The sequence below is a fragment of the Aeromicrobium sp. CF3.5 genome, from assembly GCF_051262695.1.
In the GTDB taxonomy this organism is placed as follows: domain Bacteria; phylum Actinomycetota; class Actinomycetes; order Propionibacteriales; family Nocardioidaceae; genus Aeromicrobium.
The window spans coordinates 227,421-664,260 of record NZ_JBIMEZ010000002.1 but is presented as its reverse complement, the minus strand read 5'-3'; the positions used below and the strand labels follow the sequence as shown (position 1 = coordinate 664,260).

Annotated in this window: 432 protein-coding genes, 4 tRNA genes, 1 other RNA gene and 4 riboswitches (1 of these 441 running past the window's edge); of the genes, 294 read left to right on the top strand and 143 right to left on the bottom strand. The window is 68.6% G+C overall.

The genetic code is table 11. The features are described from left to right. On the bottom strand, positions 1 to 461 hold a 461-nt coding region (locus tag ACHAA3_RS06870; protein ID WP_435708207.1), incomplete at its 3' end, for a MarR family winged helix-turn-helix transcriptional regulator. Between the two features lie 86 nt (positions 462 to 547). On the opposite strand from ACHAA3_RS06870, the gene ACHAA3_RS06865 reads away from it, so the two are divergent. The 6 genes from ACHAA3_RS06865 to ACHAA3_RS06840 all read left to right on the top strand — a co-directional run bounded on the left by ACHAA3_RS06865 (position 548) and on the right by ACHAA3_RS06840 (position 7,736). After that, positions 548 to 2,104 (top strand): acyl-CoA synthetase, encoded by a 1,557-nt coding sequence (locus tag ACHAA3_RS06865; protein WP_435708206.1) that lies wholly within the window; start codon positions 548 to 550, stop codon positions 2,102 to 2,104. Next, complete coding sequence (locus ACHAA3_RS06860) at positions 2,101 to 2,910, top strand: crotonase/enoyl-CoA hydratase family protein (protein ID WP_435708205.1); 810 nt, start codon at positions 2,101 to 2,103, stop codon at positions 2,908 to 2,910. The genes ACHAA3_RS06865 and ACHAA3_RS06860 overlap by 4 nt, the downstream gene beginning before the upstream one ends. Further along, a complete protein-coding gene (locus tag ACHAA3_RS06855; protein ID WP_435708204.1) occupies positions 2,907 to 4,865 on the top strand; it encodes an acetoacetate--CoA ligase in 1,959 nt (652 codons plus the stop codon). Before ACHAA3_RS06860 ends, ACHAA3_RS06855 begins: the two co-directional genes overlap by 4 nt. Beyond that, on the top strand, positions 4,862 to 5,794 hold the full coding sequence (locus ACHAA3_RS06850) for a 3-hydroxyacyl-CoA dehydrogenase NAD-binding domain-containing protein (RefSeq protein ID WP_435708203.1): 933 nt from the start codon (positions 4,862 to 4,864) through the stop codon (positions 5,792 to 5,794). The genes ACHAA3_RS06855 and ACHAA3_RS06850 overlap by 4 nt, the downstream gene beginning before the upstream one ends. A 17-nt stretch (positions 5,795 to 5,811) precedes the next feature. Further along, complete coding sequence (locus tag ACHAA3_RS06845; RefSeq protein WP_435708201.1) at positions 5,812 to 6,699, top strand: amidohydrolase family protein; 888 nt, start codon at positions 5,812 to 5,814, stop codon at positions 6,697 to 6,699. An 80-nt stretch (positions 6,700 to 6,779) separates the two neighbouring features. Further along, the gene (locus ACHAA3_RS06840) at positions 6,780 to 7,736 is read left to right on the top strand and encodes an ABC transporter substrate-binding protein (RefSeq protein ID WP_435708200.1); all 957 of its coding nucleotides are present in this window, start codon (positions 6,780 to 6,782) and stop codon (positions 7,734 to 7,736) included. Positions 7,737 to 7,792: 56 nt separating this feature from the next. Here ACHAA3_RS06840 and ACHAA3_RS06835 read toward each other — a convergent pair whose 3' ends face one another. The 9 genes from ACHAA3_RS06835 to ACHAA3_RS06795 form a co-directional block, all read right to left on the bottom strand. Then, on the bottom strand, positions 7,793 to 8,215 hold the full coding sequence (locus tag ACHAA3_RS06835) for an aconitase X swivel domain-containing protein (RefSeq protein ID WP_435708199.1): 423 nt from the start codon (positions 8,213 to 8,215) through the stop codon (positions 7,793 to 7,795). Continuing rightward, positions 8,212 to 9,492 carry an aconitase X gene (locus ACHAA3_RS06830; RefSeq protein ID WP_435708198.1) on the bottom strand — a complete coding sequence of 427 codons (1,281 nt, stop codon included), beginning with the start codon at positions 9,490 to 9,492 and terminating at the stop codon, positions 8,212 to 8,214. The genes ACHAA3_RS06835 and ACHAA3_RS06830 overlap by 4 nt, the downstream gene beginning before the upstream one ends. Before the next feature lie 9 nt (positions 9,493 to 9,501). After that, the gene (locus ACHAA3_RS06825; RefSeq protein ID WP_435708197.1) at positions 9,502 to 10,791 is read right to left on the bottom strand and encodes an FAD-dependent oxidoreductase; all 1,290 of its coding nucleotides are present in this window, start codon (positions 10,789 to 10,791) and stop codon (positions 9,502 to 9,504) included. Next, a complete protein-coding gene (locus ACHAA3_RS06820) occupies positions 10,772 to 12,481 on the bottom strand; it encodes a dihydroxy-acid dehydratase domain-containing protein (RefSeq protein WP_435708196.1) in 1,710 nt (569 codons plus the stop codon). The genes ACHAA3_RS06825 and ACHAA3_RS06820 overlap by 20 nt, the downstream gene beginning before the upstream one ends. Continuing rightward, positions 12,478 to 13,272, bottom strand: a complete 795-nt coding sequence (locus ACHAA3_RS06815; protein ID WP_435708195.1) for an ABC transporter permease — start codon at positions 13,270 to 13,272, stop codon at positions 12,478 to 12,480. Before ACHAA3_RS06815 ends, ACHAA3_RS06820 begins: the two co-directional genes overlap by 4 nt. Next, a complete protein-coding gene (locus tag ACHAA3_RS06810; protein ID WP_435708194.1) occupies positions 13,269 to 14,111 on the bottom strand; it encodes an ABC transporter ATP-binding protein in 843 nt (280 codons plus the stop codon). Before ACHAA3_RS06810 ends, ACHAA3_RS06815 begins: the two co-directional genes overlap by 4 nt. Before the next feature lie 38 nt (positions 14,112 to 14,149). Continuing rightward, entirely contained in the window at positions 14,150 to 15,199 is a 1,050-nt protein-coding gene (locus ACHAA3_RS06805; RefSeq protein WP_435708193.1) for an ABC transporter substrate-binding protein, read from the bottom strand. 92 nt (positions 15,200 to 15,291) lie between these two features. Beyond that, positions 15,292 to 16,026: an IclR family transcriptional regulator gene (locus ACHAA3_RS06800; protein WP_435708192.1), complete on the bottom strand. Its 735-nt coding sequence runs from the start codon at positions 16,024 to 16,026 to the stop codon at positions 15,292 to 15,294. Between the two features lie 8 nt (positions 16,027 to 16,034). Continuing rightward, a complete protein-coding gene (locus ACHAA3_RS06795; RefSeq protein ID WP_435708191.1) occupies positions 16,035 to 17,591 on the bottom strand; it encodes an AMP-binding protein in 1,557 nt (518 codons plus the stop codon). Positions 17,592 to 17,673: 82 nt separating this feature from the next. Between ACHAA3_RS06795 and ACHAA3_RS06790 the strand changes: the two genes are divergently transcribed. Further along, the gene (locus tag ACHAA3_RS06790) at positions 17,674 to 18,078 is read left to right on the top strand and encodes an SRPBCC family protein (RefSeq protein WP_435708190.1); all 405 of its coding nucleotides are present in this window, start codon (positions 17,674 to 17,676) and stop codon (positions 18,076 to 18,078) included. Here the strand turns inward: ACHAA3_RS06790 and ACHAA3_RS06785 are convergent. Further along, a complete protein-coding gene (locus ACHAA3_RS06785) occupies positions 18,075 to 18,650 on the bottom strand; it encodes a sugar O-acetyltransferase (RefSeq protein ID WP_435708189.1) in 576 nt (191 codons plus the stop codon). The two genes, ACHAA3_RS06790 and ACHAA3_RS06785, sit on opposite strands and share 4 nt — an antisense overlap. Positions 18,651 to 18,778: 128 nt before the next feature. Between ACHAA3_RS06785 and ACHAA3_RS06780 the strand changes: the two genes are divergently transcribed. Then, positions 18,779 to 19,990: a DUF222 domain-containing protein gene (locus tag ACHAA3_RS06780; RefSeq protein ID WP_435708188.1), complete on the top strand. Its 1,212-nt coding sequence runs from the start codon at positions 18,779 to 18,781 to the stop codon at positions 19,988 to 19,990. A gap of 24 nt (positions 19,991 to 20,014) precedes the next feature. Here ACHAA3_RS06780 and ACHAA3_RS06775 read toward each other — a convergent pair whose 3' ends face one another. Both ACHAA3_RS06775 and ACHAA3_RS06770 read right to left on the bottom strand, forming a co-directional pair. Beyond that, on the bottom strand, positions 20,015 to 20,491 hold the full coding sequence (locus ACHAA3_RS06775; protein ID WP_435708187.1) for a PGPGW domain-containing protein: 477 nt from the start codon (positions 20,489 to 20,491) through the stop codon (positions 20,015 to 20,017). A gap of 120 nt (positions 20,492 to 20,611) precedes the next feature. Then, the gene (locus ACHAA3_RS06770) at positions 20,612 to 21,106 is read right to left on the bottom strand and encodes a hypothetical protein (protein ID WP_435708186.1); all 495 of its coding nucleotides are present in this window, start codon (positions 21,104 to 21,106) and stop codon (positions 20,612 to 20,614) included. A gap of 130 nt (positions 21,107 to 21,236) precedes the next feature. Here ACHAA3_RS06770 and ACHAA3_RS06765 point away from each other — a divergent pair, with 130 nt between their 5' ends. Genes ACHAA3_RS06765 through ACHAA3_RS06755 form a run of 3 tightly spaced genes read left to right on the top strand, consistent with a single transcriptional unit; the run spans position 21,237 to position 22,687 of the window. Beyond that, positions 21,237 to 21,722, top strand: coding sequence for an SRPBCC family protein (locus ACHAA3_RS06765; protein ID WP_435708185.1), 486 nt, complete (start codon positions 21,237 to 21,239; stop codon positions 21,720 to 21,722). Then, entirely contained in the window at positions 21,719 to 22,015 is a 297-nt protein-coding gene (locus ACHAA3_RS06760; protein WP_435708184.1) for a putative quinol monooxygenase, read from the top strand. The genes ACHAA3_RS06765 and ACHAA3_RS06760 overlap by 4 nt, the downstream gene beginning before the upstream one ends. Positions 22,016 to 22,069: 54 nt before the next feature. After that, entirely contained in the window at positions 22,070 to 22,687 is a 618-nt protein-coding gene (locus ACHAA3_RS06755) for a PaaI family thioesterase (protein WP_435708183.1), read from the top strand. A gap of 68 nt (positions 22,688 to 22,755) precedes the next feature. On the opposite strand, the gene ACHAA3_RS06750 is transcribed toward ACHAA3_RS06755, so the two are convergent. Beyond that, a complete protein-coding gene (locus tag ACHAA3_RS06750) occupies positions 22,756 to 22,917 on the bottom strand; it encodes a GPGG-motif small membrane protein (RefSeq protein WP_435708182.1) in 162 nt (53 codons plus the stop codon). A 351-nt stretch (positions 22,918 to 23,268) separates the two neighbouring features. Between ACHAA3_RS06750 and ACHAA3_RS06745 the strand changes: the two genes are divergently transcribed. Genes ACHAA3_RS06745 through ACHAA3_RS06725 form a run of 5 tightly spaced genes read left to right on the top strand, consistent with a single transcriptional unit; the run spans position 23,269 to position 26,897 of the window. Next, entirely contained in the window at positions 23,269 to 24,231 is a 963-nt protein-coding gene (locus tag ACHAA3_RS06745; RefSeq protein ID WP_435708181.1) for an acyl-CoA dehydrogenase family protein, read from the top strand. An 8-nt stretch (positions 24,232 to 24,239) separates the two neighbouring features. Further along, entirely contained in the window at positions 24,240 to 24,926 is a 687-nt protein-coding gene (locus ACHAA3_RS06740; protein ID WP_435708180.1) for a PIG-L deacetylase family protein, read from the top strand. Continuing rightward, positions 24,923 to 25,489 carry a class I SAM-dependent methyltransferase gene (locus tag ACHAA3_RS06735; RefSeq protein WP_435708179.1) on the top strand — a complete coding sequence of 189 codons (567 nt, stop codon included), beginning with the start codon at positions 24,923 to 24,925 and terminating at the stop codon, positions 25,487 to 25,489. The genes ACHAA3_RS06740 and ACHAA3_RS06735 overlap by 4 nt, the downstream gene beginning before the upstream one ends. Next, positions 25,476 to 26,186: a glycosyltransferase gene (locus tag ACHAA3_RS06730; RefSeq protein ID WP_435708178.1), complete on the top strand. Its 711-nt coding sequence runs from the start codon at positions 25,476 to 25,478 to the stop codon at positions 26,184 to 26,186. Before ACHAA3_RS06735 ends, ACHAA3_RS06730 begins: the two co-directional genes overlap by 14 nt. Before the next feature lie 24 nt (positions 26,187 to 26,210). Beyond that, on the top strand, positions 26,211 to 26,897 hold the full coding sequence (locus ACHAA3_RS06725) for a GAF and ANTAR domain-containing protein (RefSeq protein WP_435708177.1): 687 nt from the start codon (positions 26,211 to 26,213) through the stop codon (positions 26,895 to 26,897). Between the two features lie 4 nt (positions 26,898 to 26,901). Here ACHAA3_RS06725 and ACHAA3_RS06720 read toward each other — a convergent pair whose 3' ends face one another. From ACHAA3_RS06720 to ACHAA3_RS06710, 3 genes are read right to left on the bottom strand one after another with little or no spacing between them, the layout of a single operon-like run. Then, complete coding sequence (locus ACHAA3_RS06720; RefSeq protein WP_435708176.1) at positions 26,902 to 27,381, bottom strand: hypothetical protein; 480 nt, start codon at positions 27,379 to 27,381, stop codon at positions 26,902 to 26,904. A gap of 17 nt (positions 27,382 to 27,398) precedes the next feature. After that, complete coding sequence (locus ACHAA3_RS06715) at positions 27,399 to 28,577, bottom strand: acyl-CoA dehydrogenase family protein (protein WP_435708175.1); 1,179 nt, start codon at positions 28,575 to 28,577, stop codon at positions 27,399 to 27,401. 2 nt (positions 28,578 to 28,579) lie between these two features. Then, a complete protein-coding gene (locus tag ACHAA3_RS06710; protein ID WP_435708229.1) occupies positions 28,580 to 29,437 on the bottom strand; it encodes a 3-hydroxybutyryl-CoA dehydrogenase in 858 nt (285 codons plus the stop codon). Between the two features lie 100 nt (positions 29,438 to 29,537). Here ACHAA3_RS06710 and ACHAA3_RS06705 point away from each other — a divergent pair, with 100 nt between their 5' ends. Together ACHAA3_RS06705 and ACHAA3_RS06700 are read left to right on the top strand one after the other, a co-directional pair. Next, positions 29,538 to 30,203, top strand: coding sequence for a TetR family transcriptional regulator (locus tag ACHAA3_RS06705; RefSeq protein ID WP_435708174.1), 666 nt, complete (start codon positions 29,538 to 29,540; stop codon positions 30,201 to 30,203). Positions 30,204 to 30,271: 68 nt separating this feature from the next. Further along, complete coding sequence (locus tag ACHAA3_RS06700) at positions 30,272 to 30,688, top strand: hypothetical protein (RefSeq protein WP_435708173.1); 417 nt, start codon at positions 30,272 to 30,274, stop codon at positions 30,686 to 30,688. 2 nt (positions 30,689 to 30,690) lie between these two features. Here the strand turns inward: ACHAA3_RS06700 and ACHAA3_RS06695 are convergent, their stop codons facing one another. Continuing rightward, positions 30,691 to 32,067 (bottom strand): FAD-dependent oxidoreductase, encoded by a 1,377-nt coding sequence (locus ACHAA3_RS06695; RefSeq protein ID WP_435708172.1) that lies wholly within the window; start codon positions 32,065 to 32,067, stop codon positions 30,691 to 30,693. A 171-nt stretch (positions 32,068 to 32,238) separates the two neighbouring features. On the opposite strand from ACHAA3_RS06695, the gene ACHAA3_RS06690 reads away from it, so the two are divergent. The 21 genes from ACHAA3_RS06690 to ACHAA3_RS06590 all read left to right on the top strand — a co-directional run bounded on the left by ACHAA3_RS06690 (position 32,239) and on the right by ACHAA3_RS06590 (position 57,234). Next, the gene (locus tag ACHAA3_RS06690; RefSeq protein ID WP_435708171.1) at positions 32,239 to 33,963 is read left to right on the top strand and encodes a DUF3556 domain-containing protein; all 1,725 of its coding nucleotides are present in this window, start codon (positions 32,239 to 32,241) and stop codon (positions 33,961 to 33,963) included. 165 nt (positions 33,964 to 34,128) lie between these two features. Further along, on the top strand, positions 34,129 to 35,118 hold the full coding sequence (locus ACHAA3_RS06685; protein ID WP_435708170.1) for a substrate-binding domain-containing protein: 990 nt from the start codon (positions 34,129 to 34,131) through the stop codon (positions 35,116 to 35,118). Positions 35,119 to 35,160: 42 nt separating this feature from the next. Next, positions 35,161 to 36,660, top strand: a complete 1,500-nt coding sequence (locus ACHAA3_RS06680) for a sugar ABC transporter ATP-binding protein (protein ID WP_435708169.1) — start codon at positions 35,161 to 35,163, stop codon at positions 36,658 to 36,660. An 18-nt stretch (positions 36,661 to 36,678) separates the two neighbouring features. Further along, entirely contained in the window at positions 36,679 to 37,677 is a 999-nt protein-coding gene (locus ACHAA3_RS06675) for an ABC transporter permease (RefSeq protein WP_435708168.1), read from the top strand. Between the two features lie 36 nt (positions 37,678 to 37,713). Continuing rightward, positions 37,714 to 38,784, top strand: coding sequence for a zinc-dependent alcohol dehydrogenase family protein (locus tag ACHAA3_RS06670; RefSeq protein ID WP_435708167.1), 1,071 nt, complete (start codon positions 37,714 to 37,716; stop codon positions 38,782 to 38,784). Between the two features lie 2 nt (positions 38,785 to 38,786). After that, positions 38,787 to 39,728: a DUF4380 domain-containing protein gene (locus ACHAA3_RS06665; protein WP_435708166.1), complete on the top strand. Its 942-nt coding sequence runs from the start codon at positions 38,787 to 38,789 to the stop codon at positions 39,726 to 39,728. Continuing rightward, positions 39,725 to 40,471: an SDR family NAD(P)-dependent oxidoreductase gene (locus tag ACHAA3_RS06660; protein ID WP_435708165.1), complete on the top strand. Its 747-nt coding sequence runs from the start codon at positions 39,725 to 39,727 to the stop codon at positions 40,469 to 40,471. Before ACHAA3_RS06665 ends, ACHAA3_RS06660 begins: the two co-directional genes overlap by 4 nt. Before the next feature lie 78 nt (positions 40,472 to 40,549). Then, positions 40,550 to 41,227, top strand: a complete 678-nt coding sequence (locus ACHAA3_RS06655) for a FadR/GntR family transcriptional regulator (RefSeq protein ID WP_435708164.1) — start codon at positions 40,550 to 40,552, stop codon at positions 41,225 to 41,227. Beyond that, positions 41,224 to 42,369, top strand: coding sequence for a galactonate dehydratase (gene dgoD, locus ACHAA3_RS06650; protein ID WP_435708163.1), 1,146 nt, complete (start codon positions 41,224 to 41,226; stop codon positions 42,367 to 42,369). Before ACHAA3_RS06655 ends, dgoD begins: the two co-directional genes overlap by 4 nt. 38 nt (positions 42,370 to 42,407) lie before the next feature. Further along, a complete protein-coding gene (locus tag ACHAA3_RS06645; protein ID WP_435708162.1) occupies positions 42,408 to 43,058 on the top strand; it encodes a bifunctional 4-hydroxy-2-oxoglutarate aldolase/2-dehydro-3-deoxy-phosphogluconate aldolase in 651 nt (216 codons plus the stop codon). Next, positions 43,055 to 43,990, top strand: a complete 936-nt coding sequence (locus ACHAA3_RS06640; protein WP_435708161.1) for a sugar kinase — start codon at positions 43,055 to 43,057, stop codon at positions 43,988 to 43,990. Before ACHAA3_RS06645 ends, ACHAA3_RS06640 begins: the two co-directional genes overlap by 4 nt. After that, positions 43,987 to 44,853: an SMP-30/gluconolactonase/LRE family protein gene (locus tag ACHAA3_RS06635; protein ID WP_435708160.1), complete on the top strand. Its 867-nt coding sequence runs from the start codon at positions 43,987 to 43,989 to the stop codon at positions 44,851 to 44,853. The genes ACHAA3_RS06640 and ACHAA3_RS06635 overlap by 4 nt, the downstream gene beginning before the upstream one ends. Before the next feature lie 10 nt (positions 44,854 to 44,863). After that, on the top strand, positions 44,864 to 46,261 hold the full coding sequence (locus ACHAA3_RS06630; protein ID WP_435708159.1) for a phytoene desaturase family protein: 1,398 nt from the start codon (positions 44,864 to 44,866) through the stop codon (positions 46,259 to 46,261). Positions 46,262 to 46,355: 94 nt separating this feature from the next. Continuing rightward, positions 46,356 to 46,808, top strand: coding sequence for an FMN-binding protein (locus tag ACHAA3_RS06625; protein ID WP_435708158.1), 453 nt, complete (start codon positions 46,356 to 46,358; stop codon positions 46,806 to 46,808). A gap of 5 nt (positions 46,809 to 46,813) precedes the next feature. Next, entirely contained in the window at positions 46,814 to 47,671 is an 858-nt protein-coding gene (locus tag ACHAA3_RS06620) for an FAD:protein FMN transferase (RefSeq protein ID WP_435708157.1), read from the top strand. Continuing rightward, a complete protein-coding gene (locus ACHAA3_RS06615; protein WP_435708156.1) occupies positions 47,668 to 49,245 on the top strand; it encodes an FAD-dependent oxidoreductase in 1,578 nt (525 codons plus the stop codon). Before ACHAA3_RS06620 ends, ACHAA3_RS06615 begins: the two co-directional genes overlap by 4 nt. A 95-nt stretch (positions 49,246 to 49,340) precedes the next feature. Beyond that, positions 49,341 to 50,216: a hypothetical protein gene (locus ACHAA3_RS06610; RefSeq protein ID WP_435708155.1), complete on the top strand. Its 876-nt coding sequence runs from the start codon at positions 49,341 to 49,343 to the stop codon at positions 50,214 to 50,216. A gap of 88 nt (positions 50,217 to 50,304) precedes the next feature. Beyond that, complete coding sequence (gene clpB, locus ACHAA3_RS06605) at positions 50,305 to 52,866, top strand: ATP-dependent chaperone ClpB (protein WP_435708153.1); 2,562 nt, start codon at positions 50,305 to 50,307, stop codon at positions 52,864 to 52,866. Positions 52,867 to 52,901: 35 nt separating this feature from the next. Further along, on the top strand, positions 52,902 to 53,918 hold the full coding sequence (locus ACHAA3_RS06600; RefSeq protein ID WP_435708152.1) for a hypothetical protein: 1,017 nt from the start codon (positions 52,902 to 52,904) through the stop codon (positions 53,916 to 53,918). Between the two features lie 35 nt (positions 53,919 to 53,953). After that, positions 53,954 to 55,306, top strand: a complete 1,353-nt coding sequence (locus ACHAA3_RS06595; protein ID WP_435708151.1) for an NAD(P)/FAD-dependent oxidoreductase — start codon at positions 53,954 to 53,956, stop codon at positions 55,304 to 55,306. 158 nt (positions 55,307 to 55,464) lie between these two features. After that, positions 55,465 to 57,234, top strand: coding sequence for a gamma-glutamyltransferase family protein (locus tag ACHAA3_RS06590; protein ID WP_435708150.1), 1,770 nt, complete (start codon positions 55,465 to 55,467; stop codon positions 57,232 to 57,234). Positions 57,235 to 57,312: 78 nt separating this feature from the next. On the opposite strand, the gene ACHAA3_RS06585 is transcribed toward ACHAA3_RS06590, so the two are convergent. Further along, positions 57,313 to 57,813 carry a thioesterase family protein gene (locus ACHAA3_RS06585; RefSeq protein ID WP_435708149.1) on the bottom strand — a complete coding sequence of 167 codons (501 nt, stop codon included), beginning with the start codon at positions 57,811 to 57,813 and terminating at the stop codon, positions 57,313 to 57,315. A 10-nt stretch (positions 57,814 to 57,823) separates the two neighbouring features. Beyond that, positions 57,824 to 59,734: an acyl-CoA dehydrogenase family protein gene (locus ACHAA3_RS06580; protein ID WP_435708148.1), complete on the bottom strand. Its 1,911-nt coding sequence runs from the start codon at positions 59,732 to 59,734 to the stop codon at positions 57,824 to 57,826. Positions 59,735 to 59,793: 59 nt separating this feature from the next. On the opposite strand from ACHAA3_RS06580, the gene ACHAA3_RS06575 reads away from it, so the two are divergent. Both ACHAA3_RS06575 and ACHAA3_RS06570 read left to right on the top strand, forming a co-directional pair. After that, positions 59,794 to 61,287, top strand: coding sequence for a cobyric acid synthase (locus tag ACHAA3_RS06575; protein ID WP_435708147.1), 1,494 nt, complete (start codon positions 59,794 to 59,796; stop codon positions 61,285 to 61,287). Then, positions 61,284 to 62,030, top strand: a complete 747-nt coding sequence (locus ACHAA3_RS06570) for a cobalt-precorrin-6A reductase (RefSeq protein ID WP_435708146.1) — start codon at positions 61,284 to 61,286, stop codon at positions 62,028 to 62,030. The genes ACHAA3_RS06575 and ACHAA3_RS06570 overlap by 4 nt, the downstream gene beginning before the upstream one ends. Here the strand turns inward: ACHAA3_RS06570 and ACHAA3_RS06565 are convergent. Beyond that, entirely contained in the window at positions 61,978 to 62,922 is a 945-nt protein-coding gene (locus tag ACHAA3_RS06565; RefSeq protein ID WP_435708145.1) for a cobalamin biosynthesis protein, read from the bottom strand. The genes ACHAA3_RS06570 and ACHAA3_RS06565 overlap by 53 nt on opposite strands. Before the next feature lie 97 nt (positions 62,923 to 63,019). Between ACHAA3_RS06565 and ACHAA3_RS06560 the strand changes: the two genes are divergently transcribed. Together ACHAA3_RS06560 and ACHAA3_RS06555 are read left to right on the top strand one after the other, a co-directional pair. Then, the gene (locus ACHAA3_RS06560; RefSeq protein WP_435708144.1) at positions 63,020 to 63,550 is read left to right on the top strand and encodes a bifunctional adenosylcobinamide kinase/adenosylcobinamide-phosphate guanylyltransferase; all 531 of its coding nucleotides are present in this window, start codon (positions 63,020 to 63,022) and stop codon (positions 63,548 to 63,550) included. A gap of 111 nt (positions 63,551 to 63,661) precedes the next feature. Continuing rightward, the gene (locus ACHAA3_RS06555) at positions 63,662 to 64,561 is read left to right on the top strand and encodes a hypothetical protein (RefSeq protein WP_435708143.1); all 900 of its coding nucleotides are present in this window, start codon (positions 63,662 to 63,664) and stop codon (positions 64,559 to 64,561) included. A 2-nt stretch (positions 64,562 to 64,563) separates the two neighbouring features. Here ACHAA3_RS06555 and ACHAA3_RS06550 read toward each other — a convergent pair whose 3' ends face one another. From ACHAA3_RS06550 to ACHAA3_RS06495, 12 genes are all read right to left on the bottom strand, one after another. Beyond that, a complete protein-coding gene (locus ACHAA3_RS06550) occupies positions 64,564 to 65,358 on the bottom strand; it encodes an adenosylcobinamide-GDP ribazoletransferase (protein WP_435708142.1) in 795 nt (264 codons plus the stop codon). Next, positions 65,351 to 66,391 carry a nicotinate-nucleotide--dimethylbenzimidazole phosphoribosyltransferase gene (gene cobT, locus ACHAA3_RS06545; protein ID WP_435708141.1) on the bottom strand — a complete coding sequence of 347 codons (1,041 nt, stop codon included), beginning with the start codon at positions 66,389 to 66,391 and terminating at the stop codon, positions 65,351 to 65,353. The genes ACHAA3_RS06550 and cobT overlap by 8 nt, the downstream gene beginning before the upstream one ends. Next, a complete protein-coding gene (locus ACHAA3_RS06540; RefSeq protein WP_435708140.1) occupies positions 66,388 to 67,257 on the bottom strand; it encodes an energy-coupling factor ABC transporter ATP-binding protein in 870 nt (289 codons plus the stop codon). Before ACHAA3_RS06540 ends, cobT begins: the two co-directional genes overlap by 4 nt. Next, on the bottom strand, positions 67,254 to 68,027 hold the full coding sequence (gene cbiQ / locus ACHAA3_RS06535; RefSeq protein WP_435708139.1) for a cobalt ECF transporter T component CbiQ: 774 nt from the start codon (positions 68,025 to 68,027) through the stop codon (positions 67,254 to 67,256). Before cbiQ ends, ACHAA3_RS06540 begins: the two co-directional genes overlap by 4 nt. Next, positions 68,024 to 68,356 (bottom strand): energy-coupling factor ABC transporter substrate-binding protein, encoded by a 333-nt coding sequence (locus ACHAA3_RS06530; RefSeq protein ID WP_435708138.1) that lies wholly within the window; start codon positions 68,354 to 68,356, stop codon positions 68,024 to 68,026. Before ACHAA3_RS06530 ends, cbiQ begins: the two co-directional genes overlap by 4 nt. A 1-nt stretch (position 68,357) precedes the next feature. Continuing rightward, positions 68,358 to 69,062, bottom strand: a complete 705-nt coding sequence (locus tag ACHAA3_RS06525) for an energy-coupling factor ABC transporter permease (RefSeq protein WP_435708137.1) — start codon at positions 69,060 to 69,062, stop codon at positions 68,358 to 68,360. A gap of 23 nt (positions 69,063 to 69,085) precedes the next feature. Continuing rightward, a riboswitch (cobalamin riboswitch) is annotated at positions 69,086 to 69,204 on the bottom strand. Positions 69,205 to 69,219: 15 nt separating this feature from the next. After that, positions 69,220 to 69,666, bottom strand: a complete 447-nt coding sequence (locus ACHAA3_RS06520) for a histidine phosphatase family protein (RefSeq protein ID WP_435708228.1) — start codon at positions 69,664 to 69,666, stop codon at positions 69,220 to 69,222. A gap of 8 nt (positions 69,667 to 69,674) precedes the next feature. Then, on the bottom strand, positions 69,675 to 70,670 hold the full coding sequence (cobA, locus tag ACHAA3_RS06515; protein WP_435708136.1) for a uroporphyrinogen-III C-methyltransferase: 996 nt from the start codon (positions 70,668 to 70,670) through the stop codon (positions 69,675 to 69,677). Beyond that, positions 70,667 to 73,120 (bottom strand): cobyrinate a,c-diamide synthase, encoded by a 2,454-nt coding sequence (locus tag ACHAA3_RS06510; RefSeq protein ID WP_435708135.1) that lies wholly within the window; start codon positions 73,118 to 73,120, stop codon positions 70,667 to 70,669. The genes cobA and ACHAA3_RS06510 overlap by 4 nt, the downstream gene beginning before the upstream one ends. Before the next feature lie 38 nt (positions 73,121 to 73,158). Beyond that, entirely contained in the window at positions 73,159 to 73,773 is a 615-nt protein-coding gene (cobO, locus tag ACHAA3_RS06505; RefSeq protein ID WP_435708134.1) for a cob(I)yrinic acid a,c-diamide adenosyltransferase, read from the bottom strand. Next, on the bottom strand, positions 73,773 to 75,878 hold the full coding sequence (locus tag ACHAA3_RS06500) for a magnesium chelatase subunit D family protein (protein ID WP_435708133.1): 2,106 nt from the start codon (positions 75,876 to 75,878) through the stop codon (positions 73,773 to 73,775). The genes cobO and ACHAA3_RS06500 overlap by 1 nt, the downstream gene beginning before the upstream one ends. 47 nt (positions 75,879 to 75,925) lie before the next feature. Then, positions 75,926 to 76,056, bottom strand: a riboswitch (cobalamin riboswitch). Between the two features lie 12 nt (positions 76,057 to 76,068). Next, positions 76,069 to 76,614, bottom strand: coding sequence for an AAA family ATPase (locus tag ACHAA3_RS06495; RefSeq protein ID WP_435708132.1), 546 nt, complete (start codon positions 76,612 to 76,614; stop codon positions 76,069 to 76,071). Between the two features lie 55 nt (positions 76,615 to 76,669). On the opposite strand from ACHAA3_RS06495, the gene cbiE reads away from it, so the two are divergent. Beyond that, complete coding sequence (cbiE, locus tag ACHAA3_RS06490) at positions 76,670 to 77,881, top strand: precorrin-6y C5,15-methyltransferase (decarboxylating) subunit CbiE (RefSeq protein WP_435708131.1); 1,212 nt, start codon at positions 76,670 to 76,672, stop codon at positions 77,879 to 77,881. Further along, positions 77,878 to 78,684, top strand: coding sequence for a precorrin-4 C(11)-methyltransferase (gene cobM / locus ACHAA3_RS06485; RefSeq protein WP_435708130.1), 807 nt, complete (start codon positions 77,878 to 77,880; stop codon positions 78,682 to 78,684). Before cbiE ends, cobM begins: the two co-directional genes overlap by 4 nt. A 241-nt stretch (positions 78,685 to 78,925) precedes the next feature. Here the strand turns inward: cobM and ACHAA3_RS06480 are convergent, their stop codons facing one another. From ACHAA3_RS06480 to ACHAA3_RS06465, 4 genes are all read right to left on the bottom strand, one after another. Then, a complete protein-coding gene (locus ACHAA3_RS06480; RefSeq protein WP_435708129.1) occupies positions 78,926 to 80,416 on the bottom strand; it encodes a precorrin-2 C(20)-methyltransferase in 1,491 nt (496 codons plus the stop codon). Continuing rightward, positions 80,413 to 81,063 (bottom strand): precorrin-8X methylmutase, encoded by a 651-nt coding sequence (locus ACHAA3_RS06475; protein WP_435708128.1) that lies wholly within the window; start codon positions 81,061 to 81,063, stop codon positions 80,413 to 80,415. The genes ACHAA3_RS06480 and ACHAA3_RS06475 overlap by 4 nt, the downstream gene beginning before the upstream one ends. Beyond that, a complete protein-coding gene (locus ACHAA3_RS06470; protein ID WP_435708127.1) occupies positions 81,060 to 81,947 on the bottom strand; it encodes a nitrite reductase in 888 nt (295 codons plus the stop codon). The genes ACHAA3_RS06475 and ACHAA3_RS06470 overlap by 4 nt, the downstream gene beginning before the upstream one ends. A gap of 69 nt (positions 81,948 to 82,016) precedes the next feature. After that, positions 82,017 to 82,208 carry a hypothetical protein gene (locus ACHAA3_RS06465; protein ID WP_435708126.1) on the bottom strand — a complete coding sequence of 64 codons (192 nt, stop codon included), beginning with the start codon at positions 82,206 to 82,208 and terminating at the stop codon, positions 82,017 to 82,019. 238 nt (positions 82,209 to 82,446) lie between these two features. Then, positions 82,447 to 82,627, top strand: a riboswitch (cobalamin riboswitch). Positions 82,628 to 82,693: 66 nt separating this feature from the next. Between ACHAA3_RS06465 and ACHAA3_RS06460 the strand changes: the two genes are divergently transcribed. From ACHAA3_RS06460 to ACHAA3_RS06435, 6 genes are all read left to right on the top strand, one after another. Then, entirely contained in the window at positions 82,694 to 83,680 is a 987-nt protein-coding gene (locus ACHAA3_RS06460; RefSeq protein ID WP_435708125.1) for an ABC transporter substrate-binding protein, read from the top strand. A 91-nt stretch (positions 83,681 to 83,771) separates the two neighbouring features. Then, positions 83,772 to 84,743, top strand: a complete 972-nt coding sequence (locus tag ACHAA3_RS06455) for a FecCD family ABC transporter permease (RefSeq protein WP_435708227.1) — start codon at positions 83,772 to 83,774, stop codon at positions 84,741 to 84,743. Further along, complete coding sequence (locus tag ACHAA3_RS06450; protein ID WP_435708124.1) at positions 84,740 to 85,501, top strand: ABC transporter ATP-binding protein; 762 nt, start codon at positions 84,740 to 84,742, stop codon at positions 85,499 to 85,501. Before ACHAA3_RS06455 ends, ACHAA3_RS06450 begins: the two co-directional genes overlap by 4 nt. Continuing rightward, a riboswitch (cobalamin riboswitch) is annotated at positions 85,497 to 85,632 on the top strand. (Overlaps the previous gene by 5 nt.) A gap of 33 nt (positions 85,633 to 85,665) precedes the next feature. Then, positions 85,666 to 89,349, top strand: a complete 3,684-nt coding sequence (gene cobN, locus ACHAA3_RS06445; protein ID WP_435708123.1) for a cobaltochelatase subunit CobN — start codon at positions 85,666 to 85,668, stop codon at positions 89,347 to 89,349. After that, positions 89,346 to 90,116 carry a precorrin-6A synthase (deacetylating) gene (gene cobF, locus ACHAA3_RS06440; RefSeq protein ID WP_435708122.1) on the top strand — a complete coding sequence of 257 codons (771 nt, stop codon included), beginning with the start codon at positions 89,346 to 89,348 and terminating at the stop codon, positions 90,114 to 90,116. The genes cobN and cobF overlap by 4 nt, the downstream gene beginning before the upstream one ends. Before the next feature lie 9 nt (positions 90,117 to 90,125). After that, on the top strand, positions 90,126 to 90,641 hold the full coding sequence (locus ACHAA3_RS06435; RefSeq protein ID WP_435708121.1) for a MarR family winged helix-turn-helix transcriptional regulator: 516 nt from the start codon (positions 90,126 to 90,128) through the stop codon (positions 90,639 to 90,641). A 94-nt stretch (positions 90,642 to 90,735) separates the two neighbouring features. On the opposite strand, the gene mmsB is transcribed toward ACHAA3_RS06435, so the two are convergent. From mmsB to ACHAA3_RS06415, 4 genes are read right to left on the bottom strand one after another with little or no spacing between them, the layout of a single operon-like run. Then, on the bottom strand, positions 90,736 to 91,611 hold the full coding sequence (gene mmsB, locus ACHAA3_RS06430; protein ID WP_435708120.1) for a 3-hydroxyisobutyrate dehydrogenase: 876 nt from the start codon (positions 91,609 to 91,611) through the stop codon (positions 90,736 to 90,738). Further along, entirely contained in the window at positions 91,608 to 92,681 is a 1,074-nt protein-coding gene (locus tag ACHAA3_RS06425; RefSeq protein ID WP_435708119.1) for an enoyl-CoA hydratase/isomerase family protein, read from the bottom strand. The genes mmsB and ACHAA3_RS06425 overlap by 4 nt, the downstream gene beginning before the upstream one ends. Continuing rightward, a complete protein-coding gene (locus ACHAA3_RS06420) occupies positions 92,678 to 93,826 on the bottom strand; it encodes an acyl-CoA dehydrogenase family protein (protein WP_435708118.1) in 1,149 nt (382 codons plus the stop codon). The genes ACHAA3_RS06425 and ACHAA3_RS06420 overlap by 4 nt, the downstream gene beginning before the upstream one ends. A gap of 3 nt (positions 93,827 to 93,829) precedes the next feature. Next, entirely contained in the window at positions 93,830 to 95,329 is a 1,500-nt protein-coding gene (locus ACHAA3_RS06415; RefSeq protein ID WP_435708117.1) for a CoA-acylating methylmalonate-semialdehyde dehydrogenase, read from the bottom strand. Between the two features lie 120 nt (positions 95,330 to 95,449). Between ACHAA3_RS06415 and ACHAA3_RS06410 the strand changes: the two genes are divergently transcribed. After that, positions 95,450 to 96,232: a formate/nitrite transporter family protein gene (locus ACHAA3_RS06410; RefSeq protein ID WP_435708116.1), complete on the top strand. Its 783-nt coding sequence runs from the start codon at positions 95,450 to 95,452 to the stop codon at positions 96,230 to 96,232. Positions 96,233 to 96,301: 69 nt separating this feature from the next. Here the strand turns inward: ACHAA3_RS06410 and ligD are convergent, their stop codons facing one another. The 6 genes from ligD to ACHAA3_RS06380 form a co-directional block, all read right to left on the bottom strand. After that, entirely contained in the window at positions 96,302 to 97,234 is a 933-nt protein-coding gene (ligD, locus tag ACHAA3_RS06405; protein ID WP_435708115.1) for a non-homologous end-joining DNA ligase, read from the bottom strand. Positions 97,235 to 97,329: 95 nt separating this feature from the next. Continuing rightward, positions 97,330 to 98,154, bottom strand: coding sequence for an SCO6745 family protein (locus tag ACHAA3_RS06400; RefSeq protein ID WP_435708114.1), 825 nt, complete (start codon positions 98,152 to 98,154; stop codon positions 97,330 to 97,332). A 41-nt stretch (positions 98,155 to 98,195) separates the two neighbouring features. After that, entirely contained in the window at positions 98,196 to 99,032 is an 837-nt protein-coding gene (locus ACHAA3_RS06395; RefSeq protein WP_435708113.1) for an SCO6745 family protein, read from the bottom strand. A 180-nt stretch (positions 99,033 to 99,212) separates the two neighbouring features. Further along, on the bottom strand, positions 99,213 to 99,848 hold the full coding sequence (locus ACHAA3_RS06390; RefSeq protein WP_435708112.1) for a DUF2461 domain-containing protein: 636 nt from the start codon (positions 99,846 to 99,848) through the stop codon (positions 99,213 to 99,215). 91 nt (positions 99,849 to 99,939) lie between these two features. Beyond that, positions 99,940 to 100,206 carry a hypothetical protein gene (locus tag ACHAA3_RS06385; protein WP_435708111.1) on the bottom strand — a complete coding sequence of 89 codons (267 nt, stop codon included), beginning with the start codon at positions 100,204 to 100,206 and terminating at the stop codon, positions 99,940 to 99,942. Positions 100,207 to 100,273: 67 nt separating this feature from the next. Next, complete coding sequence (locus ACHAA3_RS06380) at positions 100,274 to 101,233, bottom strand: NADPH:quinone oxidoreductase family protein (protein ID WP_435708110.1); 960 nt, start codon at positions 101,231 to 101,233, stop codon at positions 100,274 to 100,276. Between the two features lie 126 nt (positions 101,234 to 101,359). On the opposite strand from ACHAA3_RS06380, the gene ACHAA3_RS06375 reads away from it, so the two are divergent. The 6 genes from ACHAA3_RS06375 (at position 101,360) to ACHAA3_RS06350 (ending at position 110,725) form a co-directional block, all read left to right on the top strand. Continuing rightward, complete coding sequence (locus tag ACHAA3_RS06375) at positions 101,360 to 102,826, top strand: pyridoxal phosphate-dependent decarboxylase family protein (protein ID WP_435708109.1); 1,467 nt, start codon at positions 101,360 to 101,362, stop codon at positions 102,824 to 102,826. After that, complete coding sequence (locus ACHAA3_RS06370) at positions 102,826 to 104,139, top strand: lysine N(6)-hydroxylase/L-ornithine N(5)-oxygenase family protein (RefSeq protein WP_435708108.1); 1,314 nt, start codon at positions 102,826 to 102,828, stop codon at positions 104,137 to 104,139. The genes ACHAA3_RS06375 and ACHAA3_RS06370 overlap by 1 nt, the downstream gene beginning before the upstream one ends. Continuing rightward, positions 104,136 to 106,478: a GNAT family N-acetyltransferase gene (locus tag ACHAA3_RS06365; RefSeq protein WP_435708107.1), complete on the top strand. Its 2,343-nt coding sequence runs from the start codon at positions 104,136 to 104,138 to the stop codon at positions 106,476 to 106,478. Before ACHAA3_RS06370 ends, ACHAA3_RS06365 begins: the two co-directional genes overlap by 4 nt. A gap of 113 nt (positions 106,479 to 106,591) precedes the next feature. Then, complete coding sequence (locus ACHAA3_RS06360; protein WP_435708226.1) at positions 106,592 to 107,557, top strand: alpha/beta hydrolase; 966 nt, start codon at positions 106,592 to 106,594, stop codon at positions 107,555 to 107,557. A 31-nt stretch (positions 107,558 to 107,588) separates the two neighbouring features. Beyond that, positions 107,589 to 110,126, top strand: a complete 2,538-nt coding sequence (locus tag ACHAA3_RS06355; RefSeq protein WP_435708106.1) for a DEAD/DEAH box helicase — start codon at positions 107,589 to 107,591, stop codon at positions 110,124 to 110,126. Between the two features lie 17 nt (positions 110,127 to 110,143). Further along, complete coding sequence (locus tag ACHAA3_RS06350; RefSeq protein ID WP_435708105.1) at positions 110,144 to 110,725, top strand: antibiotic biosynthesis monooxygenase; 582 nt, start codon at positions 110,144 to 110,146, stop codon at positions 110,723 to 110,725. A 12-nt stretch (positions 110,726 to 110,737) separates the two neighbouring features. Here the strand turns inward: ACHAA3_RS06350 and ACHAA3_RS06345 are convergent, their stop codons facing one another. Further along, on the bottom strand, positions 110,738 to 112,219 hold the full coding sequence (locus ACHAA3_RS06345) for a flavin-containing monooxygenase (RefSeq protein ID WP_435708104.1): 1,482 nt from the start codon (positions 112,217 to 112,219) through the stop codon (positions 110,738 to 110,740). Positions 112,220 to 112,259: 40 nt separating this feature from the next. Here ACHAA3_RS06345 and ACHAA3_RS06340 point away from each other — a divergent pair, with 40 nt between their 5' ends. After that, positions 112,260 to 112,880 carry a TetR/AcrR family transcriptional regulator gene (locus ACHAA3_RS06340; RefSeq protein WP_435708103.1) on the top strand — a complete coding sequence of 207 codons (621 nt, stop codon included), beginning with the start codon at positions 112,260 to 112,262 and terminating at the stop codon, positions 112,878 to 112,880. Positions 112,881 to 112,950: 70 nt separating this feature from the next. On the opposite strand, the gene ACHAA3_RS06335 is transcribed toward ACHAA3_RS06340, so the two are convergent. After that, a complete protein-coding gene (locus ACHAA3_RS06335) occupies positions 112,951 to 113,487 on the bottom strand; it encodes an inorganic diphosphatase (protein WP_435708102.1) in 537 nt (178 codons plus the stop codon). 34 nt (positions 113,488 to 113,521) lie between these two features. Here ACHAA3_RS06335 and dacB point away from each other — a divergent pair, with 34 nt between their 5' ends. The 14 genes from dacB (at position 113,522) to ACHAA3_RS06265 (ending at position 125,465) form a co-directional block, all read left to right on the top strand. Continuing rightward, positions 113,522 to 114,937: a D-alanyl-D-alanine carboxypeptidase/D-alanyl-D-alanine endopeptidase gene (gene dacB / locus ACHAA3_RS06330; protein WP_435708101.1), complete on the top strand. Its 1,416-nt coding sequence runs from the start codon at positions 113,522 to 113,524 to the stop codon at positions 114,935 to 114,937. A 43-nt stretch (positions 114,938 to 114,980) separates the two neighbouring features. Continuing rightward, the gene (locus ACHAA3_RS06325; RefSeq protein ID WP_435708100.1) at positions 114,981 to 116,036 is read left to right on the top strand and encodes a zinc-dependent metalloprotease; all 1,056 of its coding nucleotides are present in this window, start codon (positions 114,981 to 114,983) and stop codon (positions 116,034 to 116,036) included. A 16-nt stretch (positions 116,037 to 116,052) separates the two neighbouring features. Next, positions 116,053 to 117,003 carry a tRNA lysidine(34) synthetase TilS gene (gene tilS / locus ACHAA3_RS06320; RefSeq protein WP_435708099.1) on the top strand — a complete coding sequence of 317 codons (951 nt, stop codon included), beginning with the start codon at positions 116,053 to 116,055 and terminating at the stop codon, positions 117,001 to 117,003. Positions 117,004 to 117,087: 84 nt separating this feature from the next. After that, positions 117,088 to 117,645 (top strand): hypoxanthine phosphoribosyltransferase, encoded by a 558-nt coding sequence (gene hpt, locus ACHAA3_RS06315; protein WP_435708098.1) that lies wholly within the window; start codon positions 117,088 to 117,090, stop codon positions 117,643 to 117,645. Between the two features lie 87 nt (positions 117,646 to 117,732). Next, positions 117,733 to 119,757, top strand: coding sequence for an ATP-dependent zinc metalloprotease FtsH (gene ftsH / locus ACHAA3_RS06310; protein ID WP_435708096.1), 2,025 nt, complete (start codon positions 117,733 to 117,735; stop codon positions 119,755 to 119,757). After that, positions 119,754 to 120,320, top strand: coding sequence for a GTP cyclohydrolase I FolE (folE, locus tag ACHAA3_RS06305; RefSeq protein WP_435708095.1), 567 nt, complete (start codon positions 119,754 to 119,756; stop codon positions 120,318 to 120,320). The genes ftsH and folE overlap by 4 nt, the downstream gene beginning before the upstream one ends. Before the next feature lie 69 nt (positions 120,321 to 120,389). After that, a complete protein-coding gene (gene folP / locus ACHAA3_RS06300) occupies positions 120,390 to 121,199 on the top strand; it encodes a dihydropteroate synthase (RefSeq protein WP_435708225.1) in 810 nt (269 codons plus the stop codon). Then, positions 121,192 to 121,692, top strand: a complete 501-nt coding sequence (locus ACHAA3_RS06295) for a nuclear transport factor 2 family protein (protein ID WP_435708094.1) — start codon at positions 121,192 to 121,194, stop codon at positions 121,690 to 121,692. Before folP ends, ACHAA3_RS06295 begins: the two co-directional genes overlap by 8 nt. 1 nt (position 121,693) lies before the next feature. Further along, complete coding sequence (gene folB, locus ACHAA3_RS06290; RefSeq protein WP_435708093.1) at positions 121,694 to 122,071, top strand: dihydroneopterin aldolase; 378 nt, start codon at positions 121,694 to 121,696, stop codon at positions 122,069 to 122,071. Further along, entirely contained in the window at positions 122,068 to 122,631 is a 564-nt protein-coding gene (gene folK / locus ACHAA3_RS06285) for a 2-amino-4-hydroxy-6-hydroxymethyldihydropteridine diphosphokinase (protein ID WP_435708092.1), read from the top strand. Before folB ends, folK begins: the two co-directional genes overlap by 4 nt. A 27-nt stretch (positions 122,632 to 122,658) precedes the next feature. Further along, positions 122,659 to 123,135: a DUF3180 domain-containing protein gene (locus tag ACHAA3_RS06280; RefSeq protein ID WP_435708091.1), complete on the top strand. Its 477-nt coding sequence runs from the start codon at positions 122,659 to 122,661 to the stop codon at positions 123,133 to 123,135. Positions 123,136 to 123,387: 252 nt separating this feature from the next. After that, positions 123,388 to 124,011 carry a hypothetical protein gene (locus ACHAA3_RS06275; protein WP_435708090.1) on the top strand — a complete coding sequence of 208 codons (624 nt, stop codon included), beginning with the start codon at positions 123,388 to 123,390 and terminating at the stop codon, positions 124,009 to 124,011. 165 nt (positions 124,012 to 124,176) lie between these two features. Next, positions 124,177 to 124,851: a DUF2470 domain-containing protein gene (locus ACHAA3_RS06270; RefSeq protein WP_435708089.1), complete on the top strand. Its 675-nt coding sequence runs from the start codon at positions 124,177 to 124,179 to the stop codon at positions 124,849 to 124,851. A gap of 92 nt (positions 124,852 to 124,943) precedes the next feature. Next, entirely contained in the window at positions 124,944 to 125,465 is a 522-nt protein-coding gene (locus tag ACHAA3_RS06265) for a Dps family protein (RefSeq protein ID WP_435708088.1), read from the top strand. 116 nt (positions 125,466 to 125,581) lie between these two features. On the opposite strand, the gene ACHAA3_RS06260 is transcribed toward ACHAA3_RS06265, so the two are convergent. Continuing rightward, on the bottom strand, positions 125,582 to 127,276 hold the full coding sequence (locus tag ACHAA3_RS06260; RefSeq protein ID WP_435708087.1) for a DUF885 domain-containing protein: 1,695 nt from the start codon (positions 127,274 to 127,276) through the stop codon (positions 125,582 to 125,584). A 134-nt stretch (positions 127,277 to 127,410) separates the two neighbouring features. Here ACHAA3_RS06260 and ACHAA3_RS06255 point away from each other — a divergent pair, with 134 nt between their 5' ends. The 7 genes from ACHAA3_RS06255 (at position 127,411) to ACHAA3_RS06225 (ending at position 135,204) form a co-directional block, all read left to right on the top strand. Beyond that, positions 127,411 to 128,325, top strand: a complete 915-nt coding sequence (locus tag ACHAA3_RS06255) for a Rossmann-like and DUF2520 domain-containing protein (RefSeq protein ID WP_435708086.1) — start codon at positions 127,411 to 127,413, stop codon at positions 128,323 to 128,325. A gap of 1 nt (position 128,326) precedes the next feature. Next, on the top strand, positions 128,327 to 129,181 hold the full coding sequence (gene panC / locus ACHAA3_RS06250) for a pantoate--beta-alanine ligase (RefSeq protein ID WP_435708085.1): 855 nt from the start codon (positions 128,327 to 128,329) through the stop codon (positions 129,179 to 129,181). A gap of 2 nt (positions 129,182 to 129,183) precedes the next feature. After that, positions 129,184 to 129,618 (top strand): aspartate 1-decarboxylase, encoded by a 435-nt coding sequence (panD, locus tag ACHAA3_RS06245; RefSeq protein ID WP_435708084.1) that lies wholly within the window; start codon positions 129,184 to 129,186, stop codon positions 129,616 to 129,618. Then, complete coding sequence (locus ACHAA3_RS06240) at positions 129,615 to 130,403, top strand: type III pantothenate kinase (protein ID WP_435708083.1); 789 nt, start codon at positions 129,615 to 129,617, stop codon at positions 130,401 to 130,403. Before panD ends, ACHAA3_RS06240 begins: the two co-directional genes overlap by 4 nt. A 33-nt stretch (positions 130,404 to 130,436) precedes the next feature. After that, entirely contained in the window at positions 130,437 to 131,960 is a 1,524-nt protein-coding gene (lysS, locus tag ACHAA3_RS06235) for a lysine--tRNA ligase (RefSeq protein WP_435708082.1), read from the top strand. A gap of 154 nt (positions 131,961 to 132,114) precedes the next feature. Beyond that, positions 132,115 to 134,637, top strand: coding sequence for an ATP-dependent Clp protease ATP-binding subunit (locus tag ACHAA3_RS06230; protein WP_435708081.1), 2,523 nt, complete (start codon positions 132,115 to 132,117; stop codon positions 134,635 to 134,637). A gap of 96 nt (positions 134,638 to 134,733) precedes the next feature. Continuing rightward, entirely contained in the window at positions 134,734 to 135,204 is a 471-nt protein-coding gene (locus tag ACHAA3_RS06225) for a GyrI-like domain-containing protein (protein ID WP_435708080.1), read from the top strand. Positions 135,205 to 135,226: 22 nt separating this feature from the next. Here ACHAA3_RS06225 and ACHAA3_RS06220 read toward each other — a convergent pair whose 3' ends face one another. Further along, the gene (locus ACHAA3_RS06220; protein ID WP_435708079.1) at positions 135,227 to 136,108 is read right to left on the bottom strand and encodes an A/G-specific adenine glycosylase; all 882 of its coding nucleotides are present in this window, start codon (positions 136,106 to 136,108) and stop codon (positions 135,227 to 135,229) included. A 46-nt stretch (positions 136,109 to 136,154) separates the two neighbouring features. Between ACHAA3_RS06220 and ACHAA3_RS06215 the strand changes: the two genes are divergently transcribed. Further along, entirely contained in the window at positions 136,155 to 136,817 is a 663-nt protein-coding gene (locus ACHAA3_RS06215; protein ID WP_435708078.1) for a hypothetical protein, read from the top strand. A gap of 18 nt (positions 136,818 to 136,835) precedes the next feature. On the opposite strand, the gene disA is transcribed toward ACHAA3_RS06215, so the two are convergent. The 4 genes from disA to ACHAA3_RS06195 are packed head-to-tail and all read right to left on the bottom strand — an operon-like array spanning position 136,836 to position 140,822. Beyond that, positions 136,836 to 137,924, bottom strand: a complete 1,089-nt coding sequence (gene disA / locus ACHAA3_RS06210; protein WP_435708077.1) for a DNA integrity scanning diadenylate cyclase DisA — start codon at positions 137,922 to 137,924, stop codon at positions 136,836 to 136,838. Between the two features lie 41 nt (positions 137,925 to 137,965). Continuing rightward, positions 137,966 to 139,354: a DNA repair protein RadA gene (gene radA / locus ACHAA3_RS06205; protein ID WP_435708076.1), complete on the bottom strand. Its 1,389-nt coding sequence runs from the start codon at positions 139,352 to 139,354 to the stop codon at positions 137,966 to 137,968. Between the two features lie 44 nt (positions 139,355 to 139,398). Further along, positions 139,399 to 140,037, bottom strand: coding sequence for a VOC family protein (locus ACHAA3_RS06200; protein WP_435708075.1), 639 nt, complete (start codon positions 140,035 to 140,037; stop codon positions 139,399 to 139,401). Positions 140,038 to 140,078: 41 nt separating this feature from the next. Continuing rightward, entirely contained in the window at positions 140,079 to 140,822 is a 744-nt protein-coding gene (locus ACHAA3_RS06195; RefSeq protein WP_435708074.1) for a hypothetical protein, read from the bottom strand. Positions 140,823 to 140,892: 70 nt separating this feature from the next. Between ACHAA3_RS06195 and ACHAA3_RS06190 the strand changes: the two genes are divergently transcribed. Both ACHAA3_RS06190 and ACHAA3_RS06185 read left to right on the top strand, forming a co-directional pair. Further along, positions 140,893 to 141,804: a Ppx/GppA phosphatase family protein gene (locus ACHAA3_RS06190; RefSeq protein WP_435708073.1), complete on the top strand. Its 912-nt coding sequence runs from the start codon at positions 140,893 to 140,895 to the stop codon at positions 141,802 to 141,804. A gap of 57 nt (positions 141,805 to 141,861) precedes the next feature. Then, positions 141,862 to 142,644, top strand: coding sequence for a sugar phosphate isomerase/epimerase family protein (locus tag ACHAA3_RS06185; protein WP_435708072.1), 783 nt, complete (start codon positions 141,862 to 141,864; stop codon positions 142,642 to 142,644). Between the two features lie 133 nt (positions 142,645 to 142,777). On the opposite strand, the gene ACHAA3_RS06180 is transcribed toward ACHAA3_RS06185, so the two are convergent. Beyond that, positions 142,778 to 143,719 carry a bile acid:sodium symporter family protein gene (locus ACHAA3_RS06180; RefSeq protein ID WP_435708071.1) on the bottom strand — a complete coding sequence of 314 codons (942 nt, stop codon included), beginning with the start codon at positions 143,717 to 143,719 and terminating at the stop codon, positions 142,778 to 142,780. 23 nt (positions 143,720 to 143,742) lie between these two features. Here ACHAA3_RS06180 and proC point away from each other — a divergent pair, with 23 nt between their 5' ends. From proC to ACHAA3_RS06150, 6 genes are all read left to right on the top strand, one after another. Beyond that, positions 143,743 to 144,549 (top strand): pyrroline-5-carboxylate reductase, encoded by an 807-nt coding sequence (gene proC / locus ACHAA3_RS06175; RefSeq protein WP_435708070.1) that lies wholly within the window; start codon positions 143,743 to 143,745, stop codon positions 144,547 to 144,549. A 9-nt stretch (positions 144,550 to 144,558) separates the two neighbouring features. After that, positions 144,559 to 145,764, top strand: coding sequence for an acetoin utilization protein AcuC (locus ACHAA3_RS06170; protein ID WP_435708069.1), 1,206 nt, complete (start codon positions 144,559 to 144,561; stop codon positions 145,762 to 145,764). A gap of 138 nt (positions 145,765 to 145,902) precedes the next feature. After that, a complete protein-coding gene (locus ACHAA3_RS06165) occupies positions 145,903 to 146,088 on the top strand; it encodes a helix-turn-helix domain-containing protein (RefSeq protein WP_435708068.1) in 186 nt (61 codons plus the stop codon). 126 nt (positions 146,089 to 146,214) lie between these two features. Next, complete coding sequence (locus ACHAA3_RS06160; RefSeq protein ID WP_019143756.1) at positions 146,215 to 146,316, top strand: 30S ribosomal protein bS22; 102 nt, start codon at positions 146,215 to 146,217, stop codon at positions 146,314 to 146,316. Between the two features lie 4 nt (positions 146,317 to 146,320). Continuing rightward, positions 146,321 to 147,307: an NAD-dependent epimerase/dehydratase family protein gene (locus ACHAA3_RS06155; protein WP_435708067.1), complete on the top strand. Its 987-nt coding sequence runs from the start codon at positions 146,321 to 146,323 to the stop codon at positions 147,305 to 147,307. Beyond that, positions 147,304 to 148,620, top strand: a complete 1,317-nt coding sequence (locus ACHAA3_RS06150) for a 1-acyl-sn-glycerol-3-phosphate acyltransferase (protein ID WP_435708066.1) — start codon at positions 147,304 to 147,306, stop codon at positions 148,618 to 148,620. Before ACHAA3_RS06155 ends, ACHAA3_RS06150 begins: the two co-directional genes overlap by 4 nt. Before the next feature lie 145 nt (positions 148,621 to 148,765). Here ACHAA3_RS06150 and ACHAA3_RS06145 read toward each other — a convergent pair whose 3' ends face one another. The 3 genes from ACHAA3_RS06145 to ACHAA3_RS06135 form a co-directional block, all read right to left on the bottom strand. Continuing rightward, positions 148,766 to 149,878 carry a DUF5667 domain-containing protein gene (locus ACHAA3_RS06145; RefSeq protein WP_435708065.1) on the bottom strand — a complete coding sequence of 371 codons (1,113 nt, stop codon included), beginning with the start codon at positions 149,876 to 149,878 and terminating at the stop codon, positions 148,766 to 148,768. 103 nt (positions 149,879 to 149,981) lie between these two features. Then, positions 149,982 to 150,698 (bottom strand): sigma-70 family RNA polymerase sigma factor, encoded by a 717-nt coding sequence (locus ACHAA3_RS06140; RefSeq protein WP_435708064.1) that lies wholly within the window; start codon positions 150,696 to 150,698, stop codon positions 149,982 to 149,984. A gap of 93 nt (positions 150,699 to 150,791) precedes the next feature. Continuing rightward, positions 150,792 to 151,691 carry an HAD family hydrolase gene (locus ACHAA3_RS06135; RefSeq protein WP_435708063.1) on the bottom strand — a complete coding sequence of 300 codons (900 nt, stop codon included), beginning with the start codon at positions 151,689 to 151,691 and terminating at the stop codon, positions 150,792 to 150,794. Positions 151,692 to 151,734: 43 nt separating this feature from the next. On the opposite strand from ACHAA3_RS06135, the gene ACHAA3_RS06130 reads away from it, so the two are divergent. From ACHAA3_RS06130 to hemB, 7 genes are all read left to right on the top strand, one after another. Next, the gene (locus tag ACHAA3_RS06130; RefSeq protein WP_435708062.1) at positions 151,735 to 153,363 is read left to right on the top strand and encodes a class I adenylate-forming enzyme family protein; all 1,629 of its coding nucleotides are present in this window, start codon (positions 151,735 to 151,737) and stop codon (positions 153,361 to 153,363) included. Then, positions 153,360 to 153,638, top strand: coding sequence for a glutaredoxin family protein (locus ACHAA3_RS06125; RefSeq protein ID WP_435708061.1), 279 nt, complete (start codon positions 153,360 to 153,362; stop codon positions 153,636 to 153,638). Before ACHAA3_RS06130 ends, ACHAA3_RS06125 begins: the two co-directional genes overlap by 4 nt. A 137-nt stretch (positions 153,639 to 153,775) precedes the next feature. Next, positions 153,776 to 154,492, top strand: coding sequence for a redox-sensing transcriptional repressor Rex (locus ACHAA3_RS06120; protein ID WP_435708060.1), 717 nt, complete (start codon positions 153,776 to 153,778; stop codon positions 154,490 to 154,492). After that, the gene (locus ACHAA3_RS06115) at positions 154,489 to 155,778 is read left to right on the top strand and encodes a glutamyl-tRNA reductase (RefSeq protein ID WP_435708059.1); all 1,290 of its coding nucleotides are present in this window, start codon (positions 154,489 to 154,491) and stop codon (positions 155,776 to 155,778) included. Before ACHAA3_RS06120 ends, ACHAA3_RS06115 begins: the two co-directional genes overlap by 4 nt. Further along, the gene (hemC, locus tag ACHAA3_RS06110) at positions 155,775 to 156,737 is read left to right on the top strand and encodes a hydroxymethylbilane synthase (RefSeq protein WP_435708058.1); all 963 of its coding nucleotides are present in this window, start codon (positions 155,775 to 155,777) and stop codon (positions 156,735 to 156,737) included. The genes ACHAA3_RS06115 and hemC overlap by 4 nt, the downstream gene beginning before the upstream one ends. A gap of 136 nt (positions 156,738 to 156,873) precedes the next feature. After that, entirely contained in the window at positions 156,874 to 158,460 is a 1,587-nt protein-coding gene (locus ACHAA3_RS06105; RefSeq protein WP_435708224.1) for a uroporphyrinogen-III synthase, read from the top strand. Positions 158,461 to 158,468: 8 nt separating this feature from the next. Then, a complete protein-coding gene (gene hemB / locus ACHAA3_RS06100; RefSeq protein ID WP_435708057.1) occupies positions 158,469 to 159,443 on the top strand; it encodes a porphobilinogen synthase in 975 nt (324 codons plus the stop codon). Between the two features lie 57 nt (positions 159,444 to 159,500). Here the strand turns inward: hemB and ACHAA3_RS06095 are convergent, their stop codons facing one another. Beyond that, positions 159,501 to 160,763 (bottom strand): lytic transglycosylase domain-containing protein, encoded by a 1,263-nt coding sequence (locus ACHAA3_RS06095; RefSeq protein ID WP_435708056.1) that lies wholly within the window; start codon positions 160,761 to 160,763, stop codon positions 159,501 to 159,503. A 130-nt stretch (positions 160,764 to 160,893) separates the two neighbouring features. Here ACHAA3_RS06095 and hemL point away from each other — a divergent pair, with 130 nt between their 5' ends. Genes hemL through ccsB form a run of 6 tightly spaced genes read left to right on the top strand, consistent with a single transcriptional unit; the run spans position 160,894 to position 166,787 of the window. Next, a complete protein-coding gene (gene hemL / locus ACHAA3_RS06090) occupies positions 160,894 to 162,216 on the top strand; it encodes a glutamate-1-semialdehyde 2,1-aminomutase (protein WP_435708223.1) in 1,323 nt (440 codons plus the stop codon). Then, a complete protein-coding gene (locus ACHAA3_RS06085; protein WP_435708055.1) occupies positions 162,213 to 162,866 on the top strand; it encodes a histidine phosphatase family protein in 654 nt (217 codons plus the stop codon). Before hemL ends, ACHAA3_RS06085 begins: the two co-directional genes overlap by 4 nt. Next, positions 162,866 to 163,447 carry a redoxin domain-containing protein gene (locus ACHAA3_RS06080; RefSeq protein WP_435708054.1) on the top strand — a complete coding sequence of 194 codons (582 nt, stop codon included), beginning with the start codon at positions 162,866 to 162,868 and terminating at the stop codon, positions 163,445 to 163,447. The genes ACHAA3_RS06085 and ACHAA3_RS06080 overlap by 1 nt, the downstream gene beginning before the upstream one ends. 7 nt (positions 163,448 to 163,454) lie before the next feature. Next, positions 163,455 to 164,207 (top strand): cytochrome c biogenesis CcdA family protein, encoded by a 753-nt coding sequence (locus ACHAA3_RS06075; protein WP_435708053.1) that lies wholly within the window; start codon positions 163,455 to 163,457, stop codon positions 164,205 to 164,207. A 28-nt stretch (positions 164,208 to 164,235) separates the two neighbouring features. After that, the gene (gene resB / locus ACHAA3_RS06070; protein ID WP_435708052.1) at positions 164,236 to 165,831 is read left to right on the top strand and encodes a cytochrome c biogenesis protein ResB; all 1,596 of its coding nucleotides are present in this window, start codon (positions 164,236 to 164,238) and stop codon (positions 165,829 to 165,831) included. Further along, complete coding sequence (gene ccsB / locus ACHAA3_RS06065) at positions 165,828 to 166,787, top strand: c-type cytochrome biogenesis protein CcsB (protein WP_435708051.1); 960 nt, start codon at positions 165,828 to 165,830, stop codon at positions 166,785 to 166,787. Before resB ends, ccsB begins: the two co-directional genes overlap by 4 nt. Positions 166,788 to 166,914: 127 nt before the next feature. On the opposite strand, the gene ACHAA3_RS06060 is transcribed toward ccsB, so the two are convergent. Beyond that, positions 166,915 to 167,856: a hypothetical protein gene (locus tag ACHAA3_RS06060; protein ID WP_435708050.1), complete on the bottom strand. Its 942-nt coding sequence runs from the start codon at positions 167,854 to 167,856 to the stop codon at positions 166,915 to 166,917. 184 nt (positions 167,857 to 168,040) lie between these two features. Continuing rightward, positions 168,041 to 168,316, bottom strand: coding sequence for a PLD nuclease N-terminal domain-containing protein (locus ACHAA3_RS06055; RefSeq protein ID WP_435708049.1), 276 nt, complete (start codon positions 168,314 to 168,316; stop codon positions 168,041 to 168,043). Positions 168,317 to 168,354: 38 nt separating this feature from the next. Here ACHAA3_RS06055 and ACHAA3_RS06050 point away from each other — a divergent pair, with 38 nt between their 5' ends. The 3 genes from ACHAA3_RS06050 to ACHAA3_RS06040 are packed head-to-tail and all read left to right on the top strand — an operon-like array spanning position 168,355 to position 170,082. Further along, the gene (locus ACHAA3_RS06050; RefSeq protein ID WP_435708048.1) at positions 168,355 to 168,621 is read left to right on the top strand and encodes a DUF4229 domain-containing protein; all 267 of its coding nucleotides are present in this window, start codon (positions 168,355 to 168,357) and stop codon (positions 168,619 to 168,621) included. Continuing rightward, positions 168,602 to 169,690, top strand: coding sequence for a PLP-dependent cysteine synthase family protein (locus tag ACHAA3_RS06045; RefSeq protein WP_435708047.1), 1,089 nt, complete (start codon positions 168,602 to 168,604; stop codon positions 169,688 to 169,690). The genes ACHAA3_RS06050 and ACHAA3_RS06045 overlap by 20 nt, the downstream gene beginning before the upstream one ends. Then, entirely contained in the window at positions 169,687 to 170,082 is a 396-nt protein-coding gene (locus ACHAA3_RS06040) for a VOC family protein (RefSeq protein WP_435708046.1), read from the top strand. The genes ACHAA3_RS06045 and ACHAA3_RS06040 overlap by 4 nt, the downstream gene beginning before the upstream one ends. On the opposite strand, the gene ACHAA3_RS06035 is transcribed toward ACHAA3_RS06040, so the two are convergent. Together ACHAA3_RS06035 and ACHAA3_RS06030 are read right to left on the bottom strand one after the other, a co-directional pair. Beyond that, positions 170,079 to 170,573 (bottom strand): metallophosphoesterase family protein, encoded by a 495-nt coding sequence (locus ACHAA3_RS06035; RefSeq protein ID WP_435708045.1) that lies wholly within the window; start codon positions 170,571 to 170,573, stop codon positions 170,079 to 170,081. The genes ACHAA3_RS06040 and ACHAA3_RS06035 overlap by 4 nt on opposite strands. Before the next feature lies 1 nt (position 170,574). Beyond that, positions 170,575 to 171,465: a 1,4-dihydroxy-2-naphthoate polyprenyltransferase gene (locus ACHAA3_RS06030; protein WP_435708044.1), complete on the bottom strand. Its 891-nt coding sequence runs from the start codon at positions 171,463 to 171,465 to the stop codon at positions 170,575 to 170,577. A gap of 56 nt (positions 171,466 to 171,521) precedes the next feature. On the opposite strand from ACHAA3_RS06030, the gene ACHAA3_RS06025 reads away from it, so the two are divergent. Both ACHAA3_RS06025 and ACHAA3_RS06020 read left to right on the top strand, forming a co-directional pair. Next, a complete protein-coding gene (locus tag ACHAA3_RS06025) occupies positions 171,522 to 172,091 on the top strand; it encodes a hypothetical protein (protein WP_435708043.1) in 570 nt (189 codons plus the stop codon). Beyond that, positions 172,088 to 173,122: an AMP-binding protein gene (locus tag ACHAA3_RS06020; RefSeq protein ID WP_435708042.1), complete on the top strand. Its 1,035-nt coding sequence runs from the start codon at positions 172,088 to 172,090 to the stop codon at positions 173,120 to 173,122. Before ACHAA3_RS06025 ends, ACHAA3_RS06020 begins: the two co-directional genes overlap by 4 nt. A 61-nt stretch (positions 173,123 to 173,183) precedes the next feature. Here the strand turns inward: ACHAA3_RS06020 and ACHAA3_RS06015 are convergent, their stop codons facing one another. The 4 genes from ACHAA3_RS06015 to ACHAA3_RS06000 form a co-directional block, all read right to left on the bottom strand. Further along, the gene (locus ACHAA3_RS06015; RefSeq protein ID WP_435708041.1) at positions 173,184 to 173,855 is read right to left on the bottom strand and encodes an SDR family oxidoreductase; all 672 of its coding nucleotides are present in this window, start codon (positions 173,853 to 173,855) and stop codon (positions 173,184 to 173,186) included. A 22-nt stretch (positions 173,856 to 173,877) separates the two neighbouring features. Further along, positions 173,878 to 176,136 carry an MMPL family transporter gene (locus ACHAA3_RS06010; protein ID WP_435708040.1) on the bottom strand — a complete coding sequence of 753 codons (2,259 nt, stop codon included), beginning with the start codon at positions 176,134 to 176,136 and terminating at the stop codon, positions 173,878 to 173,880. A 20-nt stretch (positions 176,137 to 176,156) separates the two neighbouring features. Then, the gene (locus tag ACHAA3_RS06005) at positions 176,157 to 176,726 is read right to left on the bottom strand and encodes a TetR/AcrR family transcriptional regulator (protein ID WP_435708039.1); all 570 of its coding nucleotides are present in this window, start codon (positions 176,724 to 176,726) and stop codon (positions 176,157 to 176,159) included. A 99-nt stretch (positions 176,727 to 176,825) separates the two neighbouring features. Further along, on the bottom strand, positions 176,826 to 177,143 hold the full coding sequence (locus ACHAA3_RS06000) for a YrhK family protein (protein WP_435708038.1): 318 nt from the start codon (positions 177,141 to 177,143) through the stop codon (positions 176,826 to 176,828). A gap of 47 nt (positions 177,144 to 177,190) precedes the next feature. On the opposite strand from ACHAA3_RS06000, the gene ACHAA3_RS05995 reads away from it, so the two are divergent. From ACHAA3_RS05995 to ACHAA3_RS05970, 6 genes are all read left to right on the top strand, one after another. Beyond that, positions 177,191 to 178,135, top strand: coding sequence for an o-succinylbenzoate synthase (locus ACHAA3_RS05995; RefSeq protein WP_435708037.1), 945 nt, complete (start codon positions 177,191 to 177,193; stop codon positions 178,133 to 178,135). Then, the gene (gene menD, locus ACHAA3_RS05990) at positions 178,132 to 179,697 is read left to right on the top strand and encodes a 2-succinyl-5-enolpyruvyl-6-hydroxy-3-cyclohexene-1-carboxylate synthase (RefSeq protein ID WP_435708036.1); all 1,566 of its coding nucleotides are present in this window, start codon (positions 178,132 to 178,134) and stop codon (positions 179,695 to 179,697) included. Before ACHAA3_RS05995 ends, menD begins: the two co-directional genes overlap by 4 nt. A gap of 74 nt (positions 179,698 to 179,771) precedes the next feature. Next, positions 179,772 to 181,355 carry a GMC family oxidoreductase gene (locus ACHAA3_RS05985; protein WP_435708035.1) on the top strand — a complete coding sequence of 528 codons (1,584 nt, stop codon included), beginning with the start codon at positions 179,772 to 179,774 and terminating at the stop codon, positions 181,353 to 181,355. After that, the gene (locus ACHAA3_RS05980; RefSeq protein WP_435708034.1) at positions 181,352 to 182,869 is read left to right on the top strand and encodes an aldehyde dehydrogenase family protein; all 1,518 of its coding nucleotides are present in this window, start codon (positions 181,352 to 181,354) and stop codon (positions 182,867 to 182,869) included. The genes ACHAA3_RS05985 and ACHAA3_RS05980 overlap by 4 nt, the downstream gene beginning before the upstream one ends. A 297-nt stretch (positions 182,870 to 183,166) precedes the next feature. After that, a complete protein-coding gene (locus ACHAA3_RS05975) occupies positions 183,167 to 184,066 on the top strand; it encodes an NAD-dependent epimerase/dehydratase family protein (RefSeq protein ID WP_435708033.1) in 900 nt (299 codons plus the stop codon). A gap of 16 nt (positions 184,067 to 184,082) precedes the next feature. Beyond that, on the top strand, positions 184,083 to 184,847 hold the full coding sequence (locus ACHAA3_RS05970; RefSeq protein ID WP_435708032.1) for an SGNH/GDSL hydrolase family protein: 765 nt from the start codon (positions 184,083 to 184,085) through the stop codon (positions 184,845 to 184,847). Positions 184,848 to 184,895: 48 nt separating this feature from the next. Here ACHAA3_RS05970 and ACHAA3_RS05965 read toward each other — a convergent pair whose 3' ends face one another. After that, positions 184,896 to 186,155 carry an isochorismate synthase gene (locus ACHAA3_RS05965; RefSeq protein ID WP_435708031.1) on the bottom strand — a complete coding sequence of 420 codons (1,260 nt, stop codon included), beginning with the start codon at positions 186,153 to 186,155 and terminating at the stop codon, positions 184,896 to 184,898. 62 nt (positions 186,156 to 186,217) lie between these two features. Between ACHAA3_RS05965 and ACHAA3_RS05960 the strand changes: the two genes are divergently transcribed. The 16 genes from ACHAA3_RS05960 (at position 186,218) to ACHAA3_RS05885 (ending at position 203,705) form a co-directional block, all read left to right on the top strand. Further along, entirely contained in the window at positions 186,218 to 186,910 is a 693-nt protein-coding gene (locus ACHAA3_RS05960) for a demethylmenaquinone methyltransferase (protein ID WP_435708030.1), read from the top strand. A gap of 145 nt (positions 186,911 to 187,055) precedes the next feature. Beyond that, on the top strand, positions 187,056 to 187,415 hold the full coding sequence (locus ACHAA3_RS05955) for an NADH-quinone oxidoreductase subunit A (protein ID WP_435708029.1): 360 nt from the start codon (positions 187,056 to 187,058) through the stop codon (positions 187,413 to 187,415). Next, complete coding sequence (locus tag ACHAA3_RS05950; RefSeq protein ID WP_435708028.1) at positions 187,415 to 187,969, top strand: NuoB/complex I 20 kDa subunit family protein; 555 nt, start codon at positions 187,415 to 187,417, stop codon at positions 187,967 to 187,969. Before ACHAA3_RS05955 ends, ACHAA3_RS05950 begins: the two co-directional genes overlap by 1 nt. Then, positions 187,966 to 188,685, top strand: a complete 720-nt coding sequence (locus ACHAA3_RS05945) for an NADH-quinone oxidoreductase subunit C (protein ID WP_435708027.1) — start codon at positions 187,966 to 187,968, stop codon at positions 188,683 to 188,685. Before ACHAA3_RS05950 ends, ACHAA3_RS05945 begins: the two co-directional genes overlap by 4 nt. Further along, positions 188,682 to 190,025, top strand: a complete 1,344-nt coding sequence (locus ACHAA3_RS05940; RefSeq protein ID WP_435708026.1) for an NADH-quinone oxidoreductase subunit D — start codon at positions 188,682 to 188,684, stop codon at positions 190,023 to 190,025. The genes ACHAA3_RS05945 and ACHAA3_RS05940 overlap by 4 nt, the downstream gene beginning before the upstream one ends. A gap of 126 nt (positions 190,026 to 190,151) precedes the next feature. Beyond that, on the top strand, positions 190,152 to 190,943 hold the full coding sequence (gene nuoE / locus ACHAA3_RS05935) for an NADH-quinone oxidoreductase subunit NuoE (RefSeq protein ID WP_435708025.1): 792 nt from the start codon (positions 190,152 to 190,154) through the stop codon (positions 190,941 to 190,943). Next, positions 190,936 to 192,246, top strand: a complete 1,311-nt coding sequence (gene nuoF, locus ACHAA3_RS05930) for an NADH-quinone oxidoreductase subunit NuoF (protein ID WP_435708024.1) — start codon at positions 190,936 to 190,938, stop codon at positions 192,244 to 192,246. Before nuoE ends, nuoF begins: the two co-directional genes overlap by 8 nt. Before the next feature lie 76 nt (positions 192,247 to 192,322). Further along, a complete protein-coding gene (locus tag ACHAA3_RS05925) occupies positions 192,323 to 194,740 on the top strand; it encodes an NADH-quinone oxidoreductase subunit G (protein ID WP_435708023.1) in 2,418 nt (805 codons plus the stop codon). Continuing rightward, entirely contained in the window at positions 194,737 to 195,996 is a 1,260-nt protein-coding gene (gene nuoH / locus ACHAA3_RS05920; protein WP_435708022.1) for an NADH-quinone oxidoreductase subunit NuoH, read from the top strand. The genes ACHAA3_RS05925 and nuoH overlap by 4 nt, the downstream gene beginning before the upstream one ends. A gap of 10 nt (positions 195,997 to 196,006) precedes the next feature. Further along, the gene (gene nuoI, locus ACHAA3_RS05915) at positions 196,007 to 196,573 is read left to right on the top strand and encodes an NADH-quinone oxidoreductase subunit NuoI (protein ID WP_435708021.1); all 567 of its coding nucleotides are present in this window, start codon (positions 196,007 to 196,009) and stop codon (positions 196,571 to 196,573) included. Continuing rightward, complete coding sequence (locus ACHAA3_RS05910) at positions 196,570 to 197,352, top strand: NADH-quinone oxidoreductase subunit J (RefSeq protein WP_435708020.1); 783 nt, start codon at positions 196,570 to 196,572, stop codon at positions 197,350 to 197,352. Before nuoI ends, ACHAA3_RS05910 begins: the two co-directional genes overlap by 4 nt. After that, positions 197,349 to 197,642, top strand: coding sequence for an NADH-quinone oxidoreductase subunit NuoK (gene nuoK / locus ACHAA3_RS05905; RefSeq protein WP_435708019.1), 294 nt, complete (start codon positions 197,349 to 197,351; stop codon positions 197,640 to 197,642). Before ACHAA3_RS05910 ends, nuoK begins: the two co-directional genes overlap by 4 nt. A 10-nt stretch (positions 197,643 to 197,652) precedes the next feature. Continuing rightward, positions 197,653 to 199,530, top strand: coding sequence for an NADH-quinone oxidoreductase subunit L (gene nuoL / locus ACHAA3_RS05900; protein WP_435708018.1), 1,878 nt, complete (start codon positions 197,653 to 197,655; stop codon positions 199,528 to 199,530). Beyond that, the gene (locus ACHAA3_RS05895) at positions 199,527 to 201,071 is read left to right on the top strand and encodes an NADH-quinone oxidoreductase subunit M (RefSeq protein ID WP_435708016.1); all 1,545 of its coding nucleotides are present in this window, start codon (positions 199,527 to 199,529) and stop codon (positions 201,069 to 201,071) included. The genes nuoL and ACHAA3_RS05895 overlap by 4 nt, the downstream gene beginning before the upstream one ends. Then, a complete protein-coding gene (nuoN, locus tag ACHAA3_RS05890; RefSeq protein ID WP_435708015.1) occupies positions 201,068 to 202,696 on the top strand; it encodes an NADH-quinone oxidoreductase subunit NuoN in 1,629 nt (542 codons plus the stop codon). Before ACHAA3_RS05895 ends, nuoN begins: the two co-directional genes overlap by 4 nt. A gap of 19 nt (positions 202,697 to 202,715) precedes the next feature. Beyond that, on the top strand, positions 202,716 to 203,705 hold the full coding sequence (locus ACHAA3_RS05885) for a polyprenyl synthetase family protein (protein ID WP_435708014.1): 990 nt from the start codon (positions 202,716 to 202,718) through the stop codon (positions 203,703 to 203,705). A 53-nt stretch (positions 203,706 to 203,758) separates the two neighbouring features. Here the strand turns inward: ACHAA3_RS05885 and rarD are convergent, their stop codons facing one another. Next, the gene (gene rarD, locus ACHAA3_RS05880) at positions 203,759 to 204,661 is read right to left on the bottom strand and encodes an EamA family transporter RarD (RefSeq protein WP_435708013.1); all 903 of its coding nucleotides are present in this window, start codon (positions 204,659 to 204,661) and stop codon (positions 203,759 to 203,761) included. A 64-nt stretch (positions 204,662 to 204,725) separates the two neighbouring features. On the opposite strand from rarD, the gene ACHAA3_RS05875 reads away from it, so the two are divergent. Continuing rightward, positions 204,726 to 205,313 (top strand): class I SAM-dependent methyltransferase, encoded by a 588-nt coding sequence (locus ACHAA3_RS05875; RefSeq protein ID WP_435708012.1) that lies wholly within the window; start codon positions 204,726 to 204,728, stop codon positions 205,311 to 205,313. A gap of 81 nt (positions 205,314 to 205,394) precedes the next feature. On the opposite strand, the gene ACHAA3_RS05870 is transcribed toward ACHAA3_RS05875, so the two are convergent. Next, positions 205,395 to 205,886, bottom strand: a complete 492-nt coding sequence (locus tag ACHAA3_RS05870; protein WP_435708011.1) for a YajQ family cyclic di-GMP-binding protein — start codon at positions 205,884 to 205,886, stop codon at positions 205,395 to 205,397. A gap of 154 nt (positions 205,887 to 206,040) precedes the next feature. Between ACHAA3_RS05870 and ACHAA3_RS05865 the strand changes: the two genes are divergently transcribed. Next, positions 206,041 to 206,122: transfer RNA gene (locus ACHAA3_RS05865), tRNA-Tyr, on the top strand. A 51-nt stretch (positions 206,123 to 206,173) separates the two neighbouring features. Here ACHAA3_RS05865 and egtD read toward each other — a convergent pair. Both egtD and egtB read right to left on the bottom strand, forming a co-directional pair. Further along, a complete protein-coding gene (gene egtD, locus ACHAA3_RS05860; RefSeq protein WP_435708010.1) occupies positions 206,174 to 207,166 on the bottom strand; it encodes an L-histidine N(alpha)-methyltransferase in 993 nt (330 codons plus the stop codon). Continuing rightward, positions 207,163 to 208,494: an ergothioneine biosynthesis protein EgtB gene (gene egtB / locus ACHAA3_RS05855; protein ID WP_435708009.1), complete on the bottom strand. Its 1,332-nt coding sequence runs from the start codon at positions 208,492 to 208,494 to the stop codon at positions 207,163 to 207,165. The genes egtD and egtB overlap by 4 nt, the downstream gene beginning before the upstream one ends. A 200-nt stretch (positions 208,495 to 208,694) precedes the next feature. On the opposite strand from egtB, the gene ACHAA3_RS05850 reads away from it, so the two are divergent. Beyond that, entirely contained in the window at positions 208,695 to 210,227 is a 1,533-nt protein-coding gene (locus tag ACHAA3_RS05850; RefSeq protein ID WP_435708008.1) for an APC family permease, read from the top strand. A gap of 45 nt (positions 210,228 to 210,272) precedes the next feature. Here ACHAA3_RS05850 and ACHAA3_RS05845 read toward each other — a convergent pair whose 3' ends face one another. The 3 genes from ACHAA3_RS05845 to ACHAA3_RS05835 form a co-directional block, all read right to left on the bottom strand. Next, positions 210,273 to 210,971, bottom strand: coding sequence for a type 1 glutamine amidotransferase (locus ACHAA3_RS05845; RefSeq protein ID WP_435708007.1), 699 nt, complete (start codon positions 210,969 to 210,971; stop codon positions 210,273 to 210,275). 10 nt (positions 210,972 to 210,981) lie between these two features. Next, the gene (locus ACHAA3_RS05840; protein WP_435708006.1) at positions 210,982 to 212,250 is read right to left on the bottom strand and encodes a cytochrome P450; all 1,269 of its coding nucleotides are present in this window, start codon (positions 212,248 to 212,250) and stop codon (positions 210,982 to 210,984) included. 66 nt (positions 212,251 to 212,316) lie between these two features. Next, complete coding sequence (locus tag ACHAA3_RS05835) at positions 212,317 to 213,669, bottom strand: glutamine synthetase family protein (protein ID WP_435708005.1); 1,353 nt, start codon at positions 213,667 to 213,669, stop codon at positions 212,317 to 212,319. 138 nt (positions 213,670 to 213,807) lie between these two features. On the opposite strand from ACHAA3_RS05835, the gene ACHAA3_RS05830 reads away from it, so the two are divergent. After that, positions 213,808 to 215,211: a pyridoxal phosphate-dependent decarboxylase family protein gene (locus ACHAA3_RS05830; protein WP_435708004.1), complete on the top strand. Its 1,404-nt coding sequence runs from the start codon at positions 213,808 to 213,810 to the stop codon at positions 215,209 to 215,211. A 19-nt stretch (positions 215,212 to 215,230) separates the two neighbouring features. Here ACHAA3_RS05830 and ACHAA3_RS05825 read toward each other — a convergent pair whose 3' ends face one another. Beyond that, positions 215,231 to 216,154 (bottom strand): response regulator transcription factor, encoded by a 924-nt coding sequence (locus ACHAA3_RS05825; protein ID WP_435708003.1) that lies wholly within the window; start codon positions 216,152 to 216,154, stop codon positions 215,231 to 215,233. A gap of 156 nt (positions 216,155 to 216,310) precedes the next feature. Here ACHAA3_RS05825 and ACHAA3_RS05820 point away from each other — a divergent pair, with 156 nt between their 5' ends. The 8 genes from ACHAA3_RS05820 (at position 216,311) to ACHAA3_RS05785 (ending at position 223,720) form a co-directional block, all read left to right on the top strand. After that, complete coding sequence (locus tag ACHAA3_RS05820; RefSeq protein WP_435708002.1) at positions 216,311 to 217,432, top strand: class II histone deacetylase; 1,122 nt, start codon at positions 216,311 to 216,313, stop codon at positions 217,430 to 217,432. 80 nt (positions 217,433 to 217,512) lie between these two features. After that, entirely contained in the window at positions 217,513 to 218,322 is an 810-nt protein-coding gene (locus ACHAA3_RS05815; RefSeq protein WP_435708001.1) for an acetoacetate decarboxylase family protein, read from the top strand. A gap of 75 nt (positions 218,323 to 218,397) precedes the next feature. Beyond that, positions 218,398 to 219,897, top strand: a complete 1,500-nt coding sequence (locus ACHAA3_RS05810) for an aldehyde dehydrogenase (RefSeq protein ID WP_435708000.1) — start codon at positions 218,398 to 218,400, stop codon at positions 219,895 to 219,897. Further along, entirely contained in the window at positions 219,890 to 220,849 is a 960-nt protein-coding gene (locus ACHAA3_RS05805; RefSeq protein ID WP_435707999.1) for a catechol 1,2-dioxygenase, read from the top strand. The genes ACHAA3_RS05810 and ACHAA3_RS05805 overlap by 8 nt, the downstream gene beginning before the upstream one ends. Then, positions 220,846 to 221,700 (top strand): fumarylacetoacetate hydrolase family protein, encoded by an 855-nt coding sequence (locus ACHAA3_RS05800; RefSeq protein WP_435707998.1) that lies wholly within the window; start codon positions 220,846 to 220,848, stop codon positions 221,698 to 221,700. The genes ACHAA3_RS05805 and ACHAA3_RS05800 overlap by 4 nt, the downstream gene beginning before the upstream one ends. Then, entirely contained in the window at positions 221,697 to 221,915 is a 219-nt protein-coding gene (locus ACHAA3_RS05795; protein ID WP_435707997.1) for a ferredoxin, read from the top strand. The genes ACHAA3_RS05800 and ACHAA3_RS05795 overlap by 4 nt, the downstream gene beginning before the upstream one ends. Positions 221,916 to 221,918: 3 nt before the next feature. Next, the gene (locus tag ACHAA3_RS05790) at positions 221,919 to 223,154 is read left to right on the top strand and encodes an NAD(P)/FAD-dependent oxidoreductase (RefSeq protein ID WP_435707996.1); all 1,236 of its coding nucleotides are present in this window, start codon (positions 221,919 to 221,921) and stop codon (positions 223,152 to 223,154) included. A 26-nt stretch (positions 223,155 to 223,180) separates the two neighbouring features. After that, positions 223,181 to 223,720 (top strand): MarR family winged helix-turn-helix transcriptional regulator, encoded by a 540-nt coding sequence (locus ACHAA3_RS05785; RefSeq protein WP_435707995.1) that lies wholly within the window; start codon positions 223,181 to 223,183, stop codon positions 223,718 to 223,720. Between the two features lie 5 nt (positions 223,721 to 223,725). Here ACHAA3_RS05785 and ACHAA3_RS05780 read toward each other — a convergent pair whose 3' ends face one another. Next, on the bottom strand, positions 223,726 to 224,460 hold the full coding sequence (locus ACHAA3_RS05780) for a gamma-glutamyl-gamma-aminobutyrate hydrolase family protein (protein ID WP_435707994.1): 735 nt from the start codon (positions 224,458 to 224,460) through the stop codon (positions 223,726 to 223,728). Positions 224,461 to 224,597: 137 nt separating this feature from the next. Here ACHAA3_RS05780 and ACHAA3_RS05775 point away from each other — a divergent pair, with 137 nt between their 5' ends. From ACHAA3_RS05775 to ACHAA3_RS05745, 7 genes are all read left to right on the top strand, one after another. After that, positions 224,598 to 225,620, top strand: a complete 1,023-nt coding sequence (locus ACHAA3_RS05775; protein ID WP_435707993.1) for a quinone-dependent dihydroorotate dehydrogenase — start codon at positions 224,598 to 224,600, stop codon at positions 225,618 to 225,620. A gap of 32 nt (positions 225,621 to 225,652) precedes the next feature. After that, positions 225,653 to 225,901 carry a type II toxin-antitoxin system Phd/YefM family antitoxin gene (locus tag ACHAA3_RS05770; RefSeq protein WP_435707992.1) on the top strand — a complete coding sequence of 83 codons (249 nt, stop codon included), beginning with the start codon at positions 225,653 to 225,655 and terminating at the stop codon, positions 225,899 to 225,901. After that, a complete protein-coding gene (locus ACHAA3_RS05765; RefSeq protein WP_435707991.1) occupies positions 225,888 to 226,271 on the top strand; it encodes a type II toxin-antitoxin system VapC family toxin in 384 nt (127 codons plus the stop codon). The genes ACHAA3_RS05770 and ACHAA3_RS05765 overlap by 14 nt, the downstream gene beginning before the upstream one ends. 62 nt (positions 226,272 to 226,333) lie before the next feature. Beyond that, positions 226,334 to 226,406 (top strand) — tRNA-Thr (locus ACHAA3_RS05760). A 30-nt stretch (positions 226,407 to 226,436) separates the two neighbouring features. Continuing rightward, positions 226,437 to 226,510: transfer RNA gene (locus ACHAA3_RS05755), tRNA-Met, on the top strand. Positions 226,511 to 226,540: 30 nt separating this feature from the next. Beyond that, positions 226,541 to 226,711, top strand: a complete 171-nt coding sequence (rpmG, locus tag ACHAA3_RS05750; RefSeq protein WP_435707990.1) for a 50S ribosomal protein L33 — start codon at positions 226,541 to 226,543, stop codon at positions 226,709 to 226,711. A gap of 94 nt (positions 226,712 to 226,805) precedes the next feature. Then, complete coding sequence (locus ACHAA3_RS05745) at positions 226,806 to 227,825, top strand: UDP-N-acetylmuramate dehydrogenase (protein ID WP_435707989.1); 1,020 nt, start codon at positions 226,806 to 226,808, stop codon at positions 227,823 to 227,825. A 25-nt stretch (positions 227,826 to 227,850) separates the two neighbouring features. Here the strand turns inward: ACHAA3_RS05745 and ACHAA3_RS05740 are convergent, their stop codons facing one another. Continuing rightward, on the bottom strand, positions 227,851 to 228,225 hold the full coding sequence (locus ACHAA3_RS05740) for a DUF4190 domain-containing protein (RefSeq protein ID WP_435707988.1): 375 nt from the start codon (positions 228,223 to 228,225) through the stop codon (positions 227,851 to 227,853). Beyond that, positions 228,222 to 229,292 (bottom strand): adenosine deaminase, encoded by a 1,071-nt coding sequence (locus ACHAA3_RS05735; protein WP_435707987.1) that lies wholly within the window; start codon positions 229,290 to 229,292, stop codon positions 228,222 to 228,224. Before ACHAA3_RS05735 ends, ACHAA3_RS05740 begins: the two co-directional genes overlap by 4 nt. Before the next feature lie 147 nt (positions 229,293 to 229,439). Between ACHAA3_RS05735 and ACHAA3_RS05730 the strand changes: the two genes are divergently transcribed. The 21 genes from ACHAA3_RS05730 to ACHAA3_RS05630 all read left to right on the top strand — a co-directional run bounded on the left by ACHAA3_RS05730 (position 229,440) and on the right by ACHAA3_RS05630 (position 253,976). Beyond that, a tRNA-Trp gene (locus ACHAA3_RS05730) sits at positions 229,440 to 229,512 on the top strand. A 102-nt stretch (positions 229,513 to 229,614) separates the two neighbouring features. After that, complete coding sequence (secE, locus tag ACHAA3_RS05725) at positions 229,615 to 229,833, top strand: preprotein translocase subunit SecE (protein WP_435707986.1); 219 nt, start codon at positions 229,615 to 229,617, stop codon at positions 229,831 to 229,833. A gap of 65 nt (positions 229,834 to 229,898) precedes the next feature. Then, positions 229,899 to 230,756 (top strand): transcription termination/antitermination protein NusG, encoded by an 858-nt coding sequence (gene nusG / locus ACHAA3_RS05720; protein ID WP_435707985.1) that lies wholly within the window; start codon positions 229,899 to 229,901, stop codon positions 230,754 to 230,756. A 52-nt stretch (positions 230,757 to 230,808) separates the two neighbouring features. Beyond that, positions 230,809 to 231,237, top strand: coding sequence for a 50S ribosomal protein L11 (rplK, locus tag ACHAA3_RS05715; RefSeq protein ID WP_435707984.1), 429 nt, complete (start codon positions 230,809 to 230,811; stop codon positions 231,235 to 231,237). A gap of 106 nt (positions 231,238 to 231,343) precedes the next feature. Next, positions 231,344 to 232,060, top strand: a complete 717-nt coding sequence (rplA, locus tag ACHAA3_RS05710) for a 50S ribosomal protein L1 (RefSeq protein WP_435707983.1) — start codon at positions 231,344 to 231,346, stop codon at positions 232,058 to 232,060. 71 nt (positions 232,061 to 232,131) lie between these two features. Next, entirely contained in the window at positions 232,132 to 232,902 is a 771-nt protein-coding gene (locus tag ACHAA3_RS05705; protein WP_435707982.1) for a hypothetical protein, read from the top strand. 240 nt (positions 232,903 to 233,142) lie between these two features. Continuing rightward, positions 233,143 to 233,805, top strand: coding sequence for a 50S ribosomal protein L10 (rplJ, locus tag ACHAA3_RS05700; RefSeq protein WP_435707981.1), 663 nt, complete (start codon positions 233,143 to 233,145; stop codon positions 233,803 to 233,805). Positions 233,806 to 233,858: 53 nt separating this feature from the next. After that, positions 233,859 to 234,248, top strand: coding sequence for a 50S ribosomal protein L7/L12 (rplL, locus tag ACHAA3_RS05695; protein WP_435707980.1), 390 nt, complete (start codon positions 233,859 to 233,861; stop codon positions 234,246 to 234,248). Between the two features lie 281 nt (positions 234,249 to 234,529). Beyond that, on the top strand, positions 234,530 to 235,483 hold the full coding sequence (locus ACHAA3_RS05690; protein ID WP_435708222.1) for an ABC transporter ATP-binding protein: 954 nt from the start codon (positions 234,530 to 234,532) through the stop codon (positions 235,481 to 235,483). Positions 235,484 to 235,568: 85 nt separating this feature from the next. Next, positions 235,569 to 236,288, top strand: a complete 720-nt coding sequence (locus ACHAA3_RS05685; protein WP_435708221.1) for an MlaE family ABC transporter permease — start codon at positions 235,569 to 235,571, stop codon at positions 236,286 to 236,288. Positions 236,289 to 236,291: 3 nt separating this feature from the next. Beyond that, positions 236,292 to 237,137 carry an MlaE family ABC transporter permease gene (locus ACHAA3_RS05680; RefSeq protein ID WP_435707979.1) on the top strand — a complete coding sequence of 282 codons (846 nt, stop codon included), beginning with the start codon at positions 236,292 to 236,294 and terminating at the stop codon, positions 237,135 to 237,137. A 3-nt stretch (positions 237,138 to 237,140) separates the two neighbouring features. Beyond that, complete coding sequence (locus ACHAA3_RS05675) at positions 237,141 to 238,586, top strand: MCE family protein (RefSeq protein WP_435707978.1); 1,446 nt, start codon at positions 237,141 to 237,143, stop codon at positions 238,584 to 238,586. Next, on the top strand, positions 238,583 to 239,656 hold the full coding sequence (locus tag ACHAA3_RS05670; protein WP_435707977.1) for an MCE family protein: 1,074 nt from the start codon (positions 238,583 to 238,585) through the stop codon (positions 239,654 to 239,656). Before ACHAA3_RS05675 ends, ACHAA3_RS05670 begins: the two co-directional genes overlap by 4 nt. Further along, entirely contained in the window at positions 239,653 to 240,654 is a 1,002-nt protein-coding gene (locus ACHAA3_RS05665; protein WP_435707976.1) for an MCE family protein, read from the top strand. Before ACHAA3_RS05670 ends, ACHAA3_RS05665 begins: the two co-directional genes overlap by 4 nt. Next, entirely contained in the window at positions 240,651 to 241,910 is a 1,260-nt protein-coding gene (locus ACHAA3_RS05660) for an MCE family protein (RefSeq protein ID WP_435707975.1), read from the top strand. Before ACHAA3_RS05665 ends, ACHAA3_RS05660 begins: the two co-directional genes overlap by 4 nt. After that, positions 241,910 to 243,391 (top strand): MCE family protein, encoded by a 1,482-nt coding sequence (locus tag ACHAA3_RS05655; protein ID WP_435707974.1) that lies wholly within the window; start codon positions 241,910 to 241,912, stop codon positions 243,389 to 243,391. The genes ACHAA3_RS05660 and ACHAA3_RS05655 overlap by 1 nt, the downstream gene beginning before the upstream one ends. Further along, positions 243,388 to 244,644 carry an MCE family protein gene (locus tag ACHAA3_RS05650; RefSeq protein WP_435707973.1) on the top strand — a complete coding sequence of 419 codons (1,257 nt, stop codon included), beginning with the start codon at positions 243,388 to 243,390 and terminating at the stop codon, positions 244,642 to 244,644. Before ACHAA3_RS05655 ends, ACHAA3_RS05650 begins: the two co-directional genes overlap by 4 nt. Beyond that, positions 244,614 to 245,282: a hypothetical protein gene (locus ACHAA3_RS05645; RefSeq protein ID WP_435707972.1), complete on the top strand. Its 669-nt coding sequence runs from the start codon at positions 244,614 to 244,616 to the stop codon at positions 245,280 to 245,282. Before ACHAA3_RS05650 ends, ACHAA3_RS05645 begins: the two co-directional genes overlap by 31 nt. After that, positions 245,279 to 246,313 (top strand): hypothetical protein, encoded by a 1,035-nt coding sequence (locus ACHAA3_RS05640; protein ID WP_435707971.1) that lies wholly within the window; start codon positions 245,279 to 245,281, stop codon positions 246,311 to 246,313. Before ACHAA3_RS05645 ends, ACHAA3_RS05640 begins: the two co-directional genes overlap by 4 nt. Positions 246,314 to 246,625: 312 nt before the next feature. Continuing rightward, positions 246,626 to 250,087, top strand: coding sequence for a DNA-directed RNA polymerase subunit beta (rpoB, locus tag ACHAA3_RS05635; RefSeq protein ID WP_435707970.1), 3,462 nt, complete (start codon positions 246,626 to 246,628; stop codon positions 250,085 to 250,087). A gap of 73 nt (positions 250,088 to 250,160) precedes the next feature. After that, a complete protein-coding gene (locus ACHAA3_RS05630) occupies positions 250,161 to 253,976 on the top strand; it encodes a DNA-directed RNA polymerase subunit beta' (RefSeq protein WP_435707969.1) in 3,816 nt (1,271 codons plus the stop codon). A gap of 76 nt (positions 253,977 to 254,052) precedes the next feature. Here the strand turns inward: ACHAA3_RS05630 and ACHAA3_RS05625 are convergent, their stop codons facing one another. Then, complete coding sequence (locus ACHAA3_RS05625; RefSeq protein ID WP_435707968.1) at positions 254,053 to 255,135, bottom strand: acyltransferase family protein; 1,083 nt, start codon at positions 255,133 to 255,135, stop codon at positions 254,053 to 254,055. 20 nt (positions 255,136 to 255,155) lie between these two features. On the opposite strand from ACHAA3_RS05625, the gene ACHAA3_RS05620 reads away from it, so the two are divergent. Then, positions 255,156 to 255,704: an NUDIX hydrolase gene (locus tag ACHAA3_RS05620; RefSeq protein ID WP_435707967.1), complete on the top strand. Its 549-nt coding sequence runs from the start codon at positions 255,156 to 255,158 to the stop codon at positions 255,702 to 255,704. Here ACHAA3_RS05620 and ACHAA3_RS05615 read toward each other — a convergent pair. Beyond that, complete coding sequence (locus ACHAA3_RS05615; RefSeq protein WP_435707966.1) at positions 255,680 to 256,831, bottom strand: hypothetical protein; 1,152 nt, start codon at positions 256,829 to 256,831, stop codon at positions 255,680 to 255,682. The two genes, ACHAA3_RS05620 and ACHAA3_RS05615, sit on opposite strands and share 25 nt — an antisense overlap. A 105-nt stretch (positions 256,832 to 256,936) precedes the next feature. On the opposite strand from ACHAA3_RS05615, the gene ACHAA3_RS05610 reads away from it, so the two are divergent. The 34 genes from ACHAA3_RS05610 (at position 256,937) to map (ending at position 281,818) form a co-directional block, all read left to right on the top strand. After that, a complete protein-coding gene (locus ACHAA3_RS05610) occupies positions 256,937 to 258,241 on the top strand; it encodes a hydroxyacid-oxoacid transhydrogenase (protein ID WP_435707965.1) in 1,305 nt (434 codons plus the stop codon). Further along, on the top strand, positions 258,238 to 258,942 hold the full coding sequence (locus ACHAA3_RS05605) for a GntR family transcriptional regulator (RefSeq protein WP_435707964.1): 705 nt from the start codon (positions 258,238 to 258,240) through the stop codon (positions 258,940 to 258,942). The genes ACHAA3_RS05610 and ACHAA3_RS05605 overlap by 4 nt, the downstream gene beginning before the upstream one ends. A 10-nt stretch (positions 258,943 to 258,952) precedes the next feature. Further along, a complete protein-coding gene (locus ACHAA3_RS05600; RefSeq protein ID WP_435707963.1) occupies positions 258,953 to 261,817 on the top strand; it encodes an FAD-binding and (Fe-S)-binding domain-containing protein in 2,865 nt (954 codons plus the stop codon). Positions 261,818 to 261,897: 80 nt separating this feature from the next. Then, on the top strand, positions 261,898 to 262,641 hold the full coding sequence (locus ACHAA3_RS05595; RefSeq protein ID WP_435707962.1) for a maleylpyruvate isomerase family mycothiol-dependent enzyme: 744 nt from the start codon (positions 261,898 to 261,900) through the stop codon (positions 262,639 to 262,641). 214 nt (positions 262,642 to 262,855) lie between these two features. Next, a complete protein-coding gene (gene rpsL, locus ACHAA3_RS05590) occupies positions 262,856 to 263,227 on the top strand; it encodes a 30S ribosomal protein S12 (protein WP_435707961.1) in 372 nt (123 codons plus the stop codon). Further along, positions 263,228 to 263,698 (top strand): 30S ribosomal protein S7, encoded by a 471-nt coding sequence (gene rpsG, locus ACHAA3_RS05585; RefSeq protein ID WP_435707960.1) that lies wholly within the window; start codon positions 263,228 to 263,230, stop codon positions 263,696 to 263,698. 84 nt (positions 263,699 to 263,782) lie between these two features. Further along, positions 263,783 to 265,894, top strand: a complete 2,112-nt coding sequence (gene fusA, locus ACHAA3_RS05580; RefSeq protein WP_435707959.1) for an elongation factor G — start codon at positions 263,783 to 263,785, stop codon at positions 265,892 to 265,894. A 69-nt stretch (positions 265,895 to 265,963) separates the two neighbouring features. Beyond that, entirely contained in the window at positions 265,964 to 267,157 is a 1,194-nt protein-coding gene (gene tuf, locus ACHAA3_RS05575) for an elongation factor Tu (protein ID WP_435707958.1), read from the top strand. A gap of 136 nt (positions 267,158 to 267,293) precedes the next feature. Continuing rightward, complete coding sequence (locus tag ACHAA3_RS05570) at positions 267,294 to 268,208, top strand: cation diffusion facilitator family transporter (RefSeq protein WP_435707957.1); 915 nt, start codon at positions 267,294 to 267,296, stop codon at positions 268,206 to 268,208. Positions 268,209 to 268,230: 22 nt separating this feature from the next. Then, entirely contained in the window at positions 268,231 to 268,542 is a 312-nt protein-coding gene (locus ACHAA3_RS05565) for a 4a-hydroxytetrahydrobiopterin dehydratase (RefSeq protein ID WP_435707956.1), read from the top strand. Positions 268,543 to 268,882: 340 nt separating this feature from the next. Next, entirely contained in the window at positions 268,883 to 269,191 is a 309-nt protein-coding gene (gene rpsJ / locus ACHAA3_RS05560) for a 30S ribosomal protein S10 (RefSeq protein ID WP_038273034.1), read from the top strand. A gap of 62 nt (positions 269,192 to 269,253) precedes the next feature. Continuing rightward, complete coding sequence (gene rplC, locus ACHAA3_RS05555) at positions 269,254 to 269,916, top strand: 50S ribosomal protein L3 (RefSeq protein ID WP_435708220.1); 663 nt, start codon at positions 269,254 to 269,256, stop codon at positions 269,914 to 269,916. Further along, positions 269,913 to 270,923, top strand: a complete 1,011-nt coding sequence (rplD, locus tag ACHAA3_RS05550) for a 50S ribosomal protein L4 sunset domain variant (RefSeq protein WP_435708219.1) — start codon at positions 269,913 to 269,915, stop codon at positions 270,921 to 270,923. The genes rplC and rplD overlap by 4 nt, the downstream gene beginning before the upstream one ends. Next, complete coding sequence (gene rplW / locus ACHAA3_RS05545) at positions 270,920 to 271,222, top strand: 50S ribosomal protein L23 (RefSeq protein ID WP_435707954.1); 303 nt, start codon at positions 270,920 to 270,922, stop codon at positions 271,220 to 271,222. The genes rplD and rplW overlap by 4 nt, the downstream gene beginning before the upstream one ends. Before the next feature lie 14 nt (positions 271,223 to 271,236). Then, positions 271,237 to 272,064, top strand: a complete 828-nt coding sequence (rplB, locus tag ACHAA3_RS05540) for a 50S ribosomal protein L2 (RefSeq protein WP_435707953.1) — start codon at positions 271,237 to 271,239, stop codon at positions 272,062 to 272,064. 18 nt (positions 272,065 to 272,082) lie between these two features. Beyond that, positions 272,083 to 272,364: a 30S ribosomal protein S19 gene (gene rpsS, locus ACHAA3_RS05535; RefSeq protein WP_435707952.1), complete on the top strand. Its 282-nt coding sequence runs from the start codon at positions 272,083 to 272,085 to the stop codon at positions 272,362 to 272,364. A gap of 79 nt (positions 272,365 to 272,443) precedes the next feature. Then, a complete protein-coding gene (gene rplV, locus ACHAA3_RS05530; protein ID WP_435707951.1) occupies positions 272,444 to 272,887 on the top strand; it encodes a 50S ribosomal protein L22 in 444 nt (147 codons plus the stop codon). After that, positions 272,887 to 273,759, top strand: coding sequence for a 30S ribosomal protein S3 (rpsC, locus tag ACHAA3_RS05525; protein WP_435707950.1), 873 nt, complete (start codon positions 272,887 to 272,889; stop codon positions 273,757 to 273,759). Before rplV ends, rpsC begins: the two co-directional genes overlap by 1 nt. Next, positions 273,759 to 274,181 (top strand): 50S ribosomal protein L16, encoded by a 423-nt coding sequence (rplP, locus tag ACHAA3_RS05520; RefSeq protein WP_435707948.1) that lies wholly within the window; start codon positions 273,759 to 273,761, stop codon positions 274,179 to 274,181. The genes rpsC and rplP overlap by 1 nt, the downstream gene beginning before the upstream one ends. Further along, positions 274,181 to 274,414 (top strand): 50S ribosomal protein L29, encoded by a 234-nt coding sequence (gene rpmC, locus ACHAA3_RS05515; protein WP_435707947.1) that lies wholly within the window; start codon positions 274,181 to 274,183, stop codon positions 274,412 to 274,414. The genes rplP and rpmC overlap by 1 nt, the downstream gene beginning before the upstream one ends. Next, positions 274,411 to 274,698, top strand: coding sequence for a 30S ribosomal protein S17 (gene rpsQ, locus ACHAA3_RS05510; RefSeq protein ID WP_435707946.1), 288 nt, complete (start codon positions 274,411 to 274,413; stop codon positions 274,696 to 274,698). The genes rpmC and rpsQ overlap by 4 nt, the downstream gene beginning before the upstream one ends. A gap of 7 nt (positions 274,699 to 274,705) precedes the next feature. Then, positions 274,706 to 275,074, top strand: a complete 369-nt coding sequence (gene rplN / locus ACHAA3_RS05505) for a 50S ribosomal protein L14 (RefSeq protein WP_435707945.1) — start codon at positions 274,706 to 274,708, stop codon at positions 275,072 to 275,074. A gap of 1 nt (position 275,075) precedes the next feature. Further along, positions 275,076 to 275,453, top strand: a complete 378-nt coding sequence (gene rplX / locus ACHAA3_RS05500; protein WP_435707944.1) for a 50S ribosomal protein L24 — start codon at positions 275,076 to 275,078, stop codon at positions 275,451 to 275,453. 2 nt (positions 275,454 to 275,455) lie between these two features. After that, positions 275,456 to 276,049, top strand: coding sequence for a 50S ribosomal protein L5 (rplE, locus tag ACHAA3_RS05495; protein ID WP_435707942.1), 594 nt, complete (start codon positions 275,456 to 275,458; stop codon positions 276,047 to 276,049). Positions 276,050 to 276,061: 12 nt separating this feature from the next. Then, a complete protein-coding gene (locus tag ACHAA3_RS05490; protein ID WP_435707941.1) occupies positions 276,062 to 276,247 on the top strand; it encodes a type Z 30S ribosomal protein S14 in 186 nt (61 codons plus the stop codon). Positions 276,248 to 276,329: 82 nt separating this feature from the next. Beyond that, complete coding sequence (rpsH, locus tag ACHAA3_RS05485; protein ID WP_435707940.1) at positions 276,330 to 276,737, top strand: 30S ribosomal protein S8; 408 nt, start codon at positions 276,330 to 276,332, stop codon at positions 276,735 to 276,737. 12 nt (positions 276,738 to 276,749) lie between these two features. Further along, positions 276,750 to 277,292, top strand: coding sequence for a 50S ribosomal protein L6 (rplF, locus tag ACHAA3_RS05480; protein ID WP_435707938.1), 543 nt, complete (start codon positions 276,750 to 276,752; stop codon positions 277,290 to 277,292). A 3-nt stretch (positions 277,293 to 277,295) separates the two neighbouring features. Next, positions 277,296 to 277,679: a 50S ribosomal protein L18 gene (gene rplR, locus ACHAA3_RS05475; protein ID WP_435707937.1), complete on the top strand. Its 384-nt coding sequence runs from the start codon at positions 277,296 to 277,298 to the stop codon at positions 277,677 to 277,679. A 34-nt stretch (positions 277,680 to 277,713) separates the two neighbouring features. Beyond that, a complete protein-coding gene (gene rpsE, locus ACHAA3_RS05470; RefSeq protein ID WP_435707936.1) occupies positions 277,714 to 278,343 on the top strand; it encodes a 30S ribosomal protein S5 in 630 nt (209 codons plus the stop codon). Beyond that, positions 278,340 to 278,522, top strand: coding sequence for a 50S ribosomal protein L30 (gene rpmD / locus ACHAA3_RS05465; RefSeq protein ID WP_435707935.1), 183 nt, complete (start codon positions 278,340 to 278,342; stop codon positions 278,520 to 278,522). Before rpsE ends, rpmD begins: the two co-directional genes overlap by 4 nt. A gap of 1 nt (position 278,523) precedes the next feature. Further along, positions 278,524 to 278,964: a 50S ribosomal protein L15 gene (gene rplO / locus ACHAA3_RS05460; RefSeq protein WP_435707934.1), complete on the top strand. Its 441-nt coding sequence runs from the start codon at positions 278,524 to 278,526 to the stop codon at positions 278,962 to 278,964. A gap of 137 nt (positions 278,965 to 279,101) precedes the next feature. Further along, positions 279,102 to 280,406 (top strand): preprotein translocase subunit SecY, encoded by a 1,305-nt coding sequence (gene secY / locus ACHAA3_RS05455; protein WP_435708218.1) that lies wholly within the window; start codon positions 279,102 to 279,104, stop codon positions 280,404 to 280,406. Then, the gene (locus ACHAA3_RS05450) at positions 280,406 to 280,969 is read left to right on the top strand and encodes an adenylate kinase (RefSeq protein ID WP_435707933.1); all 564 of its coding nucleotides are present in this window, start codon (positions 280,406 to 280,408) and stop codon (positions 280,967 to 280,969) included. Before secY ends, ACHAA3_RS05450 begins: the two co-directional genes overlap by 1 nt. 12 nt (positions 280,970 to 280,981) lie before the next feature. Next, entirely contained in the window at positions 280,982 to 281,818 is an 837-nt protein-coding gene (map, locus tag ACHAA3_RS05445; protein ID WP_435707932.1) for a type I methionyl aminopeptidase, read from the top strand. A gap of 38 nt (positions 281,819 to 281,856) precedes the next feature. On the opposite strand, the gene ACHAA3_RS05440 is transcribed toward map, so the two are convergent. Both ACHAA3_RS05440 and ddaH read right to left on the bottom strand, forming a co-directional pair. After that, a complete protein-coding gene (locus ACHAA3_RS05440; protein WP_435707931.1) occupies positions 281,857 to 282,918 on the bottom strand; it encodes a CHAP domain-containing protein in 1,062 nt (353 codons plus the stop codon). A gap of 82 nt (positions 282,919 to 283,000) precedes the next feature. Next, the gene (gene ddaH / locus ACHAA3_RS05435; RefSeq protein ID WP_435707930.1) at positions 283,001 to 283,858 is read right to left on the bottom strand and encodes a dimethylargininase; all 858 of its coding nucleotides are present in this window, start codon (positions 283,856 to 283,858) and stop codon (positions 283,001 to 283,003) included. A 154-nt stretch (positions 283,859 to 284,012) separates the two neighbouring features. Between ddaH and ACHAA3_RS05430 the strand changes: the two genes are divergently transcribed. The 8 genes from ACHAA3_RS05430 to rplQ all read left to right on the top strand — a co-directional run bounded on the left by ACHAA3_RS05430 (position 284,013) and on the right by rplQ (position 288,246). Continuing rightward, entirely contained in the window at positions 284,013 to 284,474 is a 462-nt protein-coding gene (locus ACHAA3_RS05430) for an Lrp/AsnC family transcriptional regulator (RefSeq protein ID WP_435707929.1), read from the top strand. A 111-nt stretch (positions 284,475 to 284,585) separates the two neighbouring features. Further along, positions 284,586 to 284,807 (top strand): translation initiation factor IF-1, encoded by a 222-nt coding sequence (gene infA, locus ACHAA3_RS05425; RefSeq protein WP_435707928.1) that lies wholly within the window; start codon positions 284,586 to 284,588, stop codon positions 284,805 to 284,807. Between the two features lie 34 nt (positions 284,808 to 284,841). Beyond that, the gene (gene rpmJ, locus ACHAA3_RS05420; protein ID WP_435707927.1) at positions 284,842 to 284,958 is read left to right on the top strand and encodes a 50S ribosomal protein L36; all 117 of its coding nucleotides are present in this window, start codon (positions 284,842 to 284,844) and stop codon (positions 284,956 to 284,958) included. Between the two features lie 193 nt (positions 284,959 to 285,151). Then, positions 285,152 to 285,520, top strand: a complete 369-nt coding sequence (rpsM, locus tag ACHAA3_RS05415; protein WP_435707926.1) for a 30S ribosomal protein S13 — start codon at positions 285,152 to 285,154, stop codon at positions 285,518 to 285,520. 5 nt (positions 285,521 to 285,525) lie between these two features. Next, on the top strand, positions 285,526 to 285,924 hold the full coding sequence (rpsK, locus tag ACHAA3_RS05410) for a 30S ribosomal protein S11 (RefSeq protein ID WP_435707925.1): 399 nt from the start codon (positions 285,526 to 285,528) through the stop codon (positions 285,922 to 285,924). Between the two features lie 3 nt (positions 285,925 to 285,927). Then, on the top strand, positions 285,928 to 286,536 hold the full coding sequence (gene rpsD / locus ACHAA3_RS05405; protein WP_435707924.1) for a 30S ribosomal protein S4: 609 nt from the start codon (positions 285,928 to 285,930) through the stop codon (positions 286,534 to 286,536). Between the two features lie 64 nt (positions 286,537 to 286,600). Continuing rightward, the gene (locus ACHAA3_RS05400) at positions 286,601 to 287,611 is read left to right on the top strand and encodes a DNA-directed RNA polymerase subunit alpha (protein ID WP_435707923.1); all 1,011 of its coding nucleotides are present in this window, start codon (positions 286,601 to 286,603) and stop codon (positions 287,609 to 287,611) included. Positions 287,612 to 287,682: 71 nt separating this feature from the next. Next, a complete protein-coding gene (gene rplQ / locus ACHAA3_RS05395; RefSeq protein ID WP_435707922.1) occupies positions 287,683 to 288,246 on the top strand; it encodes a 50S ribosomal protein L17 in 564 nt (187 codons plus the stop codon). Positions 288,247 to 288,337: 91 nt separating this feature from the next. Here the strand turns inward: rplQ and ACHAA3_RS05390 are convergent, their stop codons facing one another. The 7 genes from ACHAA3_RS05390 to ACHAA3_RS05360 form a co-directional block, all read right to left on the bottom strand. Further along, on the bottom strand, positions 288,338 to 288,928 hold the full coding sequence (locus ACHAA3_RS05390; protein WP_435707921.1) for a class I SAM-dependent methyltransferase: 591 nt from the start codon (positions 288,926 to 288,928) through the stop codon (positions 288,338 to 288,340). Positions 288,929 to 288,948: 20 nt separating this feature from the next. After that, positions 288,949 to 289,710, bottom strand: coding sequence for an endo alpha-1,4 polygalactosaminidase (locus ACHAA3_RS05385; protein ID WP_435708217.1), 762 nt, complete (start codon positions 289,708 to 289,710; stop codon positions 288,949 to 288,951). Between the two features lie 2 nt (positions 289,711 to 289,712). Beyond that, entirely contained in the window at positions 289,713 to 290,060 is a 348-nt protein-coding gene (locus tag ACHAA3_RS05380) for an MmcQ/YjbR family DNA-binding protein (protein WP_435707920.1), read from the bottom strand. A 7-nt stretch (positions 290,061 to 290,067) separates the two neighbouring features. After that, positions 290,068 to 290,559 (bottom strand): NUDIX domain-containing protein, encoded by a 492-nt coding sequence (locus tag ACHAA3_RS05375; RefSeq protein ID WP_435707919.1) that lies wholly within the window; start codon positions 290,557 to 290,559, stop codon positions 290,068 to 290,070. Beyond that, on the bottom strand, positions 290,556 to 291,065 hold the full coding sequence (locus ACHAA3_RS05370) for a GNAT family N-acetyltransferase (protein ID WP_435707918.1): 510 nt from the start codon (positions 291,063 to 291,065) through the stop codon (positions 290,556 to 290,558). The genes ACHAA3_RS05375 and ACHAA3_RS05370 overlap by 4 nt, the downstream gene beginning before the upstream one ends. Continuing rightward, positions 291,062 to 291,850 (bottom strand): tRNA pseudouridine(38-40) synthase TruA, encoded by a 789-nt coding sequence (gene truA, locus ACHAA3_RS05365; RefSeq protein ID WP_435707917.1) that lies wholly within the window; start codon positions 291,848 to 291,850, stop codon positions 291,062 to 291,064. The genes ACHAA3_RS05370 and truA overlap by 4 nt, the downstream gene beginning before the upstream one ends. 102 nt (positions 291,851 to 291,952) lie before the next feature. After that, the gene (locus ACHAA3_RS05360) at positions 291,953 to 293,251 is read right to left on the bottom strand and encodes a citrate synthase (RefSeq protein ID WP_435707916.1); all 1,299 of its coding nucleotides are present in this window, start codon (positions 293,249 to 293,251) and stop codon (positions 291,953 to 291,955) included. 238 nt (positions 293,252 to 293,489) lie between these two features. On the opposite strand from ACHAA3_RS05360, the gene rplM reads away from it, so the two are divergent. From rplM to glmM, 3 genes are all read left to right on the top strand, one after another. Beyond that, positions 293,490 to 293,933, top strand: a complete 444-nt coding sequence (gene rplM, locus ACHAA3_RS05355) for a 50S ribosomal protein L13 (RefSeq protein WP_435707915.1) — start codon at positions 293,490 to 293,492, stop codon at positions 293,931 to 293,933. Between the two features lie 62 nt (positions 293,934 to 293,995). Further along, complete coding sequence (gene rpsI / locus ACHAA3_RS05350) at positions 293,996 to 294,442, top strand: 30S ribosomal protein S9 (protein ID WP_435708216.1); 447 nt, start codon at positions 293,996 to 293,998, stop codon at positions 294,440 to 294,442. 7 nt (positions 294,443 to 294,449) lie between these two features. Then, positions 294,450 to 295,799: a phosphoglucosamine mutase gene (glmM, locus tag ACHAA3_RS05345; protein WP_435707914.1), complete on the top strand. Its 1,350-nt coding sequence runs from the start codon at positions 294,450 to 294,452 to the stop codon at positions 295,797 to 295,799. A gap of 76 nt (positions 295,800 to 295,875) precedes the next feature. Here glmM and coaA read toward each other — a convergent pair whose 3' ends face one another. Further along, entirely contained in the window at positions 295,876 to 296,826 is a 951-nt protein-coding gene (coaA, locus tag ACHAA3_RS05340) for a type I pantothenate kinase (protein WP_435707913.1), read from the bottom strand. A 46-nt stretch (positions 296,827 to 296,872) separates the two neighbouring features. Between coaA and glmS the strand changes: the two genes are divergently transcribed. From glmS to ACHAA3_RS05255, 17 genes are all read left to right on the top strand, one after another. Then, positions 296,873 to 298,729, top strand: coding sequence for a glutamine--fructose-6-phosphate transaminase (isomerizing) (gene glmS / locus ACHAA3_RS05335; protein WP_435707912.1), 1,857 nt, complete (start codon positions 296,873 to 296,875; stop codon positions 298,727 to 298,729). After that, positions 298,729 to 299,082, top strand: coding sequence for a holo-ACP synthase (locus ACHAA3_RS05330; RefSeq protein WP_435707911.1), 354 nt, complete (start codon positions 298,729 to 298,731; stop codon positions 299,080 to 299,082). The genes glmS and ACHAA3_RS05330 overlap by 1 nt, the downstream gene beginning before the upstream one ends. Beyond that, a complete protein-coding gene (locus tag ACHAA3_RS05325) occupies positions 299,076 to 300,515 on the top strand; it encodes a bifunctional ADP-dependent NAD(P)H-hydrate dehydratase/NAD(P)H-hydrate epimerase (protein WP_435707910.1) in 1,440 nt (479 codons plus the stop codon). The genes ACHAA3_RS05330 and ACHAA3_RS05325 overlap by 7 nt, the downstream gene beginning before the upstream one ends. Then, the gene (gene alr, locus ACHAA3_RS05320; protein WP_435707909.1) at positions 300,512 to 301,639 is read left to right on the top strand and encodes an alanine racemase; all 1,128 of its coding nucleotides are present in this window, start codon (positions 300,512 to 300,514) and stop codon (positions 301,637 to 301,639) included. The genes ACHAA3_RS05325 and alr overlap by 4 nt, the downstream gene beginning before the upstream one ends. Continuing rightward, entirely contained in the window at positions 301,636 to 302,625 is a 990-nt protein-coding gene (locus ACHAA3_RS05315) for an alpha/beta fold hydrolase (protein WP_435707908.1), read from the top strand. The genes alr and ACHAA3_RS05315 overlap by 4 nt, the downstream gene beginning before the upstream one ends. Further along, on the top strand, positions 302,622 to 303,617 hold the full coding sequence (gene tsaE, locus ACHAA3_RS05310; RefSeq protein ID WP_435707907.1) for a tRNA (adenosine(37)-N6)-threonylcarbamoyltransferase complex ATPase subunit type 1 TsaE: 996 nt from the start codon (positions 302,622 to 302,624) through the stop codon (positions 303,615 to 303,617). Before ACHAA3_RS05315 ends, tsaE begins: the two co-directional genes overlap by 4 nt. 114 nt (positions 303,618 to 303,731) lie before the next feature. Next, the gene (gene tsaB / locus ACHAA3_RS05305; protein WP_435707906.1) at positions 303,732 to 304,358 is read left to right on the top strand and encodes a tRNA (adenosine(37)-N6)-threonylcarbamoyltransferase complex dimerization subunit type 1 TsaB; all 627 of its coding nucleotides are present in this window, start codon (positions 303,732 to 303,734) and stop codon (positions 304,356 to 304,358) included. Next, entirely contained in the window at positions 304,355 to 304,813 is a 459-nt protein-coding gene (locus ACHAA3_RS05300; RefSeq protein WP_435707905.1) for a GNAT family N-acetyltransferase, read from the top strand. The genes tsaB and ACHAA3_RS05300 overlap by 4 nt, the downstream gene beginning before the upstream one ends. A gap of 4 nt (positions 304,814 to 304,817) precedes the next feature. Continuing rightward, entirely contained in the window at positions 304,818 to 305,216 is a 399-nt protein-coding gene (locus ACHAA3_RS05295; protein WP_435707904.1) for a DUF5709 domain-containing protein, read from the top strand. 48 nt (positions 305,217 to 305,264) lie between these two features. Then, the gene (locus ACHAA3_RS05290; RefSeq protein ID WP_435707903.1) at positions 305,265 to 306,026 is read left to right on the top strand and encodes a lysophospholipid acyltransferase family protein; all 762 of its coding nucleotides are present in this window, start codon (positions 305,265 to 305,267) and stop codon (positions 306,024 to 306,026) included. A gap of 124 nt (positions 306,027 to 306,150) precedes the next feature. Further along, positions 306,151 to 306,597: a GNAT family N-acetyltransferase gene (locus ACHAA3_RS05285; RefSeq protein ID WP_435707902.1), complete on the top strand. Its 447-nt coding sequence runs from the start codon at positions 306,151 to 306,153 to the stop codon at positions 306,595 to 306,597. A 74-nt stretch (positions 306,598 to 306,671) separates the two neighbouring features. Further along, positions 306,672 to 307,277 (top strand): helix-turn-helix domain-containing protein, encoded by a 606-nt coding sequence (locus ACHAA3_RS05280; RefSeq protein WP_435707901.1) that lies wholly within the window; start codon positions 306,672 to 306,674, stop codon positions 307,275 to 307,277. A gap of 52 nt (positions 307,278 to 307,329) precedes the next feature. Further along, entirely contained in the window at positions 307,330 to 307,674 is a 345-nt protein-coding gene (locus ACHAA3_RS05275; RefSeq protein ID WP_435707900.1) for a hypothetical protein, read from the top strand. Next, the gene (locus ACHAA3_RS05270) at positions 307,671 to 308,906 is read left to right on the top strand and encodes a trans-sulfuration enzyme family protein (RefSeq protein WP_435707899.1); all 1,236 of its coding nucleotides are present in this window, start codon (positions 307,671 to 307,673) and stop codon (positions 308,904 to 308,906) included. The genes ACHAA3_RS05275 and ACHAA3_RS05270 overlap by 4 nt, the downstream gene beginning before the upstream one ends. Positions 308,907 to 308,997: 91 nt before the next feature. Next, positions 308,998 to 310,059 (top strand): tRNA (adenosine(37)-N6)-threonylcarbamoyltransferase complex transferase subunit TsaD, encoded by a 1,062-nt coding sequence (gene tsaD / locus ACHAA3_RS05265; protein ID WP_435707898.1) that lies wholly within the window; start codon positions 308,998 to 309,000, stop codon positions 310,057 to 310,059. A 1-nt stretch (position 310,060) separates the two neighbouring features. After that, entirely contained in the window at positions 310,061 to 311,728 is a 1,668-nt protein-coding gene (locus tag ACHAA3_RS05260; protein ID WP_435707897.1) for a glycoside hydrolase family 3 protein, read from the top strand. A gap of 452 nt (positions 311,729 to 312,180) precedes the next feature. Next, a complete protein-coding gene (locus ACHAA3_RS05255; RefSeq protein WP_435707896.1) occupies positions 312,181 to 312,345 on the top strand; it encodes a hypothetical protein in 165 nt (54 codons plus the stop codon). 63 nt (positions 312,346 to 312,408) lie between these two features. On the opposite strand, the gene ACHAA3_RS05250 is transcribed toward ACHAA3_RS05255, so the two are convergent. The 3 genes from ACHAA3_RS05250 to ACHAA3_RS05240 all read right to left on the bottom strand — a co-directional run bounded on the left by ACHAA3_RS05250 (position 312,409) and on the right by ACHAA3_RS05240 (position 314,899). Beyond that, a complete protein-coding gene (locus tag ACHAA3_RS05250) occupies positions 312,409 to 312,957 on the bottom strand; it encodes a DJ-1/PfpI family protein (RefSeq protein WP_435707895.1) in 549 nt (182 codons plus the stop codon). A 69-nt stretch (positions 312,958 to 313,026) separates the two neighbouring features. After that, positions 313,027 to 313,728, bottom strand: a complete 702-nt coding sequence (locus ACHAA3_RS05245) for a 5-oxoprolinase subunit PxpA (RefSeq protein ID WP_435707893.1) — start codon at positions 313,726 to 313,728, stop codon at positions 313,027 to 313,029. 16 nt (positions 313,729 to 313,744) lie between these two features. Continuing rightward, the gene (locus ACHAA3_RS05240; RefSeq protein WP_435707892.1) at positions 313,745 to 314,899 is read right to left on the bottom strand and encodes a THUMP-like domain-containing protein; all 1,155 of its coding nucleotides are present in this window, start codon (positions 314,897 to 314,899) and stop codon (positions 313,745 to 313,747) included. Between the two features lie 221 nt (positions 314,900 to 315,120). On the opposite strand from ACHAA3_RS05240, the gene groES reads away from it, so the two are divergent. From groES to ACHAA3_RS05225, 3 genes are all read left to right on the top strand, one after another. Further along, positions 315,121 to 315,414, top strand: coding sequence for a co-chaperone GroES (gene groES / locus ACHAA3_RS05235; RefSeq protein WP_435707891.1), 294 nt, complete (start codon positions 315,121 to 315,123; stop codon positions 315,412 to 315,414). 94 nt (positions 315,415 to 315,508) lie between these two features. Then, positions 315,509 to 317,110: a chaperonin GroEL gene (gene groL, locus ACHAA3_RS05230; RefSeq protein WP_435707890.1), complete on the top strand. Its 1,602-nt coding sequence runs from the start codon at positions 315,509 to 315,511 to the stop codon at positions 317,108 to 317,110. A 67-nt stretch (positions 317,111 to 317,177) separates the two neighbouring features. After that, the gene (locus ACHAA3_RS05225; protein ID WP_435707889.1) at positions 317,178 to 318,587 is read left to right on the top strand and encodes an RNB domain-containing ribonuclease; all 1,410 of its coding nucleotides are present in this window, start codon (positions 317,178 to 317,180) and stop codon (positions 318,585 to 318,587) included. A 21-nt stretch (positions 318,588 to 318,608) separates the two neighbouring features. Here the strand turns inward: ACHAA3_RS05225 and ACHAA3_RS05220 are convergent, their stop codons facing one another. Next, entirely contained in the window at positions 318,609 to 319,211 is a 603-nt protein-coding gene (locus ACHAA3_RS05220; RefSeq protein WP_435707888.1) for a TetR/AcrR family transcriptional regulator, read from the bottom strand. Positions 319,212 to 319,296: 85 nt separating this feature from the next. Between ACHAA3_RS05220 and guaB the strand changes: the two genes are divergently transcribed. The 18 genes from guaB to ACHAA3_RS05130 all read left to right on the top strand — a co-directional run bounded on the left by guaB (position 319,297) and on the right by ACHAA3_RS05130 (position 339,358). After that, positions 319,297 to 320,808 carry an IMP dehydrogenase gene (guaB, locus tag ACHAA3_RS05215; RefSeq protein WP_435707887.1) on the top strand — a complete coding sequence of 504 codons (1,512 nt, stop codon included), beginning with the start codon at positions 319,297 to 319,299 and terminating at the stop codon, positions 320,806 to 320,808. Between the two features lie 118 nt (positions 320,809 to 320,926). Beyond that, a complete protein-coding gene (locus tag ACHAA3_RS05210; RefSeq protein WP_435707886.1) occupies positions 320,927 to 322,000 on the top strand; it encodes an NYN domain-containing protein in 1,074 nt (357 codons plus the stop codon). 72 nt (positions 322,001 to 322,072) lie between these two features. Beyond that, positions 322,073 to 323,179, top strand: coding sequence for a GuaB3 family IMP dehydrogenase-related protein (locus ACHAA3_RS05205; protein WP_435707885.1), 1,107 nt, complete (start codon positions 322,073 to 322,075; stop codon positions 323,177 to 323,179). Positions 323,180 to 323,189: 10 nt separating this feature from the next. Further along, the gene (locus ACHAA3_RS05200; protein ID WP_435707884.1) at positions 323,190 to 323,669 is read left to right on the top strand and encodes a GNAT family N-acetyltransferase; all 480 of its coding nucleotides are present in this window, start codon (positions 323,190 to 323,192) and stop codon (positions 323,667 to 323,669) included. Beyond that, entirely contained in the window at positions 323,666 to 324,472 is an 807-nt protein-coding gene (locus tag ACHAA3_RS05195) for an MOSC domain-containing protein (RefSeq protein ID WP_435707883.1), read from the top strand. Before ACHAA3_RS05200 ends, ACHAA3_RS05195 begins: the two co-directional genes overlap by 4 nt. Positions 324,473 to 324,572: 100 nt before the next feature. Next, a complete protein-coding gene (efeO, locus tag ACHAA3_RS05190) occupies positions 324,573 to 325,724 on the top strand; it encodes an iron uptake system protein EfeO (RefSeq protein ID WP_435707882.1) in 1,152 nt (383 codons plus the stop codon). Next, positions 325,721 to 327,004 carry an iron uptake transporter deferrochelatase/peroxidase subunit gene (gene efeB, locus ACHAA3_RS05185; protein WP_435707881.1) on the top strand — a complete coding sequence of 428 codons (1,284 nt, stop codon included), beginning with the start codon at positions 325,721 to 325,723 and terminating at the stop codon, positions 327,002 to 327,004. The genes efeO and efeB overlap by 4 nt, the downstream gene beginning before the upstream one ends. A 77-nt stretch (positions 327,005 to 327,081) precedes the next feature. Further along, complete coding sequence (locus ACHAA3_RS05180) at positions 327,082 to 328,821, top strand: FAD-dependent oxidoreductase (protein WP_435707880.1); 1,740 nt, start codon at positions 327,082 to 327,084, stop codon at positions 328,819 to 328,821. 186 nt (positions 328,822 to 329,007) lie between these two features. Beyond that, positions 329,008 to 329,709 (top strand): hypothetical protein, encoded by a 702-nt coding sequence (locus tag ACHAA3_RS05175; protein ID WP_435707879.1) that lies wholly within the window; start codon positions 329,008 to 329,010, stop codon positions 329,707 to 329,709. A gap of 287 nt (positions 329,710 to 329,996) precedes the next feature. Continuing rightward, complete coding sequence (locus ACHAA3_RS05170; protein ID WP_435707878.1) at positions 329,997 to 330,533, top strand: hypothetical protein; 537 nt, start codon at positions 329,997 to 329,999, stop codon at positions 330,531 to 330,533. Positions 330,534 to 330,866: 333 nt separating this feature from the next. Beyond that, positions 330,867 to 332,426, top strand: coding sequence for a glutamine-hydrolyzing GMP synthase (gene guaA, locus ACHAA3_RS05165; protein WP_435707877.1), 1,560 nt, complete (start codon positions 330,867 to 330,869; stop codon positions 332,424 to 332,426). 287 nt (positions 332,427 to 332,713) lie between these two features. Further along, complete coding sequence (locus tag ACHAA3_RS05160) at positions 332,714 to 335,473, top strand: DUF4040 family protein (protein WP_435707876.1); 2,760 nt, start codon at positions 332,714 to 332,716, stop codon at positions 335,471 to 335,473. Further along, on the top strand, positions 335,470 to 335,793 hold the full coding sequence (locus ACHAA3_RS05155; RefSeq protein WP_435707875.1) for a sodium:proton antiporter: 324 nt from the start codon (positions 335,470 to 335,472) through the stop codon (positions 335,791 to 335,793). The genes ACHAA3_RS05160 and ACHAA3_RS05155 overlap by 4 nt, the downstream gene beginning before the upstream one ends. Beyond that, positions 335,790 to 337,301, top strand: a complete 1,512-nt coding sequence (locus tag ACHAA3_RS05150) for a monovalent cation/H+ antiporter subunit D family protein (RefSeq protein WP_435707874.1) — start codon at positions 335,790 to 335,792, stop codon at positions 337,299 to 337,301. The genes ACHAA3_RS05155 and ACHAA3_RS05150 overlap by 4 nt, the downstream gene beginning before the upstream one ends. Further along, positions 337,298 to 337,657 carry a Na+/H+ antiporter subunit E gene (locus tag ACHAA3_RS05145; protein ID WP_435707873.1) on the top strand — a complete coding sequence of 120 codons (360 nt, stop codon included), beginning with the start codon at positions 337,298 to 337,300 and terminating at the stop codon, positions 337,655 to 337,657. The genes ACHAA3_RS05150 and ACHAA3_RS05145 overlap by 4 nt, the downstream gene beginning before the upstream one ends. Next, positions 337,654 to 337,911, top strand: coding sequence for a monovalent cation/H+ antiporter complex subunit F (locus ACHAA3_RS05140; protein WP_435707872.1), 258 nt, complete (start codon positions 337,654 to 337,656; stop codon positions 337,909 to 337,911). Before ACHAA3_RS05145 ends, ACHAA3_RS05140 begins: the two co-directional genes overlap by 4 nt. A gap of 22 nt (positions 337,912 to 337,933) precedes the next feature. Next, positions 337,934 to 338,293, top strand: a complete 360-nt coding sequence (locus ACHAA3_RS05135) for a cation:proton antiporter (protein WP_435707871.1) — start codon at positions 337,934 to 337,936, stop codon at positions 338,291 to 338,293. 60 nt (positions 338,294 to 338,353) lie between these two features. Continuing rightward, a complete protein-coding gene (locus tag ACHAA3_RS05130) occupies positions 338,354 to 339,358 on the top strand; it encodes a glycerophosphodiester phosphodiesterase family protein (RefSeq protein ID WP_435707870.1) in 1,005 nt (334 codons plus the stop codon). Here ACHAA3_RS05130 and ACHAA3_RS05125 read toward each other — a convergent pair. The 3 genes from ACHAA3_RS05125 to ACHAA3_RS05115 are packed head-to-tail and all read right to left on the bottom strand — an operon-like array spanning position 339,309 to position 341,012. Further along, positions 339,309 to 339,545 (bottom strand): PspC domain-containing protein, encoded by a 237-nt coding sequence (locus ACHAA3_RS05125; protein WP_435707869.1) that lies wholly within the window; start codon positions 339,543 to 339,545, stop codon positions 339,309 to 339,311. The genes ACHAA3_RS05130 and ACHAA3_RS05125 overlap by 50 nt on opposite strands. After that, on the bottom strand, positions 339,517 to 339,792 hold the full coding sequence (locus ACHAA3_RS05120; RefSeq protein WP_435707868.1) for a hypothetical protein: 276 nt from the start codon (positions 339,790 to 339,792) through the stop codon (positions 339,517 to 339,519). The genes ACHAA3_RS05125 and ACHAA3_RS05120 overlap by 29 nt, the downstream gene beginning before the upstream one ends. Then, the gene (locus tag ACHAA3_RS05115; RefSeq protein ID WP_435707867.1) at positions 339,789 to 341,012 is read right to left on the bottom strand and encodes a PspC domain-containing protein; all 1,224 of its coding nucleotides are present in this window, start codon (positions 341,010 to 341,012) and stop codon (positions 339,789 to 339,791) included. Before ACHAA3_RS05115 ends, ACHAA3_RS05120 begins: the two co-directional genes overlap by 4 nt. A gap of 130 nt (positions 341,013 to 341,142) precedes the next feature. On the opposite strand from ACHAA3_RS05115, the gene ACHAA3_RS05110 reads away from it, so the two are divergent. From ACHAA3_RS05110 to ACHAA3_RS05090, 5 genes are all read left to right on the top strand, one after another. Continuing rightward, positions 341,143 to 342,408 carry an ATP-binding protein gene (locus tag ACHAA3_RS05110; RefSeq protein WP_435707866.1) on the top strand — a complete coding sequence of 422 codons (1,266 nt, stop codon included), beginning with the start codon at positions 341,143 to 341,145 and terminating at the stop codon, positions 342,406 to 342,408. After that, a complete protein-coding gene (locus tag ACHAA3_RS05105; protein WP_435707865.1) occupies positions 342,405 to 343,046 on the top strand; it encodes a response regulator in 642 nt (213 codons plus the stop codon). Before ACHAA3_RS05110 ends, ACHAA3_RS05105 begins: the two co-directional genes overlap by 4 nt. Positions 343,047 to 343,131: 85 nt before the next feature. Beyond that, complete coding sequence (locus tag ACHAA3_RS05100) at positions 343,132 to 343,359, top strand: FitA-like ribbon-helix-helix domain-containing protein (RefSeq protein WP_435707864.1); 228 nt, start codon at positions 343,132 to 343,134, stop codon at positions 343,357 to 343,359. Then, entirely contained in the window at positions 343,356 to 343,787 is a 432-nt protein-coding gene (locus ACHAA3_RS05095; RefSeq protein ID WP_435707863.1) for a type II toxin-antitoxin system VapC family toxin, read from the top strand. The genes ACHAA3_RS05100 and ACHAA3_RS05095 overlap by 4 nt, the downstream gene beginning before the upstream one ends. Before the next feature lie 88 nt (positions 343,788 to 343,875). Further along, positions 343,876 to 344,397 (top strand): MOSC domain-containing protein, encoded by a 522-nt coding sequence (locus ACHAA3_RS05090; RefSeq protein ID WP_435707862.1) that lies wholly within the window; start codon positions 343,876 to 343,878, stop codon positions 344,395 to 344,397. Positions 344,398 to 344,459: 62 nt separating this feature from the next. On the opposite strand, the gene ACHAA3_RS05085 is transcribed toward ACHAA3_RS05090, so the two are convergent. Then, positions 344,460 to 345,284 (bottom strand): amino acid ABC transporter ATP-binding protein, encoded by an 825-nt coding sequence (locus ACHAA3_RS05085; RefSeq protein ID WP_435707861.1) that lies wholly within the window; start codon positions 345,282 to 345,284, stop codon positions 344,460 to 344,462. Next, on the bottom strand, positions 345,281 to 346,753 hold the full coding sequence (locus ACHAA3_RS05080; protein ID WP_435707860.1) for an ABC transporter substrate-binding protein/permease: 1,473 nt from the start codon (positions 346,751 to 346,753) through the stop codon (positions 345,281 to 345,283). Before ACHAA3_RS05080 ends, ACHAA3_RS05085 begins: the two co-directional genes overlap by 4 nt. A 161-nt stretch (positions 346,754 to 346,914) precedes the next feature. On the opposite strand from ACHAA3_RS05080, the gene ACHAA3_RS05075 reads away from it, so the two are divergent. Genes ACHAA3_RS05075 through ACHAA3_RS05060 form a run of 4 tightly spaced genes read left to right on the top strand, consistent with a single transcriptional unit; the run spans position 346,915 to position 350,860 of the window. Further along, positions 346,915 to 347,970, top strand: a complete 1,056-nt coding sequence (locus ACHAA3_RS05075; RefSeq protein WP_435707859.1) for an ABC transporter substrate-binding protein — start codon at positions 346,915 to 346,917, stop codon at positions 347,968 to 347,970. Between the two features lie 27 nt (positions 347,971 to 347,997). Beyond that, entirely contained in the window at positions 347,998 to 349,008 is a 1,011-nt protein-coding gene (locus ACHAA3_RS05070; RefSeq protein WP_435707858.1) for a FecCD family ABC transporter permease, read from the top strand. Continuing rightward, positions 349,005 to 350,060: a FecCD family ABC transporter permease gene (locus ACHAA3_RS05065; protein WP_435707857.1), complete on the top strand. Its 1,056-nt coding sequence runs from the start codon at positions 349,005 to 349,007 to the stop codon at positions 350,058 to 350,060. Before ACHAA3_RS05070 ends, ACHAA3_RS05065 begins: the two co-directional genes overlap by 4 nt. Next, the gene (locus ACHAA3_RS05060; protein WP_435707856.1) at positions 350,057 to 350,860 is read left to right on the top strand and encodes an ABC transporter ATP-binding protein; all 804 of its coding nucleotides are present in this window, start codon (positions 350,057 to 350,059) and stop codon (positions 350,858 to 350,860) included. Before ACHAA3_RS05065 ends, ACHAA3_RS05060 begins: the two co-directional genes overlap by 4 nt. 16 nt (positions 350,861 to 350,876) lie before the next feature. On the opposite strand, the gene ACHAA3_RS05055 is transcribed toward ACHAA3_RS05060, so the two are convergent. Further along, positions 350,877 to 351,302, bottom strand: coding sequence for a DUF2000 family protein (locus tag ACHAA3_RS05055; RefSeq protein WP_435707855.1), 426 nt, complete (start codon positions 351,300 to 351,302; stop codon positions 350,877 to 350,879). A gap of 49 nt (positions 351,303 to 351,351) precedes the next feature. Here ACHAA3_RS05055 and ACHAA3_RS05050 point away from each other — a divergent pair, with 49 nt between their 5' ends. Continuing rightward, positions 351,352 to 352,149, top strand: coding sequence for an AraC family transcriptional regulator (locus ACHAA3_RS05050; RefSeq protein ID WP_435707854.1), 798 nt, complete (start codon positions 351,352 to 351,354; stop codon positions 352,147 to 352,149). 52 nt (positions 352,150 to 352,201) lie between these two features. After that, complete coding sequence (gene zwf / locus ACHAA3_RS05045) at positions 352,202 to 353,638, top strand: glucose-6-phosphate dehydrogenase (protein ID WP_435707853.1); 1,437 nt, start codon at positions 352,202 to 352,204, stop codon at positions 353,636 to 353,638. A 132-nt stretch (positions 353,639 to 353,770) separates the two neighbouring features. Here zwf and ACHAA3_RS05040 read toward each other — a convergent pair whose 3' ends face one another. Next, positions 353,771 to 354,670 carry a bestrophin family protein gene (locus ACHAA3_RS05040; protein ID WP_435707852.1) on the bottom strand — a complete coding sequence of 300 codons (900 nt, stop codon included), beginning with the start codon at positions 354,668 to 354,670 and terminating at the stop codon, positions 353,771 to 353,773. 178 nt (positions 354,671 to 354,848) lie between these two features. Here ACHAA3_RS05040 and pcrA point away from each other — a divergent pair, with 178 nt between their 5' ends. Then, the gene (gene pcrA / locus ACHAA3_RS05035) at positions 354,849 to 357,176 is read left to right on the top strand and encodes a DNA helicase PcrA (RefSeq protein ID WP_435707851.1); all 2,328 of its coding nucleotides are present in this window, start codon (positions 354,849 to 354,851) and stop codon (positions 357,174 to 357,176) included. Positions 357,177 to 357,230: 54 nt separating this feature from the next. On the opposite strand, the gene ACHAA3_RS05030 is transcribed toward pcrA, so the two are convergent. Next, the gene (locus ACHAA3_RS05030; RefSeq protein ID WP_435707850.1) at positions 357,231 to 358,160 is read right to left on the bottom strand and encodes a DUF559 domain-containing protein; all 930 of its coding nucleotides are present in this window, start codon (positions 358,158 to 358,160) and stop codon (positions 357,231 to 357,233) included. Positions 358,161 to 358,318: 158 nt separating this feature from the next. Continuing rightward, positions 358,319 to 359,008: a M23 family metallopeptidase gene (locus tag ACHAA3_RS05025; RefSeq protein ID WP_435707849.1), complete on the bottom strand. Its 690-nt coding sequence runs from the start codon at positions 359,006 to 359,008 to the stop codon at positions 358,319 to 358,321. A 353-nt stretch (positions 359,009 to 359,361) separates the two neighbouring features. On the opposite strand from ACHAA3_RS05025, the gene ACHAA3_RS05020 reads away from it, so the two are divergent. From ACHAA3_RS05020 to sucD, 3 genes are all read left to right on the top strand, one after another. Then, positions 359,362 to 359,703, top strand: coding sequence for a hypothetical protein (locus ACHAA3_RS05020; RefSeq protein WP_435707847.1), 342 nt, complete (start codon positions 359,362 to 359,364; stop codon positions 359,701 to 359,703). A 143-nt stretch (positions 359,704 to 359,846) separates the two neighbouring features. After that, positions 359,847 to 361,007: an ADP-forming succinate--CoA ligase subunit beta gene (sucC, locus tag ACHAA3_RS05015; protein ID WP_435707846.1), complete on the top strand. Its 1,161-nt coding sequence runs from the start codon at positions 359,847 to 359,849 to the stop codon at positions 361,005 to 361,007. Between the two features lie 10 nt (positions 361,008 to 361,017). Further along, positions 361,018 to 361,914: a succinate--CoA ligase subunit alpha gene (gene sucD, locus ACHAA3_RS05010; protein WP_435707845.1), complete on the top strand. Its 897-nt coding sequence runs from the start codon at positions 361,018 to 361,020 to the stop codon at positions 361,912 to 361,914. A gap of 88 nt (positions 361,915 to 362,002) precedes the next feature. Here the strand turns inward: sucD and ACHAA3_RS05005 are convergent, their stop codons facing one another. After that, entirely contained in the window at positions 362,003 to 363,838 is a 1,836-nt protein-coding gene (locus ACHAA3_RS05005; RefSeq protein ID WP_435707844.1) for a hypothetical protein, read from the bottom strand. Between the two features lie 68 nt (positions 363,839 to 363,906). Here ACHAA3_RS05005 and ACHAA3_RS05000 point away from each other — a divergent pair, with 68 nt between their 5' ends. The 4 genes from ACHAA3_RS05000 to ACHAA3_RS04985 are packed head-to-tail and all read left to right on the top strand — an operon-like array spanning position 363,907 to position 368,153. Beyond that, positions 363,907 to 365,127: a cell division protein PerM gene (locus tag ACHAA3_RS05000; protein ID WP_435707843.1), complete on the top strand. Its 1,221-nt coding sequence runs from the start codon at positions 363,907 to 363,909 to the stop codon at positions 365,125 to 365,127. Then, positions 365,072 to 365,659, top strand: a complete 588-nt coding sequence (gene purN, locus ACHAA3_RS04995; RefSeq protein ID WP_435707842.1) for a phosphoribosylglycinamide formyltransferase — start codon at positions 365,072 to 365,074, stop codon at positions 365,657 to 365,659. The genes ACHAA3_RS05000 and purN overlap by 56 nt, the downstream gene beginning before the upstream one ends. Continuing rightward, the gene (gene purH, locus ACHAA3_RS04990; protein ID WP_435707841.1) at positions 365,656 to 367,230 is read left to right on the top strand and encodes a bifunctional phosphoribosylaminoimidazolecarboxamide formyltransferase/IMP cyclohydrolase; all 1,575 of its coding nucleotides are present in this window, start codon (positions 365,656 to 365,658) and stop codon (positions 367,228 to 367,230) included. Before purN ends, purH begins: the two co-directional genes overlap by 4 nt. Before the next feature lie 20 nt (positions 367,231 to 367,250). Beyond that, positions 367,251 to 368,153 (top strand): DMT family transporter, encoded by a 903-nt coding sequence (locus tag ACHAA3_RS04985; protein WP_435707840.1) that lies wholly within the window; start codon positions 367,251 to 367,253, stop codon positions 368,151 to 368,153. Positions 368,154 to 368,177: 24 nt separating this feature from the next. Here ACHAA3_RS04985 and ACHAA3_RS04980 read toward each other — a convergent pair whose 3' ends face one another. After that, positions 368,178 to 369,359: an NAD(P)/FAD-dependent oxidoreductase gene (locus ACHAA3_RS04980; RefSeq protein WP_435707839.1), complete on the bottom strand. Its 1,182-nt coding sequence runs from the start codon at positions 369,357 to 369,359 to the stop codon at positions 368,178 to 368,180. A 160-nt stretch (positions 369,360 to 369,519) separates the two neighbouring features. Between ACHAA3_RS04980 and ACHAA3_RS04975 the strand changes: the two genes are divergently transcribed. Both ACHAA3_RS04975 and ACHAA3_RS04970 read left to right on the top strand, forming a co-directional pair. Next, positions 369,520 to 370,368: a bifunctional methylenetetrahydrofolate dehydrogenase/methenyltetrahydrofolate cyclohydrolase gene (locus ACHAA3_RS04975; protein ID WP_435707838.1), complete on the top strand. Its 849-nt coding sequence runs from the start codon at positions 369,520 to 369,522 to the stop codon at positions 370,366 to 370,368. Continuing rightward, positions 370,365 to 370,643 carry a DUF3017 domain-containing protein gene (locus ACHAA3_RS04970; protein ID WP_435707837.1) on the top strand — a complete coding sequence of 93 codons (279 nt, stop codon included), beginning with the start codon at positions 370,365 to 370,367 and terminating at the stop codon, positions 370,641 to 370,643. The genes ACHAA3_RS04975 and ACHAA3_RS04970 overlap by 4 nt, the downstream gene beginning before the upstream one ends. 15 nt (positions 370,644 to 370,658) lie before the next feature. Here ACHAA3_RS04970 and gdhA read toward each other — a convergent pair whose 3' ends face one another. The 10 genes from gdhA to ACHAA3_RS04920 form a co-directional block, all read right to left on the bottom strand. Continuing rightward, a complete protein-coding gene (gene gdhA / locus ACHAA3_RS04965) occupies positions 370,659 to 371,999 on the bottom strand; it encodes an NADP-specific glutamate dehydrogenase (RefSeq protein WP_435708215.1) in 1,341 nt (446 codons plus the stop codon). A gap of 153 nt (positions 372,000 to 372,152) precedes the next feature. Further along, the gene (locus ACHAA3_RS04960; protein ID WP_435708214.1) at positions 372,153 to 373,166 is read right to left on the bottom strand and encodes a malate dehydrogenase; all 1,014 of its coding nucleotides are present in this window, start codon (positions 373,164 to 373,166) and stop codon (positions 372,153 to 372,155) included. Positions 373,167 to 373,242: 76 nt separating this feature from the next. Beyond that, positions 373,243 to 373,746, bottom strand: coding sequence for a hypothetical protein (locus ACHAA3_RS04955; RefSeq protein ID WP_435707836.1), 504 nt, complete (start codon positions 373,744 to 373,746; stop codon positions 373,243 to 373,245). Beyond that, the gene (locus ACHAA3_RS04950) at positions 373,743 to 374,105 is read right to left on the bottom strand and encodes a hypothetical protein (RefSeq protein WP_435707835.1); all 363 of its coding nucleotides are present in this window, start codon (positions 374,103 to 374,105) and stop codon (positions 373,743 to 373,745) included. The genes ACHAA3_RS04955 and ACHAA3_RS04950 overlap by 4 nt, the downstream gene beginning before the upstream one ends. 163 nt (positions 374,106 to 374,268) lie before the next feature. Beyond that, a complete protein-coding gene (locus tag ACHAA3_RS04945; RefSeq protein WP_435707834.1) occupies positions 374,269 to 374,631 on the bottom strand; it encodes a hypothetical protein in 363 nt (120 codons plus the stop codon). 128 nt (positions 374,632 to 374,759) lie between these two features. After that, a complete protein-coding gene (locus ACHAA3_RS04940) occupies positions 374,760 to 375,233 on the bottom strand; it encodes a hypothetical protein (RefSeq protein ID WP_435707833.1) in 474 nt (157 codons plus the stop codon). 14 nt (positions 375,234 to 375,247) lie between these two features. Continuing rightward, entirely contained in the window at positions 375,248 to 376,942 is a 1,695-nt protein-coding gene (locus ACHAA3_RS04935; protein ID WP_435707832.1) for a hypothetical protein, read from the bottom strand. Then, on the bottom strand, positions 376,939 to 377,154 hold the full coding sequence (locus ACHAA3_RS04930) for a hypothetical protein (RefSeq protein WP_435707831.1): 216 nt from the start codon (positions 377,152 to 377,154) through the stop codon (positions 376,939 to 376,941). Before ACHAA3_RS04930 ends, ACHAA3_RS04935 begins: the two co-directional genes overlap by 4 nt. Positions 377,155 to 377,334: 180 nt before the next feature. After that, positions 377,335 to 378,933, bottom strand: coding sequence for a catalase (locus ACHAA3_RS04925; protein WP_435707830.1), 1,599 nt, complete (start codon positions 378,931 to 378,933; stop codon positions 377,335 to 377,337). A 75-nt stretch (positions 378,934 to 379,008) separates the two neighbouring features. Further along, a complete protein-coding gene (locus ACHAA3_RS04920) occupies positions 379,009 to 379,569 on the bottom strand; it encodes a dihydrofolate reductase family protein (RefSeq protein WP_435707829.1) in 561 nt (186 codons plus the stop codon). A gap of 146 nt (positions 379,570 to 379,715) precedes the next feature. Between ACHAA3_RS04920 and recC the strand changes: the two genes are divergently transcribed. Genes recC through recD form a run of 3 tightly spaced genes read left to right on the top strand, consistent with a single transcriptional unit; the run spans position 379,716 to position 388,107 of the window. After that, positions 379,716 to 383,000 carry an exodeoxyribonuclease V subunit gamma gene (recC, locus tag ACHAA3_RS04915; protein ID WP_435707828.1) on the top strand — a complete coding sequence of 1,095 codons (3,285 nt, stop codon included), beginning with the start codon at positions 379,716 to 379,718 and terminating at the stop codon, positions 382,998 to 383,000. Next, positions 383,000 to 386,332, top strand: coding sequence for a UvrD-helicase domain-containing protein (locus ACHAA3_RS04910; protein WP_435707827.1), 3,333 nt, complete (start codon positions 383,000 to 383,002; stop codon positions 386,330 to 386,332). Before recC ends, ACHAA3_RS04910 begins: the two co-directional genes overlap by 1 nt. Next, positions 386,329 to 388,107, top strand: a complete 1,779-nt coding sequence (gene recD, locus ACHAA3_RS04905; RefSeq protein WP_435707826.1) for an exodeoxyribonuclease V subunit alpha — start codon at positions 386,329 to 386,331, stop codon at positions 388,105 to 388,107. Before ACHAA3_RS04910 ends, recD begins: the two co-directional genes overlap by 4 nt. Before the next feature lie 40 nt (positions 388,108 to 388,147). Here recD and ACHAA3_RS04900 read toward each other — a convergent pair whose 3' ends face one another. Both ACHAA3_RS04900 and ACHAA3_RS04895 read right to left on the bottom strand, forming a co-directional pair. Next, positions 388,148 to 388,891, bottom strand: a complete 744-nt coding sequence (locus tag ACHAA3_RS04900) for a dienelactone hydrolase family protein (protein WP_435707825.1) — start codon at positions 388,889 to 388,891, stop codon at positions 388,148 to 388,150. Positions 388,892 to 388,914: 23 nt separating this feature from the next. Next, positions 388,915 to 390,063: a winged helix DNA-binding domain-containing protein gene (locus tag ACHAA3_RS04895; protein ID WP_435707824.1), complete on the bottom strand. Its 1,149-nt coding sequence runs from the start codon at positions 390,061 to 390,063 to the stop codon at positions 388,915 to 388,917. A gap of 58 nt (positions 390,064 to 390,121) precedes the next feature. Between ACHAA3_RS04895 and ACHAA3_RS04890 the strand changes: the two genes are divergently transcribed. Continuing rightward, positions 390,122 to 391,348: an MFS transporter gene (locus tag ACHAA3_RS04890; RefSeq protein WP_435707823.1), complete on the top strand. Its 1,227-nt coding sequence runs from the start codon at positions 390,122 to 390,124 to the stop codon at positions 391,346 to 391,348. Here the strand turns inward: ACHAA3_RS04890 and ACHAA3_RS04885 are convergent. The 3 genes from ACHAA3_RS04885 to ACHAA3_RS04875 all read right to left on the bottom strand — a co-directional run bounded on the left by ACHAA3_RS04885 (position 391,335) and on the right by ACHAA3_RS04875 (position 394,989). Further along, a complete protein-coding gene (locus tag ACHAA3_RS04885) occupies positions 391,335 to 393,377 on the bottom strand; it encodes a PhoX family protein (protein ID WP_435707822.1) in 2,043 nt (680 codons plus the stop codon). The genes ACHAA3_RS04890 and ACHAA3_RS04885 overlap by 14 nt on opposite strands. Continuing rightward, entirely contained in the window at positions 393,374 to 394,240 is an 867-nt protein-coding gene (locus tag ACHAA3_RS04880) for a glycerophosphodiester phosphodiesterase family protein (protein ID WP_435707820.1), read from the bottom strand. Before ACHAA3_RS04880 ends, ACHAA3_RS04885 begins: the two co-directional genes overlap by 4 nt. Before the next feature lie 113 nt (positions 394,241 to 394,353). Next, positions 394,354 to 394,989, bottom strand: coding sequence for a DedA family protein (locus ACHAA3_RS04875; RefSeq protein ID WP_435707818.1), 636 nt, complete (start codon positions 394,987 to 394,989; stop codon positions 394,354 to 394,356). Positions 394,990 to 395,169: 180 nt separating this feature from the next. Here ACHAA3_RS04875 and ACHAA3_RS04870 point away from each other — a divergent pair, with 180 nt between their 5' ends. Next, entirely contained in the window at positions 395,170 to 395,628 is a 459-nt protein-coding gene (locus ACHAA3_RS04870) for a hypothetical protein (RefSeq protein ID WP_435707817.1), read from the top strand. Positions 395,629 to 395,630: 2 nt separating this feature from the next. On the opposite strand, the gene purU is transcribed toward ACHAA3_RS04870, so the two are convergent. Then, entirely contained in the window at positions 395,631 to 396,458 is an 828-nt protein-coding gene (purU, locus tag ACHAA3_RS04865) for a formyltetrahydrofolate deformylase (protein WP_435707816.1), read from the bottom strand. Between the two features lie 61 nt (positions 396,459 to 396,519). Here purU and ACHAA3_RS04860 point away from each other — a divergent pair, with 61 nt between their 5' ends. Next, entirely contained in the window at positions 396,520 to 397,128 is a 609-nt protein-coding gene (locus ACHAA3_RS04860) for an ABC transporter ATP-binding protein (protein WP_435707815.1), read from the top strand. Next, the gene (locus ACHAA3_RS04855; protein WP_435707814.1) at positions 397,125 to 398,360 is read left to right on the top strand and encodes a hypothetical protein; all 1,236 of its coding nucleotides are present in this window, start codon (positions 397,125 to 397,127) and stop codon (positions 398,358 to 398,360) included. The genes ACHAA3_RS04860 and ACHAA3_RS04855 overlap by 4 nt, the downstream gene beginning before the upstream one ends. Positions 398,361 to 398,382: 22 nt before the next feature. Here ACHAA3_RS04855 and ACHAA3_RS04850 read toward each other — a convergent pair whose 3' ends face one another. From ACHAA3_RS04850 to galK, 4 genes are all read right to left on the bottom strand, one after another. Then, the gene (locus tag ACHAA3_RS04850) at positions 398,383 to 399,489 is read right to left on the bottom strand and encodes a GNAT family N-acetyltransferase (RefSeq protein WP_435707813.1); all 1,107 of its coding nucleotides are present in this window, start codon (positions 399,487 to 399,489) and stop codon (positions 398,383 to 398,385) included. Continuing rightward, positions 399,486 to 400,319, bottom strand: a complete 834-nt coding sequence (locus ACHAA3_RS04845; protein WP_435707812.1) for a prephenate dehydratase — start codon at positions 400,317 to 400,319, stop codon at positions 399,486 to 399,488. The genes ACHAA3_RS04850 and ACHAA3_RS04845 overlap by 4 nt, the downstream gene beginning before the upstream one ends. A 194-nt stretch (positions 400,320 to 400,513) precedes the next feature. Continuing rightward, entirely contained in the window at positions 400,514 to 400,990 is a 477-nt protein-coding gene (locus ACHAA3_RS04840) for a flavin reductase family protein (RefSeq protein WP_435707811.1), read from the bottom strand. 77 nt (positions 400,991 to 401,067) lie between these two features. Next, positions 401,068 to 402,153 (bottom strand): galactokinase, encoded by a 1,086-nt coding sequence (gene galK / locus ACHAA3_RS04835; protein ID WP_435707810.1) that lies wholly within the window; start codon positions 402,151 to 402,153, stop codon positions 401,068 to 401,070. Between the two features lie 51 nt (positions 402,154 to 402,204). Here galK and trpS point away from each other — a divergent pair, with 51 nt between their 5' ends. The 7 genes from trpS to ACHAA3_RS04800 all read left to right on the top strand — a co-directional run bounded on the left by trpS (position 402,205) and on the right by ACHAA3_RS04800 (position 414,755). Beyond that, positions 402,205 to 403,209, top strand: coding sequence for a tryptophan--tRNA ligase (trpS, locus tag ACHAA3_RS04830; protein ID WP_435707809.1), 1,005 nt, complete (start codon positions 402,205 to 402,207; stop codon positions 403,207 to 403,209). After that, the gene (locus ACHAA3_RS04825) at positions 403,206 to 403,724 is read left to right on the top strand and encodes a 2'-5' RNA ligase family protein (RefSeq protein WP_435707808.1); all 519 of its coding nucleotides are present in this window, start codon (positions 403,206 to 403,208) and stop codon (positions 403,722 to 403,724) included. The genes trpS and ACHAA3_RS04825 overlap by 4 nt, the downstream gene beginning before the upstream one ends. A gap of 82 nt (positions 403,725 to 403,806) precedes the next feature. Further along, positions 403,807 to 404,176, top strand: a transfer-messenger RNA (tmRNA) gene (ssrA, locus tag ACHAA3_RS04820). A 151-nt stretch (positions 404,177 to 404,327) separates the two neighbouring features. Then, entirely contained in the window at positions 404,328 to 407,090 is a 2,763-nt protein-coding gene (locus tag ACHAA3_RS04815) for a hypothetical protein (protein WP_435707807.1), read from the top strand. A gap of 6 nt (positions 407,091 to 407,096) precedes the next feature. Further along, entirely contained in the window at positions 407,097 to 408,377 is a 1,281-nt protein-coding gene (locus tag ACHAA3_RS04810) for an ABC transporter substrate-binding protein (protein ID WP_435707806.1), read from the top strand. Between the two features lie 10 nt (positions 408,378 to 408,387). After that, complete coding sequence (locus ACHAA3_RS04805; RefSeq protein WP_435707805.1) at positions 408,388 to 410,427, top strand: serine/threonine-protein kinase; 2,040 nt, start codon at positions 408,388 to 408,390, stop codon at positions 410,425 to 410,427. An 11-nt stretch (positions 410,428 to 410,438) separates the two neighbouring features. Further along, positions 410,439 to 414,755 (top strand): FtsK/SpoIIIE domain-containing protein, encoded by a 4,317-nt coding sequence (locus ACHAA3_RS04800; protein ID WP_435707804.1) that lies wholly within the window; start codon positions 410,439 to 410,441, stop codon positions 414,753 to 414,755. Here ACHAA3_RS04800 and ACHAA3_RS04795 read toward each other — a convergent pair. From ACHAA3_RS04795 to ACHAA3_RS04730, 14 genes are all read right to left on the bottom strand, one after another. Next, positions 414,671 to 415,054: a hypothetical protein gene (locus ACHAA3_RS04795; RefSeq protein WP_435707803.1), complete on the bottom strand. Its 384-nt coding sequence runs from the start codon at positions 415,052 to 415,054 to the stop codon at positions 414,671 to 414,673. The two genes, ACHAA3_RS04800 and ACHAA3_RS04795, sit on opposite strands and share 85 nt — an antisense overlap. Before the next feature lie 582 nt (positions 415,055 to 415,636). Beyond that, positions 415,637 to 416,326 carry a hypothetical protein gene (locus tag ACHAA3_RS04790; protein ID WP_435707802.1) on the bottom strand — a complete coding sequence of 230 codons (690 nt, stop codon included), beginning with the start codon at positions 416,324 to 416,326 and terminating at the stop codon, positions 415,637 to 415,639. Further along, positions 416,323 to 417,606: a hypothetical protein gene (locus ACHAA3_RS04785; protein ID WP_435707801.1), complete on the bottom strand. Its 1,284-nt coding sequence runs from the start codon at positions 417,604 to 417,606 to the stop codon at positions 416,323 to 416,325. Before ACHAA3_RS04785 ends, ACHAA3_RS04790 begins: the two co-directional genes overlap by 4 nt. A 40-nt stretch (positions 417,607 to 417,646) precedes the next feature. After that, entirely contained in the window at positions 417,647 to 418,237 is a 591-nt protein-coding gene (locus tag ACHAA3_RS04780; protein ID WP_435707800.1) for a hypothetical protein, read from the bottom strand. Between the two features lie 36 nt (positions 418,238 to 418,273). Further along, positions 418,274 to 419,671: a hypothetical protein gene (locus ACHAA3_RS04775; protein WP_435707799.1), complete on the bottom strand. Its 1,398-nt coding sequence runs from the start codon at positions 419,669 to 419,671 to the stop codon at positions 418,274 to 418,276. Further along, positions 419,668 to 419,964: a hypothetical protein gene (locus ACHAA3_RS04770; RefSeq protein WP_435707798.1), complete on the bottom strand. Its 297-nt coding sequence runs from the start codon at positions 419,962 to 419,964 to the stop codon at positions 419,668 to 419,670. Before ACHAA3_RS04770 ends, ACHAA3_RS04775 begins: the two co-directional genes overlap by 4 nt. Positions 419,965 to 420,036: 72 nt before the next feature. Continuing rightward, positions 420,037 to 420,330 carry a WXG100 family type VII secretion target gene (locus ACHAA3_RS04765; protein WP_435707797.1) on the bottom strand — a complete coding sequence of 98 codons (294 nt, stop codon included), beginning with the start codon at positions 420,328 to 420,330 and terminating at the stop codon, positions 420,037 to 420,039. 169 nt (positions 420,331 to 420,499) lie between these two features. Further along, complete coding sequence (locus ACHAA3_RS04760; protein WP_435707796.1) at positions 420,500 to 421,456, bottom strand: esterase/lipase family protein; 957 nt, start codon at positions 421,454 to 421,456, stop codon at positions 420,500 to 420,502. Between the two features lie 71 nt (positions 421,457 to 421,527). Then, positions 421,528 to 421,941 carry a hypothetical protein gene (locus ACHAA3_RS04755; RefSeq protein WP_435707795.1) on the bottom strand — a complete coding sequence of 138 codons (414 nt, stop codon included), beginning with the start codon at positions 421,939 to 421,941 and terminating at the stop codon, positions 421,528 to 421,530. After that, a complete protein-coding gene (locus ACHAA3_RS04750) occupies positions 421,920 to 423,104 on the bottom strand; it encodes a fatty acid desaturase family protein (protein WP_435707794.1) in 1,185 nt (394 codons plus the stop codon). Before ACHAA3_RS04750 ends, ACHAA3_RS04755 begins: the two co-directional genes overlap by 22 nt. 23 nt (positions 423,105 to 423,127) lie before the next feature. Further along, positions 423,128 to 424,216: a ferredoxin reductase gene (locus ACHAA3_RS04745; RefSeq protein WP_435707793.1), complete on the bottom strand. Its 1,089-nt coding sequence runs from the start codon at positions 424,214 to 424,216 to the stop codon at positions 423,128 to 423,130. Between the two features lie 93 nt (positions 424,217 to 424,309). Continuing rightward, positions 424,310 to 424,954 (bottom strand): vitamin K epoxide reductase family protein, encoded by a 645-nt coding sequence (locus tag ACHAA3_RS04740; RefSeq protein WP_435707792.1) that lies wholly within the window; start codon positions 424,952 to 424,954, stop codon positions 424,310 to 424,312. A 24-nt stretch (positions 424,955 to 424,978) separates the two neighbouring features. After that, positions 424,979 to 425,779: a DNA-formamidopyrimidine glycosylase family protein gene (locus ACHAA3_RS04735; protein WP_435707791.1), complete on the bottom strand. Its 801-nt coding sequence runs from the start codon at positions 425,777 to 425,779 to the stop codon at positions 424,979 to 424,981. Beyond that, entirely contained in the window at positions 425,772 to 430,511 is a 4,740-nt protein-coding gene (locus tag ACHAA3_RS04730; RefSeq protein WP_435708213.1) for an ATP-dependent helicase, read from the bottom strand. Before ACHAA3_RS04730 ends, ACHAA3_RS04735 begins: the two co-directional genes overlap by 8 nt. Before the next feature lie 10 nt (positions 430,512 to 430,521). Between ACHAA3_RS04730 and ACHAA3_RS04725 the strand changes: the two genes are divergently transcribed. After that, positions 430,522 to 431,535 (top strand): DUF3048 domain-containing protein, encoded by a 1,014-nt coding sequence (locus ACHAA3_RS04725; protein WP_435707790.1) that lies wholly within the window; start codon positions 430,522 to 430,524, stop codon positions 431,533 to 431,535. Positions 431,536 to 431,568: 33 nt separating this feature from the next. Here the strand turns inward: ACHAA3_RS04725 and ACHAA3_RS04720 are convergent, their stop codons facing one another. Continuing rightward, entirely contained in the window at positions 431,569 to 432,222 is a 654-nt protein-coding gene (locus ACHAA3_RS04720) for a TetR/AcrR family transcriptional regulator (RefSeq protein WP_435707789.1), read from the bottom strand. Positions 432,223 to 432,366: 144 nt separating this feature from the next. Here ACHAA3_RS04720 and ACHAA3_RS04715 point away from each other — a divergent pair, with 144 nt between their 5' ends. Further along, positions 432,367 to 432,900 (top strand): hypothetical protein, encoded by a 534-nt coding sequence (locus ACHAA3_RS04715; protein ID WP_435707788.1) that lies wholly within the window; start codon positions 432,367 to 432,369, stop codon positions 432,898 to 432,900. 122 nt (positions 432,901 to 433,022) lie between these two features. Here the strand turns inward: ACHAA3_RS04715 and ACHAA3_RS04710 are convergent, their stop codons facing one another. After that, positions 433,023 to 433,805: a MerR family transcriptional regulator gene (locus tag ACHAA3_RS04710; RefSeq protein WP_435707787.1), complete on the bottom strand. Its 783-nt coding sequence runs from the start codon at positions 433,803 to 433,805 to the stop codon at positions 433,023 to 433,025. 82 nt (positions 433,806 to 433,887) lie between these two features. On the opposite strand from ACHAA3_RS04710, the gene ACHAA3_RS04705 reads away from it, so the two are divergent. The 4 genes from ACHAA3_RS04705 to ACHAA3_RS04690 all read left to right on the top strand — a co-directional run. Next, a complete protein-coding gene (locus tag ACHAA3_RS04705) occupies positions 433,888 to 434,445 on the top strand; it encodes a YqgE/AlgH family protein (RefSeq protein ID WP_435707786.1) in 558 nt (185 codons plus the stop codon). 76 nt (positions 434,446 to 434,521) lie between these two features. After that, a complete protein-coding gene (locus tag ACHAA3_RS04700) occupies positions 434,522 to 434,794 on the top strand; it encodes a DUF3039 domain-containing protein (RefSeq protein ID WP_435707785.1) in 273 nt (90 codons plus the stop codon). After that, on the top strand, positions 434,784 to 436,514 hold the full coding sequence (locus ACHAA3_RS04695) for a DEAD/DEAH box helicase (RefSeq protein ID WP_435707784.1): 1,731 nt from the start codon (positions 434,784 to 434,786) through the stop codon (positions 436,512 to 436,514). The genes ACHAA3_RS04700 and ACHAA3_RS04695 overlap by 11 nt, the downstream gene beginning before the upstream one ends. Positions 436,515 to 436,549: 35 nt before the next feature. Further along, on the top strand, positions 436,550 to 436,840 hold the 5' end (the start) of the coding sequence (locus ACHAA3_RS04690; RefSeq protein ID WP_435707783.1) for an alpha/beta hydrolase. It continues 642 nt past the right edge of the window; the window shows 291 of its 933 coding nt (coding positions 1-291); the start codon lies at positions 436,550 to 436,552; the stop codon falls past the right edge of the window.

Below are 436,840 nucleotides of genomic sequence, written 5' to 3'. Positions count from 1 at the left end.
CTGGTGCTCGACGCCTCCGCGAGTGCAGCGCGGCAGGAGTTGAGAGCAGTACCGAGGTCGCTCGCCTGCGCGGGGGTCAGGTGAGCGACCATCGTCGCTTCCAGTGCTGCCACCGGTGTGGCGTGTTCGTCCAGCAGGCGCTGCCCCTGCGGGGTCAGGGACAAGGTCACTCGGCGGCGGTCCGCGCTGTCGCGCTCGCGAGAGATCAGTCCCTGTCGCTCCAGCGCACCGACCAGGTCGGCCATCGACTGCGTGGTCACGAACGAGTTGCGGGCAAGCTGCGCAGCCGTGACGTCGTGTCCGCGCTGCAGGACCGTCAACGCGGTGTACTGGGCCGTCGTGATGCCGGCGGGCCGCAGGACGGCGTCGAGGTGGGACCGGACCGCGAGCTCGACCTGTTTGACCGCATAGAGCAGTGAAGGTGCCGCGAGGGGGCCGGAGTCGTCGTCGCGGTGGGGCATGGGCAGGATCCTAGCCTCTTGCGATTAAACAGGAAACCTGTCAATCTGTTGGCCACGGAGGCGATGGGCCGACGAGAGGACTGGGCATGGCGCTGTTCGCGCGGCAGGGGAACTTCGGAGTCGGTACGTGGCCGGCACGTCGGGCTCGCATCAGCCCGGACGCCACGGCACTGTTGCAGGCTGATCGCAGCCTGACCTATGCCGACCTCGCCGATCGTTCGGCCCGCCTGGCCGCCGCTCTCCGTGAGCGCGGCGTCGGCCCGGGTGACTGCGTCGCCTACCTCGGCGTCAACGACCTGAGGACCTTCGAGACGTTCTTCGCCACCGGGCTGCTGGGTGCGGTGTTCGCGCCCCTGAACTTTCGGCTGTCACCCAGCGAGGTCGCCTACATGCTCGAGGACAGCGGCAGCCGGGTGCTCGTGGTCGGCCGCGGTGTCGACGACCTCGTGACGAAGACCCTCGCCAAGAACACGCCGGTCGACCACGTCCTGTCGTTCGGGACGGCTCGCGACGACGCCGAGGACTACGAGCTCCTGACGACACGAACCACGCCGCTCGCCGACGTCGCCGACGTCACGCTGGAGGATCCGGCGCTGCTGCTGTTCACGTCCGGCACCACCGGTCGCCCCAAGGCGGCCGTGCTCACCCACGGCAGTCTCACCTGGAACACCTTCAACCAGCTCGGGCACATCGACTTCGTCAGCACCGATCACATCTTGTGCTTCGCGCCCTTGTTCCACGCGGTGGGATTCGGGCAGTCCACGCTGGCGACCCTGTTCAAGGGTGGGACGGTCGAGATGCTCGACGGCTTCGACCCCGGCATCGTGCTGCGGACCATCGCCGAGCACCGCGTCACGGGAATGGCCGTGGTGCCCACCATGCTGCAGATGATGGTCGAGCATCCCGACTGGGACACGGCCGACCTCTCGTCCTTGCGCTACGTCAACTACGGCGGCTCCCCGGCGACCGAGCACATCAGCCGTGCCTGGCAGCAGCGCGGGGTGACCCTGCAGCAGGGCTACGGCATGACCGAGGCCGCGCCGGGTGTCTACATGGCGCCGGTGCAGGGCAGTGAGCAGCGCCCGGTCTCGATCGGTGTGCCGCACTTCTTCACCGACGTGGCGATGCTCGGCGATGACGGCACGGTCCTGCCGGTCGGACCCGAGCCGCGCGAGCTGCTGGTGCGCGGACCTCACCTGTACGACGGCTACTGGGGGAGGCCCGAGGCCAGCGAGGAGACCGTCGTCGACGGCAGCTGGTTCCGATCCGGCGACATCGTGCAGGTCGAGGACGATGGCTGGGCCCACGTCGTCGACCGCCTCAAGGACGTCATCATCTCCGGTGGCGAGAACATCTACCCCGCCGAGGTCGAGGCCGCGATGCACTCGCTGCCGGGTGTGCGGTCGGTCGCTGTCGTGGCGCGGGCCGACGACCGTTGGGGAGAGGTCGGAGTCGCCTTCGTCGAGCGCCTGCCCGATGCGTCCCTCACCGAGGCCGACATCCGGGCGCACCTCGACGGCCGCCTGGCCCGTTACAAGACCCCCGCCCAGTTCATCTTCGTCGACGAGCTGCCCCGCAATGCCTCCGGCAAGGTGCTCCGCACCGACCTGCGTGGACGCGTCACCCCTGGAGGAACCGCATGACCCAGCTCGACCTGTCCGCGCTCGCCCTGCCGGAGTCGATCACGACCGAGCGGCACGGCGACGTGCTGATCGTGCGGCTGTCCCGCGCGCACAAGCGCAACGCCCTGGACGACGCCACCGTGCTCGGCTTCGAGCGGTTGTTCGCCGATCCGCCGGAGTGGGCGCGCGCCGCGGTCCTCGACGCCGACGGCGACCACTTCTGCGCCGGGCTCGACCTGGCTGAGCTGTCCGAGCGCAGCACCGTGGGCGGCCTGCACCACTCACGCATGTGGCACCGCGCGTTCGAGCGCATCGAACGCGGCCGCATCCCAGTCGTCGCAGTGCTGCGGGGAGCCGTGATCGGCGGAGGACTCGAGCTGGCCAGCGCATGTCACGTGCGGGTGGCCGAGCCGTCGGCCTACTTCGCCCTGCCGGAGGGGCAGCGCGGCCTGTTCGTCGGCGGCGGCGCCTCGGTGCGTGTGCCGCGACTCGTCGGCGTCCACCGGATGGCGGACATGATGCTGACCGGCCGCGTCTACGGCGCGGAGGAGGGGCACCGGGTGGGCTTCAGCCAGTACCTCGTCGAGGACGGCGCCGGCCATGACACGGCGCTCGAGCTGGCTCACAAGATGGCCGGGGTCTCGCCCGTCACCACCTATGCGGTCATCCAGGCGCTGCCGCGCATCGGCGAGGCCGATCCGGACCAGGGCTACTTCATCGAGTCGCTGATGGCGGCCGTGGCCGGCGGCAGCGACGAGGCGAAGTCTCTGATGCGTGAGTTCCTCGACGGGCGGGGCGCGCGGATCAACGGCGAAGGTCCGCGATGACCGACCAGCACGTCGTCTGGCGCCCCGCCTCCGACTGGCGCACCACGACCCGCATCGGTGCCTTCGTGCAGTGGGTCGGTGAGCACCGCGGCGTGACCGTCGACGACTACGACGACCTCTGGCGTTGGTCGGTCGAGGACCTCGACGGGTTCTGGTCGGCGATCTGGCAGTTCTTCGGCGTCGAGTCCGACACCGAGGTCGGCCCGGCGCTGGCCGACGACTCGATGCCAGGTGCCGTGTGGTTTCCCGGCGCCAGCATCAACTTCGCGCGGCACGCCCTGGCCGCGCGCGACGTGGATCCGCAGGCGATCGCGATCGTGGGCCACTCGCAGACGCGGGAGACGGTCGAGCTCACCTGGGCCGACCTGCGCGACCAGGTCGCGCGGGCGCGCGCCGGCCTGCAGCGCCTCGGAGTGGGGCGCGGCGACCGCGTGGCCGCCTACCTGCCCAACATCCCTGAGACCGTGGTGGCCTATCTGGCCACGGCAAGCCTGGGAGCGATCTGGGCCTCGTGCGCTCCCGAGCTGGGGCCGCGCAGCGTCGTGGACCGTCTTGGCCAGATCGAACCGGTGGTGCTGCTGGCCGTCGACGGTTATCGGTACGGCGACAAGGCGGTCGACCGCGTGGCCGAGGTCGCCGAGGTGCGCGCAGCCATGCCGTCGCTGCGCGATGTCGTCCACGTCCCGTACGGCGGGCAAGGCCTCGAGGACACGGTCAGCTGGGACGAGCTGCTGGCTGAACCGGCCGAGCCTGCATACGACTCGGTGCCCTTCGACCACCCGTTGTGCGTGTTGTTCTCCTCGGGCACCACGGGCAAGCCCAAGGCGATCGTGCACAGTCACGGCGGGCTGCTCATAGAGCATCTGAAGAATCACGCACTGAGCTGGGACCTGGGTCCCGGCGATCGCCTGATGTGGTTCTCCACGACCACCTGGATGGTGTGGAACTCGCTCGTCTCGGCCCTGCTGGTCGAGTCGTCGATCGTGCTGATCGACGGCAACCCGATGTACCCGGACGCTGATCTGCAGTGGCGTCTTGCTGCGCAGACGCGAGCGACGATGGTGGGGCTGAGCCCGGCATTCATCATGGCGGCGCGACGCTCCGGCGCCGAACCGGCTCAGGTGCACGACCTGTCGGCGCTGCGTCAGGTGGGAGCTGCGGGCAGCCCCCTGCCGGCCGAGGGATACGCGTGGATTCGAGAGCAGCTCGGCGAGGAGATCCTGCTGAACGTCGGCAGTGGTGGAACCGACGTGTGCGGCGGCATCGTGCAGGGCAGTCCGTTGCAGCCGGTGATCGCCGGCGAGATCTCCGGGGCCTGCCTCGGGGTCGCTGCCTACGCCTTCGACGAAGCCGGCGAACGCGTGGTCGGTGAGCTCGGCGAGCTCGTCATCACCCGGCCGATGCCCTCGATGCCGGTGGGTCTGTGGGGCGATGAGGACGGCTCGCGCTACCGCGAGACCTACTTCGAGACGTATCCCGGTGTGTGGCGCCACGGTGACTGGGTGCGATTCGCCGAGTCCGGCAGCTGCGTGATCGCCGGCCGGTCCGATGCCACCCTCAATCGCGGAGGGGTGCGACTGGGCACGTCGGAGTTCTACGACGTGCTCGGATCGATGGCGCAGATCGACGACTCCCTCGTGGTCCATCTCGAGGACACCGACGGCGGCAACGGTGAGCTGATCGTGTTCGTCGTGACCGCAGGCGGCTCGCGCCTGGATGACGAGCTCATCGGCACCATCGGGCGGACCCTGCGTAGTTCGCTGTCGCCCAGGCACGTGCCCGACCGTGTCATCGAGGTGCCGGCCGTTCCGACGAACCGGACCGGCAAGAAGCTGGAGGTTCCGGTCAAACGGCTGCTCCAGGGTGCCCCGATCGAGCGTGTCGTGGCGCAGGACACCGTGGTGGATCCGGCCGTGTGGGACCCGTTCCTCGAGCTGGCCGGAGCCCGCGCATGAGCCATGTCGCCATCGTCGGTGCGGGTGTGATCGGACGCGCCTGGGTCTGCCAGCTCGTCTCGCGCGGGGTGACAGTTCGCATCAGCGACCCGTCTCCGGCCGCTCCCGACCTGCTGGCGCACGACATCGAGCTGGCTGGCCCTGCCCTGGCGACTCTCGGTCACGACGTCGGAGGCTGGCGGGATCTGGTGACGTGGGCCGATTCGCCGTCCGAGGCGGTCGACGGTGCCCGGTTCGTGCAGGAGAACGGACCCGAGGACGAGGCCGTCCGCGGTGCGCTCTACCGCGAGATCGATGCGGTCGCCGATCCGGACGTGCCGGTGGCGAGCAGCACCTCGACCATGATGCCCAGCACTCTGGCCGCGCTGGCGCCCCTGCATCCTGAGCGTTTTGTCGTGGGTCACCCGTTCAACCCGGTGCACCTGATCCCGCTCGTGGAGGTGGTGGGCGCCGAGGTGACCTCGCCACAGATCGTGCAGAGGGCGCTGGAGTTCTACCGCGACATCGGCAAGCGGCCGATCCACGTGCGGCGTGAGGTGCCAGGTCACCTGGCCAACCGGCTGCAGGCGGCGTTGTGGCGCGAGGCGTACTCACTGGTGCAGCGCGGTGTCGCCACGGTCGCCGACGTGGATGCCGCCATCGCGCACGGCCCCGGTCTGCGATGGGCCCTGCTCGGACCGGTCGTCAACCAGCACCTGTCTGGTGGAGAAGGCGGCCTGGGCCACGTGCTGGCGCACCTGGGCCCGCCGACCGAACGACTCATGGACGATCTCGGCGAGGCGCCGCTGACGCCCGAGCTCGTCGCGGCACTGGTCGCCGGAGTCGATGACGAGCTCGACGGCATCGATCAACACGCCATGAGTGCGGACCGCGACGCACTGCTGCTGATGTTGCTCGCTGCCAAGACCAACGCCCAGAACCTGCCCTGATCCCCTTCGGAGGTCCCATGTACGAATCGGCCATCGACGTCGAGGCCCTCGTGGCCATCGACGTCCACACCCACGTCGAGGCGGACGGCCACGGCCACTACTCGCTCGATGACGAGCTGATGGATGCGTCGGCGAAGTACTTCAAGGCCGACGCGATCCGGACGCCGACGATCGACCAGATCGCCGAGCACTACCGCGAGCGCCAGATGGCGGCGGTCGTGTTCACCGTCGACGCCGAGCGCGAGATGGGGCACCCGCCACTGTCCAGTGAGGAGATCGCCGAGGGCGCCGCGCGCAACAATGACGTCCTGATCCCGTTCGGTTCGGTCGACCCGAGGCGCGGCGACGAGGCCGTCGAGCGAGCGCGCCGTCTGATCGGCGATCACGGGGTGCGCGGGTTCAAGTTCCACCCCAGCCTGCAGGGCTTCCGGCCCGACGACGAACGCTGGTACCCGCTCTACGAGGTGCTGCAGGACGCCGGCGTGGTGGCACTGTTCCACACCGGTCAGACGGGCATCGGGGCCGGACTGCCCGGCGGCCGGGGCATCAAGCTGCGCTACTCCGACCCCATGCTCGTCGACGACGTCGCGGCCGACTTCCCGCAGCTGGACATCATCCTCGCCCATCCGTCGGTGCCCTGGGTCGACAGCAGCATCTCGATCGCGACCCACAAGGCCAACGTCTTCGTGGACCTGTCGGGATGGCGGCCCAAGTACTTCCCGCCGCAACTGGTGCGCCAGGTCAACACGTTGCTGCGGCACAAGGCGCTTTTCGGCTCGGACTTCCCAGTCATCACGCCCGACCGCTGGATGGCCGACTTCGACGAGCTCGACCTCAAGCCCGAGGTCCGGCCGCTGATCGTGAAGGACAACGCAGCCCGTCTTCTGGGCCTCGTCGCAAAATAATCAGGAAACCTGTCTAAATCGCTTGACGCGCGACGTGATCGACAGGATTCTTGAGTATCAGCAATGTGAGAGAGGTCACCATGAAGAAGTCAGCACTCATCGCCGTCGCGGCCGCCGCCGCGCTCGGGCTCGCCGCGTGCGGTTCGGGCGGAGGAGCCAGTGAGAACGAGCAGGGGCTGCGGGAGGTCTCCTTCTCCGCGCTGCCGATCCTGCCGACCGGGGCGATCGTCGTGGGCCAGGAGCAGGGGTTCTTCGAGGACGAGGGGATCGACCTGACCGTCGAGATGGCCCAGGGTGGCGCTGCGATCATCCCCGGCGTGGTATCGGGCAAGCCGCAGTTCGGCACGAGCAACCCGGTCTCATTGTTGACAGCGCGTGACAAGGGATTGCCGCTGAAGGTGCTGACGCACTGGTCGTCGGATCTGATGCCCCCGGAGGACGGCATCAACGGGATCATCTCGTTGAAGGACTCCGGGATCGATGAGCCTGCCGATCTCGAGGGCAAGTCCATCGCGATCAACACCCTGAAGTCGATCGGCGACCTGACGATCCGCGAGACGCTGCGCGAGGCGGGCGGCGACCCCGACTCCATCGACTTCGTCGAGCTCGGGTTTCCCGACATGCCTGCGGCACTGGAAGCGGGCAACGTCGACGCGGTGTGGGTGCCCGAGCCCTTCCTGACCAGCCTGCAGGAGGGACCCGGCCAGCTGGTCGGCTACACCAGCCAGCTGTCGGTGCCCGGAATGGCGATGCAGTACACCTTCACCAGCGAGGAGCTGATCGCCTCTGATCCAGAGCTCGTCGCGTCGATGACCGCTGCGCTGGAGCAGACGCTGACCTACGCCGAGGAGAACCCCGACGAGGTGCGTGCCGCGGCCCAGGAGCTCACCGGGATCCCGCCGGAGCTGGTCGAGATGGCTGGCCTCGAGGCGTTCGGCACGGACCTCCGGGAGCCGCAGCTGAAGCGTCTGGGCGAGCTGATGACCGACGAGGGTTGGATCGACGGCCCCGCAGACATCGACGGTCTGCTGCCGTAGGACCGTTCACGCCACGCGCCCACCCGACGATCGGGTGGGCGCGTCGTCGTGTCCGGTTAGGCGCGTTCGAGGATGCGCACGATGCCGTGATCCGCATCGACCTCGACGAGGTCACCGGTGCGGATCACGGCGACAGGATCGTGGTCCAGCTCGCTGATGGTCGGGACCCGGGTGACCACCGCACCGAGGACGGCCTTGGTTGTGACGGTGGTGAAGAGCATCGCCGCGGGCGCGGTCCCGAGCAGCCGAGTGCTCTGGAAGAAGCCGGACCACCCCGACGATCCCTTGGCTCCTGGGAACACGAGCACCTGGTCGGTGAAGCAGACGCCGCTCAGTGCGTGTCGTCGCTCGATGATGGTGCCCAGCGTCGGGTCGATGCCGCCCCAGCCCGAGATGGTCTCGGGAGACACCAGCGCTCGAGCGGTCACCGTGCCGGGAACGATGGATCGTCCGCGGAGCTCGCGCACGTCGGCGCTCATCGCAGCTCTCCCTTCCAGCGGCCGGTCAGGGCTGCCTCGATGCAGTCGCGAGTCGTGCCGAACCACGCTTCGATGTCGAGGATCGCCGGCAGGTAGTGCGCCTGCTTGGCGCTGTCGGTCGCAAACACTCGAGTTCCCTCCGGAGCGGTGCGCGACATGGCCGGACACGAGTCGGTGAGCACCTGTCCACCCGCGGCGCGGATCGCGGCCGTGACCCCGTTGCGGTCCGCGACATCGCGGAGGGCGCGTGGAGCCATCACCCACAACCGTGTGTCTGGGTGCAGCTTCCGGCCGTCGAGCAGGCGTGCGATCTCGGCCATCTGCTCGACCGAGGCGTGCGGGCAGCCGAGCAGCACGAAGTCCACGTCGGTGCTGCTGCCCTGGTCGTTGAGCGTCTCGTAGACGTGTGCACGGTCCGCCGCGGTGTAGTGAACCGTGGTGGCGGGAACGGTGTCGCCGAAGGCCTCCTCGATCGTTCGGGCCTCCGGCGTCACGCCGGGCAGGTGGAACATCTCCACACCGCCGCTGGTGGCCATGGCCGCTCCCAGGTGCTTCAGGTCAGTGAGCGTGGGCCTGGCGAGCTGCCCGCTCAGGACAGGGCGCTGCTCGCCGACCACGTCACCGGCGAAGTAGCCGAGCATCCCCCAGTCGAGGAAGGACTCGACCCTCACGTCGGACTCGATGAGGTGCGTGCCGCGTCTGGTCTCTTCGCGGTGATTGCCCCAGCAGGGTATCCGCCCGGTCAGGCCAGCCGATCCCGTTGACGCCGTGCCCTCGCAGTTGGTGCGGGCGCCCAGCACCGAGTTTGCATAGATCACGGCCGAGGACTCCATCCACGCCACGTGCTCGCCACGGGTGGGCAGGTTGCCCACCTGGTAGGGCGTGCACGTGGCGAGGATGTTGATGCCCTTCTCGGAGGCGAAGGACTCGGCGCCGTCCTGCAGCTCCACGAGCTCGGATCGATACGGTGAGATCGACAGCACCTCATCGTTGAAGCCCTGTTGGAGCTGACAGGTCGGGACCCGCATCGGCGGGATCGCGATGTCTGCATCGCTGTCGAGGTTGATGACCGAGAACGCCTTGTCCCAGCCGTGCTCCTTGGCGATGATGGTCTTCGCAGGGGTGGGTTGGGTCGACGTCCCGGCGACGTTGCGGACGTCGCACAGCACCTCTGCCCCGAGTCCCTCGCCGTAGCGAATCAGAAGGTCCATGGCCGCCGCGATCGCGTCGCCCTCGGCCCCGTCGCGCATCGCTCGATCGTGATCTGTCAGATGCATCTGTCCTCCTCAGGACGTCACGTTGTGAGCGACTCGAGTCCGCAGGTCGGACCAGGAGATGTCGGCGACCCCTCCGCCGTCCGCAAGATCCAGGGCGTGCGCAGCCGCCTCGCCCATCGCCGCGCACGGCCCCATGACACGGACGCTGGACAAGGCGGCGGCGTCACCGTCGACGCACCGTCCGGCCGCAAGCAGGTTGACGGCGCCCTTCGGGGTGATGCTGCGCAAGGGGACCTCGTGCACGTGATCGGGCTCGAAGACTTCCCACACGTATCCGTCGGGACGGTCGTGCAGCTCGATGGGCCATGCCGTTCGCGCCACCGTGTCTTCGAACCTCGTGCCGTTCACGACGTCGTCGACGCTCAGCTGGTACTCGCCGGCGATCCACCGCGTCTGGCGTCGCCCCGGAAAGCCGTAGAGCCGCACCGTGGCGCGGCCGAATGCCTCGGGGAACTCAGCCTTGAGGAAATCGACGACGAGATCGGCCTGTGCTCGGCCCTCGAGCTGCGCGCGGGAGGCGGCCACTGGCTCGAGCGGAGCCTCGACGTGCGTCATGTTCATGACAGCGGTGTTGCGTCCGGGGAAGAAGAAGGCCAGGCCGTCCTTGCGCACCAGGCCGTAGTTCTCGGCCTTGTCGCGGACGCGCTGGGCGAGCTCTTCGGGGGACGGCGCGTGCTCGGGATCGAGATTCTCCAGTCGGACCTGCTGCGAGCCCCAGATGGTGCGCTCGGGCACGCGACAGTCCAAGCCAGCCTCCCAGGTGAGTGCTGCATCGCCCGTGGCATCGACGAAGGCGTCAGCGACCACGCGCAGCAGGCCGTACCGGGTGGCGAAGTTGACGGCTCCGATATGTCCTCCGTCGTTCTCCACCGACAGGACCGATGCGCTCGTGATGGCGTGGATGCGATGGTCCACGACCTGTTCCTCCATCCAGCGGCCCACTGCCACCTCGTCATAGTTGACGGTCATGGTGTGACGGCGGTTGTAGGAGATGTCGCCGCTGGACTCCAGATCGGAGAACATGTCGGTGAAGATCCCGTGGGTGAGCTGCTGGTAGTCCGGCCCGTTGCCGTAGACGCCGCAGAACAGGCCGATGAGCGAATTTGCGCACTGGCCGCCGAGGACGGGTAGCGCGTCCACCAGCGCGACGCTGCGTCCAAGGCGCGCCGACGCCAACGCTGCGGACATGCCGGCGATGCCGGCCCCCACGACGCAGACGTCGGTCCGGAGCTCCTCGACGGGTGGCTCGGTGGAGCGACGTACGGTGTTGACGGTCAGATCACTGAGTGCGTGTGGCATGCGAGGACTTCCTCTCGTCGGTGGTGGAGTCCGAACGCCCCAGGACAGCGCCGTGGGACAAGGAGCTGACGGTCGCGGCGTAGGCGCCGAGCCAGGGAGTGGCGGCGGCGCGGCCGATCGGCCCTCCCGTGGCCGTGTCGTCCTGAAGGTCCACGTCGACCCGGTTCGAGACGAGGTCGACCGTGATGGTGTCGCCGTTGCGGACCTGTGCCAGTGGCCCACCTTCGGCGGCCTCCGGCTTGACCTCGCCGACCACGATGCCGGCGTTCACGAGCCCGGAGAGCTGGCCGTCGGTGATGACCGCGACCTTGCCGGTGAGTCCGGCCCCGTCGAGTGCGAACACCACGTTGGAGGCCATGCCCATGCCGGGAGTTCCGACCGGACCGACACCGCGCACGACCAGCATCGACCCGGCCGGCACTTCACCGGCGTTGATCGCGGCGATCGCGGCGATGGGATCGTCGTGGACCACGGCCGGGCCCTCGGCGCGGTCGCCGCGGGGGTCGGTGACGGAGAGCTTGACGATGGCCCCGTCGGGTGCGAGCGACCCCCGCAGGATGCGGATGGTGGCCTGGGGGCCCCGAGGATCGGAGAGGGGGCGGATCACCGCGTCGTCGAGATGCTCCAGACGGTCCACGATCGAGCCCACCGACTCTCCGGTCACGGTCGTGACGGTGCGGTCGACGGCGGCTCCGAGCTGGTGCAGCACGCCCCACGCCCCGCCGGCGGCCTCGAACGCCTCGATCGAGTCAGGGCCGTTGGGTCGGACGGCCGAGAGCGGGCGCACCGTCTCGCCGGCCTCCTCGAACATCGTGCCGACGTCGAGCCCGAGCCCGAGCTCGGCGACGACTGCCTGCAGGTGCTTGACTGCATTGATCGATCCGCTCACGGCCAGGACCGCGGCGACCGCGTTCCGCACGGCGCCCTCGGTCATGATCCGGCGCGGTGTGCGGTCAGCCTCGAGGGCGTCGAGCACGGCTGAGGCCGATTCGCGGACGGTCTGCCACATGCGGGGACTGTTTGCTGCCACCGGCGCGGCACCCGGCACGGTCATGCCCAGGGCTTCGGCCACGACGTGCATGGTGTTGGCCGTTCCCATGCCTGTGCAGACCCCGGGCCCGGTGATCGCTCGGTCAGTCATCGAGCAGAGGTCCTCCACGGAGATCCTCCCCGATGCCACGTGGCCGGCCTTCAGGAACACTTCTTCGATGTCGACCGGTGAGCCGTCGGCCATGCGTCCGCACGACTGATATCCGCACGGAACGATCACGGTGGGTACGTCCAGCCGTGCGGCTGCCATCAGCTGTCCCGGTGCGGTCTTGTCACACGAGGCGAGGCAGATCATGGCGTCGAGCTGACCGCCTTCGACGGCGGCCTCGATGTCGGCCGTGACGAGGTCACGGCTCGACAGGACGTAGCCTCCGCCTGCTCCGGCCGCCATGATGAAGTCGGTCGGCGCGACGGTCCTGATCTCGAAACCGACGGCGCCGAGCTCAGCGAGTCGCTCGCAGGTCGCCGTGGCTATCTCGTCCAGGTGGCTGAAGCATGGCGCGAGCTTGGACGAGGAGTTCACGACGGCGATCTTGGGGCCGCTGATCTGCTCGTCGGTCAGGCCGAGTGCCTTCCACTGGGTCCGTCTCGTCGCCCAGCGAGGGCTGCCGACAGGAAAATTGCTTCGGTACTCCCTCACGCTGCTTCCTTTCGTGCGTAGACCGATTCGTGCCACGGGATCACGAGCCGCTTGCACGAGCTGACGATGAAGAACAACGTCAGTCCGATGGCTGCGAGAAGCATGATGACGGCGAAGAGGGCCGGCGCGTCCAGCTCGTTCAGACTGCGAACGATCATGTAGCCGAGTCCCTCGTTGCCGCCGAGATACTCGCCCACGATGGTGCCGATGATGGCGAGCACGATGGCCGTCTCCATGCCGGCGAACACGAACGGCATCATGGACTTGCCCTCGAGGTGGGTGAACGTCTGCCACTTGCTCGCGCTGATGCTCTGCATGACGTCGCGGTGCCCTCGATCGACGGATCTGACTCCCAGCTGGACGTTGAGCATGACCGGGAAGAACGCCAGCAGCGCGGCGATGAGGACCTTGGTACTCATCCCGAATCCGAACCAGATGACGAACAGGGGGATGAGGGCGACCTTGGGCACGACCTCCATCGCGATGATGAGAGGACGCAGGCTGATCTCCAGCAGCGGAATCTTGCCCAGCAGGACACCCACGACGATCCCCACGAAGACGCCGATGGAGAAGCCCAGCAGGATCTCGGTGAGCGTGATCCGAACGTTGACCCAGGTGCTGGCGTCCAGGACGACCTCGCGCAGGCTTCCGGCGATCGTGGTCGGTGGCGGGAGCAGCAAGGGTGAGATGTCGCGGATCCGCACCACGGCTTCCCAGATGGCGAAGAACACGAGCAGGACCGTGGGGGTGCTGACCCACGGCAGGATCTTGATCAGGCGTTGACGGGTCATGACTGCTCCTCCTCTTCCTTCATCAGCGCGGAACGCAGCCCGGCGACGATGTTCGTGAACGTGGGTGTGGTCTGCACCTCGTAGGTGCGCGGTCGCGCAGCCCCCACCGGGACGATCTGCTCGATGCGGCCGGGGCGCGGCGTCAGGTGGACCACGCGGTCGCCCAGGAATGCCGCTTCCTCGATGTCGTGGGTGACGAACACGACAGTGGCTCGGGTGGCCAGGGCGATGCGCTGGATCTCCAGGTTCATCTTGTCCCGCGTCATCGCGTCCAGGGCCCCGAAGGGCTCGTCCATCAGCAGGAGATCGGGGCCGTCGCTCAGCGCTCGAGCGATCGCGGCGCGCTGGCGCATGCCCCCAGAGAGCTCGCGAGGATAGTTCTCGAGAAAGGATCCGAGCCCGACGAGGTCAGCGAGCTCTCGGGCGCGCTTGCGTCGCTCGCGCTTGCCCATGCCTCGGAGCTTGAGCGGGAGGGCGATGTTGTCCGCGATGTTGTACCAAGGGAACAGATTGGCTTCTTGGAAGACGACGCCCAGGTTCCGGATGACGCTGTTGTCAGCCGTGGAGCCTTTCCACAAGGAGCGACCGGCGATCTGCACCTCGCCCGAGCTGGGCGGAACCAGGCCAGCCATGATGCGAAGCAAGGTCGTCTTGCCGCAACCGGAACGACCGATCAGCGAGACGAACTCCTCCTTCGCGATCTCCAGGTTGATCCCCGACAGGGCGTGGGTGACTCCGTGATCGGTCTTGTACTGCTTGTCCAGTCCGGTGATCGAGATCTCCGCGGCAGCGTGGCTCGAGGCGGCGGACGAAGTGGGTTCCTGCACGTCGAGGGTCATGGTGTGGTCTCCTGCGTCTGGTTTCGGGGGGTGGGCCATCAGGTGAGGAGCTCGTTGGTCATCCAGGACGACGGGTCGCTGCCGCCCGCCAGCATGTCGGCCCCGACGAGCTGGTCGTAGGCCTCGGCCCAGTAGGCCGAGTCGGTGGTCATCAGCTCGGACTCGCCACCGCGTGTCCACAGCGTGCGGGCCTGCTCGAGTGCCTCGGTCGCGATCGTGTCGTCGTCGAGGGCGGCGAAGGAGTACTTCTTGCGCATGGTCGAGATCGAAGCCTGCAGGTCGGTGTCGTCCACGATGCTCTGACAGGCGTTGTCGATGGCCGACAGATATTGCGTGATCATGTCGCCGTTCTCGTCCATGGCCTTCGGCGTCGTGGCGTACACCTGGGAGTCGGCGACGATGCTGAAGCCGGGATCGAACACCCCGGCCTCGCCGGGATACTGCTGCATCGCCGTCAGGGACTGATCGATGCTGACCATGTAGCCGGCGATGTCTCCGCGTTTGACCAGCTCGAAGGTTCCCGGCCCGAGCCCGACGACCTGACGCTCGACGTCGGTCGGGGCGAGTCCGGCCGTGTCCATCATCAACGAGAGGGTCTTGTCGCTGGTGCCGCCCTCGGAGGGAATGCCCATCTTGACCCCGCGGAAGTCGGCCGGTGAGGTCAGGGGCTGGTCCTGGGAGTAGAGGATGCGGATGGAGGATCCCCGCACCAGGGTGGCCACGTTGAGGAGAGGCTGGCCATCGGAGGCCGCGGACATGACGTCGATGCCCCCGATTCGCGTCAGCGGCGCTCTGCCGGCCACCAGCAGCTGGATGGCCTGGGGGGATCCCTTGGTGGTCTGGATCTTGACGTCCAAGCCCTGGTCGGCGAAGAATCCGCCAGCATCGGCCATGAGCTCGGGCGACATCGACAACGACTCGATCGGGAGGTAGCTCAGGAAGGTGAAGCCAGAACCCGAGCCGCTGCTGCCACTGGCGCAGGCGCCGACGCTGCCCAGCGCGGAGACGGTCACGGCGAGGCCGAACGCTCCTTTCATCAGACTGCGGCGAGAGACATCGGGGCCGAGGGGGCCGGAGATGGCGGTCATGGTTCCTCCTGTGTGGTGGGTCACACCGGACTCTCCACGGAGGCGACCGAGAAGCCAACAGAATTTCCACTGAATGAGAGGAATTCTGCAATTCACCGAACTCGGGAGATGCTCCAAGCGGCAGTCTGGACGGCTTGGGCGAGGCTTCGCTCACGGAGCATTGCGCCCGGAACGTTGACCGAGAGTGCTGCCACCACAGTGCCCTCACGGTCGGTGATGGGAGCGGCAACCGATGCGGCGTCAGGGTTCACCTGGCGGTCAGCGACCGCAAAGCGTTGATTTCGAATCTTCGCGAGGGTACGCCGCAGGGAGTGCGGGTCGATCTCGGTGTGGGGAGTGAACCGGTGCAACGGCTGCGCCAGATACTCCTCCTGGATGGCTGGGCTGGAGTCGGCAAGCAGAACGAGGCCGACCGCAGTGACGTGCAAGGGGTAGCGACTTCCGACGGCGGGCCGGAGCTGTTGGTCGTCCGAGGGTGTGAGGCGCTCGATGAAGAGCGCCTCGAGCTCGTCGCGCACTGCGAGGTGGACGGGGTACTGAGTGATCTCGAGGAGGTCGTGCATGAAGGGGAGCGCCAAGCGCTGGATACCGACGGAGCGGGGCGCGTGAGAGGCGATCTCCCACAGGCGGAGGCCCACGCGGTACTCCGGACCGTGGCGCTCGAGCATTCCGCACGCCGTGAGCGACTGCAGGATGCGGTGACAGGTCGACAGTGGAATACCGCTGAGTCGAGCGATGCGGCTCGCCGTCAGGTGGTCGTTGTGGTTGAACGTCTCGAGGATCTCGACGACGCGGGTGATGACCGCCTTGCCGTCGTCAGTGCGCACCTCGGCTCTCAGTTCACCTGGCGGTCGTGGCCAGCCCAGAACTCCTCGCGCAGCTTGAACTTCTGCAGCTTGCCGGTGGCGGTGCGGGTCAGCTCGTTGCGGAACTCGATGCGCTTGGGGCACTTGTAACCGGCGAGATATTCGCGGCAGTGCGCGATGAGATCCTCGGCCGAGGCCTTCTGACCCTCGTCGAGCACGATGAGAGCAGTGATCAGCTCGCCCCACTTCTCGTCGGGGATGCCGATGACGGCGACCTCGCGAACGGCCGGGTGCGAGGACAGTGCGTCCTCGACCTCGATCGACGAGACGTTCTCCCCGCCGGTGATGATGACGTCCTTCTTGCGGTCGGCGATCGTGAGATAGCCGTCCTCGAGGGTGCCGCCGTCGCCGGTGTGGAACCAGTTGCCGGCCTGCGCGGTCTCGGTCGCCTCGGGATTCTCCCAGTACGACTCGAGATTGTGATTGCTCTGGGCCAGCACCTCGCCCCCGTTCTCTCCGGCACCGTCCTCGATGCGCAGCCGCACACCCACCACAGGCGCTCCGGCGCGGCCGAGGTTACGGGCCTGCGTGGTGGCGTCGAGGTCGTCCCACTCCGAGCGCATGCGGCTCATGGTCAGCAGGGGAGCGGTCTCGGTGAGGCCGTAGATCTGGATGAACTCCCAGCCGAGCTCTTCACGCACCCGCTCGATGGTTCGGGTGGGCGGCGGAGCGCCGGCCACGATGATGCGTACCTGGTCGCGACCCGGGATCTCGCCACTCCAGTCCTTGGCGGCGTCGAGGACCGAGCTCACGACCGCAGGTGCCGCACACAGGTAGGTGACGCCGTGCTGCTCGATGCGGCGCAGGATCTCGGCCCCGTCGATCTGCCGGATCACCACCTGCTTGACGCCCATGCCGGTGGTGGTGAACGGGTGCCCCCAGCCGTTGACGTGGAACATCGGCAGTGTGTGGAGGTAGACGTCGCGGTCGTTGACGCCGACGTGCCAGCCGAACATCGACGCGTTGATCCACATGTTGCGGTGCGTCATCTGCACACCTTTGGGCCGCGCGGTGGTGCCGGACGTGTAGTTGATGGTGGCGGTGGCACTCTCCTTCTCGACCGGCTCGCCCTCCCACGGTGCGGGCTCGGTCGACTCTCCCCAGATCAGGTGGTCGTCGCGGCCCAGCACGAACGCGTGCTTGCAGTCGACCTCGTCGATGAGGTGCGCGAGGTCGGGATCGACCATCAGGACCTCGGCTCCCGAGTGCCCGATGATGTAACGGATCTCGGCGACGCTGAGGCGAAAGTTGACCGGCACTAACACCCGACCCCACCCGGAGACGCCGAAGAACGAGCAGAGCATGCGGGCCGAGTTGTGCGACACGATCGCGACGCGACCGCCCACCGGCACGCCGAGGTCGTCGAGGGTCGCCGCCTGGCGGCGGGCGCGGCGCTGCAGCTCGGCATACGTGATCTCGTCCCAGGAGTCGGCGGGCTGGTTCGGCTCATCGACGACAGCGACACGATCCGGGTACACGGTGACCGCGCGGTCGAGGAAGTCGTTGACGGTCAGCGGGTAGAACACAGCTTCCTCCGATGGTGGTGTGAGTCACGTCCGCCACCATCTTGCACCGGCGGCGGGGCCTGAGCATAGGTAGATTCGTTCTGTGCCCTCCATCTCGTGCCGAATTGCCGTTGCCCCCGAGGTGGCGTGGCGGCTGCTGACCGATCTGGATGCCTGGCCCGCCTGGGGCCCCAGCATCGTCGGCGCCAGCATCGATCAGGGGACCAGCTCGTCTGGCGATCTGTGTCTCGGCGCCCGCGGAACAGTGAGGACGGTGGTGGGGGTGTCCTTGCCGTTTGAGGTCACTGAGTTCGTCGACGGTCAGCGCTGGGCTTGGGCGGTGGCTGGCGTGCCGGCCACAGGGCACCGCGTCGAGGCGACCGCTGACGGCTGCGCGGTCACCTTCACGGTGCCGTGGTGGGCCCCGGGCTATCTGGTGGTGTGTGCGCTGGCACTGGGTCGCATCGACCGGTTGGCGACCTCGCCGGCGACGGGAGGACAGCCCTAGGCAGGTCCGTCCTCGATCATCGTGGTGCGCCTGATCGTCGCGGGCGAGCCCGCGGCTACTACGTGATCGGGGACGTCGTCGAGGACGACGCTGCCTGCACCGATCACGCTGTTGCGGCCGATGGAGACTCCCGGGCCCACCGTGACGGAAGCGCCGACCCACACGTTCTCGCCGATCGTGATGGGCGCGCACCGTTCCCAGCCCTCGCGTCGGCGCTGATGATCCTCGACGGGGTGCAGGGCGGTCATCAGGTGGGCACCGGGGCCGATGCGTGCGTAGGCGCCGATCGTGATGGGCGCGTCGTCCATGAAGAAGGCGTTGGAGTTCACGAAGACGTCCCGCCCCAGCGAGATGTTGGACCCGTAGCTGCACTGGAACCGCGGCATTACCGAGGTGCCGTCGCCGACGGACCCCAGGAGCGCGCCGATCACCCGGGCCCGGGTGGCGTCGTCGTCAGCACGAGCGGTGTTGAAGTCGTCGAGTTGGAGCCAGCACGCTCGGCGGCGCTGCTGGAGCTCCTCGTCGTCCAGATACCACTCGCCTCGTGCCATGCGGCCGGCGTTCTCATCCATGCTCGGATCCTTGCAGGCGCTGCGGATCGCAGCCTCCAGACTCTCGGATCGCGGCCTGGGTTAGTTCTTGTCCACACTGTGCTTCCAGTCTGAAACGGACTGTCGGAGGGTCCGTCTAGGTTGGATGTATGAGCAACCACGAGAGCATCAACGAGGAGCTGAAGACCGGTCGGTTGACCGAGCTCGCTCGGGTGCAGGCTCGCGCGGAGGCTCGGGCGATAGAGGCGATGATCGGCTACCGCGATGCTGAGTATCAGCGGATTGCTGGGTTGGATCGGCCGTTGATGCGTCAGGTCGAACGGGCTGTGGTGGTGCTGGAGATCGGCCAGGCCATGGGGCTTTCCGAGACCCAGGTGCACGGCCGGCTCGCCTCGGCTGACCGGGTCCGCGAGCACACCCCACGGGTGTGGCTCGCCTTCCGTGACGGCATGATCAACGAGGCGCGGATGCGGGAGATCTCCTCCACGGTCGATGTGTTGCAGCGCAACGACTCCTACATTCGTCTGGATCAGAGCGCCGTTGCCTACGCCGAGTCCCACACCGTTTCTGAACTTCGTCGGTGGTTGCGGCGGTTCGTTGACCGGGTCGAGACCGACCTCGCCCTCGAACGTGCCGAACAAGCCCGGGAGCGTCGTCGGGTCGATGTGCGTCATGGCGATGACGGGATGGCGACCCTGCTGGCCGGACTGACTTCCCCGCAGGCCGCGGCCGCGATGAAGCGACTGACCGTCGAGGCCAAGGCCCTGGGCGCCGACGACCCCCGCACCTTGGCGCAGCGTCAGGCCGATCTCCTCGCCTCCTGGCTGACCAACAACGAGGACGGCGAGACCTCGATCCACGCCCACATCGCGGTCAAGCTGTCAGCCGAGACGTTCACCGGAGCCAAGGACGGGTTCGCCGAATCCGCCGACGGCTCCTGGTCCTGTCCCGCCTCCTGGATCTTGAACCCCGACCTGGTCGCGAACCCCGTGTGGCACCGGTTGATCGTCGATCCAGTCACCGACGACGTCCTCGCCCACCAGTACCTCGGCCGACTGGCCCCAGAAACACTCAAGCTCGCGTTGCTTTTCCGCGACGGCGTGTGCCAGGCACCGGGGTGTCTGGTTCCGGCCGATCGGTGCGATGGCGACCATCGACAACCCTGGCCCGACGGACCAACCTCGGGCGAGAACATGTGGCCCCTCTGTCGACGCCACCACATCCTCAAAGGACACCGCATCATCCAGTGGATCCTGCCCTCCGGCCAGACCGTCGACGCCGAACCCACACACCGACAACCACCCGCACCACCACCATCAGCGATGGAACACCGACTCGCCCACCTGCTCGCCAACCACTGAGCGGCCGTGCGTGCGTGCGGCTGTTCAGTCGTGGTCGATCGAAGCGGCCGTGGCAGCGGCCTCAGGATTCGCGAGGCCGCGGAACGTGCGAAAGCTGTAGACGATGATGGCCACCGCGATCAGGCTCGAGACGATCAGGGTGATGCCGGTGCCGAGACCGCCGATGAGCCACCACGAGTCGCGAACCGGCCACCAGCCGGGGGCGGCAGGGCTGACGATCCACAGCACGCCGAAGGCCGCGATCATCGCGGCTCCCGTCACGCTGGCCAGGATGCGCGGCCAGGTCTGCACGCTGTCGGCGGCGGACTTGTAGGCAGCCGTCTTGACCGGCTGGAGTCGACGTTCTGCCCACTCGTACTGCTGTGACAGCACCAGAAGTCCGGCGAACAGGCCCAGCAGGCCCGGGCCGGGGAGGATGAGCGCGGCGATGCCAGCCACGACGAGGGTCCACCCGACGACCTCGATCGCGACGCGGCGGGCGACGGCTCGCGATGCTCCCATGCGTAGAAACTACCGGGTCGTCACTACCGATCAGCGCAGGCCGGTGACGCGCGACCGGATCTCATCGACGCGCAGCGGACGTCGACGTCGCACCAGAACCAGGAGGTCGCGGCTGGGCGGTCAGCACGGAGTGTCCGCTGCGCTGGGCTGTGAGACGAGCCAGGTGTCGTCGGTTCGGGTGAGCTGATAGGTGATCACGGTGGACTCGCCGACCGGCCGCGAACCGACGCCCGGGCTGTCACGGTCCTCCTCCGGAACGAGGAGCAGCCGACTGTTGTCGAGGCAGCCGGAGTACTCGGCAGTGCCGCCGGAGACCGTGACGGAGTCCGGGGTGAGCGTGTAGTCGCCGAGCATCACGAGTCCCTCATCGTCCAGGGCCTGCTTGACCCCGCCGACGATGCCGTCGGCGACCTCGTCCGTGGCGACCTCGGTGAGGTCGATCTCGCGATCGCCCTTCTGGTAGTCGATGAGGGCGGCCTGGTACGCATCGACGGCGTCGACGACCTCGCGCTCCTCGGCGGTGAAACCGTCGGGGTCGACGCTTGCGGTCGACTCGGCCGGCGGCTGGGGTTCGGACGAGCCCGAGCATGCACCCAGCGCCACGAAGGTGGTCACTGCAAGAGTCGTGGCGAGCTGTCGACTTCGCGAAGTCATCAGGGTCCTCGGGGCGGGAGCACGTGGTCGAGGTGCACGATAGTCGACATCGTGGCCCCCCTGTCATCTCTGGGGCGATAGCGTCGAGGCCATGACTGATCTGCCGCTCGCGCATTCCGACTCCATCCACGTCGACCGCACGCCGGAGGAGGTCTACGCCCTCGTCAGCGACGTCACTCGCACGGCCGAGTGGAGCCAGCAGTGCGTGGAGTGCTCGTGGGACGACGACGGCGGTCCTGCCGTGGGGGCGACCTTCACCGGCACCAACGAGGTGCCCGGTCGCACCTGGACGACCCGGTCGACCGTGGTCGCCGCGGATCCCGGGGTCGAGTTCGCCTGGGAGGTCGGAGCCGGGTTCGTGTTCTGGGGCTACCGCATGGCGCCCGACGGCGACGGCACGACCTTGACCGAGTCGTGGAAGTTCCTCGATGCAGGGCTCGCGTTCTTCGCTGAGACGTATGGAGACGAGGCCGACGCCCAGATCGCCGATCGCGCCCGTGCCGCACACACCGGCATCCCGCCGACGCTCGCCGCGATCAAACAGGTGGCTGAGCGCGGAGTAGGGTCCACGGCATGACGGTGATAGCAACGCTCGAGATGCGCTTCACTCCGGAGTCCGTGGCCACGGCCCGGGATCTCTTCGCGGCCGAGCTGGTGAAGACACGCGAGTTCGACGGCTGCCTGGGCGTGGACGTCCTCATCGACATCAACGACGAGTGCCACTGGGTGGCGCACGAGACCTGGGAGTCGATGGAGCACGATGCGGCCTATCGCGAGTTCCGCGCCGGCCCGGGCAAGATCGCTGGCCTTCCTGCGCTGCTGGCCTCCGCGCCGGTGCTCACCTGGTACGAGGTCGACCCGGGGATCTGAGGCGGAGCCGAGACCGTCGACCCACCCGTGGTCGCGGCGTCGTACGGTGCAGCGATGAGCTGGGAGTCGTACTTCAGTGCTGGTCTGGACCGTGACGATGCCGACGCATGGGGCCAGATGGTCTCGGACCTGCGCGGTCTCCACGACGCGATCGCGGCCCTGCCGTTTGATCGCGCGGTGGTCGACGAGCTGGCCGCGGATCTACGTGGATGGCGCGAGAAGCTGGAGCCGAAGGCGGGCGAGGAGCTGGAGCAGGCCAATGGCCGGGTCCAGCAGCTGCCGATGCGCGGCCACGCGATGCTGCCGGAGTTCGTGGTCAGATCGACTGGCGGCGGGCGGGTCGACGGCACGGTCACGTTCGGCCGGTACTTCATGGGCGGCGGCATGGCCGTGCACGGAGGCGCGGTGACACTGATCTTCGATGAGGTCCTCGGCATCCTTGCGTCGGCGGAAGCCCGGACCATCACGCGCACCGCCTACCTGCATACCGACTACCGGGCGCTGACACCGATCGACGTGGAGCTGACCGTGTCGGCCTGGATCGACCGTGTCGAGGGCCGCAAGATCTTCGTCAAGGGCGAGATCCGACGCGGCGACGTCAGGTGCGCCGAGGCAGAGGCCCTATTTCTCCAGCTGACCCCCGAGCAGGGGCTGGGCAAGCGCGCCGAGTGAGGACAGCAGCAGGCCCCGATCACCTCGAGCACGAAGGCAGGAGACGACCGGGGCCGGGTGGTGCTGGGTCAGGCCTTGGTGCGCCCTCGGTTGAAGATGCTCCAGCCACCGGGGCCGACGGCCAGGCCGACGACAATGAGCACAACTCCCCACAGGATCTGGCCCGAGATGAGGCTGACGATTCCGGAAATCACGAGGATCACGGCTGCGATCCACAGAAGTAGTGCCATGCGAATTCTCCCATTCGGTTGTCTGTGGCGTTCGCGCCCGCTGCGTGAGCGGGCGACGAACACCACAGATGTACCCACCTGAGAATCGCCTAAACGCCGGCGAAGGTGGCACGGGTGGGCCACTGCGCGCTAGCAGCGCCGGCCCACCCGCTTCGTGCCGCGGCCATCGCTGTGTGCTCAACGGTGTCGCGCTGCATGCGTACCCGTTTGGGCACTTCTGACACCACGGGTGGACAACAGCTCAGGTGAGAAGGCGATCGAGCCCCTCGCGGAGGGGCGACCTCACGTTCGATGTTTCGTGGGCGACCCGATGGGGTATCTCCACGACAACCCCTGAAGGAGACTGGCTCCATGAACCCGATCCTGTCCGACGCGTCGCCCGAGCCGCTGAGCGGAGGGCTGGTGCGCGCCCGCCTGGCCGACGCGGGGGCCATCGTGAGCGGTGGCCGCACCGCCGATCGATGGGCTCGGCTCGCCGCGTGGGGACGCGAGGACCTGGCCCTGGCCAAGGTGCTCGAGCCGCACCTGGACGCAGCCGCCATCCTGGGCGACCTGACGCAGCCGGCGCCGGAAGCCGGTTCGGTGTGGGCCGTCTGGGCGGCAGAGCCCCCGTTCGCCGTGCTGACCGCTGATCGGGAGGCGGAGACGTGGCGGTTGTCGGGGCGCAAGGCGTTCTGCTCGGGAGCACATCTGGTCAGCCATGCCCTGGTGACCGCGCGTGTCGAGGGCGGTTCGCGCCTGTTCTCGGTCGACTTGGCGGACCCGGGGCTTCGCGTCGACGACGAAGCTCCCACCTGGGTGGGGTCTGGGATGCGTCGTGCGGCCACCGAGGCGCTGAGCTTCGACGGGGTCGAGGCCAGTGCCGTGGGCGGGGTCGGCGACTACACGGCGCGTGCCGGCTTCTGGCACGGCGCGATCGGGGTCGCCGCCTGCTGGTTCGGGGGCGCGCTGGGCGTTGCCGACACGCTCGAGCGCTCAGCCGACCGTCTGGACGCCCATGCCGCGGCGCACCTGGGTGCCGTGCGAGCTTCGCTGCTGGCCAGTCGCGCTTCTCTGCACCTGGCGGCAGAGATGGTCGACGAAGGTCAGGTCGAGGACCCTGAGTCGGCCGAGCACCTCGCGCAGGCAGTCCGGTCCGTGGTCGCCGACACGGTTGAGGACGTCATCGCCCGAGTCGGGCGGGCTCTGGGCCCCGGGCCGCTGGCATTCGACGCCGCCCACGCGGCACGGGTCCACGATCTGCAGGTGTTCGTCCGTCAGCACCACGGCGAGCGGGATCTCGAGCGACTGGGACGGCTGGCCCGACATGTGTGATGGCCGACGTGAGTGAGGCATGGAGCGACGTGCTCGCGGCTCTGGATGACCGACCACCGCTGGATCCGGGTGGCACGGCCCTGATCGTGTCCGCCCACCCCGATGACGAGGTGGTCGCGCTGGGCAGCTGGTTGTCGCAGCAGTCCGGGCGAGACCTGCTGTTCGTGACGGCCACCGACGGCGAGGCGTCCCATCCGGGCGATCCGCACCTGACGCCGGACGTCCTGGTCGGACGACGTCCCCTCGAGCTGGTCGAGGCGTTGCGGCGACTGGGGATCGAGAATCCAGCGGTCGAGCGTCTGCGGCTGCGCGACGGCGGTCTGGCCACGAGCACGTCGGCGCTGCTGTCGTTGCTCGAGCCCTGGGTCGAACGGGCCGATCTGGTCGTGGCGCCCTTCGAGATCGATGGTCATCCGGACCACGACGCGGTGGGTCAGGCGTGCCGTGCACTGTGCACGACCCAGGTGCTGTGGCGCTATCCGATCTGGACGTGGGAGTGGGACGTCCCGCAGGCCCAGGAGTGGTTGTCGGACCTGCGTCGACTCGACACCACCGTCGAGGCGCGTCGTCTCAAGGTGCACGCTCTCGAGGCGTTCGTGACGCAGGTCGAGCCGGCCGCCCCCGGCGCCGAGCCAGTGGTGACGTCCTCCCTGCTCGCGCACGCGAAGACGGCCCCGGAGGTGGTCGTCGCATGACCGGACTGTCGTACTTCGAGAATGCCTACTCCGAATCGGCGGACCCGTGGAACCTCGTGTCGGAGTACGAGCAGCGCAAGTACACCCTCACGCTCGCCAGCCTTCCGCGGCAGTCGTACGCCTCCGCGTTCGAGCCCGGATGCTCGATCGGTGTGCTCACCGGGCTCCTCGCGCAACGGTGCGAGCGGATCATCGCGACCGACGGCGTCGCGGCACCGCTGCAGGAGGTGGCAGGCAGGGCTCCGTCCGCGGAGGTCGGTGTGGGCACGATCCCGGCGGACTGGCCGGCCGGCTCGTTCGACCTCATCGTGCTGTCGGAGGTCATGTACTACCTGACCGCCGCCGACCGGCGGCACGTTCTCGAACGGGCGCGTGACTCCCTGCTCAGGAGCGGGCACCTGCTCGTCGTGCACTGGCGACACTCGTTCGAGGAGGCGGAGTGCGATGGCGACGTCGTGCACGCAGAGGTCACCGAGTTTGCGACCGAGGTCGGTTGGTCCCGGCTCGTCCACCACGTGGAGACCGACTTCCGGCTGGAGGTGTTCGGCTGTGACGCGACCTGAGGTCCGCGTGATCTGCGTCGTGGTTCCGGCTCACGACGAGCAGCGGCTCCTGCCCGAGGCCCTGCGGGCCCTCGACGTGGCGTGCGCGGTGGCGGGGACCGTCGTCGAGCTCACCGTCGTGGCGAACGGGTGCCACGACCTGACGGCCGAGGTGGCTCGCGATCTCGGCGTGCACGTGATCGAGGTGGACGTGGCGAACGTGGGGGCGGCGCGCGCAGCCGGCTTCGACCACGCGCTTGCTCGGCACAGCGGGCACCTGAGTGAGGTCTGGTTCGCGACCACCGATGCCGACAGCCGCGTCCCCGCGGGGTGGTTCGGTGCCCACCGGGCGGCAGCGGCCTCCGGCGCGGACGCCCACCTCGGCACGATCGCCCTGACCGAGTGCGATCGCCGTGACGCGTCCGTGTGGGCCGATGCCTATGACCTGCGAGCTCGTCAGGACGCCGTGCACGGGCACGTGCACGGCGCGAACCTGGGCATCAGCGCGCTGGCCTATCACCTCGTCGGCGGATTCCGGCCGCTGGCCGTGGGTGAGGACGCCGACCTGGTCGGCCGGTTGGCCGCGTGCGGCGCGGTCGTGTCCTGGTCTGCTGACCTGCCGGTCACGACATCGGCCCGTCGAACCGGCCGAGCTCCGGACGGAGTCGCGGCCGACATCGCCCGGTCAGCGGGTCTGGCCACCTCGCCAGTGAGATGATGGCGGGGAAAGAGGAGGCGATGGATGGATCTGCAGCGCACGCTCGCCGCCATGGCGGTCGAGCTCGACGGACTGAGGGCGTTCGACGAGACGGCAGAGGCCGTGTCCCGATATGCGCGAACCCTGCTCGACGCTGACGACGCCGGTGTCCTGCTGGTCGAGTCGCGGCGCGAGCTCACCACCCAGTGCGGGACGAGCCCGGTGGTCCATCAGGCGCACCAGCTGCAGGTCGACTTCGACGAAGGACCCTGCCTCGATGCCATCAAGGGTCGCGCCACCTACGTCACCGACGACACCGCGCACGACCTGCGGTGGCCGTCGTGGGGTCCGGCGGCCGCCGAGATCGGCATTCGCAGCGCCGTCGGCGTGCGCCTCGCGACCGGGGCCCAGGGCTTCGGATCCCTGAACGTGTACGCCAACCGACCCAGTGCCTTCACCGCTGAGCACGTCCACCTGGCAGAGCTGCTCGCGGCTCACATCACGGTGGCGCTGGCCGTGGCGAAGCGCGAGGAGGGTCTGACCACGGCGTTGGAGACCCGATCGGTGATCGGGCAGGCCCAGGGCATCGTGATGCAGACCTTCGGCGTGGACGCCGACACGGCGTTCGACTTCCTCAAGCGAATCTCCCAGCACGAGAACGTGCGTATCAACGCACTCGCCGAGGCGATCACGGTGCAGCGCAACACCAATGCGAGGCCCGAGAAGAGCTGATCGCTCAGCGCGCGGAGGACAGCGCCCGCGTGGCGGCCTCGGCGTGCAGCTCGCGCACCTGCTCGAGCTGCCGCTCGCCCTGTCGAGCGAGTGCAGCGAGCTCGTCGGAGTCGAGTCCCTCGTGCTGGTCGGCGACGCACAGGAGTGCGTCCCAACCCGCCACCTTGCCGGCGAGCGCCGTGCGCATCGCCTCCAGGTCGACCAGATCGGACAGGGCGGTGCGACGCACCGGGTCGCCGTTCGGCTTCAGCCGACTCACCCGCTCCCCGACCTTGGCGGCCAGCGCGAACAGCGGTGCGGGCCGTATGCCGACCCGGCGGGCCATCTGCAGCTGCTGCCGGCGTTCGACGACCAGCTCACTGCAGATGTCGTGCAGGATCGTTCGCGCGTGCGCGTTGCTCATGCGCTCGCCGCGGCCGAACAGCTCGATGCCGCCGGCCGAACCGGTCAGGTGAATGCGGAGGTAGTGTCCGAGTGCGTCCATGGCACAGGTGTACCCGATCAGAGCGTGCTTTGAACCCCGGCGAGCAACTGCTTGGACATCACGACCCGCTGCACCTGGTTGGTGCCCTCGTAGATCTGGGTGATCTTGGCGTCGCGCATCATGCGCTCGAGCGGGTAGTCCGACGTGAAGCCGTAGCCGCCGAGCAGCTGGACGGCGTCGGTGGTCACCTGCATCGCGGTGTCCGAGGCGAAGGCCTTGGCGGCTGCGCCGAAGAACGTGAGACCGGAGTCGCCGCGCTCGGAGCGTCCGGCGGCGGCGTAGGTGAGCTGGCGGGCGGCCTCGACCTTCATGCCCATGTCGGCCACCATGAACTGCAGGCCCTGGAAGTCGCTGACGGGATGCCCGAACTGCTGACGCTCCTGGATGTAGCCGAGCGCGTAGTCCAGGGCGCCCTGCGCGACGCCCACGGCCTGCGCCGCGATCGTCACACGGGTGTGGTCGAGGGTCTTCATCGCGATCGAGAAGCCCTCCCCGACCTCGCCGATGATGCGGTCGCCGGGGATGCGCACGTCGTCGAGGTAGACCTCGCGGGTGGGCGAGCCCTTGATGCCCAGCTTCTTCTCGGGGGCGCCGAAGCTCACGCCCTCGTCGTCCTTCTCCACCACGAACGCCGTGATGCCCTTGGTGCGCTTGGACGGATCGGTCTGTGCGAGCACGGTGTAGTACTCCGAGACGCCGGCGTTGCTGATCCACCGCTTGACGCCGTTCAGCACCCAGTCGTCACCGTCGCGCACGGCCCTGGTCTTCTGGTTGGCCGCGTCGCTGCCGGCATCGGGCTCGGACAGGCAGTACGAGAAGCCGCCCTCGCCGCTGGCGAGCTTGCTCAGGTAGTTCTTCTTGAGCTGCTCCCCGCCGCCGATCATGATCGGCAGCGATCCCAGCTTGTTGACCGCCGGGATCAGCGAAGACGAGACGCACACGCGCGCGATCTCCTCGATGACCAGCACGGTGGCGAGCGCGTCGGCGCCGGCTCCGCCGTACTCCTCGGGCACGTGCGGGGCGTGGAAGTCTGAGGCGAGCAGAGCGGCGGCGGCCTCGGTCGGGAAGCGGGCCTCCGCATCGACCGCTGCGGCATGGGGCGCCACCTTGTCCTCGGCGACGGCGCGGGCCGCCTCGCGGATGGCCTGGTGCTCCTCGGACAGGACGAACATGTCGGTACCGGAAAGAGTGCTCATGTCTACCTTCCTTCGTAGGGGTAGAAACCGTGGCCGCTCTTCTTGCCCATCAGACCGGCGTCGACCATGCGGCCGAGCAACGGCGGCGGGGAGTACAGCGGCTCCTTGAACTCGGCGTACATCGACTCACCGATGGCCTTGATGGTGTCGAGCCCGATCAGATCGCTCAACGCGAGTGGGCCCATGGGGTGGCCGCAACCGAGCACCATGCCCTGGTCGATGTCGGTCGCCGAGGCGTAGCCCGCCTCGTACATGCGGATCGCGCTCAGCAGGTACGGCACGAGCAGGGAGTTGACGACGAACCCAGCCCGGTCGGTGGCGTCAATGGGCTGCTTGCCCAGCGAATCGCCGACCCAGCCGCGCATGCGGTCGAGGGTCTCTGGCGAGGTGGTCAGTGACGGGATGAGCTCGACCAGCGCCATCACGGGCGCGGGGTTGAAGAAGTGCACGCCCATCACCCGGTCGGCGCGACCGCTGACGGCGCCGAGCTTCACGATCGGGATCGACGAGGTGTTGGAGGCGAGGATCGCCTCGTCGGAGGTCAGGATCTCGCCGACTCGGCGGAACAGGTCGAGCTTGATCGTCTCGTCCTCGCTGGCGGCCTCGATCACCAGGTCGCGGTCGGCGAGCGCTTCCAGATCGCTCTCGAAGCGGATGCGCTCGAGCACGGCCTCGACCTCGGTGGTCTCGATCTTGCCGCGCGACTCGGCCCGGCGCAGCGATCCTTCGACGCGCTGGGAGGCGGCCTGAGCGGCCTCATCGCTGATCTCGATGCCGATGACGTCGAGGCCGGCACGCGCCGAGACCTCGATGATGCCCGAGCCCATCAGCCCTCCGCCGATGACGCCGACGCGTTCGATGCCGCTCATGTCTGAACCTCGTTCGTAGACTGGTCTTACTGAAAACTGGTACTCAGTACCGTACTTGCGGTACACGGTACGCCCAAGTAACTTCGATCGCATGGCAGCCATCGAACGACCCTCCGAGCGCCCGGCCGAGCGTCTCGTCGAGGCCGCGTTCGAGCTGTTCGACGAGCAGGGATTCGACGCCACGACGGTCGACGACATCGCGGCCCGCGCCGGAGTGGGCCGCACCACCTTCTTTCGCCACTACCGGTCCAAGGAGGCGGTGATCTTTCCCGCCCACGACGACCTGCTGGCCCGCATCGGCGACCGGCTCGCGGCATCGGACCCGTCGAGTCGCGATCGCGCGGTCATCGAGGCTGCTCGGATCGTGCTGCGTCACTACGTAGCCGAGGGTGATCGGGCGGTCCGTCGCTACCGCCTCATCACGGCCGTCGCGACGCTACGGGACCGCGAGATGGCCGGACTGCGGCAGTACCAGCGACTGTTCGCCCAGGCGCTCGCCGGCCGCTGGCCCGACCAGCCCGATGGCGATCTGCGGGCCGAGCTGATGGCCTCGGCGGTGGTCAGTGCGCACAACTACGTGCTGCGGGCGTGGTTGCGTGGAGAGTCCTCCGACCCCGAGGCCGAATTGGATCGAGCGTTGTCCCTCGTGATCGACCAGGCGAGCCGGGGCGTTGAGGAGACCACGTCCGTCGTGGTCGTGCAGACCTCGCGGAGCCCGGAGGTCGTGGTTGATCGGATCCGCGACGCCCTGCGCTGAACCATCGATGAGGGCGGGGTCCAGCGTGTTGGGTGGGACCGACCGACCGGCCGTGGTGTCATGGCCGCATGCGATGGATCCTGTCGGCGGTGGCGCTGTTCGCGCTCGTCGGATGCGGGTCCAGCGAGTCTGCTGAACCCGAGGCCCCGGCCAGCCCTTCGGCCAGTGCCTCGCCCACCCCTGCGGTGACTCCGGAGGCGGCGTCCCCGACGGGCGCGCCCGAGCCGCAGGCCCTGTCGGAGTTCCGTTGCTCGGCGGGCGAGGACGGCAGCCCCTGGACGGCCTCAGGTCTGTTGTCCAACAGCGGCAAGGACGCGGCGACCTATCAGGTGTCGGTCTACGTGGGGCCGCTCGACGGCGACACCCGCGAGGTCCGCACCCTGCGCATCGACCCGATCAATCCGGGCGAGTCAGACCGGTTCGACCTCGACGACGTCCCCGCGGGCGGCGACACCTGCCACGTCCAGGTCCTCCGCACCCCCTAGTCTCAGCGAGAACGGGAGATGGAGACCATGTCTTCGCGGGCGACGACCTTGACGCGCTCCCGCTCAAGATCGTGGGCCTCGCCGAGCGACCGTTCGTGCTCGTTGAGCTGTTCCCAGCCGGCCCAGGTCGTGTACTCGACGCCCAGGCTGTCCAGATGGTCGAGGAACGCCTGGTGCGTGGGCTCGGATGGAGCGACCAGCTGGTCGACGTCCTCCATCAGCAGGCGGATCGTCTCGGCCGCGTCGGACTTGGTGTGTCCGATCAGGCCGACGGGGCCGCGCTTGATCCAGCCGGTGACGTAGGCCCCGGGCAGTGGTGAGCCGTCGACCTCGAGGACGCGCCCGCCGTCATTGGGCACGACGCCGTGCACCTGGTCGAACGGCAGACCCGAGAGCGTGTCGGAGTAGTAGCCGATCGCCCGGTAGACCGCCTGCACCGGCCAGTCGATGTGCTCGCCGGTGCCGCGCGCGTTGCCCGTGCCGTCGAGCTCGGTCACCTCGGTGCGCAGGCCCACGACCTTGCCGTCCTCGCCGAGCACCTCGACGGGGTTCTGGCAGAAGTGGATGTGGATGCGGTGCGGCGCCCCCGTGGGCTCCTTCGCGAGGTAGTTCTGCAGCACGTCGACCACGAGCTTTTGGCTCTTGGAGGCGCGGATGGCGTCCATCGAGCCCTCGTCGAGCTCGAAGCCCTCGGGATGGACGATGACGTCGATGGTGGGCGAGTGGCTGAGCTCGCGCAGCTCCATGGGGGTGAACTTGACCTGGGCGGGCCCGCGACGGGCGAACACGTGCACGTCCTTCGTGACGTTGCGCGAGAGGCCGGCGTGGACGTTGTCAGGGATCTCGGTGACCAGGAGCTCGTCGGCGGTCTTGGCCAGGACGCGGGCCACGTCGAGGCCGACGTTGCCGACACCGAGCACGGCGACGCTCTCGGCGTGCGGGGCGAAGTCCCACTCGCGCGAGACGTCCGGGTGGCCGTCGTACCACGCGACGAAGTCGGCGCCGCCGAACGACCCCTCGAGGTCGATGCCGGGAATCGTGAGCGCACGGTCGCGGCGGGCGCCGGTCGCGAAGACGACCGCATCGTAGAACTGCTGGAGATCCTCGAGCTTGAGATCAGCCCCGTACTCGATGTTGCCCAGGAAGTTGATGTCCTCGTGACCCATCACGCGGTGCAGCGCCTTGATGATCTCCTTGATGCGCGGATGATCGGGGGCGACGCCGTAGCGAATCAGGCCGAAGGGGGTGGGGTCGCGGTCGATGATGTCGATCGAGACCGAGTCGAAGGGCTCCGGCAGCTCCGCCTTGGTGAGGATGTCGGACGCGTAGATGCCGGCGGGGCCTGCGCCCACGACGGCGACTCGCAACTGCCTGGTCATGAAATCTCCTCGAACGTCGACTGGTGCAGACAAGGATAGTGCGCTCGGCGAGCGCTGCGAACCGCGTCTCACGGGAAAGTGGCAGGGATCACTGTCAGAATTTTGGTGTGGTGTGAGTCACACCGGGACGCTACTGTCAGCCTGCAGCCCAGCCCGCGCCGAAGGAGCACCATGGGACTGATCTCCCCGACCCTGCCTCATCTCGACGTCGATGAGTGGCGCGCCAAGCCGCGCGTCGATCGCACCCGAGATCTCGCCCACCACTGGACCATCTTCGGATTCGGCACTCCGCAGGGCATCTACCTGCTCTACGCGGTCAAGATGGTGCTGTTCGTGCTCGGCGCGATGCTGTTCATCGTCGCGACACCCGGCATCGGGGGCCTGGGCGACTGGCGCGAGTGGTGGACCGAGCCGGTGGTGTTCCAGAAGCTGGTCATCTGGACCCTGCTGTTCGAGGTGCTGGGCTTCGGGTGCGGATTCGGCCCGCTGACCTTCCGCTTCCTGCCGCCGATCGGCTCGTTCCTGTACTGGCTGCGTCCGGGCACCATCCGGCTCCCGCCCTGGCCCGACCGCGTGCCGGGCACCCGCGGCCACACGCGCACCCTGCTCGACGTGCTGCTCTACGTCGCGGTGCTGGCCGCCGCGGTGTGGGTGCTGACCTCGCCGACCGACCGGATCAGCGGCGGCATGGCCATGATCGAACCGAGCCGGTTCATCCCGATCCTGGCGATCCTGCCGACCCTCGGCCTGCGCGACAAGACGATCTTCCTGGCGGCCCGAGCCGAGCACTACTGGGTGACCGGATTCGTGCTGCTGTTCCCGTTCGTGGACATGATCTTCGCCGCGAAGCTGATCATGATCGCCCTGTGGTGGGGCGCGGCCACCTCCAAGCTCAATCAGCACTTTCCCTACGTCGTCGCCACGATGCTCAGCAACGCCCCGCTGTACCCGAAGGCGTTCAAGCAGCACCTGTGGCGCAACCTGGACGACGACCTGAGGCCCTCGCGGCTGGCCACGACGATGGCGCACGGCGGCACCGTCGTGGAGTACTCGGTACCGCTGGTCCTGCTGCTGTCCAGCGGCGGGCTCCTGACCCAGGTGCTCGTGGTCTTCATGGTGCTGTTCCACCTGCACATCCTCAGCGCCATCCCGCTGGGTGTTCCGCTGGAGTGGAACATCGTGATGATGTTCGCCACGGTCTATCTGTTCGGGGAGTACGCCGCCGTGGGACTGGGCGACACGCAGTACCCGTGGCTGGTCGCGCTGGTGTTCGTCGCCGTCGCGGCGGTGGTCGTCTACGGCAACCTGCGTCCCAAGCACGTCTCGTTCCTGCCGGCCATGCGCTACTACGCCGGCAACTGGCCGACGTCGGTCTGGCTGTTCGAGGAGGGCGCCGAGCAGCGGTACGCCGACCTGGTGCCGAAGGCCGCACAGCTGCCGCACCGTCAGCTCGCGAAGCTCTACGACGCCGATGCCGTCGACCTGATGTTCGGCAAGATGTTCGCCTGGCGCAGCCTGCATCCTCATGGACGGGCGATGGCCGGGCTCTATCCGCGGGCCGCCGCTGACCACGAGGACCGCTTCGTCATCGACGGCGAGCTGCTCTGCGGCTCGGCGATCGGCTGGAACTTCGCCGACGGCCACCTCCACGACGAGCGACTGCTGGCCGCGATCCAGGCGCACTGCGCGTTCGAACCAGGCCAGCTGCGCGTCATCATGATGGAGTCCCAGCCGCTGATGATCCCCGTGCAGCAGTACCGCATCGTCGATGCAGCCACGGGCCTGGTCGAGCGTGGCGAGGTCGACGTCGAGGAGATGACCAGTCGGCAACCGTGGGAGCTGGACCTGCCGTTCCGGGTGCACGAACGCGCCGCCGGCGCAGGCTCGCCCGCGTAGTCAGCCCCGATCCCCCGAAGCCGACGGTCGGGGCGGGTGAATCACGCTTGGACACCTGCTGGACATTAATTAGTAATTAATGTTGACATGCGATGTGACCTCGCTTACCTTCGATGCAGTGCCGCATTCGATCGACGCGGCGACGACCGCGAAAGAGGTGGACTCGTGAAAGCGAATCCGAAACGGAGCCTGCGTGGCCTGACGGCTGTCATGGTGGCCTTGCTGATGCTCGCCGGATGTGGCCAACGTGTCGGCGAGGAAGGCCGCATCGGCGTCGTGTACCTGAACGCAGAAGGCTTCTACGCCGGGGTCAAGCAAGGGATCGAGGTCGCCTTCGACGAGTCCGGTCCGGCTCCCCAGCTGCTTCAGACCAACGTGCGTTCCGACCCGTCGCAGGAGAGCAGCTTCATCGACACGGTGAGCTCGGCCAAGGTCGATGCGCTGATCGTTGCCCCGACCTCTGCCGAAGCCTCGATCCCGGCGTTGCGACTCGCGCACGAGAGCGGGATCCCGATCGTCTGCTACAACACCTGTCTGACTGACCGGGCCACCGAAGAGTATGTCGACGCCTGGGTACTCGGATCGCCTGCGGAGTTCGGCCGCATCAGTGGCGAGCAAATGGGCGAGTACTTCGTCTCCGAGGGCATCGATCAGCCTCAGGTGGGAGTCTTGAACTGCGAGCAGTTCGAGGTCTGCATCGAACGTCGTGAGGGCTTCGAAGCCGCGCTGCTGGAGGCCGTTCCCGACGCGGAGATCGTGGCGAACCAGCAGGGCCTGACGGTCGATGAGTCGGTCAGGAAGGCCGATCGCATCCTCACCTCCCAACCGGACCTGGACGCGTTCTATGCCGAGGCCGGGTCTGCAACGGTCGGTGCAGTCCGGGCGGTCCAGTCTCGAGGGCAAGCAGGCGAGGTCGTCGTCTTCGGGGGCGACATGTCGACCCAGGTGGCCCGGATGCTCGAGGACGGAAGCATCTTGAAGGGTGTCGCCGACATCTCAGGTATTGCCGTCGGCGAGATGGCCGCCCGCACCGCCCAGCAGCTACTGGCCGGGGACGGACCATCTGAACTGATCGTGCCCGCCCCGGTCGACGCCTACCTCGGTCCCGACGACGGGTCCCGCTGGCTCGCTGAACATCCGGACGGCGTCCCGTGATCCACCTCCACCCCGCTCAGTTCCTCCTGTGAAAGGCGCGTCATGACCACCAGTCAGTCTCTGCTGCACGTCGACGGTGTCACTAAGCACTACACCGGCGTGAAGGCGCTCACCGACGCCACCCTGCGCATCGATGCTGGCGAGATCCGCGCCCTGCTCGGTCGCAACGGAGCCGGCAAGTCGACGCTGATCCGCATCCTGTCCGGCGTCGAGACCGCTGATGCGGGCACCGTGCTGATCGACGGCCGCGAGCTCGGCGATGGTGGGGTGCGCGTCTCGACGGCCATGGGCATCGAGACGGTGCATCAAGAGCTCAGCCTCGTCCCACAGATGACAGTGGCCGAGAATCTGTTCGTCGGTTCGTGGCCGACCTCTGGCGGTCGGATCGACCACGCCCGCATGCGTGCTGAGGCAGCTGCGGTCATGGATCGGCTCGGTCTGGACATCTCGCCGGACGAGACGGTCGAACGTCTCTCCCTGGCCTCCCAGCAGCTGGTGGAGATCTGCCGCGCCGTGCGCCGCAACCCCCGACTACTCATCCTCGACGAGCCGACCAGCGCCCTGGCCGCAGCCGAGGTCGCGATCGTCCTGGACGCCGTGCGCCGGATCAGCCAGAGCGGAGTCGCGGTGGTCTACGTGAGCCACCGCCTCGACGAGATCCGCCAGGTCGCATCCTCCGCGACCGTGCTGCGTGACGGCGTGGTGGTCGACACCGTCGATGTTGCAGAGACCGGTACGGACGCCTTGGTCTCGATGATGCTCGGATCGGTCTACAGCGCGCAGGAACGACCGGCCGAACGAGCCGTCGATCGCACAGGCCAGCCGGTCCTCAGCGTGCGGCAACTCGCCGTGCATCCCAAGATCGAGGACGTCTCGTTCGACCTGCATCCCGGCGAGGTGCTCGGCATTGCAGGCCTCATGGGCTCGGGGCGCACCGAGATCCTGCGAGCCATCGCAGGTTTCATGCCCGCCACTGGCGGTAGCGTCGTCGTCGACGGCCGCGATCTGGGCCGACCAACTCCAGCAGCGATGAAGCGTCTCGGTGTGGGCCTGACCCCCGAGGACCGCAAGCACGACGCGATCGTGCCGCTGCTCGGGGTCGACGAGAACCTCGTGCTGGCCGACTACGATCGCGTCCGCTCCGGTCGGATCCTGTCCCGCCAACGCATGACCGACGTCGCGTCCGTGCTGATCGACCGGCTGGGCATCTCGACCGCGTCGCCGTCCACCCCGATCGTCAACCTGAGCGGCGGCAACCAGCAGAAGGCCGTGATCGGCCGATGGCTGCACGCCGATGCGCGCATCCTGCTGCTCGACGAGCCCACCCGCGGCGTCGATGTCGAGGCCAAGGCCAGCATCTACGCCCTTGCGCGCGAGCTGGCCGACGCCGGTCGCTCCATCATCTTCGTCTCCGGCGAGCTCGAAGAGCTGCCGCTGGTGTGCGATCGCGTCATCTGCATCCAGGGTGGCCGCGTGGCCGCCGAGCTCACTGGGGCCGACGTCACCGTCGATGCGGTCCTGTCGTCGGCCATGGCGGCCTGACCCGAGGAAGAGGAACACATGTCCAGCATCACCAGCACCAAGACGCCCCGGCGGAGCTTCATCTCCCACCGGGTGCATCAGCTCAACGAGATCGGGCTGATCGTCGCCATCATCGTCCTCTACGTCGCGCTCACGAGCTCGGCTGCGGGATTCCTGACCGTCGACAACCAGCTCGGCATCCTGCGCGATGCCGCCACGATCGGCATCGCCGCCTGGGGCGTGACGCTGGTGATCATCGCCGGAGAGATCGACATCAGCATCGGCCCAGCGGTCGCCTTCGCCTCGGTGCTGGTTGCCAAGGGAAGTGCTGAATGGGGCCTGGGCATCGTGGGAGCCATCGTCATGACGATGGTGATGGGCGCCCTGTGGGGTGCGCTTGCCGGCTACCTGCGGGCGCGGTTCGACGTGCCGTCCTTCATCGCCACGCTCGGAGTGTGGAGCATCCTCGGCGGTCTGGCGCTCTACATGACCGATGCGTTGCCTGTGGTTCTGCCCGACAGCAGCCTGATGGACGTGCTCGGTGGCTCGATCCTCGGCATCCCGACCTCGGCGATCGTCATGCTCGTCCTGTTCGCCGTGTTCTTGTTCATCTCGAAGTACACCGCCTACGGGCGCAGTGTCTTCGCCATCGGCGGCAACGCCGGGGCGGCCATGCTCTCCGGCATCAACCTGACCCGCACCCGGGTCATTTTGTTCGCCACGACCGGCCTGCTGTCGGCCATCACCGGAGTCCTGGTGGCAGCACGTCTGGGATCTGGCAACGGTGGCGCGGCATCCGGCCTGGAGTTCGATGTCATCGCGGCCGTCGTCATCGGTGGCACCTTGCTGTCCGGCGGCCGTGGTTCGATGGTGGGCACGCTGCTCGGCGTCGTGTTCATCACCGTGATCGCCAATGGACTCGTGCTGCTGGGTGTCGACTCGTTCCTGCAGAACGTCGTGCGCGGCGTGATCATCGTGGGCGCCGTGCTCGTGAACGTGGCCATCAGTCGCCGCGGCAACGCCACGCGAACCACCTGAACCAACCAGCTCGATCACCAGAAGAGGATCACCGGTATGTCCACCATCCCCGCCACGATGTCCGGCGTCTACCTGCCCGGCAACTCCAGCACGGAGCTGCGCACGCTCGACGTCCCCACGCCCGGCCCCGGCCAGGTCCTGGTGCAGGTCGGAGCCTCCGGCATCTGCGGCAGCGACATCGGTTTCATCTATCACGGGTACAAGGGCTACCGGGGCGTCGACGGACCGGCCTACCGCGGTGTCGTTGCGGGGCACGAGCCCTCGGGCCGAATCGTCGCGGTGGGCTCGGACGTACACCGCTTCGGCGTGGGAGACCGCGTGATTCTCTATCACATCGTGGGGTGTGGCCTGTGCGACAACTGTCGGCGCGGCTACTACATCAGCTGCACGGGTGACCGCGCGTCCTACGGCTGGCAACGCGACGGAGGACACGCGCCCTATGTGCTGGCCGAGGAGCGCACGTGCGTCCCGCTGCCCGACGAGCTGTCGTTCGTCGACGGTGCCCTGATCGCCTGCGGATTCGGTACTGCCTACGAAGGCTTGCGTCGTGCTCGTCTCAGTGGCGACCAGGACCTGCTGGTGGTCGGCCTCGGACCGGTCGGACTGGCTGCAGGGATGATCGGCCGTGGCATGGGCGCAGGCCGCATCATCGGCGTCGAGCGTTCTGAGGACCGTCGAGCCTGGGCTGCGCAGACCGGGGTCTTCGACCACGTCGTGGCTGCGGACTCTGCCCTCGCCGAAGTGCTGGAGCTGACCTCCGGCGCTGGGGCGGGCGTCACGATCGACTGTTCGGGCAGTCAGCCAGGTCGTCTTCTGGCTCTGGAAGGGGCCGCAGAGTGGGGCAACGTCTCGCTCGTCGGTGAGGGCGGAGATCTGCACACGGAGGTCTCCGACACCTTGCTGCACAAGCAGCTGACGATTCACACCTCGTGGGTCACGTCGCTGCCGGCCATGTCCGAGCTCGCGCAGAACTTGGTGCGATGGGGCCTGCGCCCCGAGAAGGTCGTGAGTGACGTCTTCGGTCTCGACCAGGCCGATGAGGCTTATGCCCTGGCGGCCGGTGCAAGCCAGGGCAAGGTCTGCCTGGTGCCTGAGGGGGCGGTGTGAGCGTGGCTGCCACGGTCGACGTCGACGAGAGCTGCGTCGATCATCCGGTCGTCTGGGTCGAGGCTGGTCCGCTGCGTCTTGGCATCACTCCTGCGCTCGGCGGACGACTGCTGAGCCTGACCCACGATGGTCGCCAGATCCTGTGGCGCAACCCGGCCTTGCTCGACGAGACCCTGCAACCGGTCGACGGCCACCTCATCGGCCCGGTCGACGGGCCGATGTCGGTCTGGAACAACTACGGCGGGTCCAAGACCTGGCCGGCGCCGCAAGGCTGGTCATCTGATCGTGAGTGGGCCGGCCCGCCCGACCCGGTGCTCGACTCAGGCAGCTACCGTCACACGATCTGTACCAGTGGTGACGGGGTCACGGTGACGCTGGCCAGCGACCCCGAGCCGCGCACCGGTCTGCGCTTGACCCGGGTGATCCACGTGCCGGCTGCCGGGGATCGAGTCGAGGTCAGTCTGCAGGGACAGAACACTGCGGATCGCGCCACCCAGTGGGCGCTGTGGGACGTGGTCCAGCTCCCCGGCGGAGGCGTGCTCGACGTCACGACGACTCCGGGTACCGCCCCGGTCGCCCTCGTCTCCGGCACCGGGGTCCCGGCCTGGGAATCGGTTGTGGACGGTATTCGTGTCCCGGCCCAGGAGGTCGTGGGCAAGCTGGGCTTCCCGACTGCGACGGGTGTCATGCGCTACGACCACGGTGGCCTCGTTGTCGAGTGGACATTCGCCGTCGAGGAGGACGCCACCTACCCCGACCAGGGATCGCGTGCCGAGGTCTGGATGGAACACCCCCTCGACGCGCCACTGGACCACCTGGGCGGTCTACGTCCGCCGGCTCGGATCGTGGAGTGCGAGGTGCTGGGGCCGCTGCGTGAGCTCGCGCCGGGTGCATCGATGTCGCTCGAGCTGACGCTGCGCGTACGAGACGGAGAGGCCTCGTGAGCCCCGGGCGACCCGTGGCGGTCGTGACCGGCGGTGCGCAGGGGATTGGCCTCGCCACCGGAGCCCGGCTGCACCAGGACGGCTACGCCGTGGCGCTGTTCGACGTCAACCCGGACGTCGAGCGCGCCGCCGCCGGCCTGGCAGGACCCGAGGACGCTGTCGGGCTGTGGTGCGACGTCACCGACAGCCAGAGCTGGCAGTACGCCGTCGAGACGGTGCGCGAGCGATTCGGACCGGTCGACGTGCTCGTCGCCAACGCCGTGACCTTCACTGCGGCGCCAGCAGACGAACTGGCCGAGGTCGACTGGCACCGCCAGCTCGACGTCGCGCTCACGGGCGCCTTCCTCGGGGTGCGTGCACTGCTTCCCGACCTGGTCGCGAGCGCGAATGGCTCCGTGGTTCTGGTGTCCTCGGTGCACGCCTGGTTCGGGCTGCCCGGCCGGCCCGCGTACGCAGCAGCGAAGGCCGGTCTGACCGGCCTCGGGCGCCAGCTTGCCGTCGAGTATGGATCTGACCTGCGCGTCAACACCGTTCTCCCTGGGCCCGTGCTCACCGCGGCGTGGGACGACATCGACGAGGAAGGGCGCCGCGCCAGCGCGGCCGAGACAGCCATTGGCCGTCTCGGTCACCCGAGCGAGGTCGCGGAGGTCATCGCGTTCCTGGCATCTCCACGGGCATCATTTGTCACTGGCGCGACGGTGCCGGTCGACGGCGGCTGGACCGTGTCGAAGAACTCCTCCTGATCCGAGCACTTCCCACAGCATCACTCACGAGAGGCGACGATGGCCGGCTACGTAGGACGAGGTGTCCACGGTGCGACCGTGGAGACGCTAGGTGCGCGCATCGTGTCTGGGGGCGTGCCCCAGGGCGAGGTGCTCGACCTGCCCGCTCTGGGTGAGGAGCTCGATGTCAGCAAGACGGCGTTGCGTGAGGCTCTGCGGGTCCTCACCTCCAAGGGACTTGTCGACGCTCGGCAGCGCAAGGGCACCTTCGTGCGGCAGCGGGACAGCTGGGACATGCTCGACAGCGACGTCATCCGGTGGCACACGCCGGGGCATGGGGCCGCGCAGATCCTTGCTGACCTTGCCGAGGTGCGAGCGATCATCGAGCCCGCGGCGGCGGCGCTCGCCGCTGCGCGCAGGGATGATGTCGAGATCGAGCAGCTTCGGGAGGCTCAAGAAGCGATGCGTGCTGCGCACGGTGGCCGCCCAGAGGAGGCGACTGCCGCGGATCTGCGCTGGCATCGGACCTTGCTGCGAGCCACCCACAACGATCTGCTGGCACGCATGGATGTCTTCATCGAGCCGGGTCTGCTGCTGCGGGACTCCCTCGTGCACGATCACGGCGCCGACGACCCCGTCCCCGCGCACGATGCGGTGACGATGGCGATCGCTGCGCAGGATCCCGAGGGTGCGGCGCGCGCGGCTTCGGCCCTGCTGGAGAAGGCCGCCGACGACCTGTCTGCGGTGCTTGGCCTGACGACAGGGGAGACCTCGTGAAGATCACACGCGTCGAGACATTCGCCATCGCTCCTCGGTGGGTGTTCTGCCGGGTCGAGACCGACGACGGCCTCGTGGGCTGGGGTGAGCCGGTCGTCGAGGGACGCGCTGCCACGGTGCAGGCTGCCGTCGAGGAGCTCACAGACCTGCTGATCGGTCAGGACCCACGTCGGATCGAAGACCTGTGGCAGATCATGACGAAGGCGACCTTCTACCGGGGTGGACCGGTGCTGTCCAGTGCCGTGGCCGGAATCGATCAAGCCCTGTGGGACATCCTCGGACGGTCGCTCGGGGTTCCGGTGCACCAGCTGCTCGGCGGCGCAGTCCGGGACCGGGTGCGGGTGTACGGATGGATCGGTGGCGATGACCCGCAGGCGGTGGCCGACGCGGCGCGCGAACAGATCGAGAACGGTCTGACGGCCCTGAAGATGAACGCCTCGGGGCGGATGTCGCCCATGCCGACCGTCCGGGAGATGGACGAGGTGGTGCACCGGGTCGCGTCGGTGCGCGAGGCCGTCGGCGACGACAACGACATCGCGATCGACTTCCACGGCCGGGTGGGTGTGGCCACCGCACGTCAGCTCGTGCAACAGGTCGCCCCGTTGCGCCCCTTCTTCGTGGAGGAAGCGGTGTTGCCCGAGCACACCCACCGCCTCGGGGAGGTCGTCGCCGCGAGCACCGTGCCGCTGGCGTGCGGTGAGCGGCTCTACTCGCGCGCAGAGTTCCTGCCGGTGCTCCAGGCCGGGGTCGCTGTCGTCCAGCCCGACCTCTCCCACGCCGGCGGGATCTCCGAGGTGCGCCGCATCGCCAGCCTGGCCGAGACCTTCGGCGCCAGCCTCGCACCTCACTGTCCCCTCGGCCCGCTGTCGCTGGCCGCGAGCCTCCAGGTGGCCTTCGCCACGCCGAACTTCCTCATCCAGGAGCAGAGCATCGGCATCCACTACAACGTCGGCGCCGACATGTTCGACTACCTGCTCGACACGGCCCCCTTGCAGTTCACGAACGGATTGATCGAACGGTGGGACACCCCTGGCCTCGGGGTCAGCATCGACGAGACCGCCGTGCGTGCGGCCGCCGAACAGGGTCATCGCTGGCGATCTCCGGTGTGGCGACACGACGACGGCAGCTTCGCCGAATGGTGACCACGAACGTTTCCCCGTCCTGAACGAAAGGTGATTGCATGACCTCCGACGTCAATTGTGAGCTTCGTGAGCGGCTGACCGAACATCGTTTGGTGGCCATCATCCGTGGCGACGTACCCGACGCGTGCGTCCGCACTGCGGTGGCCCTGGCAGAGGAGGGCGTGCGGCTGCTCGAGGTCTCACTGACCACCGCCGGCGCGATCGGCGTGCTGTCGCGCCTGTCCGCCGAGCTCGGCGATGAGGTTCGACTCGGGGCCGGGACGGTGCTGACTGCGCAGGACGCTCAGAGCGCTGCTGATGCCGGTGCCCAGTTCATCCTCACCCCGGCCCTGTCCGAGGGCCTCGCTGAAGCGCGGCGGATCGGACTGCCGGTGATTCCGGGCGCACTGACACCAAGCGAGGTGCTGGCCGCTCACGAGGGCGGGGCCGCGGCCGTCAAGGTCTTTCCGGCGAACCTGTTCGGACCGGCCTACCTCGACGCCCTGGAAGGGCCGTTCCCTGACATCTCCTTGCTGCCGGTGGGTGGGGTGAGACTGGATGACGTCGCCCCCTATCTGGAGCGCGGTGCGATCGCGGTGGGAGTCGGCTCGCCCTTGTGCGGCGACGCACCGTCCGGCGGTGATCTGCGATCGCTGCGGGAGCGCGCCCGCACCTACGTCTCGGCTGTGCATCAAAGGGCGCAGCGATGAGGGACGTGGTGACGATCGGGGAGACCATGATGGCGCTGCGCGCTCAGGGACCGGTACAGCTGGCAGCGCCGATGTTGACCAGCATCGCGGGTGCTGAGTCCAACGTCGCCATCGCGCTGAGCCGACTGGGACACGTCAGCGCCTGGGTGGGCCGCGTCGGTGAAGACTCGCCCGGCGACCTCATCGTGCGGACCCTTCGTGGCGAGGCCGTCGACGTCTCTGGTGTCGTTCGCGACCCCCATCACACGGGGATCATCATCTTCGAGCGTCGCATGCCCGGTGTGCAGAAGGTCGCCTACGCGCGGGCGGGGTCGGCCGGCTCACGCCTCGTCGCGGACGACCTGCCGCCGCTGCTCGACACTCGAGTCCTGCACGTCACCGGGATAACTCCGGCGCTGTCCAGCGGTGCGGCGGACGCTGTCGTTGCCGCCTGCTCCCGCGCGCGGGAGCAAGGCGTGCTGGTGTGTCTGGACGTCAACCACCGCCCGCGGTTGTGGCCGCGAGAGCGGGCCAGCGAGTTCTTCGCGAGGCTGCGGTCCCTGGTCGATGTCGTCGTCGCCTCGCCCGATGAGCTCTCGCTCCTGATCCCTGACGCCGAGTCCACGCGAGACGGCGCCCACCAGCTCGTCGCAGACGGGGTGCGCGAGGTGGTGGTCAAGGACGGGTCGGGCGAGGCGTACGTCGTCACAGCCGAGGAGACGATCAGCGCGCCAGCGTTTCGGGTCGAGTCCGTCGACGCGATCGGCGCCGGGGACGCCTTCGTCGCCGGCTATCTCTCGGGGCTGCTGGACGGTATCGGCATCGCCGACCGGCTGGTCCGGGCCCACACGTTGGGTGCGTTCGCGGTGGGCGTCGAGGGCGACTGGGAAGGCCTTCCGACCCGCGCAGAGCTCGGTCTGCTCGACAGCGGTGACGGCACGGTGCTGCGGTGAGCGTGCTCGACGGCCCCTGGGAGGTGCTCAGTGTCGGGGACTCCGGCTGGGACCTGGGCGAAGGTCTACGGTCGACCGAGGCCGGTCTTGTGGCGGTCGACCTGCTGGCCGGACGTCTGTATCGCGTCGATCTGGCAGCCCGTGCGGTCCACCAGATCCTTCAGGTCGACGACGTGCTCGGTGCAGTGGCCGCCGCCAGCGGCGATCATGACTGGATCGCGGCGATCGGAACCGGGGTGGCGTTGGTGTCGGGCGACGAGATCTCCTGGTTGGGACGACCGGTGGAGGGTGGTCTCCCTCGACGAGTCAACGACGCCGTGTGTGATCCCGCGGGCCGGTTCTGGTTCGGCACGATGGCCTACGACAACGCACCGGGAGCGGGTGCGCTGCACCGATTGGGTCCTCACGGAGACGTGCGAACGATGCTGGAGGACGTCACCGTCCCGAACGGGCCAGCCTTCGTGAGCGACGGCTCGATCATGTATCTCGCAGACAGTGCAGCCGGCACGATCTACCGCATCCTGATCGGTGCGGACGGTGAGCTGGGCTCGGCAACGGTGTTCGTGCAGGTCCCTGACGGTTCCCCCGACGGGATGATCGTCGACGAGGCGGGATGTCTGTGGTTCGCCGTGTGGGGAGCGGGCCAGGTGTGGCGGGTGGACCCCACTGGCGCCGTGCTCGACGTTCTCGACCTCCCAGCCAGTCAACCGACGTCCGTTTCCCTGCACGAAGGCCACGTCGTGGTTTCCACCGCGGCTCACGGCCTGCCCGATCCTGCAGCAGCGGACGGGCACCTGCTGGTCGCGCCGTGCAGCGTCGGAGCGCCCCGGGCTTGCCGATACGAAAGCCTCAAGGACGGCTAGTCTCGATGACATGGGAACTGCAGTCGTCGTCGGATCTGGACCCAACGGGCTGTCGGCCGCGATCGTGCTGGCCAAGGCCGGGCTCGACGTCACGGTGCTCGAGGCTGCAGACGAGATCGGCGGCGGCACCCGAACGGCCGAGCTGACGCTGCCGGGCCTGGCGCACGACGTCTGTTCGGCGATCCACCCGATGGGCGTCGCGTCGCCGTTCATGCGCTCGCTCGATCTGGAGCGGCACGGCCTGCAGTGGGCCTTCCCCGAGGTCGACGCCGCCCATCCGCTCGACGGCGGTCGCGCGGGCGTGCTGTTCCGCGACCTGGACCGCACCGCCCGGCACCTGGGTCCCGACGGCGCAGCGTGGCGCGGCCTGCTCGAACCTCTGGTCGCCGGCGCCGATGACCTGATGTCAGAGCTGCTGGGGCCGATCATTCACGTGCCACGGCACCCGCTCACGCTGGCTCGCTTCGGACTGCCAGCCCTGCTGCCGGCCACCGTGCTGGCCCGTCGCTGGAAGACCGACGAGGCCCGCGGCCTGTTCGCCGGGCTCGCCGCGCACGCCATGCGGCCCCTGAGCAGTCCGACCACGGCCGGACTGGGACTCACCTTCGCGGTGACGGCGCACGCCTATGGCTGGCCGGCTGCAGTCGGCGGCTCAGCCGCGATCACCCGAGCGATGGCCGCAGAGCTGCTCGAGCACGGCGGACGCATCGAGACCGGTCAGCTGGTCACCGACCTCCCGCAGGCGGACGTGGTCATGTTCGACACCGGCCCGGGCGCCGCTGCCGACATCGCCGGTGACCGTGTGCCGCCGCTCATCAGGCGGGCGCTGCGCCGCTGGCGCACCGGGCCTGGCGCCTTCAAGGTGGATCTGGCGGTCGAGGGCGGCATCCCGTGGGCCAACGAGTGGTGCCGCAGGGCCGGCACCGTCCATGTCGGTGGAACGATCGAGGAGATCGCGGCTGCAGAGAAGGACGTGTCCCGGGGCCGCATGCCCGAGCGCCCGTTCTGCCTGGTGGCGCAGCAGTACCTCGCCGATCCGAGCCGCTCGGCGGGCGACGTGCACCCGGTGTGGGCCTACGCCCACGTGCCGGCCAACTACGCGGGAGACGCCACGGAGGCCGTGATCGCCCAGATCGAGCGGTTCGCCCCGGGCGTGCGGGACCGCATCGTCGCCACGGCGACCACGTCGCCGGCGCAGTGGGAGGCCTACAACCCCAACTACGTCGGCGGCGACATCGGCGGCGGCGCCAACGACCCGTGGCAGCTGCTGATGCGTCCGCGTCTGTCCCCCCACCCCTATCTGATCGGCGACGGTCTGTACCTGTGCTCGGCCTCGACGCCTCCGGGAGCCGGAGTGCACGGCATGTCGGGCTTCCACGCCGCTTCACTCGCTGTCGATCGGCTGTGAACGACACGATCGGGGAACTCGTACCCCCTGTGCACACGTTGTGCCAGTGACGCACCAGCGCGTTGAACGTTCAATTACCTCACCAGGAGCCCCCATGCGACTCCCCACCGCCCGTACCGCGTTCGCCGTGTCGGCCGCCTCGACCGTCCTGCTGCTGACTGCCGCCTGCGGCGGCGACACCACGGAGGGGGCCACCGGCAGCGACACCTCGTCGTCGGACTCCTCGGGTGCCGACACCGGAACCGACGCCGACACCTATTCCGACGGCACCTACGAGGCGCAGGGCTCGTACGCGAACCCCGGCGGCGAGTCGTCGGTCGACGTCACGCTGACCGTGGCCGACAACGCCGTCACCGAGGTCGAGGTGGCGCCCGGGGCCTCGGGCACGTCGCTGTCCTACCAGCAGCAGTTCATCGCCGGCGTCGACGCCGAGGTCGTGGGCAAGTCGCTCAACGACATCGAGGTCACCAAGGTGTCCGGGTCGTCGCTGACCAGCGGCGGGTTCAACGAGGCGCTCACGCAGATCAAGTCCGAAGCCGCGGCCTGACGATCGTGCACGCGTGGACGTTCGACGCCATCGGCACCACGTGGCAGATCGACACGCGTGCACCGCTGGCCGACGACGTCAGCGCGGCCGTGCTGCGCTGCGTCGAGACCTTCGATCAGCGGTGGTCGCGCTTCCGCGACGACTCAGTGGTGGCCGAGATGGCACGCAGTGCGGGTGAGTGGGACATCGGCGACGACGCCGCCCTGCTGGACTTGTACGACGAGCTGCACGAGGTGACGGGGGGCGCCGTCAACCCCCTGGTCGGTCGCACGCTGTCCGATCTCGGTTACGACGCCACGTACTCGCTGACCAGATCGGCTGCCCCGGCTGCAGTGCCGGAGTGGTCGACCCTCCAGCGTCGCGGGTCGACGATCACCACCACCGAGCCGGTCGTCCTCGACGTCGGCGCGGCCGGCAAGGGGCGCCTGGTCGATCGTGTGTCGGACCTGCTGGCGGGCGCCGGTCACGACGCGGCCACGGTCGATGCAGGCGGCGACATCCACCACGCCGGTCCCTCGCCGATCCGTGTCGGGCTTGAGCACCCGGGAGACCCCACCCGCGCGCTCGGCGTGATCGACCTCGACCCCGACCACGCCCTGTGCGGATCCGCGGTCAACCGGCGGGCGTGGGGTGAGGGCCTGCATCACGTGCTCGACGGACGGACCGGTCGACCGACCACCGCAGTGGTGGCCACGTGGGTCCTCGCTCCCCACTCCTGCATGCTGGCCGACGGGCTGGCGACCGCCCACTTCTTTGCCGACCCCGACGTCCTGCTCGACCGCTGGAGCCATCACTACGTGCGCGTTCACGCCGACGGTCGCGTCGACTGGTCGCCCGACCTACCTGGAGAGATGTTCACATGATGGCTGCCGCCGACCTGCCCGGACGCCGCGCGCTCGACCGCCAGCTGGGCCGCGTCACGATGTACCGGCTCGTCACCATCGCCCTCGTCGCGCTCGTCGTCGTCTCGATGCTCTACGCCGGCATCGGCGGCCTCGGGGAGGGGCTGTTCACCCTCGGGGGACAGGTGATCTCGCTGGCGGTGCTGCTGGTGGCCACGGTGGCGAGCAGCTGGGGTCTCGCCCGGGCATGGCGGGTCCAGCCCCACCTCGAGTCCTCGGTGATCACGGCTCTGCTGCTGTACTTCCTGTTCCTGCCGCAGACCGATCCGGCCAAGCTTGGCTGGTTGGTGCTGGCCGCGATCCTCGCGTCGGCCTCGAAGTTCGCCCTCGCCTGGCGCGGACGGCACGTGTTCAACCCGACTGCTGCGGGTGCGTTCGGTGTCTACGTGGTGCAGTCGGTGCTCGACGTCGACCCGCTGAACCGGGTGGGCGCGTCGTGGTGGATCGCGTCGGCGGACCTCCTGCCCTGGGTGGCCGTGGCCGCGCTGGTCGTCCTGTACCGCACGCACCGCCTGATTCTCGGCATCGTCTTCTTCGTCGTCGCGGGCGTGCTCGTGGTGCTGGGGTTGCAGTCATTCGGGCAGAGCATCGGCGATGCCGCGCTGACCGCCGTGCAGACGTCCCCGCTGATCTTCCTCGCCGGCTTCATGCTCAGCGAACCGCTGACGCTGCCGCCGCGCCGGCACCAGCAGCTGGTCGTGGCGGTGGTGGCGGCGGTCGTCTACGCCTATCCGCTGGCAATCCTTGCCGTGGTGGAGGATCCGCCGCTGTTCGGCGTCGGCGACCAGTGGCAGGTCGCCGCGCTGCTGGTCGGCAACCTCGTGGCCTTCGCCTTCGCGCGGCGGTCGGGGATGCGCCTCGAGCTCGTCGAGCGACGCGAACGCGCAGCGGGAGTGCACGAGCTGGTGTTCCGATCGCGTCGCCGGCACCGGTTCGAGCCCGGGCAGTATGCCGAGCTGCACCTGCCGCACGCCGGCACGGATGGTCGGGGGACGCGTCGCATGTTCAGTGTCAGCTCACCACCCGGTGACGGAAACACCCTGACGTTCGCGCTGCGCGTGCCCGAGCCCGCCTCGAGCTTCAAGCGGGCGCTGCTCGACCTGCCGGTGGGGGCGACGGTGCAGTCCACCGGAGTCATCGGTGACTTCCTGCTGCCGCGCGATGCCTCGGTCCCGGTGGTGCTGGTGGCGGGTGGCATCGGCGTCACGCCCTTCCTGAGCCAGCTGCGGGCCGTGCGGGAACGTGATGCCGTGCTGGTCTACGGGGTGCCCTCCGGCGACGACGTGCCGTTCGTCGACGAGCTGGAGCAGGCACGCGTCGTGCTGGTCTCTGCGACGCGTCCCACCTCGATGCCTGGATCCTGGACCTGGGTCGAGGGGGCCGGTGTCACCGCCGACATCGTGCGCAGGGCCGTCCCCGACCTCGCTGACCGCCGGGCGTACGTCTCCGGCCCGCCAGCCATGGTCACTCCGGTCGCGGCTGGTCTCCGCGGTTCCTGTGCCACCATCCGCACCGACGCCTTCACCGGTTACTGAGCGTTACCCTGACTCGAACGCAGCGCATCGAGGGGACGGTGGGGTCAGTGGTGTCGTGGCATCGAGCAGCGGTGGCGGCGGTGACGGTGGTGTTGATGGCCGGGTGCACCTCCGCATCGGATCAGGACGAGGAGCCGGCGGCGTCCACGTCCACGCCTGCGCCGAGCAATGCGGTTCCGGCCGGCGCGAGCCTGTGCGACCTGATCCCGGCTGACGATGTAGCTCGTTTCAGCGGAGACTACGAGCCACGCGAGGATCTGTTGCTGGGCAAGGAGGCCTTCATCGGCTGCGACGCCGACGGCTTGTCCAGCTTCGAGTTCGGGCTGCGGGTGGTGGACGACGGTCGGCCTCTCGAGGAGTACCTCGCCGGTGAGGCTGAGGCCGTCGAGGATGTCGGTGACGAGGCCTTCCGGGTCGCCACCGAGTTCGAGGGTGAGGTGATGGGCGAGACGATCATCGCGCGCCGCGGCGACGTCGTGGCCATCGTGCGCAACGAGCTGCTGCAGGACGGACCCGAGCGGGCGACGCCTGAGGACACGCGCGAGGTGATGGCTCTCCTGCTGACGCAGAGCGTTGATGACGTCGCCGCGATCGAGAAGGTCCGAGTGGCCGATCCGTGTCCCTCCGTGGAGGCCGCGGCAGAGGTCATCGGCGACGTGGAGGTGGCGCGAGCCCAGCCGCTCCCCGATGACCTTGATTGCGCCTACCTGTCCGGTGACACCGTCCGGCTGCTCGTGTCGCGCTACCAGGTGACCACGCCCGAGGACACCGTCGATGCAGATAATCCCGTGGAGATCGACGGCGCCGATCGGGCGAGCATTCGCGAAGACAGCTCGAGGGTCAGTGTGAGCGCACTGGTGGGCGATGTGACGTGGTCGGTCGAGGCGGCGAGCGTGGCGCGTGGCGGCGAGGTGTCGCTCGACCGAGACGTGCTCATCGCGCTCGCGGAGGATGTCATCGCCGCCGGCTGAGGGAATAGACGGGGCACGACAAGGTTGATAGAAGTAGACTCAACTTTGTCGCGGTCGTGTCCGCGGCGACATCCCGTCAGGAGCAGTCATGGACCTCTCATCGTTCACCACGCGCAGCCAGCAGGCCATCACGGCTGCAGCGTCGGCCGCCGTCGCCGCGGGAAACCCGGCCGTCGAGCCCGCTCACCTGCTCGCCGCTCTCCTCGACCAGACCGGTGGGACGGCTGCGCCGCTGCTGCAGGCGGCTGGCATCGATCCGGCCACCGTTGCCGCCGAGGCGAAGTCCCTGCTGGACGCACTGCCCTCGGCCACGGGGTCGAGCGTGAAGAACCCGGGGCTGTCCGGACCGTCGGCCCAGGTGCTGCAGCGTGCCCAGGACCAGGCCAACCAGCTCGGCGATGAGTTCGTGTCGACCGAGCACCTCGTCGTCGCGCTGTCCACCGTCGACTCGCCCGCTGCGCAGATCCTGCGCGACCGGGGCGCTACGCCTGACACGTTGCAGGCCGCGTTCGCCTCGGTGCGCGGCAGCGCCCGTGTCACCAGCCAGGACGCCGAGGACACCTACCAGTCGCTGGAGAAGTACGGCGTCGACCTGACGGCCGTGGCTCGCGCCGGCAAGCTCGACCCGGTGATCGGTCGCGACAGCGAGATCCGCCGCGTCGTGCAGGTGCTGAGCCGCCGCACCAAGAACAACCCGGTCCTGATCGGCGAGCCGGGAGTCGGCAAGACCGCGGTGGTCGAGGGCCTCGCCCAGCGCATCGTCGATGGCGACGTGCCCGAGACGTTGAAGGGCCGCCGGCTCATCTCGCTGGACCTGTCGGCGATGGTCGCCGGAGCCAAGTACCGCGGCGAGTTCGAGGAGCGCCTCAAGGCGGTGCTGGCCGAGATCAAGGACTCCGACGGTCAGGTCATCACGTTCATCGACGAGCTGCACACCGTCGTCGGCGCCGGAGCGGGCGGCGACAGCTCGATGGATGCCGGCAACATGCTCAAGCCGATGCTCGCGCGCGGCGAGCTGCGACTGATCGGCGCCACCACGCTCGATGAGTACCGCCAACGCATCGAGTCCGATCCGGCCCTGGAGCGTCGCTTCCAGCAGGTCCTGGTCGGCGAGCCCAGCCCCACCGACACCATCGCGATCCTGCGGGGGCTCAAGGAGCGCTACGAGGCGCACCACAAGGTCGCCATCTCCGATGCCGCACTCGTCGCGGCCGCGACCCTGTCCGATCGCTACATCACGGGTCGTCGTCTGCCCGACAAGGCCATCGACCTGATCGATGAGGCCGGCAGCCGGTTGCGCATGGAGATCGACTCCAGTCCGATCGAGATCGACGAGCTGCGCCGCTCGGTCGACCGGGCGCGGATGGAGGAGATGCACCTCGAGCGCGAGGACGACGACGCCAGCCGCGAGCGGCTCGCGGCCCTGCGCGGCGAGCTGGCCGACCAGCAGGAGACCCTGCGCGCGCTGGAGCAGCGGTGGGAGGCCGAGAAGCAGAGCCTCAACGCCGTCGGGGACATCAAGGAGCGCATCGACGAGGTCCGAAGCGATGCGGAGCGTGCCCATCGCGAGGGTGATCTCGCCACCGCATCGCGGCTGAACTACGGGGAGATCCCGACGTTGGAACGGCAGCTGGCCGAAGCTCAGGCCGCCGAGGCGGCGCGTTCGGACGAGCCGCAGATGTTGCACGAACAGGTCACCGCCGACGACATCGCCGAGGTCGTGGCCGCCTGGACCGGCATCCCCACGGGCCGTCTGCTCGAGGGCGAGACCGGCAAGCTGCTGCGCATGGAGGACGAGCTCGGCCGCCGCCTGATCGGCCAGAAGGCGGCCGTGCAGGCGGTTTCTGACGCGGTGCGCCGCTCCCGGGCCGGTATCTCAGACCCCGATCGTCCGACCGGTTCGTTCCTGTTCCTCGGGCCCACCGGTGTCGGCAAGACCGAGCTGGCCAAGACGCTGGCGGAGTTCCTGTTCGACGACGAACGGGCCATCATCCGCATCGACATGAGCGAGTACGGCGAGAAGCACAGCGTCAGCCGGCTGGTCGGTGCGCCTCCGGGATACGTCGGGTACGAAGAGGGCGGTCAGCTGACCGAGGCCGTGCGGAGGCGTCCCTACTCGGTCGTCCTGCTCGACGAGGTGGAGAAGGCACACCCCGAGGTCTTCAACGTGCTGCTGCAGGTGCTCGACGACGGTCGCCTCACCGACGGCCAGGGCCGCACGGTCGATTTTCGCAACACCATCATCGTGCTGACCTCGAACCTCGGCTCCGGCCTGGAGCGCGATGCCGTCATGGAGGTCGTCCGTGCGTCGTTCAAGCCCGAGTTCCTCAACCGGCTCGACGAGATCGTCATGTTCGACCCGCTCGACACCGACGCGCTCACCCACATCGTGGACCTGCAGCTGGCCCTCCTGGAGCAGCGGCTCGCCGTGCGACGCATCGGTCTGGAGGTCACGGACGCGGCCAAGGAGTGGTTGGCGCTGACGGGCTTCGATCCGCAGTACGGAGCGCGGCCCCTGCGCCGACTGGTGCAGCAGGCCATCGGCGACCGACTCGCCAAGGCGCTGCTGGCCGGGGAGGTCCGCGACGGTCAGGCGGTGCGGATCGACCGATCGACCGACCGGGAGGGCCTCACGGTCGAGCCTGTCTGACCGCGTGGTTGGGCGGGCATGGTGGGATGGTCGGTGTGAGTAAGCCCGCCCGACCGCAGCAGGTGACGTCGGCCTGCCTGTTCCTGGGTCTGAGCAGCGCTCTGCTGCTGTTCTTCGTCATCGGCTGGCTCAGCTCCTGGAACTCGCTGGCGATCCAGGAAGGCCTGACCGAGGCGCTGGCCGACCTCGACCTCGGCGCAGCCGGTCTGAGCGTCCAGGGCACCATCGACGGACTGCGTACCGCGCTGATGGTGGCGACGGTGCCGCTGGTCGCCGGCGCGGTGTTCGCGGTGTACGCGGCGCGGGGCCACGAACAGTCGCGCACGCTGCTGTCGGTCGTGGCGGTGTTGAACGCGGTGGTCTTCGTGGCCACCGGTGGGATCATCGGCCTGATCCCGGCCGCCTTTGCGGTGGCGGCCATCGTGCAGCTGCGCAGCCCCGACGCGCGTCGCTGGTACGCCGAGGTCAACGGCCGGGAGGTCCCGCCCGAGCTGGTGCGCTCTGCCGCTGCTCCCGCCGGTGGCGCCTCGACCTCCGCCGCGCGTCCTGATCCGTTCGCGCCGGGTGCTGTCCCAACGGGCACTGCCCCAACGGACACTGCCCCAACTGGCACTGCTCAGTCCGGTCCGCCGTCGCCGGTGCGCACCGCCACGCTCATTACGATGCTGTCCACCGGACTGGCCGCTGTGCTGAGCGCAGCGTTCCTGGCGGTGTACGCCGTCGCCGGTGACAGTCTCGCCGATGCGATGCTCGAGGCCCAGGCCGATTCGCCGTTCTCCTCGATGATGGAGAGCTCCGCCACCGACATCACCGCGGGTCTTCGGACGGTGGCCGTGATGTGCGCCATCGCGCTCGCGCTGGGCCTCGTGGCGCTGGTGGCGAGCATCCGACTGGCTCGCGGACACCGCGACGGGCACGTGGCACTCACCGTGGCGAGCGCCGGCACCATCGGGCTCGGCCTGTTCACGCTCGTCGGGCTGCCGTGGGCGGGGATGGCCGTGTGGGTGCTGGTGCTGCTGCGCCGTCCCGAGTCCCGCGCATGGGTCCGATGACGGTGTGAACGCCGTCACGAGGCTAGTCTGAAGACATGTCTGACACTGTCCCAGCAGCCCTCGTTCGCCCTCACGTCGTGGTGGTTGGCGGCGGTTTCGGCGGCATCGCGACCGTGCGCAAGCTCGCCCGTGCCGACGTCGACATCACCTTGATCGATCGGCACACCTACAACACGTTCAACCCGTTGCTCTACCAGGTCGCGACCGCCAGCCTGAACCCCGGCGACGTCACCTGGTTCCTGCGCGCGATCCGCGCCAAGCAGGACAACGTCCGGTTCCTCAAGGGCACCGTGACGTCGATGGATCACGACGCCCAGGTCATCAACCTCGACGGCGGCCACTCGGTCAAGTACGACTACCTCGTCATCGGCGTGGGTGTCACGGCCAACTTCTTTGGCATCCCCGGAGCCCCTGAGTTCTCGATGCCGCTGTACCGCCGCTCGCAGGCCCTCGCGGTGCGCGACAAGATGTTCGCCAATCTCGAGTACGCGGCGGTCAATGGTCAGGACCGTGACCTGCGCATCGTCGTGGTCGGCGGCGGTGCCACCGGCGTCGAGACCGCCGGTGCCTTCGCCGAGCTGCGCAACAACGACATGCCGGTCACCTATCCCGAGCTGGACGTCGATCGCGTCCACATCACGCTGGTGGAGATGATGCCCCACGTGCTCGGGCCGTTCCACCCCAAGCTGCGCGACTATGCCAGGAAGTCACTGGAGAAGCGCGATGTCGACCTGCGCCTCGGTACGGCAGTCAAGGAAGTCCGCGAGGACGGCGTGATGGTCGAGACCGACGGCACGGAGGAGTTCATCGCCGCCGGCATCGTCGTGTGGGCCTCGGGCATCACCGCCCACTCCGTCGTCGGTGACTGGGACGTCCCGCAGGGCCGCGGCGGTCGCATCGAGACCGACGCCCACTGCCAGGTTCGTGGTCGCAGCAACGTGTTCGCCATCGGGGACGTCGCGATCGATCCGGACAACCCGCTGCCGCAGCTCGCCCAGCCCGCACTCCAGGGCGGCAAGCACGTGGCCAAGCTGATCAAGGCCGATGTCCGGGGCAAGCGCGACAAGGTCAAGCCGTTCACGTACTTCGACAAGGGCACCATGGCCACGATCGGCCGGGCCTCGGCCGTGGCGGAGATCAAGTACCTGCCTCGACTCAAGGGCTTCCTGGCCTGGATCATCTGGGTCGGCCTGCACATCGCGACGCTGCTGGGCAACCGCAACCGCCTCGCGACGCTGATCAACCTGTCGGCCAAGTACCTGTCGGTGGGCAGCCACAACGCGATCGTCGGCGAGACCCCGCCGATCGCCGCGACCCAACCCCAAGTCATGAAGTCGACGACCCCCCGCAAGCCCGCCAAGAAAGCCGCCAAGAAATCGGCCAAGTGAGCCAACGGCTCAAGTGAGCCAACGGCTCAAGTGAGCCAACTTTTGTAGCGCTACGCAGGTTCCCGGACCGGTTTGGGCTGCCTACCGCTACAAAAGTTGGAACTCAGATGGCCCCCGGCTGCCTGGAACGATCTACCTTTGCGGGTCGTTGACCTTGCATGCAGAGGCGATGGATTGCAGCAGGAGCCGCCGGTGTCGCGGTTGCCGTGACGGCCGGGGTCCTCGTCTTCGGGGGCGAGGAGGAGACCGCGCCTCGGTCGGCAGCCTCGCCGGAGACGACGGCCCCGCCCGAACCGCCCGAGCCGCACGTCGAGGCCGCCATCACGGTGGATCCGGCGGCCACCGAGGCCGCGATGGACGTGCTGGCCGAGGGCGGCACCGCCGCAGATGCCGTCGTGGCTGCGGCCGCCGTGCTCAGCGTCGTCGAACCGCACTACTCGAATCTGATCGGCGCCGAGACGTCGGCGCTGTGGTTCGACGCGGAGGACGACCAGGTGCGCAGCCTCGACGCCGTCGGCACGGTCGGCTCGGAGTACGACCGCGGTGACTACGTGGCGCGCGGCGCCGCCTCGGCCGGTCTCTATCAGTCACTGGTGCCCGGGGCCTGGGACGGCTACATGGTGCTGCTCGCAGAGGAGGGCACTCTTGGACTGGACCGTCTTCTGCAGCCGGCCATCGACCTGGCGTCGGGAGGCTTCGAGGCCTCGGCCGATCTCGCCAACCAGCTGGCCGGGTACGCCGGTACCCCCAGCCTCAACGCTGCGGCCGCGAGTGTCTACGCGCCCGGAGGCCAGCCGGTGCAGGCTGGCCAGACCGTGGTGCAGGAGGACTTCGCGGCGACCCTCCAGACCATCGCCGACACCTTCGAGAGCGCTGACGATCGCGAAAGTGGTCTGCAGGCCGCGCGCGACCTGGTCTACGACGGGGTCATCGGTGAGGCGCTGGTCGACGCAATCCAGGCCGACGGCGGGTACGTGACGACCGACGACATGGCCGGGTTCGAGGCCGAGTTCGTCGACCCGATCACCGTCCAGTACGACGACATGACCGTCCACCAGACCCCGCCGAACACCCAGGGCCTGACCATGCTGACGGCCCTGAACACGCTGAGCAACGCAGATCTGTCCGGCGGCCGCGCCGATCCCGACGTCTGGCAGCTGACGATCGAGGCGCTCAAGCTGGCGCTGGCCGACCGTGAGGAGTTCGTGGGAGATCCCGAGTTCACCGACGTGCCCGTCGACGAGCTGCTGGCCCCCGAGTACGGCGAGTCGCAGCTCGCGCGCATCGACCTCGACTCCTCGATGCAGTGGCCGATCGCGGACGGTCTCAACAACACCACCACCTTCCAGGTCGTCGACGGCGACGGGAACGCCGCCGCCGTCACCACCAGCACCGGGTTCCAGCTCACCGCTGCCGCCGACACGGGCATCATGCTGGGCTCGAGGATGCGCTACATGGAGGCCAATGACGAGGGCAGCCCCAACTTCATCCGACCCGGGGCCAAGGTCCGCTACACCGGAAACCCGTGGATGGCCACGAACGATGACGGCCTGAGCCTGCTCGGCGGCAACATCGGTGGCGACACCCAGGCACAGGTGCAGACGCAGCACTTCCTCAACATCGTCGAGTTCGGCATGACCCCGGCCGAGGCGGTGGCGGCACCGCGGTTCGTCAGCCAGACGCAGCCCAACAGCGTCGCGCCCCATCGGGTGCCCAACACGGTGCGCATCGAGGACGGCACTCCCGCCGACGTGTTGTCGAGCCTGCGGTCGCGGGGCCAGAACCTCGAACAGCTGTCTGGCCGCGGCCCGTTCGGCACCGGATCGGTCATCGGCATCTCGCCCGACGGCCGGACCGCCGAGCTCGGCACCGACCCGCGAGCCGGCGGCACCTCGACCGGCGACTCCCGCCTCACCGAGTCCAGCTGACCCGGTCCCCAACTTTTGTAGCGGTAGGCAGGCATCCCGACAGGTTTTGCCTGCCTACCGCTACAAAAGTTGGGGCCTTTAGCTGCGGACGCCCATGACGCCGCTCACTGGCGCGGGCCAGGGCAGGTTGGTGGACTGCTGGACGAGCGCATCGAAGCCTGCTGCGATGTCGTCGGGGAGGTCCGACGCGCTGCGCGTCGTCATGTTCACGTGCACCCAGCTGACCTCCATCGTGCAGGCGAGGCGCTGCTTCTCCAGGTCGAGCAGGAAGGCCATGGCGTGCACGACCTTGCCGGAGCGCGCGATGAACCGGTTGTGCACCGTGAACCGGTCGCCAAGGCGCATCTCGCCGAGATAGCGCACGTGCTGCTCCACGGTGAACATGCTCAGGTCGCGCTCGGCGATGTAGGAATCGCTGATGCCTGCGGTGCGGGTGTCGTCCCACAGGGCGTGTGACGTCAGGCGGAAGTAGTCGCCGATGTTCATGTGCCCGTTCTCGTCGATGAACGACGTCTCGACCTCGCCTGCGTGCGCGAGGGGGAGTTCTGACACCTGGTCGTACGTGGGTAGCTCGATCACCTGCGCGATGCTACTGGCCCTCGGTCAGCAGCATCGCGGCACCGAGCGACTGCTCGGGCACGCCGAATCCCTCGACCAGCGTCAGGGTGTGCGGACGCAGCTGGTCGAGCAGGTCGTTGATCAGGTTCGTGACCGTCTTGGCGCGGGCATCCGAGATGCGGTTGTGGCCCATGAACCAGGCCAGGTCGCTCTCGATCTCGGTGAGCGCGTACAGCGAGCACAGCGTGCGCAGGAGTTCTTGGGCCTCGGGGTCCTCGCAGCGGGCGATGCCGGCGGTGAAGGCCTCGAGCACGATGCGCTGGACGTGCACGCGTGCGCACCGGATCACGTGATCCTGCGCGGCGTTGAAGATCTCGAACGCGGCCTGGTCGTCCTTGCCGGCCGCGCGGCGCAGCCGACGGGCCGCGGTCTCGAGGACGTGCTCCTCGCGGTCCTCGAACAGGCTCAGCTGGGTACCGCGGTCCATCAGGTCGTGGTCGTCGCCCTTGCCGGGGCGGGCGTCGATGAGCCTCTGGATCAGGTTCGAGGCCGCCGTGCGCTCCTTGACCACGTCGGTGGCGGTCGCCGCCGCGAACTTGACCAGTCCGACCGCGTCGAGCCCGCCGACCTCCGTGGCGTAGGAGGTGAGCAGCTCCTTGGACAACAGCTGGAACATCACGTGGTTGTCGCCCTCGAACGTGGTGAACACGTCCGAGTCGCCCTTGAGCGTGGTGAGCCGGTTCTCGGCGAGGTAGCCGGCGCCGCCGCACGCCTCGCGGGCCTCCTGGATCGCGTCGGTGGCGTGCCAGGTCTGCGCGGCCTTGAGTCCGGCGGCGCGGCCCTCGAGCTCGCGGGCCTTCTGCGGATCGGGATGCTCCGAGCGCTGCAGACTGTCCATGCGTGCCACCAGCTGGTTCTGCGCGAAGCGGTAGGCGTAGGACCGTGCGATCAGCGGAAGAAGCCGGCGCTGGTGCATGCGGTAGTCCATCAGCACGATCTCGTTGTCGTCGTCGGGCCCGAACTGTCGACGCTTGAGCGCGTAGCGACCTGCGATGCTCAGGGCGACCTCGCAAGCCGCGCTGGCCGACCCTCCCACGGACACGCGCCCGCGGATCAGGGTCCCGAGCATCGTGAAGAAGCGCCGGTTCACGTTGTCGATCGGCGAGGAGTAGGTGCCGCCCTCGTCGACGTGGCCGTACCGGTTGAGCAGGTTCTCCCGGGGGATGCGCACGTGGTCGAACGACAGGCGGCCGTTGTCGACCGCGCCGAGGCCACCCTTGTGGCCGTCGTCCATCGTCGTGACGCCGGGCAGGTCGTTGCCCTCGTCGTCGCGCAGGGGCACCACGAAGCAGTGCACGCCGTGGCCCTCGCCCTTGGTGATCAGCTGCGCGAACACGGCCGCGACGGTGGCGTGCTCAGCCGCTCCGCCGATGTAGTCCTTGCGGGAGCTGAAGGTGGGTGAGTCGATCACGAACTCCTGGGTCGACGGATCGTAGGTGGCCGTCGTCTCCAGGTTCTGCACGTTGCTGCCGTGGCCGGTCTCGCTCATCGCGAAGCAGCCCAGGATGTCGAGATTGATGAGGTCCTTGATGTAGCGGTCGTGGTGCGACTGCGTGCCGAGATTCTCGATCGCACCGCCGAACAGGCCCCACTGCACCCCGGCCTTGACCATCAGCGACAGGTCGAACTGCGCCAGCATCTCGATGCCGGTGACCGCCATGCCGGGATCGCCGGTGCCGCCTGCCTCGACGCTGAAGCCAGCGGCGGGCATGCCGGTGGCCACCAGGCCCTTCATCTGCTCGAGGACCCGGGCGCGCGCTTCCTTCAGCGTCAGGTCGTGGTCGTAGAGCAGGTCCATCTCGGCCAGCTCCTTGCGGGACTGCTCGCGCACGTGGCGCCACTTGCCGTCGATCGAGATGCGGAGTTCGTCGCTGAGCGTCATGGCTCCACGCTACTCGTGTGATGTGCCGGTGGCGCGTGATCGCCGATAGCATCACACCCATGTCTTCCGGTCGGATTCTCGTTGCCGGGACCACCTCCGATGCGGGCAAGAGCATCGTCACGACCGGGTTGTGCCGTGCACTCGCCCGTCGCGGCCTCTCCGTGGCCCCGTACAAGGCGCAGAACATGTCGAACAACTCGATGGTGTGCGCCGGCCCGCACGGTGCCTCCGAGATCGGGCGCGCCCAGTGGATCCAGGCCGCCGCGGCGCAGGTCGCCCCGGAGGCCGCGATGAACCCGGTGCTGCTCAAGCCTGGTGGGGACCGCCGCAGCCACGTCGTGGTGATGGGGCAGCCGGCAGGAGAGATCAGCTCGACCGAGTTCATCGGTGGACGCACGCACCTCGCACAGGCAGCCCACGACGCGTTCGACGACCTGGCCGGTCGTTTCGACCTCGTCGTCTGCGAGGGCGCGGGCAGCCCGACCGAGATCAACCTGCGCGCTGACGACTACGTCAACATGGGGCTGGCGCAGCACGCGCAGATGCCCACGATCGTGGTGGGCGACATCGATCGCGGGGGTGTGTTCGCTGCGATGTACGGCACCGTCGCCCTGCTCGACGAGGCAGACCAGCGCCTGATCGCCGGTTTCGTCGTCAACAAGTTCCGCGGCGACGAGTCGCTGTTGGCGCCCGGTCTCGCTGCGCTCGAGGAGCGGACCGGCCGGCGCGTCTTCGGCGTGCTGCCGTGGAACCCGGAACTCTGGCTGGACTCGGAGGACGCGCTCGACCTCGACGGACGCCGGGCCACGGGGTCGGCCGAGGCGCTGCGGGTCGCGGTCGTCCGGTTGCCGCGGATCAGCAACTTCACCGACATCGACGCCCTGGGGCTCGAGCCGGGGGTCGATGTGGAGTTCGTCAGCGACGCGGCCGGTGTCTCGGGTGCTGACCTGGTGGTGCTGCCCGGAACCCGAGCCACCTTGTCGGACCTGGCCTGGCTGCGAGCCCGCGGACTCGATCGGGCGATCGAGCGCCATGTCAGGTCGGGCCGTGCGGTGCTGGGCATCTGTGGGGGCTTTCAGATGCTGGGTCGTCGGGTCGAGGATCCGGACGGTGTCGAGGGAACCGTGGGGGCGGCGGCCGACGGGCTGGGTCTGCTCGACGTCTCCACCCGCTTCGACGCCGACAAGGTGCTCGCGCTGCCCGAGGGGGACGCGCTCGGAGCCGCCGCGAGTGGGTACGAGATCCATCACGGCCGGGTCACGGTCGCTCGCGGAGTCGAGCCTTTTCTCGGCGGTGCCCGCGACGGCGCGGTGTTCGGCACGATGTGGCACGGCAGCCTGGAGTCCGACGACCTGCGCCGCGCCCTCCTGCGCGAGGTCGCCGCAGCGGTCGGCCGGAAGCTCCTGGAATCCGAGGTCTCGTTCGCGACAGCCCGCGAACGCCGCCTCGACCTGCTGGGTGACCTGGTGGAGCGTCATCTCGACGTCGACGCGCTGCTGCACCTCGCCACCCACGGTGCGCCGGACGTCCCGGTGATCGGGGTGCCGTCATGACCGTGCTGCTGCTCGGTGGAACCTCCGAGGCGCGCGAGCTGGCGGTGCTCCTGGATGCTGCCGGCGTCCGATTCGTGACGTCCCTGGCCGGGCGGGTCGAACGGCCACGCCTGCCGGTCGGCGCGGTGCAGACCGGTGGATTCGGGGGGGTGTCGGGGCTGCGGTCCTACCTCGCCGAGCACCGGGTGGACGCTGTCGTCGACGCCACCCACCCCTTCGCGGCGGGCATGTCGCGCAACGCCGCTGCCGCGTGTGCTGCTGACGCGGTGCCGTTGCTGCGGCTGGAACGGCCGGGTTGGTCCACCGCTCCTGGAGCCGATCGCTGGCACTGGGTCGACGACCACCCCCAGGCGGCCAGCACGGCAGCGGACCTCGGTGAACGGCCGTTCCTGACCATCGGGCGGCAGTCCCTGGAGCACTTCGTGGGGCCGCTGCGTCATCACGGGGTGGTGGCGCGCGTCGTCGATCCGCCCGACCTCGACCTGCCGCCCGGCTGGACCGTGCTGGCGAGCCGCGGCCCCTACGAGCTCGGATCGGAGCTGACCCTGCTCGATGAGCACCGGCTCGACGTGCTCGTCACCAAGGACTCGGGCGGTTCACACACGTGGCCGAAGCTGGCCGCCGCCGACGAGCGACAGATCCCGGTCGTGGTCGTGCGGCGCAGCGCGCCGGCCGAGGGTGTCGAGTCGGTCAGCGACGTCGCCGCAGCCGCGGCCTGGGTCGCAGGCACCACGCGACGCTGACCGCCAGCGAGCCCCAGGAGACGGCATCGCCGAGCTGGACCGCGCGGGCGATGTCGTGCGGCGTGACGTCGCCGTCGCCCATCTCGGCCCGGTTCTCGACCTGGTTGCCGTAGATGTTGGTGCCGCCGAGACGCACCCCCAGGGCGCCGGCGAACGACGCCTCGACCGGCCCGGCGTTGGGGCTGGGATGGCGAGCCGCGTCACGGCGCCAGATCCGCAGCGCATCGCTCGGGCTCCCGCCCACGCGGGGAGCGGTCATCGCGGCCAGGGTGGCCGACAGGCGTGACGGCGCGAGGTTGAGAAGATCGTCGAGGCGTGCCGAGGCCCAGCCGAACTGCTCGTAGCGAGCCGACCGGTGCCCGACCATCGCGTCGAGGGTGTTGGCGGCGCGGTAGACGACGAGCCCCGGGACACCGGCCACGGTGCCGGCGAGCAGTGGCGCCACGACGGCGTCCGAGGTGTTCTCGGCCACCGACTCGACCGTGGCCCGCGAGACCTCGGCGACGTCGAGATCGCTGGTGCGCCGACCCACCAGGTGCGTGAGTCGTTGCCGCGCTGCGGGCAGGTCCTCGGTGGCCAGCAGTGCGTGCACCGCGCTCGCTTCACGGCCGAGCGAGCGGCCACCGAGCACGGCCCAGGCGGTGACCGCGGTGAGCAGGGTGCGAGCGAGGGGATGATGGGCACGCTGCTGCACGATCGCGGCAATCGCGGCTGAGCCGCCCACCAGGGCGCCGGTGAATGCCGCGCCGCGAGCTCGGTCGTCGAGGTAGATGCGCTGCTCGAGAGCGGACGCCAGCTGGCCGAATCCGGCGACCGGGTGATGTCGAGCCGGGTCGCCCCAGAGGCGATCAGCGGCGAATCCCAGGACCAGGCCGGTCGCGCGTGCGTACATCGTGGTCCTTCGGCTGCCTCGGGAAGACTAGGGTGTGACCCTATTGTCCCGGACTCCCCAGTCCAGTTCCAGCTAGCCCGATCGTCAGCGAGGTGCGATGAAGGTCCTGGTCACCGGTGGTGTGCGGTCCGGCAAGTCGTTCCACGCCGAGTCGTTGCTGGTCGGCGAACCGCAGGTCACCTATGTGGCGCCCGGACGCCCGGCCGACCCCGATCTCGACCCGGAGTGGGCCGCCCGGGTCGCGACCCATCAGGCGCGCCGCCCCGATCACTGGACCACGGTCGAGACCCATGATGTCGCCGGAGCGATCGCAGCGGCCGACGGCGCCGTGCTGGTCGACTGCCTGGGCACCTGGCTGACCGCTGCCATCGACGAACTCGACGGGTGGGACAAGACCATGGATGACTGGCAGCCCGAGCTGATGCGTCGACTCGACGACATGTGTGCCGCGATCAGCGCGCACGACAGCCTGGTCGTGGCCGTCACCAACGAGGTCGGCCTGGGGGTCGTCCCCGAGCACCGGTCAGGCCGCGTCTTCCGTGACCTGCTCGGCATCGTGAACCAACGGGTCGCCGCCGAGTGCGACGACGTCCTGCTCGTCGTCGCCGGCCGCGTCCTGCGCCTCTGACTGTTCGGCCAGGAGGCCGTTCGCGGCCGGAGAGTCCGCGGGGCTCGTCAACAGACCCACCAGCCTCACAGGCGCCCCGCCTGAGCTGCCTGGACGCGTTAGCCTGTCGGCGTGACACACTCTCGCTCACTCATGCTCGGCGCAGCATGTCTGGTCCTGATGTTGTCTGCCTGCATGTCATCGGATTCATCGAAGCCGTCGCTCGAGGAACTCAGCCAGCAGTCGCTCTCGACGTTGGACGGGGTGGAATCGGTAGCGGCCCACCAGACGGCGGTCACCGCCGACACATCGGACCGGTCCGATCCGGATGCCTGGGCCTTGGACATCGACGTCGCGATGACTCTCGACGTCACTGCCGATCAGGTCGCGGCGGCCGCATCAGCCATCCGCGACTTCACCACGGAGCACGTGGGCTCGGCAGGCTGGGTGGCTCATCTCAGGGTCGGTGCCAGCACGGCTGTGCCTGACGAGGACCGCTCGGGGTTGAGTCCTGTCCAGGTCGACGTCTACCCGGAGGTGCGGACATCGGCCGCCGCAGATGTCCGCGATGCCATGTCGATCAGGACCATCGACCGGGTCGGCAGCGTCGCGATCACCAACCGGGTGATCTCGGTGCAGGTCCCCGGAGCCGACGATCTGTGGCCCGTCCTCGGGCAGCTCCGGGTGCTGCCCGTGTGGACGGACGGGGGATCTGTGCAGACCGAGACCGGTCGGGTCCGGATGGCCGACGTGCCCGATCGCATCACCGCCGATCAGGCCCGCGCCTTCTTCGAGGTGAGTGCAGCCCACCCGGACGCCGACTTCGCCATCGAGTCGAGTGGCCGGGCCCCAGAGGTCTACGTCAATCGCGTGACGATCGCGCAGGCTCGCGAGATTACTGCGTCGTTCACTAGTCCGGAGCTGTCGTCGACGACCTCTGATGGCTTCAAGCTCGAGTTCAACATCCGTGCTTCCGATGCCAACGAATCGGCCGACACCCACGGAACCTTCGGAGAACCCCAGGGCACCTGAACTCAGATCGCAGACGCAGCGATCAGGGTGGCGGCCAACGTGAGCTCGATCGTGGCGCCGAAGACGTCGCCGGTCACACCGCCGAACCGGGTGACGGCACGGTGCAGCACGACAGCGACGACGCCGAGGGCGACAGCGGCGGTGATGAGCCCGTGCCACCACGGAGCTCCGGCCCAGGCCAGCACGGCGACCAGGACCGCCGTGACGACCACCCAGGTGAGCACCGCCCACGGGCGCGTGACGATACCGGCGTAGTCGGCTGCCAGCCCGGGCTCGTCGGCCGGCGGCACCCCGACCGAGCAGGTGAGCGCCAGCACGGCACGGGACGTACACACCAGCACAGCGGCCACGACCGGTCCGCGATCGAGCGTGAAGAGACTGGCGAAGGCGGCTGCCTGGATGCCCAGGGTGACGATCAGCATGGCGATCGCCGCAGGGCCCGAGGTCGGGTCGACCATGACCGCGAGCGATCGCTTGCGGTCGTACGACGCGGTGAGCGCGTCGGCGACGTCGGCCAGCCCATCGATGTGGAACGACCGGTTGCCCAGGGCCAGCAGGCCGACCGCCACGAAGCCCAGCACGAGCGGCGAGATCCCGACCTCGCGGCCGCCCCAGCCGGCCAGGCCGACCGCCAGGGCCAACGGGATGACGACCAGCGGCGCCAGCAGCATCGCGGCGATCGCGACCTGCCGGTCGACCTTCGTCGGCGGGCGTGACGGGACGACCGTGATCATGCCCGCTGCGAGCCGCCAGCCGTCGCGGATCGAGCCACCGCGCAGGGGAGAGGCCTCAGGCATCGGGCATGAGGTCGGCCAGCAGCGCGACGTCGCGCAGGAGCAGCGCGGCCGATCGCACCACCGGGACGGCAGCGACGGCCCCGCTGCCCTCACCGAGGCGCAGGCCGAGGTCGAGGATCGGTTCGATGCCGAGCTTGGACAACGCCAGCGACTGGGCCGGCTCGGTGGAGCGGTGTCCCGCTGCGAACCACGCGGCCGCACCCGGAGCGATTCGATCGGCGATGACGGCCGCCGCCACGGCGATCAGACCATCGAGGAGCACCGGAACTCCCGCGCGGGCAGCAGCGACCATGTAACCCGCCGACGCAGCGAGATCTGCGCTGCCCAGTGCCGTGAGGGTGTCGACGGGATCGAGCACGCGATCGCCGGCGCGATCCAGCGCCTGCTGCACGAGTGCGATCTTGGCCGTGAGCGTCTCCTCGTCGATGCCCGTGCCGCGACCGGTGACCTCAGAAGCCGGCAACCCGAGCGAGGCCGCGATCAGTGCGGACGCAGGCGTCGTGTTGCCGATGCCCATGTCGCCGCTGATCAGCATCTGGGCACCCGCCGCCATCTCCTCGGCCGCCACGGTCTCGCCGGCCGCGAGCGCCTGCTGCGTCTCCTCGGGCGTCAGCGCGTCCTCGAGATGGATGGCACCACTGCCACGACGCACCTTGAACGCGGTCAGCTCAGGCGGTCCGCCGAGATCATCGTCGACCCCGAGGTCCAGCACGCGCACCGTCACGCCGTGCTGGGCCGCGAGCACCGACACGCCCGCCCGACCCATCGCGAAGGTGTGCACCATCGCGCCGGTGATGGCCTTGGGATAGGCCGAGACGCCGTGGTCGGCGACGCCGTGGTCGCCGGCGAAGATCACCGCGCGCACGTGGTCGACGGGCTCGGGCGGGCAGACGCCCTGGGTCGCGGCGATCCAGACTCCGAGGTCGCCCAGGCGACCGAGGGCACCGGCTGGAGTGGCCAACCCGGCGAGGCGGTCGGTGGCAGCGTCGCGGACCTCGGCCGAGGGTGGGGCGATGGCGAGATGATCGGTCACGGAGTCTCCTGGTCGTGGATGGAAAGTAGCGAGTCTGCTCGCTCACGGAGTGCAGCGTGGAGCTCGTCGAGGGTGCGGGCACGTGTCTCGGGGCCCACCAGGCCATCGGCCGCGAGTCGACCGCTCAGCTCCAGCGACCACGGCATCCGCAGGCGGGCGGCCCGCAGCAGCGTGGCGTCGCTCAACACGTCGACGGGATCGCCCTGGACGACGGCGTGGTCGACCACGACTGCGACGCTGTCGGCCCAGGCGAGCGCGAACGAGACGTCGTGCGTGGCCAGGACGACGGTCGTGTCGTGCTTCTCGAGGCGCTGCAGGGCCGACTGCAGCTCTTCGACGGCGGCCGGATCGAGTCCCGCCGTCGGTTCGTCGAGCAGCAGGACGCAGGGACGCATCGCGACCGCGCCGGCCGTGGCGGCGCGCTTGCGCTCGCCGTAGGACAGCTGGTGGATGGGACGCCGTCGCAGGTGCTCGATGCCGAGCAGATCCAGAGCCTCGTCGACCCGGATACGGACCTCGGCGTCATCGAGACCCAGGTTGATGGGGCCGAACGACACGTCCTGGAACACGTCGGCGGAGAACAGCTGGTCGTCGGGATCCTGCAGCACCAGCTGGACCTCCTGGCGGTGCCGTCGCAGACCCGAACGGGAGTATGAGAGGGCGACGTCGTCGAGTCGCACGTGGCCCGCGTCGGGCTTGAGGCTGCCGGCCAGACAGCGCAGCAGCGTCGTCTTGCCCGATCCGTTGGCACCGAGCAGCGCGAGCCGCTGCGCTGGCAGCACGTCCAAGGAGGCGTGGTCGAGGGCCGTTCCCGTGCCGATGTACGACACCGAGATGGCGTCGGCGCACAGACTGCGGTGGCTCATCGCACGAGTCCAGTGGTCGTCGCCGCGAGCGTCACCAGCGCGGCCAGGGTGGCCGCGCTGGCGAGCAGGAAGCCCGTCGAGCTGGCGATCGGGTCGTCGAGGGTGCGCATCGATCCGCCCAGCTCACGACCGGCCAGGCCCTGTTCGAGCCGCCTGGCCCGCGACCACGACCGGGTCAGGACGGCAGCAGTCAGTGATGCGGACGATCTCAGGGCTCGTCGCGGGGTGGAGTAACCGAGCCGGGCGGTCTGTGACTCCCGAATCGTGCCCAGCGACTCCAGCAGCACGAACAGCAACCGGTAGATCAGCCCGGCGATCTCGACACACGCCTCGGGGACCCGCAGGCGGCGCAGCCCGGTCAGGAGGTCGACCATGGGCGTGGTCATCGCGAGCAGCAGCAGCGCCGACGTGCCCGCCAGCGCGTGCGCTGCGACATCGGCGGCGCGCTGCACGCTCGCAGCGGTCATGCTGATCGACAGACCGCCCTCGGTGCTGACCACCAGCGCCACCGAGAGGCATCCGATGACGATGAACACCGCCGGTCCGCGCAGGGCCCGCAGCACCAGGGACACCGGGGCGCCGCCACGGTAGATCAGCAGGCCCAGCGCGAGTGCAGCGACCACGGGAGCCGTGGGCCAGGCCGGCAGAGCGGCCGCGGCCAGGATCAGTCCCAGGCTCAGGACGGTCTTGTCGAGCACGGACCGGTCACGCCATCGACTCGACCACGCGGCGTCGTCGATGGCGAGACCGTTCCTGGCGATGGTGGTCACTGCTGGTCGGCGGCCTGCTCGGTCGCGGTCCGCTCACCGCGGCGTCGGCCGCGCAGGGCGCCGACGGTGTAGCCCAGAGCGATGCCGCCGAGGGCCGCCTGCACAGCGAACAGCCCCGACTCGATCTCCCCGGACGACGGAGCGAAGAACGGCTGGAACCACGGCTCGTAGTCAGGATTGTCGTCCTCGATCTGGGCGGTGGCCGCGGTGTCGGAGCCGATGAAGCGCTCGCCGTCCCCGCTGCGGGAGGAGTCCAGCACCAGGGCGAAACCGACGATGGCGACGATGCCGGCGACCAGGGCCAGCGTGATCATGGTGCTGCGACGCATGTCAGGCCTCCGTCCGGTCAGCAGGAACGGGTTCGGCGGCTGCAGGGTCCTTCAGGACGCCGAGACGCACCAGCTCGGGCATCGCGACATCGCGCAGGATGCGGATCATCAGCACGCCCACGAGGCCTTCGGCGATCGCGAGGGGAATCTGGGTCACCGAGAAGATCGAGAGGAACTTGGCCGCTGCGCCGAGGAATCCGCTCTCGGGATCGGGAAAGGCCAGGGCCAGCTGCATCGAGGTCGTGCTGTAGGTCGCGAGGTCGGCCAGCGCCATCGCGAAGAACACCGCGAGCGACAGGCCGCCGCCGAGCCTGCCGACGAGCCGGTAGGCGCCGTAGCCCACCCACGGACCCACGATCGCCATCGAGAACGCGTTGGCGCCGAGCGTCGTGATGCCGCCGTGCGCCAGCAGCAGGGCCTGGAACGCCAGCACGACCGTGGCGAGAAAGGCCATGACCGGTGGTCGGAACAGCACTGCGCCCAGGCCGGTGCCGGTGGGGTGGCTGGAGCTGCCGGTCACCGAGGGCAGCTTGATTGCCGACAGCAGGAACGTGAACGCTCCTGCGGCGCCGAGCAGCAGGCGGCTGTCGGGATCGTCGCGGACCTGGCGCACCACGGCGCGAGCTCCGTGGATGACGAACGGGGCTGCGACCGCCGTCCATGCCGCGGCCTGGACCGGCGGCAGAAAACCTTCAGCGATGTGCATGACTCTCCTTGGATGACGCGTCCACTCGAGGCGAAGCATCGGAGAAGTCTCTGACTTCCGGACCACGTGCTGGTCCGGTCACAGTGGCGCGACCGTCCCGGATTTTCGCCGGGTTCCTTGCACCGATGCCTGGATAGCAGAAGTCTCGCACATGTTCTCAGGAGCCGGGATCGATGACCGTGACGGTCCCATCTCGATCAACTGACGTGATCGAGGCGTTGGCCGCCAGGGTGGGCGTGCTCGCGCTCAGCAGGCCGACCGCGAGCCCGATCGTGTCGCCGTGGCTGACCATGACCGTGCTGGCCGGAAGATCGAGATCGAGCAGGATGCGCACGCGCGTCAGGACCGCTGGCAACGACTCGTCGAGCCCCTTCTCCAGCAGCAGGTCCTCGGTCTCGACGGTGAGGCCGAGCCGGTCGGCGATGATCTCGGCCGTCTGCTGGGCGCGCACCGCCGGAGAGCTGAGCACCCGCGTGATGTGAAGCGTTGCCAGCTCCTCAGCGGCGGCGGCGGCCTGCGTGCGGCCGAGGTCGGTGAGGGGTGGCCCCAGCTCCTGACCCTGCATACGATCCACGACGTTCCACGTCGACTGGCCGTGCCGCACCCAGTACGTCACCGGCACAGCCCGGGGATGTCGGCGACCTGACCGACGACCGCCACGGCGGGGGCGCCGATGCCCGAGGTGCGCGCGACCTCGTCGATGTCGCTGACCGTGCCGCGGACCATCCGCTGGCTGGGCATCGCGGCATCGGCGATCACGGCAGCCGGGGTCGTGGGGTCGAGTCCGCCCTCGATGAGCGCGTCGCAGATCGCGCCGAGCGTGCGCACGCCCATCATCACGACGAGCGTGGCGCCGGATCGGGCCAGGGCAGTGAAGTCGAGCGTGCTGTCGGCGTGGCCCGGTGGAACGTGCCCCGAGATCACGGTGAATCCCTGGGTGAGTCCGCGATGGGTGACCGGGATGCCCGCCAGGGCGGGACCCGCGATGGACGCGCTGACGCCCGGCACCAGGCGGGTGGCGATGCCTGCTTCCTGGCACGCCATCAGCTCCTCGCCGCCGCGGCCGAACACGAAGTTGTCGCCGCCCTTGAACCGCACCACGGTGCGACCGGCCCGGGCGTGCTCGACCAGCAGCGCGTTGATGGTGTCCTGCGAGGTCGACCGGCCGCCGGGGATCTTGGCCACGTCGATGATCTCCGCGTCGGGACGTGCCCACTGCAGGGCCGCCAGCGGAGCGAGCCGGTCGGTGACGATGACGTCGGCCTCCTCGATCGCTGTGCGGCCGGCCAGCGTGACCAGCTGCGGATCACCCGGTCCTCCGCCGACCAGGATGACCGAGCCGGTGGTCGGGGTCCGTCCGGCGGGCTCGCCGTCGTCGTGGCCGGTGAGCACGATGGCCGAGGTCCGCACGTCGTCCAGGGTGAGGTCGCGCGCGAGCCACGTCAGCAGTCCGCGATCGGCGAGATCCTCGATCGAGGCCGTCACGTCGGGTGCCACGACGGTGACGTCGGCGCCCGCGTCGAGCAGGGACTGGACCTGGACGGCAGCGCGCGCATCGCCACCGACCACCAGGCCGGCGCGGCCGACGAGACGGTCGAACGTGGTCATCGGCGCATCTCCTTGGAGGCCAGGCCTTCGGCCCGCAGCACGGCGAGCAGCTTGCGGGTCGTGTCGGGGCGCCTCACGGCGATGCGCACCCAGCTGTCGTCGAGGCCGGGGAACGTGTCGGCCCGGCGCAGCGCGTAGCCCGCGTCGCGCAGCTGGGCGTGTGCCCCGCGCCCGATGCGGGCGAGCACGAAGGGTGCCGCGGAAGGGGTCGTCTCGATGCCGAGCTCGCGCAGTCCGTCGGTGAGGACGGCACGATGCTGGGCGGTGCGGGTGGCGCGTCGCGCCTGCTCGGCGAGCGCCTGGTCACCGGCGCAGGCGATCATCGCGGCGGCCGCACTGGACGACACGGACCACTGCGGCTGGTGGGTCCGCAGGTCGGCGACCAGGTCGGCGTTGCCCAGGGCGTATCCCGCGCGGACGCCCGGGATGCTCCAGAGCTTCGTGAGGCTGCGCACGACCAGCAGGCCCGGCAGCGCATGCGAGGCGAGCGAGTTCTGCTCACCGGGCACTGCGTCGAGGAAGGCCTCGTCGACGACGACCAGGCGTCCCGGCGCGAGGAGGTCGCGGATCGTGCGGGCTGGGTGCAGGGTGCCCGTGGGATTGGTCGGATTGCCGATCATCACCAGATCGGCGTCGGTCGGCACCAGGGCCGGGTCGAGGGCGAAGTGCGTGGCGGGGTCGCACAGCACGTGCTCGGGGTGATGGCCGGCGGCGCGCAGGGCAGCATCCGGCTCGGTGAACTGCGGGTGCACCACCACGGGCCGGCGCCAGGGGCGGATTCGCGCGACCAGGCTGAAGACCTCGGCAGCGCCGGCGGTTGCCAGCACCTCCTCGGGGCGGCGGCTGTGGCGGCGGGCGAGGGCGGACTCGGCCTCGGTGGCATCGGGATACGAGCCGATCTCGGACAGGCTCGCCCGCAGCGCGTCGTCGAGCCATCCGGGTCGCGGCTCGTCGTTGACGTTGACCGCGAAGTCGACCAAGCCGGGAGCCAGTTCTCGATCCCCATGCCACGCCCGGGCCTTCGGCCCGGTCCGGGGCTCCGCCCCGGCTGCGCTTCGCGCAGGCGTGTTGCCTCGCTTCGCTCGGCTTGTGGTCACCTCGGGGGTTGCTTCGGGCACCGTGGCTGGTGCCACGTACGCGTGGGCGGCGTCGGCGAAGCGTTGGGCCAGCTGGGGGTGGCCGGCCCAGTGGGTGTGCAGGTACGACGCGGAGAGGGTGTCGGTGCCGAAGCCGTGGCCGGCGCCATCGACGAGCCACGCCGGGTCGCCGGCAGCGGGCGCGATCGTGGTGCGGTGGAACTCATGGCCGGTCACGCGGGTGCCGGCTGGCCCGGACAGCTGGTCGTGCGGCACGACGGCGCTGCGATAGCTCAGTGTCAGGCGCGGCGCCATCACGGCGTCGGCCTCCAGCGCCCCGACCATGGGGACGCCGTCGACGGTGCGGCACAGGTACAACAGACCGGCGCACTCGGCGACCGTCGGCAGACCGTCGGCGATCGCCGTGCGCAGCGATTCGCGCAGAGCCGCATTGGCCGCCAGCCCGGTGGCGTGCACCTCGGGGAATCCGCCACCCAGGTACAGGCCGGCGGTGTCGTCGGGCAGCGCGGAGTCGTGGAGCGGGTCGAACGTCACGACCTCGCAACCGGCCGCACGCAGCAGCTCCTCGGTCTCGGCGTAGCGGAAGGTGAAGGCTCGTCCGCCAGCCATCGCGACGACGGGTCGGCGGGTGCTGGCAGCGGTCACCTCGGCGGCCGGGTCCCACGGCTCGTCGTGGAGGTCCGGCGCCGTGCTCGCGAGGGCCAGCAGCTGTTCCAGGTCGATCTTCTCGGCGATCTGGTCGGCCAGACGGTCGAGGGTGTGGGCGGCGTCATCGCGCTCGTCGGCGGGCACGAGGCCCAGGTGACGCGACGGCGCGACGATGCCGTCGTCGCGCTGCAGCACTCCGAGCACCGGTACGCCGGTGGACTCCAGGGCGGCGACGACCTCCGTCGAGTGACGCACCGAGCCTGCCTTGTTGACGATGACGCCGACGATGCGCACGGACGGGTCGAACGCGACCATGCCCTGCACGACGGCGGCGATCGACCGCGACGCGTGCGAGATGTCCACGACCAGCACCACGGGGGTGCGGGTGACGGTGGCGACGTGGGCCGTCGAGGCGAAGCCGTTGCCGCCCATCTGACCGTCGTACAGGCCCATGACACCCTCGATGATGGCGACATCGGCGTCCTGCGACCCGTGCAGCAGCAGCGGCACGAGGCGTTCCTCGCCCACCATGTGCGGGTCGAGGTTGCGACCGGGCTTGCCGGTGGCGAGCGCGTGATAGCCCGGATCGATGTAGTCCGGACCCACCTTGTGGCACGAGACATCGAGGCCCGATCGCCGCAGTGCCGCCATCAGGCCGGTGGCGATCGTCGTCTTGCCGTGGCCCGAAGCAGGGGCGGCAATCACGAGCCGAGGCAGTCGATGGGGCTGGGACCCCGAAAGGCTTACCACTCGATCCCCCTCTGGCCCTTCTGGCCGCGGTCGAACGGATGCTTGACATGCTGCATCTCGGTGACCAGGTCGGCGATCTCGATCAGACGGGGATCGGCGTCGCGTCCGGTGATCACGACGTACTGGCGACCGGGGCGCTGCGCGAGGGTCTGGACGACGTCGTCGACGTCGACCCAGCCCCACTTCATCGGGTAGGTGAACTCGTCGAGCACGTAGAGGTCGTGGCGCTCGGCGGCGATGCGGCGCTTGACCTCGGCCCACCCCTCGGCGGCATCGGCGGCATGGTCCTCGTCGGACCCCTCCTTGCGCGACCACGACCAGCCCGAGCCCATCTTGTGCCACTCGACGGGCCCGCCCACGCCGGTCTCGGTGTGCAGGTCGGCGAGACGTTCGAGCACGGTCTGCTCGCCGATGCGCCACTTGGCGGACTTCACGAACTGGAAGACGCCGATGTCCCAGCCCTGGTTCCAGGCGCGCATCGCCAGGCCGAAGGCGGCGGTCGACTTTCCCTTGCCCGGTCCGGTGTGCACCATGACGAGCGGCTGATGCCGGCGCTGCTTGGTGGTGAGGCCGTCATCGGCGACGGTCAGCGGCTGACCCTGGGGCATCAGGCGGCACCCCTGACGCCATCGCCGACCAGTCCAGAGGTGCTGCCCCGCACGACGTCGGTGATGGCGTCGGCGCTGACCTCGCCCAGCGGCACGTACTCCGCGAGCAGGTGGTGGGCCAGCTCCTGGGCCAGGCCCATGCGGAACTTTCCGGTCTCGCAGTCGATCACCAGGCTGGCCAGACCGCTGGCTCCGAGGTGCGCGGCGACCTGGTGGGCGCGCTGCACGGCACGCTCGCCGTGGGTCGCGCGGCCGTCGGTGATGACCACGAGCAGCGGACGCCGGCGCGGATCGCGCACCCGCTCGAGACGCAGGACGTCGGCGGTCTTCAGCAGGCCCTCGGCCAACGGGGTGCGGCCGCCGGCAGGAAGCTCGGACAGACGGGCTGCGGCGATGTCGATGGAGCCCGTGGGTGGTAGCGCCAGATCGGCCGAGTCGCCCCGGAACGTGATCAGCCCGACCTTGTCGCGACGCTGGTACGCGTCCATCAGCAGCGACAGGATCGCGGTCTTGACCTGCTCCATGCGGCGGCGTGCGGCCATCGATCCGGAGGCGTCGACGCAGAACAGGATCAGGTTGGACTCGTGGCCCTCCTTGATCGCGATCCGCAGGTCGGAGGCGTCGAAGGCGAGCCCCTTGCCCCGCCGCTGGCGTCCGGCCTGGTGGGGTGCGGCGGCACGGATCGTCTCGGTCAGGTGGATGGATCCGCCCTGGTCGACGCGCCGTGCGGCGCCGATGCGGCGGCCGGTCTCGGTGATGGCGCGCGACCGACGACCGGACTCGCCCGCTCCCAGACCCGACACGGTGAACATCTTGGGCCGGTACGGCTGCTGCGGAGCCGCGACGGTCGTCTCGCCGCCCGCCGACGAGCCACCCTGGTCCGCCGACGAGTCACGCTGGTCGGCTGACGAGTCACGCTGGTCGGCTGAGGAGTCACCGGGGGTGGTCTCGCCGTCATCAGGAGGGGAAGCGTCCTGAGCTTCATCGCCCTCGGCTCCCTGGCTGGGCGCGTCGGCCTGGTCGTCGCCGTCGTCGTCGTCGTCGTCGTCGGTCGGGTCGTCGGGCGTGGGGGGCGGTGGTTCGTCGTCGCCGAGGATCGCGTCGAGCAGGTCCTCGTCGATGCCCGGAGCGTCGAACGGGTTGCGACGGCGGCGGTGGGGCAGGGCCAGCAGTGCGGCGGCGCGCACGTCCTCGCGCAGCACGTCGGTGCGTCCGTTCCATGCCGCGTGGGCCGCGGCGGTGCGCGCGGTGACGATGTCGGCACGCATGCCGTCGACCTCGAACGCGGCGCAGACCTCGGCGATCTTGAGCAGTGCCCAGTCGCTGAGCTCGACCTGCTCGACGAGCTTCTGCGCGGCAGCGATGCGATCGGTGAGCTGGGCCTCGGAGTCGGCGAACCGGGCGGCGAATCCTTCGGGGTCGGTCTCGTACGCGATGCGGCGGCGCACGACCTCGACCCGGGACGCAGGATCGCGTGAGGCGGCGACCTCGACGGTCAGGCCGAAGCGGTCGAGCAGCTGCGGTCGCAGCTCGCCCTCCTCGGGATTCATGGTGCCGACCAGCACGAACCGGGCGGCGTGCTCGACCGAGATGCCGTCGCGCTCGACCGTGGAGCGCCCCATCGCCGCCGCGTCGAGCAGCAGGTCGACCAGGTGGTCGTGCAGCAGATTGACCTCGTCGACGTAGAGGATGCCGCGGTGCGCGCGGGCCAGCAGGCCGGGTTCGTACTCGGTGACGCCGTCGGACAGCGCCTTCTCCAGGTGCAGCGAGCCGAGCACGCGGTCCTCGGTGGCACCGACGGGCAGCTCGACGAGCCGGACAGGACGAGTCTCGACGTCGTGATCGGCGCCGAACGGACCGTCGGGCGACGTGGCGCCCGCGTCGTGGGGGTCGGTCGAGAACCGGTCGCCCGCGACGACGTCGATGTGCGGCAGCACCGAGGCCAGAGCGCGGACGACTGTCGACTTGGCCGTGCCCTTCTCGCCGCGGATCAGGACGCCGCCGATGGACGGTGAGATGGTCGACAGGGTGAGGGCGAGCGCCATGTCGCCCATCTGGTGGGGCTCGGCGCCGACCACTGCGGTCAGCGGGTAGTGCTGTGGCATGTGGGGCTCCCGCTCGTCTGCCGACGTCCGATGGGGCAGATCGCGTCCACCGGTTCAGGCGCGAGGCCGGTCTTCGGACTTCCAGTCGGAACTGGTCACCGCAGCGGGCCCTGTGCCGGATTCTCACCGGCTTCCCGATTCTCCTCGCACGCGAGGCACCTCGAGCCTGTCGCCGCAAGGGTAGCGCGCATCAGAGCCGCGCGATCCAGTGCTCGACCTCGCTCGGCGTGCGCAACCTGACGACGGGCAGGAGCGGGTGCACCTGCTGCACCGCCGGCACGTCGGCAGCGAGGCGGTGGCGGGTCTTGATCGACCACCGCACGATGTGGTCGCGGTCGGTCATGAACGTCCACAGGGGCGGCTCGACGTTTCCGTTCCACAGCTGCTCGCGCCGCAGTCGCCGCCGCACCGTTCGGGCGACAACCCGGCGCAGCGTCGTGCGGAACGGCAGATCGAGCCACACCAGCAGATCGGCCCGCGCCGCCACCACGGGCCGGGCCGGCGCGTACTGCCACTCCGTGATCCACCGATCGGTCTGCGTGAAGGCCACCACGTCGTCGAGGAACTCGGCGCGGGGCTGCCAGTCGGGTCCGTGGAACAAGGCGTCGATCTCGATGTGGGGCAGGTCGAGACGTGCCGCCAGGTGCTGCGCGAGCGTCGTCTTGCCGGTGCCGCTCGTGCCGGCGATGACGATTCGATGCGGTCGCGCGGGCAGCGGGTCGGTCGATCGGAGCACCGGTCCACTGTAGGGCGGTGGGACCGCCGCGGGGCGAGGGATATCGTCGTGCCCCATGAGTGCTCAGGTCACGGTCGTCGGCATCGGCGCGGACGGCTGGACGGGACTGACCCAGACCGCCCGCGACGTCGTCGCCGCGGCCGACGTGGTCCTCGGCGGCGAGCGTCACCTCGCCCTGCTGCCGGACACCGATCACGACCAGATCCATCAGGCGTGGCCGGCACCACTGCGGGCCGGGCTCCCCGATCTGCTGGCCGCTCACCAGGGCCGCACCGTCGTGGCGCTCGCCTCCGGCGATCCCCTTGTCTCGGGCATCGCGACCACGCTGGTCGAGGTGCTGGGAGCTCAGGCGGTGGAGGTGCTGCCGTCGCTGTCGTCGGTCGCCCTGGCCCGGGCGCGCATGCGCTGGTCGGATGAGTCCACCGAGGTGATCACCCTGGTCGGCCGCGACGTCCGCACCGTCGTGCGCATCCCGGCCCCCGGGCGACGACTGCTGGTGCTCTCCTCCGACGGCTCGACGCCCGCCGAGGTCGCACTCCTGCTGACCGAGGCCGGGTACGGGGCCAGCGTCATGGTTGTCCTCGCCGACCTCGGCGCCGACGAGGAGTCCCGGCGCGACGGCGTCGCCGCGTCGTGGGGCACCGAGCCGTCCCCGGGCCTGAACGTGATCGCGATCGAGCAGGTCAGCTCCGGCGCCCGCATCCTCGGGCTCGCGTCCGGCCTGCCTGACGATGCCTTCGACCACGACGGACAGATCACCAAGCGCGACGTGCGCGCCTCGGCGCTGGCCCGGCTCGCACCGACACCCGGCCAGCTGCTGTGGGACGTCGGCGCCGGCGCCGGATCGGTCGCGGTCGAGTGGATGCGGGCGCACCCGGCCTGTCGTGCGGTCGCCGTCGAGCAGCGCGCCGAACGGGCCGACCGGATCGGCCGCAACGCGGCGATGCACGGTGTGCCGGGCCTCGAGATCGCGATCGGGCACGCGCCCGACGCCCTCGCCGACCTGCCCGCTCCCGACGCCATCTTCGTCGGCGGCGGCGCCACCGAACCGGGTCTGCTCGACGCCTGCTGGCAGGTCCTTGCGCCCGGCGGCCGGCTCGTCGTGCACGGGGTGACGCTGCAGACCGAGGCGCTGCTGGCGCACCAGTTCGCCGAGCGCGGCGGCGAGCTGACCCGCCTGCACGTCGAGCACGCGGCACCCATCGGATCATTCACCGGCTGGACACCGTCGCGCGCCATCACCCAGTGGTCGGTGACGAAGTCGTGACTGATTCCACCGCGCCCGAGTCCGGCGTGCCATCTTCGCCCGAGTCCGGCGTGCATTTCGTGGGCGCCGGCCCGGGCGCCGCCGACCTGCTGACCCTGCGGGCGGTCGCGCTGCTGGCTGCGGCCGATGTCTGTGTCTACGCGGGCACGTACCTCGATGCCGAGGTGCTCAGCCACTGCCGTGACGGCGTCGACCTGGTCGACACGCAGGATCTCGATCTCGACCAGATCACCGCCCGACTCGTCGATGCCCACACCGCTGGCCTGTCGGTGGTTCGTCTCTGCTCCGGGGACCCGTCGGTGTACTCGGCCCTGCACGAGCAGGCCCGTCGCCTCGACGCACACGGCGTGCCGTGGGACGTCACCCCCGGCGTCCCGGCGTATGCGGCCGCCGCAGCCCTGCTCCGCGCCGAGCTGACGGTGCCCGAGGTCGCGCAGTCCGTCGTCATCACGCGGGCGCAGGCCCGGTCCACCGTGATGCCGTCCGGTGAGAAGCTGGCCGCGTTCGCCGCGACCGGCTCGACGCTCGCGCTGCATCTCGCCATCACCCGCACCCGCGAGCTGGCCGCCGAGCTGATCGACCACTACGGTCCGGACTGCCCGGTCGCGGTGGTCGCCCACGCGACCCAGCCGACCGAGGTCGTCCTGCGCGGGATACTGGCCGACATCGCCGATCAGGTCGAGGCCGCTGGCCTGCGCCAGGCCGCCGTCATCCTGGTGGGACCTGCGCTGGCGCCGGATGTCCGTGGCGCGGAGTCCTACCTTTACGACCCGGCTCGGGACCGAACGGCGAAGAACCGCTGAGGACGGGAGCGGTGGGTGGCGGCGCTCGCTTGGGCCCGCGAGCGGTGATCTGGCGTCCCATCAGAGGGGTTGAAAGGACGCCAACCCACCGCCCCCTGTGACTGGTAGGACTGAAGTGATCAGTGAGGCTTGAGTGGCTGGGGAGTCACCGCGGGATCACCTCGAGCGTCCGATCCAGACCCGGCCCACGCTGTCATCCCCAGCCCCGGCGAAGCCGGCCCCGACCCAGCAGCAACGAGAGCTACTCGACGAATCGAGGCGTCCACACCTGACCGGCCGCTGTCACCCGGGTCGAGGACGCGCCGATGATCAGCAGGCACTTCATGTCGACGGTCTCGGGATCGAGGTCGGCGAGCGTCGTGACGGTGAGCGACTCCTCGTCGCGGCCGACGTCGCGCCCGACGACGACCACGGTGTCGGGGGAGCGGTGCTCGAGCAGGAGGCGCTGGGCATCGGCGACCTGGGTGGTGCGGCTGCGCGAGCGGGGGTTGTAGATCGCGAGCACCAGGTCGGCCTCGGCGACGGCGCGCAGACGGCGCTCGATCAGGTCCCACGGCTTGAGCCGGTCCGACAGGCTCATCACGGCGAAGTCGGCGCCGATCGGCGCACCGGCAGCGGCGGCCACGGCCTGGACGGCCGAGACGCCGGGCAGGACTCGAACCGGCACGTCGGCGAACTCGGGTCGCTCGGCGGCCTCGAAGATCGCCGACGCCATGCCGAAGATGCCGGCGTCGCCGCCCGAGACCACGGCCACCCGCTGACCTGATCGGGCCAGCTGGAGCGCCAGAGCGGCACGATCGACCTCCACCGTGTTGCCCGATGAGTGTCGGGTCAGGCCCACGCGCTGGGGCACCCGATCGACGTAGGGTGCGTAACCGATCACGTGCTCGACCGTCGCAAGCGCTTCGGTCACCTCGGGCGTCAGCCATCGATCGGGGCCGGGGCCGAGTCCGATGACCAGGACCTCGGCGGCGTCCGCCGTGACGGGCTCGGCCGGGACGGGGCGTTCACGAGGATCGTCTCCGGGTACCACGATCAGGGAGAAGTACGGCACCGAATCGGGGTCGACGTCGGCCACCGGCATGCGGCGCTCCTCGGTCATCGAGGCACGCTCTACGTAGATCGCGTCGTCGAGGCGACCGGCCTGGCGCAGTGCGTCGAGGACACCACGGAAGGTGCGGCCGAGCTTCATGATGATGGCGGCGTCGGTGTCCGCGAGGCGTCGGGCGAGCTCGGGAACGGGCAGGGTCCCGGGCAGCACGGTCAGCACGCCGGTCTGCTTGACCAGAGGCAGCGCCGCACCGGCGGTGGCCGCGGCGAACGCGGGGATGCCGGGGACGACCTCGGTGGCAAAGCGCGGAGACAGCATCTCGTGCACGTACATGTAGGAGCCGTAGAACAGCGGATCGCCCTCAGCGAGCACCACCACGGTGCGGCCCGCCTCGAGGTGGGAGGCCAGGCGCGCGGCGCACTCGACGTAGAAGTCGGCCATCGCCCCGGCATAGCCGCCGGGATGGTCGGTGCTGCCGGTGGTCACCGGGTACTCCAGCACCTCCTCGACGACATCGTCGGGGAACAGGCCGGCTGCGATGCGACGGGCGTTCGACTGCTTGCCGGCACCTTGGTGGAAGGCGATGACGTCGGCCGAGCCGATCAGTCGGGCTGCCTTGAGCGTGATCAGCTCGGGGTCGCCCGGGCCGACGCCCACGCCGTACAGGCGACCGGGGGTCACTCCTTCTCCTGCGCCAGCGCGTTGATCGCCGACGCGGCCATCGCAGAGCCGCCGCGACGGCCATGCACCGTCAGGAACGGAATGTCGAGACTGAAGTTCTCGAGCGCCTGCTTGGACTCCGAGGCACCGATGAAGCCCACCGGGGTGCCGATGATCGCGGCCGGGCGCGGACCTCCGTCCAGCAGCATCTCCAGCAGGTGGAACAGGGCCGTCGGAGCATTGCCGAAGGCCACGACGGCGCCCTCGAGATGATCGGCCCACAACGACACGGCGGCAGCCGACCGGGTGGTGCTCCACGCCGCGGCGAGACCCGGCACCCGCTCGTCGCGCAGGAAGCACATCACCTCGTTGTCAGCGGGCAGACGGGCCCGCGTGACACCGCTGGCGACCATGGTGGCGTCGGTGATGATCGGCGCCCCGGCCTGCAGGGCGCCGCGGGCCGACGTGACGAGGTGATCGTGGATCGACAGGTCGGTGGTCAGGTCGGTCTGGCCGCACGCGTGCACCATGCGGACCGCGACCTTCTCGGCGTCGGCCGGGAGGCGCGACAGATCGGCCTCGGCGCGGATCGTCGCGAACGAGTCGTCATAGATGTCCGAACCACTGTCGACGTAGTCGTAGTGGCGGGTGGGTCGTTGCAACGTCATGCGGAGGTCTCCGGGTCGGGGATGAGCAGGCTGCGCCACGGGGTGACGACCACCTCGGTGCCGGCGCGGGTCAGCACGTCATCGACGAGATCGCGGTGGAGGATGCCGTCCATGACGGCGAAGTGCTCGATGCGCCGCCCGTCGCCCGCACTGATGATGCCGTGTGGCACGGGCAGCGAAGAGACGTGGGTGCGGCCGTCGCGGGCGAAGTGGATGCCGAGCAGCGACTGACCTCCGCCCGGCAGCTCGTCGACGTGCCAGGGCGCGACGCCACCGTCGGGTGTCGCCTCGGCAGCGGCGTCCAGGAATCGCTTGGCGTGCACGACCAGCGTCTCGGCGGCCGCGCCCAGCTCGACGACCAGACCCCAGGCGGTTCCCACCCGCAGCTGGACGTGGGCGTCGTCGACCGCCATCAGCCCGAGGTCGAACGAGCGATCCGCGACATCGCCGCGACCGTCGTCGAGCACGAACAGGAATCGGCCGGCGAGATCGGTGAAGGCCGGCTCTGCACACAGCAGGCGGTCGAGCTCGTGCGCCACGGGCCGCAGGTCGATCTGACCGCCGGACAGTCCTGTCAGGGGCGAGACCATGATGTTGCGGATCAGCTCGTGCGTCGGGCTGGGCAGCAGCCCGGCAGCCGTGATGGCCTCGACGAGGTCGGGGGAGACCGCCCCGTCCTCGTGGGCGATGCCCCGCAGCTGCAGGTTGGTGCGCTTGGTCAGCAGCACCTCGCCGTCGCCGAAGTCGTCGGCGATGTCGACGATCGCATCGAGCGCCGCGGTCGACAGGGCGCCGCCGATCAGCCGCAGCCGCACGATCGCGCCGTCCTCGGCGATCCACGGGCGCAGCACGCCGGGGCAGCGGTCAGCGTGGGTGCGGGTCACCGTCTCATCGTAGGGAGGTCGCCCCGGGCGCGGCGATGGCGCCGGGGGCCATTCATCGAGTCCTGACACCTAGGCGCGAACGTACCCCCGGCGCACGGTGCGGTCGAGGATGCCGAGGGTCCCGCGCAGATTGGTCTCGGACACGACGGGGAACACTCCCGCGTCCTTCCAGTCCTGAGATGCGTGTGACCAGTCGTAGATCGAGGTCACCAGCGTCCCGCCGTCGCTCGGTGTCAGGCGGTATCCGTAGCGGTGGCCCATGCCGGGCCGCACCCGGCCGAGGATCGACCAGGTGATCAGTCGGTCCTGCTCGAAGCCCTCGACCGTGACCTCGACGTCGTAGGTGCCGTAGCCGGGGACAGCACGGCAAAGACGTCGGCAGCCGGGGCGGGAATGAAGCGCTCGACCTCGATGAGTTCTGTCATGGATCCAGTTTCACCGACGATGCCAGCTGCGTCGATGCGTCCAGGGCCGGAGCCGCGGATCGGGCCGGGCAGGTCTGTTACGTTCGACGGGCCAGTCAACTCATCACGAGCAGGGAACCCGGTGCGAGTCCGGGACTGTCGCGCAGCGGTGAGGGTGACGGGTGGAGCACCATGCCACTGGACCGTGACGGTCTGGGAAGGCGCGCCGCCCGGTCGATCCCGAGTCCGAAGACCTGCTGGCCGTGGAACACCCGTTCCACGTACACCGCCCAGAAGGCCTCGCGAAAAGGCCTTCGGACCCGAAGGCGACACCCGACGTCCATGCGACCCACCCGACCCCTCGCCGCTCTCGTTCCGTTGGCAGCGCTCGCCGCCGCCTGCGGAGGAGCTCCTGAGATCGATGCCGCGGCGGCCGCCTCTTCGGCCAGCCATCCCGTCACGATCGAGAACTGCGGCTTCACCACCACCGTCGACGCGCTGCCCGAGCGGGCCATCACGATGAATCAGGGCGCGACCGAGGTGATGCTCGCGCTGGGTCTGCAGGACCAGCTGGCCGGCACCGCCTACCTCGACGACTCGGTCCCGCCGAAGTGGAGGGCCGCCTACGACTCGGTCGAGGTGCTCTCGACGGAGTACCCGGCTCATGAGGCGCTTCTCGCCGTCCGGCCCGACTTCGTCTATGCGTCGTACGTCAGTGCCTTCGATGCGCAGGCCGCTGGCCCCGCCGCCGACCTGGCCGAGCTGGGTATCGGCTCGTTCACCTCACCGCTCGGGTGCGGCGACGAGTCCGCAGGCGCAGAGGTCTCGTTCGAGACCGTGTGGGACGAGATCGACACCGTCGCCGAGGTGTTCGGCGTGCCGGACCGCGCCGAGGCGATCAGGGCCGACCAGGAGGAGGCACTGGCCTCGCTCGCGGAGTCCGGGGCCGGCGAGGACACCGACATCTTCTGGTTCGACTCCGGCGACAAGGTCGCGCTGGCCGGAGCCGGTGAGGGCGGCCCGCAGCTGATCATGGATGCGGTCGGCGCCACCAACGTGTTCGCCGATCTCGACGGTGGCTGGGCCGACGTCAGCTGGGAGCGGGTCATCGCAGCAGATCCGGAGGTCATCGTGCTCGGCGATGCCTCGTGGTCGTCGGCGCAGGACAAGATCGACCTGCTCGAGAAGGACCCGGCGCTGAGCAGGCTCTCGGCCGTTCGCGACGCGCAGCTCGTGATCCTGCCGTACTCGGAGACCACGCCCGGCGTCCGGCTGGCCGATGGAGCCCAGGCCGTCGCCGACAGTCTCGCCGATCTCGGCCGCGGCTGACGTGCACCAGCAGCGCCCCAGCACGCTGCCCGCCCCACCCCGGACGGCGGTGGTGCCGGGCCTGACCCTGGCCGGTGTCCTCGTCGCGACGATGATCCTCGCGCTGGGCATCGGGGCGGTCGCGATACCGTCCGGCACCGTGATCGACGTCCTCGGACAGCGCTTCGGCCTGGACATCGACGTGGCCCTGCTCGACGACCAGATCGTCTGGCAGCTGCGGATGCCCCGGGTGCTCGGGGCTGCTGCCACGGGCGCGGGCCTCGCGATCTGCGGTGCGGTCCTGCAGTCGCTGACCCGCAACGACCTGGCCGATCCCTATCTGCTGGGCATCTCCGGGGGAGCGGCGGTGGGCGCCGTCAGCGTCATCGTCCTCGGCGCCAGCGTCGTGGGGCTCATCTCGGCCACAATGATCACCCTCGGAGCCTTCGTCGGTGCACTGGTGGCGCTGGTGCTCGTGCTGGTGCTCGCCACAGGACGCTCCGGTGCTCTGCCGCCGTCACGAACGGTGCTGGCCGGAGTCGCCGTGGGCCAGATCTGTGCTGCGTACACGTCCTTCGTCGTCATCACGAGCGGTGACCGCGATGCCGCCCGACGGGTGCTCAGCTGGACGCTGGGATCCCTCGCCGGGGTGCGCTGGGAGTCGGCGGCCTTCCTGTGCGCAGCCGTCCTGGTCGCGGTGGCCGTCATCATGGCCTTCGCCTCCGATCTCGACGCCTTCGCCTTCGGCGAGTCGTCCGCCGGCTCGCTGGGAGTCTCGATCACCGCGACCCGCTGGACCCTGCTGGTCGGCACTGCGCTGCTGACGGCTTCGCTCGTCGCGTTCACCGGGGCCATCGGCTTCGTGGGACTCGTGGTCCCCCACCTCATCCGACTGGTGTGGGGGCCGTCGCACCGACGACTCCTGCCGCTGAGCGCACTGGCCGGCGCGGTGCTGCTGGTCGTCGCCGACACCCTGGCCCGGTCGTTGGTGTCTGGTCAGGAGATCCCCATCGGCGTGGTCACCGCTGTGGTGGGTGCTCCGGTCTTCGCCTGGCTGCTGCGCCGCGCGGGGAGGGACTCATGAGGATCTCGGTCGACTCGGTGGACTGGGGCGTCAAGGGCCTGACGATCCTGCACGACGTGTCGGCGGAGTTCCCCGACGGCACGGTCACCGGTCTGATCGGACCGAACGGCTCGGGCAAGACCTCCTTGCTGCACCTGCTCGCCGGACTGCGGCGGCCGATGCGCGGACGGGTCGACGTCGGGGGAGCGGACCTGCACGCCTGGTCGACGAGCATGCGGGCGAAGCGGATCGCGCTGCTGGAGCAGCACGCCTCGACCACGCTCGACCTCACGGTCCGACAGGTCGTCGAGCTGGGTCGGATCCCGCACCGAGGACGGTGGCCCGGTCGACTCGACGAGGGCCGGGAGCAGATCGACGAGGCGCTGCGACTCGGACGCGTGCTGGACCTCGCCGATCGCCGGTGGCAGACGCTGTCCGGTGGCGAGCGTCAGCGGGTGCAGCTGGCCCGCGCCCTGGCGCAGGAGCCCTCGTTGCTGATGCTCGACGAGCCCACCAACCACCTCGACCTCGGACATCAGATCGACTTCCTCGAGACGGTTCGAAGCCTCGGCCTCACCACGGTCGCCGCCCTGCACGATCTCGATCTCGCGGCCGCCTTCTGCGACCGGCTCGTGGTGCTCGACGGAGGGCACGTCGTGGCCGCCGGTGCGGTCGAGGACGTCCTGTCGGCGCAGCTGGTGCACGAGGTGTACGGCGTCCGCACGACGATCGAGCGTCATCGCGATGCCGACCGTCTGCACGTGGTGTGGCACCGATGAGGGCTGCCGTCCCGGTCGGTAGGCTTCCCACGACTTCCGCGTCGCAGGAATCCGGTGACACTCCGGAGCGGTTCCGCCACTGTGAAGGCCGACAGGCCAAGCCAGACACTGGGCACGGACTGACCCATCACTTCCAACCGGGGCGAGAACCCCGAGGAGCAGCCATGACTCGTACCTCGACCGAAGCGTCGACCATTCGGATCGCCCTGTTGTCCACGTCGGACACCGACCTGTTGTCCGCTCGTGCGTCGGGAGCCGACTACATCTACGTCAACCCGGCCAAGCCCGGTGCCGACGGACCGTTGCACACCTCGATGGCCGACGCGATCGAGGCCGCCGACCTCGTGGTGGCCCGCATTCTCGGGTCACCGGGCGACCTCTGCTCGGGCTTCGAGCGCATCCGCGCCACCGGCAAGCCCATGGTCGTGCTGGGCGGTGAGCAGGCGCCGAGTGCCGAGCTGATGGAGCAGTCGACGGTGCCGATCGGCGTCTGCGCCGACGCCCACGTCTACCTCGCCGAGGGCGGCCCGTCCAACCTCGCCCAGCTGCACGCCTTCCTGTCCGACACCGTGCTGCTGACCGGTGAGGGATTCGACGCCCCCGAGGTCCTGCCCGATTGGGGAGTTTCAGACCGAGCTGACCACGTGGAGGCAGCCGGGGTCGAGTCGAAAGAACCTGGGTCACCTTCGTCCAAGACTCGCATTGGAGTGCTGTACTACCGCGCCCACGAGGCCAGCGGAAACTCCGGCTTCGCGCACGCGCTGGCCGCTGCCATCGACGACACCGGCGACGCCATCGGCATCCCCATCTTCAGCTCGTCGCTGCGCGCCTCGCCCGACGCACTGTTCGAGGAGATGGCCACCCTCGACGCGCTGATCGTCACGGTGCTGGCCGCCGGCGGCACCAAGCCCGGCACCGTCAGTGCCGGCGGGGATGACGAGGCGTGGGACGTCGCCCGTCTCAAGGCCCTCGACATCCCGATCCTGCAGGGCCTCAGCCTGACGTCCAGCCGTGAGGAGTGGGAAGCCTCCGACGACGGCGTGACCCCGCTCGACTCGGCCAACCAGATCGCCATCCCCGAGTTCGACGGTCGCATCATCACTGCCCCGTTCTCGTTCAAGGAGGTCGACGAGGACGGCCTGCCGCGCTACGTCGCCGACGCCGAGCGCTGCGCCCGCGTGGCCGGCATCGCCGCCGCCCACGCCCGTCTGCGCCACACACCGCCGGCCGACCGCAAGGTCGTGCTGATGCTGTCGGCCTACCCCACCAAGCACAGCCGGGTCGGCAACGCGGTCGGCCTCGACACCCCGGTCTCCACGATCCAGCTGATGCGCGCGATGCGCGAGGCGGGCTACGACCTCGGTGAGCCCGGGGCCATCCCCGGCCTCGACCTCGAGGACCTGACCGAGGCCGGCGACACGCTGATCCACGCCCTGATCGCCGCCGGTGGTCAGGACGAGGAGTGGCTGACGCAGGTACAGCTGACCGAGAGCCACGTGCGGATCGGCGCCGAGCAGTACCGCGGCTGGTTCGACGGCTTCCACCCCGACCTGCGCGAGGCCATGACCGAGGCCTGGGGACCCGCCCCCGGCCAGCTGTTCGTCAACGGTGCTGATTCGGACTCTGGGGGGGAGATCGTGCTGGCCACGATCCGTGCCGGCAACGTGATCCTGATGATCCAGCCGCCCCGCGGATTCGGCGAGAACCCGGTCGCGATCTATCACGATCCCGACATGGCGCCGTCGCATCACTACCTGGCCGCGTATCGCTGGGTGGAAGAGGAGTTCGGGGCGCACGCCGTGGTGCACCTGGGCAAGCACGGCTCGATGGAGTGGCTGCCGGGCAAGAACGCGGCGCTGTCCGCGTCGTGCGGCACCGACGCCGCGATCGGCAACATGCCACTCATCTATCCGTTCCTGGTCAACGATCCGGGCGAGGGCGCGCAGGCCAAGCGTCGTGCGCACGCCACGATCGTCGACCACCTGATCCCGCCGATGGCCCGGGCCGAGAGCTACGGCGACATCGCCAAGCTCGAGCAGCTGCTCGACGAGTACGCCAACATCGCGGCGATGGACCCGGCCAAGCTGCCGGCCATCCGCGGTCAGATCTGGACCCACATGCGCGCCGCGGAGATGCACCGCGACCTCGGCCTCGACGACATCCCCGACGACGAGGAGTTCGACGACTTCATCTTCAACGTCGACGGCTGGCTGTGCGAGATCAAGGACGCCCAGATCCGCGACGGCCTCCACGTGCTCGGCCAGGCGCCCCAGGGCGAGGCACGGGTCAACCTCGTGCTGTCGATCCTGCGGGCCAACCAGATCTGGGGTGGCGAGACGGGCGCCGTGCCCGGCCTGCGGGCGGCCCTCGGTCTCAAGGAGGGTGACGCAGCGCTCGGCGCGATCGACGAGATCGAGGCACAGGCCCACGCCCTCATCCAGTCGATGGAAAAACATCAATGGGAACCTTCGGTGGTCCGGACACTCCATGACGATCCGGGGGTGCAGCAGGTGCTGGAGTTCGCGGCCACGCAGGTCGTGCCGCGTCTGGCGCGGACCACCGACGAGCTCGACCACGTGCTGCACGCGCTCGACGGCGGCTTCATCCCCGCCGGACCGTCCGGATCGCCGCTGCGCGGCCTGGTCAACGTGCTGCCCACGGGTCGCAACTTCTACACCGTCGACCCCAAGGCCGTGCCGTCCCGGCTGGCCTGGGACACCGGTCGCGCCATGGCCGAGTCGCTCGTCGAGCGGCACCTGAGCGACACCGGCGAGTACCCGCGCTCGGTGGGCCTGTCGGTGTGGGGCACGTCGGCCATGCGCACGTCGGGCGACGACATCGCCGAGGTGCTGGCCCTCATCGGCTGCGAGCCCGAATGGGATCCAGCATCCCGGAGGGTCAACGGGATGCGAGTGGTCCCCCTGGAAGAACTTGGTCGACCTCGCATCGACGTCACGGTGCGGATCTCGGGCTTCTTCCGCGATGCGTTCCCGCACGTCATCTCGATCCTCGACGACGCGATCCGCCAGGTGGCCGAGCTCGACGAGCCCCACGACAAGAACTTCGTGCGGGCCCACGCGCAGGCCGATCTCGCCGAGCACGGCGACGAACGTCGTTCCACCACGCGGATCTACGGCTCCAAGCCCGGGTCGTACGGCGCGGGCATCCTGCAGGTCATCGAGGCCGGCAACTGGAAGAACGACGACGACCTCGCCGAGGTCTACACGGCGTGGGGCGGCTTCGCCTACGGTCGCGATCTCGACGGTGCTCCAGCGGCCGACGACATGCGCGCCAACTACCGGCGTATCGCGGTCGCGGCCAAGAACATCGACACCCGCGAGCACGACATCGCCGATTCGGACGACTACTTCCAGTACCACGGCGGCATGGTCGCCACGGTGCGCGCGCTGACCGGCTCGGAGCCCAAGGCGTACGTGGGCGACTCCACCTCGCCCGACGCGGTGCGCACCCGCACGTTGCAGGAGGAGACCAACCGAGTCTTCCGCGCCCGCGTGGTGAACCCGCGCTGGATCGGAGCCATGCAGCGGCACGGCTACAAGGGCGCCTTCGAGCTCGCGGCCACCGTCGACTACCTGTTCGGCTTCGACGCCACGACCGGTGTCGTGCACGACTGGATGTACGAGACGCTCGCCAACGAGTACGTGCTCGACGAGACCAACCAGGCGTTCATGAAGAAGTCGAATCCCTGGGCGCTGCGCGGCATCATCGAGCGTCTCAACGAGGCCGTCGACCGCGACCTGTGGGCCGAACCCGATCAGCAGGTGCTCGATGAGATGCGTCAGGTGTACCTGGACCTCGAGGGTGACCTGGAGGACCGGCACCAGTGAGTCCGGCGCGGCCGGTGCGCCGACTCACGGTCGTCGGCATCGGTGCGGGCGACCCCGACCAGATCACGGTCGAGGCCGCCGAGACCTTGCGTGCGGCGGACTTCGCCATCGTGGCGCAGAAGCGTGACGACGACCCGCTCGTGGCGGCACGTCAGGCGGTCATCGATCGCCACGCCCCGGGCCTGCAGGTCGTGGCGGTGCCTGATCCCGAGCGTGACCGCAGCGCTGCCGCCACATCGACCACGTCGGGTTATGCGGGCGTGGTCGTCGACTGGCACGATGCCCGCGCAGCGCTCTACGAGCAGGTGCTGCTGGATCGTCCCGATGGCGACGTCGTGTTCCTGGTCTGGGGCGATCCAGCCTTCTACGACTCGACGATCCGGGTGGTCGAGAAGGTGCTGGCGGCGGGCCGGGCGGACTTCGTGTGGGACGTCATCCCCGGCATCTCGGCCCTGCAGGTGCTGGCTGCGCGACACCGCATCGTGCTGCACGACGTCGGTCAGGCTCTGCTGGTCACCACCGGTCGCCGCCTCCGTGAGGCCGTCGACGGCGGTGCCGACAACGTGCTGGTCATGCTGAGTGCTCGGTTCGATCTCGACGGGCTCGAGGACTGGCACATCTGGTGGGGCGCCAATCTCGGCACCGCACACGAGTCGCTCGTGGCAGGACGGGTCGGTGACGTGCTGGGTGACGTCGAGCGCGCGCGGGCGGCCACCAAGGCGTCGGCCGGGTGGGTCATGGACGTCTACCTGCTCCGCGCGCCCTAGGCTTGCGAGATGAGCCAGCTGCCGTTCGACCCCATCGCGGAGGCGCGGCAGAACTGGCGCGAGCACGGGTGGCAGGACGCAGCCGACGGGATGGCAGCCATCACCTCGATCACGCGGGTCCACCAGCTGCTGATGGCGCGCATCGACGCGTCGCTCAAGCCGCACGGCGTCTCCTTCGCACGGTTCGAGATGCTGCGGCTGCTGGCGTTCGCGCACGGTGGACGGCTACCCATGAGCCGCGCGCGATCGGTCCTGCAGGTGCATCCGGCGAGTGTCACCAACGTCGTCGACCGGCTGGAGACCGACGGGTTGGTGCGCCGCGAGGCCCACCCCGACGACGGTCGCTCCGTGCTCCTGGTCATCACCCCCGCCGGAGTCGACCTGGTCGAGCGCGCGACGCTCGACCTCAACCGCGAGGTCTTCGTCGACCCGGGCCTGGCTCCCGAGGAGATCACCGAGGTCACCCGCATGTTCGCCGCCGTCCGCGAACGCGCCGGCGACTTCACCCCTCCCGCGAGCCTCTGATGGTTTACCAGGTTACGTAGGTTCCTTCTCACTGCTCAAGGCAAATTTGCCAACATGAGTGATGGGAAACCTACGTAACCTGGTAAACCGCGACCTACTCGGACGCGGCGCGGACGCGGTTGATGATGCCGGAGAAGTCCTGGGCGGCGCCGTCGCCGTCGGCGAACTCGCGGTAGATGGACTGGACCAGTCGGCCGACCTCGGTGTCGGTGCCGGTCAGCTCGGCGGCCTGCATTGCGAGACCCAGATCTTTGGCCATCAGCGGTGAGGCGAAGCCAGGCTTGAAGTCGCGGTTGGCCGGGCTGGTGGGCACCGGGCCGGGCACGGGGCAGTTGGTGGTCAAGGCCCAGCACTGGCCGGTCGCGTTGGACGTGACGTCGAAGATCGTCTGATCGGTCAGACCCAGCTTCTCGCCCAGCACGAACGCCTCGCTCACGCCGATCATCGAGATCGCGAGCATGAGGTTGTTGCAGACCTTGGCGGCCTGGCCAGCGCCGGAGTCGCCGCAGTGCACGACCTTGCCGGCCATCGGCTCGAGCGTCGTGGTGATCTCGGCGATGTCGGCCTCCGCAGCGCCGACCATGAACGCCAGCGTGCCGGCCTCGGCGCCGACCACCCCACCGGAGACGGGGGCATCGACCGGACGCAGGCCAGCGGCCACCGCGCGCTCAGCAGCGGTGCGGGCCTCGTCGACCGCGATCGTCGAGGAGTCGATGATCAGTGAGCCTGCGGCGACGTGCTCGAGGATCTCGTCGTAGACCGCGTGCACCAGCGCGCCGCTGGGCAGCATGGTGATGACGACGTCGGCGCCGTCGACGGCTGCGGCCGCTGACTCCGCCACGGGGACGCCGAGATCCAGCGCAGCCTGCGGTGCGAGGTCGAAGCCGGCGACGGTGTGCCCGGCAGCAACGAGGTTGGCGGCCATGGGCGCACCCATGTTGCCCAGTCCGATGAAGGCGATCGTGGTCATGCTGGCTCCCGTTCGTCGTGGTGCAGTCCGAGTTCAGCGTCGCCCAGGGAGGCGAAGCAGCCGTCGACCGCGGTGAGGTCGAGCGTCTCGATGGTGGGCGGATCCCACTGAGGGTTGCGATCCTTGTCGATCACCTGCGCGCGCACGCCCTCGACGAAGTCGGGTCGGGCCTGCAGGCGGATCGCGAGGCGCAGGTCCTGGTCGAAGGTCTGGCGCAGGTCGAGGTCGGCGGCGTTGCGCAGGGCGCGCAGGGCCACGGCGCACGACGTGGGGCAGTTGCGCCGCACCCGCTGTGCGGCCTTGGCCTGGGCGGTGTTGGCGAGGCCGGCGTCGAGACGGGTCACGATCTCGCCGAGGTCGTTCCCGGCGTAGGCGGTGTCGATCCAGGCGCGCTCGGCCAGCAACGAGGCCTCGGGGGCAGCCGAAGCCACCTGCGCGATCGCCGAGTCGACGTCGGCGATGCTCTGAGCCGACATCAGGGCCGAGGCGAGGTCGTCGATGCGATCGCTGGCGACGTAGTGATCGGCCATGCCGATCGCGAGTGTGTTGCCGGCGTCGACCGATCCGGCCGTCAGGGCCAGATGGGTGCCCAGCTCGCCGGGAGCCCTGGCCAGCAGCATCGCGCCACCGACGTCGGGGACGAAGCCGATGCCGACCTCGGGCATGCCGATCAAGGAACGCTCGGTGACGACCCGGTGCGAGGCGTGTGCCGAGATGCCGATGCCTCCACCCAGCACGATGCCGTCCATGACAGCGACCACGGGTTTGGGGAACTCCGCGATCGCGATGTCCAGCAGGTACTCGTCGCGCCAGAAGGCAGGTCCTTGCGTGCGATCGGCGCGTGCATCGTGGTACAGCGAGACGATGTCGCCGCCTGCGCACAGGCCGCGGTCGCCCGCACCGGTCAGCAGCACGGTCTGGATCGAGTCGTCGTCGCGCCACCTCTCGAGGGCCTCGGTCAGCAGGCCGACCATCTCGTGGGTCAGCGCGTTGATGGCCCGCGGACGGTTGAGCACGAGTCGGCCGAGGTGGCCCTCGGTCGAGACCAGAACCGGTGATTCGTCAGTCATGAAGATTTCCCTCCGGATGTCGTGCTGAAAGATCGCGCGATGATCAGCTGCATGATCTCGTTGGTGCCCTCGAGGATCTGGTGCACACGCAGGTCGCGCACGACCTTCTCGATGCCGTACTCGGACAGATAGCCGTACCCACCGTGCATCTGCAGGGCGGTGTTGGCCGCCTCGAAGCCGGCGTCGGTCACGAACTTCTTGGCCATCGCGCACAGGACGACGGCATCGTCATCGCCCGCGTCGACGGCGTCGGCGGCGCGATGCAGCAGGCACCGCCCCGCCTCGAGCTGGGTCTGGGCGTCGGCGAGCCGGAACTGCAGACCCTGTCGATCCAGCAGCGGTCCGCCGAACGCTTCGCGGGTGCGCAGGTGCTCGACCGCACGCTCGACCGCCCACTGGGCGCCGCCGAGCGAGCAGGCCGCGATGTTGAGGCGTCCGCCGTTGAGGGCGCTCATCGCGACGCGAAAACCGCCGCCCTCGCCGCCGAGCACCTGGTCGGCGCTGACGTGCAGGTCCTCGAGGATCACCTGACGGGTGGGCTGGGCGTTCCAGCCCATCTTGCGCTCGTTGGCGCCGAACGACAGGCCTTCGGCGTCGCTGGGCACGATGAACGCGGTGATGCCTTGGGGGCCAGCGTCGCCGGTGCGCGCCATGATCACGTAGACGTCGGAGGAGCCGGCGCCGGAGATGAACTGCTTGACGCCGCCCAGCACCCAGCCGTCGCCATCCGGCTTCGCGCTCGTGCTCAGGGCCGCAGCATCCGAACCAGCTCCGGGCTCGGTCAGGCAGTAGCTGCCGAGGTCCTGCATCGAGGTCATGGTCGGGAGCCAGCGCTGCCGCTGCTCGTCGGTCCCGTGGCGGTCGATCATGCCGCAGACCATGTTGTGGATCGAGACGTACGCCGCGATCGAGGTGTCACCGCGAGCAAGCTGCTCGAAGATGCGCACGCTCTCGGCGCGACCGAAGGCCGATCCACCGACGTCCTCGGCGATGCAGACCCCGCCCAGGCCCATCTCGCCCGCGCCGTGCAGGACGTCGATCGGGAAGTGCTTGGTCTCGTCCCACTCGACCGCATGCGGTTCGAGCTCCTTCTCGGCGAAGGTCCGCACGGCCTCGGTCAGGGCGTGACGTTCTGAGGTGTCCATGAATCAGTCCATCGTCGGGATGACGAAGCTTGCGCCCTCCTTGGCGCCCGACGGCCAGCGGGAGGTGACGGTCTTGGTCTTGGTGTAGAACCGGAACGCGTCGGGCCCGTGCTGGTTGAGGTCGCCGAATCCAGAACGCTTCCAGCCGCCGAACGTGTGGTACGCGATCGGCACGGGGATGGGGACGTTGACACCGACCATGCCGACCTCGACGCGGGCGGTGAAGTCACGGGCGGTGTCGCCGTCACGAGTGAAGATCGCGACGCCGTTGCCGTACTCGTGCTCGCTGGGCAGGCGCAGCGCCGCTTCGTAGTCCTCGGCGCGAGCGATCACCAGCACCGGGCCGAAGACCTCTTCCTGGTAGATGCGCATGTCGGTGGTGACGTGGTCGAACAGCGTCGGACCCGTGAAGAAGCCCTCCTCGTGACCCTCGAGCACGAAGTCGCGCCCGTCGACGACCAAGTCGGCGCCCTCGTCGACGCCGATGCCGATGTAGTCGATGACCCGTTGCTTGGCCTCGGCGGTCACCAGGGGGCCGTAGTCCGAGGTGGCCTCGAGGCTCGGGCCGACGGTCAGATCGGCAATGCGCTCGGTCAGCTTGGCGACGAGTGCATCGGCGGTCTCCTGGCCCACGGGCACGGCCACCGAAATCGCCATGCAGCGCTCGCCCGCTGAGCCGTAGCCGGCACCGATCAGGGCGTCGGCGACGTCGTCGAGGTCGGCGTCGGGCATCACGATCATGTGGTTCTTGGCTCCACCGAAGCACTGGGCGCGCTTGCCCTGGGCGGCTGCGGTCTCGTAGATGTACTGCGCGATGGGGGTGGATCCGACGAAGCCGACCGCCTTGACCCGATCGTCGGTCAGGAGCGCATCGACCGCCTCCTTGTCACCGTTGACGACGTTGAACACGCCTGGGGGCATGCCGGCCTCGAGGAACAGCTCGGCGAGGTGCAGGGGCACCGACGGATCGCGCTCGGACGGCTTGAGGATGAAGGCGTTGCCTGCTGCCAGGGCCGGTCCGGCCTTCCACAGGGGAATCATGGCCGGGAAGTTGAACGGCGTGATTCCGGCAACGACGCCGAGCGGCTGACGCATGGAGTACACGTCGATGCCAGTGCCGGCGCCGGTCGTGTACTCGCCCTTGAGCAGATGGGGCGCGCCGAGGGAGAACTCGACGACCTCGACGCCGCGCTGCACGTCGCCGCGGGCATCGGGCAGGGTCTTGCCGTGCTCGCGGGAGAGCTTCTCGGCGAGGACGTCCATGTCGCGCTCGACGAGGCGCAGGAACTTCATCAGCACGCGGGCCCGACGCTGCGGGTTCCACGTCGCCCACTCGCGCTGCGCCTGCTCGGCGTCATCGATCGCGGCGGTGACCTCGGCGGTGCTGGCGAGAGGAACGAGAGCCTGCACCCCACCGGTGTTGGGGTCGAAGACGTCGGCGAAACGTCCCGACGTGCCGCTGGTGTGCTGGCCGGCGATGAAGTGGCTGAGCTCGGTCGTCATGGTGGCTCCGTCTGCTGTGGGTGGATCAGAAAACTATTTGGACATCAAAATACATGACGACCGTCGTGGCATCCAGTCGGCTGTCGGTGCGAGGTCGAGAACCCGCCTAGCATCGCGAGCATGCAGACCAACCCTGATCGCCCTGAGCCGGAGGTCGAGGAGGCGTTCGACCGCCTGGTCAGCGAGGGCAACGAGCGCCTCGAACGACCCATCTCGGCCCTGCTGTCGACCGGACTGCTGGGTGGTGTCGACGTCGGTTTCGGCGTGCTGGCCTACCTGATCGTCAAGGAGAACACCGGTGACACGGTGCTCGCGGGCATGGCGTTCTCCATCGGCTTCGTGGCGCTGCTGCTGGCGCGCAGCGAGCTGTTCACCGAGAACTTCATGGTGCCGGTCGTCGCGGTCGTCGCGCGCAAGGGGACGATCGTCCAGCTCGGCCGGCTGTGGGGTGTCACCTTCGTGACCAACATTCTCGGTGGTGCGTTGATCATGTGGATCGTGGTCACGGCCCTGCCCGATCTGGACAGCACGGTGATCGAGGTCGGCACCCACTTCGCCGAGCTGGGAGTCAACGGCCGCAGCTTCGCGCTCGCTGTCCTCGCCGGTGCCGTCATCACGTTGATGACCCGCATGCAGCACTCCACCGAGAACCTCGGCGTGCAGCTCGTTCCGGCCCTCCTGTTCGGGTCGCTGCTGGCCGGCGGGGAGCTGTTTCACTGCGTGCTTGACGCGCTGTTCATGATGGGTGCGCTGTTCGCTGGGGCCGAGCTGTCGATCGCATCGATCGCCGGGGCGGTCGGCTGGTCGATGCTGGGCAATCTCGTGGGTGGGGTGGGCCTGGTGACCGGGCTTCGGCTGCTGCGGGTGCCGGAGCGTGTCGAGGAGGCTCGCGACGACGCCTGATCGGTTGTCCCAGACGGCAGGCCGACGATCTGCCGGCCGTGCTGGCCCCTGTGCGCGTCCTGGGTGAGGTCAGGCGTCTCCGTCGCGGCCGGCCCACTCCAGCAGCGGCGCGAGGTCGAAGCAGGTGTCGTCCAGGCCCGCGTGGAGATCGCCGAGCGCGGCGAAGCGCGGCGGGACGGTGGCGAGGGTGAAGTCGTGCGGATCGACGTCGGGCACCTCGTCCCAGGTGAGGGGTGTCGAGACCAGGCCATCGGCGGTGCCGCGCACCGAGTAGGCGGCGGCGATGGTGTGGTCGCGGGCGTTCTGGTTGTAGTCGATGAACACCTGGCTGGGATCGCGATCCTTGCGCCACCACGCGGTCGTGACGTCATCGGTGCGGCGTTCGACCTCGCGAGCGAACGCGAGCGCGGCTCGCCGGACGTCGGCGAACTCGTGATCAGGGGCGACGCGCACGTAGACGTGCAGTCCTGAGCCGCCCGACGTCTTGGGGAAGCCGATCGCCCCCAGCTCGTCGAGCACCTCGTGGGCCACGGCGGCGACCCGCTGGACGGTGGCGAAGTCGCAGTCGTCGCCCGGGTCGAGATCGATGCGCCACTCGTCGGGCTTCTCGACGTCGGCTCGACGGCTGTTCCACGGATGGAACTCGACGGTGGACATCTGCACCGCCCAGACCACGCTCGCCAGCTCGGTCACACAGACCTCGTCGACCATGCGGTCGTACTTCGGGAAGTGGATCGGCACCGTCTCGAGCCACGGCGGTGCGCCCGCGGGCACCTTCTTCTGGTGCACCTTGGACCCGTCGACACCCTTCGGGAAGCGGTGCAGCATGCACGGTCGCTCATGCAGTGCAGTGACGATGCCGGGCCCGACGGCCAGGTAGTACTCGACGAGGTCGAGCTTGGTCCACCCGTGCGCGGGGAAGTAGACCCGTTCGGGGCTGCTGACGCGCACGACCTTGTCGTCGACCTCGATCTCGACGGGCGTGCCGTGGTCGGTCGCCATGAGACGTCACCCCCAACTTTTGTAGCGGTAGGCAGGCAAACGGACCCCGGATACCTGCCTACCGCTACAGAAGTGGGGGGCGGGGACCATGTGTCTCAGCCGTGCGTCGGCTCTGCGCCGCTGGCCACGATGGCCTTGGAGATGGCCATCAGGTCGTCGGCGACCTCGGCGAGTGACTGCTGGGTGGAGCCGGGGATTCCGGCAAGGGTGGCGCGATCGGTGGCGTCCTCGATGGCGGCGCGGGCAGCGCCGCCAGCCTCGGTGATGGCGCCGTCGGCGTCGAGCCAGCCGCGCTCGCGCAGGCGGTCTCTACCGTCGGCCCACTCCTCGTCGGTCCAGCCGCGTATCGCCTGCTGGTGCGTGAACGTCAGGCCGGCCGCGACCATCAGCACATTGGCCTCGACGCCCCCGAGGCCCTCGGTGGCGAGCACGGCCAGGTGTGAGTCGCCGCGGTACTCGCGCAGCGCGGTCGCGCCGTGCCACAGGCGACCGAGGTCGTCATCGGGTACCGAAAGTCCGACGTTGCCGGCCGCGAGCGGTCGGGCCGCGAGGTCGAGTGTCGGCAACGCCTCGAGCAGGACCTGCGCGACGGGTGCGATGTCGACGCCCGAGGCCTCGACCCCGGGACGGATCACGTCGCGACCCTGGTCGAAGCGGGCAGCCATGATGGCGTCGCGGTCGGCGAGCTCCCAGGCGGCCGGGATCGCGCGATGCACCCGGCCGGGGGCGAATCCGTGGAAGGTGGCGATGACGACCTCGGGGCCGGGGCGACCCAGCGGGATCGCGCGCGAGGCGAAGTAGCCCATCCACTGTCCCTTGAGGCCGATCGCCTCGTAGCGCTCCTTGCCGCCGGACTCGAAGTACACGACGTGGTGGATGGTCTCGACGGACCGCCAGAAGGATCGACGCAGAACGCTCATGAGAACCAGTGTGGCATCACTGCAGGCCGCAGGGCCGCCACCTACGGCTGAGGCACAGCGGTCGGATTCGGGTACGGGATCGCCCCGGACGCCTCGATCGCGCGGGCGATCGTCACCAGCGTGGGCGTCGCGCTGATCGCGCGAGCCGTCGCCTCACGATCACCGATGCCGGAGTTGGCCACCCGGTGGGTGGTCTCCTCGATACGAGCGCGAGCCGACGTGCCATCCGGCGTGATCTGTCGCGACTCGTCGACCCAGCCGCGCATGTGCAGCTGCTCGTAGGCGTCGTCCCACGCCCGGTCGTCCCAGCCGCGGGCCTCCTGCTGGTCGGCCGGCACGAGTCCGGCTGCGACGGCGAGCGCGTTGGCTGTCGCGCCATCGATGCCGGAGGCGGTGAGCACCGCCACGTGGGCGTCGCCGTGATACTCGCGCAGCACCGTGGCGAAGTGCCACAGGCGACCGACCGGGTCGTCGGGCGCGGGCAGTGCGGCATGGGCCGCCGCGAGGGGGCGACCAGCGAGGGTCGCGCGCCGCACGATCTCGGTCAGGTGGCCGTTGACGGAGGTCAGGTCGAGGTCGTCGACAGCCGGGGTGAGTGCCGCGCGCGCACCATCGAGACGGGCAGCGAGGACGTCCTCCCGAGAGGCGAGGGCCCAGGCCTCGGGCAGGGCGCGGGCGACGCGATCGGGCGCGAATCCGTGGAACGTGGCCGTGACGAGCTCGGGACCCGGTGTGCCGAGAGCCGCCGCGCGCGAGGCGAAGTAGCTCATCCAGAAGCCTCTGAGGCCCAGATCGGTCAGGCGCTGGGTGACGTCGGAGTCGAAGTACACCGGTGAGTGCACCGCCTCGACCGCGCGCCAGAACTCCGGAGTCGACATGCGCTCACCGTAGCGAGCAGGCCGCTATCGGCTGCCGGGCGACTCGAGCAGCGACGGGATGAGCAGAATGAGCAGTGCCCCCGACACGGCCAGCCCCGCGAGGCTGATCACGAACATCTTCGCCTGGCCATCCATGCCTCCACTGAAGCACGCGGGGCTCGCGGTTCCCGCGTCCCCGGCTCACGACTGATGGGTGTGGACCGCGAGCCAGTCGAGGAGGGGTGTGCCGGCTCGCCAGTCGCCCCGAACCCGGTCGAGCAGTTCGGGGGTGTGGATGAACGGCTCGAAGCCGTACGAGCGGGTGAGGCTCAGCGACTTGTGCCGCAGCAGGTCGATGCGCGGGTGGTCGGCGTCGTAGCCGCGCGGCGACGTCTTGAGGCGCTCGCCCCCGCGCTCCCAGCCGGCGGACTCCAGGTCGCTGACCAGGTGCTCGAGCTCGGGACCGTGTCGGTCGTGCACGATCGCATCGCGGAAGGCCGCCAGTCGACCGGGCTCTGCGTGGTAGAAACCGACCCCGACGCTCACGCCGGGTGCGCCGACCTGCACGTAGTACCCGAGCGCCGGGCCGGTGGCCACGAGCGCGCCCTGGTGCGTCTTGAGCGGCGTCTTGTCCTTGCTGAACCGCACGTCGCGGTAAGGCCGGTAGATCTTCGCCTCGCCGAACTCGTCGGCGAGCGCCGCGGTGAGCGCGGTCATGGGAGCCTTGACCGCCGTGGCGTGCACCTCGCGGTGCTCCTCCCAGAACGCCTTGGTGTTGTCGACCTCGAGATCGTCGTAGAAGTCGAGAGCGGCCTCGGGAAAGCCTTCGAAAGTCACAGCCTGAGACTACGGGCGCGGGAGTGATGTCGTCGCATGTCAGGCGGCCGAACAAGGATGCGGTGCTCGGTCGCGTGGGTTCGCTCCCACGTCATGTGACGTCCTCGTCCTCGATCTCGGCGGCCAGGGCGAAGAGCCTGCCCACGGCTGTTGCTGCCTGTTCCTCGCTCGCCAGGTCGAGCAGGAGTGGTGGCTCATCACCCAGCGTGATGCTCAGTCGAACACCGCCCTCTCGGGGTGAGAGATGAAACTGGACGGTTGTGTGTCCGGCGGGTGGGGGAATGGGTCGCCGATCGTTCGAGAAGACGATGCCTGGTGCGGCAGCTCCTACGGCCCGCTGGAAGGTCGATTGACTCATAATGCTCCTCGGAGGTCAGTGGAGCACCGATGCAATCAGCCCCCTCTGACATGCCTCCGAAGCTGGACTACGGAACCAGCAGGACCTTGCCGGTCGCGCGCCGCTGGTCCAGCGTCAGCAACGCTTCTGCGGCCTGGTCGAGACCGAAGGTCGGACCCACGACCGGAGCGAGGGCTCCGCTGGCCAGGTGTGGCTCCATCGCCGCCCACTCGGTGGCGATGTGACCGGGCTTGCTGAGCACGTACGCGCCCCAGCCGACCCCGACGACCGACACGTTGTTGAGCAGCAGGCGGTTGACCTTGACGGTGGGGATGTCGCCGGCGGTGAAGCCGATGACCAGCAGGCGGCCGTCCTCGGCCAGGCAGCGTAGTGAGTCGGTGAAACGGTCGCCGCCGACGGGGTCCACGACGAGGTCGACTTTGCCGTTCGCCGTCACGCCGTCCTTGAAGCCTTCGGCGAGCACGTACTCGTCCGCACCGGCATCGAGGGCGATCCGGCCCTTCTCGTCCGAGGAGGTGACGGCGACGACCCGGCCGGCGCCGAAGGCCTTGGCCACCTGGATGGATGCAGTGCCGATGCCGCCCGCCGCGCCGTGCACCAGCACGGACTCACCCGGCTGCAGGTGTCCGCGCTCGACCAGTGCGAAGTAGGCGGTGCCGTAGTTGAAGATGATCGATGCGCCCTGCTCGTAGGAGACGGCGTCGGGCAGAGCGAACGTGGTGTCCAGTGGCGCGACGGCCTGCTCGGCGAACCCACCCAGCAGGCACAGGGCGGCCACGCGGTCGCCGGGTGCGAACCCCGACCCGTCGGGTGCGCTGATGACCTCTCCGGCGATCTCGGCACCGGGGGTGAACGGCAGGTCCGGCTTCATCTGGTACTCCCCGCGGCTCTGCAGCACCTCGGGGAATGCGACGCCTGCGGCCTTGACGGCAATGAGCACCTGGTTGTCCGAGGGCGTGGGCTCGCTGACGTCGAGGAGCTCGACTGCTTCGGGACCGTCGAGGGACGTGATCTGGATGGCCTTCATGAGCAGGACCCTACCGCAGGCCTAAGCGCTTGCTTAGTGCGTCTGTGACCCATCTCTCTGTGAGTTGCATCGTCCACTCCAGCGCATAAGGTAAGGCTGTCCTAAGTCATCGGGGAAGGATTCATCATGCACGAGCACCTGTTCAGCGCGGCCACCGCGGACCGCTATCGCGACCACATGGCACGCGGCGTCTCGGCGATCGCCAATCATCTGCCCACGATCGCGGGTCCGTGGACGGCTCCGGCGGTCAGCGAGGTCGTCGCGCGGGTCGACGAGGTCGACCTCGATCATCCGGTCGGCGATCTCGACGCGGCCCTGGACGAAGTGGGCCGGCTGTACCTCGATGACGCGGTGTGGTTCCACGAGCCGCGCTACCTGGCCCATCTGAACTGTCCGGTGGTCATCCCTGCGCTCGTCGCCGAGGTGCTGGTCTCCTCGGTGAACTCCTCGCTTGACACCTGGGACCAGAGTGCGGGCGGTACGCAGATCGAGCGGCGGCTGATCGACTGGACCGCCGGTCGTCTCGGATTCGGGGCCGGCGCCGACGGTGTCTTCACCAGTGGCGGCACCCAGTCGAATCTGCAGGCCCTGCTGGTGGCGCGTGGTCGGGCGTGCGTGTCAGGAGGTGCCGATCCCGGCGAACCCCTGGCCTCCACCGTCTCCAGGATGCGGATCTTCGCCTCCACGGACAGCCACTTCAGCGTGCAGAAGTCGGCCAACATCCTCGGGCTCGGCACGGACGCGGTCGTGACCGTCGCCACTGACGGCCGGCGCCGCATGAACGTCGGGGCGCTCGACCTCGCCCTGCACGAGGCCCGTCTCGAGGGACTCCTCCCGATGGCAGTGGTCGCCACGGCAGGCACCACGGACTTCGGCAGCATCGATCCGCTCGAGGCGATCGCCGGGGTCTGCGCAGACCACGCGGTGTGGATGCATGTCGATGCCGCCTATGGGGGCGGACTGATCGTGTCCAGCCGACGTCACCTGCTGGCCGGTGTCGACCGCGCCGACTCGGTGACCATCGACTTCCACAAAACGTTCTTCCAGCCGGTCAGCTCCAGCGCCGTCCTCTTCAGCGATGGCGAGTCTCTCGGCCACGTGACGTATCACGCCGACTATCTCAATCCGCGATCCTCGGCTCATCCCAACCAGGTCGACAAGAGCCTGCAGACCACGCGCCGGTTCGACGCACTCAAGCTGTGGGTGACGCTGCGGACGATGGGGCCCGAGACGATCGGCGCCTACGTCGACGCGGTGATCGACCTGGCTCGCCTGGGGTACGACCTGATGGTGCGCGACCCCGACCTGGAGGTCGTCACCGAACCCACCCTGAGCACCCTGGTCTTCCGGTTCCGGCCGGACGGGGTGAGTGAGGACGTGGCCGACGAGATCAATCCCGCCATCAGGCGCATCGTGGCCGGCAGCGGTTCGGCCGTGATCGCCGGCACCAAGGTCGGCGGACGCAGCTGGCTGAAGCTCACGATGCTCAATCCTGCGACGACGACCGACGACCTGGCGGCCGTGCTCGATCTCGTCGGGCTCATCGGGCGCGAGGCGCTCGAGGAGATCCCCGCGACCGAGCAGGTGCGCTGATGAAGATCCACGACTTCGCCGCCATCGGCCTGGGGCCGTTCAACCTGGGTCTGGCCTGCCTGACCGAGGACGTCGACGACCTCGACGGAGTGTTTCTCGAGAGCCAGGCGGACTTCAGCTGGCACCCCGGCATGATGCTTCCCGACGCCACGCTCCAGGTGCCGTTCATGGCCGACCTGGTGACCATGGCCGATCCGGCCTCGCGCTTCTCCTTCCTGACTCACCTCAAGGAGACCGGACGGTTGTACTCGTTCTACATCCGCGAGAACTTCTACCCGTTGCGCGCCGAGTACGACGCCTACTGCCGGTGGGCGGCCTCGAGGGTGAGCGGCGTGAAGTTCGGGCGCCACGTCGAGCGGATCGAGCACGATGAGCACACCTATGTGATCACTGCGAGCGGGCCGTCTGGCGTCAGTGAGACGTATCGGGCCCGCCGTCTGGTGCTCGGCACCGGTACCCAGCCGTTCGTTCCGTCGGTGCTGGACGGCGTCGGCGGACCGCTGGTGCACACCGCCGACTACCTGCCTGCCAAGGCCGCGCTGCAGACGAAGGAGTCGATCACGATCATCGGCAGTGGTCAGAGCGCTGCAGAGGTCTATCTCGACCTGCTCGAGGAGATCGACACCTTCGGCTACCGGCTGAACTGGGTGACGCGCTCGCCGCGGTTCTTCCCGATGGAGTACACCAAGCTGACGTTGGAGATGACGTCACCGGAGTACGTGCGGCACTTCCACGCTCTTCCGTCGGCGCAGCGCGACCGTCTGCTGCGTGAGCAGCGGTCTCTCTACAAGGGGATCAGCGGGGACCTGATCGACGCCATCTACGACGCGCTGTACCGCAAGCAGGTGGCCGGCCCGGTGCCGACGCGGCTGCTCACCTGCACCGAGCTGGTCGGAGGACGGTGGGGGCTCGGCGGGCAGTACACGCTCGACCTGCGCCACACCGAGCTCGATGAGTCGATGCCCCTGAGCACGGAGGGGCTCGTGCTGGCGACGGGCTACCGCGCCGACGTGCCTGCCTTCCTGGCACCTCTGGCCGACCGGATCCGCTGGGACGACCGGGGGCGCTATGACGTCGCCTCGTCGTACACGATCGATCACGAGAACTGCGAGATCTTCGTGCAGAACGCCGAGGAGCACACCCACGGCCTGGCCGCGCCGGACCTGGGGATGGGGGCGCACCGCAACTCGATCATCATCAACCAGCTGGCGGGCCGCGAGGTGTATCCGGTCGAGCAGCGCATCGCGTTCCAGGAGTTCGGCATCCCGAGCGATCTCGCCCGTGCACTCACCACGACGGAGGTGCGGTCATGACATCCCCAGCCCCGTTCTCTCGCAACTCCACGATGGGGCGGATCACCATCGAGCCGATCGACATCGATCGAGATGGTGCGGTGCTGCACGCCTGGATCACCCACCCCCGCTCGGTGTTCTGGGGCATGCAGGACGCCGACGTCGACGAGGTCCGACGGGCCTATGCCGACATCGGGGCCGATCCCCACCACGAGGCCCATCTGGGACGCGTCGACGGGGAGGCGGCGTTCCTCGTCGAGACCTACGAGCCGGAGCACAGCGAGCTGGCCGGTGCCTACGCGTGGTGTCCGGGCGACATCGGCATGCACGTGCTGGTGGCCCCGACCGACCACCCGCGGTCCGGTTTCACGTCGGTGGTCTTCCGTGCCGTCATGGAGCTGTGCCTGGAGGACCCCGAGCGTCACCGCGTCGTGGTCGAGCCCGATGTGCGCAATGCGCGCATCTCGGCGCTGAACGAGTCGGCGGGCTTCCGCGTGGTCGGCCGCGCGCAGCTGAGCGACAAGGTCGCCGCCGTCAGCCTGTGCACCCGCGCCGGCTTCGCGGCCAGTCGGCTGGGGCGAAGCGAGCGCGACGGCCCGGAGACGGTGCGACATCTCGCGCCCGATCCGATGCTGCGCGCGCATCGCTTTCTGGTGGCCAAGGCGATCGGTGAGTTCGCCCACGAGCGCCTGCTGCGACCGGAGCCGGTGGGCGCCGACCACGAGATCACGTCACCGGACGGTCGGGTCACGTACCGCTTCCACGCTCACCGGCACGAGCTCGAGCACTGGGTCGTCGAGCCGTGGTCGATCGCGCGCGAGGTCGGCGGACGGGAGGTCGAGGTCGACGCGCTCGACTTCATCGTCGAGCACGCGGAGCCCCTCGGCATCCCCGACGACCTGCTCCCCACCTATCTGGAGGAGATCAGCAGCACCCTCGCCGGATCGGCCTGGAAGCACACCCACCACTCGGCGACCGTCGCCGACCTCGTGCGTGCCGACTTCCAGACCATCGAGGCCGCGATGACCGAAGGTCACCCGGCGTTCGTGGCCAACAACGGCCGCATCGGCTTCTCGGTCACCGACCACGTGACGTACGCGCCAGAAGCGGGTGCATCGTTTCATGTGGTGTGGGTCGCGGCGCGCCGTGCGCTGAGTCATCTGGCCGTTGGCGCGGGACTCGACGAGGCGGCCCTCTACGCCGGCGAGATCGACGCCGCCACGCGACAGCGCTTCGACCGCACCTTGGCATCGATGACGCTCGACCCGGCGGACTATCTGCTGATCCCGGTGCACCCGTGGCAGTGGGAGCACAAGATCGCCATCACCTTCGCGGCCGATCTCGGCCGCCGCGACCTGGTGTACCTCGGACGCAGTGATGACCGGTACCAGCCGCAGCAGTCGATCCGCACCTTCTTCAACCTCGACCATCCTGATCGGCACTACGTCAAGACGTCGCTGTCGATCCAGAACATGGGCTTCATGCGCGGCCTCTCACCGGTCTACATGGAGGCGACGCCGGCGATCAACGACTGGGTGGCCGACCTGATCGACGCCGATCCCGAGCTGACGTCGTCAGGATTCGAGGTGCTGCGCGAACGCGCCGCGGTCGGCTACACCGGTGACGCGTACCACCGGATCGGCCGATCCTCGCCGTACACCAAGATGCTGGCTGCACTGTGGCGCGAGAGTCCGCTGCCACGGCTGGAGGGCGGCGAGCACCTCGCCACCATGGCGTCGCTGCTGCATCGCGACCAGCACGGTGCCTCGTTGACCGGTGGGTACATCGCTGACTCCGGGCTCGATCCCGACGACTGGGTCCGGCGGTACCTGCGGTCCTACCTGCGCCCGATCGTGCACTGCCTGTACCGCCATGAGCTCGTCTTCATGCCGCACGGCGAGAACCTGATCATGGTGCTCGACGGTGGCGTGCCGGTGCGGATGCTGATGAAGGACATCGGGGAGGAGGTCGCCGTGATCGGCGACCGGTCGCTGCCCGAGGAGATCGAGCGGGTGCGGGCCAGCGTTCCGGCGCACACCGCGTCGCTGCCCGTCCTGACCGACGTCGTCGACGGATTCCTGCGGTTCCTCGCCGCGATCCTGGCCGAGGATGGCGTGCTCGGGTCCGGCGACTTCTGGCGAGCGGTCGCGGACACGATCACCGAGTACCAGGTCGACCATCCGGACCTGGCCGAGGCCTTCGAGCGCATCGACCTGTTCGCGCCGACCTTCGCCCACTCCTGCCTGAACCGCCTGCAGCTGCGCAACACACGGACGATGGTGGACCTGGCCGACCAGTCCGAGTCGCTGATGTTCGCCGGCACGCTGAGCAATCCCCTGACCCGGTGGGCACGACGGTGACGCGCTGACCGGGTGGTGTGATCCCATGTGCCCATGGGTCGGCCACGTCAGCGCGTGACGCACGCGGCGACTGGCCAGGTGCTGGCCACATCTCGGTGGCAGGTCCAGGCGTGATGGCGAAGCGGATCTCGGCCAAGGCGAGACGTGCCAACGAGTCGGCCGCTCGGTGGACCCTGGTGCTGGCCATCTGCTGGCTCGCCGCGGCCGTCCTGCTCGCGGTGCTCAGTCGGTTGGTGCTGCTGGCTCTTCACCCTGCGCACGCCATCGCGCTCGGGGTGGTCGCTCTGGTGGGAGTGTTGCTGCTGGTGCGGTACGCGCGGATCAAGCGGCGCACCGCCGGGCCGCGCCACGGCCAGAAGGTGCGCGTGCTCGGTCGATCACTGGCCGTGGTCGCGACGTTGGTGGTCGTCTGCGCGTTGGTCTATCTCAGGCCGTTCGGTGCTGCCCCCGAGGCCGTCGACGCGATGGCGGGCACGCCAGCGGTGCAGGTCGACGACTCGACGACCCAGATCGTCCTCACGCCCACCGAGCGTGAACCCGAACGCGGGCTGGTCTTCCAGCCCGGCGCCCGCGTCGATCCGCGGGCCTACGTGCCGATGCTGACGCAGGTCAGTCGCACGGGTGTCCTGGTCGCGATCATCAAGCAGCCGCTCGAGATCGGGTTCACCGCGATCGGCGCCCCGGCGGACATCATGGATGCGCACCCCGACGTGACGTCGTGGGCCGTGGGCGGGCACAGCCTCGGCGGGGTGGCAGCATCGTCCTACGCTGGCGACCACCTCGACCAGATCGACGGTCTCGTGCTCTGGGCGTCGTACCCGCTGGACTCGCTGGCCGACACCTCGCTCGCCGTCACGTCCATCTCGGGAACCCAGGACGGGCTCGCCACGCCCGACGACATCGAGAAGAGTCGCCCTGATCTGCCCGAATCGACCGTCTACGTCGCGATCGACGGAGGTGTGCACCGCTACTTCGGCGACTACGGCGTGCAGGCCGGTGACGGTGCGCCCACCACCAGTCGCATGGACGTGCAGGGGCAGATCGTGACCGCGACGATAGCCCTGCTGCAGTCGATGTGAACGGTGTCGGACCGACGCGAGACACTGAGGTGTGAGACTCGTCGATCTGCTGCCCCCCGAAGGTGCCGATGTCGATGAGGACACCGTCTACGAGGCCATCGCCACGTGGGTCGAGGACCGCGGTCTGACGCTCTACCCTGCCCAGGACGAGGCGATCCTCGAGTGCGTCGCCGGCTCCAACGTCGTGCTGGCCACGCCGACCGGATCGGGCAAGAGCCTGGTGGCGACCGCAGCGATGGCCGCGGCGCTGGCGCGCGGTGAGTGCACCATCTACACCGCGCCGATCAAGGCGCTGGTCAGCGAGAAGTTCTTCGACCTCTGCGAGATCTTCGGCGCCGACAACGTCGGCATGGTCACCGGCGACGCCGCGGTCAACGCTGACGCGCCGATCATCGCGGCCACGGCCGAGATCCTCGCCAATCTGTCGTTGCGCGAGGGCGATGCGGCCGACGTCGGCCTCGTGATCATGGACGAGTTCCACTACTACGCCGATCCCCAGCGTGGGTGGGCGTGGCAGGTGCCGTTGATCGAGCTGCCGCACGCCCAGTTCCTGCTGATGTCGGCCACGCTCGGTGACACCTCTCGGCTCGTCGCCGATCTCGAGCGGCGCACCGGGCGCGACACCACGGTGGTCAGCACCACCGAGCGACCCGTTCCGCTGGTCAACGAGTACGTCTCCACGCCGGTGCACGAGACCCTCGAGGAGCTGATCGAGACCGGCCAGACGCCCGTCTACGTCGTGCACTTCACCCAGGCGTCGGCCCTCGAGCGCGCTCAGGCCCTGACCAGCATCAAGATCGCCACCCGCGCCGAGCGCGACATCATCGCCGACCACATCGGTGACTTCCGGTTCTCCTCGGCGTTCGGCAAGACGCTGTCGCGCCTGGTCCGAGCCGGTGTCGGCGTGCACCACGCCGGCATGCTGCCGCGATACCGCCGTCTGGTCGAGCAGCTGGCCCAGCAGGGTCTGCTCAAGGTCGTGTGCGGCACCGACACCCTCGGCGTCGGCATCAACGTGCCCATCCGCACCGTCTTGTTCAGCGGGCTGTCCAAGTACGACGGCGTCCGGCAGCGTCAGCTGCAGGTGCGCGAGTTCCAGCAGATCGCGGGGAGGGCCGGACGCGCCGGATTCGACACCATCGGTCACGTGGTCGTCGAGGCGCCGGAGCACGAGATCGAGAACGCGCGCCTGGTGCGCAAGGCAGGCGACGACCCCAAGAAGATCAAGAAGATCCAGCGCAAGAAGCCGCCCGAGGGATATGTGTCGTGGGGTCAGGGCACCTTCGACAAGCTCTCCACCGGCACACCCGAGGCGCTGGTCTCGCGCATGCGCGTCAGTCACGCCATGGTGCTCGACGTCCTGCAGCGGTCCGGGGACGCGCGGGCCGCTCTGACCCGACTGATCCGCGAGAGCGGCGAGACCGAGGAGAGCCAGGACCGCCTGCTCGCCGAGGTCGACGCCATCATCGAGGCCCTGCTGGCCGGCGAGGTCGTCGAGGCCGTCGATCCACCGGGCCCCGACGGCCGCACACTGCGTCTGACGGTCGACCTGCAGGCCAACTTCGCCCTCAACCAACCGTTGTCCCCCTTCGCGGTCGCCGCCTTCGACCTGCTCGATCTCGACTCCGAGACCTACGCGCTCGACCTCGTCTCGATCGTGGAGGCCACCCTCGACGACCCGCGCCCCATCATCCGCGCGCAGCAGCACCGCGCCCGTGGCGAGGCGATCGGCGAGATGAAGGCCGAGGGCATCGAGTACGAGGAGCGCATGGAGCTGCTCGAGGAGGTCGAGCATCCACAGCCGCTGCGCGACATGCTCGAGGCCGCGTACGAGACCTATCGCGGCGGTCATCCCTGGGTCGCCGATCACGAGCTGCGACCCAAGTCGGTGGTGCGCGAGATGTGGGAGCGCGCCATGACGTTCAGCGAGGTGATCTCGGAGTACCAGCTGGCGCGGTCCGAAGGCATGGTGCTGCGCTACCTGTCCGACGTCTACAAGACCTTGCTGCGAACCGTGCCGCAGGACGCCCGCAACGAAGAGCTCGAGGACATCACCGAGTGGCTCGGGGAGCTGGTCCGGCAAACCGATTCCAGCCTGCTCGATGAGTGGGAGAAGCTGATCACACCCGGCACCGACCCGGCCGAGGTGCGCGCGAAAGCCGAGTCCGGTGCGCCGCCGCGACCTCTCACCGGCAACCCGCGCGCCTTTCGAGTGCTGGTGCGCAATGCGATGTTCCGCCGGGTCGAGCTGGCCGCCTTCGGGCGCTGGTCGGCGTTGGGCGATCTGGACGGGGACGACGGATGGGATGCCCAGGCGTGGATGGACGCGATGGCGGTCTACCGCGAGGAGTACCCAGCGTCTGATCGCGAGGTGCTCGGGTCGGGTCCGAGCGCCCGTGGCCCGTCGTTGTTCATGGTCACCGAGGGTCCTGAGACGTGGTCGGTGCGTCAGGTCTTCGAGGATCCCGAGGGCGACCGCGACTGGGGCATCAGCGCCTCGGTCGACCTCGCTGCCAGCGACGAGGTGGGCGAGGCAGTCGTGACGGTGCTGTCGGTCGGCCCGCTGTGACGCACGGCGATCAAGCCATGGCCGGTCCCATCACCGTCGCCATCGAGCGCCGGGTCGACCCCGAGATGCGGCGCTATGCACTGAGCTGGGTCCGTCAGGGCATCGACCTGGCCACGACGTACGCAGGGTTTCTGGGTTCAGGCTGGGTGCAGGTCGAGCCCGGGAGTCGCACGTGGCACATGCTCTATCGCTTCGACACCGCGGCGAACCTGCATGCCTGGGAGTCCAGTGACGAGCGACGTCTGTGGGTCGATGCGGGAGCAGACTTCGCTCGCGAGGCGAACATCGAGCGGCGCACGGGGATCGAGGGCTGGTTCGGCTCAGCGAGCGGTGAGGCGATCGACGGCGACCGCGTGGAGGTGCGAGCGGCCGAACCGGTCCCTCCTCGGTGGAAGCAGGCGGTCGTGGTGTGGCTGGGCTTCTTCCCGGTCAACGTCGTGGTGACGGTGCTGCTCGGCCTCGTGCCGGGCTATGGCGACCTCCAGCTGGTGCTGCGTCTGCTGGTCACGAGTCTGCTGCTCACGCCGGTCATGGTCGCCTACGTCCTGCCTACCGTCACCGCGATGTTTCGTCCGTGGTTGGTGCGCGGCCTCGAGTGAGGCACGTGGGGACTACGCGACCTTCTGTCGGGCCTTCGCGGTCCAGGTGAAGTCGGGGACGTTGACCTTGCGGGTCTCCCACCAGTACTGGAACGTGAACTTGGGCCAGATGGTGCGGTTCTTGCCGTGGCTGTCCAGATACCAGCTGGTGCAGCCGCCCTGGGTCCAGATGCCCTTCTCGACGAGGCGCTGGATCTCGGTGTTGAAGTCGGTCTGGGCCTGGAGCGTGGGCTCGGCCGAGACCGCGCCGCGAGCGTCCATCTCCTCGATCAGCTTGATGATGAACTTGGTCTGCTGCTCAATCATGAACACCACCGAGTTGTGACCCAGTGCGGTGTTGGGACCGAGCATGAAGGCCAGGTTGGGGAACTGGTTGATCATCATGCCCATGTAGGTCTCTGTGCCGTGCTCGCGGAACTGTTCGGCGAGACCGAGGCCGTCGCGCCCCCGGATGTCGAGGTAGTCGAACGCGTCGATGACGTGGAAACCGGTACCGTAGATGATCACATCGGCCTCGACCTTCTCGCCGTTCTTGTCGATCACGCCATCGCTGACGATCTCAGAGACGCCCTCGGTGGTCAGCGTGACGTCGTCGCGCATGAACGTGGGGTAGTAGGTGTTGGACTGCAGCACCCGCTTGCACCCCAGGCGGTAGTCGGGGGTCAGCTTGGCGCGCAGGTCTGCGTCGGGCACCTGCTTGGCCAGCTGGTGCTTGACCACCTTCTCGGCGAGCGGCAGCACGTTGAGGTGGCCGTTGAAGGCGATGGCGCGCGCCTCGAGGGTCCAGTACAACGCGTTGCGGTACGCGCGCTGTGCGACCGGGACCTTCTCGAACAGGTTCGTGCGCCACTGCGGGGCGGGCTTGTCGTTCTTGGGCAGGACCCACGGGGGTGTGCGCTGGAACAAGGTCAGATGTCCGGTCCGCTCGGCGATGATCGGCACGAACTGGATGGCGCTGGCGCCGGTGCCGATCACGACGACCTTCTTGCCGGTCAGGTCGACCGAGTGGTCCCACCGCGAGGAGTGGAACACCGGTCCGGCGAAGCTGTCGGCGCCGTCGATCTCGGGAACGTTGGGGATGTGCAGGCCACCCACGCCGGCCACGACCACGCGAGCCTCGTAGGTCTCGCCGCCGACGGTCTCGATCGTCCACCGCTGGCGGTCGTCGTCCCAGCTCGCGCCGGTGACCTCGACCCCGAAGCTGATGTACGGACGGATTCCCTGCTCGTCGGCCACCTCGCGCATGTACGACCAGATCTCCTCCTGGCCCGAGAAGCTCTTGGACCAGTCGGTCTTCAGCTCGTAGGAGAAGGAGTACATGTGGCTGGGGATGTCGCACTCGCACCCGGGATACGTGTTGTCGCGCCACGTGCCGCCGACGTCGGAGGCCTTCTCCAGGATGACGAAGTCCTCGCGTCCGGAGTCGCGCAGCTTCATGGCCATGCCCATGCCGGCGAAGCCGGTGCCGATGATGATGATGTCCTTGGTGATCACGTTCAGATACTATCGGTATCCGAAGGGGAGGCAACCAGACATGACGAACGAAACAGTGGTCCCCGAGCGAGTGACCCGAGCGCAGCGGCAGGCCCAGACCCGGGGCAGGCTGATCGACGTCGCGCGCTCGATGTTCCTCGACGACGGTTACGCCGCGACCTCTCTGGACAAGGTGGCGGTACGCGCAGGGTTCTCCAAGGGGGCCGTGTACTCGAACTTCGCCGGCAAGGAAGAGTTGTGCATGGCGGTGCTCGACGCGATCCACGGCGATCAGATCAATGGCGTGGTCGAGGTGTTCTCAGGGCCGGGGGGACTCTCGGACCACATCGAGGCCTTCGCCCTGTGGGCACGCGACGGCTTGAGCCAGCCACGCTGGACCGCCCTGGAGACCGAGTTCGGTGCGATCGCCCGCCACAGCACCTGGGTGGCGGACTCGTTGCGCACCCGGCACCGCGAGATCCGAGCGGCCATCGAGCACCTGATCCGCGAGGTCTCCGCAGCCGAGGATCTGCGCCTTCCCATGCCGGCCGATCGCGCCGCCACGGCACTGCTCAGCATGGGCATCGGGCTCGGCGCCCTGCGCTCGATCGATCACGACGTCGACGTCACCGTGTTCGCCGAGGCCATGCGTGCGCTCCTGCGGGAGCCGCAGGACATCTGATCGCAGGGCAACTGATCCTGGGACGTGCTGATCCGGGGCCAGTCCCGCGTGGGGACGGCCCCGGAGGTGGTCAGTAGCCGCCGTTGTCCTTGAAGCGGTCGAAGCTCGCCTGGATCTCGGCCTCGGCCTCGACCCGACCGGTCCACGAGGATCCCTCGACCGACTTGCCGGGCTCCAGGTCCTTGTAGACGGTGAAGAAGTGCTCGATCTCGAGACGATCGAACTCGGGCACGTGGTGGATGTCGCGCAGGTGCTCCTGGCGCGGGTCCGTGGCGGGCACGCACAAGACCTTGTCGTCGCCGCCGGCCTCGTCGGTCATGCGGAACATGCCGATGGTGCGGCAGGTGATGACGCAGCCGGGGAACGTGGGCGACGGCAGGAGCACGAGAGCGTCGAGCGGATCGCTGTCCATCCCGAGACTGTTGTCGATGAACCCGTAGTCCGCGGGGTACTGGGTCGCGGTGAACAAGGTGCGGTCGAGTCGGATGCGGTGCGAGGAATGGTCGACCTCGTACTTGTTCCGCTCACCCTTGGGAATCTCCACGGTGACGTCGAAGATCACGTCTGCCTCCTGAGGCCGGTTGGTGCTCCAGCTGACGACGGACACAGATGTCAGTGAAGGGATCTATAGTCTGGCGCACATGAAGCGACAGCGCGGGAGCAGGGTGCGCAGGGCCGCTCGTCGACTCCTCGTGCTGGTCGTCGCCGTCGCGGTCCTCGGTGGCGTCGCCGTGGTGGGTCGACTCGCCTGGCTGGACGGCCGCCTCAACTCCGTCATCTGCGACGGGCCCTGCGGGCCGGAGTTCATTGCCGCTCCCGACGGCCTCGTGCAGTCCACTCCGGCCGCACGCGCCGTCTCCTCGGCGCCTGACCTCACACCGGTCGACCCCGATGCCGTGCTCGAGGCGGTCGCACCGGCGCTCGATGACGACGCGCTCGGCCGGCAGGTCGGATTTGCGGCCGGGGGCACGCAACCTGGTGATCGGATCGCCAGCGCCGGCGACGGCATCCTCGTGCCCGCCTCGACCACCAAGGTGCTGACCGCCGTGGCTGCTCTGGACCTGATGCCCCCACAGTCGCGTTTCACCACGACGGTGGTCGACGGGGGCGACGACCGGGTGGTCCTGGTCGGTGGGGGAGATCCCTACCTGACCGCGCGGCGCGACGGCAGCTCCTCGGTGGTCCAGCGCGCCGACCTCGTGACGCTGGCAGATCGAACGGCCGCCTCGCTGCAGCGTGCCGGGCGCGACGCGGTGACGGTCGAGTTCGATGACGGCCTGTTCACCGGACCGTCGGCCAGCCCCGGGTGGGAGTCCGACTACGTGTCCGGCCAGATCGTCACGCCGATCAGCGCGCTGTGGGTCGACACCGGCATCTCCCGGGGCGTGCGCACCAGTGCTCCTGCCGAGGCAGCAGCCGAGCAGTTCGCCGACCTGCTGAGGTCCCGCGACATCGACGTCGCCGACGGTGTGGATCGGGTCGAGGCGCCCGACGGTGCCACGACCCTCGGCGCGGTGCGCAGCGCCACGGTCGCGCAGATCGTCGAGACGCTGATCGCGCGCAGTGACAACGAGGCCGCCGAGGTCATGCTGCGTCACACCGCGATCGCGGCCGGCAACCCCGCCACGTTCGCCGGCGGCGCCGAGGCGGTCGCCACGTCGCTGAGTCGTCTGGGCGTCGACACCGAGGGCCTGCAGCTATTCGATGGCAGCGGGTTGTCGCGCAGCAATCAGGTCAGCCCCGCCACGCTCGTGGGTGCAGTGCGCAGTGCGCTGGACACGCCCGGGCTCGCGGCGGCGGTCGACAATCTGCCGCTCAGTGGAGTCAGCGGCACGCTCGACGACCGCTTCGACGACGACGATGCGGGCCTGGTGCGGGCCAAGACCGGCACGCTGACCGGCATCCACTCGCTCGCCGGCTATGCGTTGGACGCCGACGGGCGTCCTGTGGCGTTCGCGATCATGGCCGATCGCGCCCCTCGCGACGGCTTCGCCGCGACCCGGGAGGCGATCGAGGACGTGGCAGCCGTGATCGCCTCCTGCTCGTGCGGCACGTGATCGTGCCGAACGTCGTCGGGCCGGTACGCCGTACCGTGGGCGCATGATCGACTGGAAGCTGGCGCAGGCCACCGCGACCCGGCTCGCGCGACCCGGACCGGACCTGTCCGGCGCCGAGATCGCCGAGGCCGTCGCCGAGCTGCGCGCCGGCGCCGAACGTTCCGAGGCGCCGGTGCGCGAGTTCACCGGGCTGCACGCGACCCACGCGCTGGGCGCTCCCTCGCCGGTGGTGGTCGTCGACCGCCCGCGCTGGGTCGAGGCCAACCTCTCCACCTTCCAGGTGATGATGGATCCGGTCAACGCCAAGCTGGTGGAGGCCGGTCGGGCTCCGACGGGCCTGTCTCGCTCGATCGGCGAGAAGGTCAGCGGCGCCGAGCTCGGTGCCCTGATGTCGTTCATGTCGAGCAAGGTGCTGGGGCAGTTCGACCCGTTCTGGACCGGTCCGCACGGTGAGGGCGGACGTCTGTTGCTGGTCGCCCCCAACATCGTCACGGTCGAGCGTCAGCTGGACGTCGACCCGCACGACTTCCGCCTCTGGGTCTGCCTCCACGAGGAGACCCACCGGGTGCAGTTCACGGGCGTGCCGTGGCTGCGCGAACACCTGCGGAGCCTGCTCGATGAGTTCGTCGACGCCACCGACCTCGACTCCCAGGCCATGTCGCAGATGCTGCAGCACGCCCTGTCCGAGGCCGTCAAGGTCGCCAAGGGCGATCCGGAGGCGTCGCTGGCCTCGATGTTCCAGAACGAGCGGCAGCAGCAGATCGTCGACCAGATGACCGGCGTCATGTCGTTGCTGGAGGGCCACGCGGACGTGGTGATGGACGATGTCGGCCCCGAGGTCATCCCCACCGTGGCGAACATCCGGCGCAAGTTCACGCAGCGCCGCCAGGGATCGGGTGGTGTCGATCGACTGATCCGGCGCCTGCTCGGCCTCGAGGCCAAGATGCGTCAGTACCGCGACGGTGCGATCTTCGTGCGGCACGCGATCGACACCGTCGGCATGGACGGCTTCAGCGCCGTGTGGTCCGAGCCGGCGAATCTGCCCACCCGCTCGGAGATCCTCGAGCCGTCCACCTGGGTCTCCCGGGTGCACGCCTGAGGTCGTAGGTCCAGCGATGGGCGGTGCTCTCGATCCGGTCGTCGCCGCGGCACGCTCGGTGGTTCGTGCCGAGCTGGCCGATCTCGCTCCGGGCAGCCACGTGGTCGTCGGAGTCTCCGGCGGTGCTGACTCGTTGGCCCTCGCGGCCGTCGTCGAGTTCGTCGCCCGATCCGCTGGGCTCCAGGCCACTGGCATCGTCGTCGATCACGGGTTGCAGCCCGGATCCCGCGGTGTCGCTCTTCGTGCCGTGGCGCAGCTCGAGGATCTCGGCCTGGGCGCGCGGATCGAGACGGTCGCCGTCGGGACGGTGGGAGGGCCGGAGGCCGCGGCCCGCTCGGCCCGGCTGGAGGCATTGACCCATGAAGGTCCCGACGCCGTGCTGCTGGCGCACACCCGCGACGACCAGGCCGAGACCGTGCTGCTGGGACTGGGGCGGGGATCGGGGCCCCGGTCGATCGCCGGCATGCGACCACGCAGCGGAGTGCTGCGTCGGCCCTTCCTGCGGTTGTCGCGGGCAGACACAGAACACATCTGCACGGCTCACGACCTGCGGTGGTGGACCGACCCGCACAACGCCGATCCGGCCTTCCGCCGCTCGCGACTGCGCACCGAGGTGCTTCCACTGCTCGAGGACGTGCTCGGCGGTGGAGCAGCCGCAGCCCTGGCGCGCACGGCGGACCAGGTGCGCGCCGACAACGACCACCTCGACGACCTCGCTGCTGCGATCCGCACCGATGTGGCCGCCGACCTGGCCGACCTGCCGCCTGCGTTGCGCACCCGGGTGCTGCGTCGGGCCGCACTCGACGCCGGTGCCCGGCCTGACGAGCTCTCCGCCCACCACGTGGCCGAGCTCGACCGTCTGGTCACCGCCTGGCACGGCCAGGCCCGTGTCGAGCTCCCCGGCGCCGTCAGCTGTCGCCGCGTCGATGGCCGCCTCGAGTTCACCCCCACGCCTGCTCGCCCGTGACGGGAGCAGGCGAGAGATCGGGCGCGTCGAGTTCGGCTCGCCTGCGAGGGATGCGGGCGCGGACCCGTGTGGCAGGCTGAGTGCGTGGATCAACGACACGTCGAGGGTGACCTCGTGCTGGATGAAACCCTCTTCACCGAGGAAGAGATCCTGGCGCGGCTCAAGGAGCTGGCCGCCGAGATCGAGCGCGACTACGCCGGCCGCGACATTCTGCTGGTCGGTGTGCTGCGCGGCGCGGTGATGGTGATGGCCGATCTGGCCCGCAGCTTGGACCGTCACGTCGAGATGGACTGGATGGCGGTGTCCTCGTACGGCTCGGGCACCAAGTCGTCCGGGGTGGTCCGCATCCTGAAGGATCTCGACACCGACGTCTCGGGTCGCGACGTGCTGATCGTCGAGGACATCATCGACACCGGCCTGACCCTGTCGTGGCTGATCACCAACCTGCGATCGCGCGGCCCGGCCTCGGTCGAGATCGCCACGCTGCTGCGCAAGCCCGATGCCGTGCAGACCGAGATCGACGTCAAGTACGTCGGCTTCGACATCCCCAACGCGTTCGTCGTCGGCTATGGTCTCGACTTCTCCGAGAAGTATCGCAACCTGCGCTGCATCGGCACGCTCGCTCCGCACGTCTATTCCTGACCCCCACAGGGTGATGAACCACCCTGTACCGTCGGAAACCCCACCAGCACAAGGAGGAGTGGACCTCATCCACGCCCGCCCATGAACATGAAACGTCTTGTGAAGGGCCCCTGGCTCTGGATCGTGGTCATCGCCATCGTGGTGCTGACCGTCATCAACCTGTCCTCCGGTGCTGATGGCTTCAAGGAGGTCAAGACCGCGACCATGGTCGGGTACCTCGATCAGGGCAAGGTCGACGAGGTCACCTTCGTCGACGGTGACCAGGAGATTCGCGCCACGCTCGCGGACGGCACCGAGGTGAAGTCACGATTCCTGCTGGGTCAGGGTGAGGCGCTGATCGACGACGCCGAGGCGCTCCTCGCGGACAAGAAGATCAAGTCCTTCAACGTCGAGGTCGCCTCCGGCACCACGCTCGGCGGGGTGCTGCTGTCGATCATCCCGTTCATCTTGTTCATCGCCATCTTCTTGTTCATCCTCAGCCGCATGCAGGGCGGAGGAGCCGGCGTCATGAAGTTCGCCAAGTCCAAGGCGAAGCTGATGACCAAGGACACTCCGCAGACGTCGTTCGCCGATGTCGCGGGCTGCGACGAGGCCATCGAGGAGCTCGGCGAGATCAAGGAGTTCCTCGCCGAGCCCGCCAAGTTCCAGGCCGTCGGCGCCAAGATCCCCAAGGGCGTCCTGCTGTACGGCCCTCCCGGTACGGGCAAGACGCTGCTGGCCCGCGCCGTGGCTGGCGAGGCCGGCGTGCCGTTCTACTCGATCTCGGGCTCTGACTTCGTCGAGATGTTCGTCGGCGTCGGCGCCAGCCGGGTGAGGGACCTGTTCGAACAGGCCAAGGAAAACGCGCCGGCCATTGTCTTCATCGACGAGATCGATGCCGTCGGACGGCACCGCGGCACCGGCATGGGAGGCGGCCACGACGAGCGCGAGCAGACCCTCAACCAGCTGCTGGTCGAGATGGACGGATTCGACGTCCGCGGTGGCGTCATCCTCATCGCCGCCACCAACCGCCCCGACGTCCTCGATCCCGCTCTGCTGCGCCCGGGTCGTTTCGACCGCCAGATCGGTGTCGACGCACCCGACCTGGCGGGCCGCACCCAGATTCTCAAGGTTCACGCCCGCGGCAAGCCGATCGGGCCGGGCGTCGACCTGGAGGCCGTCGGTCGTCGCACCCCGGGATTCAGCGGCGCCGACCTGGCCAACGTGCTGAACGAGGCCGCGCTGCTGACCGCGCGCAACGGCGAGAAGGTCATCGACGATACATCGCTGGACGAGGCGATCGATCGGGTCATGTCCGGCCCGCAGCGCCGCAGCCGCCTGATGAACGAGAAGGAACGGCTCATCACGGCGTACCACGAGGGCGGCCACGCGCTGGTCGCGGCTGCGCTGCCCCAGAGCGACCCGGTGCACAAGATCACGATCATGCCGCGAGGTCGCGCCTTGGGCTACACGATGGTGCTGCCCGACGAGGACAAGTACAGCCAGACCCGCGCCGAGCTGCTCGACAAGCTGGCGTACATGCTCGGCGGTCGTGCAGCCGAGGAGCTGGTGTTCCACGACCCGACCACGGGTGCGGGCAACGACATCGAAAAGGCCACCAGCGTCGCGCGCGCCATGGTCACGCAGTACGGCATGACCGAACGACTCGGCGCCGTCCAGCTGGGCGAGACCGAGGGCCAGCCCTTCCTGGGCCGCGACCTCGGACACACGCGCAACTACTCCGAGTCGGTCGCCGCGATCGTCGACGAGGAGATCAACCGGCTGATCACCGTCGCGCACCAGGAGGCCTTCGACATCCTGGCCGACAACCGCGATGTGCTCGACGCGCTGGTGCTGGAGCTGATGGACAAGGAGACCCTCGACAAGGCCGAGGTCGCCCGCATCTTCGAACCGCTGCGTCGCCGCGAGATCCGACCGGCCTGGACTGGCTCGGACACCCGCATGCCGTCGACCGTGCCTCCGGTCGTGGGTGCCGCGGCCCGCAACAACTCCAGCTCCAACGGCCAGAACGGCACGCCGATGGTCATCGGTCCCGACAGTGGCTCGGATGCACCACCTCCGGCCGGACCCGACGTCCACGGCACTGGCACCCCCGAGGGGGACCAGCCTTGAGCGTCGACCTGCCACGTGCCGAGGCTGCGATCCGCGAGCTGCTGATCGCGGTCGGGGAGGACCCGGATCGCGAAGGTCTGCTTGACACCCCCATGCGGGTCGCGAAGTCCTACGACGAGCTCCTGGCCGGTCTGGACCAGAGCCCCGCGGACGTGCTGAACGCCGAGTTCGACGTCGGCCATTCCGAGCTCGTGCTGGTCAAGGACATCGAGTTGTGGTCGCTGTGCGAGCACCACCTGGTGCCGTTCTTCGGCGTGGCGCACGTCGGGTACATCCCGGCCGAGGGCGGGCGGGTCACCGGCCTGTCCAAGCTGGGCCGTCTGGTCGATGTGTACGCCCGACGACCTCAGGTGCAGGAACGACTCACCACGCAGATCGCCGAGGCGCTGGTCGACATCTTGCATCCGCGGGGCGTGATCGTGGTGCTCGAGGCCGAGCACCTCTGCATGGCCATGCGGGGCGTCCGCAAGGGCGGTGCCAAGACCGTCACGAGCGCCGTGCGTGGGCAGCTGCGGGATCCGGCGACCCGAGCCGAGGCCATGGGCCTCATCACGTCCCGCTGAGCGTGGTGGGTCGTGAGTGACGTGGTCGTGCGCGGACTGGATTTCCTCGCCGCGGACCGCACCCTGGTCATGGGGGTCGTGAACGTGACCCCCGATTCCTTCTCCGACGGCGGCCGCTGGTTCGATGCCGACACTGCGGTCCGCCACGGCGTCTCCCTGGCCGAGTCCGGCGCCGACCTGGTCGACGTGGGCGGAGAGTCCACCAGGCCCGGCGCGTTGCGCGTCGATGCTGACGAGGAACGGCGTCGGGTGCTGCCGGTCGTGCGCGGACTCGTGTCCGAGGGGGTCGCGGTGTCGGTCGACACCATGAGAGCGGACCTCGCGAGCGACGCGCTGCAGGCAGGAGCGGTCCTGGTCAACGACGTGTCCGGCGGCCGCGCCGACCCGCAGATGCTGGCGGCTGTCGCTGCCGCTGATGCGTCCGTGGTGCTGATGCACTGGCGCGAGCACTCGGCCCAGATGGACCAGCGCACCACGTACGACGACCTGGTCGGCGACGTCGTGCGCGAGCTCGGCGAGCAGGTGGACGCCGCGGTCGCCGCCGGTGTCGACCCCGCCCGCATCGTCGTCGATCCCGGTCTGGGCTTCAGCAAGACCGGCGACCAGAACTGGACCGTGCTGGCCCACCTCGACGCCTTCGCAGCACTGGGTCGCCCGCTGCTGGTGGCCGCGAGCCGCAAACGCTTCCTCGGTGAGCTGCTGGCGCGCGACGGGGTGCAGCGACCGGTCGGCGAGCGTGAGCACGCCACCGCGGCCGTCAGCGCCCTGTGCGCGCAGGCGGGGGTGTGGTGCGTGCGGGTGCACGACCCGGCTGCTTCCGTGGATGCCGTGCGCGTGGCCGCCCGCATCCGGCGCGAGACCGGTGAGCACGATGGCTGACGGGGCCGCGGACTCGGTCCTGACCGCGCACCGCGCGCTCTACGACGCAGTGGAGGCCGGCGACGCCGATCTCATGACGGCGCTGTGGAGCGACGACCCCGAGACGTCGTGCGTGCACCCCGGTGCGCCGATCCTGCACGGCACGTCCGAGATCGTGCGCTCGTGGCTGGTGCTGATGGCGCAGATCGGATACATCCAGTTCTTCCTGACCGACATCGAGATCACGACGCTGCCGCTCGGCTCGGCCGAGCCCGACACCGCCGTCGTCACCTGCACCGAGAGCATCTTGACCAATGCCCCGTCGGTCGACGAGGACGCCGAGCCCGGCCCGTCCGATCCCACCTCGTTCGGGGCGGCGACAGCGCAGAGCACGAGCATCCTGGTGCGGCACGGCGAGTCCGGGTCGGCCAGTGCTGGATCGGCGGGGGACTGGACCTTCTGGTTGCGGCACGCCTCACCGGTGGTGCCACCCGAGGACATCGAGGAGTACTGACATGACCATTCCCGACGGCCTGGACCGCATCGACCTACGTGGCGTGGAGGCGCGCGGCCACCACGGGCTGTTCGAGCGCGAGCGCCGTGACGGGCAGGTCTTCGTCGCTGACGTGAGCCTGGGCCTCGACCTCGGGCCGGCGGCGCGCGAGCACGATCTGACGCTCTCGGTCGACTATGGCTCGCTCGCGCAGGGTGTCCACGACATCATCGTGGGCGAGCCCGTGGACCTTATTGAGACGGTGGCGCTGCGTATGGTGGACTTGTGCTTGGCCGCGCCGTCAGTCCGATGGGTTAGCGTGACCGTGCACAAACCCCAAGCGCCCATCGCGGTGACATTCCACGATGTCGCCGTCACGATAGAGCGGAGCACTCAGTGACCGAAGCGCCCACCCCGTACGAGCTGGACGCCGACACGATGACCGGTGGCATGCGACCCATCCGGCAGGCGGTGATCGCCATCGGTTCCAACCTGGGCGATCGCTTCGATCGGCTCCAAGGGGCGGTGTCCGCACTCGAGGACACCCCCGAGGTCACGGTCGTGAGCATCTCGTCGGTCTATGAGACGACCGCCGAGGGCACTGCGCAGGGCACCGACGACTTCCTCAACGCCGTCGTGCTCATCGACACCACGTTGACGGTCCACACGCTGCTGGACCGCGCGCTGGCCATCGAGGACGCGTTCGGTCGCGACCGGTCCGAGGCCAATGCAGCACGCACACTCGACGTCGACCTGATCGTGGTGGGCGACCGCGTGGCGGCCGACGACCAGCTGGTGCTGCCGCACCCGCGTGCGCACCTGCGCGGATTCGTTCTCGTTCCGTGGTTGGAGATCGACGACGAGGGCGAGATCCCGGGTCAGGGCTTTGTCGCCGACATCATCGGTTCGGTCGACATCACCGACGTCACCAAGCGCGAGGACCTCGAGATCATCTTGTGACGATCGCCTCGTGATCGGAGCACGCCCATGAACCGCATGCGCCGCACCTCGCTGCTGTGGGTCGTGGGTGCGACCGCGGTCGGACTCATCATCGGTCGTCTGACGCCTCCGTTGATCGTGCGCCTCGGTGGCGCAGTTCCTCAGGTGTCCTGGCTCGCGGCCGCTCTCCTGGCCTTCGCGGCCGTCGTGATGGGCGTGCTGGCGTGGAACACCTGGCAGAGCCTGCATCGCAAGAGTCGCCGCATGACCTCCCAGTACGGCATCACGATGGTGTCGCTGGCCAAGTCAGGAGCGGCCGTCGCCACGTTGGTGGGAGGCTTCTACGCCGGCTTCGCGCTCGCGTACCTCGATGCCCTCGACGTGGCGCTGGCTCGCGAGCGCGCGCTGCACTCCGGCGTGGCCGCCGCAGCCTGCGTGGTTCTGCTGATCACGTCGTTGCTGCTGGAGCGGGCCTGCATCGCTCCCGGTGACGACGAGGAGGAGACCGTCGCAGACCCGGCCTGAACCTGCACCGCTGGAACCAGTGAGAAGAAGTCGCCCACGAGGGCTGCGTCCGCGCGCGTCGCGACGGCGGTGAGCGTCGTCGCCGGCGTGTGCGTGAGCCCCCGGGCTTCGCGGCCGACCTCGCCCCGGATGGCGTGAGGGTCCTCACACGACGATCCCTTGAACGACCCGCTGTCGGCTGGTCAGTGTGGGGGCCGTGGCCGACCAAGGCCGCACAGCACCTCCGAACCCAACCCTCTGGAGGAACGATCTATGCGTAGGAATCTGACCAGGACACTCGCCGCCAGCACCCTCAGCGCGACTCTCGTCGTCGCAGGTGGTGCAGGCGCCGCCCAGGCAAGCTCCAACGACGACGGTGGCGACACCTCGAGCACCCAGACCAACGACACCGACACCGACATCTCGGACTCGGGCAACATCGGACTGTCGGAGCTGTTCGGCCTCGCTGACCTCTTCGATGGTCCCGTCGTGAGCGCGGACGGCAACCAGATCGGCAGCAACAACGACCCGAACGTCTCGGACAACGGCAACGTCTCGGACAACGGAACCGTCGCCGACAGTGGCAACGTCTCCGAGAGCGGCAACGGAAACGGGACCGCCTCGGACAGTGGCAACGGCAACGGAACTGCTTCGGACAGCGGCAACGGCAACGGAACCGTTTCGGACAACGGCAATGGAAGCGGTAACGGCAACGGAACCGCTTCGGACAACGGCAACGGCACCGAGGTCGACGGCTCGCAGTCCGACAGCAGCCAGACCGACGAGTCCACCACGGACGACTCCGACAACAGCGAGACCGACAACAGCTCGTCGGACGACGACAACGACGTTGACGTCGACAACGAGGGCGGCCTGCTCGGCAACCTGCTCAACTGAGCGTCCTCTCACTCGTGTGACGCCCGCCCCGGAGACGGGGCGGGCGTTACGTGTGTGTGGACATGTCGTGCTGACACCCCGGGTCCGCGGACTGGCCGTCGCTCCCGAACCCGGAGACGGTCGCACCGGCTTGCCTCATTCCGTAGGTGAGGCTAGCCTTATTTCATGAAGGAGCCGAGGTCGACCGAGCCGACGTGGGCCGAGCGCGCGCGCACCCTGCTCGCGGTGGCTCGCCCCGGTCACCTGCACACCGGGTGCCGCTGGTCGGCTCCGGCCGTCACGCCGGTCGAGGTCGTGGTCGAGGACGGCACCCTGGTGGTCCGCATGAGTGATGACGCGGCGGCGGTCTCCGGGCTGGGGGCCTGCCGGGTGGGCACGCTCACGGTGGATGCTCCCGGCGAGGTGTGGTCGCTGCGGGCGGTGGCGTCGTTCCGCATGGAGCGCCCCGATGACTCCGGTCTGCGCACCTACTCCCCGATCGTGCTGTCGATGCGTGCCACCGGCCCCACCGAGGTCACCATCAACGTCGATGCGTTCAGCCGTGCGCAGCCCGACGTGCTGCGCACGATCGCCCCCAGCCTGCTGACCCACCTCGAATCGGCTCACGCCGGTGAGCTGCTCGCCATGGCGCGAGCACACGAGGGCGATGCCGAGACGGTCACCGTTCGATCCCTGGATCGCCACGGGCTCGAGCTGGCTGTCCTCGGGCCGCAGGGAATGGGCCGCCTGAGGATGAACTTCGCCTGCGGCCCCTTGCATGATGTCAGCGATCTCGCTGACGCCCTCGCCTCGCTGCAACCGGCTGAGCCGGTGCGCCGCGAACGTCGACACGTGCTCTGAGGCCAGCCTTTCCTGCGTGGAATGGCGGTCGAAAAAGTGTCACGGTGGTCCTACCGCATCAACGATAGGACTGATACTCGATGTCGAACACCATGACTGATCGCAGCGCCACCACCCACGTGGCCCACCCCCCGTTCAAGGCCTCCGAGACCCTCGGCGCCCACCTGCAGCAGCTGCTGGTCGATCTCACCGACCTGCACATCCAGGGCAAGCAGGCGCACTGGAACGTCGTTGGCAAGAACTTCCGCGACCTGCACCTGCAGCTCGATGAGGTCGTCGACGATGCACGCAACTTCTCTGACGACGTCGCCGAGCGCATGCGCGCCCTGTACGTGACGCCCGACGCGCGCGCTGCCACGATCGCCGCCAGCACGAGCCTGAGCGAGTTCCCGGCCAACGAGGTCGACACCGCCGACACCGTGGATCTCATCACCTCCGCGCTCTACGCGACCAGTGGCACGGCTCGACGTATCCACGACGACGTCGACGCCGAGGACCCCACCTCCGCGGACCTGCTGCACACCATCCTCGAGCGTCTCGAGCAGCTCGCCTGGATGATCGACTCGGAGAACCGGGTCGCCAACAGCTCCGAGCCCCGCTCGCTGCAGGCCTGAGCCCCCGACCGCGGGGTCCCGGCCGTGGCGCAGTTTCCCAGGAGAACCCCGAAACCTGGCGCTTCACCCTTGTTGCAACAGGGGTGAGGTGTCAGGTTTCGGGGTTCTCCTGGGAATCAGGGGACGGGGAGCAGCGCGTCGCGCAGGGTGCCGAGGCCCACGCTGCCGACGGCGAGGGCCTGCCGGTGGAACGCCTTGAGGTCGCTGCCGTTCGCAGCGACCCAGTCGTCGCGCAGCTGCTCCCACAACCGCTGACCGACTTTGTACGAGGGCGCCTGCCCGCCCCACCCGAGGTAGCGGTTGGCCTCGAAGCGGATGAACGGGTCGTTCATCGCCACGTGCTGGGCGAGGAACGGGTAGGCGTCGTCGTCGGTCCACGGTCCTGAGTCGTCGGGCTTGGGCAGCCCCAGGTGCACGCCGATGTCGAGCACCACGCGGGCGGCCCGCATGCGTTGACCGTCGAGCATGCCGAGGCGGTCGGCCGGGTCGTCCAGGTAGCCCAGATCGGCCATCAGGCGCTCGGCGTACAGGGCCCATCCCTCGCCATGGCCGGAGTTCCAGCTCATCCGTCGCCAGCCGTTGAGCTCCGCCGCGTTGTGCACCGCGAGGCCGCACTGGAGGTGATGGCCGGGGATGCCCTCGTGGTAGACCGTGGTCAGCTCGCGCCAGGTGTCGAACTCGGTGACGTCCTCGGGCACGCTCCACCACATGCGGCCCGGTCGACTGAAGTCGTCGCTCGGCGGCGTGTAGTAGATGCCGCCCTCCTGCGTCGGTGCGATCCGGCACTCCAGGCGGCGCATGATGTCCGGTACGTCGAAGTGGCTGCGGCCCAGGTCCTCCACTGCCCGGTCGCTGGTCTCCTGCATCCAGGCCTGCAGCGCGTCGGTGCCGTGCAGGCGACGCGACGGATCGGACTCCAGGTGGGCGATCGCGGCGGCCACCCCCGATCCGCGTGCTCCCGCGCTCGACAGGATCTGCTCGGCGATCGACTCCTGCTCGGCGACCATGCGGGCCAGCTCCTCCACGCCCCACGCGTAGGTCTCGTCGAGGTCGATCTCAGTGCCGACGAAGGACCGCGATGCGACCGCGTACCGGTCGCGACCCAGCGCATCGGTGGTGCTGGCCTGGTCGGCCAGCTCGTCGGACAGGAACCGTGCGAGGGTCTCGTAGGCCTTGCCCGCCGCGCGGGCGCCCGCATCGAGGTCGACCGTGACGCCGGCCGACTGCCCCGACGCGCGATCGCCCATGTGGCCGAAGAACCCATCGGGACGCGCGAGCTTGGCCGCCTGGGCGCCGACCTCGCGCACCTGGCGCAGCGACGGTGCGTCGCCGGCGGCTGCGCCCGCGCGCAGCGAGGCGATGTATCCGTCCATGGCGTCGGGCAGGGCCGACATGCGACGAGCGACGTCGGCCCAGTCGTCTGCGGAGCTGGTCGGCATCAGGTCGAGGATGTCGCGCAGGCCCTGGGCCGGGGACGCGATGACGTTCAGGTCGCGCTGCCAGAAGCCTGCGTCGTGCATCTGGACCTCGTCGCCGATCGTGCGCAGCAGCTCGCTGCGGGTCACGCGGTCGATGGCATCGGCTGGTTCCACAGCCTCGACGCGGCGCAGCATCGCGCGGGCGGCATCGGCGGCTGCGGCGTGGCCGTCGGGTGAGTGATCGGCGTAGGCGGTCTGGTCGCCGTCGCGCCCCAGGTGGACGCGCAGCTCCGGTTGCTGCTCGACCATCTCGTCGAGCCACTGCTCGGCCAGGGCGTCGAGCGGCGTGGGAGTGCGGGACGCAGAGTCTTGGCTCTGTGAAGGGCTGTCCATGACGGCGAGCCTACGGCGGACCTGCCGCTGTGATTCATCGCACTCTCGACGTGTCGGTGCCGAGGACGGGCTAGGCTGGTGGCGTCTCATACGTCTGGTACCCGCTTGCGGGACTGGAACCGAAAGGCATCCACATGATGAATCGATCTGTCGCGCCGTCCATCGGCGTCATCGGCGCGGGCCGTGTCGGCGCCGTGCTCGGCGCCAAGCTGGTCTCCGCCGGCTACCGCCTCGCAGGAGTCAGCGGTGCTTCCGCCGCGTCGGCCCTGCGCATCGAGACGATGCTGCCGGGCACTTCGGTGCTCGAGCCTGCTGACGTCGCTCGTCGCTGCGACGTGTTGATCCTGGCCGTGCCGGACGACAGCCTCATCCGGGTGGCCGAGGAGCTCGCCGCCTCGGGTGCCATCCGCCGCGGGCAGTTCGTGCTGCACACGAGCGGACGGCACGGACTCGATGCGCTCGCCTCGCTGACCCGGCTCGGCGCTCGTCCCATCGCCCTGCACCCGGCCATGACCTTCACCGGCACCATGGTCGACGTCGACCGCACGCCGGTGTTCGGCATCACCGCGGCCGAGGCCGAGCGGCCGCTCGCGACCGAGCTCGTCGACGCCCTGGGCGGAAGCCCCATGTGGGTCGCGGAGTCCGACCGTGCGCTCTACCACGCCGGTCTGGCCCACGGGGCCAATCACCTGGTGACCCTGGTGGCCCAGTCGATGGACCTGCTGCGGGCCGCCGGCGCGCAAGATCCTGCAGCCGTCCTCCGTCCGTTGCTGGCTGCCGCGCTGGACAACGTGCTCGACTACGGCGACGCCGCGCTGACCGGTCCGGTCGTGCGGGGCGATGTCACGACGGTGCGCGCGCACATCGATGCCTTCGCCGAGGCGCGGGTCCCGGACGCGACCATCGACACGTACCTCGAGATGGCACGTGCCACGGCGGGACGCGCCAGAGCCGACGGGCGACTCGATGCGCGCACGGCCGGGTCGATCCGGCAGGTGCTCGACGAGGCCGACTGGGACACCCTGGCCGACATCGCCGCCGGGATCTGACGTGGCGCCCGTCATCGCCCGCACGCGGGCCGAGCTGGTCGACGTCCTCAAGGGCGCCGATCGTCGCGCGCTGGTGCCCACCATGGGTGCCCTGCACGAGGGACATCGTCAGCTGCTCGAGCACGCCCGACCTCTCGGCGATGCGCTGGTGGCTTCGATCTTCGTCAATCCCACGCAGTTCGCGCCGGGTGAGGACTTCGACGCCTACCCGCGCACCTTCGACGCCGATCTCGCCACGTGCGAGGACGCCGGGGTCGACGTCGTGTTCGCCCCCGAGGTCGGTGCCATGTACCCCCATGGGCTGGACCAGCCCATCTCGGTCGACCCGGGGCCGCTGGGTTCGGTGCTCGAGGGCGCGTCCCGGCCCACGCACTTTCGCGGTGTCCTCACCGTGGTGGCCAAGCTGTTCGGTCTGGTGAGCCCTGACGTCGCGGTGTTTGGAGAGAAGGACTATCAGCAGCTCGTGCTCATCCGGCAGATGGCCAGCGAGCTCGCCACCGGCATCGAGGTCGTGGGCTGCCCCACCGTGCGCGAGTCCGACGGGCTGGCCCGCAGCTCGCGCAACGTCTACCTCGGTGACGAGGACCGCCGGCGCGCTCCGGCCGTGCACCGAGCCCTGCGGGCGGGGGCCGACGCAGGGCCGCGCGGCGCTGATGCGGTGCTCGCAGCGGCGCACTCCACGCTGGGCGCCGCCGGAGTCAGTCCCGACTACGTGGCCCTCCGCGACGTCGATCTGGGCGATCCGGTCTCGGGTTCGCAGGCTCGGCTGCTGATCGCCGCACGGGTCGGGACGCCCCGGCTGCTCGACAACATCGCCGTCCACCTCGGCGCCCCAGACATCCACGAAGGAGCCTGACCATGCTGCGCACCATGATGACCTCCAAGATCCACCGCGCCACCGTGACCCAGGCCGATCTGCACTACGTCGGATCGGTGACCGTCGACGAGGACCTGCTCGACGCGGCCAACCTGTTGTCCGGGGAGCTGGTCCACATCGTCGACATCGACAACGGGGCTCGCCTGCAGACCTACACGATCGCCGGCGAGCGGGGGTCGGGCGTGATCGGCATCAACGGTGCCGCGGCACGTCTCGTGCATCCTGGCGACCTGGTGATCCTGATCGCCTACGGGCAGGTCGAGGACGCCGAGGCTCGCGAGCTCAAGCCGAACGTGGTGTTCGTCGATTCGGAGAACCACGTCATCGGCACTGGCCACGACCCGGCCGAGGCGCTGCCCGGCACGGGTCTGACCCGGGGCGACGTCACGCACAACCCGCTCGTCGCGGGCTCGTGACCAGCGGAGTCCTGCTCGCCCTCGACGTCAGCAACAGCCACACCACGATCGGCGCCTTCGAGGGCCAGGAGCTGGTCGATCACTGGCAGGTCTCGACCGACGGACGCCGCACGTCCGACGAGTGGTGGCTGATGCTGACCGGGCTGGTGCGCCACTCTGGTCTGTCGCACGTCGAGGCGGCCGCGATCTGCTGCACCGTGCCGAGCGTCCTGGTCGAGCTGCGGGCCATGCAGGAGCGCCACCTCGCCGACCTGCCGGTCTCCATCGTGGGACCGGGCACGCGCACGGGTGTGCCCATCCACACCGACAATCCCCGCGAGGTGGGCGCCGACCGCATCGTGAACGCGTTGGCAGCCGCCGAGCTGTACGGCGGGCCGGCGATCGTGGTCGACCTCAACGGAACTGCCACGATCTTCGACGTCATCGACGAGCAGGGGCGCTATGTCGGTGGCGCCATCGCGCCGGGCGTGGAGCTGTCGCTCGAGGCGCTGGCTCGTCGGGGCGCCCAGCTGCGCAGCGTCGAGCTGGCCACGCCGCGCGACGTGATCGGCAAGAACACGGTCGAGGCCATCCAGTCGGGTGCGGTCTTCGGCTTCGCCGGCCTGGTGGACGGCATGATCGCCCGCATCATCGACTCCCTCGGCGAGGACCCCGACCACGTCACCGTCATCGCCACGGGCGCGTTCCCCGACGCCGTGATCGACCACTGTGGCCTGATCACGACCCGCGATGCCCGGCTCACCCTCACGGGGTTGCGTCTGGTGCACGAGCGCAACCACGGCTGAGGTCGTCGGGCACCACGGCTAGGCTTGGCTCTCGTGAACGACGCCACGCCTGCCCCCGCGACCGACGACGCTGCGACCGACGACGACCTGCCCGAGCAGATGCGGGTGCGACGCGACAAGCGCCAGCAGCTGCTCGACTCTGGCGCCCAGGCCTACCCGGTCGTCGTCGACCGCACGCACACGCTGCGACAGATCGTGGAGTCGTACGACGCCGACGAGCTCGGCCCCGACACCCTGACCGGCGACGTCGTCTCGATCACCGGCCGTGTGATCTTCTCGCGCAACACCGGCAAGTTGTGCTTCGCGCGGCTGCGCGAGGGCGACGGCACCGAGCTGCAGGCGATGTTGTCGCTCGACCTGGTCGGTGAGGAGCGGCTCGCCGAGTTCAAGGCACTGGTCGACATCGGCGACCACCTGCAGGTGACCGGCGAGGTCATCACGTCGCGCCGCGGCGAGCTCAGCGTCCAGGCCACGTCCTGGGCCATGGCCGCCAAGACGGTGCGCCCGCTGCCCAACGAGCACACCCCGTTGTCGGACGAGGCACGCTCGCGCATGCGGTACGTCGACCTGATCGTGCGCCCCGAGGCGCGCGAGAACGTGCGGGTCAAGGCCAAGGTCATGCAGTCCTTGCGAGCCACGCTCGACCGGATCGGATTCATCGAGGTCGAGACGCCGGTGCTGCAGCACACCAACGGCGGCGCCGCGGCGCGCCCGTTCCGGACCCATCTCAATGCCTTCGACGAGCCGGTCCTGCTGCGCATCGCCCTCGAGCTGCACCTCAAGCGCGCCCTCGTCGGCGGCATCGACAAGGTCTACGAGATGGCCAAGACGTTCCGCAACGAGGGCGTCGACAACACCCACAACGTCGAGTTCCTGATGCTCGAGGTCTACGAGGCGTACGGCTCCTACGACACGATCGCCGTCCTCACCCGTGAGCTGGTGCTCGACGCCGCCCGCGCGGTCGCAAGGACCGTGGTCACCGGTCGTGACGGCACCGAGATCGACCTCGAGGCCGACTGGCGCCACGCCACCGTGCACGGCCTGGTCAGCGAGGCCGTGGGACAGACCGTCGACATCGACACCTCGGTCGAGGACCTCGTGGCCCTGGCTGCCCGCTACGAGGTGGAGCTGCGTGAGGACTGGGACGCTGGCGAGATCGTCCTCGAGCTGTACGAGAAGCTGGTCGAGCACACCCTGATCCAGCCCACGTTCGTGCGCGACTACCCCGAGTCGGTGCGGCCGTTGGCCAAGAAGCATCGCACCAAGCCGGGCCTGGTCGAGGCCTGGGACCTGATCATCAATGGTGTCGAGCTGGCGCCTGCCTACTCCGAGCTCAACGATCCGGTGGTCCAGCGCGAGCGGCTGGAGGAGCAGGCGCGGCAGGCCGCTGCCGGCAACCCCGAGGCCAACGACGTCGACGAGGACTTCTTGCGGGCACTCGAGTTCGGCATGCCGCCTGCCGGTGGTCTGGGCCTCGGCGTCGACCGCCTCGTCATGCTGCTGCAGGGCATCGGCATTCGCGAGGCGATTCTCTTCCCGACCAGCCGCGGCGAGTGAACCTCCCACCGCCGACCGTGCCCGTGGTTATGCCCACAGCGAACGCCGGAACACGACGGCCTCGATGACAGTTGGATTACACATACGGACATCCGGCTCGCGGATTTCCGCACACGCCTAGACTGGGTTCAACAAACCCAGCTGAGGGGGACGAATGTTCGAAAGATTTACTGACCGCGCCCGTCGCGTTGTCGTGCTCGCCCAGGAAGAGGCGCGCATGCTCAGCCACAACTACATCGGCACCGAGCACATCCTCCTCGGTCTCATCCACGAAGGCGAAGGCGTTGCCGCCAAGGCCCTGGAGAGCCTCGACATCTCGCTCGAGGCCGTCCGTGGCCAGGTCGAGGACATCATCGGCCAGGGCCAGCAGGCGCCCAGCGGGCACATCCCGTTCACGCCGCGTGCCAAGAAGGTGCTCGAGCTGAGCCTGCGCGAAGCGCTGCAGCTCGGCCACAACTACATCGGCACCGAGCACATCCTGCTCGGCCTGATCCGCGAGGGTGAGGGCGTCGCCGCCCAGGTGCTCGTCAAGCTCGGCGCCGACCTCAACCGGGTCCGCCAGCAGGTCATCACCTTGGTCAGCGGATTCCAGGGCAAGGAGGCCGAGGCAGCCAACGCCGGCCCCAGCGAGGGCCCCACCGGTTCGTCGGCGGTGCTCGATCAGTTCGGCCGCAACCTGACCCAGGCTGCCCGCGAGGGCAAGCTCGATCCGGTCATCGGTCGCGACGACGAGGCCGAGCGCGTCATGCAGACCCTCAGCCGCCGCACCAAGAACAACCCCGTGCTCGTGGGCGAGCCCGGCGTCGGCAAGACCGCGGTCGTCGAGAGCCTCGCGCAGGACATCGTGCGTGGCGACGTGCCCGAGACGCTCAAGGACAAGCACATCTACACCCTCGACCTGGGCGCGCTCGTGGCCGGCTCCCGCTACCGCGGTGACTTCGAGGAACGCCTCAAGAAGGTGCTCAAGGAAATTCGCACCCGCGGCGACATCATCTTGTTCATCGACGAGATCCACACGCTCGTCGGTGCAGGTGCCGCCGAGGGCGCGATCGACGCAGCCAGCATCCTCAAGCCGATGCTGGCCCGCGGCGAGCTGCAGACCGTCGGCGCCACGACCCTCGACGAGTACCGCAAGCACTTCGAGAAGGACGCGGCCCTCAACCGTCGCTTCCAGCCCATCGTCGTCGACGAGCCGTCCGTCTCCGACACCGTCGAGATTCTCAAGGGCCTGCGCGACCGGTACGAGGCGCACCACCGCGTCTCGATCACCGACGACGCGCTGGTCGCCGCCGCGACCATGGGCGACCGGTACATCTCGGACCGCTTCCTTCCCGACAAGGCCATCGACCTGATCGACGAGGCGGGAGCGCGTCTGCGCATCCGTCGCATGGCCGCGCCGCCAGAGCTCAAGGAGTTCGACGAGAAGATCACCGACGTGCGCATGCGCAAGGAGGGTGCCATCGACGCGCAGGACTTCGAGGCGGCCGCCGCGCTGCGTGATGAGGAGAAGAAGCTCATCACCGCCAAGGGTGAGCGCGAGAAGGCCTGGAAGTCAGGCGATCTCGACTCCGTCGCCATCGTCGATGAGCACATGATCGCCGAGGTCCTCGCGAAGGCCACCGGAATCCCGGTTGGTCAGCTCAGCGAGGCCGAGTCCAGCCGTCTGCTCAACATGGAGGCTGAGCTTCACGAGCGCGTCATCGGTCAGGACGAGGCCATCAAGGCCCTGTCGCGGGCCATCCGACGTGGCCGTGCCGGGCTCAAGGATCCCAAGCGTCCGGGTGGATCGTTCATCTTCGCCGGGCCTTCGGGTGTCGGCAAGACGTGGCTGTCCAAGGCGTTGGCGAACTTCCTGTTCGGTGACGACGAGGCCCTCATCCAGCTCGACATGAGTGAGTACAGCGAGAAGCACACCGTCTCGCGCCTGTTCGGCTCGCCTCCCGGCTACGTCGGCTACGAAGAGGGCGGGCAGCTCACCGAGAAGGTGCGCCGCAAGCCGTTCAGCGTGGTCCTGTTCGACGAGATCGAGAAGGCCCACCCGGACATCTTCAACTCGTTGCTGCAGATTCTGGAGGAGGGGCACCTCACCGACGGTCAGGGTCGCGTCATCAACTTCAAGAACGCGATCATCATCATGACCACCAACCTCGGGTCGAGCGAGATCGCCAAGGGCGTCAACCTCGGCTTCAGCAAGTCCGGTGACGTCTCGGGCTCGTACCAGAAGATGAAGGAGCGCGTCGGGACCGAGCTCAAGCAGCACTTCCGGCCCGAGTTCCTCAACCGCGTCGACGAGATCATCGTGTTCCCGCCGCTGACCCAGGACGAGATCCTGCAGATGGTCGACATGATGATCTCCTCGTTGGAGCGTCGTCTGGCCGAGAAGGACATGACGATCGAGCTCACTCTGGCGGCCAAGGAGCTGCTGGCGGCTCGTGGATTCGATCCGGTGCTCGGCGCCCGCCCGTTGCGGCGCACCGTGCAGCGCGAGATCGAGGACGTCATGGCCGAGAAGCTGCTCTACAGCGAGATCCATCCGGGCCAGCTGGTGCTGGTCGGCGTCGAGGGCGAGGGCCCCGAGGCGGTCTTCACCTTCGAAGGCCAGGATCAGGCCACGCTCGAGCTCGAAGAGGTCGCCACGGCGGCCGTCGAGGCCGGCGCCGGCGGTTCCACCGACTGATCTCGGCGCGCGATCACGATCGAAGCCCCCGCAGCTCGGCTGCGGGGGCTTCGCCCTTGCTGGACAGTGGGACTGGCGCTGCCTAGATTGAACGACATGACAGAGCCCCGCGTCGTCACCACCGAACCACAGGTTCTTGCCGCGATCCGCGAGACCATCGCGATGGCTGACATCCGGACCTTCTTCGACCGCGGCTTCGGCGACCTGATGGACGTCCTCGGTGCGCAGGGTGTGACCCCGACCGGGCCCGGCCTCGCCGTCTACTGGGGAGTCCCGACCGACTCCGCCGACCTCGCGATCGCCCTTCCCACCGCTGGCCCCGTCGAGCCGACCGGACGCGTCGCCCCGATCGAGCTGGCGGCGACGCGTGCAGCGGAGGTCGTGCACGAGGGTGGGTACGACTCGCTCAGCAACACCTATCGCGACCTTCAGCAGTGGATCGTCGATCAGGATCTCGTGCCCGGCGACGTCGTGTGGGAGACCTACCTGACTGAGCCGACCCCAGACGCCGATCCCGCCGACATGCGTACGCAGGTGACATGGACGCTGCGCGGCGCAGGAGCGTGACCGCCGACATCTCGCCGTCGCGTCACAGGACCAGGGAGCCGTTCGCACCGAGATGGGCGAGGCCGTCGTCAAGCAGGGAGTCCAGGCAGCGCTCCCGCTGGGTGTCGTCGGCCCAGACGTCGCGGAACTCCTGCGCGGGCACCGGGCCATCGGCGTCGCGCAGCACGGCCAGCAGGCGCCCGCGGCACTGACGGTCGGTGCCGGCCCACGCCTGGCCACGTCGGGCGGGCCCCTCATGTGCGGGATAGCCGGCCGCTCGCCATCGGCACAGGTCCGTCACGGGGCACACCGCGCACGTGGGCGACCTGGCCGAGCAGACGACGGCGCCCAGCTCCATCGTCGCGGCGGCCCACCGATCGGCGTCGCGCGGGGGCAGCAGGTCATGGGCCAGCGAGCGCTCCGCCGCGGTCACGGCATCGGCTGGGAACTGCCTGCCACCCACGATGCGGGCGAACACGCGGCGCACGTTGGTGTCGAGCACCACCTGCCGGTCTCCGAACGCGAAGGATGCGATCGCACTGGCCGTGTAGTCGCCGACCCCGGGAAGTGCGAGAAGGTCAGCCCTCCGCGGCGGAACCTCGCCACCGTGCTGCTCGACGATCGCCGTCGCAGCGGCATGCAGGCGCAGCGCGCGACGCGGGTAGCCGAGCCGGCCCCACCTGCGCACCGCCTCGCCGCTGGAGTCGGCAGCCAGCGCGGCGGGGGTCGGCCACCGGGTCATCCACGCCTCGAAGACCGGCACCACCCGCACCACCGGCGTCTGCTGCAGCATGAACTCCGAGACCATCACGGGCCAGGGTCGTGGGTCGCGCCGCCACGGCAGATCGCGAGCCTGCGCGTCGAACCAGTCGATCACGCGAGTGTGCAGACTCTCGATGTCGTCGTACTGCGCGGAGGTGGACATGGCGCGTCGATCCTCGCACGAGCGGCCGCACGATTAGCGTGGCGCCATGAGTCAGCGACCGTTGCCCCCTGCGGTCTACTGGCGTCGACGACTCCTGATCCTCGCCGTCGTGATCGCCCTCGGATGGCTGGGCCTGCGATTCCTGAGCGGCGATGACACTGCGGATCCGTCCGAGCCGGAGGCGGCCCCGCAGGTGGTTCCCGCGGTCGTGCCCACCGACGGCACGTACGACGCCTCGCTGCCGTCGACCTCGAAGGCGTGCGATCCCCAGCAGATCCGCATCACGCCGACCGTCCCGGCCCAGCAGACGGCTGCCGGGGAGGTCACCATCGAGCTGGTCGTCAGCAGCGCGGGAGCCGAGGCCTGCACCCTGGAGCCGGACGATGCCGACCTCATCGCGGTCATCAGCGCCAATGGTGGGACGGTGTGGGACTCGACCCTCTGCCCGACCTCGCTGTTGACCGATCCCGTGCCGTTGGCGCGCGGCTGGTCCACCGTCGTGGCCACCACCTGGTCCGGCCGCGGGTCCGGCGTTGGTTGCTCATCGGAGGAGGCCTTGGTGCCGGCCGGTACGTACACCGTCAAGCTCGGCACGCTCGGCGGCGAGCCCGGCGAGACGACGTTCTCGCTGGCTCCAAGAGCCGAGCCGGAGCCGGAGCCGGAGCCGGAGCCCGAGCCCGAGCCGTCCGACACACCCGACGAGGAGTAGTCGCGACCGGTCGGACGATCAGACGTAGCGCTCGAGGATGCTGGACTCAGCCAGCCGGGACAGGCCCTCGCGCACACCGCGCGCTCGGAGGTCGCCGACGCCGTCAACCGTCTGCAGATCGTCGATGCTGGCCGCCAAGAGCTTCTGCAGCGATCCGAAGTGCTCGATCAGCCGATCGACGACCGTGGCCGGCAGCCGTGGCACCCGTGCGAGCAGGCGGTAGCCGCGAGGCGTGAGCGGTGTGTCGAGGACGTCAGAGGACCCGATGCGCAGGGCGGCAGCCACCGTGCCCATGTCGACGAGGGCGCCCGGAGCGAGCTCGCCCATCTCGGCGAGGACCTCCTCGGTGGTGCGGGCGCGTCGGCCTGTCGGCATGTAGTCCCGCACGATCAGCTGCCGCTCGGTGTCGACGCCGCCGATCAGCTCGTCGAGCTGCAGGGACAGCAGACGTCCGTCCGTGCCGAGCTCGAGCACGTAGGCCTCGATCTCGGTGGCGATACGGCGCACCATCTCGAGCCGCTGCGCCACGGCAGCGACGTCGCGCACGGTGACCAGATCCTCGATCTCGAGCGCCGACAGAGCGTCGGAGACCTCGTCGAGTCGGCTGCGGTAGCGCTCGAGGGTCTGCAGAGCCTGGTTGGCGCGTCCCAGGACAGCGGCGGTCTCCTCCAGCACGTGTCGCGTCTGGCCGAGGTAGAGCGCGATGATGTGCATCGACGCCGAGACCGAGATGACCGGGAGGCCGCTCTGGCGGGCCACGCGGTCGGCAGTGCGGTGGCGGGTGCCTGTCTCGGCGGTGACGATGGCGGGATCGGGCATCAGATGCACCCCGGCGCGGCGGATGGTGGTCGCATCGCGATCGAGGATGATGGCGCCGTCCATCTTGGCGAGCTCGCGCAGCGCGGTCGCGGTGAATGGCACGTCCAGCACGAAACCGCCGGTGGACATCTTCTCGACGACGTCGTCGAGGCCGACCACGACCAGCGCGCCGGTACGCCCACGCAGGATGCGCTCGAGTCCTTCACGCAGCTCGGTGCCGGGCGCGAGCGATCCGAGGGCGGCGCGCAGAGCCTTGTCTGCGTCGCCCGTGCGGTCCGTGCTGGGCATCAGGGTGTCCTCTTCGAGCAGGTTTGGGTCAGTGTAGGGGTCTAGAACGGGGCGGGTTGCGCCGGTTCGGCCAGTGAACGCATGGCCTCGGCAACATTGCGCACGGCCGTGACGGTGATGCTGCCGGCGAACGAGTCGATGCCCTCGGACCCGGCTGGCACCACGGCGTGGCTGAAGCCGATGCGCTCGGCCTCGCGCAGCCGCGCCGACAGGTGGGTGACTGGCCTGACCTCGCCGGCCAGGCCGACCTCGCCGATCGCGATGAGGTCGTGGGGGACGACTCGATCGGTGTGGGCCGAGACCAGCGCCATCGCGGCAGCGAGATCGACCGAGGGCTCGACCAGGCGTGCCCCGCCGACCGTGGCCGTGTAGGTGTCGTGATGGGACAGGTCCATGCGGCAGTGCTTGGTGAGCACCGCCTGCACCATGGCCATGCGCGAGGAGTCGAGACCGCTGGCGGTGCGGCGTGGCGACGGGTTCTTGGTCTCGACGCTGAGTGCCTGGACCTCGGCCAGCAACGGTCGTCGGCCCTCCATCGTGACGGTGACGCAGGTGCCCGTGACCGGGGAGTCGTGACGCGACACGAACAACCCGGTGGGATCGGGCACCTCGACGATGCCGTCGTCGACTAGGTCGAAGCAGCCGATCTCGTCGACCGGCCCGAAGCGGTTCTTGACCGCTCGCAGCAGCCGCAGGCGGGAGGCGCGGTCCCCTTCGAACTGCAGCACGACGTCGACGAGGTGCTCCAGCACGCGAGGACCGGCGACCGTGCCATCCTTGGTGACGTGGCCGACCAGCAACGTGGCCATGGCGTCGGTCTTGGCGCGTCGGATCACGGCAGACGCGACCTCGCGCACCTGGGTGACCCCGCCGGGCACGCCGTCGATGTCAGCCGAGCTGATGGTCTGCACCGAGTCGATGATCAGCAGGCTCGGCTGCACCGTGTCGACGTGGGTCAGCACGCCTCCGAGGTCGGTCTCGGCCGCGAGGTACAGCTGTTCCTCGATGGCCCCCGTGCGCTCGGCGCGCAGACGGACTTGGGCGGCGGACTCCTCACCCGACACGTACAGCGTGCGCCGGCCGGACCGGGCCCACCGGGCCGCAACCTCCAGCAGCAGCGTGGACTTGCCGACGCCGGGCTCGCCGGCGAGCAGCAGGACGCCGCCGGGCACGACGCCTCCGCCGAGCACCCGGTCGAGCTCGGTGATGCCCGATCCGGTGGCGCGAGCTGACTCGACCTGCACCTCGGTGATGGGGCGGGCGACGCTCGAGACCGGGGCCGCCTGGGTGCGTCCGGTGCTGCGGCCGGTGGCGGCGACGTCGACGGTGCCCCACGCCTGGCACTCGCCGCAGCGACCCACCCACTTGGGTGTGGTCCAGCCGCAGTCGGCGCAGACGTAGGCCGGTCGAGCGGTCTTGGGGGAGGCCATGGGATCAGCCTAGGCTTCGGGTCCGACAGCCCCGGCCGGGTGGATCAGAGGCGGACGTCGCCGTGGGGAGTGGAGAAGGTGGCGGCGAGGATGCCGGGCTGGCCGTGCGGGGCCGTCCAGTTGACGTCGATGTCGCCGAGGGCGTCGATGGCGGGCTCGCCGAGCCAGTCCGACAGCCGTTGCTTTGAACCGGCGATGTCGAGGGCGGTCAGCGTGACGTCCGAGGGCGCCATCTGCGAGGGGTGCTCCACGGGATCGATGTCCCAGCAGGTCACGTAGGGCAGCTGGGGGTCGGACTTGGTGCTGCTGGTGCCGATCTGGCGCCACTGCAGGTTGAAGCCGTCGGGGCGGCGCCGGTTGCCGGGCACGGCGTGCCGTCCGATGCGGTGCTCGACCTCGGTCATGTCGTCGACGCTCACGCACCACGCCATCCAGCCGCCACCGGCCTCGGACCGTTCACGCACGAACTGGCCGAAGGCGGCCTTGTCCGACGCGGGGTGGTCGAGCACCTCGACGACTTCGAGGTACTGACGGTTGGCCAGCGGCAGGATCATGTTGCGGGTACCGAAACGAGGATGCGCCCCGCCGTCGAGGAACGGCGCTCCGAGTGCGGTGCTGAGCTCTTCGGTCGTTGCGGCGAGGCCCCCCGGGCCCGCGGCGAACGAGAGATGATCGAGATGCATGTTTCATTGTTACTGGCTGCCCGAGCCCGCAGTGCGGGGGGTCAGCGAGCCGGGTCGGCGAGGTGGGGAGTAAGGGGTCCGCCGCGTTCGAAGGCCGCGCAGTGTCGTGCCAGCTGCGCGTACCCGGCCTCGCCCATCAGGGCGGTCAGCTCGTCTCGGTTGCTGACGTACACCGGTTCGGTGCCCACGTGGGCCTCGGTGTTGGCCGAGCAGTACCAGTCCAGGTCGGCGCCGCCGGGGCCCCAACCCGCCCGGGTGTACTCGCCGATCGAGACCTCGGTGTGGGTGTTGCCGTCTCCGTGGTCGACTTCGCGGAACTGTCGGCGCAGTGGCAGCTGCCAGCAGACGTCGGGCTTGGTGGTGTGCGGCTTGACGCCGGTGCGCAGGGCGTGGGCGTGCAGGGCGCACCCGTACCCGCCCTCGAAGCCACGCGAGTTGTGGAAGATGCAGGCCCCGTCTACGGCACGCGTCTTCAGGTCGCCCTCGTCGTCTGTCTCGGTCCACCCGCCGTCATGGCCCTGGTCGTGGCGTTCCCACTCCTTCGAAGACAGCTGCTCGACCACCTCGGCGACGCGGCGATGGTCCTCGTCGTCGGCGAAGTGCGCGCCCAACGTGCAGCACCCCGCCTCGGGGCTCGACTCGTAGATGCCGGGGCAGCCCTGCCCGAAGATGCAGGTCCACCGCGACGTCAACCACGTCAGGTCGCAGCGGAACACCTCGGACTCGTCGTCGGGGTTGGTGAACTCGACGTGGGTGCGGGGGAAACCAAGATCGACTTCGGGCACGGCGTCACTGTAGCCGCGTTGTCGGGCCCGGGCCTGCTGGTCGGGCTCGCTGGGTGGAACACTGACGGCCATGCGCATGGGCGTGCTCGACATCGGCTCCAACACCGGTCACCTGCTGGTGGTCGACGCCTTTCGTGGCGCCCCGCCGGTTCCGGCGTTCTCGTTGAAAGAGCCGCTGCGCCTGGCCGAGCACCTCGACGACGACCAGGCCGTCACCGATGAGGGCGTCTCTCGGTTGGTCGACTACGTCACGTCGGCGCGTCTGGCCGCTGAGGACAAGGGGTGCTCGACGGTCCTGGCATTCGCGACCTCCGCGGTCCGCGATGCCGTCAACGCAGACGAGGTCATTGCTCGGGTCGACGCGGAGAGCGGCATCGAGCTGCAGGTTCTGGCCGGTGCAGACGAGGCGCGACTGACTTTTCTGGCCGTGCGACGCTGGTTCGGTTGGTCGGCTGGCCGACTGGGTGTGTTCGACATCGGCGGTGGTTCCCTGGAGCTGGCAGTCGGCTCGGACGAGACCCCCGACGTCGCGACCTCCGTGCCCTTGGGGGCCGGGCGCCTCACTCGCGAGTGGCTGGACGAGGGTCGGTCGACCGCCGAGCTGCGCTCGTTCGTCCGCGCCACCATCGCCGAGCAGGCCGGGCCGATCTTGCGGGGCGGCGCCTTCGACAAGGCCGTCGCGACGAGCAAGACGTTTCGGTCGCTGGCGCGCATCCTGGGGGCGACGCCCTCCAGCGAGGGCAAGTTCGTGAAGCGCTGGTTGACCCGTGCCGAACTCGTTCCGCTGGTCGAGCGGCTGAGCACGCTCAGCGATGAACAGATCGCCGATCTTCCCGGTGTGTCATCGGACCGTGCCCACCAGATGCGCGCTGGTGCTGTCGTGGCCGAGGCCACGATGGACCTGTTCGAGGTCGACGAGCTCGAGATCTGCCCGTGGGCCCTGCGTGAAGGCGTCCTCCTGCAGCATCTGGACCAGCTGTAGGAGCGGGATCGATCACGGATCTCGGTGGGTTTCGGGGCCGGGTCCTACGCTGGGGTGGTGTCCGCATCGCCCCGCGTCTGTCTTTCGACGTCCTCGGTGTACCCGGGCTCGACCGCCAGCGGCTTTGAGATGGCTGCCCGGCTCGGTTACGACGGTGTCGAGGTGATGGTCGGTATCGACGACGTCAGTGCCGACATCACGGCGATCAAGGCGTTGAGTGCCTTCCACGAGCTGCCGGTGGTGTCGGTGCACGCGCCGTGCCTGCTGGTCACCCAGCGCGTCTGGGGCAGCGATCCGTGGGGCAAGCTGCACCGCAGTGCCGAGATGGCCCATGAGGTCGGGGCGTCGCTGGTGGTGGTGCACCCGCCCTTTCGCTGGCAGCGTGACTACGCCAAGGGTTTCGTCGAGGGGATCGGCGATCTCGAGCGCGAGCACGCGCTGACCTTCGCGGTCGAGAACATGTACCCGTGGCGCACCGGCAAGCGTGAGTTCCAGGCGTACGCGCCGGGCTGGGATCCCCACGAGGAGGACTACCACCACGTGACGGTCGATCTTTCGCACAGTGCAACGGCCGGCCAGGACGTCATGGCGCTGGTGCGCTCGCTCGGTGATCGGCTGGCCCACGTGCACATCGCCGATGGCAGCGGATCGGTCAAGGACGAGCATCTGGTGCCGGGTCGCGGCGCCCAGCCCTGTGCGGAGTTTTTGCAGCACGTCGGCGCCTCCTCCTACGCCGGCGACGTCGTCGTGGAGATCAACACCCGCAAGGCCAAGGACCAGACCGAACGCGAGGCGGATCTCGTCGAGGCGCTCGACTTCACCCGCCGCCACCTCGCCTGACCCGCCGAGGAGTCACGGAGACCCGCCGAGGAGTCACGGAGACCCGCTGACGAGTCACGTAGTCCCATCGAGGAGTCAGTCAGACAAGATCGTTCTCGGCGTACGTGACTCGCGGACGGGTCTACGTGACTCGTCAGCGGGCGAGGCGTGGCGCGAGGAAGGCGCCCGTGATGATCTGCATCTGGTGGTAGAGCATCAGCGGCAGGACGATCAGGGCGACGTCGTCACCGGCGAACAGCACGGTCGCGATCGGCAGGCCGCTGGCCAGGCTCTTGGTCGAGCCGCAGAACACGATCGCCAGGCGGTCGGCGCGCGAGAACCTGGCCACCCGCCCCACCAGGGCGGTCCAGCCGATCGTCAGGGCCAGGAGCACGGCGCACACGGCCGTGACGGCCAGCACCGACCAGACGCTCTGGTTCGACCAGATGTCGGCCTCGGCGCCCTCGCTGAACGCGACGAACACGACCAGCACGATGCTGCCGCGATCATAGAGTCGCAGTCCTTCGTCGTGGCGCACCACGAAGCGGCCGAGCGCAGGTCTCAGCAGCTGGCCGAGCACGAACGGCACCAGCAGCTGCAGCACGATCCGGATCACCGAGCCGGTGTCGACCTGCGCATCTGCGGCCATCAGCAGGGCGACCAGTGCCGGGGTGATGAAGACACCCAGCATGCTCGACAGCGACGCCGCGACGACGGCTCCAGCCACGTTGCCGCCGGCGACACGGGTGTAGACGACGCACGCCTGCACGGTCGAGGGCACCAGGCACAGCAGCAGCACGCCGCTGGCCAGACCGGGGGTCAGCAGGTTGCCCGAGAACACCTGCGCGCCGAGGCCGAGCGCCGGAAGCACGAGAAATGTGGTCGCCAGCACCGCCAGCTGCAGTCGCCAGTTCCCGAGACCGGCCAGGGTCTCGGCCGTCGATAGACGAGTGCCGTACAGGAAGAACAGCCCGGCGATCGCGATGACGCCGGCCTGCTCGAGCACCTCCAGGGCGCGACCGGTGGCAGGCAGGAAGGAACCGATGAGTGCCGCCGCCAGCAGGGCGGTGATCAGTGGGTCAGGACGCCAGCGCACGCCTCGACACTAGTGTGGGCGCCATGACTCACCGGATCGCGATTCTGGGTGCCGGCGTGATGGGGGAGACCCTGTTGTCGGCAATCCTGTCCTCGGGCCACCGCACTGACCATCTCGTCATCAGCGAGAAGCGTGAGGAGCGTGCCGCCGAGCTGCGCGAGCGACACGGCGTCGAGGTCACCGGCAACGCCGAAGCTGCAGCGGGCGCCGACATCGTGCTGCTGGTGGTCAAGCCGCAGGACGTCCCCGCGCTGCTGGAGGAGATCGCCGGTGCAGTTCGCCCGGGCGCCACGGTCGTCTCCCTGGCTGCGGGAGTTCGGATCGCCACGATGGAGCAGGCGTTGGCCGAGGGAGTGGCCGTCGTGCGTGCCATGCCCAACACCCCGGCAGTGATCGGCGCAGGCATGTTCGGCATCTCGCCGGGCAACGCCGTCACCGACGAGCAGCTGGCCGACGTCGTCACGATGCTGGAGTCCGGCGGTCGTGTCGTGGTCGTCGACGAGGCGCAGCAGAACGCCGTGACGGGTGTCTCCGGTTCCGGACCGGCCTACGTGTTCTACCTGGCCGAGGCCATGATCGCCGGCGGCGTGGACGCGGGCCTGGACCCCGACGTCGCGCGGGAGCTGGCCACCCAGACCGTGCTGGGCGCCGCCCGGCTGCTGGCCGAGTCCGCCGACACCGCAGAAGAGCTGCGTCGGCGGGTCACGTCGCCCCATGGCACCACCCATGCCGCCATCGCCACGCTCGACGAGCACGGCGTGTCGGCGGCCGTGGTCGCCGCCGTGGGGTCGGCTGCGGCCCGATCCGCCGAGCTCTCCGGCCCGGCATAGGCTCACTGCATGTCTGATGCCATGTCGGGTGCACCGGGGTCCAGCGAGCGAGCCTGCGTCGTGTTCGACGAGCAGCTCACCTCCTACGACTTCGGTCCGTCACACCCGATGGCGCCGGTGCGCATCGACCTGACGATGTCGCTGGCACGCGAGCTCGGTGTGCTCGACCATCTCGACGTCGTCGGCGCCGCACCTGCTTCCGACGAGGACCTGGCCAAAGTCCACGCCGAGCAGTACATCGACGCCGTGCAGCACCTGAGCGCTCATCCCGAGCAGAGCGACCTCTCCGTGGGGCTCGGCAGCGAGGACAACCCCGTCTTCGGCCGCATGCACGAGGCCAGCGCCCTGATCGCCGGCGCCAGCGTCGAGGCGGCGCGACGAGTCTGGACCGGTCAGGCGTCGCGGGCGGTCAACGTCTCGGGCGGCCTGCACCACGCCATGCCCGGCAACGCCAGTGGCTTCTGCATTTACAACGACCTCGGACTCGCGATTCGCTGGCTGCTGGACCACGGGGCCGAGCGAATCGCCTACATCGACGTCGACGCCCACCACGGCGACGGAGTCCAGAAGATGTTCTGGAACGACCCCAGGGTCATGACCGTCTCGATCCACGAGGGCCCCCAGACACTGTTCCCGGGCACGGGCTTCTCGACCGAGATCGGCGGCGACGGAGCCGAGGGTTCGGCGGTCAACATCCCGTTGCCGCCAGGCACCTCCGATGCGGGGTGGCTGAGGGCCTTCCACGCCGTGGTGCCCGCCCTGGTGCGCGAGTTCGACCCGCAGATCCTGGTCACGCAGCACGGCTGTGACTCCCACATGGACGACCCCCTGACCAACTTGATGCTCAGCGTCGACGGGCAGCGAGCCTCCTACCTGGCGGTGCGCGACCTGGCTGAGGAGGTCTGCGACGGCAAGTGGGTCGCCACGGGCGGCGGGGGATACGCAGTGCTGGACGTCGTGCCGCGGGCGTGGGCACATCTCATGGCGATCGTGTCGGGGCACCCGATCGACCCCTTCCGGGAAACCCCCCAGCAGTGGCGCGAGCGCATCGCCGACCTGCGTGGCGCGTCGGCACGCACCTCGATGACTGATGGGCGCGTGCCCGGCTACCGGGCGTGGGAGCAGGGCTATGACCCGGCGAGCTGGCTGGACCGGTCGATCCAGGCCACCCGAGAGGCTGCATTCCCCCTCAACGGGCTTGATCCGATGCTTTGAGGTGGCCCCGGGGACCGAAATCTCGCAACCCCTGTCCCTCGAGCATCGTGAGGCACTAGGCTCTCCCCAGGCACGCGCGCAGTATCTCTGGTGGGGAAGCCAGAGAGCGCGCGTGCCGCTCAGGAAGCAGGTAATGACATGGCAGCCGGACAGACGTTCTTGACCGTCGCGGAAGTGGCGGAGCAGATGCGCGTCTCCAAGATGACGGTCTACCGGCTGGTCCACTCCGGAGAACTCGAAGCAGTGCGCGTCGGACGGTCGTTCCGGGTCCCCGAGGATGCCGTCGAGGAGTTCCTCGGCAAGTCCTTCTTCGAAGCCGGCTGAGCACCGTCGTGCGTGCCGCGGTCGCCCCTCCGGCGGCCGCGCGTCTGCGTGTAGGCTGGGGCAGGTTCTTCGTCGGCGGTCGGTCGGCGGCAATGTTCGTCGGTCAGACCGACAAGGGAGTGTTCCATGGGTTCAGTCATCAAGAAGCGTCGCAAGCGCATGTCGAAGAAGAAGCATCGCAAGATGTTGAAGCGCACCCGCGTGCAGCGCCGCCGTCTGGGCAAGTAAGCCCATGAGTCGGGTCGTCCTGGTCACGGGGGTCGCGAATCGATTCGCTTCCTTGGTGGCCCGACGGCTCGCTGAGATCGGGGAGGCCGGCGGCATCGCACGTGTCGTCGGCATCGACACCGTCGTGCCGTCCGGTGACCTGGGCGGCACCAAGTTCGTGCGAGCCGACATCCGCACACCGGTGGTCGGCAAGGTCATGGCCGTCGAGGACGTCGACACCGTCGTTCACCTCGACGTCAACCCACCGCGGAATCGTGCCGGTGGGGGTGGAGCCAAGGAGCTCAACGTCATCGGCACGATGCAGCTGCTGGCTGCCTGTCAGCGGGCTTCGAGGATCGAGAAGTTCGTGCTCGGATCCTCGGCTGCCGTCTACGGCACATCGCCTCGCGACCCGGCGATGTGGAGTGAGAGCATGTCGGCGCGTGGCGGCGTCCGCCATGGATTCCCCAAGGACATCGTCGAGGTCGAGTCGTACGTGCGCGGTTTCGCCAGGCGCCGTCCCGAGGTCATGATCACCACGCTGCGCCAGGCGCAGGTTCTCGAGCCGGGAATCGGATCGCCGCTGAGCGACTACTTCTCCAGCCCCCTCCTGCCGGCCGTCATGGGATTCGACCCGCGCCTGGCCTTCCTGCACCTCGATGACGCACTCGCAGTGATCGGCGAATCGGTCACCGAGGACCGACCAGGCACCTTCAACGTGGCCGGGGACGGTGTGGTGCTGCTCAGTCAAGCCGCTCGTCGGTTGGGCCGGCCCGTCATCGCGCTGCCGCCCGTCGGGTTCGCCACGGCCTCTCGCCGTGTGATGAGCGCGGTCGGTACCGAGATCTCACCGGACCTGCACCGCCTGCTGACCTACGGACGCGTCCTCGACGTGTCGGCCCTGAAGGACATCTTCGGATTCGAGCCCACGTTCACCAGCGCCGAGACGTTCGACCAGTACCGCATGCGCGTGCGACCCGGAATTCTCGCAGGTCTGGGAGGCCGCTCATGACAGAGGACAAGAGCACGATCGGCTCGGGCGGTCGGCCGGGTCGAGGTGGCAAGACCTCGCCGTCCGCGGCGGCGCGAAGCCTGGCCGGTGGAAGCGCCCCGGCTCGGAAGGCTCCGGTCAAGAAGTCGCCGACGTCGGCGCCGTCCTCGACGGGCGCGTCGAAGAAGGCCGGATCCCCGGGCCCGGAACCCAAGAAGACGCAGCCCACACGGGCCGGGACCACCACGTCAGGTCCCACGAAGCCTGCTGCCAAGAGGGCCTCGGCGAAGAAGTCGGCCTCGCGTGCCGCGGGATCAGATCCGTCCGGAGCTCGACCTCGCCTGCGAGCCGTCACCGATGAGGACGCTGCTGCTGCAGCGGCACGTGCCGCCGAGGAGGCCGAGCGCGAGACCCGCACGGCGGGCGCGGCGCCGCTGGCCGCCGGACTGCCGCTCGACGACATCGTCTCGGCCATCATCCAGGGGGCGCAGCGCGTCCTCGGCAGCGACTGGGACACCCGGATGGCCACGCTGCTCGCCACGATTCGTCAGCGGCTCGGCGGGGACTACGAGGTCGACGACTTCGGCTTCGATCCGCAGATCACCGAGGTGCTGATCGCCGCGGTCGAGCCGTTGGCCGAGAAGTGGTTCAGGCTCGAGGTTCGGGGCATCGAGAACATCCCCCAGGACGGCGGGGCCCTCCTGGTGGCCAACCACTCGGGCACTGTTCCGCTTGACGGAGTGATCACCGGCTATGCGGTCAAGAAGTACGGCGGCCGCAACCTGCGCCCGTTGGGAGCCGATCTGGTGTTCTCCTTGCCCTTCATCGGTCAGGTGGCGCGCAAGGTCGGTGCCACGCTGGCCTGCACGGAGGATGCCGAGCGACTGCTGCGCAACGGCGAGCTGGCCGGCGTGTGGCCCGAAGGATTCAAGGGCATCGGCAAGCCGTTCGCCGAGCGGTACAAGCTGCAGCGGTTCGGGCGCGGCGGGTTCGTGTCCTCGGCCATGCGCGCGCAGGTCCCGATCGTGCCGGTCTCGATCGTCGGCGCTGAGGAGATCTACCCGCTGATCGGCAACGTGCCGTCGCTGGCACGACTGCTCGGGGTGCCGTACCTGCCGATCACACCGTTCTTCCCGTTGCTCGGGCCGCTGGGAATGATCCCTCTGCCGAGCAAGTGGATCATCGAGTTCGGCGAACCGATTCGCACCGATGCCTACGACCCCGAGTCCGCCGACGACCCGATGCTGTTGTTCAACGTCACCGACCAGGTGCGCGAGACGATCCAGCAGACGCTCTACTCCCTGCTGGTCGACCGAGGCAACGCCTTCTTCTGAGCCGACTCAGCACTCAGGATCGCCCTGGAGGAGAATCGCTCGGGACGACGTGGTGACCATGGGCCGAGCGAAGCGAGGCTAGGCGCCCGGGCGAAGCCCGCCAGCGACGAAGTCGCTGGACCGGCGAGCGCAGCGAGACGAGCGCCTAATTTCCCAGCAGCCCATCCAGCAGACTCGGCACGAGGCCCGGCTGCTGGTCGTTGCCGAGCAGCCCGCCGACCACCGGATCGATGATCGGAGGCAGACCCGGGGTGGACGGGGTGGGGCTCGGCGCGGGCTTCGGGCTCGGCGAGGGCGCGGTGGTCGGCCGAGGCGCCGCCGGCTCCTCCGGCTGCTGGGTTCGTCCCGACGCCGGAGCCTGAGCCTCGCCGGTCGACGACCTGTCGACCGAGGAATCGGCGCCCGACTCCTCGCGAGGGGATGCTGGGCCGCCGTCGACCGCGTCGTCGGCCTCGGCCAGTGCGCCGAGGTCGGCCTCGGCGCACGAGGTGCAGAGCGTGCCAGCGCGTTCGGCCAGGCCGAGGACTGTCTCGGTTGCCGATTCGAGTGCGGCCTGCGCGTCGGCGGGCAGGTTTTCGCTCATGTTCACGAGCGTGTCGCTGGAGCCCGTCGCGAAGGTGGTCACCGCGTCGACCCGGCCTGCGTCACCCTCGCTGTCGTAGGCCTCGAACAGTGCCGTCGAGCCGTCCGTGGCTTGTTCGGAGAATGCATCGAGGGCCTCGGCGACCCGGTCGTCGTGTCCGGTGGAGTCCAGCGTCCACGCTTCGAGAAGTCGCTCGCTGGCCTGATCCAGCTGGGTCTGACCGCGTCCGGCGTCGTCGCGGTGCACGGCAAGCTGGACGGACTCGACGCCTCGCTTGACGGGGTACAGCACGTCGCCCGGAACGGCCGAGGCGCTGGAGGAGACAAGACCGACCGTGGCCGTGCTCGCGACGATCGCGGCGGCGAGTCCGGCGAGTCGGCGGCGTCGCGGCGACTGAGCCGGGGCGACGTTCCCCGCGACTCGGCGGTCGGTGCCCGAGGTGGCCGGAACAGCAACCAGCACGTCGGCCGCCTCGGTCATCAGGCGGGCCCGAAGATCGGAGGTGAACTGCTCGGTCGGTTGGATCGCCGCGGAGCGCGTCAGCAGCTCTGCAGTCCGCAGGAGCGCATCGACGTCGTCCTGTGGGGCTCTGCGCGCGCGGATGTCTCTGGTGGACCGTGAGGTCCACGCCCGTTCGAACGACTCGGCGTCGTTCATCTCGCTGCGGCCGATCATCGCGTCGTCCTCGTCTGATGGTGAGTTGCTGTATCGCCTACAACGACGAGTGCCACCGGCGAGTTACGCGGTGTGAGGCGATTGTCTGTGACGTGGAGTCTGCTCATCGGATGTCCGCCGGCATCGATGCGGCGAGACTGCGCACGGCGCGCAGCTGCAGCTGCTTGATCGCGCCCTCGCTGCGCCCCAGCGTGGCCGCTGTCTGGGCGATCGAGAGACCCTGGATGAAGCGCATCAGGATGCAGTCCCGCTGTTCGGGAGGCAGACCGTTGACGGCCTCGAAGAGCATCTCGTTCGAGATGAGGGTCAGGACCTCGGACTCGGGACTGGCGGTCGTGGCGCGTGTCTCGGGCACCGTCTCGGTGGTGAGCTCCAGGCGGGCCCGACTCGACTTGAAGTGATCGGTGATCAGGTTGCGGGCGATGGTGGTCAGCCAGGCGCCGAAGTCCTTGCCCTGCCAGGTGAAGCGCTGGATGGCTCGGAGGCCACGCACGAAGGTCTCGCTCGTGAGGTCCTCGGCCAGCTGCTTGGACCCGACGCGGTAGTAGATGAATCGGAAGATGCCGGCGTTGTAGTGGTCGTAGAGCTGGCCGAAAGCCTCGCCGTCACCCTCCTTGGCGAGGTCGACCAGGGCTCTGAGGCGGTATGCCTCGGGGTCGGCCTCGTGCTCGCTGGGACTGTTGCCGAACCCGGGGGTGAAGGCCTCGTGCGATGGTGCGCGCGACGGTGTGCCAGCCATGGCGACAGCGAGGCGGGCGTCGGTCGGGCAGGCCTGTGACAGCGCGACGAACGCGCGCAGCACCGCAAGGTCGACACTCACAGGCCCTCCCTGATTCCCGCCACTCTAAGGGTGCGAGAGCACGTTGTCAGCCCGAATTGCAGGACGATCGGGCTGGTGGGGACGTGCTACGGCTCAGCGGTTCCGACGACCGCGCAGCACGCGCCAGGTACCACCAGCGGCGGCTCCGGCGATCGCCGCTCGTGCACTCGCGACGGCGATCTTGCGCCCCGTGCGGTAGTCGCGGATGCGCCATCCGTTGGATCGGGCGTGGGCGCGCAGGCCGGCGTCGGGATTGATGGCGCACGGGTGTCCCACCAGCGACAGCATGGGCAGGTCGTTGCTGGAGTCCGAGTACGCGTAGCAGGAGTCGAGGTGTAGCCCCTCCCGCTCCGCGATCTCGCGCACCGCCACCGCTTTGCCCTCGCCGTGCAGCATCTCCCCGACCAGCTGTCCGGTGTAGACACCGTCGACGTGCTGGGCGACAGTGCCAAGCGCCCCGGTGAGGCCCAGGCGGCGTGCGATGACTGCGGCGATCTCCACCGGAGCAGCCGTGATCAGCCAGACCCGCTGGCCGCGATCGAGGTGCCACTGGGCGATCGCACGGGTGCCCGGCCAGATCTTGTCGGCCATGTTCTCGTCGAAGATCTCCTCACCGATCTGCTCCAGCTCGCTGACCCGATGCCCGGCGATGAAGGCCAGAGCCGAGGACCGCGCCTTGTCGATGTGCTCGGGGTCCTCGCTGCCGATCACCCGGAACAGCACCTGCTGCCAGGCAGCGCCGAGGAGGTCTCGCGTCGTGAAGAACTCGCGTCGGTGCAGCCCGCGGGCGAAGTGGAAGATCGAGGCGCCCTGCATGATCGTGTTGTCGACGTCGAAGAACGCTGCGGTGTGCGGATCCTGGTCGACTCCCAGGGCGTGCTCGACCTCGGCCGAGGCGGCCGCCGCCTGTCCGGCGAGAACGGAGCGGGACTGCAAGTTGAGCGTGCGTGGCGTGGTCGTGCGCGGCGTGGGCTCCACCGGATCAGGTGCCATGCCCTGACATTAGCGGTCCGACCGCGAGAGGTCGTGTGGTTGAGTGGTCAGCGTGATCGTCAACGTCAGCGACCTGCTGAGGTCCACGGCCGAGCGAGACCCCGACGGAACGGCTCTGATCGAGAATCGAGCGGCCGCCGACGGATCTGTACGTCGTGAGATCACCTGGCGCGACCTCGACGAAGCGGCCGATGCGGTGGCTCGCGGTCTGTCGGCGCGTGGCCTGGTCGCCGGACATCGGGTGGCGCTCGTCATGGCCAACCGCATCGACCTTCCCATCGCCTACTTCGGCATCCTGCGCGGCGGGATGGTCGCGGTGCCGATCAATCCGAGGTCGACGGCTGCAGAGGTCAGCCGCATGATCGCGGACTCGGCGGCCCGGGTCGCCCTGGTCGACGAGACCGCAGTGGCGCAGACCCGTGAGGCCGCGACCGAGATCGGTCATCCGTTCGACCTGGTCGTGGACGGGTGCGAGGCGGGTGCGAACGAGAGCACCTTCGAGGACTTCCTGGCCGGCGCCACCGGAACTGCCCCGGTCGCGCCTCGGGATCCCGAGGCGCTGGCGGTCATCCTGTACACCTCGGGCAGCAGCGGCCGGCCGCGCGGCGCGATGCTCACCCATCGGGCCCTGCTGGCCAACATCGACCAGGTTGCGAATCTCGGCCGTGCCCCCATCGCGCCGGACGACGTCGCGCTCGGTCTGCTGCCGATGTTCCACGTCTACGGTCTCAACGCCGTGCTCGGCCAAGCGGTGCGGCACGGAGCTGCCGTCGTGCTCGTCGACGGGTTCGACCCCTCGGGCCTGCTGGACCTGATCGTCGCCGAGGGCGTCACGAACCTTCCGCTCGCCCCTCCTGTCATCGCTGCCTGGGCGGGTCGATCGGACCTGCGCGAGAAGCTCGCCTCCATCCGGGTGGTGCTGTCCGGTGCGTCGAGCCTCGATGCGGACCTGGCCGAGGAGTTCTCGTCCTCCAGCGGCCACGTGGTCGAGCAGGGATACGGGCTGACCGAGGCCGCCCCGGTCATCTCGGTGACGCTCGCGTCCCCGCGCGATCCCGGAACGCCACCCGTGCCCGGCTCGGTGGGACATCCGCTCCCCGGCGTGGAGGTGAAGGTGCTCGACACGGGGCGCACGCCTGCGGACCAGCTGACGATCCCCGAGTCGATCGTGTCGGGCGATCCGTCCGAGATATGGGTCCGCGGCGACAACCTCTTCTCCGGCTACTGGCCCGACGGCGTCGAGGGACCAGGCGCCGACGGCTGGTACGCCACGGGCGACATCGGCATCATCGGCACCGCCGGTGAGCTGGTGCTGGTCGACCGGGTGCGCGAGCTGGTCATCGTGTCGGGGTTCAACGTCTACCCCTCCGAGATCGAGGACGTGATCGCCGAGGTGCGCGGGGTCCAGCAGGTGGCTGTCGTGGGCCTGCCGCACGAGGAGACCGGCGAAGCAGTCGTCGCCTTCGTCGAGGCCGACGCGACGGCACCGACAGAACCCAGCGAGCTGATCGAGGCCATCGAGGCTCGGTGCCGCACGCGCCTGGCCCGGTTCAAGCAACCCACCCAGATCATGGTTGTCGGCGGTCTGCCGCGTTCGGCCACCGGCAAGATCGAGAAGGGTCGGCTGCGCGCGCAGGCCCGATCCGGTGCGCTGGGGCTCGACACTCGATGACGACTCCTTCGGACGCCACTCCTCCTGGTACCGCGACGGCCCGTGTCGTCGTGTACTCCCGGGCGGGCTGCCACCTGTGCGACCAGGCAGAGGCGATCGTGGCGGAGGTCTGCGACGCGGCGGACATCGCGTGGCACCGCATCGACATCGACACCGATCCCGATCTCGTCCGCCGGTTCACCGAACAGGTCCCCGTGACGTTCGTCGACGGCGCGCAGCACGACTTCTGGAGGGTCGACCCCACCCGGTTGAGGACCGCGCTCGGTGTGAGATGAGCGGCACCAACGCGCTCGATTTTGAGAACGCGTTCACAAACTCGTAAAGTGAACAGAGCGCACGACGCTCTCCTCGCGGGTGAAAATTCCCGGTATGCAGGAAATCCACGGTGTCGTAGCGATGGAGACCTGTGACGATGTTGCGCACCACCCCGATCGCTGACGACCTGCCTGGAGACACCTCCGAGGAGCTCGTCCGTGGCATCCCCGATGCCACGGTCGCTCGCCTGCCCGTGTACCTGCGTGCGCTGGCAGCGCTCGGTGAGGTCGGCACATCGACCTGTTCGTCCAATGATCTGGCCGAGCGGGCCGGCGTGAGCCCGGCCAAGCTGCGCAAGGATCTGTCGCACCTCGGCTCGTACGGTACCCGCGGCGTCGGGTACGACGTGGAGTACCTGAGCTATCAGATCGGCCGTGCCCTGGGTCAGGCCCAGGAGTGGAACGTCGTCATCGTCGGTGTGGGCAACCTCGGTTCGGCGCTGTCGTCGTACCAGGGGTTCAGCTCACGGGGGATCTGCGTGGCGGGTCTGGTCGACACCGACCCCGATCGCATCGGATCGGTCGTCTCCGGCGTCACGGTCACGGCGCTTGACGACCTCGAGGACCTCGTGGCCCGGCAGAGCATCTCCATCGGCGTCATCGCCACGCCAGGTGACTCGGCCCAGGCGGTCGCGGATCGCCTCGTCCAGGCCGGCATCACCAGCATCCTCAACTTCGCTCCTGCCCTGGTTCAGGTGCCTGAGGGGGTCGACGTGCGCAAGGTCGACCTGTCGGTCGAGCTCCAGATCCTCGCCTATCACGAACTGCGCAAGACGAACTCAGCCAACCTGGATCAGGGAGACGTGACCCGATGAGTGTCCTGATGGTGGGCATGTCCCACAAGTCCGCACCGATCGAGGTGCTCGAGCGTGCCGCGCTCGACACCGACTCGGCGGTCAAGCTCTCCCACCAGGTGCTCGACACCCCGGCGGTCACCGAGTCGGTCGTGGTCTCGACCTGCAACCGGGTCGAGATCTACGTGGAGGCGGACCGCTTCCACGGGTCGGTCGAGGAGGTCTCTCGACTGCTCGCCGAGCACTCCGGACTGGGACGCGACGAGCTCGTGCAGCACGTGTACGTGCACTACGACGACGCTGCCGTGGCGCACCTCTTCGGGGTGACGTCGGGTCTGGACTCGATGATCCTGGGCGAGAGCCAGATCCTGGGACAGGTGCGCGACGCGCTGCACGGGGCGCAGGCCGAGTCGACCGTCGGGTCCACGCTCAATGCGCTGTTCCAGCAGGCCCTGCGGATCGGCAAGCGTGGCCACAGTGAGACCGGCATCGACCGGCTCGCTCCGTCGATCGTCACCGCCGGCCTGGCGGTCGCGGGCGATGTCATCGACGCCCCGGAGACGCGATTTCTGGTCGCCGGGGCCGGCACCATGGCCAATTTGACGGTGCGCACGTTGATCGATCGCGGAGTCGCACCGCGTCGCATCATGGTCGCGAACCGGACCTACCAGAGCGCCTTCACGCTGGTCGCCACGCACGGGGTCAGCGCGGTCCGCTGGGAAGCCATGGACGTCGAGCTCGCCGCGGCCGACGTCGTCGTCAGCTGCACCGGTGCCGCCGGGAGCGTGTTCGACCGCGAGCGCATCGAGCGCGCCGCAGGCGGACGCCCGATGACCCTCATCGATCTTGCCCTTCCTCGTGACGTCGATCCGAATGTCACCGACCTGCCGGGCGTGCGGCTGGTCGACATCTCGCAGCTGGCCGAGCTGGGAGCGCGCAGCTCGCTGTCCGCCGACGTCACCCAGGTGCGGTCGATCGTCGAGGACGAAGTGCGTTCCTTCCTCGCTGCCAAGGCAGCGTCGCGGGTGACCCCGACCGTCGTGGCGCTGCGCACCATGGCCACCGATGTCGTCGCGGCCGAGATCGCACGACTGGAGTCCCGGGTCGGCGATCTCACCACCGACCAGCAGGCCGCAGTCCGCCAGGCCATGCACCGGGTCGCGGACAAGCTGATCCACGCGCCCACAGTTCGGGTGCAGCAGCTCGTCGCGGACACGCCCGAGGGCCTGACCTACGCCGACGCCCTGGCCGACCTCTTCGCGCTCGATCCTGGAGCCGTCACCCGAATCACCGGTGATGACGCATGACCACCACCGCGAACGAGCGTCAGCCAGAGGTCCAGAAGACCTTGCGGGTCGGTACCCGTGCCTCGGCGCTGGCCACCACCCAGACCCAGCAGATCGTCGACCGACTGATCGCCGAGACCGGAATCGAGGTCGAGATCGTCCTGATCTCCACCGAGGGCGATCGCAACTTGGCGCCGCTGGCGTCGATGGGCGGGCAGGGTGTGTTCGTCGCAGCGCTGCGCGAGGCGCTGGCCGACGGCCGCATCGACGCGTGCGTGCACTCGCTCAAGGATCTGCCCACGGCGGCGGATCCTCGCCTGCAGCTGGCAGCGATCCCGGTGCGTGAGGACCCGCGCGACTGCGTCGTGGCCCGCGACGGCCTGACCCTGGGCGAGCTGCCCAGCGGCTCGCGGATCGGCACCGGATCACCCCGACGCGAGTGCCAGCTCAACGCGCTCGGCCTGGGCGTCGAGATCGTCGGCATCCGAGGCAACGTGGGTACCCGGGTCGACAAGATCGCCTCCGGCGATGTCGATGCCGTGGTGCTGGCTCGGGCCGGTCTCGCCCGGTTGGGCCGTCTCGACGACATCACCGAGACCATCGATCCCATCCAGATGCTCCCTGCCCCTGGGCAGGGTGCGCTGGCTTGCGAGTGTCGCGCCGATGATGACGCGACCGCTCGCCTGCTCGGCGTTCTCGACGACCGCGACACCCGCGCAGCCGTCACCGCCGAACGCAGCCTCCTCGCCACCCTGGAGGCAGGCTGCAGCGCCCCGGTCGGGGCTCTCGCCGAAATCGCCATGGGCGATGACGGGGACGAGCTGTGGCTGCGGGCCGTGGTCGGAGATTCCTCCGGCGCGCCCACCATCCGACTGTCCGCGACCGGTCTGCCTGAGCAGGCCGCAGCGGTCGGTGAACGTCTCGCTGCCGAGATGCTCGCCGAAGGCGCCGACGCCATCATGGCTTCGGTGACCTCATGAACGCCGGCAGCACGAGAACAAAGGACACGCAGTGACCGCAGAAATGACCAGCCCGATCTCCAAGGGCGCAGTCTCCGACCGAACGGGCTCGACGAGCCCCGCCGCGAAGATTCCCGCACCCAAGCCAGCCAAGGCGATGGGGCACGTGAGCTTCGTCGGGGCCGGACCCGGTGACGAGAGCCTGTTGACCGTGCGTGCGGCCGAGCTGTTGGCCCTGGCCGACGTCGTGATCATCGAGGACCCGGCACAGGCCGCGCTCGTGACCAACGACGCGATCGTGATCGACGGTGGCTCCGGTGAGGACGGACAGGTGCTGACGCACGCTGCTCGCGGCCGCATCGTGGTCAAGCAGGCCAAGACCGGCGCCCACGTGGTGCGTCTGGTCGCCGGTGACCCGTTCACGTACGCCACGGCGCCCGAGGAGGCGGCGGCCTGCTCCAAGGCCGGCATCGGCTTCGAGATCGTGCCGGGAATCTCTTCGGTCTCGGCGGTCCCGGCGTACGCCGGTGTGCCGTTGACCAACCGCACGCACCGCGAGTACTCGGTTGTCAGCGTGGGCGAGAACAAGATCACCTGGGCCGATCACGCCTCCGACGACACCCTGGTGCTGCTGTCCGCGGTCGCCCGCATCGCCGAGGTCGCCGATGGCCTGATCGAGGCCGGCCGTCCCGGCGAGACTCCGGTCGCGATGACCCGTGTCGGCACGACCACCGAGCAGACCACGGTCGTCTCGACCCTCGCCGACATCGCCGCCGATGTTGCCGAGGCAGGCATGACGTCGCCGGCCATCGTGGTCGTCGGCGCCGTGGTCGACATGCGCGAGGCGCTGTCGTGGTTCGAGACCAAGCCGTTGTACGGCTGGCGCGTCCTGGTGCCCCGCACCAAGGAGCAGTCCGCCGGCCTGGCTCGCCGGCTGCGTGGCTACGGCGCGCTGTCCGAGGAGGTCCCCACCATCTCGGTCGAGCCGCCCCGCAACCCGCAGCAGATGGACAAGGCCGTGCGCGGTCTGGTCGAGGGCCGCTACGAGTGGATCGCCTTCACCAGCGTCAACGCCGTCAAGGCCGTGCGCGAGAAGTTCGAGGAGTACGGGCTCGATGCTCGTGCGTTCTCGGGTCTGAAGATCGCAGCGGTCGGCGACAAGACCGCTGAGGCCATCGCCACGTGGGGCATCCGCCCCGACCTGGTGCCCAGCGGCGAGCAGTCCGCGCAGGGACTCCTGGAGGACTGGCCGCCCTACGACGACCTGCTCGACCCGATCAACCGGGTCTTCATGCCGCGTGCGGACATCGCCACCGAGACCCTCGTGGCCGGCCTGATCGATCTCGGCTGGGAGGTCGACGACGTCACGGCCTACCGCACCGTCCGGGCCGCTCCGCCGCCCGCGCCGGTTCGCGAGGCGATCAAGTCCGGCAAGTTCGACGCCGTCATGTTCACCTCCTCGTCCACGGTGCGCAACCTGGTCGGGATCGCCGGCAAGCCGCACCCGCAGACGATCATCGCCTGCATCGGTCCGGCCACGGCCAAGACCGCCGAGGAGCACGGCCTGCGGGTCGACGTCGTGGCTGAGCAGCCGTCCGTCGAGCTGCTGGCGGACTCTCTGGCCGAGTTCGGTGCCGCGCGCCGCCTGGAGTTCGTCGACGCCGGAGAGCCGGTGCTGCGTCCGTCGCAGAAGCGGCCCACGACGCGTCGTTCAGCGTCCTCGCGTCCCAGCTCGAGTCGATAGGCCTGAGCATGTACCCCGATCACCGACCGCGTCGCCTGCGCTCGTCGCCGGCGATGAGGCGGTTCGTGGCCGAGACGCACGTGCAGCCCAGCCAGCTGGTGCTGCCGATGTTCATCGCGGAGGGTCTGGACGAGCCGCGTCCCATCTCCTCGATGCCCGGCGTCGTGCAGCACACCCGCGAGTCGGCCCGAGCGGTCTATGCCTCGGCCGCTGCGCTGGGGCTGGGCGGCGTCATGCTGTTCGGCGTGCCCGAGCACAAGGACGCCACCGGATCGGGAGCACTCGATCCCGACGGCATCCTCAACGTCGCGCTGCGCGACGCGCGGGCCGAGGTCGGCGACGACACCCTCGTGATGGCCGATCTGTGTCTCGATGAGTTCACCGATCACGGCCACTGCGGCGTGCTCGACGACCAGGGCCGTGTGGACAACGACGCGACGCTCGAGATCTATGCGGACATGGGTGTCGTGCAGGCCGAGTCCGGGGCCCACGTGGTGGGTCCCAGCGGCATGATGGACGGCCAGGTCGGCGCGATCCGCGCTGCGCTCGACACCGCGGGCCACGACGACACCGTGATCCTGGCGTACGCGGCCAAGTACTCGTCGGCCTTCTACGGTCCGTTCCGCGAGGCCGTCGACTCCTCGTTGGTGGGCGACCGCAAGACCTATCAGCAGGATCCCGCCAACGCGCGCGAGGCGATCCGGGAGGTCGAGCTCGACATCGCCGAGGGCGCCGACATCGTCATGGTCAAGCCGGCCCTGAGCTACCTCGATGTGATCCGCGACGTGAGCGACGCCGTCGACGTCCCGGTCGCGGCCTACAACATCTCCGGGGAGATGGCGATGGTCGAGGCGGCCGCAGCCCACGGCTGGATCGACCGCGAGCGAGCCATCGACGAGATCGTGCTGTCGATCCGCCGAGCCGGAGCCGACATCGTGCTCACGTACTGGGCCGCCGAGATCGCCGACCGACTGCGCCACTGACGCAGCAAGGGCCGGTCCGTGTGGACCGGCCCCTGCTATGTGCGTCTGTCTGGTGGCTCAGTACTGCTTGCCAGTTGCGCTGGTCATGCATGACTTCCACTTCGTCAGTGCAGTGGAGAAGGCTGACAACGGCCGCAGGCCGCAGCGAAGAATCGCTTGGGCCTCGGTGAGCAGATTCGTCACCGGCTCTGTGACCGGGGCCAAGGGCTTCAGTGGGGATTCCTCGACCAGATCTTGGACATCGCCTCCGACCGAGCCGTCGCTCTCGCCGCCGATGTTCGAACCGCCGCCGATTGAGCCTGATCCGCCTCCGGTCGAGCCCGAGCCGCCTCCGGTCGAGCCGGAGTCGCTGCCGCTGCCTCCGCCGCTCGCCGCACCGGAGCCGCTTCCGCTGGAACCGCTGGGCCTGGAGTCGGCCTTCTTCTCCTCGGCCGCCGCACGCTTGGCCTTCTGCTGAGTCTGTGCCGCACCGGCGCGCTGCGCGGGGGTGAGGGTCATGTCGGCGGCGCGGTTGGTCAGCACCGACGTGGACGGCAGGCCGTCGGGGGACTCGGTGAAGTCGCCGGTCTTGTAGGCCTCGGAGATGCGCAGCACCAGGTCGACGTACTCATCTGACTGGTTGTACCGGCGCACCGCCGTGGCGGCCTCGTCGAGGTCCGAGACGTCCTCGGAGCCGGCGCAGAGGTACACGCCGGCGGCGGTCGCCGCGTCGTTGATGTTCTGGGGGTTCTTCTTCTCGTCGCCGTCGCCGTCCACGCCGACCGTGGCCCACGTGCCGGGGATGAACTGCATGGGACCGACGGCGCGGTCGAAGGTCGTGTCGCCGTCGAGCTCGCCGCCGTCGGTGTCCCGGATCACGGCCGTGTTGTTCTCGCCGTTGAGTGGGATGCCGATGATGTCGGGCGTGGCCACGCCGTCGGCGTCGAGCGTGCTGCCGTTGATGCGGCCGTGGTTGGACTCGACCCGACCGATACCGGCTAGCAGGTGCCACGGCAGCTGGCAGGACTCGTCGGCTCGCTCCAGCAGGTCCGCCGCCCGGCGGTAGGCCGAGAGGGCCGCAGAGGGGATGCCGTTGGTCGACAGGTTGGAGACCGCCATGGCGGTGCCAGCCTGCTGATCGATGCCGGAGGGTGCCTTCTGGACGCTCGCCGGCTGGTCGTAAGAGCTGGTAGGGACGTCAGGGATCGCGACGGCGTCGGTGGTGTCGGCGGCAGTGGCCAGGCTCGTGTTGGTCAGCGCAGCACCCCACGCGGCCACGAGAACGGCCATGGGGACCAGTGCGCCGGCCTTGTGCCAGCGCGACAGAGAACGACGAGCCATGAGTGGTGTTTCCTCCCTGAGCGACCCGCCACATGACCAAGGTCACGTGGGCGGTAACTCAACAACGATAACCACGGCCCCGGGTTACGTCCACGCGAGCGTCACGGGAGACACTGGGGGAGTGAGCAGCATCGACGCATCAGCAGCCCTCTTCTCCCGTGCGCAGGACGTCTCGCCCGGAGGCGTCAACTCCCCAGTCCGCGCCTTTCGCGCGGTCGGGGGGACGCCCATCTTCATGTCCGAGGGCAGTGGAGCGTGGCTGACCGACGTCGACGGCAATCGATATGTCGACCTGGTGGGCTCGTGGGGCCCCATGCTGCTCGGCCACGCGCACCCCGCCGTGATCGACGCCGTGTCGGCCGCGATCGGACGCGGCACCTCCTTCGGAACCCCGAGCGCTCCGGAGGTCGAGCTCGCCGAGGAGATCGTCGCGCGCACACCGGTCGACCTCGTGCGGATGGTGTCCTCCGGCACCGAGGCAGTCATGTCCGCCGTGCGCCTGGCGCGGGGATTCACCGGCCGGGACACCGTCGTCAAGTTCGCCGGTTGCTACCACGGCCACGTCGACTCACTGCTGGCTGAAGCCGGCTCGGGCGTCGTCACCCTCGGCATCCCGGGTACTCCCGGCGTCCCGGCGCACGTCACCGCCGACACCGTGGTGCTGGACTACAACGACCGGGCCGGCGTCGAGGCGGCCTTCGAGCAGCTGGGCGACAGCATCGCCTGCGTCATCACCGAGGCGGCCGCCGGCAACATGGGACTCGTTCCTCCGGAGCCCGGCTTCAACCAGTTCCTGTCCGAGATCACGTCGCGGCACGGAGCCCTGCTGATCAGCGACGAGGTCATGACGGGATTTCGCGTCACGCCCTCTGGACAGTGGGGCCTCGACGGCAAGATCGAGGGATGGGCGCCCGATCTGCTGACCTTCGGCAAGGTCATGGGCGGTGGATTCCCGGCCGCAGCCTTCGGTGGACGCGCCGACATCATGGCCCAGCTGGCTCCTGCCGGGCCGGTCTACCAGGCCGGAACGCTGGCCGGCAACCCGATCGCCACGACCGCCGGGCTGGCCACGTTGCGGGCCGCCGACGACGCCGCCTATCAGCGACTCGACGGTGCGTCGGCCCAGCTGCAGACTATGGTCGGCGAGGCGCTGACCACTGCGGGCGTCGCGCACCGCATCCAGCACACCGGATCGATGTTCAGCGTGTTCTGGGGTGTCGACGCTCCGGTCATCGACTTCTCCGGGGCGCAGGCCCAGGAGACGTGGCGCTACTCGGCGTTCTTCCACTCCATGCTCGATGCGGGCGTGTATCTGCCGCCGAGCGCGTTCGAGTCGTGGTTCGTCTCGGCTGCGCACGGTGAGGATGCACTCTCTAGACTTGCCCAAGCACTGCCGGCCGCCGCTTCTGCAGCGGCGTCGGCCCTTCCCGACACGACCGAGGCCAAGCGATGACCACGCGCACGATCGTCCACCTGATGCGACACGGCGAGGTGCACAACCCGCTCGGGGTCCTTTACGGCCGCATCGCCGGTTATCACCTGTCCGAGCTCGGTCACGAGATGGCCGAGACGGTGGCCGGCGTCCTGAAGAGCCACCCCATCACCCATCTGGTGGTCTCGCCGCTGGAGCGTGCGCAGGAGACCGCCACCCCGCTGTCGAAGATCCTGTCGCTGCCGATCGAGACCGACGAGCGCGTCATCGAGGCCGGCAACAAGTTCGAGGGCAAGTCGGTGGGCGTGGGCCCCAAGGCGTTCCTGCGTCCCGACCGCTGGTGGTTGCTGCGCAATCCGACGCGGCCCTCCTGGGGCGAGCCCTACACCGAGATCGCAGCTCGCATGCGCTCAGCCATCGACGACGCCCGCGACGCCGCCCGGGGCAGCGAGGCCGTCATCGTCTCGCACCAGCTGCCCGTGTGGACGGCCCGCCGCATGTACGAGCAGAAGCGTTACGCCCACGACCCACGCAACCGCCAGTGCACGCTGGCCAGTCTCACCTCGTTGACCTTCGAGGACGACCGCTTCGTCGACGTCACCTACAGCGAGCCCGCAGGCGACCTGCTGCCCGATCCGTTCAAGGGCAAAGCCTTCGCAGGTGGCGCGTGATGGCGCGGCGGGTCCGCCCTCTGCTGGCTCTGGCCGTGGCCGGTGTCCTTCTGGCCGGCTGCTCGGGCGCCAGTGGCAGCAGCGACACGTCGGGGTACGTCTCGGGTGCTGGCGAGATCACCGTGGTGCCGGTCGACGAGCGCGTCGACGCGCCCGTGCTGTCCGGTGAGGACCTCGAGGGCAACGAGCTCACCACGGCCGACTGGGCCGGCGAGATGATCATCGTCAACGTGTGGGGCCCGTGGTGCCCGCCGTGCCGCGAGGAGATGCCCGCCCTCAAGGAGGTCTCCCAGCAGTACAAGGACAAGGGGGTGGAGTTCGTCGGCGTGCTCAACCGGTCCAAGTCCGACACGGCGCTGGCCTACACCGACAAGATCGGCCTGCCGTACCCGACCTTCGCCGATCAGGGGGGCCGTCTTGAGCTGAAGTTCAACGACAGCCTGCCGACCATCGCGGTGCCCACCACGTGGATCATCGACCCCAACGGCAAGGTGGCCGCCCGCATCGCCGTGGACGGCCTCACGGCGACCACTCTGGCTGACCTCGTCGACGACGTGCTGGCCGAGCCAGCCGACGCCTGAGCGGCGCGTGACCGACTGGCTGAGCGAGACCATCTCCTCCGGAGCGCTCCTGCTGGCCCTGCCCGTGGCGCTCGCGGCCGGGTTGGTCTCGTTCTTCTCACCCTGCGTGGTTCCGTTGCTGCCGGGCTACCTGTCCTACATGACCGGCATCGGCGTGCAGGACCTCGACCGCGCCCGGCGCGGGCGGATGCTCGCCGGTTCCCTGCTGTTCGTCCTCGGCTTCACCGCCGTGTTCGTGCTCAGCGGTGCGCTGTTCGGGTCCATCGGACTCGAGCTGCGCGAGTACCAACGCACCCTGTCGATCGTGACGGGTGTGGTGGTCATCGTGCTCGGCTTCGCCTTCATGGGACTCGTGCCGTTCCTGCAGAAGGATGTGCGCGTCCATGCGGTCCCGGCCGTCGGCCTGGCCGCGGCACCGGTGCTGGGCGTGTTCTTCGGCGTCGGGTGGTCGCCGTGCCTCGGCCCCACCCTCAGCGCCGTCCTGGGGCTGTCGCTGGCCACCGACGACGCCTCCGCCGCCCGTGGCGCCCTGCTGGCGTTCGTCTACTGCATCGGTCTCGGGGTGCCCTTCGTGCTCGCCGCCCTCGGATTTGACCGCATGACCCGCACGCTGGACTGGGTCAAGCGGCATCGGCGCGCGGTCTCCGTGGTCGGTGGCGGCATGATGGTCTTCGTGGGCATTCTGCTGGTCTCGGGCATCTGGGACTCGATCGTGATCGACCTGCAGAACTGGGTCGGCGGATTCGAGACGGTGCTGTGATGTCCTCCACGAGCGGAGCCGCGCAGTGATGTCCTCCACGACCAACGAACGTGACACGGCCCGCGAACCTGCACCCCCGTTGAACACGGTCGCTTTCGCGCGCTGGATCTGGCGTCAGCTGACGTCGATGCGGACCGCGCTGTCGCTGCTGCTCCTGCTGGCGATTGCCGCAGTGCCGGGCTCCTTGGTGCCGCAGCGCGGCGTCGACGCCCGCGCCGTCGAGGCCTATCTGGCCGATCACCCCACGTCCGGTCCCATCCTGGACTCGCTGGGCATGTTCAGCGTCTACACGTCACCGTGGTTCAGCGGTATCTACCTGCTGCTGATGGTCTCCCTGGTGGGTTGCATCGTGCCGCGCACCCAGGTGTACGCCAAGGCCCTGCGCGCCCGCCCTCCCAAGGTGCCGCGCCGGCTCGAGCGCCTGCCGGCCTCGTCCTCCTTCGAGACGTCCTCCGACGTCGACGACGTGATCGCCGCCGCCAGGCAGGCCCTCGGTCGGGCCCGGGTCGACGTCGTCGAGCGAGACGGGTCGCACGAGCTGTCGGCCGAGAAGGGCTACCTGCGCGAGGCCGGCAACCTCGTGTTCCACATCAGCATCGTGGTGGTGCTGGTGGGAGTGGCGGCCAGTGCGCTGCTGGGCTATCGCGGCGCCGCGATCGTCACCGAGGGCGACCGGTTCAGCAACGTCCTGACGCAGTACGACGAGTTCACGTCCGGTGCCCTGTTCGACCGCGAGGAATTACCGCCATTCAGTCTTCAGCTGGACGACTTCGCCGCCAAGTTCCAGGTGGACGGACCGCAGCGCGGCGCACCTCGTTCGTTCGAGGCGACCGGATCGGTCAGTCGCGGAGTGGACGGCGCGGACGAGCCGTACAGCATCCGGGTGAACCATCCGCTCAACGTCGACGGCTCCTCGGTGTACCTCGTCGGGCAGGGCTACGCACCCGTCATCCGGGTCACCGACCCCGACGGCACCGTCGTGTTCGACGAAGCGGTGCCGTTCCTGCCCGCCGACCCGTCCTACACGTCCAACGGTGTCGTCAAGGTCTCCGAGGCAGAGCCCGAGCAGCTCGGTCTGCAGGGCTTCTTCCTGCCGACCTTCGTGGTCGGCGACACCGGCGCCACCCGCTCGGCCTTCCCCGACGCGCTGCAGCCGATCCTCGGGCTGTTCGTGTGGCACGGCGACCTCGGTCTCGACGAGGGCGTCCCCCAGTCGGTGTACGTGCTCGACAAGACCAACATGGAGCAGTACATGACCGGGGACAAGGGGTACCGGGTCAGCCTGCAGCCGGGACAGAGCCAGGTCCTGCCCGACGGCAACACCATCGAGTTCGTCGACCTGCGGCAGTTCGCCCGCTTCCAGATCGCGTCCGCCCCGTTCGTGCAGGTGCCGTTGTTCGGCATCAGCATCGGGGTGCTCGGACTGATCGCCTCGCTGGCGGTCAAGCCCCGGCGCACCTGGATCCGGATCCGTCGAGAGGGGTCGCGTACCGTGGTCACCGTCGCCGTATTGGACCGAGTTCCCCGGGTGGATCTACCAGCGGACCTCGATCGATTCATGGAACGGTTCCGCTCACGACTCGGCGATGTCACACCCGCACACGATGATGAGAAGGCGACATGACGCTCGAACAGTTCGGCCAGTTGTCCAACTATTGCGTCGCCGCATCCACCGGCATTCTCGCGCTGGCGTTCCTGGCCTACGTGGCGCAGTGGGGCTTCGCGCGCAACGTGCCGGCCGAACGCGTGCTGGTCACGGCCGGAGCCGGCTCCGAGGCCGAGCGTGACGTCGCGGCGGACGCCGGTGCCGACGACCTGCCCGATCGCAGCGACGTGTCGGGCAACATCGGCTTCTCGCTGACCGCACTGGCCACCCTGGTGCTCGGCATCGCCGTGGTGAGCCGTGGCCTCGCCGCCGAACGGGTCCCGTGGGGCAACATGTACGAGTTCGGCGTGGTCGCGATCTTCGTCGCGATGATGGCCTACGTCGTGCTCGAGCGCGTCTGGTCGATCGACTGGGTCGGCCCGATCGTCACCGGGTTCGCCACCGTGGTCCTCGGCTCGACCATGCTGTTCGTCTACGTGCCGCCCGGCCCGCTGGTGCCTGCACTGGACTCGTACTGGCTCGTCATCCACGTCATCGGGGCGATCATCGCCGGAGCCGCCTTCCTGGTGGGCGCCGCCGCCTCCGTGCTGTACCTGTACAAGGCGCGCGCCGAGCGCCTGACCCCCATCGATGAGCGCACCGGGTTCCTGTGGCGCATCCCGTCCGCGGGAGCCATCGACCAGGTCGCGTACCGGGTCCACGCCTTCGCCTTCCCCATCTGGACGTTCGCCGCACTGATCGCCGGTCCCATCTGGGCCCAGGCGGCGTGGGGACGCTACTGGGGCTGGGACGCCAAGGAGGTCTGGGCGTTCATCACCTGGGTCTTCTACGCCGCCTACCTGCACGCCCGTGCCACCGCCGGCTGGCGAGGCAAGGCCGCGGCCCTGCTGGCTCTGGCCGCCTTCAGCACCTTCCTGTTCAACTACATCGGCGTCAACCTCTTCGTCGGCGGCCTCCACTCCTACGCCAAGTAAGCCGGCCGGCGGGCGGCCTCCGGCCGGCCGGCGGCCTCCGGCCGGAGGCGGCCCAAGTGCCCCGACTTTTGTAGCGGTACGCAGGTGTGGTGACAGGTTTTGGATGCCTACCGCTACAGAAGTTGGGTCACTTGTGCGTGGGGAACCAGGTGTTCCACATCGTGCTCATCACCGGTGACGGGCCCTCGTATCCTCTGGATGTCAAGGCTTCGTGGACGCGCCGGACGATCTCCCGCGGACTCGAGAGGTCGCCTGCTGTCACGATGATGAGGCGCCATCCCTCGGCCTCCAGACGTTCTCGGCGCCCGATGTCCTTGATGCGCTGGTCCGCGTCCCGCTCGTGGTGCCAGCCGTCGTACTCGATCAGGATCTTGTGGCTGCGGTAGACCAGATCGCCCCGGGCCAGAAAGGCACCGAAGCGGTCGAGGATCACCCCGTTGCACTCCGGCTCGGGCAACCGGGCGATCACCAGCATGAGCCGCACCGTGGTCTCGAGAGGCGATTCAACACCGCGCCGTACGAACGTGACCGTGCGGCGAGCTCGGAGCACTCCGTGAAGGTGCTGGGTGTGCGCGAACTCGACCAACCGGTCCACGGTCGTCAGCCCGCAGTGCACGAGGTGGTCGCCCAGCTGGACGAGCTCGACGAAGGACAGGGGCAGCGCGCAGTCGACGAACGTGCGTTCGGGCCCAGTGATGGGGAGGCCCCCGACCAGATCGGCGTGCAGCAGTCGCTCGCGTCGGTGCAGCCTGATGCTCTTGAGCCGGGTGGGCACGGACCGGTTGGTGGAGAACTCCCACCGGGTGTGGCGACCGGCTCTCGGGTGGAGACCGTACAGGCGCATGGCACTCGTGTGGCTGACGATCGAGCCCGCCGGCAGGACCCGCAGCGCCGCCCGCAACCACATCAGCACGTCGACCTCGGTGTCGGCCGTCACGAAGACGCCGCGGAACAGCTGGCGCCAGCTGGGACCGGCGAGGGCTCCACGCCCGATCCCCAGGAGTGCAGCTTCGCGGGTGGTCACAGGAGAGCCGCGCAAGGCGGTCGGAACCTCATGAATGCGTGGCATCTGTCGAAGGTGCCGAGACCTGAGGCGATGCGCGACTGGTCTCACCGCCGCTGTGGACGAGCGAAAAACAAGAACATACCTGTGAATTAGTCGCCAGGTCGTGCAACTTTTGGCGCGAAACGCAGGATCAGCGGCCTCTCATGCATGCCAACCGCTACAAAAGTTGGGGCTCCACAAGTTGGGGCTAGAGGCCGCGGAGGTAGTCGGGGTCGTCGTCGGGGCCCGACGGGGGGCGGGGGGCCCGGCGACCGCCGTTGCCGCCGGCTGGGGGGTTCCATGAACGTCGATGCCCCACGGTCAGCCACAGCAGGGGGCCGAGCACGGGAACGATGACGATGATCGCGAACCATGCGGGCTTGGGCAGGCGGCCACGCATCTGCTCGCGAGGAAGCGCGATGCAGTCGAAGATCGCGTAGACCAGCAGCGCGATCGCCAGTACTGCGAGGAGGAACTTGCCCATAGGGTCCACGGTACCGGCGGGCAACTAGGCTGGCCGATGTGAAGGCATTCTACAAGTACACGTTGGCCCGATTCGCCGTGTTCGGCGTGTGCTGGGCGGTGCTGTACGGCATCGGGCTGCTCATCTTCGAGATGTCGTCGCTGATCAACCTGCTGATCCTCGTCGTCGCCATGTTGGTGTCGGCGGTCGTGTCGGCCTTCCTGCTCGCCGGCATGCGCAACGACCTCGCCCTCAACATCGAGCAACGCGCCACGCGGATGACCGAGCGACTCGAGGAGTCACGTCGTGCCGAAGACATCGACTGAGGACCGCGCCTGGATCGCCGAGGCGATCCGCAGGGTCGACGCCGATGCCAATCGCAGCGCCGACACCCACCTGCACGTCCTGCAGACACCACTCGACGGCGTCGACATCTATCTCAAGGACGAGTCGGTGCACCCCACCGGCAGCCTCAAGCACCGACTCGCGCGCTCCCTGTTCCTCTACGCGCTGTGCAATGGGTGGGTACGCCCCGACAGCACGATCATCGAAGCGTCCAGTGGGTCGACCGCGGTCAGCGAGGCCTACTTCGCCCGGCTGATCGGGGTGCCCTTCATCGCGGTGATGCCGGCCACCACGAGCCCCGAGAAGATCGCGCTCATCGAGTTCTACGGCGCCACCTGTCACCTGGTCGACGATCCCGGCACGGTCTACGCGGAGGCGCGGCGCCTCGAGGGTGAGACCGGCGGCCACTACATGGACCAGTTCACCTATGCCGAGCGCGCGACGGACTGGCGCGGCAACAACAACATCGCCGAGTCGATCTTCGAGCAGATGTCTGCCGAACCGCACCCCTGTCCCACGTGGATCGTGGTGGGTGCCGGTACCGGTGGAACGTCGGCCACGATCGGGCGGTTCGTCCGGTACCGCCGCTTCGACACCAAGGTGGCGGTGGCCGATCCGGAGAACTCGGCGTTCCACGGCGGCTGGGAGGCCGACCGGTCGGACGTCACGACCTCGACGCCCTCGCGCATCGAGGGCATCGGTCGCATGCGGGTCGAACCGTCCTTCGTCGGCGGCGTGGTCGACGACATGGTCGCCGTCCCCGACGCCGCATCGATCGCCACGGCGCGGTGGGTCTCGGTCCTGCTGGGCCGACCCGTGGGCGGCTCGACCGGAACCAACGTCTGGGCTGCGCTTCACTATGGACAGTCGATGGTCGACGCCGGCGCGGCCGGCAGCATCGTCACCTTGCTGTGTGACGGTGGCGAGCGGTACGTCAACACCTACTTCGACGACGCGTGGCTCGAGGCCAAGGGCATCGACATCGCACCGTACGCCGCAGTCCTCCGCACGTTCTCGGCCACCGGAGAGCTGTCAGCAGTGACCGGATGACCTCGTACATCTCCCACACGTCGATCGACTGTGCCAACGCCTACGAGCTGTCGCAGTGGTGGAAGTCGCTGCTCGGCTACGTCGACGTCGAGGGGGACCCGAACGAGCCCGGTGACGAGGAGTGCGCCATCGTCGATCCCGACACCGGTGCCTGCCTCCTGTTCATCGAGGTGCCCGAGGACAAGAGCGGCAAGAACCGCCTGCACCTCGACCTGCGGCCCCGCGCGGGCAGCCGCGACGAGGAGGTCGAGCGGGTCCGCGCACTCGGTGCGACCGAGGTGGCCGACCTTCGGGGCACGCACGGGCCCGGAACCGGATGGGTCGTGCTCGCCGACCCGGAGGGCAACGAGTTCTGCATCCTGCGATCCGAGGACGAGTTCGCCGGCTCCTAGGGTGTCACCGGCACGATCTCGGCGGACACGATGTGGCCGGCGTCGAGGACCAGCTGACCCAGCGTGCCGCGCGGCTGACGGCGCTTGTCGGTCGGCGATCCGGGATTGAACAGGCGTTGACCGTCCTCCTCGGTGTCCCACGGGATGTGCGAGTGTCCGAACACCACGAGATCCGCCTCGGGGAACAGGGTGCGCATGCGCCGGGCACGGCCCTGCTTGGGGCCCGAGTCATGGATCATCGCGATCCGAACCTCAGCGAGGTCGATCTCGACCGTCTCGGGCGCACCCCAGGCGGCGACGTCCGGGCCGTCGTTGTTCCCGAGCACGACGTGGAGGGGGGCGAACGCGGCCAGCTCGTCGAGGACGCCGGGACGGCAGACGTCACCGGCGTGCAGGATGACGTCGACGCCGCGCAGCTGATCGGCCACGGCGGACGGCATCTGCTTCCAGAATCGTGGCGCGTGCGTGTCCGAGATGACGGCGACGCGCACCTCAGGCTCCGATGAGGAGGCCGGCCGTGAGTCCGACTGCGTAGGCGAGCTCGGCGAGTCCGGTGTCCCGCAGCACGGGGATCAGGGCGGGACCCTGGGCGCCGCTGGCCACCGTCTGGCGAGCCCGCACCGCCCACGGCGTCATGAGCAGTCCGAGCAGGGCCCAGGTCGTGAACCCGGAGGCCCAGACGAGGGCAAGCACGGCGATCGCGATGAGCACCGTGAAGAGCAGGCGGGTGCGATGGTCCCCGAGAAGGACGGCGAGCGTGCGCTTGCCGGCCTCGGTGTCGCTGGGGATGTCGCGCAGGTTGTTGGCCACGAGGATCGCGCAGGCCAAGGCTCCGACCCCGACGCCAGCCGCGAGAGCCGGACCCGTGATCTGCCCGATCTGGACGTACGCCGTACCGACCACCGCGACGATCCCGAAGAACACGAAGACGCTGACCTCGCCCAGGGCTCGGTAGCCGTACGGGCTGGGCCCGCCGGTGTAGGTCCACGCCGCGCCGATGGCGGCCGCGCCGATCAACAGCAACCACCATGTCGTGGTGGCAGCGAGCGCCAGTCCCAGCAGCGCTCCGAGGCCGAGGAACCCGATGGCGGCCATCTTGACCCGTGCTGCGGGCACCAGGCCGGAGCCGACCAGGCGCAGCGGACCCACGCGGTCGTCGTCGGTGCCGCGGATTCCGTCGGAGTAGTCGTTGGCGTAGTTCACCCCGATCTGAAGGGCGAGGGACACCCCGAGCGCGAGCAGTGCCTTCCACCAGACGAAGGCGTCGGCGAAGGCTGCTGCGCCGGTCCCGGCGAGTACCGGGGCGATGGCGGCCGGCAGGGTGCGCGGTCGAGCACCTGCGATCCACAGCTGGGTCGGAGTGGGCGTGGGCGCAGAAGTCACCCGGGTAGTCTGCCACCTCGGTTGCAGACGTGGATCGTCAAGTTAAGGTTGACGTCATGGTTGAATCGGACGGAGACTTCACCGACGCGATCGCGCAGGCCATCGCGAGACTCGATCCGGGCCTCGAGAGGCGCCTGGGCCGCGACCCCCAAGCGCATCTGGACCTGGTCGTGATGACGAAGCGTGCCCATGAGGGGGTCGGGTCGCTGCTGAGCGACGCCGTCGTGGCGGCACGAGCGGCTGGACACAGCTGGGAGCAGATCGGGACCTCGCTGGGCATGACCCGGCAGGCCGCCCAGCAGCGTTTCGGGCGCGTGGTCTGCGACAACGACGAGCCGGGAGAGAATCGTCGGCTGGTCGGCCTGACCGCGATGCGCGAGATGGAGGAGCTCGACGAGTGGGGCCGTCACGGGTGGCACTCCGTGCGGTTCGGGCCGATGTTCCACGACGTCCAGCGATCGTCCGTGCAGTGGGAGCATCGCCGCAACGTCATCGGCAGTCGAGCGGCTCGCGAGCTGGAGCAGCAGGGTTGGCAACGCATCGGCACCCTCTGGTTCCCGTGGGTCTACTTCAAACGCTCGACGGGAAGACCCGCTGAGCCCGGCGAGCCGGGTGGCGACGCATGACCGCCGAGGCGCAGACAGCCTCATTGCGTCCCGTGTCCGGAGCGCCACGCGCCGTGCTGGACCTGATGCGGCCGTGGGTACTCGACGGCGGCGAGCCGATCGTCATCCGCACGTCGGGCAGCACGGGTGTCCCGAAGGACGTGGTGCTGTCGCACCGAGCCGTCCTGGCCTCGGCCGAGGCCAGCCTCGAACGCCTGGGTGGGTCGGGCGGGTGGTTGTCGGCGATGCCGGTCACCGGAGTCGGTGGTCTGCAGGTGCTGGTGCGCTCGGTGCTGGCCGGCATCACCCCCGCGTTCACCGACGATCACGCGGACCTGGTGTCGGCGATTGCCGCCATCTCGGGGGATCGTCGCTACGCCTCCTTGGTGCCCACCCAGATTCACCGGCTGCTGCGTGACGGTCGCGCCGGGGTGTTGGCCGAGCTCGACGCCGTCCTGGTGGGCGGCGCGTCCATGCCCGCGGACGAGCTCGACGCCGCGCGAGCTGCGGGAGTCACCGTCGTGCGCACCTACGGCATGTCGGAGACGTGCGGTGGCTGTGTCTACGACGGCCTTGCCCTGAACGGTGTGAGCCTGCGGTTGGACGAGGCTGGTCAGATCCAGATCGCGGGTCCCGTGCTGTTCGACGGATACGCGGGCGCCGGGGCGCACGACGGCTGGTTCGGCACGGCCGATCGCGGCGAGATCGACGTTGACGGGCGCCTGCGGGTGACCGGCCGGGTCGACGACGTCGTCGTCAGTGGCGGGGTGAACGTGTCGCTGCCGGCCGTGACTGCGGCTCTGCGCAAGCTGGACGGCGTGGCCGACGCGATCGCGCTGGGGCGAGCTGACCCTGAGTGGGGGAGCCGGGTGGTCGCATTCGTGGTGCCCGATGATGCGGTGTGCCTCGACGGGTTGCGTCTCGACGAGGTGCGCGACGAGATCGAGGCGGCGGGTCTCCCACGCACCTGGGCGCCGCGCGAGGTGGTGCTGCTCGACTCCTTGCCGCTCCTGCCGGGTGGCAAGGTCGATCGGCAGTCGCTGACCCGCTGACGAGGTGATTCGTCAGCGGGTCTACGTGACTCGTCAGCGGGTCTACGTGACTCGTCGGCGGTTAGACCTGCGCGTTGATGGCGTCGGCCACTGAGTGGTCGCCCTCGGTGAGGGTCCACTGCTGGCCGATGGTGCGGTCGTCCTCGAGGCAGGCAGCGATCACGGCGGCGACGTCGGCGCGGGTCACTTCGCCACGGTCGAGCTCGGGCGCCAGGGCGACCGATCCGGTGGCGGGATCGTCGGTGAGGCCGCCCGGGCGGATGATCGTCCAGTCCAGGTCGCTGCTGCGCAGGGCGGTGTCGGCATCGCGCTTGGCCTCGACGTAGGCCCGCCACACCGGCTCGGTGTCCTCGGGCACCTCGGCGTCGACGCCGATGGCCGAGACCTGCACGAATCGCCTGACGCCGGCCGACGTGGCCCCCTCGATCGACTTCAGCGAACCGCCGAGGTCGACCGACTTCTTGCGGTCGATGTCGCCGTCGCCCCCGCCGCCGGCCGCGAACACCACGGCGTCCGCCCCGGCGAACACCTCGGCGAAGCGGGCGGCGGCGTCGGCCTCGATGTCGAGCATCGCGGTCTCGGCCCCCAGCGCCTCGAGCTCGGCGGTCTGCTCGGCCTTGCGGACGAGCGCGAGCGGCTGGTGCCCGCGCTCGGCCAGCGCGGTGATGAGCAGCTGGGCGATCTTGCCGTGGCCGCCGACGATGGCGACCTTGGATCCGGTGGAATCAGTCATGACTCCACCGTAGGTCGCGGCCTCACACGGCGCCGGTCACTGCCTTCTCGCGCTCCTTCTCGACCTCGGCCTCGGCGGTGCGGGTCCGCAGGGACTCACCCTCGATGTCGAGATTGGGCAGCAGACGGTCCAGCCAGCGCGGCAGCCACCACATGCGGTCGCCGACCAGTGCCATGAAGGCCGGAACCAGCGTCATGCGGACCAGGAAGGCATCGGCCAGCACGCCGACCGCCAGACCGAAGCCGATCGACTTGATGATGACGTCGTCGCCGAGGGCGAAGCTGCCGAACACGCCGATCATGATCGCCGCGGCGGCCGTCACGACCCGGGCGTTGAACTGGAAGCCGGTGATGACGGCGGGCACCGCCTCGGCGCCGTGGACGAACTCCTCACGCATGCGCGAGACCAGGAAGACCTCGTAGTCCATCGCGAGGCCGAACAGGATGCCCGTCAGCAGCAGGGGCAGCAGGAACAGCACGGGACCGGACGTGTCGAGGCCGATCAGGCCCGACAACCAGCCCCACTGGAAGACCGCGACGGTGGCGCCGAGGGCGACTCCCACCGAGAGCAGGAAGCCGAGGACGGCCTTCAGCGGCACGAGGATCGAGCGGAACACGATGGCCAGCAGCACGAACGCGAAGCCGACCACGACCAGCAGGTAGCGCGGGAACGCATCGGCCAGTGATTCGGAGATGTCGACACCCAGCGCGGTCTGGCCGGTGACCAGGACGGAGGCCCCGGTCTGACCCTCGACACCCTCGACTGCGGCGCGAATGTCGTCGACCAGCGTCTGGGTGTCGGCGTCGGACGGTCCGCTCTCGGGAAGGACGGTCACGATGGCGTACTGCGCCTGCTCGAGCTGCTGGGTGTAGGCCTCGGCGGCCTCCGGGGGAGTCTGCTCCGTGAGGGGTGGCACGACGGCCGCGATGTCGGTCTCGATGGCGGAGACGGCACCGGTGACTGCATCGACGGCGGCCTGCGGATCGTCGGCGCCCTGGGTGTCGACCACGACCAGCAGGGGCCCGTTGGTCCCGGCGCCGAAGTTCTCGGCGATGGTGTCGTAGGCGATCCGGGCTCCGCTGCCTTCGGCTGCGGTCCCGTCGTCGGGCAGGGCCAGCTGCATCGAGGCGACCGGGATCGCGATGACGCCGGCGACCACCAGGCCACCGATGAACGTCACCGCCTTGTGCCTGGTGACCAGCTCGGCCCAGCGGAGGCCGTTGGTGCGCTGGTGCTCGACGCCTTCGGGGTTGGAGCGCTGCAGGAAGCGCAGGCCACCTGAGGTGACGCGGCGGCCCGCGAAGCCGAACAGGGCCGGCAGCAGGGTGAGGGCGATCAGCACGGCCACGGCGACGGTGGCGGCCGCGGCCAGGCCCATCTCGGTGAGGAAGGAGATGTTGACGATGGCCAGGCCGGCGAGCGCGATGACGACCGTCAGCCCGGCGAACACGACGGCGGAGCCGGCCGTGCCCACGGCGCGCCCGGCCGCCTCCTCGAAGGAGTGGCCCGCCTTCACCTCGCTGCGATAGCGACTGACGATGAAGAGGGCGTAGTCGATGCCGACGGCGAGCCCGAGCATCGAGGCGAGGATCGGGGTGGTCGACCCGAGGTCGACGAAACCGGTCAGGGCGGTGATGGAGCCGACGCCGATGCCGACACCGATGAGCGCGGTCAGCAGGGGCATGCCGGCCACCAGCATCGAGCCGAACGTCAGGACCAGCACGATGACCGCGATGCCGATGCCGAGCAGCTCGGCGGTGCCGGTGTGGGGGATCTCCTGCAGGGCGTCGCCGCCGATCGCGACGGCGAGGCCTGCGGACTCGGGGTCCTCGGCGGCGGCCTCCAGTGCGCTGCGGTCGGTCTCGGTCAGCTCGACCGACGTGCGGTCGTAGGAGACGGTCGAGTAGGCGACCGAGCCGTCCTCGGACACGGTGCCGGTCGTGAAGGGGTCGGTGGTGGCGACGACGTGGTCGGTGCGCGTGCTCTCGATCGCATCGAGCACCACCTCTTGGTTGGCCGGCTCGGCGAGGGATTCACCCGCGGGAGCCTCGAAGACGATGCGCGCGGTGGCGCCGTCCGGTGCCGCGTCGGGAGTGCGGTCCTTGATCAGCTCGAAGGCCTGGGTCGCCTCGATGCCCGGCAGATCGAACTGGTCGGACGTCTTGCCCGAGAAGGCGGCCGCGCCGGCGCCGATGAGCACCAGCAGGACCAGCCACGAGGACAGGACGACGCGGCGGTGGGTGAACGACCAGCGTCCGAGCCGGTACAGGTGCCAAGCCATGGGGAGCTCCTTGAAGGGGGTCAGGGGTGGATGCCGAGGACCGGCAGGAGGGCGTGATCGACGAAGGCGAGCTGGCTGTCGTCGTCAGAGGGTTGGTCGTCGAGCACTGGCTGCAGGACGACCTGGGAGATGAGCAGCTGGGGGACGTAATCGATGCCGGGGCAGTCGGCGGCGACCTCGCCGCGGTCGACAGCGCGATCGATGACCGCGCGGATGCGGGCACGACCCAGGGCCACGACCTGGTCCCGCAGGGCATGGCCGAGTTCTGGATCGGTGCGCACGGCATGCAGGAGTGCACCGATCAGGGCGCCGTCCTCGACACCCTCGGGCTTGTCCGCAGTGAGCATGAGGTGCAGATCGTCACGCAGGGAGCCCGTGTCGACGAGATCGGGGTGGTCCTCGACGGTGCAGGCCATCGCGTCGGCGACGAGGGCCGTCTTGCTGCCCCACTGCCGGTACAGGGTCGCCTTGCTGCTGTGCGTCTCCTCGGAGATCTGGTCCATCGTCAGTCGGTCGAACCCGTGCAGCGCGACGAGGCGCAGCGTGCCGGTGTACAGCTCGGCGAGGCGCTCGTCACTGAGGCGGGTCATGGGTCTCCGTTGATCGAAACGAAACAGTTTCGTTCACTCTAGGTCACGGTGCGCCCCGGGTCACGCCGGCAAGGCATGACGTCGGTCACTTCATGCCGTCTAGAAGTCGTGGGACCCCGGACCGACAAGATGACCATTCGGACGGAATCGGCGCAGGTGCACCCCCCGCGCGAACCTGATCGCCGGGCGGATCAGCATCTCGGTGCTGCCGATGATGAACAGCCAGGTCCCGGCGAGGGTCGACGACTCGGAGAGGAACAGGAAGCTGCCGATCAGGAACCAGGTGCCGATCAGCAGGTCGTTGACGATGCTGAGCAGCTCATAGCGCTGGCGGATGATCAGCTCGTCGTCTCCCACGTGGATCACCAGGGGGTCGGAGTCGCGGGTGCGCCCGCTCGGATCGTGCGCCTTCGTCATGTTCGGTCCTCTCGTCGGTGCCAGTTCTACGACAGTAGGGTCGCAGGATGCGCACCGAGACCTTCGCCATCGACATGCCCGTGCGGTTCCGTGGCATCTCACGGCGCGAGGGAATGCTGGTCGAGGGGCCGGCGGGATGGGCCGAGTTCAGCCCGTTCCTGGACTACGAGCCGGCCGAGTGTGTTCCGTGGCTGGCTGCTGCGCTCGACTCGGCCGGACATGAGTGGCCGGTGGCCGTGCGCGACCGGGTGCCGGTCAACTGCACGGTGCCCGCCGTCGGGCCCGAGCAGGCCGCCGAGATCGTTCGGCGCAGCGGGTGCTCCACGGCCAAGGTCAAGGTCGCCGAGCGGGGGCAGACCCTCGCCGAGGACATCGCACGGGTCGAGGCGGTGCGCGACGCGCTCGGTGCGTCCGGTCACGTGCGGGTCGACGCCAACGGCGGGTGGGACGTCGACGTGGCCGTGTCGAGCATCGCGCAGCTGCTTCGTGCTGCAGCTGGGCTGGAGTACGTGGAGCAGCCGTGCGCCTCGGTCGAGGATCTCGCGGCCGTGCGCCGCCGGGTCGACGTGCCGATCGCCGCCGACGAGTCGATTCGTCGCGCCGACGACCCCCTGCGCGTCGTGGCACTCGACGCCGCGGACATCGCGGTGCTGAAGGTGCAGCCGCTGGGCGGCGTGCACGCCTGCCTGCGCATCGCCGAGCAGATCGGCCTCCCGGTCGTGGTGAGCAGCGCGGTCGACACCTCGATCGGACTGGCGGCCGGACTTGCTCTGGCCGCAGCGCTGCCCGAGCTGCCCCACGCCTGCGGCCTGGCGACCACGTCGCTGCTCTCTGGTGACGTGGTGACCCAGCCCCTGAAGCCGGTCGACGGCTGGCTCCCGGTCGGACGGCAGACGCTCGACGACGGCGCCTTCGCCCAGGTCGCGGCCGACCCCGAGACCGACGCTCGCTGGCAGGCGCGCCTGGCGCGGGTCAGAGAGCTGAGCGCATGAGAGACCAAGGATCAGTCGGAGTCGCCCGAGAACTGGTCATGCACCTGCTCGGCTGTCACGTCACCGATGTCGTGCTGGCGCCGGGGTCGCGGTCGGGCCCGGTCGCGCTGGCTCTCGCCGCTGCCGACCAGCAGGGGCTGTTGCGCCTGCACGTGCGCATCGACGAGCGCGAGGCGGCGTTCCTGGCCCTGGGCATGGCCAAGGCATCGCGCCGCATCGTGCCGGTGGTCACGACGTCGGGCACGGCCGTGGCCAATCTGCACCCGGCACTGCTGGAGGCGGTGCACGCCCGAGTGCCGGTCCTCGCGATCACCGCCGACCGGCCGGCCCGGCTGCGCGGCACCGGGGCGAACCAGACGACCGATCAGCCCGGCATCTTCCCGGGCGTTCCGTGTATCGACCGGGTCCCGGACATCGGCCGCGCCGACGGTCCGCAGCACCTCAACCTCGAGCTCGACGAGCCATTGATCGAGCCCGTGGACTGGGACTTCCCCACCACCGTGTCGATGACCCCTTCGACTCCCACGACGCCACCCTTCACGCTGCCGACCGGCCCGCGCACCGTCGTGGTCGCTGGTGACGATGCCAGGCAACCCGCACGCGTCCTGGCGCGCGACGCGCACTGGCCGCTGTGCGCCGAGCCGAGCTCGGGATCGCGCAACGGAGAGGCGTTGGTCGCCTACCGCCTCCTGCTGCAGCACTCGCCGCTGGCCGGTGAGATCGAGCGCGTCATCAGCTTCGGGCACGCCACGCTCTCGCGCCCCGTCACGCAGCTGTTGGCGCGAACTGACCTCGAGATCGTGCACGTGGGCGATCAGTCGACATTTCCGGTGCCCGCCGGCGCGAACGTCCGGTTCGTCGATGCGGTGGCCTTCGAGGAACCAGATGCCGACGACTGGCTCGGGGCGTGGCGGGCCGCGGACGCCTCGGCGACGACTGCCGTCGACGCCGCCCTGGACGGCTCGACGCCCTATGACGTCGCACGGACCGTCAACGCGGCGCTGCCACCCGGTGGGCTGTTGTTCATCGGTTCCTCCAGCCCCATCCGCGACCTCGATCTGGTTGCACGGCCCTACCCGGTGGGGGAGCGGCGCCTGCTGCTGTCCAATCGCGGGCTGGCGGGCATCGACGGGGTGCTCTCCAGCGCGATCGGGGCCGCGCTGGCGCGCGACTCGAGCCGAGCCATCGCCTACCTCGGCGACCTGACCTTCCTGCATGGCAGCAACGGATTGCTCATCGGTCCGCACGAGCCGCGCCCAGATCTGACGATCGTCGTGGTCAACGACGACGGCGGAAGCATCTTCAGCACCCTCGAGCAGGGCAGCGCCGAGTACGCCGACGCGTTCGAGCGCGTCTACGCGACCCCGACCGGCGCGGACATCGCCACCCTTTGCGCGGGCTACGGGGTGCCGCACCAACGGGTGGAGCCTGCGGCCTTGGCCGACGTGCTGGCGATCGAGTCCTCGGGCCTGCGTGTCGTCGAGGTGCCGGTCGATCGGACAGGGAGACGCGATCTGGCCGCTCGCATCGACGCGGCCGTGCTGGTGGCCGTCGGACCGTGACAGCGGTTGTGTCACGAACGGTCTGGGTCTAGATTTCGTGCAGCACGTCACACGTTCGTCAGATCGAGGAGACCATGGCCGAGGAAACGTTCGACTACATCGTCATCGGATCAGGAAGTGCCGGCGGAGTCGTCGCCGCGCGACTGAGCGAGGACCCCACGATCAGCGTGCTGCTCCTCGAGGCCGGCCCCGAGGACGACGACGAGATGATCAAGGCCCCCATCGGGTTCTCGACGTTGTTCAAGACCAAGTGGGACTGGAACTACGAGACCACCCCGCAGAAGCACCTTGCGGGCCGCAAGGCGTACTGGCCGCGCATGAAGGCGCTCGGTGGCTGTACCTCCATGAACGCCATGATCTACATCCGCGGAAACCACGCCGATTACGACGAGTGGCGCGACGGCTACGGCGCCACCGGCTGGGGCCATGACGACGTGCTGCCGTACTTCACGAAGTCCGAGGGCAACCAGCGACTGGCCGATCGGTTCCACGGCACCGACGGACCGCTGAGGGTCGAGGACCGTACCTACAACCACGAGCTGAGCGCGGCATTCGTCGAGTCGGCCGTCTCCTCGGGCATGAAGCGCACCGAGGACTTCAACGGGGCCGAGCAGGACGGCGTCGGCTGGTACCAGGTCACCTGCAAGAAGGGCAAGCGCTGGTCGGTCGCGGACGCCTACATCCGGCCCGCGATGGATCGGCCCAATCTCACGGTGCTCACCGAGGCCTTCGTCACCCGCATCGTGATGGACGGCAACCGGGCCACCGGTGTCGCCTACGAGCGTCACGGTGAGTCGATCATCGCGCGTTCCGCTGCTGAGATCGTGCTCAGCGGAGGAGCAGTCAACAGTCCCCAGCTGCTGATGCTGTCGGGCATCGGCCCGGGCGCCCACCTGCGCGAGCACGGCATCGACGTCGTCGTCGATTCGGCGGGCGTGGGACAGAACCTGCAGGACCATCCCGCCGCGGGCCTGCTGCTGTACACCAAGGGCACCACCGACCTGGGCGAGATGCTCGGCCTCGGGAACCTGCTGAAGTGGCGCGCCACCGGTAAGGGGCCGTTGTCGTCCAACATCGCCGAGGCGGGTGCCTTCCTGCGCTCACGCGACGAGCTCGAGCACCCCGACCTGCAGTTCCACGTGGCGCCCACGGGGTTCTACGACAACGGGATGCACGAGCCGACCCGGCGTGGAGTGACCGTGGCCACCACCTTGGTCAACGTGCAGAGCCGTGGACAGCTGAGGCTGCGGTCGGCCGATCCGACCTGGCACCCGGAGATCGACGCCGGCTACTTCGACGACCGGGCCGACCTCGAGGCGACCATCGCCGGGTATCGCCACGCGCTCGAGATCGTCAAGCAGGGCCCCTTCTCCGGATTCATCGACGCACCGTGGGACCCGGCCACGTTGGATCCCACCGATGAGGAGATCACCGCAACCATCGGCCGCCTGGCCCAGACGCTGTATCACCCGACCTCCACCTGTGCCATGGGTACGATCGAGGGCAGCGTCGTCGATCCGGAGCTCAAGGTGCACGGCGTCGAGGGACTGCGGGTCGCTGACGCATCTGTCATGCCGCGGGTTCCACGCGGAAACACCAATGCACCGTCCATCATGATCGGCGAGATGTGCGCCGATCTCGTGAAGGAGTCACGATGACCGCCACGATCGAACCGACCACCGGATCGGGTGTTCCGACGCCCACGTTCGATTCCCTCAACCCCGCCAATGGTGACGTCGTGGGCAGCCACCCCATCGCGTCCCCGGCCGACGTCGATGCAGCCGTCGCGCGTTCTCGTGAAGCCGCTGGCTGGTGGGGGGAGCTGTCGTTCGACGAGCGTGCCGAGTACCTGCTCACGTGGCGCAGCGTCATCACCCGCCGCATCGCGCAGCTGGCCGACCTGTCGCACCGCGAGACGGGCAAGCCGCACGGTGACGCGCAGCTGGAGATCGTTCTGGCCATCGACCACATCGCCTGGGCGGCCAAGAACGCCAAGAAGGTTCTGGGTTCGCACAAGGTCAGCTCCGGCCTGCTGATGGCCAACCAGGCCGCCACGGTGCAGTACAACGCGCTCGGTGTGGTCGGCGTGATCGGCCCCTGGAACTATCCGGTCTTCACCCCCATGGGCTCGATCGCGTACGCACTCGCGGCCGGCAACACGGTCGTGTTCAAGCCCAGCGAGTACACGCCCACAGTCGGTCAGTGGCTGGCGGACACCTTCACCGAGGTCGTGGGTGGCCGTGCGGTCCTGCAGGTCGTCACCGGCATGGGCGAGACCGGCAACGCCCTGTGTGTCGCAGATGTCGACAAGCTGGCGTTCACCGGCTCGGGCGCCACGGGCAAGAAGGTCATGGCCGCCTGCGCCCAGAACCTCACGCCCGTCGTCATCGAGGCCGGTGGCAAGGACTCCTTGATCGTTGATGAGGACGCCGATCTCGCCAAGGCCGCCGAGGCTGCCCTCTGGGGCGGCATGTCGAATGCGGGTCAGACCTGCATCGGCACCGAGCGCGTCTACGTGCACGAGTCGGTGTTCGACTCCTTCGTGAAGGAGATCACCGAGCAGGCCAAGGGCCTGCGCGCGGGCAGCGACTCGGGCGCCAAGATCGGCCCGATCACGATGCCGTCGCAGCTCAAGGTCATCAAGAGTCACATCGACGACGCCATCGCCAAGGGCGCCACCGTCGTCATGGGCGGTGCGGACGCCGTCGGCGAGCGCTTCGTGCAACCGACCATCCTGACGCACGTGCCCGAGGACTCCAGCGCCATCACCGACGAGACCTTCGGCCCCACCCTGACCATCAACCCGGTGTCGTCGATGGACGAGGCGGTTCGGCTGACCAACGCCACGTCGTACGGTCTGGCCGGCGCGGTCTTCTCCGAGGCCAAGGGCATGGACATCGCGCGGCGTGTGCGGGCCGGCATGACCTCGGTCAACTCCGTCATCGCGTTCGCCGGCGTGCCGGCGCTGCCGTTCGGCGGGGTGGGGGAGTCCGGGTTCGGTCGCATCCACGGCGCCGACGGGCTCAAGGAGTTCACCTACGCCAAGGCCATCACCCGGCAGAAGTTCAAGCCGGTCATGATGCTGACGTCCTTCGCCCGCGACGCCAAGCTCGACGCCAGGGTCGCGACGCTGATCACCGTGCTGCACGGGGGGAAGCAGACTCTCAAGTAGGGCGCACGGGTCGCTTCGCTCCCCGCTCCAGCGGTTCGTTCCTCACCGCTGCCTCGCTTCGCTCGGGCGCCTTGCCTTCGCTTCGCTCGGCCCATGGGGCGCGCTGCTCGTTCCTCGCAGCCTCAGCGGTTCGTTCCTCACCGCTGCCTCGCTTCGCTCGGGCGCCTTGCCTTCGCTTCGCTCGGCCCGGGGTGGCCTCGTGGGCTTGCGGTTGGTTCTTCAGCGCTGCCTTCGCTTCGCTCGGCCCGGGGTCACCTGTGGGGCTGCCGGTTGGTTCCTCACTGATAGGACTGCAGCATGCGGATCTTCTTCACGGGTGGCTCGGGCAAGGCGGGACGGCATGCGGTGCGGTACCTCGTGGACCAGGGGCACCAGGTCACGAATGCCGATCGGGTTCCGCTCGGGCTGCCGGGCGTCAACGACCTCCGGGTCGAGCTGACCGACGCAGGTCAGGTCGTCTCGGCGCTGAAGGCTCCAGCCGGTCCCGACGAGCTGGACCTGCCCGAGGTGCCTGCCTACGACGCCATCGTGCACTTCGCCGCGATCCCGGCGATCTTCGTCGAGTCCGACGTCGAGACCTACCGCATCAACGTCTTGTCGACCTACAACGTGCTGGAGGCCGCAGCTTCGCTCGGCATCACCAAGGTGGTGTTCGCGTCGTCGGAGACCACGTATGGCATCTGCTTCGCGCAGGGTGAGCGCAAGCCCGCGTACCTGCCGATCGACGAGGACCATCCCACGGTCCCCGAGGACAGCTACGCGATGTCCAAGGTCGCCGGTGAGGTCACGGCACGCTCGTTCCAGGCCCGTACCGGTGCCGACGTGTACGGGCTGCGCATCAACAACGTCATCGAGCCGCACGAGTACGCCGAGCTGTTCCCCGACTTCCTCGCCGACCCGGCCCTGCGGAGACGCAACATCTTCGCCTACATCGATGCTCGCGATCTCGGACAGATGGTCGACCGCTGTCTCGCCACCGACGGCCTCGGATTCGAGGTGTTCAACGTGGCGAACGCAGACATGTCCGTCGCGGCGAGCACCGACGAGGTCATCGCCCAGTTCTACGACGGTGTCGAGGTGCGCCGCCAGATGGGCCCGAACGAGACCTTCTACTCGATCGACAAGGCGCGCGACCTGGTCGGCTTCGACCCCCAGTACTCGTGGCGGGACGTGGTCAGCGACCCGAGTGCGTCGTAGTCGGTAACCTGCAGCGGTGCCTGACTTCCACCGATTCGTCGCCCTCGGAGACTCCTTCACCGAAGGGGTCGGCGATCTCGATCCCGCGCGTCCGAACGGCGTGCGCGGCTGGGCCGACCGGGTGGCCGCCGTGCTGGCCGGGCGACACAGCAGCTTCGAGTACGCCAACCTCGCGATCCGGGGCCGCAAGCTGCGACCGATCCTCGCCGAGCAGATCGAGCCCGCTCTTGCGATGCAACCGGACCTCGTGACCCTGTACGCCGGCGCCAACGACGTCCTGCGTCCGCGGATCGACATCGACGCCCTGGTCGACGCCTACGACGATGCGGTCGGCCGACTGGTCGGCGGGGGAGCGACGGTGGCGCTGTTCACCGCGTACGACCCGGGTTCGCATCCGATCTTCGGCGCGTTGCGCGGCCGGTTCGCGACCTACAACGAGCTGGTGCGCGAGGTCGCCGACCGGCATGGGGCCACGCTGGTCGACTTCTGGCGGCTGCGCGAGTACCGCGACGACCGCATGTGGGACGTCGATCGCATGCACATGGCTTCACCAGGTCACCAACGGATGGCGATCGCGGTGCTCGACACCCTCGAGGTGCCGCACGACCTGACGCCACTGCCACTGGTCGATCGCCCGGTGCTGTCGGCGCGCGAGCGCCGTCAGGCCCATCTCGCCTGGACCCGCGAGCACGCCGGACCGTGGGTCAAGCGACGCCTCACCGGGGTGTCGTCAGGCGACTCGCTCAGCCCGCGGTGGCCGACACCCGGCCCCGTCGGCTGACACTCCCGCCCCGAGCATTCGGTTGAGAATGCACCGCCCCGGGGCGAGTCAGGCCAAGGCGTCGCGGACCGGGATGAACTTGGCGTTCGACTCGGCGAGCTCGTCAGCGGGGACCGAGTCGGCGACGATGCCGCAGCCGGCGAACAGTCGCACCGTGGTGCCGTCGCCCTCGATCTGCGCGGACCGCAACCCGATGCCCCACTCGCCGTCGCCGCGCGCATCGATCCAGCCGACCGGTCCGGCGTAGCGGCCACGGTCCAGCAGCTCGATCTCGGAGATCAGGGCCACGGCGTCGCGGGTCGGTGTACCGCCCACGGCCGCTGACGGGTGCAGCGACGCAGCCAGGGTCAGGGCGTTCGCGCCATTCTTCATGACGCCGGTGACGCCGGTGACGTCGGTGGCGAGGTGCATGACGTTGGGCAGGTGGAGCACGAACGGCGTCTCGGGAACGTTCATGCTGGTGCAGTGGGGCGCGAGCGAGTCGGCCACTGATCGCACCGCGTACTCGTGCTCCTCCAGATCCTTGCTGGATCGAGCCAGTGAGCCGGCCAGTGCGAGGTCATGGGTGTCGTCGCCGGTGCGGCGGATCGTGCCGGCCAGCACTCGCGAGGTCACCAGTCCGCGTTCGAGGCGCACCAGCATCTCGGGGGTCGACCCGAAGAAGCCGTCGACGTGAAAGGTCCAGCAGCTGGGGTACTGCGCGGCGAGGCGTGTCAACGGGGCACGCACGTCGAGCACCTCGTCGAGATCCGCCACGAGGTCACGTGCGAGCACGACCTTGTCGAGGTCGTCGGCATTGATGCGGCGCACGGCCTCGGCGACCATGCCCTGCCAGGTGTTGCTGTCGACCGGACCGTCGGCGAACGTGACACCGACCGGCTCGGGCGGCACCTCGGTGGCTGTGACGTCGGGCATCGTCGTGATGCCGGTGCCGATGACGGTCAGCCACGCGATCCCGTCCCGGCGTCCGATGACCACCTCGGGCACGACGAGGGTGCTCCCGTGGCCGTCGTCGGCGAACGTGAACGATCCGAACGCCACCAGGCCGGATCCGGGACGATCGACGTCATCGCGCACGACGGCGTGCACCGCCAGGTCGCGCCACCAGTCGGCGGCGTCAGCAAAGCGGTTCGCCCCGGTGCAGGTCAGCTCCGCAGCGCGGCCCCAGCCGACGAGTCCGTCCTCGCGATGGACCCAGGCCAGCGACTCGTCCGCGGGAAGAAGGTCGAGCAGAGCGCCAGGATCGGCGATCGGCGTCGAACGAACCACAAGAGGTCCGACAGCGTCGACCGAGGCGGAAGTGCTCACGAATCGAGCCTAGCGCCGCCGGTGCAGGGGCGCTCTCGCAGTCAGCCCCGTAGGCTGCACGGGTGAGTCGAGCCGGCCTGGACAAGGACCCCCGTGACGTCGCCCGGATGTTCGACGGGGTGGCTGACAAGTACGACCTGACCAACGACGTGCTGTCGATGGGGCAGGACCGCCGCTGGCGCAGGCGCGTCGTCGAGACGGTGCTGCCGAAGCCCGGCGAGCGGATCCTCGATCTCGCAGCCGGCACCGGCACGTCGAGCCAGCCGTTCGCTGACGCCGGCGCCCAGGTGGTCCCGTGCGACTTCTCGATCGGCATGCTGCAGGTGGGCAAGCGCCAGAAGCCGCGACTGGGATTCACCGCGGGTGATGCCATGGTCCTGCCATTCGACGACGACACGTTCGACGCCGTCACGATCTCCTTCGGCCTGCGCAACATCGCCGACTCATCGGTGGGACTGGCCGAGATGTTGCGGGTGACCCGCCCCGGCGGACGCCTCGTGGTGTGCGAGTTCAGCGCTCCGACGTGGAGCCCGTTCCGCACGATCTACACCAACTACCTGATGAAGGCGTTGCCGCCGATCGCACGCGCTGTGTCCTCCAACCCCGAGTCGTACGTCTATCTCGCCGAGTCGATCCGAGCCTGGCCGGATCAGCGCGGCCTCGCGGCCAGGATCGAGGCCGCCGGCTGGGGCCCCACCACGTGGAAGAACCTCTCCGGCGGCATCGTCGCCCTGCACCACGCCGTCAAGCCCTGACCTGGCCCCGGAGCCCCAACTTTTGTAGCGGTACGCAGGCATCTGGGTCCCGGAAGCCTGCGCACCGCTACAGAAGTCGGACCTGTAAGGTGTGTCCCGCGACACGTTGTGAAGCCATTCACAAGCGCACGTGGAGGGACGGCGAATGACGGAATACACACCGGTCCTCGCGTTGGGCGCACTCGCCGCCGGGTTCGCGGTCATCAGCATCGTGGCAGGCAGCCTCACCGGTCCCAAGCGGTACAACCGCGCCAAGCTCGACCGCTACGAGTCCGGCATCGAACCCAGCCCGTTGCCCGAGGGTGGCGGAAAGATCTCGATCAAGTACTTCTTCACCGCGATGATGTTCATCATCTTCGACATCGAGATCGTGTTCCTGTATCCGTTCGCCGTGGCGTTCGACCAGCTGTCGTGGTTCGCGTTCTTCGCAGTCATGCTCTTCCTCCTCAACATCACGATCGCCTACGTCTATGAATGGCGCCGCGGCGGAATGGAATGGACCTGATGGGTATTGAAGAAAAGCTCCCCAGCGGTGTGCTGCTGTCGACGGTCGAGGGACTCGCCGGCTACATGCGCAAGGCGTCGTTCTGGCCGGCCACCTTCGGCCTGGCCTGCTGCGCGATCGAGATGATGACCTTCGGCGCTCCACGGTTCGACTCCGCGCGCTTTGGCATGGAGGTCTTCCGTCCGTCTCCTCGGCAGGCCGATCTGATGATCGTCGCCGGTCGCGTCAGCAACAAGATGGCGCCCGTGCTGCGCCAGATCTACGACCAGATGGCCGGTCCCAAGTACGTCATCGCCATGGGCGTGTGCGCCAGCTCCGGCGGCATGTTCAACAACTACGCGATCGTGCAGGGTGTCGACCACGTCGTGCCCGTCGACATGTACCTGCCCGGCTGCCCGCCGCGCCCGGAGATGCTGATCGACGCGATCCTGAAGCTGCACGACCAGATCCAGCACACCAAGCTCGGCACCAACCGTCTCGCCGAGATCGCCCAGGACGAGAAGATCGCGCTGAGCGCCACGCCGACCCTGGCCATGAAGGGCCTCATGCGATGAGCTCGGACTCACCCGACCCGCAGACCCAGGATCCCTCTCACGAGATCGTCGAGGCGCGCAGCGACCAGCACGCGCTCGAGGTCGTCGAGGTGCGTGAAGGTTCCTTCGGCGCCCACGGCTCGGGCGACACCAGCGGATTCGGTGGCCTGACCCGGCCGGTCATCATGCCGGGCGCGGCCTCGCGCCCCTTCGGTGGCTGGTTCGACCAGGTGGCAGACGACCTGGCGACGCTGTCCCCCGACGGAGCCCTCGAGAAGGTCGTCATCGATCGCGGGGAGATCACCTTCCACGTGCGGCGCGACGCGATCCTCGACGTCATCACCCACCTGCGCAACGCCCAGTCCTTGCGCTTTGAGTTCTGCTCCGGCGTCTCCGGCGTGCACTTCCCGCACGACACCGACCGCGAGCTGCACGTGGCGTACCACCTGTTGTCGATGACCCACAACCGTCGCATCCGCGTCGAGGCCTCCGTGCCGGACTCCGATCCGCACCTGGCCAGCGTGGTGTCGATCTACCCGACGGCCGATTGGCACGAGCGCGAGACCTACGACATGTTCGGGATCATCTTCGGCGGCCACCCGGCCCTGACCCGCATCCTCATGCCAGATGACTGGCCCGGCCACCCCCAGCGCAAGGACTATCCGCTGGGTGGCATCCCCGTGGAGTACAAGGGCGCCACGGTGCCCCCGCCGGACCAGCGAAGGAGCTACTCGTGACCAGCACCGTGAATGGGGGGACCCAGGATCCCTACGCAGGCGGCTCCGACTCCGACGAGGGCACGGTCTTCACCGTCACCGGTCAGGACTGGGACACCATCGACGCCGATGCGGTCGAGGGCGACCGCATGGTCATCAACATGGGTCCGCAGCACCCGTCCACGCACGGCGTGCTGCGCCTCGTGCTCGAGATCGATGGCGAGACCGTCCGCGACGCTCGCGCCGGCATCGGCTACCTGCACACCGGCATCGAGAAGAACATGGAGTTCCGCACCTGGACGCAGGGCGTGACCTTCTGCACCCGGATGGACTACGTCGCCCCGTTCTCCAACGAGGCCGCCTACGTGATGGGTGTCGAGAAGCTGCTCGGCATCGAGGCGCCGGAGAAGGCCGAGGTCATGCGGGTCCTCCTGCTCGAGCTCAACCGGATCAGCTCGCACCTGGTGTGCATCGCCACCGGTGGCATGGAGCTCGGTGCGCTCACCGTCATGACCTGCGGGTTCCGCGACCGCGAGCTCATCCTCGACGTGTTCGAGACCATCACGGGTCTGCGCATGAACCACGCGTTCTTCCGCCCCGGCGGCGTCGCGCAGGACCTGCCACCCGACGCGCTGGAGAAGATCACCGCCACCGTCCGCCTGCTGCGCAAGCGCCTGCCCGAGTACGCGGCCCTGTGCAACGCTAACCCGATCTTCAAGGGCCGCCTCAAGGACGTGGGCCACCTCGACCTCGCCGGCTGCCTGGCACTCGGCCTGACCGGCCCCGTGCTCCGTTCGACCGGGTACGACTGGGACCTGCGCGCCAAGCAGCCCTACTGGGGCTACGACTCCTACGACTTCGACGTCATCACCCGCGACGAGCCCGACGCCTACGGCCGGTTCCGCATCCGCCTCGACGAGATGGACCAGAGTCTTCGCATCGTCGAGCAGGCCGTCGAGCGCCTCGCCAAGATGGAGGGAGCTCCGGTGATGGTCGCGGACAAGAAGATCGCCTGGCCCGCGCAGCTGTCGGTCGGCGCCGACGGCCAGGGCAACTCCGCCGAGCACATCCGCCACATCATGGGCGAGTCGATGGAAGCACTGATCCACCACTTCAAGATCGTCACCGAGGGATTCCGGGTCCCGCCCGGCCAGGCCTATGGCGTCGTCGAGGCGCCGCGCGGGGAGATCGGCTGCCACGTCGTCTCCGACGGCGGCACCCGTCCGTACCGGGCGCACTTCCGCGATCCGTCGTTCGTCAACCTGCAGGCCACCTCGGTCATGAGCGAGGGCGGCATGATCTCCGACGTCATCGTCGCCGTGGCGAGTATCGATCCTGTCATGGGGGGTGTCGACCGTTGAGCCGTCAGTCGCTTCGCTCCCTCGGCTCACCGGCCGCCCGCGCGACTTCGTCGCGCCCGTGCTCTGCACGGCCCCTACCCTCGCTGCGCTCGGGCCATGGTTGCGCTTCTTCCCGTGGAGGTTCTGATGACGCTTTCTGATACGACGGTGGCCGAGCTGCGGGAGATCGCGGGTCGTTATCCGCAGGCGCGGTCCGGGTTGCTGCCGATGCTGCACCTGGTGCAGTCGGCCCAGGGCTACGTGACCAACGAGGGCGTCGAGACGTGCGCCGAGATCCTGGGCCTCAGCGCCGCTGAGGTCTCCGGCGTCGCCACGTTCTACACGATGTACAAGCGCCGCAAGATGGGTACGCACCACGTGGGTGTGTGCACCAACACCCTGTGCGCCGTCATGGGCGGCGACCTCATTCTCGAACGTCTCAAGGGGCACCTCGACGTCGGCAACGACGAGACCACCGAGGACGGCGAGATCACCCTCGAGCACATCGAGTGCAATGCGGCGTGCGACTACGCACCGGTGCTGACCGTGAACTGGGAGTTCTTCGACAACCAGACCCCCGAGTCCGCGGTCGAGCTGGTCGACCAGCTGCGGTCCGGCGAGGAGGTCCGCAGCCCGCGCGGCGCACGGATCACGTCGTGGCGCGAGGCCGAACGGGTCATCGCCGGCTGGGAGGACGGCCTGGCCGACGAGGGCCCCACGGCGGGCACCGCGTCGCTGGTCGGGCTCAAGATCGCGCAGGAGAACGGGTGGACCGCCGGTGGAGCGTCGACCACGCCGACCGACGCCACGGCGAGCGACGCCACGGCGACGTCCGAGGACGGCGCGGCGACACAGGCCGACACGGCGCGCGCCGAGAGCGAGACCGTCCTGGACACCAGTGGCGCAGAGGTCGAAGGCGGAGGATCTGAGGATGACTGACACGTTGACGCCGGTTCTGACGGCGGACTGGGGCACCGATCGGGCCTGGACGTTGGAGGCCTACCGCGCCTCCGGCGGGTACGACGCCCTCGAATCGACGCTGCAGATGGCGCCGGCCGACCTGGTCACCCTGGTCAAGGACTCGGGTCTGCGCGGCCGCGGCGGGGCCGGATTCCCCACGGGCATGAAGTGGAGCTTCATCCCGAAGGACAACCCCAACCCGACCTATCTGGTCGTCAACGCCGATGAGTCCGAACCGGGGACCTGCAAGGACACCCCGCTGATGATGGCGACGCCGCACACCCTGATCGAGGGCGTCATCATGTCGGCGCACGCGATCGGTGCCAAGGTCGCGTTCATCTACGTCCGCGGGGAGATCCTGCACGTCGTGCGTCGCCTGCGGGCGGCCTGCCGCGAGGCCTACGAGGCCGGACTGCTCGGTCAGGACATCCTGGGCACCGGCGCGAACATCGATCTGGTCATCCACGCCGGAGCGGGCGCCTACATCTGCGGCGAGGAAACGGCGCTGCTGGACTCGCTGGAGGGCCGTCGCGGACAACCGCGCCTGCGCCCACCGTTCCCGGCCGTCGAGGGGCTGTACGCCTCGCCGACCGTGATCAACAACGTCGAGTCCATCGCCTCGGTGCCCGCCATCGTGCGCGAGGGCCACGAGTGGTTCGCGGGCCTCGGTACCGAGAAGTCCAACGGCTTCGTCATCTACTCGCTGTCCGGGCATGTCTTGACCCCCGGCCAGTTCGAGGCGCCACTGGGCATCACGCTGCGCGAGCTGATCGACCTCGGCGGCGGCATGCGTGAAGGAAGCGAGCTGAAGTTCTGGACCCCGGGCGGGTCGTCGACCCCGCTGCTGACCGCCGAGCACCTCGACATGCCGCTGGACTACGAGTCCGTCGGCGAGGCCGGCTCGATGCTCGGAACCCGAGCGCTGCAGATCTTCGACCAGACCACGTCGGTCGTGCGGTGCGTCCTGCGGTGGACCGAGTTCTACAAGCACGAGTCCTGCGGCAAGTGCACCCCCTGTCGTGAGGGCACCTACTGGCTCGTCCAGGTCCTCGAGCGCCTCGACAACGGCGAGGGCAAGGACGGCGACATCGAGCTGCTGGTCGATCTGTGCGAGAACATTCTCGGCCGCTCCTTCTGCGCGCTCGGCGACGGTGCCACCAGCCCCATCACCTCGGCCATCCAGTACTTCCGCGAGGAGTTCGAGTCCGGCATGCACACCCCGTCGGCCGAGCTCTTCCCGCCCGCCGCGTCCACGTTGTTCGGCCAGGAGGTCAGCGCATGATCGAGCGCCAGCGAGTGAACATCGAGCCTGTGATGCCGGTGGCCACATATCCTCGCCTTTCCATGGGGGCAGCGGCATGACTATCGAAGCCACGTCGAAGACTCCGGCGCCCGTCGAGCAGGTCACGCTGACCATCGACGACGTCGAGGTCAGCGTCCCCAAGGGCACCTTGCTGATCCGCGCCGCCGAAGTGATCGGCGTGGAGATCCCGCGGTTCTGCGACCACCCGCTGCTCGAGCCGGTGGGCGCCTGCCGCCAGTGCCTGGTCGACATCCCCGATGCCGGCAACGGTCGTGGCATGCCCAAGCCGCAGGCCTCGTGCACCATCGAGGTCGCCCAGGGCATGGTCGTCCAGACCCAGGTGACGTCGGAGGTCGCCGCGAAGGCGCAGCGCGGCAACCTGGAGTTCCTGCTGATCAATCACCCGCTGGACTGCCCGGTCTGCGACAAGGGTGGCGAGTGCCCTCTGCAGAACCAGTCCATGAGCCACGGTGCCGGTGAGAGCCGCTTCGTCGAGACCAAGCGGACGTTCCCCAAGCCGATCAAGGTCAGCGAGCAGGTCCTGCTCGACCGCGAACGATGCGTCCTGTGCGCGCGGTGCACCCGATTCTCCGAGCAGATCGCCGGCGATCCGTTCATCGCGCTGATCGAGCGTGGCGCCAACCAGCAGGTCGGCATCTACGAGCAGGAGCCCTTCAGCTCCTATTTCTCGGGCAACACGATCCAGATCTGCCCGGTGGGCGCGCTGACCAGTGCCGACTACCGCTTCCGCTCGCGCCCGTTCGACCTGGTCTCGACGCCGTCGATCGCCGAGCACGACTCCAGCGGCTCCGCGATCCGCGTGGACCACCGGCGCGGCACCGTCATGCGGCGTCTGGCCGGAGATGATCCACAGGTCAACGAGGAGTGGATCACCGACAAGGACCGATTCTGCTTCACCTACGCGACCACCGGCGACCGGTTGCGCACCCCGTTGGTGCGCGATGAGTCCGGAGAGCTGCAGCCCGCCTCCTGGCCGGCCGCGCTTGCCGTCGCCGCTCGTGGCCTGGCCGCAGCCAAGGGCAAGGTCGGCGTCCTGCCCGGCGGACGCCTCACCGCCGAGGACGCCTTCGCCTACTCCACCTTTGCGCGGGTCGCGCTCGGCACCCACGACATCGACTTCCGCTCACGCCCCCACGGTGCCGAGGAGGCCGACTTCCTCGCCTCGCACGTCGCCGGGCGACCGGTCGACGTCACCTTCACCGATCTCGAGCACGCGTCGCGCGTCGTGCTGGTCGGGCTCGAGCCCGAGGACGAGGCCGGCACGGTGTTCCTGCGCCTGCGCAAGGCCGCTCGCGCCGGAGTCCCGATCACGACGATCGCAGCCCACGCCACGCGTGGTCTGCGCAAGATGTCCGGCGAGCTCATCCAGGCGGCTCCCGGCCAGGAGGCTGCTGCCCTCGCCGAGCTGACCGCCACCCTCGACGCGCGCGCGATCGTGCTGGTGGGGGAGCGGCTTGCCACGGTCGAGGGCGGATTCAGTGCTGTCGGTGCCGCCGCGTCGATGTCCGGAGCGCGAGTCGCCTGGATCCCGCGCCGCGCCGGCGACCGCGGTGCCGTCGATGCCGGGTGCCTGCCCGGTCTGCTGCCCGGTGGCCGACCCGTGACCGATGCCGAGGCACGTGCCGACGTCGCCGCCGCCTGGGGGGTGAAGTCCCTGCCGAGTGAACCCGGTCGCGACCTGTCCACGATCCTTGCCTCGGTGGGCCCGCGCGGAGTGCGCGCCCTCGTGGTGGGCGGGGTCGAGATCGCCGACCTGCCGGACCCGGCCGCCGCCCGCGCGGCCCTGGCCAAGGTGCCGTTCCTGGTGAGCCTGGAGGTCCGCACCAGCGAGGTCACCGACGCCGCCGACGTCGTGCTGCCCGTGGCGCCGATGGTCGAACGGCCCGGCTCGTTCGTGAACTGGGAGGGACGCGTCCGCTCCTTCGGCGCCGTCCTGAACGAGCCCAACTCGCTGACCGACATCCGGGTGCTCGCCGGCATCGCCGAAGAGCTCGGCAAGCCGATCGGCTTCCGCACCGTGGCCGCTGCTCGTCGCGCGCTCGACGAGATCGGGTCGTGGGACGGCGCCCGCACGCCTGCCCCGCAGGTCGCACCGGCCGATCATGCCTCGCCCAAGCGACAGGTCCGGCTCGCCACGTGGCGCCAGCTCGTCGACGACGGACGCGGGCAGGACGGACAGGCGCAGTACCTGGCCACGGCCCGGCCCGCTGTGCTGCTGGCCAGCGAGTCGACGCTGAAGGCGTTCGACATCGACCCGGGAGGACGTGCCACCATCTCCACGTCCTCCGGCAGCGCCACGATGACCACCCGGGCCGCCGACCTCCCCCACGGCGTCGTCTGGGCGCCGGGCAACAACGGCGTCCAGCTGACCGATGCGCTCGCGACCGCCCACGGCGGGCACGTCACCCTCGCCCCGTCCATGGCGCACACGACGGGGGAGGTCAACGCATGAGTGAGGTCTTCGGCAACGAGCCGCTGTGGGTCATCATCGTCAAGGCCGTCCTGGTCTTCGTGTTCCTGGTGCTGTTCACGCTGTTCAACATCTGGTTCGAGCGCCGCGTCGTGGCCAAGATGCAGCACCGCATCGGCCCCAACGTCAACGGCCCCTTCGGCCTGCTGCAGAGCCTCGCCGACGGTGTGAAGCTGGCGCTCAAGGAGGACATCGTCGTCAAGGCCGCCGACAAGGTGGTCTACATCCTGGCGCCGATCCTCGCGACGATCCCGGCCTTCCTCGCCTGGGCCGTCATCCCGTTCGGCCCCGAGGCGACCATCCCGTTCACCGACACCCAGACGCCGTTGCAGCTGACCGACATGCCCGTCGCGGTGTTGTACATCCTGGCCGTCACCTCGATCGGCGTGTACGGCATCGTGCTGGCCGGGTGGGCGTCCGGATCGATCTACGCCCTGCTGGGCGGACTGCGCTCCAGCGCCCAGGTGATCTCCTACGAGGTCGCGATGGGTCTGTCATTCGTGTCGGTGTTCATGTACGCCGGCTCCATGTCGACCTCGGAGATCGTCGCGGCGCAGGAGGGTCTGTGGAACTTCGTCCCGCTGTTCCCGGCCTTCGTGGTCTACGTGATCGCGATGGTCGGCGAGACCAACCGTGCCCCCTTCGACCTCCCCGAGGCCGAGGGCGAGCTGGTCGGCGGATTCCACACCGAGTACTCCTCGCTGAAGTTCGCCCTGTTCTTCCTGGCCGAGTACATCAACATGGTCACCGTCTCGGCGCTGGCCACCACGCTGTTCCTCGGCGGGTGGCGGGCCCCGTTCGGTCTCGGATCGGTCTGGGCCGGTGCCAACGAGGGCTGGTGGCCGGTCCTGTGGTTCTTCGGCAAGACGCTGGGCTTCATCTTCATGTTCGTGTGGCTGCGTGGCACCCTGCCGCGCATGCGCTACGACCAGTTCATGAACTTCGGCTGGAAGATCCTGATCCCGGTCTCGCTGGTCTGGATCTTCGCGGTCGCGTTCATCCGCAAGCTGCGCAACGAGGACATGCTCGGCCAGGAGACCCTCATCTGGGTCGCCGTGGTCGCTGGTGCCCTCATCGTGCTGAGTCTGGTGATCCCGGAGAAGAAGCCCGAGCCCGAACCTGAACCCGAGGCCGCCCCGTTCGACGCCTTCGCCGGGGGATACCCCGTCCCGCCCATGGGCGACCAGGTGCTGCCCGAATCCACGACCACCAAGAGTTCGCAGCGAGATCAACGATGAGGACTGAATCGTGAGCAACCCGATCAAGGAGACGCTCTGGGACCCCGTTGCGGGGTTCGGCGTCACGTTCCGCACCATGTTCCGCAAGACCGTCACCGAACAGTATCCGTTCGAGAAGGTACCCACCGCTCCGCGGTTCCACGGACGTCACCAGCTCAACCGCTGGCCCGACGGTCTCGAGAAGTGCATCGGCTGCGAGCTGTGCGCGTGGGCGTGCCCGGCTGACGCCATCTACGTCGAGGGGGCCAGCAACGTCGACGTCGAGGACGGCTCCGAACGATTCAGCCCCGGCGAGCGGTACGGACGCGTCTACCAGATCAACTACCTGCGCTGCATCCTGTGCGGGCTGTGCATCGAGGCGTGCCCCACCCGCGCGCTGACGATGACCAACGAGTACGAGCTGGCCGACAACAACCGCGCCGACCTCATCTACGAGAAGTCCGACCTGCTCGCCCCGCTGTTGCCCGGCATGGTCGAGCCGCCGCACGCGATGATGATCAGCGACGACCACCAGGACTACTACCGGGGCAAGACCCTGCCGATCGTGGAGACCACCACCTCAGGAGAGGACGCATGACCGTCTTCTGGATCCTCGCGCCGCTGATGGTCATCGCGGCACTCGGACTGCTGTTGGTGCGCAACGCCGTGCATGCGGCGCTGTGCCTCGCGGTCGTGATGATCGCGCTCGCCATGATGTACGCATCCCTCGACGCGCCCTTCCTGTTCGCAGTACAGATCATCGTGTACACCGGCGCGATCATGATGCTGTTCCTGTTCGTCCTGATGCTGGTGGGTGTGGACACCTCCGAGGCGATCAAGGAGACCATCGGCGGTCAGCGTTGGATCGCGGCCATCCTGGGTGGCGTCTTCGTCCTCGTCGCGGTCATCGCGATCGGTCAGTCGGTCTCGGTCGCGGTCGTCGGGCTCGACGCCGCGAACAGCAACGGAAATCCCTACGGCCTGGCCGCGTTGCTGTTCGGCAAGTACGTCCTCGCCTTCGAGTTCACCGCCGCGCTGCTGATCACCGCGACCCTCGGCGCCATGGTCCTGGCGCACCGCGAGAGCCTGACCCCGCAGCTGTCGCAGGGTGAGCTCGCGGCCGAGCGCATGCGTGAGTATGCCGCCACCGGCCGGCACCCCGGCAACGCGCCCACCCCCGGCGTCTTCGCCCGCCACAACGCCGTCGACACCCCGGCGCTGCTGCCGGACGGCACTCCCGTCGAGCTGTCGATCTCGCCCAGCATCGTGGCCCGCGGTCAGGTGCGTGACGGTTATGACGACGACATCGATGACGTCACCCGTCAGCTCGAGCACGACGACTCGCGTGACGACTCGGGCTTCGGAGGCGAGAAGTGACCGAGTACCTGTCCCTGTCGCTGATCCTGTTCACGATCGGCGCCGTCGGCGTTCTCGTGCGCCGCAACGCCATCGTGGTGTTCATGTGCATCGAGCTGATGCTGAACGCCACCAATCTTGCCTTCGTCAGCTTCTCGCGCCAGTACGGCAATCTCGACGGGCAGGTTGCCGCGTTCTTCGTGATGGTCGTGGCCGCTGCCGAGGTCGTGGTCGGCCTGGCGATCATCGTGTCCATCTACCGCACGCGTCGATCCATCGTGGTCGACGACGTCAGCCTGCTGAAGTCCTAGGAGCGCTTGCATGTTCGATCTGCAGTGGCTGCTCATCGCAGTCCCGCTCGTCAGCGGTCTCGGCCTGCTGGTGTGGGGCAAGGAGGCTGACGCCTTCGGTCACCTCATCGCGACCGCCGCCTCGGCGTTCGCCTTCGTCTTCGGCGCCGTGCTGTTCGCGTCCATGCTCGGCATGGACCCCGAATCACGCGCCCAGACCGCCGATCTGTTCACCTGGATCGAGGCGGGTCGGTTCACGGCGGAGATGTCGTTCACGTTCGACCAGCTGTCCGGGTTGTTCGTCCTGCTGATCACCGGCGTCGGCACCCTGATCCACGTCTACTCGATCGGTTACATGGCGCACGACGAACGGCGTCGTCGGTTCTTCGCCTACCTCAACATCTTCATCGCGGCGATGCTCACGCTGGTGCTCGCCTCGGACTACCTGGTGCTGTTCCTCGGCTGGGAAGGCGTCGGTCTCGCCTCCTACCTGCTGATCGGCTTCTGGCAGCACAAGCCCTCGGCCGCCGCGGCGGCCAAGAAGGCGTTCGTCGTCAACCGGGTCGGCGACGTCGGCATGGCCCTGGCGATCATGGTGATGTTCGCGCAGTTCGGCACCACCGACATCGCCACGGTCAACGAGGCGGTCGGGGGAGCCAGTACCTCGGTCGCCACGGCGCTGGGCCTGCTGCTCCTGCTCGGCGCGTGCGGCAAGTCCGCGCAGGTGCCGCTGCAGAGCTGGTTGCTCGACGCCATGGAGGGCCCCACCCCGGTGTCGGCGCTCATCCACGCCGCCACCATGGTCACCGCTGGCGTGTACCTGGTGGTCCGCTCGTCGGGCATCTACGACGCGAGCGAGGCGGCGCGCACCGCGGTGATCGTGGTCGGACTCGTGACCTTGCTGTTCGGCGCCTGGATCGGTTGCGCCAAGGACGACATCAAGAAGGCGCTCGCCGGCTCGACCATGAGTCAGATCGGCTACATGATGCTCGCCGCCGGGCTCGGCCCGTACGGTTACGCGTTCGCCATCTTCCACCTGATCACCCACGGCTTCTTCAAGGCCAACATGTTCCTCGGGGCCGGCTCGGTCATGCACGCGATGGACGACGACGTCGACATGCGGCGCTACGGCGGCCTCAGCAAGTACCTGCCCGTCACCTTCGCCACCTTCGGCGTCGGCTACCTCGCCATCATCGGCGTGCCGCCGTTCTCGGGCTTCTGGTCCAAGGACCTCATCATCGAGGCCGCCTTCGGCGAGAGCTTCTGGTTCGGCATGGCCGCCCTGATCGGCGCCGGCGTCACTGCGTTCTACATGACGCGCATCATGATCATGACGTTCGTGTCGGAGAAGCGCTGGCGCGAGGACGTGCACCCGCACGAGTCGCCCCGCGTGATGACCATCCCGCTCGTCGTGCTCGCGGCACTGTCCGCCGTGGGCGGGGTCCTGGTGCTCGGCGACTGGATCGAGGAGTGGCTGGAGCCGGTCGTGGGACCGGTCGAGCACCACGATCTCCCGGTCCCGGTGATCGTGCTGACGATCATCATCACGGCCGTCGTGGCCCTCGGCGTCCTCGCCGCGGTGCTGTTCTACCGCCGCGAGTCCATCGCAGCTGACACCCCGGCCGACCACGAGGTCTCGTTCCTGACCCGCGCGGGTCGCCACGAGCTGTACGGCAACGAGGTCAACGAGACCGTCGTGATCCGCCCGACCATGCACCTCACCCGGTTGCTGGTCTGGCTCGACGTCAAGGCGGTCGACGGCGCGGTCACCGGCCTCGCCAACCGGCTCGGTGACACCTCGCAGTTCCTGCGGAAGCCGCAGACAGGCTTTGTCCGGTCCTACGCGGCCACACTCTTCGGCGGCGCCCTGCTCGTCGTCCTCGCACTCCTGGCGGTGACCCTCGCATGATCCTCACGATCCTCGCCGCGATCCCTCTCCTCGGGGCCGGCGTTCTCGCCGCTCTGGGCAGCGGTCCGGCGCCCCACCAACGACCCAAGACGATCGCGCTCGCGTTCTCCCTCGCCGCGCTGGCGGTCTCCGTGGTCATGCTGGCCATGTACGACCTCGGCGCGGACGGTTACCAGCTGACGATCGACGTTGACTGGATCTCGGCCTTCGGGGCCCACTTCGCGCTCGGCGTCAACGGCATCGGGCTCACGCTGATCCTGCTCACCACGGTGCTCACGCCCCTGGTCGTGCTGGCCGCGTGGGGCGATCGCCTGCCCGATCCGAGTCGCACGTCGTCGTACCTGGCCTGGATGCTGGCTGTCGAGGGTCTGGCCATCGGCGCCTTCGCCTCGATGGACGCGTTCTTGTTCTACGTCTTGTTCGAGGCGACGCTGATCCCGCTGTACTTCCTGATCGGCGCCTTCGGTGGCGCCAACCGGTCGTACGCCGCGGTCAAGTTCTTGATCTACAACCTCGTCGGCGGTCTGCTGATGCTCGCCGCGGTCGTCGGTCTGTACGTGGTCAGCTCGCGTGCGGGGGATCCGTCCTACCTGATCACCGACCTGCAGGCCATCGACATGAACACCACGACCGAACGTCTGCTGTTCGTCGGGTTCATGGCCGCGTTCGCCATCAAGGCGCCGCTGTGGCCGCTGCACACCTGGTTGCCCGATGCCGCTGCGCAGTCGACACCGAGCACGTCGGTGCTGATGGTCAGCGTCGTGGACAAGATCGGCACCTTCGGCATGCTGGTGTGGTGCCTCGGGATCTTCCCGAACGCCGCGCAGTGGGCGGCACCGGTCATCATGACCCTCGCCGTCATCAGCATCGTCTACGGTGCGTTGCTCGCGATCGGGCAGGACGACATCCGTCGGCTCATCGCCTTCACGTCGGTGTCGCACTTCGGCTTCATCGTGCTGGGCATCTTCGCCTTCACCACCACGTCCATGGCCGGCTCGACGCTGTACATGTTCAACCACGGCCTCTCGACCGCCGCGCTGTTCCTCGTCACCGGCGTCATGATCGCTCGACGAGGTTCGGCCTCCCTCGGAGCGTTCGGCGGCGTCCAGAAGGTCGCTCCGATCCTGTCGGGCATCTTCCTGATCGCCGGCCTGTCGAGCCTGTCCCTGCCCGGCCTCGCACCGTTCGTCTCGGAGTTCATGGTGCTCGCGGGCACCTTCACCCGGTCCATCCCGGCGGCCGCCGTCGCGACGACGGGCATCGTGCTGGCAGCGCTGTACATCCTGATCATGTACCAGCGCACCATGACCGGTCCGCTGAATCCGGAGGCCGCCTCGGTGACCGACCTGAACACGCGGGAGATCTCCTCGCTGGCTCCGGCGATCGTGCTCATCGTCGGACTCGGCTTCTTCCCGCAGCCGCTGCTGAACGTCATCAACCCAGCCATCGACCAGGTGTCCAGCACCGTCGGAGTCGGTGACCCGCCGCCACGCACGGCTGTTCCGATCGACGCTGCCAGCACTGAAGAAGGAGGCGAATGATGAGCGTGCTGCAGCAGCTGGGCGCCGTGGAGCGCCCGCAGATCCCCGCCCCCACCGTCGAGTACGCCATGCTCGCACCGCTGTTCGTCATCGCTGGTGTGGCTGTTCTCGGTGTGATCCTCGAGGCCTTCCTGCCCCGCCGCAACCGCTTCAGCATCCAGGTCGTCGTGGCGCTCGTCGGCATCGTGGCCGCACTTGCCACCACGGTCTGGGTCTACACCGACCTGCAGGTCATCGACGGTGACCGGCTGGGCCGCGGCCAGGTGGGCGCCGAGGGAGCCATCTCGATCGATGGACCGGGCGTGTTCTCGTGGGGCATCCTTCTGGTCTTCGGGCTGTTGAGCGTCCTGCTGTTCGCCGAGCGCTCGCTCGAGGGTGGACTCAGCGGGTTCACCGGCCAGGCCGCCGACGCCCCCGGTTCAGCAGCCGAGACCCAGGCCACCGAGGCCAGGCTGGAGCACTCCGAGGTGTTCCCGCTGGCGATGTTCGCCCTCGTGGGCATGATGCTGTTCGCCACGGCCAACGACCTGCTGACCATGTTCGTGGCGCTCGAGGTCCTGAGTCTTCCGCTGTACCTGCTGTGCGGGCTGGCGCGCCGGCGTCGTCTGCTCAGCCAGGAGGCCGCCTTCAAGTACTTCCTGCTCGGCGCCTTCAGCTCGGTGTTCTTCCTGTACGGCATCGCGCTGGCCTACGGCTACTCCGGCAGCTTCCAGCTCACCGACATCGCCACCGCAGTCTCGACCCGCACCGGATCGGACGCGCTGCTGCTCGCGGCGATGGCCCTGATGGCGGTGGGTCTGCTGTTCAAGATCGGTGCCGCCCCGTTCCACACCTGGACCCCCGACGTCTACCAGGGCGCACCGACTGCCGTGACGGCCTTCATGGCGGCAGGCACCAAGGCTGCGGCCTTCGTGGCGCTCCTGCGCGTCTTCTACGTCGCCTTCGGTGCCGCGACCTGGGACTGGCAGCCGATCATCTGGGTCATCGCGATCATCACGATGTTCCTCGGCTCGATCGTGTCGATCGCGCAGACCGACGTGAAGCGCATGCTGGCCTACTCCTCGATCGCCCACGCAGGCTTTCTGCTCGTGGGCTTCGTCGGCGCGTACCAGGGCCCGGCGGGCGAGGATCGCATCACCTCGGTATCCAGCGTCCTGTTCTACCTGGCCATCTACGGCGTCTCCTCGATCGGCGCCTTCGCCGTCGTCACCCTGGTGCGCGACGGCAGCGGCGAGACCACCCATCTGTCGCGCTGGGCCGGTCTCGGCAAGCGGTCGCCGTGGCTGGCCGGCACGTTCGCGCTGTTCATGCTGTCCTTCGCGGGCATCCCGCTCACCGGCGGTTTCATCGGCAAGTGGGGTGTGTTCAGCGCCGCGATCTCGGCCGGATTCTGGCCGCTGGTCGTCATCGGGGTGCTCGTCAGCGCCATTGCCGCCTACTTCTACATGCGAGTGATCGTGCTGATGTTCTTCACCGACCCGGTCGGTGACGGGCCGAGCGTGGCTCTGTCGGGGCGATTGACTACCGTAGTGATTGCAGTGGCTGCCGTCTCGACCATCGCGCTGGGAATCCTTCCCGGGCCGATGATCGACCTGGCGCAGCACGCCGGCGCCTTCGTGCGCTGATCCGCTCGAGGAGGAGTACGTGTCCGGTCTGGGAGTTCCGTTCGACGACCCGGAGCTCGAGGCGCGCGTCACCGCTGGCGTCGAGGCGGTCGAGGCCCGGCTGCTGGAAGCCACGCGCGCTCCGGAGCCGTTCATCGCAGAAGCCGCCGCCCACCTGCTGCACGCCGGCGGCAAGCGGTTCCGTCCGCTCGTGGCGATGCTCGCCGCCGACTTCGGCGATCCGACCCGCGAGGGCGTCGTGCCGTCCGCGGTGGTGGTCGAGCTCACGCACCTCGCGACGCTGTATCACGACGACGTCATGGACGAGGCCGACAAGCGTCGCGGTGCCCCCAGTGCCAATGCGCGCTGGGACAACTCGCTGGCCATCCTGGTCGGCGACTTCCTGTTCGCCCAGGTCTCCGAGCTCGTCTCACACCTCGGCCCGGACATGGTCCGCATCCAGGCCCAGACCTTTTCGCGACTGGTGCGCGGCCAGATCCGCGAGACCCTCGGTCCGGTCGACGGGGAGCCGGCACTTGAGCACTACCTGTCGGTCGTCGCGGACAAGACCGGCTCGTTGATCGCCGCCGCGGCTCGGTTCGGGGCCAAGATGGCGCAGGCTCCGGTCGAGGTCGAGCTCGCGCTCACCGAGTTCGGCGAACGCATCGGAGCGGCGTTCCAGCTCGCCGACGACATCATCGACATCGTGAGCGAGACCGATGAGTCCGGCAAGACGCCCGGCACCGATCTGCGCGAGGGCGTGCCGACGCTGCCCACCCTCATCGTCCTGCGCGACGCCGCGCCGGACGACCAGCGACTGTGCGACCTGCTGTCGGGGCCCATCACCGACGACGCCGAGGTCGCCGAAGCGTTGGCGGCCCTGCGCGTCCATCCAGCCATGGACGAGGCGCGAGCCCTCGTGCAGGCCGAGGCCGACGCCGCACGTGCCCTGTTGAGCCAGCTGCCCGACACCCCGGCGCGCAGCGCGCTCGCCGACGTCTGCGACGTCGTCGTGACCCGCCTCGGCTAACCAAATTTTGTGACGTAGTTCGTCAGCGCAGCACGCCCAGGAGGCGAACTACGTCACAAAACTTGGGCAACGAGGACCCTCCTGCGGCGGTTGGTGAGGCCGTCCGTGGTGAAGACGACGAGTGCGAGCCAGACGAGGGCGAAGCCGGCCCAGCGGGCGGGCGTCATCGATTCGTCGAAGATCGTCAGACCGAGGATGAACTGGATGATCGGGCCCAGGTACTGCAGCAGGCCGATGGTCGTCAGGGGAAGGCGGGTGGCAGCAGCTCCGAACAGCAGCAGCGGGATCGCGGTCACGAGCCCGGTCCCGATCAGCAACGCCGCATTGCCGGCACCCTCGTGCCCGAAGGCCAGCGACCCGCTGAGCTGCAGGGCCAACAGGTAGCCCAGAGCGACCGGCGTGAGGATGAGCGTCTCCATTCCCAGGCCGTCGAACGCCGGAAGATTCGCCTTCTTCTTCAAGAATCCGTACGCGGCGAACGAGAACGCCACCAGGAGCGCGACGAACGGCAGACGGCCGTAGTCGATGGTCAGCACGACCACCGAGACCCCGCCGATCGCGACCGCCACCCACTGCAGGGGACGCAGACGCTCCTTGAGCACGAACACGCCCAGCAGCACGGTGACCAGCGGATTGATGAAGTACCCGAGCGACGTCTCGACCACGTGGCCGTTGGTGACGCCATAGATGAAGCCACCCCAGTTCAGCGCGATGGTGATGGCAGCGCCGGTCAGGATCAGCATCAGGCGGCGATCGCGAGCGATCGCTGCGAACTGTCGCCACCGGCCCATCACGGTGATCACGACGAGGACGAAGACCATGGACCACACGAAGCGGTGGGACAACACCTCCAGGGCGCCTGCAGGCTCCAGCAGTGGCCAGTAGAGAGGAAAGAATCCCCAGCACAGGTACGCGCCGACACCGAAGGCAATGCCGTCGCGAGAGGCAGATCGCACGGGCGCATCGGTCGTCACCACGCGAGACTACGCCCGCCTCGTCGGGAGTGGCAGCATGGTGACCATGGCTTCGACACCCCGCTGGTTCAGCGACACCAATGACGGACACTCCCAGTGGTACGTCGACCGTTTCAGGACCCTCGCCGCCGACGGCGCCGACCTCGCTGGCGAGGCGCGGCTGATCGACGCGATCGTGCCTCCCGGGTCGCGTGTGCTCGACGCGGGCTGCGGTCCGGGCCGTCTGGGCGGAGCCCTGCACGAGCGCGGCCACACGGTGGTCGGTGCCGATGTCGACCCGGTGCTGATCGAAGCGGCCCGAGCCGATCATCCGGGCCCTCGGTGGGAGGTTGCAGATCTCAGCACCCTCGATCTCGGCGAGGAGGAACCCTTCGACGTCGCCGTCATGGCCGGCAACGTGCTGGTGTTCGTGGCACCGGGGACCGAGGTCGAGGTGCTGCGCCGCGTGGCCGCCCACGTCCGACTTGGTGGACGCATCGTCACCGGCTTCCACACCGACCGCGACTACCGGGTCGAGCAGTTCGACACCGACCTCGTGGCCGCCGGCCTGACCCTCCAGCAACGCTTCTCCACCTGGGACCTGCAGCCGTGGGCCGACGATGCCGAGTTCGCCGTCAGCTTCTTGTCGGTCTGACCCAACTTTTGTAGCGAAGCGCAGGCTTCCGGGCCCGAGAACCTGCGCTTCGCTACAAAAGTTGGCTCCGGTGGGGTCCTCTCAGCGGTAGTTGACGAACTGCACCGCTAAGTCGAGATCGGCGCCCTTGACGAGCGTGATGATCTCCTGCAGGTCGTCGCGCTTCTTGCTCGAGACCCGCAGCTCGTCGCCCTGGATCTGGGCCTTGACGCCCTTGGGTCCCTCATCGCGGATCAGCTTGGAGATCTTCTTGGCCTGCTCGGTGCTGATGCCCTCGGTGAGGCTGGAGGTCAGCTTGACCTCCTTGCCGCTCTGGCGCGGTTCGCCCTCGTCCAACGACTTCAGCGAGATGCCGCGCTTGATCAGCTTTTCCTTGAACACGTCGAGGATCGCCAGCGCGCGCTCGTCGGCATTGGCGGTGATCTCGACATTGTCCTCGCCGCTCCAGCTGATGTCGGCGCCGGTGTTCTTGAAGTCGTAGCGAGTCGCGATCTCCTTGGCAGCCTGGTTGAGCGCGTTGTCGATCTCCTGTCGATCGATCTTGTTGACGATGTCGAAGGACGAGTCGGCCATGGGTGCTCCCTGCGATGGTGCGGTGTGTGATGGGGTTTGCTCACCCTACGAGGCGCCGGCTGGCAGGTCACTCGACGGGGCGCGGCTCAGCCGGTTTCTGTCTGGTCGACGACCTGCGCTAGTCTGGTGCGTCGTTGCCCCGGCAACACACCCCGGCAGGTTGCCCGAGCGGCCAAAGGGAGCTGACTGTAAATCAGCCGGCACTGCCTACATAGGTTCGAATCCTATACCTGCCACGGGATCGAGAAGGCCCCCGACCATTGGTCGGGGGCCTTCTTGCGAGAGCTCTAGGGCGTGCGGCGCGACAGGGTGAGGGCGAAGTCGGCGTCGCTCCACAGCTGTTCGAGTGCGAACCCGGCGGCGGCGAGCTCAGAACGTAGCTGGTCGGGACGGAACTTGGTCGAGATCTCGACCCGGATCTCCTCGCCGGCGGCCAGCTCGATCGTCAGATCGGCGCCGGGTACGGCGACGGTCTGCGGCGTCTCGGAGCGCAGCCGCAGATCCATGCGCTCCATGTGTGGATCCCAGAACGGCACGAAGCTGAAGGCATCGAGATCGAAGTCGGCGCCGAGCTCGCGGTTGACGACGCTCAGGCAGTTGGTCGCGAACGCGGCGGTGACTCCGGACGGGTCGTTGTAGGCGGCGATCAGCCGGTCGCTGGACTTGACCAGGTCGGTGCCCAGCAGCAGGCAGTCGCCCGGCGCGAGGGAGTCGGCCAGCGCACCGAGGAAGGCGGCGCGCTCCTCGACGTACAGATTGCCCAGGGTGCCGCCAAGAAATGCGACCAGCTTGCGTCCGCCCGCGGGCAGGTTGCTCAGGTGCAGGGTGAAGTCGCCGACCACGGCCTCGACCTTCAGGCCGGGGTAGCGCCGCGACAGCTCGTGTGCAGCGGTGCGCAAGGTTCCTTCGGACACGTCGACCGGCACGAACCTCTCCAGCTGGTCGTGCGAGGAGAAGGCGTCGAGCAGGGTGCGGGTCTTGTCGCTGGTGCCGCTACCGAGCTCGACCACGGTGTCGGCTCCCGACAGCTGCACGATCTCGTCGGCGTGGGCGGCCAGGAGCGCGCGCTCGGCCTCGGTCGGGTAGTACTCGGTCAGGCGGGTGATCTGGTCGAACAGGTCTGATCCGCGGTCGTCGTACAGCCACTTGGGCGGCAGGGTGCGCGGTTGGCTACCGAGCCCGCGGCGGACGTCGGAGATCAGGCTGTCGGCGGCCCAGCCCGGATCGAGCAGGACAGACACGGTGGGTTCGACGACGTTCACATCAGGACCTGTGCTCATGCGTGGATCTCCAGACCCCGGGGAGCTCCGCCATCGGCGAGACGCACCCCGGACATGGCCCAGCGTGCGCTGGAGGGAAAGAAGTTGCGATATGTGAGGCGAGCGTGTCCCGGCGGCGTCAGCGCGCAGCCGCCGCGCAGCACCATCTGGTTGGACATGAACTTGCCGTTGTACTCGCCGATCGCGCCGGCGGGCGGGTGGAATCCGGGGTAGGGCAGGTAGGACGATCCGGTCCACTCCCAGCAGTCGCCGTAGACCTGCCGCAGGTGACCCGTGGTGGGACCGGCCGCACGGGCGTGGAAGGCCCCTGCGCCCTGCGCATCGATGGATGCGGTGTCGGCCAGGTTGCCGCCGACCTGGGCGGCGTCGCCCTGGCCGTCGCTGACGACGGCGTGCTCCCACTCCGATTCGGTGGGCAGCCTCTTGCCGGCCCAGGTGGCGTACGCGTCGGCCTCGTAGTGGCTCACGTGCGTGGCGGGCAGACCGGGATCGACCCGGTGCGTGCCGTGCAGCGTGTGCTCGTGCCAGACGCCGTCGAGATCGGTCCAGTACAGCGGAGCGCGCCAGCCCTCGGCCCTGACCTTGGCCCATCCGTCGGACAACCAGAACTCGGGACGGTCGTAGCCGCCGTCGGCCATGAAGCGCATCCACTCGCCGTTGGTGATGAGGCGATCGGCGACCCGATACGGCTCCAGCCACGTGCGGTGGCGGGGCATCTCGTTGTCGAAGCTGAAACCGCCGCCAGCGTGGCCGACCTCGACGAGTCCGCCCTCGACCTCGACCCAGCCGAGCTGGTCCGGCTCGCTGGCCGGCCGAGGAGCTCCCGCGTACACCGGTTGCAGCGGGTTGACGGACAGGACGTGCTTGATGTCCATCAGCAGGAGCTCCTGGTGCTGCTGCTCGTGATGAAATCCCAGCTCGATCGTGCTGGAGAGCTTGTCGAGGGTGCCGCCGTCGACCGAGGCGATCAGGTCGCGCACACGAGCGTCGACGTTCTCGCGGTACACGCCGACGTCGTGGGCACCGGGCCGCGTGATGTAGCCCCGTTCTGCCCGGGTGAAGCGCGGCCCCAGCGACTCGTAGTAGCTGTTGAACAAGAACCAGTACTGGTCCTGGAAGGGTTCGAAGGCGTTCTCGTTCTCGGCCAGCAGGAACGTCTCGAAGAACCAGGTGACGTGGGCGCGATGCCACTTGGTGGGGGAGACGTCGGCCATCGACTGAACGGTCTGGTCCTCCGGGGACAGCGGCGCGGCCAAGGTCTCTGTGTGCGAACGGACTCGGTCGAACAGGTCGACCAGTGCATCGGAATCGTGCAACGGGGGGGTCATGGGGGTCTCTCCTCGCCTCAGCGTGCTTCCACCGTAGGCAACGCCACCGACAGCCGCACCTCCAACAGATGGCGCGCACCGGTCTGATCGGAGAATCCACCTGCCGAGCAATTCGGCCGAACTGCTCGACAAAGTCGTTTGGTCCCAAATAGATTTGTGGCGTACATCACTTCTTATCCCCCATCGAAGAGGTTGACGCCATGACCGCACCCACTGATTCCGCCGGCGCAGCTTCTCGGCCTGACGACACCTTGAAGAGCAACAAGCTCGGTATCGCCGGCATCGTGTTCTTCGTGGTCGCCGCTGCTGCGCCCCTGGTCGGCATGACGGGCGCCGTTCCGGTGGCCATCGTGCTCGGCAACGGCGCAGGTGCTCCCGGCGCCTATCTCGCCGTCGGCCTGGTGCTGCTCGTGTTCAGCGTCGGCTACTCGGCGATGAGCGTGCGCGTCAGCAACACCGGCGCGTTCTTCGCCTACGTGGGGCGGGGCCTCGGCGTCATTCCCGGTGTCGGGTCGGCCTTCGTCTCGGTGTTGGCCTACCTGGCCATCCAGCTGGCGATCTTCGCCTTCTTCGGCGCGGTCGCCGCCGGACAGTTCCAGGCCCGCATCGGCCTCGACCTGAGCTGGTGGGCCTGGTCGCTCCTGGCCTGGGTCGTCGTGCTCGGACTGTCGATCCTGCAGGTCGACCTGGGTGCCAAGGTGCTGGGCGTGCTGATGCTGGCGGAGGTCCTCTCACTCGCTCTGGTCGCGGTCGTGGTGCTGGTGCAGGGCGGCGGTCCCGATGGACTGGCCCCGGCGTCCTCGTTCTCGCCCTCGAACATCTTCGCGGGCGGCTTCGCCGGCTCGGCAGGCATCGCGCTGGCCTTCGCGTTCGCGTCCTACATCGGCTTCGAGGCCACCGCCATCTACGCCGAAGAGACCAAGAACCCCAAGCGTGCCGTGCCGATCGCCACCTACGCGGCCGTCTCGCTGATCGCCGTGCTGTTCGCCCTCACGTCGTGGGCGGTCGTCAGCGGCATCGGCAGCTCGAACATCGTCGAGGAGGTGGCCGCCCGGTCGAGCGTGGACGGCGTCCCGCTGACCGATCCGGCAGCCGTCCTGTTCTCGGTCGCCGACCAGTACGTCGGCGGCTGGCTGGGCACCACCATGAGCTGGCTGGTGCTGACCAGCCTGTTCGCCGGCCTGCTGGCCTTCCAGAACAGCGCGGCGCGATACCTGTTCTCGATGGGCCGTGCGGGAGTGCTCCCCACGGCGCTGGACCGGGTGAACCGGCGCGGCGCTCCGGTGGCGGGCGCGGTGGCGACGTCGGCCATCACCGTGACGGTGATCGTGCTGTTCGCGATCCTTGGTCTGGATCCCATCCTCGACATGTTCAACGTCTTCAGTGCGATGGCCGTGCTGGCGATCGTGCTGGTCGAGATCCTCGTATCCATCGCGGTGATCGTGTACTTCCGACGCAGCCGCGAAGACACGCGCGTGTGGAACACGCTGATCGCCCCGGCGCTGTCGATCGTGGGGCTCGCGCTGGGCGCCTATCTCGTCTCGGCGCGGTTCGGCCTCCTGGCCGGGACGGTGGACGAGGGAGTGGACCCGACGGTTCAGACGTTCGGACTCTCGGCGCTGGGCTGGGTGCTGGTGCTCGCACCGTTCATCATGTTCGCGATCGGGCTCGCGGTGGGCCGGCTGCGTCGTCGCGACGAGAACGCCGACGCGGTCGCCGACCTGGTGACGTGAGCTCGTGGCGCCGACACGACCGTGCCGTTCAGGAGGTGGTGCCGTTCAGAAGATGGTGGACAGGTACCCCTCGACCAGCGCGCGGGTGCGGGCCGCAGATTCCAGATGACGGTGCTCGGTGGCCTTCACGAGGTCGCCCGGGTCGAGATCGAGGGCCCGCGCCTTGGCGTCTCCACCCATGTCCAGCCAGCCCTGCAAGATGTCCGAGGTGAGCTCGGGATGGAACTGCAGTCCCATCGATCGACCGTGCACGAAGGCCTGCTCGGTGGCGGCGTTGCGCGCGATCGAGGTCGCGCCGGGGGGAAGGGTGAACCGGTCATAGTGCCACTGGAACCATGGTCCTGACGGGACGAGCGCGTCGTCGTCGGAGCTGACGTCGTGCCAGCCGACCTCGGGCGTCTCTGCGAGGACCACGGTGCCGCCCAGTGCTCGGGCCAGCAGCTGACCACCGAAGCAGACGCCCAGGACCGGTGTGTCTGCCGCCGTGGCGGCGGACAACCAGTCCAGCTCTGGCTGGACCCACGCCCCGATCACGTTGGTGTCGTAGACGCTCCACGGTGCCCCGAACGGCACGATCAGGTCGTAGGGCTCGACGTCGGGGAAGTCGAAGTCGACGTCGGGAGCATTGAAGCGGTCGGACCCGACGATCGTGACGGTGTCGATCTCCCATCCCGCAGCGGCCAGCGCATCGCCGATCAGCCCGGGCGCCGAGCAGTGGTCGTGCAGGACGGCGAGAGCCTTCACGGGCGGGCCGTCATCGGGTCGTGATCGTGACGGGGAACTTCTTGATGCCGTTGACGAAGTTGCTGCGCACGCGGGTGACGTCGCCGGTGAACTCGGCGGTCTTGATCCGGGGGATCAGGGCCTGGAACATCAAGCGGATCTCCATGCGGGCGAGCGCGTTGCCCAGACAGAAGTGAGGGCCGCCCTTGCCGAAGGTGACGTGGTCGTTGGGGGTGCGCGTCACGTCGAACCGGTACGGATCGTCGAAGACGTCCTCGTCGCGGTTGCCCGAGGCGAACCACATCACCACCTTGTCGCCGGCCTTGATCTGCTGACCGCGGAGCTCGACGTCACGGGTCGCGGTGCGACGAAAGTGATACACCGGACTGGCCCAGCGCAAGAACTCCTCGACCGCGTTCGGGATCAGCTCGGGGTGCTGCTGCAGCAGGGCCAGCTGATCGGGATGCTCCATCAGGGCCAGCATCGAGTGGCTGATGGTGTGGCGGGTCGTCTCGTTGCCGGCCACGACCAGCAGCAGGAAGTAGTTGTCGAACTCGGTGGCGGTCAGCGGCTCGCCGTCGATCGGGACCCGGTTGACCAGCTTGCTGACCAGGTCGTCACCGTCGCCGCCACGGCGCTGCTGGGCCAGCTCCCGACCGTACTCGAAGACCTCGAGCGCGGCGGGGGAACGGAACGGCAGGTGCTTGTACTGGTCGCTGTCAGCGTCCGAGATCAGCACGTCGGCGTAGTCGGGGTCGGTGTTGCCGATCATCTGGTTGCCCCAGTGGATCAGCTGGTCGGTGCGGTCCGGCGGCACGTCGAGCATCTGGGCCAGCACCTGGATGGGGAAGTCTGCGCTGATCTCCTTGACGAAGTCGAACGACTGCTGACGCAGGGCTGCGTTGACCGTGGCCTCGGTGAGTCCGGCCAGGAAGTCCTCGAACTTCTTGAGCGTCTGGCCGCCGAAGTCGCGCTGCAGCAGCTTGCGCAGCGCGCGGTGCCGGGTGCCGTCGGACTCCAGGATCGAGCGGCGCAGATCCTTGAGGTCGTCGTCCTCGACCTCCTCGAGGTTCACGTACTCCGTCGACGTGAAGGTCTCGGCATCGCGATCGATCGCCACGATGTCCTCGTGCTTGGTGATCGACCAGAAGCCCGAGCCGCCGGTCTCAGGGGTCCAGTGCACGGGAGACTCGGCGCGCAGGCGATCGAAGCTGGCCCAGGCCTCGTTGCGCTCGAAGATGTCGAGGTGGGCGAGGTCCACGTCGGCCAGTGCGGGCCGATCGGCGAAGGGGCTGTTCATGGGGACGTCCTCGTCAGTAGTGAGGTGGCAAGTGCGAAGGGGCGGTGCTCCGGGAAGCCCAGCAGCTCAGAGGTGGTACGCGTACTCGCTGAACTCCCAGTCGGTGACGAACTTGGAGAACCGCTCCAGCTCGTCGCGCTTGAACGCCACGAAGGTCTGCACGAAGGCAGGTCCGAGCAGGTCGACGAAGTCGGCGTCGGCCTCCAGCGCGTCGAGCGACTGCCCGAGGCTCATCGGCAACATCTCGGCCTTGCTGGTGTCGTAGCCGTAGCCCTCGAGCGCGGCCGGGGCCTCCATCTCGTCGCGGATGCCCAGATAGGCCGCGGCCAGCAGACCGGCGATCGCCAGGTAGGGGTTCGCGGTGGCGTCGCCGAGGCGCAGCTCCAGGCGCGACGCTTCGCCGCGCTCGGGTGGGATCCGCACCATCGCGCTGCGGTTGTCCAGGCCCCAGTCGATCAGCCACGGCGCGAGCGTGTCGGGACCGAACCGCTTGTAGGAGTTGATCGTCGGATTCGACAGGGCTGCGAGAGCAGGTGCGTGGGCCAGCACGCCGGCGATCGCCGAGCGGCCGATGCTGGACAGGCCGTCGACGCCGTCGGGGTCGTCGAACAACGAGGACCCGGCGTCGTCGAGCGTCGAGAAGTGCAGGTGGAAGCCCGACCCGCCCTCGTCGTTGTACGGCTTGGCCATGAAGGTCGCGAGCTTGCCCTCGCGGCGGGCGAGCTCCTTGACCGCGCCCTTGAACCGGTAGGCGCGATCGGCGGCGTCGAGGGCGTGGGAGTGCCACAGGTTGATCTCGAACTGACCGCTGGAGAACTCGTGGTTGGCAGCCACGACGTCGAGGCCGTAGCCGGCCAGCGAGCGCAGGGAGCGCAGCAGCACGTTCTCGGGGTCGCCGCGCAGCCCTGAGACGTAGACATTTCCCGTGGCCTCGCCGTACCGGCTCCATCCGCTGGGCGCGGACTCGTCCTTCTGCAGGACGAAGAACTCCAGCTCGGGTCCGACGATGGGTTGCATCCCGAGATCGGCGAACCGGTCGAGCACACGCCTCAGCACGTTGCGGGGGCTCTCCTGCGAGGGACTGCCGTCGGGATTGAACACGTCGGCGATGACGTGCGCCACGCCCGGTTCCCACGGCACGTCCACGAGTGTCGCGGCATCGGGAAAGGCCACGACGTCGGGCAGGCCGGCCTCCAGGCCACCCTCGATCGCGACGACGTCGCCGCCGGGCGTCGTGCCGTAGACGGTCCGGCAGAACGCCACGCCGTCACCGACCGTGCGGGTGAGGTTGGAGACCATCAGATCGCGTCCGCGCTCTGTACCCATCAGGTCCGAGTAGCTGAGCCGCACCACGTCGATGCCGCGCTCGGCGAGATCGGTGGCAGCCGCCTCGAGTGCGTCCGTGTTGAAATGTCCCACGCGGTCCTCCGGTGTCGGTTGTGGCGCTCTGTGCGACGAAACAACGAATCGTTTGGAGCCTTACGATATGACCCAGGCCACATTCTGACAAGCCATCTCATGACAAAAGCTTTCGACCATCTCGGCAGGGTGAACACGATGAACACACACGAGCAGGACCACGGCTCGCACGTGCACGGCACGGATCTGCGGGGAGTGGGCGAGTTCTGGGGCGACGAGTCCGCCAGCGTGCGTGAGGCGCTGGCCTGGGCGGTCGCGCGCATGGCGAGGGAGTCCGATCCGCGCACCACGGCGCGTTCTGCCTCGGACCTGGCGACCGACGCCGGGCCCACCGTCGTGCCGGCCGGAATCGGTTCGGGCGAAGCCCTGAGAATCTTCTCCGACGTGCTCGAGCCGGCGACGCGAGCGCAGGGCCACGAGCTCAACCTCGCCTACATCCCCGCCGCGCCCAACCGGTCCGCAGTCGCCTTCGACGCGGTGACCGGCAGCGCGAACATCTTCGGCGGCGTCTGGGAGGCGGGCGCTGGTGGGATCCATGCCGAGAACGAGGTGCTTGCCTGGCTCGCCGGGCTGTTGCGGTGGCCGGACACCGCAGCCGGTTGCTTCGTGTCCGGCGGCACGACGGGCAACCTGTCGGCCCTCGTGGCCGCGCGCAAGCGGGCACTGCGGCGACGTGGCGCCAGGCCCGCGGAGGGGTGGACCCTCGTGTGCACGGGAGGTGCGCACTCCTCGATCATCTCGGCCGCCGAGGTGCTCGACGTCGCCATCGCCGAGGTTCCGGTCGACAGCCGCGGCCACATGACCGGCGCCGCCCTGCGCGAGGTGCTGGAGCGCACGCCCTCGGCCTTCGCGGTGGTGACCTCCTCCGGCACGACCAACACCGGCATCATCGACGATCTCGCCGACGTCGCGGACGCCTGTGCCGATCACGACGTCTGGATGCACGTCGACGGGGCCTACGGGGGAGCGGCGCTGCTCGCACCGTCGGTGCGGGCCCGATTCGACGGGATCGAGCGAGCAGACAGCTTCATCGTCGATCCGCACAAGTGGTTGTTCGCCCCGTACGACTGCTGTGCGCTGCTGTATCGCGACGCCGCCGACGCACGTGATGCCCACTCACAGCACGCCAGCTACCTGGACAGCATCGATCGCGAGCAACCCAACCCGTCTGACCTGGCGCTGCACCTGTCGCGGCGGGTGCGAGGGCTGCCGCTCTGGTACGGCCTGGCCACCCATGGGACCGACCGCTACGTCGAGGCGATCGAGAAGACCTTGCAGACCGCCCGCGACGTGGCGACCGGCATCGAGCGCATCGAGCACCTCGGTCTGCTGATGACTCCCGAGCTGTCGGTCGTGATGTTCGATCGGCCCGGATGGAGCGAGGCCGACTACACCCGGTGGTGCGAGCGGCTCGCGCACGAGGGCGCGTTGTTGTGCGTGCCCACGCGCTGGGCGGGTCGCACTGTGCTGCGCGTCGTCTTCGTCAATCCCGACACCTCCGCCGACGTCGTGCTGCGGATCCTGGAGGAGACCACCCGCTGAAGAACTGCAGTGCTGCAGATCAGGTGAGCGAGCCGAGGGCCCGTTTCAGGTTCGCCGTGTGCGATGTCGACAGGTATTCGGTGGGCATCAGCAGGTTGTCGGCCACCGCGAGAACTGCCAGTTCGGTCCGCGACCGCAGCCCGGTCTTGCTCAGCAGGTGCTGGACGTGGGAATGGATCGTGCGCTCCGACACGACCAGGTGGTCGGCGATCTCACGATTTCCCATCCCCAGTGCCACGTGGGTCAGCACCTGGATCTCTCGAGAGGTCAGTTCATATGGCACGACGAAGGGATTGGCCCGGACGTATACCGGCGACCCCGGGGCGTGCTGGCCCATCTCGAAGCGGATCCAGCCCGCTGGGGTCGCCCAGATTCCGCGCAGTGCAGGGATGCCCGCATTCGCCGCGGTGCGGGCGAGGGCGGCGAGGCCCGGGGCGATGTCGGCCGGCGGGAGCCAGGCGGCGGTGCGAGCGAAGGTCAGCAGCGTGGGAGCCACCCCGGCGATGAACGCCTGGGGCACCGCGCCGAGCGCACCCTGGGCGCGGCTCGAGACGTGCACGACAGCGGTATAGAGGCCGTCGGTTCGAAGGGCACAGCTCAAGCCGTCGCGGAAGCCCGCAGGCGCAATGTTCTCCTCGTAGAACCAACCCCGGCGGAACGACTGCGACAGTTCGGTGGAGATTGTGGGCGGCGAGGATGCGTTGACGACCATGTCGAACCACTCCGTCTGCACGAAGTCGTCGCGTAACGCCCGGGTCAGATCATCGGGGTATCCGACGGAGGCGATGCTCTGATGGGTGTTCCGAGTAACGACCTGGAGGGTCGATGCATCGCCGCCCACCGCGTCGTTGAGGATGGACAAGGCTTCTGCGCAAGCCTCGGCCGAGGTGGCTTGACGGCCAAGATCGGCGATCCGCTCGGCTGCTCCTGCGAGACCGTGCATGCGTCCTCCAGCCCCGAATCGTTGGGGCCCTCACGATAAGCCTGCGCGCGGACCGGGCACAAGGATCGGCAATTGTGCCGATGCCTGAACTCTGTCGACGGTGTCACGATGCAGCCACGCCGCGCGCCAGGTGCGGCGCAGATGAGAGGTAGGGCCATGGCGACTGGTTACGTTTACCACGAGGTTTTCAGCTGGCACGACACAGGAACAGTGACCGGATTGTTTCCGTCCGACCCCGCGGTGGGTCTCCAGCCGCTTGCACACTTCGAGAACCCTGAGACCAAGCGACGCTTCCACGAGCTCGTCGTCGTCAGCGGATTGATCGACCGCCTCACCCGGCTGACAGCGCGTTCGGCGAGCGACGAAGAAATTCTGCGCATCCACACCGGGGATCACCTAGAGCGCATCCGCGCCGAGAGCGAGCTGCCCAAGGGAGGCGACGCTGGCGACGGACTCTCCCCGTTCGGCAAGGGCGGCTTTGCCATTGCGTGCCTGGCTGCGGGTGGGGTCATCGCTGCCGTCGACGCGGTGCTCGATGGCGAGGTCGAGAATGCGTACGCCCTCGTGCGACCGCCGGGACACCATGCGACCGCTGAGATGGGTATGGGATTCTGCCTGTTCAACAACCTGTCGATTGCCGCGGCGCATGCGCGTCACGAGCGCGGGGTTGAGCGGATCGCAATCGTCGATTGGGACGTTCACCACGGCAATGGCACGCAATCGATCTTCTACGAAGACCCCGACACGCTGACTGTGTCGATTCACCAGGACAACGTCTTTCCTCCCCACAGCGGGCTGCTGACCGAGCGTGGAGCGGGCGCCGGGTGGGGCAGCGCACTGAACGTGCCGCTCCCGCCCGGGACGGGCGACGACGGATACGTCCATGCCGTCGAGCAGGTGGTGGTGCCGGCGCTGAGACGCTTCAAGCCAGACCTGGTGCTAGTCGCGTGCGGATTTGATGCCGGCGCCATGGACCCGCTCTCGCGTCAGATGGTGACCTCGGACGGGTACCGCCGAATCACCCGGTTGCTGCTCGACGTGGCCGCGGAGACAAGCGGAGGCAAGGTGGCGATGTCGCACGAAGGCGGATACAGCCCGGCCTATGTCCCGTTCTGTGGGTTGGCGCTCCTGGAGACGATGGCCGGGGCGGAGCCATTCGGTGATCCGTTCCTGCCGATCGTGGGAGGTTTTGCAGGCCATCCTCTCCAGCCGCATCAGGCCGAGGCCGTCGCTTCCGCCGCCGCTCTCGTGGCTGAAATTGGTAACCGAGAGAGTTGAGCTGGAGACGGCATAGGTCTGGCGCGGAATTCTTGAGTCACCTATCGTAAGGATCCAAACAATTGGACCAGGAGTTCTGCATGCCTCAGGACCACCACCAGCACGGCTTTCTCTATCCGCGCACCCCGCTCGGCAAGGCCGCGCTCATTCCGAAGCCGCCGTGGCACTACTCCGGTGACCTGTTGACCGTGGAGTACCGGACCGACCCCGCCCGTGTCGAGGCGTTGCTGCCGGCGCCGCTGTCCCTGGCCGAGGAGGATCCCGGTGCCGTGGCGCTGATCTGGGCCGACTGGCAGTCCTGCTCGTCGTCTCGCGAGGAGCTGCTCGACCCGATCCGGGCGCAGTACAAGGAGGCCTTCGTCGTCGTTCGCTGCTCGTACCAGGGGCAGACCTTCTCCCGGTGCGTCTACATCTGGGTCGACAAGGACTTCGCGATCGGGCGCGGACTGCACCAGGGCTATCCCAAGAAGCTCGGTTCCATGTGGCAGACGCGCCCCCACCCGTTCGCCCAGGCGGCACCTCAGATCGCGCCGGGCGGCGTGTTCGGTGCCACGCTGGCGGCCGGCGACCGGCGCATCGCCGACGCGGTCCTCACGCTGACCGGCGAGTCGGACACCAATGGCTTCGTCAATGGCCACCCGATGGCTCACCACCGGATCTACCCCGGCATCGAGTCGGGCGCGCCGGACGCGTACTCCGAGCTGATCTCGTCGGGCGCGAGCTCCTTCGAGGGGGGACAGTCCTGGGTCGGCGACGTCGACCTGCGGCTGTACGAATCGCCCACCGAGGAGCTCGCCGAGCTCGAGGTCGAGGAGATCGTGGGCGGCTACTACCGCCAGATCGGCGTGGTGTGGGACGGGGGAACATCGCTGGAGCGACTCGCTCCCTGACGACCTGATCGCTGCTTGACCCTCTGCGACCCGCACTATACGTTTGGATCCGAACGATCCGATCTGGAGGAGCCGATGAACGTCACCCACATCGCTGGCATCGACGTGCGGACCGACCACTGGATCGGAGGCCAGCGCGTGTCGTCGCCCGGCACCTTCGAGGACGTCTCACCGATCGACGGCACCGTCATCGCCCAGATCGCGCGCGGTGGTGCCGACGAGGCCGCGCAGGCCGTGCGCGCCGCGCAGGAGGCGTTCCCCGGGTGGTCGGCCACGTCGAAGGCCGAACGGGCTCGGGTGCTGCACGCGATCGCCGATGGCGTCGAGCGCCGCATCGAGGATCTCGCGATCGTCGAGACCACCGACAACGGAGCGCTCATCCGTTCACACCGTCGAGGTGTGATGCCGCGGGTCGCGCACAACTTCCGCTTCTTCGCCGACTACTTGACCGAGAGCCTCGTGCACGAGGACTTCGAGACCCGCGGCCACCGCAATCACGTCACGTGGGATCCGGCGGGCGTCTGCGTGCTCATCTCGCCGTGGAACGCTCCGCTGATGCTCGCCACCTGGAAGGTCGCGCCCGCCCTGGCCGCGGGCAACACGGTCGTGCTGAAGCCCTCGGAGTTCTCGCCGCTGACGGCATCCCTGCTAGCCGACATCGCCGCTGAGGCTGGCCTTCCCGATGGCGTGCTCAACGTCGTGCAGGGGCTGGGTCCCGAGGTGGGGGCGGCGCTGGTCGCCGACCCGGGCGTCGCTCGCATCTCGTTCACCGGATCGGTGCCCACCGCGAAGTCGATCGCCGCGGCTGCCGCCGCGAATCTCACCCCGGTCTCCTTCGAGCTCGGTGGCAAGTCCCCGTTCGTGGTGTTCGCCGACGCCGACCTCGACCTCGCGGTCCAGAATGCAGTGGAGCAGTACGACAACGCGGGCCAGGTCTGTCTGTCGGGCACCCGGCTGCTCGTCGAGGAGCCGATCCGGCAAGCCTTCATCGACCTGTTCGTCGAGCGTGCCTCGGCCCTGAGACAGGGAGATCCGCGCGACGAGACCACCGACATCGGGCCATCGATCCACGCGGCGCACCTCGCGAAGGTCGACGGATTCGTCCAACGGGCTCGCGACGAGGGCGGCACCGTCGTGCTCGGCGGTGAGCCCAATGCCGAGACGAGCCGCGACCTCGGCGGCCCCTACTACCGCCCCACCCTGTTCGTCGACACGGATCCGAGCTCGGAGATCTCCACGGAGGAGATCTTCGGACCGGTCCTGGTGCTGCACACGTTCAATGGCGAGGACGAGGCCGTCCAGCAGGCCAACGGCTCGGAGTTCGGACTGGCCGCCATGGTGTTCACCGGCGACGCCGACCGCGCTGCGCGGGTGGCCGACCAGCTGGTCGCGGGCACCGTGTGGGTCAACTGCTTCTTCGTGCGGGACCTGCGAGCGCCGTTCGGTGGATCGCGCATGTCCGGAATCGGCCGCGAGGGTGGCACCTGGTCGTTCGACTTCTTCTGCGACCTCAAGAACACCGTGACATCACCGCACGGATGGACCCGAACGGACGGAGCTGAAGATCATGGGTGAGATCGTCGGTGCGGGTCTGCTCGCGCACGTGCCCACCATCGTGCTGCCCGAGTCGGTGCGCCGTGAGATCAACGGCGGCGAGGACTCCACCCTCGTCAGCGGCCTGCACGAGCTGCGCCGCGAGGTGTTCGACACCCTCGACTACGACACCGTCGTGGTGCTGGACTCGCACTGGGCCACGACGGTCGAGTTCGTCGTGACCGCGCAGGAACGCCGCTCGGGTGTGTTCACCTCCGAGGAGCTGCCCCGTGGCATGGAGACCCGGCCGTACGACTTCGCCGGCGACCCGGACCTGGCCCACGCGATCGCCGCCGAGGCCTCGGCCCAGGGCACCTGGATCACCGCGATCACCGACGACCACCTGCCGATCTTCTACGCCACGACCAACATGTGGGAGTTCCTCGGACAGGGACTGCCGGACAAGCGGTGGATCTCGATCGGGGTCTGCCAGACCGCCGACATGGAGGACAACCTGCGCCTCGGTCGTGCCCTGGCTCGCGGTGTCGCTGCCACGGATCGCAAGGTGCTGCTGATCGCTTCCGGTGCACTCAGCCACACCTTCTGGCCGCTGCGTCAGATCCGTGACCACGAGGCCGCCGACCCCAGCCACATCTTCACTCCCGAGGCCCACGCAGCCGACCTGCAGCGCCTCCAGTGGTTCGCGGCAGGAGACCACGCCCAGGTCCTGGACACGATGCCGGAGTTCTACCGGTTCAAGCCCGAAGCCCGGTTCGGCCACTACCTGATGATGATGGGCGCACTCGGCGAGCAGGACTGCACCGCGACGGGCCGACAGTTCGGCGAGTACGAGAACTCCGTGGGCACCGGCCAGGTGCACGTGTGGTTCGACCGGCCCGAGGGCGGCTTCGCGCCCGCCCGCCAGACCGACACCAGCCAGGACGGATTCACCGCGACGCCGTCCTCACCCATGCAGGGAGAACCCGTCCGATGACCGAGCACCGCCGCATCCTGCTCCACGGAGCCGTCGTCGACGTCGTGCGTGAGGGCGACACCCTGCGCGCAGCAGACGGCCGCACCGTCGCGATCGACGACGCGATCCACCTGCCGCCCGTCGTGCCCTCCAAGATCGTCGCGGTGCACCTGAACTACCGCAGCCGCGTCGAGGAGTTCGGCACCACGCTGCCGAGCGCACCGACCTACTTCCACAAGCCCACCTCGGCGCTGAACTCGCACCGCGGCGAGGTCGTGCGGCCCGAGGGCTGCAAGTGGCTCAACTACGAGGGCGAGATCGCCATCGTCATCGGTCGCACCGCCCGCAACATCAGCCCGGCCGAGGCCGGCGAGCACATCGCCGGCTACACCGTGGCCAACGACTACGGCCTGCACGACTTCCGCGACACCGACGCCGGCTCGATGCTGCGGGTCAAGGGCTCGGACACCCTGTGTCCGCTCGGTCCGGGCCTGGTCGATGACTGGGACTTCCACGACAAGCGCATCCGCACCACCGTCAACGGCGAGGTCCGGCAAGACAGCACGACTGCCGAGATGGAGTGGGACATGCACTACCTGGTGGCCGACATCGCGCGCACCATCACGCTGCACCCCGGCGACGTCCTCCTGTCGGGCACGCCCGCGACCTCCCGCACCGTCTACCCCGGCGACGTCGTCGAGGTGGAGGTCGAGGGCCTGGGCACCCTCACGAACCACATCGTGTCGGGACCCACCCCCATCCGCACCGACGTCGGCGCCCAGGTCACCGAGACCGACGAAGTGCTGTCGACCGCGCAGGGCGGAGACTGGCCCAAGCGGGAACTGATCAAGGAACAGAGGAAGAACTCATGAAGGTGATCGTCGATCTCACGCAGTGCGCTGACCACGGTCAGTGCGTCTTCTCGGCTCCGGAGGTCTTCTCGCTCGACGACGACGGAAAGCTCGCATTCCGCGCCCAGACCGATGGGGACACCTACATCTCCGGCGACCTCGACGAGTCGATGCGCGATGACGTCGAGGAGGCGGCCGACGTCTGCCCGCTGCAAGCCATCGAGATCGAGGACTGAGCCGTGCCTCCTGCCGACGGAGTCGGGGTGCCGGAGGTCGGGAGTGCCGGGCGTGTGGTCGTGGTGGGCGCCTCCATGGGAGGCCTTCGTGCGGCGGAGGCCGTGGTCAAGGCCGGCTACACCGGTGAGGTGCTCGTGCTCGGCGACGAGCCTCGCATGCCGTACAACCGTCCGCCGCTGTCCAAGGACGCGCTCAGGGGCGGACTCGACGAGGCCCGGCTCGAGTTCCGTGTCCCACGGGGTGCGGCCGACGTCCAGTGGCGTCTGAGCACCCGCGTCGCCTCGTGCGACCTGGCGGCGCGCACCGTGACCACCGCCGGGGGAGAGGTCGTGGACTGGGACGGCCTGGTCGTCGCGACCGGACTCCGCGCCCGCCGCGTCGAGCTGCAAGGACCCGAGGACGGACGTCACGTCATCCGCACCCTCGACGACGCCGTTCGCCTGCGCGAGGCGCTGATCGAGGTTGGGCGGATCGTCATCGTCGGCGCGGGCTTCATCGGTTGCGAGGTCGCCGCCACCGCTCGTGCGCTCGGTGTCGAGGTCGATGTCGTCGCTCCCGAGCAGGTCCCCATGCAGCGCCCGCTGCGCCGCGAGGTCGGAGCCGCGCTGCAGCGTCGGCACGAGCGTGAAGGGGTGCGGTTCCACCTCGAGACCGTGCCGATCGGCTTCGGCGGCACGGACCGGGTGACCTCGGTCGAGCTGGCCAACGGCACGGTGCTGCCGGCCGACCTGGTGGTCGAGGCGGTGGGCTGCGAGCCCGAGACCGAGTGGCTCGAGGGCAACGATCTGGATCTGCGCGACGGTCTGCTGTGCGACAACTCGATGCGGGTCGAGGGGCGCCCCGACGTGGTGGCGTGTGGCGACATCGCCCGGTTCCCCAACCTGCTCGTCGATGAGGTGCCCCGCCGCGTGGAGCATTGGACGATGGTCACCGACACCGCCCGCAAGGCCGGTCGGACGCTGGGTCGACACCTCGCGGGCGCGGCCCACGATCCCGCCATCGACGACGTCGACTTCGCTCCGGTCCCCTCGTTCTGGAGCGACCAGTACGACCTGCGCATCCAGTCGTTCGGCTCGGTGGGCGTGGGTGAGCGCGTCGAGGTTCTCGAGGGCGATCTCGACGGTGAGGTCGCGGTGGGCTACTTCAGGGCCGGCTCGGGCGCCGACGAGCTGGTCGGCGTCGTGATGATCGGCCTGGGTGGCCGGCACAAGCACTATCGCGACCTCGTCTCAGACTGATTGGACTCATCGGGGAGGATCTGGCCATGACCGGCTTTCACACGTTGCAGCAGACCGAGGAGGCCGTCCACTCCAAGATCGAGGACCTCCAGGTCGACTTCGCCGCCATGGCGGCGGTGTCGAACCTCTATCGGGCGGCGTCCTCGATCCGCAACCATCTCGAGCAGTCCGTGCTGCGTGGGGTCGACCTGACGTGGACCGGATTCGTGGTCCTGTGGGTCGTGTGGATCTGGGACGAGCTCGAGAGTCGTCACGTGGCGGCCGAGGCCGGCATCACCAAGGGGACGCTGACCGGTGTCGCGCAGACCCTGATCAATCGCGGGCTCCTGGTCAGGACCGTTCCCGAGCACGACCGCCGGCGCACTCTCCTGTCGTTGACCGAGGACGGCCAGGCTCTGATGCAGAGGCTCTTTCCGGCCTTCAACGGTGAGGAACGTTTCGTCACCGAGGCGTTGTCCGCCGACGAGGTCACCGCGCTGGGCGGCTCGTTGCACCGCTTGGTCGAGCACCTCGAGGCCGGCGGCACGGATCGCCGCAACGCCAACCGGGATGCCGAGACGTCCTAGCGGCCCTAGCGGTTCGGGCTCTCGCGCGACCTGAACTGCGCGGCGGCCACGACATGAGCCGCGAACAGGGCCGCCTGGGCCCCATCAGTCGCAGCGGTGTCCTCGGGATGCCACTGCAGCCCGAGGAACCAGCCTGGCGACTGCGAGAGCTCGACGGCCTCGGTGGTGCCGTCCTCGGCCCAGGCCACCGGCGTCATCGTCTCGCCGAGCCGCCTCAGACTCTGGTGGTGGAAGCAGGAGACCTCGACACGCGCTCCGATCGCGGCGTGCAGGAGGCTGCCGGCCTGGGTGGTGACCGGGTGCGTGAGGTCGCGGTGGTGGCCGGTCGACTCGGACATGTCCTGCACGAGGTCGCCGCCGCGAGCCACGTTGACCACCTGCAGCCCGCGGCAGATGGCGAGCAACGGGATGCCAGAGACGAGCGCGTGGCGGGCCACGGCGAGATCGAACTCGTCCTGCTCGACGTCGACGTCGTAGAGCGTGGGGTGCGAGGCCTGAGCAGTCCATCGCGCATCGAGGTCGCCGCCGCCGGGCAGCACGATGCCGTCCGCGAACTCCAGCCGCTGGGCCACCTGGTCGTCGACGTCGGCGCCGCCGGTCGGGTGGACGGCGAGGGGCTCACCGCCCGCTGCGAGCACCGCCGTCATCAACGTGCGCGGGAGGACGTCGGCCCGATAGCGCAGGGCCGAGGCGGACTCGGAGAAGCGTGCGGGGATCGCGATCAGAGGACGGCGCGCCATCGAGGTCCTCCCGGTCGTGTGGAAACGTCGTGGGGTCGATCATGATTCGGCACGACCGACTCCGTGGCATTGTCGTTTGGTTCCAAACTGTATCGGAAGGATGTGGCTGAGCTCCATCGTCTCGGTAGTCTGCGACGGTGGTCTATCGCGCATTCTTCGACACGGTCTTTGCTGGCATGGACCCCGAACGGGCCCACGAGCGGGCGTTCGCGGCGATCCGGGCGGCAGGTTTCGCAGCTCCGCTGCTGACCTCGCCGCGCATGGGTGGGACCCGGGCTCCCCGCACGGTGATGGGCATCGAGTTCCCGCACGCCTTCGGGTTGGCGGCCGGTTTCGACAAGAATGCTGCGGCGGTCCCGGGGTTGCTGGCCCTGGGCTTCGGGCATGTCGAGGTGGGCACCGTGACGGCCCGGGCGCAGCCGGGCAACCCGCGTCCCCGCCTGTTCCGCCTGGTCGAGGACGAGGCGATCATCAACCGCATGGGTTTCAACAACGTGGGAGCGGCCGAGGTCGCCTCGCGCCTTCACCGTCTGCGGGCCACCCCATCGGGACGCGATGCGGTGATCGGCGTCAACATCGGCAAGACCAAGGTGACTCCACCCGAGGACGCCGTGTCCGACTACGTCGAGAGCGCTCGCCTGCTGGCGCCGTTCGCGTCGTACCTGGTGGTCAACGTCTCCAGTCCCAACACGCCGGGCCTGCGTGACCTGCAGGCCGTCGACCAGCTCGGTCCCATCCTGTCCGCGGTGCAGGGCGTCAGCGGTGGTGTGCCGGTCGTCGTCAAGATCGCCCCCGACCTCGCCGATGACGACATCGACGCGGTGGCCGACCTCGCCCTGCAGGTCGGTCTGGCTGGCATCAGCGCCACCAACACGACGATCGCCCGACCCGACTCGCTGCGCGCCGCTCGCAGCAACATCGACGCGGTCGGTGCAGGGGGGCTGTCCGGTCCCGTCCTGCACGACCGAGCCGTCGAGGTGCTGGTGCGGCTGCGAGAGCGGGTGGGCGACCGGATGGCGCTGATCGGGGTCGGTGGGGTCGTCACCCCCGGGGACGTCCGGGCTCGCCTGGCAGCGGGCGCCGACCTCGTCCAGGCGTACACCGGATTTGTCTATGGCGGGCCGACCTGGCCGCGCCGGCTCGCCGCTGCAGCCGGTTGACCAAGCTTAGTCTGGTCGCCTACAGTCTGATCATGACCACCGTCAACATTCATGAGGCGAAGACGCATCTGTCGCGGCTGCTCGAACAGGTCCGGGCCGGAGAGCGCGTCATCATCTCCAAGGCCGGTGTGCCAGTGGCCGAGCTGACTCCATACGCCGGGGCCGACCTGGTGTTCGGAACCCTGAGTGGGCGCATCGAGCTCGATGACGACGCGTTCGTGCGGGCCGATGCCGAGGTGGCCGCGCTCTTCGGTGACATCGGCGTCGATGTACCTCGCTGACACCCACGTGGTCCTGTGGTGGTTCGCCGGTTCGGACCGCCTCGGGTCCGCGGCCGCACAGGCTCTACGGTCGGCGGGCCAGGCGCACTACTCGGCCGCCAGCATCATGGAGATCACCATCAAAGCCATGCTCGGCAAGGTCGCCGTTCCAGATGACTTCGGGGAGCACGTCGCCACCAGCGGCTGGATCGAAGTTCCCGTGCGCGCATCCCACGCCGCTGCCATGGCTCGATTCCCGGACCTGGCGCGACATGACCCGTTCGATCGCATCTTGCTGGCACAGGCCGAGACCGAGGGTCTCGCATTGCTCACCGCAGACCAGCGGTTGCTCGAAACGGGGCACTCGTGGATCGTGGACGCCACCGTGTGAGAGCGCGCCGAACCCCCGATTTCGCTTCACCGTTCGCACCCTGTATCTTTGGCTGTCGGCTTGCCCCCTTAGCTCAGTCGGTAGAGCGCTTCCATGGTAAGGAAGAGGTCTTCGGTTCGATTCCGTAAGGGGGCTCTGGGAGACGAGGGCAGTCTCGTCTCTCGTGGCGGGGTAGCTCAGTTGGTCAGAGCGCACGACTCATAATCGTGAGGTCGCGGGTTCGAGCCCCGCTCCCGCTACAACACCACCGATCCAAGAAGAGGCACCCCGTGGCCAGCAAGAGCTCAGACGTTCGTCCCAAGATCACCTTGGCCTGCACCGAGTGCAAGGAGCGCAACTACATCACCAAGAAGAACCGTCGCAACGATCCCGATCGTCTCGACATCAAGAAGTTCTGCCCGCGCTGCAAGGTGCACCAGACGCACCGCGAGACGCGCTGACCTCAGCACCTCGTTCGATGACCCCCGTGAGCCGCTGCTCCGGGGGTCTTCGCACGTCTGCCCGGCCTGATGGTCGACTGCTAGCGTCGGCGCCGTGAATCTCGCCGATCTGACGACGCTGCGCCTCGGGGGGCCTGCCGGGCAGTTCCTGGTCGCCGACTCCGAGTCGCGACTTCTCGACGTCGTCCGGCTCAACGACCAGTCCGGCGACGGGCTCCTGCTGGTCGCCGGTGGCAGCAACCTCGTCGTGGCCGACGAGGGGTTTCCCGGAACCGTGGTCCACATCGTCACCCGCGGGGTCGAGGTGGAGGTCGACGACTGCAGCGGCGCCACGGTGACCGTGGCGGCGGGAGAGTCGTGGGACGGCCTGGTCGCACGTGCCGTGGCCGAGGGCTGGGTCGGCCTCGAGGCGCTGTCCGGCATCCCCGGTTCCGTCGGTGCCACCCCGATCCAGAACGTGGGTGCCTACGGCCAGGAGGTGGCCGACACCATCGCCTCGGTGCGGGTCTACGACCGGTACGAGGCTGCGGTGCGGACCTTCGCCGCCGCCGACTGCGGCTTCAGCTATCGCGACAGCCGGTTCAAGGCCGAGCCGGGGCGCTACGTGGTGCTGAGCGTGACCTTTGCCCTGCGGCTGGGAAACCTGGGCGCACCGGTGGTCTATGCCGAGCTGGCCCGCCGGCTCGGCGTCGAGATCGGTCAGCGTGCCCCTCTGGCCCAGGTGCGCGACGCGGTGCTCGCGCTGCGTCGCGGCAAGGCGATGGTGCTGGACCCCGAGGACCATGACACCTGGAGCGCAGGCTCGTTCTTCACCAATCCCATCCTCACGGTCGATCAGGCCGCTGCCCTTCCGTCCGAGGCGCCGAGATTCGAGCAGTCCGATGGTTCGGTCAAGACCAGTGCCGCCTGGCTGATCGACCACGCTGGATTCGCCAAGGGCTACGCGGGGACTTCCGTCTCGTTGTCGACCCGGCACGTGCTCGCACTGACCAATCGGGGAGGAGCCAGCACGTCGGACCTGCTGGCGCTGGCTCGTGAGGTGCGCGATGGCGTCGAGTTGGCCTTCGGCATCCGGCTGGTCAATGAGCCGGTGCTCGTCGGTTGCGCGTTCTGACCTGGTCGCACGGGCCTGGTGCCCTCTAGGTCGGGTAGCCGCTGTCAAAGCCGCTGACGATCGCCAGGCCGCCGATCACCACCAGCAGGAGCAGCATCGCGAGCGCCAGCAGGCCGGTGCCGATGATCCCGAGGATGAAGCCGGCCTTGGCCGTACCGCGACCACTCCATCGGGTGGGCTCTCGATCGATGTCGCGCATCGCCGCAGCGCCGTAGTACCAGGCCAGAGGGCCCACGACGAGTGTCACGCCGACCACGAGGCCGCACACCGAGATGATCCCGAGGGCAAGGGCTGCGTTCGCCCGGGGATGCTGGGGGAGGTGGACCGGTGCCGGGTGCTGGTACCAACCCGGTGGTGGCGTGTCCGTGGGCGGGGCGGCCCACTGCTGCTGATCGCTCATGGGGCCATCATGCCGGGTTGACCGGTCTGCTCCTCGGTGGCGGACAGCCAGGCATCGACGGCGCGGGTCGATGTCGTCACCAGGTCCTCGGGAGCTGCCGACGCGCGAAGTGACATGCGAGCGAGCTCGGCGAGCTCGCCGTCACTCAGGTCCTGGGCCGCACGCAGCACGGCGTACTGGCCGGCGAGGCGCGATCCGAACAGCAGGGGGTCGTCGGCGCCGAGTGCGACGTCGATGCCGGCATCGATCAGGGTGCGCACCGGCACCTCGTCGAGGGTCGCATAGACGCCGAGCGAGACATTCGATGTGGGGCAGACCTCGAGGGCGACACCCGCCGCGGCGACCCGATCCAGGACACGTGGATCCTCGACGGCCCGTACGCCGTGTCCGAGCCGGTGGGCGTGCAGCGAGTCCAACGCGTGGGTCACGCTCGTGGGGCCGAGCAGCTCGCCAGCGTGGGGCACGAGGCGCAGCCCGGCGCGATCGGCGATGGTGAAGGCGGTCCCGAAGTCCGCGGTCGTGCCGCGACGTTCGTCGTTGGACAGGCCGAATCCGACGACGCCGCGACCGGCGTACTGGGCTGCGAGCCGGGCCAACGTGCGAGCATCCAGGGGGTGGCGGGTCCGGTTGGCGGCGATCACGACCCCCATGCCCAGACCGGTGGCGGCCGTGGCGTCGCGGACGGCATCGATGACGAGGTCGGTGAAGGCGCTGATGCCGCCGAACCGCGCGCCGTAGCCCGAGGGATCGACCTGGATCTCGGTCCACACCGAGCCGTCGCGCACGTCATCCTCGGCGGCCTCTCGCACGAGGCGGCGGATGTCGTCCTCGGTGCGCAGCACCGAGCGGGCGACGTCGTAGAGACGTTGGAAGCGGAACCAGCCCTTCTCGTCGGTGGCCACCAGCTGAGGCGGCCACTCCTCGACGAGGGCGTGGGGCAGGCCGATGCCGTCCCGCTCGGCGAGCTCGAGCAACGTGGTGTGTCGCATCGAGCCGGTGAAGTGCAGATGCAGGTGGGCCTTGGGGAGCGCGGCGATGTCACCCGCGCCGTTCTCGGTCAGCCTCATGCAGCGCATCCTGTCACCGGGGATTCTGCCGGTTCGACGCGGGCGCGGACGACCGCGTACACTTGACCGACCGGCGAATCTCAGGCTAGTTCGTCATGCCCGCACGCGGGCGCGACCCGACGGCCAGACTGAACCGGACAGCACCAAACGGCACTAGCTCAACTGGTAGAGCGTCGGTCTCCAAAACCGAAGGTTGGGGGTTCAAGTCCCTCGTGCCGTGCGAAGCACGGAGCAGCAGGACAGTGCCGTGCGAAGCACGGAGCAGCAGGACAGTGCCGTGCGAAGCATCGACCATCACCGAGAAGTACGACGAAGGAGAGCCGTGAGCGACAGCCACGAGGTGACCCGCAAGAGCGGCCGCACGTCGCCCGTCACCTTCTATCGCCAGGTGATTGCCGAGCTGCGCAAGGTCGTGTGGCCCACGCGTCCGCAGGTGGTCAACTACTTCTTCGTCGTCATGGTCTTCGTGCTGATCATGATGGCCATCGTCGCTGGTCTCGACTACGGGCTGGCGCGGCTGATGTTCTTGATCTTCGCCTGACCAGCGCACCGATCCATCGCACCAGATCTGAATTTTTTCCCATGACCCCAGAAGAGGATGTCGACGTGTCTGACACGACCACCGACCACACGGAGCAGTCCGAGACGGCCGAACCGGCCGAGTCCGACGCACCCGTCGTCGAGGACGCTGACGACGCTCCAGTCCAGGACGACCCGGCTCAGGACGACGCAGCCCCCGACGACGCTGTCGCCGATGAGGGTGCTTCTGATGAAGCAGGGTCTGAGGATGACGCCGCCTCTGAGGATGACGCCGCCGAGGAGTCGACCGAGGAGGCCGCCGCTCCCGATGTGCTGCAGGAGTTCAAGGACCGGCTCTACACGCAGTTCGGCGACTGGTACGTCGTGCACACCTACTCCGGCATGGAGAAGCGCGTCAAGTCCAATCTGGAGAACCGCGTCACCTCCCTGAACGCCGAGGACTACATCTTCGAGGTCGTCGTGCCGACCGAGGAGGTCGCCGAGATCAAGAACGGTCAGCGCAAGCTGGTCAAGCGCACCGTGCTGCCCGGTTACGTCCTGGTGCGCATGGACCTGACCGACGAGTCGTGGGGCGTCGTGCGCCACACCCCGTCGGTTACCGGCTTCGTGGGCAACTCGCACCAGCCGGTCCCGTTGAGCCTGGCCGAGGTCGAGAGCATGCTGGCTCCGGCCGTGGAGGCTGAGGTGGCTGTTGCGGCCGCCGCCGACTCGCCGGACCAGAAGCAGGCGGCTTCGTCGCCCAAGATCGAGTTCACCGACTTCGCGGTCAGCGACTCGGTCATGGTCGTCGATGGTCCGTTCGCCACCCTGCACGCGACCATCACCGAGATGAACGTGGACGCGCAGCGGGTCAAGGCACTCGTCGAGATCTTCGGTCGCGAGACCCCGGTCGAGCTCAGCTTCACCCAGATCCAGAAGGTCTGACCGGCCTCCTGCCCTCTGCACCGCCTCACACAACAATTAAGGAACCAATCGCATGCCCCCCAGGAAGAAAGTCGCTGCCATCGTCAAGGTGCAGCTGCAGGCCGGACAGGCCAACCCCGCTCCTCCCGTCGGTACCGCTCTCGGCCCGCACGGCGTCAACATCATGGAGTTCTGCAAGGCGTACAACGCCGCCACCGAGTCCATGCGTGGCAACGTCGTGCCCGTCGAGATCACGATCTTCGAGGACCGCACCTTCGCCTTCGTCACCAAGACGCCGCCCGCGGCCGAGATGATCAAGAAGGCTGCTGGCCTGCAGAAGGGTTCGGCCGTGCCGCACACCGACAAGGTCGGCAAGATCACCAAGGATCAGATTCGTGAGATCGCCACGACGAAGATGCCCGATCTGAACGCCAACGACATCGATCAGGCCATGAAGATCGTCGAAGGAACCGCCCGCTCCATGGGCGTCACGACCAGTTGATTCAGCTGATTCAGCTGATTCAGCACGTCACACCCGAACCACCAGTGGCAGGGCCAGCTGGGCCCGTTCGACCACGACTGGTCACATACAACCGAAGGAACCAGAGATGACACAGCACTCCAAGGCATACCGTCAGTCCGCCGAGAAGATCGACGCAGACTCCCTCTACGCCCCGTTGCAGGCCACCACGCTGGCCAAGGAATCGGGCAGCGCGAAGTACGACTCCACGGTCGACGTCTCGATGCGCCTGGGTGTCGACCCGCGCAAGGCCGACCAGATGGTGCGCGGCACCGTCAACCTGCCGCACGGCACCGGCAAGACGGCCCGCGTGCTCGTCTTCGCCACGGGCGCCAACGCCGACGCCGCTCGTGAGGCCGGCGCGGACGAGGTGGGCGCCGACGAGCTCGTCGAGCGGGTCAACGGCGGATGGCTCGACTTCGACGCCGTCGTCGCCACTCCGGACATGATGGGCAAGGTCGGCCGTCTGGGCCGCGTGCTCGGTCCGCGCAACCTGATGCCGAACCCCAAGACCGGCACGGTCACCGCCAACGTCGCCAAGGCCGTCGCGGACATCAAGGGCGGCAAGATCGAGTTCCGCGTCGATCGTCACGCCAACCTGCACTTCGTGATCGGCAAGGCGTCCTTCACCGCCGAGCAGCTCGCCGAGAACTACGGCGCCGCGTACGACGAGGTGCTGCGGCTCAAGCCGGCCAGCTCCAAGGGTCGTTACGTCAGCAAGATCGTGGTGTCCACGACTCAAGGTCCCGGCATCCCGGTCGACCCGAGCCGCGTGCGCAACTACTCGGCCGCCGACGACGCCTGACGCACCGTCGACCACGCCCCCATCCGTCCCGATCTCGGCGACGGGTGGGGGCGTCGTCGTATCCTCAGAGCATGCGTATCACCAGAGTCCTTCCCGTCCTCGCTGCCGCCACGTTGACCGTCGGTCTGATGGCCGGGTGTGGCCAGCAGAGCGCGTCGACCGACGTGCGTCCCGTGGCCGAGCTGACTGACGACTCCTTCGCCAGCACCGTCGCCTCTGCAGTCGCAGACGCGGGTTCCGCGCACGTGACGGCCGAGGGCACCGTGATGGGCATGCCGCTGGAGCTCGAGGGTGACGTCGCTGGCGGTGAGACGGCGGGAGATCTCGCGTTCGCTCTGGCCTCGCCCGATGGCGGCATCGACATCCGACTGGCCGATCAGGTCGTGTACGCCAAGGCGAACCCCTTCACCGGTGGTCAGTTCCTCAGCGTCGACCTGACCGACGCCGACGACCCGCTCGTGGAGCAGCTGGAGTCCATGAAGGACAAGGTCGACGTCCAGGGCCTGCTCGACGACCTCGAAGGAGCCATCTCGGTCGAGGCCACCGGTGACGAACCGCAGACCCTCGACGGAGTCGAGACGACGGCCTACGCCGTGACCGTCGACACCGCACAGCTGTCGACGTCGAGCGAGTCGCACCGATTGCCGGCGACCATCGAGCTGACCGTCCACGTGGGCGCTGACGACCTGCCGCGTCGGATCGGGATGGATGCTGCAGGAGCGCCGGTCACGATCGACTTCAGCGCGTGGGGCGAGCCGGTCGACATCGAAGCTCCCGCAGCGGACCAGATCTCCGAGCAGAACGCATCGGAGCTGGTGGGTGGCTTCCTCGGCACGAAGTGAGCGAAGCGAAACCGCCGATTTGGTCCGCTCCGGGGATCTGACCTAGTATCGGGGTACCGAAGACCGCTGGTAGTCGCTCCCCGGAGCGTCTCGAAGCGCCCGAGAGGGCGACCCGCGCAGGCTGCGTCAGATGCTTTCCGCGTCCCGTGCCCTGTGCATGGGACGTTTTTTCGTGTGCGGCGATCGGTCACAGATGTACAGCACAGATGTACTGACCACCACGTACGTGAAAGGAGACCCATGGCACGCCCGGACAAGGCAGCAGCCGTCGCCGAACTCGCAAGCAACTTCCGCGAGTCCAATGGCGCCGTGCTCACCGACTACCGCGGTCTCACCGTCAAGCAGCTGCAGGAACTGCGGCGCACGCTCGGTGAGAACGTCAGCTATGCCGTCGCCAAGAACACGCTGACCAAGCTTGCAGCCAGGGACGCGGGGGTCGAGCTCGACGAAGCTCTGCTCGTGGGTCCGACCGCCATCGCCTTCATCAACGGCGACGTGGTCGAGGCTGCGAAGGGTCTGCGCGACTTCGCGAAGGTGAACCCGCCTCTCATCATCAAGGGCGGCTACCTTGACGGTGCCACCCTCGGACCCGATGAGATCAACAAGCTGGCCGACCTCGAGTCGCGCGAGGTCCTCCTCGCCAAGCTCGCAGGTGGCATGAAGGCCAGCCTCTCGAACGCCGCGTCGTTGTTCAACGCCCCGCTGTCGCAGGCCGCCCGAGTCATGGGTGCACTGCAGGCGAAGGCCGAGACCGACCCGTCCGTCCTGGCCGCCGGGGAACCGGCCCAGAGCAACGCTGCTGACGCTTCCGCGCCAGCAGCCGAAGAAGCACCCGCCGAAGCATCTGCTGAGGCGACCGAGACCGAGGCACCTGCCGAGGTCGAGGCATCCACCGAGGGCTGAAGCCCGATTCACTCGGGGCCCCCTCGGGGCCTCACCATAGGAAGGACGCCACCATGGCGAAGCTCAGCACCAGCGACCTGATGGACGCTTTCAAGGAAATGACCCTCATCGAGCTCTCCGAGTTCGTGAAGGAGTTCGAGGACACGTTCGACGTCACCGCAGCTGCCCCCGTGGCCGCTGCTGCCGCTCCTGCGGCCGGTGCCGCAGCCGGCGGCGAAGAGGCTGCCGAGCAGGACGAGTTCGACGTCATCCTCGAGGCTGCCGGCGACAAGAAGATCCAGGTCATCAAGGAGGTCCGCACCCTCACCGGCCTGGGCCTCAAGGAGGCCAAGGACCTCGTCGAGGCGGCCCCCAAGGCCGTTGTCGAGAAGGCCAACAAGGAAGCTGCCGAGAAGGCCAAGGAGGCCCTCGAGGCCGCCGGCGCCAGCGTCAGCGTCAAGTAGTCAGTTCCACGCGTCACGGCAACCTCGGTTGCTGATTCGTGCGAGAGGCACCCGTCCCCGGTGGGGGCGGGTGCCTTTTTCGATCGACCCTGCACCTCGATGTGATGTGAGGTATGTTTCATCGGTCGTGTCATGGTTACTCGCCAGTCACTGCGCCGCCGGTGGCCGTAACGCCGTGGTCGGTGGTTCGTTGTAACTGTGGTTGGCATCACAAGCAGTTGGGTATGTTGAAGTTCCACCGGGGATTCCCGGGGGACCGGGGTGAGCAGGAGGGGCCCACCGTGGGTACAGAAGTCAAAGTCGAGGGACTGACCAAGAAGTTCGGTAGCTCGTTGATCTGGCAGGACGTCTCGCTGACGCTGCCGGCTGGCGAGATCTCGGTCATGCTCGGTCCGTCGGGTACCGGCAAGTCGGTGTTCCTCAAGACCCTCATCGGCTTGCTCAAGCCCAACGAGGGGCACGTGTGGATCGATGGCGTCGACATCGCCAACTGCAAGGAAAAAGAGCTCTACGAGGTGCGCAAGCTCTTCGGTGTGCTGTTCCAGGACGGCGCGATGTTCGGTTCCATGGACCTCTACGACAACGTGGCGTTCCCGTTGCGCGAGCACACCCGCAAGTCCGAGTCAGAGATCCGCAACGTGGTGATGGACAAGATGGAGCTCGTGGGTCTGGCCGGTGCGGAGAACAAGCTCCCCGGCGAGATCTCCGGAGGCATGCGCAAGCGCGCCGGTCTGGCGCGCGCTCTGGTGCTCGACCCCGAGATCCTGTTGATCGACGAGCCCGACTCCGGCCTCGATCCTGTGCGAACCTCGTACATCAACCAGCTGTTCATCGACCTGAACGCCCAGATCGATGCCACGTTCCTGATCGTGACCCACGACATCAACACGGCCCGCACCGTGCCGGACAACATCGGCCTGCTGTACCACAAGCACCTCGCCATGTTCGGTCCGCGCGAGATGCTGCTGACATCTGAGGAGCCGGTCGTCGCGCAGTTCCTGAACGCGCAGATGGTCGGCCCGATCGGCATGTCGGAGGAGAAGGACGCCGATGAGCTCGCGAGCGAGAAGGGCATCGCCATGCCAGCGCTTCCGCCGGTCGCGCTGCAGATCGAGCCGTCCGACGGCCGTCCGCGCAGCGGCGCCCGCGAGCCCGGCCAGTGGTGCCGCGAGAACGGCGTCACACCGCCCGACGGCTCGTTCAAGGCCGAAGCTCTCGTCGGTGGTGCCGCGTGAACCAGTCCACGATCGGGGCAGGTGACGTGTGAGCGCCACCAACATCGCCGCACCGGCCCGCGCCGCCGGTGGTCTGTTCGCCTTCATGCTCGACGTCGTCGGCGCGCTGTTCCGACGGCCGTTCCAGATCAAGGAATTCTTGATCCAGGCCTGGTTCATCGTCAAGGTGACCATCATCCCCACGGCCTTCGTGTCGATCCCGTTCGGTGCTGTCATCGCGCTGCAGGTGGGTGGACTCATCCAGCAGTTCGGTGCGCAGTCATTCACGGGCTCGGCAGCCGTGCTCGCGGTCGTCCGTGAGGCTGGCCCCATCGCCACGGCGCTGCTGATCGCCGGCGCTGCCGGCTCAGCCATCGCGGCCGACTTCGGTGCACGCAAGATTCGTGAAGAGCTCGACGCCATGATGGTGCTGGGTATCGACCCCATCCAGCGGCTGGTCGTTCCGCGCGTGCTCGCCACCATGCTCGTCGCGGTGTTCCTCAACGGTCTGGTCACCGTCGTCGGCGTGGCCGGCGGCTACGTGTTCAACGTGGTGCTCCAGGGCGGCACCCCAGGCGCCTATCTGGCCTCCTTCACCGCGCTGGCACAACTGCCAGATCTGTATCAAGGAATGGCCAAGGCACTGATCTTTGGCTTCATCGCCGCGATCGTGGCCTCCTACAAGGGCATGAACGCCAAGGGTGGCCCCAAGGGCGTCGGCGATGCGGTCAACGAGGCCGTCGTCATCACGTTCACGCTGCTGTTCATCGTCAACTTCTTCATCTCGGCGATCTACCTGCAGGTCGTCCCTCCGAAGGGGATGTGACCCATGGCTGAGAACAAGCTCGCGAAGCGCGTACAGAGTGCGTCCCAGGCGCCTGGCGAAACGCTCGACACCCTCGGCACGCAGATGCTGTTCTACATCCGCGTCATCAGATCGGTTCCGCGCACCATCAGGAGCTACAAGCGAGAGGTCTTCAGGCTTTTGGCCGAGGTCGCCCTCGGCTCGGGCTCCCTGGCCGTCATCGGCGGCACGGTCGGCGTCATCGCCGCCATGTGCTTCTTCACCGGGACCGAGGTCGGCATCCAGGGCTTCGCGGCTCTCGACCAGCTCGGTACCTCGGCGCTCACCGGATTCATCTCGGCCTACTTCAACACCCGCGAGATCGCGCCGATCGTCGCCGGCATCGCCCTGGCCGCCACGGTCGGCTGTGGTTTCACCGCTCAGCTCGGTGCCATGCGCATCAGCGAGGAGATCGACGCCCTCGAGGTCATGGCCATCCCGTCCATGCCCTTCCTGGTCACTACACGCGTGCTCGCGGGGCTCATCGCGGTGATCCCGCTGTACTTCGTGGGCCTGCTGTCCTCGTACTTCGCGACCAGACTCACCGTCACCCGCATCAACGGGCAGAGCACGGGAACCTACGATCATTACTTCACCACATTCCTGCCACCCACTGACGTCCTCTGGTCGTTCGCCAAGGTGCTGATCTTCGCCATCGTCGTCATCTTGATCCACTGCTACTACGGCTACTACGCCAGCGGCGGTCCCGCGGGCGTCGGCGTTGCGGTCGGTCTGGCCGTGCGCACCTCGATCGTCGCGATCACCGTGATCGACCTCCTCGCCTCCATGGCGATCTGGGGCACCAACGTCACCGTCAGATTGGCGGGCTGAGCCATGCCGCGTACTCGTCTGCTCGAGCGCAAGTCCTCCATCCGGGGACTCGGCGCCCTGTTCCTGGCCATGGTCGTGTTCTTCGTCTGGTTGACCTATGCCTTCTTCGACAAGAAGTTCGTCGACTTCGAACCGGTCACGGTCCGCGCCAGCAACGCTGGCCTGAGCCTGCCCGAGAACGCCGACGTCAAGCTGCGCGGTATCTTCGTCGGCGAGGTCCGTGAGATCAGTTCCACCGATGACGGCGTCGAGATCCTGCTGGCGATGAAGCCGGAGCTGCTGGACGACGTGCCCGAGGGTGTGACGGTGCAGATCGTGCCCAAGACCTTGTTCGGTCAGAAGTACGTCGACCTCATCCCACCCGAGACCCTCACCGGCGAGTCGCTGCAGGCGGGTGCAGTCATCGATCGTGCCGCGGTGCCGATCGAGGTCGAAGAGGTCCTCAACAACATCCAACCGTTGCTGACCGCTGTGAACCCCGAAGACCTGTCGTACACGCTGACCGCGCTGTCCGATGCCCTCAGCGGACGCGGCGAGCAGCTCGGCGACACTCTCGTGACCACCAACAGCTACCTCAAGAAGGCCAATCCCGACGTGCCACAGCTGATCGACGACCTGGTCAAGCTCGGCACCGTCGCCGACGGCTACTCCGACGCCCTGCCCGAGCTCGGTCGCACGCTGAGCAACGTGACCTTCACGGGCAACACGCTGGTGGCCAAGCGCGCCCAGCTGGCTGCGTTCTTCGACCAAGGAACGGCGTTGTCGAACACGTTGACGGACTTCACCTCGGCCAATGCCGAGAACATTCCTCGGCTCGCCTCCGACGGTCGGGTCACGTTGGACGTGCTGGCCGACTACGCGCCCACCTTCCCGTGCTTCCTGGCCAGCATGCGCGAGATCATCCCGCGCCTCGACAGTGCGTTCCGCGACGGAAGGCTGCACATCGACGCCCAGGTTCTCGCCCCGCAACCGCTCCCGTACGCCTCGGACGGATCGGAGAATCTCGAGGCGACCCAGCAGGACTTCGACGACGCGTCCCGGGGTCCGGCTCCGAGTCCTGGCAACGGGGTCCCGATCACGGCGGACAACGCGGCCACTCCGTCGTGCCTGGACCTGAACGAGATCGTCGGCAACCCCGAGGCGGAGCGGGAGTTGTCCTCGCAGGAGAACCCCTTCAGCATCCCGCCAGCGGTCTACGAGATCTTCAACGTGCAGAGCGATCACGGCAAGTTCGGCGACGTCCAGCCGTCCAACCGTCCTGCGGCCTCGTCCAACGCTCTGGTGTCGACGGTGCAGCCCAGCATGGGTGGCCTCGACACGCCGGCCGAACGTGAAGCGCTCAACACCCTGTTCGGCGCCCGCGTCGGCATGGACGCCGCCGACGTACCCGATGTCGCCTCGCTGATGATGAGTCCGGTGCTGCACGGAACGGCGGTGAGCGTGCGATGAGACTGAGTCGAATCCTGGACGCAGAGTCCTTCGCCGCACTGCTCAAGCTGGTCTTCTTCCTGGTCCTGACCGGGGGTGCGACTTTCATCTTGATGATCACGCTGGGCAATCTGAGCTTCAGTGAGCGCACCGAGTACAAGGCGGTGTTCGAGGACGTCACCGGCGTGGCCAAGGGCGACGACGTGCGGGTGGCCGGCGTGGCCGTCGGCGCAGTGAGCAAGGTCGAGGTCGTCGATCGCACCAACGCGCTGGTCACCTTCGAGGTCGATGCCGACATGCCGCTGACCCAGAACACGAACGCGCGCCTGAAGTTCCGCAACTTGATCGGCCAGCGCTACCTGTCCCTCGAGCAGGGTGCCGACGGGGCCGGAGCGCGGCTCGAGGCCGGCAGCACCATCCCGATGGACCGCACCCAGGAAGCGTTGGACCTCAACGTTCTGCTCGACGGCTTCAAACCGGTCTTCCAGGCGCTGTCGCCGGACGATTTGAACAAGTTCACCTTCGAGATCGTGAAGACCCTGCAGGGGGAGAGCGGCAACGTCGAGAGCCTGTTGGCCACCACCAGCTCGCTGACCAACACGCTGGCAGACCGCGACCAGCTGATCGGCGACGTGATCACCAACCTGTCCACGGTGCTGGACACGATCGGCGATCGCGATGAGGAGCTGACCGACACGATCGAGACGTTGCAGCAGTTCGTCACCGGTCTGAAGACCGACCGCAACGCGATCCTCGACTCCATCGACTCGATCTCCGAGCTCAGCAACGAGACCTCTGATCTGCTGGTCAAGGGCCGACCCGCCCTGACCGAGGACATCAAGCAGCTGAATGCGTTCGCCGGAGAGATCGGCACCGATCGCAACCTCAAGCTCATCACGGACTCGATCCAGGTCTTCCCCAGCAAGCTGACCAAGTTCGGCAACGCCGCCTCGAGCGGATCGCAGTTCAACTTCTTCTTGTGCGGACTCAGTGGCACGATCAACATCCCCGAGCTGGGACTCGACGAGGTCAACCTGGGCGTCCCCGGGGGCGGCTCACTTCCCGTCGGCGGAGCGAGGTGTGAGCTGTGAAGCCGTTCCGCGAACGCAATGCCACCATCATCGGCATCATCGGCCTGGCCATCATCGCCGCGTTGATGCTCGGCTCGTTCCGTGCCGATCAGCTGCCGATCATCGGCAGCGGGGACACCTACCAGGCCGAGTTCGGCGAGATCGGTGGCCTCGAGGAGGACAACGAGGTCCGCGTCGCGGGCGTCTCGGTCGGCAAGGTGACCGGCATCGAGCTCGCAGGCGACCGCGCCATCGTGACCTTCAAGATGGACACGGGGACCGAGCTCACGGCCGACACCACGGCCGACATCCGGGTCCGCACGTTGCTGGGTGCGGAGTTCCTCGCGCTGCAACCGGTCGGCGAGGGCACGCTCGAGGTCGGCGACACCATCTCGCTGGAGAACACTGATTCCCCGTACAACGTGGTCGAGGCGTTCTCCGAGCTCAGCACGACCGTGGGCGAGATCGACACCGATCAGCTCGCCGAAGCGCTCAGCACCGTCTCCGACATCGCCGCAGCCACTCCCGAGGAGTTCCAGGGTGCCATCCGCGGAGTCTCGGACCTCTCGGTCAACCTGGCCGCTCGCGACCAGCAGATCAACACGCTGCTGGTCAACCTCGAGAAGGTCTCCAGCGCGATCAACTCCAAGAACACCGAGCTGGTCACCCTGTTCGAGGACGCCGACGTGCTGTTCGACGCGATCAGCGATCGCCGCGACTCGATCAACCAGCTGCTGGTGTCCACGCAGACCATCTCGCGCCAGCTGCGAGCACTGGTGGCCGACACCCGCGCGGATCTCAAGCCGGCGCTGGACCGGCTCGACAACGTCACCGATGCGCTCGTGGCCAACAAGGAAAGCCTCGACCAGGCGCTGCTGAAGTACCCCGGGTTCCTCAACGTCTTCGCCAACGCCCTGGGTAGTGGCCCCTTCTTCGACACGTTCCTCGGTGTCCAGCCCGATGGCAGCGCGCTGCCAGGTCAGCTCGCCGATGCACTGCAACAAGGAGACAGCCAATGAGTCCCACCTCCTTGTCCGACCGTCTGACCGGCATCTCCAAGCTCTTGGCGGCCGCGGTGGCTGTCCTGCTGGTGGGCGCGCTGCTGCTGGCCGTGACGGGCCGCGACGGCAAGAGCTACGTCACCGTCGACTTCCCGCAGACCAACTCGCTGTACGAGGGGTCGGACGTCAAGATCCTCGGGGTGGCCGTGGGCCGCGTCGAGTCCCTCACACCGCGTGGTGAAGTCGTCCGCGCCAGGCTCTCGTACGAGGAGGGCGTCTCGCTCCCTGCCGACGTCAAGGCCGTCATCGTCTCACCGGCGATCGTCGGCGACCGTTTCGTGCAGTTCGCGCCCGCCTACGGGGGAGGGACGGCCCTGGAGGACGATGCGTTCCTGCCTGTCGACCGCACCGCGGTGCCGGTCGAGCTCGACACCATCTACAAGTCGCTCGACGACCTCTCCGTCGCACTGGGACCCGAGGGCGCCAACAAGGACGGTGCTCTGAGCCGCCTGCTCGACGACACGGCCGGGCAGCTCGACGGCCAGGGCGCTCAGCTCAACACGACACTGACCAACTTCGGCAAGCTCAGCACGACGCTGTCCAACAACAAGGAGGAACTGTTCGGCAGCCTGCGCGAGGTGCGCGACTTCGTCGAGCTGCTCAACCGCAACGATGACACGGTGCGTGCCTTCAACGACAGCACGGCGCGGGTCTCGACCGTGCTCGAGGGGGAGCGCCAGGACCTCGAGGCCACGTTGCGCGAGCTCAGCCTGGCGCTGGTCGACGTCAACAAGCTGGTCACCGACAACCAGGGCTCGCTGCGCGAGAACGTGACCAACCTGCGCGAGGTCACTCAGGTCCTGGCCAACCGCTCCGACCAGATCGAGGAGGCAGCGGTGGCCGCGCCCACGGCCCTGGCCAACGTGGCATTGGCCTACAACCCGAATTCGGGAACGCTCGACGTGCGCACCTCCATCGATCAGGTCATTGGTGACCTTCTGGGCGATCCCGTGCAGTTCCTGTGCGGTCTCCTAGGTGAGCAGCCCGGTGCGAACGGGGTGTGCGACGGGCTCAGTGAACTGATCGATGGGCTGGGTCTGCCCGATCTCATCGCCTCCTTGCTCGACGGCCTGGGTGGCGTCAACAACTCGCCCCCGCCGACTCCGGAGGACGCTCTCGGACAGTTCGCGGACATTCTTCAGCGCGCGGCCCCCTCCGAAGCCGTGTCGACTCAATCCCAGGCGTCAGTCGCCGACATGTTGGCGGTGAAGTGATGACCATCAAGCGACGACTTCAGATCTCGGCGGGCGCCGTGGCCGTGGCCGTGGGACTCAGCGGCTGCGGTTTCACCCCGTACGACCTGCCCCTCCCCGGCGGTGCCGATCTCGGCGACGATCCCTATGTGGTCACGGCCGAGTTCCGCGACGTCCTGGACCTCGTGCCGCAGAGCGGTGTGCAGGTCAACGACATCGCGGTGGGCAAGGTCACCGACATTCGGCTCAACGGGTGGAACGCGATGGTCACCCTCGAGATCAACGACGACGCCAAGCTGCCCGACAACGCGGTCGCCTCCATCCGTCAGACCAACCTGCTGGGCGAGAAGTTCGTCTCGCTGGAGGCGCCGGAGTCCGGCGCCACCGGTGAGCTCAGCGACGGCGATGCGATTCCACTGGCTCGCACCGGCCGCAATCCAGAGATCGAAGAGGTGCTGAGCGCCGCGTCCCTGCTGTTCAACGGAGGTGGCCTGGAGCGCACCAACACGATCGTCAAGGAGCTTAGCCAGACTTTTGATGGCAACGAAGCGGAGATCCGCGAACTGCTTGAGACGTCCAACACGTTCCTGGGTCAGATCGACGACAACAAGGAGGCGATCCTGACCTCGCTGGAGAAGGTCAACCGGCTCGCCATCACGACCAACAACCAGCGTGATGCCATCACCGGCGCCCTCGACGACCTGCCCGAGGCGTTGCGGGTGGTCAACGACCAGCGCGACGACCTCGTCGGTCTGCTGGAGGCACTCAACCGCTTGGGCGACGTGGCCACCGGAGTGATTCGCGAGTCCAAGGACGATGTCGTGGCCGACCTCAAGCTGCTGGTGCCGACGCTGACCAACCTGACGAAGTCCGCAGACGACCTCGCCTTCGACTTCCAGGCGCTGCTGACCTACCCGTTCACCGACGGAACCATCGGCTCGGGCGCCGATCTCGACGGCACCCGGAACAACCCGATCCCGGCGCTCGGTGAGTGCAATGCACCGGCAGGCAGCGGGGACAACACGGGCTTCTGCGTCGGCGACTTCGCCAATCTCGACGTCAGCCTCGACCTCAGCACCGACGTGCTCCAGTCTCTCCTCGAATCGCTCGACCTCGAGGGCCTTACCAACCTGCTGGAGGCGCTCGGTCTGGGCGCTCTGATTCCCGAGGGCGGCGCCACCGATGGCGCCGAGTCCGAGGCGGCACCCGATGACGAGGCGCAGGGCCAGGCGGAGTCCGACCCGAACATGGCCGAGCTGCAGCGGACCCTCGAGGGGCTGCGGCTCCCCGGCGCTGACGGTTCGTCCGGTGCACCCAGCCCCGGGGCGAACACCTCGCCTGACGGAGGCTCTCCGTCGCCCGACAACAGCTCTGACTCCGACTCCGGGTCCGGTGGTGGCCCGGTGTGTGGGCTGCTCGGTATGTGCCGCCCGGCCCCGACCAGTGGTGACGGTTCGCCGGATCTTGCCCTGCTCCTTCTCCAGCCGGCGGTGACACCGTGACCACCCGACTCACCAAGATCCAGCTGGTGATCTTCGCGATCATCACCCTCATCGGTGGCGCCATCGTGGGCGGGCGCTATGCCCAGCTCGACCGCCTCTTCATCGACCGCACGTACGAGGTGACGGCTCAGTTCAGCGACTCCGGCGGTATCTTCGCCGGCGCGCAGGTCACGTACCGCGGCATCGAGGTCGGCACGGTCGGCAAGCTCACCTTCACGCCCGCCGGCGTCGAGGTGCGCCTCGACATCGAGGACAGCGCGCCCGACATTCCCGCCGACCTGCTGGTCGTGGTGGCCAACAAGTCCGCCATCGGCGAGCAGTACGTCGACCTGCAGCCGCGGGGCCGTGGCGAACCGTTCCTCGCCGATGGGTCCGAGGTCACGCTCGCCAACACCCGCATCCCCATCGACACGACCACGCTGCTGCTCGACGTGAACGCACTGGTCTCCTCGGTGGACACCGACAGCCTGCAGACCGTGGTCTCCGAGCTCGGCCAGGCATTCGAGGGAGCAGGGCCCGACCTCAGCCGCATCCTCGACACCTCGAGCGAGTTCATCAACGCCGCCGACGACAACATCGACGTCACGCGTCAGCTGATCCGCCAGTCCGACCAGGTGCTGCAGACCCAGATCGACAAGCAGGACCAGCTCGGCACGTTCTCGGAGAACCTGGCGCTCTTCTCCGACACCCTGGTCGATGCCGACCCGGACCTGCGCCGGCTGCTCGACGACGGCACGGTCGCGGCCCGCAACACCGACGAGCTGGTCGCGGAGAACGCCGACGACCTCACGGTCGTCATCAACAACCTCATCACCGCCGGCAAGCCGCTGGCAGAGAACCAGCTGGGCGTCCGCACCATCTTCACGCTGTATCCGTACCTGTTGGAGGGCACATACAGTGCCCTCGCGGAGAAACCGGACGAGGACGGTGATGGCCAACCTGAGTACAACGCCCGGTTCGGCATCGTCCTGAACTCCCTCACCTCGCCGGTGTGTACGGCGCCCGGTGCCGAGGGGGCAGGACCTGAGAGCGACGGCTATCGCACGCGCCGGGACCCCAGCGATGTCACCGACCAGCTGTTTCCCTTCCAGCAGGGCCCGCCGCCTGTGAGCCCTGACTGTACGGTCGAGAACACCATTGCGCGTCAGCCGTCGAAGACCGACCTCGAGGTCAGGGATCTGAACCGGACGGCGCCAGCCGTCTCCGGAAAGGACGCTCTGTCGTGGATGTTGATCGACCCGGCCAGCCGGTGACCGCCCGTACCCCCACGTCCGCACCCGCCGTTCCCAGATTCGTCTGGATCGTCGGTGCGCTCGGGCTCGCGCTCGCCGTGGCCGGACTGGTGCTGTGGGTCGTGCCCTCACGGGCCGGTGAAGCGCAGGACAGTGCCACCGACAAGGCGATCATCTCCCGCGTCAACGACTTCGCGACGACCTACAACACCTATGATGTCGCCGATGTCGAGGGCTATCAGGAGCGGATGTCCGGTCTGCTGACCGCTGACTACAACGCCGACTTCGTCGAGCTGACCGACGCCCTGTTCGAGGCCATCGCCGACAAGGAGCAAAAGAGCGGTGACGCCGTGGTCAAGGACGTCGCGGTCCAGAGTGTCGACGACGACTCCGCGGTCGCGCTCGCCGTGGTCGATGCCCAGGTCACCAACACCGACAACGAGTCCGCCATCTTGCGCCAGTTCCGCTGGACGGTGAACCTGCAGCTCGTCGACGACGAATGGCGCATCTCGCAGTTCGAGTCTGTTGCGGCGCAGCCCGCCGATGCCGAGGATCCCGGGGCAACGCCTGACCCGGAAGCCACGCCGGATCCAGCCGCCACCGGCGAGACGCCAGCACCGGCGCCTTCCGCCGAACCCGATGCAGAGGACGGCCAGTGAGCGACCAGACTCCACCGCCGCCCCCGCGCCGCAAGATCGCCGGCGAGGCAGCGGCCCCCACGCAGCCCGCCCGCAAGGCGCCGACGCCGCGCAAGCGTCCGTCAGCGGCCAAGAAGACGGCGACCGACGAGACCCCGGCCGCTGCGACGACTCCGGCCGCGACGACTGCGGCGAAGAAGACTGCCGCCAAGAAGGCCCCGGCCAAGAAGGCCCCCGCCGCGAAGACAGCGGCGAAGAAGGCCCCGGCGAAGAAGGCTGCGGACAAGAAGGCCCCGGTCAAGAAGGCGCCGGCCAAGAAGGTTCAGCCGAAGAAGTCTCCGGCTTCGAAGGGTGCAGGTGCAGCGCCGGTGGCCGATGGGGCCGTCACCGAGGCGCCCAGCACTCCAGCCTCCAGCACTCCAGCCTCCAGCACTCCAGCCTCCAGCACTCCAGTCTCCAGCTCGATCGCCGCTACGACCACCCCAGCCACGAAGGCTCCAGCCACGAAGGCTCCAGCCACGAAGACGCTGGCCGCGAAGAAGCGAGTCTCGCCGACCCCGGGGTCCCGCCGCACCACGGTCATCACGGCAGGGGCGGCCCTGGTTTTAGTGGCCGGCGCCGTGATCGGCTGGTTCGGCCTGCAGCACTTCCTGGGGGAGTCGACCGAGGACAACCGGACCGAGGCGGTGGCAGCGGCCACCAACGCGGCCGAGACGATCTTCTCGTTCAGCTTCGACGACCTCGACGACCACACGGCCGAGTCCAAGGCGTTGATGACGCCGGCGTACGCCGAGCAGTTCGACCAGATTGCCCCGGCGCTCACCGACATCGCGCCGCAGCGCGAGGTCGTCGTCGAGGCGGTCGCCCGCAACGCCGCGGTGCTCCCGTGCGGCGACGAGTGCTCCGCCGACCGGGCTTCGGTGCTCGTGTTCGTCGACCTGGACCGCCGCACCCAGGACGATGACGCCTCCACGGTGTTCGGCAACCGGATCGTCGTCGACCTCGTCAAGGGCGACGGAGACTGGAAGGTCGGGGACATCCGCGCCCTCTGACGGCGAGCCAGCGCCGCATCGATGCTGCGTTCGGGCTGGAACGCGAGCAAAAGCGCGACACTTTTCCTTACTGTGACGCATTTGTCAAGACCCGGTGTTGCTTCGGTGTGGCGCGCGCGTTATGCTGAACTTTCGCGCTCTTCTCGTCATGCCCTCATTTAGCCTCATCGAGGGTGCCCTTGACCGGGGCCGTTTGGCGTGCGCACATATCGATTCCCCGCTCGTACCACCTGTTCACCGTAGATCGAACCGTAGCCCAGTATCACGCTGCAACCTGGTGCCACAGGTTGTGAGCCTTTGGAAGGACCCCTCTTGGCCGCATCGCGTTCCGCCGCAACCGTACAGCCCCGCCGCATCTCCTTCGCCAAGATCTCCGAACCTCTTGAGGTTCCTGAGCTTCTCGCTCTGCAGACCGAGAGCTTCGCCTGGCTGATCGGCGACGACTCGTGGAAGGCCCGGGTGGAGCAGTCGCTCGCCGAGGGCCGCACCGACGTCTCGACCCGGTCAGGTCTGGAGGACATCTTCGAGGAGATCTCCCCGATCGAGGACTTCTCGGAGACGATGAGCCTGTCGTTCCGCGATCACCGCTTCGAGCCGCCCAAGTACACGGTCGAGGACTGCAAGGATCGCGACGTCACCTACGCCGCGCCGTTGTTCGTCACCGCCGAGTTCATGAACAACGAGACGGGCGAGATCAAGAGCCAGACGGTCTTCATGGGCGACTTCCCGCTCATGACGGACAAGGGCACGTTCATCATCAACGGCACCGAGCGTGTCGTGGTGTCGCAGCTGGTCCGGTCGCCGGGCGTGTACTTCGAGCGTCAGGCCGACAAGACGTCGGACAAGGACGTCTACACCGCTCGCGTGATCCCGTCGCGCGGTGCGTGGTTGGAGTTCGAGATCGACAAGCGCGATCTCGTCGGTGTCCGTCTGGACCGCAAGCGCAAGCAGAGCGTCACCGTGCTGCTCAAGGCGCTGGGCTGGTCCGAGGCACAGATCCTCGAGGAGTTCGGCCAGTACGACTCGATCGCGCTGACGCTGGAGAAGGACACCCCGCAGACGCAGGATGAGGCGCTGCTGGACCTGTACCGCAAGCTGCGACCGGGCGAACCGCCGTCGCGCGAGGCCGCGCAGACCCTGTTGGAGAACTACTACTTCAACCCCAAGCGGTACGACACCGCGAAGGTCGGTCGCCACAAGATCAACCGCAAGCTCGGCGTCGAGGAAGCCTTCGACCAGCAGACGCTGACGATCGACGACATCGTCGCCGCGATCAAGTACGTCGTGGCCCTGCACGCCGGCGAGACCGAGATCGAGATGCCCGCGGGCACCACGATCGTCGAGGCCGACGACATCGACCACTTCGGCAACCGCCGCATGCGCACCGTGGGCGAGCTGATCCAGAACCAGCTCCGCACCGGTCTGGCGCGCATGGAGCGGGTCGTGCGTGAGCGCATGACCACCCAGGACGTCGAGGCCATCACGCCGCAGACGCTGATCAACATCCGCCCCGTGGTCGCCGCGCTCAAGGAGTTCTTCGGAACGTCCCAGCTCAGCCAGTTCATGGACCAGAACAATCCGCTCGCCGGTCTGACGCACAAGCGTCGCCTGTCGGCGCTCGGACCGGGCGGGCTGTCGCGTGAGCGCGCTGGCTACGAGGTCCGCGACGTCCACCCGTCGCACTACGGCCGCATGTGCCCGATCGAGACTCCCGAGGGACCGAACATCGGTCTGATCGGTTCGCTCGCGTCGTTCGCCCGAATCAACTCCTTCGGCTTCGTCGAGACGCCGTACCGCAAGGTCATCGACGGCAAGGTCTCCGACACCGTCGACTACCTGACCGCCACCGAGGAAGATCGCTTCATCGTCGCGCAGGCCAACTCGGTTCTCGCCGAGGACGGCTCGTTCGCCGAGGAGATGGTGCTGGTGCGCCAGCGCGGTGGTGAGGCCGAGCTGCTGGCCGCCCCGCAGGTCGACTACATGGACGTCTCCCCGCGCCAGATGGTGTCGGTGGCCACGGCCCTGATCCCGTTCCTCGAGCACGATGACGCCAACCGCGCGCTCATGGGCTCGAACATGCAGCGTCAGGCCGTCCCGCTGATCCGCAACGACGCCCCGCTCGTCGGCACCGGCATGGAGTTCCGTGCCGCCGTCGACGCCGGTGACGTCACGGTGGCCAAGGCCCCCGGCGTGGTCAAGGAGGTCTCGGCCGACCTGATCGAGATCACCCAGGACGATGGCGCCAACCGCACCTACCGTCTGGCCAAGTTCCAGCGCTCCAACCAGGGCACCTGCACCAACCAGCGCCCTCTGGTCGCGAATGGCCAGCGGGTGGAGATCGGCACGCCTCTGGCTGACGGTCCGTGCACTGAGGACGGCGAGATGGCGCTCGGCACCAACCTGCTGGTCGCCTTCATGCCGTGGCAGGGCCACAACTACGAGGACGCCATCATCTTGTCCCAGCGCGTCGTCCAGGACGACGTCCTCACCTCGATTCACATCGAGGAGCACGAGGTCGACGCCCGCGACACCAAGCTCGGACCGGAGGAGATCACGCGGGACATCCCGAACGTCTCCGATGAGATGCTCGCCGATCTCGACGAGCGCGGCATCATCCGCATCGGTGCCGAGGTCGGCAACGGTGACGTGCTGGTCGGCAAGGTCACGCCCAAGGGCGAGACCGAGCTGACCCCCGAGGAGCGCCTGCTGCGCGCCATCTTCGGTGAGAAGGCGCGCGAGGTGCGCGACACCTCGCTGAAGGTGCCGCACGGCGAGCAGGGCACCGTCATCGGCGTCCGCGTGTTCGATGCCGAGGAGGGCGACGAGCTCAGCCCCGGCGTCAACCAGCTGGTGCGCGTGTACGTGGCGCAGAAGCGCAAGATCTCCAACGGTGACAAGCTGGCCGGCCGGCACGGCAACAAGGGCGTCATCTCCAAGATCCTGCCCGTCGAGGACATGCCATTCCTCGAGGACGGCACCCCGGTCGACATCGTCCTGAACCCGTTGGGCGTGCCCGGCCGCATGAACGTCGGTCAGGTGCTGGAGACCCACCTCGGGTGGGTCGCCAAGACCGGCTGGGACATCGCGGACCTCAAGGACGAGTGGGCCGACCGGCTGCGGGAGATCGGTGCAGATCGTGCACCGGCCGACAGCAATGTCGCGACCCCGGTGTTCGACGGTGCGCGTGAGGACGAGATCCAGGGCCTGCTGGCCGCCACGCTCCCCAACCGTGACGGTGTGCGCATGGTCGGTCGTGACGGCAAGGCGCGGTTGCTCGACGGCCGCTCCGGTGAGCCGTTCCCCGAGCCGGTCAGCGTGGGCTACATGTACCTGCTCAAGCTGCACCACCTCGTGGACGACAAGATCCACGCACGTTCCACGGGCCCGTACTCGATGATCACCCAGCAGCCGCTCGGCGGCAAGGCCCAGTTCGGTGGCCAGCGCTTCGGTGAGATGGAGGTCTGGGCCCTGGAGGCCTACGGCGCCGCATACGCGCTGCAGGAGCTGCTGACGATCAAGTCCGATGACATCGCGGGCCGCGTCAAGGTCTACGAAGCCATCGTCAAGGGCGAGAACGTCCCTGAGCCCGGCATCCCTGAGTCCTTCAAGGTGCTGGTCAAGGAGATGCAGTCGCTGTGCCTCAACGTCGAGGTGCTGTCCAGCGACGGATCCGCCTTCGACATGCGCGATGCCGAGGACGACGTCTTCAGGGCGGCCGAGGAACTTGGCATCGACCTGTCGCGTCGTGAGCCCTCCAGCGTCGAAGAAGTCTGAGTTGCCGCAGAGCGCGGCCGCCCAGACCTCCCCAGAACAGAGAAATTTCGAGACACCAGGAAAGAAGCTCACTGTGCTTGACGTGAACTACTTCGATCGCATCCGCATCGGTCTCGCGACCGCCGAGGACATCCGAGGATGGTCCTTCGGTGAGGTCAAGAAGCCCGAGACGATCAACTACCGCACGCTCAAGCCCGAGCGTGACGGCCTCTTCTGCGAGAAGATCTTCGGTCCCACCCGGGACTGGGAGTGCTACTGCGGCAAGTACAAGCGGGTCCGCTTCAAGGGCATCGTGTGCGAGCGCTGCGGCGTCGAGGTCACCCGCTCCAAGGTTCGCCGTGAGCGCATGGGTCACATCGAGCTGGCCGCTCCGGTCACGCACATCTGGTACTTCAAGGGTGTGCCGAGCCGGTTGGGCTACCTGCTGGACCTGGCTCCCAAGGACCTCGAGAAGGTCATCTACTTCGCCGCGTACATGATCACGCGGGTCGATGAGGATGCTCGTCACCAGGATCTGTCGACCCTGCAGGACCGCATCGGTCTGGAGCGCAAGCAGCTCGAGGAGCGTCGCGACAACTCGGTCAACGACCGCATGAAGAAGCTCGAGGACGACCTCAAGGCACTCGAGGACGAGGGCGCCAAGGCCGACGCCAAGCGCAAGGTCAAGGACGGCGCCGAGCGCGAGGCCAAGCAGCTGCGCGACCGCGCCGACCGCGAGATCAACCGTCTGGACGAGGTCTGGGACCGCTTCAAGAACCTCAAGGTTCAAGACCTCGAGGGCGATGAGCTCCTCTACCGCGACATGACGTTCCGCTTCGGCAAGTACTTCGAGGGCCACATGGGTGCCGCCGCGATCCAGCGTCGCCTGCAGGACTTCGACCTCGACGCCGAGGCTGATCTGCTGCGCGAGATCATCGCGACCGGCAAGGGACAGAAGAAGACCCGTGCGCTCAAGCGCCTCAAGGTCGTCTCGGCGTTCCTGGCCAGCACCAATGCACCCGAGGGCATGGTCCTGGACGCTGTCCCGGTGATCCCGCCGGAGCTGCGCCCCATGGTGCAGCTCGACGGTGGCCGGTTCGCGACGTCGGACCTCAACGACCTGTACCGGCGCGTCATCAACCGCAACAACCGGCTCAAGCGTCTGCTCGACCTCGGTGCTCCCGAGATCATCGTCAACAACGAGAAGCGCATGCTGCAGGAGGCCGTGGACTCGCTGTTCGACAACGGCCGCCGCGGTCGCCCCGTCACCGGGCCGGGCAACCGTCCGCTCAAGTCCATCTCGGACATGTTGAAGGGCAAGCAGGGACGTTTCCGTCAGAACCTGCTCGGCAAGCGCGTCGACTACTCGGGCCGTTCGGTCATCATCGTCGGCCCGCAGCTGAAGCTGCACCAGTGCGGTCTGCCCAAGCAGATGGCACTCGAGCTGTTCAAGCCCTTCGTCATGAAGCGGCTGGTCGACCTGAACCACGCGCAGAACATCAAGAGCGCCAAGCGCATGGTCGAGCGTTCCAAGTCGGTCGTGTGGGACGTGCTCGAAGAAGTCATCACCGAGCACCCCGTGCTGCTGAACCGCGCGCCCACGCTGCACCGTCTGGGCATCCAGGCGTTCGAGCCGCAGCTCATCGAGGGCAAGGCCATCCAGATCCACCCGCTCGTCTGCTCGGCGTTCAACGCTGACTTCGATGGTGACCAGATGGCCGTGCACCTGCCGCTGAGCGCCGAGGCGCAGGCCGAGGCGCGCGTGCTGATGCTGTCGACCAACAACATCCTCAAGCCGTCCGACGGCCGACCGGTCACGATGCCGACCCAGGACATGATCATCGGCCTGTACTTCCTCACGCTGGAGCGTGCAGGACACATCGGCGAGGGTCGTGCGTTCAGCTCGGTCGCCGAGGCCACGATGGCCTTCGAGGCTCACGAGATCACGCTGCAGAGCCACATCTCGGTGCGCATCGACGGAACGACGCAGTCGACCACGCTGGGTCGCGCCATCTTCAACCAGGCGCTCCCGGTCGACTACCCGTACGTCAACCTCCAGGTGGGCAAGAAGGAGCTCGGCGTCATCGTCAACGATCTCGCCGAGCGCTATTCCAAGGTCGACGTCGCCAACGCGCTCGACGACCTCAAGGACACCGGCTTCCACTGGGGCACCCGCTCCGGTGTCACCGTTTCCATCGAGGACGTCGTCACGCCGCCGCGCAAGCAGGAGATCCTGTCCGGCTACGAGACGCAGGCCGCCAAGGTCCAGACCCAGTTCGATCGCGGTCTGATCACCGAGGACGAGCGTCGTCAGGAGCTCATCGAGATCTGGACCCAGGCCACGGCCGAGGTGTCTGCCGAGATGGAGAAGGGCTTCGACGAGGACAACCCGATCTGGATGATGGTCCACTCCGGTGCGCGCGGCAACATGATGCAGGTGCGTCAGATCGCCGGTATGCGTGGCCTCGTGGCCAACCCCAAGGGTGAGATCATCCCGCGCCCGATCAAGGCCAACTTCCGCGAGGGACTGTCGGTCGTCGAGTACTTCATCGCGACCCACGGCGCCCGCAAGGGACTGGCCGACACCGCACTGCGCACCGCCGACTCCGGATACCTGACCCGTCGACTCGTCGACGTCAGCCAGGACGTCATCATTCGCGAGGAGGACTGCGGCACCGAGCGCGGTCTGCCCAAGGTCATCGCCACGGCCCTCGACGACGGCCAGCTGGTCGCCGATGAGAACGTCGAGACGTCGGCCTACGCCCGTTCGGCCGCCACAGAGGTCACTGACTCCGAGGGCACCGTGCTGGTCGAGGCTGGCGGCGACCTCGGTGACGTGGAGATCGCGGCCCTGATCAGGGCTGGCGTCAGCCAGGTCAAGGTTCGTACGGTCCTGACGTGCGAGGCCAAGGCCGGAACGTGTGCCAAGTGCTACGGCCGCTCGCTGGCCACCGGCAAGCTCGTCGACATCGGTGAGGCGGTCGGCACCATCGCCGCCCAGTCGATCGGTGAGCCCGGCACCCAGCTGACCATGCGTACCTTCCACACCGGTGGTGTGGCTGGTGACGACATCACGCACGGTCTTCCGCGCGTCGTGGAGCTGTTCGAGGCTCGTGTCCCCAAGGGACAGGCGCCGATCACCGAGGCCGCCGGTCGCGTGGCGATCGACGACTCCGACAAGGGCCGCAAGCTGGTCGTGACCCCCGACAACGGCGAAGAGCCGTTCGAGTACCCGGTCACCAAGCGTGCGCGTCTGCTGATCTCCGACGGTGACCACGTCGAGGTCGGACAGCAGCTCACCCACGGCACGCCGAACCCGCAGGAAGTGCTGCGCATCCTCGGTGTCCGTCGGGCCCAGGAGCACCTGGTCGACGAGGTCCAGGAGGTCTACCGCTCGCAGGGTGTGGCCATCCACGACAAGCACATCGAGATCATCGTGCGGCAGATGCTGCGCCGCATCACCGTGATCGAGCAGGGCGCTGCCAAGCTCATCCCCGGTGACCTGGTGGATCGGGCGATCTTCGAGGAGGAGAACCGTCGGGTCGTTGCCGAAGGTTCCACCCCCGCCTCGGGTCGACCGGTGCTGATGGGCATCACCAAGGCCTCGCTGGCCGTCGAGTCCTGGCTGTCGGCCGCCTCCTTCCAGGAGACGACCCGCGTCCTGACCGACGCGGCGATCCACGGCAAGTCGGACTCGCTGCGTGGCCTGAAGGAGAACATCATCATCGGCAAGCTCATCCCGGCCGGTACCGGTCTGGAGCGCTACCGCAACATCAAGGTCGAGCCGACCGACGAGGCCCGTCAGGCCGCCTATGCCGTCACCGGCTATGGCGACTACGACTACGGCTTCGGCGGAGAGGCCGAGCCCGTGCTGCTCGACGACAGCGACTACTCGTTCCCGAGCAGCTGATCGAGCCGAACCGCTGACGAGTCACGGAGAACCGCTGACGAGTCACGTAGAACCACTGAGGAGTCACCCGCAGGCGTCAACGCGCTTGCGTAGGTGACTCCTCAGTGGTTTTTCGTGACTCGTCAGCGGGGACCTGGTCACGGCGGAAGAACCAGGTGAGCTTCGGCTCGAAGACTGGCGAGAAGATGCGCTTGACGATCGGCAGCATCAGCAGATTTGCCAGCGCGATGGCCGCAAGGATCGCGCCCACCGCCGAGATGGCCCCGAAGCCCTCCAGCGCTTCGAAGACGCCGAACTGCTGGTCGAGCAGGAAGATCACGTACCCGTGCAGCAGGTAGCAGTAGAAGGTGCGTTCGCCCAGGGAGCTGGTCCACGAACGCGCCCACGGCACGAGGGTCAGCGCGGCGAAGGTCAGCACGAAGCCGATCACGAGGAGCTCGGCGCGTTGCGTGATCCCTTCCCACGGAGTCGAGTTGAGCGGTGCCTCGTCGTACCGCGCCTTGTACAGCAGCCAGTCGCTGGTCCAGTTGCGCGAGTACAGATAGCACACGATGAAGCTGCCACCGAGCACGACGGCTGAGGCGATGCGCACGGGAGTGCGGCTCAGGCTGCGCAGCCGCTCGGGCGTCATGGTCAGACCCACGACGAAGAACGGCAGGAAGCCGAGAATCTTCGGCAGTGCCATCACGTTGGGCACCTCGATCAGACCGACCAGCAGCGAGATCACGATCGATGTCGTGATCGGGTATCTCAACGCCAGCCAGATCGGGGTCGTCAGGCGCCACACGAACAGAGCCGCGAGAAACCACCCGAGCCACTGCGGTGACAGCAGGGCGAGCGGGTCGGGAGAGCCCTCGTAGTGCCGCATCAGCAGCTGCAGCGTGGTCTCGATGATCAGGTACGGCACGATCAGGGTGCTGACGAGCCGGCGGACCTGGCGCTCGTTGCCGACGTATCGCTGCGCCGTGTAGCCCGAGACCAGGATGAACAACGGCATGTGGAACGAGTAGATCCACACGTACACCGAACGGGCGGAGTCCATGGCCGTGAACTGGGTCAGCGAGTGACCGATGACGACCAGGAGCATCACCCAGTAGCGGGCGTTGTCCAGGTAGGCCACGCGCTCGGTGGTCGCCGGGGGGTTCTGCTGGCTGTTCATCGTCTGCGAGTCTAGAGGTCGTGACCTCACCGCCGGACGGGACGACGTCGGACTCCGCACACGGCTCCGAGGGGCTCGGTACTCATCGGACCCAGAGGTTGGGTGCCTACGCGGTGGCCTTCCGCGCGGGTGTCGGCGGCGACGAGATGCTCTTGACGCGCATCTCTGCGGTGGGCTATCCGGCCGGTGCGTGGACCCTGCCGGGGGGAGGTGTCGATCACGGTGAGTCGCCCCACGACGCCGTGCGCCGCGAGCTGTTCGAGGAGACCGGTCTCCGGGCCCGCGAGGCACAGCTGATCGACGTGCACGACGTCCACGTCGTGGAGCAGGGCCGCGACGACCGCTTCGAGGACTATCACGGCGTGCACCTGCTGTACTCGGTCTCCGTCGATCCTGACGCCCCGCTGGAGGTCATCGACGCAGGTGGCACCACGGATCTGGCTGCCTGGGTCCCGGTCGCCGACATCGGCGTGTCGGTGACCCCGGTCCTGGGGATGGTGACCCACGCCCTCGGTCATCGGACCGGGAGCCACGGCCCCGAGTCCTACCGGGGTGCGTCGGGCGGATAGACCCGCAGCAGGACGTAGTTGCCACGCGCGGACAGCACGTAGGTGGCGCGGTAGTAGGTGCCGTCCTCCGAGCTGCCGGTGTAGGTGGTGTTGACCTCGTTGAGCTCGACTGCGACGTCCTTGGCCACCTCGCCCTCGATGCGTTCCTCCACCCATCGCTGGGCCAGCAGGTCCGCCGTGGCGGCCTTGTCGGTCGTGAGCTCGACGAACTGCGGGGAGAAGCCGCTGAGGAGGATGATCGCGTCCTCGGGCGCCACGAAACCGTCGACCAAGGGGGTGTCAGCGGGGGCGTCGAGATCCATGCTGGGCCAGATGAGGCCCTCGGGATCGACGTCGGGCGAAATCTCCGCGATCTCGCCGATCTCGCTGGACTCACGTTCACGCTGACCTTCACGCACATCTCCGACGTAGCGGATCTGCAGGGTCATGACGGGCTGGCGCAACGCTGATGGAGCGGACGTGCGGGTCTCGACGTTGCCGGGATCCACGTTGACGACGACCCGGACCTCGCGGTCGTCCGCGGTCGTCCCGGTGACCTCGGCCGTGCACCCGGTGATGCGCATGTCGGTCTCGGTGCACATCTCGGTCAGCCGCATCGGGACGTCGGCCCCGGGCAGCATCGCCGAGATCTGCGCCATCATGCGCAGGACCACGACGGTAGGCGAACCGTCGATGCGCATCGTGGAGATCACGGTGTCGGGCCGGGGCTGCTCCTCCAACGGGTTGAACGAGTCCTGGCTCGGGCGGACGTCAGGCGTCGGGACCGGAACGGGCACCACCTCGTCGGGATTCTCCGCCCTTCGCTCAGCGAGATCCTCGCGGCGGTCGGCGTCTCGCTGCGCCTGAGCTGCCTGGAGATCGGGCGCGTAGGTCTTAATCATCTGCTCGCTGCGGATGCGGCTCAGCGGACCGAGCTGCGTGGCGCCGGCGGGAACCTGGAGGCCGTAGCCCAGCGGACTGTCCGGACCCGACTCGAAGATGGCGACGTCGGGCTTGGGACTGGCGGTCGCGGTCGCACTGGCGGTGGCGTCGGGAGCAGGATCACCCGAGCCGGCTTGGCAGGCAGCGAGAGCCAGTGTGGCGACGGACAGAATGGCGGCGCGGCGCACGGAAGCAGATGAGAACACAGTGCGCCCATCGTAGTTTCCGTGTCCCAGCGCGATGAGGTGCGGGACCTCGACCCGGCTCGTTCGTGCGTATTCTGCGTGGAACACCCACGAAAGAGGTCCGACGTGTCGACATTCGTTCCCGCCCATCCCGAGACCGTGTTCACCTACGGGGCTCCCGGTCTGAAGTTCGGCGTGGGGGCTCGCTTCGAGCTCGGCCACGATCTGGCCCAGTCGGGCGCGCGGCGGGTGCTGGTCGTGACCGATCCGGGAGTGGCGGCGACCGGAGCGCCGGCCGAGCTGGCCGAGAGCCTGGCCGCTGCTGGGGTCGAGGCTGTCGTGTTCGACCGATCGCGGGTCGAGCCGACCGACGGCAGTCTCATCGAGGCCATCGACTTCGGCCGCGCCGAGGGTCCGTTCGACGCGATCGTGGCGATCGGCGGGGGCAGCAGCATCGACACCGCCAAGGCGGTCAACCTGCTCACCACCAACGAGGGCGAGCTGATGGACTACGTCAACGCGCCAGTGGGGCTGGGCCGTGCACCCGCCCAGGCGCTGCTGCCTCTGATCGCCATTCCGACGACGACCGGGACCGGCAGCGAGAGCACCACCATCTGCGTGCTGGACGTGGTCAGTCAGCACGTCAAGACCGGCATCTCGCACGCCCGTCTGCGTCCCACCATGGCGATCGTCGATCCGCAGCTGACCCTCACCCAGCCGGCGAGTGTCACCGCGGCTTCTGGCCTTGACATCTTGTGCCACGCGCTCGAGAGCTACACCGCGCGGCCCTACACCTCCTACGAGCACAAGCAGCCCGGAGAGCGCGTGCCGTACTGCGGAGCCAACCCGATCGCGGACATGTGGTCGGAGAAGGCACTGAGCCTGATGGCGACGTCCTTTCGCTCCGCCGTCCAGCACGGCGACGATCTGGAGGCGCGCACCCAGATGGCGATGGCCGCGACGTTCGCCGGCCTGGGCTTCGGCAACGCGGGTGTGCACATCCCACACGCCAACGCCTACCCGATCGCCGGTCGGGTGCGCGACTTCCGACCCGACGGCTACGGTCCCGACGGTGGTCCGGCCGACCATGCGATGGTGCCGCACGGCATGGCGGTGTCGCTGAGTGCACCGGCCGCATTCCGCTTCACCTTCGACGCGTCACCGGATCGGCACGTGCGTGCCGCCGAGCTGTTGGCGCCGACCGCACAGCGCCCCGATGACGTCTCGGAGTTCCTGCCCACCGTGCTGGCCCAGGTGATGCGCGACGTGGGCATCCCCTCGGGCCTGGCCGAGGTCGGCTTCGGAGACGGCGACATCACCGACCTGGCCGAGGGGGCGATGAAGCAGCAACGACTGCTCGCCACCGCGCCGCGCGAGGTGACCGAGGACGACGTTGCCACGATCCTGCGGCAGTCGATCGAGCTGTGGTGAGCGAGGCCCCCGCAGCACGATCGACCACCGAGGACGTCTTCGCCCGCCTGCGCGAGCAGATTCTCACCGGGGTGCTCGCTCCCGGAGAGCAGCACTCGATCTACCGACTCTCCGACGCGCTGGGTGTCTCGCGCACCCCCGTCCGGGAGGCTGTGCTGCGGCTGGCCGACCTGGGACTCGTGACGATCGAGCGCAACCGGGGCGTCACAGTGCGTGGCGTGCAGGCAGAGGACGTGCGCGACGTCTTCGAGCTGCGCCTCCTGCTGGAGGTGCCGGCCGCGGCCGGGGCGGCCACGCACGCCGACGACGCCCTGCGGGCTCGACTGGTCGCTGCCCTCGATGCGATGCGGCAGGCGGCCCGGATCGGCGACGAGGTCAGCTTCACAGGTCACGATCGCGACCTGCACGCCGTGCTGGGGGAGGCACTGGGCAATCGGAGGCTCTCGCAGGAGGTGGATCGCCTGCGCGACTCGATCCAGGTGCGCGGGGTCTCCACGATCGACCGCACCCGCACCATGTCCGACATCGCCGAGGAGCACGCGCCGATCGTCGCCGCAGTCGTCGGCGGCGACGCGCTCGCGGCCGCGGCGGCGATGCGCACCCACCTCGAGCACACGGCAGCGCTGCTCCTCGGTGACGTCGACCTCCGACCTTGGACGAGAAGCCGGACATGGCGCGACGGAGGCCCCGGAATCGAGTAGCATGCTACTCATGACGCATGTGGTGGAGCGGGACGTGACGGCTCGAGACGTGGTGCACCAGCTGCGCGGCAACGGGGTGCGCGATGTCGACGACTCGACCCTTGCCCGTGCGCTCTACAGCACCGACGCGTCGCTGTACCGCGTCGAACCGACCGTCGTGGTCCGCCCGCGCGACGTCGAGGAGGTGCTGGCCGTCGTGGACGCCTGCGCCCGGACCGGTGTGCCGCTGACCTCGCGTGGCGCTGGCACCTCGATCGCCGGCAACGCGGTCGGTACCGGGGTGGTGATGGACCTGGCCAAGCACCTGACCCGTGTGCACGAGGTCGATGTCGAGGCGCGGACCGCGCGGGTCGAGCCCGGCATCGTGCATGCCTCCCTGCAGCGGGCCACGGCCCCGCACGGATTGCGGTACGGACCGGATCCGTCCACGCACACGCGCTGCACCATCGGCGGGATGATCGGCAACAACGCCTGCGGCAACCGTGCGCTCGGCTACGGGCGCAGCGCCGACAACGTCGCCGCGCTGCAGATCGTCACAGCGGCGGGGGAGCGGCTCGATCTCGTCCGCGGCGAGACCCCGGGTGCGGGAGTCGGCTCTGCCACCCTCGAGCGACTGCGTGGCGTGATCGCCGACGACCTCGCCACGGTCCGTACCGAGTTCGGACGTTTCGGTCGTCAGGTCTCCGGCTACAGCCTCGAGCATCTGCTGCCCGAACGCGGCTTCGACGTCGCCTCCTTCATGGCTGGCACCGAGGGCACCCTGGCGGTGACGCTCGGCGCGACGGTCGACCTCGTCGACGTTCCGCGGCACGTCCACCTCGTGGTTCTCGGTTACCCGACGATGGCAGATGCCGCGGACGACGTCCCCACCATGCTGCCGTTCGGTCCGATTGCCTGCGAAGGTCTGGGCGCTCGGATCGTCGACATCTTCCGGGCCGCCCGGGGGGACAGCGCCCTGCCCGACCTGCCCCGCGGTGACGGATACCTCTATGTCGAGCTGGCCGGCGACGACCCGGCCGAGCTTGCCGCTCGCGCGGCGCGCGTCGTGCAGGCATCGGCAGCTCTGGCGCACCGCGACGTCGTGGCGCCGGTGGAGCAGGCCGTGCTGTGGCAGGTTCGCGAGGAGGGTGCGGGCCTGGCGAGTCGTTCGTTCGACCGACCCGCGCTGTCGGGCTGGGAGGACGCCGCGGTGCCGCCCACCAACCTGGGCGCCTACCTGCGCGACTTCGAGGCACTGATGACCCAGCACAACGTGCAGGGCCACCCCTACGGGCACTTCGGTGACGGCTGCGTGCACGTGCGCATCGACTTCCCCCTCGAGCAGGGCCAGGGACACCGGACCTACCGCGACTTCATCACCGACGCCGCCCGCCTCACCGCCTCGCACGGCGGCTCGTTCTCCGGCGAGCACGGCGACGGGCGCGCGCGCAGCGAGCTGCTGCCACTCATGTACTCCGCCGAGGCGATCGAGATGTTCGGCCGGGTCAAGCACGTGTTCGACCCCGAGAGCCTGCTCAACCCCGGCGTCCTGGTCGACCCCCGGCCGTTCGACGCAGACCTGCGGGGACAACATCGTTCGTGGGGCCTGCAGGGCGAACGCAAGGGACTTCGTCTGCTCGACGATGGCGGCAGCCTGGGTGCAGCGGCCCACCGCTGCACCGGTGTCGGCAAGTGCGTCGTGGCCAACCCTTCGGGCGGGACCGTGATGTGTCCGTCGTTCCAGGCCACGCGCGACGAGAAGGACAGCACGCGCGGACGGGCCCGGGTGCTGCAGGAGATGATCGACGGACGTCTCGTGGGCGGTGGGTACCGGGCACCGGAGGTGCACGAGGCTCTGGATCTGTGCCTGTCGTGCAAGGGCTGCGCCAGCGACTGCCCGACCGGCGTCGACATGGCGACCTACAAGTCCGAGATCCTGCACCAGACCTATCGGGGCCGGATCCGGCCCCGGAGCCACTACGTGCTCGGTCGGTTGCCGATGTGGGCGCGCCTCGCCTCCCCGATCGCCGCCGTCGCGAATCTGGGTCTGCAGATCCCCGGGCTCGCCCACCTCGCGCGATGGGTCGCTGGAGTCGACCAGCGTCGCAGCCTTCCGCCGTTCGCCCAGTCGGGTCTGCGCCGTGGCGCTCTGGGACGGTGGGTCCGGCGTCGCGCCGTCCCGACCGTCGAGGCCCCGCACGGACCGGTCCTGCTGTGGGCCGACTCCTTCACGGAGTACTTCAGCAGCGAGGGCGGCCGCGCCGCAGTCAGCCTGCTGGAGGAGGCTGGCTACCGCGTCGAGCTGCTCGACCGTCCCGCCTGCTGCGGCCTGACCTGGATCACGACGGGACAGCTCGATGCGGCACGCGCGATCGTCGGCCGCACCGTGGAGGCGTTGCATCCCTACGTGGCCGACGGCATCCCGATCGTCGGACTGGAGCCGTCCTGCCTCGGTGTGCTGAGATCCGACGCCGTCGAGCTGCTCGAGGATCCTCGAGCAGCCGAGGTGGCGGCCGGTGTCCTGACCCTCGCCGAGCTCCTGCAGCGCACCGAGGGATGGCAGCCACCAGACCTGACCGGAACCGAGCTGGTGGTGCAGCCGCACTGTCATCAGGCGTCGGTCATCGGGTTCGGGCCCGATCTGGCGCTGCTCGAGTCGACGGGGGCGTCCATCAAACGGCTGGGCGGCTGCTGCGGTCTGGCCGGCAACTTCGGCGTCGAGAAGGGCCACTACGAGGTGTCGGTCGCCGTGGCCGAGCAGCAGCTGCTGCCGGCGATCCGCGACGCCGGGCCAGGGGCGATCGTCGTGGCCGACGGCTTCTCGTGCCGCACCCAGCTGACCGATCTCACCGACACCGCTCCGGTGCACCTGGCCCAGCTGCTGCGAAGGTCCTGACGCGCTGGCCCAAGATCGGTCGAGCCCAGCCGAGCGGCGCGGGCCTGCATCGGACGTTGCTCCGGCCTATGATCAGGGCGATGCCAGCCATGGAGCGTGCCGACCAGATCACCCATCTCAGCGCAGCCATGAGCCGTTTCGCCGACCTGGTTGCCGACGCCGACGGTGACGAACCCGTGGTCAGCTGTGACGGTTGGACCCTCGATGACCTGGTGCTCCACCTGGGCGCCATCCACCGGTGGGCGGCGTCCATCGTGCTGGGCGGTGCGCGCGGCCTGGCCGAGCCCACGCCGCTGGTGCGTGGTCCTCGCGCTGAGTGGTACGCCGGATGTGCGGCCGCGCTCCTTGCGGCGCTGGACGCCGTCGATCCCGACGAACCCGTCCCCAACTTCTCGCGCCTGCGCGAGACGGCCGCGTTCTGGACGGCCCGCCAGCTGCACGAGACCACGGTGCACGCGGTCGACGCCGCACAGTCGTTGGGAGCCCACGAGCCCTGGGGCGTCACGCCTGAGGTCGCGGCGCACGGCATCGACGAGGTGCTCGGGGTGTTCTTCCCCCGCATGACCGCACTCGGCCGGCGCCCCGACGTGCGGGTCCGGGTGCGGCTCGATGCGATCGACCGCTACGACTCGTGGATCACCGCTCCCGGCAGCGACCCGAACGGGCCCCCGATGCAGCTGCACAGCAATGCCGACGCCGACACGTCCGCGCGGGGCACCACGGGCGAGCTCTATCTCGCGCTGTGGGGCCGCATTCCCGTCGATCGCCTCAGCTACGACTCGCCCGAGGCGCGCGCCGTCTTCGAGGGACCACGCACCAGCTGACCGGTCGCACCGCCCACCCGTTCAGGACCGCGCTGACGGCATTTTGACCCGCCATGGCTCACCCGGTAGTGTGGGCAGCCGTGTCTGGAGTGACCAGACCGACGCACGCATCCCGTCCTGTCTCCGGTGTCCGCACAGTTGATCATCGGGGAACGTTCGATGGCGAGTGCGTCGAAGATCGAGACTCTCCTCAGTCAAGAAGAAGGATGTCGTAGTGCCCACCATTAATCAGCTGGTCCGTCATGGTCGCCAGCGCAAGGTCGTCAAGACGGCCACCCCGGCTCTGAAGAGCTCGCCCCAGCGTCGCGGAGTGTGCACGCGTGTGTACACGACCACTCCGAAGAAGCCCAACTCCGCACTGCGCAAGGTCGCCCGCATCCGCTTGTCCAGCGGTGCCGAGGTCACGGCCTACATCCCCGGTGAGGGACACAACCTGCAGGAGCACTCCATCGTGCTCGTCCGCGGTGGTCGCGTGAAGGACCTCCCCGGCGTTCGCTACAAGGTCGTGCGCGGCGCGCTCGACACCCAGTCGGTCAAGGGCCGCAAGCAGGCTCGCTCCCTCTACGGCGCGAAGAAGGAGAAGTAAATGCCCCGCAAAGGTCCCGCACCGAAGCGCCCCGTCGAGACCGATCCGGTCTACGGCAGCCAGATGGTCACCTCGTTGATCAACAAGGTCCTCGTCGACGGCAAGAAGCAGGTTGCTCAGCGCATCGTGTACGCCGCGCTCGAAGGCACCCGTGAGAAGTCCGGCACCGATCCGGTCATCACGCTCAAGCGCGCGCTCGACAACGTCAAGCCCAGCCTCGAGGTCAAGAGCCGTCGCGTCGGTGGCGCCACCTACCAGGTGCCCGTCGAGGTCCGCCCGGCGCGCCAGAACACGCTCGCTCTGCGCTGGCTCGTCGGCTATGCCGGCTCCCGCCGTGAGAAGACGATGTCCCAGCGCCTCATGAACGAGCTGCTCGATGCCTCCAACGGCCTCGGCGGTGCGGTCAAGAAGCGCGAAGACACCCACAAGATGGCCGAAGCCAACAAGGCGTTCGCCCACTACCGCTGGTGACCACCACCCGCGGCCCGCTCACCCGGTGGGCGGCCGCGGGACCCCAGCTCGCATCCATCCACGAACTTCGAGGGAAGCTTTCCAGTGGCTACTGACATCTCCACCGACCTCAAGCGGGTCCGCAACATCGGCATCATGGCGCACATCGATGCCGGCAAGACGACCACGACTGAGCGCATCTTGTTCTACACCGGCATCACGTACAAGATCGGCGAGGTCCACGACGGTGGCGCCACGATGGACTGGATGGAGCAGGAGCAGGAGCGCGGCATCACCATCACGTCCGCCGCGACCACCTGCTGGTGGAAGGACCACCAGATCAACATCATCGACACCCCCGGACACGTCGACTTCACCGTCGAGGTCGAGCGCTCGTTGCGCGTGCTCGACGGCGCCGTGGCCGTGTTCGACGGCGTCGCCGGAGTCGAGCCGCAGTCCGAGACCGTCTGGCGTCAGGCCGACAAGTACGGCGTCCCGCGCATGTGCTTCATCAACAAGCTCGACCGCACCGGTGCCAGCTTCGACTTCTGTGTCAAGACCATCACCGAGCGCCTCGGCGCCACCCCGCTGGTGCTCCAGCTGCCGATCGGCGCTGAGTCCGACTTCCTCGGTGTGGTCGACCTCGTCGGCATGCGCGCCCTCACCTGGCGTGGCGAGACCGCGATCGGTGAGGACTACGACATCGAGGAGATCCCGGCCGACCTGGCCGAGGCAGCCGCCGAGGGACGCGAGAAGCTGCTCGAGACCCTGTCCGACGTCGACGACGCCATCGCCGAGAAGTTCCTCGAGGGCGAGGACATCGGCGTCGACGAGCTGAAGGCTGCCATCCGCCGCGCCACGCTCGCCACCGCGCTCAACCCCGTCGTGTGCGGCACCGCGTTCAAGAACAAGGGCGTCCAGCCCCTGCTCGACGCCGTGATCGACTACCTGCCGTCGCCCATCGACGTCGGCGCGATCAAGGGCCTCGACGCCAAGGACGAGACCAAGTCCGACACGCGCGAGCCCACCGAGGACGAGCCGTTCGCCGGCCTGGCCTTCAAGATCGCCGCGGACCCGCACCTGGGCAAGCTGACGTTCGTCCGGGTCTACTCGGGTCGTCTCGAGGCCGGCACGCAGGTGCTCAACGTGACCAAGGGTCGCAAGGAGCGGATCGGCAAGATCTACCAGATGCACGCCAACAAGCGTGAGGAGATCGCGTCGGTCGGCGCCGGCCAGATCGTGGCCGTCATGGGCCTCAAGGACACCACCACGGGTGAGACGCTGGCCGACTCGGCCAAGCCGATCGTCCTGGAGTCCATGACGTTCCCCGCTCCGGTCATCCAGGTCGCGATCGAGCCCAAGACCAAGAGTGACCAGGAGAAGCTCGGCGTCGCCATCCAGCGACTCGCCGAGGAGGACCCGACCTTCCAGGTGCACACCGACGAAGAGACCGGCCAGACCATCATCGCCGGTATGGGCGAGCTGCACCTCGACATCCTCGTCGATCGCATGAAGCGTGAGTTCAACGTCGAGGCCAACGTCGGCAAGCCCCAGGTCGCGTACCGCGAGACCATCAAGGGAACCGTCAAGGGTCACAGCTACACCCACAAGAAGCAGACGGGTGGCTCGGGCCAGTTCGCCAAGGTCGTCATCGGCATCGCTCCCACGGGACCGGTCATCGGTGGCGAGGGCGGATACGAGTTCGACAACGCTGTCACCGGTGGACGCGTCCCCAAGGAGTACATCCCCTCGGTCGACGCTGGAGCCCAGAACGCCATGGAGTTCGGCGTCCTGGCCGGCTACCCGATGGTCGACGTGAAGGTCACGCTCGAGGACGGCGCGTACCACGACGTCGACTCCTCCGAGCTCGCCTTCAAGCTCGCCGGCACCATGGCCTTCAAGGAGGCCGTGCGCAAGGCCGATCCAGTGATCCTCGAGCCCGTGTTCGCGGTCGAGGTCACCACGCCCGAGGACTACATGGGCGACGTGATCGGTGACCTCAACTCCCGCCGCGGCCAGGTCCAGGCCATGGAGGAAGGTTACGGTGGCGCCAAGATGATCAAGGCGATCGTGCCACTGTCCGAGATGTTCGGGTACGTCGGTGACCTGAGGTCCAAGACCTCGGGCCGTGCGTCATACTCGATGCAGTTCGACTCCTATGCCGAAGTTCCCAAGAACGTGGCAGAAGAGATCATCAAGAAGGCCCGCGGCGAGTAGTACTAGCCCGGTCCTGCAGTATCCCCAGACAAACCCAGCACAGCAGTACACCAACCAGGAGGAGCCCCAGTGGCCAAGGCGAAGTTCGAGCGGACAAAGCCGCACATGAACATCGGCACCATCGGACACATCGACCACGGCAAGACGACCTTGACCGCGGCGATCACCAAGGTGCTGCACGACGCGTACCCCGATCTGAACCAGGCCTCGGCCTTCGATCAGATCGACAAGGCGCCCGAAGAGCGTCAGCGCGGGATCACGATCTCGATCGCGCACGTGGAGTACCAGACGGAGTCGCGTCACTACGCGCACGTCGACTGCCCCGGCCACGCTGACTACGTCAAGAACATGATCACGGGTGCGGCCCAGATGGACGGTGCCATTCTCGTGGTGGCCGCCACCGACGGCCCCATGCCCCAGACGCGCGAGCACGTGCTGCTCGCCAAGCAGGTCGGCGTGCCCGCCATGGTCGTCGCGCTGAACAAGTGCGACATGGTCGACGACGAGGAGATCCTCGAGCTCGTCGAGCTCGAGGTCCGCGAGCTGCTCAGCGACCAGGACTTCGACGGAGACAACGTCCCCGTCGTCAAGGTCGCCGCTCACCCCGCGCTGCAGGGTGACGCCAAGTGGAGCGAGGCCATCCTCGAGCTCATGCAGGCCGTCGACGACTACATCCCGATGCCCGAGCGTGAGACCGACAAGCCGTTCCTCATGCCCGTCGAGGACGTCTTCACGATCACCGGTCGTGGCACCGTCATCACCGGCCGTATCGAGCGGGGCATCATCAAGGTCAACGAGAACGTCGACCTGGTCGGCATCCGTGAGACCAAGCAGAGCACCACGGTCACCGCGATCGAGATGTTCCGCAAGTTCCTCGACGAGGGCCAGGCCGGCGAGAACGTCGGACTGCTGCTGCGCGGCACCAAGCGTGAAGACGTCGAGCGCGGCATGGTCGTCATCGCTCCCGGCTCCACGACGCCGCACACCGACTTCGAGGGCCAGGTCTACATCCTGTCCAAGGAGGAGGGTGGCCGTCACAAGCCGTTCTTCAACAACTACCGTCCGCAGTTCTACTTCCGCACCACGGACGTCACCGGCGTCATCACGCTGCCCGAGGGCACCGAGATGGTCATGCCCGGCGACAACACCGAGATGACGGTCGCGCTGATCCAGCCGATCGCCATGGAGGAAGGCCTGCGCTTCGCCATCCGCGAGGGCGGCCGCACCGTCGGCGCCGGACGCGTGACGAAGATCAACAAGTGAGCTAGCTTCACACGGCACGTGCGTTGCCCCCATCGCTCCGGCGGTGGGGGCTTCGTCGTTGTCCGCGGTCCGGCCTGTCGAGAGTGGTTGTCATGGCCGGCTCGTCTGAAGGCCGAGTAGTCCGTAGCCTCAGGGCATGGGTCACTCGCATGCGCACGGGACAGGACTGGAGCACCGCTCGCGACTCGCCCTGGTCCTCGGCCTGACGCTCGCCGTGCTTCTGGCGGAGGCGGTGGTCGCTGTCCTCACCGGCAGTCTCGCGCTGTTGGCGGACGCCGGCCACATGCTGGGGGACTCGGTTGGACTTCTGATGGCGCTGGCCGCCATCACGGTCGCCCAGCGCGGGGGAGGGCCAGGATCGCGCCGATCATTCGGCTACCACCGCACCGAGGTGCTCGCCGCCGGCCTCAACGGCCTGTTTCTCCTCGTCCTGTCAGGCTTCATCGTGTTCCACGCCATCGGTCGCCTCGGTGCCGACACGCAGCTCGAGGCCACGCCGATCCTGATCGCTGGCGCCGTAGGCCTGGTGGCGAACGTCGTCGGACTGCTGCTGCTGCGCGATGGTGCCGACAAGAGTCTCAATCTGCGCGGTGCCTATCTCGAGGTGATGGGCGATGCTCTGGGCTCGGTCGCCGTGCTGGTCTCGGCCGGCATCATCGCCGTCACCGGGTGGGCGGAGGCCGACGCGATCGCCTCGCTGGTGATCGCCGCACTCATCGTGCCGCGCGCACTCTCTCTGCTCGGCGACGTCGCCGAGGTCCTGCTCGAGGCGACGCCCAAGGAGGTCGACCTGGATGAGCTCCGATCACACATCTTGGGCGTCGACGGGGTCGTCGAGGTGCACGACCTGCACGTCTGGACCATCACGTCGGGCATGCCCGTCATGACGGCGCACGTGGTCGTTGACGACTCGGTGGCCGGAATGGGAGAGGCGCACAGCGTGCTGGACCGGCTGCACGCCTGCTGCTCCTCGCACTTCGACGTCGAGCACTCGACCTTCCAGATCGAGACGGCCGAGCACCGCGAGTCCGAGCGCCACACTCATCACTGACCTACCCCCAGGAGGAAACCTCATGTCCGATCCGAAGCAGGTGCTCGACGAAGCCCAGGTCCGCGCCGAGCAGCTCAGTGACTGGCGGTGGTCCGACGGCGCCCTGTCCGCCACCTTCGGCACCGGGACCTTCGCCACGGGGCTGCAGCTCGTGGCTCGTCTCGGCGAAGCTGCCGAGGCAGCCAACCATCATCCCGATGTCGAGCTGACCTACCCGAGCGTCACGGTTCGTCTGACATCGCACGATGTCGGCGGGGTCACCTCGCGTGACACCGACCTGGCGCACGCCATCAGCACGTTCGCGCGTGAGCTCGAGGCGGACGCCAGCTCGTGACGAGCATTGCAGGGGGCTGATTTGTGTTTCCGCTGCGCCGTCTGTCAGACTAGTTCGGTTGCTCCGGCGCGGTCGCTGGGGTGTTGCGGTCAGGGCTCACGCCTGATCACCGTGCAATGCCGAACCTGAGACCGGGCTCGTCCCGCAGCAGCACGGGTACCAACCAGCATGACTGGTATCTGGGCGCAGCGGGTCCAACCACCCAACTCGACAAGTGTGTGACGAAAGCCCTTTGTGGTGCTCCGACACGCCCGACCTCGGGATTCGGAGGCCGGAGCCATGATCGGCCCGGATTCCACCGGGTCGACCTCAAGCGAAGCGAAGAAAAGGACATCAGAGCATGGCGGGACAGAAGATCCGTATCCGGCTCAAGGCCTACGACCACGAGGTCATTGACTCCTCGGCGCGCAAGATCGTCGACACGGTGACCCGTACGGGCGCCAAGGTCGCGGGCCCGGTGCCGTTGCCCACCGAGAAGAACGTGTTCTGCGTGATCCGTTCGCCGCACAAGTACAAGGACAGCCGCGAGCACTTCGAGATGCGCACGCACAAGCGCCTCATCGACATTCTCGACCCCACGCCGAAGACCGTCGACTCGCTGATGCGACTCGACCTGCCGGCCGGTGTCGACATCGAGATCAAGCTCTGAGGGAGGACGCCACCATGAGCAGCAATTCCACCGCCGCATCCGGCGGATCTTCCAGCACCGCCATGGCGCGCGGCCTCCTCGGCCGCAAGCTCGGCATGACGCAGGCCTGGACCGAGGGCAACCTCGTCGTGCCCGTCACGGTCATCGCCGCCGACACCAACGTCGTCACGCAGATTCGTACGCAGGAGACCGACGGCTACTCGGCCGTCCAGATCGGTTTCGGCGAGATCGCGGGACGCAAGGTCAACAAGCCGGCTTCGGGCCATTTCGCCAAGGCTGGCGTCACCCCGCGCCGCCACATGGTCGAGATCCGCACCGAGCAGATCGCCGACTACACGCTCGGCCAGGAGATCTCGGCCGACGTCTTCGCTGCCGGTGACACGATCGACGTCACCGCGACCAGCAAGGGCAAGGGCTTCGCCGGCGTCATGAAGCGTCACGGCTTCCACGGCGTGGGCGCTTCGCACGGCGCGCACCGCAACCACCGCAAGCCCGGCTCGATCGGTGGCTGCGCCACCCCGGGTCGCGTCTTCAAGGGTCTGCGCATGGCCGGCCACATGGGCACCGACCAGGTGACCACCCAGAACCTGACCATCCACTCGGTCGATGCCGAGAAGGGCCTCATCCTGGTCAAGGGCGCTGTGCCCGGGGCCAAGGGCGCGCTCGTGGTCGTCCGTACCGCGGCCAAGAAGCCGTTGGCCAACGCTGCAGCGAAGGGGGCCTGACCATGGCGAACACCGTAGACGTCGACCTGCCCGTTGACATCTTCAACACCCAGACCAACATCCCGCTGATCCACCAGGTTGTCGTGGCCCAACTGGCTGCGGCTCGTCAGGGAACTCACAAGGTCAAGACGCGTGCTGAGGTCTCCGGCGGTGGCAAGAAGCCGTATCGCCAGAAGGGCACAGGCCGCGCCCGTCAGGGCTCGATCCGCGCGCCCCAGTACGCCGGTGGTGGCATCGTGCACGGCCCCGTGCCGCGCTCGTACGATCAGCGCACGCCCAAGAAGATGAAGGCCGCCGCTCTGCGCGGTGCCCTCTCCGACCGGGTTCGCTCGGGTCGCGTCCACGTCGTGGACGCCCTGGTGACCGGTGATGCACTCTCCACCAAGGGCGCCATCGCTGCCGTGCGTGAGCTCACGCCGCGCACTCGGGTGCTCGTGGTCCTGCTCCGTGAGGACGGCGCCACGACCAGGAGCCTGCGCAACGCTGCGGGTATCGAGACGCTGACCTTCGACCAGCTGAACACCTACGACGTCCTCCGCAGCGACGACCTGATCTTCACCCAGCCCGCGTTCGACGCCTTCGTCGCCGCACGGTCGGCCGAGGGTGTCGAGACGATCAAGCTCAGCGCGGCTGCCACCGAGGTCTCGGCCAAGGACTCGGCTCCCGCGCCCAAGAAGTCGGCTGCGAAGAAGTCTGCGGCCAAGAAGGCGCCGGCCAAGAAGGCCGCCCCCACCAAGGTCGACGAGGCCAAGGTCGAGGAGACCGCAGGCGCGGACGCTCCCGCTGAGGACGGCGTCACCAAGACCCAGCCGTACGGTCCGGGTTCGAAGGCTCCCCTCAAGAGCGGCAACGCTCCCAAGGGCTTTGACATCAAGGGCAACGAGGACTCGATGAAGTACCACCAGCCTGACGGCCAGTGGTACGACGCCACGGAGGCCGAGGTCTGGTTCGACACCGCCGAGAGCGCCGAGGCCGCTGGCTTCACACAGGCTGGAGGAGACGCATGAGCACCATCCACAAGGATCACCGCGACGTCCTGATCGCCCCGGTGGTCAGCGAGAAGAGCTACGGCCTCCTCGACGACAACAAGTACACGTTCGTGGTGCACCCCGACGCCAACAAGACGGAGATCAAGATCGCCGTCGAGAAGATCTTCGGCGTCAAGGTCACCGCAGTGAACACGCTCAACCGCAAGGGCAAGACGCGTCGCACGCGCAATGGCCTCGGCAAGCGCAAGAACACCAAGCGCGCCGTGGTCAGTGTCGCCGCCGGTCAGAGCATCGACATCTTCTCGAGCCCGAGCTGAAGGACTGAGCAGACATGGCTATTCGCAAGTACAAGCCGACCACCCCGGGCCGTCGCGGCTCGAGCGTGGCGGACTTCGCTGAGATCACCCGGACCACGCCGGAGAAGTCACTGGTTCAGCCGTTGCCCAAGAAGGGCGGCCGCAACAACCAGGGACGCATCACGACTCGTCACCAAGGTGGCGGACACAAGCGTGCCTACCGGATCATCGACTTCCGTCGTTACGACAAGGACGGAGTGCCGGCCACGGTCGCGCACATCGAGTACGACCCCAACCGCACGGCGCGCATCGCGCTCCTGCACTATGCCGACGGCGAGAAGCGCTACATCATCGCGCCCGACGGCATTCGTCAGGGCCAGGCCGTCGAGTCCGGTGTCGGTGCCGACATCAAGGTGGGCAACAACCTCCCGCTGCGCAACATCCCCGTCGGCACGCAGATCCACGCTGTGGAGCTGCGGCCCGGTGGTGGCGCCAAGATGGGCCGCTCGGCCGGTGTCCGCGTGCAGCTCGTCGCCAAGGAAGGCACCAAGGCTCAGCTGCGGCTGCCGTCGGGCGAGATGCGCTACGTCGACGTCCGCTGCCGCGCCAGCATCGGCGAGGTCGGCAATGCCGAGCAGTCGAACATCAACTGGGGCAAGGCCGGCCGCAACCGTTGGAAGGGCAAGCGCCCGACCGTTCGCGGTGTCGTCATGAACCCGGTCGACCACCCGCACGGTGGCGGCGAGGGCAAGACCTCCGGTGGACGCCACCCGGTCTCGCCCTGGGGCAAGCCCGAAGGCCGTACGCGCAAGCGCAAGGCCAGTGACCAGATGATCGTCCGCCGCCGCAAGTCCGGCCGCTGATAAGGGATTGGTAAAGACATGCCTCGCAGTTTGAAGAAGGGCCCGTTCGTCGACGGCCACCTCGAGAAGAAGGTGGACGTCCAGAACGACAAGGGCACCCACACCGTGATCAAGACCTGGTCTCGTCGCTCGATGATCCTGCCGTCCTTCATCGGACACACGATCGCCGTGCACGACGGCCGCAAGCACGTCCCGGTGTTCGTCACCGATGCCATGGTCGGGCACAAGTTGGGCGAGTTCGCTCCGACCAAGACGTTCCGGGGCCATGAGAAGGATGACCGGAAGGCGAAGCGTCGATGAGTGAGCGTCAGCGAACGAACATGAACGATGTCGTCATGACGGCATCGCCTATCTTCACGACCTTCAAGGTGGTGGCGTCATGAGTGCAGCAACTCGAGTAAGCATCAGTGCGCGTCGTGAGCGTCTGCTCGGCGATGAGGCCGGCTCGTTCGCGGTCGCTCGCTTCGTGCGGATCACCCCGCAGAAGGCTCGTCGTATCGGCGACCTGATCCGCGGTGAGTCCGTCGACAACGCTCTGGCCATCCTGCAGTTCGCACCGCAGGCCGCATCCGAGCAGTTCTACAAGCTGGTCGACAGCGCCGCCGCCAACGCCGAGTCCACCGAGGATCTCGCTCGTGGCTCGCTGGTCATCTCAACGGTCCACGTCGACGTGGGCCCGACCATGAAGCGTTGGCGTCCCCGCGCCAAGGGTGCGGCCAACCGCATCCTCAAGCGCACCAGCCATCTGACCGTCGTCGTCCAACCGGCCGACGTGGTGGCAGCGAAGACCACCTCCAAGAAGAAGAAGGGCGGGAACCGATAGTGGGACAGAAAATCAACCCGCACGGGTTCCGGCTCGGCATCTCCACTGATCACAAGAGCCGCTGGTACGCCGACAAGCTGTACTCCAGCTACGTGGGCGAGGACGTCAAGATCCGTCGCATGCTCACCAAGGGCATGGATCGCGCCGGCATCAGCCGCGTCGAGATCGAGCGCACCCGCGACCGAGTTCGGGTGGACATCCACACGGCTCGTCCGGGCATCGTCATCGGTCGCCGCGGCGCCGAGGCCGACCGCATTCGTGGCGACCTGGAGAAGTTGACCGGCAAGCAGGTCCAGCTCAACATCCTCGAGGTCAAGAGCCCCGAGCTCGATGCTCAGCTCGTCGCGCAGGGTGTCGCCGAACAGCTCGCAGGACGCGTGCAGTTCCGCCGTGCCATGCGCAAGGCCATGCAGACCACGATGCGCAGCGGTGCACAGGGCATCCGGATCCAGTGCTCGGGCCGCCTCGGCGGTGCCGAGATGAGCCGTTCGGAGTTCTACCGCGAGGGCCGCGTCCCGCTGCACACGCTGCGCGCTGACGTCGACTACGGCTTCTACGAGGCCAAGACGACGTTCGGTCGCATCGGTGTCAAGGTCTGGATCTACAAGGGCGAGGTCGCCGGCACCCGTGCCGAGCGCGAGGCCGAGGCCGCCAAGCGTGCCGCAGCCCCGGGCTGCAACCGTCGTCCCGCCCGCGGTGGCCGCGAAGGTGGCGCCCGTCGCCCCGAGCGCCCCGCTCGTGACACCACGTCCGAGTCCGCACCCGCGGCCGAGGCACCCGCTGCCGACGCTCCCACGGCCGAGGCACCTGTTGCAGCCGCCGTCGCGGGCTCGGCGACAACGAGCACCGCGCCCGAAGGAGGGCAGAGCTGATGTTGATGCCCCGACGTGTCAAGTACCGCAAGCAGCACCACCCCTCGCGCCGCGGCGCGGCCAAGGGCGGCACCGAGCTGGCGTTCGGCGACTACGGCATCCAGGCGCTGACGCCTGCGTATGTCACCAACCGTCAGATCGAGTCCGCTCGTATCGCCATGACGCGCCACATCAAGCGTGGCGGCAAGGTCTGGATCAACATCTACCCGGACCGTCCGCTGACCAAGAAGCCCGCCGAGACCCGCATGGGTTCAGGCAAGGGCTCGCCTGAGTGGTGGGTCGCCAACGTCAAGCCCGGGCGCGTGATGTTCGAGCTGTCGGGTGTCGACGAGGAGACTGCTCGCGAGGCCATGCGCCGCGCGATCCACAAGTTGCCGATGAAGGCTCGCTTCATCAGCCGTGAGACCCAAGGGGGTATGTGATGTCCACCAACACCACAGCCGCCGAGCTGCGCGCCATCGATGCGTCCTCGCTGGAGGAGAAGCTCCGCGAGTCCAAGGAAGAGCTGTTCAACCTGCGCTTCCAGAACGCCACCGGTCAGCTCGACAACACCGCTCGCCTGCGTGCGGTGCGCAAGGACATTGCCCGCATCTACACGGTCATGAGCGAGCGCGAGCTCGGCATCATCGAGACTGAGGCGGAGGCCACCGCATGAGCACGAAGGATGAACCCGTGACCACACAGACCGAGCGCAGCTCGCGCAAGACCCGCGAGGGCCTGGTCGTCAGCGACAAGATGGACAAGACCGTCGTCGTCAGCATCGAGGAGCGCTTCAAGCACCCGCTGTACGGCAAGGTCCTGCGTCGCAACATCAAGCTCAAGGCCCACGACGAGGCCAACGACGTCGGAACCGGCGACCGTGTCCGCATCATGGAGACGCGTCCGCTGTCGGCCACCAAGCGCTGGCGTGTCGTGCAGATCCTCGAGAAGGCGAAGTAGGAGACCGATGATTCAGCAAGAGTCGCGAGTCAAGGTCGCCGACAACACTGGTGCAAAGGAAATCCTCTGCATCCGCGTGCTCGGTGGCTCAGGTCGGCGCTACGCCGGCATCGGCGACACGATCGTCGCCACTGTCAAGGACGCCATCCCCGGCGGAAACGTCAAGAAGGGGGAGGTCGTCAAGGCTGTGATCGTGCGCACCGTCAAGGAGCGCCGTCGTCCCGATGGTTCGTACATCAAGTTCGACGAGAACGCAGCAGTCATCCTCAAGACCGATGGAGACCCGCGCGGTACGCGCATCTTCGGCCCCGTCGGTCGTGAATTGCGCGACAAGAAGTTCATGCGCATCATTTCTCTCGCACCGGAGGTGCTCTGACATGGCCACCAAGGCTAGCTCGAACTCATCGAGCGTCAGCATCAAGAAGGGTGACCAGGTCAAGGTCATCGCTGGCAAGGACAAGGGAGTGACCGGAGCGGTCCTCGACGTCTTCGCCGAGAAGCAGCGCGTCGTGGTCGAGGGCGTCAACCGCGTCCAGCGCCACACCAAGTCGGCTCAGGCCGGCGGCGCAGGCACGGGCGGCATCATCACCAGCGAAGCCGCCATCCACATCTCCAACGTCATGCTGCTCGCCGACAAGGAGCCCACCCGCGTGGGATTCCGCCGCGACGACATCACCAAGACCCGTCCCGACGGCAGCACCTACCCGGCGAAGCGCAGCGTGCGTATCGCCAAGAGCACCGGAAAGGAGATCTGAGCATGGCTGACACAGACTCCATCGCCGGTAGCCCCGAGGTCGCTGCATCCACGGTGCCGCGCCTGAAGGAGAAGTACCGCGCCGAGATCCTCCCGGCCCTGCACGAGCAGTTCGGTTTCTCGAACGTCATGCAGGTTCCCGGACTGACCAAGATCGTCGTCAACATGGGTGTCGGCGAGGCTGCCCGCGACGGCAAGCTGATCGAGGGCGCCATCCGCGACCTCACGGCGATCACCGGCCAGAAGCCGTCGGTCACCAAGGCACGCAAGTCGATCGCCCAGTTCAAGCTGCGTGAGGGCATGCCGATCGGCACGCACGTCACGCTGCGCGGCGATCGCATGTGGGAGTTCCTCGACCGTCTGCTGACGCTCGCGCTGCCCCGCATCCGCGACTTCCGCGGCTTGTCGCCCAAGCAGTTCGACGGGCGCGGCAACTACACGTTCGGTCTGACCGAGCAGGTCATGTTCCACGAGATCGACCAGGACAAGATCGACCGCTCGCGCGGCATGGACATCACCGTCGTCACGACGGCCACCAACGACGACGAGGGACGCGCGCTGCTCAAGCTGCTCGGCTTCCCCTACGCCGAGAAGTAAGGGAGACCCGACATGGCGAAGACTGGTCTGAGGAACAAGGCTGCCAAGAAGCCCAAGTTCAAGGTGCGTGGCTACACGCGCTGCCAGCGCTGCGGCCGCCCCCGCTCCGTGTACATCAAGTTCGGCCTGTGCCGAATCTGCTTGCGCGAGATGGCGCACCGCGGCGAGCTGCCGGGAGTCACGAAGTCTTCGTGGTGACCCACGAGTTCTTGACGATCTTTTTCTCCTCACAACCGCCGAAGGTCCTCCGGGAAACCACGGCAGGAACGGAATCACAGCAATGACCATGACAGATCCGATCGCGGACATGCTCACGCGTGTTCGCAACGGTAATCAGGCGTACCACGACAGCGTGTCGATGCCATACTCAAAGCTCAAGGCCGGCGTTGCCGACATCTTGAAGCAAGAGGGTTTCATCACTGCCATCGACGTCGCTGACCCGACAGACGGCGAGGTCAGCAAGACCTTGACCATCACCCTTAAGTACGGACCGCATCGCGAGCGCTCGATCGCCGGAATCCGGCGCATCAGCAAGCCCGGCCTGCGTGTCTACGCGAAGTCGACCGCCCTGCCCAAGGTCCTCGGTGGCCTCGGCGTGGCGATCATCTCGACCAGCCAGGGTCTGCTCACAGACCGCCAGGCCAACCAGAAGGGCGTAGGTGGGGAAGTCCTCGCCTACGTCTGGTAACGGGGGATTGAGATGTCACGCATTGGCAAGTACCCCGTTCCCGTGCCCAGCGGCGTGGAGGTCACCATCGAGGGCCAGGACGTTCGCGTCAAGGGCCCCAAGGGTGAGCTGTCGCTCACGGTCGCCGAGCCGATCACCGTCAGCAAGAACGACGACGGTGAGCTCGCGGTCGAGCGTCCCGACGATCACCGCGACAACAAGTCGCTGCATGGTCTGTCGCGCACTCTGATCAACAACATGGTCGTCGGTGTCACCGACGGCTACGAGAAGAAGCTCGAGATCGTCGGCGTCGGTTACCGCGTCCAGGCGAAGGGCCCCACGGCTCTGGAGTTCGCTCTCGGCTTCAGCCACCCGGTCCCGGTCGACGCGCCCGAAGGCATCACCTTCGCGGTCGAGTCGCCCACCAAGTTCTCGGTCATCGGCATCGACAAGCAGGCCGTCGGTGAGGTTGCCGCGAACATCCGCAAGATCCGCAAGCCTGAGCCCTACAAGGGCAAGGGCGTGCGTTACGCCGGCGAACATGTCCGCCGCAAGGTCGGAAAGGCTGGTAAGTAAGCCATGGGTATCTCAATCAATCGCGCCAAGCACACCAGTGCTCGCACCGCGTCGCGTCGCCGTCGTCAGATCCGCGGCCGCAAGCGCATCGAGGGATCGGCCGAGCGTCCCCGCCTGGTCATCACTCGTTCCAGCAAGCACATGGTCGCCCAGGTCGTCAACGACCTCGAGGGCCGCACGCTGGCCTCCGCCTCGACCATGGAAGCTGATCTGCGCGGCCTCGACGGTGACAAGACCGCCAAGGCCAAGAAGGTCGGCGAGCTCGTGGCCGATCGTGCCAAGGCCGCTGGTATCGCCACCGTGGTCTTCGACCGCGCCGGCAACCAGTACGCCGGACGTGTCCAGGCGCTCGCCGACGGCGCGCGCGAAGGTGGGCTGGAGTTCTGATGATGACCCACACCATTAACCGAAGGAGTGCCGCATGAGCGGGCAGCAGCGCCGCGGAGGCGGAGGCGGACGCGGTCGAGGAGATCGCGGAGCCGAGAAGTCGAACTACATCGAGAAGGTCGTCACGATCAATCGTGTCTCCAAGGTCGTCAAGGGTGGTCGTCGCTTCAGCTTCACCGCCCTGGTGATCGTCGGAGACGGCGACGGACAGGTCGGCATCGGCTACGGCAAGGCCAAGGAGGTCCCCACGGCGATCTCCAAGGGTGTCGAGGAGGCGAAGAAGTCCTTCTTCCGCGTCCCGCGCATCCAGGGCACCATCCCGCACCCCGTGCAGGGTGAGAAGGCCGCAGGCGTCGTGTTCCTGCGTCCCGCGTCCCCCGGTACCGGCGTCATCGCCGGTGGCCCGGTGCGTGCAGTGCTGGAGGCCGCTGGCATCCACGACGTGCTCAGCAAGTCGCTGGGATCGTCCAATGCCATCAACATCGTGCATGCCACGGTGGCGGCGCTTCGCCTGCTCGAGTCGCCCGAGATGGTCGCTCAGCGTCGCGGACTGACGGTCGAGGAGGTCGCTCCGGCGGCTCTGCTCAAGGCCAAGGCTCTCGGTATCGAGGATGCCAAGGCCGAGGCTGACTCGTCGGCCAACGAGGCGGTGGCGTCACGATGACCAGGCTCCAAGTCACCCAGGTGCGCTCGGGGGTGGGTCGCCGGCAGAATCAGCGCGACACCCTGCGCTCGCTGGGTCTCAAGCGCATCGGCGACGTCGTCGTCAAGGAAGATCGTCCTGAGTTCCGCGGCATGGTCGACGCCATCTCGCACCTCGTGGACATCAAGGAGGTTGACTGACATGACGCTCAAACTGCATCACCTGCGTCCCGCTCCCGGCGCCAAGACGGCCAAGACCCGTGTGGGTCGCGGTGAGGCCTCCAAGGGCAAGACCGCTGGTCGCGGCACCAAGGGCACCAAGGCCCGGTATCAGGTCCCGGCCGGCTTCGAGGGTGGGCAGACGCCCATCCACATGCGCCTGCCGAAGCTGAAGGGGTTCAAGAACCCGTTCCGCGTCCAGTACCAGGTCGTGAACCTCGATCGCCTCGAGCTGTTGTTCCCGTCCGGTGGCACCATCGACGTCGCAGGTCTCGTCGCGAACGGTGCGGTCCGCAAGGGTCACCCGGTCAAGGTGCTCGGCCAGGGTGAGATCTCCGTCGCGGTCCAGGTGACCGCCGACAAGTTCTCCGCTTCGGCCAGGTCCAAGATCGAAGCAGCTGGCGGCTCGGTCACCGAGCTGTGATCCAGCACGTCTGAGCAGTGCGGCGGGCTCCCTGAGGGGGGCCCGCCGTTCTGCATCACTGTTAGAGTCGTCCCGGCGGGTCGTCCGCCCGGATCATGTCGTCATCTCACGATGCATTTCCCTCGGGAGGAACACCGGTGCTCACCGCCTTCGCGCAAGCGTTCAGGACACCTGACCTGCGCAAGAAACTGTTGTTCGTCCTCGGCGTCATCGTGCTGTTCCGGATCGGTTCAACCACGCCGGCTCCCGGCATCAATCTGAGCAACGTTCGCCAGTGCGTGGACCTCGCCACGCAGGGTGAGAACAGCAGCCTGTTCTCGCTGATCAACGTCTTCTCCGGTGGCGCCCTGCTGCAGCTGACCGTCTTCGCGCTCGGCATCATGCCCTACATCACCGCCAGCATCATCTTGCAGCTGCTCGTCGTGGTCATTCCGCGACTCGAGGCGCTCAAGAAGGAGGGCCAGGCCGGCCAGACCAAGATCACTCAGTACACGCGCTATCTCACGCTGGGCCTGGCGATCCTGCAGGCGACCGGCATCGTGGCGCTGGCGCGCAGCGGCAACCTGTTCGGCGGGGCCTGCAATCTCGACGTGCTGTACAGCCCCGACAGCATCCCGGCGTTCCTGCTGATCGTGACCACGATGGTCGCGGGCACCGCCGTCATCATGTGGCTCGGCGAGCTCATCACCGACCGTGGTGTGGGCAACGGCATGTCGATCCTGATCTTCACGCAGGTCGTCGCGACCTTCCCCGGAGCGCTGTGGCAGATTCGCCAGACCCAGGGCTGGACCACGTTCATCCTGGTGTGCATGGTCGGTCTGATCGTGGTGGCCGGCGTCATCTTCATCGAGCAGGCCCAGCGCCGCATCCCGGTGCAGTACGCCAAGCGCATGGTCGGCCGGCGCATGTTTGGCGGTTCGTCCACGTACATCCCGCTCAAGGTCAACCAGGCTGGCATCATCCCGGTGATCTTCGCCTCGAGCCTGTTGTACCTGCCGGCGCTGCTGGCCCAGTTCAATCCTGAGGCGCCGTACACGGCCTTCATCAATGATCACTTCGTGCGCGGCGATCACCCGTACTACATGATCACCTTCTTTGCTCTGATCGTGTTCTTCACGTACTTCTACGTGTCGATCACGTTCAATCCCGAGGAGGTCGCTGACAACATGCGCAAGTACGGGGGCTTCATCCCGGGCATCCGAGCCGGCCAGCCGACGCAGGACTACCTGGGGTACGTGCTGAGTCGCATCACCGCTCCCGGCGCTCTGTACCTGGGCTTCATCGCGTTGATCCCGATGATCGCCATCGCCTTGTTGGACGCCAGTCAGAACTTCCCGTTCGGCGGCACCACGATCTTGATCATCGTGGGTGTTGGGCTGGACACGGTCAAGCAGATCGAGGCGCAGCTCCAGCAGCGCAACTACGAAGGGTTCCTGCGCTGATGCGACTGCTCATCATGGGACCACCGGGTGCTGGCAAGGGGACCCAGGCGGTCTCGCTGGCCGAGCGGATCGGTGGGGCGCACATCTCCACCGGAGACATCTTCCGGGCCAACGTCAAGGACCACACCGAGCTGGGTCGCGAGGCTCAGCGGTACATGGACGCGGGTGACTACGTGCCCGATGAGGTCACCAACGCCATGGTCCGCGACCGGCTGGCGCGCGACGACGCCCGCGACGCGTTCATCCTCGACGGGTATCCACGCACGCTCGATCAGGTCTCGACGCTCGACTCGATCCTCGGCGAGCTCGGTCAGCAGCTCGACGGAGTGGTCGAGCTGGTCGTCGATCCCGAGGAGCTGATCGGCCGGCTGCTCAAGCGGGCTGAGACCAGTGGCCGTGTCGACGACACCGAAGACGTCGTCCGCAAGCGGCAAGAGGTCTACACCGCCGAGACCGCACCTCTGCTCGAGGTCTACGACCAGCGTGACCTGCTGCTCCAGGTCAATGGCATCGGCACGGTCGACGAGGTCGCGGCACGTATCGACGTCGTGCTCCCGGCCTGATTCTCACGATCCATGGCGTTCCGCGAACGGCTCGAGCTGAAGAAGCCAGCCGAGATCGACCTGATGCGTCGAGCGGGGCTGGTCGTCGAAGCGACCCTGCGCGCGGTGCGCGAGCAGGCCGTGGCGGGCATGACGACCGCCGATCTGGATCAGGTGGCGCGCACATCCATCGCGCAGCACGGCGCCACCTCCAACTTTCTGGACTACGGGGCCGATGACGCCGGGCACGGAGGATTTCCCGGAGTCATCTGTACTTCGGTCAACGACGAGGTCGTGCACGGCATCCCCGGGCGACGGGTCCTGGCGGACGGTGACCTGGTGTCGGTCGACTGCGGCGCGATCATCGACGGATGGCACGGTGACGCTGCGATCACGTTCGCGATCGGAGAGGTCGACGAGGCGCAACGCGAGCTGATGCGGGTCACCGAGCAGGCGTTGTGGGACGGAATCGCGGCAGCGAGCCTGGGCGGCCGCGTCGGTGACATCAGCGCCGCCATCGAACGGTCCATCACGTCGGCGGGGGAGTACGGCATTGCCGACGGTCTGACCGGACACGGCATCGGCACGGCGATGCACCAGCCACCCTGGGTGCCGAACGTTGCCTCGCGGGGCCGCACCGCCAAGCTGGTCGAGGGCCTGGTGCTGGCCGTCGAGCCGATGGTCACGCTGGGCACGGACGACAACCGCACCCTGGCCGATGACTGGACGATGGTGACGTTGGACGGCAGTCGCTCCGCCCACTTCGAGCACACCTTCACGCTGACCAGCACGGGGACGTGGGTCCTGACCGCCGAAGACGGCGGTCGTGCGCGCCTCGAGGCCATGGGCATCCCCTTCGGCGGTCGCTGACCCGACCATCGCGGGGATGGAGCCTCGCTGGGTGCGGGTCAGGGTGCGACGGCCGCGGTCGGCACGGTCCTCGCGACGACTTGGTCGTAGTCGGGGTGCCGGGCGGTGACCTCGGCGGTCACCTTCTGGCCGCGGTGGGCAGCTGTGGGTGTGAAGCTCGCGCCGGTCGCACCCGTGATCACGACACCGTTGGCGAGCCAGCGGTATGCGTGCTCGTCCGGCTGGGGGAACCAGACGCCGGATGAGACGCTCAGGCGTTGTCCCACCTGCGGTGATCCCGAGATCGTCGGCGCCTGCTGCTGGCGCAGGGTCACGGGCCAGACGTCGACGCCGTGGACCGTGGTCGAGGTGGTGGTGTACCCGGATCGCTTCGCGGTGACCTTGACCGACAGGCTGCGACCGAGCATGGCCTCGGTGGGCGTGAACGTGCTGGAGGTGCCACCGGACACCGCGCGGCGATCGAGCATCCACTGGTAGGAGTACGTCGTGGCCGAGGACGCGGGCGACCAGGTGCCGCTGCCGACCGAGAGCGGGACGCCGACGGTGGGGATACCCGACATCTCGGGTGCCTGGCTGATCGTCATCGGCTTGGCAGGGGCGGGGGTCGGAGTGGTCGGAGTCGTCGCTTTGTCGGCGAAGTGGATGAAGCCCTGGGGCCATCCTGACCCGGTCTTGGTGATCTTGCGCCAGTCGAAGGCTCCCGACCAGTTCGACTCCGACACCCAGATCTCGGTCGAGGACACGACCTTCTCCACGTAGGCCACGTGGTTGCCGCCGACGCCGCTTCCCCACCACGCCACGGAGCCGACCGTCGGAGTCGAGTTGGTGATCGAGGCCATCGTGGTGCCCCAGTCGCGGGCGTTGCCGACCCCGGCTGCCGGCCGAAGGTTGGGCATGCCGTTGGTCGTGACGAGGCGGTAGGCCACGTAGTTGGTGCAGTTGGTGCCGGTGTACATGGCCCAGTAGCTGGTGCCCTGCTTCTTGGCGTACCCGCCGTCGCTGTAGCCCCCCGAGGCGCACGCGGAGTACCCGGTGCAGAGCATCGAGACGGCGGCATCTGCGCGTCCGAGGGGAGTGATGAGAGCCATCAGCAATAACACGGGAAGAAGCGATCGGGTCCGAGACACTCCGACAGGGTACGTGAAATATGTGACGGGTGTGAAGGTTGTTGCAAATGTGGTCTCAGCGGTGACGTTCCATGGTGCAGCACTTGACGCTGCCCCCGGACTTGAGGAACTCCGAGAGGTCGATCGGCACGGGGAGGTAGCCTCGCTGGTCGAGCTGTTCGGCCAGCTGATGGGCCTGTGACGGCAGGACCACGTGCTGGCCGTCGCTGACGGCATTGAGGCCCAGCACCGCAGCATCCGCCTCGGTCGCGATGATCGCCTCGGGAAACAGGTCGCGCAGGGCACGCCGACTGTGCGGGCTGAAGGCGCCCGGGTAGTAGGCGACGTTGCTCGCAGCATCGCCGTTGCCGTCGTCGAGGACCGCCAGGGCCGTGTCGAGGTGGTAGAACCGCGGGTCGACGAGCTCGAGGGAGACGACGGGGCGGTCCAGTGCCGCCGCGGCCTCGATGTGCGCAGCGATGCTGGTGCGAAAGCCGGTACCGGCCAGGATCATCGATCCGAGCGCCAGGAAGTCGCCTTCACCTTCGTTGGTGTGGGACGGGTCCGTCACGATGAGGCCCTGGGTGCGTAGCCAGGTCGCGAAGACGCCCGCCTCGGCAGCGCGCTCGGGGTAGGTAAACCTGGCCCCGTAGGCGCGGTCACCCACCACGAGTCCACCGTTCGCCGCGAAGACCATGTCGGGCTGGCCGGGCGCAGGGTCGATGACGTCGACCCGGTGGCCCAGTCGCTGATAGGTGGCGCGCAGGTCGTCCCACTGTTGGCGGGCCAGGGTGGTGTCAACTGGCACGTCGGGGTTCATCCACGGGTTGATCGAGTACTCGACGGCGAAGTGGTCCGGCGCGCACATCACGTAATGGCGGGTGCGCGGTTCGCGTGCGGCGAACGGTCGGACGCGGGTGTCGAGAACGGTCACGAGATGGCCTCCGGGCGTGCTGCATCGATGATTCGAACACTGGGATCAGCCTAGGCGGCTGACCGGCTCAGCCTCGAGGCTGAAACTGTGCGTCACAGAACAAGTTTCTTGCGTCCATCGCTCGAACTCGGTGATTTCTTGCGATACTGACCAGATGGACGTTCTGGATCGCCGCATCATCGATTGCCTGCTCGAGGATGGCCGGGCCAGCTATGCCGCCATCGGCGACGAGGTGGGGCTGTCCGCGCCAGCGGTCAAGCGCCGCACGGACCGGCTGGTGGGTGACGGGGTGATCAGGGGATTCACCGCAGTGATCGACCCAGCCGCGATGGGGTGGACGACCGAGGCGTACGTGGAGGTGCACTGCCAGGGAGCAGTCTCGCCCGATGAGCTGAGGAGAGCCTTCGCGCGGGTGCCCGAGGTGCACTCGGCAGCGACCGTCTCGGGCCAGGCCGACGCGATCCTGCGGATCGTCGCGCGCGATGTGCGCGACCTCGAGCAGGCCCTCGAGCGGGTGCGCGTCGAGGTCGTCAACATCGCGCACACCGACACCTCCATCGTGCTGTCGCGACTCATCGATCGCGCACGATTTGAGTCTGGCGGCCTGATTGCATAGAATCGAGAGTCGGCCTGATAGGTCTGCGTACTGTCTCGCGAGGCGATTGCCTCGAGCACGGGTCAGTCGTGTGCTCAGGTCGCAGACATCGAAGCAACCGAAGAAGAGGTCATGGGGAAAAAAGAAGGCGTCATCGAGATGGAGGGTGCCGTAGTCGAGGCACTGCCCAACGCGATGTTCCGTGTCGAGCTGCAGAACGGGCACAAGGTGCTCGCTCACATCAGCGGCAAGATGCGTCAGCACTACATCCGTATCCTCCCCGAGGATCGTGTGGTCGTTGAGCTCTCGCCGTACGACCTCAGTCGCGGTCGCATCGTGTACCGCTACAAGTGAACATCCACCACGTTCAGGACCCGAAAGAGAAACCATGAAGGTCAATCCGAGCGTGAAGAGAATCTGTGACAGCTGCAAGGTGATTCGTCGCCACGGCCGCGTCATGGTCATCTGCAACAGCAACCCGCGGCACAAGCAGCGCCAGGGCTGAAGCAGAAAATTCCTCTTCACCAGCACAGCTCCGCGCAGGAGCACTGAACGTCTGATAGCTCCCGCCACACCTCGGTGCGGCGGGTCACCTCCGGAGCGTAGGCCGGGGCCCGACTCCAGATCACCGAACATCTGGGAGGCAGTCGGGGTGCATCAGGCGCCAACACCTCGCCGAACGGAAGGAACTGCCCCAGATGGCACGCCTCGTAGGAGTTGACCTCCCGCGCGAAAAGCGCATCGAGATCGCTCTCACCTATGTATTCGGGATCGGCCGCACTCGCGCCGTCCAGACCCTCGCCGCCACCGGCATCAGCCCGGACAAGCGCGTCCACGAGCTCACCGACGAGGACCTCGTCGCGCTGCGTGACCACATCGAGGCGAACTACCAGACGGAGGGCGATCTTCGCCGCAACGTCACGGCAGACATTCGCCGCAAGATGGAGATCGGCAGCTACCAGGGCCGTCGTCACCGTGCGCACCTGCCCGTCCGCGGTCAGCGCACCAAGACCAACGCGCGCACCCGCAAGGGCCCCAAGCGCACCGTCTCCGGAAAGAAGAAGTGATCTAGATGCCTCCGAAGACAGCTGGCGCCAAGAAGTCGCGCCGCAAGGTCAAGAAGAACGTCGTTCAGGGCGAAGCCCACATCAAGAGCACGTTCAACAACACCCACGTCACCATCACCGATCCCAGCGGCGCTGTGATCGCGTGGGCGTCGGGTGGAACCGTCGGGTTCAAGGGCTCGCGCAAGTCGACCCCGTACGCCGCCGGCATGGCGGCCGAGGCCGCCGGTCGCCTGGCCATGGAGCACGGCATGAAGAAGGTCGACGTCTTCGTCAAGGGCCCCGGCTCGGGACGTGAGACCGCGATCCGGTCGCTGAGCGGAGTCGGCCTCGAGGTCGGCACCATCTCCGACGTCACCCCCAGCCCGCACAACGGCTGCCGTCCCCCCAAGCACCGGAGGCTCTGACCCATGGCCCGTTACACCGGACCCATCACCAAGAAGTCGCGCCGTTACGGCGTCGACCTCGTCGGCGGCGACACCGCCTTCGAGAAGCGTCCCTACCCTCCGGGAATGCACGGTCGCACGCGCATCAAGGAGTCGGAGTACCGCACCCAGCTGCACGAGAAGCAGAAGGCGCGCTACACCTACGGCGTCCTCGAGAAGCAGTTCCGTCGCTACTACGAGAGCGCGCACCGCAAGCCCGGCAAGACCGGTGAGAACCTGCTGGTCGCACTGGAGTGCCGTCTCGACAACGTCGTGTACCGCTCCGGTCTGGCGCGGACGCGTCGTCACGCTCGCCAGCTGGTGACCCACGGTCACTTCCTGGTCAACGGCATCAAGACGAACATCCCGTCGTACCAGGTCAGCAAGCACGACATCATCGACGTGAAGGCCAAGTCGCTGGAGACCACGCCGTTCATCGTGGCGCGTGAGACCCACGACGCGGACACCGTTCCGGGTTGGATGGACGTCTCGCCCGATCGCGGTCGCATCCTCGTGCACCAGAAGCCGGTTCGTGAGCAGATCACGGTTCCGATCACCGAACAGCTGATCGTCGAGTTCTACTCGAAGATCTGATCCATCTCATCTCGCACCATGACCCGGGCCCTCAAATAGTGGTCGGTCCGGAAAGGAAACACACATGCTGATCGCCCAGCGCCCCGTCCTGTCCGAAGAGGTCGTCGACGAATTCCGTTCGCGGTTCGTCATCGAGCCCCTCGAGCCGGGCTTCGGCTACACCCTCGGCAACTCGATGCGGCGCACCCTGCTGTCCTCGATCCCGGGTGCGGCCGTCACCTCGATCAAGGTCGATGGTGTCCTGCACGAGTTCTCGACCGTCCCCGGAGTCACCGAGGACGTCACCGAGATCATCTTGAACCTCAAGGACCTCGTGGTCTCCTCGACCATCGACGAGCCGGTCGTGATGTACCTGCGCAAGAGCGGCGAGGGTGTGGCCACCGCGGCCGACATCACTCCTCCCGCCGGCGTCGAGGTGCACAACCCCGACCTGCACGTGGCGACCCTGAACGACAAGGGCAGCCTCGAGATCGAGCTGGTCGTCGAGCGCGGCCGCGGGTACGTCTCGGCGATTCAGAACAAGACCGGCGACGAAGAGATCGGCCGCATGCCGGTCGACTCGATCTACAGCCCGGTCCTGAAGGTGACCTACAAGGTCGAGGCCACTCGCGTCGAGCAGCGCACCGACTTCGACCGTCTGGTCGTCGATGTCGAGACCAAGAAGTCGATGCTGCCGCGCGACGCCATCGCGTCGGCCGGTTCGACCCTGGTCGAGCTGTTCGGTCTGGCGCGTGAGCTCAACGTCGAGGCCGAGGGCATCGACATCGGGCCGTCGCCGGTCGATGAGCAGCTCGCTGCTGACCTGGCACTGCCGATCGAGGACCTGAACTTCACGGTTCGTTCCTACAACTGCCTCAAGCGTGAGGGCGTCCACACCGTGGGCGAGCTCATCACGCGCTCGGAGCAGGACCTGCTCGACATTCGAAACTTCGGTTCGAAGTCGATCGACGAGGTCAAGGCCAAGCTCGCTGAGATGGGCCTGGGTCTCAAGGACAGCCCGGCTGGATTCGATCCCGCCGCCGCCATGGCCGAGTACGACGACGACGCAAGCTTTGCCGAGGACGAGCAGTACTGAGCTCTGCTCATCAACAGAACCGGGCTTTGCTCATTGCTGCCGGCTCACCGAATTGATTCTGGAGACATTTCATGCCCACGCCCACCAAGGGACCTCGCCTCGGCGGTAGCCCCTCCCACCAGCGGCTGATCCTCGCCAACCTCGCGCAGAACCTGTTCGAGCACGGCAAGATCACCACCACCGAAGCGAAGGCGCGCCGTCTGCGTCCCTACGCCGAGCAGCTGATCACCAAGGCCAAGACCGACACGGTGGCCAACCGCCGCCAGGTCGTCAGGGTCATTCGTGACAAGTCGATCCTGCACACGCTGTTCACCGAGATCGGTCCGGCCATGGCCACCCGTCCCGGCGGATACACGCGCATCACCAAGATCGCGGCACGCAAGGGCGACAACGCTCCCATGGCCGTGATCGAGATCGTCGAGGCCAAGGACTTCGCAGCTCAGACGCAGAAGGCCCCCCGCGCCGCGGCGCCTGCAGCTGCCGAGGAGCCGACCACGGTCGAGGACAAGCCGGCCGACGACGTCGCCCCCGGTGATGACCTCGGATCGGACGTCGAGGTCGTCGAGGCCACCGAGGAGGCCCCCGAGGTCGCCGAGAACCTCGACGTCGCGCCTGAGACCGACGACACGAAGTAGCACCACCCGCACCTGCACGACAAGGAACTCCCGGCCGTATCGGCCGGGAGTTCTTTGTGGGTGGGAGTAGTGGACGCGACGGCGGTGTCACCTACGCGTGTCGAACCTCCAGCACGCGGAAGCCGCGGCTGCTGGAGACCCGTTCAGTGGGCCACTCCTGCTCGATCAGCCAGCGCTGCAGGGAGTCGGCGCCCAGGTTCTTGCCCACCACCAGGCGAGCCGTCCCCTCGGCCGACAGGTGCGGGAGCCAGCGCAGCAGCAGCTCGTGCAGGGCGTCCTTGCCGATCCGGATCGGTGGGTTCGACCAGATCGAGTCGAACTGCAGGTGCGGAGGAACGCCGTCGGGTAGCGAGGTGTGGACCGTGGCGCCGTGCCGAGTCGCGTTCTCGCGTGTCAGGTCCAGGGCGCGGGGATTGCTGTCGACCGCCCACACCTCGGCGTCGGGGCTGTGAGCGGCGACGGCACACGCGATGGCTCCCCAGCCGCAGCCGAGATCGAGCAGCCGCCCGCTGGACGGGGGAGTTGACTCGGCCAGCAGCACGGCCGTGGCATGATCGAGACCGTCACGGCTGAACACTCCGTCCGCAGTCGTGAAGGACAGGCTCCGGTCCCAGATCTGGGCCGTGATCTCGTGACGTCTGCCGCCGTGGGCGGACGCCTCGGAGAAGTAGTGATCGGCCACGGAGGCAGTCTTCCACGTGCTCAGCAGTGCTCGTAGACGTAGTCCTCAGCCCCGTCGGGGGCCACGTCGCGGTCGCGCCACAGGATCGAGATCTGTCCTGACCTGGCGGCACAGGCCCGTGCGAAGGCGGCCGGATCGGTGTCGGTGTACTCGATCTCGATCACCCGGCCGTCGAACTCGTTCACGTAGTCGTCGCACTCGCGGTAGACCTCGCACTCCTCGGCGACAGCGAAGTCGAATCCGAGATCCTGACCGATCAGCTCGACCGCGTTCTTCTGGGCGATGGCCAGCCCGCGGGCGTGCGCCTGCTCGACGAGCAGACGAGCGAACGCCGCCGTGTCCTCGGGGCCGATCAGTCCGGTCGATCGCGTCCAGCTGTCGAGATTGTCCGGTTCGACGGCCTGGAAGCCGTCTCGGGCGCAGTCGCCGAACCAGTCTCCGACGACACGGGCCAGCTCGTCGCGCTGAGCTGGGGTCGCGATGTCGAAGATGACCTCGTCCGGCCAGTCGGGATCGATCAGCGGCGTGCCGTCGGTCTCGCGCAGCAGCAGGTCGGGATGCTCCCGCTCCCAGTACCCGTCGCTGCCGGGCTGGGTCTGGAAGGCGTTGACGTAACAGATGGAGTACGTGTCCGGCACAGGCGGATCGGCGCGGTCTCGGGTCACGATCGAGACCTCTGAGGCCGGTTCGTACGCGCCGCCGATCTGGTAGTCCGCCACGCCGGCGACCGGGGGAGGGAGCACCAGCATCGACAGCAGCGTGGCGAGCCACGCGGCGATCATCGTCACGTCGACCGCTCCCGTGCCTGTCGGACGCGGGCGGGTGCGACCAGCCACCAGGCGGCATCGAGCAGCTCACGCACCTGCTCGGCGTCCGCCTGCTCGAGGCCGACCAGGACGTACCCGTGACCGTCGTAGTGCGCCGTGGTGAAGAACGCCGGATCGGGGTCGGCGACCAATGCCTGCTTCTCGTCGAGGGAGCACCGCAGGGCCAGCGATCCGTCGGCATCGGTGCGCAGGCGAGCGATCAGCTTCCCCTTCACCTTCAGGGCCGGGGTGCCGTACGAGGTGGACTCGGTCGTCTCGGGCAGGGTGCGAGCAAGAGCGGCGAGCTCCTCCCACGTGACGGTCACGGAGTCATCATTCCGGTTCGCCCGTGCTGGCGAGATGGTCGATGAGCCGGTCGACGAAGGTTGACTGGGCCGTGACGATCAGGCCACGGGCCTCGTCGAGCCGCATCCACCGCACGCGGTCGATCTCGGGGAAGGTCTGCGTGCGTCCCGATCGCGGCGGCCACAGCATCTCGAAGGTGCCCGGCGCGATGGTCGCGGGGTCGAGGTCGTGCCGCACCGCCCACCCCTGCACGATCTTGCCGCCGGACTGGGTGACCTCGCCGAGGTCGATGAATCTCGTGGTCGGCGCTGGCAGACCGAGCTCCTCGGTGAACTCGCGCCGAGCCGTTTCGAGCGGGTCCTCGCCGGGCTCGGGCAGACCCTTGGGGATCGTCCAGGCGCCGGCATCCCTGCGCGCCCAGAACGGCCCACCCATGTGGGCGAGCAGCACCTCGATCCAGCCGACCTCGCCCTCCTCGAAGACCCTCCACGGGAGCAGACCGAAGCTGCGGACGGTCACGGTTGTACCCGCCGCTCGAGGCGGCGCATCATGGTGCCGGAGTGGGTATGCAGCTCCTCGCCGACGTCCCTGAGCCCGAGGTGACGACACACGGCCAGGGACCCCTGGTTCGTCGGGTTCACCCGCGCGACGATCAGCCGCACCTCCTCCTGTGCGGTGGCCACGTCGATCAGGGCGCGTGCGGCAGCCACGGCCACGCCTCGGCGGCGCTCGACCGGCACTACGTGGTACCCGATCTTCACCGATCCATCAGGGGCGGGAGGTTCGTGCAAGCGGACGTCGCCGACAATGCGTCTCTCCTCGACGACGAAGTACTGGGTGTACCAGAAGGCATCGGCCGGGCGGGTTTCCATGCGGTGACCGAAGGCGTTCCAGACCCACTGCATGTCCAGGACAGTGGGTGGCATCGCCATGCCCATGGCGCTGCCCGCCGCGGCCAGGTCACCGATCGCGAGCATGCGCAGCACCTCGACCGGGATGGGAGCCAAGGCGACCTGCGGGCTCATGGCTCGTCGCGGCGGCGACGGGCCTGCTCGACCCGCGCGGCCAGCAGGTGGTCGGGCGGGTAGACGACCTCTTCGAGTGTCAGACCGTGCGCCGGCATGACCTTGACCCGGGGATCGCGAGCGAACCCGGCGAGGATCTCGCCGGCCCACGCCGGTTCGTAACGGCCCTCGCCGACGGCGACCAGCGTACCCATGAGGGCCCGCACCATCGAGTGGCAGAACGCGTCGGCGCGCACCGTGGTCTCCAGCCGGTCGCCGTGTCGCACCGTCGACAGCTCGAGCAGGGTGCGGATCGTGGTGGCGCCGTCGCGCCTCTTGCAGAACGACGCGAAGTCGTGCTCGCCGAGGAGGTGATCGGCGGCGGCATTCATCGCACCGACGTCCATGGCCCGGCGCACCGCCACGACGCTGCGTCGGGTGAGAGGGTCGGGCACGCCATCGCAGATGCGGTAGACGTAGCGTCGCTCGATCGCCGAGAACCGTGCGTCGAAGTCGGGGGGAGCGGGGGTGACACGGCGGATCGAGATGTCGTCGGGCAGGGCTCGCTGCAACCGGCGTTCGAGCGTTGCGGGCTCGGTGTCCTCGAGATCGACGTGCGCGACCTGCCCCCGCGCATGAACCCCGCTGTCAGTGCGTCCGGCCACGGTGAGCGGCGGTGCCACATCGAGGCGCAGCACGGTCGCGATCGTCGACTCGATCTCGCCCTGCACCGTGCGCAGCCCCGGTTGGCTCGCCCACCCGTGAAACCGTGCCCCGTCATAGGCCAGATCAATTCGCAGACGCACCCGCCCACGCTATCTCGTGGTGACCATGACGAGGGCGAAGCCCGAGAGACGGCCCGCGACGCAGTCGCGGAGCAAGCGCGAGGAACGAGCGCGGGCCGGCTACTACTTCGCCCAGCGCTCGGCGGCGGGGACGAAGTCGAGCTGGCGGTCGCCGGTGTAGATCTGCTTGGGGCGAGCGATCTTCTGCTCCTTGTCGTCCACCAGCTCGATCCACTGCGCCAGCCAGCCAGCGGTGCGGGGGATGGCGAACAGCACGGTGAACATCTCCGGCGGGAACTGCAACGCCTCGTAGATCAGGCCCGAGTAGAAGTCGACGTTCGGGTACAGCTTGCGGCTGACGAAGTAGTCGTCCTCCAGGGCGATGCGCTCCAGCTCCTGCGCGATCTCCAGCAGCGGGCTGACGCCAGTCACCTCGAAGACGTCGTCGACGGCCTTCTTGATGATCGTGGCGCGCGGGTCGAAGTTCTTGTAGACGCGATGCCCGAAGCCCATCAGCTTCTCGTCACCGTTCTTGACGCCCTCGATGAACTCGGGGATCTTGTCGACCGTGCCGATGCGGCGCAGCATCTTCAGCACGGCTTCGTTGGCGCCGCCGTGCAGCGGGCCGTACAGCGCCGCGATGCCCGACGTGACCGCAGAGTAGGGGTCGACCTGGCTGGACCCGACCGACCGCACCGCGTTGGTCGAGCAGTTCTGCTCGTGATCAGCGTGCAGGATGAACAGCACCTCCAGCGCCTTGCTCAGGCGTGGGTCGGGGTTGTACTCCTGCTCGCTCATCTTGAACAGCATCGACAAGAAGTTCTCGGTGTACGAGAGGTTGTTGTCGGGGTAGACGTACGGCTTGCCCTGGGCGTGGCGGAAGGCCCAGGCGCCGAGGGTCGGCATCTTGGCGATCATGCGCACGATCTGCTCGTGACGAATGTCCGGATCGCTGATCGCGCGAGCCTCGGGGTAGAAGGTCGAGAGGGCGCCGACGCTCGACAGCAGCATGCCCATGGGGTGCGCGTCGTAGCGGAAGCCCTGCATCAGCGACTTGAGGTTCTCGTGCACAAAGGTGTGGAAGGTGATCTCGTGCACCCATTCGTCGTGCTGCTCCTTGGTGGGCAGCTCGCCGTGGATCAACAGGTAGGCGACCTCGAGGAAGGTGGAGTGCTCTGCAAGCTGCTCGATCGGGTAACCCCGGTACTCCAGGATGCCCTTCTCGCCGTCGATGTAGGTCACGGCGCTGCGAGTCGACGCGGTGTTGGTGAAGGCCGGGTCGTAGACGGCGAGCCCGGGGTCGTCGTCGGTCTTGCCGATCTTGCCGATGTCGCCGGCGCGGACGGTCCCGTCGGTGATGTCGAGCTCGTACTCCTCACCGGTGCGGTTGTCGCGGACGGTCAGGGACTGATTCTCGGTCACGATGGGTCTCCTGTGACGGGATGGCGGACGGAGCCGCGAGGTGGGGCGACCCACGACTCAACGTATCGCGTGTGTGAGCCAGCCCCCACGCGGGACCCGTTTTGACCGACCGTGCGCCCGCCGGTTACTCTGGTGTGTCGTCGTTTCCCGTCGCACGGTCATCTGTGCTGCGCGGTCCACCCGCCTGACGGTCGACTAGACACAACGCTTTCTTATTCATCGAAGACAAGGTTCTGCCGTGCGCACGTTCAGCCCGAAGCCTGCTGACCTCGATCGTCAGTGGTACATCATCGACGCCGAGGACATCGTCCTGGGCCGTCTGTCCGTCGAGGCCGCCACGCTCCTGCGCGGCAAGCACAAGCCGACCTTCGCCCCTCACATGGACGGTGGTGACTTCGTCGTCATCGTCAACGCCGCCAAGGTCGCGCTGACCGGCAACAAGCGCACCGACAAGATGGCGTACCGCCACAGCGGTTACCCGGGCGGGCTCAAGTCCATCGCCTACGGCGACCTGCTCGACAAGGACGCTCGCAAGGCGATCGAGAAGTCGGTCCGCGGCATGCTGCCCAAGAACCGTCTCGGCGACCAGCTCATCACCAAGCTCAAGGTCTACTCCGGCCCCAAGCACCCGCACGCTGCCCAGAAGCCCCAGCCGTTCGAGATCACGCAGATCTCCCAGTAAGGATCGACACCGTGACCGAAACTGCCACTGAAGAGACCGAGTTCGCCCCCAACGCGGACGGCGTGTCCTACACCTCCGAGACCGCCGGTTCTGCCGCCGTCTCCGACAAGCCGGCGACCATCGCCCCCGGCGCGGCCACCGGCCGACGCAAGGAAGCGGTGGCCCGCGTCCGCATCGTGCCCGGCACCGGTGTGTGGACCGTCAACGGCAAGCCGTTGGAGGAGTACCTCCCGAACAAGCTGCACCAGCAGATCGCCAAGGAGGCCTTCGCGGCCACCGGCCTGGAGGATCGCTTCGACGTCATCGCCCGCGTCAGCGGCGGTGGCATGACCGGACAGGCCGGCGCTCTGCGTCTTGGCGTGGCCCGGTCGCTGAACGGCATCGACGAAGAGATCAACCGCCCGGTCCTCAAGGGTGCTGGCCTGCTGACTCGCGACTCCCGCATCAAGGAGCGCAAGAAGGCCGGACTCAAGAAGGCCCGCAAGGCTCCGCAGTACAGCAAGCGCTGATCGCGTCGTGGCGGGCCGGCTCTTCGGCACCGACGGGGTGCGGGGGCTGGCCAACCGCGATCTGACGGCCGAGCTTGCCGTCGACCTGTCGGTGGCCGCAGCTCACATCCTGGGCGAGATCGGTGCATTCGCCGATCAACGCCCCACGGCTGTCGTCGGTCGCGATCCGCGCGCCTCGGGGGAGTTCCTCGAGGCAGCGGTCGTCGCCGGTCTGGCGTCGGCTGGCGTCGACGTGCACCGGCTGGGAGTCGTGCCCACACCGGGCACGGCGTACCTGACCTCGCTGCTCAAGGCAGACATGGGCGTCATGATCTCGGCGAGCCACAACGCCATGCCCGACAACGGCATCAAGTTCCTCGCTCGCGGAGGGCTCAAGCTCGACGACGATCTCGAGCGGCAGATCGAGAGTCGTCTGGCCGAGCCGTGGGACAGGCCCACGGGAGGCGGCGTCGGTCGAGTCGGCGACAGCCACTCCGGCGTCGCGGCGTACACCAGCCATCTCGTGGACACCGTCCCGCACCGCCTCGACGGTCTGACGGTCGTGCTCGACTGTGCCAATGGTGCTGCGTTCGACGTCGCACCCGAGGCATTCCGACAGCTCGGGGCGCGGGTCGTCACGATCCATGCCGAGCCGGACGGGCTGAACATCAACCGCGACTGCGGGTCCACGCACTTGGCCGATCTGCAACGCACGGTGGTCGACGTGCGGGCGGACGCCGGATTCGCCTTCGACGGAGATGCGGACCGCTGCCTGGCTGTCGACGCCGCCGGAGAGGTCGTGGACGGCGACCAGATCCTGGCGATGCTGGCGGTCACGGCGCGCGACGCCGGCCGCCTCGCTGCCGACACGGTCGTGGCCACCGTCATGAGCAATCTGGGCTTCATGCAGGCGATGGCCGCCGAGAACATCAACGTGGTTGCCACGGCGGTCGGTGACCGGTACGTCCTCGAGGCGATGCGCACCGGTGCGTTCTCGCTCGGTGGCGAGCAGTCGGGGCACGTCATCATGGCCGATCACGCCACCACGGGTGATGGCACGTTAACCGCGCTACACGTCGCGTCGGCGATGGCTTCGGGCCAGCGCACGCTGGCCGATCTCGCGTCGGTGATGACACGGCTTCCCCAGGTGCTGGTCAACGTTCCCGGTGTCGACAAGGCTCGCGCCGACACCGACCCGGTTCTGCAGGCCGAGGTCGCGGTCGCAGCCGCCAAGCTCGGGGACAGCGGCCGGGTGCTGCTGCGTCAGAGCGGTACCGAGCCGTTGGTTCGGGTCATGGTCGAGGCACCGAGCCGCGAGCAGGCCTCCACGGTCGCCGAGCATCTGGCAGGCGTCGTCCGCACCACGCTCGCGCTCTGACAGGCGCCAAATTTTGTGACGAAGTTCGTCAGCCTCGTCTCGCTGAGTGACGAACTACGTCACAAAGTTTGGGGACTCACATCTTGCGGAGCCGCACCCACTTGACGGCGTGATCGGGGCCCTTGCGCAGCACCAGGGATGCCCGGCCGGTGGTGCTCGCGATGTTCTCGCGCAGGTTCGGCCAGTTGATGGTGTCCCACAAGGTCTCGGCCCGCTCGATGGCCTCGGTGTCCGAGAACGTGCTGTACCGGTGGAAGTACGACTTGGGATCGGCGAACGCCGTCTGTCGGAGCTTGAGGAATCGCGACACGTACCAGCGCTTGATGTCGCTGCTGGAGGCGTCGACGTAGATCGAGAAGTCGAAGAAGTCGCGGATCGCCAGGCCGGGGCTTCCGTCGGGCCGCTGCTTGGCCGAACCGAGGACGTTGAGACCCTCGATGATCACGATGTCGGGCTGCTCGACGGTCACGACCTCGTCGGTGCGGTCGTAGGTCAGGTGGGAGTAGACGGGGGCGGTGACGACCTCGACGCCCGACTTGACCTCCATCACGAACCGCAGCAGGGCCCGGCGGTCGTACGACTCCGGGAAGCCCTTGCGATCCAGGATCCCGCGGCGTTCGAGCTCGGCGTTGGGGTACAGGAACCCATCGGTGGTGACGAGCTCGACATGCGGGTGATCGGGGGAGTGCGCGAGCAGCTCGGTCAGCAGCCGCGCGATCGTGGACTTGCCCACGGCGACCGACCCCGCGATGCCGATCACGTACGGCACCTTGTGGTCCTGGCCCATGCGCAAGAACTGCTCGGTGGCCGCGTAGAGCTCCTCGGCGAGCCGCACGCGCATGCTCAACAGCTCGGCCACGGGCAGGTAGACCTCGCGGACCTCCTCGAGGTCGAGCTCGTCGCCGATGCCGCGGATGCGCTCGATCTCGGCGGGGTCGAGAGCCAGCGGCGTATCCCCGGCCAGTTGTGACCACGCGGCTCGTTCGAGCTCCACGTACGGCGACTGCTCACGCGACATGACCGCCATTGTTGCGTGTGTCGGCCTGATGGTCGCTCGCCGGTACCCTTGCACCATGTGCGGAATCGTTGGATACGTAGGACACCGGCAGGCTCTCGAGGTCGTGATGGGCGGGTTGCGACGCCTGGAGTACCGCGGTTACGACTCCGGTGGAGTGGCCCTGGTGCCCAGCGGCGACACCGCAGGAACCACGGCCTGGGCCAAGAAGGCCGGCAAGCTGGTCAATCTCGGCGGCGTGCTGGAGACGGCCGACCTGCCGGAGGCCAGCACCGGGATCGGGCACACCCGGTGGGCCACGCACGGTGCACCCAACGATCGCAATGCCCACCCACACCTCGATGCCACCGAGCGTGTCGCCGTGGTGCACAACGGCATCATCGAGAACTTCGCCGTGCTGCGCACCGAGCTCGAGGCCGACGGCGTCGAGATGCGGTCCGAGACCGACACCGAGGTGGTGGCGCACCTCGTGGCGGCAGAGCTCAACCGGACACCCGACCTGACCGAGGCGGTGCGCCTCGTGTGCCGCCGACTCGAGGGCGCGTTCACCCTGGTCATCTCCGACGCCCAGCAGCCGGGCGTCGTCGTGGGCGCACGTCGCAACTCTCCGCTCGTCGTGGGACGCGGCGAGGGCGAGAACTTTCTCGGCTCCGATGTCGCCGCCTTCATCGACTACACCCGTGAGGCCGTCGAGCTCGGCCAGGACCAGGTCGTGACGATCACGGCCGACGACATCGTGGTGATCGGTTTCGACGGAGCGCCGGCCGAGACCCGTACCTTCCACGTCGACTGGGACGTGTCCGCCGCCGACAAGGCCGGCTACGACTGGTTCATGCTCAAGGAGATCAACGAGCAGCCCAAGGCGGTCGCCGACACACTGCTCGGCCGGCACTCGGTCGACGGGCTGCTGCAGCTCGACGAGATGCGGCTGAGCGACGACGAGCTGCGCGAGGTCGACAAGATCATCATCATCGCGGCGGGCACCTCGATGTACGCGGCGCTGGTGGCCAAGTACGCCATCGAGCACTGGACCCGCGTGGCCTGCGAGGTCGAGCTCGCCTCAGAGTTCCGCTACCGCGATCCGATCCTCGATCGGGGCACCCTGGTCGTCACGATCAGCCAGTCCGGCGAGACCATGGACACCCTGATGGCGATTCGATACGCGCGTCAGCAGCGTGCTCGCGTGCTGAGCATCTGCAACACCAACGGCTCGACCATCCCGCGCGAGTCCGACGCGGTGATCTACACCCACGCCGGGCCCGAGGTTGCCGTCGCCTCGACCAAGGGATTCTTGACCCAGGTCGTGGCCTGCTACCTCCTGGCGCTGTACATCGCGCAGGCCAAGGGCACCAAGTACGGCGACGAGATCGCCTCGATCCTCGCCGAGCTCCACCAGATTCCCCAGGGCATCCAGCGTCTGCTCGACGAGAGCGACCAGATGCGCAAGCTCGCCGCGGACCTGGTCGGATCGCGCTCCATCCTGTTCCTCGGCCGACACGTCGGCTACCCGGTGGCGCTGGAGGGGGCGCTCAAGCTCAAGGAGCTGGCGTACATCCATGCCGAGGGATTTGCCGCCGGCGAGCTCAAGCACGGGCCGATCGCCCTGATCGAGGAGGGGCTGCCGGTGTTCGTGATCGTGCCGCCCAAGGGTCGCGACCAGCTGCAGGACAAGACGATCAGCAGCATCCAGGAGATTCGTGCCCGCGGCGCACGCACGATCTGCCTGGTCGAGGATGGCGATGACGACGTCGTGCCGTTCGCCGACCACATCATCCGGCTGCCACGTGTGCCCACCCTGATGCAGCCGTTGGTGGCCACCGTCCCCCTGCAGATCTTCGCGTGCGAGTTCGCCGAGCTGCTCGGCAACGACGTCGATCAGCCCCGCAACCTCGCGAAGTCCGTCACGGTGGAGTGATGGCGATTCACGGAGTGGGGGTCGATGTCGTGGACCTCGCGCGTTTCACCCAGACGCTCGAGCGAACTCCCACCATCCGCACCCGGCTGTTCACCGAGTCCGAGCGGAACCTCGCGACCGAGTCGTTGGCTGGCCGGTTCGCTGCCAAGGAGGCTCTGGCCAAGGCCATGGGTGCTCCGTCGGGCCTGTCCTGGCAGGACTTCGAGGTGATCAACACCGCGTCCGGTACGCCCGAGTTCGTCCTGCACGGAGCCGCGCCGGGACGGGTGCGTGACCTGGGGATCGTGTCGATCCACCTGTCGATCTCGCACGACACCACGGTGGCCACCGCCTTCGTGGTGGCCGAGTGCTGACGGCACACTCGGTCGCGCAGATCCGCGCCGCCGAGGAGTCACTGGTGGCTGCCGCGGGATCGGGCTCGAGCGCGTGGGACGACCTGATGCAGCCCGCAGCCCGCGGGCTGGCTGAGGCGCTCGGCGAGATCGCGGCGGGCGACCTGCTGCTGGCGTTGATCGGGCCGGGCAACAACGGGGGCGATGCGCTCTACGCGGTGGCCCACCTGCTGGGTCGCGGCGTGCGCGTCGACCTGTGCTTGCTGGACCCGGGGGCCGTGCACGAAGCCGGCCTCGAGGCGGCTCTCGCGGCCGGGGCGCACCTCGTCGAGGAACCCGGCGGTCAGCGCACCGTGCTCGACGCGGTGCTCGGGATCGGTGCCCGTCCCGGTCTGGAGGGTCGGGCGGCTCAGTGGGTCGACTGGATCGATCGCACGGCCCCGTTCACGATCGCGGTCGACGTCCCGTCCGGCATCGACGTCGACGGTGGCACCCGCCCTGGGGCCCACGTGGACGCCGACGCCACCGTCACCTTCGGATCGCTCAAGCCCTGTCTGCTGCTGCCCCCCGCGTCGAGCAGTGCCGGTTCGGGGGTGACCGTGATCGACATCGGGCTCAGGCCCCACCTGGAGCCTGGGGTCGTCGAGTCGATCGAGACCCGCGACTCGCATCTGCTGCTGGACGCGCTGGGTGACGCCGACGGACACAAGTACTCCCGCGGGGTGGTGGGCGTTGCTGCGGGATCCGATGCCTATGCCGGCGCGGCCTTCCTGTGCGTTGCCGGGGCGCAGGCCGGCCCGGCGGGCATGGTGCGCTTCGCCGGCACCGACACACTCGCGGCGCGAGTCGTCGACCGGGCCCCCGAGGTCGTTGCTGCGCCGGGTCGCGTCCAGTCGTGGGTCGTGGGACCGGGTGGCGACGAGCAGGTCGCCGACCTGATGGATGTCGCGTTGGCCGACGGTGTGCCGGTCGTGCTCGACGCCTCGGCGCTGGACCACCTGCCGGAGGCCTTCGACAGCCCCGTCCTGCTCACGCCGCACGCGGGCGAGCTGGCGCGCATGCTCGGCGCCGACCGGGCCGCTGTCGAGTCCGCACCGCTCGTGCACGCCCGCCGCGCCGCTGAACGATGGGAGGCCACCGTGCTGCTGAAGGGCTCCCGCACTCTGGTCGTCTCGCCCGAGGGTCGAGTGCGCGTGAACCTCAGCGGCACCCCGTGGCTGGGCACCGCGGGTGCTGGCGACGTCCTCGCCGGATTCATCGGATCTCTCCTCGCGAACGGTCTCGATCCGTTCGATGCTGGATCGCTCGGCGCGTTCCTGCACGGAGCCGCCGCGGTGGCAGCCAACCCGGGCGGCCCGATCACGGCGTCTGAGGTCGCCCGCGCGCTGCCCGGCGTGGTGGCGCGGTTCTGCGCGGGAACGCTGGTCGACGTCCATCGCGAGACATGGTCATGAGTCCTGCAGGACCCGGTCCTCAGGCCGAGGCGGTGATCGACCTGGACGCCTACCGCGCCAACCTCAGCGCGCTGGCCGCGGTCGCATCGGATGCGGCGCTGATGGCCGTGGTCAAGGCCGACGCCTACGGACACGGTCTTGCCCCGATGGTGCGCGCCGCGCGCGACGGGGGGACGGACTGGATCGGCGTCGCGACCCCCGCCGAGGCGTTGGCAGTGCGCGCCACCGGCGACACCGGGCCGATCCTGTGCTGGTTGGCGGCGCCGGACGAGGATCTCGCCGCGGCCGTTGCGGCCGATGTCGAGGTCACGGCGTCGTCGGTCGAACAGCTCGAGCAGATCGTCGCCGCCGGCGGCCGACCTCGCACCCAGCTGAAGGTCGACACAGGCCTGGCGCGCAATGGCGCCTTCGGTGCGGACTGGTCGCGCCTGGTCGAGTCCGCGGCCGCGCATCAGGGGGCAGGGCGGCTCGAGATCACGGGCGTCTGGTCGCACTTCGCCTGCGCCGACCAACCCGACCATCGGGCCAACGACGAGCAGGAACAGGTCTTCGTCCGCGCTGTCGACGAGCTGCAGGCTGCGGGCATCGAGCCCAGGTGGAGACACCTGGCCAACTCGCCCGCCACGCTGACACGACCCTCGGCCCACCTCGACCTCGTGCGTGTCGGCGTCGCCTCGTACGGCATCGATCCGGTGGCCACCGTCGATCACGGTGTCCCACTCACGCCGGTCATGACCCTGCGAGGCCGGCTCGCCGCGGTGAAGCGAGTGCCGGCCGGCACCGGGGTGTCCTACGGCCACACCTTCACGACCGACCGGGCGACCACACTCGGTCTGGTGCCGCTCGGCTACGCCGAAGGAATCCCGGTGACCGGATCGGGCCAGCTGTCAGGCGGGTTCGCCGGCGATCGCATCGCCCAGGTCGGCCGCGTGTGCATGGACCAGATCATGGTCGACCTGGGTGACCGAGACGCCCGCCGCGGCGACGTGGTCACGCTCTTCGGGCCCGGCCAGGACGGCGAGCCCACGGCCAATGACTGGGCAGCAGCGGCCGGCACGATCGGCTACGAGATCGTGACCCGTGTCGGCGGCCGCGTCGTGCGCACCTATCGTGGAGCCCCATGAATCGCACCACCCGCATCATCGCCACGGCCGGGGCCTTCGTGGCCACCGGACTGACCGCCACCGTCCTCAACGGCCGTGCCCAGAGCGTCCGCCGACGCAGGCGTGGCGAGGAGGTCGAGTTCGGCTCGGTGCACTCCACGCCGCTGGCCATCACCGCCTCCGACGGTGTGTCGATCAACGTCGAGGTCGACGAAGCAGAATCCAAGACACCCGTGGTCGTGTTCGTGCACGGCTGGGTCTGCACGCTCGACGCCTGGCACTACCAGCGCCTCGCGATGCGTGGAGCCGTGCGACTCGTGTTCATGGACCTGCGTTCACACGGTGCATCGGGGAGGTCGGGCCCGTCGAACTCCTCGCTCCCCGATCTGGCTGGCGATCTTGCCCACGTCATCACCCAGGTGGCTCCGCGCGGCCCGGTGATCCTCGTCGGACACTCGATGGGCGGCATGGCTGTCATGCGGCTCGCCGTGGACCAGCCGGAGCTGTTCACCAGCCGCGTGCGTGGCGTCGTGCTGATCGGCACGAGCACGGGCCGGCTGATGCGCGGTAGCCCTGCGCTGCGCCGGATCGTGCCGCTGATTCGTCTCGCCAGCCCGGTGCTGGATTGGGGCAGGTCGTTCAACAGCTACTCCATCATCAAGCACTGGGGTCTGGGTCCCGATGCCGAGGAGCGTCACGTCGACATGACCAACGAGATGCTGCTGCGGGCCCCGTTGCACGCGCTCACCGACTTCTACTCCAACTTCGTCGATCTGGACCTGTCCGCCGCGATGCCGACAATCGCCACGGCGCACACCACGATCGTCTGTGGCACCGATGACCAGCTCACGCCGCCGGAGCACAGCCGCCGACTCGCCGAAGCGATCGACGGCTCGACGCTTCGCCTCGTCGACGGCGCCGGGCACATGATCGCTTTCGAGGAGCACGAGATGGTCACAGCGGCGATCGAGGACGTCGTCGAGCAGGTTCGCGAGGAGATGTCATGACCGGTGCACTGAACGTCATCGAGGCAGGACCTGAGCACGCCGAGCAGGTCGTCGACGTCATCCACCGCTCGTTCGGGGCGCGTCAGATCCTCGATCCTCCGTCGACCGCGATGGACGAGACCGTCGAGTCGGTCGCCGAGGTCCTCGGATCGGCGGGCGGGCTGTTGGTCGAGCGTCGCGGCCAGCCGATGGGTGCCCTGCTGTTCGACGAGAGCCGGCAAGGACTGCTCGGCCTGCGGCGCGTCTCGGTCGACCCCGAGCTGCAGGCCCGCGGCGTGGCCTCGGCCATGGTCGGAGTCGCCGAGGACACCGCCGAGGAGCGCGGCAAGGACGGTATCTGGCTGCACGTGCGCGAGGAGCTCCCCGAGACCGTCCAGTTCTGGACGCGCCGCTCCTACCTCCCCGTGGGACGGGAGGGGCCGCTGATCGCGTTCGCCAAGACGCTGTGGCTCTCGCGGGAGGTACCCACGCCCGATCTGATGAAGGACCTGGCTCGTCGGGTCGAGCGTCTGCTGCACCGCGGTGACCTGCTGGTGCTGTCCGGCGATCTCGGGGCCGGCAAGACCACCTTCACCCAGGGGCTGGGCGATGCGATGGGGGTGCGCGGTCCGATCACCTCGCCGACGTTCGTGCTTGCGCGAGAGCACCCGTCGTTGGTCGATGGGCCCTCCCTGGTGCACGTCGACGCCTACCGGCTCGGCAGCCCGGACGAGATCGACGACATCGACCTCGACGCGGTCGCGCAGAATGCCGTCACCGTGGTCGAGTGGGGCGACGGCATGGCCGAACAACTCAACGACAGCTGGTTGTGGGTGCGCATCGAGGTACGCGGGCCTCGCCCCATCGACCCGCTGGGCACGCCGCACGAGGGCGACCTTGACGACGTGCAGGGAGAGGACATCGATCCGCGCGTCGTCACGATCAAGCCACGGGGCGTCCGCTGGGCCGGTGTTCCGCTGCGCTCGACCGTGCTGGCCGACTCCTCGGACTGACATGCACCGGTCCCGGTGACTCGTCACCGGGACTGCGTGACTCCTCGCTGGGTCTGCGTGACTCGTCAGCGGGCCTGCGTGACTCCTCGGCGTGGTCGCGAATAGGGTCGGGGGGTGCTGCTGCTCGCGTTCGACACCGCCACCGCCGCGATCACGGCGGCCGTCCACGACGGTTCGCGCGTCGTCGGCGAGGCAGAAATGACGGGCGCGATGGCACACGGCGAGCAGCTCGCTCCCACGATCCGCGCGGCGATGCAGCAGGCAGGGGCCGCGATGTCGGACCTGACCGATGTCGCGGTCGGCGTGGGACCCGGTCCCTTCACGGGTCTGCGGGTCGGGGTGGTCACGGCACTGACGCTCGGATCGACGCTCGACCTGCGCACGCACGGCGTCTGCACGCTCGACGTGATCGCCGCCGATGTCGCCGCCGAGGGCGAGTTCCTGGTCGCCACCGACGCACGCCGCAAGGAGGTCTACTGGGCGCGCTATGCCGCCGCGGACGGTGTCGGTGGTGTGCGGCTCGACGGCCCCCACGTCTCGGCCCCGGCCGGCCTCGCCGCACAACACCCCGATCTGCCGGCCTATGGTCCGGGGGCGGTGGTGTACTCCGCCGTCCTCAGGCCGGCCGGTGACGTACGGCCGCGGGCTGCGGCGCTTGCCCAGCTCGTCGCTTCTGGTCGGCACGACGACCTGCCGCTCGAACCGTTGTACCTGCGCCGCCCTGACGCTCAACCTCGATGAGGCCAGCCCCGACGAGACTGGCCACTGCGGCCGATCTGGCTGCGCTGCTGGCCATCGAGACCGACTGCTTCGGGGACGGCGCCTGGAGCGGCCCGACGATCTTGCGCAGCATCGAGGACCCGCTCCAGGAGGTCCTGCTCTCGACCCGCGGGGACGCCTACGGCATCATCCGCGTCGTGGCGGACACCGCTGACCTCGACCGGATCGCGACCCTCGCGCCGGTGCGCGGTCAGGGGCTGGGACGAGCCGTGCTGCAGGCACTGACCGATCGTGCGATCAGTCGCGGCGCCCAACGGATGCTGCTGGAGGTGTCCGAGGACAACACCAGCGCTCGTGCCCTGTACGACGCCGTCGGATTCACCGAGATCCACCGCCGGCGTCGCTACTACCGCGGGGGAGCGGACGCGCTGGTGATGGAGCGCGGCTTGCCGATTGACAGGCCTCTGGCACGCTGAACACATGAGCGAGATGACACCCGACGACCACATCGACCCCGACGACGCGCCCGACCAGGAAGCCGTGGTCGAGGACGTCGACGAGATGATGGACACGAGCTACTCGCCGCCGGAGTCCTACCGCGGCGAAGGGTTCGGTACCACCGCCGGCGAAGCGCTCGAGGGCGAGAACCTCGAGCAGCGCCTCGCCCAGGAAGTGCCGGAGCCTGACCCGTACGCCGAGCAGCCCGAGACCGTCGGTGGCGAGGTCGGGTCCGAGCGCGCCGGTCGCCTGGTCGCCCCCGACGAGGGTCTGGGTGAGGACACCGACGCCGAGCTGATCGGCGACGATGTCGGCATCGACGGTGCCGCTGCCAGCTCGGAGGAGGCCGCAGTCCACGTGGTCGAGGACGAGCTCGGCTGAGACCGACTTCACCCGTCCAGGCGCAGGTGGGTGCACTACGGTGATCGGATGCGCGATTACACCTACCCGGCCACGATCCTGACGGCCAAGACGCTGTTCAAGGCCCTGGGCATCCGGTTCCAGATGTCTGGGACGGAGCACGTCCCGCGCACCGGTGGCGCCATCCTGGCGGCCAACCACATTGGCTACGTCGATTTCGTGTTCGACGGGCTGGCCGCGCAACCCAGCGGACGACTGGTGCGCTTCATGGCCAAGAAGGAAGCCTTCGACCATGCCGTCTCCGGACCGCTGATGCGCTCGTACCACCACATCTCGGTGGACCGCGCCAAGGGTGAGCAGTCGTATTACGACGCCGTCGACTGCGCACGGGGCGGTGAGATCGTCGGCATCTTTCCCGAGGCCACGATCAGCCGGTCATTTGAGATCAAGGAGCTCAAGACCGGTGCCGTCCGCATGGCCGCCGAGGCGGGTGTGCCGCTGATCCCCATGGTCACCTGGGGCACCCAGCTGCTCAAGACCAAGGACCATGACGCCAACCTGTGGGGCCGCGGCAAGACCATCGGACTGCACGTCGGTGAGCCGCTGGTGGTCACGGGCCAGGACCCGGTCGCTGAGACCGCACGGCTCCGCGAGGCGATGAGCGCCCTGCTGGACCACGCCATCGAGCAGCACCCGGTCAGTCCCGAGGGCCAGTGGTGGGCTCCGGCGCGGCACGGGGGCACCGCCCCCACGCTGGAGCAGGCCAAGGTCATGGACGACGAGGAGTACGCCGCGCGGGCGGCCAAGCGAGCCGAGCGCGACAACACGTAGACAGGTGGCACGGGTGCATCCCCCGGCGCCACCCTCAGCGGGGAACTGGGACTCGAGCGAGGAGTGCCATGTCGGTGCCACGTCGTAGGGTTTCCGCGTGCCCTTGTCTGTTCGCCTGGTTTCCATGTCGTCGGAGCACTTTCGGGCCTACCGCGCCGTCGCCGAGCGTGCCTACGCGGACAACATCGTGACAGCAGGAATGTTGCCCGCGCCCGAGGCACTCCAGAAGGCGGTTGCCGACTTCGATGGTCTCCTCCCCGAAGGGGTCGACACGGCCGACCAGCTCTTCTGGAGGGCGCTGGACGGTGACCGGGACGTCGGCATGCTGTGGCTCGCCCTCACGGAGAAGTCCGACGGCCTCCATGCGTTCGGGTACGACTTCCAGGTTACGACGGAGCAACGTCGTCAGGGCTACGGGCGAGCGATCATGGTGGCGGCCGAGGAGATCTGTCGCGAGCGCGGCGTCGTCGAGATCGGTCTGTCGGTGTTCGGCTTCAACACGGGCGCCCGTGCGCTGTACGAGCAGATGGGGTTCGAGGTCACGATCCAGCAGATGAGCAAACGACTCTGATCGGCTGGTGGGCCGGGCAGGGCTGGCCCACCCCATGGGAACCAGTGCACTCTAAGTGCACTATGGTGCACTTCATGACCATCGACGCACGCGAGCTGGCGGCTTCCATCGGGGCCACGGTCCGGGCTGAGCGACTGGCACGTACCTGGACCTTGGAGCAGCTCGCGACGGCGACCGGGGTCAGCCGGCGCATGCTCATCAATGTCGAGCAGGGCTCGGCGAACCCGAGCGTGACGACGCTGCTGCGGATCAGTGACGCGCTCGGGATCGGCCTGCAGGCGCTGGTCGACGTACCGCAGGTCGCGCCCGTGAATGTCGTCCGCGACGGTGAAGGTGCTGCCCTCTGGGCGGGACCGGGAGGTGGCCGCGGGGTCCTGCTGGCCGGGACGTCCCCGCCAGACGTGCTGGAGCTGTGGGACTGGACGCTGGCTGTCGGAGACCGGCACGACAGCGAGGCGCACGTGCGCGGCACGCAGGAGATCCTGCAGGTGCGCGAGGGCACGGTCACGGTTCTGGTGGCCTCCCAGGTCGAGGTCCTCGAGACCGGTGACGCGATCTCCTTCGCCAGCGACGTCGCCCACTCGTACGCCAATGACGGGGTGGAGCCCGCGCGATTCTCCTTGGCCGTGTTCGAGCCCGGGGTAGGGGTCGGGTCAGGGGCGGCCGGCAGTCATGACTGACCCTTCGGCACCTCGACGGGCCACTCACCGCAACGACACTTCAGGAGGACTCATGATCTGCTGCCAGTTCATCTTCAAGCCCGGCACGTACGACGACGACTTCCGTCGCCTCGACCAGGAGATCGACGACTATGCGCGCAGTCTCCCGGGGTTCGATCGGGTCGAGAAGTGGCTCTCGCCCGACGGCGACGTGGTCAATGCCATCTACTACTTCGCCGACGCGGAGGCCGTCGCAGAGCTCGGCCGGTTCCCGCAGCACCGCGAGGCCAAGGGGCAGGTGCAGCGCTGGTACGACGGCTATCGCATCGTGGTGAGCGACATCCGGGCCACGTACGGCGACGGCCGGTTGACCCCCTCGTCGTCGGTCAACGACTCGGCCGACCGGGAGCAGTCATGACCCACGTGGGTGTGCGCCCGCCCGGTACCCGCCCGGACAAACGCGACTTCGACACCCTGTCGGAGAGCACGTGGTCCGTGCACGGGGGCAATCACGGCGACGAGTCGACCGGAGCCATCCGGGCCCCCATCGTGATGGCGAACTCCTACCGCCTGCCCGCGGACCCCAGCGCGATCGAGGACCCCGGCTTCGGTGGCTTGGTCTACACCCGCGAGCACGGCGCCAACCAGCGCGGGTTGGAGGAGAAGCTCGCCAGGCTCGATCATGGCGAGGCGGCTGCCGTGTTCGGCACCGGCATGGCCGCCCTGCACGCCGCGTTCTTCACGATCCTGAACCCGGGTGACCACGTCATCGTGTCCAACGTCGTGTACAGCCGGGTCGCCGGGCTCTTCGACTCGATCTTTCCGGCCAAGCTGGGTATCGAGGTCGACTTCGTCGACGTCACCGATCTGGACGCCGTCCGCGCCGCCGTGCGAATGCGCACCCGGCTCGTGCATGCAGAGGTCATTGCCAACCCCGACCTGCGTGTCGCCGACGTTGCCGCGCTGGCACAGATCGCCCACGACGCCGGTGCGCTGCTCAGCATCGACTCCACCTTCACCCCGCCGCCGATGATGCGTCCCCTCGACCACGGAGCCGACGTCGTCGTGCACTCGCTGACCAAGTACTACAACGGCCACGGCGACGCCATGGGAGGAGTGGTCATCGGTCGCCGCGACTTCGTGGAGGACGTGCGCACCGGCGCCATGTGGCACGCCGGTGGCGCCATCTCACCGTTCAACGCCTGGCTCATCATGCGTGGCTCCACCACGCTGCCGCTGCGACTCCAGCGGCAGTGCGAGAGCGCTCAGGCCGTCGCCGAGTTCCTCGAGGCAGACCGCCGCGTCGTCCACGTCAGCTACCCGGGTCTGCTCGGCCACGATGAGCACGACCTCGCACGCACCCAGCTGGCCACCGGGTTCGGAGGTGTCGTGTCGTGCGCGCTCGGTGGCACGCACGAGGACCGGCTCCGGTTCGTCAACGACCTGCGTGTCATCACCTCGGCGGTCTCCCTGGGGCACGACGAGACGCTGGTGGCCTACGAGCAGTACCCCGACGGCCGTGCCGCTGCCTTCGCCCAGCCGTTCCGCGAGTGCGGCCTCATCCGGCTCGCCATCGGCCTCGAAGCCTCAGAGGACCTCGTGGCCGACCTGGATGCCTCCCTGACCACCGCCTACGGTCCTGCCTGCTGAATCGGCATCCAGTGCCGCGGACTGCTCGAGGCCCACGTCGCCGCATCAGGCTGGAGGGGCGATCTGCCACAGGCCTGTCAGACTGGGGTGCATGTCTGGACGGGGTGGCGCCGAACCGCTGGTGATGGGTATCGAGTCCTCGTGCGACGAGACCGGTGTCGGCATCGTGCGCGGCACCGAGCTGCTGGCCCACGCCCTCAGCTCGAGCATGGAGGAGCACGTCCGTTTCGGTGGCATTGTGCCCGAGGTCGCCAGCCGAGCCCACCTCGAGGCCATGGTCCCGACCCTCGAGCAGGCCTATGCCGAGAGCGGCGTGCGGGTGCAGGATGTCGACGCCATCGCCGTCACCTCCGGCCCCGGGCTCACCGGCGCCCTGCTGGTGGGCGTCGCCGCCGCCAAGGCTCTGGCGCTGGCACACGACAAGCCGCTGTACGGCGTGAACCATCTCGCGGCGCACGTGGCCGTCGACCAGCTCGAGCACGGCCGGTTCGACCGGCGGGTCGCGGCGCTGCTGGTCTCCGGCGGTCACACCGAACTGCTGCTGGTCGACGACATCGCCGGCGACATCACGATGCTCGGCCAGACCATCGACGATGCAGCCGGTGAAGCCTTCGACAAGGTGGCGCGACTGCTCGACCTGCCCTACCCGGGTGGCCCGCACATCGACCGGGTGGCCCGCGACGGCGATCCGACGGCGATCCGATTTCCGCGCGGGCTCACCCTGCCCAAGTACGCCGACGACCACCGTTACGACTTCTCGTTCTCGGGCGTCAAGAGCGCCGTCGCCCGTCACGTCGAGCACGAGCGGCGGATGGGCCGCGACGTGCCTGTCGCCGACATCGCAGCATCATTCCAGGACGCCGTGTGTGACGTGCTGACCGCCAAGACCATCGCGGCCTGCCGCGAGCACGGCATCGACACCCTCATCATCGGTGGGGGAGTCGCGGCCAACACTCGTCTGCGGGCGATGGCCCAGGAGCGCGCCGACGCCGCCGGCATCGAGGTTCGGGTGCCGCGGATCGGTCTGTGCACCGACAATGGAGCCATGGTCGCTGCGCTGGGAGCCGAGGTCGTCCGCCGCGGCATGGAGCCGTCGTCGCTGGACCTGCCGGTCGATTCCGGCCTGCCGGTCACCCAGGTCGTGGCGAGCTGACATGGGATCGCACACGCAGCACTCATCTCGTGCACAGAAGCCCGGCCGAGGACGCCTGATCCTGGCCGCCTCCGCCGTGGCTGTGCTGGCGGTGGGCGGAGCGTCGGCCGTCGTCGCGACGAGTGGATCGAGCACCGAGCCGGCCGCCGCCCCCGCGACGTCGTCGGCTTCCGCGCCCGAGGCACCTGCTGCCTGGGGCCCCACGGACGCCGAGATCGACGCCGCCGAGAAGTCCGCTGCCGATCTCACGCTCGAGGAGCTGGCCGGACAGCTGATCGTGGCACGACACTTCGACGACGAATCCTCGTTGGCCCTGGTGCGCGATCAGCACTTCGCAGGTGTCATGGTCACCGGCGATCGCATCCTCGACATCGCCAGCGAGGATCCGCTCTCGTCGGTCACCTCGTTCAACGACGAGCTCGAGGCCCTCGGCGAGCAGCGCGACGTGCCGGTCATGGTGCCGATCGACCAGGAGGGCGGTCTGGTGGCGCGGCTCAAGGAGCCGCTCACCCCGTTCCCCACCGCCATGTCGTCCGGCGCCGCGATCACCGGCGATCCTGAAGCCGGCGCGGCAGCGGTCACCGCCGCGACCCGGGCTTCCGGTGCCGAGCTGCGTGCGGCTGGATTCAACGTGGTGTTCGCGCCCGGTGGCGACACCACCATCGGCCCCGACGACCCGATCATCGGCACCCGATCACCCGGCAGCGATCCCGAGGTCGTGGCGCAGTCGGTCACCGCTGCCGTCGACGGCTACTCCGAGGCCGGCATCATCTCGGCGGTCAAGCACTTCCCCGGCCACAACGTCGACGTGGACAGCCACGAAGGTCTGCCGGTGCTGGAGAGCGATCGGGCCCGGCTGTCCGAGCACGATCTCGTCCCGTTCGAGGCGGCCATCGCCGATTCGGCACCGGGCATCATGACCGGCCACATCGACGTCCCCGCGATCGACCCGGGAGTCCCCGCCTCCATGTCGCGGCCGGCGATCACCGGCGAGCTGCGCGACCGAATGGGGTACGACGGACTCATCGTCTCGGATTCCCTCGGCATGGGCGCCGTCATGAACTCCTATCCCGGCGGCGAGGCAGCGGTGCAGGCGATCAAGGCGGGCAGCGACATCGCGCTGATGCCGGCCGACAACCTCGAGGCCTACGACGCGATGCTGAAGGCTCTGAAGTCCGGCGACCTGCCTGAGGAGCAGGCCCGCGCATCCGCCGCCCGGACGATCGCGTGGCTGAGCCACGTCGAGGCCTCGCCGGTTCCCGAGGACGGTGAACCCGGCAGTCACGTCGAGGAGGCCGAGGCGCTCAGCGCCGCGGCGGTCACGATGGTGGCCGAGCCCTGCGAGCCGGTGGACGCGCCCACGTCGTTCGTGCCCTACGGCTCGCCGGACGTGGTCGCTGCGTTCACCCGAGCGGCCGAGGACGCCGGTGTGGGTATCGGATCCGGTCCGTCGGTGATCCTGCTCGGCTACGGGTCGTCGGGAGCAACAGGTGACATCGTGGTCAGCACCGATCGTCCGTTCGCTCTCAACACCAGTCAGGCCGCGACCAAGATCGCGCTCTTCGGCGAGGGTGAGCCAGCGATGCGTGCCCTCGTCGACGTGCTGACCGGCAAGGCCGAGCCCGGCGGCGAGATGCCGGTCGAGGGCGTCGACGTCAGCACCTGCTGACTTAGGCGTCGCGCTGCGGAGCTTCGGTGCTCCCGTCTCGCAGGTCATGTTCGATCTGCATCGTGGCTGCTTCCGCAAGGGCACGAACTCTACTTCGGATGTCCGTCTGATGTAGTGACTATGAGGCTTTCGGCTGCTCTCGCGTCTGTTATTTTCGCCTCATCGCTTTCGGCGGCTGGGTGTGCTCAGCCTTCTCGATCGGAGGTAGTGATGGCGGTCTTGGAACTCGAAGCACTTCACTCATGAGGGCTTCCACGGTCTGTCGGCGCTGGGCGATCGTGCCGCTGGCCGTCGCTGGGGTCTTGGCGGGATGTGTCGACCAGGGGCGGCTGGACACGAATGTTCCTGAGTCGATCGACGAAGCCTGCGCGTCGCTTCCATCGCTCCCGCAGCCGCCGACAACCAAAGATGAGGCCGAGGCGGTTCGGGACGCTGCCGTCGACCGTATGTCCGTGAAGTACAGCGTGAATCAATCCGGGATCTCGCGGTGCGGCGACGATTTCGTGGTCACGATCGGGTTGCAGCGGGGAGACGTCTCCGCCACCGACAAAGCATTCGTCCTGGACGGAGTGGGAGTCATCGTGATCGCCCGTCCTGACATCTACCAGCCGTTCTGAACTCGCAGATGTTTATGCTTCTGACGTCGTCAGCGCCTTGGCGAAGCGCCTGCACCTACTGACTCAGGTGCCGCGCTGGGGGCCTTCGGGCGCCTCGGGGATGGTCGGTGTCCAGGCGTAGTCCATCCGGTGTGCCGTCTCGACGGCCAGGTCGGGGCCGCCGAGCACTCCGACGAGGTGCAGGGCCAGGTCGATGCCGGCCGAGATACCGGCCGAGGTGAACACGTGGCCGGAGCGCACCCAGCGCGGACCGTCGACGACGTCCAGCGCCGGGAAGCGTTCGCGGAGGGCATCCACGTCGTCCCAGTGCGTCGTGACGCGCTGGTCGGTGAGGAGTCCGGCCTCCGCGAGGACGAACGCTCCGGTGCAGACGCTGGCGATCGTGGGCGTGCGAGCACGGTCGCGCAGCCACGCGAGCACCCGGTCATCGCGTTCGACCGCATCGGTGATGCCGCCGGGCACGATCACGAGGTCCAGGTCGGGTGCATCCCCGAGCGTGTGATCGGCCACGATCGTGAGGCCGTGCCGGGCCACGGTGGGCTGATCGACGGCGATCATCGTGACGTCGAACCCGATCGGGCCCGGAGAGATCCGGCCGGCGACCCCGAACACCTCGAAGGGGGCCGCACGCGTCCAGCACCTCGACCTCGTCGAAGACGAGGATGCCGACGCGCAGGATCCTCATGCGAAGCCGACCAGGCGGTATCCATCGTCCTCGAGCGCGGCGCGCACCGCGCGGGCGAGGTCGAGTGCACCGGGGGAGTCGCCGTGCACGCACAGGGATCGCACCTGCGTGGCCAGCGTGCGGGCCTGGGCGGCAGCCACCTCGGGGTCGTCGATCAGGGCACCGGCCTCAGAACGGGGAACCAGGGTGCCGTCGGCTCGATAGCCACGGTCGGCGAAACCCTCCGGGACGCCGTCCAGGCCCTCGGCAGCAGCGATGCGAAGGACGGCGCTGCCCGGCAGGCCCAGGAGGGGCAAGCCGTAGGGAGCGACTGCCTCGACCACGGCACGCGCCTGCCGTTCGTCGGCCACGATCGTGTTGTAGAGGGCGCCGTGCGGCTTGACGTAGGAGACGTGTCCGCCCACCTCGTCCGCCCAGGTCATCAGGTCGTCGAGCTGGCGGCGCACCGTGTCGATCAGGTCGGCGTCCGAGGGTTCCATCGGCCGGCGCCCGAATCCCTCGCGGTCCGGGTAGCCGACCTGCGCCCCCACGACCACCCCAGCCTCCAGGCAGGCCTCGACCGTCGCCAGGGCCAGTCCCGCGTCGCCGGCGTAGGCCCCGCAGCACACGTTGGCGCTCGTCACGATGTCCAGCAGAGCCTGGTCCGCCCCCGACTCCCACTGCTCGGGCGATTCTCCGAGGTCCGCATTCAGGTCCATGGGTTCACATCTTGGACTAGTGGGGTGTGACGAGGTAGGCGCGGCCGGCTCCCTGGACCCGCGTCATGATGATCAGGGCCTTCTCCGGACCCTTGAGCTTGAGACGCTTGATGAGCTGATCGGGAACGATCTCGACGCCGCGCTTCTTGACGGTCAGCGTGCCGACGTGTCGAGCCTGCAGCGCAGCCTTGAGCGGTTTTTCGCGGAACGGTAGCTCCTCGACCGCGGTGAAACCCCGGCCGAAGGGGGTCGTCTGCTGGGTCTCGGTGCTGACGTAGGCGATGTGCGGGTCGGGCAACCAGCCGTCGACGGTGGCCGCGAACTCGCCGACCAGGCCGGCGCGGATCACCGCGTCGTCCGGCTCGTACAGGTGTGCGCCGACCGGGGCGATCGCCGCCGGCTCGCCGGTCTCGACGAGGGTCGCTCCGGCGGGCAGCACGCTCGCGCGTCGCGTCGTGCTCGCGAAGGGCCCACCCCACAGGGCGGCCTCGACCAGGTCGCCTCCGTCACTGACCCACTCGGCCTCGACTCCCGGGGGGACGTCGTCGTGCGCCAGGCCCGGCATCACCTTGACGACACAGCGACCGGCCAGCTGTTCTCGCACCCAGTCCCATGGCGGCTGGAGGTCCGCGGTGCCGAAGGTGCGTCCGCGTGCATCGCGACGAGCCGGATCGATGAAGGCCACCTCGTCGTCGGCGATCACCACTGTCTCGGCGTCACCGACCTCGACCGTGCCCTCGAGTCCGGCGGCTGCGAGATTGGCCCGCGCGATCGCGGCGCGCACGGGATCGCGTTCGATGCCCCGCACCCGGAGTCCTGCTCGCCCCAAGGCCAGCAGATCTCCGCCGATGCCGCACCCGAGATCGACCACCGCGACCGCTCCGCTGGCGGCCAGCCGATGGGCCCGGTGATCGGCCACCGAAGATCGAGTCGACTGCTCCAGTGCGTCGTGGGTGAAGAACAGATCGCGTGCCAGCGGCCCGAACTTGGCCACGGCCTTGCCGCGCAGGTGGTTCTGCGTCACGGCAGCTGCCACGAGATCGGACGCGTACGTACGGCGCAACCGCGTGCCGAGCCCCAGATCGCTCTCGACCCCGGCCCGCTCGGCGATCTCGTCGAGCAACGCCCGCCCGGAGGGCGTCAACAACTCCTCGAACGTCTCCACCTCCACCAGGCCAGTCTCCCAGCGCAACCCCCGACGTCATCAGCGGGCCGAGCGAAGCGAGGCAAGACGTCCCGGGCGAAGCACGGGTGAGCGGCGGAGCCGCGGGGCGGCGAAGCCGCCAGGATTAGCACTCTCTCTCGTCGAGTGCCAGCGGCGTGCTAGATTTTGAAGCGGCGAGATCCTCGCCCATCCGTCCATGTTCCACGCTGAAAGGGGAGGTCGACATCGTGTCGGTCACCATCAAGCCACTCGAAGATCGTCTGGTCATCCAGGCCGCCGAGGCAGAGCAGACCACTGCATCCGGACTCGTCATTCCGGACACTGCCAAGGAGAAGCCGCAGGAGGGCACCGTCGTCGCCGTCGGGCCCGGTCGCATTGACGACAACGGCAACCGCGTCCCGCTCGACATCGCTGTCGGCGACAAGGTGCTGTTCAGCAAGTACGGCGGCACCGAGGTCAAGCACGGCGGTGAGGACTACCTGATCCTCGCGTCGCGCGACGTTCTCGCCATCGTCTCCTGACGCCTCGCCCCGATCCTCCGCTCAGCGTTCCAGCTGAGGGGGGAAGGGTCGGGGCGCGTCGTTTTTCCATTCACCGTTTCGCAAAGGACTGCGCATGCCCAAGATCCTGGAATTCGACGAGCAGGCACGCCGCGCGCTCGAGCGCGGTGTCGACAAGCTCGCAGACACCGTCAAGGTGACGCTCGGCCCCAAGGGCCGCTACGTCGTCCTGGACAAGAAGTGGGGCGCCCCCACGATCACCAACGACGGTGTCACCGTCGCTCGCGACATCGAGCTCGACGACCCGTTCGAGAACCTCGGCGCCCAGCTGGCCAAGGAAGTCGCCACCAAGACCAACGACGTCGCCGGTGACGGAACCACCACCGCGACCGTCCTGGCCCAGGCCATGGTCCACGAGGGACTGCGCGCCGTCGCGGCCGGCTCGAACCCGGTCGGCCTGAAGAAGGGCATCGAGGCCGCCGTGGCAGCTGTCACCGACAAGCTGCACGAGATGGCCCGCGACGTCGACGACATCAAGGACATGACCGATGTCGCGACCGTCTCCTCGCGTGACGGCGTCATCGGCGCCCTCATCGCCGAGGCGTTCGACAAGGTCGGCAAGGACGGCGTGATCACCGTCGAGGAGTCCAACACCATGGGCACCGAGCTGGAGTTCACCGAGGGCATGCAGTTCGACAAGGGCTACCTGTCGCCGTACATGGTCACCGACACCGAGCGCATGGAGACGGTCCTCGACGACCCGTACATCCTGGTCCACCAGGGCAAGATCTCGGCCATCGCCGACCTGCTGCCCGTGCTGGAGAAGGTCGTGCAGGCCGGCAAGGCGCTGTTCATCATCGCCGAGGACATCGAGGGCGAAGCGCTCTCGACCCTGGTCGTCAACAAGATGAAGGGCACCTTCACCTCGGCTGCCGTCAAGGCTCCGGCCTTCGGTGACCGCCGCAAGGCCATGTTGCAGGACATCGCCACCCTCACGGGTGCCGAGGTCGTCACCCCCGATGTCGGGCTCAAGCTCGAGACCATCGGGCTCGAGGAGCTGGGTACCGCCCGTCGCGTCGTCGTGACGAAGGACAACACGACGATCATCGACGGCGGCGGCGAGGCCGACCAGGTCGAGGGCCGCGTCGACCAGATCAAGAACGAGATCGCCAACACCGACTCGGACTGGGACCGCGAGAAGCTGCAGGAGCGACTGGCCAAGCTGGCCGGTGGCGTCTGCGTGATCAAGGTCGGCGCAGCCACCGAGGTCGAGCTCAAGGAGAAGAAGCACCGCATCGAGGACGCCGTCTCGGCGACTCGCGCGGCAATCGAGGAGGGCATCGTCGCCGGTGGCGGCAGCGCACTGGTGCACGCGGTCTCGATCCTTGAAGGGGATCTGGGCCTGAGCGGGGACGAAGCTACTGGGGTACGCATCGTGCGCCTCGGCGCCGACGCCCCGCTGGAGTGGATCGCCCGCAACGGCGGCGTCTCCGGTGAGGTCGTGGTCAACAAGGTTCGCGAGAGCGGCGAGGGCTACAACGCGGCCACGGGTCAGTACGGCGACCTCGTGTCGCAGGGAGTGCTCGACCCGGTCAAGGTCACGCGCTCCGCGCTGGCCAACGCCGCCTCGATCGCAGCGATGCTGCTGACGACCGAGACGCTCGTGGTCGAGAAGCCCGCAGAGGACGAGGACGCGCACGCAGGTCACTCGCACTAGCGGTTAGTCACGCACGACGCCCGCCCACCGGCTCACGCCGGTGCGGCGGGCGTTGTACGTTCACGACGTGACCAGCCGAGACTTCGCAGCCCTGCGCGCCGAGCTGGGCCTGCCGCCCGCCGCGCTGACCGACCGCTTCCCCGAACGGGTCCTGGCTGAGGCTCGAACGCTCAGTCAGCAGTCGCCGCGGGCCACGGTCGACCTCACGGACGTGCCGTTCGTGACCGTCGACCCGCCCGGCTCGATGGACCTCGACCAGGCGGTGCACATCGCCCGGCTCGACGACGGCGGATTTCGGGTGCAGTACGCGATCGCCGACCTGGGGTCGGCGATCGCGGCCGACGGCGCCGTCGACGCCGAGGCGCGCCAGCGCGGGCAGACCCTGTACCTGCCCGACGGGCGGGTTCCGCTGCATCCACCCGTCCTGTCCGAGGGCTCGTTGAGTCTGCTGCCGGACCAGACCCGAGGAGCTGCGGTGTGGAGCATCGACGTCGCACCGGACGGCTCCGTCACGTCCGCGACGGTCGAGCGTGCGCTGGTTCGCTCGGTCGCCCGCCTGGAGTACGAAGGCGTGCAGCGCGACGCCGACGCGGGCACGCCGCACGCATCGATCGAGGCGCTGGGCGACCTGGGCCTTCTGCGTCGGCAGGTTCGTCTCAACGCCGGTGCCATCGACCTGGCGCTGCCCGAGCAGGGCGTCGTGCGCTCGGGCGAGGAGTGGACCCTGCGGATCGAGCCACGCACCGAGGCCGACACCTGGAACGCAGAGGTCTCGTTGCTGACCGGCATGGCCGCCGCCGAGATGATGCTGGCCTCCGGCATCGGTCTGTTGCGAACGCTCCCGGCACCCTCGTCAGAGAGCGTCGAGGCCTTCTTGGAGGTCGCGCGTCGGTTGGGCGTCGACGTGCGTGACGGTGAGACACCCGGAGAGGTGCTGGCCGCACTCGACGCGAGCACGCCGGTGGCGATGGCGCTGATGACCCACGCGACTCGGCTGCTGCGGGGGGCGGGCTACGTGGCCTTCGACGGGACCGAGCCCGAGACTCGCGAGCACGCCGGGATCGGGGGCGCCTATGCCCACGTGACGGCGCCGCTGCGTCGCCTCGTCGACCGGTTCACCACCGAGGTGTGCTTGGCGCTGTCGGCTGACGTGTCCGTGCCGGAGTGGGCCCGAGCTGCCCTGCCCGAGATCGCCGAGGCCATGCGGGCCAGCGGGCGCCTGGCCGCCTCGGCGGACCGTGAAGCCATCGACGCGGTCGAGGCCTGGGTCATGGCGGACCGGCACGGCGAGACCTTCGAGGCGATCGTGCTGCGCGCAGGACGCAAGGGCTCCGCCGACGGAGCCGAGATCATGATCGTGGATCCACCGGTCGAGGCGTGGTGCACCGGTGCGGGTCTCGTCGAGGGCAGCACCATCCAGGTGAGCGTGGAGCAGGTCGACGAGACCGAAGGATCGCTGCAGTACCGACCCGTGTGACCGGTTGGTGAGCCGGTTCGGTCAGGCGATGCGCATGCTGGCGAGACCGGTGAGGATGATCTGCAGCTTGCGGGTGTACCAACCGCGATCGGAGTGCGCCTCGTCAGCGTCGTAGGCCTTGAGCAGCTCGCTGTCCGAGCCCACCATGGTCGAGTGCCCGTTCGCGCGCACCCGAACCATGTCGGCCGACGACATCATGGTCTGGTTGACCACGAAGCTGATGGCGAGCGCGGAATCCTCCAGGGAGAAGCCTTCGCGGTGCAGCTGGGCGACGTAACCCTCGATGAGCTTGACCGCGCTGGGGGCGGCGCGCGAGGCGGACAGCGAGGCGCGGTCCAGGCCGGGGAAGTTGTCGCACAGCTCCCACATGGAATCGCCGATGGCACGCAGGAGGTCGTCCCACGGCTGGTCGGCATCGGGCCACTCGATGGTGTTGACGGCACGGTCGACAGCCGTGATGAGCAGGGACTCCCGGTCGGCCACGTAGCGGTAGAGGCCCGAGTGAGCGACTCCGAGCCGACGTGCCACCGACGGCATGCTGAAGTTGTTCACGCCGTCGTCGAGGGCGGCCTGCGCGATTTGGTCAACGGTGAGGGCGCGAGGGCGTCCGGGCTTGCGATCCATCCCATCAGCCTACCGTGGGGGTCCCCGGCGAGCGGGCCGTAATGCTGAAGATCGGCTGTGTAGTGATCCGCGTACGATGGAAGTCATGGAGCCGCTGGGAAATCCCGACACTTTTGCGCCGCTGGGCCTGACCTATGACGACGTGCTGCTGCTGCCGGGGGAGACCGACGTGATCCCCAGTGAAGTCGACACCACGGCGCGCCTCACCCGCGAGATGAACCTGCGGATCCCCTTGCTCTCCAGCGCCATGGACACCGTCACCGAATCGCGCATGGCGATCGCGATGGCACGCGAGGGCGGCATCGGGATCCTGCACCGCAATCTCTCGACCGAGGACCAGGCGTACCAGGTCGATCTGGTCAAGCGGACCCAGACCGGCATGATCCCCAACCCGGTCACGATCACCGCAGAGAAGACGCTCGAGGACCTCGACGAGATCTGTGGTGAGTTTCGCGTCTCGGGTCTCCCCGTGGTCGACGCCGACAACGTCCTGCTGGGCATCATCACGAACCGCGACCTGCGTTTCACCCCGGTCGCCGAATGGGCCACGACCATCGTGGGCGACGTCATGACACCCATGCCACTGATCACCGGACCGGTCGGTATCAGCCGCGAGGACGCCTCGGCCCTGCTGCGCGCGCACAAGCGTGAGCGGCTGCCGATCGTCGACGAGTCCGGGCATCTCACCGGTCTGATCACGGTCAAGGACTTCGTGAAGTCCGAGCAGCACCCGCTCGCCAGCAAGGACCACGAGGGCCGGCTCCTGGTGGGTGCCGCGGTCGGGTTCTTCGGCGACTCGTGGGATCGCGCGAACCGGCTGCGCGAGGCCGGCGTCGACGTCCTGGTGGTCGACACCGCCCACGGGCATGCGCGCCTGCTCCTGGAGATGGTGCGCCGCATCAAGGCCGACCGCGCCTTCGACGGCGTGCAGGTCATCGGCGGCAACATCGCGACGTCCGGCGGCGCGCAGGCCTTGGTCGAGGCGGGGGTCGACGCCGTCAAGGTCGGTGTCGGGCCGGGCTCGATCTGCACCACGCGGGTCGTGGCGGGGGTCGGGGTTCCGCAGATCACCGCGGTCCACGAGGCGGCCAAGGCGTGCAAGCCCGCGGGCGTCCCGGTCATCGCCGATGGTGGCCTGCAGTACTCAGGCGACATCGCCAAGGCGCTGGTGGCCGGGGCAGACACCGTCATGGTGGGCTCGTTGCTGGCCGGGTGCGAGGAGAGCCCCGGCGAGCTGATCTTCGTCGCAGGCAAGCAGTTCAAGAGCTATCGCGGCATGGGCTCGATCGGGGCCATGGCCTCGCGGGGCAAGAAGTCGTACTCCAAGGACCGCTACTTCCAGGCCGATGTCGTCAGTGACGACAAGATCGTGCCCGAGGGCATCGAGGGTCAGGTCGCCTACCGTGGCCCGCTGTCGGCTGTCGCGCACCAGCTGGTCGGCGGACTGCACCAGTCGATGTTCTACGTCGGCTCGCGCAGCATTCCCGAGCTGCAGGACCGTGGCCGCTTCGTGCGCATCACCTCGGCGGGTCTCAAGGAGTCGCACCCCCACGACATCCAGATGACCGCCGAGGCCCCGAACTACGCCTCGCGCTGAATCGCGCCAGCGATTCACCGACGACGCAATGCCAGTGGCGCGTGAACCTTTCACGGCGCAGCCGCCCGTCGGCGAGGCATCGGGAGGATCGGGGCGCGCGAACCGTTAGCCTGATCAGGTGGATCAACGCAACGTAGCCGTCTTCATCGACGCCGAGAATCTCTTCAAGGGCTACGGAAAGCTCGACATCCCCGACCTCACGATGGAGGAGATGCTCGAGCAGCTCGAGACCGCAGTCGGTCGCGAGGCCGGAGCGGGGCAGATCGCGATCTCGCGGGCGTACGCGGACTGGAATGCGCTGGGCATCGAGGACTATCGCCGCGATGTCGAACGAGCGGGCGTCAAGACCGTGCAGGTGTTCTCGGCGGGCAAGGCATCCAAGAACGCCGCAGACATCGAGCTGGTCGTGGACTGCCTGCGGTCGGCGGCCGACCTCGAGCAGCTCGAGGTGTTCATCATCGTGTCCGCTGACGGCGACTTCGTACCGTTGGCCCGGCGCCTGCACGAGCTCGACAAGTACGTGGTGGGCGCGACCTTGGCCGACCACCCGGTGAACTCGCTGCTGGAGCGCGAGGTGGACCTGTATGTCGGCATCAAGCCGACCCCGCCCCCGCCGCCCGCGTCGGCGCTGCAGCCGATCTTCTCCGGCGACGGTCAGGCCGTCCCGCCGCCACCGGCCGCACCGCCGCGCCAAGCTGAGTCGCGTCAGGCTGAGCCGCGTCAGGCTGAGTCGCGTCAGGCTGGGGCCGAGGCCTCGGAGACGAAGAAGTCGCCATCGCGACGGTCGGAACCGAAGAAGCAGCAGAGCAAGAAGGTGTCGTGGCACGCCATGGCGCAGAACATCGGTGTCGTGCACGCGGGGCCGGCCGCGTCACCGGCCGAGTACAAGGAGATCGTCGAGCGTGTGCTCGCCGACCCCGATGTCAGCAGCTTCTGCGACAAGCTCGCCAATGCTGGCGGCACGCTGCCCATCCTCGCGATGGCCATCAAGGCTGCTGCGCCCGAGGTGAGCCCGTCCGATGCTCGGGTCAGCTCGCTGTCGCGGGCGTTGCGCTTCGCGCTCGCCGGATCGGCCTACGCATTGGCCCGCACCGGCGATGACACCCAACCGGTCCTGGTGCGTCGCGCCGACCATCCCGACGGCATGCTGCGCGACCTGTCACTGAAGGACATCGAGCGCGGAGTCCAGTAGTCGCCGGGTACGGGCCGAAAGGTTGCAGATCCACCGCCCTCAGGGGAGGAGGGTCGCGACTAGGGTGAGGGCATGGCAGACATCGAGATCGGCACCGCCAAGCGTGGGCGTCGGGCCTACTCCTTCGACGACATCGCGATCGTGCCCAGTCGGCGCACCCGCGACCCGGAGGAGGTGTCGACGGCCTGGCAGATCGACGCCTACCGGTTCGAGCTGCCGCTCATGGCGGCGCCGATGGACTCGGTGATGAGTCCCGACACCGCAATTGCCCTGGGTCGGCACGGCGGTCTCGGCGTCCTGGACCTCGAGGGCCTCTGGACCCGCTACGAGAACCCCGAGAAGCTGCTCGACGAGATCGCTTCCCTGAGCGGTCCCCAGGCCACCCAGCGGATGCAGGAGATCTACGCCGAACCCATCAGGGCCGAGCTGATCACCGCGCGTCTGCAGCAGATGCGCGACGCCGGCGTCACGGTCGCCGGAGCACTGTCGCCGCAACGCACCAAGGAGTTCGCCGATGCGGTCGTCGCGGCAGGCGTCGACCTGTTCGTCATCCGTGGCACCACGGTCTCGGCCGAGCACGTGTCCGGCCAGGCCGAACCGCTGAACCTCAAGGAGTTCATCTACGAGCTCGACGTCCCGGTCATCGTCGGTGGCTGCGCGACCCATCAGGCCGCCCTGCACCTGATGCGCACCGGCGCCGCCGGCGTGCTCGTCGGCTTCGGCGGGGGCGCGGCGCACACGACGCGATCGGTGCTCGGCATCGCGGTTCCGATGGCCTCGGCGGTCGCCGACGTCGCAGCGGCGCGACGCGACTACCTCGACGAGTCCGGCGGTCGGTACGTGCACGTGATTGCTGACGGGTCCATCGGCCGCAGTGGCGACATCGCCAAGGCGATCGCCTGCGGTGCCGACGCGGTCATGATCGGTTCACCGTTCGCGCGCGCTCTCGAGGCTCCCGGGCGCGGTTTCCACTGGGGTGCCGAAGCCTGGCACCCCGAGCTGCCGCGCGGTGGCCGCGTCGACATCGGCACCGTCGGCGACCTCGAGGCCGTGCTGTTCGGCCCGTCGTCGGTCCCCGACGGAACCATGAACCTGATCGGTGCCCTGCGCCGAGCCATGGCCACCACCGGCTACTCCGACCTCAAGGAGTTCCAGCGGGTCGAGGTCGTCGTCGGGTGACCGGCCTGCGATGACGGTGGCGATGGCGGGGGGCCTGCGGCTCGTCAGCGTGGACTTCGACCACCCTGACGCCGTCGCGTTGCGGACGGCGATGGTCGACGAGGTCACGCAGGTCTACGGAGGTCAGCGCGACCACGGCAGTGGTGAGGGTGCCAAGGGCATCGATCCGGACTCGGTGGTGGTGACGGTGCTCGGGTACCTCGACGACGAGCCTGTCGCCCACGGGCTGGTGCGTCGGTTGGGCGACGATCTCGAGATCAAGCGCATGTACGTGGCGCCGACAGCGCGGGGTCACGGCGCGGCATCCGCCCTCCTGCTCGAGCTGGAGAAGCACTGCCTGGCCCAGGGCGCCCCGCGCATCGTGCTGCACACCGGCGACCGTCAGTCAGCAGCCATCCGCACCTATCGAGGGCACGGCTACACACCGATCCCGATCTACCCGCCGTACGTCGGCATGCCGGCATCACTGTGCTTCGAGAAGGTCCTGTGAAGATCAGCGGGCTGCACCTCTATCCGGTCAAGGCCACCGGCCCGTTCGACCTCGACACCGCAGAGGTCGACCTCCGAGGGCTCCGCCACGACCGCCGCTGGGCCGTGGTCGACGCCGCGGGGAAGGTCCTGCACGACACGACCCACGACGTGCTCATGACGGTGACGGCGCGGCCTGTGTCCTCCGGCGACATCGTCCTGTCGGCACCTGCATGTCCGGACCTGCACGTGCCTCGACCGAAGGGCGGTGCCGAGATCGAGGTCGACCTCTCGCGCCTCCCGGCCCTGGTCGATGCCGGAGATGCCGCGGCGAGCTGGCTCAGCGCGGTGGTCGGGGAGTCGGTGCGGCTCGGGTGGCAGCCCGACGACGACCTGCGACCTGTCGCCGTCAACCACGGAGGTCGCGGCGATGAACCGCTCAGCCTGGCGGACACCGGGCCACTGCTGCTGACCACGACGGCATCGCTGCGTCAGCTCGACGCCTGGATCGCCGCCGACCACGAGGCGCAGCCGATGGTGATGCGGCGGTTCCGTCCCAACGTGGTGATCGACAGCGACCTCGAGCCCTTCGTCGAGGACGACTGGCGCACCATCACGATCGGGGCAGTGAGGTTCCGGTTCGCCGAGCACTGCGACCGGTGCGTCGTCACCACGATCGATCCGTCGACCCGTGCTCGCGGCAAGGAGCCGATCAGGACCCTGGCCAAGCACCGCCACTGGGACAGGCACGTGTGGTTCGGCATCCGCATCGTGCCGATGAGTACGGGCGAGATCGCCGTCGGGGACGCCGTCACGGCTGACTAGGTGGGCCCGGGGGGCCGCCGCTCGCCCGATTGGTCGCCGTGGGGTGAGGATTGCCTTATGATGGGCAGGCTGTCCTAACCTGCCATCGCGAGGAACTTTCATGACCCGACGCCCCCTGCATCGTTTCGGTGCCATCGCGGGCGTCCTCGCCCTCACCGGTTTCAGCCTCGCGGCGTGCGCCGAGGATCCCGCCGCCGGCGGTGACGGCGCCCTGACCGTCCAGGCGTCGGACTCCGAGTGCGAGGTGTCGGCGACCGAGCTCGAGTCGGGTCCGCAGACGTTCACGATCACGAATGCAGGCAACAAGGTCACCGAGTTCTATGTCTACGCCGAGGGTGACCGCATCATGGGCGAGGTCGAGAACGTGGGCCCCGGCCTGTCCCGCGAGCTGGTCGTCGACCTGCCCCAGGGCACCTACGAGGGCGCCTGCAAGCCCGGCATGGTCGGCGACGGCATCCGGCAGAAGCTCACCGTCAGCGGTGAGGCAGCCACACCGCTGTCGGACTCCGCGGAGCTGAAGGCCGCCGCGGACAGCTACGCGCGCTACGTCAAGAGCCAGTCCGACGCACTGATCGTCAAGACCACCGAGTTCGTCGACGCCGTCAAGGCCGGTGACGTCGACGAGGCCAAGGAGCTGTTCCCGGTCGCGCGCACCTACTGGGAGCGCATCGAGCCCGTTGCCGAGAAGTTCGGAGACCTCGACCCGATCACCGATGGCCGCGAGCCCGATGCCATCGCCGAGGGGGTCGACTTCACCGGTTGGCACCGCATCGAGAAGCAGCTGTGGGTGGAGGGCAACACCGAGGGCATGGACACGTACGCCGACCAGCTCCTCGACAACGTGAACGAGATCGTCGCCCTCGGCCAGGACGCCCCGCTGACGGCCCTCGAGCTCGCCCAGGGTTCCAAGGGTCTGCTCGACGAGGTCGCCACCGGCAAGATCACGGGCGAGGAGAATGAGTTCGCGCACACCGACCTGTGGGACTTCAAGGCCAACATCGAGGGATCGCAGGCCGCCATCGCCTCGTTGCGCCCGGTGCTGTCCGACCAGGACCCTGAGCTCGTCGAGGAGCTGGACACCCAGTTCGCGGCCCTCGACACCGAGCTCAACCAGTACCAGGACCAGTCCACCGGAGACTGGGTCTTCTACGACAAGCTGACCGACGAGCAGGTCAAGAAGCTGTCCGATGCGGTCGCAGCGCTCAGCGAGCCGATCAGCAAGGTCGCCGCAGCCGTGGCCCAATCGGCGTGACCGCGGATCGTGACCGCCCCGGTGTCTCCCGCAGGCGACTGCTGGGAGCCGCTGGCCTGGGCGCGATCGCTGCAGGCTCGATCGGTGCCGGGGTCGGATACGCCGCCGCTGATGACACGAAGCCGGTCACGGCCGATCCCGACGCGCTGCCCGTCCCGTTCGAGGGCAGGCACCAGGCCGGAATCGTCACGCCAGCGCAGGACCGGCTGTACATCACGGCCCTCGACCTGACCACCGAGAGCCGTGGCGATCTCATCCTGCTGATGCAGGAGTGGACGGCCGCCGCTCGCAAGATGACCCAGGGCAACGAGGTCGGCGAGTTCGGCGCCGTCGCCGGGGCGCCGTTCGCCCCACCGGAGGACACCGGTGAGGCGCTGGGCCTGCCGCCGTCGGGTCTCACGGTCACCGTCGGCTTCGGTCGCAGCATGTTCGTCGACGCGGACGGCCAGGCCCGATTCGACCTGGACGGTCAGCTGCCCTATCAGCTCAAGGACCTGCCGTCGTTCGCAGGCGACCGGCTCGACCCTGCACTCAGCGGGGGCGATCTGGTGATCCAGGCCTGCGCCAACGATCCGCAGGTCGCGGTGCACGCTATTCGCAACCTGGTGCGCATCGCCTTCGGCCGGGCGTCGGTGCGGTGGTCGCAGATGGGCTTCGGACGAACCTCGTCGACCTCGGCATCGCAGGTCACGCCGCGCAACCTGTTCGGATTCAAGGACGGCACGGCCAACATCAAGGCCCAGTCGTCCCAGGTGGTCGACGAGTTCGTGTGGGTAGGTCCAGACGACGGCCCCGCCTGGCTCGTTGGCGGCTCCTACCTGGTGTCGCGCAAGATCGACATGCGCATCGAGACCTGGGACCGCGAGTCCCTGGAGGGGCAGGAGAACATCATCGGTCGTTCCAAGGGCCCGGGTGGACCGATGTCGGGCGGGGACGAGTTCGACGAGCCCGACTTCGCGGCCGTGGGCGATGGTGAGCTGGCGATCGCGGAGAAGTCGCACGTCCGGCTGGCGCACCCCACCTCCAACCAGGGCGTCCAGATCCTGCGGCGCGGCTACAACTTCGTCGACGGCTCGAACGGCCTCGGTCAGCTGAACGCCGGGTTGTTCTTCATCTCCTTCCAGCGCGACCCCGATCAGTTCAGCACCATCCAGAAATCCCTGGCCGGGGTGAACAACGACCTGCTCAACGAGTACATCGTGCACGTCAGCTCGGGCGTCTTCGCCTGCCCGCCCGGGGTGGGCCCGGACGGCTACTGGGGTGACCGGTTGCTCGCCTGATCGCGGCTCGCGCTGTGACAGTTGTGACGTGCTACTCACCAGTAGCCATGGGCCATCCCCGGTGGCATACTCCAGGTATGAGCCGCCGAGACGCCGATCTGGACGACTACGACTACGACGTGGTCGTGATCGGCTCGGGCTTCGGTGGCAGCGTCTCGGCCCTGCGCCTGGTCGAGAAGGGCTACAAGGTGCTCGTGCTCGAGGCCGGAAAGCGGTTCGAGGACGCCGACTTCGCCAAGAACTCCTGGCGACTGCGCAAGTTCTTGTGGATGCCGCAGATCGGGTGCTACGGCATCCAGCGCATCGACAAGCTCAAGGACGTCCTGATCCTGTCGGGTGCGGGTGTGGGCGGCGGTTCGTTGGTCTATGCCAACACGCTGTACGAACCGCTGGATCCGTTCTACAAGGATGCGGCGTGGGGGCACATCACCGACTGGCGCGCCGAGCTCGCGCCCTACTACGACCAGGCGAAGCGCATGCTCGGCGTCACGGTCTACCCCTACGAGACGCCCGCGGACCGCGTGCTGAAGCACGTCGCCGACGACATGGGCGTGGGCGGCACCTTCCACCACACCCCGGTCGGCGTGCTGTTCGGCACGGAGGGCGAGAAGGTCGCCGACCCGTATTTCGGTGGGGCTGGCCCCGAGCGCAATGCCTGCATCAACTGCGGCGAGTGCATGACCGGGTGCCGGCACAACGCGAAGAACACCCTGGTCAAGAACTACCTGTACCTCGCCGAGAAGGGCGGTGCCGAGGTGCGTGCGATGACGACCGTCACCGATGTTCGTCCGCTCGGCGGCGACTCCGCGTCACCGGCGGGTTACGAGATCGAGACCCGCCGCACCAACCGGCGTTTCCGCCCGCACGGCACGATCCGGGCCCGCGAGGTCGTGTTCGCGGCCAGCACCATGGGAACGCAGAAGCTCCTGCACCGCATGCGCGACAACGGCTCGCTGCCGCACGTCTCGCCGCGTCTTGGCATGTTGACCCGCACCAATTCCGAAGCTCTGCTCGGCTCGATCGCCGACGGTGACGACATCGACTACAGCGAGGGCGTCGCGATCACCTCGTCGTTCCATCCTGACCGGCACACGCACGTCGAGCCGTGTCGCTACGGCCGCGGTTCGAACGCGATGTCGTTGATGCAGACCGTGTTGACCGACGGCAGCGGCAGCGCGCCGCGCTGGCGGGTGTGGCTGGGCGAGATGTGGAAGCAGAAGACCAAGCTGTTCAAGCTCTACGACCTGCGGCACTGGTCCGAGCGCACGATCATCGCTCTCGTGATGCAGACCCACGACAACTCGATCACCACGTTCACCAGGCCCACGTTGATGGGCAGGGTCACGGGTCGCAAGCGACTCACGTCCCGGCAGGGGCACGGTGCCCCGAACCCAGCGTTCATCGCCGAGGGACACGAGGCCGTGCAGCGCATGGCCACCCACATGAAGGGCACGCCGGGCGGCAGCATCGGCGAGCCGTTCAACGTGCCTCTGACCGCGCACTTCATGGGAGGCTGCACGATCGGTGACTCGCCCGAGTCGGGAGTGATCGACCCGTTCCAGCGCCTGTTCGGCCACGAGGGCCTGCACGTCATCGACGGGTCGGCCATCACCGCCAACCTCGGCGTCAACCCTTCCTTGACCATCACGGCGCAGGCCGAGCGCGCCATGTCGTTCTGGCCCAACAAGGGCGAGGAGGACACGCGGCCCGCGATGGGGGAGCAATACCGCCGGCTCGAGCCGGTCGCCCCGAAGTCCCCGCTCGTGCCCGACGAGGCCCCGGCGGCCCTGCGCCTGCCCATCGTCGGCGTCAGCTGACCGAGGCTCGCAGGGGAGCGGCGTCGCTCGCTTTCTCGGATGCGGTTCGCCTCGGGCTTCGCGCCACGGTCGCTCCGCTCCCCGGCGATCATGCAGCCCCGGCCGAAGGATTCAGGTCTCGCCCGCACAGGCGGGATCGACCAGTGGGTGAGTTCACTCGATTCCGTGCGCTGGCAAGATGACGGCATGAGACACCCTCGACAGATCGCCACGGCGCTGATGGTCGGGGTGTTGCTGACGGCCGGGTGCACCGCTGACCAGGGGTCTGCCGGTTCGGTCCCCTCAGAGTCGAGCTCAGATGGCAGCACGATGATTGAGCCCTTGTTGGAGCCGGTTGAGGATGCCACGACAGTGGACGAGGTGCCGCGACCACTGCAGCCGGTGGCCTCCGCGAGCAGGACCGTCGCGGCTGCTGAGACGTCGCAGACGCGACGAGATGCTGAGCAGTTTGCGTTGGAGTTCTCGCAGCTCTACATCGATGCGCGACCAGACACAGACATGGAGGCTGTCCTCTCCGAGATTGCGTCCGCCCAGATGAGCCCGGCCATCCGAGACTTCATCGCATCCGATCTGCAGGGCCAGCAAAGCCTGGGCGCAGAGCGACGGTGGGACGCCACGCGCAGCCAGTGGATTCGCTCCAGCGTTCGTCCGGCGAGCGGACAGCCTGATCGGGTCAATGTCGAGATCGCCGCCGCCTTCGTTTCAGATCCGCTCGACCTCTACACCTGGCACAAGACACGTATCGATGTCGTCTGGGCCGATGGGCAGTGGAAGGTGATCGATCTAAGCGCAGGCGACTTCGGACCGGACACCACCGAGGAGCTCACGCCCGAACAGCGCAAGGACTACCTGACCGGGCCGGGATGGCGCCAGATCTCACCCCGATAGGGCACCAACACGCCACCTGTTCACCACGTGCGCAGCCTCGACCGAAGATCTTGGTCTCGCCTGCACAGGCGGGATCGACGAGTGGGTGAGTTCACCCGATACCGAGCGCTGGCAAGATGACGGCATGAGGTCCCTCGACAGTTCGTCTTGGCGCTGATGGTCGGGTGTTGCTGACGGCCGGGTGCATCGCTGACCGAGGGTCTGCCGACTCGGCCCCCTCGCAGTCGAACCCCGATGGCAGCACGATGACTGAGCCGTCGCTGCAGCCGGTTGAGGTTGCCACGACAGTGGACGAGGTGCCGCGACCACTGCGCTCGGTGGCCTCGGCGAGCAGGACCGTCGCGGCCGCCAAGGTGTCGAGAACGCGACGAGATGCCGAGCAGTTTGCGTTGGAGTTCTCGCAGCTCTACATCGATGCGCGGCCAGACACAGACATGGAGGCTGTTCTCTCCGAGGTTGCGTCCGCCCAGATGAGCCCGGCCATCCGAAACTTCATCGCATCCGATTTGCAGGGCCAGCAAACCCTGGGCGCGGAGCGACGCTGGGACGCCACTCGCAGCCAGTGGATTCGCTCCAGCGTCCGTCCGGCGAGCGGACAGCCTGATCGGGTCAACGTCGAGATTGCCGCCGCCTTCGTTTCAGATCCGTTCGAGCTCTACAGCTGGTACAAGACACGTATCGATGTCGTCTGGGCCGATGGGCACTGGAAGGTGATTGATCTAAGCGCAGGCGACTTCGGACCGGACACCAGCGAGGAGCTCACGCCCGAACAGCGCAAGGACTACCTGACCGGGCCGGGATGGCGCCAGATCTCACCCCGATAGGGCACCAACACGCCACCTGTTCACTAGGTCTGGTGACCATAAGCCGAGCGAAGCGAGGCAGTTGCCCGGGCGAAGCCCGGCAGCGGCGAGGGGCGAGCCGCTGGTGCGGGGAGCGTAGCGACTCGCGCAACGCACAGAACCCGGCCGGGAGGGAGATCACGGGCCGGGTTCTGTAGTGCCACGAGGAGCAGCACAAGATCCGACGGGAGGGAGTGTGTCGGATCACCCCATCTAACGAAGGGTGTCGCGTGGGGTTACGCGGTTCGGGAAAAGATTTCTCAGCACGCTGCTGACCGCTGATTCGGCGCGGGACGCGGGTCCTACGATGGACCGGTGACCGCAGACCATGACCTCGTGCTCGTCGTCGACTTCGGGGCGCAGTACGCCCAGCTCATCGCCCGACGGGTCCGCGAGGCCCGGGTGTACTCCGAGATCGTGCCCAGCACCATGCCGGTCGACGAGATGCTGGCCAAGAAGCCGGCCGCGATCGTGCTGTCCGGCGGGCCGTCGTCGGTCTACGAGCCCGGGGCACCCCAGCTGGATCCGGCGATGTTCGACGCAGCAGTTCCTGTGTTCGGCATCTGTTACGGCTTCATGGCCATGGCGCAGGCGCTGGGCGGATCGGTCGCCCACACCGGGCAACGCGAGTACGGCCGCACCACGGTCACGATCAGCGACCCGGGCACGTTGCTGTCGGACCTGCCGGACACGCTCACGTCGTGGATGTCGCACGGCGACGAGGTCGTGGGTGCGCCCGAGGGCTTCACGGTCAACGCCACGTCGCCGCGTGCGACGGTGGCAGCCTTCGAGCACCTGGACCAGCGACTCGCCGGCGTGCAGTGGCACCCCGAGGTCATGCACACAGAGCACGGTCAGCAGGTCCTCGAGCGCTTCCTGGTCGAGATCGCTGGCTGCCGACAGACCTGGACCAGCAGCAACATCGCGGAGGAGCAGATCGAGCGGATCCGCGAGCAGGTGGGCGACTCTCGAGTCATCTCCGCTCTGTCCGGTGGCGTGGACTCGGCGGTCTCCACGGCCCTGGTGCAGCGCGCGATCGGCGATCAGCTGACGGCGGTCTTCGTCGACCACGGCCTGTTGCGTGAGGGTGAGGCCGAGCAGGTCGAGCACGACTACGTCGAGGCGACCGGTGTGGACCTGAAGGTGGTCGAGGCCAAGGATCAGTTCCTCGGATTCCTTGAGGGTGTCTCGGACCCGGAGGAGAAGCGCAAGATCATCGGACGTGAGTTCATCCGGGTCTTCGAGGCCGCAGAGCGCGAGGTGATGGCCACGCCCGGACCGCCGGTCAAGTTCTTGGTCCAGGGCACGCTCTACCCCGACGTCGTCGAGTCCGGTGGAGGCGAGGGCGCCTCGAACATCAAGAGCCACCACAACGTGGGCGGCCTGCCCGAGGACCTCGAGTTCAGCCTCATCGAGCCGCTGCGCACCCTGTTCAAGGACGAGGTCCGCGACGTCGGGCGTCAGCTGGGCATCCCCGAGGCGATCGTGGGCCGGCATCCCTTCCCGGGGCCGGGCCTGGCCATCCGCATCGTCGGCGCGGTCGATGAGTCCCGCCTGACGATCCTGCGCGCGGCCGACGCGATCGTGCGCGAGGAGACGGCATCAGCCGGTCTCGACGGTGAGATCTGGCAGTTCCCGGTCGTGCTGCTCGCCGACGTGCGCTCGGTGGGCGTGCAGGGCGACGGCCGCACCTACGGCCACCCCATCGTGCTCCGGCCGGTGTCCAGCGAGGACGCGATGACCGCCGACTGGAGCCGACTTCCCCACGAGGTGCTGGAGAAGATCTCCACGCGCATCACCAACGAGGTTCGCGAGGTCAACCGGGTGGTGCTGGACATCACCAGCAAGCCCCCGGGCACCATCGAGTGGGAATGAGCTCGGCCGCGCCGCCTAGGTGCGACTGGCCCCAGAAAAGTCCGGCTCGCCCCGGCAGGAAGCCCATGCTCGTGCTCCAGGCCGTACGGTCGGGCTCGTTGCGCCCAGGGCCCAGCAGCTGAAGCCCGAATCGCTGCTGACGTCGCGAGCGCCTCTCGAGCGTTCGACGCGCTGCGATAGGTTGGTCTGCGGTGAGCCGGGAAGTCTGGTCGGCGCCATGTCGTCGATCCCGAAGAGTTTTCCGTGACCCTCGCTGACCACCCCACCGACCTGAGGAAGGCCGCTGCATGGGCCTGCTGATCCTCGTCGGTGCCGCCGCGCTCCTCGTCGCCCTCGCGCCGGTGCTCGCCTCGGCCCTCGGGCCTCGCGCCGGATGGCCGATCGCCGCAGGTCTGGCCGCGTGCACCGCCGGTGCCGTGACCGTGTGGAACTCAGGATCGCTCGAGCAGAGCGTTCCGTGGATCCCGTCGCTGGGCGTCTCGTTCAGCCTGCGCATGGACGGGCTCGGCCTGCTGTTCGCGGTCGTCGTGCTGGGTATCGGTGCCCTGGTGATGCTCTACAGCGCCAGCTACATCACCGAGAAACGGCCGCTGGCCTTCTACACGCTGATGGTCTTCTTCGCCGCCGCCATGCTGGTGCTCGTCCTCGCCGACGACCTCGTGCTGCTGTTCGTGGCGTGGGAGCTGACGACGCTGTGCTCGTACCTGCTGATCCTGCGGTCCGGTCCCCAGGCGGTCCGGCCGGCCACCCGCACCCTGCTCGTGACCGCGATGGGCGGGCTGTGCCTGCTCGGCGCCGTCGCGCTGATCATCGCCCGCACCGGCACCACCAACCTGACCGACGCACTCGCGAGCGACGCCTGGACCACCGATCCGGCCTTCGCCACGTCGGCTGCGGTCTTGGTCGCCGTCGCGGCGCTGACCAAGTCCGCCCAGTTCCCGTTCCACGCCTGGTTGCCCGACGCCATGGTGGCGCCTGCTCCCGTGAGTGCCTACCTGCACGCGGCCGCGATGGTCAAGGCTGGCATCTACCTGCTCCTGCGCTTCGCCGACGCGGCCTCGGCCTCGCCCGCGTGGCCCGTCATCCTGATCGGCATCGGCGTCCTGACCTCGGTGATGGCCGCCGTGTTCGCGCTGCAGCGCACCGACATCAAGGAGCTGCTCGCCTACTCGACCGTCAGCCAGCTGGGCATGCTGGTGGCCATCATCGGCGTGGGCGGCTCGCACGCGATGCTCGCTGCGTGCGTGCACGTCGTCGCGCACGCCCTGTTCAAGTCGGCCGGGTTCATGTACGTGGGCCTGATCGAACGCCGCAGCGGGACCCGCGACATCCGCGAGCTGAACGGCCTGGCGCGTGCCATGCCGTGGACCTCGCTCATGCTGGCGCTCGCCGCGCTCAGCATGGCCGGCGTACCCCCGCTGCTCGGATTCGTGAGCAAGGAGGCGATCTTCGAGGCCGGCCTCGACGAAGGCGCTTGGTTCGCCGTGGCCGGCATCGCGCTGGCCGCCGTGTTCACCGCCAGCTACAGCGCGCGCCTCGTGGTGCACACCTTCGGCGGCTCCCCGATGAAGCTGAACGCCCCACGCGGCACCGTCTCGATGGCATCAGCGGTCTCGGTCTCCGCGCTGGGCGGTGCGCTGCTGGGATTCGGCGCGCCGCTGCTCGAGGGCCTCGTGCGCCCGGCCGCCGCTGCGGCCAGCGGTGAGCCGCTGGGCGAGATTCCCGAGGTCTACCTGTGGCACGGCTTCAACACGGCCCTGCTGATCTCCGTCGTCGTGCTGAGCATCGCCCTGGCCCTGATCCTCGGTCGCCAGCGAGTCGGCGTCCTGCTGGATCGCCCGCTCTTCCCGGGCACCGGTGTCGGTGCGGTCAACCGGGTGCACGACCTGATCGTCGCCGGCGGTCGCCGGGTGGGTGACCTCACCCGCACCGATCAGCCAGCAGCCCACCTCGCCGTGCCCATCACGTTGGTGGCAGTGGCCGGAACGGCAGCAGCGGTCACCACCGGCGGCTGGCGTTCGGGAGCGCCCGCGTCCGAACCCGTCGACTTCGGTCTGCTGCTGCTCATCACCGTGGGCGTCATCTCGGTGATCGCGTCGAGTAGTCGCATGGGTGCCGTCATCTCGGCGGGCATCGTCGGGTTCAGCGTCGCCCTCTGGTTCTTCGTGCTGGGCGCCGCCGACGTGGCCCTGACGCAGCTCCTCGTGGAGTTCCTGACCGTCGTCATCATCGTGATGGTGCTGCGCCGTCTGCCCCGGACGTTCCGACCCCGCGCGCCCCGCCGTCGTGCCGTCACCGCAGTGGTCGCCGTGCTGGGCGGAGTCGCCGCGACCATCGCGACCCTCGCGCTCACCGGCCGCAGCACGCTCTCGCCGGCTGGCGAGTACTACCTGCGCGAGGCCGAGAACGAGACCGGGGCCGCCAACGTGGTGAACTCGATCCTGGTGGACTTCCGAGCGCTCGACACCCTCGGCGAGCTCGTGGTGCTGGCCGTCACCGGGCTGGCGATGTCGGTGCTGCTGCGCTCGCGGCGCGCCCTCGAGGGACCCGAGGTGACGATCGACCACACCGCTCTGGACGACGCGACCGACAACCTGGTGTTCCTGCGCACGCTCGCGCGGGTGCTGGTGCCGATCATGGCCGGTTTCTCCTTGTACGCGCTGCTGCGCGGCCACGACGCTCCCGGTGGCGGATTCATCTCCGCGCTCATCGGTGCGGCAGCGGTCGGTGCGGCCTATCTCTCGGCCTACAGCGACCGCTGGACCCAGCGGCGCATGCCCTACCTGGCGATCGCCGGATCCGGTGTGCTCCTGGCAGCCGTCATCGGATTCGTCGGCCTGGCGAAGGGGTCGTTCCTGTACCCGATCAAGTTCACGGTGCTCGGCTACGAGGCGTCGACCGCGCTGGTGTTCGACCTCGGGGTCTACCTGGCCGTGTTCGGCGTGGTCCTCGCAGCGATCAACCTGCTGGGTGCACCAACCGATCACGACGAGGACGACGAGCCCGCGCCCCTCGAGACCGCGTCCTTCGAGGAGGGCCAGCCATGATCCTCGCGCTCACTGTCGGCGTGCTGACCGCCGGCGCCATCTACCTGCTGCTTGACCTGACGTTCCTGCGAGTCGTGCTGGGCTTCGTGGTGCTCAGCCACGCGGTCAACCTCGCGCTGTTCGCGGCCGGTGGCAGTGCCCGCCGTGTCGAGCCGCTGGGTAGCGACCTCGATCCTGCGGTCGTGGCCGACGCCCTGCCCCAGGCCTTCGTGCTGACCGCGATCGTGATCGCCTTCGCCATCACCGTCTACCTGCTCGTCCTGGCTGTCACCGGTCGTGAGGACGAGGAACCCGGCCTCGAGGAGGGCGGTCCCCGATGAACGACATCATCCTTCCGCTGATGGTCGGCGTGCCCCTGGCGATGGCCGGGCTCACCGCCATGGCTCCCCGTACCGCTCGCTGGGTGCTGCCGATCGCCTTCGTCACGCTGATCGGACTGCTGGTCGTCTCGGTCATGTTCGTGGTGGAGACCCAGGACGGCGAGGTGCTGTCCCACGCGGTCGGCTCCTGGCCGGCCGGCATCTCCATCCCCTTCGCGGTCGACCAGCTCACGGCGCTGATGTTGACGGCGACCGGGCTGCTGATCGTCGTGTGCTCGTGGTTCGCCGTCGCGTCGGGACCCGGCCGCGAACCCCTGTTCGCGCCGCTGCTCCTCGTGGTCGCCGCCGGTGTCAACGGTGCGCTGCTGACCGCAGACCTCTTCAACCTCTTCGTGTTCATCGAGGTCATGCTGCTGCCGTCGTACGGCCTGCTCGTCCTGGCCGGACGGCTCAAGGGCACCGACCGGTCGGTGCGCGGCTCGCGCCTCTACGTGACCTTCAACCTGTTCGTGTCCACGGTGTTCCTGGTGGGCGTGGGATTCGTCTACGGCACGGCCGGCACCGTCAACCTCGGCGAGCTGGCCGGCCGCGCCGAGGAGTCGCCGACGGTGGCCGCGGCGACCGCGGTCTGCCTGGTCGCCCTGTCGATGAAAGCGGCCACGTTCCCCGCCCACGGTTGGCTCGCACAGGCCTACCCCACGACGTCTCCGGCCATGACCGCGCTGTTCTCCGGCCTGCACACCAAGGTTGCGGTCTACGCCATCTACCGCATCTACTCGGTGGTCTTCGACGGCGACGAGCGATACCTGTGGATCGGGCTGGTGGCCTTCAGCCTCACGATGGTCGTCGGCGTGCTCGGTGCGGTGGGCGAGCAGTCGATGCGCTCGATCCTGGTGTTCAACATGGTCAGCGGCATCGGGTACGTCCTGATCGGCCTGGCGTTGTTCACCGGCGCGGGCATCGCCGCCGGCCTGTTCTACCTGATCCACCACATGATCGTGATGGCCTCGCTGCTGATGACCACCGGCGCCGTCGAGGTCAGATACGGCGGCTCCCGGCTCGGGGGCGTCCGCGCCGTCGCCCGGCGCGAACCGGTCCTGGCGACCGCCTTCCTGATGGCGGCCATCTCTCTGGCCGGACTGCCGCCGTTCTCGGGCTTCGTGGGCAAGGTCGCCATCGTCATCGCGGCCGCCGACGCCCGCCAGTACGCCGTCATGGCGGTGGCCGTCGGGGTCAGCCTGCTGACCTTGCTGTCGGTGCTGAAGATCTGGGATGCCACCTTCATGTCGCAGCAGCACGACGACGAGCACGATGACGTGGAGTCACTCGAGGGCGGATCGGTCAAGGCACCGGCAAAGGTCGGCTTGGCACTCGCCGGTCCGGGACTCGTGCTCGCCGTCGCCACGCTCGCCCTGGGCATCGGTGGTGAGGGTCTGCTGTCCCTCACCACCGTGGCTGCCGACGGCCTGCTGGACACGTCGGCCTACGTCGAGGCGGTGCTGTCATGAGGCGCGTTCTCGTCGTGCCGGGACGCCTGCTCGTCTTCACGGGGTGGTTCGTCTGGCAGATCCTGGCCTCGTCGCGCACGATCCTGCACGACATCGCGACCCCGGGCTCTGATGCCACCGCACGGGTGGTGCGCCTGCCCCTGCGGTCGAGCAATGACGCCGAGGTGACGCTGATCGGCACGCTCATCACGTTGACCCCGGGCACGTTGACGCTGGGCGTCGTCCCCCGTGAGGACGGCGGCCGGTGCCTGTTGGTGCACTCGATGTACCACCGTGACCATCCCTCGGCCCTGGCCGAGCTCAGCGACATGGAGGACCGGATGCTGCACGCCTTCGCCGTGAAGGATCGACGATGATCGGCATCGATGTCGCCCTCGTGGCGTGCGGTTTCGCCTCAGTGCTCAGTGCGTACCGCATCGTCGTGGGCCCCACGCCCGCCGACCGTGCGGTCGCCTCGGACCTGCTGACCTTCGCTCTCGTGGCACTCGTGGCCCTCATCGGGTTGCGCGCCGAGAGCACGGCCACGCTCGACCTGGTGCTGGTGGCCACCCTCGTGGCGTTCCTGTCCTCGGTGTCCCTGGCCCGCGCCCTCACCCGGGGGTGGCGATGACTACCTTGCCGGAGGCGAGCTCATGACGACAGTCCTCGAGGTGCTGGGGCAGATCTTCCTGCTCGCCGGTGCCCTGGTGTTCATCCTGGCTGCGATCGGTCTGATCAGCCTGTTCGACCCCTATACGCGGACCTCGGCCGTGGCCACGGCCGCAGGCATCGGCGTGTCGTTCATCGTGGTCGGCGTGGTGCTGATCGACCCGTCCGTGTCCAACACCATCAAGGGCGTTCTTGCGATCGGCCTTCAGCTGGTGACCTCTGCGGTCGGCAGCATGGCGATCGCCCGGGGGGCGGTCCTGACCGGTCATGAGTTCGAGCCCGGCACCGATGCCACCGAGCTGCACGAGCTGCACGACCCCGATCAGCTGCCCAAGTCTCCGTAGGGCTCGACGTGCTCGCCGCAGGTCCCTCGATTCGACGGCCACGGATGTTTGACTAAGGACATGTCCGCGCCGATCGTCATCGGTCATCGCGGTGTCCCGGGCGTTCGCCTGGAGCACACCCGGCCCTCCTATGAGCTCGCCATCGAGCAGGGCGCCAACTACATCGAGCCAGACGTGGTCTGCTCGCGGGACGGGCACCTGGTGGTGCGGCACGAGAACGAGATCAGCGGCACGACCGACATCGCCCACCGGCCCGAGTTCGCCGACCGCAAGGTCACCAAGGTCATCGACGGGATCCCGCTCAGCGGCTGGTTCACCGAAGACCTCACCCTCGATGAGCTCAAGTCCTTGCGCACCCGTGAGCGGCTGCCGGACCTGCGCCCTCAGAACCTGGCGCTGGACGGGGAGATCCTCACCTTCGAGGAGGTGCTCGACATCGCGGAGAGCGCCACGGCCACGACGGGCCGAACGATCGGTGTGTGCGTGGAGACCAAGCACCCCACCTACTTCGCCGGTCTGGACCTGGATCTGGACGACCGCCTGATCGAGACGTTCGATCGGAGGGGAATCAACGAGGCGTCCGGCCCGGTGGTGATCCAGTCCAAGGAGGTCGGCAACCTCCAGCGGCTACGCGATCGCACCCCTCTCCAGCTCCTCCAGCTGATCGACCTGCGAGGGGCGGCATTCGACCTCGCCGACGCGGGTGATCCGCGCACCTTCGCCGATCTGACGACTCCGGCCGGGCTGGCCGAGATCGCCACCTACGCCGACGGCATCGGGCCACACAAGAGCCAGGTCATCGCTCGACATCCCGGGCACCGGCTGGCCGGCGAGACGGGACTGGTGGGACGCGCGCACGACCACGGCCTCCTCGTGCACGTCTGGACGATGCGCAATGAGAACAACTTCCTGCCGCTCGACCTCCGGCTCGGTCAGGACCGCCGCGCCGCTGGCGACGCCGCGGCCGAGTACAGGCTCTTCCTCGATGCCGGGGTCGACGGCTTCTTCAGCGACTTCACGCAGACGGCGGTGCAGGCGGTGCAGGACTGGCAGGCGGCCCGCTGAGATCGTCCAGCGGCATCAGGAACCACGCCACGATGTAGACGACCACCACGGTGCCGACGCCGATCAGGGTCAGCACGACGGTCAGGAGGCGGATCAGGTTCACGTCGACGCCGGTGGATCGGGCGATGCCGCCGCAGATGCCGGCGATCCACTTCTGGTCACGGCTGCGGGTCAGTTGCTTCTTCATCAGATTCCTCCATGGGGTGGGTGGTGTCGGTGGCGTCGGTCGTACTCGTGGTCGTGCTCGGTGGGCGAGGCTTCCAGAAGGTGAGGATCACTCCAAGGATCCCAGCCACGATCAACACGACGCTGAGACTCAGACTGAACTCGCGCTGGGTCAGCAGGTCCTGCTGCCAGATGGCCCAGTTGCCCGCGACGGCGAGGAAGAACGCGCCGAAGGCGGCCCCCTGCCAGCGGAATGTATGACGGTTCACTGTCGGATCACCTCGATGTCGCCGATCGTGTGGTCGATCGTCAGGTTCAGGGCCCGGCCGGGACCGGCCGGGGATGTGAGTGCAGTGTCGTTGCCGCTCGCCGTGCGACCGAGGACGGTGACTTCGCCGGCCTGCAGATCAGCCTCGACGTCGACGTTCAGCCCGTTCGGGACGATGACCGTCGTCTGCCCGATGCCGGTGTCGACCGAGACCGATCGACCCAGCAGGCCCTGGGGGTCGTCGACCTCGCTGAGGTCGATCCGCACATCACCGATGCCGTGCGTGTAGCGCGTCTGGACCTCGGCGGCCGTTCTCGGCGCGACATCGAGCTGGCCGATGCGCGGGTTCGGCACTGTGCTCCCGACGCCGAGCGCGACGACGAGCGCCAGCCCGATCCAGATCAGTGGCCCGCCCTCACCGACGAAGGAGCTCAGCAGCAGCGCGGCACCGATTACCGCCAGGGCCACGAGCACGTAGGTGGTCCAGGAAGTTCCTCCGTTGGAGTCCGCGACGAGCCGGGTCACGGCCATCGCGATCGCGACGATCGACACGGTCAGACCGGTCAGTGCCCTCGATCGTGGCGCGTGCCGTTCGCGCCGGCGTTGGTTCCACTCGTCGGCGACCGCGGTGGCGGATGCTCCAGCGCGATCGCCCGCCTCGCGCCCAGCAGTCCGGGCCTCCTGAGCCACGTCGTCGGCCCATTCGCGTCGTTCGGGCTTCGTCATGGCCCGTTGGCGTGGACGGATCACGCACAGCCACACCAGCAGCGCTGCGGGGATCAGCAACCAGCCGCCGCCCAGGCCGGGCCCCCAGCCGCTGTCGCCGACGATCGCCAGAACGGACACCACGCCAGCCAGCACCAGCCCGCCCACGCGGACCTTCTCCTCGTTCTCGTCGAGCCGGAACCAGTCGGTGGCGACGCTCGGGCCCGAGTCGCTCGGCAGGAGGAACCAAGCGGCGACGTACATGATGATCCCGGCCCCGCCGACGAAGGTGAGCACGGCGAAGGCGATCCGCACGATCACGGGGTCGACGTCGAGGTGCCGAGCCAGGCCGGTGCAGACGCCGCCCACGAGGCGGTCGTTGGTGCTGCGGCGGGCCTCGGTCACGCTGCGCATTCGGCTCGTCGTCGAGTCATCGGTGGCGGTCGCGCCACGGTCCTCACCTGGCGGAGTGCCGCCGGACGGGTCGTCCTCGGTCGGTGGGCTGGTGTCGTTCATGACTCCATGGTGATGCGTATCGATCGCGAGCACATCGGGTACCTCCCTGATCTCGACCCGGGGTCACCTCAGGGGCCGGCGCGGGTCATCTGGTGTGGCGGGGCCACCCGCGCGCGTGTGACGATCAAGTGTGAGCGAACACCGTGGATCCGGGGAGCACGAGTACCGTCGTGCGACCCGACCGGCCGAGCGTCGACTGGTGGCCGGAGTCAGCACGGGTCTGGCCGAGCACCTCGGGGTTCCCGTGCTGGCGGTCCGGATCACGTTCATCGTCGCCACCTGGTTCAACGGCGCGGGCATCGTCGCGTACCTGCTCCTGTGGCGATTCATGGCTCTGGAGCACGCCGACCTGTCCCCGGGTCTGGAGTCCGCCACGCGCCGCGGCCTGCGGACCCGGTCTCGTCCGGCGGTTCCCGACGTGATGCAGGGGCTCGCCCTGGGTGCCATCGGCGCCGGCGTGCTGGTGTTCCTGCAGACCACGGGCCGCGGCATCAGTGGGTCGTTGCTGGCGCCGATCCTGGTCGCGATCGTTGGGATCGCGCTGATCTGGCGTCAGTTCGACGACGCCTCGCTGGGGCGCTGGATGATGCGCACCAGTGGCCTCACCTTCGCGGCACGCATCGGCGCGGGGGTGGCCATGGTGGCGCTGTCGGGTGTCTACGTGATCACCCAGGATCGCGGATGGGGGGCGGTCGTCGACCTCGGCTCCGCGGTCCTCATCGCGCTGCTGGGCGTGGCCCTGATTCTCGGGCCCTGGCTGCATCAGCTGGTCAGTGATCTGGGCGACGAACGACGAGCACGCGTGCGCTCGCAGGAGCGCGCCGACGTCGCGGCCCACCTGCACGACTCGGTCCTGCAGACCCTGGCCCTGCTGCAGAAGAATCCCGACGACCCCGCCCAGGTGGCGACCCTCGCCCGCCGACAGGAGCGCGAGCTCCGGGCGTGGTTGTACGGGACCGACGAGACGATCGGCGAGTCGTTCGCAGCATCGTTGCGCGGCACTGCAGCCGAGGTCGAGAACGCCCATCACGTGGCCATCGAGACGGTCGTCGTCGGCGATGTCGCGCTCGATGCCGACGTCGCGGCGATGGTGCGCGCGGCTCGTGAGGCGATGGTCAATGCGGCCAAGCACGCGGGCGTCGATCGGGTCGACGTCTACGCCGAGACCGACGGCGAGTCGGCCCAGGTGTTCGTGCGCGATCGCGGCGTCGGCTTCGATCTCGACCAGGTGTCCTCTGACCGCATGGGCGTGCGGGCGTCGATCCTCGAACGCGTCCGGCGTCACGGCGGCTCGGCCGAGATCCGCACGGCGCCGGGGCAGGGCACCGAGGTTCGACTCACGGTGGGCGTTCGTCACTCCACCGACCAGGCCACCACGAGAGGCGCCACGACATGACCAGGCTCAGAGTCGCGATCGTCGACGACCACGCGATGTTCCGCACCGGGGTGCGCGCGGAGATCGCCGGGGCCGCCGATGTGGTCGGGGAGGCCGAGAACGTCGACAGCGCGGTGCGGATCATCAGCGACCTGGTGCCGGACGTCGTGCTGCTCGACGTGCACATGCCCGGCGGGGGAGGGCTGGAGGTCATCCGCCAGCTGGAGCTGCGTCGTGTCGAGACCGTCTTCCTCGCGCTGTCGGTCAGCGATGCCGCCGAGGACGTCATCGGCATCATCCGGGCCGGAGCCCGCGGCTATGTCACCAAGAACATCTCCGGGCCCGAGCTCGTCGACGCCATCGTGCGGGTCGCGTCGGGAGACGCGGTGTTCTCACCGCGTCTGGCCGGCTTCGTGCTCGACGCCTTCGCGGGGACCATCGAGGTCGCGCAGGTCGATGAGGACCTCGACCGCCTGACCGAGCGCGAGCGCGAGGTGATGCGCCTGATCGCCCGCGGCTACGCCTACAAGGAGGTCGCCGCCGACCTGTTCATCTCGATCAAGACCGTGGAGACCCACGTCAGCAGCGTGCTGCGCAAGCTGCAGCTGTCGAGTCGCCACGAGCTGACCCGCTGGGCCAACGACCGCCGGTTGATCTGAGCGCCAGGGCGCGGATCGTTCCAGATGACGTGGGTTCGACACGAGTGGCAACTGATATCATCAACGTGATATCGGAGGTGCCGCAATGGAACAGATCGTGATCCGCAATCTTCCTGCAGGAACGAAGGCCGCGCTACGCGCCCGTGCCGATCGGCGTCACCGGTCTGTCGAGGCGGAGGTGCGCGATGTCCTGAGCCAGGCACTTGCGGGTGACCCTGCGACCATCGTCGATCTCCTGAGCACCGACGAGGGCGCCGAGATTGACTGTGGTGTCGAGCAGCTGGGCCTGACGGCTCGCTCTGCGGATCTGTGAAGTACCTTCTGGACACCAATGTGGTGTCCGCGCTTCGAGTCCGCGGCCGCAACCCATCGGTCGAGGCCTGGGCGGCAGCGATGCCCATCGGCGACCTGTTCGTCGCGGCGATGACAGTCGCCGAGATCGAGCGAGGAGTGATCGCCAAGGAGCGCTCCGACGCCGGGCAGGGAACGATCTTGCGCCGTTGGTTCGAGGAGAACGTCCTGCCCACCTTTGCCGGACGGGTGCTGGCGTTCGACCTGCCTGCGGCGCGGATCCTGGCCAGCTATCGTGTTCCTGAACGCGCCCCGCTCGACGACGCTCTCATTGCGGCCGTCGCGCAGTCCGCCGAGATGGCCGTGGCAACGCGCAACACGCGACACTTCGAACCTCTCGGCGTCGCATGCGTGAATCCGTGGGAAGCCGGCACCCAGACCGCACCCTGAGCCTGCGCACGCGCTGGGCCCCGGGGGTGATACTCATGCGGCTCCTCTTCGTGGTGATACTGGGCGGATGAGGCCCACGGTGGTGGCGGTGAATCGCGACGAAGAGCATCGATTCGGCAAGACGACCACGGACGTCATCGAGCTGCTGGCTGGCCTTGGCATCGCCGATGACGCGCATGCCCGGGTGACCGTCCAGCACCGATCCCGGGTGGCCGTCGATCCGACCCAACCGAACCTGCGTCAGGTGCACCTGATGCATGCAGAGCTGTTCGACGAGCTCGAGGACAGCGGATTCAGCGTTAGGGCCGGTCAGCTCGGTGAGAACATCACGACGGCGGGCCTCGATCTGCTCCGGCTGCCGCGAGGCTCCCGCCTGCACATCGGCCCGTCGGCCGTGGTCGAGGTGACCGGCCTGCGCAACCCATGCCGCCAGATCAACGACTTCATGCCCGGGCTGCTCAATGCCGTGGTGCACCACGCTGACGACGGCTCACTGGTCCGCAGGGCCGGGGTCATGGGGGTGGTCGCCGTCGGCGGTGATGTCAGGCGCGGCGACGTCATCGAGGTGGAGCTGCCCGAAACGCCGCACGAGCCGCTTGATCGCATCTGACTGCTCGAAACGCGGACTCGCCGAAGCGCCGAACCCGTCCCGCTGCGTCAGGCCAGGAGAATCTAGTCGCGCCGGATGCGACTCAGGAACTGGCGGGTGCGATCCTCGTGCGGGTCGCCGATGACCTGCGCCGGGGTGCCGTGCTCGACGACGACGCCGCCGTCGAGGAACAGGACCTGGTCGGCGACCTGCGCCGCGAAGCCAATCTCGTGCGTCACGATCATGGTGGTCCAGCCCTCGCTGGCCAGGTCCTTGATCACCGCGAGCACCTCGCCGACCAGCTCAGGGTCGAGGGCTGAGGTGGGCTCGTCGAACAGCACCATCCGGGGGCGGAGCGCGAGCGCCCGGGCGATGCCGACGCGCTGCTGCTGACCGCCCGACAGCTGGAAGGGGTGCTGGTCGGATTTGTCGCTGAGGCCGACCTGCTCGAGGAGGTCGCGGGCTTCGGCAACTGCCTCGTCCGCGGGGCGCTTCTGCACCTGCACCGGCCCCTCAATGACGTTCTCGAGCACGGTCTTGTGCGGGAAGAGGTTGTGTGACTGGAAGACCATGCCGCTCTGGGCCCGCAGGCTGGCGGTCTGCTCCCGGGCTGCCTGGCCCTTGAGTGGGAGGACGCCGAAGTCGACCTCGACGTCGTCGATGCGGATCGTGCCGTGGTCGGGACGTTCCAGCACGTTGAGCGTGCGCAGGATCGTCGTCTTGCCGGACCCCGAGGGGCCCAGCAGTGCCGTGGTCGTGCCGGCGACCGCGTCGAAGTCGATGCCGCGCAGCACGTGGTTGTCACCGAACGACTTGTCGATGCCACGGGCCCGGGCGCGCAGGTCGCCCATGGGCTCAGAGTCGGTCTGGTCGGGGCTCGTCCGGTCGGGAGTGGGAAGGTCGGTCATGAGGCCACGAACCTGTTCAGTCGGTTTTCGATCTTGCCCTGTCCTGCGGCGAGACCGGCGCACACCACCCAGTAGTACAGGGCGGCGACGGCGTACAGCGGCAGGTAGATCTGAGCGGATGCGGCGGCGGTCGAGGCCTCGCGGAGGAGCTCGGTCACCAGCACCACGGACAGCAGGGAGGTGTCCTTGAGCAACGAGATCAGCGTGTTCGACAGGGGAGGCACTGCGGTGCGGGCCGCCTGCGGGAAGATGATGCGTCGCAGGCTCTGCCAGTAGCCCATGCCGATCGTGGAGGCGGCCTCGAACTGCCCGCGGGGCACCGAGAGGATGGCTGACCGCACGATCTCGGCGGCATAGCCACCGACGTTGAGGCTGAGCGCGAGGATCGCCGCCGGCCACGGCGAGAGATCGATGCCGATCTCGGGCAGGCCGTAGAACACGATGAACAGCTGCACCAGCAGGGGAGTGCCGCGGATGATCGAGATGTAGGTGCGGGCGATCCCGGAGAGCACCCGGTTGCCCGAGATGTTGGCCAGTGCAGCCGCCACGGCCAGCACGAGACCCAGGGCGAAGCTGACGATCGTGATGGGGATCGTGGCGATCACCAGGGCCCGCAGCATCGGCCCGGCCGCGTCCTTGACGACCTCCCAGTCGGTGCGTGTCGCGCGTCCGCCGGAGAGGTCGGCCTCGCCGGTGTTCTGCACCGTGACGTCGATCTTGAAGTACTTCTGAGAGATCTCCGCCAGGGTGCCGTCGGCCTTGAGCGCGGCCAGGGCGTCGTTCGCCTGCTGCCGCAGCTCGGTGTCGTCCTGGCGGAAGGCGAGCTTCTGCTCGCTGATCTCGTCGCCAGCGGTGCCGGAGATCTCGACCTGGTCGGTGCCCGTGGTGTTGAGGTAGTCCAGCGCCGCGAGGTTGTCGTTGATGAGCGCGTCCACGCGTCCCTGCACCACCAGGGCGGCCGCCTGCGGGAAGCCCTCGACGCCCTCGACCGTGGCACCCGCCTCGCGGGCCAGCTCGGCGTAGTTGGTCGTGAGGGACTGGGCAGTGGTCTTGCCCTCCAGGTCCGAGAGCTTCGTGATGCCCGTGGTGCCGGCCTTCACGACGATCACCCCGCGCGAGTACGTGTAGGTGTCGGACAGGCCGTAGCGCGCCTGACGCTCGGGGTTGTCGGTCACCTGGTTGGCGATGACGTCGATGCGGTCGGCCTCGAGCGCGGCGAAGATCGCGTCGAAGGTCGTCTCGACGAACTCCAGCCTCCACCCGGCCTCCTCGGCCACGGCCTGGATGACCTCGATGTCGAAGCCGGTCAGCTCGTTGTTCTCGGACTCGTGGAACGAGAACGGCGGATAGGTGCCCTCGGTGCCGACCCGCACCAGAGGCCGGTCGTCAGTCGCAGCGACTGCGGACCCTGCCGGGAGCATCACGAGGGCGAGAATCGCGAGGACGAGGAGCTTGACGGCGTGTCTCAACAGAACCCCTCGATGGCGACGGAGCTCGTCCCCGCTCTGCGTCACAGTAGTCGGCCCGCGCCGAGGTGGGAACAGATCCATGATGCGGACCTCCGTATGGCCAGCGTCCAAGACCTTAGGTTAGGCTTACCTCGTTCTTGATATTCGACGAGGAGATTCCCGTGCGCGTCCTGCGAGTTTTGGCCCTGACCATGGCCGTCCCCCTGACCCTGAGCGTCACCGCTGCGTGCAGCACTGGCGCTGCTGGCGATGGTGACACCGAAGCTGTCGAGGCGGCGAGTGGTGTCGACGCTGACGCCTTCCCCGTCACCATCGAGCACGCGCTCGGCGAGACCACGATCGAGGACGAGCCGAAGCGCGTTGTCGCCGCCGGATTCTCCGGGGCAGACTTCCCGCTCTCGTTGGGTGTCGTGCCGGTGGGAGCCGCCAAGATCACCTATGCGGGCACCGAGGAGTTCTCCACCACCTACTTCGACGACGCGCTCGCCGAGATCGACGGTGCCGAGGCGCCCACCCGCCTGGACGAGACCGACGGTCTGCCGGTCGATGAGATCGTGCGACTGGAGCCCGACCTGGTCACCGCGACCCAGTCCGGGATCACCCAGGAGGAGTACGACACGCTCACCGACGCCGGCATCGACGTCGTCGCCTACCCCAACGCGCCCTACACGACGACGTGGCAGGAGTCGCTGGAGATGGAGGGTCGCGCGCTCGGCCGCTCCGAGCTCGCCGCGCAGATCGAGGACGAGACGACCCAGCTGATCGCGGACACGGCCGAGGAGTTCCCGCAGCTTCAGGACAAGACCTTCACCTTCGGCGGTCCGAACGCGGGAGACTTCTCCTCGTTCTACGTCTACACCGACCAGGACAACCGCCCGCGCCTGCTGACCGACCTGGGCATGAAGAACACCGAGTTCGTGCAGGAGAACAGCGAGGACGGACAGTTCCTGTTCAACGTCTCCTCCGAGCGCGCCAGCTCCTTGGACGCGGACGTGTTCCTCACCTATGCCACCAGCGAGGACGAGGTCGCGGACCTGGCGAGCAACCCGTTGACCCGGCAGATCCCCGCCATCGCGGACAACCGGTGGTACGCCACGGTCGACGTCACCGAGGCCGTCGGTTTCTCCGCTCCGTCGCCACTGTCGCTGCCGTCGGCCCTGGAGCGGTACGTGCCCCAGGTCGCTGCGGCCGTCGACGGCAACGGATCGGGCTCCTGATCGGTTCGGCCGGGCGGGGACACTGAGATGGCCGCGACCGAGGCGATCCTGGCACCGCCCGAGCGGGCGATGGCGGGGCCGCGGCGCGCTGCCGTCGCACTGGTCTGCCTGCTCGTCGTGGCCATGATCGCGTCGGTGCTGGTCGGCTCTCGCCTCGTCTCGCCGCTGGCGTGGTTCGAGGACGGTCCTGACCGGATCGTCCTGGAGTCCCGCGTCGTGCGGACCGTGCTCGGAATGCTCGTCGGGGCGGCGCTGGGTCTCGCCGGCGCCAGCATGCAGGGCCTCACCCGCAATCCGCTGGCCGATCCCGGCATCCTCGGGATCAACGCCGGTGCGGCTCTGGCGATCGTGCTCGGCATCGTCTATCTCGGTGCAGGCGGGCTGACCGCCTACATGCTGCTCGGCTTTGTCGGCGCTGCAGTCGCGGCTGTCGCGGTGCACTCGATCGCCAGCATCGGACGTGGTGGTGCGACTCCCGCCAAGCTGACCGTCGCCGGCGCCGCGTTCGCTGCCGCCGCGACCAGCTGGACGGTGGCGGTGCAGCTGATCGACCAGGTGGCCCTCGATGTGATGCGCCGCTGGCAGGTCGGCTCGGTCGGCGGACGCGACTGGGACACGGTCGCGACCGTGGGTCCGGTGCTCGCGGTCGGATTCGTCCTCGCGATCGGGCTGAGCCGCACCCTCAACACCTTGGCCCTGGGCGACGACCTCGCCAAGGGGCTGGGTCGTCACACCGTGCGCGACCGGCTGCTGGTCGGTACCGCGATCGTGCTGCTCGCCGGCACGGCGACGGCCGTGGCCGGTCCGATCGCCTTCGTCGGCCTGATCGTGCCGCACCTGGTGCGGGTCGCGGTGGGCTCCGACCACCGGTTCCTCCTGCCGCTGAGCGCTGGTTTCGGTGCCGTGCTGGTGCTGCTGGCCGACACCGCCGGCCGGGTCGTGCTGCCGCCGTCGGAGGTGCAGGTGGGCATCATGACTGCGATCGTGGGCGTCCCGTTCTTCTTGCTGCTGGTGCGTCGTGGACGGATGGGCCTGTGAGCGCCCCGGTGCTGACCCGCACGAGTGCCGCAGGTGCCGCGAGGTCGGACCTTCGCGCGGCCAACCGCGCTCCCCGCCGACGCCGCCGGGTCGTGACCGCCGCTCTGGTGGGTGCGCTCGTCGCGGCGTTCGGGGCCCGGGTGCTGCTGGGCGACTACACCGTCACGATCCCCGATTTCTTAGCGATCGTGTTCGGCAAGGACATCCCGGTCGCGAGCTTCGTGGTGATGGAGTCCAAGCTGCCGCGCGCCGTGCTGGCGGTGCTGGTGGGCGTCGCGTTCGGCACGGCGGGATCGCTGTTCCAAAACCTGCTGCGCAACCCGCTGGCCAGCCCGGACATCGTCGGCGTCAGCCTCGGGGCCAGCGCGGCGGGCGTTTTCGCCATCCTGGTGCTGGGGCTGCGCGGGGGCGCCGTCTCGGTGTTCGCCGTGGTGGGCGCCGTGGCCGTGGCGGCCGTCGTGCGCTGGGTCGCCGGAACCACGGGCGGGTACCGCCTCGTGCTGGTCGGGGTCGGAGTGGCCGCCGGCATGCTGGCTGTGGTCCAGTACCTGCTGGCCCGTTCCAGCACGTACGACGTCCAGCTCGCGCTGCGCTGGCTGGTGGGCAGCCTGAACGGGGTGCCGTGGTCGACCATCGGCATCCTGGCGGCCGCCATGGTGGTGCTGCTCGCCGTGCTCGCCTGGCTGGGCCGGGCCCTGCCGGCGCTCGAGCTGGGCCAGGACGCCGCCGTCGGTCTCGGTGTTCGGGCGCATCGCATCGACACGCTGCTGCTCGTGGGGGTGTTGCTGACGGCCTTCGGCGTCGCCGCCGCCGGGCCCGTCTCATTCGTGGCCTTCATGGCCGGACCGATCGCCCGTTCCCTGTTGGGCGGTCGGCACAGTCTGCTGTGCGGTGCCCTGGTCGGCGCGGTGCTGATGCTGCTGGCCGACTACACCGCCGCCTACCTGGTGCCGGGGGTCGTGCTGCCGGTCGGTGTCGTGACCGGGGCGGTCGGCGGGCCGTTCCTGCTGTGGTTGTTGACACGTGGAGCTGCAACGGGAGGAGCACGATGACCAGACTGCGCACCGAGGCGGCCAGCCTCGGCTACGGAGACCGCACGGTGGTGCGTGAGATCACCGTCGAGGTGCCTGACGGCCAGATCACGGTGGTCGTCGGCCCCAACGCGTGCGGCAAGTCCACGCTGCTGCGGGGGCTGGCGCGTCTGCTGAAGCCGGCCGAGGGCAGCGTGCTGCTCGATGGCGAGGTCATCCATCGTCGCCCGACCAAGGAGGTGGCGAAGGTGCTGGGGCTCCTGCCGCAGACCCCTATCGCGCCGGACGGTGTCACCGTCGCGGATCTCGTCGGCCGGGGGCGTCAACCGCACCAGGGGATGTTCGCGCGCTGGACCGCCGAGGATCGCGCCGCCGTCAGCGAGGCCATGGTGCTCACCGGGACCGACGAGCTGGCCGACCGTGCTGTCGACGAGCTGTCAGGCGGTCAGCGGCAACGGGTCTGGATCGCCATGGCGCTCGCCCAGGGCACCGATCTGCTGCTGCTCGACGAGCCCACGACGTACCTCGACGTGGCCCACCAGGTCGAGATGCTCGACCTGCTCGCCGAGCTCAACGCGCGGCGAGGCACCACGATCGTCATGGTCCTGCACGACCTCAACCTGGCGGCTCGGTACGCCCACCGGCTCATCGCGTTGAAGGACGGGATCGTGCTGGCCGAGGGAGCACCCCGAGACGTCGTGACGGCCGAGCGGGTCGAGGAGGTGTTCGATCTGCGCTGCCAGGTGATCGAAGACCCGGTCGCCGGCACGCCGCTGGTGGTGCCGATCAGTCGCACGCACGCCCCCTCATCGAGCAGGTGAGGTGGCGAGGCGTGCATCAGGGATGCAGCGACGCACCCTTGCACGTCTTGTCGACGGCGTTCCGCGCGCCGTGCACGGCGATCCCGACCAGGTCGAGGTCGTCGCGTCGGACGTCTCGCACCACCGCCCGGTTGGCCTCGTCGTGGCCCGTCTGAAACATCTGAGCGGTGTAGATCGCGGTGGCGAGACCGCGACTCACGGCCTTGCCGAGCGTCGTGGAGAGCCGCTCACGGTCGCCGGACAGCACGACGACCGGTTGACGCAGCAACGGTAGGTAGACGGTCTCGTCCGCGTCGGTGTACGGCTCGCCGATCAGATCCGGATGCGCAGCCGCGATGCCGGCGATCAGGAACGAGGTCACGTTGAGCTCCTGCCACGGAGCGACGTCGGCGCGCAGGAGGACGGCGATCTTGGTGTCGAAGCGAATCGGTTCAGTCGTCATGACACCAGCGTCACCTGACTCGACCGGGCCGGTCTTGTACGTTCCTGACATGAGCTCGAAAGAGCGGGTGCGGTCGTGGCGCCCGGCCGTGGCCGGCGTTGCCGAGGTGCTGCACGCGCACTTCACCGAGCACGCCTATCCGGCACACACGCACGCCGACTGGACGCTCCTGCTGGTCGACACCGGTGGCGTCGACTACGCGTTGGGACGCACGCCGCAGGTGGCGGCGCCCCGATCGCTGACGATCCTGCCCCCGCACGTGCCGCACGACGGGCGGGCGGCACAGGACGGCGGCTTCGACAAGCGGGTGGTCTACCTCGCCGAGCGGTGGCTGTCGCTCGACCTCGTCGGCGCGGCCGAACGTGACCCATCGCTGCGAGGGCTCGATCTCGCCGCCGAGACGGCCGCTCTGCACGAGGCGCTCGTGCGGCCCGGCGACGAGCTGGAGGCAGAGTCCCGGCTGGCGCTGGTCTGCGAGCGGATCGGCCATCGACTCGACCAGCGGGCGACACGGCACCCGGATCGTCCGGCCGCGCGGGTGGCCGGGCTCGTCCGTGAACGCCTCGACGCGGTCGACGGCGAAGCGCCCACCCTGCAGCAGATGGCCGCCGAGCTCGACGTCCACCCCACCCACCTGGTGCGCGCGTTCACGCGGGAGTTCGCGATGCCTCCCCACCGCTACCTGATCGGGCGCCGCATCGACCGGGCCCGCAGCCTGCTGCTGGACGGCATGGGCTCGGCGGAGGTGGCCGTCGTCGCGGGCTTTCACGACCAGTCGCACCTGACCCGTCACTTCAGGCGGTTGCTCGGTGTCACCCCCGGTGCCTTCGCGCGTGGAGCCGCCTGACCACGCACGACACGTTCACGCCATGGCCACGTCGCGGGTCTAGCCTGATGCCATGGACCAGCCGCACCTGATCGTGATCTTCGGAGCCACCGGGGACCTCGCTCGCCGCAAGCTGCTGCCCGGCATCATGCACCTGGTGCAGAGCCAGCTGGTGCCGGACTCACGCATCATCGGGGTCTCGCTCGACGACTTCGACGACGACGGTTTTCGCGCCTTCGCCGAGCAGGCCTGCCGTGAGTTCGGCACCCGCGCCGGCGGCACCGACCAGTGGGACGACTTCGCCGCCAAGCTGTCGTACGTCAACGTCAAGGACGGCCCGGAGGCGCTCGCGCAGCAGGCCGCCAAGCAGGAGGCTGCGCTGGGTGGCCGGCACGGGCGGCTGCACTACCTGAGCGTTCCGCCGAAGGCCGCGCTCGACGTGGTCAAGACCCTCGAGGCCGCCGACCTGGTCACCGACTCACGCATCATCATGGAGAAGCCGTTCGGCACCGACCTGGCCAGCGCGGTGGCGTTGAACGCCTCGATCCACGAGGTGTTCGGCGAGAGTCAGATCTTCCGGATCGACCACTTCCTGGGCAAGGAGGCGGCGCTGAACATCCTCGCGTTCCGGTTCGCCAACGGGCTGTTCGAGCCGATCTGGAACCGCAACTTCATCGACCACGTGCAGATCGACGTGCCCGAGACCCTGGGCCTGGACGGGCGCACCGGGTTCTACGAGGGCACCGGGGCGTTCAAGGACATGGTGGTGACCCACCTGTTCCAGGTGCTCGCCTTCATGGCGATGGAGCCCCCGACGTCGCTGGACTCCGACTCGATCTCCGAGGAGAAGAACAAGGTCTTCCGCTCGATGCTGCCGCTGGACCCGCGCGAGGTCGTGCGAGGTCAGTACCAGGGCTATCGCGACGAGCCCGGGGTTGCCGGTGACTCCGACACCGACACTTTCGTGGCGCTCAGGGCCGAGATCGACAACTGGCGCTGGGCCGGGGTGCCGTTCTACCTGCGCACGGGCAAGAAGTTGGCCGAGGGGGCGCGCATCATCTCGATCGCCTTCCGCGAGCCGCCCAAGTCGATGTTTCCGTCCGGATCGGGGGTGGGTTTGTCCGGCCCCGATCACCTGACCTTCGATTTGGCGGACGCCTCGAGGATGTCCCTGTCGTTCTACGGCAAGCGCCCTGGGCCGGGCATGAAGCTGGACAAGCTGAGCATGCAGTTCGCGATGCAGGAGACCGACCGCGCCGGTGACGTGCTGGAGGCGTACGAACGTCTCATCTACGACGCGATGCGCGGCGAGCGCACGCTCTTCACGACGGCCGAGGGTATCGAGCGACTGTGGGAGATCTCCGCGCCGCTGCTGACCGACACCCCTCCGGTTCGGGCCTACCCGCCGGGCACCTGGGGCCCCAACGCAGTCCACCAGCTGATCGCCCCCAAGGCGTGGCGCCTCCCCTTCGAGCGCAGCTGGCGAAAACCCAACACCACCGCCGACTGACCGCCGACGAGTCACGTAGAACCGGTGACGAGTCACGAAGACCCGGTGACGAGTCACGGAGACCGTTCTGAGTGACTCCTCGGTGGGTCTCCGTGACTCGTCAGCGAACCGCGCGGCGAGCCCGACTGACCGTCACCACAGGACCTGCTTGATCGGGGTCACGGCCTCTGGGGTGGAATCGCCGATCATCTCGCGCAGGTCGATCTCGACGGTCCGGGAGATGGCGGTGATCGGCACGTCATGCACGCCGTCCCTGAAGGGCTCGGACAGGTCCTTGCCCACCTGCACCGCCAGGAGGAACATCACGCCGATCAGGCCCGATCCGATGGGCGTCCACCACCACAGGTCGGGAAAGACCGCGAAGGGCAGGATCACGCAGAACACCCGCGCGAAGAACGACGGCAGGAACCGGTACTGGATCGGCAGCGGCGTGCGCTGGATGCGTTCCAGGCCGCCTTGGGCGTCGGTCAGGGCGGACATGGTGGAGTCGATCTGGACGCGAGCGATGTCGTCGATCATCCCGCGGCGGTGCGCCTCGTTCAGCAGACGTCCGGCCTCCGACATCGTGGCCGTGGGCAGGCTGGTCGATGCCAGCACCCGATGCAACGCGTCCTCGCACAGATTCGCCGCCAGCTCGTCGGGCGGACGCTGCTGACGCAGCGACGTCCGCAGGGCATGCACGTAGGCGACCTGGGTGCGCACGAGGTCGTCGACCAGTCCGGGTCGGGCACCGGGCACCGTCTCGTCGACCATCGTGACCGCCTCGCGGCCCAGGTTGCGCGAGTGGTTGACGATGCTGCCCCACAGCGTGCGTGCCTCCCACCAACGGTCGTACGCCGCATTGACCATGAAGCCCAGGAAGAGGGCGATCGCGGTGCCGTAGAGGGTGTACTGGATCTCGATGGCCTCGAAGTTGATCCATCCCTGCACGATCGTCCAGGTCACGGCGACGTCCCACGTCAGGAGGATGATCACGGGCCAGAGCATCGGACGCCAGACCGCGGACGCCCTGGGTAGCTGAGAGGTGATCATGCGGCAACTGTGACGGGCGGGTCCAACGTCGTCACGACATCGTGACGAGGGTCGCAGACGGACGTCCGAAAGGCCCCGTCACCGGGTGCGGTGGTCAACTTCCAGGCGTCTGGAGGCCGCTTCGGTCGAGGGTGCCGAACGACTCGATGTCCGACTGCACGCGTAGGATCGAGGCGACATGACGCTGCCGTTCCCCGTGCCCCCGACGCCTCAGACATCTGCTCGGTCGACCCGGCGCCAGCCGCGATCCGAGGCACTGCTCGAGGGCCTCAACGACGCCCAGAAGCAGGCGGTCTCGCACCCCGGCGGTCCGTTGCTGGTGATCGCCGGGGCCGGATCGGGCAAGACCCGGGTGCTCACGCGGCGCATCGCCTGGCTGATCGCGGCCAAGGGGGCCCACCCCGGTTCGATCCTCGCCATCACCTTCACCAACAAGGCCGCTGCCGAGATGCGGTCCCGAGTTGCTGAACTGGTGGGTTCGTCTTCCCGAGCGATGTGGGTTTCTACGTTCCATTCGGCTTCTGTGCGCATCCTGCGCCGCGAGCACGCCAAGCTCGGGTTCACGTCCTCGTTCACCATCTACGACGCCGCCGACCAACGCCGACTCATGACCATGGTCTGTCGCGACATGGAGCTCGACCCCAAGCGGATCGCCCCGCGGGCGGTGCTCAACTGGATCTCCAACCTCAAGAACGAGCTCGTCGACCACGAGTCGGCCAGCAGCCGGGCCACCAATCCCACCGAGGAGATCTACGCCGAGGTCTACGGCACCTACCAGGCCCGGCTCACCGCGGCCAACGCCATGGACTTCGACGACCTCATCATGAACACGGTCCACCTGCTGCAGGGCTGGCCCGACGTCGCCGAGGCGTACCGGCGCCGCTTCCGGCACCTCCTGGTCGATGAGTACCAGGACACCAACCACGCGCAGTACCAGCTCATCAAGGAGCTCACCGACCCCGAGTCGGACCTGCTGGTGGTCGGCGACTCCGATCAGTCGATCTACGCCTTCCGTGGCGCCAGCATCCGCAACATCTTGGAGTTCGAGGACGACTTCCCCGACGCCACCACGGTGCTGCTGGAGCAGAACTACCGGTCCACCCAGACCATCTTGTCGGCAGCCAACGCCGTCATCGCGCGCAACGAGGGCCGCCAGGACAAGAAGTTGTGGTCCGCCGAGGGCGATGGCGAGCGCATCATCGGCTATGTCGGCGACGACGAGCGCGACGAGGCGCAGTTCATCGCCGACGAGGTCGACCGGCTCTCCGATTCCGGTGGGGTCGCCGCCAAGGACGTGGCGATCTTCTACCGCACCAACGCCCAGTCACGCGTGTTCGAGGAGGTCTTCATCCGGGTCGGCCTGCCCTACCGGGTCGTGGGTGGGGTGCGGTTCTACGAGCGCAAGGAGGTCAAGGACGCCCTGGCCTACCTCAAGGTCCTGGTCAACCCGCGCGACACCGTCTCGATCCGCCGCGTTCTCAACGAACCCAAGCGAGGTATCGGCGATCGGGCCGAAGCGGCCGTGCAACGACTCGCCGTGCAGCACGACGTCAGCTTCTGGGAGGCGCTCACCCGCGCGTCCGAGGCACCCGACCTCGCCACCCGGTCACTGCGAGCCATCGAGCCGTTCACCGACTTCATGTCCGAGCTGATGGACATGGCGGCGGGGGGAGCGCCGGCCGATGCCGTGCTCGAGGCAGCGCTGACCCGTAGCGGCTACCTGTCGACGCTGGAGGACAGCACCGACCCCCAGGACGAGACCCGGGTCGAGAATCTCGCCGAACTGGTCGCCGTTGCCCGCGAGTTCGTCGTGAATGCCTCCACCGTCGATGAGTCCGACCAGGCCGGCGCCGACGTCGAGGAGGCGGACCTCACCCCCGGTTCACTGGCCGCGTTCCTCGAGCAGGTCGCCCTCGTGGCCGATGCCGACTCCATCCCCGACGAGGGCGACGGTGTCGTCACCCTCATGACGCTGCACACGGCCAAGGGCCTGGAGTTTCCGGTGGTGTTCCTGACCGGTCTGGAGGACGGCATCTTTCCGCACATCCGCGCGATGGGCGACCCGGCCGAGCTCGCCGAGGAACGACGTCTCGCCTACGTGGGCATCACGCGCGCCCGCACGGCGTTGTACGTCACGCGCGCCACCACCCGGTCGGCGTGGGGAGCGCCCAGCTACAACCCGGCGTCACGGTTCCTCGACGAGCTGCCGGTCGACCTGGTGGACTGGAAGCGTCTGGGGCAGTCGCCCACGGCGTGGACTCCCAGCACTCCGTCCGCCACGGCGCGATCGTCGTTCCGCTCCAGCAACGTCGCCGCCCGGTCGAGCAAGGGAACGCGCGCCACGGTCTCGGTCGAGCCCGGCGATCGGGTCAGTCACGACACGTTCGGACTCGGCACCGTCGTCGCCATCGATGGAGAAGGTGACCGCGCGCAGGCATCGGTCGACTTCGGCACCCACGGCATCAAGCGCCTGCTCCTGCGCTACGCCCCCGTCGAGAAGCTCTAGCCCGCACCAAATTTTGGGACGTAGTTCGTCAGGCCGGGCCTTCGGAGTGACGAACTACGCCGCAAACCATCGGCGCCAGGTGTCACTCAGCTGCGGAGGTGGTCCGACGTAGCCACGGTCGACCAGCGCTCGGTGCACTCTGGCAACGATCGCGCCGGGGTCTTTCATGTCCTCGATCGTCACCACGATGACCCGCCATCCGAGAGCCTCGAGCTGTTCGCGTCGCAGGTGGTCCTTCTGTCGCTGCAGGGCGTCGCGCTCGTGCTGCCATCCGTCGTACTCGACCAGCACCATGAACTCGCGATACGGCAGATCTCCTCGGGCCACGAAGCAGCCGGAATGGTCAAGGATGTCGGTGTTCACCTCCGATGCGGGTAGGCGTCCGAATCGAAGCAGGAGTCGTAGATCGGTCTCTGTCACGGACTCGACGCCGTGGCGGACGTGACGAGCGATCCGACGCACTCGGCGGACGCCATTGAGATGGTGGGTCATCGAGAACTCGTACAGCTGTTCCGGCGTCGTCAGCGCGAGTCGGACCAACCAGTCGCCGGCGCGCACCAGGTCGACATGACCCAGCTGTGTGGCGACGTCGATCAACGTGCGGGTGGGGTCGAGCACGGGGACCCCGCGGACCACAGACGGATGGAGCATGTCTTGACGACGGTGCAACGTGACACCCTTGAGGCGAGTCTGGGCGCGCATGTTTGTCGAGAAGTGCAGGGGAGTCGGGTCTCGTAGTGTGACTCCCCACCACCACAGTGCTGACAGGTGGCTCAAGGCAGCATCCGCTGGCAGAAGCAACCGCGCGGCTGCAATCTGCAGCTCGGGCGTGAGCGGTGTGTCTGCGTAGCGGTGCACCCCGCGATGGACCGACACGATGCGTTGGCCGTTCAGCACGTCTTTGCTGAGGCCAGCCTCGTGGGCTTCCTGCGAGCTGAACACCCGACCGCGCAGGGACGACGGAAGCAGAAGTGGTGACGGCATGGGTCGACCGTCTCCCCGTCGGCAGCGCCGGAGAAGTCCTGCACGGCGACGTTGTGGAGAACGCTATTCCGTCCACAGGCGCCCACAGAGAGCAAATTTTGTGACGCAGTTCGCCACGCGATCAACGGAGAGTGACGAACTGCGTCACAAAATTTGGGCTAGGGGGTGACGCCGTGCTCGAGCAGAATCGGCTCGGGGTCGACGGCGCCGCCGCCGGCGGGACGGACTTCGAGGTGCAGGTGGGGTCCGGTGACGTTGCCGGTCGATCCGGTGTAACCGATGGTCTGACCGGGGGTGACGGCATCGCCGACAGAAACCGCGAGGCGGCTCTGGTGGGCATACCAGATCTCGGTGCCGTCCTCGAGTGTGACCACGGTGCGATTGCCGTAGGCGCCTTCGTAACCGGCTGACGTGACGGTGCCGGCAGCAACTGACACGATCGTGGAGCCCGATGGTCCGGCGAGGTCGATACCGGTGTGCCGGTTCGACCACAGGGCGCTGGCCTGGCCGAAGCGTGCAGTGAGGCTGTAGCCGGTCACCGGGATGACCCACTGGTTCTTCTTGATCTCAGCCTCGATCTCGGCGCTCTGCTCATCGACCTTGGCGGCCAGATCGCTGAGCGCAAGATCGCGCTGGTCCTTCTGGGTCTGCAGCTGCTTGGTGAACGTGGCGCGGTCGAAGTCGCGGCTGACATCAACCGATCCAGAGGCCTCGGCGGGAGTTCCGCCGCCGGCGTAGGACTCGGAGATCGTCTGGTACTGACCGGCGCTGAGCGAATCGGTGTCGGTGGCGTTACCCACCACAGTGGACAGGAAACCTGCACTGATCAGGACGACGGCTCCGGCCATGGCGGGCGTGGGGCGCAGCCGATGGCGGGTTTGGCGCCGAGCAGCGGCGCGCTTGCCGGATCCAGCAGGAGGGGTCGACTGTCGACTGTCTAGTCGGCGCTTGGGTGCTGAAGGCGGCACGCAGGTACCTCACAGTCGGGGAATCAGGAACTCGGTGAGCCTAACGGAGGACGGGCTGTCGCGGAAACCGAATGCCACATGATCGCCCGCCCGGAAACTGCGGGGAGGCTGTTCTCCCGCTCCTGCTCGCCTGAGGCGTGGCGCAGCCCAGCAGCCGATGTGATGGATCTGACGTCGTGCTCGGCGTGTCGCTCCGGGTTCTGCTTCGGCGTCGCCCATGGGACGATCTGACCATGTCGCTGGCCAGATCGAGGCGTGTCGTGGTGGGGTCGTGCGGTGATGACGCCGCAGCGCGTCTGGTCGCCCGCGCGCTGTTGATGTCGGGCCGCGAGGTCGTGTTCATCGGAGGAGACCAGAGCATCGAACAGGTCGCCCGCACCGTGGTGTCCGAGGATGCGGCGGCCGTCGTGCTCGACGGATCCGTCGACGATCTGGGCCGTCTGGCCGCGAGGCTGGAGGAAGCCGGCGTCGGTCACGTCACGACGTCGGTGGTCGACCTGTCCGATGCGAACGCCGCGGGTGTGACGGACCCGACGGTCGGCATGAGCGACCCCACACCCCACAGGACAGCGTGAATGGATAGAGTCAATTTGGTCCGTCGGCCGTCCCCGGCCGGCTCCGACTGCATGGTCGGCTCGTGCCTTCGCGCTACAACGAGCCTCCGCGCCTCGCGCGGCACCACCTGCCACCCGCACGTCACAACAGGACGGAAACACTTGTGGATTTGATGGAGTATCAGGCGAAGGAACTGTTCGCCAAGCATGACGTCCCGGGCGCTCCCGGCATCGTCGCCACCACGCCCGAGGAGGCACGCGCCGCTGCTGAACAGCTCGGCGTCTGCGTCGTCAAGGCGCAGGTCCAGGCCGGAGGTCGCGGCAAGGCTGGCGGCGTCAAGCTCGCCAAGACACCCGACGAGGCCCACGAGCACGCCACCGCGATCCTCGGGATGCAGATCAAGGGACTCACGGTGCACCGTGTCCTGATCGCTCCCGCGGCGACCATCGAGGAGGAGTACTACTTCTCCTTCCTGCTCGATCGCTCCAACCGCAGCTACCTGTGCATCGCCAGCATCGAGGGTGGTGTGGAGATCGAGGAGGTCGCTGCGACCAACCCCGACGCTGTCAAGCAGATCCCGATCGATGCCGGAACGGGCGTCGACGAGGCCAAGGCCCGCGAGATCGTCACCGAGGTCGGGTTCCCGGCCGCGCTGACCGAGCAGGCCGTCACGACCGTGCTCGCGCTGTGGAAGACCTTCGTCTCCGAGGACGCCACGCTCGTCGAGGTCAACCCGCTGGCCCGCCTCGCGGGTGACAAGCTCGAGGCGCTCGACGGCAAGGTGTCGCTCGACGACAACGCCGACTTCCGCCACGAGGACCATGCCGCGTTCGAGGACAAGGACGCCGCCGATCCGCTCGAGGCCAAGGCGAAGGCCAAGGGGCTGAACTACGTCAAGCTCGACGGCCAGGTCGGCATCATCGGCAACGGCGCGGGACTCGTCATGAGCACCCTCGACGTCGTGGCCTACGCCGGAGAGGCGCACGGCAACGTCAAGCCGGCCAACTTCCTCGACATCGGCGGAGGCGCCTCGGCGCAGGTCATGGCCGACGGTCTCGACGTCATCCTTGGCGACGAGCAGGTCAAGAGCGTGTTCGTCAACGTCTTCGGTGGCATCACGTCGTGCGACGCGGTCGCCAACGGCATCAAGGGTGCGCTCGAGCTGCTCGGCGACAACGCCACCAAGCCGCTCGTGGTCCGTCTCGACGGCAACAACGTCGACGAGGGTCGCGCGATCCTCGACGAGCTCAACCACCCGCTGGTCACGCAGGTGGACACCATGGACGGCGCGGCCGACAAGGCCGCCGAGCTGGCGAACGGCTGAAGGGGTACAGATGTCTATCTTCGTGAACAAGGACTCCAAGGTCATCGTCCAGGGCATCACCGGCGGTGAGGGCACCAAGCACACCGCCCGCATGCTGGCCGCCGGCACCCAGGTCGTGGGCGGTGTCAACGCGCGCAAGGCCGGAACCACGGTCTCGCACACTGACGGCGACGGAAACGCCGTCGAGCTGCCGGTCTTCGGAACGGTCGCCGAGGCGATGGAACAGACCGGCGCCAACGTGTCGGTGCTGTTCGTGCCGCCGGCTTTCACCAAGGACGCGGTCGTCGAGGCGATCGACGCCAAGATCGACCTCGCGGTGATCATCACCGAGGGCGTTCCGGTGCAGGACAGTGCCGAGTTCTGGGCCTACGCCCAGGGCAAGGACACGCGCCTGATCGGTCCCAACTGCCCGGGCATCATCACTCCGGGCGAAGCGCTCGCGGGCATCACCCCGGCGACCATCGCGGGCAAGGGCCCGGTCGGTCTGGTGTCGAAGTCCGGCACGCTGACCTACCAGATGATGTTCGAGCTGCGGGACTTCGGTTTCTCCACGGCCATCGGTATCGGTGGTGACCCGATCATCGGCACCACGCACATCGACGCGCTCGAGGCGTTCGAGAACGATCCGGAGACCAAGGCGATCGTGATGATCGGTGAGATCGGCGGCGACGCCGAGGAGAAGGCAGCGGCCTACATCTCCGAGCACGTCACCAAGCCGGTCGTCGGCTACGTAGCCGGTTTCACCGCTCCCGAGGGCAAGACGATGGGCCACGCGGGCGCCATCGTGTCCGATGGCGCGGGCACGGCGCAGGGCAAGAAGGAGGCCCTCGAGGCCGCCGGGGTCAAGGTCGGCAAGACGCCGTCTGAGACTGCCTCGCTGATGCGCACCATCTTGCAGGGGCTCTAGCCAGCAAGGTTCGAACCACCCGAACGCCCCCGATCCGCCTCCGGCGGAGCGGGGGCGTTCGTCGTGCAGACCGGCGTGGGTGCGGTGTCTAGCCCTGGTCGTCGGCGATGTCGGCGTAGCGCAGGCGGCTACCTGCACGAGCCACGACGGACTCGAAGACGTCGGACGTGATGTCGAACCTGCCGGCCGGGGTGAACAGGACCTGGGCGACGGCCGAACCGCGTCGCACGATGCCCATGCGGTAGAAGACGCGATCGCCCTCGGAGACCTCGAGACCGACGCGCCACGTGAAGCCGGATGTCGAGCGGGACTCGATCTCCGAGGATTGGTCGACCTCGGCCGTCCGGTTGTCGTCGGCGCACGAGGCGATGCGCTTGCGGACGCCGTCGACGAACGTCTTGGCGGCGTCCTCGTCGGCGAACTGGCCGACGGTCTCGGTAAGACCGAACTGCTCGGGCACCTCTGTCGCCCGGAACAGCACGAAGACGCGTGAAGCAGCGGTGCGGACGCTGTCACCGGTGAAGGCCGTGTTGTCGCACGCGGTGGCGGCCGGGTTCGGCTCGCCGTCCGCCTCGGTCTCGGTGGAGGCCCAGACGCGATCGACATCGGCGATGGGCGGCAGGTCGACCACGCCCAGGAAGTCGGGTGCCTCGGTGGTGCGCGGCGGGGAGGCGCGCCTGATCTCCCCGGATATGTCGCACTCACCGTCGGCGTCCTGACAGATCCGCGCGACGGCATCGTCGAGCACGTCGACGAAGGCGTCGAGATCGGGGCCGGTGTCGCCGTCGACCTCGTGCACCAGCGTGTTGGTCACGCGCCCGGAGCGACCGAACCCGACAGTGAAGGTGCGTTCGGGCGATCGGTTCGAAACCAGCCGCAGCACCGTGTAGTTGCCGCCGTCGCGCTCCACGGTGTAGGCGGCGAGTAGTTGCGTGCGGGGGTGCTCGCAGTCGGCGAAGGAGCGGATCAGCCGCTCGTAGGACTTCTTGGCGATGGTGGTGTCGTCGGAGACCTCGACCGACTGGGCGACCCGGGCGTTGTCGTCGCCGTCGGTGCCGAAGGTGCGCACGAAGGCCCGCAGCGGGTCCGGGTCGGCGAACCGCTCGGTCGGGCAGGTCGCGTAGGGGGTGGTGTTCTCCACCTCCTCGTCGGTGTCGCGGAGCTCCCAGCTGGCGGCGGGGTCGATGGGCCGGATCTGTCCGAGGGTCAGAAGGTCCTCATCGGTGAACTTGCGGGCATCGAGGACGGCATCGACGCTCTCGGACCCGATCTGCTCGCGATCGGGCAGTGCAGTCCGGGTGGCGAGGGCGTCGTCGTCGGTGGCGACGAAACCGGCTCCGATCACGCCGAAGATCGCAGCGGCCACGAGGATGAGGGTGTTGCGGCGCCGACCGCGGCGCGCTGCGGTGCGGATCTGGGCCGGCGGGGGTACCTCGAGTGCACGGGTCACGGCTCCGAGGGCGACCATGCGCCGCTCGATCTCGGCGATCGACTGACCGAGGGACGTCTCGAGGGTGCCGAGAGCGGTGGTGACCTGCTCGATGCCGTCCTCGGCGGGAATACCGACCTCGCGGGATGCGTCCTCAAGATCGGCATTGCCCAGGGTCATCAGCACGATGAGTCGACGCTCGTCGACATCGAGGTCGGCCAGTGCGTCGAGCAGGGCGACGTCGGAGTCCTCTTCGTGGCGACGGCGCAGGAGGTGCGTGCCACGGCTGATGGCGATGGAGCGCCACGCCTCGTTGCGCACGTAGGACACGGGGGACCGGTCGCGGATCTTGGCCCAGTCGCGCCACGCGTGGCGATAGGCGTCGGTCGTGGCCTCGAGCGCCACCTGGCGATCACCGCACAGGGCGTAGGTGACCTGGGTCGCCTCGGCGAAGGTGGAGCGGTAGAAACTGTCGAACTCATCGACGCGGGTCATCTGCAGCCTCCTTCGGCGCTCGGCGTGCCCCGGTGCGGCATCGTCACGATACAGGGGAAGATGAACCAGTGTCCGAGCCCTCCACGACCCCCTACCTGCGCGCTGCGGTCCTTGCCGGACCACTGGCAGCGGCTGTGTCCGTGCTGGTGTCCGCTGCCGTGGTGCTCGTGGCTCGAGGTAGCGACGGTGCCGCGCCTGTGGCCATCGCGCGCACAGCGGGTCAGGTCTGGCTGGCCAGCATCGGTTCGGGCCTGACGGCGGACGGCATCTCCATCAGCGTGATCCCGATCGGTGCCACGCTCATCGCGATCGCCGTCACGGCATCTGTCGTGGCCTGGACCCTGCCCGAACCCGTTGACGAGCTGCCGGCGTTCACGATCTCGGCGGCCGGTTTCCACGCTGTCTTCGCGGCGATCGTCGCCGCGCTGGCCAGCGCAGGTGGGGTCGAGGTGTCTCCGGTGCGGGCCGCCGCAGCCGGGTTCGTCGTCGGCGGACTGGGTGCGGCGATCGGAGCCGTGCGTCGTCACGGCGGCGGCGACGCCCTGTGGTTCACGATCAGCGCCGATGTCCGACGGGCCGTCCGTGCCGGAGTGGTCGGCGCGGCAGTGGTCCCGGCCGTGGGTCTCGTGATCGTGGTGGCGCTCCTGCTGCGGCACCTCGATCGGGCCGGTGATCTGTGGGCTCTGCTCGACCCGGGCTTCGGCGGGGCGGTGGTGGTGGCGGTCGGTTGCCTGCTCGCGATTCCCACGCTCGTGCTGTGGACCTCGGCGGCTCTGATCGGCCCCGGGTTCGCGCTCGGCACCGACACCTCGGTCGACCTCACCGGCTCGCAGCTGGGGGCCGTCCCGGGGTTCCCGGTGCTGGCCGCCCTGCCCGATCCGGGACAGTTCGCCGGCTGGACGTTCCTGCTGGGACTGGTCCCGCTGCTCGCCGGAGCGGTCGCCGGCTGGCGCACCGATCCCGGTGACCGCGAGGGCCTGATGGCGCGAGTGCTGGCCGGCGCCGCCGCCGGAGCCGTGGGCGGTTTCATGCTGGGAGTCCTGGTGGGCGCATCAGGTGGGGCGATCGGGCCGGGGCGCATGGAGCAGACCGGTCCGTCGGCCCTCACCCCCCTGTTGGTCGTGCTGCCGGTGATGGCCGTGGGCGGTGCGATCGGAGCGGTGCTGGCGCACTATCGTGGCGAGGGTGTCCTCCAGCTCCCCGCCTCCGGAGCCAGCTCGTCTGGTCGTCCTCGTGTCTGGGAGCGGATCAAATCTGCAGGCCCTGATCGACGCGACGACCAGTCCTGACTTTGGCGCCCAGGTCGTCGCCGTGGGTGCTGACCGGCCGGGCATCGAGGCGCTGGACCGCGCCGAGCGGCACGGTATCGACACGTTCTGCCTACCGCTTGCGGACTTCGACGACCGTGTGGCGTGGGACGTCGCGCTGGCCGACGAGGTCGCCAGCCACGCGCCCGACCTGATCGTCCTGGCTGGCTTCATGAAGCTGACCGGACCAGCATTCCTGGCCCTGTTCGGTGGCCGCACGGTCAACACGCACCCAGCCCTGTCGCCGTCCTTCCCGGGCATGCACGCCCCGCGAGATGCGCTCGAGCACGGGGTCAAGATCACGGGGGCCACGTTGTTCGTGGTCGATCAGGGCATGGACACCGGTCCCATCGTGGCCCAGGTGGCCGTGCCGGTGCTGCCCGACGACGACGAGAGCACCTTGCACGAGCGCATCAAGGTCAGCGAACGCCAGATGCTGGTCGACTGGGTCGGCCGCATGGCGCGCGAGAACTTCACCCTCACCGACCGCACCCTCACCTTCGGAGAATCATGAACCAGTCCCAGCCCCAGTCCGCGTCCGCCGAGACCCGACCTGTGCAGCGTGCGCTCGTCTCGGTCTACGACAAGACCGGCCTGGACGAGCTGGCGCGCGCCCTGCACGCCGACGGCGTCTCGATCGTCTCCACCGGTTCGACGGCCAGGACCATCGAGGCTGCCGGAGTGCCGGTCACTGCGGTCGAGGAGCTGACCGGCTTCCCTGAGTGCCTCGACGGCCGGGTCAAGACGCTGCACCCGCGCGTGCACGCCGGGATCCTGGCCGACATGCGACTCGACGACCACGTCGCCCAGCTCGCCGAGCTGGAGGTCGAGCCGTTCGACCTGGTGATCGTGAACCTGTATCCCTTCAGCGAGACGGTGAAGTCCGGCGCGACGCCCGATGAGTGCGTCGAGCAGATCGACATCGGCGGTCCGTCGATGGTGCGAGGCGCTGCGAAGAATCACCCCAGCGTCGCGGTGGTCACCTCGGTGAATCAGTACGACGAGCTGAGGGCGGCGCTGGCTGCCGGCGGATTCACCCTCGAGCAGCGCAAGCGCCTCGCCGCAGAGGCATTCGCGCACACGGCTGCCTACGACGTCGCCGTGGCGACCTGGTTCGCCGGCGACTACGCCGGCGACTCGCGATGGCCGGAGTTCGGTGGCGCGACGCTGACGCGTCAGGCCGTGCTGCGCTACGGGGAGAACCCGCACCAGGAGGCCGCGCTCTACTCCGACGGCACCGGTGGTCTCGCTGCCGCCGAGCAGCTGCACGGCAAGGAGATGAGCTACAACAACTACGTCGACACCGATGCGGCCCGCCGTGCGGCGTTCGACTTCGACCAGCCGGCCGTCGCGATCATCAAGCACGCCAATCCGTGCGGCATCGCCGTGGGATCTGACGTCGCCGAGGCGCACGCCCGGGCGCACGCCTGTGACCCCGTCTCGGCGTTCGGCGGGGTCATCGCCACCAACCGTCCGGTCAGCGTGGCGATGGCCGAACAGGTCGCCGAGGTGTTCACCGAGGTCATCGTGGCGCCCGACTACGAGCCCGGTGCCGTCGAGATCCTGCAGGGCAAGAAGAACATCCGCATCCTGCGATGCGAGGCTGACGTCGAGGCGACCGAGTACGAGTTCCGGGGCATCTCCGGAGGCGAGCTCGCCCAGCAGCGCGATCACCTCGACGCCCCCGGTGACGCCCCCGAGAGCTGGACCCTCGTCTCCGGCGAGGCAGCCGACGCGACGTTGCTCGCCGATCTCGCGTTCGCCTGGACCGCATGCCGTGCAGTGAAGTCGAATGCGATCCTGCTGGCCAGCGACGGCGCCTCGGTCGGCATCGGCATGGGCCAGGTCAACCGGGTCGATTCCTGCAGGCTCGCGGTCGAGCGCGCGGGGGACCGGGTGAGTGGCTCGGTCGCGGCCTCCGACGCCTTCTTCCCGTTCTCGGACGGTCCGCAGATATTGATGGACGCCGGAGTCAAGGCCATCGTGCAGCCCGGCGGGTCGATGCGCGACGACCAGACCATCGAGGCCGCCCAAGCCGCTGGGGTCACGATGTACGTCACCGGCACCCGCCACTTCTTCCACTGACCCCGCCCAGAAGGAGAGCTGTGCCTGATCGGCTGGTGGGTGCCACGCTCGTCGTGGCGTCGTCGACCGCGTTCGGCGCGATGGCGATCTTCGGTGTGCGGGCGCAGAACGCCGGCACCGACACGATGGCACTGATCTTCGTGCGGTTCGCGCTGGCAGCCGTGGTGCTCGTGGTGGCGCTGCGCGTCAGCGGCCGGCGGCTCCCGCCCCTGCAACGGTGGTGGCCGGTGGCCCTGATGGGCGGCGTCGGGTATGTCGGGCAGTCGACGTGCTTCTTCCTGGGACTGCAGTACGCGCAGGCGGGTCTGATCGCGCTGCTTCTGTACCTTTTTCCGGCCTTCGTGACGGTGCTGGCCGTGGTCTTCCTGCGCGAGAGGCCAGGGATCGTCACGTTCGCCGCACTCGCGATGTCGTTGATCGGCACCGCGTTGGTCGTCGGCGGCGGATCGGGTCGTCCGCTGGGCATCGCCCTGGGGGTCGGGGCCGCGATCGTGTACTCGGTGTACATCGTGGTGGGCTCGGTCGTCACCGGCGGCCTCGACGCATTGTTCGTGTCGACCGTGGTGTGCTGCTCGGCAGCTGTCGTCACGGGCGTCGTGGTCGTGGTGCTGGCAGCGGTGGGGCGCCCGCAGTCGTTCCCGGTCGACGTCAGCGGATGGGGCTCACTCGGGGTGATCGCGGTGTTGTGCACCGCATTCGCGATCCTGACCTTCTTCGCCGGCCTCAGCCGCCTCGGGGCGACGGCCACCTCGGTGCTGGCGACCGTCGAACCGGTCGTCACCATCGTGCTGGCCGCCGCCTTCCTCGACGAGCGGCTCGGAGCCGTTCAGCTCCTGGGCGGAGCATTGGTGATCGGAGCCGTGATCTGGCTCGCTGTCGGCCAACGTCATCCGGTGGCCGAGGTCGAGGCCCCACCCATCTAGTTCTGGCGATCCAGGTCTGGTGACCTAGCTCTTCAGGAGGCCTGACTCGGGGCGAGTGCCGGACTCGATGACGCTCTTGGCGGCGTCGACGGCGTTCCACACGTTCCACAGCAGCACGCCCACGACCCGGCCGTCATCGAGGTAGTACACGACCGAGCCGCCGTCCTGCTCGACCACGTCGGTCTCGAGTGACGGATCCATCCGACCCACTGCTTCGTAGCCCAGGTCGAACAGGTCGGAGTAGAACATCGGTGTGTGCGCGTACTTCTCGTCCGCGCCGGCCAGCGCCCGACCAGCTGCTTGGCCCATGGTCGTGGCGTTGTCCTCGTGCTCGACGCGGCGCCGACCCAGTCGGGGGTCGAGGTACGAGGCGACGTCGCCGGCGGCGAACACGTCGTCGACCGAGGTGCGGAGGTGGTCGTCGACCACGATGCCGCCGTCGTCGGAGCGATCGATGCCGGCCGATTCGGCCAGATCGCCGGCGGGCTGCAGGCCCAGGCCGACGACGACGAGATCAGCATCGAGCGTGGATCCGTCGTCGAGCGTGAGCTGCACGCCCTCGGCGGTGTCGTGGCCGCTGTCGACGCCGGTTCCGGCTCGCAGCTGCACGCCAGCCTGGCCGTATCGGGCGGTGACCTGCTCGGCGATCTCGGTGGGGAAGCGTCCCGCGCCCGGTGCGTCCTCGGGGAAGACCATCGTGACGTGCACGTCGTTCTGGGAGAGGGCGGCAGCGATCTCCGAGCCGATGTAGCCACCGCCGACGACGACGGCATGGGTGTCGGGCTGTGCGGCTTCGCGCAGGCGTCGGTAGTCGGCGACGGTGCGGTAGTAGATGACGTGCTCGGACGGCTCAAGTCCGTCGAGGTGACGGGGCGTGCCGCCGGTGGCGATCAGTGCCCGGCCGTAGCCGAACTCGTCGCCGGTGGCGGAGGTCGCGACCTTGCCCTGTGGATCGAGGCCGGTGATCCTCTGGCCGAGGAACACCTCGGCGCCGGTGTCGGCGGCCGGGTCCAGGGTGCTGCCGGTGAGCGTGGCATCGTCGTCGATCCATAGATCCTTGGACAGGGCCGGGCGACGCACGGGCGGGTCGGACTCGTCACCGACGATGCCGATCGAGCCGGCAGGATCGATCTCGCGGATGCCGCGGGCGGCGGCATCAGCAGTCATACCGGCTCCGATGATCAGGTAGTCATAGTCGTGACGCATGACGCCTGCGTACCCCGACGGCCGAACCTCATGCGTCGAGGACGGTGAACACCTGGCCGTTGGCGGGTAGCCGGGCTCGATCTCGGTGCTGACCGGCTCCACCGACCGGCTCCGGGGGAGAGCGGCGCCTCGGAGGATGGGGCCGTGGAAGAATGGCGCCGTGTCCGCTCAGATCCTCGACGGCAAGGCCGTCGCCGCGTCCATCAAGGCTGAGCTGACCGAACGGGTAGCCGCTCTGCGTCAGCGCGGCATCGTTCCCGGCCTCGGCACGATCCTGGTCGGTGACGACCCCGGCAGCCAGTGGTACGTCGGCGCGAAGCACAAGGACTGTGCCGAGATCGGCATCCGGTCGATCCGCATCGACCTCCCCGCCTCAGCCACGCAGGCCGAGGTGGAGGACGCCGTCGACCAGCTCAACGCCGATCCGGAGTGCGGCCTGTACATCGTGCAGCTGCCGCTGCCGAAGGGGATCGACGAGAACGCGATCATCGGACGGATCGATCCGGCCAAGGACGCCGACGGTCTGCACCCGACCAACCTCGGGTGGCTGGTGCTGGGCAAGGAGGCCCCGCTGCCCTGCACGCCGCGCGGCATCATCGAGCTGCTGCGTCGCCACGACGTCGAGATCGCCGGTCAGCACGCGGTGGTCGTGGGCCGTGGTGTCACGGTGGGGCGGCCCATGGGCCTGCTGCTGACCCGTCGTTCGGAGAACGCCACCGTCACGCTGTGCCACACCGGAACGCAGGACCTGGCTGCTGAAGTGGCCCGCGCCGACATCGTGATCGCGGCTGCGGGGGTTCCCGGCATCATCACCGGCGACATGGTCAAGCCCGGCGCTGCCCTGCTCGATGTCGGCGTCAGCCGTGACGAGAACGGCAAGATCGTCGGCGACCTGCACCCGTCGGTGATGGACGTGGCCGGCTGGGTCGCGCCGAACCCCGGCGGAGTCGGACCCATGACCCGCGCGATGCTGCTGGCCAACGTCGTCGACGCGGCTGAGCTGGCGTGAGGCTGCCGCGCAGCCGGGGCTCGCAGTTCTACCTCGTCCAGCTGGTCGTGGTGGCGGCCGGGCTGGTGCTGCTCGCCCTGGGCTCGTGGCGCAGTGGCGTCGCGGTGGTGGGCGGATCGTTCGTGGTCGGCGCGTTCGCTCGTCTGGTGGTCCCGGTGGAGCACACCGGGATGCTGCGGGTGCGCGGCAAGATCTTCGACATGATGTGGATGATCCTGCTGGGGGTGAGCCTCGTGCTGCTGGCGCTGGTCATCCCCGACCAGCCCAGCCGCTGACTCGTCAGCGGCCGCTCAGATCACACCGAGCGCCAGGACGGCGTCGGCCACGTGGGTGAAGGCGCTGATGTTGGCTCCGGCGACGTAGTTGCCGGGCGTGCCGTACTCGTCGGCGGTCTCGATGCATCGCTGGTGGATGCCGCGCATGATGACCTCGAGCCGCTCCTCGGTGTGGTCGAACGTCCAGAAGTCGCGGGAGGCGTTCTGCTGCATCTCCAGAGCACTGGTCGCCACACCGCCGGCGTTGGCGGCCTTGCCCGGAGCGAAGCGGACGTCGGCGTCGGAGAACACCTGGATCGCCGACGGGGTGGTCGGCATGTTCGCGCCCTCGGCCACGACGCGGCACCCCTGCTTGATGAGGGTGGTGGCCTCGCGCTCGTCGAGCTCGTTCTGCGTGGCGCACGGCAGGGCGACCTCGCACGGGACGTCCCACACCGAGCCGTCGGTCACGTGGTGGACCTTGGCGCCACGCGCCTCGGCGTAGTCACCGATACGACCGCGCTGGACGTCCTTGATCTCCTTCAGCAGTGCGACGTCGATGCCGGCCTCGTCGACCACGTAACCCGAGGAGTCCGAGCACGCGACCACCACGCCACCAAGCTGGTGCACCTTCTCGATCGCGTAGATCGCCACGTTGCCCGAGCCGGACACGACGACGCGCTTGCCGTCGAGTGACTGGTTCATGGTCTTGAGGACCTCGTCGACGAAGAAGACGGTGCCGTAGCCGGTGGCCTCGGTGCGCACCTGAGAACCGCCCCACGACAGTCCCTTGCCGGTCAGCACGCCGGACTCGTACCGGTTGGTGATGCGCTTGTACTGCCCGAACAGGTAGCCGATCTCGCGACCGCCGACGCCGATGTCCCCGGCCGGGACGTCGGTGTACTCACCGATGTGCCGGTACAGCTCGGTCATGAACGACTGGCAGAAGCGCATGATCTCGCCCTCGGAGCGGCCCTTGGGATCGAAGTCCGATCCGCCCTTGCCGCCGCCGATCGGCAGGCCGGTGAGCGCGTTCTTGAAGATCTGCTCGAATCCGAGGAACTTCACGATGCCCAGGTAGACGCTGGGGTGGAATCGAAGGCCGCCCTTGTAGGGTCCGAGCGCTGAGTTGAACTCGACGCGGAACCCGCGGTTGATCTGCACCTGGTTGGTGTCGTCGACCCACGGCACGCGAAAGATGATCTGGCGCTCTGGCTCGCACAGACGACGCAGGATCGCCGCGTCGGTGTACTGGGGGTGCTTCTGCACGACCGGGCCCAGGCTGTCCAGGACCTCGAGGACGGCCTGGTGGAACTCCTCCTCGCCAGCGTTGCGGGAGACGACCTCGTCGTAGACGGGCTGGAGCGCGGGGTGCAGCTGGGTCACGATGATGTCCTCGTCGAGTGGGGGTTGCGTTTGGCCGAACCGCTGACGAGTCACGCAGGCCCGCTGGCGAGTCACACCGACACCGAGGAATTGGCGTCGTACGTGACTCGTCAGCGGGCCTACGCGACTCGTCAGCGGAAGGGGCTAGATCAGGCCGAGCTCGGTCACGGCGTCGCGCTCCTCGGCGAGCTCGGTGGCCGTGGCGTCCATCTTGGCGCGGCTGAAGTCGTCGATCTCCAGGCCCTGGACGATCTCCCAGTCACCGTTCCTGGTGGTGACGGGGTAGGAGTAGATCAGGCCCTCGGGGATGCCGTACGAGCCGTCGGAGCGCACGGCCATCGAGGCCCAGTCGCCCTCGGGGGTGCCGTGCAGCCAGTCGCGGGCGGCATCGATGGTGGCCGATGCTGCCGAGGCGGCCGACGAGGCACCGCGGGCCTCGATGATCGCGGCGCCGCGCTTGGCGACGGTGGGGATGAAGTCGTCCTCGATCCACTTCTGGTCACCGACGACCTCGGCAGCGTTGCGACCGCCGATCTCGGCGTGGAAGATGTCGGGGTACTGGGTGGCCGAGTGGTTGCCCCAGATGGTCATCTTCGTGATGTCCGCGACGCTCGAGCCCGTCTTGGCGGCGAGCTGCGACAGGGCCCGGTTGTGGTCCAGGCGGGTGAGGGCGCTGAAGCGCTCGGCCGGGATGTCGGGGGCGTTGGTCTGGGCGATCAGTGCGTTGGTGTTCGCCGGGTTGCCCGTGACACCGATGCGCACATCATTGGCAGCGTGCTCGTTCAGGGCCTTGCCCTGCGAGGTGAAGATCGCGCCGTTGGCCTCGAGCAGGTCGCCGCGCTCCATGCCCTTGGTGCGGGGGCGGGCGCCGACGAGCAGGGCCAGGTTGGCGCCGTCGAAGATGTGGTTGGCGTCGTCACCGATCTCGACGGAGTCCAGCGTGGTGAACGCGCAGTCGTCCAGCTCCATGACGACGCCCTCGAGCGCCTTGAGCGCCGGGGTGATCTCGAGCAGGCGCAGCTGGACCGGGGTGTCCGGGCCGAACAGGGCACCGCTGGCGATGCGGAAGAGAAGGCTGTAGCCGATCTGGCCTGCGGCGCCGGTGACGGCGACCTTGACGGGAGTGCTCACGACGGTGTGCTCCTTGAAGTCGGGGATTGATCTGAACGTAACGCAGCGACTCGCGATGCACCCATGCGGGTCAGGGGCGCGGGACCGCGATTTGTGGGCTCCGTCAGTTGGGGTTGACGCATCCGAACAGGTCGTAGGCGACGTCGGAGTCGTCGACGCCGTCGGCCCAGGCGGTCCAACCCGGGTCGTCGGGTGGCTGGAGGTCGAAGTAGTTCTGGGAGAACGTGCCGAGGGGGCCGAGTGGTCGTCCGTCGGCGTCGAGGACCACGTAAACCGGTCCCTGCACGCCTTGGAAGCCTTCTTCGATGTCGGGGTCGTCGATGGTGACCGCGATGAGCAGCACCATGAGGTCACTGGCGCCGAAATCCTGGACCTGCTCGGGAATGGGAGCGGTAGCGGCTTCGATGAACTCGAAGCTGCTGATGGTGCTGTCGCCGAGGGGGAAGTTGGTGCGGGCGGTGTCCATGATGTCGGCGACGACGGCTTCGTCGGCGTCGTTGCAGAGGGGGTCGTCGTCGCCTGGCATGGTCGAGCCGCAGGCCCCCAGCAGGCCCAGGCCGACCGCGATCGCGGCGAGGGTGCGGGTGGTTCGCTGGGTGGGGGTCATCGGTTGGGGTTGACGCAGCCGAACAGGTCGTAGGCGACATCGGAGTCGTCGACCCCATCGGCCCACTCGGTCCAGCCCGGGTCGTCGGGTGGCTGGAGGTCGAAGTAGTTCTGGGAGAACGTGCCTAGGGGGCCGAGTGGTTGTCCGTCGGCGTCGAGGACCACATAGACCGGTCCCTGCACCGTCTCGAAGCCCTCCTCAATGTCCGGGTCGTCGATGGTTTCGGCAATGAGCAGGACCATGAGCTCTTCGCCGCCGAACTGCCGAACCTCCTCGGGGATCGGCGCCGTGGCGGCCTCGAGGAACTCGAAGCTGCTAGTGCTGCCGCCGATCGTGACCTTGGCGCGGGCAGTAGCCATGATCTCGTCGACGACGGCTTCGTCAGCCGTGTTGCAGACGGGCTCGCTGTTCGATGGTGAGGATGGGGAGGACGTTTCACAGGCCCCCAGTGTAAGAAGACCGACCAGCCCCAGAGCGGTGGCGCGTCGTTGTACGTACACCGTTCCTCCCAGTCCTGGTTCATCAGTTGGGATCGACGCAGCCGAAGAGGTCGTAGGCGACATCTGAGTCGGCAACGCCGTCGGCCCAGGCGGTCCATCCGGGATCTTCGGGGGGCTCGATGTCGAAGAACGGCTGGGAGAACGTGCCCAGGGGGCCGAGGGGTTGTCCGTCAGCGTCGAGGACCACGTATTCGGGGCCCTGTGCGCCCTGGAATCCGTCCTCGACGTTTGGATCGTCGATGTTGATCGCGACGAGCAGGACCATGAGTTCCTTGGCACCGAACTGCTGGACATCTTCGGGGATGGGGGCGGTGGCGGCCTCAATGAACTTGAAGCTGCTGATGGTGCTGTCGCCGGTCTTGAAGTTGGACTGGGCTGTGGCCATGATGTCGGCGACGACGGATTCGTCCGCATCGTTGCAGGTGGGTTCGTCGTCGGATGGGGAGGGCGTTCCGCAGGCCCCCAGTGTGAGCAAACCGATTAGCCCCAGGGCGGTGGCGCGTCGCCGAACGTTCACAGTTCCTCCCATGCCAGATCACTTGCAGCAAGATCGAAGTCCTCGATCTTGAACTCCTCGAAGCGTCCGTCGAACGCCATGCAGCGGACGACGAGGACGCGACCGCTGTCGGGATGGGCCAGAGCGTACGTCACGACGTCGACAGGCGAGCTCTCCGCGGTTTGATGTTGGCGCAACGTCGCGTATCCATCGTGGTGCGTGATGACTTCGCCCTCGAGGCCAAGTCGACGGCGCAACCCCTCGACCGAGGGGTCGCCATCGGCTTCCTCCGGTGGCCAGATGAACACAATGGCCGACGGCGGTGTTGCCCGGATGCTGAGGAGCAAGGTCTGGGCCCCTGCCGCACGGATGGACTCGAGCCACGGGGTGGACCCTTGCTGTTCGTCCGGCAGCAGGCCGGTCAGCGCGGCAAGCGCGGCCGGATCGTCGAGATCGGCCTTTCGCCACTCGCCGGGCAGTGCGAACTGCACCGATGGGACTGAACTCATCCTGCTCCTACTGTGTCGAAGTCGAACGTGTCGAGGCTGTGGGACTCCAGGCTGGACTCCGATGTCGACCCGACCGTGATCTGAGCGCCGGACGCGGGCTGGACCTCGAAGCTGTCCTGCGCCTCGGTCAGGATGTCGATGTTGGTGTGGAAGTTCACGATCTGCTCCTCCGACCTGCCGTGGCCGCCGGCATTGATCGCGTTCTGGTAGTTGCCGGCGCCGACGCCCGCGGCGTTGAAGGTCGTGGCGGGTCGCCCGGTGTCGATGCTGGCCGTGCTGGCCAGGGAGCCACCCAGGGAGTGCCCGGTGTAGCTGATGTCGTCGCCAGCGAATTGTTTGTCGTTCGCGATCTGTTCCGCAAGGTCGAGCGCCTGGCGGCCCTGCAACGTGGAGAACCCCCCCGCGTTGAGGGAATCGTCGCGGATGTCTCCCAGCTCTTCGGGATTGGTGCCGCGATAGGCGATGACGACCTCGCCGGTCTGGGGGTTGCGGAACACGGTGGCAGAGAAACCGTCGGTTCCCGGATACTCCTGGACCATCTTCCAGCCCGGAGGGATCTCCTTGCCATCCACGCCGTAGGCCAGGTCTGCCAGCTGGTGGCGGATCTTGACCGAGTCGCGGTAGGCCCTGTCGCGCTTCCACCGGTTGTAGGCCTTGCTGTTGAGCCGATCGGGATCCTCGACCCTCGGCTCTGCCGGGCCGCCGTACTTCTGCCGCGCCAGGATGACGAGAACACCGAGCAAGGTGACGCCGACGTCCATCAGGACGTCGATCACTTCTTGGATCGTCTTGCCGAGCGAGACCAGGAAGTCGATAGATGCGACGAAGGCGTCGGTGAGTGCGTCGAAGACGATGAGCGAGGTCTGGGTGACGATGGTCGCCACGGTGACGGCGACCTGGGCGCCGAGAGCGAGGAGCGCGTCCATGGCGGCCTTGGCGTAGCGGAGTCCGGCCGCGATGGCGTCGACGAGGGCGTCGCCGACGGCCCGGAGCGCGGCGACTGCCCCCGCGATCGCGCCGCCGATGAAGTCGATGACCTGGTCGATGCCGTCGAGGAGTCGGTCGATGCTCCACTCGGCGGCGCTGCTGATGGAGCTGGCGATGCTCGAGGCCGTGGCCACGACGACCTCGTCGTCGATGATCGGGTGGAAGGCCGGGCTGGGGGTGCTGGGGTTCCAGCTGAGGAGTCGCTCGATGAGCTCCTCGGCCAGCCAGCCCATGCCGTCGGTGACGGCTCCGGTGCCCTTGCTCAGCAGGCCCCCGACGAGCGGGATGTCCTCGACGGAGTCGTCCAGGCTCTCGATGCCGGCGCGGATCTGGGCAGCCAGTGACTGCGCGCGGGACTGGCCGTCGCGCACGAAGGCCGAGAACGCGTCCTCGATGTCGCCGTGGGCCTTGACCGAGGCGTCGCGGGCGATCTCCCACTCGTCGCAGTAGGTGCCGACGACTCGCGAGGCCTCGCGGTGCGTGCTCGACACGGCGTCGATCGCCACGCGGGCCGCAGCGACCCGGACGGTAAAGGTCTCGGCGGTGCTGCCGACCCAGTCGGCCGAGACCTGCTGGGCGATGCGGTCGAGCTCGATCGATTCGTCGAGCACGCGCTGGGCGTGCAGGTCGAGGTCCCGCTCGGCGTCGCGCATGGCCGCCAGGTCGCCGCCGGGGGTGGGAACCTCCAGCCAGGAGGTGGTCATGGCGCCTCGGGGACGGCCTCGGCGAGCTTGGCCTCCTGCTGCTCGAACACCTCGCCGGCCATCTTGACCTCTTGTGCGAAGGCCTCGAGTCCCATCGTCACGCGCGGGCGTGCGGACCCGAGGGTCGCGAGCAGGTCACTCAGCGCCGACTCGACCGCCGGCTGCCCGGCATGGTCAGCAGCCGAGCTGACCGCGGACTCGGCCAGCGACATGGTGGCGGCGAGGCTGTCGGTCAGGCTGCTGATCTGCTGGCCGCCGCCGCGGACTGCCGCGGTGTCGATGCGAAGGTTTATGATGCGCTGATGCTAGCAGCAGACAGGCACAGCATGTCTTGACCGACGAAAGGCCTGGGAGGTCGTCACCTCCCAGGCCCCTCGGCGTGCTGTCAGTTGTCAGGAGCCGGCGTGCGTGTCCTGCTCGCTGACCGGATCCTGCGCGTTGGCCTTGGCGTCCTCGGGCATGCCACCGGGGTTGGGTGCGCCGTTCTCTGCGCGCACGGCCTGCTCGATGCGCGCGCCGGTGTCGGCGTCGACCTTCTTCCAGTAGTCGAATGCTCGCTCCAGGACCTCGCCCTCCACGCCACCGAGCAGGTGCCCGGCGACCGTGCCGACGAAGTCCTCGCGCTGCTGGTCGTCCCACACCTCGCGCACCAGGTGTCCGGCCTGCGAGAAGTCGTCGTCCTCGGGGCGCAGCGTGTACGCCGAGCGGATCATGGCGCCGTCGGTGTCCCACCCGTCCTCGGCCTCACCGGTCAGGTCGGCGTAGCCGCGCCCGAACGAGTTCGGGGCGTACACCGGGTCGTCGCCGCGGTGCTCGTAGGCCATCGCCCCGTCGAACGTGTAGGTGTTGGGGTTCTCGACGATCGGGCGGTTCACCGGCAGCTGGTGGTAGTTCGCGCCGATGCGGTAGCGGTGCGTGTCGGCGTAGGCGAACACGCGACCCAGCAGCATCTTGTCCGGGCTGAACCCGATGCCCGGGACGATCGCCGACGGCTCGAACGCCGCCTGCTCGATCTGGGCGAAGAAGTTGTCGGGATTCTTGTTCAGCGTCATCGTGCCGACCGCGATCAGCGGGTAGTCGGCATGCGACCACGTCTTGGTGAGGTCGAACGGGTTGACCCGGTAGGTCTTGGCGTCCTCGTACGGCATGGCCTGGATCGACAGCTTCCACTGCGGGAAGTCGCCGGCCTCGATGGCCGTGCGCAGGTCGCGGCGGTGGAAGTCCGCGTCCTCGCCGGCGATCTTGTTGGCCTGGTCGCCGCTGAGTCCCTCGACGCCCTGCTGGCTGTGGAAGTGGTACTTGATCCAGTGCTTCTCACCGGCGGCGTTGATCCACAAGAACGTGTGCGAGCCGTAGCCGTTCATGTGGCGCCACGTCTTGGGGATGCCGCGATCGCCCATCAGGTAGGTGACCTGATGCGCGGACTCGGGGTTGAGGCTCCAGAAGTCCCACTGCATGTTGTTGTCGCGCAGGCCCGAGCCGCCGCGGCGCTTCTGCGACCGGATGAAGTGGGGGAACTTCATGGAGTCACGCACGAAGAACACGGGGGTGTTGTTGCCGACGAGGTCGTAGTTGCCCTCGGTCGTGTAGAACTTCAGCGAGAAGCCGCGCGGGTCGCGCCACGTGTCGGGGGTGCCCTGCTCGCCGGCCACGGTGGAGAAGCGCGCGAGCATGTCGGTCGTGACGCCGGGCTGGAACAGGCCGGCCTTGGTGTACGCGGTGACGTCCTCGGTGGTCTCGAAGACGCCGAACGCTCCCGAGCCCTTGGCGTGCACGTTGCGCTCGGGCACGCGCTCACGGTTGAAGTGCGCCATCTGGTCGAGGAAGTGGTGGTCGTGCAGCAGCATCGGACCGTCGGAGCCGAGGGTCAGCGAGTTGCGGTCCGAGGGGGCAGGAGCGCCGGTCTGGGTGGTCGACCCCTGGTGGGCTTCAGGCGTGGGGTTGGTCGCGACGGACGTGCCGTTGTCGGGCTGGGGGACGGTGCTGGCCATGGTGTGGCTCCTTCGAGGTTGACTCCATGTCGACCGTACCCACCAGTGCCGACATCCACACACGGCCGACCGAGATCAGTGGGATCGGTAGGTGAGCAGGTGGATGCCGCTGCGGAACCGGATGCTGTCCAGCACCACCAGCCGCGGCTGGTCGTGTCCCTCGGGGAAGAGGCGACGTCCGCCGCCCTGCACGCTCGGATACAGGTAGATCCGGTACTCGTCGACCAGGTCGGCGGCGATCAGGGCGTGGCACAGGGTGATGCTGCCGGTCACGACGATGTCGCGGCCGGGCCGATCCTTCAGGTCGGCGATCGCGGTCATCGGATCGGTGTCGACGACCGTGGTGCCGGACCACTCGGGATCGCCGAGCGTGCTGGACACGACATACTTGTCGATGGAGTTCAGGTAGTCGCTCACGCCAGTGTCGTCGTCGGCCAGGTCGCGCCAGTACCCCCGCAGGTCGGTGAAGGTCCGTCGGCCGCACACGAGTGCGTCGGCGGCGGCGTCCTGTCGGTGGTTCTCCTCGACCATGTCGCTGTTGTCGTCGGTGGCCATGGCCTGCGGGTCGAACCAGCTGCCCAGCATCTCGACGGATCCGTCGAGGGTCATGTTCTGCGTGATCGCGAGCGTTCTCATGCCTACCCCTAAGGTCGTGTGTCCCGGTCACGATGCGGGGGGTCGGGCCGAGAGTCAACGGCGAGTCGACGGCGGGGCGACATCATGAGCGATGTCCGAGCCGTGGCCTAGGCTGCCGAACGACCGATCGACAGGAGGCGACACGGATGACGCTGCGACTGCACAGGGCCCCACGCGCCGATCTGCTGGTCGACGGGCTGGCTGACGTGCTGCGGGTGCCGGCCGACGATCCCTTCGCCCGCGAGCTCGTCATCGTCCCGGCCAAGGGGGTCGAGCGGTGGGTCAGCCAGCGCCTGTCGCACGTGCTGGGCGCCGGGACGTCCGGCGACGGGGTGTGTGCCGGTGTGGAATTTCGTGCGCCCCGCTCGATCGTCGCCGAGATCGTCGGCGGCGACGCGGACGACGTCTGGTCGCCCGACGCCCTGGTGTGGCCGCTGCTGGAGGTCATCGACGCGAGTCTCGGCCAGGCGTGGTGCCCAGCGCTGACCCGACATCTCGGCCACGCATCCACTCGGGCGGCCGGCGACGACCCCGAGCTGCGGGCGGGGCGCCGGTACTCGGTGGCTCACCGGCTGGCGCGTCTGTTCGCCACCTACGCCACGCAGCGCCCTGCTCTCATGACCGAGTGGGAGGCCGGGCACGACACCGACGGCAACGGTGCGACGCTCGATGCCGACCTGGTGTGGCAGGCCGAGCTGTGGCGTCGGGTGGTCGACCGGGTCGCGCAGCCCTCGCCGGTGCAGCGTCACCGCAGTGTCGTCGATGCCCTGCGATCCGATCCGGCCACCTCGTCGCTGCCGGACCGCATCTCCCTGTTCGGCCACACGCGCATCCCGGTCACCGAGGTCGAGCTGCTGCGGGCCTTGGGCGAGCGGCGCGAGGTCGACATCTGGCTGCCGCACCCGTCCAACGCCCTGTGGAACGCGCTGGTCGACCCCACCGCCGGCGGTGCCGTGCTCCGTGGCGACGACCGCTCCCACCTGGCCGTCGGGCACCCGCTGGTCGCCTCGCTGGGCCGCGATCTGCGTGAGCTGCAGCGCACCCTCGCCGGCGTGGCCACCGCTTCGGTGAGCCTCGATGCGCCCCGGTCCACCCGGTCCACCCTGCTGGGGCACCTGCAGCACGATCTGCAGACCAACGCGGTGCCGGAGCGGCCGCGCGAGCTGGTGCCCGGCGACCGCAGCGTGCAGGTGCACGCATGTCACGGACCTGCCCGTCAGGTCGAGGTGCTGCGGGAGGCACTGCTGGGACTGCTGACCGATGACCGCACGCTGCAGCCCCGCGACATCGTGGTGATGTGTCCCGACATCGAGTCGTACGCGCCGCTGCTCGAGGCCGCATTCGGTCTGGGCGGTGCGGCTGACTCCGGTGCGTGGCATCCCGGCCAGCAGCTGCAGGTGCGGCTCGCAGATCGGTCACTGGTGCAGACCAACCCGCTGCTGGCGGTGGTGGGCCGTCTGCTCGAGCTCGCAGGTGGCCGTGCCGAGGCCAGTGCGGTGCTCGACCTCGCCGCCAGCGAGCCGGTGCGTCGCCGGTTCGGGTTCAGCGACGACGACCTCGCGTCGCTGGGTCGCTGGGTCGATGCCAGCGGGGTCCGGTGGGCCTTCGACGACCAGCACCGCACGGCCTTCGGTCTGGCTGCGTATCCGCAGAACACGTGGCAGTTCGGACTCGACCGCCTGCTGACCGGGATCGCGGTGTCGGCCGATGCCGAGCGATTCTTCGGTACTGCGCTGCCGTTCGACGACGTCGGTTCCTCGGACATCGATCGTGCCGGCCGTCTCGCCGAGCTGGTCGCCCGGTTGCGCACCGTCACCGACCGGCTCACAGGCACCCATCCGGTGCAGCACTGGATCGCGGCCCTGCGCGACGGACTCGACCTGCTGACCGCGGTCGGCTGGGGCGAGGAGTGGCAGTCGCACCAGGCCGAGAGCGAGCTCGCGGCGCTGGGGGTCGCCGGCGACACCCCCCTCGAGCTGCGCCTGTCCGACGTCCGAGCGCTGATGTCCGAGCGTCTGTCGGGACGGCCGACCCGCGCCAACTTCCGCACCGGTTCGGTCACCATCTGCACCATGGTGCCGATGCGGTCGGTGCCGCATCGGGTCGTGTGCCTGCTGGGTCTCGACGACGGGGTGTTCCCGCGAGCGGGATCTCTGGACGGCGACGACGTCCTGGCGCGCAGTCCCCGTACGGGCGAGCGCGATCCGCGCAGCGAGGACCGCCAGCTGCTGCTCGACGCCGTCTTGGCCGCCACCGAGCACCTGCTCATCACCTACTCGGGGGCCGACGAGATCACCGGACGGTCCAAGCCGCCCGCGGTGCCGCTGGGCGAGCTGCTCGACGCCCTCGACCTCACCGGCCAAGATGCTCGTCCAGCCGTGGTCGTGCGACATCGGCTGCAACCCTTCGACGAGACCAACTTCGGCGTCGAGGGGCCCGCGTTCTCGTTCGACGCCTCCTCGCGAGCGGCGGCCACGGCAGCACGGGGCCACCGGGTCGAGCCGCCGCGACTGCGCGACCTGGTGCTCGATCCGGCGCCACGCGCCGACATCGACCTCGCCGCGCTGGGAGCCTTCCTGCGGGCGCCGGTCAAGGAGTTCTGTCGCCGTCGTCTCGGTATCAACGTGTTCGATGCCGACGACGAGATCCTCGACGCCATCCCGGTCAACCTCGACGGACTGGCGGAGTGGTCGGTCGGCCAGCGTCTGCTGGACGATCGGCTCCGCGGCGCCTCGGCCGACCAGGCGCTGCACCGCGAGTGGCGGCGCGGCGCCCTTCCGCCGGGCCGACTCGGGTGGGAGAGGGCCAGGAGCATCGCGGTCAAGGCCGAACCCGTCGTCCAGAAGGCCCTCGACGTCCGAGGTGGCCTCGAACGGACCTCGAGCGATGTCGACGTCGACCTGGGCGACGGTCGCCGGTTGCGCGGGACCGTCACCAACCTGCACGGTGATCGGGTCGTCGGCGTCAGCTACTCCTCGTTGGGGGCCCGCCACCGGCTCGACGCGTGGCTGCCCCTGCTGGCGCTGACCGCCGGACGTCCCGGCACGCCCTGGACGGCTGGCACGGTCGCCCGATGGTCCGGCGGCGCCCGCGCGGTGGTCTTCGGCGGGCTCGAGCCCGATGACGCACTGCGTCTCCTGCGCGACCTGGTGGCCCTTTACGACCTCGGCATGACCCGCCCTCTGCGTTTGCCGCTCAAGACCGGTTTCGCGCTGGCGCTGAACGGCGAGCACGGACGGTTCGGGGCGCGCAAGGAGTGGGAGGGCGCCTTCGGGTTCTCGGGCGAGAACGCCAAGGATCTGCACCCGACGGTGTGGGGCGAGGACGCCGACCTCGCCGTGCTGCGCCGGGCTGATGGGTCCTCGCACACGATCGACACCCTCGCGGCCCGGTTGTGGCGCCCGATCCTGGACCGGGCGGCCGTCGCATGATGCCCACCTTCGACCTGCTCGGGCCACTGCCCGAGGGCACCACGGTGCTTGAGGCCAGTGCCGGCACGGGCAAGACCCACACCGTGGGAGCCCTGGCCGCGCGGTACGTGGCCGAGGGGGTGTGCGGGCTCGACCAGATGCTGATCGTCACGTTCGGTCGCGCCGCCACGCGCGAGCTGCGCGAGCGCGTGCGTGACCAGCTGGTCGAGGTGGCTGCCGCCCTGGCCGACCCCGCGACCGCCCGCGCGGCCGGCGGAGTCGTGGGCCACCTCGCCACGGCCGACGACGACACCGTCGCCCTGCGGCGTCGCCGGGTCCGTGATGCCCTGGCGTCCTTCGATGCCGCCACCATCGCCACCACCCACCAGTTCTGCCAGACCGTGCTGCGCTCGTTGGGCGTCGCGGGAGACACCGACGCCGACGTCACCCTGGTCGAGGATCTCGACGACCTCGTGGTCGAGGTGGTCGACGACGTCTACCTGGCCCAGTACGGCGGCCTCGGCGCCGCCCCCCTGACGCATGCCGACGCGCTGTCACTGGCACGCCGGGTCGTCGGCGACCAGCACACGGTGCTCACCCCCGGCACGCCCGAGATCGGGTCGGCGTCCGACCACCGCATGCACTTCGCCCGCGAGGTGCGCCGCGAGATGGACCGCCGCAAGCGGGACCGCGGTGTGGTGTCGTTCGATGACCTGCTCAGCCACCTGGCAGACGCGCTCGACGCGCCTGGCTCCCCGGCGCGCGAGCGCATGCTTGCGCGGTGGTCGGTGGTCCTGGTCGATGAGTTCCAGGACACCGACCCGGTGCAGTGGCGGGTGCTGCAGCGCGCCTTCGACGGCGACGCCACGCTGGTGCTGATCGGCGACCCCAAGCAGGCCATCTACGCGTTCCGCGGTGGCGACATCGATGCCTACCTGGCGGCCGTCGACGCGTCGACCGACCGTCGCACGCTGGGCACCAACTATCGCTCCGACGGTCCGCTGGTCGACGCTCTGCAGGTGCTCACCCGGGGTGCGCAGCTGGGCCATCGCGCCATCACGGTGCAACCCATCGCAGCGCACCACGCCGACAGCCGACTGGCGGGTGCTCCGGTCGCGTCGCCGATGCGAGTGCGCGTGGTCGACCTGGCCGGCGAGGACGGCAAGCTGCCCGCCATCGGGGCGCTCCGCGAGCACATCGCCGTCGATCTCGCCGACGACGTCGCCCGGTTGCTCGACTCCGGAGCCACGTTCGACGCCGGTCAGGGGCACCGGCCCGTCGGTGCCGGTGACGTCGCCGTCCTGATGCGTTCGCTGTGGGACTCCGAACCGATCAGGGTCGCGCTGGCCGACCGCGGCATTCCCTCGGTCGTGGCCGACCGTCGCAGCGTGCTGCTCAGCCCCGCCGCCGACCAGTGGGTGCAGCTGCTCGAGGCCCTGGAACGTCAGTCCCCGGACCGGGTGCGGTCAGTGGCCCTCACCAGCTTCTTCGGCCGGAGCCCCGCAGAGCTCGACGCGGGGTCGGACGCGCTGACCGACGACCTCGCCGAGACGGTGCGTGACCTGCTCGACCTGTTCCGCGGCCGCGGCGTCGCGGCCGTCCGGGAGGCGCTGTTCGCGCGGGGCCTCGCCGCCCGGGTGCTGGCCCAGCCCGGCGGCGAACGCACGTTGACCGATCTGGGGCACGTCGGCGAGCTCTTGCACGATGCCGCCCTGCGTCGCCGGCTGAGCCTGCCAGCGCTGCTGGTGTGGCTGCGCGACGAGCGACGCCTGGCGGATCGGCCGAATGCGATCGACGCCCGCCAACGCCGACTCGACACCGACGCCGCTGCCGTGCAGATCGTCACGATCCACTCCAGCAAGGGCCTGCAGTACCCGATCGTGTACCTGCCGCACTCGTTCAACCGCCGCGTCAAGGACGTGCGCGACGAGGTGGCACTGCTCCACCACGAGCACGGCGACCGCATGCTCGAGATCGGCCGACCGCTGGACTCGGCCGCCATCTCGCGCTCTCGCGCCGAGGACGCCGGCGAGGACCTGCGTCTGACCTACGTGGCCCTCACCCGGGCCCAGTCGCAGGTCGTCACGTGGTGGGGGCCCTCCAAGGACTCGGCGCACGGCGGCCTGAGTCGCCTGTTGCTGGGCCGCAGCATCGACCAGCCGCACGTGCCCGCCTCGCTCGAGCAGGTGCCCACGGTGGCCGATGCCACGGCGCAGCTGACCGCGTGGCAGCAGGTGGGTGGCCTTGTGGTCGAGCCGGCCACGCACCAGCGCCACGACGTTGCTCCCGCTGCGTCATCACCGAGCCCGCTCACGGTGCGCGTCCTGGACCGACCACTCGACACCGTCTGGCGGCGTACGTCCTACAGCGGCCTGCTCCGGGCGGCCGAGGGAACCGCGATCCCCACGGTCTCCGAGCCCGAGGAGGCCGGCACCGTCGACGAGGACCAGCTCGACGACGGGGAGGCCCAGATCATCGCCGCTGACGCGTCCGAGGACTCTGCAGCGCTGGTCTCGCCCATGGCAGACCTGCCCGCCGGGGCCGGCTTCGGTTCCCTGGTGCATGCGGTGCTCGAGGTGGCCGATCCCCATGCTTCGGACCTCGAAGCTGAGCTCCGAGCCGTCGCGACCGAGCAGCTGAGGTGGTGGCCGGTGCCCGCCACTGCAGACGACATCGCCCACGGCCTCGTGCCGGTGCACGACACCCCGCTCGGACCAGTGGCCGCGGACCTGACGTTGCGCGACATCGGGCTCGCCGACCGACTGTGCGAGCTCGACTTCGAGTTCCCTCTCGCCGGCGGCGAGGACGCGGATCAGGCTGCGGTGCGGGTCGTCCTCGCGCAGATGGCCGACGTCCTGCGACGTCATCTGCCGCCCGGTGACCTCCTGGCCCCGTACGCCGACCTGCTCGCGGCCGGCCCGCTGGGGGAGCAGGAGCTGCGCGGCTACCTGAGCGGCTCCATCGACGTCGTGCTGCGCGTGCCGCACGGTGACGAGCAGCGGTTCGTCGTGGTCGACTACAAGACCAACCGGCTCGGGAGCCCCGACCGTCCGCTCACCGCCGCCGACTACGCCCCCGAGCACATGGCGGCCTCGATGATGCACTCGCACTACCCGCTCCAGGCCATGCTGTACGCGGTCGTGCTGCACCGGTACCTGCGCTGGCGCCTGCCGTCCTACGACCCGGCGGTGCATCTCGGGGGAGTGCAATACCACTACGTCCGTGGCATGTGTGGACCGCAGACCCCGGTCGTAAACGGCATGACGTGCGGCGTCTTCGCCTGGCAGCCACCTGCAGCATTGGTGATCGAGCTGTCCGACCTGCTGGCCGGGGTGGGGAGGGGGGACCCATGATCGAGGATCGTGCCGACCGCCGGATCGCGGTCGAGGCCACCGGTGTGCTGCGCGACTTCAACCGGGCCGACGTCCTGTCCGCCGCCGACGTGCACGTGGCGGTCCGGTTCGGGGCGCTCCTGGGCGAGACACGGGACGACGTGCTGCTGGCCACCGCGCTGACGGTGCGAGCGGTGCGGCACGGATCAGTGTGCGTCGATCTGCTGACCGTGCACGAGCTGCCGGTCGAGGACCTCGCCGACGGCGTTGTGCTCACCTGGCCCGATCCCGACGCCTGGCTCGCCGCAGTGTCCGCCAGCGCGCTGGTCGACCAGCAGGTGCTGCGGCTCGAAGGATCGCAGGTCTACCTCGATCGCTACTGGCGCGAGGAGCAGCAGGTGTGCGACGACCTGCTCGCCCGACTCGACTCCGCCCCGGTTCCGGTCGACCACCTGCTGCTCGAGGCGGCCCTCGATCGAGTGCTCGGCGATGTGACGTTCGCCGAGCAGCGGGCCGTCGTCGAGTCCGCGGCGCACCGCAGCACCACGGTGCTCACCGGCGGCCCCGGTACCGGCAAGACCACCACGGTGGCTCGGTTGCTCGCGATCGCCGCAGAGCAGCACGAGCACCGTCACGGGCGACCGCCGCGCATCGCGATGTGTGCCCCCACCGCCAAGGCTGCCGCGCGACTGTCCGAAGCCGTGGCCGAGCAGGCGGCCACGCTGCCGGACCGCGACCGGGCCCGGCTCGAAGGCCTCGAGGCGTCGACGCTGCACCGGCTGTTGGGGGCGTTGCCGGGTCTCGTGCGCACCCGCTTCCGTCACGACCGCCACCACCGGCTGCCCCACGACATCGTGGTGGTCGACGAGACCTCGATGGTGGCGCTGACCCAGATGGCTCGTCTCCTGGAGGCGGTGCGTCCCGACGCGCGGCTCGTGCTGGTCGGCGATGCCGACCAGCTGGCCTCGATCGAGGCCGGCGCCGTGCTCGCCGACATCGTCGAAGGACTCGCCGAGCACCCCGACCAGCCGGTGGCGCGACTGCGCACGGTGCACCGCTTCGGGGGTGCCATCGGGGCGCTGGCCGATGCGCTGCGCCGCAACGACCCCGACGACGCGCTGGCCGTGCTCACCGGCGACGACCCGGCCGTGCAGCTGATCGACCCCACTGACCAGCGCGCGATCGATGGGGTCTCCGCCGACGTGGTGCAGCGCGCGACCGCGCTGTGGAGGGCCGCCGAGGACGGTGATGCCGAGACCGCGCTGGCCGGACTCGACGGGCATCGGCTGTTGTGCGCCCATCGGGAGGGCCGGTTCGGGGTGCGCGGGTGGAATGCGCGCATCGAGCTGGGACTGGCCGAGTCCACGGGCGCCCCTCACTACACCGAGTGGTACCCGGGCCGTCCGGTGTTGGTCACAGCGAACAACTCCACGCTCGGCATCTGGAACGGGGATGTCGGTGTCACCATGCGCCGCCCCGACGGCCGCCTCGAGGTCGCTTTGGCGACCTCGACCGGTCCGCGGCGACTGTCGGTGACACGTCTGCCCGACACCGAGACCATGCACGCCACCACGGTGCACAAGGCGCAGGGCTCGCAGGCGTCAGTGGTCACCGTCGTGATGCCGCCCGATGAGTCCGCTCTCCTGACCCGCGAGCTGTTCTACACCGCCGTCACTCGCGCCCAGCAGCAGGTGCGCGTCCTCGGCACCGAGGACGCGGTCCGCGAGGCCATGGCACGCCAGGCGGTGCGCGCCTCCGGCCTCGCTGCCCGGCTCCGCAGTCCCCAAATTTTGTGACGTAGATCGGCACTTGGCGGAAGCCGACTGACGAACTACGTCACAAAATTTGGGGACTCTGGAGGGTGGTGGCGAAGAAGCCGAGGACGGCGTCGACGCCTTCTTGTTGGCGGTGGGCCGTCACGGTGCTGTGCTTCGCCCCCGGGAACTCGACGCGGATGAAGTTCTCGCCCAGCTCGGTGGTCAGTGTCTCGAACCGGGTGCCGGTCATCTTGTCGCCGCTGTACCGCAGTCCCAGCACCTGGCAACCGCCGGCGGCACGCCGCTTGACGGTCTCGAGGTCCTTGGGCGACAGGTTGAGGTCGGCGGCGCGCTTGCTGCCCACCGCGAATGGAGCCGACGGCTGGCACACCACGGGCGCGGCCACGGAGTCGTCGACCATCATGGCGAGGGCGAATCCGCCCGTGAAGCACATGCCGAGGGCGCCGACGCCCGGCCCTCCGAGCTCGGTGTGCAAGTCCCGCGCCAGGTGGCGCAGCCACCCGGCGATGGGGGTGGTCTCGCCGGTCGCGAGCTTGGTGAACTCGCGACTCACACACACCTGACGGAAGGCCTTGGCCGCCGAGCCCGCGCTGAGCGACGCTTCGGGCGTGCCGAACAGGTGAGGCATCACGACGGTGTACCCGGCCGCGACGACCTCCTCGCCGAAGGCGATGACCTCGGGTGTGAGGCCGGGGATCTCATGGATCACGATGACGCCGGGGCCGCTGCCCTTGCGGTAGGTGGGATGGGTGGCGCCCACGGCGCTGTGCTCGGACAGGGTCCAGGAGTCCAGGAGTGACATCCCCTGAGTATGGCGGCTGGTCGTCAGGCGCGCAGCCTGTTCTCCGACGGGGTCCAGCGCCGCGCTCGCGCCTTCAGACGGACGTCGCCGAGCGTCGTGGACAGGGCAGCGGCGCGTTCATGGATTGCCGTCCTGGCAGCCGTGCCGACGTCGTCGAACAGCTCGACCGCGATCTCGCCCGTGTCGCGGTGCGCCCACCCACCGACGATCCGGCCATCGACCCACACGGTGGGTCCTGCGTTGCCGGTGGCGTCGAACAGCTGGTCGCGGTGCCTCCCGAGGACGAAGTCGCGGTGCTTCCACGCCATGATGGACGGATCGAGCGCCGGCAGCAGGGCGACCCAGGGGTCGGGCGCGCCGACCGGTTCGACGTCGTCGGCCAGCACCAGACCGGGTCGACCGTCCATCTGGACCTCGGCGAGCTCGAGCGTGGCCAGGGCCGCCCGGGTACGGGTCTTCGTCCAGCCGAACCACCACTGCACGTCGTCGAGGTGAGCCGGCCCGTAGGTCCGCAACCAGCGTCGGGCCAGGTTGCCGGCTGCCTCCTCGGTACTCGGCCACGCACCCAGCTCGCCGCACCAGGTGTCCGGCAGTGACCACCGGAACTGGCTCGAGGTCCACCCGCCACGCGCTTGGGCCCGCACGAGCGCGCCCTCTGCGGACAACACGGTCAGAAGGCGGCTCGCGACCGTCATCCCGGCGTCGAGACGGGTGACCAGCAGGGGCTCGGCGGCGGCCAGGTCCGCGCTGGCGATGGTCCGCTCCGATCGAGCGGCGTCGAGGACCAGAGCCTGTGCCGAGCGGATCCAGGTCACGGGGTCGTTCGTGACGTCGGAGTCCACCAGCATCTTGGCGAGCAGGCGGCGCTGCTCGCGCGCGACGACGTCGGACGAGCCGGCCCAGAAGGTCGTGACCAGATCGGTCGGGACGGCAAAGACCGTGCGTCGCATCGCCATCACCCGAACCAGGGTTCGGTCCTCGTACAGCGCTGACTGGACGTCGTCGAGGGTTGCCGTGCTGCGAGCGAGGAGGGCCAGGGCCGTCGTGGCGGGATCGCTGCCGTGGACCGCGACGAGCGCACGGGCCACCTCCTCGACCGAGCCGAACCCGTTCGCAAGACCGTGCCGCTGCCCCAGTCTCGCCCGCCGCTCGGCATCATCGATGAGTCGCACGTCACGATTGTCGCGCGACGTGGAATAGGTGCTCACGTCAGTGGTTGACCATGGAGTGGTGACCCAGACGACGACAGCAGATCTCGTGCGCGCGCGGCGCCCCACGCACGTGGGCGCGGCGTTGTTCGCGCTGGCCCTGGGTGGTTTCGCGATCGGCACGACCGAGTTCATGACCATGGGTCTGCTCGAGGAGATCGCTGCGGGGATCGATCGCACGAATGCCGAGACCGGTCACATCATCACGGCGTACGCCTTCGGCGTCGTGGTCGGCGCCCCCATCATCGTGGCGCTCGGCGCTCGGCTGCCCAAGCGTGAGCTCGCGATCGGGCTGATCCTGGCGCTGGGCATCGGCAATGCGTTCACGGCGCTCGCCGACGGCTACGTGCCGGTGATGATCGCTCGGTTCGTTGCGGGCCTCCCGCACGGGGCGTACTTCGGGGTGGCCTCGTTGCTGGCCGCGTCGCTGGTGCGACCGCAGGCAAAGGGTCGCGCGGTCAGCATGGTGATGCTCGGGCTGTCGGTCGCGACCGTCGCCGGCGTGCCGGCCAGCACGCTGCTCGGCCAGTCCCTCGGGTGGCGCAGCGCGTACTGGGCGGTGCTGGTGATCGCGATCGCCGCCGCCGCGATGATCGCCGCCGTGGTGCCGCACTCCCCGGCCAACAGGTCCGCCTCGGTGCGCGGTGAGCTGTCCGCGCTGAAGAAGCCCCAGGTGCTGTACGCCGTGTCCGCCGGCATGATCGGTTTCGGCGGCCTGTTCGCGATGTACAGCTACATCGCACCCATCGTCACGCAGGTCATGTCGCTCGACGAGCGCTGGATCGCCGCCTTCTTGCTGGTCTTCGGCGTCGGCAGCGTGCTGGGTTCGTGGCTGGCCGGGATCCTGGCCGACTGGAACACCGAGCGGTCGATCCTGATCGGGTTCGGGTCCATGGCGGTCTCGTTGCTGGTGTTCTTCTTCGCCGCGCCGTCTGCTGTTCCCGCTGCCGTCCTCGTGTTCGTGATGGGCGCCCTCGGATCGGTGGTGGCCATCACCTTGCAGATGCGCCTGATGTCCGTGGCGGGGGAGGCCGAGATGCTCGGCGCTGCCCTCAACCACTCGGCGCTGAACGTCGCGAACGGCCTGGGCGCGGCGCTGGGTTCGGTGGTGATCGCCGGCGGGTACGGCTACCGCGCCTCCAGCCTCGTCGGGGCCGGTCTCGCCGTGCTCGGTGTGGCCATCTTCAGCGCTGGTCTCGCGGCTCAGCGCACATCGCGCCGAGCCGCGAGTCCCGTCAGCGGCGGGTGACCTGGACGACCGACGGACGCGGTCCGGCGAAGCGGCCCTTCTTCTTCTGGCCCGGCTTGAGGTAGTCGGGGAAGAACGAGGTCTGGGCGTCCCAGCTGCCATCCTCGCCCGGGTGCTGCACGGCAACGAAGATCGAGCCGCCGCCGTCGCGATCCTTGATGACCGGCCCGCAGGTCTCGGCCTCGGTCGGCACGGACAGGAACTGCTGGACCCGGCCGCGCTCGGGGCCGCTGACGGGCACCTTGTGCAGGCCGTCGTTGAATCCGATGGTGCCGGGCTGGCCGTCGGTGGAGATCCACAGGTTGCCCTCGGAGTCGAACGCCACGTTGTCCGGGCAGGCGATCGGCGAGACCGGTCCGTCGTAGCCACCGAAGTACGTGTTCGCCTCTCCGGGCACGCCGCAGATCAAGATGAGGTTCCAGTCGAATCGGCGACCGGTGTGGTCGCCGCCTCGAGGCTGCATCTCCACGATGTGGCCGTTGCGGTTGTTGGCGCGCGGGTTGGCCTCGTCAGTCTGCGCAGCGGTGCGTGACGTGTTGTTCGTGCACGCGACGTAGATGAAGCCGTTGACGGGGTTCGGCTCGACGTCCTCGGGCCGGTCCATCTTGGTGGGGTTGACCTTGTCGGCGGCGAGGCGGGTGTAGACGAGCACCTCGTCGATGTCCATGCCCGGCACCATCGAGCGACCATTGCGCGTCAGGGGGATCCACTCGCCCGTGCCGTCGCTCACGCCGTCGGCCAGACCGTCGCCGGTGAAGCGTGCGACGGAGAGGTCACCCTCGGACAACAGGCTGCGGTTGGCCCGGTTGGCGGCCGAGGAGTTGCCCTTGCGGAAGGTGTTCTTGGAGATGAAGCGGTAGACGTAGTCGAAGCGCTCGTCGTCGCCCATGTAGGCCACCGCGTGACCGTCGTCGCTGAGGATGACGTTGGCGCCCTCGTGCTTGAACCGGCCCATCGCGGTGTGCTTGACCGGGGTCGAGGTGGGGCGCTCGGGGTCGACCTCGACGATCCAGCCGAAGCGGTTGGGCTCGTTCTCGTAGCCCTCGCGGGTCGCATCCCAGCGGGGGTCGACCGAGCGCCAGTTGCGCCCGTCACCGGTGGCGCCGAGTCCGTAACGCCTCTCCTCCGCCGAGGTGCCGGCGGCGAGGAAGTACTGGTTGAAGTTCTCCTCGCCCGAGAGGATCGTCCCCCAGGGGGTCGTGCCGCCCGCGCAGTTGTTCATGGTGCCGCGCACCCGGACGCCGCGACGGTCCTCGACGGTCTTGAGCAGGTCGCTACCGCGGGCGGGGCCGTCGAAGCTCATGACGGTGTCGAGGGTGATGCGCCGGTTGCGGCGGGCCCCCTTGACGTAGGTCCAGGTCTGGCCGCGACGGCTGCGCTCCAGCTCGACGACTGACATGCCGTGGGCGGCCCAGGCGATGCGGATGAGTGTCTCGGGGTCGGTGTCCGGAGGGAACATGATCGACTCGTTGGTGTACTCGTGGTTGCACACGAGCATGCCCTGCCTGCCGTTGCGGCTGGTCTCGATGATGTCGAGGTAGTCGTTGTTGTAGCCGAACTGGCCGGCCTGGGCGCTCGGCGTCTGGTTGTCGGGGTCGAAGGTCGGGGCGCCGGCGAGGATCGGGTCGCCCCAACGGATGATCGGCTCGTGCTTCCAGCCGACCGGCACGGTCAGCTCGTCGACGCTGGCGTCGACGGCACGAATGGGGGTGAAGGGGGCGCGTCCCTTGGCCGCAGCAGCGGCAACGCCGGCCGGCGAGGCGGCGGTGCGAGGAGCGGCGGCGGCGGGCGAGCCACCCAGCAGGCTGGTGCTGGCCACGGCGGCGGCCGTCAGGCCCATGCCGGCCAGCATGTGCCGCCGGCTCAGTGCCTGGCTGGCGACATCGCGGAAGTAGGTGGTGTCGGACGTGTTGGGCACGGCCTTGGCGCAGGCGTCGCCGCAGCGCAGGTGGCACGTGACCGGGCTGCGATTTCCGCAGGTCAGTCCTGCCATCGGCAGCTGGCGGCGGTGATCGGCGTCGATCGTCATGGGGTCCCCTCAAGATTTCGTGTCATGAACGCCTCGACGCTAGGTCGACAAGGCGTCGAGGGAGCGGTCTGCGAGATGGCCATGGGGTGAACAACACCGAGCCGGGGGTTCGGCGCGTGCCACTGGTCTCGGGCGATGAGAACCTCGCGCAGCACGTCGGGGCGATCGGTGATGATGCCGTCGACGCCGTGATCGAGCAGACGATGCATCGTGTCGGGGTCGTCGACGGTCCACACGATGACGCGGATGCCGGCGTCGTGCGCGCGTGCGACCAGATCGTCTCGGAACACCGGGACCCGACCGAGCCGCAGCGGGAGGTGCGCGAAGGCGGCCTGTCCGTGGCCGATCGGCCCGCGCAGGGCCAGGTGCACCAGGTGCCGCCACGGCAGTGCGGTCGACAGCTCGGGGCCGGTCGCCTCACTCAGCGCCCGCAGCCAGGAGCCGTGGGACGCGGCTGCGCAGACCCGATGTCCGGCACCGAGCTCGCGCAGGAGATCGGCCAGGGGAGTCACCGCGGCGGCTTCCTTGACGTCGATGACGAAGCAGGTGTCGGCAAACGCGGTCAGCGCCTCACGCAGGGAGATGACCCGGCCCGACCCGAGGACCGTCATCGCGGAGAGCTCAGCGAGGCTGTGGTCGCCGACCCGGCCCTCGCGCCCGGTCGCCCGTCGAAGCTGGGCATCATGGAAGATCACGAGCTCGCCGTCGCGGGTGAGGCGGACGTCGGTCTCGAGATAGCGGATGCCCAGGGCGTGGGAGCGTGCGAACGCCTCGAAGGTGTTCTCAGCGGCCAGGCCTGCGCCGCCACGGTGCGCGATGGCCAGCGGTCCGGGAAGGGTGCGGTAGATCGGCAAGGTAACCACGACCCCACGATGCCGCGCTCGAAGCGTGCCGCGATGAGCGCACACGGCCTTGTCGCGGGCTGTTCACCAACTCTTCTGCCTGCGGGGGCCGGGCGTCATCTGCCGTTCGCGGATCAGGCGCGATCGAGTGCCACGAGGCGACGCTTGCGGCGACGCTCCACGACACGGTCGACGAGGTAGCCCAGCACGGTGGCGACCGCAATGGCCAGGAGGGCACCGACGAGAGGATTCTCCTCGATCCAGACGCCGGCGAGCACGCCGATCAGGACCGCGTAGGTGGCCCAGATGACGGCAGCCACGGCCGAGATGGGCAGGAACCGTCGGTGCGGGAATCCCGTGGCGCCGGCCGTCATGTTCACGGCGATCCGACCCACCGGGATGTGCCGCCCGACGAGGATCAGCATGGTCGCCCGATGATCGAGCTCGCGGCGGGCCCACGTCACGGTGCGTGCCAGTCGGGGGCGATGGTCGGGATCGAATCGGTCCACCCCGACCCCGCGACCGATGCGAAAGGCGATGTTGTCGCCGATGACGGCCCCCAGGCCAGCAGCAATGCCGAGCAGCACGAGTGACGGCTCGCCGGCCGCAGAGCTGACGCTGATGGCCGCGAGCGCGACGATCACGGACTCGGCCGGAATGGGAGGGAAGAAACCGTCGATCGCCGCGAGCGCGAAGATCGCGACGAGCACCCAGGGGGACCCTGCGAGGTCGAGAGCTGCGTCGTTGAGTCCGTCGATGAAGCCGCCCACGGGGACGAGCCTAGAGGAGTGGTCCTACTGACTGATGTACAGCAGACCGTCATCGGGTCCACCGGAGAGCTGCGCCGAAACCAGCGTTTTCGCGCGGACCGCCCGGCGGCCTGAAACTGTGCAGCCGGTCGTTGCGGACAGGACGTGCGCCGTTCACCTGGACTCGCTCCACTGGGTGTCATGTTTCCTCGTCGCGGACTCGTGATCGTCAGCTCGATGACCTTGCTTCTCAGTGGTGCAGCCGGGGTCGCCTCGGCGAGCGAACCGGAGAACGACAGTGCACCGGCGAACGACAGCACGTGGCAGGTCCAGGTCTACGACGACGTGCAGGTCTCAGTGCGGGTGCAGTGCTCGGCCGACGACACCGCAGCCGTGGCGGTGCATCTGGTCGATCCGCTCAGCCGCGGCGCCAAGTACACCGCCGTGATCGACGCCGGAGGCCCCGCGATGTCGGCCGGACCGACCAACAACCTGATCGAGGCCGACCCGGTCTACTTCTTCATGGACTCGGACCGAAGCGCTGGATCGCGCGGAACGGTCTCGGTGGCGATGACCAAGAGCCTCGGCACCGACGCGACGAAGAACGCGACCCTGCAGTTCGACCGCCCCGGCATCGACTGCGCGCCCGCCCCCGCCTGACATCAGTCGAAGACGACGGTCCGCGGACCGTTGCGCAGCACTCGCGACTCCGCGTGCAGGGCGACGGCCCTCGACAGGGTCTGCGCCTCCACGTCACGCCCCGACCGCGCCAGGTCGGCGGCGGTCATCCGGTGATCGACGCGCAGCACGCCCTGGTCGATGATCGGGCCCTCGTCCAGGTCGGCGGTCACGTAGTGAGCCGTGGCGCCGATCAGCTTGACGCCACGGTCGTGCGCCTGCTGGTACGGGCGCGCACCCTTGAAGCTCGGCAGGAAGCTGTGATGGATGTTGATCATCCGGCCCTCGAGTGCCCGGCAGGCGTCGTTGCTGATGATCTGCATGTAGCGAGCCAGGACCACCACGTCGATGTCGAGCTCGTCGACCAGCCTCAGCATCAGCTGCTCGACCTGATGCTTGTCGCTCGCGGTGTGGAACGGGACGTCGTACGACGACGCCAGCTTCTCGAGGTCTCGGTGATTCGACACGATCGCAGGGATCTCGACGTGCAGGGCCCCGGTGCTCTGGCGGTAGAGCAGGTCGTTCAGGCAGTGCCCCTCGGTCGAGACCATCACCAGGGCCCGGGCCGGCTGCTCGGCAACGCTCAACCGAAAATCCATGGAGTGCTCGACCGCGACCGGCGTGAAGTCCGGCGGTTGCGGGTGCTCGAAGTGCACGCGCAGGAAGAACTCATTGCCTCGATCGGGCTCTGTGCTGGTGTCGGTGAACTGCTGGCTGTCGAGGATGTTGCCGCCGGACTCGGCGATCCACCGGGTCACCGCGAACACCAGGCCGGGACGATCGGGGCACGACAGGGTCAGGACGTAGGACACCACCTCAGGCTAGTCAGCACGTCACCGGCTGGCAGACTTGGTGCCACGGCAAGGGGGAGCCATGAGCGCACCGACGATCCTGGGCGGTCGAGGACTGACCGCGGGATACGACGGGATGGACGTCTTCGAGGCTCTCGAGGTCGAGCTGAGATCGGCTGAGTGCACCGTGGTGACGGGCCCCAACGGCGCCGGCAAGTCGACGTTGCTGCGCTGTCTCGCGGGTACCCAGCCGCTGGAGTCCGGCCACCTCGAGCTCGACACCGAGCCAATTGATCCCACCGGTCCGGAGCACTGGCGCGACGTCCTCGCGATTCTCGACCAGAATGCCTGGTTGCCCGACCTGACGGTGGCCGACCATCTGCTGCTGGTGGGTGACGGCAACACCGTCGACACCGCGATGCGCCGAGTGGGGCTGACCCCTGAGCTCGGCGACCGGCTGCCGGGGGCGCTCAGCTCGGGACAGCGGCAGCGTGCAGCCCTGTCGGTCGCGGTGGTGCGGCCGTGGCGTGTCCTGCTGCTCGACGAGCCCGAGCGCCATCTCGACGGCGACGGGGTCGCGATCGTCGCTGACCTGCTGCGCGACCTGACAGGCGAGGGACGCACCGTCGCCATCGCCACCCACTCGACCGTGCTGCGCTCCCTCCCGGGCGTCCAGACGTTGCAGTTGTGAGCAGCGAGGACCGCTGGTACCGCATCTCGGTGGGCCTGACGGGCGGACTGATCGGGTTCGGTGTGCTGCTCGCCGTGGGGCGCGAGATCGTCCCGGACGTCCTCGATCTCACCCAGCGGCGTGGGTACGACGCCGCCCTGGTCGGGGCGGCCTTGCTGACAGCCACCGCGACCGCCTGGTGGGCCAGTCTCCGTTTCGTCGGACCCTGGGCGGCGTCACCGGCGCACCAGCTGTGGACGATCGGTGACGATCAACGGGCCTGGCGTCGACGGTCTGCGGTGCGTGGCGCACCGTGGGTGGCTCTGGCGACAGGACTGGTCGCGGTCGTGGTGGGGTTGGCGGCAGGGGAGCTGGGTCTGTGGGCCGGCGGTGGAACCGTGCTGGCACTCCTCATGCTCACTGCTGCGATCGGGTCGGGCCAGCGGTACGACGGTGGCCCGCGGGGTGTCGTGAGCCTGGGCGGAGTCGCGATGGGGCTGTTGAGTGGGGCCGCCTGTGGACCGGTGGCCGGAGGGCTGGTCGGTGGTGCGGCGATCGCAGGTGGGGTGCTCCTGGCCGGTCGCCCGACCGCCCAGCGGTTCGCGGCGATCCCGCGGTGGAATCTCGCGGCCGCAGACCGGCGGCGGTCCGCTGCGGTCGCCTCCGTGATCCTGGTCGAGCCGCTGGTGCGCCAGCAGCGTTCCGGGTCCCGATCGCGCCTGGCCACGATGCCTCGCCACCCAGCGATCCGGCTGGCGCTCATCAGCACACGACGAGTCGCCGTCCCGGTACTGGCCTGGGCGGTGGGCGGACTGGTGGTCGCCGCCGCGCTGGCGGACCTGCTCGGATCCTTCGCGGGAGTCGCCGCGGTCGCGATGCTGCTGCACGTGACGACTGCGATGACCAGCAAGGGGCTGCTCGCCTTCACGTCGCAGGTCGAGGTGCGACGACTGCTGATGATGCCCCGGGGCCCGGCCCTGGCGGGGCTTGCCATTCCCTGCGCTGCGGTGACGGTCGTGATCGTGGGCGCGGCGAGTGTGCTGATGCCGCTCTCCGTGGCGGGCGCGATGGTCTTGCTCGCCCTGCCCGCGCTCGGGATGGCCAGTCGGATGTCGTCGGCCGAGGCCACGGACGAGCTGGTCATGGCCTCGACGCCGATGGGGGCGGTGCCCGTGCAGACGGTCATCCGCCTGGTGGCCGGCGCCGACGCGACGGTGCTCGCCCTGGTGTCGCTGGCGCTGCTGCCCAGCTGATGCGCCCAGCCGAGGTACTCCGTCAGTCCTGACGCAGCAGCTCGTAGCCGTGCAGGTCGTCGTGCGTGCCGTCGCCCAGGGGCTCGGCCGCGTGCTGGGTGCCGTAGAACCTGAAGCCGTTCGCCACGGCGATGGCATTGCTCGCCGCGTTGCCTGCTGCGGCGTACAGGCTGAGGCGGCGGCGGTCGAGGCCGTCGGGGTCCAGCGCGTGGGGCACGACCATGCCGACCGCTTCGGTCATCACCCCGCGCCCGCGGGCGTCGGGATGCATCCAGTAGCCGATCTCGCCGCTGTCCGCACCGAGCCCCAGCAGGTCCATCACCGCGATGTTGCCGATCAGCTGATCGGTCGCGCGGTCGGCGACGCACCAAGTGGCCTTGGCCCCGAGGGCCGCATTCCAGGTGGTGTCTGCCAGGTAGGCAGCGGCGACCGCCGGGGTGTACGGCGACGGCAGGCCGCGGAGCCAGTGCCGGCTGTCGGGATCGCTGCACGCCTCGATGAGACGCGGGACGTCCGACGGCTTGAACGGGCGTAGGTGCAGTCGCCGTGACTCCAGCACGGGCGCTTCCGCCCACGGGCGAGTCGCGAAGGGGGCGTCGCCGAAGCGGATGGAGCCGGTCCATGCATCAACGACCGTGCCGCGATGATCGAGCAGTCCCGGCGAGACGCCGTGCAGGGTGAACCCGGTGCTGTGCGCGACCCGCAGGGACGCCTCGTTGCCGACGTTGGTGCGCCAGTGCACGACCTCGATGCCGCCCTCGCTGAACGCCCAGTCGTTGGCCAGACGAACGGCCCGGGCCATCGCGCCCTGGCCGCGTGCGTCCGGGTGCAGTGCAAAGCCGAGGTCGGCGATCGGTGTGCCGCGCACGTCGATGTTGCCGGCGAATCGACCGCCGACCTCGATCGCCCAGCCGAAGTACGTGCCCTCGTCCCAGCCACGCGGAATGTGCTCGAAGACGAACTGCTCGCTGAGCGCGCGATCGTTCTGCAGTGGAACCGTCGTCCATCGCTGCGTCTGCGGATCATCGGACATCTCCATGACGCGCTCGACGTCGCCCGGCACGTGGGCACGCAGGGTGACGACCCCGTCGGACAGGACCGGCACATTCATCGGCCAGGTCAGGTTCATCGGCGGAACGGGTCGGCCGGGTACACCCCGAGCACACGGATCTCGGTGGTGAAGAACGTGAGCTCATCGAGGGCGCGAGCCAGGCCCGCGTCGTCGGGATGGCCGTCGACCTCGGCGAGGAACTGGGTCGCGGTGAAGTGCCCGCCGACCATGTAGCTCTCCAGCTTGGTCATGTTGACGCCGTTGGTGGCGAAACCGCCGAGTGCCTTGTAGAGCGCGGACGGGATGTTGCGCACGTTGAACATGAATGTGGTCACGGTCGGCGACCCGGGCAGCGGCAGGCGCGGATCGGGCGCGAGCTCGATGAATCGCGTCGTGTTGTGGTCCTCGTCCTCGACGTCGGTGGCCAGCACCTCGAGACCGTAGATCTGCGCGGCCAGGGGAGGGGAGATCGCGGCCTGGGTGGGATCGGCCGCGTCCGCGACCTCACGGGCGGCCCCCGCGGTGTCGCCGGAGATGATCGGGGTGAGGCCGTGCTCGCGGATGATGCGACGGCACTGCCCGAGAGCGTGCACGTGGCTGTGCACGGTCCTGATCGTGTCCAGCGACGCCCCCGGCACCGCCATCAAGGAGAATTGGATGCGCAGGAAGTGCTCGGCCACGATGTGCAGGCCCGAGGTCGGCAGGAAGTGGTGGATGTCGGCCACGCGGCCGGCGATCGAGTTGTCGATCGGGATCATTGCCAGGTCGGCCTTGCCGGACGCCACTGCGGCGAACACGTCCTCGAACGAGGCGCACGGCAGCGTCTCCGCGTCGGGGTGGTGCTCGTTGCAGACGATGTGGGAGTTGGCTCCCGGCTCGCCCTGGTACGCGATACGGGTCGGATTCACCCGGTCAGTGTCCCACCCCGACGCCCGGGCCCGGAAACTCGGCACTGAGAATTGGTCCTGAGATTCGGCCCAGCTCAGAGGCTGGCCTCGAGGTCGCGCACGAATCCGTTCAGGCCGAATCGCACCTGGCCGGCCCAGCCGGCGTCTGTGGCGTGCGCGTGGACCTCGTCACGTCGACCGGTGGGGAACGGGGTTCAGAACTGTTGGTGGGTGCCGAAGGTGCCTTGCCAGTACGTGAGCGGACGACCGGTGGAGGTCTCGGCGCTGATGACGTCGCCGAGCACGAGCACGTGATCACCGGCCGGAACGGTGCTGGAGACCTCCGCGAGCACCCACGCATGGGCGTCGGCGAGCCGGGGCGCACCCTCGTCGGTCCACTCCAGGTCTGCGAAGCGGTCGTGCAGATCGCGCGAGAACCTGATCGCCAACTGGTCGTGGTGTGCTGCCAGCACGTTGATGCCGAACTGTCCACCGCGCTGGAGTCGGGCCAGGAGGCTCGAGGTGCGCGACAACGACAGCACGATCATGGGCGGATCCATCGACAGGGACATGACCGCGCTCAGGGTCGTGCCGTGTGGTGCGCCGCCCGACGACGTGGTCACGACGGTCAAGCCGGTGGACAGATTGCCCATGGCATCGCGCAGGGCGTCCTCGGTCGTGGTGGCAGACATGCCCCCAGACTGCCGAGATCCTGGCGCCGGGCGGGCCCTTCTCAGTCAGTGAGATGGGCCAGCAGGATGGCTGGCCGTCATGCGGACCGGTGGGCGCCCGGGGAGGGGCGCACCGTGAACAGCGAGGGTGCTGTCCATCCGCGACCGGCGAACGCCGACTCGACGGCTGCCTTCAGGGGCAGGAGGCCAGCTGTCGGCGCGAGTGCGATCGCGCTGCCGCCGAAGCCGAACCCGGTGAGGCGCGCGCCGAGTGCGCCGGCCTCGATGGCGGCCTCGACGGCGGTGTCGAGCTCGGGGCAGCTGACGGCGAAGTCGTCACGCAGAGACGCGTGCGCGGCGCTCATGATGGTGCCGAGCTGGGGCCAGTCCCGATCGGCGAGGGCTCGCACGGCGCTGCGCACGCGTGCGGTCTCGGTCAGCACGTGCCGAGCCCGGCTGCGCAGGTCCTCGTCGTCGAGGCGGTAGAGCCCGTCGAGGGTGACGTCGGCCAGGTGGTCGAGGTCGAGCGTCTCGGCCGCGCGCCGGCACTCCTCGTGGCGGCTGGTGTACTCGCCACCGGCGATGGCGTGCTGGACCCCGGTGTCGATGACGACCAGGGACAACCCTGCGTCGCCCCACGGCGCGTCGATCGCGGTGACGTCGCCCGTGCGGGTGTCGACCAGGCTCGTGGCGCTGTGCAGCACGGCCAGCTGGTCCATGACGCCCGACGGTGCACCCAGGTATTCGTTCTCGCTGCGTCGTGCCACGGCAGCGACCGCGGCTCGGTCCAGTCCGAGGTCCCCGATGTCGTCGAGAGCCAGGGCGACACCGCACGCGACGGCGGCCGACGAGGCGAGCCCGGCGCCGGCCGGGATCGTGGACTCGATCACGAGGTCTGCTCCGGGCACGCGGTGGCCGTTGCCGGGCCCGTCCTGGCCCAGGGCCCAGACCACGCCGGCCACGAGGGCAGCCCATCCGTCGATCTCGCCCAGCTCCACGGAGGTCGAGAACGTCACCTTGCCCGCGTCGGACCACACGGCGATCGTGTCGTCATCGCGCCGGCGTGCCCTGACCACGACGTGTCGATCGATCGCCATCGGCAGCACGGGGCCACCGTTGTAGTCCAGATGCTCGCCGATCAGGTTCACCCGGCCGGGAACGGTCCACCGTCGCACGTCAGTCACTCGACTGAGCCTAGCGACGGTCCGCTGGCCGCGGCTGGCAGAATGCACACCATGGCGTCGACCTCCCGAGTTCTGTCCGGAGCCCAGCCGACGGCCGACTCCTATCACCTCGGCAACTACTTCGGTGCGTTCAAGCAGTGGGTCGCCCTGCAGGATGAGTTCGAGGCGTTCTACTTCATCCCTGACCTGCACTCGATCACCGTCGAGTACGACCCGGCCCAGCTGCGCGAACGCACCTACATCGCAGCCGCTCAGCTGCTGGCCGCCGGTGTCGATCCCGAGCGCAGCGCCCTGTTCGTGCAGAGCCACGTCCCCGAGCACGCTCAGCTCGCGTGGGTGCTGGGCGGCATCACCGGATTCGGCGAAGCCGGGCGCATGACGCAGTTCAAGGACAAGAGTGCCCGCTCGGGCAGCGACTCGGCGAGCGTCGGACTGTTCACCTATCCCATCTTGATGGCCGCGGACATCCTCATCTACCAGGCCGACAAGGTTCCGGTGGGCGAGGACCAGCGCCAGCACGTCGAGCTGGCCCGCAACCTCGCGCAGCGCTTCAACCACCGCTTCGGCGAGACGTTCACCGTCCCCGAGGCGCACATCGTGAAGGCCACGGCCAAGATCTACGACCTGCAGGACCCGGTCTCGAAGATGAGCGGCTCCAACCAGTCACACGCCGGCGTGGTCGACCTGACCGACACGCCCCAGCAGGCGGCCAAGAAGCTGCGATCAGCGGTCACCGACTCCGGCTCGGAGATCTTCTACGATCGCGAGACCAAGCCCGGCATCGCCAACCTGCTGACGATCTTCTCCGCCTTGACCGACCGGTCGATCGACGACGTGGTCGCCGAGTTCGAGGGCCAGCAGTACGGTCACCTGAAGGTCGCCCTGGGTGATCTGGTGGGGGATTTCGTCGCAGCGTTCGGCGACCGCACCCGTGAGCTGCTGGGGGACCGGGCCGAGCTCGACCGCATCCTCGCGGCAGGCGCGGTCCGCGCCCGCGAGGTCGCGGTACCGACCTTGCAGCTGGTCTACGAGCGTTCGGGCTTCGTCGCTCCGTGAGGCGCACGATCGGTGTGGCTGTCCCCGTACCTGAGCCGTTCGGCAGCCTGTTGCGTGAGGCGCGGGCCTCGTTCGGCGACGCCCTGGCCGCCACGATTCCCACGCACATCACGCTGATGCCGCCCATCGATCTCGAGGAAGACCTGCTCCAGCAGCTCCCCGAGATCCTGGACGACGTCGCCGCGCGCGTGCCGGCCTACCGAGTCATCCTGCGGGGAACTGACACCTTCCGCCCCGTGTCGCCCGTGGTGTTCGTGGCGGTCGTCGACGGTGTCGAGCCGACACAGCAGCTCGCGCAGAAGGTGCGCACGGCCACGGGGTGCGAGGAGCTGGAGTTTCCGTACCACCCGCACATCACGGTGGCCCACCACCTGGACGACGCGGCACTGGATCACGCCGAGACGGCACTCGCCGCCTTCGAGTGCGAGTTCGTGGCCACCGAGTTCGCGCTGTACCACCAGGACGAGCGCCGTGGCTGGGAACCGCAGCGGACCTTCGCCCTGCCCATCGACTGAGGCGGCCGTCCGCGGGGAATGTTCTGTCGGTTCGGAGCGCTACACTGGGGGAGCGGCTTCGGTCGTGATTGACAACTCAAGAGGGGCTGATCGGTTTCGACTGCGGTCGTTTCGAGTCAGGTGAAGCGGGTAGAGGATCCAGGGTTATCTCTTTAACGATCTCTGGAAACCAACAAGTGCCGATTCAAAGCGCACTGACTTCGCCCTCGCTGCTTAAGCGATAGGTGAAGGGCTGGCCCGGGAGCGTCTCCGTCCCGGATCGCCAGTCTCATCAAGGAGACTTGCTGGTCACACTGTGTTGCAGGGTGTGATCGGGACTTTTCTGCGACTGAGCTCGTCGGCGATGCGTTCGTCCAAGCGTCGGAGCTGAGAAAAGCGTCAGACGAACTACACCCGTAGAAGCCCTGATTCTGCGTTGCAGGACCCGGGTTCAATTCCCGGCAGCTCCACCACGAACCGCGAACGTGCCGCCTGTTGGCACGTTCGCGGTTTTTCGTTCCAGAAAGGTTGGTACGATCTCCTCGCTCGAACCCGTGACTTTGGTCGGGGTCAGAGGTTGTTGTCTGTGCGCGCTGCTCGGGCGCGCTCCACGAGGAGATGTAGATGTCTGAGAACGCCACTGACGCACGCCGCGACGGGCGTGAGCCCCGCCGGGCTCGCCACGTCACCAAGATCGCCGGGCTCGGCGTGGTGACCGGTGCCCTGGTCGTCGCCGGGCTGCAGCTCCCGGCCACGGCGGCCGCGACCAACGTCCTGCAGGCCGTCGACGTGCAGGTCAGCGGCGACGGCACGCTCACCTCCATCTCCAGCACCACGCTCAGCCAGCAGGCCGACGGCGTGGTCACCGACGACGAGATCACCCACGACCCGTCCAAGACGGGCTCCGAGCTGCCGGTGCGCGTCCTCACCTCCTACCGGTACGAGGACGGCGCGGGCACCGACCTGACCGACCTCGAGGGTGTCAGTGGCCGGGTCTACATCGATGTCACGGTGCAGAACACGACCGTCGCCCCCGAATTGCTGTCCTACAACTCCGACGCCGAGAACAAGACCGCGCCGGCCCTGGTCGGCACGCCGCTGACCGTCGTGGCCTCGGCGGACCTCGGCGACTCCGACCTCGGCGACGTCGTGGTCGGCGAACCCGGCACCGAGGAGCGCGTCACCAACGGTGTCGTGAGCCGCGACACCGGCGGCGACGCCCGCGTGCAGTGGGCCACGATGCTTGCCCCGCCGCGCCTGGCGCCCAGCGCCACGTTCACCCTGGTCCAGGAGGTCGAGGACTTCGAGCCGCCGACCTTCGACATCAGCGTCCAGCCCGGTCTGGTCACCGACACGTCGCTGTCGCAGCTGGTCGACTCGGCGTTCACCGACGACAACGGCACCCGCGAGCTCACCACCAGCACCATCGCTCTGCTCAGCTCGGTCGGCTCGGTGCTGACCGACGCCAGCACCGTGCTGGCCAAGGTCGAGGAGCAGCTCGACGCCTCCGCCGGCGACCTCGGCTCCAAGACGATCTCGGACCTGGAGTCCAGCGCCACGTTCGTCACCTCGGCGCTCGGCGGCCTGTCCACCGACCTCGACAGCCTCGACTCCTCGATCGCCAGCTCGCTGAGCTCCTCCAGTGACGCCGCCGTGCAGCAGCTCGGTACCTCCTTCACCGAGGTGAAGGAGAAGGTGCTCGGCGACGCCAACAGCTACAAGGCTCCGCCCTCCCCCCCGAGGGCGGACGGCTGCGAGGTCATGACGCCTGATGGGTCGAACCAGTCCACGGTGTTCGCCCAGCTGCGTGACGTCGAGGAACAGCTCAAGCAGCTGGCCGGCGCCACCGATGGCTGCCGGGATGCTGTCGTGGGGCAGTTGAACGACACGATCGGGACGGTCAACGACAAGTGCGAGGACCAAACCGCCCAAGGAGCGCTCACCTGCGCCACCGGCGCCATCGGTAACGCCAGCACGGCGCTGACTTCCCTGCGTGACACGATTCTGGGCTCTGACACCGAGCCGGGCATCTTCAAGCCTGAGCGTCTCGAGCGTTTGCAGACGAACTACGACGAGGTCTTCGCCGTCCTCGACCCCGTGCGCACTCGCATCGACGAGGACCTCGCCGAGGGCGGAGTCGGCGGCGAGTTTGATGACATCGAGGCCGAGCTAGAACAAGTCAGGACTGCTCTCGAAGGGGTAGACGGTGCTCTTGCGCTGATCAACGAGCGGGCAGAAGAGCAGCTCACCCTGCTGCGCGGAAATCGGGGAGCGCTGGAGCAGGCGGCAGATCTGGCCGATGTGCTGTGTGACGATCTGCCGGAGACACCTGAGAGCAACCGCGCCAGTGCGCTGCTCAGCGGCACGGATTGCGCTGGCCAGCCCGCCAGCGCACCCGGATACGACTCCTCGCTCCTTGACAAGATCGACGCGACGGCCACCGCGTGGGAGACCACACGGGCCGAGACCGACACCGACGCAGCGGACAGCCTCGGCTCCTTTGTCGATGATCTGCTCGATCGCATCAACGGCATCATTGAGCGGTACGAGGACCTCATCGAGGACGGCCAAGCCCGCTCGCTGCAGCAGGCGGTGGACCAGATCGACGAGCAGCTTGACGGCGTCTACGAGGACCGCCCCCAGCCTGACGACGCCGACGGTAATCCGCAGCCGGACCTCCCTGACTTCCGTGGCGAGCTTCAGATCGCCTTCGATGAGTTCGTGGCGAATCAGACCAACGTGACGAACCGGCTCGAGGAGACCTTCAACGAGTCAATCGGTGATGTCGAGGACAACAACCAGGACGCCGGTGAGTTCCGACAGGGTCTTGACGACGCACGGGCGCGGTCCGAAGAGGGCGCCGGGAGCCTGTTCGACGAGTTCAGCGCATCGCTGAGCGGCATCGGAGAGGACATCGTGGAGAACGGTGCCGAGTCGATCGACCGACAGAAGGACGCGCTGGACGCCGAGGCGAGCGACTTCGAAGCCGGCCTCACCGGCACGGTGCAGACGGCGCTGGACCGCATCGGCTCGCAGGTGGGCGAGTCCAATGGTGAGCTCGCCTCCTCGGAGACCCAGCTGGTCGAGGACCTGCAGGCCATCCTGGTCAACATCGGCACGCCGCAGGAGAACGGCAGCGGACTGCTGGGCACCATCTTCACCGGTGCCCGCAGCACGGGAGCCTCGAACGAGCAGATCGTCGACGCGAGCCAGCTCTCGGACGCCTTCAGCCGCGTGCGGGGCACCTCGCTGGACGACCTGTTCCTGCAGCAGGCGCAGGTGCGCGCGTCGCTGGAGGCCGAGGAGTCCTTCGGAGCGTTCGACCTCGACCTGGCCGACAGCACGTCGGCACGCACGGTCTTCTCCTTCCACATCGGACAGGACTGAGCACCGATGGCACGACTGACCCGCGCGATGGTCTCCACGACGATCGCGCTGACGACCGCCCTCGCCCTCACGGCCTGCACTGGTGACGACGACGGCTCGCCGCTGCCGCCTGCCGAGGTCGCCCTGAGCATCGACGGGGTCGAGGACATGAGCCTCGGCCTGGTCGTGTCGTCGACGTCCGCACCGGGCGAGGGCGCCGACCACACCGGGCCCGCCGCGGGCGCCGAGCTCGCTGCCTATCGGCTGCAGCTGGGCGACACCCCGGTCGACCTGACCGTGGTCGACGACCAGGGTGACGCCGACGAGGCCGTGGCCGTCGTGGAGGACCTCGTCGACCAGGGCGTCTCCGGCATCGTGCTGGCGACCTCGGGCAGTCACGTGCAGCCCGCGCTCTCGGCCGCCTCGGCCGCCGGTGTCCCGGTCGTCGCGCCGTACCTGCGCACCACCGAACCGCTGCCCGACGGTGTCTGGGTCACCGGCCCGTCCGAGGACGAGATCTCCGCGGGGATCGCCGAGGCCATGGCAGCCGACCAGGTCGACAGCCCCACCGTCATCACCGCCGACGACGTGCCGGTGCCCGCCGCGTCCAGCGCCGCCGAGGTCGCCTTCAGCGGTGCCACGCTCGACGACCTGCTGGAGAACCTCGACGAGGCCGTCGAGGAGGGCGACACCGACAGCATCATCGTGTCGGCCGCCGCCTCGTCGCAGGGAGCGATCCTGGCAGCGCTCCAGGGCGCCCAGCCCGACCTGCCGGTGTACCAGACGCCCGAGGCGCTGTCGCCGAGCTTCGCCTCGTCGCTGAGCCAGCGAGAGGGCACCACGTCGGGACGCTTCGTGGCCATCGGCGCCCCGGCCACCGACACCGCGACGCTCGGGTCGAGCGATGAGGCCAGCTCGGCCGCCGCCTACTTCGCGGCCCTACGCCTCGCGGCCGGCGACGCGGCCTTCCTGTCCGGTCTGGACGGGGCGCCGTTCTCCGAGCTCGCGGTCGACGCGGACCTGCCCAGCCACGACGCCGTGCTCGCCCTGGTGCGCGCCGCGGCGAGTGCCGAGTCCACCGACCCGGCGCAGGTCTCCGCGGCCCTGGCGGCACTGACCCCGGGCGTCGAGGACTCGCTGGCCGGCCCGGCGCTCGACTTCACCTCCTCCGGCGCCCTGCCCGCCGAGAACGTCACGCCGCTGTACGCCACGACCCAGACGCCGGGCGTGCGCCCGGCCGATCTGGCGCCCGCGCTGACCTGGTTCCCGCTGGGCGTCGAGGGCAGCGCCGACGGTTCAGGGCAGTAGAGAGACGATCGTGGACGTGGGCAGTCGGCGGGCCAACCGGGCTCTGGGAAGTCGCTACGAGCTGCTCGAGCGCATCGGTTCGGGCGCGATGGGCGAGGTGTGGCGCACCCAGGACCGGGTGGCCGACGAGCACGTCGCCGCCAAGCTGCTGCGCTCGGAGCTGACCCAGGACCCGGAGATCGTCGGCCGCTTCATCCAGGAGCGCTCGATCCTGCTGTCGCTGCGCCACCAGAGCATCGTGGAGATCCGCGACCTCGTCGTCGAGGGCGACGACCTCGCGATCGTCATGGACCTGGTCTCCGGCAGCGACCTCAAGGCGCTGCTGCGCGAAGCCGGCACCCTCAGCCCCGACGCGGCCGTCTCGGCCACCGCCGCCGTCCTCGACGCCATCGCGGCCGCCCACGAGAAGGGCTGCCTGCACCGCGACGTCAAGCCCGACAACGTGCTCGTCGCCGACGGTGAGGGCCCGCTGGGCGACCGCGTCCGGCTGACCGACTTCGGCATCGCCCGCTTGGCCCAGGAGTCGACCGTCCAGGCCACCGGGCTGCTCGGCACCCCGGGCTACATGCCGCCCGAGCTGTTCTCCGAGGGCCGCTTCAGCGGCGCCTCCGACGTCTACGCGGCCGGCGTCATGCTCTACGAGCTGTTGTCGGGTCGCACCCCGTTCGCGGGCGCGGGCACGGCGCACACGATCGGCTTCCGCCACGTCACGGCCGAGGTGCCGCACATCGAGGTGGCGCCGGCGCTGTGGAGCATCGTGCGGTCGATGCTGGCCAAGGACCCCACCGTGCGTCCCACCCCGGCCGCCGCGGCCCAGCAGCTGCGCGCCCTGCCCGACGACGTGCTCGACGTGCCCGCCCTGCTGCCGCAGGACGACCCGGCCGACTTCCAGACCACCGGAGGGGCCGCCCCCACCCCGGTGCAGGTCCGCCAAGACGAGCAGCTCGACGTCGGGGCCACCAACATCCGCGGCCTGGCCGCCCCGAGCGAGCCGCTGGCCGCGCCGGGGGCCGTCGTCAACCTCTCGCCCGGCGAGGCCGAGATCGGCGCCGCCGACGCCACCAACCTGGCCCGGCACGCCCGCACCTACGCGCCACCGGTGCTGGAGCCCACCGCGCCCACCCCCGAGGCCGAGAAGCGCAAGACAGCCCGCTGGTGGATCGGTGGCCTGATCGGGGTGGCCGTCCTGGTCGCGGCCGTCGTGTATTTCGTGACCCAGGGACTGCCCTTCGGCGGCGGCGACGAGGCCGTCGGCGGCGGTGAGGCCATCACCGCCGAGACCGAGGCCGAGGCGTTCCCCACCGGCCTGGGCGTCGAGTCCACCGCCGAGTACGACCCCGAGTCCGGGACCATCGCCCTTGTCACCACCTACTCGGCCGACCGCGCCCCGCTCACCGGCGAGGTGCTGGCCGTGATCCCGCCCGTCACGACCGGCGGCGAGTGCCCCACGGTCGAGTGGGGCGGTGCCGTCGAGCGCAACATCGGCCGCAGCACGGGCATCCTGCCCGAGTGCGGCGGCTTCTCGGTCGACCTGTCGGTCGAGGCCGGCCAGACGGTGCAGTACGAGGCGCAGATCTCCGACATCGACCTCGGTGAGGACCCCGGGTCGGCGCTGCAGGACTACCTGGACCGTCAGGACGAGGCCACGCGCGACGCCGTGACCGATCCTCGGGTCACCGGAGTCACCTCGTACCTGCTGCAGCGCTTGTCCGGCCTGGCCCTGCAGATCCCCAACACCCTGACGCTCGGCACCGACGACGCGGTCCGGATCCGACTGTTCCCGGTGTTCTCCGACGGCGAGCCCGACGAGCTGCAGCCCCTGTACGACAGCAGCTCCTCCGGCCGCCCGTCGACGCTGCTCACGGCGTTCGTGGGCGACCCGCAGCTCACGTTCACCCCGTCGCCCAGCTGCGACGGTGCCGTGGTCGCCCAGGGTGACGGTGACGTGGTCGTACGCGGTCAGGTCAGCGCCTGCACCCTGACCGGTCAGGTCGGAAACTTCGACGACGTCGAGAGCAACAGCCTGCTCGTCGTCGGCCCTAACGGATAGGAACGATCGGCATGCGGATCACGGTGACCCTGGCCCAGGAGACCGGCGAGACCGACGTCGTCCTCGACTGCGACGATGCGACTCCCGCCGACGCCATCGAGCGGGTGCTGGCCACCGAGATCGGTGCCGTCGGCCGGTGGAACCTCGACCCGCGCGGTGCCGACGGCGAGGACGAGGGCTCCGTGGCGACGCTGTCGCGCTCCGGGCTGCACCACGGCGCCCGCATCGGCTTCGGCCAGGCGGGAGCCGAACCGGCGCTGTCGGCCTCGGGCCTGCAGCTGCACGTGGTGGGCGGCCAGCACGCCGGGCTCGTGGTGACGCTGCCACAAGGCACCCACGAGATCGGTCGCGGTGCGGAGATCGCGTGGGACGACCGCTCGATGTCGCGCCGCAACACCGCCATTACCGTCGGCGAGGACGAGGTGACCGTCACCGACCTGGGCTCGACCAACGGCACCTTCCTCGAGGGCGTCAGGCTCGACGCCCAGGAGGCCACCCCCTGGCCGCTGGGCCAGGTGCTCGAGGTCGGCGACTCGGCCGTCGTGCTGGCGCCCGCACGCCGCGACGAGACCGTCGTGGAGGAGGCCGAGCCGGGCTGGCGCACCTTCCTGCGACCGCCGCGCATCAAGCCGTTCCACCTCACGCCTGAGGTCGAGGTGCCGAAGGCGCCCGCCGAGCAGCGTCGCCGTGGCTTCCCGATCATCGCGGCGCTGGCCCCCCTCGCGCTGGGTCTCGTGATGGTCTCGATCACCCGCAACCCCACCTTCCTGGTGTTCTGCCTGATGTCGCCGGTCATGCTCGGCGCCAACTTCATCTCCGAGCGCCGCGGCGGTGCGAAGAACTACAAGGAGAAGCTCGCCGAGTACCACGAGAAGTTGCAGAAGGCACAGGTCCAGCTCACCGAGCTCACGCTGGGCGAGCAGACCAAGTTCCGGCACGAGATGCCCGACGCCGCGGCCACCTACGTGACCGCGACGCTGCCGGGCAACCGCCTGTGGGAGCGTCGCCGCTCCGACGAGGACTTCCTGATGGTGCGGCTCGGGTCGGCTGACCTCGAGACTACGATCAGCATCACCGGCGAGGTGCCCGACGATCTGCCTTCCCTGCACGCCGTCCCGGCGGGCTTCTCGATCACCGAGTCCCATATCGTCGGCATCGCGGGTCCCGACGAGCGCGTCGACGCCTCGCTGCGCTGGGCCATCGCCCAGCTGGCGATCTACCACGCCCCCCGCGACCTGACGATGTCGTTCCTGACGTCGCGCGGCGGACCGGAGTGGTCGTGGATCGGCTGGCTGCCGCACATGCGCCCCGACGACCCCGACGGCCCCGTCGCGATGATCGGCAACGACCCGGAGACCATCTCCTCGCAGGTCGCCTGGTTGGGCGCGGTCATCAAGGCGCGGCAGGACGGCGCCAAGGGGCAGCGGGTCACCGCCGAGAGCTTCCCGGCCCACGTGGTCGTGCTGCACGGGTACCGCGGACTGCGGGCCGTGCAGGGGCTGAGCCAGGTGCTCGAGGACGGCCCCGCCGTCGGCGTGTTCGCGTTGTGCGTCGATGATCACCAGCGCTCGCTGCCAGAACGCGCCCAGGCGACGCTCGACGTCGACCTGGCCGACCAGCACCGCGCGGCCCTGCGCCGCAGTGCGCACCGGGCGGTGCCCGACCTGCTGCTCGACGGCGTCTCGGTGCAGTGGGCCGACGGCGTCGCCCGCTCGCTGGCCAGCCTGCGCGACCTCGGCGGAGCCGGCGACGGCGAGACGCTGCCGGACAGCGCGCGCCTGCTCGAGGTCGTCGAGATGGACCCGCCGACCTCCGACAAGGTGCGGTCGGGCTGGATGCTGCAGCCTATGAGCACCGAGATGGTGCTCGGAGCGGGCCTGGACGGTCCGTTCTCGCTGGACCTGCGCTCGGACGGTCCGCATGGACTGATCGCCGGCATGACGGGCTCGGGCAAGACCGAGCTGCTGCAGACCATCATCGCGTCGCTGGCGATCGCCAACCGTCCCGACGCCATCAACTTCGTGCTGGTCGACTACAAGGGCGACAGCGCGTTCAAGGACTGCGTCAAGCTGCCCCACACGGTCGGCAAGGTCAACGACCTCGACCCGCACCTGGTGGTGCGGGCACTGGAGTCGCTCAAGGCCGAGCTCAAGTACCGCGAGCACTTCCTCGCCGAGGCCGGCACCAAGGACATCGAGGACTACCAGGCGCTGCACGCCAAGGAGCCGCACCGCGTGCCGCTGCCGCGCCTCATGCTGGTCATCGACGAGTTCGCCCAGCTCAGCAAGGACCTGCCGGACTTCGTGTCCGGGCTGGTGGCGATCGCGCAGCTCGGTCGGAGTCTTGGCATCCACCTGCTCCTGGCCACACAGCGGCCCAGCGGCGTCGTGTCCGCCGAGATCCGCGCCAACACGAACATGCGCATCGCCCTGCGCGTCGCCGACGCCGCCGACAGCTCCGACGTGCTCGACACCCCCGACGCCTCGCGCATCGCCAAGTCGACGCCCGGTCGCGCCTACGCGCGGCTCGGCGCGGGCGCCCTCCAGGCGTTCCAGTCCGGCCGGGTGGGGGGCCGGCGCCCCGGAGCGGTCGCCGTCGACCTGCCGCCGCCGTTCGTCACCCAGGTGTCGTGGCGGTCGCTGGGCTACTCCGCGGCCCGTCCGCCGCGCCGCAAGGAGACCGAGGTCGCCGGCACCGACCTGTCCGAGCTGGTCGCGGCGGTCGTCGAGGCCGCCGAGCACGAGCAGATCGGCCAGCAGCGCAGCCCATGGCTGCCCGCACTGCCCGGCGAGCTGCAGTGGGCCGACGAGGTCACCGTCCAGTCCGAGCGCGGTCGCATCCCGTCGTTCCCGTTCGGCCGCCGCGACGTCCCCGCCCAGCAGCGCCAGGTGGTGGCCGACCTCGACCTCGAGCGGGACGGACACCTGATGATCATCGGCTCGGCCGGCAGTGGCCGCTCGCAGCTGCTGCGCACCGTCGCCGCCTCGATCACTCAGCTCGCCGACCCGTCCGACGTCCACCTGTACGGCATCGACTGCGGCAACGGCGCCCTCAACGTGTTCACCTCGCTGCCGCACACCGGCGCCGTCGTCAGCCGCAGCGAGGGACAGCGCGCGTCGCGGCTGCTGGCCAAGATGGGCGAGGAGCTGGACCGGCGCCAACAGGTGCTGTCGGCCGACGGGTTCGGCGACATCAGCGAGCAGCGACGGGTCAGCCCCGACCCCCTGCCCCACCTGGTGATCATGCTCGACCGCTGGGAGGGCTTCACCGCCACGCTGGGCGCCGTCGACGCCCTCAATGACGTGGTCCTGCGGATCCTGCGCGAGGGCGCTAGTCTCGGCGTGCACGCCATCGTCACCGGTGACCGCTCCCTGGCCTACAACTCGCGGGTCTCCTCGATGACCGAGAACAAGATCGTGCTGCGGCTCGCCGAGCGCGACGACTACAGCCTGGTCGGCCTGCGCGGCAAGGACATGCCCGACGCGATCGCGCCCGGCCGCGGCTTCAACCGCTCGGGCAACGAGATGCAGATCTACCTGCTCGACAGCGACCTCGGGGGGCAGGCCCAGGCGGCCGCACTGCGCGAGATCGGGGCCAGGTCCGCCGCGCACGTGGGCCAGGTGACGGTGCCTCCGTTCCGCGTCGACGCGCTGCCGGGACGCATCGAGGTGGCCGAGGCGCTCGCCCTGGTGCCCGACGACGCAGCCCGCCCGTACGTGTTGGCCGGTGTCGGTGGCGACGAGCTGACCGGCTTCGCGGTGGACCTCGCCCGTGGCAACAGCTTCGTGGTCGCCGGTCCCGGGCGCTCGGGACGCAGCTCGGTGCTGGTTGCGATGGCCCGCACGTTCATCGAGACCGGGGGAGCGGTGATCGTGCTCGCTCCGCGACCCAGCCCACTGCGTGACCTCGAGGGGCCGGGCGTGCTCGCGGTCCTCACGGACCCGGCCACGCCGCCGGAGACCTACGACGAGCTGGTCTCGGGCGCGGGTCGCCCGGTGATCGTGCTGATCGACGACGGCGAGGGCCTGCGCGACGCTGCTGGTGGCGAGTTCTTCATGCGCGTGGCGCGCGGGCAGGTGCCCGACACGCTGGTGGTGCTCAGCGGCCACATCGAGGGCGTGTGTGCGGGTCTCAGCGGCTGGCAGCCGGAGATGAAGAAGGCCCGTCAGGGTCTGCTGCTGTCGCCGCAGGGCATGTCCGACGGAGAGCTGATCGGTTGCCGCATGCCGCGCAACGTCCTGGGTCAGCCGGTGGCTGTCGGCAAGGGCTGGCTGCACCTGGGCGACGGCACGCCGATGCAGGTCGCCACGCTCGCACCGCCGCGGTAGCGGCCTGGCTCGCACCGCCGCGGTACGGGGACATCAGTCGGTGTGGGGGCGTTCTCCTCGGCTGCGCCGAGCAGCGACCGGACCTGGGCGTCGATCGCTCCGTCGGGTCCGGTGAACAGCTGGGCCACGACCAGCGTGGCAGAGATGGGGAGCCCGGCGATGGGGTCGACCAGTGCGTGGATCTGGGTGGCGCCGGCCTCGGCGGCACGGGCGAGGTCGCGGCGCAGGCGGCGGTCCAGCTCCACGCGCAAAGTGATGAGTTCGTCGCGGGCGCGGCCGGTGAACTGTCGGTCGAGCATTCGCTGGACGTCGGCGTCGCGCCGGCTGGGATCGGTGCTGAGGGTGAATCAGCCCGAGGGCAGGATCAGTCGGTAGGAGTCCGGAGCGGTGATGGTGCGTTGTCTTGTGCTCACGCAAGTGTCTCCATCTGACGTCGGTCCCATCGCTTCGCCCTGATGTACATCGCCCACATGGCGCCGCCGACGACGGTGTGGATGACGCCGGATACCGCCATGATGATGCTCACCGTCGTCGACACGTCGTAGAGGCCCGCTCGACCTGCCCCGGAGAAGCGAGGACCCGCCGAGTGCCCCCGGGTTCGTGCACGACCAGGGACCCGTCACCGGCCACCTCGACTCGCCAGTGCCGCACGTCCTCGACCATCGAACCGGCCCGCGTGGTCGCGTACAGAAACCGACGTGTCACCCGGTGAACCTCATGTCCGAGTTGTGCCTCCCGGGTGGGCTCGGCCGCATCAACGACCGGAGAACGATGACGACCTGGGTGGGTCGGTCGGTCACGCTCAGATCAGTGGCACAGAGCGGGTGCATGGCGGTGTCGATCGTGCGGGGAGTCTCCTTGGAGCCGGGACTGGATGGCGGTCAGTCGGCATCCGGCGCCGCCTGGGCCTCGGGTGCGGGCTCGGGCGGCTTGTAGCGGGTCGGTTCCCAGGCGATGGCGCCGTCGGACGTGCTGCGGTGCAGGGTGGCGGCGATGGCGTCGAAGACGAACACCATCTGGTCGGCGACCTCGTCGGTGGAGGTCACGAAGCTGAGGACCAGGAGGCGGTCGGCGTCGGCCTGGACCACGTAGTCGACGTGGGTGTGCCAGGCCACGGGTGCACCCTCGTCCTCGGACAGGGGTGCCTCGATGCGTCGGCGCCGGCGCAGGGCCGGGGTGTCGCCGAGCGCGGTGGGGGCGTTCTCCACGACGCCCTCGGCCGCGCCGAGGAGCGAGCGGACCTGGGCGTCGATGGCTCCGTCGGGTCCGGTGAACAGCTGGGCGACGACCAGGGTGGCCGAGATGGGGAGGCCGGCGATGGGGTCGACGAGTGCGTGGATCTGGGTGGCGCCGGCCTCGGCGGCACGAGAGAGGTCGCGGCGCAGGCGACGGTCCAGCTCCACGCGCAGGGAGATGAGTTCGTCGCGGGCGCGGCCGGTGAACTGGCGGTCGAGCATCCGCTTGACGTCGGCGTCGCGCCGACTGGGATCGGTGCTGAGGGTGAACCAGCCCGAGGGAAGGATCAGCCGGTAGGAGTCTGGAGCGGTGATGGTGCGCTGCCCTGTGCTCACGCGAAGGTCTCCATCTGACGTCGGTCCCACTGCTTGGTGTGGCGATACATGATCACCATGGCCGCCATGGCGCCCAGCCCGATGACCGCGACCGCCGCCATGATCGCCCGCAGCACGGTGGGGAGGTCGGACAAGATGATCAGGCTGCCCGCGCCGATGGTCGAGGCCAGGAAACCGAACGCCACCACGAAGACGCCCGCTCCCCAGAAGATCGCACCCCGCTCGAGGTGTCCCGTGATCGAGTACTGCAGCGCTTGGTCGGAGGCGTAGACCGCGGGATCGAGATCTGATGCCAGGAACGGCGGGATGTCCTCGACCTGTCGCTGCGTGAAGGCGATGCCGGCGTCGTCGCACGCGGTCTGCAACGCGGTCGGGGCTGTGCCCGGAGTGACCCACAGCTCGGCGGGCACCGCGGACAGGGCGACGTCGTGGCGGTCGTGGAACCAGATGGTGTCCTCGCTCACCGTGCACCGCACCACGCCGCCTCGTGCGGGGCCGGGCAGCCAGCTCTCGATCACGTGCTTGATGACGACGATGTCATGCGATCCGATCTGCAGCTGGTGCTCCCTGAGCCATCGCCAGCGGTCGGGGCCGGCCACGTTCGGGACCACGGTTCGGCCATCGGGGGCGCTGGGTCGCTGGTTGACGAAGGCCGCGGAGCGCCGCCAGGCCGCGACGGTGAGCAACATCAGGGCCGGGATCATCGCGATACCCACGGCGGTCACGCGTTCGTCGTCCCGATCGCTGCCGATGACGATCATGGCGGCGAAGCACGCGATCAGCCAGGCGAATGCGGCCAGATGCACGCGACGTCGGGCCAGCAGCGCATCCTTGGTGGTGCCCCGCGTATGGACACCGGGTGCGGCGTTCACCCGAGAGATCTCGGACTCGGTGGCGGGCTCGAGCGTCAGCCCGAGGCTGAGCGCGACGTCCGCGGCGCCCGAGGTGCGGTGCTTGTCCAGCAGGTAGCTGGGCCCGAGGTCGATCAGGTCGAAGGGCATCGACAGCAGCACGTTGTCATCGCCCAGGAACGCCAGCACGTCGAGCCACGGCTGGCCGGGCTTGTTGAACAGCGGAGCACCCAGGAGGCGCCGACCCACCTGGGACGAGGGCACGACGACCACGCGGGCCACCTGCCCCGGTGAGGCCACGACCCGAGGTGCGCCGCCGGGCTCGTGCAGCACCAACGATCCGTCGGGCGTCACCTCGACGCGCCAGTGACGCACGTCGTCAACCAAGGGACCACCGCGCGTCGCGGCGTAGAGAGTCGTGCGCGTCACCGAGAGGACTCCTGGACTGTGCTGAAGATGGACCGGCTGGTCACGAGCGTGTGACCGTGATGGAAGCGGCGAACTGCTCGAGGGCCGAGGCGACGTCAGCGGCTTCGACGAGGTCGTCGGAGGGCACGGTGCCCAGCCAGATGGCAAACGACTCGCCCTCGGGCAGCCAGACGACCGACGTGGTCTGCGAGATCGTGAGCCCGTGGTCGCGCTCGTCGTAGGTGCGAGCTCGTACGAGGTGGGCGGTGCCGATAGGGGTCTCGAGCTCGCTGACGTCGATCGGTTGGTACAGTTGGAGTCCCTCGACGAGGGTCTCGATGAAGTCCGACGGCCCGGCGCCGGGATCGCGGCGCACAAGCGCCGCGAAGGCGCACCCGACCACCGTCAGCTCGGTTCCGCCCGTCGGCACGAGGATCCACACGGCGAAGGCTTGGGTGCCGTCGCCACTCACGCTCTCCTGCACCTGATCGGACAGGACCGGCAGACGCTCGGCGATGGCGCGCTTGGTGGGCTCGGGGGTCGGATCGCCGGAGAAACGGTCCAGCAGATGCGCGGTCAGGACTTCCGGGGGCGTCCCCAGGGGGAGCAGTATCCACTCCGCGAACTCCCCGAACTGCACCTCATCGATCACGCGTCGAACCTTGCCACACAGGGAACAGAATCACGGTCACCGACCAACGGGGACGACAGTGGTGGGTCGGGTGGGAGCTTCGATCGTGATCGTGTCGTTGAAGTTCGCGATGTTGTCGATGGTGTTGGACAGCGACTCGGGGAACCCGGCGACGTCGTTGCCCTGTCCGGCGACCGTGGCAACGGAAGCGACGCCCTCGATGCCCATGGCCCGGTTCAGCGCCGTCAACGTGGGGGCGTCGATGACCAAGCCGTCCACCCCCTTGAACAGCTGCACCTGGCGGAACGTGTTCACCAAGCCGTCGGTGCCCATGAGGCGCGAGAGGCCACCGGCCCGGGGCAGCGTGCTGAGCGTGGTGTCGAAGACCCCGACGGCGTCGTCGATCATGTTCACGTTGGCTGAGTCGAGTCCGGCGGCGATGTCGCGCAGCGGGAAACGGTTGCCGAGGAGAGGAACTCCGCGGGCGAGGTTGGAACCCAAGGCGTTCAGCTGGTACGGGGTCGAACCTCGCGTGGAGGCGGTGATGGCGGTCCGAGCCGCCGGGGCGAGTCGAGCCAAGGCCGGCGCCGCGAGTTTGCCGGCGATCTTGCCCAGCGGTCCTCCGATGACACCGAGCGTCGCGAGGCCCACGTCACCCAGAGTGGCATCATCCAGGATCAAGAACTGGACGAGGGTCAGGCCGAGGATCATCGAGCCGACGACCGTACCCGCGGTGAGAAGGCCGGCAAAGAGGCTTCCGGCCAGCAGCGCGCCGAGGAATCCGCCAGCCGTGGCCACGATCAGCAACACGATCACGACCGCGACGATGATGATGGCGATGACGCCGAGGACGTCGACGGCTGCCGCGACGAAGCCCCTGACGTTGTCCATCCGGCTGTCCTTGAACTTCTCGGACGCCCTGTTGATGCGGGCTGCGCAGTTGTTGGCCTCGGCGTCGAGTGTGTCCATGGCCGTCTGGAGGTCCTGACGTGCCTTGGTCAGGGCGCTATCGGCCGCGTCGTAGTCGTCGGACCGTTGGTCGTCGGCGTCCTGCAGCTCATCGGACGGGTCGTCGACGCCGTCGAGCAGGCTGTCGGCGTTGGCGCGCTTGTCCGAGTCGGCCGCGATGGCGTCCTGGAGCGCCCTCCAGGTGTCGAGCCGGGCCTCGTTGATGCGGTCGGCGAACGTGGCGAGCGCGGCTCCGGCGTCGGTGTACTTCTCGCCGGCCTTGTTCAGGTCGCTGTGCGCCTCGCTGGCCTTGTCGGCGAACTTGACGGCGGCCTCGCCGGTCCACTCCTCGAGGTCGGAGAAGGCCTTGAGGGTGGCAGCGGCCTCGTCCATGACGGCGCCGCGGGCGGTGAAGTCGGCGGCGACGTCATCGACGTCGAACCGATCGGCGGGGACCGGGTCGCTGTCGCGACCGACGAGGTGCCACTCGGCGTTGCGGCGTGTCATTGTTCTTCCGTCGTCAGGGCGGCGGCCAGGTCGAGATCGACCTGGGTGAAGTTCTCGTGCGAGGTGGAGGCCATCTCGGCGAGTGCGTCGACCTTCTCCACGAGCTTGTTGCGCTTGTCGTCCCAGTCGTTGACGAAGTCGTCGATGGCGTCGGCGACCTTGCGGTGGCCGGCCTCCTCGACGTCATAGGACTTGAGGTCGCGGTCGTCGTGCAGATTGCCGGAGATCGTGCCCATCTGAGTGGACAGGTTCGCCAGGCGGTCGGAGTCGTACGTGAGATCGGGGGCTCCCATGGCCGCGTCATCCTTCGAGCGTGAGGACATCGCCGGGCCGGGACTCGGCCCGGCGACGTCAGACCAGTGAAATTACTTGAGGGCGTTGGCGAGCTCGGTGTCGACCTGGCTAAGGGTCTCGACCGCCTTGTTCAGGTAGGTGGCCATGCCGTCGAGGCCTTCCATCACCTGGTCGGAGGACTTCTTGAAGTCGTCGTAGGACTGCTGGAACGCGCCCGAGGCCGAGTCGGTGACGAAGCCACCCGACACGAGACCGGCGATCTGGGTGCGCAGGGCGCCCAGCTGGCCGTCGATGTCGGTACGAGCGTTGTTCAGCTTGGTCGCCTGGTCCTGCATCTCCTGGTAGGAAACGGAAACATTGGCCATGGGTTTCTCACTTTCGGTCGATCTCGAGGCGGAAGCTCCGCCGGAGAAGAAAAGGTGTCGTGCTCCCAGAAAGATAGCGCACGGACCTTTGTTTTGCACACAAAGTTCGTGAACATTCGATGACGCGCGGCAGGGTCTCGCGATCGTCCTCCGCGCAGTCGTCCGAGGCCTACAGGGAACCGACGTACGGCAGCACCAGACGGCAGGGCACGCGCCGCGGATCGAGCGGTTCCAGGGCGTTGAGGACGAGCGCCGCGGCCACCGGGTCGGCCACGAGCTGGAAGTGCTCGCTGTAGTCGATGCCGCAGACGTCCTGGACGGTGATGTTGGTCATTCCCGCCTCGATGCCGCTCGTGTACGGCACGACCAGCTGGTCGTAGCTCGTGACGATGTTGGTGTACTCGATGCCCTCGACGATCGGGGTGCCACCCGAGCGCATCTTCGCCATGAAGTCCGAGTCGGCGAGCAGCTGCTCGCCCGAGGCGAAGAACGGTCGCAGCAGCCCGAAGACGATCGGCGTCGCGCCGAACGGGGTGCCGAGCCGCGCCACGGTGTTGAGGCCCGCCGCGTTGGTGCCCTTCCACAGCGGGGCGATCGACACGTACTTGTCGATCTTCGGGCCACCGTCCAGGAACTTGGCGTAGTAGTTGGGCACCACGGTGCCTTCGGAGTGGCCCAGGATGTCGACCTGGTCGGTGCCGGTGGTCTCGAGCACCCGGTCGACGAACTGCGACAGCTGCTCGGCGCTCTCCTCGATGGGCCCGAGGCCACCGAAGACGTTGCCGAAGGGCGCCGGGGCGAGGGCCGACTGGCCGTAGGTGAGCGCGAAGACGCAGTAGCCCTCGTTGGCCAGCAGCGGCGAGAACGTCTGCCAGTTGGTCGCCTTGTTGCCCGTGAGGCCGTGCACGAGCACGACCGGGGTGGGGTGCTCCGCGCTGGGCGTGCACGTCCAGTCGTTGGCGCCCGGCGGGTCGGCATCCACCCCGAGCCCCGCGATGACCGCCGACGGCAGGAACGAGTAGGGCACCGGGAGTGGCCGTTCGGCAGCGTGGGTGGGCGCCCCTGCCACGAGGCCGAGGCCCAGGGCGAGCGAAGCAGCAAGGGTCAGGAATCGAGTCAGGCTCATGGGACCTCGTGGGAGCGGGGCGTGGACGGGTGTAACCCGAAGTTACCCCAGTGCTGCGGGCGCCACCAGTGCTACGCCTCGAGAATCTCGATCACCGAGTTGGGACTGAACCAGACCGGATCTCCGCGGCGACTCGGGCGGATGAGATCGAAGCCGCCGGTGGTCACCATCAGCCACGCTCCATCGGCGTGCACGTGGCCCAGGTGGCCACCCACGGCATCGGCGCGAGCTGCGGCCGACTCCCGAGCGCAGGACAGGTGCAGGGGCGGGAACGCGAACCGGTTGCCGTCGGCCTCCGATCGGGGTCCGAGGAACGCGATGGGGCGGTTCAGCGTGTCGCCGCAGATGCCGCAGATGCGACTCAGGGCACAGCGGATGGCGCGCTTCTTGACGACCCGGGACGCGTCGGCCTGCCCGTCGTCGTCGATGCACGCGAACGGCACCGACAACGCCTCCAGGTCGGTCATGCCGACGCGGGGGACCACTTGCCGAGCTCCGAACGGCGCGTGGGGCGCTCGTCGTCGCGCAGGCGGCGCTTGGCTCGAGCCGGGGTGGGCGCGGGGTTGTCCTCGGTGCGACGGTTCGGCAGCGACAGCTTCATGATGGTGCGGAACGTCTGTCCGTACTGCTGGTGCAGCGGGCCGGTCGTGTACGGGATGTCGTAGCGCGCGCAGATGTCCTTGACCTTGACCGAGATCTGCGCGTACCGGTTGCTGGGCAGGTCGGGGAACAGGTGGTGCTCGATCTGGTAGCCGAGCTGCCCGCTCATCAGGTGCAGCAGCTTGCCGCCCTCGAAGTTGGCCGATCCGAGCATCTGGCGCAGGTACCACTCGGCGCGGGTCTCGTCCTCGAGCTCCTCCTCGGTGAAGTGCACCGCACCGTCGGGGAAGTGCCCGCAGAAGATGATCATGTAGGTCCACAGGTTGCGAGTCAGGTTGGCCGTCGCGTTGGCCGTCAGCGTGTGCAACCACTGGGGGCCGGTCAGGGCCGGAAACAGCACGTAGTCCTTGACGGCCTGCTGGCGAACCTTGGTGCCGATCTGCTTGAGCTGCTTCCACAGCAGCTGCGGGTCCTTCTCGCGCTTGCGGATCGCCTCGATGTCGAGGTCGTGCAGGGCGACCCCCCACTCGAACAGCAGGGCCAGCAGGGCGTTGTACACCGGCTGCCCCAGGTTGTAGGGCGTCCACTTCTGGTCGCGGCTCATGCGCAGGATGCCGTAACCGACGTCGTTGTCGTGGCCGAGCACGTTGGTGAACTGGTGGTGCACGTAGTTGTGCGAGTGCTTCCACTGCTCGGCGGGCTGGGTGGTGTCCCACTCCCAGTTGCTGGAGTGGATCTCGGGGTCGTTCATCCAGTCCCACTGGCCGTGCATGGCGTTGTGGCCAATCTCCATGTTCTCGAGGATCTTGGCCGAGGCCAGCAACGTGGTGCCGAGCAACCAGGCCGGCGGGAACATGCTGGCGAACAGCGTGATGCGACCGGCGGCCGCGAGGCGGCGCTGCAGGGTGATGATGCGCAGCACGTACTCACGGTCGGCCTGCCCACGCGAGGCCTCGATCTCGGTGCGGATCTCGTCGAGCTCGGCGCCGATCGCCTCGACCTCGTCGTCGGTGAGGTGGGTGTACTCGCGAACGTCGGAAATTGCCATCGTGGTCGCTCCTTCGGGGTGGATCAGACAGTCAGGGTGCAGTCGCCAGCGGCGACCGAGACGCAGGTCTGGATGTACTCGTTCGGGTTCTCGTGCTCCTCGCCGCTGCGCAGGTCGCGCACGCGGCCCGAGGCCAGCGGGACGTCGCAGGTGTGGCAGATGCCCATGCGACAGCCGAACAGCATGTTGACACCGGCCTTCTCGCCGGCCTCGAGCAGCGTGGTGGCGCCGTCGACCTGCACGGTGGGGCCACCCTCACCGAAGGTGACGCTGCCTCCGGATGCCTCGCTGCCCACGGTGGCCAGGGAGAACCGCTCGATGTGCAGGTGATCGAGGCGTCCGTGCTGCTCGTACAGCTCGGTGAACGCGTCGAGCATGGGGGCCGGACCGCAGGCCCACGTCTCGCGCTCGCGCCAGTCCGGTGCGACGTCGTCGAGCTGGTCGGTGGTCAGCATGTCGTCGGTGTCGGTGAACCGCTCGTAGAAGGTGAAGTTCTCAAAACGCATCGCCAGCACGCGCAGCTCGTGGACGAACATCATGTCGTCCTCGTTGACCGCGGAGTAGACCAGCTGCGTGTCGGGCATCGAGTCACGGCGATCGATGGTGCGCAGCATCGACATGACGGGGGTGATGCCGCTGCCGCCCACGAGGAACAGCAGCTTGGCAGGTGGAGGATCAGGCAGCACGAAGTCGCCCTGTGGGGCGGCGAGGCGCACGATGGTTCCCGGGGTGAGGCCGTTGACGAGGTGTTCGGACATGAAGCCCTCGGGCATGGCCTTGATGGTGATCGAGACGGTGTCGTTCTCGCGCAGGGGAGGCGAGGACAGCGAGTAGGAGCGCCAGTGGAACTTGCCGTCGATCTCGACGCCGATGCCGATGTACTGGCCCGGCGCGTGATCGAAGGACCAGCCCCAGCCGGGCTTGATGACCAGGGTTGCGGCTCGGTCGGTCTCCTGCACGACGCGCTCGACACGGCCACGCAGCTCGCGTGCTGACCACAGCGGATTGATGAGCTTCAGGTAGTCATCGGGCAGCAGAGGGGTGGTGAGGGCGCGACCGGCCGCGCGCAGGCGTCGGGCGAGCGCTGAGCGATCGACGAGGGACTCGTTCACGTGCGGCTCCTGCCTGTGAAACATGCGGGTAACACACAGTTACATAGGCCGAGGTCATCGGCAACAGATCGCGCGATCAGCGTGACCAGTGACTCAGCCGAACAGGCGATCGGGGCCGAACTCGAACCAGATGACGGCCACCAGGGCCAAGTACCACAAGGCGATGACGAGCACGGTCCAGTCGCTGAGGAATCGTGAGACCGCGGAGCCGGGCGCCCACGTGCGCAAATTGCGTGCCGTGACACCGACGAACAGCGGGATCATCATGGTCCACACGACCATGCACCACGGGCAGAGCAGGTTGATGTTGAAGATGCTCTGGTACTGCAACCAGGTCACGAAGCCGATGCCGAAGACGACGCCAGCCTGCAGGCCGACCCAGACGGGCTCGGGCAGGTGCACGCGCGCAGCGACGAGCACGCCGAGAGTCAGGACGATCGCGAAGCCGATGACCCCGATGATCGAGTTGGCGAAGCCGAAGGCCGAGGCCTGGTCGGACTCCATGACGCCGCTGCAGCTGACGAAGGCGCTGATGTCGCAGTTCAGGGCGGTGTCGGTGCCGTCGACCTTGGCCTGCAGCAGGTCGATCTTGTCGATCGTCAGGATCGAGGCGGCGAGCAGACCGATCGCGCCGGTGACGGGAAGCAGGAACCGTGGCTCTCGTGACTCCTCGGTGGGGCTGCGTGACTCCTCGCCGGGCGTGCGTGACTCGTCAGCGGAGTGGGCGGTGTCGGTCATGTCGCTGAGTCTAGGCGCTCGCCCTCAAGGTGCGGGCTGGCACGACGGGCACCAGAACATGGTGCGCTCGCTGGTGGGGCGGTCGCCGAGGGATCCGGTGGCGATCCGCGTGTGGCACCGGCGGCAGCGGGCGCGCTCGCGCGCGTAGACCCAGCGCTCCTGACCGGACCGTGTGTTGCCGGTGAAGGTGCGCTCGACGCGATCCTTGTTGACGTCGAGCATCGTCTGGCCCCTGGCGATGACTCGGCGCAGGTCGCGGACCTCGCCGACCGAGCGGGTGGGTGCCAGGCCGGACACGAACAGGAGCTCGTTGACGTACTCGTTGCCGAGTCCTGCCAGGTTGCGCTGGTCGAGCAGGGCCAGGAACACTGGCCGGTCGGGATCGGCGCTGGTGCGACGCACCGCCTCGTCGAGGTCCCATCCGCCTTCGGTGGCGGGATCGCCCAGCAGGTCGGGACCGAGATGACCCACGACGTCGTGCTCATGGGCGGTGGGGACGACGTCGGTGATGCCCAGGGAGAAACCGACGGCCTCGTGGATTTCGGTGCGCAGCACGAGGCGAGCGGCGTGATCGGGACGTCGCCACGGCGCGCCGATGCGGTGCACGTGCCACACGCCCTCCATCTTCAGGTGGGTGTGGATGGTGCGGCCGCCGACGCGGATGAGCAGATGCTTGCCGCGGCTCGCCACTGACTCCACTGCGCGACCGGACAGGTCGACGGTGGCGTGCTGCGGCACGCGGAAGTCGGTGCTGACGAGGATCTGTCCGTCGAGGGCCTGGCGGAGCCGACCGGCGGCGCGCCAGACGGTGTCTCCCTCAGGCATCGATCCGCAGTCCCTTCGGGGTGCGCTCGAAGCCTGCCTCGCGCAGGGCCCCGGCCCACGTCGACTCCTGGGCCGGGCTGCCGCCGACCGACTCGATCGTGAGCCGACTGACCCGGCGACTGCGGACGAGGCCGACCAGGGCAGCGGCGGCCGCGGCGATGCGGTCGGGGTGGTCGTCAAAGGCGATGACCTTCTTGCCGCCGCGCTCGACATAGGCGATGGCTCGGCCGTCGTGCAGGACCACCATGGAGCCGGCCTTGCGCGCTGGCCGGTGGGTGGGTGCGGAGTCGTCGGCGGAGCGTTCGGGCCAGGGCAGTGCGGCGCCGAACGGCTGAGCGGGATCGGTGGCGGCGAGCACCGTCGCCGAGGTGGAGGTGGGGGTGTCGTCCTCGCGCAGGTGGCCGCGCAGGCGGTCGATCGTGGCCGGTGCGGCGAACTGCGCCGCCCCGAGGGTCTCGACGTAGTAGCCGCGCAGGCAGGCGCCGGTCTGCTCCAGCTCGCGCAGGACGCGGTAGACCGCGGAGAACCCGCCCGGCGTCTGCTCGGCCACGACCGATCCGCGGGTGACCACGCCGTACCGGGCGAGCAGGCTCTCGGTGCGGGCCAGCTTGTCGGCGGTGACGTCCTCGGGGGCTGGATCGAGCGCGAACCACCGGCCGCTCGCGGTGGGCGGCCCCTGGGTGACGGTGCGCAGCGAGCCGCCCGCTGATCGGGGCCGGCCACCCAGGCGGGCACGCGGTGCGGGTCGGCGGGTGCGGTGGGCGCCGCCGCGGCCCACGAGCGTGCGAACCGGTGCATAGGTGTCGTTGCTGACTCGTCCGGACCACACGAGCTGCCAGAGCGCGTCAGCGAGATCGGCGTCGAGGGGTGGGGCCTCGCCGCCCGCGATCGTGCCGGACAGCTGCCGGAACAGGAAGGCTCCGCCAGCGCCCAGTGCGTCGAGCGCTCGGGCCTGCAACGTGTCGGGCTCGACCGGCATGGGGCGTCCCAGCACGAGGTCGGCGGGATGCAGCTGGACCCATCCATCGTTGCCGGCGAGGGTGCCGGCGCCGGACCACAGGACCTCCCCGGCCGACGTGAGCTCGTCGAGCATGGCGGGCTGGTAGTCGCGCACGCGGGCCGGCAGCACGAGCGACTCCCACGCCGACGCCGGCAGCGCGACGCCGGCGAGCTGGTCGACGGTGGCGAGCACGCCGTCGACACCGCGCAGCGATCCGCCCACTCCCTGCCACGCGGGCAGGAAGGCGGCGAAGGCTGTCGTGTCGACCGGCTCGACCGCCTGCCGTGCAGCGGCCAGCGAGCGGGACCGCAGGCGCCGCAGCACGCCGGGATCGATCCACTCGGCGGCGCCGTCTGCGTCGCGGGTGGGCGCGAACTCGCCCTCCGTCAGACGTCCGTCCCGCGCCATCTGGCGCAGCACCTGGGTGGCTACGGCGGTGCCGAGCCCGAACCGGGCGGCGACCTCGGCGGCGGTGAAGGGCCCGTGCGTGCGGGCGTGACGGGACACGAGATCGGTGAGGGGATCGGCCACTGACTCCAGGTGCGCCGCAGCAACCCCGAGCGGAAGCACGGTGCCGAGGGCGTCGCGCAGGCGCGCGCCGTCCTCGACGCCAGCCCAGCGGGGTTCGCCGGCGATCTGCACCTCGATGACCCGGCGCGACTCCTGCAGGTACTCGAGCCAGGCGAGTGCCTGGTCGGGCGAGGGGTCGGTGGACCGTTCGGCGACCTCGACGACCGTGAGGGGCCCGAGGAGACGCAGCAGGTCGGCCGCGCCCTCCGCATCCTTGATGCGCCAGTCCTGGCCCGCGCCGACGGGAGAGAGTCGTTGCAGCTCGGCCACCGTCGTGGCGATGACGTCGGGATCGAGGAGCTCGCGCAGGTCGGTGCGACCCAGCAGCTCGGCCAGCAGGGACGGGTCGAGACTGAGCGCGGCGGCGCGACGCTCGGCCAGGGGCGTGTCGCCCTCGTAGAGGAACGCCGCCACATAGCCGAACAGCAAGTTCTGGGTGAAGGGGGAGGCGCGTTCGGTGGTGACCTCGGCGATCTGCACCTCGCGGGACGCGAGCTGCCGCGCCACGAGGGTCAGCGCCGGCAGGTCGTAGACGTCCTGGAGGCACTCGCGGGCCGTCTCGAGCAGGATCGGGAAGGTGGGGTGGTCGCGCGCGACGTCGAGCAGCTGGGCGGCGCGCTGGCGCTGCTGCCACAGAGGAGCTCGGGACCCGGGGTTGCGACGAGGAAGCAGCAGCGCGCGCGAGGCGCACTCGCGGAAGCGCGACGCGAACAGGGCTGATCCGCCGACCTCGGTGGTGACGATCGCCTCGAGCTCATCGGGCTCGAAGACGAACAGATCGGCCCCGGGTGGCTCGGACTCGGTGTCGGGCAGCCGCGCGACGATGCCGTCGTCGCTGGCGACCACCGACCCGTCGATGCCGTGCTGGGACTCGATGCGGGCGGCCACGGCCAGGGCCCACGGTGCATGCACCCGGCGGCCGAAGGGGGAGTGCAGCACGACGCGCCAGTCGCCGAGCTCGTCGCGGAACCGCTCGACGACCAGGGTGCGGTCGGTGGGCAGCTGTCCGGTGGCCTCGCGCTGATCGGCCAGGTAGGCGGCGAGGTTGGTGGCGGCGCGCGCGTCGAGCCCGAGCGAGTCAGCCCGGCCCTGCCACACCTCAGGCGTGACGTCGACCGATTCACGCACGAAGGCGCCGATGGCGACCCCCAGCTCGTGCGGACGCCCGACGTTCTCCCCGCGCCAGAACGGCAGGCGGGCCGGCTCGCCGAACGCCGGCACCACCAGGACCCGGTCGTGTGTGATCTCCACGATCCGCCAGCTGGTGGCTCCGAGTGCGAAGACGTCGTTGACCCGCGACTCGTAGACCATCTCCTCGTCGAGCTCGCCGACGCGACGCGGCCCTCCTCCGGTCTTGGAGTCGGCGTCGTCGCCAGCGAGCATGACCGCGAACATGCCGCGGTCGGGGATGGTCCCGCTGCTGGTGACGGCGAGCCGCTGGGCGCCGGGTCGACCGGTGAGGATGCCGCCGTCGCGGTCCCACACGAGGCGAGGGCGCAGCTCGGCGAAGCCGTCGGAGGGGTAGCGGCCCGAGAGCAGGTCGAGAGTGGCCTCGAAGGCGCCGCGCGGCAGGCTGGTGAACGGTGCGCTGCGTCGCACGGTGTCGAACCACTGCTCGACCTCGATCGGCTCGAGCGCGGTGGCGGCGACGGTGTGCTGCGCGAGGATGTCGAGCGGATTGGCCGGCACGTCGATGCGTTCGATGAGGCCCTCACGCATGCGGGCGGCGGTGACGGCTGACCCGAGCAGGTCGTGCCGAGAGGTGGGGAAGACCACGCCCGAGGACAGTCCACCCACGTGGTGCCCGGCACGCCCGACCCGCTGCAGCCCGCTGGCCACCGATGGGGGAGTCGACACCTGGATCACCAGGTCGACAGCGCCCATGTCGATGCCGAGCTCGAGGCTCGAGGTGGCGACGACGCACTGCAGGCGGCCGGACTTGAGGTCGTCCTCGATGAGATCGCGCTGGTCCTTGCTGACCGATCCGTGGTGCGCGCGCGCCAGTTCTGAGGTGGCACCCGAGGACTGCCCGCTGGCCCCTGGCAGCTGGGCCGGCGATCGACCGGATCCTGGGTGGGGCTCGGGAACGGCGGTGCGGAGTGCATGCGCCTCGTTGAGTCGGGCGGTGAGGCGTTCGGCGACACCACGGGAGTTGACGAAGCAGATGGTGGACCGGCGGGCCAGCACCTGGTCGAGGATGGCTTCCTCGACGTGGGGCCAGATGCTGCCGCGGTTCTGGCCGGGATCGGGTTCGTGCTCGTCGCCGGGGGTGCGCTCGGGGGCCGGCATCGCGGTGAGGTCGTCGACCGGAAGGACGACGGAGAGCTCGAGGCGCGAGGGTGAGTCCGGTGCGACGATCCGCACCGGACGGGTGCCGCCCAGGAATCGGGCGATCTCCTCGTGGGGTCGCACCGTGGCACTGAGTCCGATGCGGCGCGCCGGACGCTCGAGCAGGGCGTCGAGTCGTTCCAGCGAGACCGCCAGGTGGCTGCCCCGCTTGGTGCCGGCGACGGCGTGCACCTCATCGACGATGACCGTGTCGACCTCCCGCAACGTGTCGCGGGCCGCGGAGGTGAGCATGAGGAACAGCGACTCGGGCGTGGTGATCAAGATGTCGGGTGGCCGCTGCACGAGGCTGCGGCGCTCGCGCTGGGTCGTGTCGCCGGACCGCACGCCGACGGTGACGTCGCCGAAGGTGTCGCCGCGGCGTGCTGCGGTGCGGGTGATGCCCACCAGTGGCGATCGCAGATTGCGCTCGACGTCGACCGCCAGCGCCTTCAGCGGCGACACGTAGAGCACGCGCGTGCCGCGAGGGGAGTCGTCGGCGCGCGGCTCGTGCAGCAGCCGGTCGATGGCGCTGAGGAAGGCCGCGAGCGTCTTGCCCGAGCCGGTGGGAGCCACGACGAGGACGTGGTCGGGCCGGGCCGGGTCGGTGGATCCGGCCACGCTGGCCCAGGCGCCCTCCTGAGCCGCGGTCGGCGCCTCGAAGGTCGTCTCGAACCACTCGCGGGTCGCCGGGGCGAACTCGTCGAGCGCGGCAGGTGATGGTCCGACGGGCACAGGCCCATCGTGGCAAAGGACTCCGACAGTCGCCGATCTGCCGCTGATCTGAACCGTGCGACCCGTGGAACGCTGCGCGGAAAGCTGTGGGCCGTGCGGCATGCTGGGCGCCATGGTTTTTCGTTCTTCGTCCGGTCTGGTGCGCGGTGCTGCCGTCGTTGCTGCAGCCCTCGTGCTGACCGCGTGCAGCTCTGACGCAGGGCCTGCGGCTGCTGATCCTTCTGAGGGGGAGGCCGCTGAGCTGGTCGAGAAGTCGGCCCTGACCGGCCTGGTCCTGGAAGAGGGGCGTCCCCAGAATCCGGTCTTCGTCGTCAAGATCGAGAACACGTCCAGCGGTGCGCCACAGATCGGGCTGTCGGCTGCTGACCTGGTGGTCGAGGAGCTGGTCGAGGGCGGGCTGACCCGGCTGGCGGCGCTGTACTACACGCGTCTTCCCGACTCGGTCGGCCACGTCCGCTCGTTGCGTGGGACGGACGCGGGCATCGCGCGTCCCGTCAACGGTCGTGTCGTGGCCACGGGCGGTGCTGGGCCCTCGATCCAGCAGCTGGATCGCGCGGGCGTGCCGATCCTGGCCGAGGATCGCGGTAGGCCGGGATTCAGCCTGGATCCGGCCAAGTCCGCTCCCTACAATCGTCTGATCAATCTCGTGGCGTTGGCCAAGGACGTCAAGAACGTCCAGCCTGAGCAGCCGTTCTTCAGCTTCGCCGAGCCGGACACCGATGCCGATCTCGGCACCGGCGCCCGGCCGGCCACGAGCGCCACGGTGCGGTTCTCGGCCTCTTCGAGCACGCAGTGGACGTTCGCGGACGGAACGTGGGTGCGCACCAACGGCCATGCGCGCGACGAGTTCCGTGCCGACAACCTGATCATCATGTACTGCCCGGTCGGCGATGCGGGCTATCTCGACCCGGCGGGCAACCCGGTGCCGGAGACGACGTGCGACGGCTCGGGCCGCGCCATGGTCCTGCGCGACGGTAAGGCGCTTGATCTGACCTGGTTCAAGGAGAATGCGAAGGCTGCGACCACCTTCGAGACCTCAGAGGGCGCACCGTTCGAGGTGAGCCCGGGCAAGACCTTCCTGGAGCTGGTGCCTGAGGGCGACGGCGACGTGACGGTGGGTGGCTGACGCGCGCGGTGCCGGTCGGGAACCCCGCAGCGGTCATTCCCCAGCGGTGGGAAGGACGCGAAGTCCGGCGAGCAGTGCGCCGATCGTGGCCTGGACGGACTCGCTGGCCGCATCGGGATCATCGGCGTCGGCCACGAACTCCGAGGCCGAGCGGATGGCTCCGTAGAAGATCACGGCGAAGCTGTCGCCCAGGACCTCGATGTCGTCGCCGAGGTCGGCGAGCAGGTCGTCGACCGTGCGCTCGATGATGCCGAACGTGGCCAGCTTCTCGGCCTCCTGCCAGCGCTCGTGGCCGAGCGCCACGGGGCCCTCCTGCATGCAGATGCGCCGGAACTGCGGTCGACGACAGACCTCGAGAAACTTTCCGAGACCGATCTGAGCGCGCTCCCACGGATCGCCAGAGGTCTTGATGGCGTTCTCGACTTCTGCGGTGGTGGCGTCCTGCACCTGGAGGAAGACGCTCTCGAACAGGTCGAGCTTGCTGGCGAAGTGGTGGTAGAGCGCTCCCTTGGTGACCCGTGCCGCGGCGACCACCTCGTCGAGCGAGGTGCCGGCGTATCCGTGCTGAGTGAACAGATCGGTGGCCGAGTCGATCAGTGCCTTCTTGGTGCTGGAGGAGTAGTCCTGACGCCGCGACGTCTTGCGAGCCGTGCGCAGAACCTGCTGTGCGACACGGGAGGAGGACATGGGTCAAGTGTAGAGCCCCCGGTGGATCGGGTGGTGGTGAGCATCACGCCGCACGAAGTGGTGAATACCGGGAGGATGGAACATACTCGAGGTACGTACCGAGAGTATGGACTCTTGGGCAGACGGTAGAGAAAGGAACGCACCATGACCTGGGACGCCTACAACCGTCGCAAGGAATCACTCCGCGAGATCCTCGCCATCGCCGATCGCGATCGCCATCTCCCCCTGACCGACCTCCTCGACACCGCCGATCCGCACCGCGAGGCGTTCGAGGACGTGACCGCCGTCCTGTTCGACCTGCAGATGCTGTGGTTCCAGCGACTCAGCGGAACCGTCGACCGGCTGACCGCTGACGGGACCGATGATTTCGAGATGGTGGCCCTCGACGCCTGGGTCTCGGCGGCGGCCGAGCTGCCCAGCGCGCGGGCCCTGCTGGACGCGCACCGTCATGCCCCGGCACTGGCCAAGGCCTTCGCCAAGGAGCAGGCCTTCCTGGCGGGCGCCGCCGGTGTGCCGGTCAACCATCCCGACCGCGTGCGCCACGGCGAACGGCTCATCGCCTCGGCGCGCACCGAGGCGGCCCGTGCTCCGCGGACCTCCGAGAGCAGCACCCATGCCCGTTCCGCCGACCAGCGCCCGGGCCTGATCGCCCGGCTGCGCAGCGCGATCGCCGCCTGAGACGCCCCTCGACTCAGGCAGATCCGCGCAGCGGCCCTGTTCGGCACGCTCTCCCTCGTGCCGGGCGGGGCCCTTCGGCGTCGTGGACCAGCTGGCGTCGGCGCTTCCTGGGACCCGGCTGCCTAGGACCGGCGCTTTTTGCCGTCGGAACCCATGCTGCTGATCTTGGTGTCGAGCTCGCGATCGATCGCCTCCTGCAGCTGTGCGCGGAACATCCCGAGCGTGACCTGGCTGGCGATGGGCAGCAGGCTCTCGACGGCAGCGATCAGTCGGGGCCACTCGTTCTCGGGCATGCCCTGCTCCACGAAAGGATCGACGATCTCCGCGGCCACATTGCGCACGAAGGTGTCGGCGACCTCCCTCAGGTGCGTCTGCAGCACCGGGAACAGGCTGATCACGGTGCTGGCGGACAGTCCCATGGCCACGGCCGCGGCCCCGGCGCGCACCACGGTGGGCTGGACCAGCTGCACGTGCTCGTGGTCGCCCTCGATCCACGCCACGAGCCCGAACTCCTCCATGGAGTCGATCAGTCCGTCGTCGCGTGACACGCCCGCGAGGGCAGCGAGGTCGTCGCGCGACATGATCTCGTCCAGTCCGTCGTCCGTGGGAAGATCGAGCAGCGCGATCAGGTCGAGGGCATGGCCCGCTGCGGTGTCGGGGGCGCGCTGCACGGCCTTCTCGACCGCCGCCAGCGTGTAGCCGCGGTCCAGCAGCTGGCGGATCAGCTGGAGGCGTTGCAGGTGCTTGACCGAGTAGAACCCGGTGCGTCCCTCGAGTCGGGGAGCGTCGATGAGCCCGCGACTGGCGTAGGCGCGCAGGTTCCGCACGGTCATCTGTGCGCGAGCGGCGAGCTCATCGACGGTGAACTCCTCGTCAAGGAGATTCGGTCCGGAGTCGCTGGCCATGACCCCACCCTAGGCGTGACTCCTGTTCCCCGTGACGTCTGCGCGGCTCCGCGTCCACGCTGCGCTGGTCCATGATGGGGTCATGGAGACGCTCAGTGGGCACCTGCTGGTCGCCACGCCGGCGATCGACGATGGCCCGTTCTGGCGCAGTGTCGTGTTCGTGCTCGACCACGACGACGACGGCGCCCTGGGGGTGATCGTCAATCGTCCGTTGGATTCCGACGTCGACGACGTGCTGCCCCAGTGGGCCGACCTGCTGGACGCACCCGTGTGCTTCTTCGATGGTGGCCCCGTGGCCGAGGACGTCGTCCTGGCCGTCGCCCTGGTCGAGGACACGAGCGTGGCGGCCCAGCTGCCGACGTGGCGATCAGTGGCTGGACGGGTCGGGCTCATCGACCTGACGGGACCTCCCCCCGAACCCGGTCAGGTGTCCGGGCTGCGCGTGTTCGCCGGATACGCGGGCTGGGGCCCCGGTCAGCTCGAGACGGAGATCGACCACGAGGCCTGGGTCGTCGTCGCGGCTCGCGACGCGGATCTGGTCTCGCCCCAGCCGGCCAACCTGTGGCACGACGTGCTGCGCCGCCAGGAGGGCGACCTCCGGTTCTGGGCCACCCTGCCTGACGACCCCACGGCAAACTGATGGGTCGCTCCCTACCCAGTCCACGAAGCGCTCCGGCCGGCTCCGATATGTCGCACCGAGCGGTTACGATCAGGGGGTGGCATTCTTCGGGCGAGGCGCAGAGACGGTTCTTGACGAGCGCACGACCTTGGGCACCGAAGAGGGCGACCACGAACGCTTCTCGCACTACGTGCCCAAGGAAGAGTTGACCGAGGCCATGGTGATGGGCACCCCGGTCATCGCCCTGTGCGGCAAGGTGTGGACTCCCAGCCGGGACCCGCAGCGTTTTCCGGTCTGCCCGGAGTGCAAGGACATCTGGGACAACATGGACCCCAACGACGACGAGGGGAACGGCTCGGGTGACGCGTAGCCAGACCGTCGGAGGTCAGCGCCTCCGGACCTGGCAGCGCGAGGCGTTCGACCTCTATCAGCGCACGCAACCGCGGGACTTCCTGACGGTCGCCACGCCCGGTGCCGGCAAGACCACCTTCGCCCTCACGATCGCCGCCGACCTGATCTCGCGGGGAATCATCGATCGGATCGTGGTGGTGACGCCGACCGACCACCTCAAGACCCAGTGGGCGCTGGCCGCTGCCGGCATCGGCCTGCCGATCGACCCGGCGATGGCCGTCCAGGGTCGGCTGGCCAGCGACTTCGTCGGTTTTGCGGTCACCTACGCGGGCCTGGCGGTCGACCCCAATGCCTTCCACATCCGGATCGCCAGCCGCCGCACGATGGTCATCCTCGACGAGGTCCACCACGCCGGTGATGCGATGGCATGGGGCGACGCGGTCGACGAGGCGTGCGATCCGGCGGTACGGCGCCTGCTCCTGACCGGCACGCCATTTCGCTCCGACGACAATCCCATTCCGTTCGTCCGCTACTGCCTCGCGGAGGGCGGGACCATGGTCAGCGAGGCCGACTACTCCTACGGCTACGGCCCGGCGCTGCGCGACGGCGTGGTCCGGCCGGTGCTGTTCATGGCCTACTCCGGGGAGATGCAGTGGCGCACCCGCGCCGGCGACGAGGTCGCCGCGCGGCTCGGCCAACCGCTGGACCGCGATGCCACCGCGCAGGCGCTGCGCACGGCTCTTGATCCCGACGGCACGTGGATCCGCGAAGTCCTCACCTCGGCGCACCGCCGCCTCATGGAGGTGCGCCGCGACGTCCCAGACGCTGGCGGCATGGTGATCGCCAGCAGCCAGGACAGTGCCCGCGCCTACGGCCGACTGCTGGCCGAGCTGACCGGCGAGGACCCGGTCGTGGTGCTCTCCGACGAGGCCGGCGCCAGTGCTCGCATCGCGGAGTTCTCGGCGGGAATGTCGCCGTGGATGGTCGCGGTGCGGATGGTCAGCGAGGGCGTCGACGTGCCCCGGCTGTCCGTCGGGGTCTACGCCACCACGACCGCCACGCCGCTGTACTTCGCCCAGGCGGTCGGTCGATTCGTTCGCGCCCGACGCAAGGGAGAGACCGCCTCGATCTTCGTGCCGAGCGTGCCCAGGCTGCTGGCTCTGGCCTCGGACCTGGAGACCGAGCGTGACCACGTGATCGGCCGGCCGATCAAGGACGAGGCCGACCTGTTCGCCGCCGAAGCCGAGCAGCTGGCTGCGGCGCAGGCAGACGTCGGCGCGTCCGACGATCTCAACGGCCAGTACGCCGCGATCGGCAGCGATGCCTCGTTCGACCGGCTCGTCTACGACGGCGCTGAATTCGGAGGGGCAGGGTTCGGCTACGACACGATGACCGACGGCGACGGAGAGCTCGACTTCCTCGGCATCCCGGGTCTGCTCGACCCCGACCAGGTCGCTGACCTGCTGCGTCGATCACGCTCGGCCCGAGCGAAGGCACCGGCACCCGAGCCTGACGCCGAGGCGCAGGAGGCGGCCGTCTTCGCGCGCCGCGACGACCTGCGTCGCCAGCTGCACGGGCTCGTCGGTGCGTGGCACCACCGCACGGGCCAACCGCACGGCGTCACCCACGCCCAGCTGCGTTCGGCCACCGGCGGTCCGTCGGCTCCCCAGGCCACGGCCGAGGAGCTCCAGCAGCGCATCGACCTGTTGCGTCAGTGGGCCCTACGAGCCTCCGGCTGAGCGTCGCGAATTCGAGAGGCCAGTACGGTGACGCCATGACGATGGCACTGCGGACCAAGCTCTTCGCGCGACTGCTGAAGGCGACCGAGACCGGCATCGAGGACGTCGAGGACTATCCGGCGCACCGCGCCAAGCGGGCGAAGCTGCAGCGGTCCGCGGTCGGGCGCTGGATCTTTGGCACCGCGACCAAGGCTGCTGTCGCCGAGGAGATCGAGATCGACGATCTGCGAGCGCTCGTGCACCGGCCCCGCAGTGGCGTCTCGCCGCTGCCGTGCGTCGTGAACTTCCACGGCGGTGGCTGGGTGCAGGGCAATCCCGAGCAGTCG

What these genes read in the sequence shown, in the direction of transcription:
- ACHAA3_RS05810 (WP_435708000.1), top strand. Translation starts at nt 218,398, where the DNA reads ATGAACGTCACCCACATCGCTGGCATCGACGTGCGGACCGACCACTGG.
- ACHAA3_RS04705 (WP_435707786.1), top strand. Translation starts at nt 433,888, where the DNA reads ATGGAGACGCTCAGTGGGCACCTGCTGGTCGCCACGCCGGCGATCGAC.
- ACHAA3_RS06580 (WP_435708148.1), bottom strand. Translation starts at nt 59,734, where the DNA reads ATGACGCTCAGCGACGAACTCCGCATCTCGATCGACGGCAAGTGGCGC.
- ACHAA3_RS06325 (WP_435708100.1), top strand. Translation starts at nt 114,981, where the DNA reads ATGATCGACTGGAAGCTGGCGCAGGCCACCGCGACCCGGCTCGCGCGA.
- tsaD (WP_435707898.1), top strand. Translation starts at nt 308,998, where the DNA reads ATGTCTGGACGGGGTGGCGCCGAACCGCTGGTGATGGGTATCGAGTCC.
- ACHAA3_RS05330 (WP_435707911.1), top strand. Translation starts at nt 298,729, where the DNA reads ATGGCGATTCACGGAGTGGGGGTCGATGTCGTGGACCTCGCGCGTTTC.
- ACHAA3_RS04735 (WP_435707791.1), bottom strand. Translation starts at nt 425,779, where the DNA reads ATGCCTGAGGGAGACACCGTCTGGCGCGCCGCCGGTCGGCTCCGCCAG.
- ACHAA3_RS06475 (WP_435708128.1), bottom strand. Translation starts at nt 81,063, where the DNA reads ATGACGTTGCAACGACCCACCCGCCACTACGACTACGTCGACAGTGGT.
- ACHAA3_RS06560 (WP_435708144.1), top strand. Translation starts at nt 63,020, where the DNA reads ATGAAGGTCCTGGTCACCGGTGGTGTGCGGTCCGGCAAGTCGTTCCAC.
- ACHAA3_RS05060 (WP_435707856.1), top strand. Translation starts at nt 350,057, where the DNA reads ATGACCAGACTGCGCACCGAGGCGGCCAGCCTCGGCTACGGAGACCGC.
- ACHAA3_RS05105 (WP_435707865.1), top strand. Translation starts at nt 342,405, where the DNA reads ATGACCAGGCTCAGAGTCGCGATCGTCGACGACCACGCGATGTTCCGC.
- rplR (WP_435707937.1), top strand. Translation starts at nt 277,296, where the DNA reads ATGGGTATCTCAATCAATCGCGCCAAGCACACCAGTGCTCGCACCGCG.
- ACHAA3_RS06125 (WP_435708061.1), top strand. Translation starts at nt 153,360, where the DNA reads ATGACGACTCCTTCGGACGCCACTCCTCCTGGTACCGCGACGGCCCGT.
- ACHAA3_RS06450 (WP_435708124.1), top strand. Translation starts at nt 84,740, where the DNA reads ATGAGGATCTCGGTCGACTCGGTGGACTGGGGCGTCAAGGGCCTGACG.
- ACHAA3_RS06595 (WP_435708151.1), top strand. Translation starts at nt 53,954, where the DNA reads ATGTCTGACACTGTCCCAGCAGCCCTCGTTCGCCCTCACGTCGTGGTG.
- ACHAA3_RS05765 (WP_435707991.1), top strand. Translation starts at nt 225,888, where the DNA reads ATGTACCTCGCTGACACCCACGTGGTCCTGTGGTGGTTCGCCGGTTCG.
- groL (WP_435707890.1), top strand. Translation starts at nt 315,509, where the DNA reads ATGCCCAAGATCCTGGAATTCGACGAGCAGGCACGCCGCGCGCTCGAG.
- ACHAA3_RS04930 (WP_435707831.1), bottom strand. Translation starts at nt 377,154, where the DNA reads ATGTCGCTGGCCGAGTCCGCGGTCAGCTCGGCTGCTGACCATGCCGGG.
- ACHAA3_RS06775 (WP_435708187.1), bottom strand. Translation starts at nt 20,491, where the DNA reads ATGGGAGCATCGCGAGCCGTCGCCCGCCGCGTCGCGATCGAGGTCGTC.
- egtB (WP_435708009.1), bottom strand. Translation starts at nt 208,494, where the DNA reads ATGACCCCCCCGTTGCACGATTCCGATGCACTGGTCGACCTGTTCGAC.
- radA (WP_435708076.1), bottom strand. Translation starts at nt 139,354, where the DNA reads ATGGCCTCCCCCAAGACCGCTCGACCGGCCTACGTCTGCGCCGACTGC.
- rpsG (WP_435707960.1), top strand. Translation starts at nt 263,228, where the DNA reads ATGCCCCGCAAAGGTCCCGCACCGAAGCGCCCCGTCGAGACCGATCCG.
- ACHAA3_RS04720 (WP_435707789.1), bottom strand. Translation starts at nt 432,222, where the DNA reads ATGTCCTCCTCCCGTGTCGCACAGCAGGTTCTGCGCACGGCTCGCAAG.
- ACHAA3_RS05150 (WP_435707874.1), top strand. Translation starts at nt 335,790, where the DNA reads ATGAACGACATCATCCTTCCGCTGATGGTCGGCGTGCCCCTGGCGATG.
- ACHAA3_RS05200 (WP_435707884.1), top strand. Translation starts at nt 323,190, where the DNA reads ATGACGGTGGCGATGGCGGGGGGCCTGCGGCTCGTCAGCGTGGACTTC.
- ACHAA3_RS06115 (WP_435708059.1), top strand. Translation starts at nt 154,489, where the DNA reads ATGAGTGTCCTGATGGTGGGCATGTCCCACAAGTCCGCACCGATCGAG.
- ACHAA3_RS06700 (WP_435708173.1), top strand. Translation starts at nt 30,272, where the DNA reads ATGCGATGGATCCTGTCGGCGGTGGCGCTGTTCGCGCTCGTCGGATGC.
- ACHAA3_RS05785 (WP_435707995.1), top strand. Translation starts at nt 223,181, where the DNA reads ATGACCGGCTTTCACACGTTGCAGCAGACCGAGGAGGCCGTCCACTCC.
- rpsK (WP_435707925.1), top strand. Translation starts at nt 285,526, where the DNA reads ATGCCTCCGAAGACAGCTGGCGCCAAGAAGTCGCGCCGCAAGGTCAAG.
- ACHAA3_RS06810 (WP_435708194.1), bottom strand. Translation starts at nt 14,111, where the DNA reads ATGACCCTCGACGTGCAGGAACCCACTTCGTCCGCCGCCTCGAGCCAC.
- ACHAA3_RS06230 (WP_435708081.1), top strand. Translation starts at nt 132,115, where the DNA reads ATGTTCGAAAGATTTACTGACCGCGCCCGTCGCGTTGTCGTGCTCGCC.
- ACHAA3_RS04760 (WP_435707796.1), bottom strand. Translation starts at nt 421,456, where the DNA reads ATGAGCCTGACTCGATTCCTGACCCTTGCTGCTTCGCTCGCCCTGGGC.
- ACHAA3_RS05685 (WP_435708221.1), top strand. Translation starts at nt 235,569, where the DNA reads ATGCTCGACGTCGTCGGCGCGCTGTTCCGACGGCCGTTCCAGATCAAG.
- rplF (WP_435707938.1), top strand. Translation starts at nt 276,750, where the DNA reads ATGTCACGCATTGGCAAGTACCCCGTTCCCGTGCCCAGCGGCGTGGAG.
- rpmJ (WP_435707927.1), top strand. Translation starts at nt 284,842, where the DNA reads ATGAAGGTCAATCCGAGCGTGAAGAGAATCTGTGACAGCTGCAAGGTG.
- ACHAA3_RS05825 (WP_435708003.1), bottom strand. Translation starts at nt 216,154, where the DNA reads ATGCACGGTCTCGCAGGAGCAGCCGAGCGGATCGCCGATCTTGGCCGT.
- ACHAA3_RS06200 (WP_435708075.1), bottom strand. Translation starts at nt 140,037, where the DNA reads ATGCATCTCGATCATCTCTCGTTCGCCGCGGGCCCGGGGGGCCTCGCC.
- ACHAA3_RS06610 (WP_435708155.1), top strand. Translation starts at nt 49,341, where the DNA reads ATGGCCGGGTGCACCTCCGCATCGGATCAGGACGAGGAGCCGGCGGCG.
- clpB (WP_435708153.1), top strand. Translation starts at nt 50,305, where the DNA reads ATGGACCTCTCATCGTTCACCACGCGCAGCCAGCAGGCCATCACGGCT.
- ACHAA3_RS06590 (WP_435708150.1), top strand. Translation starts at nt 55,465, where the DNA reads ATGCAGAGGCGATGGATTGCAGCAGGAGCCGCCGGTGTCGCGGTTGCC.
- ACHAA3_RS05925 (WP_435708023.1), top strand. Translation starts at nt 192,323, where the DNA reads ATGACTATCGAAGCCACGTCGAAGACTCCGGCGCCCGTCGAGCAGGTC.
- ACHAA3_RS05800 (WP_435707998.1), top strand. Translation starts at nt 220,846, where the DNA reads ATGACCGAGCACCGCCGCATCCTGCTCCACGGAGCCGTCGTCGACGTC.
- nuoE (WP_435708025.1), top strand. Translation starts at nt 190,152, where the DNA reads ATGACGCTTTCTGATACGACGGTGGCCGAGCTGCGGGAGATCGCGGGT.
- ACHAA3_RS06550 (WP_435708142.1), bottom strand. Translation starts at nt 65,358, where the DNA reads ATGCCTGAGGCCTCTCCCCTGCGCGGTGGCTCGATCCGCGACGGCTGG.
- ACHAA3_RS05145 (WP_435707873.1), top strand. Translation starts at nt 337,298, where the DNA reads ATGAGGCGCGTTCTCGTCGTGCCGGGACGCCTGCTCGTCTTCACGGGG.
- ACHAA3_RS04910 (WP_435707827.1), top strand. Translation starts at nt 383,000, where the DNA reads ATGCCCACCTTCGACCTGCTCGGGCCACTGCCCGAGGGCACCACGGTG.
- ACHAA3_RS04740 (WP_435707792.1), bottom strand. Translation starts at nt 424,954, where the DNA reads ATGACCGACACCGCCCACTCCGCTGACGAGTCACGCACGCCCGGCGAG.
- alr (WP_435707909.1), top strand. Translation starts at nt 300,512, where the DNA reads ATGAGTCCTGCAGGACCCGGTCCTCAGGCCGAGGCGGTGATCGACCTG.
- cobO (WP_435708134.1), bottom strand. Translation starts at nt 73,773, where the DNA reads ATGCCCCAGGGTCAGCCGCTGACCGTCGCCGATGACGGCCTCACCACC.
- ACHAA3_RS06745 (WP_435708181.1), top strand. Translation starts at nt 23,269, where the DNA reads ATGAACCCGATCCTGTCCGACGCGTCGCCCGAGCCGCTGAGCGGAGGG.
- ACHAA3_RS05895 (WP_435708016.1), top strand. Translation starts at nt 199,527, where the DNA reads ATGATCCTCACGATCCTCGCCGCGATCCCTCTCCTCGGGGCCGGCGTT.
- ACHAA3_RS06680 (WP_435708169.1), top strand. Translation starts at nt 35,161, where the DNA reads ATGACCACCAGTCAGTCTCTGCTGCACGTCGACGGTGTCACTAAGCAC.
- ACHAA3_RS05490 (WP_435707941.1), top strand. Translation starts at nt 276,062, where the DNA reads ATGGCGAAGACTGGTCTGAGGAACAAGGCTGCCAAGAAGCCCAAGTTC.
- ACHAA3_RS05840 (WP_435708006.1), bottom strand. Translation starts at nt 212,250, where the DNA reads ATGAACAGCCCCTTCGCCGATCGGCCCGCACTGGCCGACGTGGACCTC.
- ACHAA3_RS06850 (WP_435708203.1), top strand. Translation starts at nt 4,862, where the DNA reads ATGAGCCATGTCGCCATCGTCGGTGCGGGTGTGATCGGACGCGCCTGG.
- ACHAA3_RS06760 (WP_435708184.1), top strand. Translation starts at nt 21,719, where the DNA reads ATGACGGTGATAGCAACGCTCGAGATGCGCTTCACTCCGGAGTCCGTG.
- ACHAA3_RS05135 (WP_435707871.1), top strand. Translation starts at nt 337,934, where the DNA reads ATGACGACAGTCCTCGAGGTGCTGGGGCAGATCTTCCTGCTCGCCGGT.
- rplN (WP_435707945.1), top strand. Translation starts at nt 274,706, where the DNA reads ATGATTCAGCAAGAGTCGCGAGTCAAGGTCGCCGACAACACTGGTGCA.
- ACHAA3_RS05985 (WP_435708035.1), top strand. Translation starts at nt 179,772, where the DNA reads ATGGCCGAGGAAACGTTCGACTACATCGTCATCGGATCAGGAAGTGCC.
- rpmD (WP_435707935.1), top strand. Translation starts at nt 278,340, where the DNA reads ATGACCAGGCTCCAAGTCACCCAGGTGCGCTCGGGGGTGGGTCGCCGG.
- ACHAA3_RS06270 (WP_435708089.1), top strand. Translation starts at nt 124,177, where the DNA reads ATGAAGGAGCCGAGGTCGACCGAGCCGACGTGGGCCGAGCGCGCGCGC.
- coaA (WP_435707913.1), bottom strand. Translation starts at nt 296,826, where the DNA reads ATGGCGGTCATGTCGCGTGAGCAGTCGCCGTACGTGGAGCTCGAACGA.
- ACHAA3_RS05805 (WP_435707999.1), top strand. Translation starts at nt 219,890, where the DNA reads ATGGGTGAGATCGTCGGTGCGGGTCTGCTCGCGCACGTGCCCACCATC.
- ACHAA3_RS04725 (WP_435707790.1), top strand. Translation starts at nt 430,522, where the DNA reads ATGGTTTTTCGTTCTTCGTCCGGTCTGGTGCGCGGTGCTGCCGTCGTT.
- ACHAA3_RS05975 (WP_435708033.1), top strand. Translation starts at nt 183,167, where the DNA reads ATGCGGATCTTCTTCACGGGTGGCTCGGGCAAGGCGGGACGGCATGCG.
- ACHAA3_RS05315 (WP_435707908.1), top strand. Translation starts at nt 301,636, where the DNA reads ATGAATCGCACCACCCGCATCATCGCCACGGCCGGGGCCTTCGTGGCC.
- ACHAA3_RS06615 (WP_435708156.1), top strand. Translation starts at nt 47,668, where the DNA reads ATGATGGCTGCCGCCGACCTGCCCGGACGCCGCGCGCTCGACCGCCAG.
- ACHAA3_RS04920 (WP_435707829.1), bottom strand. Translation starts at nt 379,569, where the DNA reads ATGAGAACGCTCGCGATCACGCAGAACATGACCCTCGACGGATCCGTC.
- ccsB (WP_435708051.1), top strand. Translation starts at nt 165,828, where the DNA reads ATGACGCTCGAACAGTTCGGCCAGTTGTCCAACTATTGCGTCGCCGCA.
- infA (WP_435707928.1), top strand. Translation starts at nt 284,586, where the DNA reads ATGGGGAAAAAAGAAGGCGTCATCGAGATGGAGGGTGCCGTAGTCGAG.
- ACHAA3_RS05055 (WP_435707855.1), bottom strand. Translation starts at nt 351,302, where the DNA reads ATGACGACTGAACCGATTCGCTTCGACACCAAGATCGCCGTCCTCCTG.
- ACHAA3_RS06370 (WP_435708108.1), top strand. Translation starts at nt 102,826, where the DNA reads ATGAAGATCCACGACTTCGCCGCCATCGGCCTGGGGCCGTTCAACCTG.
- ACHAA3_RS05795 (WP_435707997.1), top strand. Translation starts at nt 221,697, where the DNA reads ATGAAGGTGATCGTCGATCTCACGCAGTGCGCTGACCACGGTCAGTGC.
- dacB (WP_435708101.1), top strand. Translation starts at nt 113,522, where the DNA reads ATGAAGCGACAGCGCGGGAGCAGGGTGCGCAGGGCCGCTCGTCGACTC.
- rplJ (WP_435707981.1), top strand. Translation starts at nt 233,143, where the DNA reads ATGGCACGCCCGGACAAGGCAGCAGCCGTCGCCGAACTCGCAAGCAAC.
- ACHAA3_RS05980 (WP_435708034.1), top strand. Translation starts at nt 181,352, where the DNA reads ATGACCGCCACGATCGAACCGACCACCGGATCGGGTGTTCCGACGCCC.
- ACHAA3_RS05945 (WP_435708027.1), top strand. Translation starts at nt 187,966, where the DNA reads ATGAGCTCGGACTCACCCGACCCGCAGACCCAGGATCCCTCTCACGAG.
- rpsD (WP_435707924.1), top strand. Translation starts at nt 285,928, where the DNA reads ATGGCCCGTTACACCGGACCCATCACCAAGAAGTCGCGCCGTTACGGC.
- ACHAA3_RS05025 (WP_435707849.1), bottom strand. Translation starts at nt 359,008, where the DNA reads ATGGCCGGAGCCGTCGTCCTGATCAGTGCAGGTTTCCTGTCCACTGTG.
- ACHAA3_RS06725 (WP_435708177.1), top strand. Translation starts at nt 26,211, where the DNA reads ATGGATCTGCAGCGCACGCTCGCCGCCATGGCGGTCGAGCTCGACGGA.
- rpsH (WP_435707940.1), top strand. Translation starts at nt 276,330, where the DNA reads ATGACCATGACAGATCCGATCGCGGACATGCTCACGCGTGTTCGCAAC.
- ACHAA3_RS05430 (WP_435707929.1), top strand. Translation starts at nt 284,013, where the DNA reads ATGGACGTTCTGGATCGCCGCATCATCGATTGCCTGCTCGAGGATGGC.
- ACHAA3_RS06525 (WP_435708137.1), bottom strand. Translation starts at nt 69,062, where the DNA reads ATGCACATCGCTGAAGGTTTTCTGCCGCCGGTCCAGGCCGCGGCATGG.
- ACHAA3_RS05600 (WP_435707963.1), top strand. Translation starts at nt 258,953, where the DNA reads ATGACGCATGTGGTGGAGCGGGACGTGACGGCTCGAGACGTGGTGCAC.
- ACHAA3_RS05705 (WP_435707982.1), top strand. Translation starts at nt 232,132, where the DNA reads ATGCGTATCACCAGAGTCCTTCCCGTCCTCGCTGCCGCCACGTTGACC.
- ACHAA3_RS05820 (WP_435708002.1), top strand. Translation starts at nt 216,311, where the DNA reads ATGGCGACTGGTTACGTTTACCACGAGGTTTTCAGCTGGCACGACACA.
- ACHAA3_RS06530 (WP_435708138.1), bottom strand. Translation starts at nt 68,356, where the DNA reads ATGCGTCGCAGCACCATGATCACGCTGGCCCTGGTCGCCGGCATCGTC.
- ACHAA3_RS05680 (WP_435707979.1), top strand. Translation starts at nt 236,292, where the DNA reads ATGGCTGAGAACAAGCTCGCGAAGCGCGTACAGAGTGCGTCCCAGGCG.
- rplV (WP_435707951.1), top strand. Translation starts at nt 272,444, where the DNA reads ATGAGTGCAGCAACTCGAGTAAGCATCAGTGCGCGTCGTGAGCGTCTG.
- ACHAA3_RS06845 (WP_435708201.1), top strand. Translation starts at nt 5,812, where the DNA reads ATGTACGAATCGGCCATCGACGTCGAGGCCCTCGTGGCCATCGACGTC.
- ACHAA3_RS06020 (WP_435708042.1), top strand. Translation starts at nt 172,088, where the DNA reads ATGACCGCCGAGGCGCAGACAGCCTCATTGCGTCCCGTGTCCGGAGCG.
- ACHAA3_RS06415 (WP_435708117.1), bottom strand. Translation starts at nt 95,329, where the DNA reads ATGACGACCGAGCTCAGCCACTTCATCGCCGGCCAGCACACCAGCGGC.
- ACHAA3_RS06630 (WP_435708159.1), top strand. Translation starts at nt 44,864, where the DNA reads ATGGGAACTGCAGTCGTCGTCGGATCTGGACCCAACGGGCTGTCGGCC.
- ACHAA3_RS05030 (WP_435707850.1), bottom strand. Translation starts at nt 358,160, where the DNA reads ATGCCGTCACCACTTCTGCTTCCGTCGTCCCTGCGCGGTCGGGTGTTC.
- ACHAA3_RS06705 (WP_435708174.1), top strand. Translation starts at nt 29,538, where the DNA reads ATGGCAGCCATCGAACGACCCTCCGAGCGCCCGGCCGAGCGTCTCGTC.
- ACHAA3_RS06000 (WP_435708038.1), bottom strand. Translation starts at nt 177,143, where the DNA reads ATGACGAAGGCGCACGATCCGAGCGGGCGCACCCGCGACTCCGACCCC.
- ACHAA3_RS05910 (WP_435708020.1), top strand. Translation starts at nt 196,570, where the DNA reads ATGACCGTCTTCTGGATCCTCGCGCCGCTGATGGTCATCGCGGCACTC.
- ACHAA3_RS06085 (WP_435708055.1), top strand. Translation starts at nt 162,213, where the DNA reads ATGACCACGCGCACGATCGTCCACCTGATGCGACACGGCGAGGTGCAC.
- ACHAA3_RS06865 (WP_435708206.1), top strand. Translation starts at nt 548, where the DNA reads ATGGCGCTGTTCGCGCGGCAGGGGAACTTCGGAGTCGGTACGTGGCCG.
- cbiE (WP_435708131.1), top strand. Translation starts at nt 76,670, where the DNA reads ATGAGTGCTCAGGTCACGGTCGTCGGCATCGGCGCGGACGGCTGGACG.
- disA (WP_435708077.1), bottom strand. Translation starts at nt 137,924, where the DNA reads ATGCCCAGCACGGACCGCACGGGCGACGCAGACAAGGCTCTGCGCGCC.
- ACHAA3_RS06420 (WP_435708118.1), bottom strand. Translation starts at nt 93,826, where the DNA reads ATGGACACCTCAGAACGTCACGCCCTGACCGAGGCCGTGCGGACCTTC.
- ACHAA3_RS04715 (WP_435707788.1), top strand. Translation starts at nt 432,367, where the DNA reads ATGACCTGGGACGCCTACAACCGTCGCAAGGAATCACTCCGCGAGATC.
- ACHAA3_RS05260 (WP_435707897.1), top strand. Translation starts at nt 310,061, where the DNA reads ATGGGATCGCACACGCAGCACTCATCTCGTGCACAGAAGCCCGGCCGA.
- ACHAA3_RS06255 (WP_435708086.1), top strand. Translation starts at nt 127,411, where the DNA reads ATGATGAATCGATCTGTCGCGCCGTCCATCGGCGTCATCGGCGCGGGC.
- rpsQ (WP_435707946.1), top strand. Translation starts at nt 274,411, where the DNA reads ATGAGCACGAAGGATGAACCCGTGACCACACAGACCGAGCGCAGCTCG.
- ACHAA3_RS06295 (WP_435708094.1), top strand. Translation starts at nt 121,192, where the DNA reads ATGGCTGACGGGGCCGCGGACTCGGTCCTGACCGCGCACCGCGCGCTC.
- ACHAA3_RS05040 (WP_435707852.1), bottom strand. Translation starts at nt 354,670, where the DNA reads ATGATCACCTCTCAGCTACCCAGGGCGTCCGCGGTCTGGCGTCCGATG.
- pcrA (WP_435707851.1), top strand. Translation starts at nt 354,849, where the DNA reads ATGACGCTGCCGTTCCCCGTGCCCCCGACGCCTCAGACATCTGCTCGG.
- ACHAA3_RS04775 (WP_435707799.1), bottom strand. Translation starts at nt 419,671, where the DNA reads ATGACACGCCGCAACGCCGAGTGGCACCTCGTCGGTCGCGACAGCGAC.
- ACHAA3_RS06220 (WP_435708079.1), bottom strand. Translation starts at nt 136,108, where the DNA reads ATGTCCACCTCCGCGCAGTACGACGACATCGAGAGTCTGCACACTCGC.
- ACHAA3_RS06275 (WP_435708090.1), top strand. Translation starts at nt 123,388, where the DNA reads ATGCGTAGGAATCTGACCAGGACACTCGCCGCCAGCACCCTCAGCGCG.
- ACHAA3_RS06160 (WP_019143756.1), top strand. Translation starts at nt 146,215, where the DNA reads ATGGGTTCAGTCATCAAGAAGCGTCGCAAGCGCATGTCGAAGAAGAAG.
- rpsJ (WP_038273034.1), top strand. Translation starts at nt 268,883, where the DNA reads ATGGCGGGACAGAAGATCCGTATCCGGCTCAAGGCCTACGACCACGAG.
- ACHAA3_RS05270 (WP_435707899.1), top strand. Translation starts at nt 307,671, where the DNA reads ATGACCCACGTGGGTGTGCGCCCGCCCGGTACCCGCCCGGACAAACGC.
- ACHAA3_RS06780 (WP_435708188.1), top strand. Translation starts at nt 18,779, where the DNA reads ATGAGCAACCACGAGAGCATCAACGAGGAGCTGAAGACCGGTCGGTTG.
- ACHAA3_RS05115 (WP_435707867.1), bottom strand. Translation starts at nt 341,012, where the DNA reads ATGAACGACACCAGCCCACCGACCGAGGACGACCCGTCCGGCGGCACT.
- ACHAA3_RS06265 (WP_435708088.1), top strand. Translation starts at nt 124,944, where the DNA reads ATGACTGATCGCAGCGCCACCACCCACGTGGCCCACCCCCCGTTCAAG.
- rpsE (WP_435707936.1), top strand. Translation starts at nt 277,714, where the DNA reads ATGAGCGGGCAGCAGCGCCGCGGAGGCGGAGGCGGACGCGGTCGAGGA.
- ACHAA3_RS06190 (WP_435708073.1), top strand. Translation starts at nt 140,893, where the DNA reads ATGCGCATGGGCGTGCTCGACATCGGCTCCAACACCGGTCACCTGCTG.
- ACHAA3_RS05370 (WP_435707918.1), bottom strand. Translation starts at nt 291,065, where the DNA reads ATGAGCCCGCAGGTCGCCTTGGCTCCCATCCCGGTCGAGGTGCTGCGC.
- efeO (WP_435707882.1), top strand. Translation starts at nt 324,573, where the DNA reads ATGACCCGACGCCCCCTGCATCGTTTCGGTGCCATCGCGGGCGTCCTC.
- ACHAA3_RS06640 (WP_435708161.1), top strand. Translation starts at nt 43,055, where the DNA reads ATGAGGGACGTGGTGACGATCGGGGAGACCATGATGGCGCTGCGCGCT.
- cobA (WP_435708136.1), bottom strand. Translation starts at nt 70,670, where the DNA reads ATGACCACGTTCGACCGTCTCGTCGGCCGCGCCGGCCTGGTGGTCGGT.
- ACHAA3_RS06835 (WP_435708199.1), bottom strand. Translation starts at nt 8,215, where the DNA reads ATGAGCGCCGACGTGCGCGAGCTCCGCGGACGATCCATCGTTCCCGGC.
- ACHAA3_RS06435 (WP_435708121.1), top strand. Translation starts at nt 90,126, where the DNA reads ATGAGCCAGCTGCCGTTCGACCCCATCGCGGAGGCGCGGCAGAACTGG.
- ACHAA3_RS05100 (WP_435707864.1), top strand. Translation starts at nt 343,132, where the DNA reads ATGGAACAGATCGTGATCCGCAATCTTCCTGCAGGAACGAAGGCCGCG.
- ACHAA3_RS05740 (WP_435707988.1), bottom strand. Translation starts at nt 228,225, where the DNA reads ATGAGCGATCAGCAGCAGTGGGCCGCCCCGCCCACGGACACGCCACCA.
- ACHAA3_RS06690 (WP_435708171.1), top strand. Translation starts at nt 32,239, where the DNA reads ATGGGACTGATCTCCCCGACCCTGCCTCATCTCGACGTCGATGAGTGG.
- ACHAA3_RS06675 (WP_435708168.1), top strand. Translation starts at nt 36,679, where the DNA reads ATGTCCAGCATCACCAGCACCAAGACGCCCCGGCGGAGCTTCATCTCC.
- ACHAA3_RS06735 (WP_435708179.1), top strand. Translation starts at nt 24,923, where the DNA reads ATGACCGGACTGTCGTACTTCGAGAATGCCTACTCCGAATCGGCGGAC.
- menD (WP_435708036.1), top strand. Translation starts at nt 178,132, where the DNA reads ATGAGAGACCAAGGATCAGTCGGAGTCGCCCGAGAACTGGTCATGCAC.
- hemC (WP_435708058.1), top strand. Translation starts at nt 155,775, where the DNA reads ATGACCACCACCGCGAACGAGCGTCAGCCAGAGGTCCAGAAGACCTTG.
- ACHAA3_RS05870 (WP_435708011.1), bottom strand. Translation starts at nt 205,886, where the DNA reads ATGGCCGACTCGTCCTTCGACATCGTCAACAAGATCGATCGACAGGAG.
- recD (WP_435707826.1), top strand. Translation starts at nt 386,329, where the DNA reads ATGATCGAGGATCGTGCCGACCGCCGGATCGCGGTCGAGGCCACCGGT.
- ACHAA3_RS06015 (WP_435708041.1), bottom strand. Translation starts at nt 173,855, where the DNA reads ATGACTGATTCCACCGGATCCAAGGTCGCCATCGTCGGCGGCCACGGC.
- ACHAA3_RS05175 (WP_435707879.1), top strand. Translation starts at nt 329,008, where the DNA reads ATGAGACACCCTCGACAGATCGCCACGGCGCTGATGGTCGGGGTGTTG.
- ACHAA3_RS05300 (WP_435707905.1), top strand. Translation starts at nt 304,355, where the DNA reads ATGAGGCCAGCCCCGACGAGACTGGCCACTGCGGCCGATCTGGCTGCG.
- ACHAA3_RS04935 (WP_435707832.1), bottom strand. Translation starts at nt 376,942, where the DNA reads ATGACCACCTCCTGGCTGGAGGTTCCCACCCCCGGCGGCGACCTGGCG.
- ACHAA3_RS05670 (WP_435707977.1), top strand. Translation starts at nt 238,583, where the DNA reads ATGAGACTGAGTCGAATCCTGGACGCAGAGTCCTTCGCCGCACTGCTC.
- ACHAA3_RS04815 (WP_435707807.1), top strand. Translation starts at nt 404,328, where the DNA reads ATGTCTGAGAACGCCACTGACGCACGCCGCGACGGGCGTGAGCCCCGC.
- ACHAA3_RS05160 (WP_435707876.1), top strand. Translation starts at nt 332,714, where the DNA reads ATGGGCCTGCTGATCCTCGTCGGTGCCGCCGCGCTCCTCGTCGCCCTC.
- ACHAA3_RS05850 (WP_435708008.1), top strand. Translation starts at nt 208,695, where the DNA reads ATGACCGCACCCACTGATTCCGCCGGCGCAGCTTCTCGGCCTGACGAC.
- ACHAA3_RS06805 (WP_435708193.1), bottom strand. Translation starts at nt 15,199, where the DNA reads ATGACCGCCATCTCCGGCCCCCTCGGCCCCGATGTCTCTCGCCGCAGT.
- ACHAA3_RS05220 (WP_435707888.1), bottom strand. Translation starts at nt 319,211, where the DNA reads ATGGATCGCAAGCCCGGACGCCCTCGCGCCCTCACCGTTGACCAAATC.
- recC (WP_435707828.1), top strand. Translation starts at nt 379,716, where the DNA reads ATGACGCTGCGACTGCACAGGGCCCCACGCGCCGATCTGCTGGTCGAC.
- ACHAA3_RS06375 (WP_435708109.1), top strand. Translation starts at nt 101,360, where the DNA reads ATGCACGAGCACCTGTTCAGCGCGGCCACCGCGGACCGCTATCGCGAC.
- ACHAA3_RS04810 (WP_435707806.1), top strand. Translation starts at nt 407,097, where the DNA reads ATGGCACGACTGACCCGCGCGATGGTCTCCACGACGATCGCGCTGACG.
- ACHAA3_RS05205 (WP_435707885.1), top strand. Translation starts at nt 322,073, where the DNA reads ATGGCAGACATCGAGATCGGCACCGCCAAGCGTGGGCGTCGGGCCTAC.
- ACHAA3_RS06860 (WP_435708205.1), top strand. Translation starts at nt 2,101, where the DNA reads ATGACCCAGCTCGACCTGTCCGCGCTCGCCCTGCCGGAGTCGATCACG.
- rplC (WP_435708220.1), top strand. Translation starts at nt 269,254, where the DNA reads ATGGCGCGCGGCCTCCTCGGCCGCAAGCTCGGCATGACGCAGGCCTGG.
- folP (WP_435708225.1), top strand. Translation starts at nt 120,390, where the DNA reads ATGGGGGTCGTGAACGTGACCCCCGATTCCTTCTCCGACGGCGGCCGC.
- mmsB (WP_435708120.1), bottom strand. Translation starts at nt 91,611, where the DNA reads ATGACCACGATCGCCTTCATCGGACTGGGCAACATGGGTGCGCCCATG.
- ACHAA3_RS05830 (WP_435708004.1), top strand. Translation starts at nt 213,808, where the DNA reads ATGAACACACACGAGCAGGACCACGGCTCGCACGTGCACGGCACGGAT.
- ACHAA3_RS06720 (WP_435708176.1), bottom strand. Translation starts at nt 27,381, where the DNA reads ATGGACGCACTCGGACACTACCTCCGCATTCACCTGACCGGTTCGGCC.
- glmS (WP_435707912.1), top strand. Translation starts at nt 296,873, where the DNA reads ATGTGCGGAATCGTTGGATACGTAGGACACCGGCAGGCTCTCGAGGTC.
- ACHAA3_RS06095 (WP_435708056.1), bottom strand. Translation starts at nt 160,763, where the DNA reads ATGGCTCGTCGTTCTCTGTCGCGCTGGCACAAGGCCGGCGCACTGGTC.
- ACHAA3_RS06215 (WP_435708078.1), top strand. Translation starts at nt 136,155, where the DNA reads ATGAGTCAGCGACCGTTGCCCCCTGCGGTCTACTGGCGTCGACGACTC.
- ACHAA3_RS04860 (WP_435707815.1), top strand. Translation starts at nt 396,520, where the DNA reads ATGAGCGCACCGACGATCCTGGGCGGTCGAGGACTGACCGCGGGATAC.
- hemB (WP_435708057.1), top strand. Translation starts at nt 158,469, where the DNA reads ATGTACCCCGATCACCGACCGCGTCGCCTGCGCTCGTCGCCGGCGATG.
- ACHAA3_RS05020 (WP_435707847.1), top strand. Translation starts at nt 359,362, where the DNA reads ATGTCGCTGGCCAGATCGAGGCGTGTCGTGGTGGGGTCGTGCGGTGAT.
- folB (WP_435708093.1), top strand. Translation starts at nt 121,694, where the DNA reads ATGACCATTCCCGACGGCCTGGACCGCATCGACCTACGTGGCGTGGAG.
- ACHAA3_RS06500 (WP_435708133.1), bottom strand. Translation starts at nt 75,878, where the DNA reads ATGCCACAGCACTACCCGCTGACCGCAGTGGTCGGCGCCGAGCCCCAC.
- cobN (WP_435708123.1), top strand. Translation starts at nt 85,666, where the DNA reads ATGACTCGTACCTCGACCGAAGCGTCGACCATTCGGATCGCCCTGTTG.
- ACHAA3_RS06465 (WP_435708126.1), bottom strand. Translation starts at nt 82,208, where the DNA reads ATGGGCCACCGCTACGGATACCGCCTGACACCGAGCGACGGCGGGACG.
- ACHAA3_RS04730 (WP_435708213.1), bottom strand. Translation starts at nt 430,511, where the DNA reads ATGCCGCACGGCCCACAGCTTTCCGCGCAGCGTTCCACGGGTCGCACG.
- ACHAA3_RS06395 (WP_435708113.1), bottom strand. Translation starts at nt 99,032, where the DNA reads ATGTCGACTCCGGAGTTCTGGCGCGCGGTCGAGGCGGTGCACTCACCG.
- ACHAA3_RS04800 (WP_435707804.1), top strand. Translation starts at nt 410,439, where the DNA reads ATGCGGATCACGGTGACCCTGGCCCAGGAGACCGGCGAGACCGACGTC.
- ACHAA3_RS05070 (WP_435707858.1), top strand. Translation starts at nt 347,998, where the DNA reads ATGGCCGCGACCGAGGCGATCCTGGCACCGCCCGAGCGGGCGATGGCG.
- ACHAA3_RS05295 (WP_435707904.1), top strand. Translation starts at nt 304,818, where the DNA reads ATGAGCGAGATGACACCCGACGACCACATCGACCCCGACGACGCGCCC.
- ACHAA3_RS06695 (WP_435708172.1), bottom strand. Translation starts at nt 32,067, where the DNA reads ATGACCAGGCAGTTGCGAGTCGCCGTCGTGGGCGCAGGCCCCGCCGGC.
- nuoN (WP_435708015.1), top strand. Translation starts at nt 201,068, where the DNA reads ATGATGAGCGTGCTGCAGCAGCTGGGCGCCGTGGAGCGCCCGCAGATC.
- tsaE (WP_435707907.1), top strand. Translation starts at nt 302,622, where the DNA reads ATGACCGGTGCACTGAACGTCATCGAGGCAGGACCTGAGCACGCCGAG.
- purH (WP_435707841.1), top strand. Translation starts at nt 365,656, where the DNA reads ATGAACCAGTCCCAGCCCCAGTCCGCGTCCGCCGAGACCCGACCTGTG.
- ACHAA3_RS06365 (WP_435708107.1), top strand. Translation starts at nt 104,136, where the DNA reads ATGACATCCCCAGCCCCGTTCTCTCGCAACTCCACGATGGGGCGGATC.
- ACHAA3_RS05595 (WP_435707962.1), top strand. Translation starts at nt 261,898, where the DNA reads ATGCCAGCCATGGAGCGTGCCGACCAGATCACCCATCTCAGCGCAGCC.
- nuoH (WP_435708022.1), top strand. Translation starts at nt 194,737, where the DNA reads ATGAGTGAGGTCTTCGGCAACGAGCCGCTGTGGGTCATCATCGTCAAG.
- ACHAA3_RS06815 (WP_435708195.1), bottom strand. Translation starts at nt 13,272, where the DNA reads ATGACCCGTCAACGCCTGATCAAGATCCTGCCGTGGGTCAGCACCCCC.
- ACHAA3_RS06385 (WP_435708111.1), bottom strand. Translation starts at nt 100,206, where the DNA reads ATGAGTCAATCGACCTTCCAGCGGGCCGTAGGAGCTGCCGCACCAGGC.
- rplK (WP_435707984.1), top strand. Translation starts at nt 230,809, where the DNA reads ATGCCCCCCAGGAAGAAAGTCGCTGCCATCGTCAAGGTGCAGCTGCAG.
- ACHAA3_RS05950 (WP_435708028.1), top strand. Translation starts at nt 187,415, where the DNA reads ATGGGTATTGAAGAAAAGCTCCCCAGCGGTGTGCTGCTGTCGACGGTC.
- ACHAA3_RS06350 (WP_435708105.1), top strand. Translation starts at nt 110,144, where the DNA reads ATGGCCGGTCCCATCACCGTCGCCATCGAGCGCCGGGTCGACCCCGAG.
- nuoF (WP_435708024.1), top strand. Translation starts at nt 190,936, where the DNA reads ATGACTGACACGTTGACGCCGGTTCTGACGGCGGACTGGGGCACCGAT.
- ACHAA3_RS06360 (WP_435708226.1), top strand. Translation starts at nt 106,592, where the DNA reads ATGGCGAAGCGGATCTCGGCCAAGGCGAGACGTGCCAACGAGTCGGCC.
- ACHAA3_RS05125 (WP_435707869.1), bottom strand. Translation starts at nt 339,545, where the DNA reads ATGAAGAAGCAACTGACCCGCAGCCGTGACCAGAAGTGGATCGCCGGC.
- ACHAA3_RS05995 (WP_435708037.1), top strand. Translation starts at nt 177,191, where the DNA reads ATGCGCACCGAGACCTTCGCCATCGACATGCCCGTGCGGTTCCGTGGC.
- ACHAA3_RS04750 (WP_435707794.1), bottom strand. Translation starts at nt 423,104, where the DNA reads ATGGCAATTTCCGACGTTCGCGAGTACACCCACCTCACCGACGACGAG.
- ACHAA3_RS06150 (WP_435708066.1), top strand. Translation starts at nt 147,304, where the DNA reads ATGACAGAGGACAAGAGCACGATCGGCTCGGGCGGTCGGCCGGGTCGA.
- ACHAA3_RS05875 (WP_435708012.1), top strand. Translation starts at nt 204,726, where the DNA reads ATGGCTTCGACACCCCGCTGGTTCAGCGACACCAATGACGGACACTCC.
- ACHAA3_RS06455 (WP_435708227.1), top strand. Translation starts at nt 83,772, where the DNA reads ATGATCCTCGCGCTGGGCATCGGGGCGGTCGCGATACCGTCCGGCACC.
- ACHAA3_RS06170 (WP_435708069.1), top strand. Translation starts at nt 144,559, where the DNA reads ATGTCTGATGCCATGTCGGGTGCACCGGGGTCCAGCGAGCGAGCCTGC.
- ACHAA3_RS05735 (WP_435707987.1), bottom strand. Translation starts at nt 229,292, where the DNA reads ATGAGGCTGACCGAGAACGGCGCGGGTGACATCGCCGCGCTCCCCAAG.
- ACHAA3_RS05290 (WP_435707903.1), top strand. Translation starts at nt 305,265, where the DNA reads ATGCGCGATTACACCTACCCGGCCACGATCCTGACGGCCAAGACGCTG.
- ACHAA3_RS05140 (WP_435707872.1), top strand. Translation starts at nt 337,654, where the DNA reads ATGATCGGCATCGATGTCGCCCTCGTGGCGTGCGGTTTCGCCTCAGTG.
- ACHAA3_RS06165 (WP_435708068.1), top strand. Translation starts at nt 145,903, where the DNA reads ATGGCAGCCGGACAGACGTTCTTGACCGTCGCGGAAGTGGCGGAGCAG.
- ACHAA3_RS06570 (WP_435708146.1), top strand. Translation starts at nt 61,284, where the DNA reads ATGACCGTGCTGCTGCTCGGTGGAACCTCCGAGGCGCGCGAGCTGGCG.
- ACHAA3_RS05245 (WP_435707893.1), bottom strand. Translation starts at nt 313,728, where the DNA reads ATGGACCTGAATGCGGACCTCGGAGAATCGCCCGAGCAGTGGGAGTCG.
- ACHAA3_RS06155 (WP_435708067.1), top strand. Translation starts at nt 146,321, where the DNA reads ATGAGTCGGGTCGTCCTGGTCACGGGGGTCGCGAATCGATTCGCTTCC.
- sucD (WP_435707845.1), top strand. Translation starts at nt 361,018, where the DNA reads ATGTCTATCTTCGTGAACAAGGACTCCAAGGTCATCGTCCAGGGCATC.
- ACHAA3_RS06785 (WP_435708189.1), bottom strand. Translation starts at nt 18,650, where the DNA reads ATGGATGAGAACGCCGGCCGCATGGCACGAGGCGAGTGGTATCTGGAC.
- ACHAA3_RS06120 (WP_435708060.1), top strand. Translation starts at nt 153,776, where the DNA reads ATGTTGCGCACCACCCCGATCGCTGACGACCTGCCTGGAGACACCTCC.
- ACHAA3_RS05130 (WP_435707870.1), top strand. Translation starts at nt 338,354, where the DNA reads ATGTCCGCGCCGATCGTCATCGGTCATCGCGGTGTCCCGGGCGTTCGC.
- rplA (WP_435707983.1), top strand. Translation starts at nt 231,344, where the DNA reads ATGACACAGCACTCCAAGGCATACCGTCAGTCCGCCGAGAAGATCGAC.
- resB (WP_435708052.1), top strand. Translation starts at nt 164,236, where the DNA reads ATGTCCTCCACGACCAACGAACGTGACACGGCCCGCGAACCTGCACCC.
- ACHAA3_RS06765 (WP_435708185.1), top strand. Translation starts at nt 21,237, where the DNA reads ATGACTGATCTGCCGCTCGCGCATTCCGACTCCATCCACGTCGACCGC.
- ACHAA3_RS05180 (WP_435707880.1), top strand. Translation starts at nt 327,082, where the DNA reads ATGAGCCGCCGAGACGCCGATCTGGACGACTACGACTACGACGTGGTC.
- nuoL (WP_435708018.1), top strand. Translation starts at nt 197,653, where the DNA reads ATGTTCGATCTGCAGTGGCTGCTCATCGCAGTCCCGCTCGTCAGCGGT.
- ACHAA3_RS05005 (WP_435707844.1), bottom strand. Translation starts at nt 363,838, where the DNA reads ATGACCCGCGTCGATGAGTTCGACAGTTTCTACCGCTCCACCTTCGCC.
- ACHAA3_RS04870 (WP_435707817.1), top strand. Translation starts at nt 395,170, where the DNA reads ATGTTTCCTCGTCGCGGACTCGTGATCGTCAGCTCGATGACCTTGCTT.
- ftsH (WP_435708096.1), top strand. Translation starts at nt 117,733, where the DNA reads ATGAAACGTCTTGTGAAGGGCCCCTGGCTCTGGATCGTGGTCATCGCC.
- ACHAA3_RS06080 (WP_435708054.1), top strand. Translation starts at nt 162,866, where the DNA reads ATGGCGCGGCGGGTCCGCCCTCTGCTGGCTCTGGCCGTGGCCGGTGTC.
- trpS (WP_435707809.1), top strand. Translation starts at nt 402,205, where the DNA reads ATGGCGTCGACCTCCCGAGTTCTGTCCGGAGCCCAGCCGACGGCCGAC.
- ACHAA3_RS06040 (WP_435708046.1), top strand. Translation starts at nt 169,687, where the DNA reads ATGACCTCGTACATCTCCCACACGTCGATCGACTGTGCCAACGCCTAC.
- ACHAA3_RS05400 (WP_435707923.1), top strand. Translation starts at nt 286,601, where the DNA reads ATGCTGATCGCCCAGCGCCCCGTCCTGTCCGAAGAGGTCGTCGACGAA.
- ACHAA3_RS06010 (WP_435708040.1), bottom strand. Translation starts at nt 176,136, where the DNA reads ATGGCTTGGCACCTGTACCGGCTCGGACGCTGGTCGTTCACCCACCGC.
- ACHAA3_RS04925 (WP_435707830.1), bottom strand. Translation starts at nt 378,933, where the DNA reads ATGGCCAGCACCGTCCCCCAGCCCGACAACGGCACGTCCGTCGCGACC.
- ACHAA3_RS06625 (WP_435708158.1), top strand. Translation starts at nt 46,356, where the DNA reads ATGCGACTCCCCACCGCCCGTACCGCGTTCGCCGTGTCGGCCGCCTCG.
- ACHAA3_RS05570 (WP_435707957.1), top strand. Translation starts at nt 267,294, where the DNA reads ATGGGTCACTCGCATGCGCACGGGACAGGACTGGAGCACCGCTCGCGA.
- rplW (WP_435707954.1), top strand. Translation starts at nt 270,920, where the DNA reads ATGAGCACCATCCACAAGGATCACCGCGACGTCCTGATCGCCCCGGTG.
- ACHAA3_RS05780 (WP_435707994.1), bottom strand. Translation starts at nt 224,460, where the DNA reads ATGGCGCGCCGTCCTCTGATCGCGATCCCCGCACGCTTCTCCGAGTCC.
- ligD (WP_435708115.1), bottom strand. Translation starts at nt 97,234, where the DNA reads ATGGCGACCGACCACGGCACGCCCGTCGAGATCGAGGTCGACGACAAG.
- tilS (WP_435708099.1), top strand. Translation starts at nt 116,053, where the DNA reads ATGGGCGGTGCTCTCGATCCGGTCGTCGCCGCGGCACGCTCGGTGGTT.
- ACHAA3_RS06410 (WP_435708116.1), top strand. Translation starts at nt 95,450, where the DNA reads ATGCAGACCAACCCTGATCGCCCTGAGCCGGAGGTCGAGGAGGCGTTC.
- ACHAA3_RS04795 (WP_435707803.1), bottom strand. Translation starts at nt 415,054, where the DNA reads ATGCTCGACCGACAGTTCACCGGCCGCGCCCGCGACGAACTCATCACT.
- ACHAA3_RS04945 (WP_435707834.1), bottom strand. Translation starts at nt 374,631, where the DNA reads ATGGCCACAGCCCAGTCCAACTTCAAGACCGGCGACAGCACCATCAGC.
- ACHAA3_RS04980 (WP_435707839.1), bottom strand. Translation starts at nt 369,359, where the DNA reads ATGCGTCACGACTATGACTACCTGATCATCGGAGCCGGTATGACTGCT.
- ACHAA3_RS06060 (WP_435708050.1), bottom strand. Translation starts at nt 167,856, where the DNA reads ATGCCACGCATTCATGAGGTTCCGACCGCCTTGCGCGGCTCTCCTGTG.
- ACHAA3_RS05770 (WP_435707992.1), top strand. Translation starts at nt 225,653, where the DNA reads ATGACCACCGTCAACATTCATGAGGCGAAGACGCATCTGTCGCGGCTG.
- ACHAA3_RS06225 (WP_435708080.1), top strand. Translation starts at nt 134,734, where the DNA reads ATGACAGAGCCCCGCGTCGTCACCACCGAACCACAGGTTCTTGCCGCG.
- ACHAA3_RS06105 (WP_435708224.1), top strand. Translation starts at nt 156,874, where the DNA reads ATGGGGCACGTGAGCTTCGTCGGGGCCGGACCCGGTGACGAGAGCCTG.
- ACHAA3_RS04770 (WP_435707798.1), bottom strand. Translation starts at nt 419,964, where the DNA reads ATGGGAGCCCCCGATCTCACGTACGACTCCGACCGCCTGGCGAACCTG.
- ACHAA3_RS04840 (WP_435707811.1), bottom strand. Translation starts at nt 400,990, where the DNA reads ATGTCTGCCACCACGACCGAGGACGCCCTGCGCGATGCCATGGGCAAT.
- ACHAA3_RS05085 (WP_435707861.1), bottom strand. Translation starts at nt 345,284, where the DNA reads ATGACCGACCTTCCCACTCCCGACCGGACGAGCCCCGACCAGACCGAC.
- ACHAA3_RS06645 (WP_435708162.1), top strand. Translation starts at nt 42,408, where the DNA reads ATGACCTCCGACGTCAATTGTGAGCTTCGTGAGCGGCTGACCGAACAT.
- ACHAA3_RS06005 (WP_435708039.1), bottom strand. Translation starts at nt 176,726, where the DNA reads ATGACCCGCCTCAGTGACGAGCGCCTCGCCGAGCTGTACACCGGCACG.
- proC (WP_435708070.1), top strand. Translation starts at nt 143,743, where the DNA reads ATGACTCACCGGATCGCGATTCTGGGTGCCGGCGTGATGGGGGAGACC.
- rpsS (WP_435707952.1), top strand. Translation starts at nt 272,083, where the DNA reads ATGCCTCGCAGTTTGAAGAAGGGCCCGTTCGTCGACGGCCACCTCGAG.
- ACHAA3_RS06025 (WP_435708043.1), top strand. Translation starts at nt 171,522, where the DNA reads ATGGTTGAATCGGACGGAGACTTCACCGACGCGATCGCGCAGGCCATC.
- ACHAA3_RS06575 (WP_435708147.1), top strand. Translation starts at nt 59,794, where the DNA reads ATGTCTTCCGGTCGGATTCTCGTTGCCGGGACCACCTCCGATGCGGGC.
- egtD (WP_435708010.1), bottom strand. Translation starts at nt 207,166, where the DNA reads ATGAGCACAGGTCCTGATGTGAACGTCGTCGAACCCACCGTGTCTGTC.
- ACHAA3_RS06825 (WP_435708197.1), bottom strand. Translation starts at nt 10,791, where the DNA reads ATGCCACACGCACTCAGTGATCTGACCGTCAACACCGTACGTCGCTCC.
- ACHAA3_RS05660 (WP_435707975.1), top strand. Translation starts at nt 240,651, where the DNA reads ATGAGTCCCACCTCCTTGTCCGACCGTCTGACCGGCATCTCCAAGCTC.
- ACHAA3_RS04850 (WP_435707813.1), bottom strand. Translation starts at nt 399,489, where the DNA reads ATGAACCTGACCTGGCCGATGAATGTGCCGGTCCTGTCCGACGGGGTC.
- ACHAA3_RS06425 (WP_435708119.1), bottom strand. Translation starts at nt 92,681, where the DNA reads ATGACTGACGAATCACCGGTTCTGGTCTCGACCGAGGGCCACCTCGGC.
- ACHAA3_RS06280 (WP_435708091.1), top strand. Translation starts at nt 122,659, where the DNA reads ATGAACCGCATGCGCCGCACCTCGCTGCTGTGGGTCGTGGGTGCGACC.
- panD (WP_435708084.1), top strand. Translation starts at nt 129,184, where the DNA reads ATGCTGCGCACCATGATGACCTCCAAGATCCACCGCGCCACCGTGACC.
- ACHAA3_RS04950 (WP_435707835.1), bottom strand. Translation starts at nt 374,105, where the DNA reads ATGGCTACTGCCCGCGCCAAGGTCACGATCGGCGGCAGCACTAGCAGC.
- ACHAA3_RS05655 (WP_435707974.1), top strand. Translation starts at nt 241,910, where the DNA reads ATGACCATCAAGCGACGACTTCAGATCTCGGCGGGCGCCGTGGCCGTG.
- rplB (WP_435707953.1), top strand. Translation starts at nt 271,237, where the DNA reads ATGGCTATTCGCAAGTACAAGCCGACCACCCCGGGCCGTCGCGGCTCG.
- ACHAA3_RS04900 (WP_435707825.1), bottom strand. Translation starts at nt 388,891, where the DNA reads ATGTCACTCCTGGACTCCTGGACCCTGTCCGAGCACAGCGCCGTGGGC.
- ACHAA3_RS05565 (WP_435707956.1), top strand. Translation starts at nt 268,231, where the DNA reads ATGTCCGATCCGAAGCAGGTGCTCGACGAAGCCCAGGTCCGCGCCGAG.
- ACHAA3_RS04765 (WP_435707797.1), bottom strand. Translation starts at nt 420,330, where the DNA reads ATGGCCAATGTTTCCGTTTCCTACCAGGAGATGCAGGACCAGGCGACC.
- guaB (WP_435707887.1), top strand. Translation starts at nt 319,297, where the DNA reads ATGGAGCCGCTGGGAAATCCCGACACTTTTGCGCCGCTGGGCCTGACC.
- ACHAA3_RS06830 (WP_435708198.1), bottom strand. Translation starts at nt 9,492, where the DNA reads ATGCATCTGACAGATCACGATCGAGCGATGCGCGACGGGGCCGAGGGC.
- rplE (WP_435707942.1), top strand. Translation starts at nt 275,456, where the DNA reads ATGGCTGACACAGACTCCATCGCCGGTAGCCCCGAGGTCGCTGCATCC.
- rplQ (WP_435707922.1), top strand. Translation starts at nt 287,683, where the DNA reads ATGCCCACGCCCACCAAGGGACCTCGCCTCGGCGGTAGCCCCTCCCAC.
- ACHAA3_RS04710 (WP_435707787.1), bottom strand. Translation starts at nt 433,805, where the DNA reads ATGGCCAGCGACTCCGGACCGAATCTCCTTGACGAGGAGTTCACCGTC.
- rplO (WP_435707934.1), top strand. Translation starts at nt 278,524, where the DNA reads ATGACGCTCAAACTGCATCACCTGCGTCCCGCTCCCGGCGCCAAGACG.
- ACHAA3_RS05050 (WP_435707854.1), top strand. Translation starts at nt 351,352, where the DNA reads ATGAGCTCGAAAGAGCGGGTGCGGTCGTGGCGCCCGGCCGTGGCCGGC.
- ACHAA3_RS06260 (WP_435708087.1), bottom strand. Translation starts at nt 127,276, where the DNA reads ATGGACAGCCCTTCACAGAGCCAAGACTCTGCGTCCCGCACTCCCACG.
- rplL (WP_435707980.1), top strand. Translation starts at nt 233,859, where the DNA reads ATGGCGAAGCTCAGCACCAGCGACCTGATGGACGCTTTCAAGGAAATG.
- ACHAA3_RS06340 (WP_435708103.1), top strand. Translation starts at nt 112,260, where the DNA reads ATGACGAACGAAACAGTGGTCCCCGAGCGAGTGACCCGAGCGCAGCGG.
- ACHAA3_RS06055 (WP_435708049.1), bottom strand. Translation starts at nt 168,316, where the DNA reads ATGGGCAAGTTCCTCCTCGCAGTACTGGCGATCGCGCTGCTGGTCTAC.
- ACHAA3_RS05675 (WP_435707978.1), top strand. Translation starts at nt 237,141, where the DNA reads ATGCCGCGTACTCGTCTGCTCGAGCGCAAGTCCTCCATCCGGGGACTC.
- ACHAA3_RS06400 (WP_435708114.1), bottom strand. Translation starts at nt 98,154, where the DNA reads ATGAGCGTTCTGCGTCGATCCTTCTGGCGGTCCGTCGAGACCATCCAC.
- rpmC (WP_435707947.1), top strand. Translation starts at nt 274,181, where the DNA reads ATGTCCACCAACACCACAGCCGCCGAGCTGCGCGCCATCGATGCGTCC.
- ACHAA3_RS05815 (WP_435708001.1), top strand. Translation starts at nt 217,513, where the DNA reads ATGCCTCAGGACCACCACCAGCACGGCTTTCTCTATCCGCGCACCCCG.
- ACHAA3_RS06750 (WP_435708182.1), bottom strand. Translation starts at nt 22,917, where the DNA reads ATGGCACTACTTCTGTGGATCGCAGCCGTGATCCTCGTGATTTCCGGA.
- ACHAA3_RS06840 (WP_435708200.1), top strand. Translation starts at nt 6,780, where the DNA reads ATGAAGAAGTCAGCACTCATCGCCGTCGCGGCCGCCGCCGCGCTCGGG.
- ACHAA3_RS05275 (WP_435707900.1), top strand. Translation starts at nt 307,330, where the DNA reads ATGATCTGCTGCCAGTTCATCTTCAAGCCCGGCACGTACGACGACGAC.
- ACHAA3_RS05155 (WP_435707875.1), top strand. Translation starts at nt 335,470, where the DNA reads ATGATCCTCGCGCTCACTGTCGGCGTGCTGACCGCCGGCGCCATCTAC.
- ACHAA3_RS06715 (WP_435708175.1), bottom strand. Translation starts at nt 28,577, where the DNA reads ATGAGCACTCTTTCCGGTACCGACATGTTCGTCCTGTCCGAGGAGCAC.
- ACHAA3_RS06380 (WP_435708110.1), bottom strand. Translation starts at nt 101,233, where the DNA reads ATGAAGGCCATCCAGATCACGTCCCTCGACGGTCCCGAAGCAGTCGAG.
- ACHAA3_RS06135 (WP_435708063.1), bottom strand. Translation starts at nt 151,691, where the DNA reads ATGGCACCTGATCCGGTGGAGCCCACGCCGCGCACGACCACGCCACGC.
- ACHAA3_RS06855 (WP_435708204.1), top strand. Translation starts at nt 2,907, where the DNA reads ATGACCGACCAGCACGTCGTCTGGCGCCCCGCCTCCGACTGGCGCACC.
- map (WP_435707932.1), top strand. Translation starts at nt 280,982, where the DNA reads ATGGCGTTCCGCGAACGGCTCGAGCTGAAGAAGCCAGCCGAGATCGAC.
- ACHAA3_RS06755 (WP_435708183.1), top strand. Translation starts at nt 22,070, where the DNA reads ATGAGCTGGGAGTCGTACTTCAGTGCTGGTCTGGACCGTGACGATGCC.
- ACHAA3_RS06145 (WP_435708065.1), bottom strand. Translation starts at nt 149,878, where the DNA reads ATGATCGGCCGCAGCGAGATGAACGACGCCGAGTCGTTCGAACGGGCG.
- ACHAA3_RS05955 (WP_435708029.1), top strand. Translation starts at nt 187,056, where the DNA reads ATGACGGAATACACACCGGTCCTCGCGTTGGGCGCACTCGCCGCCGGG.
- zwf (WP_435707853.1), top strand. Translation starts at nt 352,202, where the DNA reads ATGGACCAGCCGCACCTGATCGTGATCTTCGGAGCCACCGGGGACCTC.
- ACHAA3_RS05280 (WP_435707901.1), top strand. Translation starts at nt 306,672, where the DNA reads ATGACCATCGACGCACGCGAGCTGGCGGCTTCCATCGGGGCCACGGTC.
- ACHAA3_RS05625 (WP_435707968.1), bottom strand. Translation starts at nt 255,135, where the DNA reads ATGAACAGCCAGCAGAACCCCCCGGCGACCACCGAGCGCGTGGCCTAC.
- ACHAA3_RS04955 (WP_435707836.1), bottom strand. Translation starts at nt 373,746, where the DNA reads ATGACCCCCACCCAGCGAACCACCCGCACCCTCGCCGCGATCGCGGTC.
- ACHAA3_RS04885 (WP_435707822.1), bottom strand. Translation starts at nt 393,377, where the DNA reads ATGACGATCGACGCCGATCACCGCCGCCAGCTGCCGATGGCAGGACTG.
- ACHAA3_RS05450 (WP_435707933.1), top strand. Translation starts at nt 280,406, where the DNA reads ATGCGACTGCTCATCATGGGACCACCGGGTGCTGGCAAGGGGACCCAG.
- ACHAA3_RS06540 (WP_435708140.1), bottom strand. Translation starts at nt 67,257, where the DNA reads ATGAGCCACCGCAGTCTGTGCGCCGACGCCATCTCGGTGTCGTACATC.
- rplX (WP_435707944.1), top strand. Translation starts at nt 275,076, where the DNA reads ATGGCCACCAAGGCTAGCTCGAACTCATCGAGCGTCAGCATCAAGAAG.
- ACHAA3_RS06670 (WP_435708167.1), top strand. Translation starts at nt 37,714, where the DNA reads ATGTCCACCATCCCCGCCACGATGTCCGGCGTCTACCTGCCCGGCAAC.
- ACHAA3_RS06565 (WP_435708145.1), bottom strand. Translation starts at nt 62,922, where the DNA reads ATGTACGCACGCGCGACCGGCCTGGTCCTGGGATTCGCCGCTGATCGC.
- rpsM (WP_435707926.1), top strand. Translation starts at nt 285,152, where the DNA reads ATGGCACGCCTCGTAGGAGTTGACCTCCCGCGCGAAAAGCGCATCGAG.
- ACHAA3_RS05385 (WP_435708217.1), bottom strand. Translation starts at nt 289,710, where the DNA reads ATGATCGCCGCGTGGCTCGCCACGCTGCTGTCGATGCTGGTGCTCCCT.
- ACHAA3_RS05285 (WP_435707902.1), top strand. Translation starts at nt 306,151, where the DNA reads ATGTCGTCGGAGCACTTTCGGGCCTACCGCGCCGTCGCCGAGCGTGCC.
- ACHAA3_RS06460 (WP_435708125.1), top strand. Translation starts at nt 82,694, where the DNA reads ATGCGACCCACCCGACCCCTCGCCGCTCTCGTTCCGTTGGCAGCGCTC.
- rplP (WP_435707948.1), top strand. Translation starts at nt 273,759, where the DNA reads ATGTTGATGCCCCGACGTGTCAAGTACCGCAAGCAGCACCACCCCTCG.